The organism is Pseudomonas mandelii, assembly GCF_900106065.1.
Lineage (GTDB): Bacteria > Pseudomonadota > Gammaproteobacteria > Pseudomonadales > Pseudomonadaceae > Aquipseudomonas > Aquipseudomonas mandelii.
Genome location: NZ_LT629796.1, coordinates 57,672 through 519,044, shown reverse-complemented (window position 1 = coordinate 519,044; position 461,373 = coordinate 57,672). Strand labels below are relative to the sequence as shown.

Below are 461,373 nucleotides of genomic sequence, written 5' to 3'. Positions count from 1 at the left end.
TGTTCAAGGGCGAGCCGCAACCGGTCAACGGCTACATCCAGCTCGACGATGACAAGCCCGGCCTGGGCCTGGAAATCTCCGATGAGTACTTGAGCGACTTCAACATCATCGAGTGATCCAAATCCCAATTTTCTGGAGGCCGTCATGCGCCTGATTCAATTTGAAAACACTGCCGGTGAACGCCAGGTGGGTCTCGTCGAGGGCTCGCAGGTAAAGGTGCTGCAAGGCACCCGTAGCACCCATGAACTGGCCCTCGCGGCGATTCGTGCCCAACGCAGCCTGCAAGAAGAAGTCGCACTGCGCGGCACCGAACCGGGACCGGATTACGCCCAGCTGTTGCAGCAGGGCAAAGTCCTGCCGCCGCTGGACCACGAAGACCCGGCCCATTGCCTGATCAGCGGCACCGGCCTGACCCATTTGGGCAGCGCCTCGGCGCGGGACAAAATGCACCAGCAGGAGGGCGCGGTCGAAGCCGGCATGACCGACACCATGCGCATTTTCAAATGGGGCCTGGAGGGTGGTAAACCGGCGGCCGGGCAGGTCGGCGCGCAACCGGAATGGTTCTACAAAGGTGATGGCAGCATCGTCGTGCGCCCCGGCGCGGATTTCCCGGTGCCGCCGTTTGCCGAAGACGCCGGCGAGGAACCCGAGCTGACCGGCCTCTACGTGATCGGCGACGACGGCCAGCCGTACCGCGTCGGTTATGCCTTGGGCAACGAGTTCTCCGACCATGTGATGGAGCGGCGCAATTACCTGTATCTCGCCCATTCGAAACTGCGCTTCTGCGCCTACGGTCCGGAGCTGCGCGTCGGCGAGTTGCCCAAGCACCTTGCAGGCACCAGTCGGATCAAGCGCAACGGCGAAACGATCTGGGAAAAGGAGTTTCTCAGCGGCGAAGACAACATGTGCCACAGCCTCGCCAACCTCGAATTCCACCACTTCAAATACGCGCAGTTTTTGCGTCCCGGCGATGTCCACGTGCATTACTTCGGCACCGCAACGTTGTCGTTTGCCGACGGGATAAAAACCCAGCCGGGCGATCGCTTCCAGATCAGCCTCGATGAGTTCGGCGCGCCCCTGGAAAACGGCATCGGCGAAAGTGCCCAGCCGTTGGCCATCGGCCAGGTGCGCACGCTTTAAGTCTTCAATCACCGGCGTTGTCGGCCGGTCAAGGGATCACTCATGACCACGCTACTCGGACACAACTACATCGGCGGTCGCCGCAGCGCCAACGGTACGCAACAGCTGCAAAGCCTTGATGCGACGACGGGCGAAGCGCTGCCGGGCCGTTTTTTCCAGGCCACTGAAGCGGAAGTGGACGCGGCAGCCAGCGCTGCGGCCGCTGCCTACCCGGTTTACCGCAACCTCAGCGCGGAGAAACGCGCTCAGTTCCTCGACGCTATCGCTGATGAAATCGATGCCCTGGGCGATGACTTCGTCGCCACCGTGTGCCGCGAAACCGCGTTGCCGGCTGGGCGTATCCAGGGTGAGCGCGGGCGCACCAGCGGCCAGATGCGCTTGTTTGCCAAGGTCCTGCGTCGCGGCGATTTCTACGGCGCGCGCATTGATCGGGCACTGCCGGATCGCCAGCCGTTGCCACGTCCGGACCTGCGTCAGTACCGCATCGGCCTGGGGCCTGTCGCCGTGTTCGGTGCCAGCAACTTTCCGTTGGCATTTTCAACCGCCGGTGGCGATACCGCTTCGGCGCTGGCCGCCGGTTGCCCGGTGGTGTTCAAGGCGCACAGCGGGCACATGGCGACGGCCGAGTGGGTCGCGGACGCGATCATCCGCGCCGCCGAGCGCACCGAAATGCCGGCCGGCGTGTTCAACATGATTTATGGCGGGGGTGTCGGTGAATGGCTGGTCAAGCATCCGGCGATTCAAGCGGTGGGCTTCACCGGTTCGCTCAAGGGCGGCAATGCCTTGAGCCACATGGCCGCGACCCGACCACAGCCGATTCCGGTGTTTGCCGAAATGTCGAGCATCAACCCGGTGTTCCTGCTGCCCGAAGCGCTCAAGGTTCGCGGTGAGCTAATCGCTGCGCAACTGGCCGGTTCGGTGACCCTGGGTTGCGGGCAGTTCTGCACCAACCCGGGCCTGGTCATCGGTTTGCGTTCGCCGCAGTTCAGCCAGTTCCTGGAAACGTTTTGCGCCAGCATGAACCAGCAACCGGCCCAGACCATGCTCAATGCCGGCGCGCTGGTCAGTTACAGCCGAGGCCTTGGCGAGTTGCACGAACATCCGGGGCTGACGCACTTGGCGGGCAAGCCGCAACAGGGCAATCAGGCACAACCGCAGGTGTTCAAGGCTGACGTCAGTCTGTTGCTCAAGGGCGATGAGCTGCTTCAGGAGGAGGTGTTCGGACCGACCACCATCGTCATCGAGCTTGAGGACCGGGCGCAGCTGGCGGCAGCGTTGCACGGTCTGCGCGGGCAATTGACGGCGACGCTGATTGGCGAGACGGACGAGTTGCTGGAGTACCGTTGGCTAGCGGAGTTGCTGCAGGAAAAGGTCGGGCGGATTCTGCTCAATGGCTACCCGACCGGGGTCGAGGTATGTGAGGCGATGGTGCATGGCGGGCCGTATCCGGCGACGTCTGATTCGCGCGGCACATCGGTTGGCACCTTGGCGATTGACCGGTTCCTGCGGCCGGTGTGCTTCCAGAATTACCCGGATGCGTTGTTGCCCGAGGCGTTGCAGAACGCCAATCCGCTGGGGATTCGACGGTTGGTGGATGGGGAGGTGAGTCAGGCAGCGTTTTAGTCTCTACCGCCTTCACGAGCAGGCTCGCTCCCACATTGGATTTGCGGTGAACACAAAATCCTGTGGGAGCGAGCCTGCTCGCGAAGGCGTCATCAGCCACACCGCCAAACTACTTGGCAGTCACCTCAGCCACTTTCACCACCGCCGGCTTCAACACCAGCCACAACGCCGCCGCAATCAACACCCCGCCATAGATATGCGCCATCGACAACGGCTCATCCAGCAACAGCGCTCCCCACAACACCCCGAACGGCGGGATCAGGAAGGTCGTGGTCATCGACCTCACCGGCCCGATCGAGCTGAGCAGGCGGAAGTAAATGATGTACGCCAGTGCGGTACACATCAGTCCCAATCCAAGCAACGACAACCAGACGTTCCAGCCGCCCCAGCTTGCCGGTGGCTGGCTGATCACGCTGTAGCCGAACAACGGCAACAGGAACAGCGTCGCCCCGAGCATGCTGCCCAGCGCTGAAAGACGGCTGTCGAGACCGCCGGCGTGGTCAAGCCAGCGGCGGGCCAGGAACCCGGCAAAGCCATAGCAGGTGGTGGCGAGCAGGCAGGCGGCGGCGCCCATCAACAATTCCATGTCGAACGCCACCGGACCGGCACGGGTCAGGACGCCTACGCCAAACAGCCCGAGGAACACCCCGCCAAGCTTGGCCGCGGTGAGTTTTTCATGGAAGAACAGGCCGCCGATCAACACGCCCATCAGCGGCGTGGTGGCGTTGAAGATCGCCGAGTAACCGGCCGGCAGCACTTGCGCGGCCACGGAATAGAGGGTCGCCGGAATCCCGGAGTTGATCACCCCGAGCAGCATCACTGTCTTGAGTTTGCCTTTGAAGTCCCAGCTGATGCGCATCAGGCCGAGAATCACCAGCAAGCCGACGGCGGCAATCGACACGCGGAAAAAGGCCGTGGGGATTGTGCCAATCACCGGGGCGATGATGCGCATGAACAGAAAGCTCGCGCCCCAGATCGCGGCCAGCGACAGCAATCGGAAAATATCGACAGGACTCACGGTGCACTCCTTCCTTGATGGGGACGAGAGTGTTGCCGAGCGCCTTATCCATGGCAACCGAAAAACGAGCATTTAACTCGAGCCGAAAATTACGCTTCTCCTGCACCCGGTTCACTGGCTAAGCTCAGGGCTCATGAATTCCCGCAGAGGTCTCACCCATGCCGCAGCAATGGCCAGCCGCCGACATCGCCCGAATGATCCTCGATGGCTTTGACGATTACCGCGAGCATTTCCGCCAGATCACCGACGGCGCTCGGGCCCGCTTCGAGCAGGCCCAGTGGCAGGAGGCGCAGGTCGCGTCGGCCGCGCGGATCAATCTGTACGAAGAAAAAGTCAGCGAAACCGTGGAACGGCTGCGCGTCGCGTTTGACAGCGACACACTGGACGTCAGTTGCTGGCCTCTGGTCAAAAGCGCTTACATCACGCTGATCGACCTGCGTTTCGATGATGAACTGTCCGAGACTTGGTACAACTCGATTTTTTGCGGGCTGTTCAGCCATGACCTGATCAGCGACGGCTGCATGTTTATCCACACCACCCGGCCCAGCCTGCGCCGGGCCCGCGCCGCGCAAACCCGAACCTATAAGCCCCAGGGCCAGTTGTCCGGCATGCTCGCGAGCATTTTTGCCGATTACAGCTTCAGCGAGGATTACGCCGACCTGGCCGGCGACCTGCACCGCCTCGAAGCCCAACTGCGTGAGAACCTGCCGGATTGGGTGTGCAAGGACCCTGAACTGAGCGTCGAGCTGTTCTCCTCGGTGCTCTACCGCAACAAAGGCGCGTACCTGGTGGGGCGCATCTATACCCGGGACGAACAATGGCCGCTGGTGATTCCGCTGCTGCACCGTGAAGGGCGCGGGATTCAGATCGATGCGCTGATTACCGACGAAGCCGATGTGTCGATCATTTTTTCGTTCACCCGTTCGTATTTCATGGTGGATGTGCCGGTGCCGGCGGAGTTCATCGGCTTCCTCAAGCGCATCCTGCCGGGCAAGCACGTCGCCGAGTTGTACACCTCCATCGGCTTCTACAAACACGGCAAGTCCGAGTTCTACCGGGCGCTGATCAATCACCTGGCCAACACCGACGACCAATTCATCATGGCCCCCGGCGTGCGAGGCATGGTGATGAGCGTGTTTACCCTGCCGGGTTTCAACACCGTGTTCAAAATCATCAAGGACCGTTTCTCGCCGTCGAAAAACGTCGACCGTGCCACGGTGATCGAAAAATACCGTTTGGTGAAAAGCGTCGATCGCGTTGGACGCATGGCCGATACCCAGGAGTTCGCCGATTTTCGCTTCCCGTTGAGCAAGTTCGACCCGGCGTGCCTGGAAGAGCTGCTTGAGGTGGCGGCGTCCACGGTGTCGGTGGAAGGCGACACCGTGCTGATCCGTCACTGCTGGACCGAGCGGCGGATGACGCCGCTGAACCTGTACCTGGAAAACGCCAACGAGGCGCAGGTCCACGAGGCCCTGGAAGATTACGGGCTGGCGATCAAGCAACTGGCGGCGGCGAACATCTTTCCCGGCGACATGCTGTTGAAGAACTTCGGCGTCACCCGGCACGGGCGGGTGGTGTTTTATGACTATGACGAGATTTGCTTCCTGACCGAAGCCAACTTCCGCCACATCCCGGAACCGCGTACGCCGGAAGACGAAATGGCCTCCGAGCCGTGGTATTCGATCGGGCCGCTGGATGTGTTTCCCGAGGAGTTTCCGCCGTTCCTGTTTGCCGATTCCGGGCAAAGGAAGCTGTTTGACCAGTTGCATGGCGAGCTATACAACGCCGATTACTGGAAAAGCCTGCAGGAAGCCATTCGTGCCGGCAAAATCATCGACGTATTCCCGTATCGCCGCAAAGGCCTGGATAACGAATAAACCCCTGAGTGAACCCCCTGTGGCGAGGGATCTTGCTCCCGCTGGGTCGCGAAGCGACCCCAAAACCATCCACCGTCGTGTTTCAGATACACCGCGATGACCGGATTACGACTGCCGCGCAGCCGAGCGGGAGCAAGCTCCCTCACCACAAAGGCAGGTTGAATTCGTCGCCGAGCCCCCAAATCTGCGACAATCCGGCCCCTGCGCCACTAGACGACTTTTGCGTACCTGATGACTGACGAATCGCCTTCCATCGACAAACTGCTGAAAAACCTCGATCACGCCATGCTCGCCGACCGCCACCGGCTGCGGCGGCAGTTGCTTGAGCTGCGCAAGAAACCTGACGAGGCCAAGCTGGCCCAGTGGGTCACGCGCATGCAGGCGTCCTGTGACCAGGTCCTGGCGCGGCGTGCCAGCCTGCCGGTGATTCGTTACGACGACAGTTTGCCGATCGCCGCCAAGCGCGACGAAATCAAGGAAGCGCTGCTCAAGCATCAGGTGCTGATCATCGCCGGCGAAACCGGCTCGGGTAAAACCACCCAGTTGCCGAAGATCTGCCTGGAAATCGGCCGCGGCCAGCATGGCTTGATCGGCCACACTCAACCGCGTCGAATCGCTGCGCGCAGCGTGGCCAGCCGGGTTGCCGAAGAACTGGCGACGCCATTGGGCGCGCTGGTCGGCTATCAGGTGCGGTTCGAGGATCAGAGCGACTCCAACACCCTGATCAAATTGATGACCGATGGCATCCTGCTGGCGGAAACCCAGAACGACCGTTACCTCGAACGCTACGACACGATCATCGTCGACGAAGCCCACGAACGCAGCCTCAACATCGACTTCCTGCTCGGTTACCTGAAAACCCTGCTGCCGCGTCGCCCGGACCTCAAAGTCATCATCACCTCGGCGACCATCGACCTGGAACGCTTCTCCAAGCATTTCGATGACGCACCCATCGTTGAAGTTTCGGGTCGGACTTTCCCGGTTGAAACCTGGTATCGCCCGCTGACGCTTGAGCAGGACGAGGAGGGCAACCGCGTCGAGGACGACTTGACCGTGGATCAGGCGATCCTCGCCACCCTCGACGAAATTGCCGCGTTCGAACGTAGCGAGCGCAAGAGCCCCGGCGACGTGTTGGTGTTCCTGCCCGGCGAGCGCGAGATTCGCGATGCCGCCGACATGCTGCGCAAGGCCCAGCTCAAGCACACCGAGATTCTGCCGCTGTACGCGCGCTTGTCGCCTGCCGAACAGCAGCGGATTTTCCAGTCGCACCCTGGCCGTCGCGTGGTGCTGGCGACCAACGTCGCGGAAACTTCGCTGACGGTGCCGGGCATCCGTTACGTGATCGACAGCGGCACCGCGCGCATCAGCCGTTACAGCTACCGCGCCAAGGTCCAGCGTCTGCCCATCGAAGCCATTTCCCAGGCCAGCGCCAACCAGCGTAAAGGTCGATGCGGTCGGGTCGAGCCGGGTATTTGCATTCGACTCTATGGCGAAGACGACTTCATCGGTCGCCCTGAATTTACCGACCCGGAAATTCTGCGCACCAACCTCGCCGCCGTGATTTTGCAGATGCTGCACTTGCGTCTCGGCGAGATCACCGACTTCCCGTTTATCGAACCGCCGGATGGCAAGGCGATCAGCGACGGTTTCAACCTGCTGCAAGAACTCTCGGCCGTGGACCGCAACAGCCAGCTGACCCCGCTCGGCCGCCAGTTGGCGCGCCTGCCGGTGGACCCGCGCATGGGCCGCATGCTGCTGGAAGCGGCGAAACTCGGCAGCTTGCAGGAAGTGTTGATCGTCGCTAGCGCCATGTCGATTCAAGACCCGCGCGAGCGTCCGCCGGAGCGCCAGCAAGCGGCGGATCAGGCCCACGCACAGTGGAAGGACGTGGACTCGGATTTCGCCGGGCTGGTCAATCTGTGGCGTGGTTTTGAAGAGCAGCGTCAGGCCCTGACCGCCAGCCCGCTGCGCAATTGGTGCCGCAAGAACTTCCTGAATTACCTGCGTCTGCGCGAATGGCGCGACTCGCACCGTCAGTTGAGCCTGATCTGCCGCGACATGCAGTTGAGCCTGAACAAAGAGCCGGCGGACTACCCGAAGCTGCACAAAGCCGTGCTCTCGGGCCTGCTCAGTCAGATCGGCCAGAAAACCGATGAAGGCGATTACCTCGGCGCCCGTCAGCGACGTTTCTGGATTCACCCATCCTCCGGGTTGGGCAAGAAGCGCCCGCAATGGCTGATGACCGCCGAACTGGTGGAAACCACCAAGCTCTATGCGCGGATGGTGGCCAAGATCGACTCGGACTGGATCGAGCCGCTGGCCGGGCACCTGATCAAGAAAAACCACTTCGAACCGCACTGGGAGAAAAAGCGTGGCCAGGTCGTGGCCTTCGAGCAGATCACGCTGTTCGGGCTGATCGTGGTGGGTCGCCGGCCGGTGCATTACGGGCCGATCGATCCCGTGGTTTCTCGTGAGTTCTTCATTCGCGAAGGCCTGGTACGCGGCGAGATTCAATCCAAGGCCAAGTGCCTGACGGCCAATGCGCAACTGCTGGAACAACTCGACGAACTGGAAGCCAAGGCTCGGCGTCGCGACATTCTCGCTGACGAAGAAACCCTGTTCGCTTTCTACGATGCGCGTTTGCCGGCGGAGATCCACCAGACCGCAACGTTCGACAGCTGGTACCGGGTCAACAGCCAGAAAGACCCGCAGCTGCTGATCATGCGCGAAGAAGACGTGCTGGCCCGTGAGGCCAGCGAAGTCACCGCCCTGCATTACCCGGACACCTTGCACATCGGCGATCTGGAACTGGCCCTGAGTTACCACTTCGAACCGAACCACCCGCGCGATGGTGTGACCCTGCGCGTGCCGGCGCCGCTGTTGCCGATGCTGCCGCCGGAACGTCTGGAATGGCTGGTGCCGGGCGTGATCGAGGCCAAGTGCATCGCGCTGGTGCGCAACCTGCCCAAGGCCCTGCGCAAGAATTTCGTGCCGGTGCCGGACTTCGTCAAAGCCGCGTTGCAGCGCATGACCTTCGCCGAGGGCTCGTTGCCGCAGGCGTTGGGCCGCGAGCTGCTGCGCATGACGGGCGCGCGGGTCAGCGATGAGGCGTGGGCGGAAGCTTCACAGCAAGTCGACAGTCATCTGCGGATGAACCTGGAAATCGTCGACGGCCAGGGCAAGTTCCTCGGCGAAGGGCGAGATCTGGCCGAGTTGACCGCACGCTTTGCCGAAGCCAGCCAAGCCGCGTTGGCCGTGCCGCAAACCGCGAAAAACCAACAGCCGGTGGAACCGAAAGTCTTTGCCGCCGTCGCCGAGAAAACCCAGCAGAAGATCGCCGGGTTGTCGATGACGGTGTATCCGGCGCTGGTGGAAGAGAGCGGGACAGTCAAGGAAGGGCGTTTTTCGACCCCCGCCGAGGCCGAGTTCCAGCATCGCCGCGCCTTGCAGCGATTGCTGATGCAGCAGTTGGCCGAGCCGGCGAAGTTCCTGCGCGGCAAGCTGCCGGGGCTGACCGAGCTGGGGCTGATGTACCGTGAACTGGGGCGCATTGATGCGCTGGTGGAAGACATTCTGCTGGCCAGCCTCGACAGTTGCATTCTCGAGGGCGAAGACCCGTTGCCACGGGATGGCGCCGGGCTGGCCTCGTTGGCCGAGCGCAAGCGCGGTGGCTGGACTGAGCACGCCGAGCGCCTAGCCAAGTTGACGCTGGAGATTCTCAAGCACTGGCACGGCCTGCAAAAACGCTTCAAGGGCAAGATTGATCTGGCGCAAGCCGTGGCCCTGAACGACATCAAGCAACAGCTCAGTCATCTGGTGTATCCGGGGTTTGTCCGGGAGACGCCGATGCAGTGGCTCAAGGAATTGCCGCGTTACCTGAAGGCTGTCGAGCAACGCTTCGAGAAGATTGGTGCACAGGTGCAGAGGGATCGGGTCTGGAGTGGCGAACTGTCCGGTCTCTGGACCCAATACCAGACCCGCGCCAACAAACACGCCCAGGAAGGCAAGCGCGATCCGCAACTGGAGCTCTATCGCTGGTGGCTGGAGGAATACCGGGTTTCGCTGTTCGCCCAGCAACTGGGGACCAAAGTGCCAATCTCCGACAAGCGCCTGAACAAGCAATGGACCCAGGTCGAACCCTGACCCCGAGACTTGTGCAATACCTGTGGGAGCGAGCCTGCTCGCGCTGGCGGCATCACAGTCGACATAGATGTTGGAGGTGATGGCCCCATCACGAGCAGGCTCGCTCCCACAGGTTTTTGTATTGCCTGGCAGGTGGGAGTCATCGAGCAAAATGGCGCCAAAACCCAATGTTTATGGCAAACTTCGCGCCTATAAACGCCGGTCCCGCAGTTTTGAGCCTCTCAAGGTTCGGGCGGTACGGAATAAAGCGATGCCAGGTGTGCTTTCCGTGACGGGAACAGACCCTTTGTGTGTTGGTACGTCGGTGCCAACGCTTTCTGCCTGAACAGATTAGAGAAACGACCATGCATAACGTCGTCATCAGCGGCACCGGCCTGTACACCCCGGCCAACAGCATCTCCAATGAAGAGCTGGTGCAGTCTTTCAACGCTTACGTCGCGCAATTCAACGCCGATAACGCCGACGCCATCGCCCGTGGCGAAGTCGAAGCGTTGACCGAATCCAGCGCTGCGTTTATCGAAAAAGCTTCCGGTATCAAAAGCCGCTTTGTGATGGACAAGGATGGCATCCTCGACCCGCAACGCATGGCGCCGCGTCTGCCTGAGCGTTCCAACGACGAATGGTCGGTGCTTTGCCAGATGGCCATCGGCGCGGCCGAACAGGCCTTGCAGCGTGCCGGCAAGACCGCCGCCGACATCGACGGCGTCATTGTGGCGTGCTCCAACCTGCAGCGCGCCTACCCGGCCATCGCCATCGAAGTCCAGGAAGCGCTGGGTATCCAGGGCTTTGGTTTCGACATGAACGTGGCTTGCTCCTCGGCGACCTTCGGTATCCAGGCGGCCGCCAACAGCGTGCAACTGGGCCAGGCCCGGGCAATCCTGATGGTCAACCCGGAAGTTTGCACCGGTCACTTGAACTTCCGCGACCGTGACAGCCACTTCATTTTTGGCGACGCGGCGACGGCGGTGATCATTGAGCGTGCCGACCTGGCGACCTCCCCGTACCAGTTCGACATCGTCAGCACCAAACTGCTGACCAAGTTCTCCAACAATATTCGCAACAACTTCGGCTTCCTCAACCGCGCGGCGGAAGAGGGCATCGGAGCCAAGGACAAACTGTTCGTGCAGGAAGGCCGCAAGGTGTTCCGCGACGTCTGCCCGATGGTGGCCGAGCTGATCGCTACGCACCTGGAAGAGAACAAGCTCAACGTCAGTGACGTGAAACGTTTCTGGTTGCACCAGGCCAACCTCAGCATGAACCACCTGATCGTGAAGAAACTGCTGGGCCGCGAAGCCACCGAAGAAGAAGCCCCGGTGATTCTCGACACCTACGCCAACACCAGCTCCGCCGGGTCGGTGATTTCCTTTCACAAGCATCAGGATGATCTGCCCGCCGGTTCCCTGGCCGTGCTCAGTTCGTTCGGCGCGGGTTACTCGATTGGTAGCGTGCTGTTACGCAAGCGTTGAGGGAAAGGCTGTCGCTATTTCCGTTGATTTGCGCTGGTTTTTCCTACAGCCGAAGCAGTCGGGACGCTGTAGTTTTCGGAAATGACAGCAGGACGTTGCCGACGGCGACGCCCTGCTGATTCATTTTTCGAGGTCAGGACAAGGGGTTTGTGAATGGCGGCTGACGACGCGCAACTGCTGCAAAGATTGCTGGCAGGTGAACAACAAGCCTTCAAAGAGTTGGTCAGCACTTACCAGAGCCCGATGCGTGCAGTCGCTTATGCGATCGTCGGCAACCGGCATGCTGACGAAGTGGTGCAGGATGCGTGGCTGTCGGTCGTGCGTAATCTGAGCAAGTTCGAGGCGCGTTCGAGCCTCAAGACCTGGTTGCTGACCATCACCGCCAATGCGGCGAAGGGCCGTTACAAGCAGAACTGTCGCGAGGTGCTGCTTGATGACCTTCCATCGCCCCATGGCACGATTGATGATGATCGTTTTTCGTCCGCTGATGGCCACTGGCTGGTGGCACCGTTCGCCTGGCACCAGGACACCCCGGAGGCGTTGCTCACCGAACGCGAGTTGCGCGAATGTCTCGAACACACGTTGCTCAGCCTGTCGGAACTGCAACGCAGCGTCTTGCTGTTGCGCGAGCGTCAGGGACTGGAACTGGAAGACATCTGTAATCTTCTGGACATCTCGCTCTCCAATGTTCGCGTGCTGCTGCATCGGGCACGGTTGAAGGTCTTTGCGACCGTGGAGCATTTTGAGGAAACCGGCGAATGCTGACCTGTAAGGAGCAAGTGGCACGTGCCAGTGATTATCTCGATGGCCAGTTGAGCTTTCGGGAGAAGTTGCTGGTGCGGCATCATTTAATGTTCTGCCCCAATTGCCGGCGGTTCATTCGTCAGATGCGTTTGATGCAGCAGACGCTGCGCGTCTTGCCGGAGGAAGCTGTGCCGGAGGTCGATGCACTCGCCGAACGTCTCGCTGCGGAGCGTCGCAAGGACATTCCGTAAAGTCGTGGCGTTATCGCAGGGGACAGAAGCAGGCCGGCGTGGATGCATCGAACGGATGATGGGGATCGATCCATCCACGCCAGACTGTAAAGCGCCTCAAGCGTCCATGACCTGAGGCGTGGAGCGGTACTGCTTAGAACTTGGCTTCGGCGTCCAATTGCAGAGTGTTGATGTCCGAATCCTTGAGGTTGGCGTTGGTGTAGTCAGAGTTAGCCATGAAGTACGTCGCGCCCAGGGCGAAGTTCTTGTCCAGCTCGTAACTCACTTTCAACTTGCTGCCACGCGAACCGGTGAAACCGTTGGCGAAGTCGGAGTCGGTGAAGGCGCCGACCACGGCGTTACGCTGCACGTCGCGGTAGTTGTAGTCCACGGCGAAGCCATAGAACTTGGTCTTTACACCGGCCAGCCAGGCAGAATCCTGATCGTTGCTGGCGTCTTTGTTGTTGACGTACTGACCGTACAGCGAGAGCGGCAGTGGCAGGCCGGTGATGTCGATCTGACCAAAGCCTTCGTACAGTTTGAATTGCTCGTTCGGGGTGTTGCCGTTGGTGGCCAGTACGGACGGGATGCTGGTGCCGCCGGCGGTGATGTCGTCGTCGTTGTCGTAGCCGTAGACGCTGCCACCCAGAGTCAGTTTCAGGTTGTCGGTGAGGGCGAAGCGCGCGCCCAACTGGCCGGCGTACAGACGCAAGTCGTGCTTGAACTGCACGCCGTCGCCGTCGACGTTGTCCTTGAGGGTGTAGTGGCCGGCGCTACCGAACACCTCGGTGCTGGCGCCCAGCGGGTATTTATACGACACGGACAGACCTTCAGGGCTGATGTCGCTATCCCAGATGATGTCGCCCATGCTCACCCATTGCTGTGGCATCTTGCCGCCAACGATGTGCAGGTTCTTGATCGCGTCCGGGTGGTAGTCGACGTAACCCTGGTCCAGCCAGATCGACTTCTTGTCGAAGTAGTTGTCCAGGCTCTGGTTGGTGGAGCGCGCGTCGTCGTTGTTGCCGGTGGCGATACGGATACCGGTGTCGACTTGCGGGTTGATTTCGGTATAGGCACCCAGACGGGCACGAACGCGCTGACGGTCCTGGTCCCGGTTGTTCGAGACACCATCGTTCTTGACCGTTTCCTGACGGAAACGCACGTCGCCCTTGAATTGGGTCTTGGCAGCCCAGGCCAGTTTCTGGTCGAAGGTGCTCAGCTCATTGGTTTTCTTCGCGGTGGCCGCGATCTGCTCGTTGGTCTCTTGCTGAGCCTGACGGGCGATTTGCTGATCTTTTTGATCCCTGGCCAGCTCGGCTTGCAGTTCGCTGTATTGCGCATTGGTAATCGAGCCGTTTGCCTTAAGCATGTCGAGCAGTTTGGCGTCGACTGCGGCACTGGCCGGAACACTCATGGCCAGCAGCAGACCGCCACACAGGGCCGCCGCAGTTTTCGTGGAAGCAAGACGCATATCAATCTCCGAAGATGTAAGGGGATGACTGAGCCATCCGGGACACAACCGACCGTTGAGGGACGGAAACAGTGGCCGGGTAGAACCCGACGCTCTAAAAACTGGCGCCAGTATCGCGATGGTTTATTACAGAGCGGTGGCAAAGTGATGGCGTCTCGATGACGATACAAAGACCGTATGAACTTTTGATCCAGAACCCTGTCAGGCGGTTTTGACGGATGTGTAATGGCGGGCGATAGGCGATACTCGCCGGGCTGTTACGCGAAGAAGTCGAGAGGGTGTCAATGCCGCTGCAACGTCTGGAAAGCCTGTCCGATATTGGTCCGCGCACGTGGGATGCCCTGGTGCCGGAGAATCAGCCGTTTCTACGCCATGCCTTTCTCAGTGCGCTGGAAGACAGCGGCAGCCTCGGCCCCCATTCCGGCTGGCAGCCCGAGCATCTGTTGCACCTCGAAGAAGGGCGTCTGATCGCCGCGTTACCCAGTTACCGCAAGTGGCATTCCTACGGCGAGTACGTGTTCGATCACGCCTGGGCCGATGCCTGCGAGCGTGCCGGCATCGACTATTACCCGAAGCTGTTGACCGCCGTGCCGTTCAGCCCGGTCAGTGGGCCACGGTTGCTGGCGCGTAATGTCGAGGACGGTTTTGAACTACTGAAGAGCCTGCCGGGCTACCTTGAAATCGAAGAACTCTCCAGCGCCCACATCAACTTCACAGACCCTTTCACCGATGCGGCATTGGCCGAACAACCCGGCTGGTTGCAGCGGATCGGCTGTCAGTACCACTGGCAGAATCGCGGATATCGGGACTTTCAAGACTTCCTCGACGTCCTCAGTTCGCGCAAACGCAAACAGATGCGCAAAGAGCGCGAGCAAGTGGCGGGGCAGGGTATTGAGTTCGAATGGCTGGAAGGCAAGCAACTGGATCAGGCGCAGTGGGATTTTGTCTATGCCTGCTACGCCAATACCTACGCAGTGCGTAGGCAACGGCCCTATTTGACGCGGGAATTTTTCAGTCTGTTGGCCGAGCGCATGCCCGAAGCCATTCGCGTGGTGCTGGCCAAGCAAGGTTCACGACCCGTGGCCATGGCCTTCAGTCTGGTGGGCGGCGACAGTTTTTACGGGCGTTACTGGGGCTGCCTGGCGGAGTTCGACCGCCTGCATTTCGAGACCTGCTTCTACCAGGGCATGGACTACGCGATTGCCAATGGCTTCCAGCGTTTTGACGCCGGCGCCCAGGGCGAACACAAGCTGATTCGCGGGTTCGAACCGGTGATCACCCATTCCTGGCACTATCTGCGTCATCCGGGACTGAAAGCCGCGGTCAAAGACTTCCTTCACCAGGAGCGTCTTGGGGTGTTGGCCTATGCCGAGGAAGCGAGGACCGCGTTGCCTTATCGGCAAGCATGATCCTCGCCCGTGGCCTCAAGTGCCTTCCTTGCCTAGCCAGCGATAGGTCACGCCGCCGATCACCGCGCCCAACAGCGGTGCCACCCAGAACATCCACAATTGCGCGATGGCCCAGCCACCGACCATCAGCGCCGGACCGGTGCTGCGGGCCGGATTGACCGAAGTGTTGGTGACGGGAATCGAGATCAAGTGAATCAGCGTCAAGGCCAGGCCGATGGCAATCGGTGCAAGCCCGGCGGGCGCGCGTTTGTCGGTGGCACCGAGGATGATCAGCACGAACATCGCGGTCATCACCAGTTCACAGACAAAGCCCGCGGCCATCGAGTACTTGCCCGGGGAGTGTTCGCCGTAGCCGTTGGACGCCAGGCCGGCGGAGAGGTCGAAGCCTTCCTTGCCGCTGGCGATGTAGTAGATCAGCGCGGCGGCGATAATGGCGCCAATCACCTGGGCGATGATGTACGCGGGCAATTCCCGCGCCGGGAACCGACCGCCGACGCACAGGCCGACGGAGACGGCAGGGTTGAGGTGGCAACCGGAGATATGGCCGATGGCGAAGGCCATGGTCAACACGGTGAGACCAAACGCGATGGCCACACCCAGTACCCCGATTCCGAGGGGCGAAGAAGCAGCGAGCACCGCACTGCCGCAACCCCCCAATACCAGCCAGAACGTACCTAACAACTCAGTGACAGAACGTTTGAACAGCGACATGAGAGCGTCCTTGATAGGCGACCTATCGAGACTGTATCGCGTGATGCATCCTGCAGACTTACGACAGGCTCATCTCCAGAACCTTGGCTGAGTACAGCAGGGTTTCTGCGGATTTCCAGCGGCCACAAAAAACCGCCAGGGCCTGTGGTTAGCAGGCTGTGGCGGTTTTTTGGTGGATTTAGAGGGCGCTTGTGGCGAGGGAGCTTGCTCCCGCTGGACAGCGAAGCTGTCCCCATGGCAAAAACTCCACAGTGTCAGAAAAACCAGGCCGCCTGAAATTACGACTGCTGCGAAGCCGAGCGGGAGCAAGCTCCCTTGCCACAAAAGCTCACTCCCACAGGTTCGGTGGTGATCTCACGATATCAGTCGATACCGACAAACCCACCCGTCTGGTGCTGCCACAGCCGCGCATACAATCCACCATGCGCCAGCAGTTCGGCGTGGGTGCCGGTTTCGGCGATCTTGCCTTTTTCCAGCACCACCAGCCGGTCCATCCGGGCGATGGTCGAGAGTCGGTGGGCGATGGCGATCACGGTTTTGCCCTGCATCAGGGTTTCCAGGCTTTCCTGGATCGCCGCTTCGACTTCCGAGTCCAGCGCCGAGGTCGCCTCGTCCATGATCAGGATGGGTGCGTCCTTGAGCAGCACACGAGCAATCGCAATCCGCTGACGCTGGCCGCCGGAGAGTTTCACCCCGCGCTCACCCACGTGCGCATCGAAACCGGTACGGCCTTCGGCGTCCGACAGCAACGGTATGAATTCATCGGCGCGCGCCTTGTGCACCGCTTCCCACAGCTCGGCGTCGGTGGCATCGGGTCTGCCGTAAAGCAGGTTGTCGCGAATCGAACGGTGCAGCAACGAGGTGTCCTGGGTGATCATGCCGATGCGCTCGCGCAGGCTTTCCTGGCCGACTTCGGCGATGTTCTGCCCATCGATGAGGATTCGCCCGCCCTGCACGTCATAGAGGCGTAGCAGCAGGTTGACCAGGGTCGATTTGCCGGCGCCGGATGGCCCGATCAAGCCGATTTTCTCACCGGGCTTGATCGTCAGGTTGAGGTCGCCAATGATTCCGCTCTTCTTGCCGTAGTGAAAATCCACGTGCTCGAAACGCACTTCGCCTCGGGGCACGGCCAGCGGTTTGGCCTGATCGCGGTCAGTGATGCTGACCGGTTGGGCGATGGTCCGCAAACCGTCCTGGACCATGCCGATGTTTTCGAAGATGCCGGTGACCACCCACATGATCCAGCCGGACATGTTGACGATACGAATCACCAGGCCAGTCGCCAGGGCAATCGCGCCCACCGAGATCAGCGACTGCGTCCACAGCCACAGGGCCAGGCCGGTGGTGGTGACGATCAGCAGGCCGTTCATGCTGGTGATGGCCACGTCCATGCTGGTGACCACGCGCCCGGCCAGTTGGGCTTTTTCGGTTTGCTCCTTGATGGCTTCCTTGGCGTATTGCTGTTCATGGTTGGTATGGGCGAACAACTTCAAGGTGGTGATGTTGGTGTAGCCGTCGACGATCCGTCCCATGAGTTTGGAGCGCGCATCGGAGGATTGCACTGAGCGGTCCTTGACCCGCGGCACGAAGTAATAAAGCGCGCCGATGAACCCGGCGATCCAGGTCGTCAGCGGGATCATCAGGCGCCAGTCGGCTTCGGCAAACAGCACCAGCGCGCTGATGGCGTAGATCAGCACATGCCACAGGGCATCCACCGCTTGCACGGCGGAATCGCGCAGGGCGTTGCCGGTCTGCATGATGCGCTGGGCGATGCGCCCGGCGAAGTCGTTCTGGAAGAAGTTCAGACTCTGTTTGAGGACATAGCGGTGGTTCTGCCAGAGAATCAGGCTGGTCATGCCAGGGTTCAGCGTCTGGTGCACCAGCAGGTCGTGCAGGCCGAAGAAAATCGGTCGCAGAACCAGGGTCACTACCACCATCCAGGTCAGTTCAAGTGCGTGGTCCTGGAAGAAATCGGGGTTCGGCGTGCCTTGGGCCAGGTCGATGATGCGGCTCAGGTAGTTGAACAGCGCGACTTCGATCAAGGAGGCGAACAGGCCGACAATCAGCAGGGCGGCGAAACTCGGCCAGACCTGCTTCAAGTAATAGGTATAGAAGGGGAGAACCCGATCTGGCGGAGCCGCCGTCGGAGCGTCGCGGAATATGTCGATCAGTTTCTCGAAACGGCGATAAAGCATCAGTTCTCCGCCCGCGCGCGGGCTCTCCTTTAAACGATATGAGCGGCGCCGGATGCCGGCAGCCGCTCAAGCACTCCTGTGCAGATTAGTTGATCACTTTGGCCGACTTGATGAAAACAGAGTCGGCCGGCACATCTTTCATGCCGCCTTTGGTGGTGGTCGGGGAATTGACGATGATGTCCACCACATCCATGCCTTTGACGACTTTTCCGAACACGGCATAGCCATCGCCCTGGTCGAGGAAATCGTTGTCCTTGACGTTGATAAAGAACTGGCTGGTGGCCGAATCCGGGTTCGAGGTGCGGGCCATTGACAGCGTGCCACGCACGTTATGCAGGCCGTTCTTGGACTCGTTCTTGATCGGCGCCTTGGTTTCTTTTTGCTGCATCTGTTGAGTGAAACCACCGCCCTGGACCATGAAGCCAGGAATCACGCGGTGGAAAATCGTGTTGTTGTAAAAGCCGCTGTTGACGTAATCAAGGAAGTTTTTGGTACTGATCGGTGCCTTGACCGGGTCCAGTTCGATTTCGATCTGGCCGTTGGTGGTTTCCAGCAATACGTGCGGCGCCTTGGCGGCGGGCGTTGCGGCCATCAGGTTGGCGGCAAACAGAACGGAGCCGGCGACGAGGGCGATTTTTTTCAGCATGGGTCAGTGATCCTGAGTGAGGGGGTGTCGACTGCGGTGAGAAACTCGAGCAGGGTTTGGTTGAAGCGTTCGGGTTGATCCAGCGGGGTGGCGTGGCGGGAATCGGCGATCACCACCAGCCGCGCATCGGGCAGCAGTTTTACGTAGGTTTCCTTCAGCGAGACCGGCGTGTAATCGCGGTCGGCGGTGACGATCAGGGTTGGACAGGCGACTTTGGAAAGTCGTTCCTGAACACCCCAGCCAACAATGGCATCGAAGCTGGCGAGATAAGCATGTTTGTCGTTTTTTGCCCAGCGCTCGGCCATTTTCTGGCGCAAATCAGCTTGTTCGGGTTTGGGGAACAGCTTGGCACCCAAGGCCTTGCCGATGGCGCCCAGACTGAGGGCACGCATCAGGCTCCAGCGTTTGAACCACTGCCAGTAATCGTCGCGGGTGCGCAGCTTGACCTCCGGCGCACTGTTGACGATGCACAGGCTTTTAAGCATGTGCGACTGATCCACGGCCAGTTGAAAACCGATCATGCCGCCCATGGACAAGCCCACGTAATGCGCGGGGCCGAGGTTCAGGTGTTCCATCAGGGCGACCAGGTCGGCGCTGAACCCGGCAATGCTGTAACGCTCCCGGGGTTTGTCGGAGCGACCGTGACCGCGCACATCCGGAACGATTACACGGTAATGGGCTGACAGCGCCGGGATCTGCTTTTCCCAGTCCAGGGTACTGGAACCCAGCCCGTGGACCAGCAGCAACGGCGTGCCGTGACCGTATTCCTCATAGTGCAGGTTGCAACCTTCATGTTCGAAATAGGCCATGCGGATACTCCGTGTCAGGCTTGTTCAGGGGCGGCGAACGGCGCATCCAGCGGCGCGGTGTCGAAGGTGCGCAGCAGTTCGATCAGGATTTGTGTCGCCGGGCCCAAGGGTTTGTCCTTGTTCGAATACAGATAAAAACTCGGGTTGCGGCTGCCGCCCTGGTCCAACGGTAGCAGCTTGAGCGTGCCTTCCTTGAGTTCGCGTTCGATCATGTGCCGGGGCAGCCAGGCGAAACCCAGGCCACTGCTGACAAACGTCGCCGCGGTGGCCAGGCTGCCGACGGTCCAGCGCTGTTCGGCGCCGAGCCAGCCGACGTCTCGTGGCTGCTGGCGACCGGAGTCGCGGATGACCACTTGCAGCTGGCTTTCAAGGTCCTGGAAATTAAGTTCGCGGTTGAGGCGATGCAAGGCGTGTTCGGGGTGGGCGACCGCGACAAACTCGACGTCGCTCAACTCCGCGCCCAGGTAGCCCGGAATGCTGAAACCACTGATGGCCAGGTCGGCCACGCCTTCGAGCAGTACTTCTTCAACGCCCGACAACACTTCTTCGCGTAGACGCACCCGGCAACCACGGCTCTGCGGCATGAACGCGGTCAACGCGCGGACGAGGCGGGCGCTCGGGTAAGCCGCATCGACCACCAGCCGCACTTCCGCTTCCCAGCCTTGCTCCATGTGGTGGGCCAGGTCTTCCAGCTGACTGGCCTGTTTCACCAGTTGCCGCGAGCGGCGCAACAACACGCCGCCGGCTTCGGTCAGCACCGCTTTGCGGCCGTCGATGCGCAGCAGCGGCACGCCGAGCTGGTCCTGCATACGCGCCACGGTGTAGCTCACCGACGATTGCGAGCGGTGCAGCGCTTCGGCGGCCTGGGCGAAACCGCCGTGGTCGACCACGGCTTGCAATGTTCGCCATTGATCAAGGGTCACGCGGGGCGCTTTCATGAATAGCTCCTCTTGTCCTAAGCTGGCAGTCCTTATTGGAGACTGCTGAATGAAAAAATTCTGTTGTTTGGTGCTGGCGCTGCTGCCGCTGACTGCGTTTGCTTACCCGATTGATGTGGAGAAAAACCTCAACGGCATGAAGATCGACTACAACGCCCACGACACGGATAACGACATCGCATCCATTCAGGTCAACAACTACGGCGATACCGATGCGATCTGCAAGGTGGTTTTCAACAATGGCCCGGAAGCGCCGCGCACCCGCTCTATCGAAGTGGCCGCTGGCAAACACAAAAATGCCACCGCCAAGTTCACCCGCACCATCATCAAGATGCGCATCAACCTGAGCTGCACCCCCAAATGACATAAAACCCTGTAGAGGCGAGGCTTGCCCGCAAAGACGGTGTGCCAGTCGACATGGATGTTGAATGACACCGGCCCCTTCACGGGCACGCCTTGCTCCTGCAGGTGCAGGGCATGATCAGCTTATAAACGAATTTATTGATGGGTTATAGCAGTTATTTGCGCTTTTTCATCGATATGACTCTGTTTAACCTTCACTCCATCGCCTTACAGCATTCTCAGATGGAGCCTACATCCCATGTCACGCGTTCTGATCATCGAAAGCAGCGCCCGTCAGCAAGACTCGGTTTCCCGTCAGTTGACCCAGACGTTTATCAGCCAGTGGAAAGCCGCTCACCCGAACGACCAGATCACCGTGCGTGACCTCGCCGTCAACCCGGTGCCGCACCTGGACATCAATCTGCTGGGCGGCTGGATGAAACCCGCCGAACAGCGCAGCGACATTGAACAGGTCTCCCTGGAACGCTCCAACGAGTTGACCGACGAACTGTTGGCCGCTGACGTACTGGTCATGGCCGCGCCGATGTACAACTTCGCGATCCCCAGCACCCTCAAAGCCTGGCTCGACCATGTGCTGCGTGCCGGCGTGACTTTCAAGTACACCGAGACCGGCCCGCAAGGTTTGCTCAGCGGCAAGCGCGCCTACGTGCTGACCGCTCGCGGCGGGATCTACGCCGGTAGCACCGCCGATCACCAGGAACCGTACCTGCGTCAGGTGATGGGTTTCATCGGGATTCACGACGTGACCTTCATTCACGCCGAAGGCATGAACCTGGGCGGTGACTTCCAGGAGAAAGGCTTGAACCAGGCCAACGCCAAGCTTTCCCAGGTGGCCTGAGGCTTTAATCGCCAGATAATCCCTTGATGTTCAAGTGGCCTGGCGCAACCCCTTCAAGGCTTTACGCGCATCGAACCTCCCTTTGCACTTGTTGCTCCTGAGTGCTGTCGCCCGATTGAACGCTTTAGCGAGATCGGGCTTTTTTTTGCCTGGGATTTTTGGGGTTGAACACGAACCTGGAGCGAAGCTTGCTCGCGAAGACGATGTCAGATCCAACATAGATAGCGGCTGACACAGCATCTTCGCGAGCAAGCTTCGCTCCTACAGGGATCAATGTGTTCTCGTGATCGCCTGCAAAACCCGCTATCGTCGCCGCCATTCGAAACGAGGCGAGCATGGGCTATCTACTTTTTGTCACGCTGATCCAGGCGTTTTCCTTCAGTCTGATCGGCGAGTACCTGGCCGGTCATGTCGACAGTTACTTCGCGGTGCTGGTGCGGGTTTTGTTGGCCGGGCTGGTATTTATCCCGTTGACGCGCTGGCGTTCAGTCGAGCCGGCGTTCATGCGCGGCATGCTGTTGATCGGCGCGCTGCAGTTCGGCGTGACCTACGTCTGCCTGTACCTGAGCTTCCGGGTGCTGACCGTGCCGGAAGTGTTGCTGTTCACCATCCTCACACCGCTGCACGTGACCCTGATCGAAGATGCCTTGAATCGGCGCTTCAATCCGTGGGCGCTGGTGGCCGCACTGGTGGCGGTGCTCGGTGCGGCGGTGATTCGTTACGACCGGATCAACCCGGATTTCTTCATGGGCTTCCTGCTGCTGCAACTGGCCAACTTCACCTACGCCGCCGGGCAAGTGCTTTATAAACATCTGGTGGCGCGCCATCCGAGCGATCTGCCGCATTACCGACGCTTCGGCTACTTTTACCGGCTCTTCGCATTTAAGGGTGTAGAAAAAATCTGACCGGCTGGAAAAGGAGTCGAGGATCTTAGAAAATGTAAGCTCTCACACCAACAAAAACTAAGCCCCCGACGTGAACAATCTTACCTTTTCTAGCCCTGATCTTTCCAGCTTTTGCCAACTGAATAACCTCGGCCTGACTGCCACTGGACAACATCTTTGTGCAGAGCGCGCCGTCATCGAATGTCGTTTAACCAAAGCACCCGAGCCATGCCCCAAGTGCGGGGCTGCTGGTGTTTCACGCGGTACTGTCGATAGGCATCTTGCTCACACACCTTACGGACAACGACCAACCAGATTGCTGCTGCGTATCCGTCGCTGGCGTTGTGCTTGCGGCTGTTTCTGGCATGAAGATACAAACAGTGCAGCACCTCCACGTTCAAAGCTTTCATATGGGGCGATACGCTGGGCATTAGCTGCCATCGTGCTGGATCATCTGTCGGTATCTCGTGTTGCGAGCCAGCTTGATGTTGCATGGCACACCGCTAATAATGCCATTATCAACGAAGGACGGCGCCTGCTTTTTAATGACTCGACACGTTTTGACGGTGTGACCGTGCTGGGCGTGGATGAGCATGTTTGGCGACATACACGCTGTGGTGACAAGTACGTCACCATCGTGGTTGACCTTACGCCCGTGCGTAACAAAAACGGGCCGGCCCGCTTGCTCGATGTGCTGGAAGGCCGCTCCAAACAAGCCTTTAAGCAATGGCTACAGAGTCGCCCCAAATCGTGGCGTGACCAGATCGAAAGCATTGCCATGGACGGTTTTACGGGGTTTAAATCTGCAGCGCAAGAAGCCCTGCCTCAAGCCCAAACCGTGCTGGATCCTTTCCATGTCGTGCGCTGGGCAAGCAACATGCTGGATGAATGCCGCCGGCGTGTGCAACACGACATCCTGGGCCGCAGAGGGCGTAAAAATGACCCGCTCTACAAAAGCCGTCGAACGCTACTGACTCGGATCAGCTACCTGTCTGACGCCAACAAAAAGCAACTGTTCCAGCTGTTTGCAGATGAGCACCACCTCGAAGTGGATTGCACCTGGAGCATGTACCAACGGGTGGTCAGCGCCTACAACGAGCCGGATCGAAAACGTGGTAAAAAACTCATGGAAGAGGTCATAAATATCATTACAGCCAGCGACTTGCCCAAAGCGCTCATCGAGGTGAAAGGCTTGGGGGAAACGCTGAAAAAATACGCTGAGAGCATCCTTGCCTACTTCGACCGGCCAGGAACCAGCAACGGTCCAACAGAAGCTATCAACGGGCGACTTGAGCACTTACGAGGTACCGCCTTGGGCTTTAGAAATTTAACCAATTACATAGCCAGGTGCTTGCTGAAGTCAGGAGGGTTTAGAAATCAGCTACACCCTTAAATGCGAAGAGCCCTTTTACCTGGGCGCGCTGGCGGTGGCATTACCGGCATTCCTGATGTTCGGCAAACAGAATTTCCTGCCGGAGGCGCCGCTGCAATGGGGTGTGCTGGTGTTCCTCGGCCTGGTCTCGACCGCGCTGGGGTTGTACTGGTGGAACAAGGGCGCCTGTATGGTGAACGGTGGAACATTGGCGGTGATGAACAACCTGCATGTGCCGGTGGGGTTGCTGATCAATCTGTTGATCTGGAATCAGCATGAAGAGCTGGGGCGGTTGTTCTTTGGCGGATCGGTGATTTTGATGGCGGTGTGGATCAGTCGGTTGGGTGTACGCAGGCCAGCTATCGCATGATCATTCCCACGCGGAGCGTGGGAATGATCAGTTCGGTGGGCTACATGATGTGTTTTTCGGGCTCGGGAATGTGGCTCGCGCCTAACATGGCCGGGAGCAACCCGCTCCGCAAGTCCCCGCCACTCGGCTGCTGATACAGGCTCAATCCGAACTCCGGCAGCACCGCCAGCAGGTAATCGAAAATATCCCCCTGAATCCGCTCGTAATCCGCCCACGCTGTAGTGCGGGTGAAACAGTAGATTTCCAGCGGAATACCCTGCGCGGTGGTTTGCATCTGGCGGACCATGCAGGTCATGCTCGGCTGAACCTCCGGATGACTCTTCAGATAGGCCAGCGCATAGGCGCGGAATGTCCCGATGTTGGTCATCCGCCGACGGTTGGCCGACATTGCCGCGACGTTGCCCTGCGCCTCGTTCCAGGCCTTGAGCTCCGCCTGTTTGCGGCCGATGTAGTCGGTCAGCAGATGCACCTGGCTCAGCTTCAACTCTTCGTCATCACGGATGAATCGCACGCCGCTGGCATCGATGAACAGGCTGCGCTTGATCCGTCGTCCGCCGGACTGCTGCATGCCGCGCCAGTTCTTGAACGACTCGGACATCAGGCGCCAGGTCGGTATCGAAACGATGGTCTTGTCGAAGTTCTGCACTTTCACCGTGTGCAGCGTGATATCCACCACGTCACCGTCGGCACCGACTTGCGGCATCTCGATCCAGTCGCCGACCCGCAGCATGTCGTTGCTGGTCAGTTGCACGCTGGCGACGAACGACAGCAGCGTGTCCTTGTAGACCAACAGAATCACTGCCGACATGGCACCCAGGCCGGACAGCAGCAACAGGGGCGAACGGTCGATCAGCGTGGCGACGATGATGATCGCGCCAAACACGTACAGGACCATTTTCGTCAGTTGCACGTAGCCTTTGATCGACCGGGTACGGGCATGTTCGGTGCGCGCGTAGATGTCCAGCAGGGCACTGAGCAGGGCGCTGACCGACAGCATCAGGAACAGAATGGTGAACGCCAGCGCGACGTTACCGAGGAATATCAGGCTGGTCTTGCTCAGCCCCGGCACCAGGTGCAGGCCGAACTGGATCACCAGCGACGGCGTCATCTGTGCCAGGCGATGAAAGACCTTGTTATGCCGAAAGTCGTTGACCCAGTGCAAGGCCGGTTGCCGGCCGAGCATTTTGGTCGCATGAATAATGAGGTAGCGCGCCACTCGTCCGAGGACCAGCGCCACCACCAGCAGCAGGATCAGTGCCAGGCTGGAATGCAGGAGCGGGTGCTGATCGAGGGCACCCCAGAGGTCTTGGGCGTTGAGCCAGAGCTGTTTGATATCCATGGGTAAAACCGGTTCTTCTGTAGGACGCGACGGGGCGATTAGAGCATCTAAGACGCTTTGCATGACGTTTTGAGACAAATCAGGCAACAAAAAAGCCACTGTTTACCGCCGTTTGCATAAAGAAACTCGGCCTCGGCGCTCGAAACCGTTACCCTATGCAGCTGTTTTTTTGTATTTCTTCGAGGTAGCACCCGTGTTTTCCCAATTCGCCCTGCACGAACGCCTGCTCAAAGCCGTGGCCGAGCTTAAATTTGTCGAGCCAACGCCTGTGCAAGCAGCGGCTATTCCGCTGGCGCTCCAAGGGCGTGACCTGCGGGTGACAGCGCAAACCGGTAGCGGCAAGACCGCTGCATTCGTTTTGCCGATCCTCAACCGTCTGATCGGCCCGGCCAAAGTCCGCGTCAGCATCAAGACCCTGATTCTGTTGCCGACCCGCGAGCTGGCCCAGCAGACCATCAAGGAAGTCGAGCGCTTTGCGCAGTTCACGTTCATCAAGTCCGGTTTGATCACCGGTGGTGAAGACTTCAAGGTCCAGGCCGCGATGCTGCGCAAAGTGCCGGACATCCTGATCGGTACGCCGGGCCGGATGATCGAGCAACTGAACGCCGGCAACCTCGACTTGAAAGAAGTTGAAGTGCTGGTCCTCGACGAAGCCGACCGCATGCTCGACATGGGTTTTGCCGAAGACGTGCAGCGTCTGGTGGAAGAATGCACCAACCGTCAGCAGACCATGCTGTTCTCGGCCACCACCGGTGGTTCGGGCTTGCGCGAGATGGTCGCCAAAGTCCTGAACAACCCGGAACACTTGCAGCTGAACAACGTCAGCGATCTGAACGCGACCACCCGTCAGCAGATCATCACCGCTGACCACAACCAGCACAAAGAACAGATCGTCAACTGGCTGTTGGCCAACGAGACCTATCAGAAGGCTATCGTGTTCACCAACACCCGGGCCATGGCCGACCGTATCTACGGCCGCCTGGTGGCGCAGGAATACAAAGCGTTCGTGCTGCACGGTGACAAAGACCAGAAAGACCGCAAGCTGGCCATCGACCGCCTGAAGCAGGGCGGCGTGAAAATCCTCGTGGCCACCGACGTCGCCGCTCGCGGTCTCGACGTGGAAGGCCTGGACCTGGTGATCAACTTCGACATGCCGCGCAGCGGCGACGAATACGTTCACCGTATCGGTCGTACCGGCCGCGCCGGCAACGATGGCCTGGCCATCTCGCTGATCTGCCACGGCGACTGGAACCTGATGTCGAGCGTCGAGCGCTACCTCAAGCAGAGCTTCGAGCGCCGCACCATCAAGGAAGTCAAAGGCACCTACGGCGGACCGAAAAAGGTCAAGGCCTCGGGCAAAGCCGTTGGCGTGAAGAAGAAAAAGGTCGACGCCAAGGGCGACAAGAAGAAAACCGGCGCCAAGGCCCCGACCAAGCGCAAAATCGCCAACCGTCCGAAGACCGACGCTTTGTCGCTGGTCAGCAAGGACGGCATGGCGCCGCTCAAGCGCCGCAAGCCGGAAGCACCGGCTGCTGAATAAGGCGTTGTCAGGTCAGTTAGGGTAGGTATGGCGAACACAAAACCTTGTGGCGAGGGAGCTTGCTCCCGCTGAGGCGCGAAGCGGCCCTGAAAAGAAGGGACTGCTGCGCAGTCCAGCGGGAGCAAGCTCCCTCGCCACAGGATCCGTGTTGCTTCTGACTGACTGGTTTTAGCCGTAGCGATCCAATAAAAACCCGGACAAGTGTCCGGGTTTTTTTATCTCCAGCGTTTGTCAGCTCCCCAACAGCCCACTGGTGTCCGCATCAAAGCGTTGTTTGGCTTGATCAGCCTTCGGTTTGAGTAGCGTGAGCAGCTCGGCCTCGCCGTACAACCGTGTGACCGCCAGTTCCTTTGGCGTCGGCTCAATCGGGATCAGCACGTCTTCAGTGTCGGCATGCAGCCAGATCGCCACCAAGTGCAGCGCCGAAACAAACAGCACCCGCAGCTCAACGGTTTTACCCTGCAGTTGCGGCGACTGTTCCGCCAGTTTCAACGCCCCGACCGTCGCAGCGGCGATGGCCCCATGGTTCAGCGAGGCGAACTCGACATGGCCGCGGACGTCGGCCAATTGCGCATCGGCAATCGTCACGCCATTGGAAAACACCAGGTAATGCCAATCGCCGACTTTGGCGTCTTTCAGGCCTTTGCCCTGGCTCACGTCCTCCAGGCTGAGCGAGTAACCACGGTAGGCCTCGCTCAGGCTGATGTTGCCGGGCGTGGCGCTGGCAAACTGGCGATTGACGCCGAAGCCTTGGGTTTGCAGGGCGGCTTGAAGCGCCGGACGCAATGTCTGTACGCCGTTGGAAGGCGCCTTTGGATAAGTCAGTTGCATGATGTCGCCCTCCTAGTTTTTAACGGTGAAGTAAGTGTTGGTCCAGTTGCCGCCGCCGTTGTAAGAACCGGGGAAGGAGTTCAACGCTCGGGTCGAGTAGCCGTAGATCGAGTCTGCGACCAGCACGTAGTTGCCGTTGGTGCCATAGATCGTCAGGAAGTGCGCACCGCCACCGAACCAGGCACAGCGCAAACCGATCGGTCGGCCCATGTTGATCTGATTCTGGATGGCCGACATCTGCAGCGAACCCTGATTCATGCCGTTGAAACTGCGGGTGATTCTCAGGGCTGTATCCAGATAGCCATACACGTTACACGGCCCCGGTTGATTACAGCAGTTGCGGTCCAGCGCAGTGGTGGCCACGCCGCATTGGGTCCAGGACCCGGTGCCGTAATAGTTGCCGACCGAGGCGGAAACCGCCGCCCAGCACCAGTTGGTCTGGGTTTGCTTCTGCATTGTGAAGTTGAGGCTGGCAGCAGCCAGTGCGCTGAGGGGGGCAGCCGATTCGACATCGGACAGTTGCGGGTTGAGCAGATGACCGGTCAGGCACCTTGGCAGGGTTTCGCCGGTGAATGACGTGGCTTCAGTGGTTAACATTTTCAATCCTCCATGAGTGAAAACTAGCGTCCAGCTAGTGGGTATGTAGCGGTGTGGCTGAGCGATCGGCGTATGCGGTTTGCCATGTTGGATGGCCGGCTCCGATCCGGGCTCGGGGTAACCTTAGGCAGATATATGCGTCTGTGCAAATAATTAAATGCACTAGTGCAAATTCCGGATCGAAAGGACGGCGCCTTTGGCAGCGCCGGAAGAAGCGTCATTTTTGCGTAGGAGTGACCGAAGGCTGCAATCCCTGGTTTCAGCTCTCGGCCTTTTTGTCCGCCGTCTTCAGCTCTTTCAGCCGCTGATCAATCAGCTGGCATTTGTCGGGAAGATCCGCGCTGGCGGTGCCCAAATCCATCTTCTGCAGCTCGGCGTTAATTTCTTTGGCCTTGGCCGGGTTCTGCTCGGTGAGTTTGGTCACTTCCTTGGCCAGTTGTTCGCGCTTGGCTGTGGCTTCTTCGGGAGTGCAGGCCCAGGCAGGGAAGGCGCAGGCGAGAGTAGTGACGAGGGTGAGTTTCAGCAGGGTTTTCATTGTGAGCCTCAGTCCGGGTTAAGACGGGTTAACCGGTTGAGGGCCGAAGTACGGCAAAAGTTCAGTGGCGCAGTGGTGGATCGACCGGGATTTCGTGGATGCTTAGCCTTTCTCCCCTTTTTCCTGTGCCCAAGGATCGAACATGCTTCCAAAAGTAGTGTTGATGGTACTTTTCCTGTCGCTATCAGCTTGCGGACCTTCTCGTTCAGCATGGATCGACAGCGCCAACAGCCTGGTCGGGCAGCCGATGCCCGATCTCGAAAACAAACCTTGCGATGCTCGCTGTCAGCTCATGCTGTGGTCCCCAAACAATCACGAACACCGCTATGAACGAGTGGTCGAGGGCGATGGCAATCGTTACTACTTCAACTGGCTATTCGATTGCAGTTACTCGGTGTACACCACGGCCGATGGTGTGATCCGGTCGTGGCGGTTCGAGACATCGCGGCCTGAAAGTTGTTATGTGTTCTAACGCGCACTATCCCCCATGGCAGCAGCTTCCTGAAGCCTTGTCGTCATACCGATCGTGGTGCTGCACCCACTCCATGATTTCCTCTTCATTACGGCCCTTCGGCGTCAGGTCGAGGTAGTTATAGGCCCCTACCAACATGTCTAGGCCACGAGCATAAGTGGAGTAGGTATGAAAAATTTCGCCCGCTTCATTGCGATAAAACACGCTGAGGCCGGGGAGTTCTTCCTCGGCACCGTCGGATTTTTCGTAGTTGTAGGTGGCTCTGCCGGCAGCGACATCTTCGGCCCGGGCAGAGACGCCAAAGTCGTAGTTGAAATCGCAGCCTTCTGACGACACCCAATCAAACTTCCAGCCCATGCGCCGTTTGAAAGCCTGGAATTCGGCGAACGGTGCGTGGGAAACGGCCACCACTGCAACGTCGTGATGAGCCAGATGCTGGTTGGCGCCGTCGATGTGGTCGGACAGGAACGAGCAGCCGGGGCAGCCTTCGTCCCATCCTGCCGCGAACATGAAGTGGTAGATGACCAGTTGGCTACGGCCGCCGAACAGGTCCGCGAGTTTCAGTTCGCCGTTAGGGCCCTGGAAGTGGTAGTCCTTGTCGATTTTCACCCAGGGCAGGGCGCGGCGTTCGGCGCTGAGCTTGTCCCGTTCCTTTGTGAAGGCTTTTTCGTGGGCCAAGTGTTGTTTGCGGGCGGCGAGCCATTCTTCGCGGGACACGACGGGATGATTCTGAACGTTCATCAGGTTTTCTCCTTCGCAAGGCTGGGAGGTGACTTACAGAGGCTAGTCGTTTGACTTGCGTCCAATTCGACATGCCGTCGGTCGGCAGCCGCAAAAAACTCGGCTGAACGGCTGCGCAGCGTGTAGGTCACAACTTAAGAAGGCCCTCTCTCACAGGCTTTGGAGGTTGAATCAGGATGACCACTTACAACTGGGATTTGATTGAACGCTTGCTGCACGAAGTGCAACGCGGTGAGGCCAGTTTCACGCCGCGCCCGTATGCCGAGCAGCATGCGGCGGAGAAAGCGTCGGAAGGCGAACAGACTGAAAATCTGGATCACCTGAAAGCGGTGGCCGGCGAGTATGAAAAATTACTGCTGGAGCGCGGCTATATCGAGTCTCGACCCGAAGAACAGGGCGGCACCGGCTCCAATTACATTTTGACGCCGCGTGGCTCGAGTTTGTTGAGCCTGATCGACAGTAGCATTCCGGGTAATGACCATCCGCGGCAGGTATTGGATGAGCAGGAAGATGCTCTGGATGCGCTGACGTTTGATGAGGTGGCGTCGAAGGCGCAGATTGCCTGAAGACCACCTGAAACCCATGTGGGAGTGAGCCTGCTCGCGATTGCGGAGTGTCAGTCGACATCGTCGTTGTCTGATACTCCATCATCGCGAGCAGGCTCACTCCCACATTTTGACCTGTGTTGGGCTTAGCCTTGTTGCGCGGCTTTCAGGCATTTCAAATCGTTGAAGTCCTTGCGCACCCCTCCAATCTTTTTCAACAGCCGCTGACGTTGAGGCGGCGTACTCTCGGCCATCAAATCCACAAACAATCCTCGTGCTTGCGCTTCAGTGTTGGCATAGGCCTGACGGTACGCTGGCGTCCATAAACTCTCACGATTCACCAGAAGCGTCTCGATTCTCTGTGGGAATTCCGGACTCTGACGCTGCGCAACGGCCGCACTGAATTGCTTCTGCCAATGCGCTCGGTTGGCGATCCATTGCGTGTTCTGGTCACCCAAGGCGTTCGACCATGTCACCACCCGTTGTCTCTGAGTCGGGCTGAGCGGGCCCAGCCAGTCATTCAGGCGTTTTTGCATGCGCTCGCTACGTTCCTTGATCTGCTGATCGAGCGTCGGTTTGACGTAATCGTCTTGGCGCTTGCGCTGATCCTTGGCGAAGGCGTCGTTCATTTCAGCGACTTGCTTGTCATCCAGCCCCTGTAACAATTCGATGGCCGAAGGGGTGATTTCCCGGGCGGTCTGTGCGATGGCGTCCTTGGCTTCCTGAGTGCGGGTTTGCAGCGCGTCGTCGGTGACCTGGTTGGTCTCGACCATCGCCTGCAAGCGGTCCAGCCAGTCAAGGTAGCCCGGCAGTTGCGTGGTGCAGTGCCAGCTCAGGTGTTCCTTGAGGCGCTCGTTGAACCAGCCTTTTTGTTCGCCGTTCATGTCCAGGTAATCGCTGAGCGTCCACGGAATGATCACGTCGAGGTTGCGATAGGCCAGGCCCACGCGGCTACACGCGCCAAGGGCCAGGCTGAGCGTGATGATGAGGGCGAGATACTTTAACCAGCGCGACATGGGCGAATCCTTGCGAAGATCTGGCTTCTTTAATGGATTCTTATGTGAACGCAGAATGGGCCCGGCAGTTCAGCCGATCAATAGAAGGGGCGCTCGGCCTTGAGGGTGACCAACCCGTCGCACTGGCTGTTGTGCCCGGAGTAGGCGGAACAGTCGCTGCCGCTGAGGCTTGAATCGCTGTAGATCAGGTTGAGGTCGACACCCATGAACGGCCGGGAAAGTTGCACCGACCAATCGGTGAAACTGCCGATATAGCCGCCGTCGACCGACGCTGGCGTGTTGAGTTGGTGGGTGGTGTATTTCATGCTGATCCCGATGCCGAACGGCTGATTGCCGCCCAGGTCGGCGAAGACGGTGCTGTTCTGTTTGTCCGGGTCGTTGCTGAAGGCTGCGCCGAAACGGCTGCCGAGAAAGGTCAGGCCACCGAAAAACTCCTGGCTGTCGAGGGTGTCCACTTTCGGGTAGCTGTAATGGATCATGCCGACTTCGTACCCGAGGGTATTATCGAAAGGCTGTTTAAAGCCCAGGTAGGAGTCGACTTCAAGGTTGGCCCCAGGGGATAAACCCATGCTCGGCGCCCATTGCCCCGCGTAAAAGCCACTGTCATGGCTCAGGTCGAGACCACCGTGGAACGAACCGGTGCTGGCGGGCTTGACCAGCCCTTGGGCCATGCTGCGGCTGGGGGTGGTGCCGAGTTTGAGATCGAAATCGCCCAATTCACGCTGGAAGATTTGCGCGTTGGCGACCGAACACGACAGCAGGGTGCCGAGCAATAAATGGGAGGGTTTGAGCATGCGTCACTCCATGACCGCGAGGAGCAGGAACAAAAACCTACTGAAACGCTTGATCTAGACGTGTGCAAGCATACCGGCGAATGCTCGGCATTGAAGGCCGTTCGTCGATTTTTGAAATATTGATGTGTTTGGCGGGGTGTTGCGGGGAGGTTCCAGTCCAAGCGCTTCGAAGCTCAAAGCGCTTACGGACCAGGTGACGCGGCGGATCTTTGGGGGAGTTTTACTTCTTGCCCAAAGTGATCTGCTTGGACGGGCCGAACGTCTGGCCGCTCACGCCTTTGGCAATTTGCTGGATCTCGCCGCCGGACTTGAGGAACGCAGCGATCTGGTTGTTGATCGATTCGCTGGTTTCAACGGCTGGAGCTGGCTTTGCTTTGCTGTTGGATGCTTTTACACGCATGGCGGCCATTAACCTGTAGAAAATTAACTTGGCCAGGCATCGTACAGGAAATACTTGACAATTGCTTGGCTAATATCCCCTCAAAATACACATTGCAGGGGCGGCATTAATCACAAGCTATTATTCGAAATACGTTCCTAAGCTGCTGTTTTAAATAAGAACGACGGTAGAAAAACACAGGTTTCAGATCCGCTGGCGAGGGTGACGATCGCCCGTTCGGCCTGACGAGCGGCCAAATACCCAAGGCAAAACCCAGGAAAATTAAGGCCTTCAGAAGAATTTCTGGTGTCACCGGGCTGGCCACGGGAACGCCGCACGGAAAAACGGGTAGAATGCCGCCCACGCAATGAGGGTATTGGAAATGGCTTTAGTCGGGCGCTACAACAGTTTGCAAGTGGTTAAACACACTAACTTCGGTTTATATCTTGACGGTGGCGCGGATGGCGAAATCCTCCTGCCTAATCGTTATATTCCCAAAGATATTCCCAGCGAAGATGAAGATTGGCTCAACGTTTTTGTTTATCTGGACAGCGATGACAAACTCATCGCAACTACCGAAAAGCCGAAAGTTCAGGTCGGTGAATTCGCCAGTTTGAAAGTCGTTGAGGTCAACAGCATCGGTGTTTTCCTGGATTGGGGCCTGCCGAAGGATTTGCTGCTGCCGTACTCCGAAGAAAAGCGCCAGATGACGGCCGGTGAATATGTCGTGGTGCACGTCTACCTCGACAAGCACACCCGCCGCATCACCGCGACGGCGCGCCTGGACCGCTACCTCGACAAGACCCCGGCCAGTTACACCCCAGGCCAGGAAGTTGATCTGCTGGTGGCCGAAGCGACCGACATGGGCTTCAAGGCAATCATCAACAACAAGCACTGGGGCCTGATTCACAAGAACGAAATCTTCAAGTTCATGCGCGCCGGCAAGGAAGAGAAGGGCTTTATCAAAGAAGTCCGTGCCGACGGCAAGATCAGCCTGAGCCTGCAACCGGTGGGCGAAGAAGCCGCCACCAGCCTCAACTCGAAGATCCTCGCCAAGTTACGTGAGAACAACGGCACCCTGCCGGTCAGCGACAAGAGCGACCCGACCGTGATCACCAGCCTGTTTGGTGTCAGTAAAGGCAACTTCAAGAAGGCTATCGGTGCGCTGTACAAGAATGGCCAGATCGTCATTCATGCGGATCGCATTGAACTAAGCTGACCTCGCTCCGGCCCCATATAGAACGATTACAGAGGGGCGGGTTATGAAAAAAGGGCTGTTTGCCTACGCGGGCACCTTGCTCGCGTTTCTTGTGCTCGACGGCCTATGGCTGGGCGTGCTGATGGCGCCGACTTATCGGGCGCTGCTCGGTCCGCTGATGCTCGACCAACCGCTGCTGGCCCCGGCAGCGGTGTTCTATCTTCTTTATGTATTGGGTTGCGTGGTGTTCGTGGTGTTGCCGGCGAAGACCTGGCGACGAGCTTCGGCGCTGGGCGCGCTATTGGGTCTGGTGGCTTACGGCACGTATGACCTGAGTAACTGGGCAACCTTGAACGGATGGTCGGCGCAGTTGGCGTTGATGGACATGGCCTGGGGCACGTTGGCCACCTGCATTGCCTGCACGGTCGGATATTGGGTCGCGCGAAAAGTGCAGTGATCCTCGTTGCCTGCAATGACGCAATCGGGAATTTAAACGTCCCGTCCAGGCGGCATTTTCTGGCCGTTTGGTTAATAATCGACAGCATAACTTTTCGCCCCGACACCGTTTGTTCAGCAAGCAGGCCGGGGCTTTGTTTTTACTGTCGAGTCACTGCCATGTTTGTTGTTGTCGAGGTGTTCCGGTGAGCGCCAGCCGGCGTAGCGCCGATGGGTTTGCCCTGCAAGTGATGGTCGGGTTGTGCCTGATCTGGGGCGTGCAGCAGGTGATGATCAAATGGGCGGCGCCCGACATCGCTCCGGTCATGCAAGCGGCGGGGCGGTCGGGTATTTCCGCGTTGCTTGTAGGACTGTTGATCTGCTGGAAGGGTGGCTGGGACCAGGTCAGCAGCACCTGGCGCGGTGGCTTGTTGGCCGGTGCGTTGTTTGGTCTGGAGTTCTTTTTCATTTCCGAAGGTTTGCAACTGACCACGGCAGCGCATATGTCGGTGTTCCTTTACACCGCGCCGATTTTTACCGCGTTGGGCGTGCACTGGCTGCTGCCGAGCGAACGTCTGAGGCCGGTGCAATGGCTGGGGATTTTCCTCGCCTTCGTCGGGATCGCCATCGCGTTTGCCGGCGGCGTGTCCTGGGACAACCTCGACCACCGCATGTTGATGGGCGATGCGTTGGGCGTACTGGCCGGGGCATCCTGGGGCGCGACCACGGTGGTGGTGCGTGCCTCGCGACTGTCGGAAGCCCCGGTCACGCTGACCCTGTTTTACCAACTGATCGTCGGTTTCGTTGGGCTGCTGCTGATCGCGATCCTCAGCGGTCAGGTGACCCACGTCAGCCTGACCACCGTGGCGGTGGCGAGCGTGCTGTTCCAGGGATTGGTCGTGTCGTTCTTCAGCTACCTGACGTGGTTCTGGCTGTTGCGCCGTTACCTGGCCGCGAACCTGGCGGTGTTTTCGTTCATGACACCGCTGTTCGGTGTCACATTCGGCGTGGTGTTGCTGGGTGAGGAGCTGAGCCTGAACTTCGTCATCGGTGCCGTGCTGGTGTTGTTGGGCATCACGTTTGTCAGCGCTGAGCAGTGGGTGCGCCGTCGTTTGCGCAAAGCCCTGGGGCAGCAGTGACCGGACGCAACAGCAGGCCGCCAGCGACAAGCAAGCCGCTACCGGCGACCACCAGTGCTGGCTGCAGACCGCCGCTGAAATGGCTGCTCAACGCCGCCAGCAACGGCCCGGCGAGTTGACCCACCGCAAAGCACGCCGTCAGCAACCCGGCGTTGCGTTGAGTAGCGTGGGGCGCCAGTTCCCGGGAGCGTTGCATCACCAATTGCATGCAGGCCAGGAACGGCGTGCCGCAAAGAATCACCCCCAGCGCCAGGCCCGGCCCGCTGCCCAACAGGCAGGCAAAGACGCCGGCGGCTTGCAGCCACAACGTCACCATCAGCCAGTGGCGGGTGCCATTCGGGGTTTGTCGACGCAGACTGACCAGCACCACTCCGATGGCCGACGCCAGGCCGAAGCACGGCCAGAACAGGTCGGCCTGCCATTGGCCATGGAACTGTGCGCTGGCCATTTGCGAAAGGAACGTGGCGGGGATGATGTAGCCCAAGCCGTACAACCCGTAGATCACACCTAGGCGGCCAATGCCTTGCTGGTTCGAAGTGGCTGTGCTCGGTGCGGCAACCGCAGTCGCGGTCGATTGCGGCAAAAACGGCAGAATCCCCAGCAGCATTGCCAATGCGACACCGGCATACACCAGCCACAGGGTTGCAGACGTCTGCCCCAGCAGGTGCGAGCCCAACGCCAACATTCCTGTGAGAAAAATCCCCAAACCAGGTCCGGCAAATACCTGGGCGCCCAGTCGTGGGCGGCCGGCTGCCGCTGCCAGTGGCTGGCTCAACGCCGTGATCATCACCAGCACCCAGGCGCTGGCCACCCCGGTTCCGAATCGCAGCACCAGGTGCGACCAGAACCCGTTGGCCCAGAACGACGCCAGCGTCAGCAGCACACACAGCCACAACCCACCGAGCAGTCGCCGACGAACTTGTTCGGGACGGCGAGAGAACATGGCATCCACGGCACCGACGAAGTAGCCGAGGTAGTTGGCGGCGGCAATCAGACCGGCGGCAGTCAGGTCGATCTGACCTTCGCTGAGCAAGTGCGGCATTTGCGGTGTGAGGGCGAAACGCCCGATCCCCATGGCCATCATCAGGGCGATAAAACTGGCGAGTAAGCGAATCAAGGGAGACATGGTCTGAATTCCGGTAAAGGCTCAATGACCGTCAGGCTAGGACTGATTGACTTTCTTTAAAAATGAATAATAGTGAGTAACTTGTTCTGATTTGGAGAATATCGTGGAGTTCAGCCAATTGCGGATTTTCCAGGCCGTGGCGCAGGAGGGGTCGATCACCCGTGCTGCCGAACGGTTGCACCGGGTGCCGTCTAACCTGTCAACGCGACTCAAGCAACTTGAAGAGCAGCTCGGTGTAGAGCTTTTCGTCCGCGAGCGTCAGCGTTTGCAACTGTCACCTGCGGGAAAAGTCCTGCTGGACTACACCGCCAAGCTTTTTAACTTGCGCGACGAAGCCCAGGCGGCGGTGCAGGGCGGGCAACCGGCCGGGGACTTCGTGCTGGGCACCATGTACAGCACGGCGGCGATTCATCTGCCAGGGTTGTTGGCGCGTTATCACCGCACGTATCCGGCGGTGAACCTGCAAGTGCAGTCCGGGCCCAGCGGTGAATTGCTTGAAGGTTTGCTCACCGGTCGTCTCGATGCGGCCTTGGTGGATGGCCCGCTGGAGCTGGCCGGTCTGGACGGTGTGCCGTTATGCGACGAGCGGCTGGTGCTGATCAGCGAGGCCGATCACCCGCCGGTCCGCAGCGCCATGGACGTGGAAGGGCGCTCGGTGTTTACCTTTCGTCAGGGCTGCTCCTACCGCATGCGTCTTGAAGCCTGGTTTGCCCATGACCACGCGGCCATGGGCCGGGCGATGGAGATCGAGTCTTACCCGGGCATGCTGGCGTGTGTGATTGCTGGCTCGGGCGTGGCGCTGATGTCGGAGTCGATGCTGGCAAGCCTGCCGGGCCGTGAAAGCGTGGCGGTGCACCCGCTGGCGGAGCCGTTTGCCCACGCGACGACCTGGTTGATGTGGCGCAAAGGCATGGTCGGGGCCAACCTGAACGCGTGGATTGAACAGCAACAAGCGGTCTATCCATCGGCGTCGATGCAGGCTTCGGCGATTGCTTGAACTATCGGTCAGGTATTTTGATCAATTCAGTAACAGATCATTGCGGATTTGGCCGAGCATTGCGTAGGACTTCAGACTATTATCAGTGCGAAGGGGCTACAGAATTTCAGCCGCTCGGCACTACCCTGAAGGGGGCACCATGAAAGAGAAAATTCAAAACTGGCTGCACGATCTGGGTGTTGCACTCGGTTTGATCGAACCGCCTCTGCAACCTGTTCCTATTCGCACCGACGACGAACAGCGTCGACGCCAGCCGCGCCGTCGGTAAGTCTGACCCGCACTGGCTCAAACCTGGCAAATCCTCTGTGGCGAGGGAGCTTGCTCTCGCTGGGGCGCGTAGCGCCCCTTGGTAGCCTCAGAATTGTCAGGGAATACTCGGACAGGATTGGCGACTGCTGCGCAGCCGAACGGGAGCAAGCTCCCTCGCCACAGTTCACCACGAGCGTGCGTTTGGCATTCGGACTCAATGCCGTCCAATCTCCACCAAAAACCGACTCAAATCATTCGCCGTCCTGGCATCCTTGAGCATACGGTCTTCTTCCGCCGTAAACGCCGTCAACCCCAGCTCATCCTCCAGATGGAAGATCAGCTCTTCGATATCCTGTTTATCCAATCCCAACTGCGCCAGGCTGGCGTTGTCGTCGAAGTCATCCTGACCCTCCAGCAGGCGGCTGATGAAACGATGCACGGCGGCACGAACGGCAGCTCTTTTCATGGCGGTTCTTCGAGGGCGTTATTGTTATTCCTGAGCTTGAGTACAGCAGGCTTCAGGTGTGTGAGCGCTGCCACTCGTCAATCATCGTGCGCAAATGCTCCCCGGAAAAACTCCCGAAATGCCCGCCGTGCACCGTACGGATCGGCAACGCGCGCAAGCGCTGCAGGCTGCGAGCGTAGTCGTCGAGATTGGAGTGGTAGGCGTCTTCGATCAGCGGGCCGTCGTAGATGATGTCGCCGCTGAACAGCGTCTCGGTTGCCGCTTCGTACAGGCTGATGCCGCCCGGTGAATGCCCCGGCGTATGCAGCACCTGCAGTACGCGATTGCCCAGATCCAGCACGTCGCCTTCTTCAATCATCCCCGTGGCCGGCGCGGCTTTGACCCGATATTCGGCATAGCACAACGGGCAGTCCGGGTGCGCCTCGAACATCTCGTCGCCGACAAACGCCCGGCTCAAATCGTTTTCGCCGTCGGGTGCCGCCAGGATGTCGGCCTCGGCCGGATGCACCAGGCGCTCGGGAAATTCGTGATGACCGGCAATGTGGTCGAAATGGCAATGACTGGCCACTGCCACCAGCGGCCGCTCGGTGATCCACGGCAACTGCTCGCGCAGGCTCACCAACCCGGAACCGCTGTCCAGCAGCAAGTCCTTGTCGCGGCCCTGAATGTGCCAGAGGTTGCAGCGATAGAAGGGCCGGATGTAAGGCTCGTGAATCAGCCGAATGCCGTCACTGAGCTGTTTGACCTCGAACCACTGATCGCGCGAAACAATCTTCATCAAAGGTTTTCTCCAGACGAAAAAAAACGGGTGTGGCAACCGACGCCACACCCGTCGAAGAAAGCATCAAGTCGTTAGGTTCAGCTTAGGCGGCGCTGGCCATCGTTGCCGGACGAGGGGACAGCAAGCTGACCACCACGAAGCTCACCAGGCCCACGCCGAGGCTGTAGTAGATCGGAGTGTTGGCGTCCATACCGTCCTTGAACATGAACAGCAGCGCAGTGGCAAAGCCCATGCCCATGCTGGCGATAGCGCCGGCGGTGGTTGCGCGTTTCCAGAAGATCGCGCCCATCAGCGGAATCAGCATGCCGCCCACCAACAGGTTGTAAGCCAGGGTCAAGGCACTGATCACATCGTTTACCACCAGCGCGATACCCAGCACGGCGATACCGGTCAGCAGGGTGAACAGGCGATTGATGCCCAGGCTCGACGGTTTGCCGCCGCGCAGTTTCGGCAGCAGGTCTTCGGTCAGGGTGGTGGATGCGGCGAGCAGGCCGGCGCTGGCGGTGGACATCATTGCTGCCAGGGCAGCCGCGATCACCAAGCCACGGATGCCGTCCGGCAGCGAGACTTTGACGATAGCGGCAAAAGCGTTATTGACGTTGTCCAGATCCGGGATCAGTACGTGAGCGGCCATGCCGATCAATGCACAGACCAGGCCGTAGATGATGCAGTAGATGCCCGCGGTGGTACCGGCATACTTCGCAACTTTCTCGCTTCGTGCGGTGAACACCCGTTGCCAGATATCCTGGCCTATCAGGATGCCGAAGAAGTAAATCATGAAGTAGGTGATGATGGTGTCCCAGCCAATGCTGGTGAAGCTGAAGCTGGCAGCCGGCAATTGTGCAACCAGTTGATCCCAGCCACCCACTCGGTACAAGCAGATTGGCAGCAGCAGGAACATCAGGCCTACGGTCTGGATACCGAACTGGACGATGTCGGTCAGGGTCAGCGACCACATTCCGCCGATGGCCGAGTAGATCACCACCACGCCACCGCCGAGAATTACCGACATCCAGAACGGAAGGCCGAACAGCACTTGCAGCACGGTGCCGATCGCCAGGATCGAGGTCACGCCGATCATCAGCGCATAGGCCAGCATGATGCTCGCGCTTGCGGTACGAGCCATTGGGTTGTAGCGCTTTTCCAGCACTTGAGTAACGGTGAAAACCTTCAGCTTCAACAGCGGTTTGGCGAGGAACAGGTTCAGCGCGACGATCCCGCAACCCAGTGCGGCGCAGAGCCAGAAACCGGAGATGCCATGAACGTAGCCCAGGCGCACGGTGCCCACGGTGGACGCGCCGCCCAGAACGGTGGCGGCCATGGTGCCCATGTACAGGCTCGGGCCGAGGTTGCGACCGGCGACCAAGTAGTCTTCGTTGGTCTTGGCCTTGCGCATGCCGAAGTAGCCGAGTATCAGCATCGCGGCGGCGTAGATGAGTACGACGAATAAATCCAAAGCCATGATGGCGTGTCTCCGATTGTCTTTTTTATGGTGAGGCGAAAATCAATGTGGCAATCAGTCCGCTTTTTGTGGCGAGGGAGCTTGCTCCCGCTGGGCTGCGAAGCAGCCCCAAATCCTGCAACCGCGTTTCTTCAGGGGAAACACCATTCGCCTGTTTTGCGACTGCTGCGCAGTCCAGCGGGAGCAAGCTCCCTCGCCACAGAGGTCCGTTGACCATCGTTTGTGTTGAATCAGGCGGCTTGTCGCATCGCCGGTTTACTGAGCGCATCCGTGCCCTTGCTGCGTGCATCATTCGGCCCGAACACCGCAGCCGGTTCCGGAAACAGGCTCAGCAGCGTCAGGTACACCAGCGAGGCCAGGCCGAGGGTGACCGGCAGGCTGATGTCGATGCCGCCAGCCAGATCGCCCAGCACACCCACAAACTGCCCCGGCAGGTTCACAAAGCACAAACCCACCAGCGCACTCGGGATCCAGGCTCCCAGGCCACGCCAGTTCCAGCCATGGGTGAACCAGTAGCGGCCACCTTTCTCGCCGCGGGTGAACACTTGCAGGTCATCCGGGCAGTAGAAGCCGCGACGCACCACCAGGCCGATGATCATGATCACCATCCACGGGGTGGTGCAGGTGATGATCAGCACGGCGAAGGTCGACACGCTCTGCACCAGGTTCGCGGCGAAGCGCCCGATGAAGATGAAGGCAATCGACATCACACCGATCAGCAACGTCGCCTTGACCCGCGACAGCACCCGAGGGAACACGCTGGACATGTCCAGCCCGGTGCCATACAGCGAAGTAGTGCCGGTGGACATGCCGCCGATCACCGCGATCAGGCACACAGGCAGGAAGAACCAGCTCGGCGAGACCGCCAGCAAACCGCCGACGTAGTTGTTGGCCGCGATGTAGTCCGGTGCCTTGATCGCTACGATGGTGGCGGTGGCCAGGCCGAACAGGAACGGAATGAACGTCGCGATCTGCGAGATCACCACGGCGGCCATGATCCGGCGCTTGGAGGTCTCACGCGGGATGTAGCGCGACCAGTCGCCGAGGAACGCGCCGAAGGAAATCGGGTTGCTCATCGCCACCAGTGCAGCACCGATGAAGGCCGCCCAGAAACCTGGCTGACCCATATTGACGGTGCCGGCGTAATTCACATCGAACGGCCCGGCGAAGGCGAAGATGCCCAGCAGGAACAACAGGCTGGCGCTCCATACCGCGATTTTGTTGACCCACAGCAGGAAGCGAAAGCCATAGATGCAAACCGTCAGCACCAGGATCGCGAACAGCCCGTAGGCCAGGCCCAGGGTCAGGTCGGTTTCCGGCAGACCGATCAGGCGTTTGGCGCCACCGATCAGCGCATCACCCGAACTCCACACCGAGAGCGAGAAGAAGGCGATGGCGGTCAGCAGCGACAGGAACGAACCGACGATCCGCCCGTGCACGCCGAAATGCGCACCGGAAGACACGGCGTTGTTGGTGCCATTGAGTGGCCCGAACAGGCCCATTGGCGCGAGGATCAGCGAGCCCAGCAGCACGCCCAGCACAATCGCCCAGACACCGGACTGAAAAGACAGGCCGAACAGCACCGGGAAACTGCCGAGCACGGCGGTGGCAAAAGTGTTGGAACCGCCGAAGATCATCCGGAACAAGTCCGTCGGGCCTGCGGTGCGTTCGTTGTCCGGGATCTGTTCGACCCCGTGGGTTTCAATCTGCGTAAGGCTTTGGTCGTTGTTGTTGTTATTCATGATCAGCTCCGATCATAAAGGCGCGCTCATCGTGTGTGAGCGTCACCTGTTTGGCTAAGGGGGTGGCAGCCCTTCCGGCATTGCGGACAAATGTTCGTGGCAGGCCAGCCATAGGCCTTGTTGTTGTCGGCGAAACACAATCGTCTCGCGCTCCTGGCTGAAGTGTTGCTCCCCTTGCATGCGCAGCTCGGTGGCCACGTCATGGATGAAAACCGCCACGTCACCCTGCAGGCTGACGAAGGCGTTGCTCGACGTGCACGCAAGCACCTCGAAGCCATCCTCGGCGCGCCAGGTTTCCCACAACGCCTGATAGGCATCGCGCGACAGCAGGGGCTGTTCGAGGGTGTAGAACACGAAGCTGGCGTCGGCGCTGAACGCGCCGAAGTAGGCTTCGCGATCGTTGCGGGCAAAGGCCGTCACCAGATCGGCGGCGGCTTTCAACACCTGATCACGTTCGTTCATGACCGATCCTCAGCGGTGGGCCACGCCCGGCAGTACGCAGAGCATTTCGTACAGCAGGTTGGCGGCCAGCAGCGAGGTGTTGCCGGTGGTGTCATAAGCGGGCGAGACTTCTACCAGATCGCAGCCGATCAGGTCGAGGCCTTGGCAGCCGCGAATGATTTCAATTGCCTGAATGGTCGTCAGACCACCGATTTCCGGGGTGCCGGTGCCTGGCGCCCAAGCCGGGTCGATGCCGTCGATGTCGAAAGTCAGGTACACCGGACCGCCGCCGACTTTCTCGCGCACTTCGGCCATCAGCGGTGCCAGGGATTTGTGCCAGCACTCTTCAGCCTGAACCACACGGAAGCCCTGTTTACGGCTCCAGTTGAAGTCTTCGGAGGTGTAGCCCTGAGCGCGCAAGCCGATTTGCACCACGCGATCGCAGTCGATCAGGCCTTCTTCGGCCGCGCGACGGAAGGTGGTGCCGTGGGCGACTTTCTCGCCAAACATGTGATCGTTCACATCGGCGTGAGCGTCGATGTGCACCAGGCCGACCTTGCCGTGCTTCTTGTGAATGGCACGCAGGATTGGCAGGGTGATGGTGTGGTCGCCGCCCAGGGTCAGCGGGATCACATTGTGTTCGAGGATGGCGTCGTAGGATTCTTCGATGATCCGCACCGCGTCCAGCAGGTTGAACGTATTGATCGCCACATCGCCGATGTCGGCCACCGACAGCGAATCGAACGGTGCAGCGCCGGTCGCCATGTTGTACGGGCGGATCATCACCGATTCAGCGCGGATTTCGCGAGGTCCGAAGCGGGTGCCGGGGCGCAGCGAGGTGCCGATGTCCAGCGGGACGCCAACAAAGGCAGCATCCAGACCGGCAGCGGTAGGCAAATGGGGGAGTCGCATCATGGTGGCGATGCCGCCGAAGCGCGGCATTTCATTGCCGCCCAGTGGTTGGTGAAGAATTTTGTCCACGGGTAAGGCCTCATCGTCGTTGTTTTATTTATGTCGGTTGCGCCGCTCCGGGGAGGTTCGGGCACCGTTAGGGGCCGATTCTGCGAAATGTAGTGGCCGGGAAGAATCGCTACGGGCAAATACTTAGTTCAGATTTTTCTAAACTAATGGTTGGCACGACGATAGACTTGCGGCCATGTGCCGCACTCCTGTGGCGAGGGAGCTTGCTCCCGCTCGGCTGCGCAGCAGTCGTAAAATCGGCTGATGCGGTCCGTCTGACACTACGAGGTGAATGGTTGTAGGGCCGCTTCGCAACCCAGCGGGAGCAAGCTCCCTCGCCACAAAAGCGCAACACGCATGACCTTGCAAACGGAGCCCCCATGGCCAACGCTTTACCCGACCTGAAACTGTTACGCATCTTCGTCAGCGTGGTGCGTCATCAGGGGTTTGCCAACGCGCAGCAAGAGCTCAACCTCTCGACTTCGGCGATCAGCACCTACATGAGCCAGCTCGAAGCCGCCCTCGGCCTGGTGCTCTGCCATCGCGGTCGCGGCGGTTTCAGCCTGACCAGCAAGGGCGAGCTGTTCCATCAGGAAACCCTGCGTCTGTTGGGCGAGCTTGAAGGCTTCGAACAGTACGCGGCGGCGTTGAAGGGCGAACTGCGCGGCACTCTCAACCTCGGCGTCATCGACTCCACCGTCAGCGACAAGGCCTTGCCGTTCGCCGAAGCCATCGGCGCCTACAGCCAGGAACACCCGGCCGTGCATTTGCACCTGTCGGTCATGAGCCCCTACGAATTGCAGCTCGGCGTGCAGGACAACCGTCTCGACCTGGCCATCGGTGCGTTTTCCACGCGCATGAGCGGCCTGGTTTACATGCCGCTGTACCGCGAGCAACACTGGTTGTATTGCAGCAGCCGTCATCCGCTGTTCACCGAGCGGCGCATTCCTGAGCAAGTCATCACTCAGCAACGCATGGTCGGCCGTGGTTACTGGAGCCAGGCCGAACTGGCGCGCCACGGTTTCAAGCACAGCGCCGCCACCGTGGAAAGTATGGAGGCGCAGCTGATTCTGGTGCTGTCGGGCGCCTACATCGGTTACCTGCCGGAGCACTACGCCCAGGCTTGGGCGGACAAGGGCGATTTGCGCGTCCTGCTGCCGGCGACGTTTGGTTATCAGGCGCCGTTTTCGATGATCGTGCGTCGTGGCCGCAGCCGCGAGCCGCTGATCCAGACCTTCCGCGATTTGCTCAAAGCACAACTGAACCAGGCCTGAGAACATGTCCAGAATCCAGTGTCCACGCTGCCTGCGCCCACAAACCCATTGCCTGTGCCCGCTGATCCCGAGCCTCGACAGCCGTACCCGAGTGCTGTTGTTGCAGCATCCCAGCGAAGTGAACCATGCGCTGAACACGGCGCGACTGGCCGCGTTGGGCTTGAAGAATGCCGAGTTGATTGTCGGTGAGGTGTTTGAGGATTTGCCGGTGCTGCTGAATCCTCCGGGGTATCAGGCGCGGTTGTTGTTTCCGGCCGACGATGCGCAGCCATTGCAGGCGTACACCACGAATGAAGAGCCGCTGTTGCTGGTCGTCCCGGACGGCACCTGGCGCAAGGCGCGCAAGATGTTGCACCTCAATCCGTTACTGGCGGCGTTGCCGAGGGTGACGTTGGTGGATGGCGGGGTGTCTCGATATCGACTGCGCAAGGCACCGGGGCCGGGGGCGTTGTCGACGGTGGAAGCGATTGTCCAGGCGTTGCAGACGCTGGAAGCGCCGAGCTCTTTTGAACCCTTGTTGAAACCGTTCGAGGCGTTGATCGAAGGCCAGATTGCCGCGATGGGGGAGGAGACTTACCAGCGTAACCACGGCAGGTGATTACTTGTGGCGAGGGAGCTTGCCCGCTGGAGTGCGAAGCGCTCCCAATTTGTCGACTCAGTACACCTGTTGCGCCTGGTTGAATGATTTTGGATCTGCTGCGCAGCCCAGCGGGAGCAAGCTCCCTCGCCACAGAGAATGAGTCAAACCTATCGCTCCCGCATCGCCTCGGTCCGCGCTTTCAACACCGGTTTCAACAGGTAATCCAGCACGCTTTTCTCGCCCGTGATGATATCCACCGTCGCCACCATCCCCGGAATAATCAGCAGCGGTTTCACATCTCCGCCCAAGTGATTCTTGTCGGTCCTCACCTGAATCAGATAAAAGCTGTTGCCCTTGTCATCGGTAATGGTGTCCGCACCAATCAGTTCCAGCTTGGCAGTCAACCCGCCATAAATCGTGTAGTCGTAAGCACTGAACTTGACCATCGCTTTCTGCCCCGGATGCAGGAACGCCACGTCCTGTGGCCGCACCTTGGCTTCGATCAGCAAGTTGTCTTCAATGGGGACGATCTCCACCATGTCGCTGCCCGGCTGGACCACGCCGCCGATGGTATTGACCTTCAGCACCTTGATGATTCCGTGCACCGGCGACACCACGGTGGTGCGGGTCACGCGGTCATCGATGGCGATGCTCGACGCTGTGATTTTCGACAGGTCGGTGCGTTTTTCATTCAGCTCTTTCGCCGCGTCCGAGCGGAAGGATTGCTCCGATTCATCGATCTTGCTTTTGATCTCGTTGATCGCCGATTCCGCCCGGGGAATTGCCAGCGTCGTCGCATTCAAAGAGCCGCGAATCTCCACGGCGCTGCGTTTGAGCCGCAGGATTTCCACCGGTGAAACCGCCCCGGTGCCCACCAGCGGCGCGGACATGTTCATCTCTTGTTGCAGCAAGGCCAGGCTCGAACTGAACTGCCCCTGCTTGGAGCGAAATTCCGCCAGTTCCTGAGTCTTTTGCCGCAGTTGTTCGGTTAGCGTCCGTTGCTCACTGGCCAGTCGACGCTGGCGTTGTTCGTATAACGAGCGCTCGTCTTCGGCCACTTGCGGAGCCTTGGCGATCACCTCAGGCGACAGCTTGAACGGCCGGCCTTCCGCTTCGGCCGACAGACGTTCGACCTGCGCGGTCAACGCATAACGATCCGCCTCGCTCTCGCCCTTGTTTGACAGAAACCGCGTGTCATCCAGGCGCAGCAAGGTGTCGCCCTTGTTCACCATTTGCCCTTCGCGCACGAAGATCTCGGTGACGATGCCGCCCTCCAGGTTCTGGATCACCTGGACCTTGCTCGACGGGATCGCCTTGCCTTCACCCATGGTGACTTCTTGCAGCACTGCAAACTTGGCCCAGACCAGCGCGGTAATCAGCAGCGCCGCGGCCAGCCACACGGTAATCCGCGACCAGCGCGGCGAATCCTGTAGCGAAGCGCCGGCGGTTTCCGGCATGAATTCGCTCTCGGCGGTTTTGCCGAAGCTGCCGAAGTAGCCTCGGTCTTGTGGCGTGTCGGATGATGAACGGGCCATGGGTAGCTCCTAGACAGCCGCAGAGCCGACACGGCCCTTGCGCAGTGCATCGATGACCGCTTCTTTCGGACCGTCGGCAACGATCCGCCCGTTATCCAGCACCAGCAGCCGATCCACCAGGCTGAGCATCGAGGTGCGGTGGGTCACCAGCAGCAAGGTCTTGCCCTGCACCCAGCCGTGGAGTTTTTGCCGCAAGACATCTTCGCTGCTGTTGTCCATGGCGCTGGTGGGTTCGTCGAGCAGCATGATCGGCGGATCCAGCAACAAGGCCCGGGCCAGCAGCACTGCCTGGCGTTGACCGCCGGACAGCAACTGCCCGCGTTCGCCCACGGGCCGGTCAAAACCTTGCGGATGCTGACGCGCCAGCTCGGTGACACCGGTCAGTTCGGCGACTTCGAGCATCCGTGAATCGCTGATGTAACGCGCGCCCAGGGTCAGGTTGTCGCGCAGGCTGCCGGCCAGCAGCGGCAGGTCATGGGCGACGTAACCGATTTGCTGGCGCAGGTCGGCGACATCGAGTTGCCGCAGGTCCAGGCCATCGAGCAGCAACTGGCCTTCTTCCGGCGCATAGAACCCCATCACCAATCGCGCCAGGGTGCTTTTACCCGAGCCGCTGCGACCGATGATGCCGATCCGTTCGCCGGGTTTGACGCTGAAACTGATGTTGGCCAGGGCAGGGGCGTTCTGGCCGTTGTAGTGGAAGGTCACGCCACTGACATCCATCGCGCCTTGCAACTGAGTGCGCTCCAGCGGCCGCTGGTGGGCGTCGCGCTCTTGCGGCAAGGACATCAGCGCATCGGTGCTTTTCATGGTCAGTTGCGCTTGCTGGTAGCGGGTGATCAAACCGGCGATCTGCCCCAAGGGTGCGAGTACGCGGCTGCCGAGCATGTAGGTCGCCACCAGCGCACCAACGCTGAGGTTGCCGGCGATGATGCTGTAGACGCCGGCGACGATGGTCGCCATGCCGGAGAATTGCTGGATGAACAGCGTGCCGTTGGTGGCCAGCGCCGACAGATTGCGCGCATGGCTGTCGAGGCGGGTGAGGGCGCCGTGGGTGCTTTCCCATTTGTGCTGGCGCTCGCTTTCGGCGCTGCACGCTTTGAGGGTTTCCAGGCCGCCGAGGGTTTCGATCAGCAGGGCCTGGCGCTCGGCGCCGAGGCTCAGGCTTTTCTGCACGGTGTCGCGCAGGCGCACCTGAATGACCATCGCGAAAATGATCGTAATCGGAAACGCCAACAATGGAATCACCACCAGCCAGCCGCCGAGCAGGCCGATCACCACCAGCATCAACACGGCAAAGGGCAGGTCGATCAGGCTGGTCAGCGTGACGGCAGTGAGGAATTCACGCAGGCCCTGGAAGTCGTGGATGCTCTGGGCGAAACCGCCGATGGTCGCCGGCCGCGCTTTCATCGCCATGCCAGTGATGCGTTCGAACAAGGTCGCGGAAAGAATCACGTCGGTTTTCTTCCCGGCGGTGTCCAGCAAGTGCGCGCGCACCACCCGCAGCACCAGTTCGAAACCGGTGCCGATCAGCAAGCCGATCGACAGCACCCACAAGGTCGACGTGGCCTGGTTCGGCACCACGCGGTCGTAGGTTTGCATCACGAACAGCGGCACCATCAGCCCCAGGAGGTTGATCAGGAAACTCGCCAGAATCGCATCGCTGTACAGCCATTTCGACAGCTTCAAGGTGTCGCGAAACCACGCTTCCACACGCGGCACCAGCGGCGAGCGCAGGTCTTCGAGTTCATGGCGGGGCCGGGCGAACAAGGCCTGGCCGCTGTAATTTTCAGCCAGTTCTTCACGGCTGACCCATTGTTCGCCACCGTCCGCTTCGCTGGGCAGGATCAGCAACCGGCCGTCATCGCCATAGCGTCGCAGGATGGCGGTGCGGCCGTTGTTCAGGATCAGCATCACAGGCAGGTTGAGCGCGGAAATGTCCGCCAGTTCACGGCGCAGCACCCGCGCCTGCAAGCTGGCCCGGGCTGCTGCACGGGGCAGCAGGTCCAGGCTCAAGCGTTGTTTGTTCAGTGGCAGCCCGGCACTCAGGCTGGCGCGACTGACCGTCGCGCCGTGGAGTTTGCAGAGGATCAACAGACCGTCCAGTAGCGGGTCATCGAAGCTCAGGCGCGGATCGACACCGATGTTGCCGGGTTCCATGCTGGTCAAATTGATCGCCCCCAGTGAGCTACTTCAGTTCAGGCAAACGCGCTTCGTTTTTCACTTCGGCCTGGGCGATCGCATCGGCGGGTAGCACCACCCGTTGTTTGCTCAGCAATTGGCCCATGTTCGCCAGCACGCGGTACATCGAATACTCCTCGGTGTAGCGCACTTCGGTGTAGCGGCGATTGGCGTTGTAGAGCTCGTTTTCACTGTCGAGCAAGTCGAGCAGGGTGCGTTGGCCGAGGCCGAACTGGTCCTGATACGCCAGGCGCACACGACGGCTGGTGTCCGCGTATTCGCGGGCAGTCGGGGTTTGTTTCTTGGCATTGACCATGGCGTTCCAGGCCAGGTGGATGTTCTCGTTGAGTTGGCGCAAGGCGTTGTTGCGGATGTCCATCGCCTGGTTGATCTGATGCGCATTGGAGGCCAGGCGCGCCTTGTCGCTGCCGCCGCGGAACAGGTTGTAGTTCATCACCACGCCCACGCGCCACTCGTTGTCGTGGCCTTCATCGCCCTGCACGTTGTTGTTTGCGCCCACTGCCGCTTCGGCATCGAAACGCGGGTAGAACGGCGACTTTGAGACTTCGTACTGGCTCTCGGCCGATTGCACGTCAGCCTGGGCCGATTTCAGGTACGGATTGTTTTCCACCATGCTCTGCTGGGCTTCCGGCAGAGAGGCAGGCAGTTCGCCGCGGATAGACGGCGGCGTTTCCAGTTCATCGGGCAGGCGCCCTACAACGGCGGCGAAATTCGACTCGGCATCCGCCAGATCGACCTCGGCGGTGTCGAGGTTGTTTTGCGCCAGTGCCCGGCGAGCGCTGGACTGGTCGGAGTCGGCGTTGCTGCCGACGCCACGCTGGGTGCGCAGGCCGATCTGGTCGTTGACCCGCAAGTGAGCCTGCAGGTTGTTCGTGGCCAGGGTCACCAGTTCACGGCGCTTGAGCACTTCGAGGTAGACCTCGATGGTGCGCAATGCCAGGTCCTGGGCGGTGCCTTGAGCGTAATAGGCCCGGGAGTTGACGACCCCTTTGGTGCGTTCGACTTCGTTCGCGGTGTTGAAACCGTCGAACAGCATCTGCCGCAGGCGCAGCTCCGATTGGGTGTAGGTGAGGATTTCGGTGTTGTGATTGCCGAACGCCCGGGTGTTGGTGTTATCGCTGTACCCGCGCCCGTAGGCGGCGTTCAGATCAACTGATGGATAAAAGCCCCCCTTGGCGACTTTGACTTGCTCATCCGCGGACAGCCGCGAGTCGACGCGCGAGGCCAGTTCCGGGTGGGTTGCAATGGTGCTCTGGATCGCCTCGGTCACTGACATGGCTTGAGCCTGGGATGTGCAGGCCATGGCCAGCAGAATTGCGCTGCAAAGGGGGGTTAAAACGCGCATGGGTACATCTCCCTGATTCCTGATGGTTCTTTATCAGTCGCCAAATATTTGACGACATTTATAGGCAAAACCGTTTCATGCTTGTAACAACGTAGCTAAGAACATTCTAGAGCGTAGCTAAGAAATTTTTTTCATAGGGGTTATTCCAAAAAAAACTTATGCGCTCTGCAAAATCCAGCACATTGTTCACTCTGAAAGCCCTTGTTTTAGAAGCTCTAGGGAGCATTCGAGGGTTTAAGGAAAGTTCCATCCACTTATCGACATAGGGCGGAGAAGTGCTGGAGGGGAGGGAAGCGAAACGGTTTTGAGGCGACAGTTTTTTGTCGCTCTACAGGTTCAAAATCGTTACGCATCGCACAAAAGGCAATGTGGCTGCGATTGGAATCCCAAGGTTGTTGATTGCATTGGGGTTTTGCCAAAAACGGACTCATTGCCCATGAGCGACATGCTTGGCGAGACTATCGCCGGGGCAGCGGTTTACTCGGATAAACGCACCCCGCAGGCGATCCGCCAGGCAACCTGCTTCAACCATGAGCACGTTCTTCGCACAAACAGGGTGCCGACAGCGGTTGGCAGCGGAGGAAATGCACATGGCAACGCTCATCGGTACCGTCAGTAAAATCATTGGTCAGGTGTTCGCGGAAAGCGGTGGTACCCGGCGTGTGCTGGCCGAGGGCGATCGATTGTTCGCCGGCGACCAATTGATCACCGGCGCCGATGGCGCGGTGGCCGTGCATCTGAAAAATGGCCAGGAACTGACCCTCGGGCGTGGCAGCAGCCTGCAAATGAGCTCCCAGTTGCTGGCGAATCAAGCGGCCCATGTGGAAACCGCTGAAGCGGTGACGCCGACTCAAGCGCAACTGACCGATGTCGAGCAACTGCAAAAAGCCATCGCGGCCGGCGATGACCCGACTCAAACCGCTGAAGCCACGGCGGCCGGACCTGCTTCGACCGGCGCACCCGGCGGGGCGGCGGGCGGCGGCCACAGTTTCGTCATGCTCGAAGAAGTGGGCGGGCGGGTCGACCCCACCATTGGCTTCCCCACCGCGGGCTTTAACGGCATTCCCGAATTTCCGCTGGAACGTCTGGCCGGTGATCCGGACAACGGCGACAACGGTGCCGGTTCAGGGGGCACGGGTGTCATTCCCGTTCCTGACGCGCCGAACAACCCGGTCACCCTCGCGGGCCTGTCGGTGGCGGGCGGCGAACTGACCCTCAACGAAGCTAACCTCGCGGATGGTTCTGCCAGCAATCCTGGCGCCTTGATCCAGAACGGCACCTTCACCGTGTCTGCGCCCGACGGGCTGACCAGCCTGAGTATCGGCGGGATCAATGTGATCACGGGTGGGGTGCCTGTCGGCTTCCCGCAGTCGATCACCACACAACTGGGCAACACCCTGACGATCACCGGCTACAACCCGGCCACCGGCGTGGTCAGTTACAGCTACACCCTGGTCGGCAACGACACCCATTCGGCCGGCGAGGGTGCCAACAACCTCAGCGAACAGTTCATCGTCGTCGCTAATGATTCCAACGGCGATACCGCCACCGGCACGCTGGACGTCAACATCACCGACGACGTGCCCAAAGCGGTCGATGACAGCAACGCCAATACCGCCTCGGAATCCCTGCTGACCCTGACCGGCAGCGTGCTGCCCAACGACTCGCAGGGGGCTGACCGCATTCCCACAGGCCCCAACAGCGGGCCGATCATCGGCGGCACCTTCACCGGGACTTACGGCACGCTGGTGCTCAATCCCAATGGCAGTTACACCTACACGCTGAACACCAGCGATGCCGATTTCAAAGCGCTGCACGGCGGCGGCACCGAAACCTTCACCTACACCCTGACGGATGCCGATGGCGACACCAGCACCGCCAACCTGGTGCTGCAAATCCAAAACAACGATGACCCGGTCACGATCGGCGGCCTCAACGTCGAAGGCGGCGAACTCGTCGTCTACGAGAAAAACCTCAGCGACGGCAGCAGCCCCGACGCGCCAGCGCTGACACAGAACGGCACCTTCACCATCACCGCGCTCGACGGTGTGCAAACCCTCAGCGTCGGTGGCATCAACGTGGTGGTCGGCGGCGTGTCCGCAGGCTTCCCGCAATCGATCGTCACACCACTCGGCAGCACGTTGACCATCACCGGGTTCGACAGCGCGACCGGCGTGGTCAGTTACAGCTACACCCTGGCCGATAACGAAGCGCATCCGACGGCCAACGGTGCCAACGGGATCTCCGAGCAATTCGCCGTCACCGTGGTCGATGACAACGGCACCACCGCCAATGGCAATCTCGACGTCAACATCGTCGATGACCTACCTCAGGCCGTAGACGACAGCAACGCCGGCACCGCTTCGGAAACCCTGCTGACCCTCAACGGCAATGTGCTGACCAACGACACCCAAGGCGCCGACCGCGTGACCGTCGGCGAAAACGCCGGCCCGATCACCCCCGGCACTTTCATCGGGACTTACGGCACGTTGGTGCTGAACGCCAACGGCACGTACACCTACACCCTGAACACCAGCGATGCCGACTTCAAAGCGTTGCACGGCAATGGCAGCGGCACGGAAACCTTCACCTACACCCTGACGGATGCCGATGGCGACACCAGCACCGCCAACCTGGTGCTGCAAATCCAAAACAACGATGACCCGGTCACGATCGGCGGCCTCAACGTCGAAGGCGGCGAACTCGTCGTCTACGAGAAAAACCTCAGCGACGGCAGCAGCCCCGACGCGCCCGCGCTGACACAGAGCGGCACCTTCACCATCACCGCGCTCGACGGTGTGCAAACCCTCAGCGTCGGTGGCATCAACGTGGTGGTCGGCGGCGTGTCCGCAGGCTTCCCGCAATCGATCGTCACACCACTCGGCAGCACGTTGACCATCACCGGGTTCGACAGCGCGACCGGCGTAGTCAGTTACAGCTACACCCTGGCCGATAACGAAGCGCATCCGACGGCCGACGGTGCCAACGGGATCTCCGAGCAATTCGCCGTCACCGTGGTCGATGACAACGGCACCACCGCCAATGGCAATCTCGACGTCAACATCGTCGACGACCTGCCCCAAGCCGTGGATGACAGCAACGCCGGCACCGCTTCGGAAACCCTGCTGACCCTCAACGGCAATGTGCTGACCAACGACACCCAAGGCGCCGACCGCGTGACCGTCGGCGAAAACGCCGGCCCGATCACCCCCGGCACTTTCATCGGGACTTACGGCACGTTGGTGCTGAACGCCAACGGCACGTACACCTACACCCTGAACACCAGCGACGCTGACTTCAAAGCGTTGCACGGCAATGGCAGCGGCACGGAAACCTTCACCTACACCCTGACGGATGCCGATGGCGACACCAGCACCGCCAATCTGGTGCTGAACATCCAAAACAACGATGACCCGGTGACCCTCAACGGCCTCGACGTGGCCGGTGGTGAACTGACTGTCTACGAGAAAAACCTCAGCGACGGCACCAGCCCGAACGCGCCCGCGCTGACCCAGAGCGGCACCTTCACCGTGACCGCCCTCGATGGCCTGCAAACCCTGACGGTCGGCGGCATTTCGGTGGTCAGCGGTGGCGTGGCCGCAGGCTTCCCGCAATCGATCGTCACACCGCTCGGCAGCACGCTGACCATCACCGGCTACAACCCGACCACCGGCCTCATCAGCTACAGCTACACCCTGGCGGACAACGAAACTCATCCGAATGCCAACGGTGCCAACAGCCTCACCGAGAACTTCAACGTGGTGGCGACGGACACCGACGGCAGCACAGCGTCGGGCCAGATCAACGTCAACATCGTCGACGACCTGCCCACCGCCAACCCTGATTACGCTTCGGTAGACGAGGGCGTGACCGTCTCGGGCAACGTGCTGGATAACGACATCGGCGGTGCCGATGGCCCGGCGCTCAGCGGCGCCGTGATTGGCGTGCGCGCAGGCTCGGACACCTCGACCTCGGCCATCGGTGGACTGGGCACCAACATCAACGGCACCTACGGTTACCTGACGCTGGATGCCAACGGCAATGCGACCTACCACAGCAATCCCAACGCGGTGAACGGCCCCGGCGCGACCGATGTGTTCACCTATACCGTGCGTGATGCCGATGGTGACGAAAGCACCACCACCATCACCATCGACGTGTCCAACAGCTGCATCGTCGCGTCCACCGATGCCGACGTGACCGTCTACGAAAATGCCCTCGACCTGACCAAGGACGGGCAAGACCTGGCGGCCGGCACGGTCATCGGCAGCGACCCGACCAGCACCGGCGAAACCGCCAAGGGCACGCTGGTCGGCTCGGTCACCGGTGCGATCGGCGCGATCACCTACACGCTGGTGGGCAGCGCCACGGGCAACTATGGCCAGATCCAGCTCAACCCCAACGGCACGTACACCTACACCCTGACCTCGCCTGCGACCACCACGCCGCCTGCCAACGATGGCGCGAATTCGCTGACCGAAAGTTTCACCTACCAGGCCACCGATTCCCTGGGTAACAGCACCACCAGCACCATCGTGGTGAAAATCGTCGATGACGTGCCAAAAGCCTTCAACGACAGCAACACCGGCACAGCGTCGGAGGCCGCGCTGACGCTCAATGGCAATGTCCTGAGCAACGACGTCCAGGGCGCGGACCGTGTCGCCACCGGCCCGAACGCCGGGCCTGTGACCCCAGGCACCTTCACCGGGACTTACGGCACCCTGGTGCTCAACGCCAATGGCACGTACACCTACACACTGAACACCAATGATGCCGACTTCAAAAACCTGCACGGCGGCGGCACGGGCACCGAAACTTTCGCCTACACCATTACCGATGCCGACGGCGATACCAGCACCGCCAACCTGGTGCTGAACATCCAGAACAACAACGACCCGGTCACGCTCAACGGCCTCGACGTGTACGGCGGTGAACTGACCGTCTACGAGAAAAACCTCAGCGACGGCACCACCCCGAACGCGCCCGCCCTGACCCAGAGCGGCACCTTCACCGTGACCGCGCTGGACGGGCTGCAAACCCTTACCGTCGGCGGCATTGCACTGGTCACTGGCGGCGTGGCGGCAGGCTTCCCGCAATCGATCGTCACACCGCTCGGCAGCACGCTGACCATCACCGGCTACAACCCGGCCACCGGCGTGGTCAGTTACAGCTACACCCTGGCGGACAACGAAACTCATCCGAACGCCAACGGCGCCAACAGCATCACCGAGAACTTCAACGTGGTGGCGACGGACACCGACGGCAGCACCGCGACGGGTCAGATCAACGTCAACATCGTCGATGATTTGCCGACGGCCAAAGCGGACACGGCGAGCGTGGTCGAAGGCGGCACGGTCAGCGGCAACGTGCTGGACAACGACATCGGCGGTGCAGATGGCCCGGCACTCAGCGGCGCAGTGATTGGCGTGCGCGCAGGCTCGGACACTTCGTCCTCGGCCATCGGCGGCCTCGGTTCGAACATCACCGGCACTTACGGATACCTGACGCTGGATGCCAACGGCAACGCGGTCTATCACAGCAATCCAAACGCCGTGAGCGGTGCGGGCGCGACGGACACCTTCACCTACACCGTGCGTGATGCCGACGGCGATGAAAGCACCACCACTATCACCATCGATGTGTACAACAGCTGCATCAAAGCGGTCAGCGACACCGATGTCACCGTCTATGAGAAAGCGCTGGACCTGACCAAGGACGGGCTGGACCTGGCGGCCGGTACTGTCACGGGCAGCGAGCCCGGCAACACCGGCGAAACGGCCACCGGCACCCTGGTCGGCTCCGTTACTGGCGCGAGTGGCGCCATCACCTACACCCTGGTCGGCAGCGCCACCGGGGCCTACGGGCAAATGCTGCTCAACCCCAACGGTACCTACACCTACACCCTGACGTCGGCGCCGAAAACCTCGCCGAACACCAACGACGGCCCGAATACCCTGACCGAAAGCTTCACCTACAAAGCCACCGATGCGCTGGGCAACAGCACCACCAGCACCATCGTGGTCAACATCGTCGATGACGTGCCCAAGGTCCTCGGCGCGGAGCGTTCGGTGGCGGCTGTGGAGATCGATTCCAACCTGCTGCTGGTGATCGACGTCTCCGGCAGCATGGTCGACCCCTCCGGTGTACCGGGGCTATCGCGCCTCGAACTGGCCAAGCAGGCGATCAGTGCCTTGCTCGACAAATACGACGACCTGGGCGATGTGAAAGTGCAGATCGTCACCTTCAGCAGCAACGCCACCGACAAGACATCGATCTGGGTGGATGTGGCGACCGCCAAGTCGATCATCTCCGGCCTGACTGCCGGCGGTGGCACCAACTACGACGCCGCTGTCGCGACGATGCAAACGGCGTTCAACACCTCGGGCAAACTGACCGGGGCGCAGAACGTCGGCTACTTCTTCTCCGACGGCAAACCCAACGAAGGCGACATCGGCAGCGCAGATGAGGCCGCGCTCAAAGCCTTCCTCGACGCCAACGGCATCAAGAACTACGCGATCGGCCTGGGCAGCGGCGTGAGCAACGCCTACCTCGATCCGCTGGCTTATGACGGCAGCACCCACACCAACACCAACGCTGTTGTGGTGACCGATCTCAACCAGCTCAACTCGGTGCTTTCGGGCACGGTGGTCGGCGCGCCGGTGACGGGCACCTTGATGGAGGGCGGCACCTTCGGCGCCGATGGCGGCTTCATCAAAACCCTCGTGGTCGACGGCACGACGTACACCTACGACCCTAAAGGCAACAGCAATCAGGGTTCGTTGAACTTCAGTGGCGGCGCCAACCACGGCACCTTCAACACGGTGAACAACAGCATCAGCATCGCCACCAACAATGGCGGCACGTTGGTGGTGAACCTCGACACCGGCGAGTACACCTACACCTCGCAAAAAACCACGGCAGTGGTGATTACCGAAAACATCGGCTTCACCGCCAGCGACAACGACGGCGACCTGGCCAGCTCCACGCTGACGGTCAAAGTCATCCCGAACGCGGCGCCGGTGGCGGTCGATGACCACATCATCACCAACGTGCTCTCGGGCAACATTGTGGTGCCGGGCGAGTTGCTGCTGGCCAACGACACCGATGCCGATGGCGATCCGCTGACGGCTTCACCCACCAACTTCAACACCGGCTGGATTTCCAAAGGCGCCGACTTCACCGGCACCGGGGCGATCAGCTTCTCCTCGACCGGCAACAACAACGCCAACCAGGTCCTGGCGAACGTGCGCAACGCCTTTGCGGCGAACGCGACGACCATGACGGCGGTGCTGGTGGTCAGTGGATATCTGGGCGGGGTAACCGCCGGTAACGCCAATGATGAGGACCGGATCACCGTCAACCTCAAACAGGGAGAAACCCTCAACCTGGACCACAACCTGGCGGGCGGTCACATCGCCATGGAGTATTCGCTCAACGGTGGGGCATGGATCGCCCTCGCGGACGGGCAAACCCTCACTGCGGCGGCGGACGGGACCTATCAGATCCACGTCACCAACATCACCAACACCAGCGGCAGCGGCGTGAACAACGCGGAATACTACAAGCTGACCATGACCCTCGATTACGCCGGGGGCCACGACATCGCCCCGGATGCCCACGGCACCTACACCGCCAACGACAACCACGGCGGCAGCGACAGCGCGGGCGTGACCATCAGCTATCAGGACGGACATACCCTCACCGGCACGGCCGGCGACGATGTGCTGGTGGCGGGCACCGGCAATAACGTCCTCAATGCCGGCGACGGCAACGATGTGCTCACTGCTGGCTCCGGCAACAACGAACTGCATGGCGGCGCCGGCAATGATTTGCTGTTCAGCGGCACCGGCAACGACCTGCTCGACGGCGGCACCGGCACCGACACCGTGAGTTACGCCCACGCCACCGCCGGGGTCACGGTCGACCTGAGCGTGGCCACCGCGCAAAACACCGGCGGCGCCGGCACCGACACGTTGACCGCCATCGAAAACCTCACCGGCTCCAACTTCAACGACTCGCTCACGGGCGACAACCTGAGCAACGTCATCACCGGCGGTTTGGGCGATGACATCCTCAAGGGCGGCGGCGGTGACGACTTCCTGATCGGCGGCTTGGGCAACAACACCCTGACCGGCGGGGCAGGGGCCGACACCTTCCAGTGGCTCAAAGGCAACAGCGGCCACGACCTCGTCACCGACTTCACCCCAGGCACCGACAAACTCGACTTGTCGCAACTGCTGCAAGGCGAAAACGGCACCGCAGCATCGCTGGATGACTATCTGCACTTCAAAGTCATCGGCAGCGGCGCCTCGGTCCTGACCAGCATCGACGTCAGCGCCATGGCCGGCGCGGCACCGAACCAGACCATCGACCTGGCCGGCGTCAACCTGGCCAGCCACTACGGCGTCACGCCGGGAGCGGGCGGGGTGGTGGCGGGCGGGCACGATACCGCGACCATCATCAATGGCATGTTGAATGACCATTCGTTGAAGGTGGACACCGTATGACCTGAAGGCTGACCTCTGAAACGACAAAACCCGCCATTCCTGGGTAAGGAATGGCGGGTTTTTGTTGTCTGTGAGATCGCTTTCGTCGGATCGCCGCCCGGAACAAGCCCGCTCCGACACTTTGATCTTCAGTGAACACAAAACAGGCGAACAACCCGGATCAACTGTAGGAGCGAGGCTGCTCGCGAAGAGGCCCAAAAGACCGCCACAAAACTCACAGCCTGACACGCTGTTGTGGCGAGGGAACTTGCTCCCGCTGGCTTGCGAAGCAGCCCCAAAACCATTCACCGCGATTGTGTCTGATAAACAGCGTTTCGCTGGTTTTACGACTGCTGCGCAGCCGAGCGGGAGCAAGCTCCCTCGCCACAGGAAAGTGTTCGCACCAGGATTTTCGCTAACCCTGCGGAACGAAGTTATCCAGCATCCGATTCACCGCCAATTCCCCCAGCATCACCACCTGCTGAATCCCCAGTACCGTATTGCGATGCGAACCCTCCATCAACCCCGCGAAATTACTCAACATCACACTCGCCGACGCCAGGGTTTCGCAGGCGTTGACCAGCAGCGTTTCGTCATTGGTGTCGGGAGCGATGGAATAGATGGTGCTCGGTTTACGCGGAGTGTCTGCGGGGATGACCGGTTTGAGGTAGTAGTCGAGGGCGCGGTCGGCGGCTTCGTTGAGTTTTTTGGAATCGGTGGATTCGTAGGGGGAAACGTCGTCGGTTTCGGGTGGGTTGGGTGTGATCTTGAACATGGTGAAACTCCTACAAGAAATGGAGCCACCAAGACCTGTCGCTAAACAAGTAAGGGTGGCGGCTGCACGCAGGTTAGCGAACCGGGTGTAGGCGCCCGGCAGACCCGAAAGTCTCCCGCGCACAGCCGCCATTACATCAATCGCAGGCATGAACAATCTGCAAGAGAGTTGGGAGCGCTGTTGCGCCTACATAGGTTCGGGTCGCTAAACCCGATCGCTGATTTGTCAGCGACCGGGAAACGATAGAGCCCCGGCCCAAGGCACACAAGCCGGCGGATTCTGGCGCAGTCGTAGGCAGCTACGCAAGGATGTGTAGGCAGAGTGAGTGTCTTGAAATGTCTTTTAAACACCGCCGTTTATTTCCTCCTCCAAATAAATAGCGGCGCCCCCCCTACGAGGTGTCAATCGCCGACGAACGGTAGCAAAACCTGTTATTTCTGACAGTAGCCAGTCTGTACGCAGTGCCGTTAAATCACTTCAGAGCAACAAATACCTGACACGCTGAATACGTACTGAGCGTGAGAGAACGTCGACAAAGTCTTGAGAGGAAGTCAGCAATGCCGATTTCTCAAAACCGGGCTGATCCAACGGATCCAACCCTGGAACAACCGAGGGTGCCTGCCATCCTCAAGGACGAGAACGGCGAAGAGAGTCCGGAGGGGCTGTTGCCGAGAAGTGCAGTGAGTGATGACCTGGTCGTCATCGTTCCGAACTGGAGAACGGCACTCGTCGATCCGTTTCCCTACATCATCTCTATCAGTTGGGTAAAGGAAGGCAGTTCGTTCACCGAAGTGTACAGGGAGGAGTTCACCGACCCAGGGGAGAAGACCTTGAAAGTCCCTCGGGACAAGCTGGATCACGGTATTTATTCCCTGTCGTACCAACTCAGTTACGGCGGGAACGCAGAACTGTCCTTCTCCAAGCGCGTCACGGTCGATAGAGTGCCGCCGGATGATGGTCAGGAGCCAAAGCCGCTGGTGATGCTGGATGTTCCCGGCGATATCACCGATGACTACCTCACACGATTTGGAGAGGTCAGATTACAAGTCCCGCTCTATGTCGATTTAAAGGCCCGGGATCGCGCAATCTATTATTTGACGGACAACCCCAATCCTCTGGATACCGAACCTGACATTCGTGAGCAGGAGTTCAGTCAACAGGACATTGACCAGCGTCGTCTCATCATTACCGTGTACGCGGCGGATATTCGTGGTCGTGGGCACGGTCAACGCTACTTTTATTACCGGCTACGTGATTGGGCCGGCAACCGTGGGCCACGCTCGACCCTGTTACCGGTTTTTGTCGACTTGACGCCGGCCCCTGGCAATCTCGATCCAGCTCGGGTGCCATTGTCGGTGCGAGGGTTGATCGACCGCGAACACGCTCGCGAAGGGGCGGTCGATCAGAAAGCGGTCACCGTCGAAATCGATGCCTATGACAATCCGGACGCCTCCGACAAGGTTCTGATCCGGTGGAATAGTCATGCTCTCGCCCCCCTGGACGTTGACCCAACCCAATTTCCGCTCAGCCAAACTGTACCGTGGTCGACACTGACGGCTGACGGACTCGGGCCGATGGATGCGCGTGTTGACTACCGCATCAGTCGTGGCGGGACACCGACGCCGCCTGCTCCAGAAACGCAGGTGCCGGTCAATTTGACGGTCGCCGGTCCGGATCACGCTGACGCTCCCGCGATGTTGAACCTCACGCTGGCGAATCTGGAGATCTATGGCGCTGTTTCGAAACAACTGAACACGCTGCAGACGATAGATCATGGTCAGCCCGCCGACGGGTACTTGCGCTTGTACGACAATCCACAGCCTGGAGAAAAGATCTTCCTGTACTGGGGCGCCATCAGCACGCCAGTCGCTGAGTACGAGGTCAAGGATGGCGACAGCGCCGGGCAAAATATTGAGTTCAGTATTCCTTGGACGGCTATCGAGCAAGACATGGAAAATCCGGCGTTACCGGTGTGGTACACCACCGACAACCAGGTAAACGTGCAGTTGGCCCGAGCGACTCCGGTAAACGTGGCAATCATCATCATCAGGAATTTGCCGGAGCCGACGTTCCCTGATGGCGGGCTAAAAGGCCTGCTTGATTGCTGTGCCAGACCTCGATTGTGGGAGCAGGTGCGGGTGCATATCGAGGGTAACGACGCGTTCGACAAAGACGATATTGTCGAGCTTCATTGGCAAGGGTGTTACGGCCCCAATGGCACATCCCCCATCCCGGGGGTCACTGAGTCATTTGAAACAACACTCAGTCTTGAGCAGGCACGCAATGGTTTTGATATATCGGTGACAGACTATGAAAGGTTAGTTGCGCCGATGGTTGATCGCGGATCAGCACTTTGCCGATATTTTTTGAGAAAGAGCAACGGCGGACAAGGTGAGTCGAAGTCTGAGTTTGTGATTATCAATAGAACGATGCCCAGTGGTCAATTGTGCGGGCCGAATAATGATATTTGCGAAGAATCATTCGTGAGTGACGTGCCTAAACATTGATCGATTAAAAGAGCGCAATACTGTCCGCTGTTTAAGTCGGATTATCAGAATTAAAGTCCGCGCGTGGGTGGTCAGTTTCCAAGTGTCCTGACGGGGGCTGGTAGTGTCCTTTGTCAGATAATCAAGCAATTGAAAGGAAGATACAGATGACCAGTTTAAAACCATTGGATCCCGCACAGAATCGCGCGCGTTATCTTGTCGTTCGGCAGAGTATGCCTACAGAGGACGCAGCGCCCCCCTACCTGCACGCTGATAATCCCCTGTTGCCCGATACCGCGGACGATTTGCCAAATCAGTTGCATTCCAGTCTTCAAGGCGCACAGCTAAAAGTGCTGATCCCCCGATTTGCTCAGGCGGGCGATGAAAACGCTATACCAGGGTTTTTGAACTTGACCTGGAATGGCAGTCGTGTTGGTACCCGATATAATTATACGACTCCAATTGATCCCGCCATCACTGAGTTTGAATTGCTGTTGCCAGCAGGTCTCACTAATGCATCGGGATCGCATGAGTTAAGTGGCTCTTCGCATTTAAGGGTGTAGAAAAAATCTGACCGGCTGGAAAAGGAGTCGAGGATCTTAGAAAATGTAAGCTCTCACACCAACAAAAACTAAGCCCCCGACGTGAACAATCTTACCTTTTCTAGCCCTGATCTTTCCAGCTTTTGCCAACTGAATAACCTCGGCCTGACTGCCACTGGACAACATCTTTGTGCAGAGCGCGCCGTCATCGAATGTCGTTTAACCAAAGCACCCGAGCCATGCCCCAAGTGCGGGGCTGCTGGTGTTTCACGCGGTACTGTCGATAGGCATCTTGCTCACACACCTTACGGACAACGACCAACCAGATTGCTGCTGCGTATCCGTCGCTGGCGTTGTGCTTGCGGCTGTTTCTGGCATGAAGATACAAACAGTGCAGCACCTCCACGTTCAAAGCTTTCATATGGGGCGATACGCTGGGCATTAGCTGCCATCGTGCTGGATCATCTGTCGGTATCTCGTGTTGCGAGCCAGCTTGATGTTGCATGGCACACCGCTAATAATGCCATTATCAACGAAGGACGGCGCCTGCTTTTTAATGACTCGACACGTTTTGACGGTGTGACCGTGCTGGGCGTGGATGAGCATGTTTGGCGACATACACGCTGTGGTGACAAGTACGTCACCATCGTGGTTGACCTTACGCCCGTGCGTAACAAAAACGGGCCGGCCCGCTTGCTCGATGTGCTGGAAGGCCGCTCCAAACAAGCCTTTAAGCAATGGCTACAGAGTCGCCCCAAATCGTGGCGTGACCAGATCGAAAGCATTGCCATGGACGGTTTTACGGGGTTTAAATCTGCAGCGCAAGAAGCCCTGCCTCAAGCCCAAACCGTGCTGGATCCTTTCCATGTCGTGCGCTGGGCAAGCAACATGCTGGATGAATGCCGCCGGCGTGTGCAACACGACATCCTGGGCCGCAGAGGGCGTAAAAATGACCCGCTCTACAAAAGCCGTCGAACGCTACTGACTCGGATCAGCTACCTGTCTGACGCCAACAAAAAGCAACTGTTCCAGCTGTTTGCAGATGAGCACCACCTCGAAGTGGATTGCACCTGGAGCATGTACCAACGGGTGGTCAGCGCCTACAACGAGCCGGATCGAAAACGTGGTAAAAAACTCATGGAAGAGGTCATAAATATCATTACAGCCAGCGACTTGCCCAAAGCGCTCATCGAGGTGAAAGGCTTGGGGGAAACGCTGAAAAAATACGCTGAGAGCATCCTTGCCTACTTCGACCGGCCAGGAACCAGCAACGGTCCAACAGAAGCTATCAACGGGCGACTTGAGCACTTACGAGGTACCGCCTTGGGCTTTAGAAATTTAACCAATTACATAGCCAGGTGCTTGCTGAAGTCAGGAGGGTTTAGAAATCAGCTACACCCTTAAATGCGAAGAGCCAGTTAAGTTATATACTGAGTCATGGTGGCAATCCTGATGAAGTTGCGCACGAGGTAATTAATATCGATACGCAGGCTCCCTTGCCGAACGGTGAGGTGACCCTTCCTGCAGAAGTTGAGCGAGACGGCATTACCAAACCTTACCTGGATGCCAACGGTTTTGTTCTTGTTACCGTCCCTCAATACGCCACAAAAAAAATCGGGGATGTAATCGAAGCTTTCTTTGGCATATCTTTGCCAGGAGCTATTTCGATAGGGAATGTGACTGTTACAGATACCGCCGTGCCGGTTACTTTCAACTTGACTGCTGCCCAGGTTGGCACCGAAGAGGGTGAAAAAGAACTCTGGTATACGTTGATGGATCGGAAAGGTAATAAGAGTCTCCCCTCAGCGTACAAGAAAACGAACGTATCACTGACGGATCCGCCAGAGGGATTATTGCCACCCAACATTCCGCTGTTTGATGATGATACGCTACCTAAACTGGTGGATCTGGCCGATGCGCGGATGCCTTTGGGCATCGGGATATTGGCCGAGTACGATAATTACATCGCGGATCGTGATGAGATCGAAGTGACGGTAGATGGCATTCTATTGCCCGCACAGCGGATCAACGGCTTTCCCTTCTACGTGAATGTTCCCTATAGCGCGCTGGCTAAAGATAGCCTTGGCGAAAAAACAATAACAACCAGTTATCAGATAAAGCGCGGCACGGTTCGTCACCCATTAACGCCACTTACAAAAAATATTGTTGTCGACCTCCGCAGACCGGGGCCCGGTGAAGGGGAGGAGAATCCCAATCCGGACCTTGATCTGGTGACTGTTCAAGGACAAGGAGGTAATGGCCCGAATGTACTGACAGAAGACGACAAAGATCAGACGGTTTCAGTCACTGCGCAGGTTTTTGATGGCGTCAAGGACGGAGACGTTGCGACACTGATCTGGAAGGGTGTTGAGGTGACAGCAGCACAGGGGGGCGTCATTGAACTGGATGGAACGGAAACGGATGATTTGGAATGGACTGTTGAGTGGGAAGTTGTGGATGAAGGAGGAAATGGCAATCCGCTTCCGGTAAGTTACAAACTAACCAATCCGGACCTTAACGAAAATGAGGAGTTTTCGTTGCCTCAGGACGTTGATGTTTATATTCGTCCGGGTGTTGCGCCCGAAGTAAGGTTTCAACATATGGATCCAGATTTGACTCTACTCAATTGCCAATCTTTGCGAGCCGATGCAGTGCTTGGCAAATGTGCTGAAGCACTGGTCGCAGGTGGAGAGCCGGAATTGAAGGGGAAAACATTGGCCTGTACTTATCAAGGGTATAGCGATTCTGCGGGGACTACAGTAAAGCCGGGTACCAAGTACGAATTTAACTATTCTCCGAGCGATCAGGAGGTTGACGACGGTTTTATTATAAAAGTCCGCTACCAGGAGCTTCTTGCAACACAGAGCGCATGGGGGGAAATCAGTTACGTCGTCAAGATCGATGGGCGGGACGTAACTTCCAGTCACTTCGTTAGAGTGCATATGGTAGGGGGGACTGGAACGCCTTGTCCGATTTAAGTGAAAAAGCCCGGAAGGTGTAAAAACCTTCCGGTTTTTTTTAGTGAGGGAAGTTATGGAAATATTCGCTATGTGATTTCGGATATTTCCTACATTTTTTTAGGGGGCGTTCCTTTACCTTCCGCGCTCAATTTTTTCACGCAAATGTATTTGCGCACTTTTTATTATGAGTTGGAGGTGGATAAATTATGAAAGTATTTGGCGAGCTCCCCGTCAGGGTTATTCGAAAACGCGCGCTGGGCGTACTGGTGTTCATGCCGGTCTTTTCTTTGTCCGGCACGGGTGCACAGGCGGCAACCATCGTCGACGGAACGACACTGGATATCGACTCATCGACAACGTCGATCGACTATCTGGTGCGTAACAATGGCGTGTTGAACGTCAATGGCGCCAGTACCCGATCGATCACTGTGCAATCTGGCTCAACGTTGAATATCAACGGCGCGAGCATTGTCGGCAGTAGCGGCGCTGAAGGCGTTGTAGTCACCAGCAGTCGAGGCACTATCGATCGGGCCAATGTGACCAGCGAAGACATCGGGCTGGCCGTAAACCGTTCCAGTGTCGCGGCCGGCGGATCGGACGTGACCGTTTCCAATAGCCAGATCGAGGGTGAAGTAGCTGGTGCCCAGGTCACGGGGCTGAGCAAATTGTCGTTGATCAATACGCAAGTCACCGGCGCGGCAGGCGACGGCATTGGTGTGAACATTCTGGGCGGTGAAGTGGATGCCTCTGCCGGGACGCATATCACCGGGCAGGCGACAGGTGTGCGGATGGTCAACGATTCCGCCAATGTAGGTGCTCGTGCCCTTACACTGGATAATGCCATCGTACAGGGTGTCAACGGCTCCGCGGTTCTGGTCGAGAGAGGCACAAATGCCACTATCCGTCTCTCGAACGGTGCCAGTCTGCTTGCCGGCAACAACATCCTGCTTGATGTGCAAGGCGCCTCTACCGCCGCCATGACCGTCGCCAACAGTGCGCTTCAAGGCAACGTGAATATAGATGGCAGCAGCGTAGCGAACCTCACCTTCGATCAGGGCCATTTCACCGGTGATGTCGTGCTCGTCGATGACGCCTCCTCGGCCACGGTCAACCTGCAAAACAATTCACGGTTCACCGGCAGCCTGGATAAGGTCGACGGTGTGACCATCAACAGCGGCTCCAACTGGACCCTGACCCGCAACGACACCGTCGGCGCATTGGCCATGAATGGCGGTACAGTCAGCTTCGGTTCGCCCGATGCCCCGGACACGTTCTACCAGTTGAACGTCGGAACACTTGCGGCCTCAGGCACCGGCGCCAATGTATTTGCGATGAAAGGCAACTTTGCCACCGGCCATCACGATTTCCTGAACGTGACCGGTGTGGCCACTGGGCAGTTCGGTCTGTTGGTTGCGGCCTCTGGGCTGGATGCCGTGTCTCCCGGGCAATTGAACCTCGTGCATACGGCGGCGGGTGATGCGCAATTCTCGCTGATCAGTGGCAGGGCGGACCTGGGAACCTGGTCCTATTCGCTGAAAAGCACGATGGACGAAAGCGGGGCTACCGACTGGTATCTGGACCCTGCTACCGAAACCGTCAGCCCGGGCGCGCGTTCGGTATTGGCCCTGTTCAATACAGCGATCACTGTGGCCACCGGCGAAGACGCATCCCTACGCAGTCGCATGGGTGAGCTTCGATTCAACGGCGGCAAGTCGGGTGCCTGGGTGCGTACTTACGGCAGCCAATACAATGTGGCTGACGGCTCGGGTGTGGCTTATCAGCAAACCCAGCAAGGTTTTTCCCTGGGCGCTGATGCGAGACTGGGTGAGAGCCAATGGTTTATGGGGGTGATGGCGGGGTACAGCAATTCCAGGCTGAATCTTGATTACGGCACTTCCGGCACCGTCGACAGCTACTACGTCGGGCCTTACGCAACTTGGCTCGATGCCGATTCCGGTTACTACTTCGATGCCGCGCTCAAGTTCAACCACTTCCGCAACGAGTCAAAAGTCGGCCTGAGCGACGGTTCCCGTGCCAAAGGCGACTACGACAACTCCGGCCTCGGCGGCTGGGCCGAATTCGGCCGACACATCAAGTTCGGCGATGGCTACTTCATCGAACCGTTTACCCGATTCTCGTCTGTCGTGATCCAGGGCAAGCATTACAACCTGGACAACGGCATGGACGCCAACGGTGATCGGGCCCGCTCGATGCTGGGCAAGGTCGGCAGCACCTTCGGGCGCAATTTCGACTTCGGCAACGGCAAGGTGGTACAGCCTTATATCAGTGCCGCGGCGGGTTACGAGTTCGCCAAAAATAACAAAGTGCAAGTGAACAACAATGTGTTTAACAACGACCTGTCGGGCTACCGTACCGATTTCGGGGCGGGGTTGGCAGTGGCTTTCTCCGAGGGGATGCAGGCGCACGTTGATTTTGATTATGAAAAGGGCGAGCACATTGAGAAACCGTGGGGGGTTAACTTTGGGGTGAGGGTTAACTGGTAAGGGAATAGTAGTCTTGCAAGACTGAAACGCCGCTTCTCCTATTGGGTAAGCGGCGTTTTTTATTGACCCGTCTGACCGGCAATCACCTGTCTCGGCAACCACGAATCTCCATCCTCAATCCGCTTCACCTTCAGCAACAACGGTAGCGCCAGGGTAATCGACTGCCCGCCCCGCACCAGCTTCCATCGTAACTGCGCACCTTGTCATGCCACACCCCGAGAAGCGCCGCCCGATGGTTCGAGTCGAGTGGTGACTCCGGAAACGGCGGTGACCCGACACAGCGTTCATCAGGACCAGTCGCGCCTGATCCTGGTTAAGTTCACATCAGTCATGCAGGTGAAGGCGCGTAAATAGATTCGGCGCTTTAACTAGTCTTTAATCACGATTGTGGAAATAAATATTTCCCCTTCGCTTATCACATTCAAAACCTTATTCGCTCTCCCATGATGGAAGAAGTTAATGAGGTGCGCTTTTGTACTCGTCAGGTTTATAAGACTATAAAGGTTGAATACACCATGCCCCGAATCGCCAGCGTTGGTCGACGTCGGATGCGCAACGTTGATCCATATGATCTATATTGTAGAAAGCGTATGTTTGATAACCCTGAACCGGAAGGCATCCACCCACTTCACAAAGCCAATAATTTCGGGCGGTAGGTAATTTTTGGCCATACACTCGTTGCATGTCATTGAGGGCTTGGCCAGCCGGCAATGCATTGCCGAAGGAGCTCATCCAGGAAACGGCCTGAGCGTGCGTTAAATATGAATCATTAGATCGCAGTTGATATATGTTTCTCACTGATATTGGATAACTTACCAATTGAAGCGATGCGTCTCGAACGAAAATTGTGGCATTGCCGATACTGTTGCCAGTGACTTTGCCCGTTTGTGTCACGGAGGCAACGGCCTCATTACTTGAATAATAATAATAGGGAGTCTTTCCACCTTGAGCCAGGCGAACATCAGTATTGCCAATAGAATCTTGTCCAGTTTTCGGCCAATTTGGGATTTTTACTGAGAGCCCATTTAGGTTCATCTGACTAGTATTAATTGTTAATGGTGTTGCTACTGTGAGGCTACGCGCTGGCGTGGAGGACTGTCCACTGCCATACAACGCTTTAGCGGTGAAGCTGTGAGACGCCACACTCAACCCTGTCACCAGCAAGTACCAGATTCCCGTCGTTGTACTGGCGGTGGGCTCCCCCTTCGATATGGTGCCGTCGAGTACCTGGACCTTCTGACCTTTGCTGGCCGTGCCGGTCAGCGACACACTGGTCTCCAATGTTGTACCGCCATTGGGAATTTCGACCCCGCTTGGCGAGCCTTTGACTGAATCAATGGTCGGTTTGACCTCCACCGCCACGGTAAACGTGAACGGTGGAGCGGACTCTTCGCCTTCGCCATACAGCGCCAGCGCCTTGAGGCTGTAAGCCTTGACGGTCAATGCACTTACCACCTGAGTCCAGATGCCCGAACCATTGGTGGTAGGCTCCCCCAGTGAAGTGGTGCCATCAAGCAAGCGGACTTTCTGATTTGGGCTGGCCTTGCCAGTGACGGTTACTGATCGGTCAAAGGTGATGCCACCCTGGGCGACCGGGCCTTTGGAATCGGTGACCGAGTCAATGGTTGGCTTGACCGCCACCGCCACGGTAAACGTGCGCAACGGGGTGGACTCTTCGCCTTCGCCATACAGCGCCAGCGCCTTGAGGCTGTAAGCCTTGACGGTCAATGCACTTACCACCTGAGTCCAGATGCCCGAACCATTGGCGGTGGGTTCACCCAGCGCGGTGGTGCCATCGAGCAAGCGGACTTTCTGGTTGGGGCTGGCCTTGCCAGTGACGGTCACCGACCGGTCGAAGGTGATGCCACCCTGGGCGACCGGGCCTTTGGAATCGGTGACCGAGTCAATGGCCGGTTTGAGCGCCGCCGCCACGGTAAACGTGAACGGTGGAGCGGACTCTTCGCCTTCGCCATACAGCGCCAAAGCCTTGAGGCTGTAAGCCTTGACGGTCATTGCATTCACGACCTGAGTCCAGATGCCCGAACCATTGGTGGTAGGCTCCCCCAGTGAAGTGGTGCCATCAAGCAAGCGGACTTTCTGATTTGGGCTGGCCTTGCCAGTGACGGTTACTGATCGGTCAAAGGTGATGCCACCCTGGGCGACCGGGCCTTTGGAATCGGTGACCGAGTCAATGGTTGGCTTGACCGCCACCGCCACGGTAAACGTGCGCAACGGGGTGGACTCTTCGCCCTCGCCATACAGCGCCAGCGCCTTGAGGCTGTAAGCCTTGACGGTCAATGCACTTACCACCTGAGTCCAGATGCCCGAACCATTGGCGGTAGGTTCCCCCAGTGAAGTGGTGCCATTGAGCAAGCGGACTTTCTGATTGGGGCTGGCCTTGCCAGTGACGGTTACTGATCGGTCAAAGGTGATGCCACCCTGGGCGACCGGGCCTTTGGAGTCGGTGACCGAGTCAATGGCCGGTGTGACCGCCACCGCCACGGTAAACGTGAATGGTGGAGCGGACTCTTCGCCTTCGCCATACAGCGCCAGCGCCTTGAGGCTGTAAGCCTTGACGGTCAATGCACTTACCACCTGAGTCCAGATGCCGCTGCCATTGGCGGTAGGTTCCCCCAGTGAAGTAGTGCCATCGAGCAAGCGGACTTTCTGGTTGGGACTGGCCTTGCCAGTGACGGTCACCGACCGGTCAAAGGTGATGCCGCCCTGGGCGACCGGACCTTTGGAATCGGTGACCGAGTCAATGGCCGGTTTGAGCGCCGCCGCCACGGTAAACGTGAACGGTGGAGCGGACTCTTCGCCTTCGCCATACAGCGCCAAAGCCTTGAGGCTGTAAGCCTTGACGGTCAATGCACTTACCACCTGAGTCCATATGCCGCTGCCATTGGCGGTAGGTTCCCCCAGTGAAGTAGTGCCATCGAGCAAGCGCACTTTCTGGTTGGGACTGGCCTTGCCAGTGACGGTCACCGACCGGTCGAAGGTGATGCCACCCTGGGCGACCGGGCCTTTGGAATCGGTGACCGAGTCAATGGCCGGTTTGAGCGCCGCCGTCACGGTAAACGTGAACGGTGGAGCGGACTCTTCGCCTTCGCCATACAGCGCCAGCGCCTTGAGGCTGTAAGCCTTGACGGTCAATGCACTTACCACCTGAGTCCAGATGCCGCTGCCATTGGCGGTAGGTTCCCCCAGTGACGTGGTGCCATCAAGCAAGCGGACTTTCTGGTTGGGACTGGCCTTGCCAGTGACGGTCACCGACCGGTCGAAGGTGATGCCACCCTGGGCGACCGGGCCTTTGGAATCGGTGACCGAGTCAATGGCCGGTTTGAGCGCCGCCGTCACGGTAAACGTGAACGGTGGAGCGGACTCTTCGCCTTCGCCATACAGCGCCAGCGCCTTGAGGCTGTAAGCCTTGACGGTCAATGCACTTACCACCTGAGTCCAGATGCCGCTGCCATTGGCGGTAGGTTCCCCCAGTGAAGTGGTGCCATCGAGCAAGCGGACTTTCTGATTGGGACTGGCCTTGCCAGTGACGGTCACCGACCGGTCAAAGGTGATGCCGCCCTGGGGGACCGGGCCTTTGGAATCGGTGACCGAGTCAATGGTTGGCTTGACCGCCACCGCCACGGTAAACGTGCGCAACGGGGTGGATGCTTCGCCCTCGCCATACAGCGCCAGTGCCTTGAGGCTGTAAGCCTTGACGGTCAATGCACTTACCACCTGAGTCCAGGTGCCGCTGCCATTGGCGGTAGGTTCCCCCAGTGAAGTAGTGCCATCGAGCAAGCGGACTTTCTGATTGGGACTGGCCTTGCCAGTGACGGTTACTGATCGGTCAAAGGTGATGCCGCCCTGGGCGACCGGGCCTTTGGAATCGGTGACCGAGTCAATGGTTGGCTTGACCGCCACCGCCACGGTAAACGTGCGCAACGGGGTGGATGCTTCGCCCTCGCCATACAGCGCCAGTGCCTTGAGGCTGTAAGCCTTGACGGTCAATGCACTTACCACCTGAGTCCAGGTTCCCGAACCATTGGCGGTGGGTTCACCCAGCGCGGTGGTGCCATCGAGCAAGCGCACTTTCTGATTGGGGCTGGCCGTGCCAGTGACGGTTACTGATCGGTCAAAGGTGATGCCGCCCTGGGGGACCGGGCCTTTGGAGTCGGTGACTGTGTCCAGTGTCGGTGCAATCCATGCTGCGACCAGCAAATTCAACGTAATCGAATAACTCCACAACCCCGTAGCCGCATGCTTCACCGTGTAACGTACCTTGACGTACTTGCCGATGTTGGCCGCGACGAACTCCTCCGCCACTCTGAACGTCACGGGTTTTCCGGCGGTCACGGTGGTGATCGGCACCCAGTTGGTTGTGCTGCCAAAAGGACCGTTGCCGCTCCAGTGACAGGTCAGAATGTCGCCCGGGAGCGTGCCGAGGTAGTTGACCCTGACATTCACGTTATGGAAAACCTTCGAGGGGTCGAGCACATCCGGTGGGTCGGCTTCCAGCACCACGGGCACCGGCAGTGTGGTGCGCAATTGTTCGACCTTGAGCAGCAAGCGTTCCGACTCACTGATGCCAAACAGCGCTACGGCGTCGTTGGTGATGCGGTAGGACAGGTCCAGCGAACCCTTGTCCAACACGACAATGTGCTGACTGTCGATGTGGAAGGTCACTAGCTTGTCGGCGGCCTCTCCGGCGCTGACAGTGTGTGGCTCTTCGTGCAAATACGACTGACCGTTGGCTTGGGTGCCCAGCCAGATCAGGTTGAGGGAATCGCCGCTGGCCATGCCGGGATAGCTGACACGCACCGTTGCATATTCGTTGTCGGGTTCAAGCGTGCCGCCCACCGCTTGCTCAACGATGGGCGCCGGGATGATTGCCACATCCCCAACGACATCCGCGAAAGCGCGCTTGGACGACAGGGGCGGCGAGTTATCCAGTTTGGTCAACACATACGAGGCGTCGGCCGACCCCATGGCGATTGCGCGGACCTCGGCGTAGGGCACCTTGAATTCGAGGTGGTGCGGGATGTTGTCCACGGTTCGCGATTGCGTATGGATCAACGGTTTGCCGACAGCAGGCGTGCCGATCCAGGTCAGCTTCACCGTATCGCCGATCGCAAAATCGTCGCCAGCAATCTTGACCAGAACGGTGACGTCTTCGTTGTTCAGATCCTTGAGGGTGATGATCCCGTTCACGGCTTCATTGATGATCGGTGATTCCAGGCGCCAGGCACCGGCATCGACCAGAACCGTCGTGCTTATGGAGTGCTTCTCGGCCCAGTTCCACACCGGGTCGTGCGGAAAGTAGCGAACCGGCAACGCCGCGCTGTCACCGCCGGCGAGAATGGCGTCCTGATCCACCGTGATGATGATGGGGGTTTCGCGATTGGCCTGATCGGGGGTGACGGTATGAGGGATTCGAACGCTGCCCCAGTGCAGATTCACCACGTCGTAAGGGAAAATTCCAAGGTAGAAGGGGATCGTGACAGGGACACCGCTGGCGGCCCACTCCGCATCGATACCATTGTCAATGACGTCTTGGGGGAGTTGAGGTTGATGCAGTTCGGAATGGCCTGGCAGATGAGGTTCCTTGTCGCGCCCCCCCGGCCTGTCGAGCTTCACCAGCACCCGCAACCCAGCTGACGGGTCGTCCGGCACTGTTTCGTCCTTGCGCGTGAGCACGTAGTAAACCGTTTCCACCCAACCGGGAACCATGGGGGCGACGGGCAGGAAAAAGAACAGGAAATCACCGTCGACTTCTTCTGGCTGGAGTTCCTTGTGGAAGATCTTGTCACCGTCCCAATACACATCAATCTGATCGCCCGCCAGCACTGGAGGGCTGTATTTATTGATAGCGCACAACACCCCCTCCGGATGGCTCTCCACCACACTGATGTTGATACCCGCGTCACCGTCGACAATCGGCTCGACCGCGCCGGCAATCATCAATGGCCGGTGCTGCAGCGGGGCGACGACCGACCCTGAAGGGCGAAACAGGAATAGACCAGAAGCGGCCATCAAAAACTCCTTGGCGAAGGTACGCCACTGTGGGGGAGGGGACATTGACGGGTAGATTGGGCACGATGAAAGGCGCGCTGACTACTGTCAGAACTAACAGGTGGGCGGGGGTTTTAGACAAACGGTAGGCGAAAAAAAACGGCCTGGGTAGGCCGTTTCTTGTTCCATGCACCTCCGTGATCGACCCAGACCCAATGTGGGAGCGGGCCTGCTCGCGAAGAACGATGACACGGTATGACTGACCAGTGATGACTTCGGATCAAGGTTATCCAGCATCCGATTCACCGACAGCTCGCCCAGCATCACCACTGGCTCAATCCCCAGTTCAGTGTTGCGATGCGTAGTCAATCGATCCGTCCCTTAAACACTCACCCCACGCGAAACTGCACTTACCTGATAGGAAACCTGACCGACCAACTGGTCTTGCACTGCACTGCTGTCGCCTCCTTTTCCCGGGTCACCCCAGGTTACAACGCGACCATCGGAGGTCAGGGCCGTGAACGCCCCGTAGCTGGCGTATAAGGCTTGTACATTGATCAGTTGGTCCTCAACCGCTGACGTATCCCCCCCCATACGCTGGTTACCCCAAGCTACGACGGTACCATTCTTACGCAAGGCTGCGAACGCTTCCCCCGTGCCGGCCACCTGCACAATGTCGTTCAGCAGCGCGATGTCGACAGGCACCACGCCGCCGCTGTACGCTCTTCCCCACGCCACTACATGGCCGTTGGCACGACGAGCTGCGAATGCAAATTCTGTGGAGCACACGTCGACAATATCCTTCAATTCCGCGAACTCTGGGCTGATAGTGCCACCAGCAAATTGTTGGCCCCAAGCCACCCATTGGCCTGTAGCGCGCTTCGCTATAAACGCCAGAGCATTACAACGCAGCTCGATGATGTCGTTCAATGCAGCAATCGGTGCTGGCAGGTCTCCACCAGCCTCGCCCCTGCCCCAAGCGACGAGACGGCCGTTGGCGCGAAGGGCTGCAAAGGCCTGCTGGGCACCGAGGATCATGTTGATATCGGTGAGCAGGGCAATGTCCGTCGGCAGATTTCCCCCTAGACGGGGATCCCCCCAAGCCACCACCTGCCCGGTGGCCCGTTGCGCGGCAAATGCGAAGCCACTGACAACGATCCGCACAATGTCCCTGAGTGCAGCGATTGCAGTAGGCACAGTGCCGCCCGCGTTGTCATGACCCCAGGCAACCACCTGATTCGCATTCTTTAAACCGGCAAACGCCCCAAAGTTACCAACAACCCGAACAAAGTCCGAAGGCACAACACTGCCCATGTCCCCACCACTACTCGCGGGCCCCCACACCACCACCGCTCCATGGGTTCGGCGGGCAGCGTAAGCGGTTTCAGTGCTACTGACTTCAACAATGTCTTTCAGGGGCATAATGGCCGGAGGAATCGTCCCCCCCCAATCAGCGTTGCCCCAAGCGATCACGTCACCCCCGTCACGATGCGCGACGAAGGAGGATGTGTTGCCGATAATATTTGCCGGATTGAGGGTGATCTGTTTGTCGGAGGAACGAACCTGTAAAGGTTCCTGTGGCGTTGTATCAGTCCAGGTGGTGGCAGTTGTCCACTCAGTGTCTGTGGCATATTTCCACTGCGCCTCTATGGGTTGCTCGGTCGTGGCATCGAACGCGCTCAATACACGAGAAGCGCCGAAACTCCCAAACGTATGGCAATTGAAGCGCGCCCCCATGACTTTCAGGTTGCCTGAGCCAATCGCCTGGCCAACCCCAAACTCCAGCACATTCGAATAACTCGTCTCGTTCGTCGCCGCCCGCCAGATCCGGTAACTCACCGTCACCTTCTTGCCGCGATTCGGCTCGATGTGTTCGGCGACAAACGTGGCGTTGAGGGTGAAATTCACATCCTTGTCCTTGGACAGCCCATTGAGGGTGACGGAGTCTTCCGTGGTACCCGTGACTTCACCCGTCCAGGTGTAGGTCACGATGTCACCGGATTGGGTCGGTTTGACGGTCGGCCTTGGCGCGGTCAGTTTGCCGATGCCGCCGGGCAGGTCCCCGGGCTCCAGCGCTCCGTCCTGTTCACCCTGCACGATCGGTTTGACCAACTCGAACTGCGGCTCGCCCACCTGTAGCGGCGCCGCATGCAGCGATTCGCGGCGGATGACTTCACCGTTCGGGCCTTCGCGGAGCAGGTAGTACGACAGCTCCAGCGTGCCGCCTTCCAGGGTTTTCAGGTGCCTGCCGTCCACCGCGATGAAGAAATCTTGCTGGGCTTCGATCTCTTCCCAGGTTGGAAAATACCAATCCAGCTCAGGGGTGTAGCTGCCGGTATCCGGGCGGGTGCCGGCCCAGATGAGGTCGATGGCCATGCCCTGCTGCATGATCGGATCGAACGGAATCCGCACGCGGGGGTGAGGCAGGTCCGGATCAATCGCGCCGTTTTGTTCATCTTCGGCCTTGGGCGCGGCCAGGTGTTTCGGTTCGCCGATGAAGGTGACAAATTGCCCCTTGGACGGCAGGGGGTCGGTCACGCCCGGGCGCTCTACGCGATAGGAAAAAGTCACCTGGGTTTTGGCCAGTTGACGCACGTCGGCGTTGGACAGTTCGAATTCATAGGTATGCGGCAGGTTGTTGACCGTCTGGGCCGGCGCGATGACTTCCACGGCCTCGTTGTCCACGGTGGTGCCGCGCATCTTCAGGATGATGCGGTCGTCCTGCTTGAACGCCGGCCCTTTGGCCCAGACCTGAGCCGTGATGTTTTTGTCCTCCAGCGCATCAAGGTCAAGGATGTTGTTCTTCGCCTCCTTGACGATCGGCGCATCGAGCAGATCGGTGCCGGTCATGACCACCAGCCGCGTGGCCTTGCACCAGTCTTCCGAAAAATTGTGCACCACATCGCGCACGCGGAAGGTGACCGCCAGCCCGGAGATGTCGGTGTCGCCCGCGGCCAGGATGATGGCTTCGTCGACGTGGATCACGATCGGGTGAGTGGCCGGGTCGCTGATCTGCTCGGCAGTCAGCGGCGCGGATTCCACGAGCACACCGCCCCAGCTCAGCACCATGACATCGCCCACCGCCGCATCCGGATAAGGCACGCCGGTCCCGGACTCGGCCCGAATGATGATGTCCACCCCGGCCGCGGCGATCTCCTTGTCGACGATGTTCTCGACGATGGCCGGATCGATGAACAGGTACAGGTTCGAGTGGCTGCCTGGGGTGTCGTCCGTGTCCTGGCCCGCAGGAATCTCCAGCTTGGCGTAGAGCTTGAGTGCCGGCGTAAACGTCTCGGCGCCCTGATTGAAACGCGTCACCCGGTACGCCAGCGTGTGCGTCCCGGTCAGCCAATGCCTGGGCTCGACCCACAAGGTCACTCGCTGACCGACTTCGGCGTCGTCGGTGATGATGTGCTGATTGACCACCTGGTCGTCGAACTGCAGCTCGACCTTGTCGCCTTTGCCCATGCTTGACCAAGCCGGGACGTAGACCTTGAGCCCGTTGATGGGGAAGTTGTCCAGGGCGGCGGCACGGTTGATTGCCCAGACGTCAGTGGAAGAGTCCAGTAAACGGGCACCGGGGATTTCTGGTTCACGCAGCAGCATGGAAACAAGGTGACGGACGGGTTGCACGAGCATGGGGAGACTCCTGTCGAGGGGGGCTGGGCGACGGAGTTATTTAAGGTGTTAGACCGTGCGGTTGGCTACTGTCAGAAATAACAGGTAAGTCCCTGTTTCCGATAAGCGGTAATGCATAGCAGGATTGGCGTTAACCGGCCTACATCGGCTCCGGCGGCCCGATCAACCGTCCCATGACCCCAAACAACCCCAACGCCCGAATCACCTCCAGCTCGCCTTTGGTCTCGACCATCTCCGCAATCAACGGCAAATCAATGCTGTTGGTCGCCCGGTAGATCGCATCAATAAACAGCCGCTTGTCACTCTGCTCATCAATGTGGCGGATGTACGCCCCATCGATTTTCAAGTACGCCAACCCAAGCTGCGTGAGATTGCCGATCTGGCTGAAACTGCCGCCAAAGTGCTGCAAGCCGATGCGATAACCGGTGTCGAGCAGGCTGTGGCTCAGGCGTTGCAGTTCATCGGGGGGCGGCAGTTGGCGTTCGTCGATTTCCAGGGTCAGCAGAGGTGCCAGATCGGGCAGTGACTCGAGCATGTCGATGATTTGTCGCAGTTGCGCCGGGTCGCGCAAGGTGCTGCCGGAGAGGCTCAACGCCAAGGGCCAGCGGTTGACGATGAGGTAGTCGAGGGTGGCTTCGAGCATCGCCAGGTCGAACCGCGCGGTCCAGCCGAGACGCTCGATCCACGGCAGGAAATGCCCGGCGGCGATGGCCTCGCCTTGCGGCTCGAGCAGGCGCGCGAGGACTTTGTGGTGCAGCACCTGGCTGGTGTCGGCGCATTGCACCACGGGTTGGAAATACAGCTGCATTTTGCCCTCGGTGAGGGCGTCGTCGATCCAGGTGCGCCAGTCGTGTTGGGTGTGGTCCGTCGCGGTATCGGAGCGGGCCAGATGCACCCACGGCCGTTCGGGATGTTGCTGGGCCTGGGCCAGTGCTTGATCGAGGCGCAGCAGGACGTCGCTGGCCGGTTCGCCGGGCTGATAAGCGACCACGCCCAAATGCGCCACGGGCATGCAATCGCTGGCACCGGTCAGGCGCAGATTTTCCAGGGTGGCGCTGATTTCCGAGGCGAGTCGGGCGGCTTCGGTACTGTCCAGGCCGGGGGTCAGCAGGCTGAACTCACCACCACGATTGCGCGCCGCCAGCCAGGTACGGCGTTCAGGCAGCTGCGTCAGACGCTTGAGCAATTCGCCGACGGCGCTGATCAGCCCGTCGGTGCGCAGTCCGCCCAGGCGCTGGTTGAGGCCGATCAGGTCGTTGATCCGCAGCATCAGTAAATGGCCGTCACTGCTTTGCTCGGAAACCAATAAATGGTCGGCCAGTTGTTCATCCAGCAAGCGTCGATTGGCCAGGCCGGTGAGGCTGTCCTGATAAGACTCGGCGCGCAGTTTTTCGCTGCGCGTGGCTTCTTCGGAAAACAGCGCCTTGAGCTTTTCGACCATCTGATTCATGGCCAGCACCACACGCCTCAGTTCAGGTGTGCGTGGCAATTTGGGCAGGCTGAGGAACTCGCGTTTGCTGATGGCTTCGGCCTGCCTGACCATTTTGTCGAGCGGGCGCAATTGCCGGCGTAACAACCATCCACCGAATACGGCGCTGAGCAATCCGCAGACCAACAGCCAGATCAGGCTGCCGAGGGTGCTGTCCCAGAGTTTGGCCAGGGCGAACTGCGGATTGCTCAGCACTTCGACCCGCGCCACCTGTTCCCAACCGCGCATGACCAGGGCATCGCCACCTTCCGGGCGCAGGTTGACCAGGCTCACAAACCAGCCGGGCACGCCATCGATCTGTGCCGGCGCGCTGCGCTCCACCAGCACTTGTCCATCGACGATATTGACGACGCGGATGCTGCGGAAATAGCCGCTGTCGAAAATCGAGCTGACCATCAATTCGGTCATCGCCGGGTCGTCGATCTGCGCGGTCAACGATAAACCCAAGGCGGTGGCAGCGTCCTGGGCGTGGGAGCGCAACTGGCCGAGCATCTGTTCACGGGAGCTTTCCAGGCTGACAAAAAAACTGCCGCTGAAGGCCACCAGCAAGAACAGGCAAATGGCGAGAAACAACTGTTTGCGCAGTGACATAAAACGCTCCTTGCGATGGCGGCTAGCCTTCGCCCACGGCGAACCCTTCGGCTTGCATCTTTTTCAACACGTCTTGCCAACGCGACAACTTCTTCGAGTCGCTGCTGCGTTTGCCGCCATTGGCCCCCGGCAAGTACAGGCCTTCGGCATTGAAGGCGTACACCGGCAACAGGTCTTTGCGTTGGGAGGCGGGGCGGATCTCGCCGATCAGGTTGTCGAGCACCAGCGGCTCGGCCGTGGGGCTGCTGTAGAAGGTCAGCACCATGTGCGCCTGGTTTTGGGACAGTGCCTTGACGTAAGTAATGCGCAGTTTCTCGCTGGGAATCCCGAGTTGGCGCAGGCTGAAATATTTCGCCAGGGCGTAGTCTTCGCAGTCGGCGGCGCCCTTGATCAAGGATTCTTCCGGCGTGGCCCAGTAATCGGTCTGGCGCCAGATGCGCGTGTCGTCCTGAAAATTCAGCTGTTGATTGAAGAAGCGATTGACCGCGTCCAGTTGTTCGCGCTCGGGTTGGTTGAGTTCGCTTTTGAGCATTTGACTCCAGGCCTCGATTCTTCCTTGGGCGGGGCCGAGCGGACCGTAGCGCTTTTCGGCGATTTGCAGGATCTGCGTAAAGTTCCAGTTGGCCCACACGCTGCTGAGCCCGGTCAGCAGAAAACTCGCTAGCAGCAGCCATCCGCCGAGCCGAAGTCGGAGCGTTGACCTTCCTGGACTACGCCATCGACGGGACATGTCTGGCTGCTCGGGTGCAGATGACTGAAGTCTAGGCGGTGTTCTTTAAAAGACAGGACTAATCGTCGGGTCGGCAGATGGACCCTGTGGCGAGGGCGCTTGCTCCCGTTCGGCTGCGAAGCAGTCGCCAAACCAATCAATGAGGTCTGTCAGGAGAATTGGGGGGAGGTTCTGGGGATGCTTCGCAACCCAGCGGGAGCAAGCTCCCTTGCCACAGAAGCTCAGGGCTTTTGCAGGGTTTTCTGTTTGAGGATGTAGATCGTCACCAGCACCGCGCTGGTCAGCATGGCCCCTCGCGCCCACAGCAGGGGAACCAGGTAGCAGGAGAACAGGATGCTCACCCACATCAGGCCGATGGCGTAGACCTTGCCCTTGAGCGGGATGCCGTTGCCGTCAAGGTAGTCGCGAATCCACGGGCCAAGCCGTGGATGCCCCACCAGCCATTGATAGAAACGTGGCGAACTGCGGGCGAAACAGGCGGCCGCCAGCAGCAGGAAGGGCGTGGTGGGCAACACCGGCAGGAAAATCCCGATCACCCCCAGCGCTACGCTCAGCCAGCCGATGGCTAGCAGCACGTAACGCAACATCAGGGAGCGGTTGCCTATGGGGTTGTCCATAGGCAAAACCTTAGTGGTGACGTGGCTTGAGGATCGCCGGTTTTTCGTCTGGCGCCTGGCACAGCAGGTACAGCGCGGTCAGGGCTTCCGGGATCTGCACGATCATGTCGTCCATCAGATTGGCGTCTTTGGCGATGTCTTCGAACTCAGGCTGTTCGTCGAACAGACCCGAACCGACCATGATCGGAAGCAGCATTTCGCTGACTTCGTCTTCGGCGGTTTCGAACCAGGCCGCTTCGCGCAGGAACACGCCTTCCATGAAACCGATGCACCAGCCGCGCAGGTCGGAATCGTCCGGCTCTTCGCCCAGGTCCAGGTCGCAAGGCAGCTCGAACTCTTCATCGGAGGCCAGTTGGCGCGCGATGTGAGCCTTGAGGGCCAGCAGGGTGGATTCGATCGCTTCACGCTCGGTGTCGTCAGCGTAATGCGGCTCTTCGGCGAAGAGGGCGTCGATCCATTCACGATCCGGAACCTCTTCGGAACAGATCGACAGCGCAGTGAGGTAGCCGTGGGCGGCCACGTAGTCCAGCGCCTCGTCGTGCAGTTCGTCGGCGTCGAGGAAGACTTGCAAACGGGTTAGTTGCTCAGCGAAGGACATTAAAGGGCTACCTTGGGGAATTAACAGATGCGGGAATTCTAGGCCTTCTTGAGCGCTCAGGCCAGCCGCGCGGGATATTTGCAACGCTGGGACCTCACAAACACCGCAATCCCTGTGGGAGCGAGCCTGCTCGCGATGAGGTCGGTACATCCAATACATTTATCGCCTGACATGCCGCCATCGCGAGCAGGCTCGCTCCCACAGGTTGTGCGGTGTTTGTCCTTATGTGTCTTCTCAGCGGTGCCCTTTGCAAGGGAGGCCTCGGGTATACTCGCGCGTTTTGTGATGCCCTGCTGGCGTCGCGGCTGAAATGTGAAGCGTCATGCAATGCGCACTTACGATTTGTCAGTGCAGCCTGCGTGGTTCTGAACCAGCCTTGCAGGGATGTTTCGGTGATTTTTGGAGTTTTTATGCTCGAACAGGCTCAACGCGTCCTCAAGGACATCTTCGGCTACGACAGTTTCCGTGGCCGCCAGGGTGCAATCATTGAGCGCGTGGCCAGTGGCGGTGACGCCTTGGTGCTGATGCCTACCGGTGGCGGCAAATCCTTGTGCTTCCAGGTGCCGGCGCTGCTGCGCGAAGGCCTGGCCGTGGTGGTATCGCCGTTGATCGCACTGATGGACGATCAGGTCGCGACCCTCGAAGAGCTCGGCGTCGCCGCCGCTGCATTGAACTCCACTCTGAGCGCCGAGCAGCAGCGTGATCTCGCCGCGCGGATCAAGCGCGGCGAAGTGAAGATGCTGTACCTGGCGCCCGAGCGTCTGGTCCAGCCACGCATGCTGGCTTTCCTGCAAAGCCTTGAAATCGCCCTGTTCGCCATCGACGAAGCACACTGCGTGTCCCAATGGGGCCATGACTTCCGTCGCGAATACCTGCAACTGGGCCAGTTGGCGGAGCTGTTCCCCAACGTCCCGCGTATTGCCCTGACGGCCACGGCCGACAAGCGCACCCGCGAAGAAATCGTCGACCGTTTGCATCTGCAGAACGCCGAGCGCTTTCTCTCGAGCTTCGACCGTCCGAACATTTTCTACCGCATCGTACCCAAGGAGCAGCCGCGCAAGCAGTTGCTGGCGTTCCTTGCCGAGCGCCGCAGCGATGCCGGTATCGTCTATTGCCTGTCGCGCAAGAAAGTCGACGAAGTCGCAGTGTTCCTCAGCGAGCAAGGTTTTCCGGCGCTGCCGTACCACGCCGGTTTGCCCAACGACACCCGGGCCCATCACCAGAAGCGTTTCCTCAACGAAGAAGGGCTGATCATGGTCGCCACCGTGGCGTTCGGCATGGGCATCGACAAGCCCAACGTGCGCTTTGTCGCCCACCTCGATTTGCCGAAATCCCTTGAGGCGTACTACCAGGAAACCGGTCGCGGCGGCCGTGATGGTCTGCCGGCGGATGCCTGGATGGCTTACGGCCTGCAAGATGTGGTGATGCTCAAGCAGATGCTGCAAAACTCCGAAGGCGATGAGCGCCACAAGCGTCTGGAGCAACACAAGCTCGACGCCATGCTCTCGCTCTGCGAAGAAACCCGCTGCCGTCGGCAAACCTTGCTGGCCTACTTCGACGAAGACATGCCCGAGCCGTGCGGCCATTGCGACAACTGCGTCGATGGCGTGCAGACTTGGGACGCCACCGAGCCGGCCCGTCAGGCGCTCTCGGCAATCTACCGCACCGGCCAGCGTTATGGCGTCGGGCATCTGGTGGACGTGCTGCTGGGCAAGGACAACGAAAAGATCCGCAGCTTCGGCCATCAACACCTGTCGGTGTATGGCGTTGGCAAGGCCATGGGCGAGAGCGAATGGCGCTCCCTGTTCCGCCAGCTGGTGGCCCGTGGCCTGGCAGACATTGACCTCGAAGGCTACGGCGGCCTGCGCCTGAGCGACACCTGCCGGCCGCTGCTCAAGGGCGAAGTGACCCTGGAACTGCGCCGCGACCTAAAGCCGCAGACCACCGCCAAAAGCAGCAAGAGCCAGGCGAGCCAGCTGGTTCGTGGCGAAGAACGCGAACAGTGGGAAGCCTTGCGTGCCTTGCGTCGCAAGCTCGCCGAGGAACATGGCGTGCCGCCGTATGTCATCTTCCCCGACTCGACACTGTTGGAAATGCTCCGCAGCCAGCCAACCTCGCTGGCGGAAATGGCCACGGTCAGCGGCGTCGGCGCACGCAAGCTCGAACGTTACGGCGAAGCCTTCCTCGAAGTGCTGGGCGGTCAGGTCGAGGCACCGAAAGTCGTTGCCGACGTGCGCCACGAGTTGATCACCCTCGCTCGCGCAGGCATGACGCCGCTGCAGATCGCCGGCCAACTGCAATGCTCGGAAAAGAATGTCTACACCATGCTTGCCGAGGCCATCGGCAAGCAGCAGTTGTCGCTGGAACAAGCGCTGGACCTGCCCGAAGAATTGATGGGCGAAGTTCAGGATGCCTTCCTCGATGGCGAGGGCGAGTTGCCGCCAGTGTCGGAGATTGCCGCGCTGTTCGCCGGGCGAGTGCCGGAAGGTGTCTTGTACTGCGTTCGGGCGGCGCTGCAATCCGAATTCGAGGTTTAAATGACCTGTTACAGTGATGTAACGATTCACTACAGACCAGACCTTGCCTCAAGCCAACGGTCATGCTTAGCTGACTAATAATTAGTTTTTCTCTATTTTCAGTCTAATCATGAGTTTTTTATGCCGTTAACCGATCAACACCGTTTTGGCATGCAACTGGCCCAGATGTCGCGCGGCTGGCGTGCCGAACTGGATCGCCGTCTGGCTGGCCTGGGTCTGTCCCAGGCGCGCTGGCTGGTGCTGCTGCACCTGGCGCGCTTCGAAGAAGCACCGACCCAGCGTGAACTGGCGCAAAGCGTCGGCGTCGAAGGGCCGACCCTGGCCCGGTTGCTCGACAGCCTGGAAACCCAGGGTCTGGTCCAGCGCCAATCCGTGCTGGAAGACCGCCGGGCGAAAAAAATCGTCCTCTGTGCTCCGGCCCGTCCTCTGATCGAACAAATTGAAACCATTGCCACTCAACTGCGCCGCGAACTGTTCGACGGCGTCGATGAGGCGGATTTGAAGGTGTGCATGCGGGTCCACGGGCACATTCTGGCCAACCTGGAAAAATCTTGAGGCATAACCACGCGCCAGCTTTTTGAGATACCCCGTTGGGCAGACTATAAAGAACTACTAGGCAATATCGTGTTCGTACCGGATGTGCGAACGCGTACAGGTTGGTTCTGGTTATCTAAGGGATGCTCATGCTCGAGAGTTGGCACGTTGTATTGAAGTGTTGCGCCAGGCTGCTTCTGGTCGGTGGTGCTGTCACTTACTCGGCATTGGCCCCTGCGCTGGGATTGGGCGACATTACCCTTCATTCCGCGTTGAATCAGCCGTTGCGCGCTGACATTGCCCTGGTCGATGTCGGCGGGCTGGAGGAGGGCGAACTCTCGATCAGCCTGGCGACAGCGGAGGAATTCACCCGCGCCGGCGTCGATCGGGTGTTCTTCCTCAACGACCTGAAGTTCACGCCGGTCCTGCGGGGCAATCGCAGCCTGATCCGGGTGACCTCCAACAAACCGGTCAATGAACCTTTCCTGAATTTCCTGGTGCAGCTCAATCAGCCCAATGGGCGCTTGCTGCGCGAGTACACGGTGCTGATCGATCCGCCGGGTTCACCGGGGATCGTGCCGGCAGAAGACGAACCTGCCGCCAGCCCACAGAGATCTCCATTCCCGAGCGTCAAACCGGCCACTGCGCCGGCACCGGCGGCGAAGAAGTCCGCACCGGCGCCGGCCGTCGTGCAACCTGCCACCGATCCTGCCGCCGAACAACTGGCCGCCAGCGTGTTGCAAAACCAGCAGCTGCAAAAAACCATCGATGAGTTGAATGCAAAGCTTCAGGCTCAGGATGAACAGATCGCCGGCCAGAAGAAACAGGTGAGCGAACTGCAAACCCGGCTGTCGGAGGTCAATCAGGCGCCGCCGGTGACTCCGGTAGCGGTGGCACCTGCCCCCGTCGTTGTTGAAGAGCCCGAGGCCAGCCATTGGCCGCTGATTATCGGCTTGCTGGCGCTGATCGCGCTGGTATTGCTGGGGCTGTTTGTTCGACGTCAACGCCAGCAGGTTCAGGCGTTACCCGAGCCTTCGCCCGTTTTGCCCGTTTCACCCTTGAAACAGGAGCCGGGGCTTGAGCGTGCGGCGCACCCGTCGGTGCAACAGCCCATGCTGAAACCCGCTCCGGATCATCGTGAAGAGGCGCCGACAGGCGATGTGCTCGAAGGGGTCGGCATCTACCTGGCGTATGGCCGTTTTTCCGAAGCCGCAGGGTTGTTGCGAGAAGCATTGGTCAAGGAACCGCAGCGCACGGATCTGGGCGTGCAACTGCTGGAAATCCTCGGCAAACAGGGGGATGTTCCCGCCTATGACGCACAGGAAAAAAACCTGCGTGACGGCGGGCTCGACGAAAAAAAGCTTGAGGACATCCGCGCCCGCCACCCGAAACTGAGCAATGCGGCACCAGCGGCACCAGCGGCACCAGCGGCACCAGCGGCAGCCGTCGCAGTCATCGCTTCCGCGCAAGCGGCACCTGCCGACGAGTTCCAGTTGAATCTGGATGACCTGTCCATGGATTCCAGCTGGGACCTGATCAGCCCTTTCGACAATGCTAAACCTTCAGGCGAATCACCCAAGGCCGTAGAGCCGGCGTTCACCTCGAATCTGCACGTGTTGCCCGAGGTATTCGAGATGCCTGAAGAGCCGACGCTGGATGAGCCAGAGCTTGAGTGGGTCGCCGAACCGGACTCACAGGCGCTGAGCGACGATTTTCTCGACGAGTTCAGCGATCCCGGTCAGTCCTTGGAGCTTGACTCCCTGACCTTGGAGCCTGTCGAGCCGACCAATGCCGGTAAACTGGAACAAGCCCAGACCTGCATCGATGATGGCGACCTGGACAGCGCCATCGAACTGCTCAACGAGCTGCTCAAGGAGGGCGATGAGCCGCTCAAGCAAACCGCCCGGAGCCTGTTGGCCGGGATCCGCTGAGCCACTACTATAGCGGCGCCCTCTGGCTCAGGAGTCTTGTCCGTCATGACCACGCATAAACCGGAAATCATCATCACCTACTGCACGCAATGCCAATGGCTGTTGCGTGCGGCCTGGCTGGCCCAGGAGCTGCTGAGCACCTTCGGCGACGACTTGGGCAAAGTGTCGCTGGTGCCCGGCACTGGTGGGGTTTTCCATATTTTTTGTGACGAGGTGCAGCTCTGGGAGCGCAAGGCCGACGGCGGTTTCCCGGAAGCCAAGGTGCTAAAGCAGCGGGTCCGCGATCAGATCGACCCGGACCGCGACCTCGGCCACAACGACCGCACTCAGTGAGATGCGGCTTCGGCTGCCACGGTCTTTTTGCTTGAACCGGACAGTCTGCTGGAGACCACAATCGCGACGATGATCAAGGCGCCACCAAGCAGCATGCGCAACGTCGGGTTTTCATCGAACAACAACCAGGCCACGGTGATGCCATACACCGGTTCCAGTGCGAACACCACGGCGGCGGTGCGCGCCTTGATCACCGCCAGGCTGGCGACGAACAGACTGTGAGCGACGCCGGTGCAGAACACCCCGAGCAAACCGATCCACAGCCAGTCGATGGCGCGGACGTCGCTCAACTGCGGCGCCGCCACCGGCAGAAGGCACAGCGCGACCACGACGTTCTGACACAGCGCGGCCTGCACCGGCGGGATTCTGCCGGAGCTGGCGCGGTTGGTCAGCGACAGCAGGGCGAACAGCAAGCCTGAACCGATCGCCCAGAGCAGGCCCGTGGTGGCGCCACTTGCCAGATCGAAGTCCGGCGTGACCAGCACCAGCCCGACACTTACCAGCACCACCAACAGAATTTCATTGGCGCGGATCCGCTCCCGGAATATGACCCCTTCGAGGATCACGGTAAACGCCGGGAAGCTGGCGAAACCCAGGGTCGCTATCGCCACTCCGGCGACTTTAACCGCAATGAAAAAACTCACCCAATGCCCGGCCAGCAGCAAGCCACTGAGAAGCAGACGGCGCCAGTCCTGCGCTTCGAGTGTGTACCAGCGCGTCCTGCTGGCAAACCGCGCGAACACCGCCAGGGCGAGTACCGCAAATGCCGCGCGACCAAACACGATGACCGCGGGCGAGGCAGCAGCGAGTTTGCCGAACACACCGGTCAGGCCGAACATCAATGCGCCGATATGCAGGGCGCCAAGGGCGGTACGGGGAGTCATTGCGATCCTTAACAACAAGACAAACAGAGGGGGACATTGAACCGCGCCATACTCGCTGAGTCTGTCGGCAGACTATCGACTTTTGTCGCCAGCCTCGCGCCGCAGTTCGCCCGGAGTCTTACTAAACTCGCGCAACACCGCTGCGGCAAAGGCACTCTGCGAACTGTAACCGACCCGACTGGCAATCTCGCCGATGGGCAATGGCGAATCGCGCAGCAGTCTTACCGCACTATGCAGCCGCCGGCTGCGGATGTAATCCATCGGCGTCTGCCCGCACTCAGCGACAAACCGCGCATGCAATCGGGCACTGGACAGCCCGGCAACGCGCGCCAGGTCGGCGACCTGCAATGGATACGCCGCGTACTGATCGATATGCGCATTCAACGCCGCATATGGCAGACGGCGACCGCCCACGATTTCAGGCTTGGCGTTATTGAGGCTGGCCAATAACAGCACCGCGCCTTGCTGGGCAATCAACGGGTCACTGACCTGGCTGCCCGCCAGCCAACTCACCAATTGGCTTTGCCCGGCATCCAGCGGCAGGCGCCCAGCGTTGTCGAGCAAACGGCGGCTGGCGTCGGCGTGATCGCCAAGGGACTGCGAAACCCATTGGTCACTCGGTATATCCAGCACCAGGCAGCGGCTGCCATTGCTGCTGCCGCAGGCGTGATGAAACCCCGACGGCACCACCACGAAACTCTGCTGAACCACCTGGCTACCATGCCCGTCGACCTCGAAGTCCAGCGCACCCGACAACCCGAACACCAGTTGTGCGTGGTCGTGGCTGTGGACGATCAGGTCCTTGGTGTATTGGCGCAGCGTGAGGATCGGTCTCATCGCAGGTCTCCCGGTCAAGATGCGGCCAGTCTACACCGGCCGGGTGTTGTCACAGGATTGACTCGCAGCTGTCATGGGCCATTAACCCGAACCGCGCAAGCTTGCCAAAACTTGTCCTGAGGGTTGCCAATGACCAGCGCCGAGCTCGCCAAACCCAGCCGTAAGCAACGTGTGCGGACCTTGTGGATTTCCGACGTGCATCTGGGCACCCGGGACTGCCAGGCCGAACACCTGTCGCAGTTTCTCAAGGGCTACCACGCGGACAAGATCTACCTGGTCGGCGACATCATCGATGGCTGGAAACTGCGCGGCGGCATGTACTGGCCGCAGGCGCACACCAACGTGATTCGCCGCCTGCTGACCATGAGTAAGCGCGGCACCGAGGTGATCTATGTCACCGGCAATCACGACGAATTCCTGCGCCGCTATTCGAAGCTGATCCTGGGCAACATCCAACTGGTGGACGAAGCGGTGCATGTGACCGCCGATGGCCGCCATCTGCTGGTGATCCACGGCGACCAGTTTGACGTAATTACCCGGTATCACCGCTGGCTGGCCTTTCTCGGCGACTCGGCCTACGAATTCACCCTGACCCTCAACCGTTGGCTGAATCACTGGCGCGCGCGTTATGGCTACGGCTACTGGTCGCTGTCGGCCTACCTCAAACACAAGGTGAAAACGGCAGTCAGTTTTATCAGCGACTTTGAAGAAGCCATCGCCCACGAGTGCGTCAAACGCGAGTTGCATGGGGTGGTGTGCGGGCACATTCACCATGCCGAGATTCGCAAGGTCGGCGGGGTGGATTACCTCAATTGCGGGGATTGGGTGGAGTCGTGCACGGCGTTGATCGAGCATTGGGACGGGTCGATCGAGTTGTACCGGTTGGCGGATGCCCAGGCGCGGGAGGCCGAATTGAAAGCCTTGAAGATCGCAGAGCCGGCATAAAAGTCAGCGTGCCTGGTCTGGCCCCATCGCGAACAGGCACGCGCCCACAATTTTGACCGTATTGACCTTAACGGACTCTGACACCTGTGGGAGCGAGCCTGCTCGCGACGGACCGTGCAGCGGTCCCCCCGGATCTGTCAGGCTGGCGAATATGCTTCCATCGCCGCCTTGTAGATCGAATGCTTCGGTTGCGCAAACAAGCGCTCCATCATTGGCTCAAAGAAGCTCAGCGGTAACGTCTCGTAAGCCGGATCAAACGCCGCCGCGTCATATTTGGCGCAGAACTCGATGGTCGCCTGATACTGCGGATGCCCGCTGAATTGTTCGCGCAAATGCCGATCCATTCCCAGGTGATGGAAGAAGTAATACCCCTGAAATATCCCGTGCTTTTCCACCATCCACAGGTTTTCGGCACTGACGAACGGCTTGAGGATCGCCGCGGCGATGTCCGGATGGTTGTAGGAACCGAGCGTGTCGCCGATGTCGTGAAGCAGCGCGCAGACCACGTATTCTTCATCCCGGCCATCGCGCCAGGCACGGCTGGCGGTCTGCAGGGAATGGGTCAGCCGATCCACCGGGAAGCCGCCAAAATCACCCTCCAGCAATTTCAGGTGCGCCACAATCCGTGACGGCAACTGCCTGGCGTAGGCACTGAAGTCGGCGGCGATGATCGCCCAGTCTTCCTGCGTGCCATCCTGCATGTGGGTGAATCGTGCATTGGCGTTCATCAGCTATCCTCTTGTTCTAATCGAAAGGGATGTCTTGAGTGTAGGACTTGGATCCAACATCGCACTGGCTGCGCAGGACGCTTTGATGGCCAGTGGAGCCTAGAAGGGCACGCGACCCAGAATCATGTCGCGGTACATGACAAAGTCGCCGAGCAGGCTATAAAGAGGATGCTGAAACGTGGCGGGACGGTTCTTCTCGAAAAAGAAATGCCCGACCCAGGCGAAGCTGTAACCCGCCAGCGGCAAGGCGAGCAACATCAACCAGGCACCTTTGCCGATGGTCAGCGCCAGAATGAAGATGACCAGGCTGGTGCCGATAAAATGCAATCGTCGACAGGTGCTGTTGCTGTGTTCACTGAGGTAGTACGGGTAAAACTCAGCGAAACTGTTGAAACGTTTGACGTTTTCCACGACTGCGATCTCTGTGGTTGTTGTTCTGATTGCAAGTTGTTCTGCGGGTAGCTTATTTGAGTCTAGAGTGATCATTGGCATCAGCCAGTGACAATGGGCGCCACTTTAGTATCCTTCGAAAACTTGCCGCGGTAGACGGCTCACAAAACAGTAAGAAAACGCCATGAGCGAACGAACGACTTCTGCAAGCTGGGCGATGGGGATTGTCAAAGCACTGGAGATGGACGGCCTGGATTGCCGGGTTCTGTTCAAGCAGCTGGGGCTCGACTACGCGTCTCTGGATGATCCGGATGCGCGCTTCCCGCAAGACTCCATGACACGCCTGTGGCAGCGCGCGGTCGAGCTGTCCGGCAACCCGGCGATTGGCCTGAACATGGGCAAGGTGGTGCGACCGGCGTCCTTCCATGTGGCTGGCTACGCACTGATGTCCAGTCAGACCCTGGCCGAAGGCTTTCAGCGGCTGGTGCGTTATCAGCGGATCATCGCCGAAAGTGCCGACCTGAGTTTCCGACTGCTGGATGAAGGTTATGTGCTGATTCTGACGGTGCATGGCGATCACTTGCCGCCGACCCGACAGAGCGCCGAAGCGTCGCTGGCCTGCGCGCTGGCGCTGTGTGGCTGGTTGACCGGGCGCACGTTGCAACCGCGCAAGGTGTTGATCCAGGGCGATCAGCCTGTCGATCTCGAACCCTATAAACAAGCATTCCATGCGCCGTTGGTGTTCAACGCGCCCTATGACGCCTTGATCTTCGAACGCGCCGACATGGAGGCGCCGCTGCCGACGGCCAACGAGGCGATGGCGCTGTTGCACGACCGGTTTGCCGGCGAGTACCTGGCGCGGTTTTCCGAGAGCCGCGTGACCCACAAGGCGCGCCAGGTGCTGTGCCGTTTGCTGCCCCAGGGCGAACCCAAGCGCGATACGGTGGCGCAGACGCTGCACCTGTCGCAACGCACCTTGCAACGCCGTTTGCAGGAAGAAGGCACGAGTTTTCAAACCTTGCTCGACGACACGCGACGTGAACTGGCCGAGCAGTACCTGGCGCAACCCACCATGACCCTGCTGGAAATTGCCTACCTGTTGGGGTTTGCCGATCCGAGCAACTTCTTCCGCGCCTTTCGACGCTGGTTCGACGCCACGCCCGGCGAATACCGGGCGCGGCTGATGGAAACGCCGGCGCTGGTCAGTGCCGCCAGAACGCAGGAATACACAGAACAAACACCGTAATGATCTCCAGTCGGCCCAGCAACATGCCGAACGAGAGAATCCACTTGGCAGCGTCCGGCAAGGTGGCGAAGTTGCCCGCCGGGCCAATGGTCTCGCCCAGGCCAGGACCGACACCGGACACGGTGCTGGCGGCGCCGGTCAGGGCGGTCATCCAGTCGACGCCGAGCAGCGACAGCAGCAAGGCAATCACGCAGATGGTGATGGCGAAGAAGAACGAGAAGGTCAGGATCGAACGCACGATCTCTTCGTCGAGACGATGGCCGTTGTACTTCTGCTTGATCACCGCGCGCGGATGAATCAATTGGTTAAGGTTGGCCTTGAGCAGGATGTAGGCGACCTGGAAACGGAAAATCTTGATCCCGCCAGCCGTCGAGCCTGAGCAACCGCCGACAAACCCCAGATAGAAGAACAGCATCAGCGAGAAGTTGCCCCAGAGGCTGTAGTCCCCCAGTGCAAATCCTGTCGTGGTGACGATCGAAGTCACGTTCAGCGCTACATGTCGCAACGCTTCAAGCCAATGCAGCTGGGTGGTCCACCAGTACCAGGTGCCGAGCACCAGCCAGGTCACCAGCAACATGCCGAGCAAGCCTTGCACCTGCTGATCCTTGATCAACGCTCGACGGTTACCGCGCAAGGTCGCCACGTACAGGGTGAATGGCAGGCTGCCGAGAATCATGATGACAATCGCCACCCAGTGCACCGCCGGTTGTGTCCACTTGGCCAGGGACTGGTCGGACGTTGAGAAACCTCCGGTGGAAATCGCTGACATCGCGTGGTTGATCGCATCGAACGGGCTCATTCCGGCCCACCAGAACGCCAGGCTGCCGAGAATAGTGATGCCCACATAAGCCGCGACGATCAAACGCGCCACCATGTGCGAACGGGGCATGACCTTTTCGGACCGGTCCGACGACTCGGTCTGGAACAGTCGCATGCCACCGATGCGCAGCAGCGGCAGAATGGCCACCGCCATGCCGATAAAGCCGATCCCGCCGATCCAGTGCAACAACGAGCGCCACATCAGGATGCCGGGGGACATGTCGTCGAGGTGGTTGAGTACGGTTGAGCCGGTGGCCGTGATGCCGGACATGCTTTCGAAGAACGAGTCGGTGTAGCTGATGTGCTGGGTCAGCAAGAACGGCAGCGCGGCAAAAACGCAGACCACCAGCCAGCTGCTGACGGTCAGCAAGTACATGTCCCGCGGGCGCAAGTGTATGTGTTCGGGCCGGCCGGGGATGACCAGGGCCAAACCCGCGACGAAGGTAATCATGCTCGCCCAGAGGAACGACGGCAGATCGCTCGTGCGCTCGAAAATCACCAGGGTGGCCATGGGCACGACCATGGCGATGGCCAGCGTGATCAGGAAGATGCCGATGATGAAACCAATAATCCGTAAGGTCGGCAACGCCATGAAGTCCGCTCGGGCTGAAGAAGGGAAGGCCGCTATTCTACCTGCGAGGCAGGGCATGTAAACCGGCATACCCGCGCCAGATACCGCTAGAATAGCCGCACATATTTTTCAGGAGGTGGCCGATGCAGGCTCTCGACGCTTTGCTCAACCGTGTTTCCGTTCCACGACTGCTCGAACCGGCACCCACCGCAGAACAGCGCGAAGTGCTGTTTTCTGCCGCGATGCGTGCGCCGGACCACGGCCACCTGCAGCCTTGGCGCTTCCTGACAGTCGAAGGTGCGGCGCGCGAGCAAATGGGCGAGTTGCTGGCCGAAGCGGCGAAGCTGCAAGACAGCGAAGTGTCCGAGGCGGCGCTGGACAAGGCGCGTAACGGTCCGTTGCGCGCACCGCTGGTGGTTGTGGTGATCGCGCGGTTGCAGGACCACGTCAAATACCCGAAATCCGAGCAATTGCTGGCAGCAGGATGTGCCGCTCACGGGATTCTGCTGGCCGCTTACGCTCAAGGCATTGGCGCGGTGTGGCGCACAGGGGATCTGGCCTATTCGGCGCATGTGGCCAAGGGGCTGGGGTTGGCGGAAGGAGAAGAGGTGATCGCCTTTCTGTACCTGGGCACACCGCAGAAAGAACCGCGCGTGGCCGAGAAGGTTGACCTGGCCGAGTTCGTCAGCGCCTGGCCCGGTCAGTAAGGATCGTTCCCACGCGCGTGGGAACGATCAGTGCCTCGATAGTGTGTTCGGCATAGGACCTGTAGGAGCGAGGCTTGCCCGCGAAGCTTTCAAGGCTGGACGACGGCGCCGGGCACCAACGGTAATTCCAGGCTGGCGATGAACCCGCCTTGCGGGTGATTGGCCAGCACCAGGCTCCCGCCATGCCGTTCTGCCGCGCGTCGCGCAATCGCCAATCCCAAGCCATGTCCGGCCGCCGTCTGCCCCGGAGCCCGATAGAACGGCTCACCCAGCAGGTTCAAATGCTCGGCATCGACACCGGGCCCATGGTCCCTGACGCTGACCACAATCCGCTCGCCTTGGCGCACCGCCTGCATTTCAATCGGCTGCCCTGCGGGATTGAAGCGCTGGGCATTGCGCAGCAGGTTATCGACGGCACGCTCGATCATCGTCGGCCAGCCTTTGAGGTTCAGCTGCGGTTCGGCGTCGAGGTGAACGGTCTGCTCCGGTGAAGCCAGTTGCGCATCTTTTTGCAGCGTATTGAGCAGCGCATTCAGGTCCACTTCTTCAGCGCTGGCGTTGTCGGCATCGACCCGTGCCAGTACCAGGATTTCACTGATCAGGGCTTCTAGTCGATCGCACTCACGGGTCAAGCGTGGCGCGAGCTTCTCCCGTTCTTCGGGGGTGGCCCGTTCGGCCAGTGCCAAGGCAATGCGCAGTCGCGCCAGCGGTGAACGCAGTTCATGGGACACGTCGCGCAGTAACTGTCGCTGGCTGCCGATCAGACTTTGCAGGCGCGCACCCATGCGGTTGAAGTCGTTGGCCAATACACCAAATTCGTCGCGCCGGTTGGCCAGTTTCACCAGGCTGTTCTGCTGATAGGTGGTTTGCCCAAGGTCATGCACCGCGCCGCGCAAGCGGTTCAGCGGGCGAGTGATGGACAAGGTCACGAACAGGCTGAAGAGGGTCAGCACCACCAGCGCAATGCCCAGCGCACTTAGCGGCCAGAGCAGGCTTTCGCGGTGCCAGGCGTCCAGTTCCGGGTGCGGGATGCGGTAGATAAGCAGGTAGGTGTCGCCGGTCTTGGCGCTGGTGTATTCGTCGGTCAGGCGTCGCCACGGCAGGCGGCGATCGTCGTTGTTCTGCCGTGCTTCGAAAGCCGCCGCACGCCGGGGAAAGGTACCGCGCACCACCGGGTCGCCGCTCTCGTTGAGCACCTGAACGTCAATGTGATACTGGCGCTTGCGCTGTTCCAGAATGTCCTGGGCCGCTTCCTCACCTTGGGCTTCGTAGGTTTGCGTCCACTGTTCGGCCAGGGTGTTGAGGCCCGGGTGGCGGCTGAGAATCCACGCGTCCTGGTTGAGCATGTGCCCCAACAGAATGGAAAGCCCTGCAACCAGAGTGATGGCCAGCCAGAAGCTGGCCAGGATACGCCAGAACAATGAGCGCACAGAAAATCCTCAAACGATCACAAATCCCATGTGGGAGCGGGCCGACCTGTAGGAGCGAGCGGTGCGGCGATCCGACTTGCCCGCACCGCCAGGTCCTACAATGGCAAAAGACCCGACGGGGTTAGCCGTCGGGTCCGGGGTCAGTGCATTATTGCGCTTTTTGCGGTTGTTGCGCTTTCCACGCCTTGAATTCGGCCCATTCGGCGCGGCGCTCAGCCTTCTTCTTCTGGATCTCGTCGAATTTCTTCTGTTGATCCGGTTTCAGCAGGCCACGGACATCGGCTTCGGCTTTTTTGTGGTTGGCGGCCATTTCATCTTTCATGGCTTTCTGGTCGGCCGGCGAGAGTTTCTCCAGGTACTTCTCGACCACTTGCTTACGCTCGTGCATCTGCTCGCCCATGATTTTGCGGATCTGCTCACGCTGTTCGCGGCTCAGGTCCAGCTGGCTGTACGGGCCTTTACCGTGCATGCCGTGCATCTGACCGCCGTGGCGCGGGCCGTCCATCGGGCCATCCATCGGGCCGGAACCTTCAGGCATGGCCATGGCAACGGTCGGCAGGGCGGCAGCGAACATCAGAGCGATAAGAGTCTTGCGCATGGTGAATCTCCTTGTCTCGTTCCCGGTACGTTCCGGATGAGTTCAGAATACGCAGATCAAGGTCAGCGGCGGTCAGCGGAGCGTAAAGCTTGGGTAAAGACGATTTCGTGGCGTCCTTACAAACTTTGCTGGCAGTGACCTGTGGCGAGGGCGCTTGCTCCCGTCGGGCTGCGAAGCGGCCCCAAAAGAAGGCCTGCTGCGCAGTCCAGCGGGAGCAAGCTCCCTCGCCACAGGTTTGCTCCCATCCGGTTCTTCCAGGTGCTCACAGGCTGTAGTAGTAACCGCGGCTACGCAGGGCAACGATGCGCGGGCGGCCGTCGGGGTGTGGGCCGATTTTTTTGCGCAGGTTGCTGACGTGCATGTCCAGGCTGCGGTCGTACAGGGTCAGCTTGCGGCCGAGGGCGATTTGCGCCAGGTCCTGTTTGTCCAGCGGCTCGCCGGGTTGCTTGAGCAGGGCTTCGAGCAGACGGCTTTCGGAGACGGTGAGGGTGAATTCCTGTTCGTCGATGCTGACCACGCCACGCACCGGGCTGAAGCACAGGTCGCCCAGTTCGAGCTGGCTGGACACCGCCGTCGGATGACTGCGGCGCAGTACGGCGCGCAGACGGGCTGTCAGTTCCCGCGGGTCGCACGGCTTGGCCAGGTAATCGTCGGCGCCGAGTTCCAGGCCGAGGATGCGATCCAGTGGTTCGCCACGCGCAGACAGCATCAGCACCGGCAGGTCCGGATGGTCGCTGCGCAATTGCTTGAGCAATTCCAGACCGCTGCCGTCCGGCAGCATCACGTCCAGCACCACGGCGGCGGGGGAGGTTTCGGCCAGCGCACGGCGAGCACTCTGGCCGTCGTGGCAGGCACGGACCTGAAAGCCTTCCTGGCTCAGCCAACTGCTCAGGAGCTCGCACAGCTCCTGGTCATCATCAATTAATAACAGCTCGCTCATTACTCACTCAATTTAGCCATTGCCGACGTTTTCTGGTGGCACCACTGGCGAAGATACCGCAGAGCAGGGCCAATAGCGCAACTCCACCACCGATTACGAACCATTGCTGCTGATCAGTCAGCAGACGTGGCAGCGGATTGCTCGCCTGGGCTTCCTTGAGTTGCAGCTTGAGGCGCTGGTTCTCTTGGCGCAACCGGCCCAGCTGAGCGCTTTCGCGTTCACTGTCGGTATTTTGCAGTTGTTTGCTCAGTTCTTCTCGTTGCTGCTCGCTTACCTTCAAGCGCTGCTGCAACTCGGTGATCTGGCTGCCGGCGCTCAGCGACAGCGGCGTCGTACTGCCGCCCTCGGCGCTTTCTTCACCATGGGCCGGCGCTACCATCGACAACGTCACCAACATCAGACACAACGGACCTTTGCGCATCGCCACTCCTGATTCCAATACGAGTATTGGGCAGGTTGTCGGCCGGCGAACGAGAATAATGAGCGTTGAGCGCGCGATGAACCGGCAAGGTTCATCGCGCGGGCGCGATTTACGGCAGGACTTGCTTGAACGGCTTGACCGAAACGTTGGCGTAGACGCCCGCGGCGATGTACGGATCCGCATCTGCCCAGGCCTGGGCTGCGCTCAGGGAATCGAACTCGGCGACGATCAGGCTGCCGGTGAAACCCGCCGCGCCCGGATCATTGCTGTCGACCGCCGGGTGCGGGCCGGCCAATACGATACGACCTTCGCCCTTGAGCACTTGCAGGCGCTCAAGGTGGGCAGGCCGTGCGGCCAGGCGGGCTTCCAGGGAGTTGGCGACGTCTGTGGCAATGATTGCGTAAAGCATGTCAGTCCTCGGTTTTTGGCGTGGTGGTATCGGCGTCGTGCAGGTGGCGGGACAGGTAAATGCCCTGTGCGACCAGGAACAGCAACGTCATGCCCAGGCTGCCGAAGACTTTGAAGTCGACCCAGTAGCTCTGGAACGTGAACGCGACGAACAGGTTGGCAGCACCGCAAAACAGGAAAAAGCCGATCCAGGCGATGTTCAGTCGCGTCCAGACCTGGTCCGGCAGGGTCAGTGCGTGGCCCATGATGCGCTTGATCAGCAGTTGCTCGCCGATGAAGTGGCTGCCAATGAACGCCAGGGCGAACAGCCAGTTGACCACCGGCGCTTTCCACTTCAGGAAGGTTTCGCTGTGGAACGCCAGGGTCAGGCTACCGAAGACCAGGCAGGCGATGAGGGTCAGCCATTGGCTCTTTTCCAGCTTGCGCTGCTTGATGAACAGCGCACCGTAAACCACCAGGGAGCTGATGATCAGCATCGCGGTGGCGCTGTAAATACCGCCTACAGTCAGTTGATGACCGCCGATGTCGACGACCCGTGGATCAATTTTGAAAACGATGAAAAACAGCAGGAGCGGGATGAAATCGATGAATTGTTTCACAGTGGCAGCCAGAAGCAGGATGTGGCGGCATAATAACAAACATATGGGCGCGCGATAGCGCCAGCTGATTTGAGGTAACACATCCCCGTGAATGTTGATTTGCACTGCCATAGCACTGCCTCCGATGGCGCTCTCGCGCCTGCTGTCCTGGTGGCGCGTGCGTTCGAGAAAGGCGTGCGAGTCCTGGCCTTGACCGATCACGACACCCTCGAGGGCCTCGATGAGGCCCGCAGTGCGGCGACCTCGCTGGGGATGCAACTGGTCAACGGCGTCGAATTGTCCTGCACCTGGGGCGGCGCGACCATTCATGTGCTCGGCTACGGATTTGATGTCAATGCCGAACCGTTGGTCGAGGCGATCGCCAAATTGCACGATGGCCGCTGGCTACGGTCCGAAGAAATAAGCCGCAAGCTGGCATTGAAAGGCATGCCCGGCGCGCTGGAAGGTGCCCGGGCGATCCAGCAGGAACTGGGCGACAGCGGCAATGCGCCGGCCCGTCCGCATTTCGCCGACTGGATGGTGCGTGAAGGTTTCGTCAAGGATCGCGCTGAAGCGTTCCGTAAATGGCTGGGCGCCGGCAAGCTGGGCGACGTCAAGCAGCATTGGCCGACCCTGGAAGACACGGTCGAAACGCTGCGAGCCGCGAAAGCCTGGGTCAGCCTGGCGCATCCGTGGCACTACGATTTCACTCGCAGCAAGCGTCGCCGCCTGATTTCTGACTATATTCAAGCCGGGGGCCACGCAATTGAAGTGGTCAATGGCCATCAGCCCGCCGAGCAAGTGGGCAGCCTGGCGATTCTTGCCCGCGAGTTCGGTCTGCTGGTCAGCGCCGGCAGTGATTTTCATGGCCCTGGAGGCTGGTCCGAGATCGGCGAGTACCGCCCGCTCCCGGAGGATCTGCCACCACTGTGGTGTCGATTCAAACATGACCCAATTATTGCCGCCGTCTGAACAGGTAGAGAATGTGAGTCAATTTTTCCAGATTCATCCGGAGAACCCGCAAGCGCGCCTGATCAAACAGGCTGTCGAAATCATCCGCGGCGGCGGGGTGGTGATTTATCCCACAGACTCGTCCTACGCCATTGGTTGCCAGATCGGCGACAAGAATGCCGTGGATCGCGTGCGCCGTTTGCGTGGGCTGGATGAAAAGCACAACTTCGCGCTGATTTGCAGCGACCTGTCGCAACTGGGGGTGTTCGCCAAGATCGACACGGGCACCTTCCGCTTGCTCAAGGCGCACCTGCCGGGGCCTTACACCTTCATTCTCAACGCCACCCGCGAAGTCCCGCGGCTGTTGTTGCACCCGAAAAAACGCACCATCGGCCTGCGGGTGCCGAGTCATCCGATTGCCCTGGCGCTGCTGGAAGAGCTCGGCGAGCCCTTGATGAGCGTGACCCTGATCATGCCCGGCGACACCGATCCGATGAGCGATCCTTACGAAATGCGCCAATTGCTTGAGCATCAGGTCGACCTGATCATCGATGGTGGTTTCGGCGGGATCAAGGCGTCCACCGTGATCAACCTCGCCGACGGCGAGCCGGAAGTGATCCGCGTCGGTTGCGGCGACCCTACGCCGTTCATGGCCGAGGCGTAGATGTCTGCAGTAGAACCCGTTGTCGACAGTCAGCCCGGCGCCCAGCAAGAGCTGCCCTTCGCCATGGTCTATGGCCAGGCGGTCATGGAAATGCCGCTGGACCTGTACATCCCGCCGGATGCGCTCGAAGTGTTTCTCGAAGCCTTCGAGGGGCCCCTCGACCTGCTGCTGTACCTGATCCGCAAGCAGAACATCAACATCCTCGACATTCCCGTGGCGGAAATCACTCGCCAGTACATGGGCTATGTCGAGCTGATGCAGTCGGTGCGCCTGGAACTGGCCGCCGAGTACCTGGTGATGGCCGCGATGCTGGCCGAGATCAAGTCGCGGATGCTGTTGCCGCGGGCCGAAACCATCGAAGACGAAGAAGATGACCCGCGCGCCGAACTGATCCGTCGCTTGCAGGAATACGAACGCTTCAAGGCGGCGGCCGAAGGCATCGATGGCCTGACTCGCGTCGGGCGTGACGTGGTGGTGCCCAAACTGGATGCCCCGGAAGCGCGGGCGCGCAAGCTGTTGCCGGACGTGCGTTTGTCAGAGCTGCTGCTGTCCATGGCCGAAGTCCTGCGCCGTGGCGACATGTTCGAAAGTCACCAGGTCAGTCGCGAGGCATTGTCCACCCGCGAACGCATGAGCGATGTGCTGGACCGGCTCAAGGGCGGCGGTTTCGTGCCCTTTGTCGAGCTGTTCACCGCTGAAGAAGGACGCCTGGGGGTGGTGGTGACCTTTATGGCGATCCTCGAACTGGTCAAGGAATCTTTGGTCGAGCTGGTGCAGAATGAGCCGTTCGCGGCGATCCACGTGCGAGCCCGAGCCGAATAACGAGTTGAATCATGAACCTGACTGAACCCCGCGAGCTGGCGCCATTGCTTGAAGCCTTTCTGTTGGCCTCGGGAAAACCGCAATCGCTTGAACGCCTGTTCGAACTCTTCGAAGAGGGCGAGCGCCCTGAGCCGCCAGTCTTCAAGAAAGCCCTGACGATTCTGGCCAAGTCCTGCGACGGCCGCGCCTTCGAGCTGAAGGAAGTGGCCTCCGGGTATCGCCTGCAGATCCGCGAAAAGTTCTCGCCGTGGGTAGGCCGTTTGTGGGAAGAACGCCCGCAGCGTTATTCCCGCGCCATGCTCGAAACCATCGCCTTGATCGCCTATCGCCAGCCGATCACCCGGGGCGAGATCGAGGACGTGCGGGGCGTGGCGGTCAACAGTCACATCGTCAAGACCCTGCTGGAACGCGAGTGGATTCGTATCGTCGGGTACCGCGACGTGCCTGGCAAACCGGCGATGTTCGCCACCACCAAGGCGTTTCTCGACCACTTCAACCTGAAGAACCTCGACGATTTGCCGCCACTGGCTGAGTTGCGAGAGCTGGAGCCTGATCCGGTGCTCGATTTTGACGACGCACCGGTACCGGCAGGCTTGCAGGAACTGGCGGATGCCAGTGCCGAACCGGAAGAACCCAAGGAGGAGACCAGTTTCCATACGCTGTTGCTGGAACTGGACACCATGGAAGAGGGGCTCAAGACCGACTTCGATGACATCCTGCGTGATAGTGCGGTGACGGATTCCGAAGAGGTGCTGGATCAGCCTGAGCCTGAAATCGAAGTTGAACTTCAAGTCGAGCCTGAAGCCACAGTCGAAGAAGAACCGGAAGAAGAGTTGGAAGATGACGTGCTGGGTGTCGCCGAAGCGCGGGAGAAACTTCTGGCTGCTGTGGCTGCCCTCGAACAGCACAAACCCGAACCCGAATTGAGCGACGAAGAGGCCGAAGCCCGGGCTCTGGCCGAAGCCATCGAAGCCGAACGCCGCGAATTCGACGACTGACCCGGATCATGTGGACGCCGATTCCCCTTTGGGAGTGAGCCTGTTCGCGATAGCGGTGGGTCAGGCAAAACGATGTCGATTGACACTCCCTCATCGCGAGCAGGCTCGCTCCTACAGGGGTTCTGTGTTGCCTGGAGAATTTGATGAGCTCAACCAAAGACCCCTGCATCAGCGTCTGCAAATTCGCCGATGACATCTGCCTCGGCTGCGGCCGCAGCAAGCGCGAGATCAGGGCCTGGAAGAAACTCGACAAGTCCGACAAGCGCACGGTGCTGGCCGAAGCGTCGCTGCGGTTGATCAAACTTGGCGCCGCCGGTCGGCGGAAAGGCAAGTAAGTCTCCATTCATCAGCTAGTCTCTGATGCGCGAACGCTTCCATGAGCGTATGATTCGCGACCCTTTGGCGATCCCTTTGCCAAAGTACCCAGTTTTACATCGCTTCAGGACGCTCAATTCAGGGCCGCCTGAACAGACCACACCGGGAGGTGCCCAGATGAGTATCAACGACCAGAAAGACGACCAGGAAATCGGCCCAGCAGGCGAAAAACTGCAGAAAGTCCTCGCCCGTATCGGCGTCGGCTCGCGCCGTGACGTGGAAGCCTGGATCAGCCACGGCCGCATCAAGGTCAATGGCAAAGACGCCACCCTTGGGCAGCGCGTCGACATGCACGACGCCATCACCATTGATGGCAAGGTGATCAAGCGCGAAGAAGCCGCCGAGTCGGTACGCCGCGTGATCATGTACAACAAGCCCGACGGTGAAATCTGCACTCGCCTTGATCCGGAAGGCCGTCCGACCGTTTTCGACAAGATGCCGCGCCCGAAAGAAGGTCGCTGGATCAACATCGGTCGCCTGGACATCAACACCACCGGCCTGCTGATGTTCACCACCGACGGTGAGCTGGCCAACCGCCTGATGCACCCGTCCTACGAAATGGACCGTGAATACGCGGTACGTGTCCGTGGTGAAGTCGATGACGAAATGATCGAGCGTCTAAAGGCAGGCGTCGTCCTCGAAGACGGCCCGGCCAAGTTCACCGACATCAAGCAAGCACCTGGTGGCGAAGGTTTCAACCATTGGTACCACTGCGTGGTGATGGAAGGTCGCAACCGCGAAGTTCGTCGTCTGTGGGAATCCCAGGGCCTGGTGGTCAGCCGTCTGAAGCGCGTGCGTTTCGGTCCGGTGTTCCTCAACTCCGACCTGCCGATGGGCCGCTGGCGCGAAATGAGCCAGTACGAAGTCGACATTCTGAGTGCTGAAGTCGGCCTGACCCCAGTGGCCATGCCGCAAATGAACGCCAAGAGCAAAGACAAGCTCGACCGCATGCAGCGTAAATCGTCGCGTCCAATGGGCAAGACCGAGCGCGTGCGTTCGTTGCGTCCAGCCATCGGCAACCAGACCGCTGCTACGCCGCGTGACTCCCGTGAACCGCAAATCGAAGGCGAGCGTCCAGCCCGCAAACCAGCAGCGCCACGCGCTGATGGCGAGCGCGGTCCACGCACGCCGCGTCCGGCCAACGGTCGCACTGAACGTGGCGAAGGCCGTGGTGCTCCAAGTGGTGGTCGCAGTGATCGCGGTGCTCCAGCCGGTCGTGGCGAGTCTCGTGGTGAGTCGGGTCGCGGTACGCCAGTGGCAGACCGTCCTTCCGACACCAAGCGCCCGGCCAAGGCACCGGCGAAGAAGCGCCCAGGCATCGTTCTGGTCGACAAGGATGCGCCATCAGGCAAACGCCGTGGTGCGCCAGCCGGTTCGGGCCAGCGTCCGGGCTTTGGTCGTCGCAAGCCTGAGTAATCGGTAAGCACCGAATAAAAAACGCCAACCCTCGGGTTGGCGTTTTTTTTGGTCTGGCAAAAGCCGGTCTTCAGAATGCAGATAAACCTGTGGCGAGGAAGCTTGCTCCCGTTGGGTCGCGAAGCGGCCCCAAACCCTCTACCCCGGTGTGTCAGGCAAATCGTGGCGGCAGGTTTTGCGACTGCTGCGCAGTCGAACGGGAGCAAGCTCCCTCGCCACAGGGTTCATGTTGCTTAGAAAACAAACCGCCCATCAAACACCGGCTCATCATCCAGCGCCAACACGCCGCTGGAGAAGATCAGGTCCAGATGATGGCTGCCCTTGGCCCCACCACCCAACCCCAGATGCAGCCCGCAATGGCGCTCCTCGAACCCGGCATTTCGGGCATACAGCGCCTTCACGCCTTCATTGGTGCCGATTCCCAATTCCTCAATGCGCCGGTTCGACGGATTGGCCTCCAGGTACTTGTTGAAATCATGTTCCAGTCCCGGCACTTCCGTGGCGATCTTGTGGATGGTCGAGTTCTCGATCCACAACTCCAGCGGCGAATCCAGCACCCCGTACTTGCGGGCAAACGGAATGGTGCTGAGGAAGGTCCCCATGAACTTCACCCGGCCGTTGATCGCTTCGCTGTGCGTGGCAATTTCACCGGGGGCCAAATCAAAGTTGCCGATGCCGTTGATGTCGGTCCACTTCTTGATGCTGTTCAGCGGTGTTTCAAACCACGAGCCGTGATCATCTTTGAAACTCAACGTTGTCGCGTGAGACATGCGCTGGATCAAGTGGCTGTTCAAACCCGCTATGCGCTGCGGAGTGACGCTGAAAGTGTCGTAGAAGTAATCGCCGTAATCCTTGAACAGCAGCGACTTCTTCCAGTTCTCGGCCATTACACCTTGCAGCGCACGGACAAACTCCGGGCCGTCGGGGCGAGGATTGGGCAGGGTGGAAGAGTCGTAGAAGAAAATGTACAGATCGCTTTCGGCAATCGCCTGGGCCAGCTTTTCTGTCGGCTCGATGTCCAGGCGCATGGTGCTGAAACGGAAGGGCTGGCTGTCACTGGCCTGTTCGGCGATGGCGCCGGTCAGTGCCTCGTAATCAGCGGTGTGGCCGAGCAAGACCTTTGCCGGGTTGATGCCGGCAACGGCAGGGTGGTGTTCGAGGTAGTAAAGGAAATGCGAAATGGCGCGTTGCTTATCCATGTAGTCCTCCCTGACAAACCGAGAAAAAGTGGCAGGCACAACCGGCCGGATCGTGCCTGCCGGGTGGGCCTTACAGAGGCCACATCGCCGTGCCGAACGGAACAACCGCATCGGCTTGCATCATTTCAACGGCGGCTTCATGGGTCGGTGCTTCAAACCAATCGTCCAGTTGCAGTTCAGTTTCCAAGTCTTTTTCAAGTGCTTGCATTGTGAATCTCCTAGATGACTTTTTCGGTAAGTGCAGCGGCGCGTTTTTCAGTCATTGAATAACGTGCCAACTTGCCGGTCGATGCGTCTCGGCAAGTCGCTGAAAACCTAGTCCAGAGCTTTTTAAATTGCAAAAAAATAATCAAATTAGATTTATTTGAACTTTTTATTCTGTTTTATCAGGGCCTGTTTATCGATTAAAAACAAAAAACTAACTCGACCTTTTCCTTAGGAAGCTTCCTAACGTCAATTTGCAGTCGTCCTACGGATTGATCTGATTTGGAAAGTCTGCGTTACGGCTTGTAAAGAAAAGCTGACGGATTATCGCCTCTGAGCCCTTGGATTGACGTCCACGGAAGGTGTGTAAGGAAATCCTTCCGCAAACACGTCGCTCAACCACCCTGCAAGGCTCTGGCTCGCTTGTTTCAACGGCGCTGGCAGGGTGAGATGCGCTCCATGCCTGTCGTGCAGGTGCATAACAAGAAGGAGGCGCAATGAACGCCGTGACTCATCTCCACTTCTCCCCCGAGGGCGATTTGTTCGTCGTCCCCGTCGAAGACCCGCAAAGGTCTGACCCAGTTTTTGCAGCCGCCCGAGACCCTCGGGGCGGACACAGGCAATCCCGGCAAACGACGCGCTGATCCAGCGGTGTCTGGCAGCAGGGGGTTACAGGTGTACAATGCGCCGCGTTTTAACTGTGACCTCCTGCGCATCTGCGCAAACCTCAAGGCTATCCGCCTTGTTCACTCCGCCGCGCCACAAGCGTGTCGGGTTCGATTTCGTCACAGATAAAAACAAACAGGTGACGCATGACCGTTGTAAAAACGCTGAACTCCTTTTGCCTTCGCTGGGGTTTGATCGGCGCTGCTTGAAATCGCAACCGAGCAGCAACGTCTAACGAACATCATCAAACCTTGCGTGAGACCCTTTTCATGAGTGGACAAAACTCGCATTCAGGCGAGCTGAAACGCGGCCTGAAAAATCGCCATATTCAACTGATCGCCCTCGGTGGCGCGATCGGTACCGGGCTGTTCCTGGGCTCGGCCGGTGTACTGAAATCTGCCGGCCCGTCGATGATCCTCGGCTACGCCATCTGCGGCTTCATTGCCTTCATGATCATGCGCCAGCTCGGCGAAATGATTGTCGAAGAGCCTGTGGCGGGTTCCTTCAGCCACTTCGCCCATAAATACTGGGGCGGGTTCGCCGGCTTCCTGTCGGGCTGGAACTGCTGGATCCTGTACATCCTGGTGGGCATGTCGGAGCTGACTGCGGTCGGCAAATACATCCACTACTGGGCGCCACACATTCCGACCTGGGTCTCGGCCGCCGGCTTCTTCGTCCTGATCAACCTGATCAACCTGGCCAACGTCAAAGTCTTTGGCGAGGCCGAGTTCTGGTTCGCGATCATCAAGGTCGTGGCGATTGTCGGCATGATCGCGCTCGGCAGCTACCTGCTGGTCAGCGGCCACGGCGGCCCGCAAGCCTCGGTGACCAACCTGTGGGCCCACGGCGGTTTCTTCCCGAACGGGGTTAGCGGCCTGGTGATGGCCATGGCGATCATCATGTTCTCCTTCGGCGGCCTGGAAATGCTCGGTTTCACCGCAGCAGAAGCCGACAAGCCGAAAACCGTGATCCCGAAAGCCATCAACCAGGTGATCTACCGGATCCTGATTTTCTACATCGGTGCGCTGGTCATCCTGCTGTCGCTGACGCCATGGGACAGCCTGTTGGCGACCCTGAATGCGTCGGGTGATTCCTACAGCGGCAGCCCGTTCGTGCAAGTGTTCTCGATGCTTGGCAGCGACACCGCCGCACACATCCTCAACTTCGTAGTCCTGACGGCGGCGCTGTCGGTGTACAACAGCGGCACTTACTGCAACAGCCGGATGCTGCTGGGCATGGCCGAGCAGGGCGATGCGCCGAAAGCCTTGGCGAAAATCGACAAGCGCGGCGTGCCGGTGCGTTCGATCCTCGCTTCGGCGGCGGTGACGTTGATTGCGGTGTTGCTGAACTACCTGATCCCGCAAAACGCGCTGGAACTGCTGATGTCGCTGGTGGTTGCCACCCTGGTGATCAACTGGGCGATGATCAGCTTCTCGCATTTCAAGTTCCGCCAGCACATGGACAAGACCAAGCAGACGCCGCTATTCAAAGCCCTGTGGTACCCATACGGGAACTACGTCTGCCTGGCGTTCGTGGTGTTCATTCTCGGCGTAATGCTGTTGATCCCGGGCATCCAGATCTCGGTGTATGCGATTCCGGTTTGGGTCGCGTTCATGTGGGTGTGCTACGGGATCAAGAACAAGCGCAGCGCTCAGCATGCGTTGCAGGCTGCAAACGCGAAGTAAGCGCAGCTCGCAGAAACAACAAACCCGGCCATGTGCCGGGTTTGTCATTTTCAGGCTTCACACAACCCCCGTGTAGGAGTGAGCCTGCTCGCGATGGGGTCGTGTCAGGCAACAAAGATGTCGACTGACAACACTGCTATCGCGGGCAAGCCTCGCTCCTACAGGGACCGCATGCTTTCAGTTCATTCGCGGTATCCTGCGCGTTCTGAATACGGACGCTTTTCCATGCTGGTGATTTCCAACAATGTGCATCTGCCGGATGCCGAGATCGAGTTGACCGCCATCCGCGCGCAAGGCGCCGGTGGGCAGAACGTCAATAAGGTCTCCAGCGCCATGCACCTGCGCTTCGACATTCCGGCCTCGTCCTTGCCCGAGTTCTACAAGGAACGGCTGCTGGCGCTGCGTGACAGTCGCATCACCAGCGATGGCGTGTTGATTATCAAGGCCCAGCAATACCGCACGCAGGAAGCCAATCGCGCCGATGCGCTGGAGCGGCTGGTCGAGTTGATTCTCAGCGCCACCAAAGTCGAGAAGAAACGCCGCCCGACCAAGCCGACCCTCGGTTCGAAGAAGCGTCGGCTGGAATCCAAGACCAAGCGCGGCAGCATCAAGGCCGGGCGCGGCAAGATCGATTTCTAGCGAGCGTCGCGCCCTTCGCGGTACTTTTCACTCAAGTGCTTCGGCGCCTGCCGGTACAAATAAACGCTCAGCGCCAAACCGCTCAATGCAGCAATCGCGGCGAACAGGAAGATCGAGGCAAAGCCAAACCCTGCAGCAATCGCACCGGCCAGCGGCCCGGTAATCCCCAGCGACAAATCGATGAACAGCGAGTAAGCCCCGACCGCAGCACCGCGACTGGAGGCCGGCACCAGGTTGACCGCTTCCACGCCCAGCGCCGGGAACACCAGCGAGAAGCCGAAACCGCTCAATGCCGCACCGGCCAGTGCCCAATGTGCATCCGGCGCCAGCCACAGCAGCAGCAGCCCCAGGGTTTCCACCGACAGGCAGGCAATCGCCACGCGAAAGCCGCCGAGGCGGTTGATCAGGTTGCCGAACAGCAATCGCGCGCCGATGAAACTGGCGCCGAACAGGCTCAGGCACAGCACCGCGTTGTCCCAGTGCTGTGTGGCGTAATACAGCGTGATGAAGGTGGCGATGGTGCCGAATCCGATCGAGCCCAGGGCCAGGCCGCAACCATGGGGCAGCACCCGTCCCAGCACATGCATGAACGGCAGCCGTTCACCGACCACAATCGGCGCGGCGGTTTTTGGCCAGGCCAGTGCCAAGCCAAGGACGGCCAGCAGCACGATGCTCACGCCCATGCTCCACAAGCCCAGTTGACTGACCAGCAACACACCCAACGGCGCGCCGACTGCCAGTGCGCCGTAACTCGCTATGCCGTTCCAGGAGATGACTTTGGCGGTGTTCGCCGCGCCGACCCGGCCGATGCCCCAACCAATCGAGCCGGAGCCCACCAGGCTTTCCGCGCTGCCGAGCACCAGGCGGCCGATCAGCAGGCTGATCAGGCTCAGCATCGGCAGGCTTTGGGTCCAGGCTGAAATCAGCATGAACACGCCGCTCAAACCGCAACCGGCGAGACCGTACATCACCGCGAGTTTGCTGCCCTTATTGTCGATGATTTTCCCGGCATAAGGGCGGCTGAGCAGGGTGGCCAGGTATTGCACGCTGATCACCAGCCCCGCGATTACTGCGCCGAAGCCGAGATCGCTGTGGACGTAGCCGGGCAATACGGCGAGGGGAATGCCGATGTTCAGGTAGCCGATGAAGGTAAAGAGAACGATGGAAACGACTTGCAGCGTGACCGCCAGGGGGCGCTGGTTTTCAGACATGGGTAAAGGTCCACGGGAAAGCAGGATAGATAGGCTGCTTATGATAGCGGCGCGAGCGTCCGTGGGCGTGGAAAAGTAAAACTATTTGCCGTGCGGGGGGTTAATCAGGGTTTTGCGGGGGCGACCAGTTGCGTCGTGACCAGGGCGGCCAGGGCGTTTTCTTCGGTGCCGAAACGGGCGAGCAACGCGGCTTGTTTCTCGGGGGAGAGGCGATTCCAGATCTCGATCATCTTCTCGGCGGTGCCGATCAGGACGCTGGCCTGGGTCTCTGTGAAGTCGTCGGTCATGGTGGGCAGCTCAAGGGTTCAGGCGGTGTGGAAAGCGCATGTTAGCGCTTTCCACACGGTCTGGCATTGCAGGTGTTTCAGTCTTCGCTGTCGGCCTGGCGGCGTTCAGTGGCTTCTTTCGGCTCGGGCTGTTGGGCACCGGCTTGTTGCGTGGTTGTCTGCTCAGTTTCGTGCAGGCTTGGGAAGGGGAGATTAGGGATCTCGTGCATGGTTCGCGCTCCTCGCAAAGTCTGTTGATAGATCTGGTAGATCCGCGCTTTTAAAAAGCTTGGGCAGGATACAGCAGGAGAAATGACAAACAGACTTTTATATCCATTTGTTTCGACGGATGGAGTTGTCTAGACAGGTCAATAGCAGTGACACAAAACAGAGGGGCGAGCCTGTTCGCGAAGGGCCCGGCCAGACATCACAGTATTCGGCAATGCCATAAAAAAGGCCCGCATGAATAACCATGCGGGCCCTTTGCATTCCAGTCGGTGATCAGTGCTTCGGCTCGTCGTTCGACATTGCCAGCAGCTGTTTTTCCTGATTCCAGTCGAAAGGTTCGTCGTTCTGTTCGGCTTCGAAACGACGCTCTTCCAGTGCCTGGTACAAATCGATTTCATCATCGGGCATGTAATGCAGGCAGTCACCGGCGAAATACCACAACAGGTCGCGCGGGACCAGGTGGGCGATTTGCGGGTAACGGGTGATCACCTGGCACAGAATGTCCTGGCCCAGGTATTGGCTTTCGATCGGGTCGACCGGCAGCAACGCACGCAGCTCATCGAAGCGCTCCAGGAACAGGGCATGGCTTTCTTCGGGAACCTGTTCGGCCTCACCTACCGCGACCAGGATGCTGCGCAAGTGGTCGAGCAAGACAAGATGATCGGCAACGACGTTGGACACGAGATAAGTCCTCAAGAGCAAAACGGGCGCAGGAGTATAAAGCTCCTGCGCCCGTTTTTACAGGATCAGCGGACCTTTCCGTCGGCCAGTGCCAGTTCGTCTTTGTCGAAATCATCGACGTCGATGACCTTGCGCCGCGCTACTTCGGCATCACGCAGGGACTGCGCCTCACCCGCTTGCAACACTCCAGCCTCCAGCGCTGCATCGATGACATGTTCCCCAGCCGCCGGTTTGACCTGACCGCTCTTGAGCGCCACGTGCAGTTTTTTCTGTAACGGCTGCGCCGCGTTCAACAGGTTGCAGGCGTGTTGCAGGGCACCGACCGCGTCGTCTGCCGATTGCGGGCGGTAGCAACCGCCGAGCAATTCTTCGAGGGTTGGATCGCCCTTGGCGCGTCCGATCACTGCGGCGACTTCGGCGCCGAGTTTGTCCGATGGACCTTTGTGGCGACGGCCGAACGGGAACACGATCACCCGCAACAGGCAACCCAGCACCTTGTTCGGGAAGTTGCTGAGCAATTCATCCAGCGCACGCTCCGACTGGCCAAGGCTTTCTTCCATGGCCCACTTGAACAGCGGCGCCATGTGCTCCGGCGAATCGAGGTCGTGGTAACGCTTGAGCGCGGCGGAGGCGAGGTACATGTTGCTGAGTACATCCCCAAGACGCGCCGACAGGCGTTCGCGACGTTTCAGTTCACCGCCCAGCAACATCATGCTGAGGTCGGCAAGCATGGCAAACGCAGCCGCCTGTCGATTAAGCGCACGGAAGTAACCCTGACTGAGCTTGTCACCCGGCGAATGTTCCAGGTGCCCGAAGCCGAGGTTCAACACCAGCGTGCTGGCGGCGTTGCTCACGGCGAAACCGATGTGCTTGAGCAGCAGGCCATCGAATTCGGTGAGTGCCTGATCCTTGTCTTCACGGCCGGCGAGAGCCATTTCTTTCAGCACGAACGGATGGCAGCGAATGGCACCCTGACCAAAGATCATCAGGTTGCGCGAGAGGATGTTCGCGCCTTCCACGGTGATGAAAATGGGCGCGCCATTCCAGCTGCGACCGAGGTAGTTGTTCGGCCCCATGATGATCGCCTTGCCGCCGTGAACATCCATGGCGTGGCTGATGCACTCGCGGCCGCGTTCGGTGAGGTGGTACTTGAGAATCGCCGACAGCACCGACGGTTTCTCGCCCAGGTCCACCGCGTTGGCGGTCAGCATTCGGGCGGCGTCCATCATCCAGGCGTTGCCGCCGATGCGTGCCATGGCTTCCTGAATACCTTCGAACGCCGACAGTGGAACGTTGAACTGCTCACGAACCTGTGCGTACTGACCGGTGACCAGGCTGGTGAACTTGGCCGCACCGGTGCCGACCGCCGGCAGGGAAATCGAACGCCCGACTGACAGGCAGTTCATCAGCATCATCCAGCCCTTGCCGAGCATTTCCTGGCCGCCGATGAGAAAGTCCAGCGGCACGAAGACGTCCTTGCCGGAGTTCGGGCCATTCATGAAGGCGGCACCCAGCGGCAGATGGCGGCGGCCGATCTCGACACCGGCGGTGTCGGTCGGGATCAGCGCCAGGCTGATGCCCAGGTCTTCCTTGTCACCCAACAAATGGTCCGGGTCATAGGCCTTGAAGGCCAGGCCGAGGAGGGTGGCGACCGGGCCCAGCGTGATGTAGCGCTTTTCCCAGTTGAGGCGCAGGCCGAGGGTTTCCTTGCCTTCCCATTCACCTTTGCAGATGACCCCGGTGTCGGGCATGGCGCCAGCGTCGGAGCCGGCCAGTGGGCCGGTCAATGCGAAGCACGGGATATCGTCACCCCGTGCCAGCCTTGGCAGGTAATGGTTGCGTTGTTCGTCGGTGCCGTAATGCAGCAGCAGTTCGGCCGGGCCCAGCGAGTTAGGGACCATTACGGTCGACGCGAGGTCGCCACTGCGGGTTGCCAGTTTCATCGCCACCTGGGAGTGGGCATAGGCCGAGAAGCCCTTGCCGCCAAACTCTTTGGGGATGATCAGCGCGAAGAAGCCGTTCTCCTTGATGTGGGTCCAGGCTTCGGGCGGCAGGTCCATGTCTTGCCCGATCTGCCAGTCGGTGACCATGGCGCAGAGCTCTTCGGTCGGGCCGTCGATAAAGGCCTGTTCCTCTTCACTGAGCTGCACTTTTGGATAGGACAGCAACTTGTTCCAGTCCGGGCGACCGCTGAACAGTTCGCCATCCCACCACACGGTCCCGGCGTCGATCGCATCGCGCTCGGTTTGCGACATTGGCGGCAGGGTTTTCTGGAACCAGCTGAACAGCGGCGCGCTGAAGAATTTGCGACGCAGGTCGGGCAGCAACAACGGCGCCGCGACGGCTGCAATCAACACCCAGAAAACCAGCAGCAGCCAGCCTGGCGCGCGACTGAAGGCACCCATCGCGACGATATAGGCAGCGACGATGCACAGGGCGGGCAGGGGGGCGATGCGACGGTGGGCTAAATAAGCTATCCCGACAACCAGAACCAGTATCCACAACAGCAGCATATTTAATCCTCCGTGAACCAGGGCAAAACCAACCTTCAGAGCTTAGACGGCATCCGCAAAACAGGGTGGTCGGAGCGAGGTGATTGAATTCGTGGGAAACCATCGATGAGTTTTGTAGGTTGGGTTGGCAACACGCCCGGGAAATCGTTCGTTTCCTACGCGGCAATACGCCCATGTTTGGCCGAAACGTCGTTATCTCTGTGCTGAAGGTGTCGCTAGACTCGTGGCTTCCCCAGGAGATTGTTCTCATGCACGAGTATCTGAGTCCCGGCCGCTTCATCGATAGTGACCACCCCTCGGTGGTGGAGTTCGCCGAAAAACACCGGGGCGCCAGTCGCGATCCGCTTGAGCAGGCGATCAATCTCTATTACGCGGTGCGCGAGGCCGTGCGCTACAACCCCTACACGTTCAGTCGCGACCCGGATACGTTGCGCGGCAGTTATGCCTTGGCGGCCGGGGAAAGTTATTGCGTGCCCAAGGCCACGCTTCTGGCCGGTGCCGCGCGACATTGCGGGATCCCTGCGCGGATCGGTCTGGCGGACGTGCGCAATCACCTGTCGACGCCGCGGTTGCTCGAATTGCTCAGGAGCGACGTGTTTGCCATGCACGGCTATACGGAGTTGTTTCTGAACGGGCGCTGGGTCAAGGCGACGCCGGCCTTCAACCAGCAACTCTGCGAACTGTTCAATATCGCGCCGCTGGAGTTCGACGGCATCAACGACAGTGTTTTCCATCCCTTCAACCGCGACGGCGAGCAGTTGATGGAGTACCTGGTCGACCACGGCCAGTTCACCGACGTGCCTGAGACGTTCTTTTTCGAGCACCTGGAAAAGTGCTACCCACATTTGTTCAGCGACACATTGCCGGCGTTGCTGGGTGACATGCAGAGTGATTTGAGCCGCGCCTGATCCGGCGTATGCTGCCTGCGCATTCATCCATAAAGAGGCGGTCATGCTGAAGATCTGGGGTCGGAAAAATTCGTCGAATGTCAGAAAGCCATTGTGGGCCGCCGAGGAGTTGGGCCTGGCCTATGAAGCCATCGATGCGGGTGGCGCCTTCGGTGTAGTCGATACGCCGCAGTATCGTGCGATGAATCCCAACGGTCGCGTGCCGGTGATCGAAGATGACGGCTTCGTGCTCTGGGAATCGAACGCCATCGTGCGCTACCTGATGGCTCAGCACGCCAACGGCACGGCCTGGTACCCGACGGATCTGAAGGCTCGCGCCGCTGCCGACAAGTGGATGGACTGGACCACCTCCAGTTTTGCCGGCCCGTTCCGCACGGTGTTCTGGGGCGTGTTACGCACACCTGAAGACAAGCAGGACTGGACCGCCATCAACGCCGCAATCAAGGAGTGCGATGATCTGTTGGCGATGGCGAACCAGGCGTTGGCGGCCGCGCCGTATCTGTCCGGCGACGAAATCGGCATGGGCGACATTCCCCTTGGCAGTTTCATTTATGCCTGGTTCGAGATGCCGATCGAGCGTGCACCGCAGCCGCATCTTGAAGCCTGGTATGCACGACTGAAACAGCGTCCGGCGTATAAAAAAGCCGTTATGACCGCGTTGACTTAATACTCACTATCGACACACTTGACTGTACTTGTTTGGCGGCGACAAGCACCATTGCGCTCGTGCGCCGCGGTTGCATTGCTCGCCGCCCGCCCATAGTTATCCCTTTCTTCCCTTCTTGGTGCGTAAATCCGATATGAGTTCCGCTCTGTCCATCCGGCAGCTAACCAAAACCTACGGCAACGGTTTCCAGGCCCTGAGTGGTATCGATCTGGACGTCGCCGAAGGTGACTTTTTCGCCTTGCTCGGCCCTAACGGTGCCGGCAAATCCACGACCATCGGCATTCTCTCGACCCTGGTGAACAAGACCAGCGGCACGGTGAATATCTTCGGTCACGACCTGGACAAGGAGCCGGCAGCGCTCAAGCGTTGCATCGGCGTGGTGCCCCAGGAATTCAACTTCAACCAGTTCGAAAAAACCTTCGACATCGTCGTGACCCAGGCCGGTTACTACGGCATCCCGCCGAAGATCGCCAAGGAACGCGCCGAGCAGTATCTGACCCAGCTCGGGCTGTGGGACAAACGCGATGTGCCATCGCGTTCGCTGTCCGGTGGCATGAAGCGTCGCCTGATGATCGCCCGCGCACTGGTTCACGAACCGCGCCTGCTGATCCTCGATGAACCGACCGCGGGTGTGGACATCGAACTGCGTCGCTCGATGTGGACCTTTCTCACCGAGCTGAACCAGAAAGGCATCACCATCATCCTCACCACTCATTACCTGGAAGAGGCTGAGCAGTTGTGCCGCAACATCGGCATCATCGACCACGGCACGATTGTCGAGAACACCAGCATGAAACAGCTGCTCGGCCAGCTGCATGTGGAGACCTTTCTGCTTGATCTCAAGAACACGCTGAACGTCGCGCCGCAGTTGCTCGGTTATCCGACCAAGCTGCTCGACAGCCACACACTCGAAGTCCAGGTCGACAAGGCCATGGGCATCACCGCGCTGTTCACCCAGTTGGCGCAGCAGAACATCGAAGTGCTGAGCCTGCGTAACAAAACCAATCGCCTCGAGGAGTTGTTCGTGTCCCTGGTGGAGAAAAATCTGTCGAAGGTGGCGGTATGAGTTCCGAGCTGCAACCCAACCTCGTTGCCCTCAACACCATCGTTTACCGCGAGGTGAAGCGCTTTACCCGGATCTGGCCGCAGACCCTGCTGCCGCCGGCCATCACCATGGTCCTGTACTTCGTGATCTTCGGTAACCTGATCGGTCGACAGATTGGTGATATGGGTGGCTTCACCTATATGGAATACATCGTGCCGGGCCTGATCATGATGTCGGTGATCACCAACTCCTACGGCAACGTGGTGTCGAGTTTCTTCGGCAGCAAGTTCCAGCGCTCCATCGAAGAATTGATGGTGTCGCCGGTATCGCCGCATACGATTCTGATTGGCTACACCCTGGGCGGCGTGCTGCGGGGCTTGATGGTCGGGCTGATCGTGACGCTGTTGTCGCTGTTCTTCACCGAATTGCAGGTGCATCACCTGGGCGTGACCATTCTGGTGGTGGTGCTGACGGCGACGATCTTCTCGCTGCTGGGCTTCATCAACGCCGTATTTGCACGTAACTTCGATGATATTTCGATCATCCCGACCTTCGTGCTGACACCCCTGACATACCTGGGCGGGGTGTTCTACTCGATCAGCTTGCTGCCGCCGTTCTGGCAGACCGTGTCCCTGGCCAACCCGGTGCTGCACATGGTCAACGCCTTCCGTTACGGCATTCTTGGCGTTTCGGACATCAGGATCAGCGTGGCGATTACTTTCATGTTGGTGGCGACCGTCGTTCTATACATCGGTTGTGCGCGGCTGCTGGTCAGTGGGCGCGGGATGCGTACCTGAGAAAGGCCGCGTCGCCTGCTTCGCGGGCAAGCCTCGCTCCTACAGGTCTGATGGTGAACTGTAGGAGCGAGGCTTGCCCGCGAAGGCGTCAGCTCAAACACCATAAAAAAACGGCCTCCAACAATGGAGGCCGTTTTGCATTTACTGCATCCGGTTTCTCTTGCGCCGCTTCCACTGCCGCCCAACCCACCAGCGCCAATACATCATCACCAGGCAATAGGCGAGGGCGCCCAGCACCAGTCCCGTCACCACTGAACCCAGCAAAAACGGCTGCCACAAGGTGGAAAGCTCGCCACTGATCCATTCCCAGGTCAGCTCGTCCGGCAAATGCCTGGCCGGCACGTCCATTAACCACGCTCCCGTCTGATAGGTGCAGAAGAACACCGCTGGCATGGTAATCGGGTTGGTCAGCCAGACCAGGCTGACGGCAATGGGCATGTTGCCCCGCACTACGATCGCCAGAATGGCAGCGACCAGCATCTGCAACGGAATGGGCAGGAAGGCCGCGAACAGGCCCACCGCCATGGCCCGTGCGACGGAATGACGATTGAGGTGCCAGAGGTTCGGGTCATGCAGCAGGGTGCCGAGAAAGCGTAAGGATTTGTGTTCCCTGATGCTGGTCGGGTCTGGCATGTAACGTTTGAATAAGCGCCGGGGCATAAGGCTTCTCGGTCGGTTAAGGCGGCAAGTATGTCTGGATTCTATGAACCGCCCATTCAGACTTTGTGACAATTAATAACCGTGTGCGTGCAGTCGGGCAGCTATGCCTAGGGTGGGACTCTCAAGGACGGGCGTATGCGCACAGGGATGATGGCGCTGGCGTTGGGTTTGCTGGCCCTGCGTTTTTTACCGGTTTTACCGCCGGTCTGGTTATGGATGTTGCTGCCGGTCGTGGGTTTGATGCTGTTGCCGTTTCGGACTCACCCGTTGGCGTTTTTTCTGTTCGGCTTCAGTTGGGCGTGCGCGAGTGCGCAGTGGGCGCTGGATGATCGCCTGTCGCTGAAGCTCGATGGCGAGACTCGTTGGGTCGAAGGTCGGGTGACGGGCCTGCCGCAGAATGCCGAAGGGGTGGTGCGCTTCGAGTTGACCGACAGTCAGTCCCGAAGCACCCGGCTGCCCCGGCATCTGCGCCTCGCCTGGTATGACGGACCGCCCGTCAACAGCGGCGAACGGTGGCGGCTGGCGGTCAAGTTGAAGCGTCCTGCCGGGCTGCTCAATCCGCATGCCTTTGACTACGACGCCTGGTTGCTGGCACAACGCATCGGCGCTACCGGTACGGTCAAGGATGGCCATAGGCTGGCCGCCGCCCAATGGGCCTGGCGTGACAGCATTCGGCAGCAATTGCAGGTCGTCGATGCCCAAGGCCGGACGGGGGCGCTGATCGCATTGGTGTTGGGCGACGGCGGCGGGCTGAGTCGCGAGGACTGGCAAGTGCTGCAAGACACCGGCACCGTGCATCTGCTGGTGATTTCCGGGCAGCACATCGGGTTGCTGGCGGGGCTGGTGTATCTGCTGATCGCCGGGCTGGCGCGCTATGGTCTGTGGCCGAGCCGTTTGCCCTGGCTGCCATGGGCCTGCGGACTGGCGTTTGCCGCTGCGCTGGGTTACGGGTTGCTGGCCGGTTTTGAGGTGCCGGTGCGCCGGGCCTGCGTGATGATCGGTCTGGTGTTGTTGTGGCGGCTAAGGTTTCGGCACCTTGGCGCCTGGTGGCCGCTTTTGCTGGCGCTCAATGGCGTTTTACTGCTCGACCCGCTGGCGAGCCTGCAACCGGGGTTCTGGTTGTCCTTCGCAGCGGTGGCGGTGTTGATCTTCACTTTCGGTGGGCGTCTGGGGCCGTGGCGTTGGTGGCAAACGTGGACCCGTGCGCAATGGCTGATCGCGATCGGACTGTGCCCATTGCTATTGATACTTGGCTTGCCGATCAGCGTCAGCGGACCAGTGGCCAATTTGCTGGCGGTGCCCTGGGTCAGTCTGGTGGTATTGCCGCCAGCCTTGCTCGGGACGTTGTTACTGCCCGTCCCTTATGTGGGCGAGGGGTTGCTGTGGCTGGCGGGCGGTCTGGTCGACCTGTTGTTCAAGGGGCTGGCCTTGATGGCAGGGCGATTCCCCGCCTGGGTGCCGGTCGCGGTGCCGGTGTGGATTTGGGCGCTCGGTACGCTGGGGGCCTTTCTTCTATTACTGCCTAAAGGGGTGCCGTTGCGCCCGTTGGGTTGGCCGCTGCTGCTGTTGCTGGTTTTTCCACCTCGCCCGATGCTTGCCGAAGGCGTCGCCGAAGTCTGGCAACTGGACGTCGGCCAGGGCCTGGCCATCCTGGTGCGCACCCGCCATCACACCTTGTTGTATGACGCCGGGCCGCGTTTTGGCGATTTCGACCTCGGCGAGCGGGTGGTGCTGCCGTCATTGCGCAAACTGGGCGTGTCCGGGATCGACCTGATGCTGCTCAGTCACGCCGACGCCGATCACGCCGGCGGTGCACGTGCGGTTGCCAACGGATTGCCGGTGGCGCGGGTCCTGAGCGGTGATCCCGAGGCGCTGCCAGCCGAATTGCGCGCCGAAGGCTGTGAAAGCGGCCGGCAATGGACCTGGGACGGTGTGGACTTCCGTCTCTGGCAATGGATATCCGCCGCCGACAGCAATCAAAAATCCTGTGTCTTGCAGATCGAAGCCAGTGGCGAGCGATTGCTGCTGACCGGTGATATTGATGCGGCAGCCGAGCGGGCATTGCTCGACAGTCCGCTTGCCGTGCCGACCGATTGGCTGCAATCGCCTCACCACGGCAGTCGCAGTTCCTCTTCGATGGCGCTGCTCGCCGCGTTGCAACCCAGGGCTGTGCTGATTTCCCGGGGCCAGGGCAATTCCTTTGGCCACCCGCATCCCACCGTCATGGCGCTATCAAAAACGAGGCATGGCGATCTACGACAGCGCCACCCACGGCGCCATTCGTCTGCAACTGGGACGGTTCAAGCCGCCATGGACGATGCGTCTGGATCGGCGTTTCTGGCGCGATCCGCCACCGTTGGGCCCATAACCGCCAGTTATGAAAGCCCGACCGGATGCGACATCACGGTCTTCGGTGCATCCGGCCCCTATGTTAGAGTGGCGCACTTTTTCGAGGGGGCTGTCACTGTGTGGGAATTGGTCAAATCCGGCGGCTGGATGATGCTGCCGATCATTCTGAGTTCCATCGCGGCAATGGCGATCGTCGCCGAGCGTCTCTGGACCCTGCGAGCCAGCCGTGTGACCCCTGAGCATTTGCTCGGGCAGGTCTGGGTGTGGATCAAGGACAAACAGCTCAATAAAGAAAAACTCAAGGAACTGCGCGCCAACTCACCGTTGGGCGAGATCCTGGCGGCGGGCCTTGCCAACTCCAAACATGGTCGCGAGATCATGAAAGAGTGCATCGAAGAGGCCGCCGCACGGGTGGTTCATGAACTCGAACGCTATATCAATGCGCTGGGCACCATCGCCGCCATGGCCCCATTGCTGGGCCTGTTGGGTACGGTGCTGGGCATGATCGACATTTTCAGCGCGTTCATGGGCACGGGCATGGGCACCAATGCCGCGGTGCTGGCGGGCGGTATCTCCAAGGCGCTGATCACTACGGCCGCTGGCCTGATGGTCGGTATCCCGGCAGTATTCTTTCACCGATTCCTGCAACGCCGGATCGATGAACTGGTGGTGGGCATGGAGCAGGAAGCGATCAAACTGGTCGAAGTGGTTCAGGGCGACCGTGATGTGGACCTGGCCGAGGGCAAAGCGTGAAATTCCGCCGCAAACCGCGGGAAACGGTCGACATCAACCTCGCGTCGCTGATCGACGTGGTGTTTATCTTGCTGCTGTTTTTCGTGGTCACCACTACGTTTACCCGTGAAACCCAGTTGCGCGTCGATCTGCCGGAAGCGGTCAGCGGTTCGCCTGCCGAAGACCAGCAGGTCAAGCACCTGGACGTTGCCATCAGTGCCGAAGGCGCGTTCTCGGTGAACAATCAGCTATTGCCGAAGAACGACCTCGCGACGCTGATGGAGGCGCTGCAGAAAGAATCCAATGGCGACACCAACCTGCCGCTGTCCATCAGCGCGGATGGCAAGACTCAGCATCAGTCGGTCATCACCGCCATGGACGCCGCCGGCAAGCTGGGTTTCAGCCACTTGCGCATGACCACGGTCGAAGCGGCACCGCCCGCGCCCTGATGGCCATGTCCGATCGCTTGCTCGCCGCGTGGTACCAAGGTCATCCGGCCCTGAAACTGTTGCAGCCACTGGAGTGGCTGTACCGGCGCATCGTCATGAACAAGCGCAAGCGCTTTCTGGCGGGCGAGGGCGAGATCTATCAGCCGCCCGTGCCGCTGATCGTGGTCGGCAATATCACCGTCGGTGGCACTGGCAAGACACCGCTGATTCTGTGGATGATCCAGCATTGCCAGCGCAGTGGTTTGCGGGTCGGCGTGGTCAGCCGGGGTTACGGCGCCAAACCGCCGCAATTGCCGTGGCGCGTCGAGGCCGATCAGAGCGCGGACATCGCCGGCGACGAACCGCTGTTGATCGTCCAGCGCACGGGCGTGCCATTGATGATCGACCCGGATCGCAGCAGCGCCGTCAAAGCGCTGCTGGCGAGTGAGCCGCTGGATCTGATCCTCTCCGATGACGGCATGCAGCATTACCGGCTGGCCCGGGACCTGGAACTGGTGTTGATCGACGCCGCCCGCGGCCTGGGCAACAAACGCTGCCTGCCGGCCGGTCCCTTGCGTGAACCGGTCGAACGCCTTCAGAGCGTCGATGCCGTGCTGTACAACGGCGCCGCCAATGATCGCGAAAACGGTTTTGCCTTCCAGCTGCAACCTACCGAACTGGTTAACCTGCAAAGCGGTGAGCGTCGCCCCCTCGACTACTTCCCCGCAGGTCAGGCACTGCACGCCGTGGCCGGGATCGGCAATCCGCAGCGTTTCTTCACGACCCTCGAAACGCTACACTGGCAGCCAGTGCCGCATGCGTTTGCCGACCACGCCGAATACAGCGTTCAGGCCTTGAATTTCACGCCGTCATTGCCGTTGGTGATGACCGAAAAGGACGCGGTGAAGTGCCGTGCCTTCGCCGCCGCCGATTGGTGGTACCTGGCGGTCGATGCTGCACCATCGCCGGCTTTCGTGGCCTGGTTCGATACGCAGTTGATGCGCCTGTTGCCGGCTCGTCTTTTGCCTTAACTCCGTTTTTATCCAGGGAATGCTCATGGACACCAAATTGCTCGACATCCTCGCTTGCCCGGTCACCAAAGGCCCCCTCAAACTCAGCGCCGACAAGACCGAGCTGATCAGTAAGGGCGCCGGCCTGGCTTACCCGATTCGCGATGGCATCCCGGTGATGCTCGAAACCGAAGCCCGCACCCTGACCACCGACGAGCGCCTGGATAAATGACCACAGCCTTTACCGTTGTCATTCCATCGCGTTATGCCTCCACCCGTCTGCCGGGCAAACCGCTGCTGCTGATCGCCGGCAAGCCGATGATCCAGCACGTCTGGGAGCAGGCGAGCAAAAGCAGTGCCGAGCGTGTCGTGGTCGCCACTGACGACGTGCGCATTGTTGAGGCGTGCAAGGCGTTTGGCGCCGAAGTGGTGCTGACCCGCGAAGATCACAATTCCGGTACCGATCGCCTGGCCGAAGTCGCCGCGAAACTGGGCCTGGCCGCCGACGCCATCGTGGTCAACGTCCAGGGTGACGAACCGTTGATTCCGCCGAGTGTGATCGATCAGGTGGCTGCCAACCTGGCCGCCCACGCCGAAGCGCGCATGGCCACCCTGGCCGAGCCGATCGAAGACGTGGAAACCCTGTTCAATCCCAACGTGGTCAAGGTTGTCAGCGACCTTAATGGCTTGGCGCTGACCTTCAGTCGTGCCACGTTGCCGTGGGCCCGCGACGCGTTCGCCAAAAGCCGCGAGCAATTGCCGGAAGGCGTGCCGTACCGCCGCCACATCGGCATTTATGCCTACCGCGCCGGTTTCCTGCATGACTTCGTCAGCTGGGGCCCGTGCTGGCTGGAAAACACTGAATCCTTGGAACAGCTGCGTGCCCTGTGGCACGGCGTGCGGATTCACGTCGCTGACGCACTGATCGCACCGCCCACTGGCGTCGATACCGTCGAAGACCTCGAGCGCGTCCGTCGCCTGCTGGAGGCCTGATGCGCGTTCTGTTCGTGTGCCTGGGCAACATTTGTCGCTCCCCGACGGCCGAAGGCGTGCTGCGGCATAAATTGCGCGAAGCGGGGCTGGCCGATCACATCGAAGTCGCCTCCGCCGGCACCGGTGACTGGCACGTCGGCAAGGCGCCGGACAAACGCAGCCAGGCCGCCGCCAGGCTGCGCGGTTACGACCTGTCCGCCCAACGCGCCCAGCAAGTGACCCGCGCCGATTTTTCCGCCTACGACCTGATACTGGCGATGGACAACAGCAACCTGCGCCACCTCAAGGCCCTGCAACCGGCCAAGGGCAAAGCCGAGCTGGACCTGTTCCTGCGTCGCTACGAGTCAGAACTCGATGAAGTGCCGGATCCGTACTACGACGGGGACCAAGGCTTCGAGCAGGTGCTGGACCTGATCGAGCGCGCCAGTGATCGACTGGTGATCGAATTGAAGGGACGGTTATGAGTTTGCAGGTTCAACCCCGGGTTTCGCTCAAGCCGTTCAACACGTTTGGTGTCGACGTTCAGGCCCGGTTGTTCGCCGAGGCCCACAGCGACGCCGATGTGCGTGAAGCCCTGGCGTATGCGTCGGCCCATGATGTGCCGTTGCTGGTGATCGGTGGCGGCAGCAACTTGCTGCTGACCGCTAATGTCCAGGCGCTGGTGCTGCGCATGGCTACGCGCGGGATTCGGATCCTGAGCGATAATGGCAGCAAGGTCGTGATCGAAGCCGAGGCGGGCGAGCCTTGGCATCCGTTCGTGCAGCACACCCTGGCGCAGGGGTTGTCGGGGCTGGAGAACCTCAGCCTGATTCCCGGCACCGTGGGTGCGGCGCCGATGCAGAACATCGGTGCCTATGGCGTCGAGATCAAGGACGTCTTCGCCGGCCTGACCGCGCTGGATCGCCAGACCGGCGAGCTGCGGGATTTTTCCCTGAAAGAATGCAACTTCGCCTACCGTGACAGCCTGTTCAAACAGGAACCGGGGCGTTGGTTGATCCTGCGCGTGCGTTTCACCCTAAACCGCGCCGCGCACCTGCACCTGGAATACGGCCCGGTTCGCCAGCGCCTGACCGAGCAAGGCATCGATCAGCCGACTGCCACCGACGTCAGCCAGGCGATCTGCAGTATTCGTAATGAAAAGCTCCCGGACCCGGCAGTACTCGGCAATGCCGGCAGCTTCTTCAAGAACCCTCTGGTGCCGACCGCGCTGGTCGCGCAGCTGAAAAGCCAATACCCGGACCTGGTGGCCTACGCGCAACCCGATGGGCAGATGAAACTGGCGGCGGGCTGGTTGATCGAGCGGGCCGGCTGGAAAGGCTTTCGCGATGGCGATGCCGGCGTGCATAAGTTGCAGGCGTTGGTGCTGGTCAACTATGGCAGCGCCACCGGCCTGCAATTGCTGCACCTGGCGCAGCAGATTCAGAAAGACATTTCCCAGCGTTTCAACGTCGACCTGGAAATGGAGCCGAATCAGTATTGAGGCTACGCTTTAATGGCTGATCTCAAAGCCCTGCACACCTTCAACTGTGCAGGGCTTTTTTGTTAATGCTGGGTTAACTTAGCCACCTAACGATGCAAGCATTTGCTCCACCAAAGGCCCGATGCAGACGTTTCCGTCCGCGTAAGAGAGCCTCTTAGCCTGAGCCGATCTGCATGATGCCAACCGCCAAGTCTCGGCGGCAGATTGCTCGACCCCATAACCTCCAGAAATATGCGGGCGTGCCCATGATTACCCTGAAGCTCAATGGTCAAGACCATCAACTCGACGTCACCGAGGATATGCCGCTGCTCTGGGCAATCCGCGACGTGGCCGGTTACAACGGCACCAAATTTGGCTGCGGCATGGGCCTGTGTGGTGCCTGCACCATTCATATCGAAGGCGCTCCGGCGCGCAGTTGCATCACGCCGATCGGTTCAGTGGTCGGCCAGAACGTCACCACCATCGATAACCTGCACGTCGACCCGGTCGGGCAAGTCGTGCAGCAAGCCTGGCTCGACAGCGCCGTGGCTCAGTGCGGTTTCTGCCAGGGCGGGCAGATCATGTCAGCGACGGCGTTGCTCAAGACCAACCCGAACCCTAGCGACGCACAGATCGAAGAGGCGATGGTCGGCAATATTTGCCGTTGCGGCACCTATAACCGGATCAAGACCGCCATCCGCCAGGCATCCACTCACCTGAAGGAGGCCAAGGCATGAGCCAGTTACCGAATGATTTTGCGCTGAGCAACCTCAGCCGCCGTGGCTTCCTTAAAGGCGTCGGTGCGACCAGTGCGTTAGTTCTGGTAGCAAGCTGGGGCTGGCAAGATGCGTTCGCCGAAGAAAAAGAGAAAAAATTCGGCGCCGACGGCATGCCCAATGGCTGGATCGATGATCCCAAGGTTTACATCAGCATTGCCGCTGACGGCATGGTGACCGTGGTCTGCAACCGTTCGGAAATGGGCCAGGGTGTGCGCACCAGCCTGACCATGGTAGTGGCCGATGAACTGGACGCCGACTGGGCCATGATGAAAGTGCAGCAAGCGCCGGGTGACGAGGTTCGCTTCGGTAACCAGGACACAGACGGTTCGCGCAGCATGCGTCACTGGTACGAGCCGATGCGTCGTTGCGGTGCCGCCGCGCGAACCATGCTGGAACAAGCGGCGGCTGAGCAGTGGAAAGTGCCGGTCAGCGAGTGCCATGCGCAGCTGCATAAAGTGGTGCACCAACCGAGCGGTCGTGAACTGGGCTACGGCGCTCTGGCCGCCGCTGCGGGTGCGCTGGCAGTGCCGGCCCGTGACAGCCTGCGGCTCAAGCAACCGTCGGAGTTTCGCTACATCGGCAAGGAAGGCACCAAGGCGATCGACGGTGCCGACATCGTCAACGGCCGCGCCATTTACGGGGCCGATGTGCATTTCGACGGCATGCTCTACGCCGTGATTGCGCGTCCGGCGGTTTATGGCGGCACGGTCAAATCCGTCGACTCCAGCGCGGCGATGAAAGTCCCGGGCGTGATCAAGGTCATTCAGATCGAAGGCCGTCCGCTGCCATCCGAGTTCCAGCCATTGGGTGGCGTGGCCGTGGTGGCCAGCAACACCTGGGCCGCGATCAAGGGCCGCGAAGCGCTGAAAATCGAGTGGGATGACGGCCCCAATGCCAGTTACGACTCGATCGCCTACCGCAAAGAACTGGAAGCCGCGTCCCTCAAGCCCGGCAAAGTGGTGCGCAATACCGGCAACATCGACGACGCCATGAAAGGCGCCAACAGCACCCTCGAAGCCTCGTATTACCTGCCGCACCTGGCGCAGGCGCCGATGGAACCGATGGTCGCCATCGCCCGCTTCAAAGACGGTGTGTGCGAGGCCTGGGCCCCGAGTCAGGCGCCACAGGTCACCCGGGAACGGATTGGCGAACGCCTTGGTATTCCGTTCGATAAGGTCACGTTCAATGTCACCTTGCTTGGCGGCGGTTTCGGTCGCAAGTCCAAGCCGGACTTCGTCATCGAAGCGGCGATCCTCGCCAAGGAATTCCCCGGTAAAGCGGTGCGGGTGCAATGGACCCGTGAAGACGACATCCACTGCTCCTACTTCCACACCGTGTCCGCCGAGTACCTGAAGGCCAGCCTGGACAAGGATGGGCTGCCCTCTGGCTGGTTGCACCGCACCGTGGCCCCGAGCATTACCGCGCTGTTCGCCCCGGGCATGAACCACGAGGCGGCTTTCGAGCTGGGCATGGGCTTTACCAACATGGCCTACGCCATCCCCAACGTGCGCCTGGAAAACCCCGAAGCAGCGATTCATACCCGGGTCGGCTGGTATCGCTCGGTGTCGAACATTCCCCACGGGTTTGCGATCCAGAGCTTTGTCGATGAGCTGGCGCACAAGGCCAAGCAGGATCCACTCAAGTACCAGATCAAACTGCTGGGCCCGGATCGTCAGATCGATCCGCGCACCTTGAGTGAAGAGTGGAACTACGGCGAATCCCCCGAGCGTTATCCGATCGACACCGGGCGGATGCGCACGGTACTGGAAACAGCCGCCAAGGCCGCCGGTTGGGGGCGCGAGCTGCCCAAGGGCCGAGGCCTGGGCCTGGCGGTGCATTACAGCTTCGTCAGCTATGTGGCGGCGGTGATCGAAGTCGAAGTCAAAGACGACGGCACGTTGATCGTGCACAAGGCCGACATCGCGGTGGATTGTGGTCCGCAGATCAACCCCGAACGGATTCGCGCTCAGTTCGAAGGCGCGTGCGTCATGGGCCTGGGCAATGCCGTGGTCGGGGAAATCAGCTTCAAGGACGGCAAGGTGCAGCAGGACAACTTCCACATGTACGAAGTGGCGCGCATGTCGCTGGCGCCGAAGGAAGTGGCGGTGCATCTGGTGACGCCTCCGGGCAATGTGCCGTTGGGCGGAGTCGGTGAGCCAGGCGTACCGCCGATTGCGCCTGCGCTATGCAACGCGATCTTCGCTGCCACTGGCCAGCGTATCCGCAACTTGCCGGTTCGCTTCCAGCTGCAAGGTTGGCAGAAGGCGCAGGCCTGATGGACAGCGCGGATCTGAACGTCCTGCGCAGCGTGCTGGAATGGCGTCGCGCCGGTCGGCGGGTGGTGTTGTACAGCGTGGTCCAGACCTGGGGCACTGCGCCCCGGGCGCCTGGCGCGATGCTGGCGTTGCGTGAAGATGGCGTGGTGATCGGCTCGGTGTCCGGCGGCTGTGTCGAGGATGATCTGATTGCCCGGCTGCACGATGGGCGGATTCCACCTGACGGGCCGCCGGTGCAATTGATCACCTACGGCGTCACCCGCGAGGAGGCCGCACGGTTTGGTTTGCCCTGCGGTGGCACCTTGCGCCTGACCGAGGAGCGGGTCGGCGATCCAGGTTGGGTCGCCGAGTTGCTGGAACGCTGCGAGGCCCATGAAATAGTGGCTCGTTCGCTGGATATTGCGACCGGTGAAGTGATTTTGCAGGCGGCGAACAAAAGCGATGTGCTGAGCTTTGACGGCCACACCCTGCGCGCCATCTACGGTCCGCGTTGGCGTCTATTGCTGATCGGTGCGGGGCAATTGTCCCGGTATGTCGCCGAAATGGCGCGACTGCTGGATTTCGAAGTGCTGATCTGCGATCCGCGCAGCGAGTTTGTCTACGGTTGGGAAGAGCAGCACGGCCGTTTCGTCTCGGGCATGCCGGATGAAGCGGTGCTGACCATCGAGACCGACGAACGCACGGCCATTGTCGCCCTGACCCATGATCCGCGCCTGGATGATATGGCGTTGCTGACCGCTCTGGATTCCAGGGCTTTTTATGTCGGCGCCCTCGGCTCGCGGGTCAACAGCCTGAAGCGGCGGGAAAACCTGGCTCAGCTAGGCTTGTCATCACAGGCCATCGAGCGGCTGCACGGCCCGATCGGTTTGCATATTGGCAGCCACAGTCCCGCGGAAATCGCCTTGTCGCTGCTGGCCGAGATCGTGGCGATCAAGAACGGCGTCGAACTTAAACAGAAGAAGCCGTTGCAGGAGGTTGTATGAGTGCACCCATCGGCGTCATCGTGCTGGCGGCGGGGCAGGGCAGACGCTTCAGGGAGGTGGCGGGAGCGGACAAGGACAAGCTGCTGGCCGACTGCACGGGGCGAGATGGCGCGGTTCGGTCGGTGATCGAGCACGTGCTGCTGAGTGTGCCAGCCAACCTTGGGAAGCGTGTGCTGGTGACGACCGAAGATCGCCCACAAGTGATGCGCATGGCTCAGGCGTACGGTTTCGAGAGTGTGGAGATCGGGCCTGCCGGGATGGGCGATAGCATTGCCGCCGGGGTGGCGGCGTGTCCAGAGCTCAGTGGCTGGTTGATTGTGCTGGGGGATATGCCGTTTATTTTACCGTCGAGTATCGAGCGGGTGGTGGCCGGGGTTGCGGAAGATTGCGTCAGCGTTCCGGTGCATGCGGGGAAGTACGGACACCCGGTTGGGTTCGGTCGCAGTTTTGGGCCGGGGTTGATGGCATTATCGGGTGATCATGGGGCCAAGCCGTTGTTTGCGCAGGGCAGGGTGGTTGAAGTGGCGGTGGATGATGCCGGGGTGTTGTGGGATGTGGATGTGCCTGCAGCATTAGTATTTTCCTGACATACCGATTTGCCCGCGAAGAACGATAACGCGGTTTACTTGCTTTATCTCAGATGTAAAAAAGCCCCGCCTGGATCACCAGGCGGGGCTTTTTAGTGGCCGATGGAATCAGACGAGGGGTTTAGGCTCGTGTTCTTTTTCCAGGGCTTGTTCGTGTTGCTCGACCGCTTCCTGTACGGAGCGCGGTGCTTCTTCGATGACCGATTCGGCAACAGGTGCCGCTTCGATCACTTCAGCCACAACCGGTGCAGGCTCGTCAGCGACAATCGCTTCAACCGGAGCAGCAGCGGCAGCCAGTTCGGCTTCCTTCTGCAGACGCTCTTCTTCACGCTTGCGACGACGCACTTCACGTGGATCGTTCGGTGCACGGCCGCTTGGCGTCAGGGCGCTGACTGGGGCGGCTTCGACGTGCGGTGCAGCCACTTCGGCAACGACCGGCGCTTCAACCACTGGAGCAGGCTCGGCGGCGACAACTACTGGCTCGGACACCATGGCTTCAGCAACCTGAGCTTCAGCAACCGGAGCAGGCGCTTCAACCGCAGCCGGCTCGGCAACCCAGTTGAACGCGGTTTGTTCTTCACGAACTTCGCGGACAGCTTCGGTTACGGTTTCGCTGGAGGTTTCGGCAGCTGGCTCGGCAGCAAACACTGGCTCGGGGGCCGCTTCAACTTCAGGCTGTGCTTCACGAACCGGCGCCACTTCGATTTCCGGAGCCGCAGTGGCTTCTACCGGAGTCGTTGCTTCCACCACTGGCGCTTCGACCGAAGCCGTTTCCAGGGTGGCGGCCGTTGCGCGTTCGGCTTGCTCGTTGGCTTGGGCTTCAGCAGGCGCGCTGATCACGGTGCTGGCAACGGCTGCGGTAACAGCCAGGCCGGCGGCCAGATCGGAAGTGCTTGGCGCTTCGTTGCTTTCGCCCGCTTCGCTGCCTTCGGCGGATTCGGATTCTTCCGAACCTTCGATCACGTTGCCGTTGGCATCGCGTTGACGCTCGCGACGGTTGCTGCGACGACGCTGGCCACGGGAGCGGCGGCGTGGACGATCGCCTTCGGCGCCTTCCTGACCGTCTTCCTGCAGTTGCTCTTCGTTGGTTACCAGTTCTTCTTCGGCAACCGCGGCAGCGGCTTGCTCGGCACGTGGCTGGCGTTCTTCACGCGGTGGGCGCGGAGCGCGTTCTTCACGTGGCTGGCGAGCTGGACGCTCTTCAGCGGTCGCAGCAGCGGCTGGAGCGGTGGCATCCAGAGGTTCGCGCAGTTCACGCACGCGCTCTTCACGCTCGCCACGTGGCTTGCGGTCTTCGCGAGGTGCGCGCGGTGCACGTTCTTCACGAGGGGCGCGTGGTGCGCGCTCTTCACGTGGAGCACGTTCTTCGCGGGCGACTACCGGGGTTTCTTCCCGGGCTTCGCGTGGTTGACGCTCTTCGCGTGGCTCACGTGGTGCGCGTTCTTCACGCGGTGCACGTTCCTCACGAGGCTTGCGCTCTTCATCGCGGCGACCGTTACGGTTGCGGCTCTGCTGACGACCGTTGCGACGCTCTTCGTTACGGGCCGGGCGCTCGGTGGTCGCTGGTTTTTCAACCACAACCGGAGCAGCAGGCTCTTCCTTGGTAGCAAACAGGCTGACCAGCGACTTCACCAGGCCTTTGAACAGGCTTGGCTCTGGCACGGCGATCGGTGCAGCAACAGGTGCGGCAGCGACGACTTCGGTCGGAACCGGAGCGTTGGCGCGGGCCGGCGCGGTCTTGACTGCGGCTTCCTGACGAACCAGGGTGCGGGTCGCGGCGGCTGGCTGGACTTCTTCGACTTCGGCAGCGGCTGCGGCGATTTCGTAGCTGGACTGGCCGACTGCGGCTTCCGGGCTGTCATCACGCAGACGCTGAACTTCGAAGTGCGGCGTTTCGAGGTGATCGTTCGGCAGAATGACGATGCGGGCACGGGTGCGCAGTTCGATCTTGGTGATCGAGTTGCGTTTTTCGTTGAGCAGGAAGGCTGCGACCGGAATCGGCACTTGGGCGCGAACTTCGGCGGTGCGGTCTTTCAGGGCTTCTTCTTCGATCAGGCGCAGGATCGCCAGGGACAGCGATTCAACGTCACGGATGATGCCGGTGCCGTTGCAACGCGGGCAAACGATGCCGCTGCTTTCGCCCAGGGATGGACGCAGGCGCTGACGGGACATTTCCAGCAGGCCGAAGCGCGAGATGCGACCGACTTGCACGCGAGCGCGGTCGGCTTCCAGGCATTCGCGGACTTTTTCTTCCACGGCGCGCTGGTTCTTGGCAGGGGTCATGTCGATGAAGTCGATGACGATCAGGCCGCCGATGTCGCGCAAGCGCAACTGACGGGCGATTTCTTCGGCGGCTTCAAGGTTGGTCTGCAGGGCGGTTTCTTCGATGTCGCTGCCTTTGGTGGCGCGTGCCGAGTTGATGTCGATGGACACCAGGGCTTCGGTCGGATCGATAACGATGGAGCCGCCGGAAGGCAGTTCAACGACGCGCTGGAAAGCGGTCTCGATCTGGCTTTCGATCTGGAAACGGTTGAACAGCGGAACGCTGTCTTCGTACAGCTTGATCTTGCTGGCGTACTGCGGCATCACCTGGCGAATGAAGGTCAGGGCTTCGTCCTGGGCTTCAACGCTGTCGATCAGCACTTCGCCGATGTCCTGGCGCAGGTAATCGCGGATGGCGCGGATGATCACGTTGCTTTCCTGATAGATCAGGAACGGCGCGGAGCGATCCAGCGAAGCTTCTTTGATGGCGGTCCAGAGTTGCAGCAGGTAGTCGAGGTCCCACTGCATTTCTTCGCTGCTGCGGCCCAGGCCGGCAGTACGAACGATCAGGCCCATGTCGGCTGGTGCAACCAGGCCGTTCAGGGCTTCACGCAGTTCGTTGCGCTCTTCACCTTCGATGCGACGGGAGATACCGCCGGCACGCGGGTTGTTCGGCATCAGCACCAGGTAACGACCGGCCAGGCTGATGAAGGTGGTCAGGGCAGCGCCCTTGTTGCCACGTTCTTCTTTTTCGACCTGAACGATGACTTCCTGGCCTTCGCTCAGGACGTCCTTGATGTTGACGCGGCCTTCAGGGGCTTTCTTGAAGTATTCGCGGGAGATTTCTTTGAGGGGCAGGAAGCCGTGGCGCTCAGAGCCGAAATCGACAAAGGCAGCCTCAAGGCTTGGTTCGATGCGAGTAATCCGGCCTTTATAGATGTTGGCCTTCTTCTGCTCGCGTGCACCGGATTCGATGTCCAGGTCGTAGAGGCGTTGGCCATCTACCAGTGCAACACGCAACTCTTCGGGTTGAGTTGCGTTAATCAGCATTCTTTTCATGTAGTACCGTCGGTTTCCGGGCTGCCGGAAACGGCGTTCGGCACACACGACTTCTCATGGTCGGTGTCAGGTGCGTCGGGAGTGGTTGGCCATTCCCGTGTCCAGCGATGTCTGGCCAATTGGGCCGTTATCGCGACTTACGCGTCCTGCTTGCTGTGGCTACTTAAGCACTCAGTCAGGAGGAGGAATCAACCAGCGGCTGTGGACGAGATGAAGCGTCTTGATAAAGCCTATTGCTACACAGTCCAGCGGTTGTGCATCTCCACCCTACACGTATCCCTGATAATTCGGGTGCTGCCGCGCGCAGAATCCGCAGCGGGTTGGCATTTACCGTGAGCTCCGAAGGGGGAGGTCACGCATCATGGCTAATTTAGGCGTTGTTTCCGAAGCGTTCGCTCGGGGTCGTCCTTAGCTGACTGCACTTTGTGAACTGGCCATGAATATTGGCTCGCAAGGGGAGTGAAAACTCTGCTTTGCGGCTTGATTCAGGCCTCATGTCACCTGCGCTTGTTACAGCTGCAAACTCCACCGTTACGTAGCGAAAGCCCCGTAGGACGGCCTCGCGTCCTGGTGAATTGCGTTGGTCAGGGCCGGTTTTTGACCGTTAGTCCGCTGTCCAGGCCGCTTTTGGCGGCGTTCGCGACTATAGCAGCAATGATTAAGTGCTTCAATTCCATAAAAAATTGTTATCATCCGCGGCATGACGACTACTGCCCCTTCGACCCCAGCCGTACAACTGCTGGAGGTCTCGCCGGAATATGCCGGCCAACGTATTGATAACTTCCTTCTCGCTCGGCTCAAAGGCGTGCCCAAGACCTTGATTTACCGCATTTTGCGCAAGGGCGAAGTGCGAGTGAACAAAGGTCGGATCAAGCCCGAATACAAGCTGCAGGCGGGCGATATCGTGCGCGTGCCGCCGGTTCGCGTGCCTGAGCGCGACGAGCCGGTGCCGCTGGCCCAAGGCCTGCTGCAACGCCTGGAAGCCTCGATTGTGTTCGAGGACAAAGCGCTGATCGTGATCAACAAGCCTTGCGGCATTGCGGTTCATGGCGGCAGCGGCCTGACTTATGGGGTGATCGAAGCCTTTCGTCAGTTGCGTCCCGATTGCAAGGAGCTCGAACTGGTTCACCGTCTCGACCGTGATACCTCCGGCCTGTTGATGATCGCCAAGAAACGCAGCATGTTGCGCCACTTGCACACGGCCTTGCGCGGCGACGGCGTCGACAAGCGCTATATGGCGCTGGTCCGTGGTAACTGGGCGGCTTCGATCAAGCAGGTCCGGGCGTCGCTGGGCAAGAGCAATCTGCGTTCCGGCGAGCGTATGGTCGAGGTCGACGAGGAGGAGGGCAAGGAGTCTGTGACCGTGTTCAAGGTCCTGCGCCGCTTCGGTGACTTTGCCACCCTGATTGAGGCCAGGCCGATTACCGGCCGGACCCACCAGATTCGCGTCCATACCTTGCACGCCGGGCATTGCATCGCTGGCGACACCAAGTATGGCGACGAAGGTTTCAGCAAGGAAATTCGCGATTTGGGCGGCAAACGCCTGTTTCTGCACGCCTACCTGCTGACTGTGCCGCTGCCCGATGGTGGCGAGCTGAAATTGCAGGCGCCGGTGGATGAAATGTGGGCCAAGACCGTGGAGCGCCTGAGTGCACCCCTCTGATTACAAACTGCTGATTTTCGATTGGGACGGCACGCTTGCTGACTCCATTGGTCGGATTGTCGAGGCGATGCATGTCGCGTCCGAACGGTCCGGGTTTCAGCTGCGCGATGATTTTGCCGTCAAAGGCATTATCGGTCTGGGTCTGCCTGAGGCCATTCGCACGTTGTACCCCGAAATTGGCGATGCCGAGCTGGTTGCGTTCCGCCAACACTATGCGGATCACTACATCGCCGCAGAGGCTGTGCCTTCACCGCTGTTCGAGGGTGTGCTCGAGTCGATGGAGGCGTTTCGCGCCGAGGGTTATCATCTGGCTGTGGCCACGGGCAAGGCGCGTCGCGGGCTGGATCGGGTGCTGAAAGCCCATGGCTGGGAAGATTATTTCGATATCACCCGCGCCGCCGACGAAACCGCCAGCAAGCCCCATCCGCTGATGCTTGAGCAGATTCTCGCGCATTGCGAGGTTCGCCCGGAGCAGGCGCTGATGGTGGGCGATTCGTCCTTCGACCTGCAGATGGCGCGTAACGCCGGTATGGATTCGGTGGCAGTCAGTTATGGCGCGCAATCGATCGACGCGCTGAAGCTGTTCGAGCCGCGACTGGCCATTGATCGTTTTTCAGAATTGCATGCCTGGCTGGGTCAGCGGGCTTAACGGGTTTTTGCTGGGGTAGATGTCATGACCGACGAATGGAAAGCGCCCGCCAAGGCGAGCGCAGAGAGCGGTGACGAAAAAAGCTGGAAGCTGCTGGAAACGACCCTGCTGGCCAGTGTCCAGGAGCAGCGCCGGTCTCGTCGCTGGGGTATTTTCTTTAAATTGCTGACCTTTGTGTACCTGTTTGGCGCGTTGATTCTGTTCACGCCGCTCATGGACATGGAAAAAAGCGCGACCCGCGGTTCCCACTACACGGCGTTGATCGATGTAACCGGCGTGATCGCCGACAAGGAGCCGGCCAGCGCCGACAACATCGTTGGCAGTCTGCGTGCTGCCTTCGAGGATGAGAAGGTCAAGGGTGTGGTTCTGCGCATCAACAGCCCGGGCGGCAGTCCGGTGCAGTCGGGTTATGTGTATGACGAGATCGTCCGTCTGCGCGGCTTGCACCCGGATACCAAGGTGTACGCGGTGATCTCTGACCTGGGCGCTTCCGGTGCTTACTACATCGCCAGCGCGGCGGATCAGATTTACGCCGACAAGGCGAGTCTGGTCGGTTCCATTGGTGTGACGGCGGCCGGTTATGGTTTCGTCGGCACCATGGAGAAGCTTGGCGTCGAGCGTCGGACCTACACGTCCGGCGAGCACAAGTCGTTCCTCGACCCGTTCCAACCGCAGAAGCCTGAGGAAACTCAGTTCTGGCAGGGCGTTCTGGATACCACGCACCAGCAGTTCATCAACAGCGTGAAGAAGGGCCGTGGCGACCGTCTCAAGGATAAAGAGCATCCAGAGTTATTCTCCGGGCTGGTCTGGAACGGTGAGCAGGCGTTGCCGCTGGGTCTGATCGATGGCCTGGGGAGTGCCAGTTCGGTGGCGCGCGATGTAATTGGCGAGAAGGAGCTGGTGGATTTCACCGTTCAGGAATCGCCATTTGATCGTTTCTCGAAAAAGCTCGGTGCCAGCGTGGCTGAGCAACTGGCGATGTGGATGGGCTTCCAGGGGCCTTCGTTGCGTTGATTCTTTGGTTGCATCAGAAAACCGGCCGCAGTGGCCGGTTTTTTGTGTTCAGGGAATTTGCACGCCCTCGGCCAGTAGCATGTCGATCAGGCGAATCAGCGGCAGGCCGATCAGGCTGGTGGCGTCAGGGCCTTCGGTGCTTTGAAACAGGCTCACCCCCAAGCCTTCGGCCTTGAAGCTGCCAGCGCAGTCGTAGGGCTGTTCGGCGTGCAGGTAGCGCTCGATGCGTGCCGGGTCGAGGGTGCGCATGTGCACGGTGAAAGGCACGCAGTCGACCTGGCAGTCGCCGGTCTGGCTGTTGAACAGCGCCAGGCCCGTCAGGAAGGTCACGCTGGCACCGCTGGATGCCAGTAGTTGTTCGCGGGCCTTCTCGAAGGTGTGGGGTTTGCCGATGATTCGATTGCCGAGGACGGCAACCTGGTCGGAGCCGATAATCAGATGAGCAGGATGGCTGCCGGCCAGTGCCCGGGCTTTTTCTTCGGCAAGGCGTTTTACCAGTTCGATGGCCGTCTCGCCGGAGCGATGGCTTTCATCGATATCCGGCGAGCTGCAGGTGAATGGCAGCTGCAAGCGGGCCAGCAATTGCCGGCGATAAACCGAGCTTGAAGCGAGTAATAAAGGCAGCATGCGCATCTCCGGAAGACAGGCGCGAATTCTACCGAGGCTTCCAAGTGACGGACAGGGCTGAATTTCCTTTGACATGGCTGGGTGCATCCCTATAATGCTGCGCCTATGTTGAATGACCCGATTCCACCTCACGTTGACCCGCGCAAATTGGCTGACCGTGGCACCACCCTTCAAGGTGAACTGCTGCTGGCCGATTTGGAGAGACTCTGCGACCCGCTTTCCGATACTGTCGGTACGGTGCAGGCTAAATTCGTTTTTGAACGAGATGAACGTAAGTCTGTGGTAATCCACAGTTTTATCGACACCGAAGTCAAAATGGTTTGCCAGCGTTGTCTTGAGCTGGTCACCCTGCCGATCCATAGCGAATGCAGTTATGCTGTGGTGAAGGAGGGTGCGAATACCCAGTCGTTGCCGAAAGGTTATGACGTGCTGGAACTGGGCGAAGATCCATTGGATCTGCAGTCACTGATCGAGGAGGAGCTTCTGCTCGCCTTGCCCATTGTGCCTGCTCATCATCCGGAAGAATGCCAGCAGCCGGCGGGTCTCGATGAGCCCGAACCGAGCGAGGACGAGGTAACGCGGTCCAACCCGTTCAGTGTATTGGCGCAGTTAAAGCGTGACCCAAACGTTTAGGAGTTAATCAATTATGGCTGTTCAGCAGAACAAAAAATCCCGCTCTGCCCGTGACATGCGTCGTTCGCACGACGCCCTGACGGCAAGCACTCTGTCTGTAGAAAAAACCACCGGTGAAATTCACCTGCGTCACCACGTATCGCCAGAAGGCGTATACCGTGGCCGTAAAGTGATCGACAAGGGCGCTGACGAGTAATCACTTGTCTGCTCAAGTCATCGCGATTGACGCAATGGGCGGGGACTTCGGTCCCCGCAGCATTGTTCAGGCCAGCCTTGCTTGTCTGTCTGCTACGCCCTCGCTGCACCTGACCCTCGTCGGTCAACCCTCTCTTCTTGAAGAATTGCTCTCTGGCCAATCGGCTGTGGATCGCTCGCGCCTGTCGATTGCTCCGGCGTCCGAAGTCATCGCCATGGACGAAAAGCCTGCCCAGGCCTTGCGTGGCAAGCCTGACTCGTCGATGCGCGTGGCGCTTGAGTTGTTGCGTGATGGCAAGGTTCAGGCCTGTGTCAGTGCCGGCAATACCGGTGCGCTGATGGCGTTGTCGCGGTTTGTGCTCAAGACGTTGCCCGGCATCGATCGGCCGGCGATGGTGGCGGCGATTCCAACGCAGAAGGGTTATTGCCAGTTGCTCGACCTCGGCGCCAACGTTGATTGCAGTGCCGAGCATTTATTGCAATTTGCGGTGATGGGCTCGGTGGCGGCAGAAACCCTCGGCATTGTTCGCCCACGGGTGGCCTTGCTGAACATCGGCACCGAAGACATCAAGGGTAATCAGCAGGTCAAGCTGGCGGCGACCTTGTTGCAAAGTGCTCGCGGCATCAACTACATCGGCTTTGTCGAAGGTGACGGTTTGTACCGGGGCGAGGCGGACGTGGTGGTGTGTGACGGCTTTGTCGGCAATATCCTGCTCAAGTCCAGCGAAGGCCTGGCGACCATGATTGCCGGGCGCATCGAAGCCTTGTTCAAGAAAAACCTCGCCTCGAAAATGATCGGCGCGCTGGCGCTACCCCTGATGAAGCGTTTGCAGGCCGATCTGGCGCCTGCGCGACATAACGGCGCAAGCTTCCTGGGTTTGCAGGGGATTGTGGTGAAAAGCCACGGTTCGGCCGGGGTTCAGGGTTTTCAGAGTGCCATTTCCCGTGCGCTGATCGAGATCCAGGAAAACCTTCCGGAACGCATTCACGGTCGTCTGGAGGATTTGTTGCTTTAGGCGTTTTCGTCGGACAATGCTTAAATGTGACCGCTCAGTTCAATTGGCCATCCAACTGTCAGTTTCTTGCGTCCCCCAAGCGGGACGTCAAATTCTCCGACGACAAGATCATTAGGGGCTTGTTACATGTCTGCTTCCCTCGCATTCGTCTTTCCAGGACAGGGTTCGCAGTCCCTCGGCATGCTGGCCGAGTTGGGCGCACAACATCCGGTTGTCCTCGAAACATTCAAAGAAGCTTCCGATGCTCTGGGTTACGACCTGTGGGCACTGACCCAGCAAGGGCCGGAAGAGCAACTCAATCAAACCGATAAAACCCAGCCGGCCATTCTGACTGCCTCGATCGCCTTGTGGCGTCTGTGGCTGGCGGAAGGCGGCGCGCGTCCGGCTTACGTTGCCGGTCACAGCCTGGGCGAGTACAGCGCACTGGTCGCGGCGGGCAGCCTGAGCCTGGGCGCCGCCGTCAAACTGGTGGAGCGCCGTGGTCAGTTGATGCAGGAAGCGGTTCCGGCCGGGCAGGGCGGCATGGCCGCAATCCTGGGTCTGGAAGATGCTGACGTGTTGGCCGCCTGTGCCGAAGCGGCGCAAGGCGAAGTGGTCAGCGCGGTCAACTTCAACTCCCCGGGCCAGGTCGTGATCGCCGGTGCCAAAGCTGCGGTCGAACGCGCCATCGAAGGCTGCAAGGCTCGTGGTGCCAAGCGTGCCATGCCGTTGCCGGTCAGCGTGCCGTCCCACTGCGAATTGATGCGTCCGGCAGCCGAGCGTTTCGCTGAGTCGATCGCTGCCATTGACTGGCAGGCTCCGCAGATCCCTGTGGTGCAGAACGTCAGCGCCAATGTGCCGGCCGATCTGGAAGCCCTCAAGCGCGATCTGCTTGAGCAGCTCTACAAGCCTGTACGCTGGGTTGAGTCGGTCCAGGCGCTGGCCGCCAAGGGCGCGAACCAGCTGGTCGAATGCGGCCCTGGCAAAGTACTCGCCGGCCTGAACAAGCGTTGCGCCGAAGGCGTGTCGACATCCAACCTCAATACCCCAGACGCTTTCGCTGCCGCCCGTGCAGCGCTGGCCTGAATCAGGAGAAACTTGCATGAGTCTGCAAGGTAAAGTTGCACTGGTCACCGGTGCGAGCCGCGGTATCGGCCAGGCCATCGCCCTGGAACTGGGTCGTCAGGGCGCTATTGTTGTCGGTACCGCGACGTCCGCTTCCGGCGCCGAGCGTATTGCCGCTACCCTGAAAGAAAATGGTATTCAAGGCACTGGTCTGGAACTCAATGTCACCAGCGACGAATCCGTTGCTGCCGTATTGGCGAGCATCACAGCACAGTTCGGTGCGCCGGCGATCCTGGTCAACAATGCCGGTATCACCCGCGATAATCTGATGATGCGCATGAAAGATGACGAATGGCATGACGTCGTCGATACCAACCTGAACAGTCTGTTCCGCCTGTCCAAGGGCGTTTTGCGCGGTATGACCAAAGCCCGTTGGGGACGAATTATCAGTATTGGCTCGGTTGTGGGTGCCATGGGCAACGCAGGCCAAGTAAACTACGCAGCCGCCAAGGCCGGTCTGGAAGGTTTCAGCCGTGCACTGGCGCGTGAAGTCGGTTCGCGTTCGATTACGGTAAACTCGGTGGCCCCTGGGTTCATCGACACCGATATGACCCGCGAACTGCCTGAGGCACAGCGTGAAGCCTTGCAGACGCAGATTCCGCTGGGCCGTCTGGGGCAAGCTCAAGAGATCGCGTCTGTGGTCGCTTTTCTTGCATCCGACGGTGCGGCTTACGTTACTGGGGCTACAATCCCGGTGAACGGCGGGATGTACATGAGTTAAATGTGACGGATTGCTTCAAAAAAATGTCATACGAGCTGTCTAAAATCCGTTATAAAGCTGCAATCTATTTATAGGCAGAGGGCCGTCGGGTTTGAGGAGTGAAGCTTTCAGTTGAAAAACTGAAAAGTCTTTCTATACACTTACCCACTGGCCAGCTGCCTGAATTTGTCCATTAGGAGTGAAAACAAGGTATGAGCACCATCGAAGAGCGCGTCAAGAAAATCGTTGCTGAGCAACTGGGCGTTAAAGAAGAAGAAGTGGTCAACACTGCTTCCTTCGTTGAAGACCTGGGTGCCGACTCCCTTGACACCGTTGAGCTGGTGATGGCTCTGGAAGAGGAATTCGAGACCGAAATCCCTGACGAAGAAGCTGAGAAGATCACTACTGTACAAGCCGCAATCGATTACGTTACTAACCACCAGGCTTAATAGCTTGTAATCGTTGCTTGCTGTCATGGAAAAACCGCACTGCCATCACGGCGTGCGGTTTTTTCTTTAGGCCTGATGCAAAGTCGTCATTTGAAAAAGGAGAGTGCTGTGTCGCGTAGACGCGTCGTAGTCACCGGTATGGGTATGTTGTCGCCACTGGGCACGGATGTGCCAAGCAGTTGGCAGGGCATTCTGGCTGGCCGCAGTGGCATTGGTCTGATCGAACACACCGACCTTTCTGCCTATTCCACCCGTTTTGGCGGCTCGGTAAAGGGCTTCAATGTCGAGGAATACCTGTCGGTCAAGGAAGCTCGAAAGCTCGACCTGTTCATTCAGTACGGTCTGGCCGCAGGTTTTCAGGCTGTACGTAACGCAGGCCTTGAAGTCACCGACGCCAACCGTGAACGCATCGGCGTGGCCATGGGGTCGGGTATTGGCGGTCTGACCAATATCGAAGAAACCAGCCGCACCCTGCATGATTCCGGGCCACGACGGATTTCTCCGTTTTTCGTGCCTGGCTCGATCATCAATATGATTTCCGGTTTTCTGTCCATCCACTTGGGTGCACAGGGACCTAACTACGCCATCGCCACCGCGTGTACCACCGGTACGCACTGCATTGGCATGGCTGCGCGCAACATCATGTACGACGAAGCCGACGTGATGATTGCCGGCGGCGCCGAGATGGCGGCTTGCGGTCTGGGCATGGGTGGCTTCGGTGCTTCCCGTGCGCTGTCGACCCGCAACGACGAGCCAACCCGTGCCAGCCGTCCATGGGACAAGGGCCGTGATGGCTTCGTTTTGTCCGACGGTGCCGGCGCCCTGGTTCTCGAAGAGCTGGAGCACGCCAAGGCGCGCGGCGCGACCATCTATGCCGAGCTGATCGGTTTCGGCACCAGCGGCGATGCCTACCACATGACTTCGCCTCCCGCCGATGGCGCCGGTGCTGCCCGTTGCATCACTAATGCCTTGCGCGACGCCAGGATCAATGGCGATCAGGTCCAGTACATCAACGCCCACGGCACCTCGACCTCGGCCGGCGACCTCGCCGAAGCCTGTGCGATCAAGTCGGTGTTCGGCGATCACGCCTACAAACTGGCCGTCAGTTCGACCAAGTCCATGACCGGTCACTTGCTGGGTGCAGCAGGCGCAGTCGAGGCGATCTTCAGCGTGCTGGCGATCAACAGCCAGGTAGCGCCACCGACCATTAACCTCGATGAACCGGACGAAGGCTGCGATCTCGATTTCGTGCCGCACACCGCGCGCAATATGGATATTGATGTGGTGCTCTCCAACTCCTTCGGATTTGGCGGTACCAACGGCTCGCTGGTGTTCCGCCGGTTCGCTGACTGATGGACAGCTGGGTCGACGGTCAGCCGGCTGACGCTTTGTCGCTGAAGGATCGCGGCCTGGCTTACGGTGATGGTCTGTTCGAGACCATCGCCGTGCGTGGTGGGCAACCCTTGTTGCTGGACCGACATCTGTCGCGTCTGGCCGATGGCTGTTCACGGCTGGCGATCACTGCCGATCACGAGTTGATCCGCAGTGAGCTGCTGGCCTATGCCGCCGCACTGGGTCAAGGTGTGCTCAAGCTCATCCTCACCCGCGGCGACAGTCTGCGTGGTTACGCTCCCGATCCTTCGGCTCAGGCCCGACGTATTCTGCAAGGAAATCCCCCCGCTGCTTATCCTGCCGTTCATGGCGAGCAGGGCGTTCGCCTATTCCCGTGTGCGACGCGACTGTCCAGGCAACCACTGCTTGCCGGCCTCAAACACCTGAACCGCCTGGAGCAGGTCATCGCCCGTTCCGAATGGCAGGACACCGAGCATGCCGAAGGCTTGATGCTCGACAGGACAGGGCGGGTGATCGAAGGCGTATTCAGTAATCTTTTCCTGGTGCGCGATGGCGTGTTGATCACAGCCGATTTGAAGCGCTGCGGCGTGGCGGGTGTGATGCGTGCCGAATTATTGTTTCAAGCCGAGTCATTGGGGATCCCCACGCAAATCACCGACATCAGCCTCGATCAGCTGCAATGGGCCGATGAAGTCTTTGTCTGCAACAGCGTGTATGGCGTTTGGCCGGTGCGCGCCTATGCTGCGCTGAGCTGGCCGGTTGGGCCGCTCACCCGTAAACTCCAAACCATTGCCCATGCGCTACTGGATGCTTGATACGTGAGACGTAAATTGTTGCTGCTGCTGGAAACCGGATTGGTTCTGGCAGGGCTGTGTCTGGGCGCCTCCGCCTGGAAGATTCATACGGCGCTGAATCAGCCGCTGAACATCACCCAGGAAGAACTGCTGGAAGTGCCTAAAGGCACGACACCCACCCGCACCTTCTATCGACTCGAAGCCGATGGCGTCATCAAGGACGCTTTCTGGTTGCGCGTGTATTGGCGTTTCAATCTGGCCGGACAACCCTTGCACAAGGGCGAATACCGCATGCAGCCCGGCATGACCGTCGAAGGGCTGATCGACCTGTGGAAGCGTGGGGACATCGTTCAGTACAGCCTGACTCTGGTCGAAGGCTGGAATTTTCATCAGGTCCGGGCGGCATTGGCCAAGGATGAAAAACTCGAGCAGACCCTCAACGGCTTGAGCGATAGCGAAGTGATGACCAAGCTGGGCCATACCGGGATCTTTCCCGAGGGCCGGTTCTTCCCCGACACTTACCGCTTCGTGCGGGGCATGACCGACGTCGATCTGCTGAAAAAAGCCTACGATCGCCTCGACGAAGTCCTGGCCAGGGAATGGGAGCAGCGCGCTGCTGATTTGCCGTACACCGAACCCTATCAGGCGCTGATCATGGCCTCGCTGGTTGAAAAGGAAACTGGTGTGCCCCAGGAGCGCGGGCAGATTGCAGGCGTGTTCGTGCGACGCATGGCGATGGGCATGCTGCTGCAGACTGATCCGACGGTGATCTACGGCCTGGGTGATCGCTACAGCGGCAAGTTGACCCGCGCCCACCTCAAGGAGGCCACGCCGTACAACACCTATATGATTTCGGGCCTGCCACCCACCCCGATTGCCATGGTCGGCCGCGAAGCGATCCATGCCGCGTTGAACCCGGTGGCAGGCAACAGCCTCTACTTTGTGGCTCGCGGTGACGGCAGCCACGTGTTCTCCGATGATCTGGACGCCCACAATAATGCGGTGCGCGAGTTCCAGCTCAAGCGTCGTGCCGATTATCGGTCCAGTCCGGCACCGGTCTCCGCACCAGAAACTCCGAGTGCCGACACACCGGGTGCCGAAGCGCCGATTCCGGCCGCTTCGCCCAATCCCGATCCCGAAGCTTTGCCAGAAGTAGCGCCACAAGACGCGCCACAAGACGCGCCGCAAGAACCCGCTCCGGCGCCCGAACCCGTGCCCGAGCCGGACACACCGGCTCCGCAAAGCCCGCAATGACTCTGATTAAGGACTGCCCGTGACTGGCTTGTTTATAACCCTGGAAGGCCCGGAAGGCGCCGGCAAGAGCACCAACCGCGAATACCTGGCCGAGCGCCTGCGCGCCGCCGGTATCGAGGTGGTGTTGACCCGCGAGCCGGGTGGTACGCCCTTGGCCGAGCGGATCCGCGAGGTGCTGTTGGCGCCGGTTGATGAAGTCATGAACCCTGACACCGAGCTGCTGCTGGTGTTCGCCGCGCGCGCCCAGCATCTGGCCGAGGTGATTCGCCCGGCGCTGGCCCGCGGCGCGGTAGTCTTGTGTGATCGCTTTACCGATTCGACCTACGCCTATCAGGGCGGTGGTCGTGGTCTGTCGCTGGAGCGTATCGCGGCCCTCGAAACCTTTGTGCAGGGCGATTTGCGCCCGGATCTGACGCTGATCTTCGATCTGCCGGTGGAAGTGGGCCTGGCTCGCGCCAGCGCTCGCGGTCGCCTGGATCGTTTTGAACTCGAAGGCCGAACCTTTTTTGATGCCGTGCGCAGTGCGTTCCTCAAGCGCGCTGAAGCTGACCCGGCGCGTTATGTGCGGGTCGATGCCGCTCAGCCGCTGGCACAGGTTCAGCAGTCGCTGGACGCCTTGCTGCCACGCCTGCTGGAGTTGGCCCGTGGCTGAAGCGTATCCGTGGCAGGACAGCCTCTGGCAGCAGTTGGCCGGTCGCAAGCAACATGCGCACGCCTATCTGCTGCATGGCCCGGCCGGGATCGGCAAGCGGGCGCTGGCGGAACGGTTGATGGCCAGTTTGCTGTGCCAGCGTCCGACCGCGCAGGATGCCTGCGGTGAATGCAAGTCCTGCCTGCTGCTCAAGGCCGGCAGCCACCCCGACAACTACATCCTGGAACCCGAAGAGGCCGACAAGGCGATCAAGGTCGATCAGGTGCGCAATCTGGTCAGTTTCGTGGTCCAGACCGCCCAAATGGGCGGGCGCAAGGTGGTGTTGATCGAGCCGGTCGAGTCGATGAACATCAACGCCGCGAACGCCTTGCTCAAAAGTCTTGAGGAACCGTCCGGCGACACCGTTTTGCTGTTGGTCAGCCACCAGACCAGTCGTCTGCTGCCGACCATCAAGAGCCGCTGCGTACAGCAGGCTTGTCCGCTGCCGAGCGAAGCGATGAGTCTTGCCTGGCTGGCCAAGGCCCTGCCGGACAGCTCGGAAGAAGAGCGTATCGAACTGCTGACCCTGGCGGCCGGCTCCCCGCTGGCGGCGGTCAAGTTGCAGGCCCAAGGCGTGCGCGAACAGCGAGCTCTGGTGGTCGAAGGCGTGAAGAAGCTGCTCAAGCAGCAGCAATCGCCGACGCAATTGGCCGAAGAATGGAAAACCGTCCCGCAGTTGCTGTTGTTCGACTGGTTCTGCGACTGGTCGAGTCTGATCCTGCGCTATCAATTGACCCAGGATGAGCAGGGGCTGGGGTTGGCGGACATGCGCAAGGTCATTCAATACCTGGCGCAGAAAACCGCTCAGGATAAAGTCTTGAATATCCAGGACTGGATTCTCGCCCAGCGTCAGAAGGTCATGAGCAAAGCTAACCTCAATCCGGCCTTGTTGCTGGAGGCACTGCTGGTGCAATGGGCATCCTTGCCTACCCAGAAGTGATCGTCTGTGCCTAGACTCTGATCATCAGCAATGGAGGTCAGCATGAATGAAGCCGTCAATCCGGGGCCGCGCAACGGCATTTTGTCCCTGACCATCAAGGACAAGTCCGTGCTTTACGCGGCCTACATGCCGTTCATCAAGAACGGTGGCCTGTTTATCCCGACCAACAAGAGCTACAAGTTGGGCGACGAGGTGTTCATGCTGCTGAACCTGATGGATGAGGTCGATAAGATTCCGGTAGCCGGCAAGGTTGCCTGGATTACGCCCAACGGTGCGCAGGGCAATCGGGCTGCCGGGGTCGGCGTACAATTCAACGACGGCGACAACACCGCGCGCAGTCGAATCGAAACCCATCTGGCCGGAGCCCTGAAGTCCGACCGTCCCACTCATACGATGTAAGTTGCAGCCCTTTTATGCTCGTAGATTCCCATTGTCACCTCGATCGTCTTGACCTCGCCGCCCACGACGGCTCACTGGATGCCGCGCTTGATGCGGCCCGGCAGCGCGGGGTAGGGCACTTTTTATGTATCGGCGTCAGCGTTGAAAATGCCGCGGATGTCAAAGCCCTGGCCGAACGTTATGGCGACGTCGACTGTTCAGTGGGCGTGCATCCTCTGGATGTACAGCCGGGTGCCGCTCCGGCGCTGGATTGGTTGTTGCGTGAGCTCAATCACCCCCGTGTCGTGGCCATCGGTGAAACCGGCCTGGATTATCACTACGAGCCGGAAGCGGCAGAGTTGCAGCAGGCATCGTTTCGCTTGCACCTGCAGGCGGCTCAGCAAACAGGCAAACCGGTGATCATCCACACCCGTGGCGCCCGTGCCGATACGTTGAGCTTGCTGCGCGAGGCTGCGTTGCCTCAGGCGGGCGTGTTGCATTGCTTCACGGAAGACTGGGACATGGCCAAGGCTGCGCTGGACATGGGCTATTACATTTCCCTGTCTGGCATTGTCACTTTTCGCAATGCCGATGCGCTGCGTGACGTCGCCAGCAAAGTGCCGGCTGATCGATTGCTGGTAGAAACCGACTCGCCGTACCTGGCGCCGATCCCTTATCGCGGCAAACCCAACCTGCCGCAGTACGTGCGCGAGGTGGCGGAGTTTCTGGCAATGTTGCGGGGTGAGGCTTACGAGCGATTTGCCGAGCAGACCACTGAAAACTTCAAGCGCCTGTTTCCGCTGGCGCATGTGAAGGGCTGAATCGCAGGCAAAAAAAACCCGGGTTCTGGGGGGTGAATCCGGGTTAAGACCATTAGGAGTAAAACAAAGGCACGCGGTCCGTTGGTACCTATATCGACGCGACACTTGGGGGAGATGCCCCGCCGACAGTTCAAGTATTGATCAGTATTGCGCCGAGTCCAGTTTACCGGTCCCGGTTTTTAAACAATTTTGGAATACGGGCGCTTCGGAAGTGTTCTCATCAACAGGCGACCCTGTGTGAAATCATCAAGAAACACAGATATGGTCGGATGATCCGTGCATTTTGGCGCAAGTTAGGCATAATACGCGGCTTCGAATTTTGACCCCTACAGACCTTTTCTTATGCATAAAGAACCTCGTAAGGTCCGTGAGTTTCGTCGCCGCGAGCAAGAAATTCTCGATACCGCGCTCAAGCTGTTCCTCGACCAAGGTGAAGACAGTGTCACCGTCGAGATGATTGCTGATGCCGTCGGTATCGGCAAAGGCACGATCTACAAGCATTTCAAATCCAAGGCGGAGATCTATCTGCGCCTGATGCTCGACTACGAGCGTGATCTGAACGAGCTGTTGCATTCGGCTGATGTCGACAAGGACAAGGAAGCCCTGTCCCGGGCCTACTTCGAATTCCGCATGCGCGATCCGCAACGCTATCGCTTGTTCGATCGCCTGGAAGAGAAGGTGGTCAAGGGCAACCAGGTGCCGGAGATGGTCGAGGAACTGCACAAGATCCGCGCCTCGAACTTCGAACGCCTGACCTTGCTGATCAAGGGCCGGATCAGCGAAGGCAAGCTTGAAGACGTGCCGCCTTACTTCCATTACTGCGCGTCCTGGGCGCTGGTGCACGGTGCCGTGGCGCTGTATCACTCGCCGTTCTGGAGCAATGTGCTGGAAGATCAGGAAGGTTTCTTCCAGTTCCTGATGGATATCGGCGTGCGCATGGGCAACAAGCGCAAGCGCGATACCGACACTCCGAGTAGCTGAACCATTCAGTTGCCTTATTGCGCAATGATTTCTCTATATGGCGCAGTACCTCAGGAATATACTCAGGCATGGGACTTGCTAAAACTTGATTTGTGAGTCAAGTTTTACGCGTTCAAATTCCTTTCGCCGGAGTGCTCCATGATCGTTGACCGTCAAGGCAGGCGTTTCCGCAATCTGCGGATCAGCCTGACCTCAGCCTGCAATTACGCGTGTACCTACTGCGTGCCCAACGGCAAGCGGCTGGTGGCTGCGCAGGACGAATTGTCGGCCGACGCCATGGCGCGCGGCGTGGCGTACCTGATCGAAGCGGCGGGCATCGAGCGCTTGCGCATCACCGGTGGCGAGCCGCTGGTCAGCCCCAAGCTCGAAGCCTTCATGACGGCCGTCGGCAAGATGGGCCTGGAAGACATCAGCCTGACTACCAATGGTCAGCTGCTGGCGAAAAAGCTGCCGTTGCTGGTAGACGCCGGCATCCGTCGCATCAACGTTTCCCTCGATACCCTGGATGCCAGCGCGTTCCGCAGCATTGCCCGTGGCGGCGACCTGGCGACGGTGCTCGACGGGATGGATCAGGCCAAGGCCGCCGGCCTTAAAATCAAGGTCAACATGGTGCCCCTGCGCGGCCAGAACCTTGATCAAGTGATGCCTCTGCTCGATTACTGCCTGGAGCGTGGCTATGAATTGCGCTTCATCGAGCTGATGCGCATGGGTCATCTGGCCAGCGACAACAACGCTTTCCTGCAACAGTTCGTCAGCCTTCAGCAGTTGCTGAGCCTGATTGGCGAGCGTTACGAGTATTTGCAGGCCGATGCACCCGTAGACGCCACTGCCGTGCGTTACCAAATACCGGGGCTGGGGCACTTCGGCGTGATCGCCAATGAAAGCGTTCCCTTCTGCCGGACTTGTTCACGCCTGCGTCTGTCGTCCACCGGCTGGCTGCATGGCTGTTTATCGTCGAGCAATCGCCACTATGTCGGCGATCTGCTCGACAAGCCGCGCCATCAGGCATTGCCAGCGTTGCAGCGACTTCTGGTGAAAGCCTTGGGGGACAAGCAGGAAGTGGCGTTCTCGGGGGGGGCGACCATCATGAAGATTATTGGCGGCTGATCGGGCCTCATTGTCCGAACGCCGCTCCGAGCCTGCTCGCGATTGCTATCTATAAGGCCACAACATCCTTGAGCTGGCGCGGAAGCTGCATCCAATGGCCATTCGCCGGTTTTCCGTCACCGGCCTCTGGAGGGTAGGATGCGTAGCCTGGTTTTGCTGCTGGCCGTTTTGGCGCTTGGTGGCTGCATGAATGTCAGCGATATGGCTGAAGGAACTCGCTACCACATGAGCGATGCAGGGCTGCTGGATCACAGCGACAGTCGTCGGGTGAATAACCTGCGCATTCAGCCGGACTCATTCATCTACATCGCCCAAGGTGCCTTCGCGCCGCCGGGCAGTGCTTATCCGCGACCTAACGTGGTCGCTGAAGAAGCCTTCAACGGCTTTATCGAATATTTCCCGATGGTCCGCCGAGCGCGCGCGCCCGAAGGTCTCGACCAGGCCATGGGTGAAGCCCGCGCCGCCGGTGCCCATTACCTGCTTTACACACGGTTCGCCAAGGCGGATGACCGAATCGGTAACTCGGACGAATGGCTCGATCAGGAATACGTGGATCGCTTGGGCATCGACAGCGGCGTGATTCAGATCATGTTGATCGAGACCAGCACCCAGTATTTGATTGATACTGCACGTATCAAGAGTCGTGGCGGTTTACTGACGTTCCACGATAACAAGCCACAAGACCTGATCGGCCCGCCGCTTGAGCAATACGCGCGCAGCCTGATTGGTCTCAGCGACCAGTAATCCAAGGAGAACGCCATGAGTGGCCCGCAAAAAGCCAACGACTTGTTGGGGCAAATCCCCAAAACCAAAGGCTTGCCGCCGGTCCACCTGTGGAACCCTGATTTCTGTGGCGACATCGACATGCGCATCGCCCGCGACGGCACCTGGTATTACCTGGGGACGCCGATCGGGCGCAAGCCGATGGTCAAATTGTTTTCCACCATCATTCGCCGCGATGGCGATGACTATTTTCTGATCACTCCGGGCGAGAAAGTGGGCATCAAGGTCGATGATGCGCCGTTTGTGGCGATTGCCGTGGACGTGGAAGGCGAGGGCGAAGCCCAGCTTCTGCGCTTCACCACCAACGTCGACGAGACCACGGACGCCGGCACCGAACACCCGATTCGCGTGGTGATCGACCCGGTCACGCAAGAGCCAGCACCCTACGTGCATGTGCGCACCAACCTCGAAGCCCTGATCCATCGTAATGTGTTCTACCAACTGGTGGAGTTGGCCGTGACCCGTGAGATCGACGGGCAACGTTGGCTGGGTGTATGGAGCGGCGGTGAATTCTTCCCCATCGGCCTTGAGCCTTAACGCATAGCACTGTGGGGGCGGGCTTGCTCGCGATGAGGCCATAACATCAACCTAGATGTTACCTGTTACGCCGCCATCGCGAGCAGGCTCGCTCCCACATTGGATGTGTGAGTCATCCAAAAAATCAAATTGACACCCAATCATATGATGATTAGCGTGGACACCCATCGCGAACGGCTTTGTGCCGCTCCTGCATCGAGGTGTCCATGTCCAGCAGTTTTCATGCGTCGACCGTCGATTGGCTGGGTTGCTGGATAGCCGCCGGCCAGGTCAAGCCGGGTGAAACCATCAAGGTCGAAGCCGACCTGGGTGAGCAGTTGGGTGTCAGTCGCACGGTCATCCGCGAAGCCATCAAAACCCTGGTCGCCAAAGGCATGCTCGAAGTCGGGCCAAAGGTCGGTACACGGGTATTGCCGGTGCGACGCTGGAACCTCTTCGACCCACAAGTAGTGGGTTGGCTTTCGCGCAGCGGCTTGCCGGAAAACTTCGTCGACGACTTGCTCGATCTGCGCCGCACCATCGAACCGATGGCCGTGCGCTGGGCCTGCGAGCGCGCAACGGTCGAACAGGTCCAGGCGATCCAGCAGGCCTATAACGCGTTGGAACGGGCGGTGGACAGCGGCGTTGATTACAACCGCGCCGACCAGATCTTCCACGAGTGCATACTCGCCGCCAGCCACAACCAGTTCATCGAACAAATGGTCCCGGCCCTTGGCGCGTTGTTGGCGGTGTCGTTCGAAGTGTCCGCCGCCGACCCGGACGAATTGCGCCGCACGCTGCCGATTCACAAAGACATGGCCGACGCCATCGCCGCACGGGATGCCGCGCGGGGTGTCTGGGCCTGCATGACCCTGATCGATAACGCGGACCTGGCGATCAAACGCTTTTATCCAAAAGTCATGGCCGACAAAAAAGCCGGCTGAGAGGCTTGCGCCACATAAAAAACAACAGGAGGTTTCATGACGTGGAATGCGGTTACCGGACACCGTGCGCAACTCGGTGAAGGTCCGTTCTGGGATGTGCCGACCCAGGCGCTGTATTGGGTGGACATCGCCGGCAAGCAAGCCCTGCGACTGATCGGCGCCAACGTGCAAATCTGGAAAATGCCGGAACACGTGTCCGCGTTTATCCCCTGTGAAAGCGGCGATGCGCTCGTGACGTTGAGCAGCGGCGTCTATCGGCTGGACCTTGATTCGCCGGGGCTTGAGCCGCGCCTGACCTTGCTCTGCGTCGCCGACCCGCAACCCGGCAACCGCGCCAACGAAGCCCGCTGCGATGCACAGGGTCGGCTCTGGCTTGGCACCATGCAGAACAACATCGGTGAAAATGGCGAAGACCTGCCCATTGTGCGTCGCTCCGGCGGCCTGTTTCGCATCGACCGCGACGCCCGGGTCACGCCGCTGCTTCGCGGGCTGGGCATTCCCAACACGTTGCTGTGGAGCGAGGACGAGACCACGCTGTTTTTCGCCGACAGCATGGACAAAACCTTGTACCGCCATTTCGTCCACACCGATGGCAACCTGGACACCGCGTATGTCTGGTTCGGTCCCCACGATCGGGGCGGCCCCGATGGCTCGGCGATGGATGCCGAGGGTTTCATCTGGAACGCCCGCTGGGACGGTAGCTGCCTGATCAGGCTAACTCCGGATGGCTATGTCGACCGCGTGATCGAATTGCCGGTCAGCCGCCCCACCAGTTGCGTGTTCGGCGGCGAAGACTTGAAAACCCTTTACGTCACCAGCGCCGCGAGTCCGCTCAACCACCCGCTGGACGGCGCGCTGCTGTCGATTCGCGTCGATGTACCCGGAAAAACATGCACCCGCTTTGCCGGATAAAATCCCAAAATATGGGATGTAAAATTATATATTGAGATTATTTGGTGGTCGGGTTTATAGTCGGCCATCAGTTACACGCACTCACACTTAAAAAAACAAAACAGGTGAAGTGATGCAGCGATTTTCCAAAAAGACTTTTGACCGGACATCGACAGATGCCCGGCTTTTGTCGTCCCTGAAAAAAGGGGGCTTGATCCATGGCTGAGCCTCTCTCCTTGCCAGCCGTGCCCGAACCAGCCAAAGGCGAGCGCCTGAAAAACAAGGTCGTGCTGCTGACCGGCGCTGCGCAGGGCATCGGCGAGGCCATCGTCGCCACGTTCGCGTCGCAGCAAGCCAAACTGATCATCAGTGATATTCAGGCCGAAAAAGTCGAGAAAGTCGCGGCGCACTGGAGGGACAAAGGCTTCGATGTCCAGGCCATCAAGGCTGACGTCTCCCGGCAGCAAGATCTGCACGCGATGGCCAGGTTGGCCGTCGAGCGTCACGGCCGGATCGACGTATTGGTCAACTGCGCTGGGGTCAACGTATTCCGCGATCCACTGGAAATGACCGAAGAAGACTGGCATCGCTGCTTCGCCATCGACCTCGACGGCGCGTGGTATGGCTGCAAAGCCGTGCTGCCGCAAATGATCGAGCAGGGCATCGGCAGCATCATCAACATCGCTTCGACCCATTCCACCCACATCATCCCGGGCTGCTTTCCGTACCCGGTGGCCAAGCACGGCTTGCTCGGGCTGACCCGCGCGCTGGGCATCGAATACGCGCCAAAGGGCGTTCGCGTGAATGCGATCGCGCCGGGCTACATCGAAACCCAATTGAACGTCGATTACTGGAACGGTTTTGCCGACCCCCAGGCCGAACGTCAGAGGGCATTCGACCTGCATCCGCCGCGTCGTATCGGGCAACCGATGGAAGTGGCCATGACGGCCGTCTTCCTGGCCAGCGATGAAGCACCGTTCATCAATGCTTCATGCATCACCATCGATGGTGGACGCTCGGTCATGTATCACGACTGAGCAAAACGTCTTTCAGACGCGAAGTTCCGTCTGAAATCCAATCATCATACGATATGACTATTTGCAGTACCGGCTTTCAAAATAACGCTCAAAAAAAATAACAAGGAGTCAGCTATGAATCGTCGTCGTGGGATCCGTTCCCTGTGCTGTGCCGCTTTGGCGGTCACTGCGGTCAGCTTGAGCAGCACGCTGCTGGCGGCCGAGGAAGTGAAAATCGGCTTCCTGGTCAAGCAGGCGGAAGAGCCCTGGTTCCAGACCGAATGGGCATTCGCCGAAAAGGCCGGGAAAGACAAGGGCTTCACTGTCATCAAGATCGCCGTGCCTGACGGCGAGAAAACCCTCTCGGCCATCGATAGCCTTGCAGCCAATGGTGCCAAAGGCTTCGTGATCTGCCCGCCGGACGTCTCCCTTGGCCCGGCCATCATGGCCAAGGCCAAGCTCAATGGTATGAAAGTCATCGCTGTCGATGACCGTTTCGTCGATGCCAATGGCAAGTTCATGGAAGACGTTCCTTACCTCGGCATGGCCGCATTCGAAGTCGGCCAGAAGCAGGGCGCGGCAATGGCCACCGAAGCGAAAAAACGCGGCTGGGACTGGAAAGAAACCTATGCGGTGATCAACACCTTCAATGAACTCGACACCGGCAAAAAGCGCACCGACGGTTCGGTCAAAGCCCTGGAAGACGCCGGGATGCCGAAAGACCACATCCTGTTCTCGGCGCTGAAAACCCTCGACGTACCGGGCAGCATGGACGCCACCAACTCGGCCCTGGTGAAACTGCCGGGCGCGGCGAAAAACCTGATCATCGGCGGCATGAACGACAACACCGTATTGGGCGGCGTGCGCGCCACCGAAAGCGCCGGTTTCGCTGCTGCCAACGTGATCGGCATCGGCATCAACGGTACCGACGCCATCGGCGAACTGAAGAAAGCCAACAGCGGTTTCTTCGGCTCGATGCTGCCGAGCCCTCACATCGAAGGCTACAACACCGCGAGCATGATGTTCGAGTGGGTCACCACCGGCAAAGAACCACCGAAGTACACCGCGATGGACGACGTGACGCTGATCACTCGCGAGAACTTCAAGCAGGAACTGGAAAAGATCGGCCTGTGGAACTGAGGGCTGGTTGATTTCATCGGCGGCCCTGGCGACGGGGCCGCCTGATCTGTGTGATGAGGTGGTTTTATGCACGCGCAAGTACAGACACATGAGCACAGCGTCGGCGGCAGCCTGCGCTTCAACGGGATCGGCAAGACGTTTCCTGGGGTGAAGGCGCTGGATGGCATCAGTTTCGTCGCTCATCCGGGGCAGGTTCATGCCTTGATGGGCGAGAACGGTGCCGGCAAATCGACCCTGCTGAAAATCCTCGGCGGTGCTTACACGCCGAGCAGCGGCGACCTGCAGATCGGCGAGCAGACGATGGTCTTCAAGTCCACCGCCGACAGCATCGCCAGTCGGGTGGCGGTGATCCACCAAGAGCTGCATCTGGTCCCGGAAATGACCGTGGCGGAGAACCTGTTCCTCGGTCATCTGCCGGCCAGTTTCGGCCTGATCAATCGAGGCGCGCTGCGCCAGCAAGCGTTGGCCTGCCTCAAAGGCCTGGCCGATGAAATCGACCCGCAAGAGAAAGTCGGGCGCCTGTCCCTCGGTCAGCGACAGCTGGTGGAGATTGCGAAGGCGTTGTCCCGTGGCGCGCATGTGATTGCCTTCGACGAACCCACCAGCAGCCTGTCGGCGCGGGAAATCGATCGCTTGATGGCGATCATCGGGCGTCTGCGTGACGAAGGCAAAGTGGTGCTTTACGTGTCCCATCGCATGGAAGAAGTGTTCCGCATCTGCAACGCGGTGACGGTGTTCAAGGACGGCCGCTACGTGCGCACGTTCGAGGACATGAGCGAACTGACCCACGACCAGTTGGTGACGTGCATGGTCGGGCGCGACATTCAGGATATCTACGATTACCGCAGCCGCCAGCGGGGCGCCGTGGCGCTCAAGGTTGACGGTTTGCTCGGGCCGGGACTGCGTGAACCCGTGAGTTTCGAGGTGCACAAGGGCGAGATTCTCGGGCTGTTCGGCCTGGTGGGCGCGGGGCGTACCGAGCTGTTCCGGATACTCAGCGGGCTGACGCGCAACACCGCCGGACGCCTGGAGCTTCGTGGTCATGAGGTGAAACTGCGTTCCCCCCGTGATGCCATCGCGGCCGGGATTCTGCTGTGTCCCGAAGATCGCAAGAAGGAGGGCATCCTGCCGCTCGCCAGCGTCGCCGAGAACATCAACATCAGTGCGCGAGGCGCCCATTCCACGTTCGGTTGCCTGTTGCGCGGCTTGTGGGAAAAGGGCAACGCCGACAAGCAGATCAAGGCGCTGAAAGTGAAGACGCCGAGCGCCGAGCAGAAAATCATGTACCTGTCCGGCGGCAATCAGCAGAAGGCCATTCTCGGCCGCTGGCTGTCGATGCCGATGAAAGTCCTGTTGCTCGATGAACCGACGCGCGGCATCGATATCGGCGCGAAAGCCGAGATCTACCAGATCATCCATAACCTGGCTGCCAGCGGCATCGCGGTGATCGTGGTGTCCAGCGACCTGATGGAAGTGATGGGTATTTCCGACCGCATCCTGGTGCTCTGCGAAGGCGCGATGCGCGGCGAGTTGTCTCGCGCAGAGGCCAATGAATCCAACCTGCTGCAACTGGCTTTGCCGCGCCAACGTGCTGACGGCGTGGCGAACTGAGAGGTGACTATGACCATCCAAAACAACGCTCTGCCCACTGCACGCAAACCTCTGGACCTGCGGCGCTTTCTCGACGACTGGGTGATGCTGCTGGCGGCGGTCGGGATCTTCGTGCTGTGCACGCTGCTGATCGACAACTTCCTGTCGCCGCTGAACATGCGCGGCCTGGGCCTGGCGATTTCGACAACGGGCATCGCGGCCTGCACCATGCTGTATTGCCTGGCGTCCGGGCATTTCGATTTGTCGGTTGGCTCGGTGATTGCCTGTGCCGGAGTGGTCGCGGCGGTGGTGATGCGCGACACCGATAGCGTGTTTCTCGGCGTGAGTGCGGCGCTGGTGATGGGGCTGATTGTCGGGCTGATCAACGGCATCGTCATCGCCAAGCTGCGTGTCAACGCGTTGATCACCACCCTGGCGACCATGCAGATCGTTCGTGGCCTGGCTTACATTTTTGCCAATGGCAAAGCGGTCGGCGTGTCGCAGGAGTCGTTCTTCGTTTTCGGTAACGGCCAGTTGTTTGGCGTGCCGGTGCCGATCCTGATCACCATCGTGTGCTTCCTGTTTTTTGGCTGGCTGTTGAATTACACCACCTATGGGCGCAACACCATGGCCATCGGCGGCAACCAGGAAGCGGCGTTGCTGGCCGGGGTGAACGTTGACCGGACCAAGATCATCATCTTTGCCGTGCACGGTGTGATTGGTGCGTTGGCCGGGGTGATTCTGGCGTCGCGGATGACCTCCGGGCAGCCGATGATTGGCCAAGGGTTTGAATTGACGGTGATCTCGGCGTGCGTGCTGGGCGGGGTGTCGTTGAGCGGCGGGATCGGCATGATCCGGCATGTGATTGCCGGGGTGTTGATTCTGGCGATCATTGAGAATGCGATGAACCTGAAGAACATCGACACGTTCTATCAGTACGTGATTCGCGGTTCGATCTTGCTGTTGGCCGTCGTGATTGATCGTCTCAAACAACGTTAACTTCGCTTTGTGGCGAGGGAGCTTGCTCCCGCTGGGCTGCGCAGCGGCCCCAAAATCACTGTTTTGATTCAGGATTTTGCGAGTGCTGCGCACTCGAGCGGGAGCAAGCTCCCCGCCACAGTGATTACTCCTTCCGTCACCTCCCTTAAATAGTCCTTGCCCGCACCATCGCGTTTCGGTTATCACTTTGTACATGATTAGACAGGTACGATTTGACAAGAAACAACGGGTGGTCGACGAACTCATCCGGCGGATTGAAAGCGGCCTCATGGAGGACGGCTTTCTGTTGCCGGGCGAGCATCAATTGGCTCAAGAATTCAAAGTCAGCCGCGGCACGCTGCGTGAGGCCCTTGCCGAGTTGAAACGACGCAACTACATCGCGACCCAAAGCGGCGTCGGCTCCATCGTCACCTTCGACGGTGTGGTGCTCGATCAACGCAGCGGCTGGGCGCAAGCGCTCGCCGACAGCGGGGCGCTGATCAATACCGAAGTGCTGCGGCTGGAGGCCGTCACGCGGCCTGATTTGCTGCCGCGCTTCGGCACCGACCAATTCATCACCCTCGACCGGCGCCGTCGCTCCACCGATGGCAAGCTGGTGTCCCTCGAACGCTCATTGATGCCCGCCACGGGAGGCCTGGAAAGCCTGCCGCGGGTCGGCCTCATCGACAATTCCCTGACCATCACCCTGGCCGCCTACGGCTACATCGGTGAACGCGGCGATCAATGGATCGGCGCTGAGCCCTTGAACGCCGAAGACGCCGCGTTGCTCGGTCGTCCGGTCGGCACCGTCTTCCTCAAAGCCTTGCGCACCACCTACGACCGGCAAAACCGGTTCATGGAACAGGTCGAAAGCTTGCTCGACCCGGTGCATTTTCGTCTGCACCTGCAGTTTGGAGAGTCGAAATGACCGCGCTCGACCGTGCGCTCGGCGCGTTCTACGGACTGGCCCTGGGCGATGCGCTGGGCATGCCGACGCAATCCCTGAGCCGCGCCGAGATCTCGGCGCGCTTCGGTGCGATCACTGATCTGCAAGACGCCGGTCCTGATCAGCCGATTGCCGCCAACATGCCCAAGGGCTCGATCACCGACGACACCGAACAGGCGATTCTGGTCGGTCAATTGTTGGTGGCCGGTGAGGGCCGGATCGAACCGGCCGTGCTTGCTCAGCGGCTGATCGAATGGGAGGCTGGAATGCAGGCCAAGGGTTCGCAAGACTTACTCGGCCCTTCGACCAAGCGCGCAATCGAAATGATCCTCGCCGGCCACTCGCCGGAAGAAGCGGGGCGCTACGGCACCACCAACGGCGCGGCGATGCGCATCACGCCGGTCGGTATCGCCACGGATGTCGCCCAGCCTGAACGTTTTATAAGCGCCGTCGTGCAGGCCTGCCAGGTCACCCACAACACCACGCTGGGAATTTCCAGTGCGGCGGCGGTGGCGGCAGTGGTTTCGGCCGGCATCAACGGCATGGACCTGGGCGAGGCGTTGAACCTCGGTCAGCAGATCGCCCAACAAGCCGAAAGTCATGGCCACTGGGTGGCGGGCGGACGGATTGCCTCGCGCATCAGCTGGGCGCGGACCATCAGCGTCGACAGTGACAAAGCGTTGCTGGCGGATTTGCTGTACGACGTGATCGGCACGTCGGTGGCTTCGCAGGAATCGGTCGTGGTCTCGTTTGCCCTGGCGCAACAAGTGGCCGTTGGTGAAATGAACGCCTTCGAAGCGCTGTGCATGGCCGCGAGCCTGGGCGGTGACACCGATACCATCGCGGCGATACTGGGCGCGATGCTCGGGGCCTGCCTGGGGCTTGGGAGTTGGCCGGTGGCGATGATCGAACAGGTCAAAGCCGTTAATGATCTGGAGCTGGAACCTTTGGTAAAAGGGCTTCTGGCCTTGCGCTGACTGACCTGGCCTCTTCGCGAGCAGGCTCGCTCCCACAGGTACCGTGCGGCTTGCATTGTCGCTGTAGGAGCGAGCCTGCTCGCGATGGGCGCACCGCCTATTCGAATTGATAACCCCGCAATGGAAAGCACGAATACGGCCAGGATCGCCGGGATGTAGTTTCGTCTTCCGTCATTGCCCACAACCACAACAAAGGCAACAGGAGCATTTTCATGAGTTCATCGAACGCCGGGCAAAGCGCCGGGCAACTGGAAACCCGCGGCATCGAACCGGTGCCGGAAGCGGAGTGCAACGGTCACCCGCTGCAACTGTTCTGGGTCTGGTTCGCGGCTAACATTTCCATTCTCGGCCTGCCGCTGGGTGCCACGCTTGTTGCGTTTCGCGGGTTGGCGATCTGGCAGGCGATCATCGTTGCGATCCTCGGCGCCGCCGGTTCTTTCGCGGTGGTCGGGATCATCTCCATCGCCGGTCGTCGTGGTCGTGCACCGAGCCTGACGCTGTCGCGCGCCATCTTCGGGGTGCGCGGCAACATCGGCCCGACCCTGGTTTCGCTGATGTCGCGGCTGGGCTGGGAAACCGTCAACACCACCACCGCCGCCTTCGTGCTGCTGTCGCTGTGCTCGATCCTGTTCGGTTCGCCGGTGGAGGCCAAAAGCGCACCGGTGTTGACCCTGGTCTTCATCGCGATTTTCGTGCTGCTGACTTTGTCGGTGTCCGGCCTTGGTCACGCTACTTTGCTGGTGATCCAGAAGTGGGCGACTTATGTGTTCGGTGCGCTGAACATTCTGGTCGGCGGCTTCCTCTGCGCCACCATCGACTGGAGCGCGGTGTTCAACGCTACGCCTGCGCCTTTGAGCGCGATGATCATCGGCATCGGCACCATGGCCGCCGGCACCGGGATCGGCTGGGCCAACGCCGGTGCCGACATGTCGCGCTATCAGCATCGCAGCGTCAAAGCCGTGCGCCTGGTCGCGTCGGCGGCCTTTGGTGCGGGGATTCCGCTGGTGCTGCTGATCACCCTCGGCGGCCTGCTGTCGGTGGGCAACAACGACCTGGCCTCGGCCACCGACCCGATCATCGCGATCCGCGACATGCTGCCGACCTGGATGGCCGTGCCGTACCTGATCACCGCGTTCGGCGGGCTGCTGCTGTCGAACAACCTGTCGGTGTATTCCGCCGGATTGACCACGCTGACCCTCGGCCTCAAGGTCAAGCGCGTCTACGCCGTGGTGGTCGACATCGTCGCGATCTTCGCCGGTTCGATCTACTTCATGCTGATCGCCGACAGTTTCTACGGCCCGTTCATTACCTTCATTTCGCTGCTGGCGGTGCCTATCACGGCGTGGGTCGGGATCTTCGTCGTTGACCTGATACATCGTCATTACTACAGCCCCAAAGACTTGCTGGACGTCAGCCCGAGCAGTGCCTACTGGTACAACGGCGGTATCGAATGGCGCGCGTTTGGCGCGTGGGCGCTGGCGATCGTGCTGGGCTTCAGCTTCACCACCATTGGCACCACCGAACAAAACGTCTGGTTCCGCGGTTTTCTTTCGGATTCGTGGCTGGGCCATAACGGCCTGGGCTGGATCGTGACGTTCCTGGTGGCCGGCGGGATTTATTTTGTACTCGGTGGGGCCAGGGATCGTCGTGCCGCAATGACCGAGAACGCTCATGCCTAGATTGCTGCACACCGGCCAGGTCATCATCGACCTGGTCATGGCCGTGGACAAACTGCCGCAACCGGGCGGCGATGTGCTGGCGCAATCCGCCAGTTTCGAAGCCGGCGGAGGGTTTAACGTGATGGCCGCCGCCGCGCGTAACGGGCTGCCGGTGGTCTACCTCGGTCGTCATGGCACCGGTCGTTTCGGCGACCTGGCCCGTGAGGCGATGAAGGTTGAAGGCATTCGGATCGGCATCGCACACAAGGCCGAACGGGATACGGGGTTGTGCGTTGCGGTGACCGATGCCTCGGCTGAGCGCAGTTTCATTTCCTACATCGGCGCCGAGGGCGAATTGACCACCGAGGACCTGGCGAGCGTGCCGGCCGAGGCGGGTGACTACGTGTATGTCAGTGGCTACAGCCTGTTGCATGTCGGCAAGGCCCAGGCGCTGCTGGATTGGGTGCTGGGTTTGCCGAAAGTGATCAACGTGGTGTTCGATCCCGGCCCGTTGGTGGACTCGCCGGACGCGCCATTGATGCAGGCGTTGTTGCCGCGCATTGATCTGTGGACAAGCAACAGTGTCGAGGCGCTGCGGTTTACCGGGGCGGCGGACATTGCCGAGGCGCTGGACAGGCTCACCGATCACCTGCCGGCCGAGGTGTTGATGGTGGTGCGCGATGGGCCGCAAGGGTGCTGGATCAGTCAGCGCGGCGAGCGAGAGCATCTGCCCGGTTTCAAGGTTGAAGCGGTAGACAGCAATGGTGCTGGCGATGCCCATGCCGGGGTGTTTCTGGCCGGGTTGGCGCGAGGGTTGTCGGCGAGTGAAGCGGCGCGGCGGGCGAATGCGGCAGCGGCGCTGGCAGTCACTCGGTGGGGGCCGGCGACTTCGCCTGGGACTGCTGAGGTGGATGCGTTAATCAGGAAGACTTTCGGCGCCTGACATAACGCTTTCGCGGGCAAGCCTCGCTCCTACAGGGATTTGGTCATACGCGGATTTTCGCTACAACCCTAACCTGTAGAAGCGAGGCTTGCCCGCGAAGGGGCCACTACATTCAATAAAAAAAATCAGGCTTCTACCCAGCCTTGCGCAACGCCTCAATCAACTCTTGTTTACGCATGCTCGAGCGCCCCGGAATCTTCTTCGAAGTCGCTTCCTTCCTCAAACTGTCAACCGTCTGCGTCTCTCGCGAAGCCTTGCTGTCACGCGAATGACCTTCGCGACTGGCCACCGCACGCCGTGACGATTCCTTGCGATCTTCTGATTTGGCACTCGCCGGTTTCTTGCGCCCGGAGCCCCCCTTGCGTTCGCCGCCACCGGACTGCTTGTTCACCGTTGCCCAGGCGCGCGCCTGCGCTTCATCTTTCGAGACACCTTTGTGCTCGTAGCCTTCTTCAATGTGCTCGGCCTTGCGCTTTTGCTCGGCGGTATATTTGTCTTTGCTTCCACGAGGCATGGGATTTCTCCTGCTACTTGTAGAGTCGCTCAAACGGTCGCAGCCGCGCACGACTGCGACCTGATCCATCTTGTTAAACGTCCAGCTTGCGCGCCGCCTCAACCCCAGCCGCGCTGAGTTTGATCGGCAGTTGCAGCGAGTGTTCGCCGGCCTCGTTGCAGGTCACATGCCCGTGCTGAATCAGCCCGCGATCCTGCAGCGTGGCGAGGGTGCTGGCCACGATTTTCTCCCCCCGGTAATTGTCCAGGACCTCCTTGCCCAAGCCATTTGGATGGGCGTGCAGCAGACGGGTCAGGACTTCTTTCTCAAGGTTGTTATCGACGTTCATGGTTACCTCTTCATGGATGTGGATAGGTGAAACTCGCGTGGGCGAACTATTGGCTGGCGCCGCCTTCGGAACCCGAGCCACCGGTGGTGGTTTTCGAGCCCATGCCGGCGCCGGCGTTATCCGGTGTCTGGGTGTCCGGCATGTTCATGCCACCTTGGCGGCCCGTATCGTTGCCCTGAATCCGTGGGTCGGTGCCCGTTGACGGAGGCTGGCTGCTGTCTACGCCCGTGCCGTTGGTGTTCATGCCGGGTGAGCCTTGGGTGGTCGGATTTTTCTGACCTTCAACCGGGTTGGTCGGGCCGGTACCCGTGGCGGTGGTCGCCGCGAAAGCGGCAGAGGACAACAGCGTGGCGAGAGCGAGGGCGGTCAAGCGGGACATGATCATGGTGTCGTCTCCATTTAATTAGAGTCCTTACCTGATGTTGGTCCGCCCCCGATTTGGATTGGTGCCTGATGAACGACGAACGGTTCAGGCCTGTTGCAACGATTTGCTGCTGTCGACCCGACGCCAGATCAAGCGGCCCAAGGTGATCAGCCAGTTCAACAGCCCTATGGCGAGAACTGTGAGTAGAAGTGTCGTCATTCCGTGTTCGACGATGATCTTCCCGGCGAGCAATGGAAAGCCGAATACACCGATGAAGTACGACAGGCTGAACAGCAACAACGATTGCGAAGTGGTGCCGTGGGGCGTTTCGTTCGCCGCCAGGCCATTGATCACCGAGTACGTCAGCCCGTAGCCGACCCCGAGCATCATCGCTGCCAGCACGTAGCTGAGCTCGCTATCGACCACGAAGCTGAACAGCACAATCGAACCCGCCATCACGCCTGACAGCAGGCACGAAGCGCGCAATGCATCGCGCTTGACCACGATCCCGGCGATCAACATCCGGCTGCTGATTGCCGCGCCCATGAAGCCGAAAAAGAACAACGAGTAATCCAGCGAGCGAGACGCTGCGTAACTGGTTTGAAAGCTCGACAGGCCGCCGAATACGCACCCGCCGAGGCCGACCATGATGATCGGAAACACTGCCTTCGACGACAGCACCTGAGTCGTCGCGCGCCAGGAAATGCGGGCGACAGTGGCGGTAGGCGAGGGCGTTTTTTTCAGTTGCGAATGCAGCCGCCAGAACAGCAACACACCCATCAGGCTGGCCAACGCGGCAAGGTAAAAGGCGGCGGTGACGGGATAACCGAACGCACTGGCCGCGCGGCCCAACAGCGGCCCGCTGCCGATCCCGGTCATCATGCTGCCCGACAGCAGCGCAAAATATTTCGCGCGTTGCGCGGGCGTCACCAGGCTCGCCACGATCATCGGCCCCAAGGTGTAAAACACCCCCCAGCCCAGCCCCAGCAGCAGTCCGAAAAACAGCAACAGATTGCCGAACCCCGGCGTCAGCGCGAAGCCCAGGCTGGCCGCCACCAACAACACGCCGAACAGCGCAATCGAACGCGCCGCGCCGAGCAGGTCAGACAGGTGCCCGGAGACAACTACCGCCGCAAATGTGCTGAGCATCGCCGCCGAAATCACACTGCCGGCATCATGTTCGTTGCCGCCCCGTGAACCGATCAACAGTGACAACAGGAAGGTCGAGCCGTAGGACAGCGACAGCAAATAACTGGCGAGGCAAAACAGGCCGAACACTCTGCTTGAGACGTGGGGCGTAGCGGTAGACATGACGCGGTTCCTTGACCCGATAAAAACGCTGACCCTCTATCTACCATGTACCTCGACATTGTTAGGTCTGGGGTTATCGATGCCAGGGTTAGCGCAGGCCGGAGTAATGCGCTCAGGTGATGCCGATTTCTTCCTTGAACAGCACCATAAAACCCTTCAGGCGCTCATGCCTGACGCGCGCCAGCCGCTGGCCGGTGATCGTCTGGAAACCGTCCGCCAGGTGCAGCAACTTGGTCTGAAAGTGATCGAGGCAAAAGCGTTTGTCATCGTAGTCCCGCGCTGTCGCTTCCGGGTCTTGCGGGTCGTAAAGGGCGCTGCCCATGCGTCCGGCGATATAGAACGTGCGCGCTACGCCGAGCATGCCGAGGGAGTCGAGGCGGTCGGCGTCCTGCAGGACTTTGGCTTCGAGCGAGGTCGGGGTGATGTTGGCGGAAAAGCTGTGGGCTTCGATGGCGTGGGCGACTGCGCTGATTTTTGCACTTGGCCAAGCCATGTCGCTTAGCACGGCAGATGCTTTTTCAGCAGCCAGGCGTGAGGCCTGTGAGCGCAACGGCGAATTCTTTTCCACCGCCACGCAATCATGCAAAAGCACCGCCGCCAGCAGCACTCCGAGATCGCCGCCTTCTTCAGCATGAAGCGTTCGCACGTTGTGCCACACCCGTTGCAGATGGGACCCATCGTGGGCGCCATCTTCCGAGGGTTCCAGTGCGTGGGGTAGCAGTTGCGCTGCGAGAAGTTGCAGCGGCGCGAAAGCATCAGTGGCCATGACTTTCCTTTGAAGTGAACGCGCTTTTGTGGCGAGGGCGCTTGCTCCCGCCGGGTTGCGAAGCAACCCCATCCCGGGAGCAAAGGTATTTCAGTTAATACCGAGTTGCCAGCCTTTACGACTGCTTCGCACTCGGACGGGAGCAAGCTCCCTCGCCACAAACCACGCGCCGACTTAGTATGGCGTTTTCAACTTTCGACAAAGGCACGTCCATGACGATCGAGATCCGCCCGGCAACCCCCAGCGATGCACCGCAAATCCTCGGGTTCATCACTGAACTGGCCGACTACGAACGTGCCCGTCACGAAGTCATCGCCAGCGTTGCCGACATCGAACGCAGCCTGTTCAGCGAAGGCGCCACCGCCCACGGCCTGATCTGCCTGCGCGACGGCTTGCCGATCGGCTTCGCGGTGTTCTTCTTCAGCTATTCCACCTGGCTCGGCAGTAATTGCCTGTACCTCGAAGACCTCTACATCACCCCCCAGCAACGCGGTGGCGGCGCCGGTAAAACCTTGCTGCGCCACCTCGCCAAAATCGCCTGCGCCAATGACTGCGGGCGCTTCGAATGGAGCGTCCTGGACTGGAACAAACCGGCGATCGAATTTTATAAGTCGTTGGGCGCGCAGCCGCAGGAAGAGTGGGTCCGGTATCGGATGGATGGGAAGGTATTGCGGGAGTTTGCTGAGGGGAGTTGATCCTACCCGTCTAGTCCGTCATCCTCTGCGCCTTTGCGCGCTCACGGATGACACCTGCAATGTCTATGACGTCTTCATCACTCGACACTCGTCATGTTCGCCATCGACTGTCCGGTTGGTTGAACGATGGTGGTGCATTTCCTTTGCGCCCTGATGGTTGCCACCATCGCTATAAAACTCAAAAGCAAGGAGCTTTAACTTGAGTGGAAAACCTGCTGCGCGCGTTACAGACCCTACTTCGTGCCCGTTACCCGGACATGGCACCAATCCGATTGTTTCTGGATCACCAGATGTTTTCTTCGATGGTCTGGCAGCTGCTCGCATGACGGACAAATCTGCCTGTGGCAGCCCGATTACCGGCGCTGTTTCGGGGACGGTATTCATCAATGGTCTCAACGCCGCAACCCTCGATAGCACGGGCGGGCACGGCAACGTAGTTATCGGCGGTTCCGGGACCGTTATCATCGGGTAAAGCGGAGGCGGAGCAGCTTTTAGTGGGTTGCTTCCGATGCCGGTGCATTTTACCGACAGATTACAAGTGGTGAATGACGCGACCGGTGGGCCGATTCCTTATCACCCCTATACCATTCAACGTGGTGACGGCAGCGAAGAGCATGGCGTGACGGATGCGTCCGGGTTTACTCACACAGTCAGTTCCCATTTGGCCGAGACCATTAAATTGTTTGTGGAGTGATTGGCATGGCGGGTGAAACTGCGGCGGTGAAACAAGCGTTACCTAAAAGAGAAGTAAAAATACATACATTGACCTGTAAGACTGATCAGGCTGTTAAGCAGGTGCTTGTCACCTTGCGAGACTTGGTTATATTTTTTATTGGTGGTGCGGGCGATCAGGAAAGTTACTACGGCACAGGGCCTAATAATAATATTGATTATGTGCGTCGAATTGCTGTTGGCGACGCAAAACAACTAGAGATTTTGAAGCGCTGTCCTTCATGGGTGCTCAGTTATAATGCTTTTATTAGTGATGATGATCTTGAGCGCAATGTGTTGAGTAGAATACCTAATTGCTCCTCCGCGATTTACATCGTTGGTCACAGTCTCGGCGGCTGGAATGGTGCCCACCTTTCCAGTGTACTGACAGACAAAGGCTTCAAAGTAAAAATGCTGATTACACTGGACCCCGTGGGTGAAGGGAAAATTGTTTACGGCATCTCAAGTATCTATAGACGAGAGCCGATCCCCAAGGCTGACTATTGGGTGAATATTCGGGCAGCAGCGGTAGACTGGAATGCGTCGGATCTGGTCGCGGACTTTGGTGAACAGTGGGAAGTAACACAAGGACCCAATGTGATGGGGCGGGTGGATGTTAACCATGCTGATGCAGACAGAATGTTTGTGCAGACATTGCCAGGAGGCAAGTCTGCCCGCCAAATATTCAATGAATCGATTTTGAACTACTTCAGGGAGTGATTCTGGATGCATAAGTTTTTTTTGTTTTTAGCAATCTTGATGAGTGCATCGTGTTCTCTCAATCACGGAAGACCTGTCGCAACACTTGAGTATTCCAGTGTAAACGAACTTCGTAATACTGGAATTTACCAGGTTTTTTTCAATTCCGATGTGGAACTTATTGGGTTGTTTAAGTCGCGAATAGGTGAGGGGTTAGTCTGTTCTTTAGAGGATGATCTTGATTTTAGCGAAGCGCACCATATAAAGCGTTCCGGTTTTGGTTTGGTGGAAAAAGTGAGTGAGTCTGCACCATTGCTCTATCGAGCGAATGTCATTTTTAGTGAGTCGGAAAGCGGAAAAGGAGGAGAGAATTATTTGGAAGGGGAGGCCCTTATTCCGCTATTGAAGAAGCGTGATTTTATTTCGTGTGTTTATCGAGTTCATACTACTACATACAATACGTACTTCTCCCAAGTCATGCACGTGCCGACCGCAGAGCTGTTGAAGGCTATTGCTCACCAGTAAAACGAATCCATGCGATTCGAGGATGTTTTGCCGCGATAAACAGCCTCTCAATAACTCAGTCACTGGCTTCCCAATTACTCTTGATCAATCCGTCGAGGACTTGTCGAACAGTAATCTTGAAAGCCCCGGCCTTCCTCTCATCAAAGGCCGTTCGCCATGCCATATAACCCTGACTGAAATCCGTAATCTCTGCAGTTTCCCCCACCCGGTGGGTGATGCTGCGTTCCAAGGCTTTTGCCTGGAAGGGTAGGTGTGGCATTTCATTGAACTCGCTACCTGTCACCGGATTGATCATCTGAAAGCCATCGACCCTGATGTGAATAACCTTGCCCAATTTTGGATAATTTTCGATTTTCAGGATCGTCAGTGTCGATCCATCCTCGCCCGGCCGGTTTTTGTAGGCCCAGATATCGCCCACCTTCAATTCTTTCGATGCGCTGAATGCTGCGGTGGACCAGAGAGCACTGCAGAACAGCAGCGCCTTTAAAGCAATCTTCATTTTTCTTCCTTGAGGGCTGGGTGCCGTTCCGATGGCCGGGCATTTTAAGGCGTTGGCGAAGAAAATCCTGTCACACTTGTAAATCCCATAATATGGGAGTGATATTTATATATTGAGATTTTTCCGCGTCAGGGTTTATAGTCCAGCTCACTCACTGCCAATAAACAAAACAGGTGAAGCGATGCTGGCGCAATTGATCGCGCTCGATTGGGGGACGACCTCATTACGTGCTTACAAACTCGCCGCGGGTGGCCAGGTGCTGGAACAGCGTTCGCTGTCGTCCGGGATCATGCAGCTGCCCCGGACACCGCGAATCATCAACGGTCAGGAATGCGCCGACGGTTTTGAACTGGCCTTCGACGAGGCGTGCGGTGACTGGCTCGACGCGCAGCCGGATTTGCCGGTGATTGCCTGTGGCATGGTCGGCAGCGCCCAGGGCTGGCGCGAAGCGGCCTACTGCGATACACCGGCGAACGTCGCCAATCTTGGAACTTCCCTACAAACCCTTCGCAGTCTTCGCGGTGTTGATGTGCACATCGTGCCGGGCGTGATTCAGCGTTCGCGCTTGCCGAACGTGATGCGCGGCGAAGAAACCCAAGTGCTGGGTGTCCTGCAGAATCTGCCGCTCGAGCAGGGCGCTGACCTGTTGATCGGCCTGCCAGGCAGTCATTCGAAATGGGTGGAAGTGGCCGACGGCTGCATCGTGCATTTCGACACCTTCATGACCGGCGAGATTTTCGCCGTGCTCAGTGAACACAGCATTCTCGGGCGTACCCAGCAAAAGGGCGCGTCGTTTGATGGCCAGGCGTTTGATCGCGGTGTGCAAGTGGCGCTGTCGGCGGAGGGCGAGATCGGTCCGTTGTCGACGCTGTTCAGCGCCCGCAGCCTCGGGCTGACCGGTGAGCTCTGCGCCACTGCCCAACCGGATTACTTGTCCGGCCTGCTGATCGGCCACGAACTGTCGGCGCTGGCCAACGTTCAGCGACGCCGACGCAACAGCGTTCACCTGCCTTCAATCATCCTCATTGGCAACTCCCAACTGTGTGCCCGCTACAGCCGGGCCCTCGACGCCTGTGGTTTTACCCGCGTGACCCTGGCCGAACAAGCCACCGAACGCGGGTTGTGGCAATTGGCGGTCGCCGCCGGACTGATCGCCGCACACCCATCCCGTTCAACCTGACTGGAGGTCTGACATGCTCAAGCAAGCACTGGCGCAAAACGGTCTGATCGCGATCCTGCGCGGCCTGCGCCCGCAAGAAGCGGCCGCCATTGGCGAAGTCCTTTATGCCGCCGGATTTCGCGTCATCGAAGTGCCGCTCAATTCCCCTGAGCCCTACGACAGTATCCGCATCCTGCGCAGTACTTTGCCCGCCGATTGCCTGATCGGCGCGGGTACGGTGCTGACACCGGAACAGGTCGAGCAAGTGAAAGCGGCGGGCGGTCAGGTGATCGTCATGCCGCACAGTGATGCCAAAGTGTTGCGGGCAGCAAAAGCGGCAGGGTTGTACCTGTCGCCGGGCGTTGCTACGCCGACCGAAGCCTTCGCCGCATTGGCCGAAGGGGCGGACGTGCTGAAGATGTTCCCGGCCGAGCAGATGGGGCCGGCAGTCGTCAAAGCCTGGCTCGCGGTGCTGCCGGCCGGAACCATTCTGGCGCCGGTTGGCGGGATCACGCCGGACAACATGCAGGTGTTTATCGACGCCGGTGTGAAAGGTTTCGGATTGGGTTCCGGGTTGTTCAAACCGGGCATGACGCCTGAGGACGTGGCGGTAAACGCCAAGGCCTATGTCGCTGCATGGAACGCTCTGCGTTAAGACTTTCTGGCGCCGAGCGCGCTACATCTATAAGAGAGACAACAGATGAAAATCACCAAACTCACCACCTTCATCGTTCCGCCGCGCTGGTGCTTCCTCAAGGTCGAAACCGACGAAGGCGTGACCGGCTGGGGCGAGCCCGTGGTCGAAGGCCGCGCACATACCGTCGCCGCTGCCGTTGAAGAATTGTCCGACTACCTGATCGGCAAAGACCCACGCAACATCGAAGACATCTGGACCGTGCTCTACCGCGGCGGCTTCTACCGCGGCGGCGCGATTCACATGAGCGCCCTGGCCGGTATCGATCAGGCGTTGTGGGATATCAAGGGCAAGGCCTTGGGGGTGTCGGTCAGCGATTTGCTGGGCGGTCAGGTGCGGGACAAGATTCGCGTGTATTCGTGGATCGGTGGCGACCGTCCGGCGGACACCGCTCGCGCGGCGAAAGAAGCGGTCGAGCGTGGTTTCACGGCGGTGAAAATGAACGGCACCGAGGAGCTGCAATTCCTCGACTCCTTCGAGAAAGTCGACCTCGCCCTGGCCAACGTTGCCGCCGTGCGTGACGCGGTGGGCCCGAACGTCGGCATCGGTGTGGACTTCCATGGCCGGGTGCACAAGCCCATGGCCAAGGTGCTGATGAAGGAACTCGACCCGTACAAACTGATGTTCATCGAAGAGCCGGTGCTCAGCGAAAACTACGAAGCGCTGAAGGAACTGGCGCCGCTGACCAGCACCCCGATTGCCCTCGGCGAGCGCTTGTTTTCGCGCTGGGATTTCAAGCGTGTGCTCAGCGAAGGTTACGTCGACATCATCCAGCCGGATGCGTCCCACGCCGGTGGCATCACCGAAACCCGCAAGATCGCCAACATGGCCGAGGCCTACGACGTGGCGCTGGCGCTGCATTGCCCGTTGGGTCCGATTGCCCTGGCGGCGTGCCTGCAACTGGATGCGGTTTGCTACAACGCGTTCATCCAGGAGCAGAGCCTGGGCATCCATTACAACGAGAGCAATGACCTGCTCGATTACGTGAAAGATCCGCGAGTGTTCGATTACGACAAAGGCTTCGTGAAGATCCCGAACGGCCCGGGCCTGGGCATTGAGATCAACGAGGAATACGTGATCGAACGCGCCGCTGTCGGCCACCGCTGGCGCAACCCGATCTGGCGCCATGCCGATGGCAGTTTTGCTGAGTGGTGAGTTCCTCCTGACTCCACCATGGTGATCGTTCCCACGCTCTGCGTGGGAATGCCTCACCGGGCGCTCTGCGTCCCTGGCTGTATTCCCACGCGAGCGTGGGAACGATCACGACCTCAATAAACATAAGAAGAGGCATTCCCCATGCAACCGCAAACCCTTACCGGGCAGGCGTCGTTGGTGGCGCCCAGCCGCAAGCGTTTTTTCATCATGGTGCTGCTGTTCATCACCGTGGTCATCAACTACCTCGACCGCAGCAACCTGTCCATCGCCGCCCCCGCGCTGACCAGCGAACTGGGCATCGACCCGATCCACGTCGGGCTGATTTTCTCGGCCTTCGGCTGGACTTACGCCGCTATGCAAATCCCTGGCGGATGGCTGGTGGATCGGGTGCCGCCGCGCATCCTTTACAGCGTTGCGTTGCTGCTATGGTCAATCGCCACCGTCATGCTCGGCTTCGCCGCCAGCTTCATCGCACTGTTCGTGTTGCGCATGGCAGTCGGTGCCCTTGAAGCGCCGGCGTATCCGATCAACAGTCGGGTGGTGACCACCTGGTTCCCCGAACGCGAACGCGCCACGGCCATCGGTTTCTATACCTCCGGACAGTTCGTGGGATTGGCGTTCCTGACGCCGGTACTCGCCTGGCTGCAGCATGAGTTTGGCTGGCACATGGTGTTTGTCAGCACCGGTGCGGTCGGTATTCTCTGGGCGGTGATCTGGTACGCGGTGTATCGCGAGCCACGGGACTTCAAAGGTGCCAACGACGCCGAAATCGAGCTGATCCGCGAAGGTGGCGGGCTGGTGGATATCCAGGCCGAGCAAGCCAAGGTCAAGGCGAAATTCAGCTGGACCGACCTCGGCATCGTTCTGACCAAACGCAAGTTGTGGGGCATCTACCTCGGTCAGTTCTGCCTCAACTCGACGCTGTGGTTTTTTCTGACGTGGTTCCCGACCTACCTGGTGAAATACCGTGGCATGGACTTCATCAAGTCCGGCCTGTTGGCGTCGCTGCCGTTTCTCGCCGCCTTTATCGGCGTGCTGTGTTCCGGGTTCTTCTCCGACTTCCTGATCCGTCGCGGCTACACCGTGGGCTTCGCGCGCAAGTTGCCGATCATTGGCGGCTTGCTGATTTCCACCTCGATCATCGGCGCCAACTTTGTTGAATCGACACCGCTGGTGATTGCCTTCCTCGCGTTAGCGTTCTTCGGTAACGGGCTGGCTTCGATCACCTGGTCGCTGGTATCAACGCTCGCTCCGGCGCGGTTGCTCGGATTGACCGGCGGGGTGTTCAACTTCATCGGCAACCTGTCGGCGATTACCACGCCGATTGTCATCGGTTTCCTGGCAACCGGTGATTCATTCGCCCCGGCGATCACCTACATCTCGGTTCTTGCATTGATTGGCGCGCTTTCCTACATCCTGCTGGTCGGCAAGGTCGAGCGTATCAAGTTGTAGTGGCAGCCATCGGGCGACCATAATGCCGCCCGTTCACTCGCTCAACGGTAAAGGCTGGATATGCAGGAAGACGCCCCAAAAATCGCCAAGGACGCCGCGCCGACCGGCACTCAGACACTGCTTCGTGGCCTGGGTGTGGTTCAGGCCGTGGCCAGCGGCGCCCGCGATCTCAAGGAAATCGCCCGGTTGATCGGTACGACGCGCAGCACCACCCATCGTCTGGCCAGTTGCCTGGTGGACGAGCGTTACCTGCGCGTGGTGCCGCAAGTCGGTTACCTGCTGGGGCCGAAGCTGATCGAGCTGGGTTTCCAGGCGCGTGAAGAGTTGCCGCTGGTGACTCTGGCCGGGCCGTATCTGGACGAGTTGTCGGCGTTGACCGGCGACACCATTCACCTGGCGATTCGTGAAGGCGACGAGGTGCTGTACCTGCACAAGAATCCGGGGCGCAATGGCCCGGAAATGCGCTCGCGGGTCGGCCATCGCATGCCGTTGGCGCGCACCGGGATCGGCAAGGCCTTGATGCTGGATGACTCGCAGGAAGAATGGCAACGGCTGTACGAAGTCAGCCTGCCGGCGGGTGGGAAAAATCTGTTCTGGCCGCTGCACCCGGAGCAGTCCTGGGAGCAGTTTCAGCAGCGCATGGTCGAATACGTGGCCGGCGGTTATGCCTTCGATCTGGAAGATAACGAACCGTCGATTCGCTGTGTGGCGGCGCCGATCCGTGATGCCAGTAAACGAATCGTCGCCGCCATCAGCATCGCCAGCACCGTGCCGTACATGCCGCTGGAAAAAATGGCCGAGCTGATTCCCCTGATCAAAGGGGTCACGGCCCGGCTCTCGGCAGAACTCGGCGCGAAGGTTTAGACCTTCAACGTCGCCATGTCGATGACGAAGCGGTACTTCACGTCACCGGCGATCATGCGGGTGTAAGCCTCGTTGATCTGGCGGATGTCGAGCATTTCGATGTCGCAGGTGATGTTGTGCTCGGCGCAGAAATCCAGCACTTCCTGGGTTTCGGCAATGCCGCCGATCAGCGAGCCGGCCAACACGCGACGGCTCATCACCAGTTTGCCGGCGTGGACCGGTGGATCGACCGGTTCGATCAACCCCACCATAATGTGCACGCCGTCGAAACGAAGCGTATCGAGGTAGGGATTGAGGTCGTGCTGCACCGGAATGGTGTCCAGCAGGAAGTCGAAATGTCCTGCGGCGGCCTTCATCTGTTCGGCATCGGTGGACACGATCACGTGGTCCGCCCCTTGACGACGACCTTCTTCAGCCTTGCTCGCCGAGCGGGTGAACAGCGTGACTTCCGCGCCCATCGCCTTGGCGAACTTGATGCCCATGTGGCCGAGGCCGCCCATGCCGAGAATCCCGACCTTGTCGCCGGCCTTCACGCCGTAGTGCTTTAGCGGCGAGTAAGTGGTGATGCCGGCACAGAGGATCGGCGCGGCACTGGCCAGGTCGAGTTTCTCGGGGATGCGCACAACGAAATGCTCGCTGACCACGATGCTGTCGGAGTAGCCGCCCATGGTGTTGCTGCCATCGACCCGGTCCGGGGTGGCGTAGGTCATGGTCGGACCTTCGAGGCAGTATTGCTCGAGGTTGGACCGGCAGGCTTCGCAGCTGCGGCAAGAATCGACCATGCAACCGACGCCGACCAGATCGCCGACTTTATGTTGGGTGACGTTCGCACCTATCGCTGTCACTTTGCCTACGATCTCGTGGCCGGGCATCAACGGGTAAACGGCAATGCCCCACTCGTTGCGGGCCTGATGGATGTCGGAATGGCAGACGCCGCAGTAGAGAATATCGATTGCCACATCGTCGGCCCTTGGGCTGCGGCGTTCGAATTTCACGGGGGCGAGGGGAGTGGTAGCCGACTGGGCGGCGTATCCGATGGCGGTGTACATGGTGAACCTCGCAAAAGCAATGACAAGTGAGGCGGCGCATTTTGGGCGCCGTGCCTGCCACGGGCCATGGCGATTCCTCCGGGTGTCATGCCTATTCCTCCGGCATCAGCGTTCGTCTGATCAAATGGGCGATCAGACCTGCGATGATGCTTTCATACCTTTTTCCGCGACTTTTTTGTGAAGATTTCTCATGTTGTTAACCCGTCATCTTGATGCGAATGCCACGCTGGTTTCGCTGATCGAGCCCCTGACCACTCGCGATGGTTTCGCTCCTACGGCGTTGCCGGGCGTCCAGGTTTTACGGGCCAGTCGCGATGTGGCCCGTGGTCCGCAGATCTACGAGCCGAGCCTGGTGATCATCGCCCAAGGCAGCAAACTGGCGTATTTGGGGCCGCGCACGCTCGAGTACGGCGCCGGGCACTACCTGATTCAGGCATTGCCGGTGCCGTTTGAGTGCGAAACGTTTTCGGCGCCGGATGGGCCGATGCTCGGGGTGTCCATCGCCATCGACCGAGTGTTGCTCGGTGAGTTGGTGTTGGCCATGGGCCTGGTGCCGGGGCGCACGGTTCCTGCGCAAACACTGGAGTCCATGACGTCGGCGGTGCTCGACGATGCGATGCGTGGTTGCGTGGAGCGGCTGTTGCGTTGCCTGCACGATCCGCTGGAATGCCAGGTCATGGGGCCGGCGCGGTTGCGGGAATTGTTGTTCGTCGCGTTACGCGGTCCGCAAGCCGATGTGTTGCGTGCGCTGGTGGAGCAGCAAGGGCAGTTCGCCCGGATTGCAGCCTCGCTCAACCATCTGCACGGGCATTTCACCGAGCCGTTGAATGTGGAAACCCTGGCCAGTTGCGCGAACATGAGCGCGTCGACCTTCCATGAGCATTTCAAGCGCAGCACGTTGTTGTCGCCGGTGCAGTATTTGAAGCGCTTGCGCTTGCTCAAGGCGCAGCAGTTGTTGCTCGCCGAGGGGTTGGGCGTGGCGCAGGTGGCGCATCGGGTCGGGTATCAAAGCACGTCGCAGTTCAGTCGTGAGTACAAGCGCTACTTTGAGCGTAATCCGGGGGATGAGCGCGCTGCCTGAGTGGGTAATGGTTCCTCCTACAGGGGGATTATGGTGTGGGGTAAATGGCGGGCAACAAAAAGGCCCCCATTCCGGGAGCCTTGATGTTCAGGCGTTCGGCTTACATGTTCGGGTAAGTCGGGCCGCCAGCACCTTCCGGCGCCACCCAGGTGATGTTCTGTGCAGGGTCCTTGATGTCGCAGGTCTTGCAGTGAACGCAGTTCTGGGCGTTGATCTGGAAGCGCTTCTCGCCGTCTTCCTTGGTCACCACTTCGTACACGCCGGCCGGGCAGTAACGCTGGGCAGGCTCATCGTACAGCGGCAGGTTCTTGGCGATCGGAATGCTCGGATCGGTCAGCTTCAGGTGGCACGGCTGCTCTTCTTCGTGGTTGGTACCGGAGATGAACACCGAGCTGAGTTTGTCGAAGCTGATCTTGCCGTCCGGTTTCGGGTAGTCGATCTTCTTGCAGTCGGCCGCCAGCTTCAGGCAAGCGTAATCAGGTTTGGTGTCGTGCAAGGTGAACGGCAGTTTGCCGCCGAAGATGTTCTGGTCGAGCCAGTTGAAACCACCGCCGACGATGGCGCCGAACTTGTGGATTGCCGGGCCGAAGTTGCGGCTGGCGAACAGTTCGTCGTAGAGCCAGCTCTTCTTGAAGGCGTCGACGTAAGTGGTCAACTCTTCGGTGCCGTCTTTTTCAGCGAACAGCGCCTCGGCCACGGACTCAGCGGCGAGCATGCCGGATTTCATGGCGGTGTGGCTGCCTTTGATCTTGGCGAAGTTCAGGGTGCCCAGGTCGCAACCGATCAGTGCGCCGCCCTTGAATACCATCTTCGGCAGCGAGTTCAGGCCACCTTTGCAGATGGCACGAGCGCCGTAGCTGATGCGCTTGCCGCCTTCCAGGTACTGCTTGAGCACCGGGTGATGCTTGAGGCGCTGGAACTCGTCGAACGGCGACAGGTAAGTGTTGCTGTAGGAGAGATCGACGATCAGACCGACGACCACCTGGTTGTTTTCCAGGTGGTAGAGGAACGAGCCACCGGTGTTCTCGGTGCCCATGATGTCCATCGGCCAACCGGCGGTATGGACCACCAGGCCTGGCTGATGCTTGGCCGGATCGACTTCCCAGATTTCTTTCAGGCCGATGCCGTAATGCTGGGCGTCGGCTTCGCTATCGAGGTTGAAGCGCTTGATCAGCTGCTTGCCGATGTGGCCACGGCAACCTTCGGCGAACAGCGTGTACTTGCCACGCAGTTCCATGCCAGGGGTGTACAGGCCTTCTTTCGGTTGGCCTTCACGGTCAACGCCCAGATCACCGGTGATGATCCCGCGAACCACGCCGTTCTCGTCGAACAGCGCTTCCTGAGCGGCGAAGCCTGGGTAGATTTCTACGCCCAGGTTCTCGGCCTGCTGGGCCAGCCAGCGGCACAGGTTGCCCAGGGAGATGATGTAGTTGCCATCGTTGTGCATGGTCTTGGGCACAAAGAAGTCAGGAATTTTTTGCGCGCTGTCGGCGTTTTTCAGAACGAAGATGTCATCGCGGGTCACTGGTGTGTTCAGCGGGGCGCCGAGCTCCTTCCAGTCCGGGAACAATTCGTTCAGGGCGCGGGGTTCGAAGATCGCGCCGGACAGGATGTGTGCGCCGACTTCGGAGCCTTTTTCGACCACGCAGACGCTGATTTCCTTACCGGCTTCAGCAGCCTTCTGCTTCAAGCGGCAGGCGGCGGAAAGACCCGCGGGGCCGGCACCGACGATGACCACGTCGAATTCCATGTATTCGCGTTCCACAGGTTATCTCCTACTCAAGGCTCAACAGTTTTTTTTCTAATTGGAGGTTTGGTGTCGCATCCATGAATTCCTGCGCAATGCGCGGAACAGGACAATCGTATGACCACCTTTCTCTCTGGGTGGCGCATTATATCTACACCACTCCTAGCGTCCAATACAAACGTTTGTTTGAATTGGCTCAAAGCCAGAGAAATCAAAGTCACGCGGCTTATGAACGGCTATTTTGCCGTATTGACCGGAATAGGCGTTCCGGTCAAGATACGGTCGGTTTTGCGCTCGCCGTAGGCTGACTGTTGGGTTCAAGAGCACCTCTAAAGACAGGGCGATGGCAGTACAGGGTGATGCGCAGCGCAGTTTTGGTGCGCAGTTTACACGCCGCGATAATGAATGACTCGTCGGTCACCACTGACGAACGGTCATCACGCCTCGTGAGCAAGGTTCACTCGATACACCTGCCAGCGTTTTTAGAGGTGCCCTTGCGCCGATGAGCATCAAACCGCCAGGTTCGCCTAGGCGACTTTCTTTTCACCGGAGAGTAACGAGGAATCCATGAAGGTTCTTGTAGCTGTCAAACGCGTTGTGGATTACAACGTCAAGGTTCGCGTCAAGGCGGACAATTCCGGCGTCGACCTCGCCAACGTCAAGATGTCGATGAACCCGTTCTGCGAAATCGCAGTGGAAGAAGCCGTGCGCCTGAAAGAGAAAGGCGTTGCGACTGAAATCGTCGTCGTCTCCATCGGCCCGACCACCGCTCAAGAGCAACTGCGCACAGCGCTGGCTCTGGGTGCTGACCGCGCCATCCTCGTCGAATCCGCTGAAGATCTGACTTCCCTGGCCGTTGCCAAGCTGCTCAAGGCTGTTGTCGACAAGGAACAGCCTCAGCTGGTGATCCTTGGCAAACAAGCCATCGACAGCGACAACAACCAGACTGGCCAGATGCTTGCTGCATTGAGCGGCTACGGTCAGGGCACCTTCGCTTCGAAAGTCGAAGTGTCCGGCGACACCGTTGCCGTGACCCGCGAAATCGACGGCGGCGCGCAGACGGTTTCCCTGAAACTGCCGGCCATCGTCACCACCGACCTGCGTTTGAACGAGCCGCGCTACGCGTCCCTGCCAAACATCATGAAAGCCAAGAAGAAGCCTCTCGAAGTGCTGACTCCGGACGCTTTGGGCGTTTCCACCGCCTCCACCAACAAGACCGTGAAAGTCGAAGCGCCAGCTGCACGCAGCGCGGGTATCAAGGTCAAGTCGGTGGCTGAACTGGTCGAGAAACTGAAAAACGAAGCGAAGGTAATCTAAATGACTATCTTGGTTATTGCTGAACACGACAACAAAGTAGTGGCCCCGGCCACGCTGAATACCGTGGCTGCCGCTGCCAAAATCGGCGGTGACATCCACGTTCTGGTTGCCGGCCAGGGCGTTGGCGCCGTGGCTGAGGCCGCTGCGAAAATCGCTGGCGTGGCGAAAGTGCTGGTGGCCGACAACGCCGCCTACGCTCATCAATTGCCGGAAAACGTCGCGCCGCTGGTAGCCGAGCTGGGCGCTGGTTACAGCCATATCCTGGCTGCCGCCACTTCCAACGGCAAAAACATCCTGCCGCGCGTTGCCGCTCAGCTGGACGTTGACCAGATCTCCGAGATCATCTCGGTCGAAAGCGCTGACACGTTCAAGCGCCCGATCTACGCCGGTAACGCCATCGCGACCGTTCAGTCGAACGCTGCAGTGAAAGTGATCACCGTGCGTGCCACCGGTTTCGACCCTGTGGCTGCTGAAGGTGGTTCGGCGTCGGTTGAAGCCGTTGCTGCTGCCCATGATGCTGGCACTTCCAGCTTCGTTGACGAAGAACTGGCCAAGTCCGATCGTCCAGAACTGACCGCTGCCAAGATCGTCGTTTCCGGCGGCCGCGGCATGCAGAATGGCGACAACTTCAAACACCTGTACGCCCTGGCCGACAAGCTGGGCGCTGCCGTGGGTGCTTCCCGCGCCGCGGTCGACGCAGGTTTTGTACCCAACGACATGCAGGTCGGTCAGACCGGCAAGATCGTTGCTCCACAGCTGTACATCGCCGTCGGTATCTCCGGCGCGATCCAGCACCTGGCCGGCATGAAAGACTCCAAAGTGATCGTTGCGATCAACAAGGACGAAGAAGCGCCGATCTTCCAGGTGGCCGATTATGGCCTGGTGGCTGACCTGTTCGAAGCCATCCCCGAGTTCGAGAAGCTGGTCTAATCCAGTCGCTTGACTTATAAAGAGCCCGACCTTTTGGTCGGGCTTTTTTTTGTTCCGGATTTGAGTGGAGAGTGTTGCCATGGATTTGCGTCGCGTGGGTGGCTGGTCATTACTGCTGGGGCTGACGGTGCTGCCGGCGCTAGCCGTGGCGGCAGGCAAGTGCGAACGCCTGGTGGTGACCGGAAGCCCGGACGCGCCGCCGTACTTGTGGCAAGACCCGCAAAACCCCAAGCACCTGATCGGCGCCAGCGCAGACCTGTTGCAACACGTGGCAGGGGAGTTGGGCATCAAAGTCGAACTGCTTTACGCCGGCAAGCGCGCCCAGGCCCTGGACGAAGTGCGCAGCGGACGCATGGACATGCTGGCCGACGCGCCGTTGACCGTCAGCGAGCTGGACACCCTGGATTACATCCATCCGCCGTTGCTGGAAAACGACTATCTGGTCTGGACCCGAAAAAACTCGGCATTGGTCTATAACCAGGCGCAAGACCTTCACGGCCATCCGGGTGCCGTGTCGGAAAAGTCTCGAATGACCCAGGCATTCGGCACTTTCGCCGACCAGCAATTGACCCTCGTGCGTACCCCGAACCTGACCCAGGCCTTTCAGAAACTGCTGCTGGGCGAGGTGGAGTTTGTCCTCGCCGGACGCTACTCGGGCATGGCCGCCGCGCAATCGCTGAGCATGGCCAACGACCTGATCGCTCTTCCCCAACCGGTCGACAAACCTGGCCTGTTCCTCGCGGTTTCCCATAACTCCGCCTGCAACGATCCGTGGTTGCGCGGACAGCTGGCCAAAAAGATGACAGAATTGCCCGCGTCCGGACTGACGGAAAGCGTGCTGCAACGCAATATCGAGCGTTGGACAGCGCAGCAACAGCAACCCGTCAGTACCCCAAAACAGTAGGGATTTTTAGTGAGTATTCGACCTCTTTTCGCTGCCCTGGCCGTTCTGGCTCTGGCGGGTTGTGCAGCCGATCCGGCGCCGAATGAACAAATACGCTTGACCGAACAGGCGCTTGAACAAGCCAAAGCCGTAGGCGCCACCGCCGCCGACGTGCCGGAACTCAAATTGGCCGAAGACAAGTTTTCCCGTGCCCAGGGCGACATGACGGATCAGTCCTACAGGCATGCGCGCATGCGGGCCGAGCAGGCTGAACTGGACGCGCGTCTGGCTGAAGCCAAGGTGCTGACCCTCAAGAGTGAGGAGCAGTTGAATGTGCTCAATACCCGCATCACTCGCCTGCGCAAGCAGCTGGGAGATGCCCAATGAGCCTCAAGTCCAAAGCACTCGGCGGATTGATCCTCGCAGGTTGTGCAAGCCTTTACGGCTGCGCCGGCCAACACAGCGAAACTGCATTGCAGCAGGCCGGGACTGACTTCCAGAAGGTCAAGGAAGACTCCAACGTGCTGCGAATCGCGCCCAAGGACGTGATTCGTGCCGGTGAATCCCTCGCCCGTGCTGATCGTCTTTCCAGTTACTGGGGCAGCGGTTCGGATGTGGTGCATTACGCCTACCTGAGCCAGCGCTACAGCGAAATTGCCCGTGAGCACACCAATCAGGTGCTCAACGAAGAGCGCGCGGCGAAGCTCGAACTGGAACGTCAGCGCCTGCAACTGGCCTTGCGCGAGTCCAAATTGCTCAGCGTGCAGCAGCAAGGCAAGTGGCTCGAAGAACAGATTGTCGCCCTGGCAACCACCCAGACCGACCGTGGCCTGGTGATGACCCTGGGCGACGTGCTGTTCGACACCGGCGAAGCGGAGTTGAAGAATTCGGCGAACCGCGTGGTCCTGAAGATCGTGCAGTTCCTGCAGCTCAACCCCAAGCGCGTGGTCCGTATCGAGGGCTACACCGACAGCACAGGCGGCAAGCAGGACAACCTCAAGTTGTCCCGTGACCGTGCGCAATCGGTGGCGAACGTTCTGATGGACCTGGGTATCGACGACAAACGTATCAAAGTCGAAGGCTACGGCGATGAATACCCGGTGGACGTGAATGCTTCCGAGCGTGGTCGTGCACAGAACCGTCGGGTGGAAATTGTGTTCTCCGACGAAAAAGGCCAGCTCGGCGCCGCCCGCTAAGGGCTGCGTTACTGGAAAACCCGGCCTGCCTGACAGCGCCGGGTTTTTTTGCGCCTGCCAATTGGCTCTCAAAACAGTACAGTTTTTGCTGACACTGCACTGTACGGTCGACTATTGTGGCAACTGTCCCAGTACACTTCTAAACTGTTCCGGTATTGTTTCACACAAGAATAAAATGCCCGTGAAATCGAGTGCTGCGTCATGACCAATCTCTTGCTCTACCAACGTATTGCTCAGCAACTGGCCGAAGATATCCGTCGTGGTGTCTATCAACCGGGGGAACGCGTGCCTTCGGTGCGCAAGATGAGCTCGCAGCTCAACGTCAGCCATGCGACTGTTTTGCAGGCTTACGCCAATCTCGAGGATCAAGGGCTGATCCGCGCCCGGCCGCAGTCGGGTTACTACGTGCACCAGACGCCGGCCCTGACGGCGCCCACGCCGGACATCGCCCGGGTCGAGCGGCCCGGCCTGGTCACCCGTAGCAGCATCATTCAGCAAGTGCTGGTCGAATCTCGCCGCGAGGGTGTTTTTCCCTTGGGCGCAGCGGTGCCGAGCGTCGATTATCTGCCGGTCCGCGCCTTGCACCAGCAATTGGCAAAAGTCACCCGTTTCCATAGCCCGCGTGCCTTCAGCTACATGTTCAGCCCCGGTTTTGAACCGTTGCGCCGGCAGGTGGCGATCCGCATGCGTGATGCCGGCGTGGTGGTCGATCCGTCCGAAGTGGTGATCACCCACGGTTGTGTCGATGCATTGCAGATGTCTCTTCGCGTGCTGACCCGGCCGGGCGACCTGATCGCCGCCGAATCGCCGACTTATTACGGTTTGCTGCAATTGGCCGACTTGCTGGGTCTCAAAGTCATCGAGATCCCCAGCGACCCGGCGACTGGCATGAGCCTCGAAGCCCTGCAATTGGCGGCCAACCAGTGGTCGATCAAGGCGCTGGTACTGACCACGCGTCTGAGTAATCCACTGGGCGGTACCATGCCCGAAGAGCGGCAGAAACAACTGCTGCGCCTGGCCTCGGATTTCGATATCCAGATCGTTGAAGACGACATCTACGGCGAGTTGATGTTCGAACAAGGCCGGACCAAATCGCTCAAGGCCTACGATCGGCTGGATCGGGTGATTTATTGCTCGAGCTTCTCCAAGACCCTGTCACCGGGCGTGCGGATTGGCTGGATGATTGCCGGCAAATACCAGCAAGAGATTCAGCGTTTGCAAACGTTCAGCACGCATTCGGCGTGCAGCGTCACGCAGATGGGCATCGCCGCGTACCTGGAGAATGGCGGTTACGACCGTCACTTGCGCTACATCCGTCAGGAATACCGCAAGAACCTGAGCGCCTTCCAGTTGGCCGTGCAGCAGTATTTCCCGGAAGGCACGCAGATGACCCGGCCCACCGGCGGTTTCATTCTGTGGGTCAGTCTGCCGGGGCGGGTCAACACTCAGGAACTGCATGTGCGTGCGTTGCAGCAGGGCATCAGTATCGCGCCGGGGCTGATTTTCAGTAACACCGAGCAGTTCAATCACTGCATCCGCCTGAACTGTGGAACGCCCTGGAACCGTGAAGCCGAGCGCGCATTGATGACCTTGGGAATGTTGGCGACTCAGCTGTGCCAGGAGACGACCAGCGGTTTCTGACAAGTGCGTCGGTCGTTTCGTACACGTGCTTGTCATGTTGCGTACAACAGGCGAGCATATGGCCCTCTGCCGTTAGCGTCGTTGGTTCCATGAAACCGATTTTTCCTGCCGCCTGCCTATCGATCTGCCTCCTTGTGACCGTTAATGTCCAAGGCGTCATGGCGGCTTCGACTCAGGAAAAGCCGGCAGCCAGCGCAACAACGTCGAAAAAACCGGTTGCCGCGAAGAAAACTACTGCGGTGAAAAAAAACGTCGCGCCAGTCAAAAAGAAACCGGCTGTGCTGAAAAAGCGGCCGCCGATTGCTTCAAAGTCTAAATCGGCCCGAGAAGTGGCGAAGACTCAACTCCCTTCCGCCGACCTGGACCTGAGCCTGCCTAAAGATTTGGTCGAAGAGCTGAAACCGATCGGTACGGTCCCTATGCCACGACGCGACTCCGTGTTGCCGGAGATGTTCGGTGACAAGAACAGTCAATTTCAGCTCAACGGCCGGCTGCTCAGCAACGAAATGCAGTTGCAACTGCGCAATGAAGAGCGCCGGGACGTCGAAGGCGCAGCGCTGGATTTCGAGTTCAAACAGTAAATCTGCACTGATTCGTGACCCGCGACCCAGACGCTTTGTCGGAGACTGGTCAGTCACGTTCGTTTGAGCGTAAAAACCCCGGTCCAGGTAATTTAAAACAGCTGTTTTAGCGGTTACTCTGTGCCCCGTCCATTAACACATCACCCGACGCGAGGAGCTTGTCGTCATGAAATGCCGTGAAGGCTGTGGCGCCTGTTGCATTGCCCCTTCCATCAGTTCACCGATTCCCGGCATGCCCAATGGCAAAGCCGCTGGCGAACGTTGCATCCAACTGTCTATCGATAACCTGTGCAGCATTTTCGGCGATCCACAACGTCCTGCCGTATGTTCGGCGTTTGAAGCCGACGTGGAAGTCTGCGGAAGCAGCAGTGACGAAGCGATCAAGCTGCTGGGATGGTGGGAGCAGATGACGGCTGCATGATGTGTCCTGAGAACGGAACTTCAACAATAAGGAATAAGACTATGGGTTCGCTGCATCGTATGGCTGTGCTGTGTGGTTTGACGGTGGTGCTGGCCACCACGGCTGCACAGGCCGAGGACTGGAAAGTCGCCAAGAATGAAGACGGCATCAAGGTGTCCCTGAGTGAAGTGGCCGGTTCCGATTACAAAGCGTACCAGGGTGTCACCCTGATGAAGACCACCATGGCCAAATTGCGCGCGCTGCAGGAAGACGTGGCAGGCGCCTGCACTTGGATTCACGACTGCAAGACCCAGAAGCTGCTCAAGCAGGAAGGTGATCAGAACTGGACCTACACCCAGTTCAATACCCCGTGGCCGGTGACTCCGCGTGATTCGGTGTTGCATATCACCACCACCGAAGGCGCCGACGGCAGCCTGACCCGCAAGCTTGAAGGCGTGCCGAAGTACGTGGCTGAGGAAAAGGGCTTCGTGCGAGTCACCAAGGTCGATGGTTTCTGGAAGTTCGTCCCCAAGGGTGACCAGATCGAAGTGACCTACCAGGTGCACACCGAGCCAGGCGGCAGCATCCCATCAATGGTCGCCAACAAGTTCGTGGTCGATGCGCCATTCAACACGCTCAAGGCCCTGAAAGAGCGCGCCGAGAAGTAATCGCACGCTGTTTCATGAAGCGCCCCGACCTCTCGGGGCGTTTTTTATTGGGCAATCGTCAGTTATGCGCAATCCATGTGGGAGCGAACCGGCTCGCGATAGCGGTTTCTCATCCGAAAGAGGTGTCGACTGATCCACCGCTATCGCGAACAGGCCGGCTCCCACAGGTATATTTTGTTTCCGGATATACGTTGCACAAAATTTTCACAATGCCTCCAAGACAATTCGCCCGCGTCAGCCTGCCGGGCACTAATCAATGGCAATGCTGCGGGTGATCGTGCAACATTTGCGCACCGCGCAAGCCCCGGGGCCGTGAACTGGCCAACAGAGGGCAGGGCGCCGCTTTATTTTTGAAACTTCAACTTCCAATGGGTCCTAAAACGACATGGCAAACCCGGACGCCCTGAGTCAGCAGCGAGCTTCAAGTCGCCTGCTGCAACCGACCGTCAAATCGCACCTGGCCTACACGCTGCTGTGCGCCATGGTCATGATGGTCATGTTCAGCCTGCTGCGCGTTGCGCTGCTGGTCTACAACCGCGAAATGATCCAGGATTCACCCGCCTCGACCTTCATCGAGGCGTTCGCCAATGGTCTGCGTTTCGACCTGCGCCTGGTGGTCTACCTCTGCATTCCGCTGATTCTGGCACTGTTCAGCGCCCGGGCCATGGCCGCTCGCGGGTTCTTCCGCTTCTGGCTGACCATCGCAGCGAGCACCGCGCTGTTCCTGGGCCTGATGGAGATGGATTTCTACCGCGAGTTCCACCAGCGCCTCAATGGCTTGGTCTTCCAATATGTGAAGGAAGACCCGAAAACCGTGATGAGCATGCTCTGGTACGGTTTTCCTGTGGTTCGCTACCTGCTGGCCTGGGCTTTCGGCACGTTGATCCTGACCCTCGCGTTCAAGGGCGCCGACCGCGCGACCCGTCCTCGCGGCCCGTTCAGTGGCGGCAGCATCGGCGCGCGCCAGATCGCCCCGTGGTATACGCGAGGCGTCGTGTTCGTGGTCTGTCTGCTGGTTTGCGTGGTTGCCGCTCGTGGCACCCTGCGTCAGGGCCCGCCGCTGCGTTGGGGTGACGTCTACACCACCGATTCGAACTTCGCCAACCAGTTGGGCCTCAACGGCACCTTGTCGCTGATCGCGGCGGCCAAGAGCCGGATGTCCGAAGAGCGCGACAACATCTGGAAAGCCACGCTGGACCAACCAGTGGCTCAGCAGACCGTCCGCGATATGTTGCTGACCCCAAGCGACAAACTGGTGGATGGCGAAACCGCTGCCGTGCGTCGTAACTACTCTCCGGCCGCTGACAAGACCCTGCCGATCAAGAACGTCGTTGTGATCCTGATGGAAAGCTTCGCCGGTCACTCGGTGGGCGCGCTGGGTCGTCCGGGTAACGTCACGCCGTACTTCGACAAGCTGTCCAAAGAAGGCCTGTTGTTCGACCGCTTCTTCTCCAACGGCACCCACACCCACCAGGGCATGTTCGCCACCATGGCCTGCTTCCCGAACCTGCCGGGCTTCGAATACCTGATGCAGACCCCGGAAGGCAGCCACAAACTGTCCGGCCTGCCACAGTTGCTCAGCGCCCGTGACTACGACGATGTGTACGTCTACAACGGTGACTTCGCCTGGGACAACCAGTCGGGCTTCTTCAGCAACCAGGGCATGACCAACTTCATCGGGCGTAACGACTTCGTTAACCCGGTGTTCTCCGACCCGACCTGGGGCGTGTCCGACCAGGACATGTTCAACCGGGGTCTGGAAGAGTTGAAGGCCCGCGACGGCAAGGACAAAAAACCGTTCTATGCCTTGCTGCAAACCCTGTCCAACCACACGCCTTACGCCTTGCCGACGCCTTTGCCGGTCGAGCGCGTGACCGACCGTGGCAGCCTCAACGAACATTTGACCGCCATGCGCTACTCCGACTGGGCGCTGGGTCAGTTCTTCGAGCAGGCGCGTAAAGAGCCGTACTTCAAGGAAACCCTGTTCGTGGTGGTCGGCGACCATGGTTTCGGCAACGAGCAGCAGATCACCGAAATGGACCTGGGCCGATTCAACGTACCGATGCTGCTGATCGGGCCGGGCGTGCAGGAAAAATTCGGCCAGGTTGACCATACCGTGGGCACCCAGATCGACATCGTGCCGACCATCATGGGGCGTATCGGTGGCGACGTGATTCACCAGTGCTGGGGGCGTGACTTGCTGAACCTGCCGGAAGGCGACAAGGGCTTCGGCGTAATCAAGCCATCGGGCAGCGATCAAACCGTAGCGTTGCTGACCGCGGATCGCGTGTTGGTGCTGCCTAAGGAAATGCCGCCCAAGTTGTATCAGTACGAACTGGGCGCCAATTCGAAAGGCGAACTGATTCCGGCGTCGGCTGACGAAGCGGCCCTCAAGCAGAAACTCGAGTCGTTCATCCAGACGGCCACCAAGAGCCTGATCGACAACACCGCCGGTGTGGTTGACGGCAAGCCGGACTAAGTTTTCGGCGCAATAAAAAAGAGGCCCTTCGAGGGCCTCTTTTTTTTTGCCTGTTAAATCGTTATATCTTGCCAAGTAACAGCAGAATCAACAGCACCACCAACACCACGCCGATGATACCCGACGGGCCATAACCCCAACTTCTGGAGTGTGGAAAGACCGGCAAACCACCTACCAGCAGGAGAATCAGAATTACGATAAGAATTGTGCCCATGTCTATTTCCTTGTTGGAAGTGTTCTGGAATGACCTAGCTTTTAACTGTCAGTCGGACTGCAATAAACCCGAGCTGCTTACAAAATCCGACTGTCGCGTGCGTCGGAAAATTCCAAGTTTTTTTAATGTTTTTCGAAGAAAGCCTTATTTCGTTTTTGGCGGTGTTAGTTGATTCCGGCGCTCCCTCGGTTTGCTCGGACCATTCAGCAATCTGATGGAGCGTGGGTCGCGCAATGTCCTTCGCTACACTCAGCGCATCTTCCCCAGAACAACAAGGCTGTTTGCTATGCAAAATCGCATGATGATCACTGGCGCGGGCTCAGGCCTGGGTCGCGAAATCGCGCTGCGCTGGGCGCGTGAAGGCTGGCAGCTGGCCTTGTCGGACGTCAGCGAACCCGGTCTGCAGGAAACCCTGAAGCTGGTTCGCGAAGCGGGTGGCGACGGTTTTATCCAGCGTTGCGATGTGCGCGATTACAGTCAACTGACCGCTTTCGCCCAGGCCTGCGAAGAGAAACTTGGCGGCATCGATGTCATCGTCAACAACGCTGGCGTGGCCTCGGGCGGGTTCTTCAGTGAACTGTCCCTGGAAGATTGGGACTGGCAGATCGCGATCAACCTGATGGGCGTGGTCAAGGGCTGCAAGGCCTTCCTGCCGCTGCTGGAAAAAAGCAAAGGCAAAATCATCAACATCGCGTCCATGGCCGCTCTCATGCAAGGCCCGGCCATGAGCAACTACAACGTGGCCAAGGCCGGCGTAGTGGCCCTGTCCGAAAGCCTGCTGGTCGAATTGGCGCAACAGGAAGTGGGCGTGCACGTGGTCTGCCCGTCGTTTTTCCAGACCAACCTGCTGGATTCCTTCCGTGGCCCGACTCCGGCCATGAAAGCCCAGGTCGGCAAACTGCTGGAAAGTTCGCCGATCACCGCGACGGACATTGCCGATTACATCTATGAGCACGTCGCCGCCGGTGAATTCATGATCCTGCCCCACGAGCAGGGCCGCATGGCCTGGGCACTCAAGCAGAAGAACCCGCAACTGCTTTACAACGAAATGACCACCATGGCCGACAAAATGCGCGCCAAGGCCAAACAAAACGCAGGCTGAACTTGCCCGTGCGCAACACCGTCGTTAGGGTGGCCGCAACCGGTCATCCTTACGAGACGTGTGCATGCTCAATTACCTGTGGTTTTTCCTCGCGGCGCTGTTCGAAATCGCCGGCTGCTTCGCCTTCTGGATGTGGCTGCGCCAAGGTAAGAGCATGTGGTGGGTGGTGCCGGCGCTGCTCAGCCTGACGTTGTTCGCGCTGTTGCTGACCCGTGTCGAGGCGACTTACGCCGGTCGCGCCTATGCCGCCTATGGGGGCATTTACATCGTCGCCTCGATCGGTTGGCTGGCGGTGATCGAGCGAGTTCGTCCCCTGGGCTCAGACTGGCTGGGCGTGGCGCTGTGCGTGATCGGGGCCAGTGTGATTCTGTTCGGCCCGCGTTTCTCTGCTTCCTGAAGCGGCATTCAAACGATTTGTCAGACGTTTCCGTAAGGGGCATCTTCCTGCGCTGTAGGGCGGGACTGATTTGCCGCTGTTGCATTGAAGAGCGGCTGCGGGCCGGGCATCTTCGAGGGCCGGTAACCCTGAAGGATGAATGCCATGCTTGTACTCAGTCGCGTTGTGGGCGAGATGATTTCCATCGGTGACAACATTTCAGTGCGCATCATCGCCGTCAACGGAGGCAGCGTGCGCTTCGGTGTCGAAGCGCCACAAAACGTCAATGTGCATCGGGCCGAGGTCTACGATCGCATCCAGGTCAAACTGGCGAAAACCAAAAGACGCTGAGCGCCTCAGTCGAACAGGTGCTTGGGCACATCGTGCTTGAGCATCAACTGGCATTGCTCGCTGTCCGGATCAAAAACGATCAGCGCCTGGCCCTTGGTCAATGCCTGGCGAACACGCAATACGCGGGTTTCCAGCGGCGTGTCGTCACCATTGTCCGTACCGTCGCGGGTCACGAAGTCCTCGATCAGGCGGGTCAGGGTGTCGACTTCAAGTTGGTCGTAGGGAATCAGCATAGGCACCTCGGCTAAACAATGGCGCGATGCTACGGCGAATGATCGGTTGCGGCTAGCCCGGGACCTGATGTGGTACCTGATACACCGCCTTCGCGGGCAAGCCTCGCTCCTACAGGTTTCGTGCATCGACACATAACCAGTAGGAGCGAGGCTTGCCCGCGAAGGCGATCTCTCAGACGATGAAAAAGCCCGGGTCAGCTGTCTGTTCGTTGCCCCACCAGACTATCCACCGACGGCACCCGCGTATCGCTTTCCATCTGCGTGTCGTGCTCGATTTGATGACTGAACCGGTCCAGCGAGCCCTTTGCCGGCTGCGCATCACTGGCAAATACCGGCGGGCTCAGAATGTAGGCGCCGAGTAGACGACTCAGCGCCGCCAGGCTATCGATGTGCGTGCGCTCGTAACCGTGAGTGGCATCGCAGCCGAAGGCGAGCAGGGCGGTGCGGATGTCGTGACCGGCGGTGACCGCCGAATGCGCATCGCTGAAGTAATAGCGAAACAGGTCGCGGCGCACCGGCAACTCGTTTTCACTGGCTAACCTGAGCAAGTGCCGCGACAGGTGATAGTCGTAAGGCCCGCCGGAATCCTGCATCGCCACGCTCACCGCGTGTTCGCTGGAATGCTGGCCGGGCGCAACCGGCGCGATGTCGATGCCGACGAATTCGCTGACGTCCCAAGGCAACGCAGCCGCCGCGCCGCTGCCGGTTTCCTCGGTGATGGTGAATAGCGGATGACAATCGATCATCAACTCCTCACCGCTGTCGATGATCGCTTTCATCGCCGCCAGCAGCGCCGCTACACCCGCCTTGTCGTCGAGGTGACGGGCGCTGATGTGACCGCTTTCGGTGAACTCCGGCAGCGGGTCGAAGGCGACGAAATCGCCCACGCTGATCCCCAGGGAATCGCAGTCGGCGCGGGTGGCGCAGTAAGCGTCCAGACGCAACTCAACGTGATCCCAGCTGATCGGCAATTCATCTACGGCGGTGTTGAATGCGTGCCCGGAAGCCATCAGCGGTAACACGCTGCCGCGAATCACACCGTTGTCGGTGAACAGGCTGACGCGGCTGCCCTCGGCAAAACGACTGGACCAGCAACCGACCGGGGCGAGGGTCAGGCGACCGTTGTCTTTCACCGCGCGGACCGCGGCGCCGATGGTGTCGAGGTGAGCGGAGACCGCACGGTCCGGGCTGTTTTTCTTGCCCTTGAGCGTGGCGCGGATGGTGCCGCGCCGGGTCATCTCAAAGGGAATGCCCAATTCTTCAAGGCGTTCGGCGACGTACCGCACGATGGTGTCGGTAAAGCCGGTCGGGCTGGGAATGGCGAGCATTTCCAGCAGGACTTTTTGCAGGTAATTGAGATCCGGTTCGGGAATTTTGCTGGTCATGGAAACTCCTGATGAGTAAAGAACATCGATGGTTTCGATGAGGGAAAAGTTGGGTGCCTGACCTGGCGCCTTCGCGAGCAAGATTCGCTCCTACAGGTAATACGCGTTCCTTTGTAGGAGCGAGGCTTGCCCGTGAAGGCGTCAGTCCAGCCGACCCGTGACTAGGAAACTGCCGGCTGACTGTGCGGAAACAGCAAATCCACAAACCGCTCGGCCGTCGGCTGCGGTTCATGGTTGGCCAGCCCGGCGCGTTCGTTGGCTTCGATAAACACGTATTCCGGTTGATCGGCGGCAGGCACCATCAGGTCGAGCCCGACCATGGGAATGTCCAGCGCCCGCGCAGCCCGTACGGCGGCATCGATCAGGGTCGGATGCAAGATCGCCGTGACATCCTCCAGAACGCCACCGGTATGCAGATTTGCCGTACGCCTGACGAACAGATGCTCGCCGGCCGGCAGAATACTGTTGTAGTCATAACCCGCCGCCTGCAGCGTGCGCTCGGTCTCATGGTCCAGCGGGATTTTGCTTTCACCGCTGGTGGCCGCCTGCCGACGCCGACTCTGCGCTTCGATCAGCGCGCCGATGGAATGCTGACCATCGCCCACCACCTCGGCAGGCCGGCGAATCGCCGCGGCGACCACCTCGAAACCGATCACCACAATGCGTAAATCGAGACCTTCGTGGAAACTTTCCAGCAGCACGCGGCTGTCGAACTGCCGGGCTGATTCGATGGCTTGCTGAACCTCTTCAATCGTCCGCAAATCCACCGCGACGCCTTGACCTTGCTCACCATCCAAAGGCTTGACCACCACCCGCTCGTGCTCGTCGAGAAACGCCAGGTTGTCGTCGGCGTTGCCGGCCAGCTGCTGCGAGGGCAGGTTCAAACCGGCGGCCTTGAGCACTTTGTGCGTCAGGCTTTTGTCCTGGCACAGGCTCATGCTGATGGCGCTGGTCAGGTCGCTCAGGGATTCGCGGCAACGCACCCGGCGTCCGCCATGGCTGAGGGTGAACATCCCGGCGTCGGCATCATCGACGTGCACATCGATGCCGCGTCGATGGGCTTCCTCGACAATGATCCGCGCATAGGGGTTGAAATCGGCCTCAGGCCCAGGACCCAGAAACAGCGGCTGATTGATGCCGTTCTTGCGCTTGATGGCGAAGGTCGACAGGTTGCGAAAACCAAGCTTGGCGTAGAGACTTTTCGCCTGCCGGTTGTCGTGCAACACCGACAGGTCCAGGTAACTCAGCCCACGGCTCATGAAGTGTTCGATCAAATGCCGCACCAGCACTTCACCGACGCCGGGCCGCGAACAGTGCGGATCGACCGCCAGGCACCACAGGCTGCTGCCGTTCTCCGGGTCGTTGAACGCCTTGTGATGGTTGAGGCCCATGACGCTGCCGATGATCGCGCCGCTGTCTTCATCTTCGGCCAGCCAATACACCGGGCCGCCCTGATGTCGCGGCGTCAGCAAATTCGCATCAATGGGCAACATGCCGCGCGCCTGGTACAGCTGATTGATCGCCTGCCAATCAGTCTCGCTTTGCGCCCGGCGAATGCGAAAACCGCGAAACACCCGGGTTGACTGGCGGTAATCGCTGAACCAAAGACGCAAGGTGTCGGAAGGGTCGAGGAACAGTTGCGCCGGCTCCAGCCCCAACACTTGCTGGGGGGCGGCCACGTACAAGGCGATGTCGCGCTCACCGGGCTGCTCGTTGAGCAACTCTTGCGCCAGGCTCGCCGCGTCCGGGAAGGTATGGCCGATCAGCAACCGGCCCCAGCCGCAATGCACCGCAATCGGCGCCGCGCCCAGTTCACTGCCGTCTTCGGCCAGCCGTGCCTGCAAACGTTCATAGGAGGGGGACTGACCGCGCAACAAGCGTTGGCTGTAAGCCGTGGCGTGGGGTTTCATCGATCAGATTCCTTGTTCACTGAGCCACAGGTTCAGCGCCGCCAATTGCCACAGCTTGGAGCCGCGCAACGGAGTCAACTGGCCTTGCGGATCGGTCAGCAGGCGGTCGAGCATGGCCGGGTTGAACAGGCCGCGATCCTGGCTTGGATCGAGCAGCAGTTCGCGCACCCAGTTCAGCGTATCGCCCTGCAAATGCTTGAGGCCCGGCACCGGAAAGTAACCTTTCTTGCGGTCAATCACTTCGCTTGGAATGACCAGTCGAGCAGCCTCTTTCAAGACTTGCTTGCCACCGTCCGGCAGTTTGAATTTGCCCGGCACCCGGGCCGACAATTCCACCAGGCGATAGTCGAGAAACGGTGTGCGCGCTTCCAGGCCCCAGGCCATGGTCATGTTGTCGACACGCTTGACCGGGTCGTCCACCAACATGATCGTGCTGTCCAGACGCAGGGCTTTATCCACCGCCGCCTCGGCGCCGGGCTGTGCGAAATGTTCCTTCACGAAGTCACCGGCAGCGTCATTGGCCGTCAGCCATTTCGGTTGCACGGTGGCGGCGTAATCCTCGTAGCTGCGATCGAAGAACGCATCGCGATAGGCCGCGTACGGATCGGCGGCGCCATCGACTTGTGGGTACCAGTGATAGCCGGCGAACAACTCGTCCGCGCCCTGGCCGCTCTGCACCACTTTGCAATGCTTGGCCACTTCCCGTGACAGCAGGTAGAAGGCGATGCAGTCATGGCTGACCATCGGCTCGCTCATGGCGCGGAACGCCGCGGGCAGTTGCTCGATGATCTCTTTTTCGTCGATGCGCAGTTGATGGTGCTGCGTGTTGTAGTGTTTGGCGATCAAGTCCGAGTACTGGAACTCATCACCACGTTCGCCGCCGGCATCCTGGAAACCGATGGAAAAGGTCGACAGGTTTTCCACGCCGACCTCACGCAACAGCCCCACCAGCATGCTTGAATCGACACCGCCCGACAGCAGTACGCCGACGTCCACGGCCGCACGTTGACGGATCGCCACCGCGTCGCGGGTGCTGTCGAGTACACGGTCACGCCAGTCTTCGAGCGTCAGGTTCATCTCGTCGGCGCGTGGGCCGTAAGGCAGGGTCCACCAGGTTTTCTGCTCAGTGGTGCCGTCCGCTTCGATGCGCATCCAGGTTGCCGGTGGCAGTTTTTCGATGCCGGCCAGCAAGGTGCGCGGTGCCGGGACCACGGCGTGGAAATTCAGATAGTGATTGAGTGCCACCGGATCGAGGATCGGGTTGATGTCGCCGCCTTTGAGCAACGCCGGCAGCGCCGAGGCAAAGCGCAGGCGCTGGCCGGTGCGCGACAGGTACAGCGGCTTCACGCCGAGACGGTCACGCGCGATAAACAGGCGCTTGGCGTCGCGTTCCCAGATCGCGAAGGCGAACATGCCATTGAGTTTCGGCAGCAGTGCCTCGCCCCAGGCGTGATAACCCTTGAGCAGCACCTCGGTGTCACCACCGGAATAGAAGGCATAACCGAGGCTTTCCAGTTCGGTGCGCAGTTCCGGGAAGTTGTAGATCGCGCCATTGAAGGCCAGGGACAAACCCAATTGGTTGTCGACCATCGGCTGCGCCGAGCCGTCCGACAGGTCCATGATTTTCAGGCGACGGTGGCCCAGGGCAATCGGCCCCTGGCTGTGGAAGCCCCACGCGTCAGGGCCACGAGGGGCCAAGTGATGGGTGATTCGTTCAACGGCTGCAAGGTCCGCAGGTTGATGATCAAAGCGTAACTCGCCAGCTAATCCGCACATAAAGTCCTTACCGGTTTTTCCGTTGGGGAGGGTCAATCGATACCCGCCAAAAACGGCGGGTACTCAGAAACTGACCCGGTGGGATCGTGGGAGTTTTAGATCGATAAGTAATAAGGGGGAATGTGCAGGGAGGCGCCTTCAGCCGAAAACGCCGGTCCGCACGGGATAGATCGATCGATTAAACCGTCAGAATGCGGATTCATTTACCCCGGATCAGGCGACGCAAGGCGAAACGATTCGGATGGCACGCCTCGGCCACGGCTCTGGGTAATGGCAGCGGTTCGTTGTCGAGCCAGGCCGCGAGCAACTCGCCTGACAACGGCGCGGTAATCAGCCCTCGTGAGCCGTGGCCGCTGTTGACGTACAAACCGTCCAGCCATGGACATGGGGTGTCTGGCGTTTGCCGGGCGTCCTTGCTCAGGGCGATGTAGGCGTCGGCGAAGGCCTGGCGATCAGACAAAGGGCCGACAATTGGCAGGTAGTCGGGGCTGGTGCAGCGGAACGCCGCGCGACCTTCAAGTGCCTCGGGTCGCAGGGCCTCTGCGCCGAGTCGGGCGACCAGATCCACCGAGATTTCTTCGAGCATCTGCAGGTTGCCGGCATGCTCGGCCGTGGTGGGCGTCAGGTCGTCGTTGTTGAAATCAAAACTGGCACCCAGGGTGTGTTCACCCAGGCGGGCCGGTGCGACATAACCTTCGGCACATACCACGGTGCTCAGGCTCTGGCTTGCAGGTGTTTGGGGCAGGCGGGTGATCTGTCCACGAATCCGTTTGAGCGGCAAGTCGCTGCTGAAGTCGAAACGCTTGATCTCGGCGGCGCCGGCCAGCACCACCACCGCTGCGTTGGCCAGCAGCTTGTGACCCTCCCACGCTTGCCATTGCCCATCGGCACGACGCAGTTCCAGTACATCGTGATGGGGCAGGAACCGGATACTCGGATGCGCCGCTTGCCATGCGCACAGGGCGGGCGGATGCACCCAACCGCCTTCGGGGTAAAACAGGCCACCCGATTGCAACGCGATACCCGCGCGGATCTGCGCGTGTTGCTGATCGAGTGTGTGCAGCAAATCCTCGGGAAACGCCGCCGCCAGTTGTGCCTGACGTTCGGCTTCCTTGGCGTTGAAGGCCAGTTGCAGCACGCCGCAATCGTCCCAGTCGACGCCTCGGTGCAAGTGCTCAAGCAAACGCCGGGTGTGACCGAAACCACTGACAATCAACTGTGACAAGGCCGTGCCATGGGCCGAGAGCTTGAGGTACAACACGCCCTGTGGATTGCCCGACGCTTCCTGTGCCAGCGCATCGTGGCGCTCCAGCAAACTGACTTGCCAGCCCCGTGCCGCCAGGCTGGCGGCGGTAGCGCAACCGGCCAGTCCTGCGCCAATCACCAAGGCGTGACGTTCGCCGGTCAACGGCGTTGGGCGGGCAAACCAGGGTTTCGCAACGACAGGCGTGGGGGTTTCTGCAGGCCAGCCCAGAAACACACCGCGCAGGATTTCCCATTTGTGACCGATGCCGGGCGTGCGCTTCATCTTGAAGCCCGCCGCGTTCAACAGACGGCGCACCCAACCGGTGCTGGTGAACGTGCTAATGGTCGAGCCGGGCGCTGCCAATCGAGCCAGTTCGGCAAACAACTCGGCGGTCCACATGTCGGGATTTTTCGCCGGGGCAAAACCGTCGAGAAACCACGCATCAACCTGCGCGTCCAGTTGCGGCAATTGCTCCAGCGCATCGCCGATCAGCAACGTCAGGGTCACACGCCCGTTGTCCAAGACCATTCGCTGGAAGCCTTGATGGATCGCCACGTATTGCGCCAGCAATTGATCGGCAAACGGCTTGAGCTCCGGCCACAAAGCCAGCGCACGCTGCAGGTCTGGCTGGCTCAGCGGGTACTTTTCGACACTGATAAAGTGCAGGCGCGCACCGGCCACGGCGTGCTGTTCGAACAACTGCCAGGCGCAGAGGAAGTTAAGCCCGGTACCGAAACCGGTTTCGCCAATGACCAGTCGACCGCCGTCGGCCAGCGCGGCGAAGCGTTCACGCAAACCGTTCTGTTCGAGAAATACGTAGCGGGTTTCTTCAAGGCCTGACTTGTCCGAAAAATAGACATCGTCGAACACCCGCGAATACGGGCGACCCTGGTCGTCCCAGTCGAGTTGGGCGTGAGGCAATACAGGTTTCATGGCAGGCTCGGCAACGGCAAGGCGGCCATTCTAGCTGATCGAGGTGGTGATGCCTGATCCATGGCAGTGTCGGGTAGTGGTGCCACAGGCAATCGCCACAAAAAGCCGACCGCCAAGGAATTTTCTGTGATGACGGACAGCCCAATCCGCTAGTCTTGGCGCAATCAGGAAAGGGAGTCGTCCATGTTCGAATCTGCTGAAATCGGTCACGCCATCGACAAAGAAACCTACGACGCTGAAGAACCGGCACTGCGTGAAGCGTTGCTCGAAGCGCAGTTCGAACTTCAACAGCAAAAGCGCTTTCCGGTGATCGTCCTGATCAACGGCATTGAAGGCGCCGGGAAGGGCGAGACGGTCAAGTTGCTCAACGAGTGGATGGACCCGCGTCTTATCGAAGTCCGCACTTTCGATCAGCAGACCGATGAAGAGCTGGCGCGACCTCCGGCCTGGCGCTACTGGCGGATGCTCCCGGCCAAGGGGCGCATGGGGATTTTCTTCGGCAACTGGTACAGCCAGATGCTCCAGGGCCGGGTCCATGGACTGTTCAAGGACGCGGTGCTGGATCAGGCGATCAACCAGTCGGAGCGCTTTGAAAAGATGCTCTGCGACGAAGGCGCGCTGATTTTCAAGTTCTGGTTTCACCTCTCCAAGAAGCAGATGAAGGCGCGCCTCAAGGCACTCGCCGACGACCCTTTGCACAGCTGGCGCATCAGTCCGCTGGACTGGCAACAATCCCGGACTTACGACAAGTTCGTGAAGTACGGCGAGCGCGTGTTGCGTCGCACCAGCCGCGACTATGCGCCTTGGCACGTGATTGAAGGCGTGGATGTGCATTACCGCAGTCTGGCGGTGGGCAAGATCCTGCTCGAAGGCCTGCAAAGTGCCTTGAAACGATCCAGAATCCATCCCGCCAAAGTCAACGCTGCGCCGCTGCCGATCCATGTCGATCAGCTCAACTTGCTTGACAGCCTCGACTTGAGCCAGCGTCTGGACAAGGAAGATTACGAAGAACAACTGATTACCGAGCAGGCGCGATTCTCGGGCCTGATGCGTGACAAACGCATGCGCCAATTCGCCTTGATCGCAGTGTTCGAAGGCAATGACGCTGCGGGTAAGGGCGGTGCAATCCGGCGCGTGGCCGCGGCGCTCGATCCACGTCAGTACAGCATTGTGCCGATTGCCGCGCCCACCGAGGAAGAACGGGCGCAACCGTATTTGTGGCGCTTTTGGCGGCACATTCCGGCCAAGGGCAAATTCACCGTATTCGATCGCTCGTGGTATGGCCGGGTATTGGTCGAGCGCGTCGAAGAGCTCTGTCCGCCCGCTGACTGGCTGCGGGCCTACAGCGAGATTAACGATTTCGAAGAGCAGATTTCCGAATCGGGCGTCATCGTGGTCAAGTTCTGGCTGGCCATCGACAAGGAAACGCAACTGGAGCGTTTCGAATCCCGTGAAGACATTCCCTTCAAGCGTTTCAAGATCACTGAAGACGACTGGCGCAATCGGGACAAGTGGGACGCTTATCGCGCGGCCGTCGGCGACATGGTTGACCGCACCAGCACGGAAATCTCGCCATGGACGCTGGTGGAGGCCAATGACAAGCGCTGGGCCCGGGTCAAGGTCCTGCGCACGATCAACCTGGCGCTGGAAGCCGCGTTCGAAAAATCAGACAAGCACGACAAGAAGGCCAAAAAACGCAAGTCGTGAGCCGATGGTTACGCATACGCGGGGTGAATGATTGTCGCGGTCGGTTATGGGGTGGACTTATGCTCGGTCCACTCCCAACCGATAACAACAATGAGGTATGCCATGCGTGAAGTGGTGATCGTCGACAGCGTGCGGACCGGCCTGGCCAAATCCTTTCGCGGCAAGTTCAACCAGACCCGTCCGGACGACATGGCGGCGCATTGCGTCGATGCCTTGTTGGCGCGCACCGGCATCGACCCGGCCAGTGTCGAGGATTGCATCGTCGGTGCGGGCTCCAACGAAGGCGCCCAGGGCTACAACATCGGTCGCAACGTCGCGGTGTTGTCACGCCTGGGTATCGGCACCGCAGGCATGACCCTCAACCGTTTCTGCTCGTCGGGCTTGCAGGCCATCGCCATCGCCGCCAACCAGATCGCGTCGGGCTGCAGCGACATCATCGTGGCCGGTGGCGTCGAGTCGATCAGCCTGACCATGAAAAGCGTCAACACCGACCACCTGATCAACCCGCTTCTTAAAGAGCAGGTGCCGGGCCTGTATTTCCCGATGGGCCAGACTGCTGAAATCGTTGCACGTCGTTACGACGTCAGTCGCCAGGAACAGGATCTCTACGCCCTGCAGAGTCAGCTGCGTACGGCCCAGGCTCAGGCCGCTGGTTTGTTCGATGATGAAATCGTGCCGATGGCGGTGAAGTATCGGGTTGAAGACAAGGTCACCGGCCAGGTGCAGATCCTCGACGGGATCGTCGACCGCGACGACTGCAACCGCCCGGACACCACGCTGGAAAGCCTGGCCGGGCTGAAACCGGTATTTGCCGAAGACGGTTCGGTCACGGCGGGTAACTCGTCGCAACTGTCCGATGGCGCTTCGATGACGCTGGTCATGAGCCTGGAAAAAGCCCTGGCGCTGGGTCTCAAGCCCAAGGCGTTCTTCCGTGGTTTCACGGTAGCCGGGTGCGAACCGGACGAGATGGGCATCGGTCCGGTGTTCTCGGTGCCGAAATTGCTCAAGGCCAAGGGTTTGCAGGTGGCGGACATTGATCTGTGGGAGCTCAACGAAGCGTTTGCGTCGCAGTGCCTGTACAGCCGCAATCGCCTGGAAATCGATAACGACAAGTACAACGTCAATGGCGGCTCGATTTCCATCGGCCACCCGTTCGGCATGACCGGCTCGCGTCAGGTCGGGCACATTGTGCGTGAGTTGCAGCGGCGCAACTTGCGATATGGCGTGGTCACCATGTGCGTGGGTGGCGGGATGGGGGCGACGGGGTTGTTCGAAGCGGTGCGCTAAGTCCGCAAGACTTCTGTTGCCTGATTAACCGCTATCGCGAGCAGGCTCGCTCCCACATTGGATCTATGGCGCGCATCAGAACCCTGTGGGAGCGAGCCTGCTCGCGATGGCAGCACCTCGGTCTATCGATCTAGACTCACAAGCTGCATCCGCGCGATGTAAGCCTGAATCTCCCGTGCAGCCGCCTGCGGATTATCAAACGGTCCCTCCAGCGTGTTTTCCCGGGTGCTGAAAAATAGTTCTCCATTCACACGACACACCCGGTCGCAACGAAAGTGCGTGGCGGGGGCGGTGTCCTGGGCGCGCTTGCCGTACATGGCGGTCTCCTGAGGGATGTTCCGGTTAGCGGATCCAATGAGCTTATGCATGAACCACTTGCGGCGCCTGACCAACTGATCGGCGGCACTTCGCCAGATTAATGGTGCGACCTGCACAGTTTCATTCGCGGCCCGTCGCCAACTGTCCCTGTGTCGCGCCGAGGTCTGCGCCTAGAATGGTGTTTCTTGCCATCTGGCTTTGGGGTTCGCATGCACATTTCATCCGGTCGCTGGGTTTACGGTCTGTTCCTGGCCTTGCTGACCGCAGTCCTGTGGGGAATCCTGCCGATCAAACTCAAGCAAGTCCTGCTGGTGATGGACCCGGTGACGGTGACCTGGTTTCGCCTGACGGTGTCCGGTGGTTGTCTGTTCATTTATCTGGCGGCGACCAGGCGCCTGCCCAGTCGCAAAGTCCTCGGCCCGCGCGGTGGCTGGCTGGTGTTGATGGCGGTGCTGGGCCTGGTCGGCAACTACGTGTTGTACCTGATGGGCCTGAACCTGCTCAGCCCCGGCACCGCGCAACTGGTTGTGCAGATGGGCCCGATCATGTTGCTGATCGCCAGCCTGTTTGTGTTCAAGGAACGGTTCAGTGTGGGGCAGGGGATTGGTCTGCTGGTGCTGCTGATCGGTTTCGCGCTGTTCTTTAATCAACGTCTGGCCGAGCTGTTGACCTCGCTGACCGATTACACCGCCGGCGTGTTGCTGGTGCTGCTGGCTTCGACGGTCTGGACGTTTTACGCACTGGGGCAGAAGCAATTGCTGACGGTGTGGAATTCGTTGCAGGTGATGATGGTGATCTACCTGTTCTGCGCGCTGTTGCTGACGCCTTGGGTGCATCCGCTGGAGGCGCTGCAGTTGAACCCGTTGCAAGGCTGGTTATTGCTGGCGTGCTGCATGAACACCTTGATCGCTTATGGCGCCTTTGCCGAAGCGCTGGCCCATTGGGAAGCTTCGCGGGTGAGTGCGACGCTGGCGATAACACCGTTGGTGACGTTTGGCGCAGTGGCCGTGGCCGCGTGGGCATGGCCGGAATATGTGCATGCCGAGACGATCAATGGCCTGGGGTATGGCGGGGCGGTGTTGGTGGTGGTGGGGTCGGCGTTGGTGGCGTTGGGGCCTTCGTTGATTGCCGGGCTCAGGGCTCGGCGAGTACGGATAGCCGCAGGTTGAACCGCGTTATCGTTCTTCGCGAGCAGGCTCGCCCCCACATTTAACCGAGTTCTATCAGAAGAATGCGGCCCCCTGTGGGAGCGAGCCTGCTCGCGATGGCTGATTGTCAGGCGCTACACACTCAGCCCTTGGCGCCCGCTTCCAACATATTCTCCGGCCTTACCCACGCATCAAACTCTTCATCCGTCAGATACCCCAGTTGCAATGCCGCCTCTCGCAAGGTCAGCCCCTCGCTGTAAGCCTTCTTGGCAATCTCCGCCGATTTGTCGTAGCCGATATGCGGGTTCAGCGCGGTCACCAGCATCAGCCCACGCTCCAGGTGCTCGGCCATTTTCGCCGCGTCCGGTTCCAGGCCGGCGATGCAATGCTGCTGGAAGTTACTGCAGCCATCGCCCAGCAGGCGGATCGATTGCAGCAGGTTGTGGATGATCACCGGTTTGAACACGTTCAGTTGCAAGTGCCCCTGACTCGCCGCAAAACCAATGGCGACGTCGTTGCCCAGGACTTGGCACGCCAGCATCGACAGCGCTTCACACTGGGTCGGATTGACCTTGCCCGGCATGATTGAGCTGCCCGGTTCGTTGGCCGGCAGTTTCACTTCGGCAAAACCTGCACGCGGCCCGGAACCTAGCAGACGCAAGTCGTTGGCGATTTTCATCAGGGTCACGGCGAGGGTTTTCAGCGCGCCCGACAGGGTGGTCAGCGGCTCATGGCCGGCCAGCGCGGCGAACTTGTTCGGCGCGGTAACGAACGGCAGGCCGGAAAGGGCCGCCAACTCCGCAGCGATCGCTTCACCAAAACCGTGGGGTGAGTTCAGCCCGGTGCCAACCGCGGTGCCGCCCTGCGCCAGTTCACAGACCGCCGGCAGTGCGCTGCGGATTGCCCGTTCGGCGTAATCCAGTTGCGCGATGAACGCCGAGAGTTCCTGGCCGAAGGTGATCGGCGTGGCGTCCATCATGTGGGTGCGGCCGGTCTTGACCAGTTTCATGTGCCGCGCCGCCAACTCGGCCAGGCCGCCGGAGAGTTCACTGATTGCCGGTAGCAAATGCTGCTGCACTGCCTGGGCGGCGGCAATGTGCATGGCGGTCGGGAAGCAGTCGTTGGAGCTTTGCGAGCGGTTGACGTGATCATTGGGGTGAACCGGGGACTTGCCACCACGCGGGTTGCCGGCCAGTTCGTTGGCGCGGCCGGCGATCACTTCGTTGACGTTCATGTTGCTCTGGGTGCCGCTGCCGGTCTGCCAGACCACCAGCGGGAACTGGTCGTCGTGGCTGCCGTCGAGCACTTCGTCTGCGGCCTGTTCGATCAGGCGGGCGATGTCGGCGGGCAGGTCGCCGTTGCGGTCATTGACCCGCGCCGCGGCTTTCTTGATCAGGGCCAGTGCGTGCAGCACGGCCAGGGGCATGCGTTCGTTGCCAATGGCGAAGTTGATCAGCGAGCGTTGCGTTTGAGCACCCCAGTAGGCCTCATCCGGGACTTCCACCTGGCCAAGGCTGTCGGTTTCGATACGGCTCATCTTGCACACTCCTGTAGGTCGATAGCGCAGTTTAGGCCGTGATCGCCGGCCGTGGTTCCATCAGTCTGTTTTTTGACCGTTCGCCCCCTCTAATTCAGGCCTGACAAGGCTTGGGGTTGAGTGACACACTTTTTTAGGCGCAGAATGGTCGCCCTTGGGGTTTTACCTCGCCTGCTAGAAAAGGAAACTCGATGACTCGTCTTCGTGCCATCTGTACCGCGGTTGCACTGGTTTGCGCCAGCGGCCCTGTTTTTGCCGATACCGCCAGCCACAACGCCAGTGCCGAAGCTTTCCTGACCCTGGCGCACGCTGACAAATTGGGCACTCCGGTGTACATGCAAGTGCAGCAAATGTTCGCTCAGCGCTTTGAACAGACCAAGGCCCCTGAATCGAAAAAAGCCCTGCTGGAAACCTATCAAGCCAAGGCCAACGCCGCTCTGGACGCAGCCATTGGCTGGAACAAGCTGAAGCCAGACATGGTCAAGCTCTACACCACCAACTTCAGCGAATCCGAGCTGAAAGACCTGGTCGCGTTCTACAAGTCGCCACTGGGCAAGAAAGTCCTGGAAAAAATGCCGCAGCTGACTCAGCAGTCGGCCCAGATGACTCAAGCCAAGCTGGAAAGCGCGGTGCCTGTGGTCAACAAGCTGTTGGCTGACATGACTGCCGAGCTGGAGCCTAAAGGCGCCGCCGCTCCAGCCAAGAAAAAGCCTTAAGCGGAGCCCGGTATGACCATGCAACAACGCATCGAATCGACGCTGGGCTTGTTACAGCCCGAGCATCTGCAAGTGCTGGATGAAAGCCACATGCACAGCCGTGGGTTACAGACCCACTTCAAGGCGGTGGTGGTCAGCCAGCAGTTTGAAGGGCTCAACCGCGTCAAGCGTCACCAGAAAGTCTACGGTACGCTCGGCGAGCTGATGGGCGAGTTCCATGCGTTGGCGCTGCATACCTACACGCCTGAAGAATGGGCACAGATCGACGCGGCCCCGGCCTCGCCAACCTGTGCTGGCGGCAGCTAGGAGCGAGGCTTGCCCGCGAAGGCGTCCTCAAGATCGCCTTCGCGGGCAAGCCCCGCTCCTACAGAAGCACTTATTTTTGATAGACTGCCCAACGCGCCGCTCACCCGGCGCGTTTTTTTTATTCCGGTTCACCCTTTGCGAGGGTAGCCACCTGGAGAAACACCCATGACACAACAGACTGTCGTGGCGGCACTGTATAAGTTCGTCACTCTGGAAGATTACGTTGCCCTGCGCGAGCCACTGCTGCAAGCCATGGTCGACAATGGCATCAAGGGCACGCTGCTGATCGCCGAAGAAGGCATCAACGGCACCGTGTCCGGCAGCCGCGAAGGCATAGACGGGCTGATGGCCTGGCTCAAGAACGACCCGCGCATGGACGACATCGACCACAAAGAGTCGTACTGCGACGACCAGCCGTTCTACCGCACCAAGGTCAAGCTCAAGAAAGAAATCGTCACCCTCGGCGTCGAAGGCGTGGACCCGAACAAACAGGTCGGCACCTACGTCGATCCACAGAACTGGAATGCGCTGATCAGCGACCCTGAAGTGCTGTTGATCGACACCCGCAACGACTACGAGGTTTCGATCGGCACCTTCGAAGGCGCCATCGACCCGAAAACCACCAGTTTTCGCGAATTCCCCGACTACATCAAAGCCCACTTCGACCCGGCCGTGCACAAGAAAGTCGCGATGTTCTGCACCGGCGGCATTCGTTGTGAGAAGGCCTCTAGCTACATGCTCAGCCAGGGTTTCGACGAGGTCTATCACCTCAAGGGCGGTATCCTGAAGTACCTTGAAGAGGTGCCGCAGGAAGAAACCAAATGGCAGGGCGACTGCTTCGTGTTCGACAACCGTGTGACCGTGCGCCATGACCTCAGCGAAGGCGACTACGATCAATGTCATGCCTGTCGTACGCCGGTAAGCGTCGAAGACCGCACGTCCGAGCATTACGTGGCCGGCATCAGTTGCCCGCATTGCTGGGATACGCTGAGCGAGAAAACCCGTCGCAGCGCCATTGATCGGCAGAAGCAGATCGAACTGGCCAAGGCGCGCAACCTGCCTCACCCGATCGGCTACAACTACAAGCAAACTCCTTCAGAGGCTTGAACCATGTCTGCCCAACGCCTGCTCTATGTGATGGACCCGATGTGTTCCTGGTGCTGGGGCTTTGCGCCCGTCGCCAACGCGCTGGTCGAGCAGGCGCAGGCCGCAGGGGTGGACGTGCACCTGGTGGTGGGCGGCTTGCGCACCGGCAGCGGCTCCGCATTGGAACCGACTACCCGGCGCTACATCCTTGAGCATTGGCAAGCCGTCACCCAGGCCACCGGCCAGCCGTTCAAGACCGAAGGCGCATTGCCTGACGGTTTTGTCTACGACACCGAGCCTGCCTGCCGGGCGTTGGTGACCGCGCGTAGCCTGGCGCCGGATTGCGCGTGGAAACTGCTCGGCCTCATTCAGCACGCGTTCTATGCCGAAGGCCGAGACGTCACCCACGCCAGTGTCCTGGTCGAGTTGGCCGAGAAAGCCGGCCTGCCGCGCATCGAGTTTGCGGCCGCGTTCGACCGTGCCGATCAGCACGCCGCGACTGCTGCCGATTTCACCTGGGTCCAGGACCTCGGCATCGCCGGATTCCCAACGCTGTTGGCCGAACGTAGCGGGCAACTGGCGCTGCTGACCAATGGCTATCAACCCTTGAGTGAATTGTCGCCATTGCTCGGCCGTTGGCTGGAGCGCGCTGCCTGTGCATGACCTGCCCGATGACACGCCAGCTCCCAAGCGTGTCGATCGGCTGAGTTGGGCTGAAATCCGGCGGCTGGCCCTTCACCATAAAAAATCCCTGTGGATCGCCAATGGCGTGGCGGTGCTTGCCACCCTGTGCAGCGTGCCGATTCCGTTGCTGCTGCCCTTGCTGGTGGACGAAGTGCTGCTGGGGCATGGCGATTCCGCGCTGAAAATCATGAACCACGCGTTGCCGGAAGGCTGGCAGAAAGCGGCGGGCTACATCGGCCTGATGCTGCTGGTGACCTTGTTGCTGCGCTGCGGCGCCTTGCTGTTCAACGTGGTGCAGGCGAAGTTGTTCGCGGCGCTGGCCAAAGACATCGTGTATCGCATCCGCATACGGTTGATCGAACGGCTCAAGCGTATTTCCCTGGGCGAATACGAAAGCCTGGGCAGCGGCACGGTGACCACGCACCTGGTCACGGACCTGGACACGCTGGACAAATTTGTCGGCGAGACACTCAGTCGATTCCTCGTGGCGATGCTGACGCTGGTCGGCACTGCAAGCATTCTGATCTGGATGCACTGGAAGCTGGCGCTTTTGATCATGTTGTTCAATCCGCTGGTGATCTACGCCACGGTGCAACTGGGCAAGCGGGTCAAGCACCTGAAGAAACTCGAGAATGACAGCACCTCGCGTTTTACCCAGGCCCTGACCGAAACCCTCGACTCGATCCAGGAAGTGCGTGCCGGCAACCGTCAGGGGTTTTTCCTCGGGCGTCTGGGGCAGCGGGCCCGGGAAGTGCGCGATTATGCGGTGACCTCACAGTGGAAGACCGATGCGTCGAACCGTGCCAGTGGCTTGCTGTTCCAGTTCGGCATCGATATTTTCCGCGCCGCGGCGATGCTCACCGTGTTGTTCTCCGACTTGTCCATCGGGCAGATGCTGGCGGTGTTCAGCTACCTGTGGTTCATGATCGGTCCGGTCGAGCAACTGCTCAATTTGCAATACGCCTATTACGCCGCCGGCGGTGCGCTGTCGCGGATCAACGAGTTGCTGGCCCGCGCCGATGAGCCGCAATACCCCGGCGGTGTCGATCCGTTTCAGGGGCGGGACACCGTGGGCATCGAAGTCCAGGGCTTGAGTTTCGGATACGGCGACGAGTTGGTGTTAAACCAGATGGACCTGTCCATCGCCCCCGGTGAAAAAGTGGCGATTGTCGGTGCCAGCGGTGGCGGCAAGAGCACCCTGGTGCAGTTGCTGCTGGGGTTGTACACGCCCCTTGCCGGGACCATCCGCTTCGGTGGCTCGACCCAGCAGGAGATCGGCCTGGAGACCGTGCGCGAAAACGTCGCCGTGGTCCTGCAACACCCCGCGCTGTTCAACGATACCGTTCGCGCCAACCTGACGATGGGCCGTATACGCAGCGACGAGGCCTGCTGGCAAGCGCTGGAGATTGCCCAGCTGAACCAAACGGTTCGAGAATTGCCTGATGGTCTGGACAGCATTGTCGGACGCTCTGGCGTGCGCTTGTCCGGTGGTCAGCGGCAACGGCTGGCGATTGCGCGGATGGTGCTGGCGGAACCCAAAGTGGTGATTCTCGACGAGGCCACCTCGGCGCTGGACGCTGCCACCGAATACAACCTGCACCTGGCGCTGGCGCGGTTCTTGAGCAACCGCACCACGCTGATCATTGCGCATCGGTTGTCGGCGGTGAAACAGGCTGATCGGGTGCTGGTGTTCGACGGTGGGCAAATTGCCGAGGATGGTGACCATCAGCAGCTGATTGCCGAAGGTGGGTTGTACGCCAAGCTTTATGGCCATTTACAGCAGCATTAGTGACAGCCCGCGTCAGGTTTGCGGCAAGTGCATGCAAAATACGGGCGCTGGCTTGCCGGGATCGAATACGCACCCTAGTCTAGCTGTAGCGATCACGTTGGATGATGATCTGGCAGTGCTAATACAAGGGACCTCATGAAGCAAAAGCGGACTCTCGGAACCCCTAGGTTATTGGGCATCGTCTGGCCATTTATTGCCGTAGTGCTATTTCAAGCGCTGTTGGGCGGGGTCAGTCTCTATGTACTTTCGGCAGTTCGCGGCTATGTGGCCGGGGAGAGCCTGTGGTCCAAGGGCCAGAAGGACGCCATCTATTACCTCAATCTCTACGCGGACAGTCGCGACGAGGCCATTTTCCTCAAGTACCAGAACGCCATTGCCGTACCCCAGGGTGGTCACGAGTTGCGCGTGGCGCTGGATCACCAGCCACCGAATATCGAAGCCGCACGGGTGGCGATTCTCAAGGGGGGCAATCATCCCGACGACGTCTCCAGCGTGATCTGGCTGTACCTCAATTTCAGGCATTTCAGTTACCTTGAAAAAGCCATCGACCGCTGGACGGTGGGTGACGCGTATCTGGTGCAACTCGATAACGTCGCCCAAGAGATGCACCGGCGCATTACCGAAAATCAGGCGTCGGACGCTGACATCAAACGCTGGAAAGACCAGATTTTTGCAATCAACGATGGTGTGACGCCTGCCGCCACAGCCTTCAGCGATGCCTTGGGCGAGGGCTCGCGCTTGATTCTGCGCCTGCTGCTGGTCACGAACCTGGCCACGGCCCTGGGCTTGATTGCATTAGCGCTGATGCGTACCCACAAACTGCTCAAACAGCGCCATGCCTTTGCCGAGGCCTTGCAGTTGGAGAAAGACCGGGCGCAGATCACCCTGCAATCCATTGGCGACGGGGTGATTACCACGGATGTCGACGGTGCGATCGCCTACATGAACCCGGCGGCCGAGGCGTTGACTCACTGGAAGGGCGAGCAGGCCATCGGCTTGCCGCTGGCGGCCTTGTTCAATCTGCTGGATGACAACGCTCAGGCTGACGGCTTTACCTTGATCGAGCACATATTGAGCGGTCAGCTCAGCGGCGCCAGCGAGCATTCCAAACTGATCCAGCGCCTCGACGGCAGCACCGTCTCGGTCACCCTGGTCGGGGCGCCGATCCGCAACGCCGACAAGGTCAGTGGCGCCGTACTGGTGTTGCATGACATGACTCAGGAGCGCCAGTACATCGCCAATCTGTCCTGGCAGGCGACCCACGACGCCTTGACCGGGCTGGCCAATCGTCGCGAGTTCGAGTATCGCCTGGAGCAGGCGCTGCACAATCTGACCCGATACTCTGGGCGCCACGCCTTGATGTTCCTCGATCTGGACCAGTTCAAACTGGTCAACGATACCTGCGGCCATGCGGCGGGTGACGAACTGCTTCGGCATATCTGCGCGCTGTTGCAATCAGGCTTGCGCGAAGGTGACACGCTGGCCCGGCTGGGTGGCGACGAGTTCGGGATTTTGCTGGAAGACTGTCCGCCGGAAGCGGCCGAGAAAATTGCCGAGAGCCTGCGCCATACCGTGCAGAACCTGCACTTTGTGTGGAAAGGCCGGCCATTCGTCACAACGGTGAGCATCGGGATGGTTCATATCGCGCAAACCCCGACCACCCTCGAAGCTTCACTGCGTGCTGCCGATATGGCCTGTTACATGGCCAAGGAAAAAGGGCGTAACCGTGTTCAGGTGTATAACGCCGATGATTCGGAACTGTCCCTGCGTTTCGGTGAGATGGCGTGGGTACAGCGCCTGCACATGGCCCTGGAAGAGGATCGCTTTTGCCTGTATTCCCAGGAAATCGCACCCCTTGGTCATACCGAACACGGCGGCGGGCATATAGAAATCCTGTTGCGTCTACATGATGAAGCCGGGCGCATGATATTACCGGACAGTTTTATTCCGGCTGCCGAACGTTATGGTCTGATGACCGCACTTGATCGTTGGGTGGTGCAGAACGTCTTTAAGATCATTGCCCAATGTATTGCCGAAGAGCGCAAAGGTCCTTTGGCCATGTGTGCGATTAATCTGTCAGGCACTACTATCGGAGATGACGCGTTTCTGGACTTCCTGAGGGAACAGTTTGTTGCATGGTCCATTCCACCTGAAATGATTTGTTTTGAAATTACAGAGACCAGTGCAATTTCCAATTTGGGAAGTGCAATTAGATTTATCAATGAACTCAAAGGTTTAGGTTGTCACTTTTCGTTGGATGACTTCTGCGCCGGTATGTCCTCATTCGCCTACTTGAAACATTTACCTGTAGACTTCTTGAAGATCGATGGAAGTTTCGTAAAGGATATGCTGGACGACCCGATTAACCGCGCCATGGTAGAAGTGATCAATCACATCGGCCATGTCATGGGTAAGCGCACGATTGCCGAGTTTGTAGAAACACCCCAGATCGAGCAGGCATTGCTGGAGATCGGGGTCGACTTCGCTCAAGGGTATGTCATTGAACGCCCGCATCTGTTTACCTGCGATAGTTTGCAAAGTCGTCCTGCCCGGCCTCAACCTTTGTTATTCAAGGCGCCCGGCACGTTCCGTTGAAATCTCTTGCTGATCCTAACAATCACAATCAAAAGGAGCCCGACAGTGATCGACACATTCAATCGAACCGGACCACTCATGGAAGCTGCAAGTTATCCCGCATGGGCGCAACAGCTCATCAAGGACTGCAGCGAGAGTAAGCGCCGGGTTGTCGAACACGAACTGTATCAGCGCATGCGAGACAATAAGCTCGGCGCAAAAACCATGCGGCAGTACCTTATTGGTGGCTGGCCCGTCGTTGAACAGTTCGCGTTATATATGGCACAAAACCTGACCAAGACTCGTTTTGCCCGCCACCCCGGTGAAGACATGGCGCGTCGTTGGTTGATGCGTAACATTCGTGTCGAACTTAACCATGCCGATTACTGGGTTAACTGGAGTCGGGCCCATGGGGTCAGCCTGGAAGACTTGCAGGCGCAACACGTTGCACCTGAACTTCACGCCTTGAGCCACTGGTGCTGGCACACCAGTTCGGCGGATTCGCTGATTGTCGCCATTGCCGCGACCAACTACGCCATCGAAGGTGCGACTGGAGAGTGGTCGGCATTGGTCTGTTCCAATGGTGTCTATGCGGCCGCGTTCCCGGAGGAAGATCGCAAGCGGGCCATGAAGTGGTTGAAGATGCACGCTCAGTACGATGATGCCCATCCCTGGGAAGCGCTTGAAATCATCTGCACATTGGCGGGCCTGAACCCGAGCAAATCCTTGCAAGTGGAATTGCGCCAGGCGGTCTGCAAGAGTTACGACTACATGCACCTGTTCCTGGAGCGCTGCATGCAGTTGGAACACTCTGAAAAGGCTCCGGTCGCGCGTGAGCGCATGGCATTGGCCGAAAGCTGATCCATAGGTATTACAGGCAAAAAAATGTGGGAGCGGCGTTGCGGCGATCCGAGCAAGTCGGATCGCCTCACCGCCACTCCCACATTAGTTATGTGGCTCAGCTGAAGGATTAACCCGCCATGGCCAACCGGTTACGCCCTTCGCGCTTGGCGACATACAGCGCGCTGTCGGCCCGACGCAACAAACTATCGGCCGATTCGCCGGGCAGCAGGGTCGAGCAACCCAGGCTGACCGTCAGCTCGATCTGATTGCCATCGGCTTTGTAACTCTGCGCCTGTGCCGCAAACCGCAGTCTTTCGCCGACCATGGCGGCGGCTTCCCGACTGGTGTTGGACAGGAGGATCAGGAACTCTTCGCCACCAAAACGGAACACCATGTCCACATTGCGCAGCTGGTTCTTGATCGAGGCTGCGACGCTCTTGAGTACGTCATCGCCCGCACTGTGGCCGAAATTATCGTTAACGTTTTTGAAGTGATCGATGTCCAGCATGAGCAGTGACAACGGCATCAAGTGGCGCCGCGACATCTCGATTTCACGCTCTAAGGTCTGATCCATGGCGATGCGGTTGCCGGTATCGGTCAACGGATCGCGCAGTGCACTTTGCGTCGCCGCGCGGTAGAGCAGGGCGTTACGCATCGGGAACAGGAGCGTGGACAGCAGCGATTCCAGATTGCTTTGTTCGTGGTCGCTGAATCGCTGATTGCGGCGGAACACCAGTTCACCCAGGTTCTCGCCTTCATGGCTGAGGCTGTAAGTGACGGAATGGTGGCCGCGATGCCCGAATTCCAGACGCAAGTCGCTGGCCGAGTGCTGATAAGTCAGCGCATCCAGCGGCACCAGGCGTTGAATCTCGCGGAAGAAAAGTCCGAGAATGCGTTGTGGCTCAAGACTGGTCTGCAGTTGCTGGCCAAGTTGCTGGCGCACTTGTGCAAGGCTGAATGGCCGCTCCAGAATGGGAGGTTGCTGACCAAAGCCCAGGCGTTGCAATTTGGCGCTGTCGAAGTCAATTGCGTTGGTCTGGGATGGTGATTTCATATGGCGTGAGCCCCTAAGCAGTAAGGCTGTCTTACAGGCTGGGTGAGAGCGGCTTTGGGCTGCGCGTCATACTGGTCCATCAGTCCCGTAGGACATTTGGCGCAAGTTTAGTCCGCTTTGCCGAATATAAGTAACCTATCGACTGAGGCGTCCGCCCGATTGCTTTCACACGGCGTGTCTGAGCAAAATTAGAGCGAAAGTCATGCCAATGAGTTCCTTTGAATAAAAATCCTTGAAAATCAACAAGTTGAAGGATTTCTGAAGGGTTTCAGGCAGAAAGAGCGGCGGCGTATTGACTTAAACCACTGCACTTGCGGGGTGCTTTCAGGGCCGCGCCGGGAACCCGGCGCGGTACAAAAAGCGACGTGCGGTTGTTACTGTGCGTTGAAAGCCTGGCCGTTGATGCCAGTGCTGTCCGGACCCATCAAGTAAAGGTAGACCGGCATGATCTCCTCGGGCGTAGGGTTGTTCAGCGGATTTTCACCCGGGTATGCCTGGGCGCGCATGCTGGTACGGGTAGCGCCCGGGTTGATGCTGTTGGAGCGCACCGGCGCCACGGTGTCGACTTCGTCGGCCAGGGTTTGCATCAGGCCTTCGGTGGCAAACTTGGACACGCCATAAGCGCCCCAGTACGCGCGCCCCTTACGACCGACGCTGCTGGAGGTGAACACCACCGAAGCGTCCTGAGACAGCTTGAGCAGCGGCAGCAAGGTGCTGGTGAGCATGAACATGGCATTGACGTTGACGTGCATGACGCGCATGAAGTTCTCGCCGGACAGCTGCTCGATCGGCGTGCGCGGACCAATGATCGACGCGTTATGCAGCAAACCGTCGAGGTGGCCGAACTCTGTTTCGATCATCGCGGCCAGCTCATCGTATTGATGAGGCAACGCGGTTTCCAGGTTGAACGGTATCACCGCAGGCTGTGGATGCCCGGCGGCTTCGATTTCGTCATAGACCTGAGTCAGATTGGCTTCGGTCTTGCCCAGCAGCAGTACGGTTGCACCATGGGCTGCGTAGGTTTTCGCCGCCGCAGCGCCAATGCCGCGACCTGCGCCGGTAACCAGGATGACCCGGTCCTTGAGCAATTCAGGGCGGGCGGAATAATCAAACATAAGAAACCTCACAACAATTCAACACAAAGGCGGCACCGAACCTGTGGCGAGGGAGCTTGCTCGCGTTCGACTGCAAAGCAGTCGTAAATCACCAGATACGGTGTGCCTGACAGAATGCGTTTGTAGATAGAGGAGGCGCTTCGCGCCCCAGCGGGAGCAAGCTCCCGCGCCACAAAATCTGCGGTACTCAGCAGCTGCAAAGAGCGCTATCGAGCACCTTGCGTAACTCAAGCGGATGATCCACCACCACATCCGCCCCCCAATGCCGCGGGTTGTCGTCCGGGTGAATGTAGCCGTAGGTCACGGCAGCCGTTTTGGTGCCGGCATCGCGACCGGACTCGATGTCGCGCAGGTCATCGCCCACAAACAGCACGCTGGCCGGGTCCAGGTCGAGCATCTTGCACGCCAGGATCAACGGCTCAGGGTCCGGCTTGCTGTTCTTGACATGGTCCGGGCAGATCAGCAGTGCCGAGCGCTCGGCCAGGCCAAGCTGCTGCATGATCGGCTCGGCGAAGCGCAGCGGCTTGTTAGTGACCACGCCCCAGATCAGGTTGGCTTTCTCAATGTCGACCAGCAGTTCGCCCATGCCGTCGAAGAGTTTACTGTGAACCGCGCAACCGGCGAGGTAACGCTCCAGAAACTCCAGGCGTAATTCCTCGAAACCCGGTGATTCCGGGTCCATGGAGAAGGTCACGGCGACCATCGCCTTGGCCCCGCCGGAAATCTCGTCGCGGATGTGCTTGTCGTTCACCGGCGGCAAGCCGCGATCGGCGCGCATCGCCTGGCAGATGGCGATGAAGTCCGGCGCGGTGTCGAGCAGCGTGCCGTCCATGTCGAAAAGGACTGCTCTGATACGCATCGGCTTACTCCTCGCGCAGGGTCTGGATCATGTAGTTGACGTCCACATCGGCCGCCAGCTTGTAGTGCTTGGTCAGCGGGTTGTACGTCAGCCCGATGATGTCCTTGACGGTCAGGCCGGCCATGCGGCTCCAGGCACCCAGCTCGGAAGGGCGGATGAATTTCTTGAAGTCGTGAGTGCCTCGTGGCAGCAGCTTCATGATGTATTCGGCACCGATGATGGCGAACAGATACGCCTTCGGATTGCGGTTGATGGTGGAGAAGAACACCTGGCCGCCCGGTTTGACCATTTTGAAGCAGGCGCGGATCACCGAGGACGGATCCGGCACGTGCTCCAGCATTTCCAGGCAGGTGACCACGTCGAACTGCTCAGGCATTTCCTCGGCCAGCGCTTCGGCGGTGATCTGCCGGTACTCGACGCTCACGCCGGATTCCAGCTGATGCAATTGCGCGACCGCCAGCGGCGCTTCGCCCATGTCGATGCCCATGACGGTGGCGCCGCGCTGAGCCATGGCTTCGCTGAGGATGCCGCCACCGCAGCCCACATCGAGGACTTTCTTGCCGGCCAGGTTGACCCGTTCGTCAATCCAGTTGACCCGCAGCGGGTTGATGTCGTGCAGCGGTTTGAACTCGCTTTCGCGGTCCCACCAGCGATGGGCCAGGGCTTCGAATTTGGCGATTTCGGCGTAGTCGACGTTGCTCATGGTTTAAGTCCTCTAAAACTTGAAAAATCCTGTTGCCCCGGAAGTCAGTCCGGGGAGGCTTACTGTTCGGTGTGGCCGCTGATGCGTTGACCCCAGGCCTTGGCGGTGGCGCAGAGCTGCTCCTCGTCCAGGCGAGTCAGGCGACGGTCGTCGAGCAATTGTTTGCCGGCGACCCACAGATGTTTCACGCAGTCGCGGCCGGTGGCGTATATAAGCTGCGAAACCGGATCGTAGATCGGTTGCTGCGCCAGGCCCGAGAGGTCGAACGCGACGATGTCCGCGGCTTTGCCAACTTCCAGCGAACCGGTTTCAGTCTCGATCCCCAGCGCACGGGCGCCATTGAGGGTGGCCATGCGCAGTGCGCGATGGGCGTCCAGCGCAGTGGCCGAGCCAGCGACAGCCTTGGCCAACAGCGCGGCAGTGCGGGTTTCGCCGAGCAAGTCGAGGTCGTTGTTGCTGGCCGCGCCATCGGTACCGATGGCGACATTGACGCCAGCCTGCCAAAGACGCTCGACCGGGCAGAAGCCGCTCGCCAGCTTGAGATTGGACTCCGGGCAATGAATCACATTGGTGTTGCTTTCTACCAGCAGCACCAGGTCTTCATCGCTGATCTGGGTCATGTGCACGGCCTGGAAGCGCGGGCCGAGCAATCCCAGGCGGCCGAGTCGGGCCAGGGGGCGCTCGCCGCGCTGCTCGACCGATTGCTGCACTTCGAACGCGGTTTCATGGACGTGCATGTGAATCGAGGCGTCCAGTTCTTCGGCGATCACCCGGATTTTCTCCAGGTTTTCGTCGCCCACGGTGTAGGGCGCATGGGGGCCGAACGTGACTTTGATCCGCTCGTGGTGCTTGAGATCGCCGAACAATTCGACGCCCTGACGAATGGCCTCGTCCGCCGTGCTGGCCCCTGGAATCGGGAAATCGAGGATCGGAATGGCGATTTGTGCGCGTATGCCACTGTTATGGACACGTTCGCTGGCAACCTTCGGGAAGAAATACATGTCAGAGAAACAGGTGATGCCACCTTTGATCTGCTCGGCGATCGCCAGGTCGGTGCCATCGCGTACAAAATCTTCGTCGACCCACTTGGCTTCGGCGGGCCAGATGTGGTTTTCCAGCCAGGTCATCAGCGGCAGATCGTCCGCCAGGCCCCGGAACAGTGTCATCGCCGCATGCCCGTGGGCATTGATCAGGCCGGGGCTGAGCAACATGTCCGGCAACTCACGAACTTCGGTTGCGTTAAGCTTCAGCGCAGCCGCTCGTGGGCCGATAAACACGATGCGTCCATCGCGAATGCCCAGGCCGTGCTCTTTGAGGACAACACCAGCGGGTTCGACGGGTACCAGCCAGGTCGGCAGCAATAACAGGTCGAGCGCAGCGGCAGTGTTCGGCATCGAGGGTCGGTTCCAGTGCTTTTGTAAAGGATGGCGAAGTATACCCGAGCGTCTTCGCGGGGGGATCGCTATAATCGGCGGCTTTTGTTCATGAGTGCGGGGTGTGGGATGCGCGATCGACTGTTGGCTGCGGAGAAGGTGAAGGCCATCGATTGGCGTGATGGCGCCCTGTACCTGCTGGATCAGCGTATTTTGCCGTTCGAGGAAACGTGGATCGCCTGCACCAGCGCCGCAAGCGTGGCCGAGGCCATTCGCTCGATGGTGGTGCGCGGCGCGCCGGCCATTGGCATCAGTGCGGCCTATGCGATGGTGCTGTCGGCCCGCGCTCGCATAGCTGAGGGTGGTGACTGGCAGGCCGAGTGGGAAGAGGATTACGCATTGCTGGCTGATTCCCGTCCAACGGCGGTGAATCTGTTCTGGGCCTTGGGGCGCATGCGTGACCGCCTGGATCGTCTCAAGGGCGATGCGGATCCTCTCGCGGCGCTGGAGGCGGAAGCCATCGCCATTCATGAAAGCGATCGCGAAGCCAACCTGACCATGGCGCAATTGGGTGTGGACCTGATCCGCAAGCACCAGGGCAACGCGCAGGCGATCCTGACCCACTGCAATACCGGCGCACTGGCCACCGGCGGTTTCGGCACCGCGTTGGGGGTGATTCGCGGGGCCTTTATCGAAGGCATGGTCGAGCGCGTCTACGCCGACGAAACCCGCCCATGGTTGCAAGGTTCGCGATTGACCGCCTGGGAATTGGCCAATGAAGGCATTCCTGTGACCGTCAACGCCGACTCCGCCGCCGCGCACATCATGAAAACCAAGGGTGTGACCTGGGTGATTGTCGGCGCAGACCGGATCACCGCCAATGGCGATGTGGCCAACAAGATCGGCACGTATCAGCTGGCAGTCAACGCCATGCACCACGGCGTGCGCTTCATGGTGGTGGCGCCGAGTTCGACCATCGACATGAACCTGGCCAGCGGCGACGAGATTCCTATCGAAGAACGCGATGGTCGCGAATTGCTGGAAGTCGGCGGAAAGCGGGTCGGGGCGGAGGTTGATGCGTTCAACCCTGTGTTCGACGTGACCCCGGCGGACCTGATCGATGCGATCGTCACCGAGAAAGGCATCGTCGAGCGCCCGGACACGGCGAAAATGGCGCTGTTGATGTGCCGCAAGCGTCTGCATTGAGAGCGTCCGGCGCCTTGTAAATCGACATCGACAGCAGGCTGGCTCCCACAGGTTTTTTGATCGACACCGATCCTGTGGGAGCCAGCCTGCTGGCGATGAGGCCCTAAAAGTCAACAAACATCCGTAAATCAGCTGCCAATTCTGCATTCGGAGCGGCTCTAAGCCTCTCTCGTCCCCTTTCAGCCTGCCACCAGTCAACTAACTACACTCCATGCGCGTCTGGGGGATAGGTGCGTGGCGGCTCTTGTGATAACATCCGGCGTTTTCCGAGGCAGTCCCGCGGGGTTGTCTTTACTGCGCAAATCCATGGTTCAACTTGTTGATTTGTCGTAAGTCGGTGCATGGCACTCAGCCTGCAGCGGCGAGCTTCGTTCGTCCCATATGGATGTGACGAAGTTTCACCAGAAAAAGGAATCGAGCTTCTCATGGGCGAACTGGCCAAAGAAATCCTCCCGGTCAATATCGAAGACGAGCTGAAGCAGTCCTACCTCGACTACGCGATGAGCGTAATCGTCGGGCGGGCCTTGCCGGATGCGCGCGATGGCTTGAAGCCCGTGCACCGGCGTGTGCTGTTCGCGATGAGCGAGCTGGGCAACGACTTCAACAAGCCGTACAAGAAATCTGCCCGTGTTGTCGGTGACGTGATCGGTAAGTATCACCCGCACGGTGATACCGCGGTGTACGACACCATCGTCCGCATGGCGCAGCCATTCTCGCTGCGCTACCTGCTGGTAGACGGGCAGGGCAACTTCGGTTCGGTGGACGGCGACAACGCCGCCGCCATGCGATACACCGAAGTGCGCATGACCAAGCTGGCGCACGAGCTGCTGGCTGACCTGCACAAAGAAACCGTGGACTGGGTGCCGAACTACGACGGCACCGAAATGATTCCGGCGGTCATGCCGACCCGTATTCCCAACCTGTTGGTCAACGGCTCCAGCGGTATCGCCGTGGGCATGGCGACCAACATCCCGCCGCACAACCTCGGTGAAGTCATCGACGGTTGCCTGGCGCTCATCGACAACCCTGAGTTGACCATCGATGAGCTGATGCAATACATCCCCGGTCCGGACTTCCCGACCGCCGCGATCATCAACGGTCGCGCCGGCATCATCGAAGCCTACCGCACCGGTCGTGGCCGCATTTACATGCGCGCCCGCTCGATCATTGAAGACATCGACAAGGTCGGTGGCCGTCAGCAGATCGTCATCACCGAACTCCCATACCAGCTGAACAAGGCCCGTCTGATCGAGAAGATCGCCGAGCTGGTAAAAGAGAAGAAGCTCGAAGGCATCACCGAACTGCGCGACGAGTCCGACAAGGACGGTATGCGCGTCGTGATCGAGCTGCGTCGTGGCGAAGTGCCTGAGGTGATCCTCAACAACCTCTACGCCCAGACCCAGCTGCAAGCCGTTTTCGGTATCAACATCGTCGCGCTGATCGACGGCCGTCCGCGGATCCTGAACCTCAAGGACCTGCTGGAAGCCTTCGTTCGTCACCGCCGCGAAGTCGTTACCCGTCGTACCGTGTTCGAACTGCGTAAAGCGCGCGAACGTGGCCACATCCTGGAAGGTCAAGCGGTTGCCCTGTCGAACATCGACCCGGTCATCGCCCTGATCAAGGCTTCGCCAACGCCGTCGGAAGCCAAGGAAGCGCTGATCAAGACTGCGTGGGAATCTTCCGCCGTGGTCGCGATGGTTGAACGTGCCGGTGCCGATTCGTGCCGTCCAGAGACCCTGGACCCGCAATACGGTCTGCGTGAAGGCAAGTACTTCCTGTCGCCGGAACAGGCGCAAGCCATTCTGGAGCTGCGTCTGCACCGTCTGACCGGCCTGGAACACGAAAAGCTGCTGGCCGAGTATCAAGAGATCCTCAACCAGATCGGCGAGCTGATCCGCATCCTCAGCAGCGCCACGCGCCTGATGGAAGTGATCCGCGAAGAGCTGGAAGTGATTCGCGCCGAATACGGCGACGTGCGCCGCACCGAGATTCTCGATGCCCGTCTCGACCTGACCCTGGGTGACATGATCCCGGAAGAAGAGCGCGTCGTGACCATTTCCCACGGTGGCTATGCCAAGACCCAGCCATTGGCTGCGTACCAGGCTCAGCGTCGTGGCGGTAAAGGCAAATCGGCTACCGGCGTGAAGGATGAGGACTACATCGCTCACCTGCTGGTCGCCAACAGCCACACCACGCTGCTGCTGTTCTCCAGCAAAGGTAAAGTGTACTGGCTGAAAACCTACGAAATCCCTGAAGCGTCCCGTGCGGCCCGTGGTCGTCCGTTGGTCAACCTGCTGCCGCTGGACAGTGATGAATACATCACCACCATGCTGCCGGTCGACGAATACACCGAAGGTCACTTCATCTTCATGGCCACTGCCAAAGGCACCGTGAAGAAGACCCCGCTCGAATCCTTCAGCCGTCAACGCAGCGTCGGTCTGATCGCGCTGGAGCTGGACGAAGGTGACGTACTGATTTCAGCTTCCATTACCGATGGCAGCCGCGAAGTCATGCTGTTCTCCGACGGCGGCAAGGTCACTCGCTTCAAGGAAACCGACGTTCGCGCCATGGGCCGTACCGCTCGCGGTGTCCGCGGCATGCGTCTGCCGGAAGGTCAGAAGCTGATTTCCATGCTGATTCCGGAAGAAGGCAGCCAGATCCTCACCGCTTCGGCCCGTGGTTTCGGCAAGCGCACGGCGATCACCGAGTTCCCTGAGTACAAACGTGGCGGTCAGGGCGTTATCGCCATGGTCAGCAACGACCGTAACGGCCGCTTGGTCGGTGCAGTCCAGGTGCTCGACGGCGAGGAAATCATGCTGATTTCCGACCAGGGCACCCTGGTGCGTACCCGCGTCGACGAAGTGTCCAGTCTGGGGCGTAACACCCAAGGCGTGACCCTGATCAAACTGGCCAGTGATGAAACGCTGGTCGGTCTGGAGCGGGTGCAGGAGCCGTCGGAAGTCGAAGGCGAAGAGCTGGAAGGTGAAGAGGGGGCGGTGTTCGACGGCGAGGTCGTGATCGACGACGTGGTTGAAGATCAGCAACTCGACGCCGCTGCTGACGAAGAGCCACAAGAGTAAGTGGACAAACAGGGGGCGGATGAAAATTCGCCCCCTTGTTGTTTGTCCGAACGGAAAATTTCGATATCAGTGGAGAACCCTTGTGGGAGCGAGCCTGCTCGCGAATGCAGGCGCCGCGGTACCTCTGAAACACCGTGGTGATGCATTCGCGAGCAGGCTCGCTCCCTCAGGTTTCTGCTTCGGCAGGGCCCTGTGTCGATTGATGTTGTGATTTATTGCGTGATTACCACCAAATCAGAGCGAGATTGGATGTGAGCAAGAGAGCCTATAACTTCTGTGCCGGTCCTGCGGCACTTCCCGAAGCTGTCCTGCAGCGCGCCCAGGGTGAACTCCTTGATTGGCACGGCAAGGGCCTGTCGGTCATGGAGATGAGCCATCGCAGTGATGAGTTCGTGTCCATCGCCACCAAGGCCGAGCAGGATCTGCGTGATCTGCTGAATATCCCCTCGAACTATAAAGTGCTGTTTCTGCAAGGTGGCGCCAGCCAGCAATTTGCTCAGATTCCTCTGAACCTGTTGCCGGAAAGCGGCACCGCCGACTATATCGACACCGGTATCTGGTCGCAGAAAGCCATCGAAGAAGCCTCGCGCTACGGTCGCGTCAACGTTGCCGCTACTGCCAAGCCTTATGACTATTTCGCCATTCCCGGTCAGAACGAGTGGAGCCTGTCGAAAGACGCGGCCTACGTTCACTACGCACCGAACGAAACCATTGGCGGCCTGGAATTCAGTTGGGTCCCGGAAACTGGCGACGTTCCGCTGGTGGCCGACATGTCTTCGGACATTCTCTCGCGCCCAATCGATGTTTCGCGCTTCGGCATGATCTACGCCGGCGCGCAGAAAAACATCGGCCCGAGCGGCATTGTCGTGAACATCATTCGCGAAGACCTGTTGGGTCATGCCCGTTCCCTGTGCCCGACCATGCTCAACTACAAGGTCGCGGCCGATAACGGCTCGATGTACAACACCCCGCCTACCCTGGCCTGGTATCTGTCCGGTCTGGTGTTCGAGTGGCTGAAAGAGCAGGGTGGTGTTGAAGCTATCGGCAAGCTCAACGAAGTGAAGCAGCGCACGCTGTACGACTTCATTGACGCCAGCGGCTTGTACAGCAACCCGATCAACAAGTCGGATCGCTCGTGGATGAATGTTCCGTTCCGCCTGGCTGACGACCGTCTCGACAAGCCATTCCTGGCCGGTGCCGACGAACGTGGCCTGTTGAACCTCAAGGGTCACCGTTCCGTGGGCGGCATGCGTGCCTCCATCTATAACGCCGTCGACATCGTTGCGGTCAACGCACTGATTTCGTACATGGCAGAGTTCGAGAAGGAACACGGCTAATGTCTGAGCAAGAACTCAAGGCACTGCGCGTTCGCATTGATGCCCTGGACGCCAAAGTCCTGGAGCTGATCAGTGAGCGTGCACGCTGCGCCCAGGAAGTTGCGCGAGTAAAGATGGCCTCGCTGGCCGAAGGCGAAGTGCCGGTGTTCTATCGTCCTGAGCGTGAAGCTCAGGTGCTCAAGCGCGTAATGGAGCGCAATCAGGGGCCGCTGGGCAACGAAGAGATGGCGCGTTTGTTCCGCGAAATCATGTCGTCGTGCCTGGCCCTCGAACAGCCGCTGAAAGTGGCGTACCTAGGCCCTGAAGGCACCTTCACTCAAGCCGCCGCCATGAAGCATTTCGGCCACGCGGTGATCAGCAAGCCGATGGCGGCGATCGACGAAGTGTTCCGCGAAGTGGCGGCCGGTGCGGTGAATTTTGGCGTGGTCCCGGTGGAAAACTCCACCGAAGGCGCGGTCAACCACACCCTCGACAGCTTCCTCGAACACGACATGGTCATCTGTGGCGAAGTCGAGCTGCGGATTCACCATCACCTGTTGGTGGGTGAAAACACCAAGACCGACAGCATCAGCCGCATCTACTCCCACGCCCAGTCCCTGGCCCAGTGCCGCAAGTGGCTGGACGCGCACTACCCGAATGTCGAGCGCGTGGCTGTGTCGAGTAATGCCGAAGCAGCCAAGCGGGTCAAGGGTGAGTGGAACTCGGCGGCGATTGCCGGCGACATGGCCGCCAGCTTGTACGGGCTGACCCGCCTGGCCGAGAAAATCGAGGATCGCCCGGACAACTCCACGCGCTTCCTGATGATCGGCAGCCAGGAAGTACCGCCGACCGGCGACGACAAGACGTCGATCATCGTCTCCATGAGCAACAAGCCCGGTGCGCTTCATGAGTTGCTGGTGCCGTTCCACGACAACGGTATCGACCTGACGCGAATCGAGACCCGTCCGTCGCGCAGCGGTAAATGGACCTACGTGTTCTTCATCGACTTCGTCGGCCACCACCGTGATCCGTTGATCAAAGGTGTACTGGAAAAGATCAGTCAGGAAGCAGTAGCACTCAAAGTGCTGGGTTCTTACCCGAAAGCAGTTCTCTAAGGGGTAGCAAATGAGTGGCAACTTCCTCGCTCTGGCGCAGCCGGGCGTGCAACAACTTTCGCCTTACGTTCCGGGCAAACCCGTGGACGAACTGGCGCGTGAGCTGAACATCGATCCAGCCAGAATCATCAAGCTGGCCAGCAATGAAAACCCGTTGGGCGCCAGTCCAAAGGCGCTGGCAGCCATTCGCGACGAACTGGCCGAGCTGACCCGCTATCCGGACGGCAACGGTTTTGCGCTCAAGACCCTGCTGGCCGAGCAGTGCCGCGTCGAGCTGAATCAGGTGACGCTGGGCAACGGTTCCAATGACATTCTGGAGCTGGTGGCGCGTGCGTACCTGGCGCCCGGCCTGAACGCGGTGTTCAGTGAGCATGCGTTTGCTGTTTACCCGATCGCCACGCAAGCCGTCGGCGCGACGGCCAAAGTGGTCCCGGCCAAAGACTGGGGGCATGACCTGCCGGCCATGCTGGCTGCGATCGATGCCGATACTCGTGTGGTATTCATCGCCAACCCGAACAACCCGACCGGGACCTGGTTCGGTGCCGAGGCACTGGATGAGTTCCTGCAGGACGTACCGGAGCATGTGCTGGTGGTGCTGGACGAGGCGTACATCGAATACGCCGAGGGCAGCGACTTGCCGGATGGCCTGGACTTCCTGGCGGCGTACCCGAATCTGCTGGTTTCGCGCACGTTCTCCAAGGCTTATGGCCTGGCGGCACTGCGGGTCGGTTATGGCTTGTCCACTGCGGTGGTTGCCGATGTGCTGAATCGCGTGCGTCAGCCGTTCAACGTTAACAGCCTGGCCCTGGCCGCTGCGTGCGCTGCACTGCAAGATGCCGATTACCTGGCTGAAAGCCGTCGCCTGAACGAAGCCGGCATGCAGCAACTGGAAACGGGGTTCCGTGAGCTGGGGCTGAGCTGGATTCCTTCCAAGGGCAACTTCGTCTGCGTCGATATGGGGCAGGTGGCTGCGCCGATCTTCCAGGGGTTGCTGCGCGAAGGCGTGATCGTGCGTCCGGTGGCCAACTACGGCATGCCGAACCACCTGCGCATCACCATCGGTTTGCCCGCGGAAAACAGCCGCTTCCTTGAGGCGCTGACCAAGGTTCTGGCTCGTGGTTGATGTCACTGCACTGCAACCTGCTGCCCCTATGATCGGTCGCCTGGTGGTGGTCGGCCTGGGGTTGATCGGCGGTTCGTTTGCCAAGGGGTTGCGCGAAAGTGGCCTGTGCCGCGAAGTGGTCGGGGTCGATCTCGACCCGCAGTCGCGCAAGCTCGCGGTTGAGTTGGGCGTGGTGGATCGCTGCGAAGAAGACCTGGCGATTGCTTGTCAGGGCGCGGATGTGATCCAGCTCGCCGTGCCGATCCTTGCCATGGAAAAAATGCTTGGCCGCTTGGCCGGCATGGATCTGGGGCAGGCGATTCTGACCGATGTTGGCAGCGCCAAAGGCAATGTGGTGCGTGCCGCGACCGAAGCGTTTGGCGGCATGCCGTCGCGTTTTGTGCCGGGCCATCCGATTGCCGGTTCCGAGCAGAGCGGGGTGGAAGCCTCCAATGCCGAGTTGTTCCGTCGCCATAAAGTGATTTTGACACCGCTGGATCAGACCGATCCGGCCGCGTTGGCAGTGGTCGACCGTTTGTGGCGTGAATTGGGCGCCGATGTCGAGCACATGCAGGTCGAGCGTCACGACGAAGTGTTGGCGGCAACCAGCCATTTGCCACACTTGCTGGCGTTCGGTCTGGTCGATTCACTGGCCAAACGCAATGAAAACCTTGAGATCTTCCGTTACGCTGCGGGCGGTTTTCGCGATTTCACAAGAATCGCGGGAAGCGACCCGGTCATGTGGCACGACATCTTCCTCGCCAACCGCGAAGCTGTCCTGCGCACACTTGATACATTTCGCAGCGACCTCGACGCCTTGCGCGACGCGGTCGATGCAGGGGATGGGCACCAATTGTTGGGCGTATTCACTCGCGCCCGGGTTGCCCGCGAACATTTCAGTAAAATCCTGGCCCGCCGGGCTTATGTGGACGCTATGAACTCCAACGACCTGATTTTCCTGGCTCAACCTGGTGGCCGCCTGACTGGGCGGATTCGTGTACCGGGCGATAAATCGATTTCCCACCGTTCGATCATGCTCGGCTCCCTGGCCGAAGGCGTCACCGAAGTCGAAGGCTTCCTCGAGGGCGAAGACGCCCTGGCGACCTTGCAAGCCTTCCGCGACATGGGCGTCGTGATCGAAGGTCCGCACCACGGTCGCGTGACCATTCACGGCGTCGGCCTGCATGGCTTGAAGCCTGCGCCGGGCCCGATCTATCTGGGCAACTCCGGCACCTCGATGCGTCTGCTGTCGGGCCTGCTGGCTGCGCAGGACTTCGATAGCACCCTGACCGGTGACGCCTCGCTGTCCAAGCGCCCGATGAATCGCGTGGCCAATCCGCTGCGTGAAATGGGTGCCGTGATCGAGACCGCCGCTGAGGGTCGTCCACCGATGACCATTCGTGGCGGCAACAAGCTCAAGGGTCTGACTTACACCATGCCGATGGCCAGCGCCCAGGTTAAATCCTGCCTGCTGCTAGCCGGCCTGTACGCCGAAGGCAAGACCACCGTCACCGAACCGGCTCCGACCCGCGACCACACCGAGCGCATGCTGCGCGGCTTCGGCTATCCGGTCACCGTTAACGGTGCGACCGCTTCGGTTGAGTCCGGCCACAAGCTGACCGCGACCCACATTGAAGTGCCGGGCGACATCTCGTCTTCCGCGTTCTTCCTGGTGGCGGCATCGATCGCCGAAGGTTCGGAGCTGGTGCTCGAGCACGTCGGCATCAACCCGACCCGCACCGGCGTGATCGACATTTTGCGTCTGATGGGCGCTGATATCACTCTGGAAAACCAGCGTGAAGTCGGCGGCGAGCCGGTGGCGGATCTGCGCGTACGGGCAGCTAAACTCAAGGGTATCGAGATTCCCGAAGCGCTGGTTCCACTGGCCATCGACGAATTCCCGGTGTTGTTCGTGGCCGCGGCCTGTGCCGAAGGGCGCACCGTGTTGCGTGGCGCCGAAGAGCTGCGAGTCAAGGAGTCGGACCGTATCCAGGTCATGGCGGATGGCTTGCTGGCGCTGGGCGTCAAATGCGAACCGACCCCGGACGGCATCATCATCGACGGCGGCCTGATCGGCGGCGGCGAAGTGCACGGTCACGGCGATCACCGGATTGCCATGGCGTTCAGCGTTGCTTCGCTGCGTGCCACCGCACCGATTCGCATCCATGACTGTGCCAACGTCGCAACCTCGTTCCCGAACTTCCTCGCGCTTTGTGCGCAGGTCGGCATTCGTGTTGCACAAGAGGCTCAGTCGTGAAAATCATCGCACCGGTCATCACCATCGATGGGCCAAGCGGCTCTGGCAAAGGCACGGTCGCCGGGATACTGGCCAAGCGTCTGGGCTGGAATTTGCTCGATTCCGGTGCGCTCTACCGTCTGTTGGCGTTCGCTGCGCATAACCACGGCGTTGACCTGACGAATGAAGAACTGCTGAAAAAGCTTGCCGCTCATCTGGATGTGCAGTTCATTGCGGCGACCGAAGGTCAACTGCAGCGCATCATTCTGGAGGGTGACGAAGTCAGCGATGTCATCCGTACGGAAAGCGTCGGCTCGGGTGCGTCCCAGGTGGCTGCATTGCCCGCGGTACGCGAGGCGCTGCTTCAGCGTCAGCGGGCGTTTCAGGAATCGCCGGGGTTGGTCGCCGATGGGCGCGACATGGGCACGGTGGTTTTTCCGGACGCGCCGCTGAAGATATTCCTCACTGCCAGTGCCGAGGAGCGTGCGCGCCGTCGATACTTGCAGTTGAAGGGCAAAGTCGATGGTGTTAGTCTGTCGAGTCTGCTAGATGAGATCCGTGCACGCGATGAGCGTGACACCCAGCGAGCGGTAGCCCCGCTCAAGCCGGCGGCTGACGCCATACAGCTGGATTCCACGGAGTTATCCATCGATCAGGTGCTGGAACGCATCATGAGCGAGATCGCCATTCGCGATATCGCCGGGTGACCAAGAAGCTCTGCAGGGGACCAGTCATAGTCTTGCAGTGCTTCTTTAAATGAACATAACCCACGTCGTCTGGGATGTGGAGATGGGCGTATCCTTCGCCCTTATTCAACAGGAATTAAAATGAGCGAAAGCTTTGCGGAACTCTTTGAAGAAAGCCTAAAAACCCTGAACCTTCAGGCAGGCTCCATCATCACCGGTGTTATCGTTGATATCGATTACCAAGCTCGCTGGGTAACCGTTCACGCTGGCCTGAAGTCTGAAGCACTCATCCCGCTTGAGCAGTTCTACAACGATGCTGGCGAACTGACTATCAACGTCGGTGACGAAGTTCACGTTGCTCTGGACTCGGTTGAAGACGGCTTTGGTGAAACCAAGCTGTCCCGTGAAAAAGCCAAGCGCGCTGAATGCTGGATTGTTCTGGAAGCAGCCTTCGCAGCCGAAGAAGTGGTCAAGGGCGTTATCAACGGTAAGGTTAAAGGCGGCTTCACTGTCGACGTTAACGGCATCCGTGCGTTCCTGCCAGGTTCTCTGGTTGACGTCCGTCCTGTGCGCGACACCACGCACCTGGAAGGCAAAGAGCTGGAATTCAAGGTCATCAAGCTTGACCAGAAACGCAACAACGTTGTCGTTTCCCGTCGTAGCGTCCTCGAAGCCGAGAACTCCGCCGAGCGTGAAGCTCTGCTGGAATCCCTGCAGGAAGGTCAACAAGTCAAAGGTATCGTCAAGAACCTCACCGATTACGGCGCATTCGTCGATCTGGGTGGCGTCGATGGCCTGCTGCACATTACCGACATGGCTTGGAAGCGTATCAAGCATCCTTCCGAAATCGTCAACGTTGGCGACGAGATTGATGTCAAGGTTCTGAAGTACGATCGCGAACGCAATCGTGTTTCCCTGGGCCTCAAGCAACTGGGCGAAGATCCATGGGTTGCTATCAAAGCCCGTTACCCAGAAAGCACTCGCGTTACCGCTCGTGTAACCAACCTGACCGACTACGGCTGCTTCGCTGAGCTGGAAGAAGGCGTTGAAGGCCTGGTACACGTTTCCGAAATGGACTGGACCAACAAGAACATCCACCCTTCGAAAGTCGTACAAGTCGGCGACGAAGTGGAAGTTATGGTTCTGGACATAGACGAAGAGCGTCGTCGTATCTCCCTCGGCATCAAGCAGTGCAAATCTAACCCATGGGAAGATTTCTCTGGCCAGTTCAACAAGGGCGATAAAATCTCCGGCACCATCAAGTCGATCACCGATTTCGGTATCTTCATTGGTCTGGACGGCGGCATCGACGGTCTGGTTCACCTGTCCGACATCTCCTGGAACGAAGTGGGCGAAGAAGCCGTTCGCCGCTTCAAGAAGGGCGACGAGCTGGACACCGTTATCCTGTCGGTTGACCCAGAGCGCGAGCGCATCTCCCTGGGTATCAAGCAACTGGAAAGCGATCCGTTCTCCGAGTACGTTCAAGAGAACGACAAAGGCGCCATCGTTAAAGGCATCGTGAAAGAAGTTGACGCTAAAGGCGCCATCATCACTCTGGCCGACGATATCGAAGCGACTCTGAAAGCCTCCGAAATCAGCCGTGACCGCGTTGAAGACGCGCGCAACGTTCTGAAAGAAGGCCAGGAAGTAGAAGCCAAGATCATCAGCGTTGACCGCAAGAGCCGTGTAATCCAGCTCTCCATCAAGTCGAAAGACGATGCTGAAGAGAAAGAAGCCATCCAAAGCTTGAAAGACAAGCCTTCGGATAGCATCGCTGCTGGTCCTACCACTCTGGGCGACCTGTTGCGTGCACAAATGGAAAAACAGAACTGAGTTCTGTCAGACCATAGAAAAAGGGCGACTTCGGTCGCCCTTTTTTGTGTCTGGGATTTGGGTTTGTTGGGTGGTTCGTGCGCGGGGTGGCTGTTCTTGAAACCAATGATCCTTCTGTGTTGTCTCTTTCTTTAATCGGATCAATCGCTTATTTGCAGCTAGTCTTTAGCTAAAGAACGATAGCCGGGCAGGGCGTCTGCCATAAGGAAGTGAATGAACAAGCTCATTGTCGCGATGGCAGTCTTGATGCTGGCGGGTTGCGGTACGAATGCCAAGACTCATGCCGTGCGTGGAGTCAGTGGCGTAGAGATAGATTGTTCGGGATTGGGTTCTGGATGGGAGAAGTGCCGTAAGCGCGCGGACAAAGAGTGTAAGGCGGCGGGCTATAAGGTAGTAGCAAGGTCCGATGATGCCAAGGATGAGGATGAATACCCTTTCGGCTTCAATCCCGCGGGGTATCTGACGCGCACCATGCTGGTTATTTGTCGCTGAGCTAAATCGCGTCGTAGTTCCTCGTAATTGGGCGGTCATTGCTGGTGAAAATATGTGAAAACCCGGGCTGTTCAAATTCCTCCGGGCATGCTAAAACCTTTGAAGCGCTTTTCCTAGCTGCTTGAAAAAGAAGGGAAAAATATGACGAAGTCGGAGTTGATCGAACGAATTGTCACCCATCAAGGGCTGCTCTCATCCAAGGATGTGGAGCTGGCTATCAAGACTATGCTTGAACAAATGTCTCAATGCCTGGCGACTGGGGATCGTATTGAGATCCGTGGTTTTGGTAGTTTTTCATTGCACTATCGTGCGCCGCGGGTGGGGCGCAATCCGAAGACTGGGCAGTCGGTGAGTCTTGACGGAAAGTTTGTTCCGCATTTCAAGCCGGGGAAGGAGCTTAGGGATCGAGTGAATGAAGATGAGGAGGGTGAGATTTGAATGTGTCGTATCGGGAAGTGAGTTATGCGTAATTTCAGGCGCGTCACATTGGTAGTGTTCGTTTTAGTGTTTGTTCTGCTCACGTTGACATTTGTTCTTGAAAATCAACAGAGCATTTCTTTGTTGTTGCTGGGTTGGCCTCTGCCAGAAGTGCCTATATCGATTGCTATAATATTCGCTCTGCTAGTTGGAATGTTGATTGGTCCGCTTTTTACGTTTCTGTTTGGGCGCGCTAGAAGACAGCGGCAGCGCCATTCGATTTGAGGTGGCCGTCGCATCCGGTAGCCATAAGGGATGTGACGAGCCTGTTCAGCCTACCTGGTTCAGTGTCGATTATCCCCGCCAATCTGCTATTTCCGCCCGTCTTAATCTGTTTCGAATGGGGGTAGCGCCTTGCCTGAAAATCGCAAACATGCGATCCTCCATCCATTATTTTTTGCTGAATGTGTATCTACGCCACTTGCACAGCACTGAATTTCGTTGTCTGTTTCAGTTTATTGCGAAGAAAAAAGAGTTTAACGAAAACAAATGAATATGAACGTTTTTCTTCGAAAGCTTCTTCTTTATGTGCCGGTCAAAATGATACCTGCTGTTTCAGGTATTTTTTTAGTTTTCTTTTTATATAAATCGTTTCCTGAGGGGCAGTATGTAAGTTATTCAGTAAGCTTGTTCTGTTCATTGGTGGCTGCGCAATTGTGCGCTGGTTGGGTTGGTAATTCTTTTATTTATTATTACTCAGGTGTTGAAGATAAAAAGTTGTTTGTTTCAAATTGCATATGTGTGATTTTATTAATTGCACCCATGGCCTCGATATTGGCGGGTGTAATTTCTATTTGTTTGATATCTGAGCGCGATTTGTTTCTGTTTGTTTGGATGCTATGTTTTAGCCAGATCCTGTTTTTTTTCCTTTCATCCATGTGTCAGGCTGGCTTCTTGGTGAAGCAGCAACTCATCGCTGTGCTTCTGCAGGCTGTTATGCAGATTGGCTTGGTAATGGTTTTTTTTAGATTTTCAGAAGTCGATTTCAGATATGCGTTAGTTGCGTCAGTAGCAGGTTATGCCATCGCAGCATTTTTTATGCTGTTCTCTGTGTCGCGTATATTTGGTCTTTGTAATCCGTTTTCGAGTATTGAGTTGTTCAAAGTCGATCTGAAGCTTATTTACCAATATGGTGCTGCCCTGTCGCCATGGATTCTAGGTATGTTAGTGATGGCGGGGGCTGATCGACTTGCTATCGGTTATTATGAGATTGAGCATGGTGATTCGTACTTGTCTTTAAAGGATCTATTTGTAGGTGGTGCCGGGCTCTTAAGTATGCCACTGCTGATGATGGTCCATCCATTTGTTATTAAAAAGTTTAGGGAAGGCGTATTTGCTATCAGGATCATAGAAAGCTCCTCCAGTTTTCTAATTGTCGCGTTTTCATTGCTTTGGTGTGCGTTGTATTTTGTCGGGTTTGATTTTTTTGAGAGGATGACGGGAAAGAAAATAGGGGCATCCACTATCGTCATTTTCTATGCTTTCGCGGGTGTTTTTTTAAACAGCGCGGCCGTGTATTTTCAGAAGCGTCTCGAAGTACATAGAAAAATGAAGTTGCTAGCGTATCTTTCACTCATGTCCGCGCTTATGTCCGTCTGTTTTGCTTGGCTCGGCGGTATGTTCTGGGGGCTGTACGGTGTGTCCTTGGGGGTTTTATTGGCCCAATCCATTTATTTCATTTGTGTCGTTGCCAGTATGTATAAACGTCTCAATGTATATAGGGGTTTCCTGCAGCCCTTTATGGTGTCGTCATTAGCTTTCTTAGCGGGTTATGTTTTTTATTTGGGCTTGCAAAGTGAATGGGTCGATTTTTTTTGGTGGGAAAAGTCGCTTTTTTGGTTAGTAGGATTTTCGGTGGTATCGCTTCTATCCCTTTGGAAAGGAGTGAGGTGGATTGAGTTTATGAAGGCTACACTATGACCGAAGTGGCAGGTTTTTATAAAGTCTGAAATACGCATTCAACGGTTGAGATAGGCAGATCTGGGTGGCGTAGTATTACAAAGGTGAAAGACGGTCTTGTGCCTTCTCAGTGCTGGGGAGGGATAGGATGGGTTTCTCTGAGATATGTCATTAGGTTTAATTCGTCGAGCGGATTTTGAGAAGGCGGAAATGGGAAAAAAAATTGTCTTGGTGGGGTTCTACGTAGGTGATGAATACTTCGAACAGTATTCCAAGGGAGACCCATTTCCTCAGGTTGCGGCATATAAACTTGAAGGTAGATTTCTTGAGGCTCTGCGCTTTGATGGGGGGGTTGTTAATAACGTCGCCAGTATTGCAGTATCGACATACCCGCGTAATAGCAAGGTGTATTTTCCAGGGGCGTCGGAACTAGGGGCGGGCGGCAGGTGCAAAGTCATTCCCTTGCTTAATTTGCCATTATTAAAAATTGTTAGTCGACTACTAGGTACGCTTTTTAATTTGCTGCGTCTGCGAAAATCCGGGGTGGATGCGATTTGCGTTTATGCGGCTCATACACCGAACTTGGTGGCTGCTTATGTAGTGCGCAAGCTATATGGTATTCCTTTTTTTGTTTATATTCCCGATCTTCCTGTGTATATGGATATGGGGATGGGTCGGTCCTTTCTTATGAGGGTTTTGAAGAAGTTAGACTCTAAGATTATCGATAATCTCATTTTTCGCTCGTCTGGTGTTTTTGTAGCAAGTAAGTATATGGCTGCGGACAGTGCTAAATGGTCGAAAAAACCGTTTTTGGTTCTTGAGGGGATCGCTAATTCTACGATTACTGCGCCCGAGGAAATATCTGTAGTTGAGCAGAAGAATATCATTTTTTATGCCGGAGGATTGAGCAGGGCATACGGGATCGTCGAATTGGTTGAAGGTTTCATTAAGGCCGGTGTTGACTATGAGCTCTGGTTGTGTGGTCGTGGAGAGTTAGAGTCATATCTTTCGGAGGTGTCAGGTCGCTATCCGTCAGTGAAATATCTGGGTTTTTTGAGTGCTCAAGAAGTTGAAAAAATACAATCCAGCGCTTCCTGTTTGATTCTAAGTCGAAATCCACAGGAGCGATACACGCGCTATTCTTTTCCTTCTAAACTGCTTGAGTACATGGTCAGTGGAATACCTGTTCTTACCACTCGACTAGGCGGAATACCCGACGAGTATTTTGAGTTTTTGAATGTTATCGAAGACTCCTCTGCAGACGGCATTTGCGCCGCTTTGACGGAATTTTGTGCAGCTGATCGACAATTTTTGTTCAGGAAGGCCGCGTGTGGTAAGATTTGGATTTCAAAGAATAAGACTAGCTTTGCCGTCGGACGAAAAATTTTAGATTTTATGGAGATACATAATTGACTATTTTTAGCGGTAAGAAACTATTGATCACTGGCGGCACTGGCTCTTTTGGTAATGCGGTGCTTAAGCGTTTTCTGGATACTGATATCGCTGAAATTCGTATTTTCAGTCGGGATGAGAAAAAACAGGATGACATGCGTAAGCATTACGCAAGCTCAAAGCTTAAATTTTATATTGGCGATGTTCGCGATTACCAAAGCGTTATAAATGCTACTCGTGGCGTGGATTATATCTTTCACGCCGCCGCACTCAAACAAGTACCATCGTGCGAATTTCACCCGATGGAGGCTGTGAAAACCAACGTAATGGGTACTGAGAATGTACTCGAAGCCTCCATCTTGAACGGAGTCAAGCGTGTAGTTTGTCTCAGTACCGACAAAGCAGTGTATCCAATCAATGCCATGGGTATTTCCAAGGCAATGATGGAAAAGGTGATGGTGGCAAAATCTCGCGGTGCCGATGACGATAAAACGGTCATTTGCGGTACCCGCTACGGCAACGTAATGGCGTCTCGTGGTTCGGTCATTCCACTGTTTATCCAGCAGATTCGGGAAGGCAAGGCACTCACCCTCACCGATCCCAATATGACGCGTTTCATGATGACGCTCGCGGATGCTGTAGACCTCGTGTTGTATGCGTTTGAGCATGGCAATAACGGCGATTTGTTTGTGCAGAAAGCACCTGCAGCCACGGTGGAAGTTCTTGCTCAAGCATTGACGCAAATGCTCAACTTGCCTGAGCATCCGATTCAAGTGATAGGTACCCGTCACGGTGAGAAACTATACGAAGCGTTGTTGAGCCGCGAGGAAATGGCTTGTGCAGAAGATCGTGGCGATTACTTCCGAGTGCCACCTGATTTGCGCGACTTGAACTATGCAAAATTTGTAGAGCAGGGCGAAGAGAAAATTTCTCGCACTGAAGATTACAATTCGCATAACACAGTAAGGTTGGATGTCGAAGGTATGAAGCAGCTGTTACTTAAGCTTAATTTCATGCGTGCTATTCAGCGTGGCGAACATGCGACGCCTGAGGAGTGACAGAGTGAAAGTTCTGATCACCGGTTCCAATGGTTTTGTCGGCAAGAATCTTATCGCGCACCTTAGTGAGCGCAGTGACGTTGAAGTCTTGCGCTTTACTCGTGACGATAACGTTGCCCAACTGCCCGCCTTGATGACCGAAGTGGATTTTGTATTTCACTTGGCGGGAGTAAATCGCCCGCAGGATCCCCAGGAGTTCAAGACTGGCAACGCAGATCTGACCCGTGCACTGTGCGATGCCGTAGCAGCATGTGGTCGGTCTGTACCTGTACTGTACACATCTTCCAGTCAAGCGGAGTTAGACAACCTTTACGGCATCAGTAAACGATCTGCCGAAGAAGCGTTGATCGAACTGGCTGATAATCACGGTGCTGCAGTATATATATTCAGACTGCCGAATGTTTTTGGTAAGTGGGCGCGTCCGAACTATAACTCTGCTGTGGCTACGTTTTGCCATAATACGGTCCGCGGTCTTCCCGTTCAGATCAACGACCCTCAGGCGAACATCAATCTCGTCTATATAGATGACGTCGTCAGATGCTTTATTGACGCGATGGATGGAAGGTTGTCGGCTGAGCGTTTCGCCATTGTTGAACCTCAATACACAATTAGTGTTGGAGCGTTGGCGAGTCAGCTAGAGGCATTCCGTGATAGCCGCAATACGTTGATAACCGAGCCGGTCGGTACGGGGCTGGTGCGAGCGCTTTATTCTACGTATGTCAGTTATCTGACGCCGGATCGTTTCACTTACGAGGTTCCCAAGTACGGGGATCCTCGAGGTGTATTCGTTGAAATGTTAAAAACAGCCGACAGCGGTCAGTTTTCTTATTTTACTGCTCATCCTGGAGTCACGCGTGGTGGTCATTACCATCACTCAAAAACTGAAAAGTTTCTAGTGATTAGAGGTAAGGCGTGTTTTCGGTTTCGACATATAGTTTCCGGGGAATTCTACGAGTTGTTTACAACAGGTGAGAAGCCGGAAATTGTAGAAACCGTTCCAGGTTGGACACACGATATCACCAATGCAGGAGATGATGAAATGATCGTCATGCTTTGGGCGAACGAGATTTTCGATCGCGAACTCCCGGACACGTACGCACGTCCAGTGGCAGCGCCTTTATAACAAAATAGGTTCTCTCTGCTCCGTAGGCGGAGCAGAGATCCAATTTTTTGGTAAAACGGAAATGAGCTTGGGTTCAGGCCAGGCTTGCATCGTTCTTTGTTTTAAAGGCCGGCTATTTTGGCGCGATCTTCCCCCCGTAAATCACCCCTTATGGTTAACGCCGCATCCCGCGGTTCATCATCCTGCGCTTATGGCTGTGCGTCCCAGCTGACTCCTTGGCATCTGGCGTTCGTTCAGTCTTCTAGTGTTTTCGATACTGGTCGAAGCTTTGGGCAGCTTCGAGGCTTGTTTTTCGAGCAGCTGCCGATTGGCTTTTTGATTCGAAGTGCTTGCGTCTTCCCAGAACCGGCCCCGTGCCATCGATCCGGAAGCCGGGTGGAGGGTCAGGAGAAGCTTGCAGTAGCTAAACTGAGAGTAAAAAATCGATTCAATGTGTCATTATGTCTCACGAAATTTCTCGCTTGCTTTAGCAGTGATGCGTGGGCATTCCCCACTGCGACACGTCCGACAGCAGCAGGGTAATGATGGAGTTTTCGCTTCGGTTTCATGATCTAGGAGGCGAAAACTACTGATTATTTGTCTATCACTTTTTTGAAATGTGACGCTTAAAAATGAAAAAACTAAAAGTCGTAACTGTAGTGGGAACCCGCCCGGAGATCATTCGCTTGTCGCGCGTAATGGCGGCTCTGGATCAGTACTGTGATCATGTGCTTGTTCATACTGGTCAGAATTACGATTACGAACTTAACGAGATTTTCTTTCAAGACTTGGGCATCCGCAAGCCGGATCACTTCCTGAATGCCGCAGGCGCTACGGGCGCCGAAACTATCGGGAATGTGATTATTAGTGTGGACCGCGTGTTGGCAGAGATCGAGCCAGAGGCTCTGCTGGTCTTGGGTGATACAAACAGTTGCATGGCGGTAATTCCTGCCAAACGTCGAAAAATCCCTACTTTCCATATGGAAGCCGGCAATCGCTGTTTCGATATGCGCGTACCTGAGGAAATTAATCGCCGCATTGTTGATCATACGGCGGATATCAATCTAACTTACAGCACGATCGCACGTGATTATTTGCTGCGTGAAGGGTTGTCACCGGACATGGTCATCAAGACTGGCAGTCCTATGTTTGAAGTGCTCAATTATTACCGAGAAGGTATTGAGGCGTCGGATGTTCTATCTCGTCTGGGTCTCGAGAAAGGTAAGTTCTTCGTGGTCAGCGCGCATCGTGAAGAGAATATCGATTCTGATAAAAACTTCGCAAAATTGGTTGAAGCGCTAAATACCGTTGCTGAGCATTATGGGTACCCGGTTATTGTCTCCACGCATCCCCGCACCCAAAAGCGGGTCGACGCCATGGGTGTGAAGTTTCACGAGAACGTCCGCTTGCTCAAACCCTTGGGCTTCAAAGATTACAACAAGTTGCAACTGGACTCCAAGGCAGTTCTTTCTGATAGCGGCACGATCAACGAAGAGTCTTCCATTCTTAACTTTCCGGCGTTGAATATTCGCGAAGCGCATGAACGTCCAGAGGGTATGGAAGAAGCTGCTGTAATGATGGTCGGGCTGGAAGCCGAGCGCGTAATGCAAGGTTTGCAAGTGCTGGAAGGGCAAAGTCGCGATGATGAGCGTAGCTTGCGTCTTGTCGCGGACTACAGTATGCCTAACGTGGCAGAGAAAGTCGTTCGGATCATCCACAGCTATCGGGATTATGTTATGCGGACCGTCTGGAGAAGGTACTAATACGAATGGCTATTCGTGTTTTACTATTTACTCAATGGTTTGACCCTGAGCCGACGTTCAAAGGATTGGTTTTTGCACGAGAGTTGGTCGCACAAGGCTTTGATGTTGAAGTGGTTACAGGGTTTCCGAATTATCCCGGCGGTAAATTGTATCCCGGATATAAAATGAAGGCCTTGCAACGCGAAGTCATCGACGGCGTCCAGATAACGCGCGTGCCACTCTACCCAAGTCACGGGCAGAGTGGTGTCGGGCGACTGCTTAACTATATAAGCTTCGCGGCCAGTATTTCGTTGTATGGTCTTTTTCGTGCGAAGAAGCCGGATGTTGTATACGCCTACCATCCTCCGTTGACGGTGGGTATCGCAGCTGCACTTGTTCGTTTTTTTCGGCGTGTTCCCGTGGTTTATGATATCCAAGATATGTGGCCTGATACACTCAAGGCCACGGGTATGTTTTCCAACGAAAAACTCCTGAAGATTGTCTCTTGCGTCTGTAATTGGGTATACAGAAACGTAGACCAGATAGTGGTGTTATCTCCAGGTTTCAAGCGTCTCTTGATCGAGCGTGGGGTGCCGTCGCAAAAAATTGACGTGATTTATAACTGGTGTTCGGAGGATATGGTCCGCGCTACGCCAGACAAATTACCGACCAACTTTCCGGTGACCTCGAAGTTTCGAATTCTGTTTGCCGGCAATATGGGTAAAGCACAGTCCCTCGATACAGTGATTGACGCGGCGCAGTTACTGCAGGAGCAAGCAAGTCAAGTAGCGTTTATCTTTCTTGGCGGAGGCGTTGAAACTTCCAGGTTGGAGGCGCTTGCGAAAGGCAGAAATCTAGACAACGTGTTTTTCTTGCCCGCTGTTCCCATGCCGGATGTCGGCGCTTATCTGGCCGCTGCTGATGCACTGCTTGTTCATCTGAAGAAAGACCCTTTGTTTACCATCACTATCCCTTCAAAAACCCAGGCTTATATGGCAGCCGGGAAGCCGATTTTGATGGCTGTGGACGGTGATGCTGCAGATTTGGTACGTGACGCCGGTTGTGGGGTCGTCAGCGAGTCAGACAACCCGCAAGCGCTTGTGGATGCGGTACTGGCGTTGATGGAAGTATCGGCGGAGGGGCGCAGCTGTATGGCTGAAAATGGGGCAGCGTTCTATCAAAAAGAGCTGTCTTTGCGAGTCGGTGTCGAGCGTTTCGGTGAGCACTTCAAGCGCATGTCGAAATGATTTATGACGCTCCTTTTCTCCAACGATAATGTGTTTTTCAAGGACCTCCGATGTCAAAACGCTTCTTCGATATTGTGGCCTCGGTCGCCGGGTTGATTGTCTTGTCTCCCGTGATCGCGATAGTCGCATACTTGATTCGCAAACGATTGGGATCTCCAATCTTGTTTCGACAAGTCAGACCGGGTCTCGGTGGTGAACCCTTTGAAATGGTCAAATTCCGCACGATGCGGGACGCTTTGGACGCTGACGGTGATCCCTTGCCCGATTCTGAGCGAATGACGGATTTTGGCAGATTTCTTCGTTCCAGCAGCCTGGATGAACTTCCTGAGTTGTGGAACGTGATCAAGGGGGATATGAGCTTGGTAGGCCCTCGTCCCCTATTGATGGAGTATCTACCCCTGTACGATGAGGTCCAGGTTCGCCGACATGACGCACGTCCGGGCGTCACCGGGTGGGCCCAGATAAATGGTCGCAATGCACTGTCCTGGGAAGAGAAATTCAAACTTGACGTCTGGTATGTAGACAATCAGTCGTTGTGGCTTGATCTCAAAATCATCTTCCTCACCATCAAAAAAGTACTCGTCAGGGATGGGATTAGTGCTGAAGGTGAAGTCACAATGACCAAGTTCACCGGGTCAAAAAAATGAAGAAACTGGCAATTCTTGGTGCGAGTGGTCATGGCAAGGTTGTCGCTGACACAGCTGAATGTTGTGGGTGGCAGGTCATTGAGTTCTTTGATGATGCGTGGCCTCAAGTTTCATCCATCGGCGTTTGGTCAGTGGTTGGGAATACCAGCGAGTTGCTCAATCGCATAACGGAGTTCGATGGTGTCCTGGTCGCTATCGGCAACAACGGTGTCCGGCGCAGCAAAATTGATGAGTTAAAGGCCTTGGGCGCAAAGCTTCCAGTGCTGGCGCATCCTTCTTCGATCATAAGTCGATACGCTAAGATTGGGCCTGGAACCGTTGTGTTTGCATCTGCAGTAGTCAATGCCTATGCGTCGGTGGGAGAAGGGGCGATTTTGAACACAGGATGTAGCGTTGATCACGATTGTATTCTCGGCGCATGCGTACATATCAGTCCTGGCGCCAGGTTGGCAGGCGCCGTTAGCGTAGGTGACGGGAGCTGGATAGGCATCGGTGCCTGTGTCAGACAGGTGCTCCAAATAGGCTCAAATGTGATGGTCGGTGCCGGTGCGGCTGTGGTCTGCAATATCTCTGATAACATGACAGTAGCCGGGGTTCCCGCTCGAGCGATTGTCAGATCCTGAGTGCTTAACCATCGGATACATGTGACTGATTGGCCGTTTGAATTTTCGACGGTACTTTTTTAATTATGGATGGCAGGTAAAAATCGTGTTGAATACCCCATTTTCTCCTTGGCCTTCGTTCACTGAGGAAGAGGCCAACGCTGTTCGCGATGTAGTGCTTTCCAATAAGGTCAACTATTGGACCGGGCAAGAATGCCGCGAATTTGAGAAGGAGTTTGCCGCTTGGGCCGGCACGGAATATGCCATCGCCTTGGCGAACGGCACCGTTGCCCTTGATCTCGCTTTAAATGCTCTGGGAATCGGACATGGGGATGAAGTCATCGTCACTCCCCGGACCTTCCTCGCCTCAGTTTCCAGTATCGTCAATGCCGGTGCCATACCGGTCTTTGCCGAGGTCGACCGCGATACCCAGAACATTACCGCGCAGACAATCCAGGCTGTACTGACGCCCCGTACCCGGGGCGTAATCTGTGTGCATCTGGCAGGGTGGCCATGTGATATGGATGCCATCATGGAGCTTGCCGCACTTCATGATCTTAAGGTAATTGAAGACTGCGCCCAGGCACATGGTGCGAAGTACAAGGGGCGTCCTGTAGGCTCCATTGGTCATATCGGCGCCTGGTCTTTTTGTCAGGACAAGATCATGACGACCGGAGGCGAGGGCGGAATGGTCACGACGAACGACCGAAGCCTCTGGTTAAAAATGTGGTCGTTCAAGGATCATGGCAAGAGCTGGGAAGCTATCTACGAACGCGAGCATCAGCCGGGCTTCCGTTGGTTGCACGAAAGCTTTGGCACTAACTGGAGGATGCTGGAAGTGCAAGGAGTCATTGGCCGCATTCAGCTTCGTCGAATGGCCGAATGGCATGCCAGCCGTATAAATAATGCCGAACGTATCTGGTCGAATGCTCGTGAGCTTAAAGGTTTGCGCGTGCCAGCGATTCCCGAAACCTACACTCACGCTGCTTATAAATGCTATGTATTCTTAGAGCCACATCAGTTAAAGGCAGACTGGAACCGTGACCGAATTCTGTCAGAGATTTCAGCGCTTGGTGTGCCATGTTTTTCTGGTTCTTGCTCTGAGGTGTACCTTGAGAAAGCGTTTGATGATACTGGCTGGCGCCCAGAAGTCCGGTTACCCGTTGCCAAGGAACTCGGAGAGAACAGCCTGATGTTCCTTGTGCATCCGACATTGACTGAATCTGAAATCAATAAGACCTGTAAAGCCATTTGCAGTGTTATGCAGCAAGCCTGTAAGCCCTAGGCTCGCGTGGGTTTACAACATCTGAGGGGAATCCCGGGTCAGCTTCTTGCGGGCTCGGGCGTCGATGAACCGTTCGATCTACCAGCCCCTGATTCTGATTTCTGCGCGTAATCCATGTCTATCTGGTCAATCACGTCGGATAGCAAGTGCGAGAGGTCTGAAGGAGCAGGCGTTATACTTCGCACTTTTTTGGGTACCTCTTTGATGGCTCTTTGGTTGTCGTTGCCGGTAATAGCTAGCGTTTCTCTGGCGCTAACGGGAGCCTTGCGTCGTTTTGCTCTGGCTCGCAGCCTTATGGATATTCCAAACGGTCGCAGTTCGCATTCCATACCTACGCCAAGGGCTGGTGGTATAGCCATCGCTTTCAGTTTCCTTGCAGCACTACCGGTTCTCGGCCTTGTTGGAGTCATCGACTGGAATTATATTTTTGCCTTGCTGGGGGCTGGGGCTGGCATTGCGCTTCTCGGCTGGTTGGATGACCACAGTCATGTGCCAGTTCGGTGGCGTTTGCTTGGCCATTTTGCTGGAGCCGTCTGGGCCTTGTTCTGGCTCGATGGCCTACCCTCGCTTGATTTCTTTGGCCACTCGTTGGATCTAGGCTGGCTGGGACATGTATTGGCTACGATCTACCTGGTGTGGATGCTGAATTTGTACAACTTCATGGATGGCATTGATGGTATCGCAGGTGTCGAGGCGGTTACCGTCTGCCTTTGCGCCTGCTTGCTTTACTGGTTGAGCGGGTTCCAGAATCAGATGTGGGTCCCGGCAATGCTAGCCATGGCAGTGGCCGGTTTCCTGTTCTGGAATTTCCCTCCAGCACGCATTTTCATGGGGGACTCGGGTAGCGGATTTCTCGGCATGGTGCTGGGTGTGATTTCAATACAGGCGGCGTGGATTTCACCGCAGCTACTTTGGTCATGGTTGATTTTGTTAGGCGTTTTCATCGTGGACGCGACTTTCACGCTGCTACGTCGGCTGATAGGGGGAGAGAAAGTCTACGAAGCTCATCGCAGTCATGCGTATCAATTTGCATCCCGCCGATACCAAAAACATCTACCCGTCACTCTTGCTGTTGGGGCAATTAATATTGCGTGGCTGTTGCCCGTGGCGCTATTTGTTGCTTGTTCAGGGTTGAACGGAGCATTTGGTTTGCTCATCGCATACATCCCTCTTGTAATTCTGGCGGTAAAATTTCATGCGGGCGAAATGGAAGAAAAATAGACAATCAGCAGTTGATTCATGGAATTTTTAAAGTAACGAGTGCGTCAGAGAGACGTACACTCGTCACACACGATCAATGGGGAGCGGTTCGAGGTGTACGACGGAGTTATGGACAAGTTACGCACATTGTTGCTGGGGCTGCCACGTCGCCAGAAGCGACTGATTCAGGTTTCGGCTGACGTCGTTTTAGTATGGGCGGCGTTATGGTTGGCATTTTTGGTACGCCTCGGCATAGATGATATGGTCAATCCACTTATCGTCCATTCGTGGCTGTTTCTGAGTGCTCCAGTCGTCGCTATCCCTTTGTTTATCCGTTTCGGCATGTATCGTGCCGTGATGCGTTACTTCGGGAATGATGCGCTGATCGCAATCATCAAGGCAGTCAGCTTATCTTCTCTGATCCTCGGCGTAATCGTTTACTGGTACAGCAACCATCAGAACATTGTCCCTCGCTCCATCATCTTCAACTACTGGTGGTTGAGCCTGATTATGGTCGGTGGTTTGCGCCTGGCAATGCGTCAATATTTCCTGGGTGATTGGTTTGCTGCGGCGCAGCATGTGCCTTTCACCAATCGGGATGATGGACTGCCCCGGGTTGCTATTTTTGGTGCTGGAGCCGCGGGGAACCAGTTGGTAGCGGCGTTGCGAATGGGGCGAATCATGCGCCCGGTGGCCTTTATTGACGATGACAAAAGTATCGCCGCTCGCGTCATTTCCGGATTGCAAGTTTATAAGCCCAAGCACATCCAGCAAATGATCGATGAAACCGGCGCGCAGGAAATTCTATTAGCCATTCCTTCCGCCTCCCGTGGTCGCCGCCGGGAGATTCTCGGTTTCCTTGAAGGTTTCCCTCTCCACGTTCGAAGCGTTCCCGGTTTCATGGACCTGGCCAGTGGTCGGGTAAAAGTCGACGATATCCAGGAAGTAGACATCGCTGACCTTTTGGGTCGTGATGCTGTTCCGGCCCAGGATGACTTGCTTGAGCATTGCATCAAGGGTCAGTCGGTACTGGTGACGGGGGCTGGAGGATCAATCGGTTCCGAACTATGTCGCCAGATTCTGGCTTTGCGTCCCACCACGCTTTTGCTGTTTGAGCACAGTGAATTCAATCTTTACAGCATCTTGTCCGAGCTTGAGCAGCGGATATCGCGAGAGTCTTTATCTGTTCGTCTTTTGCCGATTTTGGGTTCTGTACGCAATCAGGACAAGTTGCTGGATGTCATGAAAACCTGGCACGTGGACACTGTTTATCACGCCGCCGCTTATAAGCATGTTCCGATGGTTGAGCACAACATCGCAGAAGGTGTTCTCAACAATGTGATCGGTACGCTCAATACCGCTCAGGCAGCGTTGCAGGCAGGCGTAGCAAACTTTGTGTTGATCTCGACAGACAAAGCGGTGCGTCCGACAAATGTTATGGGCAGCACTAAACGCCTTGCCGAACTAACGCTGCAGGCCCTCAGTCGAGAACTTGCGCCGGTGTTGTTTGGCGATACGACCAATGTCTCGCGAGTGAACAAAACCCGCTTCACAATGGTTCGATTCGGCAATGTTCTGGGGTCCTCCGGTTCAGTCATCCCGCTGTTTCACAGCCAGATCAAATCCGGCGGCCCGTTGACGGTCACCCACCCGAAAATCACCCGTTATTTCATGACAATCCCGGAAGCGGCCCAACTGGTGATCCAGGCCGGCTCTATGGGGCAGGGAGGTGATGTTTTCGTTCTGGACATGGGGGAACCGGTAAAAATTGTCGAGCTGGCAGAGAAAATGATTCATTTGTCAGGCCTGAGTGTCCGATCGGACAAGAATATCCACGGTGATATTTCCATCGCATTCACTGGGCTGCGCCCTGGCGAAAAGCTTTATGAGGAGCTGCTGATTGGCGATAACGTAGCGGCGACTCAACACCCGATGATCATGTGTGCCAACGAGGACCATTTGCCTTGGGATGTGCTCAAGGTACGTCTGACGGAATTGCTGAATGCTGTTGATCAGGACGACTACGGACGCGTCCGCCAACTCCTGCGCGAAACTGTCAGCGGCTACACCCCCGACGGCGAAATCGTCGACTGGATCTATCAACAACGCCGCCTCGAACCCTGATTGTTTCACATCCTGCAACAGACACACTTTTGACAGCCCCACCACATCGCCTAAGTTTGGAAGGCAGCTTCGGAAAAGCTGCTTTCTCAATCGATGTCATGGAGCTTCATTTATGCGTACAGGCTATTTCTACTCTCTGGTTTTCGCCCTACTGACCAGCGCCTCTATTGCTGCCATCGCCGCGCCTGCGGCAAAGTCTGAGGCTATTAACGCACCTATTGCGCTGGAAGTCGCGCCTAAGGCGCTGTCTGGCAAAGTCGACCTCAATGGAGCTGATGCACCGACGCTGCAGCGTGAGCTATCCGGTATTGGGGAGGCCAAAGCCAAGGCGATTGTTGCTTATCGTGACAGTAATGGGCCATTTTCGTCCGTGGACGAATTGCTGGAAGTGAAGGGGATAGGCAAGGCGATTCTGGATAAGAACCGCGAGAAGCTGGAAGTGAACTAAGCTTTAGATAAACGCCCAAGAGGCCGGTCATTGACCGGCCTTTTTGCATTTTGGCGTTAAGGACGGCGGCTTGCCTTCTATCGGCATGTAAAAAATTACGACTATCATATTGTCTTTGGATTATGCCTATAATAATTCCTGAGTCTGCCAAAGCTGACGCTCATCTTCCAATCGCATCCTCCCAGGAGCACGCTCATGAATTCTGTCCAGACCCAAGGAACCGCCCTCGTCACCGGAGCCTCCTCCGGAATCGGCGCCATCTACGCTGAGCGGTTGGCGGCGCGTGGTTTTGATCTGTTGCTGGTCGCTCGCGACGAGGAACGCTTGCAGGCAGCGGCGAGCAAGTTGCGCGCCGAGCATGGTGTCCAGGTCGAAGTGCTCAAGGCAGACCTCACACAAAAAGATGACGTTCTGAAGCTCGAACAGCGTCTACGCAGCGATTCGAGTATCAGCCTGCTGCTCAACAATGCCGGTGTCGCAACGGATGGTCTGTTGGCCAATTCCGACATGGACCAGATGGAAAAGCTGATCCAGCTCAACGTCACCACCGTCACGCGCCTGGCATCGGCAGCGGCCGCCGCTTTCGCAAAGGCTGGCCGTGGCACGATCATCAATATCGCCTCGGTAGTGGCGTTGTTTCCTGAGCGATTCAACGCGACTTACAGCGCGAGCAAGGCTTATGTGTTAAGTCTGACGCAGTCGTTGAACGCGGAACTGGACGGTACCGGGGTCAAGGTCCAGGCGGTGTTGCCAGGCGTAACACGCACCGAGATCTGGGAGCGCTCCGGTATCGACGCTACTCAGATTCCCGCAGACATGGTGATGGAAGCCGGGGAGATGGTCGATGCGGCATTGTCCGGTCTGGACCAGGGTGAGTTGATCACCATTCCATCGTTGCCGAACGCCTCCGAGTGGGATGACTTTGTAAAAGCTCGTCTGGTGATGGCCCCGAATCTTTCCAAAAGTACGGCCGCCACGCGTTACAAGTGAGGCGCCTTCAATCGGCTTGAGGTAATTGCAGTATGAGTAATCGTCGAGTGGTTGTAACGGGCATGGGCCTGGTGTCCCCGCTGGGTAGCGATGTCGAGGTGGTCTGGGGGCGCCTGTTGGCTGGACGCTCCGGGTTGCGTCAGTTGCCTGACGAAGTGGTCGCTGATCTGCCGGCCAAGGTCGGCGGCGCGGTGCTCTCCATGACGGAAGATCCCGAGGCGGGTTTCGACCCGGACCGGGCGACGCCGCCCAAAGAGCAGAAAAAAATGGACCGCTTCATTATGTTTGCCATGGAGGCCGCGCGCCAGGCGGTGGAGCAGTCCGGTTGGCAAGCGCAAGACGCTAATGCTCAGGAGCGCACCGCGACGATTATCGGCTCGGGCGTGGGTGGTTTCGGCGCAATTGCCGATGCGGTCCGTACAACCGACAGCCGCGGTCCGCGACGTTTGTCGCCATTTACCATTCCTTCCTTTCTGGTCAACCTCGCGGCCGGTCATGTGTCGATCCAGCATGGTTTCAAAGGCCCGCTGGGTGCTCCGGTGACAGCGTGCGCGGCCGGGGTCCAGGCGATTGGCGATGCGGCGCGGCTGATTCGTTGTGGTGAGGCGGATATCGCCGTGTGCGGGGGCGCGGAAGCCGCGATCGATCGGGTCAGCCTCGCCGGCTTCGCGGCTGCGCGTGCCTTGTCCAGTGGTTATAACGACACCCCGGAGCGTGCCTCTCGGCCATTCGACAGTGGTCGTGATGGTTTCGTGATGGGGGAAGGTGCAGGCCTTCTGGTGATCGAATCGCTTGAACATGCCCTTGCCCGTGGGGCTCAGCCCTTGGCCGAACTGGTCGGATACGGCACCAGTGCCGATGCCTATCACCTGACTGCCGGCCCCGAAGATGGCAGCGGCGCGCGTCGGGCGATGTCGCTGGCCCTGGCCCAGGCGGGCATTTCTGCCGCACAGGTGCAGCATCTCAACGCTCACGCCACCTCGACCCCGGTTGGGGACCTTGGAGAATTGGCGGCCATCAAGTCATTGTTCGGTTCGGACAACAAGATCGCGGTGACATCGACCAAGTCCGCCACCGGGCATTTGCTGGGGGCGGCGGGCGGGATTGAGGCGATCTTCACGCTGTTGGCGATCCGCGATCAAGTCGTGCCGCCCACCCTCAATTTCGAAAACCCGGACCCGGCGGCGCAAGGCGTGGACATCGTCCACGGTCAGGCGCGGCCGATGGCGATCGAGTATGCACTGTCCAATGGCTTCGGGTTTGGCGGGGTCAATGCCAGCGTGCTCTTCAAACGCTGGCAGGATTAATCCCAGGGCTGTTTGAGAAATTCGCGTGTCACGTCGAGAATCCGCTGGGCCATCTCCGGATTCTCGACACTGCGCGACAGCAACAACGCCCCGACCAGGGCCGACATAATGAAGATGCTGCGGTCGGCCGCATCTTCGCCTTCAAGCGTGCCTTGCACTTGTTCCAGCCTCGAATTGAGCACCACGTCAGAGGTCGGACTGGGTTGTCCGCGCAATCCAAGCTCCGAGGACATGGTCGGCAGCGGGCAACCCTGATCGGGTGATGTCTGGTGCCATTCAGACAGATAGGTGTCGATGAATGCTTCCAGCGGGTGCTCCTGCGCGAACAGCTCGGCACAGATGGCGTCGCACTGTTCGCCGGCGGCCTGCAGGGCCTTTTCCACCAGTTCGTCCTTGGACTTGAAATGCGAGTAGAACCCGCCGTGGGTCAGCCCCAGCGCTTTCATCAGGGGTTGCAGGCCGGTCGCGCCAATACCGTCGCGGCGAAATCGCGCCGATGCTTCCTTGATGATGCGTTGATGGGTCTGGGCTTTATGGTCCTGCGAGTAACGCATCTGAAATCTCCGCAACAATGCGCCATCTTAACCAATGAAAATGGGATGGTGACTGTACTTCTACTTCTAAAAAGCATGCAGATGCGACCAACTTCGTCCTGCCGCATCGATTCAGCTGGCACGAATAGTGATTACTTGTCAGCTGACGATTGTTGAACAATCACGAGGCGATGAGCATGAACAGTGGACTGTCCCTGGCCGATCACATCACATTGGAGTTGCGCGCCGACATCATAGGCGGTCGCCTGCTGCCTGGTATGGCGCTGGTGGAAAACGAATTGGTGTTTGCCTACAACGCCTCCCGTAACACCATTCGTGAAGCGTTGCACCGCCTGGGGCAGGATGGACTGACTCGTTACGTGCGCAACAAGGGCGTGATGGTGCGCAAGCTGGGTCAGGATGATGTTCGGGATTTGTTCAAGGTCCGGCGTACCCTGGAACTGCAAGCCATCAGCGTGAGCCCGCCATTGCGCGATGATCAATCGGGCCGGATGCTCGAGGCGCTGGAGGCCACCGAGCTGGCCCGGGAACGCGAGGACTGGCGCGCCGTCGGCACCCACAGCCTGGCGTTTCATCAACACATCGTCGGGTTGCTGCGCAGCCCATTGTTCGATGAGTTTTTCACCAACGTTGTTGCGCAACTGCGCCTGGCGTTCTGCGCCGCGCCCGATGAATCACGTTTTCAGGCGCCCTGGCTGGCTCGCGACCGGCAGATCCATGACTTTCTCGCTGAGGGCGACAAGCGCGCCGCCGCAGACGCGATGAGCGCTTACCTCGATGACTCTGAACACCTTCTGTTGCGAATGCTTGCCCCAACCCCCCATCACTGATCGAGGATGTGTGTCATGTACAAAGACTATCCGGCGGCCTATCAAGTCAGCAAAGGCTCGGCCTTGCAGGTGGACAAAGCCTTCTACGAACGGATTCGCGACACCAGGGAAGGCCGCACGCTGATCGAGCAGTTTGAAGTGCCGATCCGCACCGGTCGCGCCTGGAACGTGCCGGCCGGGCACGTGTTTCGTGTGACCACGCCGGTCGGCCCGCAAGTCGGCGACTTCAATGTCTGGAACGCCAACGACCCGCGCGAGCGTTTGTGGGCGGCGCGGACCCGGCAACTGCAGGGCGCCCATGTCAGCACCCATGACCGGCTCTGGTCGAACCTGCCTTTTTTACGGCCGCTGGTGACCATCACCGACGACAGCCTGGCCGATTACGGCATCGATGAACATGGGGGGCGTTTGCACGATTTGCTGGGTACGCGCTGCGATCCCTATGTGAACAAAATGCTCACCGGCGAGGACTTCCATCATCACTGCCACTCCAACCTGACGCGCGCCGTGTTGCCCCATGGCCTGACCGAGTTCGACGTGCATGACGTGCTGAACATTTTCCAGTGTACGGGCCTGAACCACGACGACATGTACTTCATGAAGGCCTGTCCGGCGCAGAAGGGCGATTACCTGGAGTTCTTTGCCGAGATCGATCTGCTGTGTGCGCTGTCGACCTGTCCGGGAGGGGACCTGTCACTGGCCATGTGGGGGCCGGATGCGCAGGATCCGCTCAGCGTCTGTCGCCCGCTGGGCGTGGAGATTTATCGGTTGGAGGATTCATTGCTCGAGGGCTGGAGCCAGCCTGAACGTGCTGCGTATAAAGGGCTGCATGGCTTGCACATCGCCAAGGCCGACTGGGAAAAATAATCGGACGTAGGAGCGAGGCTTGCCCGCGAAGGCGTCCCTGAGATCGCCTTCGTGGGCAAGCCTCGCTCCTACAGAAGCTGTTCAGCAGTTTTTTAGCGGTCCTGCGCATCCTTGGCGTCCGCTTCCGCGTTGCGTTCCGCGACACGTTTACGTTGCTCTTCGGTCAGTTCGACCTTGTTGGCAGTGTCACGCAGCATCATCAAACCACCAACGATCGAGCCGATTGCAACGACCAGAATCAACCAGGCATACCAGGGCATAGGGCTCTCCTTGAGGGCAGGCCGATTGGCGGGTTTCGCCAATCGATCGTGCATACCACTTTGAGCGATTTCATATCGCGGTGGTTCCATTCTATGCCTGATCTGTCGGTAACACCTGAGACCATTCAGAGTCCGGTCAACATCGCGTCGGCCGGTGCATCCGCGCGCAATTGCGCGGTGAGCATGAAGTACACGAAGCCCACCGCCATGAAGCCGAGGAAGATCAAGCCGATCAACGTGTTGAACCAGGCCATCGCCACCAGGCACACCACCGCCAGGATCAACGCAATCATCGGCACCAGCGGGTAGCACGGCGCGCGGAAGGTGCGCTCCAGGTTCGGTTCGGTTTTACGCAACTTGAACAGGCTGAGCATGCTCATGATGTACATCACGATTGCGCCGAACACCGCCATGGTGATCATCGCTGCGGTCAGCGTCATGCCACCGAGATTGATCAAACCGTCGCTGTAGATCGCCGCGATACCGATTACGCCGCCGGCAATGATCGCCCGATGGGGTGTCTGGAAGCGCGACAGTTTGGCCAGCGACGCCGGCAGGTAACCGGCGCGGGCGAGGGCGAAGAACTGCCGCGAGTAGCCGAGGATGATCCCATGGAAACTCGCCACCAGGCCGAACAGGCCGATCCACACCAGCATGTGCAACCAGCCCGAGCTTTCGCCGACCACGGTTTTCATGGCTTGTGGCAGCGGGTCGTTGATGTTCGACAGGGTGCGCCAGTCGCCGACGCCGCCGGCAAAGAACATCACGCCCATGGCCAGCAATACCAGGGTCAGGATGCCGCTGATGTAGGCCTTGGGAATCGTGCGTTTCGGATCCTTGGCTTCTTCGGCGGCCATTGCTGCGCCTTCAATGGCGAGGAAGAACCAGATGGCGAAAGGAATCGCCGCGAACATCCCGGCAATCGCCGGCACCCCGAACACATCGGAACCGGCCCAGCCATTGAGCGCAAAGTTGCTGAAACTGAACGCCGGAGCGACCACGCCCATGAACACCAGCAGTTCCGCCACGGCCAATACACAGACAATCAACTCGAAGGTGGCGGCCAGTTTCACGCCGAGAATGTTCAGGCCCATGAACACGATGTAGGCGCCGACCGCTGCGTGCTTCGGGTCGAGGGCCGGGAATTGCACATTCAGGTAAGCGCCGATAGCCAAGGCAATCGCCGGCGGGGCGAAGACGAACTCGATCAGCGTCGCCAACCCGGCGATCAATCCGCCTTTCTCGCCAAAGGCGCGGCGGCTGTAGGCAAAGGGGCCGCCAGCATGGGGAATCGCCGTGGTCAGTTCGGTGAAGCTGAAAATGAAGCAGGTGTACATCGTGGCGACCATGAACGAGGTCACCAGGAACCCGAGTGTTCCGGCCACGCCCCAGCCGTAACTCCAGCCGAAATACTCACCGGAAATCACCAGTCCGACTGCAATACCCCACAGGTGCAACGTGCCCAGCGTGGGTTTGAGTTGTGTGTTCATGCGTTTGCTCCCTGAACGGTTTGAAAAGCGTCGGGGGGAGGCGTTTGCAGTGGGCGTGCCAGTGTTGTGATAGCAGTCGTAAAGCGTAAAAAGGTGTCGTATCGGGGATGTTCGCTGCGGTATGGGCGGTTTTTATGCGCCAGTCGGGGGCATTGTTGCCTGTGATGTCGCCTTCGCGGGCAAGCCTCGCTCCTACAGGATTCGCAGCGCTCGTGACCTTGTAGGAGCGAGGCTTGCCCGCGAAGGCGCCGGTCCAGACACCTCTGTAACGCCGGCATAAACCCACTCTTTACGCATTCTTTATGCCCCGCCACACCCCTCGATCTCGCTCCTTTACAGCCTCCCTGCCGACAATGACTCCACACGCGGCAATACGCCGTAACACGGAGAACTTCCATGAGCGTTCTGGACGGGGTGTCACTGCTATTGGCAGTGGGGCTGTTCATTTATCTGTTGGTTGCGCTGTTGCGCGCGGACCGGAACTAGGAGCGGCTATGCACAGTTATGACTATTGGCTGATCCTGGCCTTCTTTGCCGTGGTGCTGATCCCGGCACCGTTCCTTGGGCGGTTCTACTACAAGGTCATGGAAGGCCAGCGCACCTGGCTTTCGCCGATCCTCGGACCGGTCGAACGTGGTTGTTATCGGGTGGCCGGCGTTGATCCGCAGGCCGAACAGAGCTGGCAGAAATACACACTGGCCTTGCTCGCCTTCAACCTCGCGGGCTTTTTGCTGTTGTTCGCGATCCTGTTGTTCCAGGACCACTTGCCGTTGAACCCGCAAAACCTGCCGGGTCAGGAGTGGACGCAAGCGTTCAACACCGCCGTCAGCTTCATGACCAATACCAACTGGCAGTCCTACAGCGGCGAAGCGACCCTGAGCTACCTGAGCCAGATGGTCGGCCTCACCGTGCAGAACTTCGTCAGCGCCGCCACCGGCCTGGCGGTATTAGTTGCGCTGTGCCGCGGTATTGGTCGCAAGTCGAGCAAGACCCTGGGCAACTTCTGGGTCGACATGACCCGCGCCACCCTCTACGGCCTGTTGCCCCTGTGCCTGCTGCTGGCGCTGTACCTGGTCTGGCAGGGCGTGCCGCAAACCTTCGCGCAGTACGTGAATGCCGTGACCATGCAAGGCGTCGATCAGGTGATTCCACTCGGCCCGGCCGCCAGCCAGATTGCGATCAAGCAATTGGGCACCAACGGCGGTGGCTTCTTCGGCGTCAACTCGGCGCACCCGTTCGAGAACCCGACAGCGTGGAGCAATCTGTTCGAAGTTGGCTCGATCATTCTGATCCCGGCCGCGCTGGTGTTCACCTTCGGCCACTACGTCAAAGACCTGCGTCAGAGCCGCGCGATCATCGCCTGCATGCTGGCGCTGTTCCTGATCGGCGGCGCGACCTCGTTGTGGGCTGAATACCAACCCAACCCGACCCTGAACAACGTCGCCGTCGAACAGACCGCGCCGCTGGAAGGCAAGGAAGCGCGCTTCGGCACGACCGCCACGGTGCTGTGGTCGGTGACCACCACCGCAGCGTCCAACGGCTCGGTCAACGGCATGCACGACAGCCTCAACCCGCTGAGCGGCATGGTCGCATTGGTCAACATGATGGTTGGCGAAGTGATCTTCGGCGGCGTCGGCGCGGGGCTCTACGGCATGTTGCTCAACGTGTTGATCGCGGTGTTCCTCGCCGGCCTGATGATCGGTCGTACCCCGGAATACCTGGGCAAGAAACTCCAGGCGAAGGAAGTCCAGTTGCTGGTGGTGACCTTGCTGGTGATGCCGGTCGGCGTGCTGGTGCTCGGTGCGATTGCCGCGAGTCTGCCCGGCCCGGTCGCGGCGGTGAGTAACCCCGGTGCCCACGGTTTCAGCCAGTTGCTGTACGCCTACACCTCGGCCAGTGCCAACAACGGTTCGGCCTTCGGCGGCTTCGGTGCCAACACGGCGTTCCACAACCTGATGCTGGGTCTTGGCATGTTGATCGGTCGCTTCGGTTACATCCTCCCGGTACTGGCGTTGGCCGGCAGCCTGGCAATGAAGAAAACCGCACCGATCGGCCAGAACAGCTTCCCGACCCATGGCCCGCTGTTCGTGACATTGCTGACCGTGACCATTTTGCTGGTGGGTGGTTTGACCTTCCTGCCGACATTGGCGCTGGGTCCTATTGCTGAACATCTGAGTATGGGCTTGTAAGGAATCCATCATGAATATGCCTGTAAGCAAAACCGTCGTCGCCAAGGCGCCGGAACAACCCAAAACTGCGATCTCGGCCCTCTGGCGCCCGGCGCTGGTGCAAGCCTTCGTCAAGCTCGACCCACGGCAATTGCAGCGTGCGCCGGTGATGCTGGTGGTCGAACTGACCGCGATCCTGACCACCGTGCTGTGCTTCATTCCCGACAGTGCCGTGCCGACCTTCGTCGCTGCGCAAATCGCCCTGTGGCTGTGGTTCACCGTGCTCTTCGCCAACTTTGCCGAAGCCTTGGCCGAAGGTCGCGGCAAGGCCCGCGCCGACAGCCTCAAGGCCGGCAGCGAAGGCTTGAGCGCCCGCCGTAAAACCAGTAACGGCACCTTTCAAGTGGTACCGGCCACCAGCCTGCGCAAAGGTGATGTGGTGCGCGTTGAAGCCGGGGAAATGATCCCCGGTGACGGCGAGGTCATCGAAGGTATTGCCGCCGTCAACGAAGCGGCGATCACCGGCGAATCCGCGCCAGTGATTCGTGAGTCCGGGGGCGACCGTTCGGCTGTCACCGGCAACACTCGCCTGGTCTCTGACTGGCTGCTGGTGAAGATTACCGCCAACCCCGGCGAGTCGACACTGGACCGCATGATCGCTCTGGTCGAAGGCGCCAAACGCCAGAAAACCCCGAACGAAGTCGCGCTCGACATCCTGCTGATCGGCCTGACCCTGATCTTCCTGTTGGTAGTCGTCACCCTGCAACCGTTCGCCCACTTCGCCAACGGCAGCCTGCCGCTGGTGTTCCTGGTGGCGTTATTGGTCACGTTGATTCCGACCACCATTGGCGGTTTGTTGTCCGCCATCGGTATTGCCGGGATGGACCGTCTGGTGCGCCTGAATGTGATCGCCAAATCCGGTCGCGCCGTGGAAGCAGCGGGGGACGTTCACGTCCTGATGCTGGACAAGACCGGCACCATCACTTTCGGTAACCGTCGCTGCACCGCAGTGCATCCGGCGCCGGGCGTCACCGCCCGTGAACTGGCGGAGGGCGCATTGTTTGCCTCGCTGGCCGATGACACGGCTGAAGGTAAGTCCATCGTCGAGTACCTGCGCGGCACTCAGCCACAACCTGAACCCGCCGCCGAGTTGCTGACGGCCGTGCCATTCAGCGCGGAAACCCGTCTGTCCGGTGTCGACTATCAGGGGCGTGTGTATCGCAAAGGCGCGGTGGATTCATTGCTGGCCTTCGTCGGTGTGAAACGCGCCGACCTGGCCGCGCCGCTGTCCCGTGAGATCGACAAGATCGCTCAAAGCGGCGGTACCCCGTTACTGGTCTGCGCCGACGGCAAATTGCTTGGTGTGATCCACCTCAAGGACGTGGTCAAGCCCGGCATCCGCGAGCGTTTTGCCGAGCTGCGCAAACTGGGCATCCGCACGGTCATGGTGACCGGCGACAACCCGCTGACCGCCGCTGCCATTGCTGCCGAAGCGGGCGTCGATGACGTGCTGGCCGAGGCTACGCCAGAGAAAAAACTGGCGCGCATTCGCCACGAACAGAACGACGGTCGCCTGGTTGCCATGTGCGGCGACGGCGCCAACGATGCCCCGGCCCTGGCCCAGGCTGACGTCGGCATGGCGATGAACGACGGTACGCAAGCAGCGCGCGAGGCGGCGAACATGGTCGACCTCGACAGCGACCCGACCAAGCTGTTGGACGTGGTGCAGATCGGTAAGGAATTGCTGGTGACCCGCGGTGCGCTGACGACGTTTTCCATCGCCAACGACGTGGCCAAGTACTTCGCGATCCTGCCGGCGCTGTTTGCCTCGATCTACCCGCAATTGGGCGTGCTGAACGTCATGCACCTGGCCAGTCCGCAGAGCGCGATTCTCTCGGCGATCGTGTTCAACGCCTTGATCATTGTGGTGCTGATTCCACTGGCGCTGCGTGGGGTTCGAGTGCAGGCCGCGAGTGCGGCGGCGTTGCTGCGACGCAATTTGCTGGTCTACGGATTGGGCGGGATTGTGGTGCCGTTCGTGGGGATCAAGGCGATCGACATGCTGCTGACGGCGTTGCACCTGGTTTGACGGTCGGGAGCTGTGGTGGGGTTTTTGTGGCGAGGGCGCTTGCTCCCGCTGGGCTGCGAAGCGGCCTCATCCCAGACACCGTGTTTGTTCAGGTACACCGCATTTGCCGGGTTGACGACTGCTTCGCAGTCGAGCGGGAGCAAGCTCCCTCGCCACAAGTGACGTGTGTGCCTGATGAATGTTCTTTGAATTCGAGGATTTTGAAATGTCCACAATGATACGTCCGGCCCTGAGCTTGCTCGTGCTGATGACCCTGATCACCGGCGTCGCTTACCCCTTGGTCGTCACTGGCGTCGCCCAGGTCGCGTTCCCGGATCAAGCCAATGGCAGCCTGGTGCGTGACGCCGGCGGCAAGGTCCGTGGCTCTTCGCTGATTGCCCAGGATTTCGTTGGCGATGCCTGGTTTCATCCACGGCCATCAGCGGGTGCGTTTGCCACCGTGTCGAGCAGCGCCAGCAACCTTTCGCCGAGCAATCCGGCGCTGGCCACTCGGGTGATCGACGATGCCAACAAACAGCTGGTGCCCGGTCAGGGGCCAGTGCCGTTGGCCATGCTCACTACCTCCGGCAGCGGCCTCGATCCCCACTTGCCACCGGCGGCGATTGCCTATCAACTGGCGCGTGTTGCGGCGGCGCGTAATTTGCCGGTGTCTACGCTTCAGCAATTGATGAATGCGCACATTGAGCAGCCATTGGTGGGGCCGCCGGTGGTGAATGTGTTGGCGCTAAACATCGCGCTGGAAAACCTGTAGAAGATGATCGTTCCCACGCTCTGCGTGGGAATGCATCAACGGACGCTCCGCGTTCGGCTCTGAAGGAGACGCGGAGCGTCCCGAGCTGTATTCCCACGCGGAGCGTGGGAACGATCAATCAAGATAAGGCAATGACAAATGAGTGACTCCGGCCGCGCCGACGCGCTGTTAGCAGACCTGCCCCGCGATGGCCGTGGCCGGCTCAAGGTTTTCCTCGGCGCCGCGCCCGGTGTCGGCAAGACCTACGCCATGCTGCAAGCGGCTCACACCCAATTGCGCCAGGGCGTGAAAGTCATCGCCGGCGTGGTTGAAACCCACGGCCGCGCCGAGACCGAAGCGCTGCTCGGCGGCTTGCCGCAGCAGCCCTTGGTGCGCTTGGAATACCGAGGCGTCACGCTCGAAGAAATGGACCTCGACGGTCTGCTCGCGGCCAAGCCGAAATTGGTGCTTGTGGACGAACTGGCCCACACCAACGCCCCTGGCAGCCGTCACGCCAAGCGCTGGCAAGACATCCAGGAATTGCTCGCCGCCGGCATCGACGTGTTCACCACGGTCAACGTTCAGCACCTCGAAAGCCTCAATGATCAAGTGCGCGGGATCACCGGCGTGCAGGTTCGCGAAACCCTGCCGGACTGGGTGCTGCAAGAAGCCTACGAACTGCTGCTGATCGACCTGCCGCCACGCGAACTGCTTGAGCGTCTGCGTGACGGCAAGGTCTACGTGCCGGAGCAGGCGCGGGCGGCCATCGACGCTTTCTTCACCCAGACCAACCTCACCGCCCTGCGCGAACTGGCAATGCAAACCGCCGCTGCGCAGGTGGACGATGACCTGGCCCAGGGATATCGACAACTTGGCCAGGCCGCGCCAGCGGTGCGCGGTCGATTGTTGGTCGGCGTCGATGGCGATGCTCAGGCCGAACGCCTGGTGCGCCACGCCAGCCGCGTCGCCCAGCGTCGGCATCTGCCGTGGAGCCTGGTGCACGTGGACAACGGCAGCGTGCGCGACGAACAATCGCGACTGCGCCTGCAAAGTGCCCAGCAACTGGCCGAGCGACTGGGCGGCGAAGTGGTGTTACTGCGCGCCGGTGAAGTCGCAAAAACATTGATCCAGCACGCTGCCGAACGCCGTGCCAGCCTGGTGCTGGTCGGTCAATCGCGCCAGCGTTTGCGTCGGCGCTTGTTCGGTGGCGGTCTGGCATCACGCTTGCTGCGTGATGCGCGGGGGCTGGAAATCAACGTCCTCGACAGTGATCACGAACAGCATCAGCCGCGTCAGCGTTCGGCGCATTCGCTGGTGTGGTTCGACTACGCGCTGGCGGTCGTGGCGACGGTGCTGGCCACTGCTTTGGCCTGGGCCGTGGCGAGCGTCTTGCCGCTGCCGAATATATCGCTGGTGTTCCTCGCCGCCGTGTTGCTGGTGGCGGTGCGCAGCAGCCTGGGCCCGGCGCTGGCTTGTGCGGCGCTGTCGTTTCTGACCTATGACTTTCTGTTTATCCCGCCGAATTTTTCGTTCGCCATCCAGCGCGAAGAAGACGTGTTGACCTTGCTGTTCTTCCTGCTGATGGCGGCCCTCACCGGCAACCTCGCTGCGCGGCAACGGCGGCAATTGCAAGCATTGCGCGACACTCAGGAAGAGACCACCGAACTGCTCGACCTGTCGCGCAAACTCACCGCCGCCACCGACCGCCAGGCAGTGGTCAGCGCCGCGGCCCAGCACCTCAATGGCTGGAGCGATCTGCAACTGTGCCTGCTCAACCGCGACGGCCAGGGTGGCTGGAAGGTCGAGACCGGCGGCCCGCTGGAGTTTTCCGAAGCCGAGCGCGCTGCCGCCGATTGGGCCTGGCAACACGACCAGCCGGCGGGCGCAGGCACCGGCACGCTGCCGTTCGGGCGTTGGTGGTGGTGGCCGTTGTCGGTGGAAGACGGACCGTTGGCGCTGCTCGGTGTGTGCGCCAAAGAAGGCCAGACCTTGAGCGGTCAGCGTCGGCGTTTGTTGACGGCGTTGAGTCAACCGCTGGCCCAGGCCTTGGCTCGCGCGCAACTGGCCGAAGACCTGGAAGCGGCGCGCCTGCACGGCGAAACCGAGCAGTTGCGCAGCGCCTTGCTGGCGTCGGTGTCCCACGATTTGCGCACGCCGCTGACCTCCATGCGCGGCAGCATCGACAGTCTGCTGGCCCTCGGTGAAGCCATCCCGCTGGAGGATCGCCGCGAACTGCTTGAAGGCACCCGCGATGAAGCCGAGCGCCTCGACCGTTACATTCAAAACCTGCTGGACATGACCCGCCTCGGTCACGGTGCGTTGAAGCTGGCGCGGGACTGGGTGTCGCCGGCCGATATTGTCGGCAGTTCGCTCAATCGTCTGCGCGCGGTACTGGCGCCGTTGCAGGTCAGCACCGAAGTGCCGGCCGAATTGCCGCTGCTGTACGTGCATGCCGCGCTGATCGAGCAGGCGCTGGTCAATGTGCTGGAAAACGCCGCGCGTTTTTCTCCGCCTCACGGCCGTCTGCAATTACGCGCCGGCGCCAATGACAGCGAGCTGTTTTTCTCGGTCAGCGACGAGGGGCCAGGGATTCCGGAGGAAGAGCGGGCGAAGATTTTCGACATGTTCTACACCGCTGCGCGTGGTGATCGGGGCGGGCAGGGCACCGGCCTGGGGTTGGCGATCTGTCAGGGCATGGTCGGCGCGCATGGCGGTCGGATCAGCGTCGCGGACGGCATTGAAGGGCGCGGCACCTGCATCACACTGCACTTGCCATTGCAGGAACAGCCGGGCCTTGAAAGTGAAGCCTGATACCCTTTGGACATCTCCATGCCACGATCAGAAACCATGAGCCAGACCGCGACCATTTTGGTCATCGACGACGAACCGCAAATCCGCAAATTCCTGCGCATCAGCCTCGCTTCTCAGGGTTACAAGGTACTGGAGGCCGGCAACGGCAACGAAGGGCTGGCCCAGGCGGCGTTGAACAAACCCGACTTGCTGGTGCTCGATCTCGGCCTGCCGGACATGGACGGCCAGCAAGTGCTGCGCGAGTTTCGCGAATGGTCGACGGCGCCGGTGCTGGTGCTTTCGGTGCGTGCCAGCGAAGGGCAAAAGGTGGAAGCGCTCGATGGCGGTGCCAACGATTACGTGACCAAGCCGTTCGGTATCCAGGAATTCCTCGCCCGGGTGCGTGCGTTATTGCGTCAGGCCCCCGTTGGCGAGGCTCAGCAAGCGGCGCTGACGTTTGGCCCGCTGACCGTGGACTTGGCCTATCGCCGGGTGCTGCTCGATGGCGCCGAAGTCGCGCTGACCCGCAAAGAGTATGCGGTGCTGGCGCAACTGGCCCGGCATCCCGGGCGGGTGATCACCCAGCAGCAACTGCTGAAAGATATCTGGGGGCCGACCCATACCGAGGACAGTCATTATTTGCGGATTGTGGTGGGGCATCTGCGCCAGAAGCTGGCGGATGATCCGACCCAGCCGCGCTTTATCGTTACCGAAGCGGGGGTTGGTTATCGGTTGTTGAGTGAGGGAAGTCTTTAGCTTTTTGGTGTCCGGCCTATTGTCTTCGCGGGCAAGCCTCGCTCCTACAGAATGTGAATCGTTCACAAAGCTCGCGAACGACTCAAATCCTGCAGGAGCGAGGCTTGCCCGCGAAGAGGCCCGCACCTTCATCCGAAAACTTCAGGCATCCCGCTCATTCTCGTATCTATCCAGCGTATCCCGCGCAATCTCCCGCCCCAGCGCGATCAACTCCGGCGCCTTGTAAAACTCGAAAAACCGGCACACCCGTTTCGGCACGTTGATCAGGATGTCCGGCGGATACCCGGCGATCTTGTACTGCGCCAACGACGTCTGCATCACCTCGAAACTCTGGTTGATCAGGTCCAGCAACGACGCCGGGCCCACGTTGTCGATGATGAACGAACCTGTGGCGGATTTCGGTGCGCCTTCGCGTTCGGGGGCAGCTGCCGGTTGCTGGGCTTCGGGTTCGGCGGATTCGATCCAGGGGTTTATGTCGGCCGCTTCGGCCATCAACGCTTCCTTTTCCAGCAGCAGCAATTGTTCGGCCTGCTTACGGCGGAACGGCATTTTTGAACCCAGGGAATTGATCAGGCTGTCGAACCGCGTCTTGAACGCGGGCGGACGCTCAATCACCGGCAGTTTATAGTGGCGCTGGTTGGTGGAGTTGAGGTTGACCGCAATGATCAGGTCGCAATGGCTCGACACCACGGGCACGATCGGCAAAGGGTTGAGAATGCCGCCGTCCACCAGCATGCGATTGCCCTGCATCACGGGTGTGAACAGGCTCGGAATCGCTGCCGAGGCGCGCATGGCCTGGTGCAGGCAGCCTTCCTGGAACCAGATTTCCTGCTGGTTGGTCAGGTCCGTGGCAACCGCCGTGTAAGGGATGCGCAGGTCTTCGATGTTGATCTCGCCGACGATCTTGCGGATCTGCCCGAACACTTTCTCCCCGCGAATCGCGCCCAGACGAAAACTGACGTCTACCAGACGCAAGACGTCTAGGTAGTCCAGGCTTTCGATCCAGTCGCGATAATCGTCAAGTTTGCCGGCGGCATAGATCCCGCCGACCACGGCGCCCATCGAGCATCCTGCGATGCAGGCGATGTCGTAGCCGCGCCGTTCGATTTCTTCAATGACACCGATATGGGCATAGCCCCGGGCCCCGCCTGAGCCCAGCACCAGTGCGACACGCTTTTTCATGAATCGCCCTCGTCTGACAAGGTTCAACAATGCACCCATCACGGGGGGCGCTTCAATTGCTTAGGTCGCTTGGTGGGCCAAGGGCGTCGTTTTTTCGACACTCCATGGCGGTGCATGGGTATTCTCAAGCACACTTGACGTTTGCGCGGCGGGGCCAAGGCACTTTTCACGTGCCAGACCGTCTTACCAGCACGACTGTTTACCTAATGTTGAGGTGTGAGTGATGAAAGCCTGGATTTGCGTGCCATTGATTGCCCTGGCGCTTGCCGGTTGTGCCGGCAAAACCGCTTATCGTGACAGCTGCGGTAGTGGACTCGACGCGGCGTGGCATGAACTGGATCTGGCCAAGGCCGAGGGTTTTGCCGGCACCGTCAGCTACTCCAAGGCCCTGTCGCTGTTGACGGCGGCCAAGACCCAGCAGCAATTCGAAGGCTTCGAAGGCTGCACCAAGAAAGCCGAGAAGGCGCGCTTCTATATTCGAGAGTCACGTGCCGGCCGTTGAGGCATGATGTAGGGAATAGTGGACATTCGATTCAGGGAGCAAGCGATGTCGGCCTTGGTTGATCGGTTGGTGGCTCAAGTACTGAGTCTGGAAGTTCGTCTGCTGGCTTGCCAGGCGCGCCTGAGTGCGCGCACTGACCCGGAAGCGTTGCACGAGCTGCGCACCACGGTTCGCCGGCTGCGCAGTCTGTTGCGACCGTTGCGCGGGCTGCCAGGCGTCGAGCAACTGGAGGCGGCGTCGTCCCGGGTTGGCGAGTTGACCACGCCGTTGCGTGATCGCGAGGTGCTGGCGGCCTACTTGCTCAAGAACGGTCAACCCGAGGCCGCGCAACGACGTATGGCGCAGATGGCCAAGGCGTATCCGGCGGTGGCGACAAGCCCCGAGGTCACGCAGTTACTGATGATTCTCGACGCGTTTCCGCGTTTCCTCCGTGCTTCCCAGCGTCAGGGCCTGCTCAAGGGCCTGCGCAAACGCATCGAAAAGCGCCTCGCCAAGCAATGGAAGAAACTCGATCAGGCCCTGCACGATCCTGCCCATGATCGCCATCGCTTGCGTCTGTTGATCAAGCGCGTGCGCTACGGCATTGACGCCTACCCCGAACTTGACCGATTGCCCGACGCGGCGATGCCACGTTTGAAGTCGGCACAAGGTGCCCTGGGTGAGTGGCATGACTGTTTTCAATGGCTGGCCAGGGCTGAACAAGAGCCTGATCTGCACCCGTGTGTCGCCGTCTGGAAAACCACCATGGCCAAGGCCGAGGAACGCGCCGACCGCGTTCTCGACAAACTCAGCGACGCCTGCTTCAAATCCTGAAACCACCCCGATCAAATGTGGGAGCGAGCCTGCTCGCGAAAGCGGTGTATCAGTCGGCATCAAGGCTGGCTGACAGACCGCTTTCGCGAGCAGGCTCGCTCCCACAGTGGTTTGGGTGTTGAACCAGGGACAGGCACGGCTCATCTGTCAGTGCTTTTGGCCGGAATAAGCGCTGTGCCGCCTGCGCTGGCTGGTTAAGATCTCTCCATCTTTTTTCCGCACTGAGGTTTCCATGCGCTTTTCCGATCTGCTCGACGCCGTCCGCAGCCAGCCGCTGGCGCTGTCTATTCCGGCCGGATGGGCTCAGGGGCGTGCCAGTTTCGGTGGCCTGGTGGCCGCGTTGCAATACGAAGCCATGCGCGCAAAAGTCCCGGCGGATCGGCCGGTGCGTTCGCTGGCGATCACCTTTGTCGGGCCGGTCGAACCCGAAGTGCCGGTCAGTTTTGAGGTCGATGTGTTGCGCGAAGGCAAAGCCGTCAGCCAGGTGCTGGGCCGGGCGATGCAAAAGGGGCAAGTGGTGACGTTGATCCAGGGCAGCTTCGGTGCCTCGCGACCTTCCGAAGTGGCGGTCGCGGCCGAGCCGGCACCTGAAATGAAGCACTGGGACGATTGCCAGGAACTGCCTTATATCAAAGGCGTACTACCGGAATTCATGCAGCATCTGGCGATGCGCTGGAGTGTCGGCGGTCTGCCGTTCACCGGCAACAAATCCCGCGATATGGGCGGCTGGGTGCGTTTGCGTGGGGACGTGAAGGAAGAGGCGCTCGGCGAGTCGCATATTTTGGCGCTGGTGGACGCCTGGCCACCGGCCCTGTTGCCACACCTGAGCAAACCCGCGATGGGCAGCACGCTGACCTGGACCATAGAATTCGTCCAGCCGTTGCTCGAGTTGAGTACGCTGGACTGGTGCAAATACCTGGTGGAAATCGAGCATGGCGCTGACGGCTACGGTCACGCGGCCGCGAAACTGTGGAGCGCGGATGGTCAGTTGATCGCCATGAGCCGGCAGACGGTGACGATTTTCGCCTGATCAATGACGACGGTGGCGCTCACGCCAGGCGCGCCACCAGCCGCCGCTGAGGAAAAACCGTGGAAAGGTCAGGAACTGCTCGACCAGCAAGCGCGATAGCGCATCCTTACGATCACTGAACGGCTCGGAGGCTTGCGTCTCCAGGCTGTGGCCGTGGCGCTGCAAGCCTAATGCAGCGATCACGCCAATGACACCGATGGCGAAGTTCACGAAGTTCAGGCCGAACACCCCGGAAACAATCAGCAAAAACGCCACGATGAATAGCGGCACGGCAATCAGGTGCAACACCAGATTGGTCGGGTGCTGGTGATTGCCCGGGTAGGCGCGCCATTGCCAGGCGGGTAGGTTGGGGTGACGTTTGCCCATGATGCTAATCCTCGATCCATGTTGAACACATGATTGAAGAATAGGCTTGGCCACTGCGGGCGGCGAATCAAGGTTGGCTATCGAAGTGATAGCGGCCATGGTCGGGATTGATTGTGACCGGTCTGACGCCTTCGCGGGCAAGCCTCGCTCCTGCAACACCAAAAGCATCGCCAACCCTTGTAGGAGCGAGGCTTGCCCGCGAAGAGGCCTTACAGCTTGAGCTGCCCGATCGCCTTGTTCAATTCCCCAGCCAACGCTGCCAAATCATTACTGGTCGTCGCCGAATCCACCGTTTGCTGCACGGTGTTCTCGGTCACATCCCGAATACTCACCACCGCCCGGTTCATTTCTTCCGCGACCTGACTCTGCTGCTCGGCCGCCACCGCAATCTGGGTATTGCTTTCGCGCATCTGTGCCACCGCGCTGGTGATTTGTGCCAGCGCGACACCAGCCTCTTGGGCCTGTTGCACGCAGTCGTCAGCCTTGAATGAGCTTTCCTGCATGAAGTCCACCGCGTCCCGAGTCCCGGCCTGCAGCGCGGAGACCATGATCGTGATCTCGTCGGTCGAAGTTTGCACGCGCTTGGCCAGGTTACGCACTTCATCGGCGACCACCGCAAAGCCACGGCCCATGTCGCCGGCGCGGGCCGCTTCGATCGCCGCATTCAGGGCCAGCAGATTGGTCTGCTCGGCAATGCTGTGGATCACGCCGACCACGCCGTTGATTTTCTGACTGTCCTCGGCCAGGCGCTGGATCATCTCGGCCGTCTGCTGCACGCCGCTGGACAACCCGGCGATGGATTTCTGTACCCGGCTGACCACTTCCTGCCCGCTACCAGCCAAGGTATCGGCGGTTTGCGAGAGGTCGCGGGTCGCGCCGGCATGCTGGGCGATGTGATAGACAGTGGCGGTCATTTCGTTGATCGCCGTGGCGGCCTGATCGGTTTCGCTTTGCTGGCCGAGCATGCCGTGACGCACCTCGTTCATGCTTGAGGCCAGTCGTGCCGCGCCGACATCCAGTTGCCGGGCAGTGCTGGCAACGGTGTTGACTACTCGCTGGTATCCGGCCTGCATCGCGTTGAAGGCATTGGCCATCTGCCCGACCTCGTCCTTGCAGGCGAGTGGCACACGGGCTGACAGGTCGCCGGTTTTCTCGACGTGGAGCATCACATCTTTCAAGGTGTTGAGTTGGCTCAGCAGGAAGCGGATCAATAGCTGTGAAGCGGCCAGCATCGCCAGCATCAGGATGAACACCGCCACCGCGTAATTGGCGAAGCGTTCGCCAAACACCTGGCTCAGGCTCGGGCCATGGGCGATCACCGCGATCTGCTGACCGTCGGGGCGGGAGAACACCTCGGCGCCCATCAACGGGTTGTCGCCGAACAGTGGCATTGAATTGATCTTGACCCAGCCCTTGGCATCGGCCAGTTCCAGCACCGGCTGCTCGTTCAGCAACGGCGCCTGCCCGCGACTGTAGGTCAGCAGGTTATCGGCCTTGGGCAGCGGTTGTCCGGCAGGCCAGGCATTGAGCAAGCGAGCCTGCGCCTGAGCCGACACTTGAGAGGCGTGGCTGCGGGCCTGTTGTTCGAGCTGCACGGCGTACAGCACCAGCAAGAGCGTGGTGAAGAAGGCGACCGCATTGACCGCCCAGAATTTGTACTTCAGTGAGATGTTGCTAAGCCAGGCACCCATGGAGGTCTTCTCTGATAGCGGAAACAGCATTGGCAAGGTGCCAGCATTGTGCCGCTATGCAGAGGTTCCGGACTTGATGTGGATCAACGATCAGCCCCCCCCGTAGGAGCGAGCCTGCTCGCGATAGCGCCCTGTCAGTCACATTAATGTTGGATGTGCCGACGCCATCGCGAGCAGGCTCGCTCCTACAGGGGGATTTGTGGTTACCGGGGGATTGATGGCAGGCCGTAGAACGCGCGAGCGCAGGCGGTGGTGTGGGCGGCCAGATCCTCTTCCGCTTCCCCCCGATGCAACGCCACTTCCCGCAGCACTTCAGTCAAATATGCCGGTTCATTGCGACCGTTCTTCGGCTTGGGTCGCAAGCTGCGTGGCAACAGATACGGCGCATCGCTCTCCAGCATCAAGCGCCCGCGCTTGATCTCTTTCACCAACGGATGCAGATGCGTGCCCCGGCGCTCGTCGCAGATCCAGCCGGTGATGCCGATGTGCAAATCCAGATCGAGGTAGCTGAACAGCGCCTTCTTTTCCCCGGTGAAGCAATGCACCACCGCCGCCGGCAGCTGATCGCGGTAATCACGGAGAATTTCCAGCAGTCGCTGACTGGCATCGCGCTCATGAAGGAACACCGGCAATTGCAGCTCGACCGCCATCGCCAGGTGCTCTTCGAGGACTTTTTCCTGCTGGGGACGCGGCGAGAAATCGCGATTGAAATCCAGCCCGCATTCACCCACGGCTACCACGTTGGGTTCCTTGAGCAAACTGCGCAGGCGCTGGTCGCTGTCGGCGTTCCAGTCGCTGGCCGAATGAGGGTGAATGCCTGCGGTGGCGAACAGTCGCTGGGCCGTTTCGTCCAGTTGCCGGCAGAGCTCCAGCGCCTGCTCGCTGCCTTCGACACTGGTGCCGGTCAGGACCAATTGGCAGACCCCCGCGGCATACGCGCGATCGAGTACGGCCTGGTGCTTATCCGCAAAACTGGGGTTGGTCAGGTTGACGCCGATATCGATGAGTTGCATGGTGCTACCTCGGACCAAAGGCCGGAAAGCATATCAGAGCTGTAGATTTATAAGAAAAGCCAAGAACTACAACGAGTTAAGGCTGTCTCTTGATGCCGCGAGACACGCAGGGGTGGCCAGGGTGCCATCACTGTGCCAGTCTTTTGCACTTTGTCAGCGCTCAAGGCGCTCTGTTTCTGTCGTTCGATTTCATGAAAATTCATGAGGTCGGCCCAGTATTCTTTCCGGAGAGTGGATGACACGTCCCTCGATGTTGCTACTGCTGTGCTGTTCGTTGCTGCTGCCGATGCCGGCGGTTGCGCGTCTGGCCGGCCCGCTGCAAGCCGTGCCGGCGGCCAAGGTCCGTGACCTGGCGGAGATTCGCAGCAGTCGTGTGCTGCGGGTGCTGGTCAACCAGAGCCGAAACAGTTCCGGTGAAGTCCAGGGCCAGGCCATCGGCGTCGAATACCACCGCCTGCGCGCCTTCGAGCAATACCTCAACGGTCACGCCCGTGACGGGCAGGAAATAACCCTCAAGATCATTCCCAAAGGCAAGGACCAACTGCTCGGTGCCTTGCAACGCGGGGAGGGCGACCTGGTGGCGCCGGGGGAACTGCTCGATTTGCAACCGGGCCATGCGGTCAGCAGCAGTGAACCGATTGCCAGCAACATCCCGTTGGTGCTGGTGGGCATCAAGGGTGAGCGCCGTTACACCCGCGTCGAACAACTCTCGGGTAAGACCCTGGCGCTGCCCACCGGCAGCGCGGCCGGGGATGCGGTCAGTCAGATCAATTCAAAGCTGGCGCTGCACAAGCTGGCACCGATGAAAATCGAATGGGTCGACCCCAGTCTGGCGGTCGAAGACGTTCTGGAAATGGTCCAGGGCGGGATCTTTCACCTGACCATCGTCGAGCAGCCGATTGCCGAGCGCTGGGGCAAGATCCTGCCCAAACTACGTCTCGATAAGCAGGTGTCGATCAGCGATCCGGGTGAAGAGTTCTGGTTCGTGCGACGCGACGCTTCGATGCTGCGCGCGAGCATCGATCGCTTCCTGACGACCTACAAGAAGCCGTCGGACCAGGATGCGGCGTTCCTGCGCATCTATCGACGTCTGTATCAAGTGCACTATCCATTGGCCAAGGCTGATCGGCAGCGCCTGGAAAAACTTCGTCCGGTGCTGCAAAAGCACGCGGATGCCCAGGGCATGGACTGGCTGAACCTGGCAGCATTGGCTTTTAAGGAGTCTGCCCTGCAACCCAACGCCCGAAGCGGCAGCGGCCCCACCGGCCTGATGCAGATCACCCCGTCCGCCGCCCAGCGCGTCGGGGTCAACAACATTCAGAACCTCGACGCCAATGTGCAGGCCGGGGCCAAGTACCTGGCGATGATCCGACGCAAGTTCTTCGCAAGCCCCAAACTCAACGAGCGCGAGCGCATGGCGTTTGTGCTGGCGGCTTACAACATGGGGCCGGAACGGGTGCAGGGCATGCGCGCCGAAGCCCGACGCCGAGGCCTGAATCCCAATCAGTGGTTCTTCCAGGTCGAGCGCATTGCAATGGAGCAGGTGGGAATGGGTGCCGTCAGCTATGTTAATAGCGTGAACAAGTATTACCTGGCGTTCGATCGTGAGAGGGAATCGTTGGAGCCCCAGGGGCAGAAAGTTGCCTCACGGAAATGATCGGCTAAACTGATTGTTATGTCGCAAATATTGCGCTTTTAACATTTGTTTTATCGATTAGTATGACGGCCAACCAACACACAATCACTATGGATGACACAGCATGAGCACACTGATCAACAAGGTACTGTTTACCCGCGCTGGCTACGGCTTGACCGTTCTGCGAATCTTCGTCGGCATCATCTTTGCTGCTCACGGTGCGCAGAAACTCTTCGGCATGTTCGGTGGCTACGGCATAGCCGGCACCGCGCAGTACATGGAAAGTCTGGGTCTGGCACCGGGTCACCTGATGGCGATCCTGTCCGGTGGTACCGAGTTCTTCGGCGGTCTGGCCCTGATCATAGGTCTGCTGGTACGTCCGGCAGCACTGGGGCTGACCATCCTTTCGCTGGTCGCCATTTTTACCGTGCACATCAGCCACGGCCTGTTCATGACCAACAACGGTTATGAATTCGCCCTGGCCTTGCTCGGCGGCAGCATCGCGGTACTGATCGAGGGTGCCGGCAAACTGTCGGTAGACCGCGCGATCGCTGACTGACCGCTCTGGCTCAACGAAAAGGCCCGCATTGCGCGGGCCTTTTTGTTGCGCGTCATTCTTGACACTGTCCGGTCAGCTTCTCTAGGATGCTGCTCATGCGCCGATTTAAACAGCTACTTGCGGGGCGCCAGGTAACTCATCCAGTTGCCGATAGAAGCTAGTAACAGGCTTCGAAATACCGCTAAAGCGCTGGTTCGGTGTTGCCTCTCACCTGCCATGCAGACTTTTGAGGCAGAGACACGACCCAATGAATGCACTAAGCCCCGTTGTACGCCCCGCGCCGATCACGGCACACCTCACCCAGCGCAACCCCAAAATCCTGCTTGGCGGAAAACATCAGCCGACGCTCCTGCGTTATCTCGATGGCTGGCCACGTCGTACCGGCGGCCCTGCCGCGTTCCTGATCCAGTTTGTCGAAGACGGTGAATCACTGGCGCGGTTTGCCAGCGACAGTTTTGATCTGGCGGTGATTCAATCGCCCAGCGTCGAAGAGGCACCAGAGGTGATCAGGCAGCTGACCCGGGTTGCCCGGCAAGGTTTGATCACGCGCCGCTGAAGCTTTAGAGATACTCGATCGCCACGATATACACGCACTGTTCACCGGTGGGTGTCTGGACCCGAACCTCGGCGTCCAGCGCCTTGCCGATCAACGCGCGGGCGAGCGGCGAGTCGATGCTGATCAGGCCCAGTTTCAAGTCCAGCTCATCCGGCCCGACAATACGATAGCGTGACTCTTTGCCGTCTTCATCTTCGATGGTGACCCAGGCGCCGAAGTAGACCTTGTTCGGGTCGCTTGGCTTCTCGCTGACAACCTTCAGTGCTTCGAGACGCTTAGTGAGAAAGCGCACGCGACTGTCGATTTCGCGCAGCATCTTTTTGCCGTAGGTGTACTCGGCGTTTTCCGAACGATCGCCCTGTGCCGCTGCCTCGCTGACCGATTGCGTCACCTGAGGCCGACGGACATGCCAGAGCTCATGAAACTCGGCCCGCATTCGCGCTTCACCTTCCGGGGTGATCAGCGCGGTGCCTGCGGGGCGGGGAGGGCGATAACGGCTCATGGCAACTTCTTGTGAGGGGAGAGTCTTGAGTCTATCAACCCTCGCGCAACACTGTCAGGGGGCTGGCGTTCAACGCGCGACGGGTACCGAATACACCGGCGCCGCCGATCAACACTGCGCCAATCAACGGCAACACCAACAGCCACGGATGTGGATGCCACGGCAGGTCGAAGGCGTAGCGATAAAGCACCAGGCTCACCAGTTCTGACCCCAACGCCGCCAACAGGCCACTGACCGCGCCGAGCAAACCGAACTCGATCCGCCGCGCCTTGACCAGCAATTGCCGTTCGGCCCCCAGTGCTCGCAGCAGCGCGCCTTGGCGAATGCGCTCATCGAGGGTCGCCTGCAAGCCCGAGAACAACACCGCCATCCCCGCCGCCAATACAAACAGCAGCACGTATTCCACGGCCAAGGTGACTTGGGCGAGGATGCTGCGCAGCTGCTCCAGCAAGGCTTCGACTTGCAGGATGGTGACCGCCGGGAAGGCCCTGGACAGGTCGACAATCTGCTGGTCGTGACCCGCCGCCAGATAGAAACTGGTCAGGTAGGTCGCCGGCAAATCCTTCAACGTGCCAGGCTGGAAGATCATGAAAAAGTTCGGCTGGAAGTTGTCCCAGTTGATCTCCCGCAGACTGGTGACTTTCGCTTCGCGATTGGCTCCGCCGACGGTAAAAACCATGTGATCGCCAAGCTTGAGCTTCAGGCTTTCGGCGACCTTGCCTTCCACCGACACGCCAGGAACGTCATCGGCTGGCTGTTCGCTCCACCAGTTCCCCGCTGTGAGCTTGTTGCCCGCCGGAAGGTCCGCGGCCCAGGTCAGGCTCAGGTCGCGCTGGATAGCCCGGTCACCCGCCGAATCCTTGCTGACGATTTCCTGTACCGGCTCGCCGTTGATGCTGATCAGTCGTCCCGGCACCACCGGGTACAGCGGCGCCGATTGGGCTGACAGCTCGATCAGTCGATCGGTGAAGGCCTGTTTGTCGGCGGGCAGGATGTTCAGGGCGAAATAGTTCGGTGCGTTTTTCGGTAACTGGTTCTGCCAGGTGTCCAGTAACTCGCCACGCAGCAAAGCGATCAGCGCCATGGACAACAGGATCAAACCGAAGGCCAAGGCTTGTCCCGCAGCCGCCAGCGGATGACGCAGCAGTTGACCTAGCCCGAGGCGCCAGGGCAATGAAGCGCGTGCCAGCATCCGACGCAAGCTTTTGAGTAGCAGCAACAGCAACCCGCCGAGTATGACCGCCGCGATCACGCCGCCGCCGAGCAGGGCGAAGGTCAGCACCAGGTCGAGGCTCAGGCGCCACATGATCAGGCCGAGGGCGCCCAGCGCAGCGCCATAGACCATCCAGGTGCTGGAAGGAATTGGCAGCATGTCTCGACGCAGCACCCGCAGCGGCGGAACTCGACCGAGAGCAGCCAGTGGCGGCAGGGCAAAACCGGCCAAGGCTACCAGCCCGGTGCCGATCCCGGCGATGGCAGGAAACAGACCGCCCGGAGGTACGTCGGTTGGCAACAAATCATGCAGCAACGCGAACAATCCAAGCTGTGCAAGCCAGCCGAGGAGCGCGCCGCCGAGGCTGGCGAGCAGGCCAAGTACCGTCAGCTGCAAACTGAACAACACCATGGTTTCCCGACGCGACAGACCCAGGCAACGCAGCAAGGCACTGGCGTCGAATCGGCGAGTGGCGAAGCGTGTTGCCGACAGCGCCACCGCCACGCCGGACAGCAGAACCGCCACCAGGCTGGCCATGTTCAGGTAACGCTCGGCCTTGCCCAGCGCGCCGCCGATCTGTCGATTGCCGTCGCGAGCATCCTGGATGCGCTGGTTGGCAGCCAGGCCGGGTTTGATCAGTTGACGGTAGGTTTCCAGTGCCTCGGCTTTACCGCGCCAGAGTTCGCGGTAACTGACCCGGCTGCCGGGTTGCACCACGCCGGTTGCGGCGAGGTCGCTGAGGTTGATCAGCACCCGTGGCGTGAGGCTGTAGAAGTTGCCGGCACGGTCCGGTTCGTAAGTCAGGACGCGGGCCAGTTTCAGAGTGCGCAGACCGACATCGATGCTGTCGCCGATCTTCAGGTCGAGCGCGGTCAGCAGTCGCGCTTCGACCCAGGCTTCGCCGGGTTTGGGGCCGCCACCGGCTTCTTCCGGGGCGAAGGGCGCCGGGGCGCTTTTCAGTTCGCCGCGCAGCGGATAAACGTCGTCGGCGGCCTTGATGCTGGACAGCTGGATGCCGTTGTCGGTGGCGATGACACTGGAGAACTCGACTACTTGAGCGTGTTCGAGTCCCAGTTCCGTGCCACTTTTGATCTGTTCCGGACGCGCGGGAGAACTGCCTTCAAGCAACAGGTCGGCGCCGAGAAATTCGGTGGCGCGCAACATCATGGCGCCGTTCAGGCGGGCACCGAAGTAACCGATGGCGGTACTCGCCGCCACGGCAACCACCAGGGCGAAGAACAACACGCGCAACTCACCGGCGCGGGCGTCGCGCAGGAGTTGGCGGATGGCAAGGCTGAACAGGCGCAACAGCGGCAGGCGTGCCATCAAGGCTCCAGAGGGGCGACCAGCAGGCCGGCTTCAAGGCGGATCAGGCGCCGGCAGCGATGTGCCAGGCGTTCGTCGTGGGTCACCAGCACCAGGGTCGTGCCGCGTTCCTGGTTGAGTTCGAACAGCAAGTCGCTGATGCGCTCCCCGGTGTGGCTGTCGAGGTTACCGGTTGGCTCATCGGCGAACAGCACATCGGGTTCTGCGGCAAACGCACGGGCAATCGCAACGCGCTGCTGCTCGCCGCCGGAGAGCTGGCGGGGTGAGTGGGTCAGACGCTGGCCCAGGCCAACGCGCTGGAGCAATTGAGTGGCACGTTCGCGGGCATCTTTGCGTCCGTCGAGCTCCAGCGGCAGCATGACGTTTTCCAGTGCGTTCAGGCTGTCCAGCAGTTGAAATGACTGAAACACAAAACCCACATGCTCGGCCCGAATGCGCGCCCGCTGGTCTTCATCGAGATTACTCAGGCTCTGGCCGGCGAGGGTGACTTCACCGCTGCTCGGCAGATCGAGGCCGGCGAGCAGGCCCAGGAGAGTGGATTTGCCGGAACCGGAGGCGCCAACGATGGCCAGGCTGTCGCCCTTGTTCAGTTCCAGGCTGAGTTCGTGCAGGATAGTCAGTTCACCTTCCGCGCTGGGAACCACTTTGCTGAGGTTCTTCGCGGTGAGAATGCTTGCGCCCATGGAGAATCCGATGCGTGTGTGGTTTTTGAGTGCTGGCCTGGCCTTGATGTGCATGGCCCAGAACGCAGCGGCGGGTACTGTCCTGATCGTTGGCGATAGTATCAGCGCCGGTTTCGGCCTGGATACCCGCTTGGGGTGGGTGTCGCTGCTTGAGCAACGGCTCAAGCGCGAAGGTTTCGACGATAAGGTGGTCAATGCCTCCATCAGCGGCGACACCAGTGCCGGAGGCCAGGCGCGCCTGCCTGCGCTGCTTGCAGAGCATAAGCCTGAGCTGGTGATCCTCGAATTGGGCGGCAACGATGGCCTGCGCGGAATGCCCCCAGCTAATTTGCAACAAAACCTTGCGTCGATGATCGACAGCTCCAGAGACAGTGGCGCCAAGGTGCTTTTGCTCGGCATGCAGTTGCCACCCAACTACGGAGTTCGTTATACCGGGGCTTTTGCGAAGGTCTACAGCGCACTGGCCGAAGAGAAAAACATCCCGCTGGTACCGTTTTTTCTCGACGGCGTGGGCGGTCATCCGGACTTGATGCAGGCCGACGGATTGCACCCGGCTGCGGGCGCTCAGGACAAGTTGCTGGAAAATGTCTGGCCGACACTGAAACCGCTGCTTTGACGCTTTTCTAGCGGCGGTGTTTCGGCTAAGGTGGCGCCCCCGATTTGGAGCCTCCGATGCCGCGTCCTGCCTGGTCCCTTTTTGCCTACCAACTGATCGAGCCTGACGAACAGCTGGATCTGTTCGCCTGCCAGGAAGTGCGGGTGCATCTGGTGACCCGTCAGCTGGAGCTGGGCGGCTCGGCCGATCGAACCTTGTGCGGCAGTCTGCTGCCCGCGCAACCGCGCTGGTCGAGTGTCGACCGCCGGGTGTTCCAGGACCAGCGCCTGTGTTCGCTTTGCCGGGCCATTCTCGAATCGCAGAAGCGCGGCACCTCGCCGATCTGGCCGGAACTGCGTTTCGAACTTTAGAAACCGATAGATTGCTTGCTATCGGTCAACTCCCCGATTTTCCAGATGCCAGTGTACAATCGCGTTTTTATACCCTTGTCGATCATGCGAAGGATTTTCCGGATGTTGCCGCGTTTTCCTGCCGTCACCCGCTGCCTGTCTCTTGCCGCCCTCTGTGTGGCGGGCCCCGTAGCCGCATTGGAGCTGCCCCTGCCACCGCCCGGTGAAGACATCATCGGTCAGGTACAAGTGATCAAGGCCAAGTACGAAGACACCTTCGCCGACCTCGGCACCACTTACGATCTGGGCTATTCGGAAATGGTCGCGGCCAACCCTGGCGTCGATGCATGGTTGCCGGGCGCTGGCACCGAGATCGTCCTGCCGACGCGTTTCATCCTGCCACCGGGTCCGCGCGAAGGCATCGTCATCAACCTGGCCGAGTACCGCCTCTACTACTTCCCGAAAGGCCGGAACGTGGTGTACACCTTCCCGCTGGGTATCGGCCGCGAAGGCTGGGGCTCGCCGATTGCCCATACCAGCATCATCGCCAAGACGCCGAATCCGACCTGGACCCCTCCAGCGTCGATCAAGGCCGAGCACGCCGCTGATGGCGATCCGCTGCCGAACGTCGTGCCGGCAGGCCCGGACAATCCACTGGGGCCGTTCAAATTCACCTTGGGCACGCCGGGCTACCTGATCCACGGGTCTAACAAAAAGTTCGGCATCGGTATGCGCACCAGCCACGGCTGCTTCCGCATGTTCAACAACAACGTGCTCGAAATGGCGGGCATGGTGCCGGTCGGGACATCGGTGCGCATCATCAACGACCCTTACAAGTTTGGCGTCAGTGGGGGCAAGGTGTATCTGGAAGCGCACACCCCGCTGGACGACAACGGCAACCCGTCGGTGGTCGACAAGCACACCGCGGTGATCAACGCGATGCTCAAGCGCGAGGACATCACCAATAACCTGCGCATGAATTGGGATGTGGTGCGTGACGTGGTTGCCGCTGAAGATGGCTTGCCGGTTGAAATCGCAGTGCCGAACGCTTCTACGTCGATGGTGACGAGTGCGCCGATCGATCCGCTGCAGTAAGACTTGAAAAGAACCCGCCGACGCAGGCCGCGTCGGCGGGTTTTTTATGGCCGGCAGGAAACACCGGGCAAAAAAAAGCCGACCCAAAAATGGGTCGGCTTGATAACAACCCCGAAGGATTATTACTTGCGGCTAGCTTTGTCCAGCATGCGCAGAGCACGCTCGTTAGCTTCGTCAGCAGTCTGTTGTGCTTTTTGAGCAGCAGCCAGAGCTTCATCAGCTTTACGGTAAGCTTCGTCTGCACGAGCCTGGGAGCGAGCTGCTGCGTCTTCAGTAGCAGTCAGACGTGCTTCGGTTTCTTTCGATACGCTGCTGCAACCGGTAGCCAGAACTGCGGCCAGAGCCAGAGCAGAGAATTTCAGAACGTTGTTCATCGTGTTCCCCTTCAAGGACTTTCTATTAAGTAGCTGTCTCCTCAGAGTGAGGAAATAGCCGGCGTACATACTACCCATTACTTCTAGTAAGTAAACTGACGTGTAGCAAGAAGCAAAAAAAATTGTAGGCGTTGATTCTTTTTCGAGCAACTTTTAACTGCGTTGTTTAAAAAATATCCAGCCAGGAGGCCCGAGATGAGCGAGCCGCCTAAAAAAGTTCCGTGCACTCACCGCTGTTTTTCTCATTCTTGGCTAAAGTCTGTCTATATGGATTCGTCCATACTTTTGTTCGGATTTTGCGCCGTGGCTCTCATAATCTTTATCCATCTTGATGGTGACTTTAAGAGCGCGCGTTCGTCTTAAGTCTCAACATCCGGCAATGTTCAGGCTATCGACCCGCAGATATCTCCGGTCGAGCCGTCCCTGCGTCACCCGGAGCAGCACCCGCCACTGAGCGCGATGACGAGCGTACCTTGAGCATTTCTGCCAATGGTGCCTACTATTTGATACGTGCTCGGTTGTGCGAGATCGGTGCCGTTCTTCTCGGTGTCCATTCAGGCACGAGGTGGCGTAGATGTTCCTTCGCCGGAAAAACATCGGTAAGGTAGGGGTCAGAATTCAAGACCCGCGAGGAGTAGTGATGAGCGAGGCGTTGTCCATCCACCATGACCAGGCTGGTCATCAGTTCGAGACCAGTGTGGACGGTCATCGTGCCTACCTGACCTATATGGATCTGGGGAAACAGACCCTGGATATCTATCGCACCTTTGTGCCCAACGCGCTGCGTGGTCGCGGCATTGCGGCAGCCTTGACCGAGAAGGCGTTGGAGTACGCTGAGGAAATGGGTTACACCGTCATTCCATCGTGCTCTTACGTCGAGCGCTACATGGAGCGTCACCAGCGGCATGCCGCCAAGCTGAGCCAGTAACCTTAAAATACGAACACAAAAAAACGCCGGGTTTAGCCCGGCGTTTTTGTGTGCGGCGAAACGTGATCAGGTGCGAGCGCGTTTGGGCAGCACATCCTTGAGCTTGGCGTGCATGCTGCGCAAGGTATTTTCGGTAGCGGACCAATCGATGCAGGCATCAGTGATCGACACGCCGTATTGCAGGTCGGCGAGGTCTTTCGGAATAGCCTGGCAGCCCCAGTTCAGATGACTTTCGACCATCAGGCCGATGATCGACTGGTTGCCTTCGAGGATCTGGTTGGCGACGTTCTCCATCACCAGCGGTTGCAGGGCCGGGTCCTTGTTGGAGTTGGCGTGGCTGCAATCGACCATGATGTTCGGCTTGATCTTCGCCTTGTTCAACGCTTGCTCGCAGAGCGCGACGCTGACCGAATCATAGTTCGGCTTGCCGTTGCCACCGCGCAGGACCACGTGGCCGTAGGCGTTGCCCTTGGTGGTGACGATCGACACGCCACCTTCCTGGTTGATACCCAGGAAGCGGTGAGGGCTGGAAACTGATTGCAGGGCGTTGATAGCGACCGTCAGGCCGCCGTCGGTGCCGTTCTTGAAGCCGACTGCCGAGGACAGGCCGGAGGCCATTTCACGGTGAGTCTGGGATTCGGTGGTGCGCGCGCCGATGGCCGACCAGCTGATCAGGTCCTGCAAATATTGCGGGGAGATCGGGTCGAGGGCTTCAGTTGCGGTCGGCAGGCCCATTTCGGCCAGGTCCAGCAACAATTGACGACCGATGTGCAGACCGTCCTGAATCTTGAACGAGTCGTCCAGGTACGGGTCGTTGATCAAGCCTTTCCAGCCGACGGTGGTGCGTGGCTTCTCGAAATACACGCGCATGACCAGATACAGGGTATCGGACACTTCAGCCGCAAGCGCCTTCAGGCGCTCGGCGTATTCGTGGGCAGCCTTGATGTCGTGGATCGAGCAAGGCCCGATGACAACAAACAGGCGGTGGTCGGTACCATCAAGAATATTGCGAATGACTTCACGGCCCTTGGTGACAGTGCGCAGGGCAGCGTCGCTCAGAGGGATGTCACGCTTTAGCTGATCGGGAGTGATCAGGGTCTCGTTGGAAGCGACGTTTAGGTCGTTGATCGGTAAATCAGCCATCGTTTACTCGTCAGGTCACGGGTGCCGGCCGCCAGCGAACCCGCGCGGCGGAGCACAGCAAATTAAGCGCGTCGGGGAGCCGAACCTTAGCGCGTTACGCGCCTGCTCGACAATGGGCAGACGCTGGTTTTAGGGGCATTCTCACTAATTGAGAGCGTTGCCTAACCCAGCGCAGGCTGTGCAAATGCCTTGCGAACCGTGTCGTGAGAGAACTCGTCGGCATGCTGCTGGACCCAGTCGAGGGCCAGGGCCTGAATATCCTGCAGGTCATCGTGTGCGTCACGCAGGCGGCAATAACGTTCGATCTGGCAAACCTGCTCGCCCATTCGCGCACTGAACAGCATCTGTTCGTCGACGAAGGCAATGCCCACCAGGTAACCGCGTTTGCGTCGCAGGCACCAGGCCACATAACCCAGATAGCGCAAATCGGGATTCAACGTAGGCATGCGCACTTCCAGCGCCGTACCGTGGCGCCAGGCGCGGTGGTAATTGCAAGCCATGCCGCCGAGGCTGATAGTGTGCAGCCGTTGCCGCGAAATGCACTCATGCTTGAGCAACGTTAACTCGACGGGCACATCGTCAGGGTGAGGTAAAAAACGTCCCATGAACACAAACTCCCTGTGTCGGCCATTTGACATTGTTTCCCCCAGTATAGTGGTCGAATTGCAACTGACCGATTTCGACGCCGACCAACGGCTGCTGGCGATGAGCGGTGTGTCGCTGGTGATTTTCACCAGTGTCGGCTGCGCCAGTTGCCGTTTTGCCCGCGAGCAATTGCCAGGACTCGATCTGGCGATCGACCGGCTGTGCTGGATCGATGCCGGAGACAATGGCGGGCTGGTCGAGCGTTATCAGGTTTTTCATTTGCCGGCGCTGTTTGTAGTGCGCGACGGCGAGTTTTTCGGGGCAGTACAGTCGCGCCTGACCAGCACCGGGCTCAATGAAGCCGTGCGCCAGGCGTTCAGTCGACATGCAGAGGAGTTGCCATGATGGGGGCAGTTGCCAAACCGACAATCGGGATTATCGGAACCGGCGCGATCGGCGGGTTCTACGGGGTGATGCTGGCGCGTGCCGGGTTCGATGTGCACTTCTTGTTGCGCAGTGAGTTTGCAGCGGTCGCCGAACGCGGGCTGCACGTTGACAGTGCGGTGCATGGCGCATTGACGCTGAACCCGGTCCAGGCCTATTCGTCTGCTGAGGACATGCCCGCTTGTGACTGGTTGCTGGTCGGCGCAAAAACCACCAGCAACGCGGACCTCGCGCCCGCCATCATCCAGGCCGCCGCGCCGAATGCCAACGTCCTGCTGTTGCAAAATGGCCTGGACGTCGAAGACAGCTTGCGTGAGTTACTTCCCGATTCCCTGCACCTGCTCGGCGGGCTGTGTTTTATCTGCGTCCATCGCGAAGGGCCTGGCGTCGTAACCCATCAAGCGCTCGGCGCGGTGAACGTTGGCTACCACAGCGGTCCCGCAGCCGATGAGCAGGCGCGAATGACGATTGTCGAGGAGGGCGCCGGACTGTTCCGCGCGGCCGGCATCGACTCTCAGGCCATGCCGAATCTGCACCAGGCACGCTGGCAAAAGCTGGTCTGGAATATCCCTTACAACGGCCTGTCGGTTCTGCTTGGGGCCAGCACCACGTCGTTGATGGCCGATGCCGACAGCCGGGAACTGATCCAGGCGCTGATGGCCGAAGTGGTTCAGGGGGCAATCGCTTGTGGTCACGACATACCGGCCGGGTATGCCGAGCATTTGTTCAAGGTGACCGAGAAAATGCCCGACTATTGGCCAAGCATGTACCACGATTTTCTGCACAAACGACCGCTGGAACTGCAGGCAATTTACGCGCGACCTCTGGCGGCGGCCAAGGCGGCGGGTTGCGAATTGCCGCGAATCGAGGCCTTGTATCGCGGCTTGAGTTTTATCGATCGACGCAACACGTAAGTCGATCAACCTGAGGGGGAAGGGCATGGCAAAGACTATCGACGACAAACTGGTGCTGGCGATCTCGTCGCGAGCGCTATTCGACCTGGACGAAAGCCACAAGGTTTATGAGTCGAGCGGCGTCGAAGCCTACCGGCAATATCAGATCGAGCACGAAGACGAAATCCTCGCGCCCGGGGATGCGTTTCCGTTGGTGGAGAAACTGCTCAATCTGAACGCCAGCCTCGGTCGGGCCCGGGTCGAGGTGATCCTGGTATCGCGCAACAGCGCCGACACCGGCCTGCGCGTATTCAACTCGATTAATCATTATGGCCTGGCGATTTCCCGCGCGGCGTTCGTTGGCGGACGCAGTCCTTATCCGTACCTCAAGGCCTTTGGCTGCGACCTGTTTCTCTCCACCCACGCCGAAGACGTGCGCAGCGCGCTGGATGCCGGATTCGCTGCAGCAACCATTCTGTCGGGCGGTGCCAGCCGTGCAGCCAGCGATGAGTTGCGCATCGCCTTCGACGGTGATGCCGTGCTGTTTTCCGACGAGTCCGAGCGGATCTATCAGTCTGGCGGCCTGGAAGCGTTCCAGGCCAGCGAACGCGAATCGGCCCGCGAGCCTTTGCGCGGAGGTCCGTTCAAAGGCTTCCTCGCCGCCCTCAATCTGTTGCAACGCGAGTTTCCCGATGACGCCTGTCCGATCCGCACCGCCCTGGTGACGGCGCGGTCGGCGCCAGCCCATGAGCGGGTGATTCGTACCTTGCGCGAGTGGGACATTCGTCTGGACGAGTCGCTGTTTCTTGGTGGGCTGACCAAGTCGGCGTTTCTCGAAGCGTTCGCCGCCGATGTGTTTTTCGACGACCAGGCCGGACATTGTGAACTGGCCCGCGAAGTGGTCGCCACCGGCCACGTGCCCCACGGCATCAGCAACGAGCAAAAAGTTTAAGCCCGCCGTTCAACACGTTACGCCGCACGTCGCACTCGCCAAGGCACTGCTAAGCTGAATCAAATCTCCGCCATGTTGGCACGCGAGGAGGTCATATGATTCATTCGATGCTGTATGCCACGGACCTCGGGCTGTACGCACCGTTGGTGATGCAGCATGCCTTGGCGCTGGCGCGGACATTCAATGCTGATTTGTATGTGGTGCACGCCGTTGAACCCATGGGGTTGTTTGCCGAATCGGTGCTGCAGAGTTACCTCGATGAGCAGGCCTTGAACGAGTTTCACAGTCAGGGCTTGAATACGGTGATCGCCAATATCGAGCAGCGGGTGCTCGACAGCTTTCGAGAGGAGTTGGGGGATGAAGGGGAGCAGGATCTGGAGCGGATCAAAGCGGTGCGGGTGCTGCAGGGTGACCCGTCACAGGTGATTCTCGACCAGGCGCAGAAACTCTCCGTGGATTTGTTGATCGTAGGTAGTCATAGCCATGGTGCAGGTGCGGAAACACCTCTGGGCCGGACCGCTGCGCGGGTATTGCAACTGTCTCGGGTGCCGGTTTACCTGGTGCCGCTGGTTGAACGTCGCCGCCAAGGGGATCGCTAGAACAACAGATAGTGGCAATTTGACAAAAAAGTTCTAGATTTATTCTTCGAACCATTAATATAGTTATATATCGTCGCTGATGCCCGTGGCGTCTACCTTGCTTTGAGGGATTCATATGAAGCTTCAACAACTGCGCTACATCTGGGAAGTGGCGCACCACGACCTCAACGTTTCCGCTACGGCCCAAAGCCTTTACACCTCGCAACCGGGCATCAGCAAGCAGATCCGTCTGCTGGAAGACGAACTGGGCGTCGAGGTTTTTGCCCGCAGCGGCAAGCACCTGACCCGCGTCACCCCAGCCGGCGAGCGCATCATCACCACCGCCGGCGAGATCCTGCGCAAGGTTGAAAGCATCAAGCAGATCGCCCAGGAATTCTCCAACGAGAAGAAAGGCACCCTGTCGATCGCCACTACGCACACTCAGGCACGTTATGCCTTGCCGCCGGTGATCAGCAATTTCATCAAGCAGTACCCGGACGTTGCCCTGCACATGCACCAGGGTTCGCCGATGCAAATCGCTGAAATGGCCGCTGACGGCACCGTGGATTTCGCCATTGCCACCGAAGCCCTGGAGCTGTTCGGCGACCTGGTGATGATGCCGTGCTACCGCTGGAACCGCTGCGTGGTCGTGCCTCAGGGCCACCCGCTGACCAAGGTGTCCAAGCTGACTCTCGAAGCCTTGGCCGAATACCCGATCGTGACTTACGTGTTCGGTTTTACCGGCCGTTCGAAACTCGATGAAGCCTTCAGCCATCGCGGCCTGACGCCGAAAGTGGTGTTCACCGCGGCCGACGCCGACGTGATCAAGACTTATGTTCGTCTGGGCCTGGGCGTGGGCATCGTGGCAAAAATGGCAGTCGATGCCAAACTCGACAGCGATCTGGTCATGCTCGATGCCAGCGACCTGTTCGAATCCAGCATCACTAAAATCGGTTTCCGCCGTGGCACCTTCCTGCGTGGTTTCATGTGCGACTTCATCGAGAAGTTCGCGCCGCACCTGACCCGCGAAGTCATGGCCAAGGCCATTCAGTGCCACAACAAGCAGGAGTTGGAAGAGCTGTTCGACGGCGTCGAACTGCCGGTCCACTGATCCCTTTTAAATCACCTCGGTAACAGCAAACTGTTGCCGAGCGCCCGCCACCAGAATCTCTACCTCGTCCCCTTCGAACTTGCCCAGCAGGCTTTTACCCAGCGGTGAGCGAGGGGTGATGACGGTGATCATCTGTCCGACCATATCGACCTTCAGACCCGCCGCGTCAGGCGCCAGAAACAGCCACTGCTCACGACCCTTTTCGTCTTCCAGGCCGAGCAGGGCGCCCACTTCGATCCCGCGTTGTGGGTCATACGGGCGCAAGGTCACGTTTTGGCAAAGCACGAGTGACTGCCTGATTTCTTCGACACGCCTGGCTTGTCCGGCCGCCAGATAAGACGCTTCCAACCCCAACGTGTCGTACTTGTTTTCAGCGATGTTTTCTTCGTGGGTCGCGGTTTCGTAAGCGGTTTGCGCGGCACGTTCGGCGATGTCGAGATCAATCCGCAGCTTGCCGAGAATCAGTTGGTGGACGGTTTGCTTATTCATGATCAGTCGCAGAATTGCAGGACATTGGCGCGGCTTTTTTCGCTCGGCGCGGTCTGGTCCTGTTGCAGCCAGAACTGGCATTTCGGATTGGACAGGTTGCGACCGCTGCTGCGGGCCTGATCCATGCGTTGCTGCTGCTCGTTCTTGCGCAGGTTCTCTTCGTACTGTTCGAACAGCGGGCTTTGCGCCGGGATGTCCGGCACCGGCTGCACTACCACTGGCGGCTTGGCCAGTTGCTCTACAGCGGCTGCGACCGGCGCGAGTTGCTCGCTGAACAGCAGGCGCGAGGCGAGCCAGCAGGTCAGCGCAATTGCGAGGAATCCAAGCCATAGACCGAGGGCAATACTGCCGGTCAATTGCAGCGCATTGAGCTGAATCGGCAACGGGCGGCGCGGGGCGGGACGGTAGGGCATGGCTGCCTCCTGGCGGGTGGTCGCGGGCAAATGGCGATTGTCGCACGAAGATTAATCGCCGTCGGCTCTTCTGCGTGAGGTAATTTATGCGGACAATCGGCGCCTTTGCCAACGGGAGCCTGGAATGCCTGAAATGCCTCAAGTGAAAAACCGCTGGCGCTGGGATATTTTTTGCACCGTGGTCGACAACTTTGGCGACATCGGCGTGACCTGGCGCCTGGCCCGACAGTTGGTGGCCGAGCATGCCGTGGCGGTGCGGTTGTGGGTCGATGACCTGCGGGCCTTTGAACGTATCTGTCCTGAAATCGACATCAGCGCCACGCAGCAATGGCAGCAGGGTGTGGAGGTGCGTCAGTGGCCCACCGAATGGCAACCCGCTGAAGCCGCTGATGTGGTGATCGCCGCGTTCGCCTGCCAGTTGCCGGGCCCTTACATGGACGCCATGGCTTCGCGGGAAAAGCCGCCGCTGTGGATGAACCTCGACTACCTGAGCGCCGAAGACTGGGTGATCGGTTGTCACGGTTTGCCGTCGGTGAAGTACAAGAATGTGCAGAAGTACTTCTTCTTTCCGGGGTTTCAGAAAGGCACGGGCGGGTTGCTGCGTGAAAGCGGTTTGCTTGAACGTCGCAGGCAGTTTCAGCAAGACCCCGAGGCGCAGCGAGCATTCCTGCAAGGCCTTGGGATTGATCGCGCGCCCAATGCCCAACTGATCTCGCTATTTGCCTACGAAAATAGCGGCTTGGCCAGTTGGCTGGACGTGATGGCCGTCGATTCGACACCCACGCATCTGTTGGTGCCCGAAGGCCGGATTCTCGGGGATGTCGAACGTTGGCTGGGCGTCGACGGATTGGCCGCCGGTGCGCTGCATGTGCGAGATCAATTGACCGTACAAATCCTGCCGTTCGTCCGACAGGATCAATACGATCACGTGCTTTGGTGTTGCGATTTCAACGCCGTGCGCGGTGAAGATTCCTTTGTCCGCGCGCAATGGGCAGGGCGGCCGCTGCTCTGGCACATCTATCAGCAGGACGAAGACATCCACCTGGACAAGCTCGACGCCTTCCTGACGCTGTACACGAAAGGCCTGTCCGAGCCTGCCGGCGAGGCGATCAGCGGTCTTTGGCGTGCGTGGAATGCGGGTCATGATATGTCCGACCACTGGCTTGCGACCCGTAAACACTGGCCGGAGCTGCAAAAACACGCCGAGACGTGGTGTCTGGAACAGGCCTTGCAGGCCGATCTTGCCGCGGCGCTGGTACAGTTTTATGTAAATTGGATATGATACGCGGCCTAGATTTTTGTAAATCCCATCCAAATTCGGATATTCGCAATGAAAACTGGTAAAGAACTGAAACCCGGTACCGTGATCCGTCTCGAAAACGATCCTTGGCTGGTTCAGAAAGCTGAATTCACCAAATCCGGTCGTAACAGCGCGATCATGAAGACCAAGCTGAAAAACCTGCTGACCGGTTACAAGACCGAGATCGTTTACAGCGCTGACGACAAACTGGACGACGTAATCCTCGACCGCAAAGAAGCGACCCTGTCCTTCATCAGCGGCGACACCTACACGTTCATGGACACCACTGACTACACCATGTACGAGCTGAACGCTGAAGACATCGAAGCCGTTCTGCCTTTCGTTGAAGAAGGCATGACCGATGTTTGCGAAGCGATCTTCTTCGAAGAGCGTCTGGTTTCCGTAGAACTGCCAACCACTATCGTGCGTCAGGTTGACTACACCGAAGGTTCCGCTCGCGGTGACACTTCCGGCAAGGTAATGAAGCCTGCCAAACTGAAGAACGGTACCGAGCTGTCGGTTGCTGACTTCATCGAAATCGGCGACATGATCGAGATCGATACCCGCGAAGGCGGTTCCTACAAAGGCCGTGCTAAATAAGCACAGCTTCAGGAATGAAAAAGCCCGACCATTGAGTCGGGCTTTTTTGTGCTTGTCTGAAACACCCGCCCCTGTAGGAGCGAGGCTTGCCCGCGAAAGCGTCGTGTCATTCAACATCGATGTCGACTGACACGACGCTTTCGCGGGCAAGCCTCGCTCCTACAGGGGGCGGTGTTATTTCAGGTGTTGCTTGAGTTCTTCGGACGCTTGCAGCATCGCCGAACGTACCGCCGGCACCTGGCTCACTACGTTAAGCAAGCCGTAGTCGTGAATCATCCCGTTGTAACGAACCGATGTGACCGGCACACCCGCCTCGTCGAGTTTGCGGGCATAGGCTTCACCTTCATCGCGCAACACGTCGGCACCGGCTGTCTGCACCAGCGCAGGCGGTAAGCCCTTCAGTTGCGCGGTGGTGGCCCGCAGCGGCGAGGCGTAGATCTCGTTACGTTGTTTGGCGTCGGTGGTGTAGTTGTCCCAGAACCACTTCATCATGTTTTTGGTGAGGAAGTGACCCTCGGCAAACTGGTTGTAGGACGCGGTTTCGAAGCTGGCATCGGTCACCGGCCACAGCAGCACCTGGAACTTGATCGCTGGCGTGCCCTTGTCTTTGGCCATCAGTGCAACCACGGCCGCCATGTTGCCACCGACGCTGTTGCCGGCCACGGCTAGGCGTTTGCCGTCGACGTTGATCTCTTTACCGTGCTCGGCCACCCATTTGGTCGCGGCGTAGGCCTGGTTGATCGCCACCGGATAATGCGCTTCCGGGGACGGGGTGTAATTGACGAACACCGCTGCTGCACCCGACCCTGTCACCAGGTCGCGAACCAGACGTTCGTGGGTCGGGAAATCTCCCAGCACCCATCCGCCGCCGTGAAAGAACATGAACACTGGCAGCTCGCCCTTGACACCGGCCGGCCGGACGATGGTCAGGCTGAGCGGTTGGCCGTCGACCTGGATGGTCTTCTCGCTGACATCGGCTTTTGGCAGTGTCGGTTTCACCGAGGCTTGCGCACCCACCAGCACCGCACGGGCTTCTTTGGGGGTGAGTTGTTCCATCGGTTTGCCGGTGCCGGCATTCAGAACGTCGAGGAACGCCTGGGTGTTGTGTTCAACCCCATCGCCCGCAAAGGCGTTGCTGATGGACATAGCGAGAAGGGTGCCGGTCAAGACTTTGCTGAAAGTGTTCATGTTCATTTCCTGTTCGGGCCTGGTAGTCGGCGGTTAGACGGTGACGTGCAGGCGCACATCGACGTTGCCACGGGTCGCGTTCGAGTACGGGCAGACTTGGTGAGCCGCCTCGACCAGGCTTTGCGCGTCGGCTTGTTCAAGACCTGGCAGGCTGATGTGCAGGTCGATGTCCAGGCCGAAACCACCAGGGATCTGGCCGATGCCGACATGGGCGGTGATCGACGCGTCGTTCGGGATGCTGCGTTTGGTCTGGCTGGCGACGAATTTCAGCGCGCCGATGAAGCAGGCGGAGTAGCCGGCGGCGAACAATTGCTCAGGGTTGGTCGCTGCGCCGCCGGCACCACCGAGCTCTTTCGGGGTGGCGAGTTTGACGTCGAGGATGTTGTCACTGGAAACCGCACGACCGTCACGGCCGCCAGTGGAGGTTGCGATTGCGGTGTAGAGAGTTTGCATGGTGTGAGCCTCGTTCAGATTTGATTTATTTGCGCTAAATGTTTGCGCGCTAAGTAAGTGCGAGATGAATGTATCGCGCTAATAGTTAGCGCGCAAGATAATTTTTTGAAAAAGTTTTGGCTTGAAGGGGGGCGCGGATTGGATGTGCTGAGTTAGAGCGGTCGCGGCAGGATTTTTTAGCGGAAGATTTTTTCGAAGGAAGCAACCCGATCAACTGGGACACCACAAAAACAAATGTGGGAGTGAGCCTGCTCGCGATGACGGAGTGTCAGTCAGTATCAATGCTCAATGACACACTGCAATCGCGAGCAGGCTCGCTCCCACAGGGATTTGGGGGGATTGAGGGATTAAAGGCTGTCTTGCAGATTGCTACGCAGCTCTTGCAGCTCCGCTTGCAGTTTTTGCAATCTCTCAAGCGTCATTCCGCTTGCACCGAGGATGCACTGGGGAATGCTGCGCGCCTTGTCGCGTAACGCACGGCCCTGTTCGGTCAGCTCGACGATCACCACCCGTTCATCCTCTCGGCTGCGGGTGCGACTGAGCAATCCTTCGACCTCCAGGCGTTTGAGCAAGGGGGTCAGTGAGCCGGGGTCTGTCAGCAGTCGCGTGCTGATTTCGCCTACGGTCAGCCCGTCCCGCTCCCACAACACCATCATCGCCAGATACTGCGGATAGGTCAGCCCCAGCGCTTGCAACAGCGGCTTGTAGACCTTGGTCATCAGCAGCGAGGTGGAATGCAGGGCGAAACAAGCCTGATTATCCAGCAGCAGCGGGTCGCAGTTATCCGGGGTGGTGCGTTCGGTGGTCATTTCAAAGCCTTGATCAGTGATCGTCATGAATCTAGCGGGCGAATCTTTAATGCACCAGACAATTCTAGACTAATGCCGGTCCAGGGTGTTTTGCAGTGCCAGGTCCCACGGCGGAATCGGGCTGAAGCGGGTTTTCAGATACTCCAGCAATAAGCGGCTTCGGGAGTTGGGTTGTTGCTCAAGACGTAATGCATAGATGCCGGTGGTCTCCGGTGGAGGCAAGCCGTTTTCACAAAACAGCGGCAGCAACTCGCCACGCAAAAGGTACTCGCTGGCCAGCCAGGTCGGCAAATGCGCGATGCCCAGCCCCGCCAACGCCCCACAGACCAGTGCTTCGGCATTGTTGGCACTCATGCGGATGCGCGCCGGGCGATGCAGGTGCAGGTGCCCGTCGCGCTCAAAGCGCCAGGCAAAGGGTGGGGCCAGGCCGTCCCAGTCAAGGCCGTCATGTTCGATCAACTGCGCCGGTTCGGTCGGGACGCCGCGGCGTTTCAGGTATTGCGGGCTGGCACAGGCAATGCGCACCATACTTGCCAGCGGCGTGGCCACCAGACGGGTGTCGGCCATTTGACCTGCGCGCAGCACCAGATCCACCTTCCCCAGGTTCAGCCCCTGCATGTCGACAAAACTGTCGATCAAATGCAATTGCACGTCGAGGCCCGGATAGAGCATCAGGAAGTCGGCAATCACCGGCGCCAAGTGCCGTCGGCCGAACGCCGCTGGCGCATCGATGCGGATCAAGCCCTCCGGCGCACTGCTCAGGGATACGGCTTCGGCGCGGGCCAGGCGCAGTTCCGCCACAATCCGTCGCGCCCGCTCGGCGAACGCCAGGCCAGCAGGAGTAGCACGCACCGCGTGGGTGCTGCGAATGAACAACTGGCTGCCGACTGCGTTTTCCAGGCTGTCGATACGTCGCGCCACCGCCGAAGGCGTCAGCGGATGTCGCCGGGAGGCCGCGGAAAAGCTCCCGGTTTCCAGCACATCAAGGAACAGGCCGAGTTGATCGGTCAATTGATTCGGGTTCATGGTGTGTCAGCGCTTGTGCGAAGTTGGCACAGCCATTGTGCGTTGCTGTGCGTTTCCCCGCCAGCGCCGACTGCGTAGGATGAATGGCCTGATAAAAGGAAAATCGCCTGTGATTGAGTTTGTGATGTATCTGGTCTTCGGCGCCGCCCTGGGAACTCTCGGTGGGCTATTCGGCATTGGCGGTGGTTTGATCGCGATTCCGCTACTAGGCGTGCTGTTCGGTCTCGATCAGCAAATTGCCCAGGGCACGGCGTTGGTCATGGTGGTGCCCAACGTGATGCTGGCGTTGTGGCGCTATCACCAGCGCAACCGCATCGAAATGCGCCATGCACTGCCATTGGCCGCAATGGGCTTCTGCTTCGCCTGGATCGGGTCGATCTGGGCGGTAGGCATTGACGCGCAAACCATGCGCGTGGGGTTTGTTGCGTTTCTGATTGCCCTGTCGACCTACAACCTGGTACGCATGTTCACCGCCAACGCACCGGCCTCTGCACAAATGCGTTATTCCTGGCCATGGTTGGGCGTGCTGGGCGCGGCATCCGGCACCATGGGCGGGTTGTTCGGGGTTGGCGGTGCGGTGGTGGCGACGCCGGTGCTGACCAGCCTGTTCGGCACCTCTCAGGTGGTGGCCCAAGGCTTGTCGCTGGCCCTGGCTCTGCCCAGCACCGGCGTCACACTGGTGACTTACGCCGTGCATCACCAGGTGGACTGGATGATCGGGTTGCCGTTGGCTGTCGGCGGGTTGATGAGCATCAGCTGGGGCGTGAAGATCGCCCACGCCATGCCGGAGCGGCTATTGCGCGGGTTGTTCTGCGGGTTCCTGGTGCTGTGCGCGGTGATGCTCGCGTTTAAAGTTTGAAGCCTTCGACGATGTGCTCGGCCAGGCACTCGGTGATCGGGGACGGGTTGTGCAGATTGCGCACCAGCATGATGCAGGCTTCCGGCAACAGCGGCAGGTCTTCGGCTTCTCCCAGGATGCGCATGTCCGGCGTGATCAGGCTTTCCAGTTGCGCAGTTACCGCGAGGCCCGCACTGACCACGGCCATTAACGCCGACAGGCTCGAACTGTTGTAGGCGATGCGGTAATCGCGCCCCATGGCGTCCAGCGCATTACACGCCCACAGCCTGCAGAAACAATCACTGTTGAACATCGCCAGGGGCAATGGCGTCTGCTCGTGGGCGTTGAAGCATTGAGCTTCGGCCCAGACGAAACGCTCCTTGCGCAGCAACTGGCCGATTTCAGTACCGGGCTCGCGGGTGACGATGGACAAGTCCAGGTCCTGGCGTTGCAACAGTTGTTTGGTTGATTCGCAGTGAACCTCGATCTGGATCAACGGGTAAAACTTGGCGAAACGCGACAGGATCCCCGGCAGGAAACGCATGACGTAATCGTCGGGCGTGCCGATGCGCACGGTGCCGACCATGTGCGGCTCGCGCAGGGTGTTGAAAACTTCGCTGTGGAGTTTGAGGATGCGCCGCGCGTAACCCAGCAATACCTGGCCCTCGGCAGTCAACTTGACCTGGCGTCCATCACGTTCGAACAGCTGGCGCTGCAACACGTCTTCTTCCAGACGCTTCATCTGCATGCTCACCGCTGACTGCGTGCGGTTGACCATTTCTCCGGCACGGGTAAAACCACCCTGGTCGGCAATGGCGACAAAGGTGCGTAGCACGTCAGTATCGATACTTGGGTACGCCGACATCCATCAATCTCCGAGATGGTTACCATCAGAAACATTCGTTGGATTGATCTTAGCGCTGAGGCGAGACTTGAGCCATCCCTAAAGGAGGGCAACAAGATGAAAGGTCATAACGAGCATGTAACGGAAGAAAAATTCTCAATCCACGCGGTATCCGATCTGCTGCACAAGTTTAGTCGCTGGTACGAACTTCACCGTGAACGTGAGCTGCTGGCAAGTTTGAGCGACGAAGCACTGAAGGACATTGGCGTGAGTCGTGCCGATGTCGAACATGAATCGGTCAGGCCGTTCTGGGATGATCCGATGCATAAATGATGAGGCCATCGCTACACAAACCCCTCTCTGGTGAGGTAGGTTGCGAGCAGACACGGAGGTATTCATGCCCGCAACGCTGTCCTTTTCCAACAAACAGGCTCGACGTCTGGCGCTGGCCGCCCAAGGGTTCAACGGGCGGCAACCGCCAGCGGCGATCAAACCGGTTCAGCTCAACCGGCTGATCGAACGGCTGGGCATTCTGCAGATCGATTCGGTCAATGCGTTGGTGCGTTCGCACTACCTTCCCTTGTTTTCCCGCCTCGGAAATTACTCCCCCGATTTGCTCGATCAGGCTGCCTGGAGTCAGGGCCGACGTCGCACGTTATTCGAGTATTGGGGCCATGAAGCTTCGTTGCTGCCTATGTCGATGTACCCCTTGATGCGCTGGCGCATGCAGCGTGCAACGCGTGGCGAAGACATCTACCAGCAACTGGCGCGTTTCGGTCGCGAGCAGCAGGACACGATTCGCCGAGTGCTGGCCTCGGTGCAGGCACTTGGCGCTCTGGGGGCTGGAAGTCTGTCGACCCGTCAGGAGCGGGCCGGGCCATGGTGGGACTGGAGCGCAGAAAAACATGCGCTGGAATGGCTGTTCGCCGCCGGTGAAGTCACGGTCGCCGGTCGCCGCGGATTCGAGCGGTTGTATGATTTGCCGGAGCGGGTGATTCCTTCAGCGGTTCTGCAACAGCCTTTGCTCAGTGAGGCCGAGGCCCAGCGCGGGCTGTTGCTGCATGCGGCGACGGCATTAGGTGTTGGCACGGAAAAGGACCTGCGCGATTATTTTCGCCTGAACCCGGCAGACAGCCGGCCGCGTCTGGCTGAACTGATAGAGACGGGTGAATTACTGGCCTGCGAGGTTCAGGGCTGGCGTCAACCGGCCTACTGCTTGCCCGAGCCGAAAGTGCCGCGCAAGGTCGAGTCCAGTGCCTTGCTATCACCTTTTGACTCGTTGATCTGGGAGCGCAGCCGCACCGAGCGGTTGTTCGATTTCCGTTATCGACTGGAGATTTACACGCCCCAGGACAAACGGGTCTACGGCTATTACGTACTGCCGTTTTTACACAATGAACGGATTGCCGCGCGGGTTGATCTGCGTGCCGAACGAGCGTTGGGCCGGCTGGCGGTGCATGCCGTGCATGAAGAGGAGCCAGGGCTGGACGAGGTGGGGATGCTGGCGTTGGCGGGCAATCTGCGGCAAATGGCGGATTGGCTGGGGCTTGAGCAGGTTCAGCTCAATTGCCCGCGGGCGAGTGGCGCGCGCTTGCGGGTGGCGTTGGCACAGATTCAGGGTGTCTGAGCGGGCGCCTCCGCGGGCAAGCCTCGCTCCTACTGATTCAACGCAATCCTGTAGGCGCGAGGCCGTTGCCCGCGAATGGCGCGACGCGATTCAGCGCCGAACTTGCTTCAGCGTCTCGGCAATCAGGAACGCCAATTCCAGCGACTGATCGGCATTCATCCGCGGATCGCAATGGGTGTGGTAACGGTCCGACAACCCGTCTTCAGTGATTGGTCGGGCACCACCAATGCACTCGGTCACGTTCTGCCCGGTCATCTCGATATGGATACCGCCGGCGTAACTGCCTTCCGCTTCGTGAACCTGGAAGAACTGCTTCACCTCACCGAGGATCTGCGCAAAGTCGCGGGTCTTGTAACCGCTGCTGGCCTTGATGGTGTTGCCGTGCATCGGGTCCGAGCTCCAGAGCACCTGCTTGCCTTCACGCTGCACCGCGCGGATCAACGCCGGCAAGTGATCGCCAACCTTGTTCGCGCCCATGCGTGCGATCAAATTCAAGCGGCCTGGGTCGTTGTCCGGGTTCAGCACGTCGATCAGGCGAATCAGGTCTTCGGGGTTCATGCTCGGGCCGACCTTTACCCCGATCGGATTATTCACGCCACGCAGGAATTCGACGTGGGCGCCGTCGAGTTGACGGGTGCGGTCACCGATCCACAGCATGTGCGCTGAGCAATCGTAGTAATCGTTGGTCAGGCTGTCGCGGCGCACGAAGGCTTCTTCGTAATTCAGCAGCAGCGCTTCGTGGGCCGTGAAGAAACTGGTTTCGCGCAGTTGTGGCGAACTGTCCATGCCGCAAGCGCGCATGAAGGCCAGGGTTTCATCGATGCGATCGGCCAAGTGGCTGTATTTTTCAGCCAGCGCCGAGTTGGCGATGAAGTCCAAGTTCCATTTGTGCACCTGATGCAGGTCGGCAAAACCGCCTTGGGCGAAAGCGCGCAGCAGGTTCAGGGTTGCGGTGGACTGGTGGTAGGACTGGAGCAAGCGCTCCGGGTCCGGCACGCGGCTTTTTTCATCGAAACCGATGCCGTTGACGATGTCGCCACGGTAGGCGGGGAGGGTTACACCGTCGATGGTTTCATCGTTGGCCGAGCGAGGCTTGGCGAACTGGCCGGCCATGCGCCCGACCTTGACCACCGGGCAACCCGCGGCGAAGGTCATGACAATCGCCATCTGCAGCAGGACTTTAAAGGTGTCGCGAATTTTTGCGGCCGAGAACTCGGCGAAGCTTTCGGCGCAATCGCCACCCTGCAACAGAAACGCGCGGCCCTGGGTGACTTCAGCGAACTGACGGCGCAACTCCCGGGCTTCACCGGCAAACACCAGCGGCGGGTAGCTGGCCAGGGTCTGCTCGACATGACGCAAATGCGCGGCGTCGGGGTAAAGGGGTTGTTGCTGGATCGGCAGGGCGCGCCAGCTGTCAGGGCTCCAGGGTTGGCTCATCACGGTCTCGGTTGTTTTACGCTCGGACGTTCATGTTATCAGCAAATTAGTGCGTGACCTGTTCCGGTTGCTTCGCGGACAATCGCGCCTTTGCCGCTTCATGTTGCGGATTATCGCGTTGCCGGGCCAGGCGACGATCAGGAGACGAAATGACTGAGGAGCGCGTCGAGCATTTGCTCGCCGAGGTACAGGATGAGTTCGGCGTGATTCGCGTGCTGGAGGTGGCCGATTACCGATTTCTCGAGTTCGGTGATGCCATCGAGCAGAGCTGCGTGTTCACGGCTGACCCGAGCTGGCTCGAGTACGATTACACCCGGGCGATGCTGATTGGCGCGCTGTGCCACGAACAGCCGGAAAGCGCACTGTTTCTTGGCCTCGGCGCCGGCACGCTGACCCAGGCGTGCCTCAAGTTTCTGCCCCTTGAAGATGTAGAAGCCATCGAATTGCGCCCCGACGTACCGCGTCTGGCCATCGAATACCTGGGGCTCGATGATGATCCGCGTTTGTACATCCGCGTCGGCGATGCGCTGGAGTTGCTCGATACCGCTGAACCGGCGGACTTGATCTTCGTCGACCTTTATACCGATGTCGGTCCCGGTGTCGGGCATCTGGCCTGGAGCTTCCTGGAAAACTGTCAGAAACGCTTGAATCCGGGCGGCTGGCTGGTGATCAATCAATGGGCCACCGACGACGGCAAGCCCTTGGGTGCTGCATTGTTGCGCGGGCTCTATCACCGGCATTACTGGGAGCTGCCGGTGAAGGAGGGCAATGTGATTCTGATCGTGCCTTCGGAGCTGGATCAGGAACTGGACATGAATGGACTGCTTGCCCGGGCCGAAGGGCTGGCGCCGCGGTTGGGGTATTCGTTGCAGTCGTTGATCAAGGCGATTCGCCCGGCGACTTGATGCAATGAGGCCTTGTGGCGAGGGAGCTTGCTCCCGCTTGAGTGCGCAGCACTCACAAGATTTGCATTGATTGCGAAGATTTTGTGGCCGCTTCGCAGCCCAGCGGGAGCAAGCTCCCTCGCCACAAAAGCAAATCTGTCAGCAGCCCTTGAAGACCCCCGGCCGCTTTTCGATCATCGACCGCACACCTTCCCGGGCATCCTCACTCGCCAGCAACTTCTTCACCAGCGGCGGCAATGCCTGCGCCGCCGCAGTTTCCCCTTCGTATCGTGCCTGCCGGGCAGACATCAACGTCGCCTGAACCCCCAACGGCGCCTGCCGGGCGATCCGTTCAGCCAATTCAATGGCCCGTGGCAGCAGATCCTCGCTGGCCATGACTTCCTGCACCAACCCCAGGTGCAACGCTTCATGCGCATCAAATTCATCGCCAGTCAGCAGCCAGCGCATGGCATTGCCCCAGCCGGCGACTTGATGCAGGCGCAACGTGGCACCGCCGAAGGGGAAGATCCCGCGCTGCACTTCCTTCTGCGCAAATCGGGTGTTGCTGGCGCAGAGGTTGATGTCGGCGGCCAGCATCAACTCGATGCCAATGGTCAGGCAGTAGCCTTGCGCGGCGACAATCACCGGTTTGCTCACCCGGGGCCCGGCAAACACGCCCCACGGATCGCAACCGCCGAGCGGTGCCTGCCAGCCTTCGGCCAGGGCCGCACTGGCATTGATCAGGTCGAGCCCGGCGGTGAAGTGCTCGCCATGAGCGAACACCACCGCCACCCGCGCTTCGCTGTCGGCCTCGAACTCGCCGTAAGCCAGGCTCAGTGCGTTGAGCAGATCGAGGTCGAAGGCATTGCGCTTGGCCACCCGATCCAGGCCGATCATCAGGACATGGCCGTGTTTTTCACGGGTGACACGACTGGAGTCGGGCTGATTCATGGAGCATTTCCTCGGGCGGGAAGGGTGTGCCAGGCCGCGGGTCAAAACCGCTGGTCTGCGTCACAAGGATGAACCGTTTTAGCGCCATCGCCAGCAGGGCCGGGCCTTTGAAAAATAGACCGTTGCACGATTATCTGCAAAGCGTGTGACATAACGGTGTATACGTCAGTTTTCCGACAAATAATGCTCCCTTTTTGGGCGATTTCCGGTATAGTGCGCGCCGGCCTTTAACCGGGCCGCGTTTAGGTAGCGCAATTTCCCGAAGTCAGCTTCGGCTGCACGTCCGCACAGCGGACTCTCCCTTGACGAATCTTTTTCATTCATTCGTTTTCGCAAATCCCCGCCGACAAAGCAGCCAGGGCGACTCTTGAGTCTTACACGGCATGCGCAGCTTTGGAGCATGGGTCTTTGCGGATGCACTTAGAGGCAGACCCATGACCCAGGAAACCGGCGGCTTCGCCGCTTTTAATCTTAATCCGAACATTCTTGCAGCCGTCATCGCGACTGGCTACGAAGAGCCTTCGGCTATTCAGCAGCAATCGATCCCGATCATCATGGCCGGTCACGACATGATTGGTCAGGCGCAAACCGGTACGGGTAAAACCGCCGCGTTCGCCCTGCCGATCCTGCACCGCATCGATCCTGCTAAGCGCGAGCCGCAAGCCCTGATCCTGGCGCCAACCCGTGAGTTGGCGCTGCAAGTAGCAACCGCTTTCGAAACCTACGCCAAGCAAATGCCGGGCGTTACCGTTGTGGCCGTTTACGGCGGCGCCCCGATGGGCCCACAACTGAAAGCAATCCGTAATGGCGCACAGATCGTTGTCGCCACACCGGGCCGTCTGTGCGACCACCTGCGTCGTGACGAAAAAGTCCTGTCGACCGTGAACCACCTGGTTCTGGACGAAGCGGACGAAATGCTCAAACTGGGTTTCATGGACGACCTCGAAGTTATCTTCAAGGCTCTGCCGCCAACCCGTCAGACCGTGTTGTTCTCGGCCACCCTGCCGCAGTCGATCCGTGCCATTGCCGAACGCCATCTGCGCGATCCGCAACACGTGAAGATCCAGACCAAGACTCAGACCGTTACCGCGATCGAACAGGCTCACCTGTTGGTTCACGCTGACCAGAAGACCTCGGCTGTATTGAGCCTGCTGGAAGTGGAAGACTTCGACGCCCTGATCATGTTCGTGCGCACCAAGCAAGCGACCCTGGACCTGGCCAGTGCCCTGGAAGCCAAAGGCTACAAAGCCGCTGCGCTGAACGGTGACATTGCTCAGAACCAACGTGAGCGCGTGATCGAATCCCTCAAGGATGGCCGTCTGGACATCGTTGTGGCGACCGACGTTGCTGCTCGTGGCCTGGACGTTCCGCGCATCACTCACGTATTCAACGTTGACATGCCGTACGATCCAGAATCCTACGTTCACCGTATCGGCCGTACTGGCCGTGCCGGTCGCGAAGGTCGTGCACTGTTGCTGGTGACTCCGCGCGAGCGCCGCATGCTGCAAGTGATCGAGCGTGTAACCGGTCAGAAAGTTGCTGAAGTCCGCCTGCCGGATGCTCAGGCCGTTCTCGATGCCCGCATCAAGAAACTGACCAACAGCCTGTCGCCACTGGTAGCTGATGCTGAATCGACCCACGGTGATCTGCTGGATCGCCTGACTGCCGACATCGGTTGCACCCCGCGTGCACTGGCCGCTGCTCTGCTGCGCAAGGCAACCAACGCTCAGGCGCTGACCCTGGCCGCGATCGAGAAAGAACGTCCACTGGTGCCGAACAACGCACCGCGTGGCGATCGTCCAGAGCGCACCGGTGATCGTCCGGACCGTGGTGATCGTGAGCGTCGTGCTCCGGTTCCATTGGCCGAAGGTCGTGCTCGTTGCCGTACCGCGCTGGGTGCGCGCGATGGCATCGCTGCCAAGAACCTGCTGGGCGCTATCCTCAACGAGGGTGGCCTGGCTCGCGAAGCAATCGGTCGCATCCAGGTGCGTGACAGCTTCAGCCTCGTCGAGCTGCCGGAAGATGGTCTGGAGCGTCTGCTGACCAAGCTGAAGGACACTCGCGTTGCCGGTAAGCAGTTGAAGCTGCGTCGCTATCGCGAAGATTGATCCGCTCTCGAGCTGATTGATCGAACATAAAAAATCCCCGACTGGTTCGGGGATTTTTTTTGGCCTGCTGTTTGTGCCTGGACTGGGCATCGAGTTGCCCCAATCGCGAGCAGGCTCGCTCCCACATTGGATTGTGAGCCCCTTAGGAGCGAGCCCGCTCGCGAAGGGGACGCCTCGGTCTACCTGTCAGTCAAAACGGTAGATGTCCATCCCCAGCGCACCCATGGTGAACCCTTGATGGGCAACGCTGAACTCACCCCCAGCCCCGCGAGCAAAGTACAACGGCAGCAAATGCTCATCGCTGGGATGATTGCGCACTGCGTTTGGCGCCTGCTGACGATAATCGTGCAGTGCGGCTTCATCGTTGGCGGCGAGTTTTTCAATCATCCAGTCACGGAACGTCCGGGCCCACGGTTCGACACTTTCCGGGCCGGCGTGCCAGTCCAGTTCACGCAGGTTATGGGTGATGCTGCCGGAGCCGATCAACAACACGCCGTGTTCGCGCAGGCTGGCCAAGGCATGGCCGACCCGGGTTTGCAGGGCAGGGCCGCCACGGGTGGGCAGCGAGACTTGCACCACCGGGATGTCGGCCTGCGGATACATCAACGACAAAGGCACCCAGACGCCGTGGTCGAAGGGGCGTTTGGTATCGATCCGTGCCGGCAGGTTGTCGGCCTGCAGTAACTCGACCACCTCGCCAGCCAGTTGAGGATTGCCGGGTGCCGGGTATTGCACTTCGAACAGTGCTTTCGGGAAGCCGCCGAAATCGTGCCAGGTTTCAGGCCGAGGATTGCCACTGACCAGCAAGTCGTTACTTTCCCAGTGTGCAGAGACGATCACGATGGCTTCCGGTTTCGGCATTTCGGCGGCCAGGCGAGCGAGGGCGGGCCCGCTGGCACCCGGTTCCAGTGCCAACATGGGCGAGCCATGGGATATGTACAGGCTGGGGAACATGAAAGAGCTCCTGAGGGGTAAGATGGCAGCATCTTCAGTCAGATCATTGATCTAAATCTAATATAAGTTTTAGGGTCTTTTGATCGAATTTTCGGGATTAATTATGCAGCCGGAGTTTTGGCACAAGCGGTGGACGTCGAATCAGATCGGCTTTCACCTGCCGGAAGTGAATCCATATCTGCAACGTTACTGGCCGCAGCTGGGCCTGGAGGAGGGCGCGCGCGTCCTGGTGCCGCTATGTGGGAAAAGCCTGGATCTGCTCTGGCTGGCGAAATGCGGTCACGAGGTGTTGGGCATCGAATTGTCGGAAAAGGCGGTGGAAGACTTCTTCCACGAGCATCAATTTGATCCGGACGTCAGCGACCAGGGGCCTTTCACGGTCTATCGGGCGGGTTCGATCGAGGTCTGGTGCGGCGACTTCTTCGCGTTGACGGCCGGCGATGTCGCCGATTGCAGCGCGCTGTACGACCGCGCGGCATTGATCGCGTTGCCGCCGCCGATGCGTGAGCAATACGCCGAGCATTTGAAGCGGATTCTGCCGAAGGATTCGCTCGGGCTTTTGATTACTCTGGATTACGACCAGGCACAGAAGGAAGGCCCACCGTTTGCCGTGCCCGATGACGAAGTGCAACGGTTGTTCGGGGCAACCTGGGAGCTGAAGATTCTGGAAGACCAGGACGTATTGGGCGAGAGCTGGAAGTTTATCGAAAGTGGCGTTACTCGGCTTGAAGAGCGGGTTTATCGGGTTTCCAGCCGATAGATTTGTAGTGGCTTCACTGGACCATCGCGAGCTTGCTCGCGATGGGGCCCGAATGAACAGCGCAAAAATCAGCAGACAAAAAAAGGCCCGCATTCACTGCGGGCCTTTTCTTTTAACGCGTAGTGCGAGAGCTATCAGCCCCGACGACGCAACGCGTCAATACGCTCTTCCAGTGGCGGGTGGCTCATGAACATGCGAGCGAACCCTTGTTTGATGCCGCCGTTGATGCCAAAGGCATTCAGCGTATCCGGCATGTGCACCGGCAGGCCCTGTTCGGCACGAAGGCGTTGCAAGGCACCAATCATTGCGCTGGTACCGGCTAGGCGTGCACCGGCTTCGTCGGCACGGAACTCACGTTTGCGCGAGAACCACATGACGATGGAGCTGGCCAGAATGCCCAGGACCAGTTCGGCGAAGATCGTCGCTATGTAGTAGGCGATGCCCTGGCCTTCTTCGTTCTTGAAGATCACCTTGTCGACAAAGTTGCCGATGATCCGGGCGAAGAACATCACAAAGGTGTTCACCACGCCCTGGATCAACGCCAGGGTGACCATGTCGCCATTGGCTACGTGGCCGATCTCGTGGGCCAGGACCGCTTTCACTTCATCCGGCGAGAAACGCTCGAGCAGACCCTGGCTGACCGCGACCAGTGCGTCGTTCTTGTTCCAGCCCGTGGCGAACGCGTTGGCCTCGTAGGCGGGGAAAATCCCGACTTCGGGCATCTTGATCCCGGCTTCGCGGGACAGTTGCTCGACGGTTTGCAGCAGCCATTGCTCGTGACGTGTGCGCGGCTGGCTGATGATTTGGGTGCTGGTGCTCATCTTCGCCATCCACTTGGAGATGAACAGCGAGAACAGGGAACCGGCGAAACCAAAGACCGCACAGAAAATCAGCAGCTGATTGAGGTTGAGATCAACCCCGTTGGCCGCCATGAACCCGTTGAAGCCGAAAAGGCTCAGGGTGATGCTGGCAATCAGCACGACCGCCAGGTTAGTGGCCAAAAACAGCAGGATGCGCATCATGGTTGTAGAAATCTCCTCATGCTAAAGATGTAGCGTACTGCGGGGTATATAAGGTGCTGCACCGGGCTATTCAACCGAGTGACTATTTCAAACTGTGTCCTACAGCAACAGTCTAGCTGCTTGCAGGGCAATTCCGACGGCGATGCGGGAGGTGTTTGACAGCCAATTCGCCTCTCAGGCCCCGTCGTTGTTAGACGCGGCCCCAAAACGTGGCTTCAGTAAGCGACAGGAGCAGTGATGGCTGACAGGGGGCAAAGATATGTTGCTGAATTAATCACCGTGCGACCGATGCACGTGTCGCACGGTGAAGTTCAGTTTACTGGCGGTAGGATTTGAGGAAGTTACCGATCCGGCCAATGGCCATGTCCAGTTCGTCCACCCGTGGCAAGGTCACGACACGGAAGTGATCCGGCCAAGGCCAGTTGAAGGCCGTGCCTTGCACCACCAGCAGTTTTTCGGAGAGCAGCAGGTCGAGCACGAACTTCTCGTCATTGTGGATCGGGCAGACTTTCGGATCGATCCGCGGGAACGCATACAACGCCCCCATTGGCTTCACGCAACTCACGCCCGGAATATCGTTAAGCAGTTCCCAAGTGCGATTGCGCTGTTCCAGCAAGCGACCGTGCGGCAACACCAGGTCATTGATGCTCTGGTAACCGCCGAGAGCGGTCTGGATTGCATGCTGACTCGGCACGTTGGCACACAGGCGCATGTTGGCCAGCATGTCGATGCCTTCGATGTAGCTCTGGGCGTGGTGCTTCGGACCGGAAATGGCGATCCAGCCGGAACGGAAACCGGCCACACGATAAGACTTGGACAGACCGTTGAAGGTCAGGCACAGCAGGTCCGGCGCCAGGGAGGCGGTGCAGATGTGCACGGCATCGTCGTACAGGATCTTGTCGTAGATCTCGTCGGAGAACACCACCAGATTGTGCTGGCGTGCCAGTTCCAGCATGCCCAGCAGCACTTCTTTCGAATACACGGCACCGGTCGGGTTGTTCGGGTTGATGATCACCAGGGCCTTGGTGTTCGGGGTGATCTTGGCCTTGATGTCGGCCAGGTCCGGCCACCAGTTGGCCTGCTCGTCGCACAGGTAATGCACCGGGTTGCCACCGGACAGGCTCACGGCAGCCGTCCACAGCGGATAGTCAGGCGCTGGCACCAGCACTTCGTCGCCATTGTTCAGCAATGCCTGCAACGACATCACGATCAGCTCGGAAACGCCGTTGCCCAGGTAGATGTCTTCAATGCCGACACCTTCCACCTGCTTTTGCTGGTAGTACTGCATGACAGCCTTGCGCGCGCTGAACAGGCCTTTGGAGTCGCTGTAACCCTGAGCGGTCGGCAGGTTGCGGATCACGTCCTGGAGGATTTCGTCCGGCGCTTCGAAACCAAAGGGCGCCGGGTTGCCGATGTTCAGCTTGAGGATGCGATGACCTTCCTCTTCCAGGCGTTTGGCGTGCTTGAGCACTGGGCCGCGAATGTCGTAGCAGACGTTGGCGAGCTTGTTCGATTTGCTGACCTGCATGGCGATGTGTTCCCGAAAATGAACGATCCAGGCGGCGTATGAACTACCGTACTGGGAATCCTGCGTATTCACACAGGCCTGACGCCTTGAGATGCAGCACCCATAAATCCGTTTGAATGCGCGTGGCCTGGCTGCCAGACTGGCGTTTGACGAGGCGCAATCATACGTGCCGCCCGATCCGTGGAAAAGGTACAGATCGGGCTTTTTCAGCTGCTGAGGTGTGACGATGGAAAAGTTGGATAAAACCCTGGAAGAATGGAAGGCAATGCTCGATCCAGAGCAGTACAACGTTTGCCGTCTCAAGGGCACCGAACGGCCGTTCTCCGGCAAATACAACGACACCAAAACTGACGGTGTCTATCACTGCATCTGCTGCAACGAGCCGCTGTTCGACTCCAAAACCAAATTCGACTCCGGCTGCGGCTGGCCGAGCTTCTACGCGCCGATCGGCGACAGCGCCATGGTCGAGATCCGTGATGTCAGCCACGGCATGATCCGCACTGAAGTGGTTTGCGCCAAATGCGACGCGCACCTGGGGCACGTGTTCCCGGATGGCCCGCCGCCGACCGGTCTGCGTTATTGCATCAATTCGGTGTGCCTGGACCTGATATCGCGCGAGTAATGCGAGCCATGTAGGAGCGAAGCTTGCTCGCGAAGGCGTCTCAACATTCAGCACAGATGGTGACTGACCCGACGCCTTCGCGAGCAGGCTTAGCCCCTACAGATATCCGAAGATATCCGGCGCCCCCACACATTTAAATTGCACACAATTCAATTGCTCGCTATGTTCATGGCTTGTTCCGTCAATTCGAGCCAAACCCATGAGCGACAACCTGCTGACCATCCCGGTGACCACCATCAAAGGTGATCAGAAAACCCTGGCCGATTTCGCCGGCAAAGCCGTCCTGGTGGTCAACACCGCCAGCAAGTGCGGTTTTACCCCGCAATACAAAGGCCTGGAAGAATTGTGGCAGACCTACAAGGATCAAGGCCTGGTGGTGCTCGGCTTTCCCTGCAATCAGTTCGGCAAGCAGGAACCGGGTAACGAAGGGGCGATTTCCGAGTTCTGCGAGTTGAACTTCGGTGTCACCTTCCCGCTGTTCAAGAAGATTGACGTCAATGGTGCCGGTGCTCATCCGCTGTTTGTGCAATTGAAGAAACGTGCACCGGGCGTGCTCGGCTCCCAGGGCATCAAATGGAACTTCACCAAGTTCCTGATCGGCAAGGACGGCCAGTTGGTCAAGCGCTTCGCTCCGGCAACCAAGCCGCAGGACCTGAGCCGCGAGATCGAAGCCCTGCTCAAATGAACACCCTGTCCGTCGATTCGCTGAAGCTCGACAGCCAGCTCTGCTTCAAGCTGTATGCGGCTTCTCGGGCGGTGATCCGCGCCTACAAGCCGATGCTCGATCAACTGGGCCTGACCTATCCGCAATACCTGGCGATGCTGGTGTTGTGGGAATGGCAGGAAACGGCGCCGGAGCAGCCGACGGTCAAGGCGCTGGGCGAACGCCTGGCGCTGGATTCCGGCACCCTGACGCCGTTGCTCAAGCGCCTTGAGCAGCTGCAACTGGTGCAGCGCCAGCGTTCGGCGCGCGATGAGCGAGAAGTGCACCTGAGTCTTTCGCCGACCGGCAAGGCTTTGCGTGATCAGGTCGGGCCGCTCAAGGCCCGGTTGCTGTGCGACAGCGGCGTCGATCTGGATCGCCTGCATGATCTGCGCGACGGTCTCGATCACCTGCTGGGGCAAATCAAAGCGCTGTCGTAGTCGGTATCCACAGGTCGAGCAACGCGGCCAGTTCTTCTCGGCGAAAGGGCTTGGCCAGGTAATCGCTCATGCCCGCCACACGGCAGCGTTCGCGTTCCTCGGACATGGCGTTGGCAGTCAAGGCCACGATGGGCAGTTGTGGCCAGCGCCCGCTGCGACGGATTTGTCGGCTGGCTTCATAGCCATCCATCACCGGCATGTTGCAGTCCATCAGCACCAGGTCGAATTCGCTGTGCTCAAGCTGATCCAGGGCTTCGGCACCGTGAGCGGCGACGATCACCTCGCAACCGAGTTTGCCGAGCATGCCCTTGGCCACCAATTGATTGACCGGGTTGTCCTCGACCAGCAGGACACGTCCGCGTCGTTGGGGGGTAAGGTTTTCGACCCGGGCACCGTTGATCAGGTTGCTTTCGGGCAGCAGCACCCGGCGCAATGTCTGGTAAAGCGCATTGCGCGCCAAAGGACGAGCCTGCTGTTGCAGGGGCGCCAGGGCGTTGGCTTCTTCACTGGGCATGAAGCTGCCATAGGCGGTCACCAGCAAGATAGGCGCGTCGAGGGTCGGGCGCAGGCCAAACAGGCATTCGGGACAGTCGGTGATCAGCACGTCCGGGTCGAGGCCGATGAACGAGTCATCGATGGACCGTTGCTGATAGTCGAGCCCCCAGCCGGGCAACAGGTTTTTCAGCAGTTCCGCCAGGCCGCTGTTGGCCGCGGTGACGGCAATGACCTTGCCCGGTAACGGCTGTGGGGCGATGGCCCGGGTATGGCAGGGCAACGGCAGGTCGGCGCAGAACTGGCTGCCGAAACCCGCTTCCGAGCTGATGGTCAGCCGCCCCTGCATCGCTTCGCAGAGGTTATAGGTCAGCGCCAGGCCCAGCCCGGTGCCGCCAAATTGGCGGGTTATGCCGGCGCCGGCCTGCGTGAAAGGCTGGAAGATTTTGACCTGAGCATCCTGGGCAATCCCGATACCGGTGTCGCAGACTTCGATTCTGACGCCATCTTCAAAGGTTGAAAGGCGCACATCCACCCGACCGAAACGGGTGAACTTGAGGGCGTTGGACAACAGGTTGCTGACGATCTGCCGGACGCGGGTCGGATCCCCCAGCACCAACGCCGGAAAGTGCGGATCGATCAGGCAGGTCAACTCGACGCTGGGCGCGGCGTTCTGCGACAGCAGATTGGCGGTGTCTTCGATCAGCGACCCGAGGTCGAACGGAATGTGTTCGAGTTCGAGCTGGCCGGCATCGAATTTCGACAGGTCGAGAATATCGTTGAGCAGTTCCACCAGCACTTTGCCCGAGTCATGGGCAATGGACAGCTGTTGCTGTTGTTCGGCATTGAGCGGGCCGTCCAGCGAGAGCGCGATCATGCCCAGCAGGCCGTTGAGCGGTGTGCGGATTTCATGGCTCATATTGGCGAGAAACACCGAACGTGCTTCGGCCATATCGAGGGCGGTGCTTCGTGCGACTTCCAGCTCCTGGTTCGATTGACTGAGCCGGGCATTGATCGCCTTGAGCTCCGCGGTGCGGGCCGAGACGATGTTTTCCAGTTGCCCGAGGTAGTCGGTCAGGCGGTTTTCGGCGTTGCGCCGCTGCTGGATTTCGGTGGCGATGTTTTCGAACTGCTGGTTGGCCACTTTGACCAGCACACCGATTTCATCGTTTTTATGTCCGCTCGGGTATTCCAGCCAGGTCGGTTCCGCGCTACGCGGATCGCGCCCGCTGAGTTCGCGGATGACCCGCACCAGCGGCTTCGTCAGCATCACGTAGAACAGCGCCAACAGGATGCCGGTCAGGATCAGGCTGCGAGCGAAGCCGTTGAGCAGCGTCACCTCGGCCCGGCGCAGGAAACGGCTGCCGAAGGCGTAGGTATCGACTTCCAGTCGCAAGGTGCCGAGTGATTCGTTCGGCAAGTGATCGAGGTAGAGGCGGTCTTCAAACTGGCGGTTGGCGCCGAACAGGAAGTCGCTGATCATCCGATAATTGCTTTGCAGGGTCGGGCGTTTGACGCTGGCCAGGACGGTGCCGTTGTTGTCAGTCAATTGCGCACCGATGATCGCCGGCGAGCGCAACAGGCCCATGGTCAGTTCCTGGGAGAGTTCGGCGTCGATGTTGTAGGCGATGCGGGACGCGGGGTTATGGCTGATTTCCGGTAAAGACAGTATTTCACGGTTGATGGAGGCGTCTTCGCTGGCATAATCGATGCCTATTTGCAGCAGACTGAGCAGCGTGCCCAGAATGAAACCGACAAGCACGGTCAGCCTGGCTTGCTTGTATGACAGCCGGTGGGTGAATTTGATATCCATGGGGTGTTGAACCACTTCCGTTTCCCTTCGCTGCTCAAGCATAGTCGATCATGCATGGATACCGATGTTCTCGCGAGCCCTTGTGCAACAAGGGATGAACCGGGTGCCGAATGCTTCGTTGCGTCGCTGCAATGCCATCATCACTGTGAACGTGCCCGAGGAGAAGACGTGGATTCCCGATTGAATGCTTTTCTTGAACGCGCCGATGCTGTCCTGGCCCGTATCGAACCGCTCTTGCCTGCTCCTCGGCAAGCCATCGACTGGACGCAATGCCTGGCCGCGCGCTGGCAACGCGAGGGCCGCAGCGGGTTTCTGCTGCCGTTGCATGTCAGCCTCGACACGCGGTTGTCCGACTTGATCGGTGTCGACCGCCAAGTGGAGCAACTGGGGCGAAATACCCAGCAGTTCCTCGACGGCATGCCCGCCAACCACGCACTGCTCTGGGGTTCGCGCGGCACCGGCAAATCGTCGCTGGTACGCGCATTGCTGGCCGAGCACGCCAAGGCCGGCCTGCGGTTGATCGAGATCGAGCGCGATCACCTGGCGGACCTGCCGCGCGTGGTCGAGCAGATCGCCAGGCTGCCTCAGCGTTTCGTGCTGTTCTGCGATGACCTGTCGTTTGAGTCGGGTGAAGGCGACTATCGCGTGCTCAAGAGCGTGCTCGACGGCTCGCTCGAACAGGCGCCGGATAACGTCTTGCTGTACGCCACCTCTAACCGTCGCCACCTGGTGCCGGAGAAGGAAAGCGATAACGAAAACTGGAAACGGGTCGATGGCGAACTGCATCCCAGCGAGGCGGTGGAAGACAAGATCGCGCTGTCGGACCGTTTTGGATTGTGGCTGTCGTTCTATCCGTTTACTCAAGAGCACTTCCTTGACGTCGTCGAGCACTGGATCGGGCAATTGGCCGGAAAATCCGGCCTTGAGTGGCAGCGTAACGAAGAGCTGGACATCCTCGCCGTGCGCTGGGCTACGGGCCGGGGCAACCGCAATGGACGCTGCGCGTATCAATTTGCCCGCTATTGGGTGGGGCTGAAGCTGTTGGAGCACAAAGCATGATCGATTTACAGAAGAGCGGCCAAGGCCTGGACGGTTACGGCATGTTATGGGCGCAGCTGGAGTCGCTACTGGCGGACGAGCGTGACTTTATCGCCAACGCCGCGCAGTTTTCGGCGTTCCTGTACAGCCAGCTCGACGACTTGAACTGGGCCGGTTTCTACCTCAATCGTAACGAGGAGCTAGTGCTTGGCCCGTTTCAGGGGCAGATCGCCTGTGTGCGGATTCCGTTCGGTCGCGGCGTGTGTGGGACGGCGGCGGCGACCTTGAAGACCCAGTTGGTCGAAGACGTTCACGCGTTCCCCGGGCACATCGCCTGCGACAGCGCCTCGAACAGCGAGCTGGTCGTGCCGCTGGTCAAGGACGGTCGCCTGATTGGCGTGCTGGACCTCGACAGCCCGAGTCTGGCGCGGTTTACAGCTGACGATCAGGCCGGTATCGAGCAACTGGCGGCGATTTTCCTGCGTCTGACCGATTGCTGATCACACCCTCAAGCCGGCCTTGAGCAACAGGCTTGACGGGTCGACCGCATCGATCTGCCTTGGATCGAGGAATCGGTCGGCGTATTGCAGATAGATGCCGGCGTTGATGAACAAGCCGAACAACTCCGGATCGATATGGGCGTCACGGCACATGGTGGCCATGATGCCCAGCGCTTCGCTCAAGGTCTTGGCCTTCTTGTAAGGGCGATCGGCGGCGGTCAGTGCCTCGAAAATATCGGCAATCGCCATCATCCGTGCCGGCAGACTCATTTCTTCGCGCTTCAACTGTTTGGGGTAACCGGTGCCGTCCATTTTCTCGTGGTGGCCGCCAGCGATTTCCGCGACGTTGTTGAGGTGGCCGGGGAAGGGCAAGTGGCTGAGCATCAGGATCGTCTGCACCATGTGATGATTGATGATGTAACGCTCCTCGCGGGTCAGCGTGCCTCGGGTGATGCTCAGGTTGTAGAGCTCGCCTCGGTTGTATTTGTAGCGCGGCACATCGAGCTTGAAACCCCAGGGATTGTCTTCCGGAATCAGTTCGCTTTCGGCGCGTTCGAACAGGTGCTCGGGCTTGTCCGCCAACAGCGGCTCGCTGACCGGCAAGGTCGGTGCCGGGGTTCGTGCCTGGCGGCGGTTTTCTTCCCAGGACACACCGATTCGATCGTCCAGGGTTCGGGTCCAGTTGCGCTGGGCAATGCTGCGCAGCCGTTGCAGATCGGCTTCGGCCATGGCCTCTGCGCCCAGATTGCAGCGGGCGACGAAGGCGAAATCATCATCCAGCCCGGCCAGGTTGGCATTACGCAATTCGGCCAGGTGCTGCTCGTCACCGCCCAGGGCGACGGCTTGCCAATAATTGATCCAGGCATCGCGCTTGAGGACCTCGAAACGGGTGCGGATTTCATGGATGCGGTCGTTCAGGGTCTCAAGCTTGGTGGCTTTGTCGACCACGTATTCTGGCGTCGTGACCTTTCCGCAGTCGTGTAGCCAGGCCGCAATGTGCAAGGCTTCCCACTCATCTTCGGTGGGTTGGTAGTCGCTGAAGGCCGGGGCCTGACTGGCCGCCGCCGCCTGGGCGAGCATCAGGGTCAGCTCCGGCACTCGCTGGCAGTGGCCTCCGGTATAAGGGCTCTTGGCATCGATCGCGCCGGCCAGCAGTTGAATGAAGGCGTCCAGCAGTTGTTTCTGTTTGGCTTGCAGGCGCTGGCTCTCAATGCTCACGGCCGCGGCGCCGGACACCGCCTGGAGAAACGCGATGCGGTCCGGGCGCAGTTTTTCCAGGTCGCTTTGTGTGCCGCTGTCGGTCAAAAGCAGGATCAGCAGGCCCACGGTTTCGTTGTGCCGATTGTGCAAGCGGATGCCGATCAGGTGCACCCGGGGGTATTCCAGCGCGAGCATCACCTTCTGCAAATCCCCCGCCTGTTCGAAACCCAGATTGGTCACGATATTGTCGGCGTTCGACAACTGCTGCAGCCACTGAGGACTCTGCGGATCCTGGAGTTCGTGTCCCTGAACTCCGAATGAGGGCAATGCTTGTGACGTGCCATTGATGACCAGGCCCTGGGGCTCCATGCGATCGCTGTCACGTTCGCGCAGGTAAATAAGACCGGCCTGGGCTTGCCCGATCTTCACGGTTTCAAACAGCACCCGCTGCAGCAACGGCGCAAAGCGGGTCTCCGCGCTCAAGCTATCGGTGATCTGGAAAAAACTGCCCAGAGTGTCCTTCATCCGCGCCATCGACACGCTCAGTTGGTCAATTTCAAGCACCGGCGAACTGTGGCCGATCGGAAAGTCGAAATTGAAACTGCGCACCGCATCGGCTTCCTGCACCAGCGTGCGCAGGGGCTTGACCAGGACTCTGGAGGTCAACCATCCCACGGGCAGGCACAGCAGCAATGTCGCCAGAGTAATCAGCGCGCCTTGCCAGCGCATGCGGTAGGCATCGGCGAGCAATTCGTCCTCCGGCACCAGCAACGCCAGTTGCAGTCCCTGGGGGCCGCCCTCCGTCATGCTGCTGCGCGCCACGATCCATTGACGACCGGCGGCGTCCAGCCGATTGCTGGCAGGAGGATTGGAGAGCAGGGCGCCGAGGCCGGGGCTGAGGTCGGCAGCCTTGTTCAGGCGAGCGGTCTGGCCGTCGATGATCAGCTTGTCGCTGTCGGGGTAGGCGATGGCATTGCCCTGGGCATCGAACAGCACGATTTCGGTATGGGGCGTCACCACGTGTTTGGTCAGGGTGGCCGACAATTCGGCCAGGGTCAGGTCGGCCCCCATCACCGCGTTTTCACCACTGCGCCGGGCCAAGGTAGTGCCGACGTTGCGGGTGGAGAAAAAAACGTAGGGGTCAGTGGTGATCTGGTTCACGTCGCCGCGTGCGCTGGAGAACCAGGCACGAGTGCGGGGATCGAAGGTTTCGTCGGGGTTGTCCAGGCGGTTGATGAGCGTCAGGGATTGATCAAAAAACAGGGATTGGGAGCGGATCTGACCACTGCTGCTGTGCTCGATGCTCCAGACTTGAAACGCTGCTGAATCGGGGGCTTTCAGTTCAGTTCTCAGGGATGCCGTCCGCAAGGGGCGGACCATGAAAAAATCACCGTTGCCATAACCCAGGTACAACGATGCCAGGTTAGGGTTGTCGTTGAGCGACTGGCTAAAGGGCTGGAGCAACGCCAGGCGTTGCTCCAGATCCGGAGCGCGGGTCGCCGGGTAGTCCGCTAGCAGGCTCAGCAGATGGCGAATCGGTTCGTAGGTGCCTTGCAGGTCCAGGCGGACATCCTGCTCGATGCGGTTGAAGAGCTTTTCACTGCTGGAAAGAATGATCTGCGTGGTTTGCCCGTAGTTGAAAATGCCCAGCACCGCACCGGTCAGCAATAACAGAAAGGTGAACATCACACTGATATGGATGTGCAGCGGAAACCGGCGTTGATCCGGGCGCAGTGGGCTGGGCATTGCGGGTCTCTCCATGATGTTTAACACACTGCTCAGCGTCCAAGCATAGTTAAGGCTCCATCATTCTGCTTTTCTCGTTGTGGCCTATCTGTTGCTGCAGCGCCTGCTCCAATGCCAGCTCCAGTTCGACCATCGCCCGGTCCATGGCCTTGGTGCAATTGACGACTGCTTCAGGGGGGAGCACGTCATGACAGGCGTTTTCCAGCGCCTCGCAGCTGTCGATCAATCGGCAAGCCTGGACGATTCGCGCAGCACCCTTGATTTTGTGGGCCACCTCGATGAAAGCCTGCCGATCTTCCGTGGGGGACAACGCCAGCAACTCTTGCCGATCCAGACGATTGCTGTTCAGCAGTTCGGACAACAGGCGCCGGTCCAGTGTCGGGCTGCCACCCGTCAGCAGATGCAGCCCTTCAAGACTGAAGGCCGGGGTGCGGACCGTTGGCGCAACGCCTTCAACCCATTGACTCAAGGCTGTCAGGCTCAGGGGTTTGAACAGGCAGTCGTCCATTCCGGCTTGTCTGCAGCGTTGTATTTCTTCCGGTTGTGCGTTGGCGGTGAAGCCCAACACGGTACAAGGCCGGCTCTGCGTTTGCTGTTCATGTTGGCGAATGGAGCGAGCCAGTTCGTATCCGTCCATGATCGGCATGTTGCAATCGACGATCACCAGATCGAACACGTTGTCCTTCCAGGCCTTCAACCCCGCTTCGCCATCCGGTGCGGCGCTGTAGCGATGCCCCAGGAACTCCAGTTGCTGACACATGAGCAAGCGATTGGCGGGATGGTCGTCGACCACCAGGACGTTCAGCACAGCCGAGGTCGGGTGGAGGGACGGTTCAGCGGTTTTCGACACCCGCTCCGCTGGCAGTGTTGCAAGGTTCAGCGAGATCCTGACCTGAGTGCCGATACCAGCCTGGCTGCTCAACTGCAGGTTGCCGCCCATCATCTCGCACAGATTGCGGCTGATCACCAGACCAAGCCCCGCGCCGCCTCTGGCTGCCTGCGCGGAATGATCGGCCTGGGCGAAAGGCTCGAACAAACGCCGTTGGTCCTGTTCGCTGATCCCGACCCCGCTGTCCTGAACCTGTAAGTGCAACAGCACCCGGCCGGTTTCGTCGGTCGGATGCAGTTCGACCACAATCCGGACCTGACCCTGTTCGGTAAATTTGATGGCGTTGCTGACGAGGTTGGACAGCACCTGCTTGAAGCGCATTGGGTCCAGCAGGACATCGGAGGGTGGTTCTGCCGGGTTGAAGTCCAGCCGCAGGCGCAGATTTTTCTGGCGGGCCAGTCCGTCGAAAATCCGCACCACCGACGCCACGGTTTCTCTCAGGTTGACGCGTTCCGGGCTCAGGCTCAGGCGACCGGATTCAATTCGCGCAATATCAAGAATGTCCCCGATCAGGTTCAGCAGGTCTTTCGCCGAGTGGTAGGCCACGTCAATGGCCGGGCGATCCGGGTGGCTGTGATCGATACGCTTGAGGGTCAGTTCGAGCATGCCGATGATGGCATTCATCGGCGTGCGGATTTCATGGCTCATGGTCGCCAGAAAGGTGCTTTTGGCACGGTTGGCTTCATCCGCACGCTCTTTCGCGGCACGCAGGTCGTCGAACAGTTGTCGGCGCTCGCTGATGTCGATCCAGCCGCCAATGATGCCTTGTACTTCACCGCTGGAGTCCCGGTAGGGAAGTATCCAGTGATAAATCGTCAGTGTGCGGCCACCGATATGCAATGGCCGATCGAGAATCAGCGGAGTTCCTTCGGCCACGACGCGTTGGTAATCCGCCTGGTATTCCTGGGCTTCAAATGAGTTGCTTAAGCTGCCCTGCATGACGTTTTTACCAATCACGTCTTCGCGTTTGGCGCAGAAGACCTCCAGGTAACTGTCGTTACAGCTTTGCAGCAAGCCCTGGCGATCGCGCACGTAGATGGGATGAGGCGTGCCGTTGACCAGCGATCCCATGAACTCGAGTTGGTCGTTCAGGGCGAGCTCGGCGGCCAGGCGCTGATTGATCTGGCGACGCATGTAAGCGTTCCAGGTCATGGACATCAGCAGCAGCACGCCGACACCCAGAACGATCTGATAGAACACTCGGTGATAGTTGCGCCACGTACTTTGCGAAGCAGACGAGTAGCCTCGCCAGCGGCTGTTGATAATGCCCAGCTCTTCCGGCGCGATGCTCAGCAGGGCCTTGTCGAGGATCGAACCCAGCTCTTTGGCGTCACGCCCGGTCGCCAGGGAGAACGCGGCTTGCCGGGTACCGATGGTGGTGCTGATTTGAAGTGCGTGCTCAAAGATTCGCGATGAGATGAAATAGTTGGCAATCACCAAAGAGCTCACCGTCCCTTGCGCCTGACCCTCGGCGAGCAATTCCACGGCGCTGAAGGTGTCCGGCGTTTCGATCAGATGGATTCGCGGGAACTCGCGGCGCAGGTAGTCCGCCATAGGATTGCCTTGGGCGATGGCCAGGCGTTTGTCCGTGAGTTGCGTCAGATTTGACGGGCTGTCGGCAGCTTTGCGAGTGAGCAGTACAACGGAGTTTTCCAGATAAGGACGGCTGAAGTTCAGCATCGCTTCACGTTGGGTGCTGGGGAGCAGGGCGGCAATCAGGTCGGCCTGATGGCTGTTGACCTGCTCGATCATCTCGTCATCGTTACGGCTGCGATGGATCTCGAAGCGCAAACCGGTGCGCAATCTGATCAGTTCGAGCAAGTCGGCGGATACGCCCCGGAAGTTACCGTCGCTGTCGAAAAAGGTCAGCGGGGCCAACGCTTCGTTGACCACGACCCGCACGACGGGATGTTGCGCCAGCCAGCGTTGTTCACGGTCGCTGAGTTGCAGTTTCTGATCGGTGAGAAGAATGTCACTGCCCGCACTCCAGCGTTTGGCGATGTTTTCTCGCTCGCTGCCAGGTGTCGCTTTGAGGATGGCGTTGATGATCCCGAGCAGAGCCGGGTTGCCCTTGTGTACGGCGAAGCTGAAACCGTGGGCCTCGTGTTTACCGAAGTTGGCCATGCGGATGTTGTTTAGATACCCCTTGTTGATGATGTAATGGGTTGAAATGGTGTCGCCCAGAAAAACATCGGCCTGGTCGAAAGCCACCGCATTGATTGCATTCTGGTAGGAGGGGTAGGAAGTGATGATGGCTTTCGGGTACAGGGCTTTGACTTCGTCCAGCGGCAAGTAGTGATAAACCATGCTCAGGCGCAGTCCGGCGAGCCCGTCGCTCAGGGATCTGGTTTCGCCTTCCCGTGTCACCAGAACCGGTTGATCCACGGCATAGGGCAAGGACAGCACGATGTCCGCATTGCGGGCTTCAAAACCATTGGCGCTGCCGAGCATGTCGACCTCGCCTTTTTCCAGGGCTTTGATCGCGTCTCCCCGGGAAACGTAGCGCTGGACCTTGACTGGCAGGCCGGTGGCCTTGCCCAGGATGCCCGCGTAATCAGCAGTGAAACCTTCGTAGTCGCGGCCGCTGATGGTCAGGTCGAAAGGAGGGTAGTCGGGGGCAGAGGTGCCCAGAATCAGTTCACGCTTATTGTTAAGCCATTGTTGTTGCGATTTATCCAGTTGGACTTCCATGTGTCCGGTCATTGAGCGACTGAGCAGAGTGTACTGCTCGCTCGCCGTCGGTGCCGCGTGCGCTGAGGTGCTCAGACATAAACCCGCGACCAGCGGTATCAGATAATCCATTAAACGACTGGGCATCCTGTTTCTCACACTAACGCGTTGCGTTTTGCCATATCAATGAGTTCAACGAGTGATTTGGCCTTGAGTTTTTGCATGAGACGTTTTTTGTAAGTGCTGACAGTCTTGTTGCTCAGGAACATGCCCTTGGCAATTTCCTTGTTAGTGCGGCCTTGGGCAAAAAGTTGCAATACCATCAGCTCTCGGTCATTGACTGACTTGAACAGTTCAAGGTCGGAATATCGTTCATCGTCAGCACGGACAGGATTCAAGGCCTGGCTGGGGAAATAGTTGTAACCTGATAGTACCGCTTTAATTGCGCTCACCAGTTCACTAAGGTCTTCCTGTTTGCATACATACCCGGACGCGCCGGATTGCATGCAGCGAATACCGAAAAGTGTCGGGCACTGGGCTGTTAAAACCAGCGTTTTGAGGGGGGTACTCATTGCGTTGAAGCGGGAGAGAACTTCCAGCCCATCCAGTTTGGGGATGCTGATGTCAAGAATGACCAGGTCTGGCATGCATTCACGAACCATCTGCATGGCATCGACCCCATTATCAGTTTCGCCGACGACTTTGTAACCCTCATGTTCGAGCAACATTCGGACGGCAAGACGGATGACAGGGTGATCGTCGACAATAAAAACGGAGTTCATAATCAAATCCCATACGCGCTCAAATAAAGCGCGCACCTTAGCTCAGATAGTTGAGGGGGGGATCAACTGACAGGCCTGTAGTGGCAATATAAGATAATTCCTACATTCGAAGAAGAATCGGACTACGGATCAACTAGGTTTTGCATGAGGATCAGTCAAGGTGTTGTTTGTGCGTTTGGTGGGTCGGACAGATTGATTTGAAATGGATTAGATTGTTGTTTAAATGTTTTTTAGTGTGTCTTTGTTTGGGGGCTTTTTTACAGTGAAATCAAGGTCAATAAGTTTCTAAGGTCTGATTGTTTCAGGGGTTTTATCAAATAGCCCAACAAGGGCAGCCCGTGTTCGACGGCTATTCTTTCAAGAGCGTCCAGTTCAATGGATGTCAGACTACTCAGCAAAATGGCCTGTCTGATCATTCCCATTTGGCTGGTTGGCCCTGAGCTGGAAGGGGCGGCTTCCACCAGCAAGATGCGCCAATCGTGTTCAGACATGGGTTTTTTCATGCTTCATCTGTCGAGCAGAGGGCGCGTGATTATTTCGCGATCGGACCGTTCATTCGATCAGTCGGCTCTGCACGATTCTGCTGACGCGCGGATTGAAACGAGAAATGCACGGAACGTCGATCAGCCGGTCAGGAGGCCCTGGCGCGGCTGAACGATGCACGGTTATCCGTGGCTTGAGCGACCGGTCATTTCCAGTGCCATTTGACTGGCATAGCTGTCGGTCATGCCGGCGATGAAGTCGATCATTCTCAGGAACGAGGTGTGTAAAGGACCATGAGGATCGGGCGCATTGTTGCCTAGCAGGTCGAGGATGCGCCGGCTCTTGAAGGACGGTGTTCGACCGTTGTGTTGTTCCAGTGCCGCGCCACAGAATGCGTTGAGGAGGATTTCGAGGGTGGTATAAGCGCCGATTTCGTGCAGCGTCTTGCGCTTGTCCTGGAAGATCTTTTTGCGCGCCATGTCTTTGGCATTCAAGACGCAGCGCTTGGCCGGACCATGCATGTGCTCCACCAGATCGCCGGGCAGCGTGCCGGCCAGCAGCGAGTCCTGTTGCTCGACGAAGGCCCGGGCGGCGGCATTGGTCAGGTGCTCGATGGCCTTGCCCCGCAGGATCGCCAGTTTACGCCGACGCGAATCCAGCGGGCCCAGTTGGCGATAGGTTTCCGGGAGATCATCACCCACCAGGTCGAGCAGCAAAGACTCGACTTCGGCGTACTCCAGCAAGTCCATTTCCAGGCCATCTTCCAGATCGATCAGCGCGTAACAGATATCGTCCGCAGCCTCCATCAGGTACACCAGTGGATGGCGTGCCCAGCGCTGTTCCTCCAATTGCGGCAAGCCGAGCTTAAGGGCGATCTGCTCCAGCAACGGCAGTTCGCTCTGATAGCAGCCGAACTTGTGCTTTTTGTAGCCCAATGAATCGGCGTGCTTTGCCGTCCACGGGTATTTCAGATAAGTGCCCAGCGTGGCGTAGGTCAGCCGGGTGCCGCCGTCGAATTGATGGTATTCGAGCTGGGTGAGCACCCGGAAGCCTTGGGCGTTGCCTTCGAAGTTCAGGAAGTCATTGCGTTCGACGTCGCTCATGGCGTCCAGCCAGCCACGGCCGGCGGCCTGCTGGAACCAGTGACGGATCGCGTCCTCGCCGGAATGCCCGAAGGGTGGGTTGCCGATGTCATGGGCCAGGCAAGCCGATTGCACCACCATCCCCAGGTCGCTCGGTTCGCACCAGTCGGGCAAGGCGCTGCGAATGGTCTCACCGACGCGCATGCCCAGCGATCGACCCACACAGCTGACTTCCAGCGAGTGGGTCAGGCGTGTGTGGATGTGATCGTTGCTGGTGACCGGGTGGACCTGAGTCTTGCGCCCGAGGCGGCGAAAGGCACCCGAGAAGATGATGCGATCGTGGTCTTTGTGAAAAGGGCTGCGGCCGAGTTCTTCCGGGCTGTGCAGAGGCTTTCCGAGGCGTTCGCGGGTAAGCAGGGTTTGCCAATCCAAGGCTGGACTCTCCGTCAGGTGACTGAGCCTCTAGCTTCCGGGTTCGTGCCTGCGCCTGCAAGCAGTACTAGAGCCCGGCGGCGTCGATGTCGATGAGCAGCAGTCGCTCGCCGTTGTCGAAAAATTGCCCGGCGGTGAGGCAATACTGATTGCTGGTGGCATCGCGGTAGGTCGTGGACAGTGTCAGGCGCCGCTCTTCCCAGCCCTCGGCCAGCAACTGATAGAAATAGGGTCGCCACGACCAGTTATGACCCAGGTAGCGGTTATCGGCCTCCCAGCCGTTGTTGCGCCATTCCAGATTGGGCGTCAACTGGGTGCCGTGACGGTCGCATTGATAGAAGCGCAATAGCCATGGAAACGCCTGCAGCTGTGGCAAGGCGCTCAGCGGCGCACGGGCCAGGGCCCAGGCTTGCAGGATCGCCATCAATTCGCAGAGTTGCTGGCGCATGATCATCAGTCGACCGCGTTCGCCCAGTTTCTGCTGAACATAACGCTGGCGCAGTTGCGCGAAACGTTCGACAAAGGCGTCGGTGGCGAAGAAGTCCTCCTGCGCCCGGGCAAAGAGAAATCCTTGTACGTAACGCGAGCCGCACTCCAGGGCGAAATTGAGCTGATCTTCGGTTTCCACTCCTTCGGCAATGATCCAGCACCCGGTTTTCTCGGCCATTTGCGCCAGGGCTTTCACCACGTCGCTACTAGGGCCGCCCAATGCCGCGGCCTGGAACAGTCGCATATCGAGCTTGAGAATGTCCGGTTGCAGGGCCAGCACGCGATCAAGTTGCGAGTAACCGGCACCAAAATCATCGATGGCAATCCGTGCCCCGGCGTGTCGATAGCGTGCCACGACATCGGCCAGGCGCTGGATGTCGCCCCCCAGTTCGGTGATCTCGAAGACGATGCGTTGCGGATCGACGTTGTGTCGGCTCAATTGCTTGAGGCTCGGTAGAGCCTGGTCCGGCCGTAAGCGGTTGATCCAGCGCGGTGATATGTTCAGGCTCAGAAACCAGTCCGATGGCGCTTCATGCAAACGGCTCAGCGCGTTATCGCGGATCTGCCGGTCAAGGCGGCGAAGGGCGATGGCGGGTGTTCGCGGGTCGGCGAACAACGGCCCCACCGAAGCCAGTTGACCGTCGGCCTGTCGCAGTCGACCCAGCGCTTCCACACCCGCGATACGGCCCGTGGCGGTATCGATAAATGGCTGAAAGCAGGCGAGCGGTTGCCCGTCGATCACGAGGCCTCCTTAGTAAGGTCTTGTTTTTGGATTGAGCTGTTCGCCGGGTAGGCACACAGGATTGAACCTCTCGATAAAGAGGTTAATCCCGGTGGTGTTGCAAGAATGCAGCCAGATAGTGGCTATTCAGTCTTTGCGCGAAGAACCCTGCATGACCAATTTGATCAGGGGGCCCAGCGTTGTGCCCAGGCGAACCAGCCGGGTCAGGCTGCCGGTACCGCCGTTCTTGGCACCTTTACCGGTCAGAAAACCGAGCAGCGTCACGGCGGCCATGCCCCAGAGCGGGGCGTGCTTGATGCCGAAGCCATCGTGCAGGTTTTTCGTCATCCCGCGTACCCGCTGCAGGGGTTGCAGCAATTGCGCGGATTCGTGACGGATTTCCTGGCGATGCATTTCCATGCGCAGGCGTATCAGCGCCTTGCGCATTTCGGTGCGAGAGCTGTTATGGGGCAATTCAGGCAGGCTCATGGCAGCAGGCGCTCCCTATCGTTGGCCAATTCTTCCAGGGTGCCGTGGAAGGGTGAGGACTCATCGAAAATCGCTGCTTTCAGGCGCATGGCGCAGAAAACTGCAGCCAGGGTGTAGAACACACAGAGTCCGATGATCGCTGGCAGACGGTAGGTGTCCCAGAACAGAATCAGCACCAGCGTCGACAAGCCCACCAGCAACAGCAACGCAAAGACCAGCGCCAGGCCTGCAAACAGCAACAGGCTTACGGTGCGCGCTTTCTGTTCCTGCAACTCGATGCCGAACAGTTCGACATGGCTGTGCAACAGTCCAAGAAAAGCGGCACCCAGGCGCCGCGATGAAGAGCTTGTGCCCGTCGCGGACGAGCTGGATTCACCGATAGACATATCAGCGCCGAGTGGCCAGCAGGCCAATCAGAAAACCGACACCCGCCGCAATCCCGACCGATTGCCATGGATTGGTCTGTACGTAATCTTCGGCAGCGGTAACGGCAGCCTGGCCACGTTCGCGCAGGGAGTCTTCGGTCAGCTTCAACGTTTCGCGGGCACGCAGCAGGCTGTCGTGGATCTGGGCGCGCAGCTCATCGGCCTGATCGCCAGCCAGGGTTGCGGTGTGTTCCAGCAACCGCTCGGTGTCGTTGACCAGAGTCTGAAAGTCGTTCATCAGGATATCTTGAGCAGTCTTTGCTTTGATGCGGGCCATTGGTGATCTCCGTAATTGGCTTCTGAAGCGTTCGAGTATGAGCGTTATGTGAAGGTTCAGTACAAATGACTGGTACAACTTTTGCTATGTCATGGTGCATCAGCCCGCGCCGTTGCGCTGTTGCCGGGCATGATTTCAGGAAAACCCTGATTCAAACAATTAAAACTCGCGTCTAGGTTTCAGCCTTGTGCGCCAAAGCGGTTCATGGGGATCAATGCCTTGATCCTGCGAGCCGCAACTTGGTGCACAAATTCTCTGCGCGAACCGCTTTGGTGCCTTTTAGCCTTCAGGTCTGCCAACCCATGGAAAATCTGCAAAGCGCTGTGGACAGTCTGGTCCATAGCTCCAATACGTTGTTCATTCTTATCGGTGCGGTGATGGTTCTGGCCATGCACGCCGGTTTTGCCTTTCTTGAAGTCGGCACGGTTCGACAAAAGAATCAGGTCAACGCCTTGTCGAAGATTCTCAGCGACTTCGCCATTTCGACCCTGGCCTACTTCTTTATAGGCTATTGGATTTCCTACGGGGTCACCTTCATGCAACCAGCGGCGGTGATCAACGCGGATCATGGCTACGGGCTGGTTAAGTTTTTCTTTCTGTTGACCTTCGCGGCGGCGATTCCGGCGATCATTTCCGGAGGCATTGCCGAGCGCGCCAGATTCGTTCCGCAGTTGTGTGCGACGGCGCTGATCGTGGCGTTCATCTACCCGTTCTTTGAAGGCATGATCTGGAACGGCAACTTCGGGCTGCAAGCCTGGTTGCTGGAACAATTTGGCGCCAGCTTCCATGACTTCGCGGGCTCGGTCGTGGTCCACGCCATGGGCGGATGGCTGGCCCTCGCGGCGGTGTTGTTGCTCGGCCCCAGGCAAGGGCGTTATCGCGAAGGGCGGCTGGTGGCGTTCGCACCGTCGAGCATTCCCTTCCTGGCATTGGGTTCGTGGATCCTGATCGTCGGTTGGTTTGGCTTCAACGTCATGAGCGCCCAGACGCTGCAAGGCGTCAGCGGATTGGTCGCGGTGAACTCGCTGATGGCCATGGTCGGCGGCACCGTGGCGGCACTGATCGTCGGACGCAACGACCCGGGGTTTCTGCATAACGGTCCACTGGCCGGGTTGGTGGCGATCTGCGCAGGTTCCGACCTGATGCACCCGGTGGGCGCGCTGGTCACCGGTGTGATCGCCGGGACCCTGTTCGTCTGGTGCTTCACCGCGGCTCAAGTCAAATGGCGCATCGACGATGTGCTGGGTGTCTGGCCGTTGCATGGTTTGTGTGGTGTCTGGGGAGGACTCGCCTGCGGCATCTTCGGTCAGAGTGCATTGGGTGGTCTGGGTGGGGTGAGCCTGATCAGCCAGTTGATCGGCACCTCGTTGGGTGTGATCGTCGCGTTGCTCGGTGGTTTTGTGGTGTACGGCGGGATCAAGGCGTTGCATGGTCTGCGCCTGAGCCAGGAAGAGGAGTATTACGGTGCGGACTTGTCGGTGCACAAGATCGGCGCCGTGAGCCAGGACTGATTCACTTTTCTTCATCGTCGCTCCCGGGATAAAAACCGTGTAGCAGACGATAACGGTCATGCCGTATCTGGTCGGCCCGCTCCTGTACCTGATGCGCGGGTAAACCCAGCATGATCAGGGCGTGGGAGGCGAGCATCAGGCTCGATTCCAACAGCTCGGGCACGACTTCGCTGGCGCCGGCCGCTTTCAACTCGGTCAGTTGGCTGTCGTCTCGAGTGCGCACCAGGATCGGAATCTTCGAGTTCAATCGGCGCGCTTCCTGGAGAATCAAGAGCGCGATGTCGGTCTGGTCCACGGCAATCACCAGCAGCCTGGCCCGCGCCAGCCCTACCGCGAGCAGCAATTCACCGCGCCGCGAGTCGCCGTAATGCACACAGGTTTCATCCACGGCAGCTTCCTGGACACGCACCGGATCGGTGTCCAGCGCAAGGTAAGGTTGGCGCGCGTTGCGCAATGCGCGGCCGATCGACTGACCCACGCGACCGTAACCACAGATCACAACGTGGTTGTGCAAGTCGGCGTTAAGCGCGCTGATTTCTGCCAGTTTTGCTTCTTCGTTGGGCTTGCGATGCAGGCGTGTCGCAATGTGGGGGGCGGCGCGTAGCAACAACGGTGTCACCAGCATCGAGCAGAATGTCGCGGCCAGCAGAAGACCTCCGAAGTCGGCGGGCATCAGTTTGTTTTGCTGCATCTGCGCCATCAAGGCAAAGCAGAACTCGCCACCCTGAGCCAATGCAAGGCCGCTGCGCCAGGCGGTTTCGCCGTCGCTGCCGCGCCATTTGACCAGCAGCGCGACCACTGTGCCCTTGATGAGCAGTAACCCAAGCGTCAGGCCGAGAACCATAAGGCCGTGGCTGACAAACAGCTGCAAGTCGATCAGCATGCCGATGCTGACGAAAAACAACCCGAGCAAGATGTCGCGGAACGGCCGGATGTCCGCCTCGATCTGGTGCCGATAGTGGCTTTCCCCCAGCAGCATGCCGGCGAGAAATGCACCCAGGGCAGGGGAGAGACCGAGCAGGTGAGTCAGCCACGCGGTCAGCAAAACGATGACCAGCGCCAGCAGCACGAACAGCTCCGGGGAGCGGGCGGCGGCAACTTCATGGAACAGGCGGGGCAACAACCATCGACTGGCCAGCAACAAACCACCGAACAGCACCAGAGTCTTGCCCAGCGTCAACGGCAATGCCCAATACCAGGCTTGATCGCTGTTGCCGGCGAACACCGGCACCAGGGTCAGCAACAGCACCGCCACCACATCCTGGAACAGCAACACGGCGATGGCATTCTGGCCGTGACTGCTGAATATCTCGCCGAGGCTGCTCAGCTCCTTGCTGACTATTGCCGTAGAAGACAGCGACAGACCGGCACCGAGTAACAACGCGGGCGTCGTCGGCATGCCGAACAGCATCAGCAATGCCCCCATCAAAATCCCGGACACCAACACTTGCAGGCTACCAAGGCCGAACACCACCCGACGCAGCTCGATCATCTTCGACAGGGAAAACTCCAGCCCAAGGGAGAACAGCAGAAACACCACGCCCAACTCGGCCAGGTCTGGCAACTCTTCGCTTTCATTCACCCAGTTGAACGCCGTCGGCCCGATCATCAGCCCTACGCACAGGTAGCCCAGCACCGGAGGCAAACGCAGGCGCTGGAACAATGCAATCACCACCAGGGAGGAGGCGAGAATGATCAAGAGGTTGGCGAACACGAAAAACTCCGGTGAGGGGCTGGCTACTCAAGCGTAGAAGTAAAAAAAACCTGAGCATCACGTAATTGGCCGCTGGAGCGACTGATATGCGTCAGGGTTTTACCGCCGCCCATTGCGATTTGTGCTCAAGGGCAGAAAATTCACTGGCTCGACGGCTTTTCGGAGCAAGCCTAGAATAGGTTCTTAATTTTTTAGGTTGAGCGCTCATGCTTCCTGAATGTCAGTTGTTCGGCACCCTTGGGTGCCACCTCTGTGAAGTGGCCGAAGCCATGCTGATGGAGTTTGTCGAACGTGGTCTGCTGGTGGAGCTGGTAGATATCGCTGAAGATGAAACATGGTTCGAAGCTTACAGCCTGCGTATCCCGGTGCTACGGCGGGTCGATACCGGCGCTGAACTGGGCTGGCCATTCAATGCCGACGAGGTGGTGGCGTTCCTGCGTTAAGCGGTTTTGTGGTTGGCGATGTCCCGTTTGTCGAACTTTGCGAATGATCCCCTTGGCTTAACCGATGCTCTTCGGATACTGTATGCGCATACAGTTATTCGTAATATTGCCGTTCGCCCCTGGTTTTCAGGTTCGAGCAGGCAGTATCGGGCGTGAGAGGGGAAGATCGTGGTCAATGTCGAACAATTGAAAAACAGCGTGAACCGGATGTCGGTTGATGTTGTGCGCGAGGCGGTCCTCGAATTGCGTCTGGATGGTCTGGTCACGGAAGGAAAAACACCCTTCAACAAACTGCACTTCAACACCTGCTTTGCCGAAATCGAAGCGTTGTTCCAGCGCGCGGGTTATCACCGCCAGCTCGATGTCGTGGGTTATCAGGGCTTGTTGTACGCGCTTTATGATCCAGGCCGCTGGGAAGCGGTCGATGTGCTGCGCTGGCTCAAGGAGTTCACCGAAGCGGCGGCGCGCAAGCAGATGCCGGCGTGAGGATTCTCTTCTAGGTTCGTTCCGGCCACTGTTGGATAATGCTGGCCTGTATTGAGGGTCAGAGCGTTTGTATGTCCACTTCATCTTTTTCTGCTTCGCACAACCAGGCCAGCACGCTCTATTTGCCGCCGGGTCCGTGGCAGACCGTGCTCGATTGCCTGTGCGACCACTTCAGCGCTATTGGTCGTGAACAATGGCTGGACAGGATTGCTCGTGGTCGCGTGCTTGACGGGCACGGTCAACCGATCGCTCTGGATCTGCGTTACAAGGAAGGCCTGCGGATTCATTACTTTCGTGAGGTGCCGGACGAAAAACCGATCCCGGTGGTCGAGTCGATCCTGTATGCCGACGAGCATCTGGTGGTGGCGGACAAGCCGCATTTTCTGCCAGTGACGCCTGCCGGGGAATACGTGGAGCAGACGTTGTTGCGGCGGCTGATCCGTCGCCTGGATAACCCGAATCTTGTGCCTTTGCATCGCATTGACCGGCACACGGCGGGACTGGTGTTGTTCTCAGCGAATCCTGAGAGTCGCTCGGCTTACCAGTCATTGTTTCCTACACGGAATATCGAAAAACGCTACGAAGCAATCGCCCGCGCATTGCCTGAACTCACCTTTCCACTGGTTCATAAAAGTCGGCTGGTCGATGGCGAGCCATTCTTTCGCATGCAGGAAGGTCCGGGTACCAGCAACACCGAGACGGCAGTTGAGGTTCGTGAGAAAAACGGCGATCTCTGGCGTTATGGACTTTATCCAGTGACCGGCAAGAAACATCAGTTGCGGGTGCACATGACTGCTTTGGGCGCCAGTATCTGCAACGACCCGTTCTACCCGCAGGTGCTCAAGGATGTCGAGGACGACTATGCCAATCCCTTGAAGCTGCTGGCTCAGGGTTTGCGGTTTGTCGACCCGATCACAGGTCAACCACGTGAATTCGAGAGCACCATCACCCTGCAATGGTGATCACAGTGCATCAGGCACGAAAAAGCCCGCATCAAGCGGGCTTTTCTGTATCCGGTGGTGCCGTAACCATTACAACTCTTTAACGGTACGAACCTGATCCTTGTTGATACGGGTGTGTTTGCCATCAAGCTGTTCGAACTCGTAGAAACCCGATTCGTCATCGTATTTTGGCGCGTCGACGGCCTGGATTTCGCGACCGTCATTCAAGGTGATCACTGTAGGCGATGCGCAACCGGCGAGGGTTGCAAGGCCCAGTGCGAGCATGAGAGTGGCGAGGGTCCGTTGAGTCATGAGTGTGTCTCCGAATATGAATTCTTTTGGTTACTGAGCTTGAGACGTATGCAACGCGCGCAAGTTCCTTCTCGTGTCAGTCTGACACAGTGTTGTGTGCACTTAACAGCTCCGGCGTGTTGAGGTTGGCCAGGCGAGGATCGTTATCGGGACATTGCAGGGCGGTAGCGCCCAATTTGCGCATGAGGCGTCCCGGACTGCGTTCGCCCTCATTCCAGGCTCTTTCAAACGCTGCCGAAAGCGCCACCGGGATGATGCACAGCAACGGCTCCCAGTGTTCGTTATGGCGCAGCATCAGCGGTTTGTCCGGATGCTGGCGGGCGGTTTCGCGCATGCTCTGGAGCAGGGCCGCATCGATGCGCGGCACATCGCACGGCAACACCAGCAGACAGGCGTGGCGGGCGGCCCTGAGGCCGGCGCGAATACCGGCCAAGGGTCCCGGGAAGTCGCCTTCATCGTCATGGACCAACTGGTCGGCAAAAGGCGCATATTTTTCCAGGTTCCTGTTGCAGGAGATGATCAGATCATCACTCAGCGCGCGGGTCTTGCGATGCAGGTGCGCGATCAGTGGCTCGCCATGCCATTCCAGCAAACCCTTGTCCTGGCCGCCCATGCGTTGGCCTCGACCACCGGCCAGGAGCAGAATGGAGCAGGGCGGCAAATGTGTACTCAAGGTCATGGCACGTCTCCATGGGGGCGGCGAAAAAACGGGGCGCTGTGATATAACACCGGGCTGTTTATCCTACAACTGGACGAGCCTATGAAAGCCAAGGCTGAAGTACCTTTCGCGCCGCTCAACATCGCGGTGTTGACGGTCAGCGATACCCGCACCCTGGAAACCGATACGTCAGGGCAGCTTTTCGTCGACCGCTTGAGCGCTGCCGGCCATAACCTGGCTGCTCGGGTTTTGCTTAAAGATGATCTCTACAAAATTCGCGCGCAAGTCGCCAACTGGATTGCCGAGGATGTCGTGCAGGTGGTGTTGATCACCGGCGGTACCGGGTTCACGGGGCGCGACAGCACACCGGAAGCGGTGAGCTGTCTGCTTGACAAGCAAGTCGACGGTTTCGGCGAGTTGTTCCGGCAGATTTCGGTCGCGGACATCGGCACTTCGACTGTTCAGTCCCGGGCCCTGGCGGGTTTGGCCAATGGCACGCTGGTCTGCTGTTTGCCGGGTTCGACCAATGCTGTGCGCACTGGCTGGGATGGCATTCTCGCCGAACAGCTGGATTCGCGGCACCGTCCCTGCAATTTCGTCGCTCACCTTAAACAGGCGGCACCCTGTGAATCCCGTGGGTAAGCCCGGCAAAGCCGGTAGCTTGATGGCGGTCGAAGTCGCGCTCGCGCGTTTGCTGGAAATGGCTGAGGCATCAACGATAGGTGAGCGTGAGCGCTTGCCGTTGGCACAGGTTGAAGGTCGCATACTGGCCGACGACCTGGTCTCGACGCTTGATCTGCCGCCCTGGCCGAACAGTGCCATGGACGGCTATGCCTTGCGCGTCGCTGACTGGACGGGCGAACCCTTAATGGTCAGTCAGAAGATTTTCGCCGGCCAGGCACCCGAACCATTGAAGCCAGGTACCTGCGCCCGAATCTTTACCGGTGCGCCTGTACCGGCAGGTGCCGATTGCGTCGAGATGCAGGAGAACGCCGAGGTTCAGGCGGACGAGCGCGTTCGTTTTATCGAGGCAATGACCCCGGGTCAAAATATTCGCCCGCAAGGCCAGGAAACTACCGTTGGCGAACTTGTTTTGCCGGCGGGCACCCGTCTGGGACCTATCGAGCAGGGCCTGGCGGCGTCGCTGGGATGTGCTGAGCTCAACGTGGTTCGCAAAGTTCGTGTCGCAGTCCTGTCAACCGGAGATGAATTGATAGAGCCGGGCCAGCGCCTCGGGCCGGGACAGATTTACAACAGTAATCGCGTGTTGCTGTGCAGTTGGTTGCAGCGCTTGGGCTGTGAAGTGATCGATGCCGGAATTCTTCCCGATGATTTAGCGGCCACCCGCGCCCGCCTTGGGGAGTTGAAGGATGTCGATTTGATCCTTTCTACCGGCGGCGTGTCGGTGGGAGAAGCCGATTTTCTGGGCATTGCCTTGCGCGAAGAGGGCGAGTTGACCCTGTGGAAACTCGCCATCAAACCAGGCAAGCCGCTGACGTTCGGTCATTTTCGCGGCGTCCCCGTGATTGGTTTGCCCGGCAACCCTGCGTCGACGCTGGTTACATTTGCCTTGTTGGCCAGGCCCTATCTTTTGCGCCGCCAGGGTGTGAAAGAGGTCGAGCCATTAAAGTTTCAGGTGCCTGCAGGATTCGACTGGCCAAAGGCTGGTAATCGCCGAGAGTATTTGCGTGGACGCCTGGAGAATGGTCGGGCAATCATCTACAAGAATCAGAGCTCCGGGGTGCTCCGCAGTGCCGCTTGGGCTGATGGTCTGGTTGAAGTACTGGAAGACCGCACGTTGATCGAAGGCGATGACGTGAACTTCATTCCGCTGAGCGAAGTCCTGAGCTGATTCTGGCGAAAGTCTTGCCACGCAAGCCCGGTAGATCGTGCCGGAGCTTGCGTGTATGGCTAGCGTTTAACGAACCAGAAGTGACACGACCTGATCAAAGCGGCTGTTGGCGACCCAGCCCAGCAGCCCCAGGACCACGGCTGTTCCACCCGCAGAATAGGCCAGCCTGTGTTTGATGGATTTAACATCGCCACGGACCTCTTCCATGTCTCTTCGGATGTATTTGAGGTGTGTCTCGAGTTCAATGACGCGAGGTTCCATATCAACTCCTCCGGCGGTTTTTGCGCTGTTATTGAATTCAGCCTGATGATTGGCGCGATTGCCTGCCGATGGCGCGACCTGACTGATCGGCAACCTGATGTCATGGCTTTGCATGGGCTGAAACGCTCCTTGCCTTCAAGCCCTTTGGATGGCCGACACTGGTGTTGATTGCGCTTTGTGTGGCCCTTGAAGAAGGTCTACTCATGGTTTTCACATCCCTGTGTATTGAATGTTGATGACTGATGCCGCGGACCTCAAGGTGTACCAATCGCCAAGGTTGGTCAATTGAGCCGATTCCGTACATGTTGTAAGAAAATTTCCCGCGCTGTAGGACCACAAGGCTGTACGGCTCAAAAAAATTCAAATCCCTGCGACTTTTATAGGCGGTGGTGAGGTCAACATCTCTCATACGGAGTCCAAACATGGGAGCGGCAATAATGAGTGAGCGCAAAGCGCTGTTGATTCTGCATGGCAAGCAGGCGCTCAACGAGGAGGTCCGTGCGGCCGTCGACGTTAAACGCCAGCAGGGCTGGGAGTTGGCCGTCCGACTGACCTGGGAGGCGGGTGACGCGCAGCGGCTGGTGGAAGAAGCCTTGAGCGCGGGCTATACGCAACTGATTGCCGGCGGCGGTGATGGCACCTTGCGTGATATCGCTGAGGCCATGGCAGCGCATTCGACGCAGGCCAGTCTGGTGCTGATGCCGCTGGGCACCGCGAACGATTTTGCGCGTGCCGCCGGTGTGCCGCTCGAACCCGCTCTGGCGCTGGACCTTCTGGAGGTTGCACCGCAAGCGATCGATCTGGGCGAGGTGGGCGGTCAAGTCTTTCTGAACATGGCCACCGGCGGCTTTGGCAGTCAGGTCACGGCGAATACCTCGGAAGACTTGAAGAAAGTCCTCGGGGGCGCGGCGTATCTGTTCACCGGGTTGTCGCGCTTCAGCGAACTGCATGCTGCCTACGGCGAGTTGCAGGGGCCGGACTTTCATTGGAGTGGTGAGCTTTTGGCGTTGGGTATCGGCAATGGCCGGCAGGCTGGCGGTGGTCATGTACTGTGCCCGGAGGCACTGGCTGACGATGGGCTGCTGGATATCAGCATTTTGCCGGCGCCGCAGGAAGTGGTCGGTACGTTGAAAACGTTGCTGGCCGATGGCTTCGGCATCGACAACATGTTTGTGCGAGCTCGCCTGCCATGGGTCGAGATCAAAGTTGCGGAAGGCCTCTACATCAATCTGGATGGCGAACCTATCGAGGGCGAGAGCCTGCGATTCTCGGCGCGTCCAGCGGCATTGCGCGTGCATTTGCCGCAGAATTCGCCTCTGCTGAGCGCTTCGAAAACGGTCAGTCGTCCAGGCTGATGATTTGCTCGCGCACGGCAAACAGCACCAGGCCGGCCACGTCGTAGATCTGCAGGCGCTTCATGATCTGCGAGCGGTGGGTTTCAACGGTTTTGATGCTGAGGCCCAGGCCATTGGCGATTTCCCGCGTGGATTTGCCCCGAACAATCAGTCGCAGGATTTCCAGCTGGCGGGCCGTCAGGTTGTGTGAGTCCGCAGCCTCGGGTTGATGCTTCTGGTTACGGATCAGTGCCTGGTTGATAACTGTGTGGGCAATGGCCGGGCTCAGGTAACGCTCGTTGTTGCGCAAGGCATCCAGGGCATGTTCCAGCTCGGTGGCCGTGGTGTCTTTGAGCAAATAGCCATGGGCACCGGACTCAAGCGCCTGCATGATCAGGGCCGGGTCGGTGTGCATCGACAGGATCAACACCTTGCTTTGCGGGCGGACCTGCTTGAGTCGCTGCAAGGCTTCAAGGCCGCCGGTCTGCTTCATGGAGATATCCAGCAGAACGATGTCAGGGGACAGCTTCTCGACCATCTCGAGTAGCTGCGAGCCGTCATTGGCCTCACCAATGACCGCGTAGCCGGGAATATCCAGCACCAGAGCGCGCACGCCTGCCCTGATAAGCGAGTGGTCATCCACCAGAAGTAAGTTACAAGTCAATGCATAACCTTATTCGTACTGGCCCGTTCGAGCGCACGGGGCGCCCAGGGAAAGAGTGCTTCGATTTGAGTGCCTTTGCCCGGCTCGCTGGTCACGACCAGGGTACCGCCCAGTTGATCGATCCGTTCCACCATCCCGGCCATCCCGCGTTGCCCCTCGCGACCGGGGTCCGCGGCAGGTGCGAACCCCAGGCCGTCGTCGCTGATCAGCAGCGCCAAACCCTGGGGCATGCGTTGCAGGCGGATCAGCAGGTTATTCGCTTTGGCATGGCGAAGAATATTGGTCACCGCTTCCTGGGTGATTCGAAAGGCGGCCACCGCCATTTCTTCCGGTATGCCGGTCAGGCGTTGATGGCATTCCAGGCTCCAGTGAATTGAAGTATTGGCCAGGGTCTTGAGCAAATGCGCACGCAGGCTGGCTTCAAGTCCGAGGCTGGCCAACTGCCTGGGATTGAGAATGGCCGAGACATCGCGAACCTTGGCAAGGGTTTCGTCCAGTGTGTCGCAGAGCACCGTGCACTGGCCTTGCATGTCTTCAGGCATCCGGCGTTTGAGCCATTCACTTTGAAGTTTTGCCGCGGTCAGCAACTGGCCGATGTCGTCATGTAGTTCCCTGCTGAGACGATGACGTTCATTTTCCTGGACCTCAAGTAGACGATCGGCTAGTTCTTGTGGCTGAAATTTTATTGATTTGCTCGACAGGAAATGTTGTACCCAGACGCAGCCAAGTGCCGCCATGTTCAGTACCAGCAGACTCATCGGCACTGAAGCAGACAAGCTGAAAACCAGCAGGCTGCCGAGTGCCGAGGCGGTGCACAGCAAAAGCGTTAACCGCCGCGCATTTTTTTGGGAGGGGAGCCGTGGGGTGAATGACTTGAGGCTGGCGTACATAGCGGATGGAGCCAATGGATGTTCGCTGCGGGCAGACCGGCCATCGTGGATGACGGGTCTCTGTCTGAAATCTGTAGTGACTCGTCTCTAGCCGTGCAATCCAGGGCGGGGGCTGACAGCACCTTCAAATTCGGCCTGCACTCGTCTGGAGTCACTTTGACATTAGAATGGCGTCAACTAATGGTCGGCATAATACCATTTAAGCTACCGTTGGTCGCGTTCGGTATATATGTCTATTCAGTCAGGAATTAGGGGTTTAGGACGATAGTTCCATAATGGAAAAAGTTTAACGGAGGGAATAGTTATTTGCATCGAGCTGTCGTTGACATGAGCACACTCCAATTAATGAGCGGCATCATGACAATGATAATACGCAATAAGGCTTGGTTATCTGGCGGATTAAGCCTGCCGCTCCGAATAGGAAACAAGCGTGAAGGGTTTGGAATTAACCGGAGGCTGGAAATGACTTTGTCCGACCTGAAACGCAAAGGCTTCAATCAGGGAAGTCTGTTCACTTTCATCCAGGCTGAGTTGGCCGGTGGTCTGATCGATGAGTTCGAGTTGCCAGGCCATCAACGTAAAGCAGTCCTTCAACGCACACAGGGCCTGGTCGTGCAGTTGCATGTGGCCTTGGGCGTGGTTCAACAAGCCATGGATGTGCAGCGAAAATTCAGAAACCGCCTCCAGGGCCAGGGCATCCGCCTTACTCGCTAATTTGAGCAGGCTGCTGAGCATGCAATCGATTGCGTCTTTGTCATTGCTGATCAACTGCAGATGGCTAAGGCACTCTTCCGATTTGGCCAGGAGTGTTTCAGCCTCGACGAGGAACTCCGGAAAGCGCTGAGCCCACTGTTTAGTGTCGTTCGGCATGGTTATCTCCACAACGTCATGTCAAATGAGGGGATGTCGTGTGTGTCGACGAAGACGTCCAGCGTCCCGACGCTGCCGTGCCGGCATGAGATCGCGCTCCGGCTGGCCTGGGCGCAGGCTGGGGAACTCGAGAGGGTGGATGGCCACTTACCTGCGATCGCACACAAAAGCCTGACTCCGTTCATGCAATGAGAATGGCGTCACATTAATGGCTATTGGATATTGCGAATATCAGGTTGGGCCTGATTGTTACTAGGGGAATCCCTTACACAGGGGAACCTAACGTGCAAACCGAGGTCGCGCCGCAGGAGATGAAGCAGATGAAATCGCTGCGCCAGTAAAGCATGATGTTAATGTGACATCAATGCCCGATCATGGCATTTTGTCTCAGGGTCAAGGTCTGGCCAAAACTGCCGATAACCCTCTTTAGTGAATTCATCAGAACAAGCCCAGGAGTCATTAATGGCCGGCATTCTCGACACGGTAGACCAACGCACACAACTGGTGGGTGAGAATCGCCTGGAAATTCTCATGTTCCGGCTGGCCGGTCGGCAATTGTTCGCGATCAACGTTTTTAAAGTGCAGGAAGTGTTGCAACTGCCGAAGCTGACCCTAATGCCCCAGCGCCATCCGTTTGTCTGCGGCGTGGTCAACTTGCGTGGGCAGACGTTGCCGGTGATTGACCTGTCCCAGGCCATCGGCATGCGTCCGCTGGTGCCTGGCCCTACCAGTACGATCATCGTCACCGAGTACAACCGTTCAGTGCAGGCGTTCCTGGTTGGCGGCGTAGACCGCATCGTCAACATGAACTGGGAAGCCATTCTGCCGCCGCCGGCCAGCGCCGGCCGCCAGCATTACCTGACCGCCATCAGCAAGGTCGACGATCAGTTGGTGGAAATCATCGACGTCGAAAAAGTTCTGGCCGAAATCGTGCCGTACAACGCCAAGGTCTCGCGCGAGAAACTCGACGACCCGGTGCTGGAGCGCGCCCGTGGTCGTGAAGTGTTGTTGGTGGATGACTCCAACGTTGCCCTGTCGCAACTGCGCGACACCCTGGGCCAGTTGGGCGTGAAGATGCACATCGCCAGCGACGGCTTGAAGGCGCTGAACATGCTCAAGGCCTGGGCCGATACGGGTGTGTCGATGACCGACAAACTGCTGATGGTCTTTACCGACGCGGAAATGCCGGAAATGGACGGCTATCGCCTGACCACCGAAATCCGCAACGACCCGCGCTTGCGTGGCCTGTACGTGGTGCTGCATACGTCGCTGTCAGGCAGTTTCAACGACTCTATGGTCAAGAAGGTCGGCTGCGACAATTTCCTCTCCAAGTTCCAGCCGGACAAACTCGTCGACGTGGTGCGCCAGCGCCTGATGCTCGACGAAGTGCCGGCCTGACACGATTTAGGCTGCACACGATCTACCTGTAGCGAGCCTGCTCGCGAAGAGGCCATCACTGTCAACATTGATATTGGCTGATACATCGCCTTCGCGAACAGGCCCGACCCAAAAGGTAAACAGAGATCGGTTTTCTGCCTTTGATTCGGCGACCAAGCTCGTATAGGGTGGCATTTTTTGCCCACCAGGGAGCTGGCCATGTTGCGTCTGAGCGCGCTTTACCGTTATCCGTTGAAATCCGGCAAGGCCGAGGCCCTGCAGCAGATTTGTCTCGACAAACTGGGGCTGGACGGTGACCGCCGCTGGATGCTCGTGGACGAGGCCAATGGGCGCTTCCTGACCCAGCGCACGGTGGGGAAGATGAGCCAGCTGTCGGCGTTATGGAATGCTGACGGTGGTTTGACCCTCAGTGCGCCCGGACGCCCGGCAATCGATATTGCCTTGCCGGGTAGCGGCGCTGAACTACGGGGCGTAACGATCTTCAAAGACAGCCTGCGCGTGCCCGATGCCGGCGATGAAGCCGGCGCCTGGGTCAGTGAGTTCATTGGAAAGCCGACGCGCCTGGTGCAAATTCCTCTGGATCGCGCGCGCACCACACAAGCGGGCTATGGCCGGAATGACGATCAAGTGGCGTTCGCCGATGGCTTCCCGCTGTTGCTGATCGGGCAGGCGTCCCTGGAAGACCTCTCGAAAAATGTCGGGCGCCCGCTGGAAATGCTGCGCTTTCGACCAAACCTGGTGATCGAGGGCAGCGAGGCGTTTGCCGAGGACAACTGGAAGCGTATTCGCATCGGGGATGTTGAGTTCCGCGTGGTCAAGCCCTGTTCGCGCTGCATCCTGACCACCATCGACCCGCAAACCGGTGAGCGCAGCAGTGATCGCGAGCCTCTGGCCACGTTGCAGAAATACCGTTCCCAGGCGGACGGTGCAATGTTCGGGCAGAACCTGGTCAACGACAGCAATGGCCAACTTGAAGTCGGCATGCCAGTGACGATCCTGGAATAAACACACGAAATAAAAAATGCCCGGGTCCCAAGGTCCCCGGGCATTTTTTTGTCGCTGTGAAAACCCGGGGGTTTAGCCGCGGTATTCGCACAGGTAAGCGGTGTCGACGGCCACTTTGAGCTGGAATTTGCTGTTGGCAGGCACGTTGAACTGGCTGCCGGCGGCGAAGGTTTCCCAATCGGTGCTGTCAGGCAGTTTGACGGTGAGGGCACCGGTCACCACGTGCATGATTTCACGCTGGCTGGTGCCGAATTCGTATTCGCCCGGAGCCATGACGCCGATGGTCGCAGGACCTTCAGCGGTGCCAAAGGCGATCGACTTGACGGTGCCGTCGAAGTACTCGTTGACTTTAAACATGGGCGATTCCTCGAAAAGGGCTAAAAAGGGCCGGCCAGTATGCACAAGGCCATGAACGCCGTCACCTCTCTGGCGGGAGAACCTGTGGCAACAGGCGCGCCGTATTGCGCGCATCTTCCAGCGCCCGATGCTGTTGGCCATTGAACTGCATGCCCGCCAGTTGCAGCGCGCCGTTGAGCCCCAGCGGGCGTTCCAGGCGCCGGGCCTTGGCAAAGCGCTGTTTGAGATTCATGTGCGGCACTTTCTCAAGCACGCTGCACAAATGCAGTCGCTGCCATTCCTGAAGCAGTTGCTTGCGGTCGTAATCGCCCCAACTGGCCCAGCCCTCCAGCTCCGATTGATGGCGCACGAGCCATTGCTCGAATGACGGCCAGACCTCACTCAGCGTCTGCGCTGCGTCGACGTTGGCCTGAGTGATGTGCGTCAGCTCCCGGCAAAACGGCGTCAGCAAAGGCCGACGCAGTGGCCGAACGAAGCACTGGAAACAATCCACCTCGCGCCCTTTTCGGTCCACCAGGGTGGCTCCGATTTCGATGATTTCCATTTCCGTAACTGGCCAGCCACCGTCATCGGTGGTGGCTTCCAGATCGATCACCAGCCAGTGAGGCATCGCAGGGTTCCTGGTATCCGCGTCCTGATAGGGCTTGAGCGTAGCCAAAGCCGGCGGATCCGCCTAGCGGCTTATTCGACCTCCAACAAAATTTGACGATTCTTGACCTGATCGCCGACTCGCACCTTCAAGCGTTTAAGCACGCCGTCGATCCCTGATTTGAGCGGGTGCTCCATTTTCATCGCTTCGAGCACCACCAGCAGTTGACCTTTGCTGACCGGGCTGCCCTCGCTGACCAGTACGTCGACGATCGCCCCGTCCATGGGTGCCTTGAGGGTGCCGGAGCTGACACTGGCCTGGCTGCTGACCAAGGCTTGGGTCCGATCGACCAGACGCAGGCTGCCGGGGCGGGTGAACAGCCAGAGTTGACCGCCCGCGAGGCGGTAGGCATGGCGTTGGCGGATGCCGTCGATCATCAGGGTTGCCCAGTGCCCGTCGCACTGAATGACCTTCAATTCGAGGGTTCGGCTGCCGACTTGCAAGCGGTACGGTGAGTCAGGCGCTGCGTTCAGTTCCACTGGCCAGTCCTGATCCTCCAGGCCGATTCGAAGATGCAGGGGCACGCTGGCGTTGTTTCGCCAACCGGCCAGCGGGGCACGGTGAGCCTGCGCCGAGGCGTGATAGAACAACGCCGCCGCAATGACCAGTTCTTCGGCGCTCGGCACCTTCGGATGCAGACAAGGATGGTCGGCGAAACAGCTCGGGATAAACCCGGTGCTGAACTCGCCGCTGATGAACTGCGGGTGTTGCAGCAGGCTGGCGAGCAAGCGCTGATTGCTTTGCACGCCCAGCAACACGCTGTCCTGCACCGCCCGCAGCAGTTTGCGCCGCGCTTCTTCACGGGTGGCTCCGTGCGCAATGATCTTGCCCAGCAGCGGATCGTAGAACGGGCTGATGTTCTGGCCTTCGATCAAACCGTGATCGATCCGCACACCGTCTTGCAACGCCAGCTCCCACGCCTCGACTCGCCCGGTTTGTGGCAAAAAGCCCTGGGCCGGATCTTCGGCGTACAAACGCACTTCCATGGCATGCCCGTTGAGCTGCACTTCTTCCTGGCTCAACGGCAGCGGCAGGCCCTCGGCGACGTGCAGCTGCCAGGCCACCAGATCAAGGCCGGTGATCAATTCGGTCACCGGGTGTTCCACTTGCAGCCGGGTGTTCATCTCCAGAAAGTAGAACTGCCCGCGCGCGTCCAGCAAAAACTCAACGGTGCCGGCGCCCACGTAATTCACCGCTCGCCCAGCCTTCAACGCCGCTTCGCCCATGGCCTGGCGCAACTCGGTGGTCATCACCGGGCAGGGTGCTTCTTCGATGACTTTCTGGTGGCGACGCTGGATCGAACAGTCGCGTTCGCCGAGGTAGATCAGGTTGCCGTGCTGGTCGCCGAACACCTGGATTTCTACATGGCGCGGATCGATCAGCGCTTGTTCGAGAATCAGTTCGTCGCTGCCGAACCCGTGCAGGGCTTCGGAGCGCGCGGTTCGCAGCTGTTCCAGCAAATCGTCGGCGCTGTGCACCAGGCGCATGCCGCGTCCGCCGCCGCCGGCGCTGGCCTTGATCATCAGCGGATAGCCGATGCGTGCGGCTTCGCGGCTCAGGGTCGCATCGTCCTGTTCGGCGCTCTGATAGCCTTTGATGCAGGGCACGCCGGCCGCGAGCATGGCGAGTTTCGACAGGCGCTTGCTGCCCATCAATTCGATTGCTTCGGGGCTCGGGCCAATGAAGGTGATACCGGCGTTTTGGCAGGCGAAGGCGAATTCGGCATTTTCCGAGAGGAAGCCGTAGCCGGGGTGTATCGCGTCGGCACCGCTGCGCCGGGCGGCGTCGATGATCGCCGGGATGTTCAGGTAGGACTGCTGCACCGGGGCCGGGCCGATGTTGACCGCTTCGTCGGCCATTTGGACGTGCAGGGCGTCGGCGTCGGCATCGCTGAATACGGCGACGGTGCGGTAGCCCAGGGCGTGGGCGGTGCGCTGGATGCGGCAGGCGATTTCACCGCGGTTGGCGATGAGGATTTTGCTGAGTCCGGGCATGGGTTGTTCCCTTGTTATTGCGGTGAATGTGATGGCCTCTTCGCAGGCAAGCCTCGCTCCTACAGGTACCGCGATTGCCGCGGGATTGGGCTCGGCACAAAACCTGTAGGCGCGAGGCTTGCCCGCGAAGCTTTTAGAGGGCCCACCCCGGTTTACGTTTTTGCACGAAGGCCATCGTCCCCTCGACCCCTTCAGCCCCGGTCACCGCTTCGCTGAACCACCCGGCGGCTTCATCCAGCAACGCGTCCGAAGGCTGCCCCGCACTCGCCAACAACAGTTTTTTGGTCGTGGCATTCGCCCCCGGCGCGCAGCACAACACATGGGCCAGAATTTCATCGAGGCGTTCGGCCAAGGCTTGCGCGTCATGCTCGACGAAATGTACCAAGCCCATGCGCCGTGCCTGGGTGCCATCGAAGCGTGCGGCCGTCAGTGCCAGTCGACGCGCCTGGGTCAAACCGATGCGCTGCACCACAAACGGCGCGATCTGCGCGGGCAACAGACCGAGACTGGTTTCCGGCAGACCGAACTGCGCCAGGTGATCGGCCAGCGCGACATCGCTGACGCAGGCCAGTCCCAATCCGCCGCCGAGCACCGCGCCTTGCAGCACCGTGATGACCACTTGCGGCGCGTGTTGCACCTCTTGCAGCAGCGCGCCGAACGCTCGGTTCAAATCGCGATAGGCGTCCGGGCCTTGAGCCCGGGCATTGGCCATGTCCTTGATGTCGCCGCCAGCACAAAAATGCCCGCCGGCACCGCCGATCACCAGCGCACGAACGGATTGATCGTCACGCACCGCGGCGAGCACCGCACGCAGTTCGGCAACCATCTGCAAGCTCATGGCGTTGCGGCTTTCCGGGCGGTTGAGGGTGATGTGCAGCACGCCGTTATGGGATTCGAGCAGCAAGGTCTGGCAAACCGGCAGGGCGCTCATTTCTTTTTCCCCGGCAGGATGCCCATCAGTTTGCAGATGATGCCCAGCATGATTTCGTCGGCCCCACCGCCGATCGACACCAGCCGCACGTCACGGTAAGCGCGGGCCACCGGGTTGTCCCACATGAAGCCCATGCCCCCCCAATATTGCAGGCAGCTGTCGCTGACTTCGCGACCCAGGCGACCGGCCTTGAGTTTGGCCATCGACGCCAGGCGCGTGACGTCCTGGCCTTTGATGTACTGCTCGGTGGCCTGATAGACCAGCGCTCGCAAGCATTCGATTTCGGTTTGCAGTTCGGCCAGGCGAAAGTGAATGACCTGATTGTCGATCAGCGCGCTGCCGAAGGTCTTGCGCTCCTTGCAGTACTCGATGGTGCTGTCGACGCAGTATTCCAGGCCCTTGATCATGTTCGCCGCGCCGAACAGGCGTTCTTCCTGGAATTGCAGCATCTGCATCATGAAGCCCGCGCCTTCATGGCCGATGCGGTTGCGTTGCGGCACGCGCACGTTGTCGAAAAACACCTGAGCGGTTTCCGAACTGCGCATGCCGAGCTTGTCCAAGTGCGAACTGAGGCTGATGCCCGGGGTGTTCATCGGCACCATGATCAGCGATTTGTTGACGTGCGGTTTGTCGTCGGAGGTGTTGGCGAGCAGGCAGATGAAGTCGGCGCTCGGCGAGTTGGTGATCCACATTTTGCTGCCGTTGATCACGTAGTCGTCGCCGTCCTTGCGGGCGCTGGTTTTCAATCCGGCGACGTCGGAACCGGCACCGACTTCGGAGACGCCAATGCAACCGACCTGTTCACCGGTAATCGCGGGACGGAGGAATTCTTCGCGCAATTCATCGGAGCCGAAGCGGGCGAGGGCGGGCGTGCACATGTCGGTCTGCACGCCAATGGACATCGGAATCCCGCCACAATGAATCGTGCCGAACTCTTCGGCCGCCACGATCGAATAGCTGTAGTCGAGTCCCATCCCACCGAATTTTTCCGGTTTGGAAATCCCCAGCAAGCCGAGGTCGCCGGCCTTGCGGAAAATCTCGTGGATGGGAAAGCGCCCGGCCTTTTCCCATTCTTCGACGTGGGGATTGATCTCGTGATCGACGAATTGGCGGACCGTGCGACGCAGTGCTTCGTGTTCCTGGGTGAAGATCATTTTTATTGTTCTCCTGTGATCCGCGATCAGAATCTCGCGACGCCAAAACTGTTGGTTTGCAGTGGCCGCACTTCGGCCTCATGACAGATGTCCAGCAAGTAACCGAGCAAGGTCCGGGTATCCCGCGGGTCGATCAGCCCGTCGTCCCACAGGTTGGCGCTGCCATACAGCGCGGTGGACTGGCTGTCGAGTTTCTGCGCGGTCACCTGTTCCAGCATGTCGAGCATTTTGGGGTCCGGCACCAGGCCGTCCTTGAGTTGTTTGGCCTCGGTGACGATGCGCAGCACCTTGCCGGCCTGGGCACCACCCATGACGGCGGTGCGGCTGTTGGGCCAGGCGAAGATGAAACGCGGGTCGAGGCCGCGGCCGCACATCGCGTAGTTGCCGGCGCCGTAGGAGCCGCCGACGACGATGGTCAGTTTAGGCACCCGGGCGTTGGCCACCGCTTGAATCATCTTCGCGCCGTGCTTGATCACGCCTTGCTGTTCCGACTCGGTGCCGACCATGAACCCGGTGGTGTTGTGGAAAAACAGCAGCGGCGTCCGGCTCTGGTCACACAGCTGAATGAATTGCGCCGCCTTGCTCGCCCCCTTGGGCGTGATCGGGCCGTTGTTGCCGATGAATCCGCAGGCGCGGCCCTGAATGTGCAAATGGCCGCAGAGGGTCTGCTGATCGAACTCACCCTTGAACTCGAGGAAGCTCGAACCGTCGGCAATCCGCGCGATGATTTCGCGCACGTCATAGGGCTTTTTCGGATCGTCGGGAATCAGCCCGAGCAACTCGTCGATCGGGTAGAGCGGGTTTTCCCAGTACCGGGCGGGCGCCACCGGCAGCCGTGAATTCCACGACAGCAGACTGACAATCTCGCGCACCTGGCGCACGCCATCGGCATCGTTCTCGGCCAGGTATTCGGCGGTGCCGGCGGTTTGTGCGTGCATCTCGGCGCCGCCCAGTTCTTCATCGGTGGCGACTTCTCCGGTGGCGGCCTTGAGCAGCGGCGGGCCGGCCAGAAACAGCTTCGCCTTGCCGCGCACCACCACCACATAATCTGAGAGCCCCGGCTGATAAGCTCCGCCCGCTGTGGCCGAGCCGTGGACCACGGTAATCTGCGGCAGCCCCATGGCCGACATCCGCGCCTGATTGGCAAAGCTGCGCGCGCCTTCGACGAAAATCTCCGCCGCGTAATTGAGATTGGCGCCGCCGCTCTCGGCGAGGGTGATCACCGGCAGTTTGTTTTCCATGGCGATCTGTTGCAGGCGCAGGGACTTTTTCAGACCGCTGGGGGAAATGGTCCCGCCCTTGATCGCACTGTTATTCGCCACCACCAGCACCCGCACGCCGGACACGTAGCCGATCCCGGCGATCAAGCCGCCGCCGGCCGAGCTGCCGTCCTTGTCGTCGTGCAGTTTGTAGCCGGCCAGGCTCGCCAGTTCGAGGAACGGCGCGCCGGGGTCGAGCAGCAGATTGAGGCGTTCACGGGGCAGCAACTGGCCGCGTTTGTCGAATTTTGGCTTGGCTTCGGCCGCCTTGTTCAGCAGGTTTTGTTCGAGCTGGCGGACCTGCTCGATGCCGACCAGCATGGCCGTGCGGTTCTGGGCGAACTGTTCGCTGAACGGGTCTACCTGGGACTGGATCACCGGCATGGTTTATTCCTTGTCCTTGAGCACATCAGGAAGGTAGGCGCGGTGAAAACCGTTGTACGACTCACTGTTCGTCGCCTTGTGAATCGGCCACGCCCGACCGCCGAGACTCGCGGCGCCGTCGATGCGCAACGTGCTGCCGCTGATGAACGTGGCGGCCGGGCTGAGCAGGAACACGATTGCCGCGCTGACTTCGGATTCCGTGCCGATGCGCTTGAGCGGCACGTGCTCGCGCAAGGTTGGAATCACCGCTTTGAACGCACCTTCGTAGGTGTCCATACCGCTCGATGCCACCCAACCCGGCGCCACCGCGTTGACCCGCACCCCGGCATAACCCCATTCGAAGGCGGCAGTCTTGGTGAGGTTGTCCATGCCCGAGCGCGCCGCGCCCGAGTGGCCCATGCCGGGCATGCCGCCCCACATGTCGGCGAGCATGTTGACGATGGCGCCGCCGTGTTTGCTCATGGATTGGTTGAACACTTCCCGGGCCATCAGGAAACCGCCCACCAGGTTGGTGCGCATCACGGTTTCGAAACCCTTCTGATTGATCGAGGCCAGGGGCGACGGGTATTGGCCTCCGGCATTGTTGACCAATCCGTGGATCGGGCCGTGCTGGCGGATCAACTCGCTGACCAGATGCCTGACCGCTTCTTCTTCACGAATGTCGCAGGTGGCCCAGTCCGCCTTGCCGCCGTCTTCGGCAATCTCGGCGGCAACGTTTTTCAACTTGTCGGCCTTGCGCCCGACCAGCAGCACACGGGCGCCAAGTGCCGCCAGCTCATGGGCGGTGCACCGGCCGATGCCGCTGCCGCCACCGGTGACGATGATGGTTTGGCCTGCAAACAAACCGGCTTTGAAAATCGAATCGTAGGCCATGGCGACCGTCCTCTAGTTGACCTGGTCGGCGATGCCCTGGGGCACCGGAATCTGGATGTCCAGCAACTGCTGGGCGAAGGCTTTGCCTTGCGGATCGATTCGCAGGCTGGCCACGCCACCGCCGCCGAGGGCGTTCTCCAGGAGAAAATTGAAACTGTGGGTGCCGGGCAAATACCAACGCTCGACACGTCCGTGGATCGGGTCAAGGACATGGCTCATCCAGTCGACCATCACCTCAGGCGTCAGGGCTTCGGCGATCCATGGCAGATACTCGGCTTCCCGGGCCATGACGCCGATGTTGCTGTGATTACCCTTGTCGCCGGAGCGCGCGACGGCGAGTTTGACCAGGGCCACGCTGGCATCGGCGCGGCCTGTGGGTTGCGGCGGGTCGAACGGAACGGGCAAGTCATCCGGGTCGAGCACATCGACGGCGGGCAGGGCGCACGGGTGGCGTTGGCCCTGCAGATCAATTTCCAGCGTGCAGGCGGTTTTGTCGATGAGGAACGAGAACAGCCGGATCAGCGGATACACCGTCGGCCGTCCACCGACAATCCCGGTCAGTCCCGGCGCCATGCCGGTGGCAGCCTGGGCGATTTCCCGGGAGAACACGATCAATGCCTGTTTGTTCGGATGGCGCACCGCGAGTTTGATCACCACTTCGCGGCTGTCCTGGCGTTGGCCGTGGGCACCGTAAGTGGCCTCGCTGCCCAGGAGTTCGATGTTCACTTCGCTGTAGGGCGCCCAGCCGCGCTGGCTGAAGATCTCCGAGGTCTTGTTGATGATCGCCTGGCCGACCCGTTCGGCCTTGGCCACGGCATCGATCCCGGCGATCAGGCAACTGGCGGTGCAGCGGAAACCGTCCGGGTAGGTCGCGCTGACCTTGTATTGATCGGTAGGCGGCAAGCCTTTGGCGCCATGCACCTGAACTGCGTTTTTACCTTGTTGCACGAGTTTGACCTGGGTGAAATCGCAGACCACGTCAGGCAGCAGGTAGGCTTGGGGGTTGCCGATTTCATAGAGCATTTGTTCGCCGACGGTCAGCGGCGTGACCAGGCCGCCTGAGCCCTCGGGTTTGCTGACGATGAACTGGCTGTCGGCGCTGACTTCGACGATGGGGAAGCCAATGTGTTCGTAATCGGGCACATCGCGCCAATCGGTGAAATTGCCGCCGGTGCACTGGGCGCCACATTCGATGATGTGCCCGGCCAATGCGGCCTGGGCCAGTTTGTCGTAGTCATGCCAGGACCAGCCGAATTCATGGACCAGCGCGGCACTGACGACCGCGCTGTCGACGACGCGTCCGGTAATGACGATGTCGGCACCCAATCGAAGGGCTTCGACAATGCCCGGTGCGCCGAGGTAGGCGTTGGTCGAGACGCACATCGGCGGCAAGGGCGCGCCGCTGAACATTTCATGCAGGCCACGGCTGCTCAGCTGTTTGAACTGCGGTTGCAGGTCGTCGCCCAGCAACACGGCGATTTTCAGTGCCACCCCGGCCTTGTCACATGCCGCTTGCAAGGCAGCGGCGCAGGCCTGTGGATTGACCCCGCCGGCATTGCTGATGACGCGGATGTGTTGTTCGGCGAGTTGCCCAAGCAGTGGGCTGAGGACTTCGATGAAGTCGCCCGCATAGCCCGCCTGCGGATCTTTCATCCGTGCGCCGGCCATGATCGACATCGTGATTTCTGCCAAATAGTCGAAGACCAGATAGTCCAGACGCCCACCGTGCACCAGTTGCGCAGCAGCGGTTGAGGTATCGCCCCAGAACGCGCTGGCGCATCCGATGCGAATCGTTTCTGGCGCAGTCCTTTCCATAACCACCTCCGATAGAAGTGCATCGAGACTACCAAGCAAGCGCTTGGTTTGTAAACGACTGAAATATCTTCTGCCCGAGCGCTTGCTTGGTTGTCGTCGCCAGCTTAAATTGCCCGCGCAACCCCGCTGTTTTAGCGGCGGGCGGCGCATTTGATTGATCGACTGTAGGAGAGAATGGGTGGACGAGCAAAAAGCCCTGGGGGTCATGCGCGAATTGGTCGACAGCGGCCAATTGACCGACCCCGACAGCGCCCGCGGCAAACTGCTGCAAGTGGCGGCTCACCTGTTCCGTAACAAAGGTTATGAACGCACCACGGTGCGCGATCTGGCTGGCGCCGTGGGCATTCAGTCGGGCAGCATTTTTCATCACTTCAAAAGCAAGGACGAGATCCTGCGCGCGGTGATGGAAGAGACCATCCGCTACAACACGGCGTTGATGCACGCCGCCCTGGCCGAGGCCGGCAATGTACGCGAGCGGGTGCTGGCGCTGATTCGCTGCGAATTGCAGTCGATCATGGGCGGCAGCGGCGAGGCCATGGCGGTGTTGGTGTACGAATGGCGTTCGCTGTCCGAAGACGGTCAGGCGCAGGTGCTGGCGCTGCGCGATATTTACGAAGCGCTTTGGCTGCAGGTGTTGGGTGAAGCCAAGGACGCCGGTTTTATCCGCGGCGATGTGTTCATCACGCGTCGTTTTCTGACGGGGGCGTTGTCCTGGACCACCACCTGGTTTCGTGCCGGCGGCAGCATGAGCCTCGATCAATTGGCCGATGAAGCATTGATTCTTGTGCTCGAAGAGAAGTAATAAGGTGTCATGAGCCAGCAGGAAACTGGCTAAGTGGCCGAAACCGCCTAGCTTGAATGCATTGATGGGTATTTTTTGGGGAGTGGGTTGTTTTGATGTCTTCGCCAATTAGGACGGCCACGCGGCTTTTGCTGGCGTCGCTCGCGGCGGTTTGGGTATTGCCGTCCCAGGCTGCACAACTGGTGCGTGTCGGTGCCGCACATTTCCCGCCTTATACCGTGCGCCCGGAATCCGGTGCCGACACTGGCCTGCTGCCGCAATTGGTAGAAGCCTTGAATCAATCGCAGAGCGACTATCAGTTCGTCCTGGTGCCGACTTCGATTCCTCGGCGATTCGGAGATTTCAAGCAAGGTCGGGTCGACATGGCCATTTTCGAGAACCCGGACTGGGGCTGGAAGGACATTCCCCACACCAGCGTCGACATGGGGCTTGAAGACGCCGAGATTTTCGTCGCGCAACGTGAGCCCGAGCGCCAGCAAAGTTATTTTGCCGACCTCACCGGCAAGCGTCTGGCGCTGTTCAGCGGCTATCACTACGAGTTCGCCAACTTCAATGCCGACCCGAAATTCCTCGCGCAGAACTACGACGCCACGCTGACCTATTCCCATGACAGCAACCTGCTGATGGTGCTGCGCGGGAGGGCAGACATTGCCTTGGTGACGCGTTCCTACCTGAGCGATTACCTGCTACGCAACGAGCTCGTGGCCGATCAGCTGCTGGTGTCGCAGCGCGTCGATCAGGTGTATCACCACTACGCGATCCTGCGTCCGTCCGCGCCCATCAGCGGCGAGGCGTTCGGCAAGTTGCTGCAAGGGTTGCGGGACAATGGGCAGATGCTGAAGATTTTCGATCCATACAAGATTGCGGTGGTGGCGGTGCCCAAGCCCTGAATGACACCGCAGGTCGCGCCAATTCGCGACTTCACTTAAATTTCCTGCCCCGGCTCACGTCACAGGGTTGAACTGTCGACGATTATCGTGAGCCCGCCCCATGCCCAATCTGAATGACCTGACTGCCCTGGCCTTGCCCAACGGAAGCCGTCTTGTAGCTGATGAAACCCAGAGTCGCCTGCACCTCAGCCTGGAAGGGCAGTCGCTGATCGAGCTGCGCCTGACCCGCGAGCCCGATGTGCAGGTGCAGGTCGAAAAGCGTTTCGACACGCCTGAAAGTCAGGCGCTCTGGGCCACCTGCTATTGGCTGTTTGCCCGTGATCCGGCGTGCCAGCACCTGACGTTTCAACTGCAGCAATCGCCTGCCGACGCCTTGGCGAGCGGTTTGCTGATTCCCACCGACACCGCCGGCCAATACCGTTGCGAACGCACGCTGTTCTGGCAGTTGCCCCAGCCGTGGCTCAGCCAGGCGCAGGCCGACACTTTTCCGCAGCAAATGGTCATCAGTGGCGGCAAGCGTCATCCGCTGCGCCCGCTAAAACCACGCGGTGAAGTCTATCGGCGCTTCGATGCGCGGCTCGGTGGCTGGATTTCCCTGCGCACGCTGGATATCGATCTGGACCTGGGGCGTTTCAATCGCTGGCAGAACAGCCCGCGGGTCGCGAGTTTCTGGCAGGAGGAGGGCAGCCTTGAGCAGCACCGCGAGTACCTGAGCAAACTCGAAGCCGATCCTCACACCCTGACCCTGATCGGTTGTTTCGATGATCAGCCGTTTGCCTATTTCGAAGCCTACTGGGCCAAGGAAGATCGCATCGCGCCGTTCTATGACACCGGCGATTACGACCGTGGTATCCACATGCTGGTGGGTGAAGAAAATCACCGTGGCCCGCACAAGGTGGCGAGCTGGTTATCGGCGTTGACGCACTACCTGTTTCTCGACGATCCGCGAACCCAGCGAGTCGTCGCCGAGCCTCGCGCCGACAACGGGAAGATGATCAAGTACATGCAGGACCAGGGTTACCACTGTGAGAAGGAGTTCGACTTTCCGCACAAGCGCGCGGCGTTGATGATGCTGGGGCGGGAGCGGTTTTTTGATCGGTGCAAGTTGGCGTGATGCTTATGGCTCAAGGTCTGCACTGACCTTGAGTGCCCCATCGCGAGCAGGCTCGCTCCCACATTGAATCTCCAGTGAACACACAATCGGTGAACACCAAAGATCCAATGTAGGAGTGAGCCTGCTCGCGATCGGGGTCACCGCAAATTTGAGCTTTTAACGACGGGCAAAGGTATCCACACGATTGCCCGACACCTTGCGGCAGTGCACCAGCGCATCGCGAATCATGAAGTTCACCAGTGTCGGCGAGACGCCGAGTTCCTTGGCGATGTCCTTTTGCGGCACGCCGTGCAGGCGGTACATCTCGAAGGCGTAACGGGTACGGCTGGGCAGCTCCGTCAGCGCATCGGCGATGTTTTCCAGGGTCGAGAAATTGATGTGCGAGGTTTCCGGCGAAGCGCCCTGAATCACCACGTTCAGACCTTCCTCTTCCGGCCCGGAGTATTTCTGCTCCAGCGCCTGCTTGCGATAGTGGTCGATCGCCAGGTTGCGCACGATCTGGAACAGATAACTGAGCTGAGCCTTGAAGGATGACGTGATTTGCGGCGCCGATTGCAGCCGGAAAAACGCATCCTGGACCACGTCTTCAGCACGCGACCGGCAACCGGTAATCCGCGCTGCAATCTTGACCAGAATCAGTCGGTTGTCGACAAAGGCCTGAAGTAGCGGTGAATCGCACCTGCTTGTGGATACTTGTTCCGTCATGGAAATCACCTTGCTGCCAATAGGTTGGTGGGACGGCGGGGGGGGCCGTCCTACACATCGAGCGACAAATTATGCTGAATGATAATGATTGTCAATTGAGAAAGAGAACTAATGCTCCTCAGTGGTGCAGAGTGAGAACTGCGACACGCTGTCGCACTCGCGTGCAGCAGTTGGTTCCGTTGACGATCGACCCTGCCGACTAATTATTTCAAGACGTCATCCGTTCTCATTGGTGAAAGGTGCCGGGTAAATCCCGGCCAAAACCGCACTCCCAATGCCTTGCGCAGTCGGCGAAGACCGCGTCCTGCATGCCCTTTAGTGGGCGTGACGTAAGAAAACCGATTCCATTTGCAAGCCGAATTCAGGCAGGAAACCTCATGACCGACGCGTTCGAACTCCCAAGCAATCTGGTCCAAGCTCTCCAGCGCCGAGCGGCCCTGACGCCGGATCGGGTGGCCTTGCGTTTTCTCGCCGAAACCCCGGAGCAGGCCGTGGTCCTCAGTTATCGCGAGCTGGATCAGCGGGCGCGGACCATTGCCGGTGCGTTGCAGGCCGAGGCTGAATTCGGCGATCGCGCCGTGCTGCTGTTTCCGAGCGGCCCGGATTACGTCGCGGCGTTTTTTGGTTGCCTGTACGCCGGGGTGATCGCGGTGCCGGCTTATCCGCCGGAGTCGGCTAAACGTCATCACCAGGAACGTTTGCTGTCGATCATCAACGATGCCGAGCCGCGCCTGCTGCTGACCAGCGCCGACCTGAGCGACGCCTTGCTGCAGATTGAAGGTGCGCCGCCGCTGCTGTGCGTCGACACCCTCGACGGTGCCTTGGCCGCCAGCTGGGTCGCGCCGAACCTGGCCGGTGACCACATCGCCTTTCTGCAATACACCTCCGGTTCCACTGCGTTGCCCAAAGGCGTGCAAGTCAGCCACGGCAACCTGGTGGCCAATGAACTGCTGATCCGTCATGGCTTCGGTATCGATCTGAACCCGGATGACGTGATCGTCAGCTGGCTGCCGCTGTACCACGACATGGGCCTGATCGGCGGTCTGTTGCAGCCGGTTTTCAGCGGTGTGCCGTGTGTGTTGATGTCGCCGGCGTACTTCCTCGGCCGGCCGTTGCGCTGGCTGGAAGCGATCAGCGAATACGGCGGCACCATCAGCGGCGGCCCGGATTTCGCCTATCGCCTGTGCAGCGAGCGCGTCAGTGAGTCGGCGCTGGAACGCCTCGACCTGAGCGGCTGGCGCGTGGCGTATTCCGGCTCCGAACCGATTCGTCTCGACACCCTCGATCGTTTCGGCGAAAAGTTCGCGGTGTGCGGTTTCACCACTGACAGTTTCATGGCGTCCTACGGGTTGGCCGAAGCCACCTTGTTTGTCGCCGGAACCCCGCGCGGTCAGGGCATCGGCAACCTGCGCGTGGACGATCAAGCCCTGGCCCAAAACCGCGCAGAGCCTGGCGAGGGCAGCGCGATCATGAGTTGCGGCATCAGCCAGCCGGATCACGCGGTGTTGATTGTCGACCCGGTCGCGCTCAACGAACTCGCCGACAACGCCATCGGCGAAGTGTGGGCTGCCGGGCCCAGCATCGCCCATGGCTACTGGCGCAACCCCGAAGCCAGCGCCAATACCTTCGTCCAGCACAACGACCGGACCTGGCTGCGCACCGGCGACCTGGGTTTCATGCGTGACGGTGAACTGTTCATCACCGGGCGCCTGAAAGACATGCTGATCGTTCGCGGTCACAACCTGTACCCGCAAGACATCGAACAGACCGTCGAACGCGAAGTGGAAGTGGTGCGCAAAGGTCGTGTCGCGGCCTTCGCGGTCACTGTCGATGGCCAGGAAGGCATCGGCATCGCCGCGGAAATCAGCCGCAGCGTGCAGAAAATCCTCCCGCCCGACGCGTTGATCAAAGCGATCCGCCAAGCGGTGGCCGAGGCGTATCAGGAAGCGCCGAGCGTGGTGGTGCTGCTCAATCCGGGCGCATTGCCCAAAACCTCCAGCGGCAAACTGCAACGTTCGGCCTGCCGCAATCGTCTGAAGGACGGCAGTCTCGACAGCTATGCGCTGTTCCCTTCAGCGGACGTTCAGGGCGAATCCGGCACAGCGTCGGGTTCCGAACTGCAAGCCTTGATCGGCCAGATCTGGAGTGAGCAACTGCAGGTCAAACAGGTTAACGCCGACGATCACTTCTTCCTGCTCGGCGGCAATTCCATCGCCGCCACTCAAGTGGTTGCTCGACTGCGTGAAACACTCGGACTGGAGCTGAACCTGCGCCTGCTGTTCGAAGCGCCAACCCTCGGCGCCTTCACTGCCGATGTCGCTCAGCTGCAACAGGACGGCGGCCTGGCCCAAGGCGTGATTACTCCGCTGTCGCGTCACGAACCGATGCCACAGTCTCTGGCGCAAAACCGCCTCTGGATTACCTGGCAACTCGATCCGCACAGCAGCGCCTACAACATTCCCGGAGCCTTGCGCCTGCGTGGCGAGCTGGACGAAAACGCCTTGCGCGCCAGTTTCCAGCAACTGATCGAACGTCATGAATCCTTGCGCACACGCTTCTTCGAACGGGACGGCGTGGCGCTCCAGCAGGTCGATGCGGCGGGCGAATTCAACCTGCAATTGATCGACATCAGCGAACTGCCCGCCGAGGAGCGCGAAGCCCGCGCGCTGCACATCAGTGAGGACGAAGCCCGCACCCAGTTCGATCTGGAGAAAGGCCCGCTGCTGTGGGTGACGCTGGTGCGCCTCGACGACGATGACCATCAACTGCTGGTGACGATGCATCACATCATTGCCGATGGCTGGTCGCTGAACGTGCTGATCGACGAGTTCTCGCGCCTGTACGCCGCGGCTTCCCAGGGACAAAAGGCCACGCTTCCCGCATTGCCAACCCAATACGCCGATTACGGCAGCTGGCAGCGTCAATGGCTGGCGCAAGGGGAGGGCGAGCGTCAACTCGCCTACTGGAAAACGCAGTTGGGCGAAGAGCATCCAACGCTGAACCTGGCCACCGATCATCCGCGCTCGGCGCAGCACGTTCACAGTGCTGCCCGCCACTCGATAAAGCTCGCCGCGACCCTGAGCGATGCCATTCGCCAGACCGCCCAGGCGCATGAGTCGACACCGTTCATGCTGTTGCTCGCCGCCTTCCAGAGCCTGTTGCACCGCTACAGCGGTCAGCGCGACATCCGCATCGGCGTGCCGAATGCCAACCGCCCGCGCCTGGAAACCCAAGGGCTGATCGGCTTCTTCATCAACACCCAGGTGCTGCGTGCCGACGTGGATTCGCGCCTGCCATTCGTTGAGCTGCTGGCGCAAACCCGCCAGGCCGCGCTGGGGGCGCAAGCGCATCAGGATCTGCCGTTCGAACAACTGCTCGAAGCGTTCCCGCAAGCGCGCGAACAAGGCTTGTTCCAGGTGATGTTCAACCACCAGCAACGGGACTTGAGCGCGCTGCGCCGCCTGCCGGGATTGCTCGCCGAAGAACTTCCGTGGCACAGCCGCGAAGCCAAGTTCGACCTGCAACTGCACAGCGAAGAAGACCAGAAGGGTCGCTTGAGCCTGTCCTTCGACTACGCCAGCGAGCTGTTCGACGCGACGACCATCGAGCGCCTGGCCGAGCATTTCAGCCACCTGCTGCGAGCCATTTGCGAGCTACCGTCCACCGCCATCGGCGACCTGCCACTGCTGAGCGCAAACGAACACGACCAACAATCGTCCTGGAGCGCCGCGCCGTGCACACCGGCCAGCCAATGGTTGCCGGAACGGCTCAACGAGCAAGCGCGCCAGACCCCGGAACGCACCGCGCTGATCTGGGACGGCGGCAGCCTCGATTTCGCCGAACTGCACACCCAGGCCAACCGCCTGGCCCATTACCTGCGCGACAAAGGCGTCGGCCCGGACGTCTGCGTGGCCATCGCCGCCGAGCGTTCGCCGCAGTTGCTGATCGGCCTGCTGGCGATCATCAAGGCTGGTGGTGCCTATGTGCCGCTGGACCCGGATTACCCGGCCGAGCGCCTGGCCTACATGCTCAGCGACAGCGGCGTGGAGTTGCTGCTGACCCAGACCCAATTGCTCGAACGCCTGCCGGCCACCGATGGCGTCAGCTTCATCGCCATGGATGCGCTGCACCTGGAGAACTGGCCAAGCCAGGCGCCGGGCCTGCACCTTCACGGCGACAACCTCGCCTACGTGATTTACACCTCCGGTTCCACCGGTCAACCCAAGGGCGTCGGCAACACCCACGCGGCGCTCGCCGAGCGCCTGCAATGGATGCAGAACACCTACGGGTTGAACGACACCGACGTGCTGATGCAGAAAGCCCCGATCAGTTTCGACGTGTCGGTGTGGGAGTGCTTCTGGCCGCTGATCACCGGCGCCCGCTTGCTGATTGCCGGTCCCGGCGAGCACCGCGATCCGCATCGCATCGCGCAGCTGGTTCAGCAATACGGCGTGACCACGCTGCACTTCGTGCCGCCACTGCTTTCGTTGTTCATCGACGAGCCGCTGACCGCCGAATGCAACAGCCTGCGCCGGGTCTTCTCCGGTGGCGAAGCCTTACCCGCCGAGCTGCGCAACCGCGTGCTGGAACAGCTGCCGGCCGTGCAATTGCACAACCGCTACGGCCCGACCGAAACCGCAATCAACGTCACCCATTGGCACTGCGTCCGCGCCGATGGCGAGCGCTCGCCGATTGGCCGCCCGTTGGGCAACGTGGTGTGCCGCGTGCTCGACAGCGACCTCAACCCGGTGCCGGCCGGGGTGCCGGGTGAGCTGTGCATCAGCGGCATCGGCCTTGCTCGTGGTTATCTGGGCCGTCCGGGACTGACCGCTGAACGTTTTGTCGTCGATCCACTGGGCGAGCAGGGCGCGCGTCTGTACCGCACCGGCGACCGTGCGCGCTGGACGGCGGATGGGGTGATCGAATACCTCGGTCGCCTCGATCAGCAGGTCAAACTGCGCGGCTTCCGTGTCGAGCCCGAAGAAATCGAAGCGCGCTTGCTGGCCCAGGAAGGCGTTGCCCAAGCCGTGGTGCTGGTGCGCGAAACCGCCGCCGGTGGCCAATTGATCGGTTACTACACCGCCACCGATTCCATTGAACAGGTTGATGTTCAAATCGCACGCCTGAAAGCCGCACTGGCGGCTGAGCTGCCGGAATACATGGTCCCGGCGCAGCTGATGCGCCTGGACGAAATGCCCCTGAGCCCGAGTGGCAAACTCGACCGTTGTGCCTTGCCCGAACCTCAATGGCAAGTGCGCGAACACGTCGAGCCGGTCACAGCGCTTGAGCAGCAAATCGCCGGCATCTGGCGCGAAGTCCTCGGCCTTGGGCAGATTGGGCTGCGTGACGATTTCTTCGCTCTCGGCGGTCATTCGTTGCTGGCCACGCAAATCATTTCCCGCACCCGTCAGGCCTGCGACGTTGAGTTGCCGCTGCGGGCACTGTTCGAAAACAGTGAGCTGGGCGCGTTTGCCGAACAGGTGCAACTGATCCAGGCTAGCGGCAAGACCAACCAGCAACCGCCCATCGAGAACGTCGACCGCCGCCAACCGGTGCCGCTCTCTTATTCCCAGCAACGCATGTGGTTTCTCTGGCAAATGGAGCCGGACAGCCCGGCCTATAACGTCGGCGGCATGGCACGGTTGCGCGGTGTACTCGATGTCGGGCGTTTCGAAGCGGCGTTGCAAGCGCTGATCATGCGCCACGAAACCCTGCGCACCACGTTCCCGAGCATCGACGGCGTGGCCCGCCAACAGGTCCATGCGCAAACCGGCATGCGCATGGACTGGAAGGACTTCTCGGCGCTGGAGGCCGACAGCCGTGAGCAACGGGTGCAGCAACTGGCTGACGACGAGGCACATAAACCGTTCGATCTGGAAACCGGTCCGCTGCTGCGCGCCTGTCTGGTCAAGACCGCCGAGCACGAACACTATCTGGTGCTGACTTTGCACCACATCGTCACCGAAGGCTGGGCGATGGACATCTTTGCCCGTGAACTGAGCGCGCTGTACGAAGCGTTCGTCGATGACCGCGAATCGCCGTTGGCACCGCTGCCAGTGCAGTACCTGGATTACAGCGTCTGGCAGCGCCAGTGGCTGGAATCCGGCGAGCGCCAGCGCCAGCTCGACTACTGGACCGCGCAACTGGGCCGCGAACATCCGCTGCTGGAATTGCCCGCCGACCGTCCACGTCCGCCGGTGCAAAGCCATCAGGGCGAACTGTTCCGTTTCGACCTGAGCGATGACCTCGCCGCACGGGTGCGCGCCTTCAACGCGCAAAACGGCCTGACCCTGTTCATGACCATGACAGCCGCACTGGCCGTGCTGCTTTATCGCTACAGCGGCCAAAACGACCTGCGCATCGGCGCGCCGGTGGCCAACCGGATTCGCCCGGAAAGCGAAGGACTGATCGGGGCGTTCCTCAACACCCAAGTGCTGCGTTGCCAGCTCGACGGGCAGATGTCCGTCGGTGAATTGTTCGAGCAGGTGCGCCACACGGTGATCGAAGGCCAGTCCCATCAGGACTTGCCATTCGATCACTTGGTTGAGGCCTTGCAGCCACCGCGCAGTGCCGCGTACAACCCGCTGTTCCAGGTGATGTGCAACGTGCAACGCTGGGAATTCCAGCAAAGCCGCACCCTGGCCGGCATGACCGTCGAGTACCTGGCCAACGATGCCCGGGCGACCAAGTTCGACCTCAATCTGGAAGTCACCGACCTCGATCATCGACTGGGTTGCTGCCTGACTTACAGCACTGATTTGTTCGATGAACCGCGCATTGCACGCATGGCCGGGCACTGGCGCAATCTGCTGGAAGCGCTGCTGTGCGATCCGCAACAGCGACTCTGCGAGTTGCCGTTGCTCGAAGCCACGGAACAGCAAAAGCTGTTGGACAGCCTTGGCGTCGAACGGGGCGAGCATCGCCTCGATCAATGCATCCATCACCTGTTCAGCGAGCAAGCCCTCGCCCGCAAAGACGCACCGGCGTTGACGTTTGCAGGTGAAACCCTGAGCTACGCCGAACTCGACAGCCGCGCCAATCGCCTGGCCTGGATGCTTCGCGAACGCGGTGTCGGCCCGCAGGTTCGCGTCGGACTGGCGCTTGAGCGTTCGCTGGAAATGGTCATCGGCCTGCTGGCGATCCTCAAGGCCGGCGGCGCTTATGTGCCGCTGGACCCGGAATACCCGCTCGATCGCCTGCATTACATGATCGAGGACAGCGGCATCGGTTTGCTGCTCAGCGATGCGGCGATGTTCGACGCGCTCGGCGAATTGCCGGCCAGCGTCGGCCGTTGGTGCCTCGAAGAGGACGCCGCCGCGTTGGCCCATTACCCGGCCACCGAACTGCCCTTTATCAGCCTGCCGCAACATCAGGCGTACCTGATTTACACCTCGGGTTCGACCGGCAAACCGAAAGGTGTGGTGGTGTCCCACGGTGAAATCGCCATGCATTGCCAAGCGGTCATTGAGCGCTTCGGCATGCGCCCGGACGATTGCGAACTGCATTTCTATTCGATCAACTTCGACGCTGCGACCGAGCGTTTGCTGGTGCCGTTGTTGAGTGGTGCGCACGTTGTCCTGCGCGCCCAAGGCCAATGGGACGCGGAAGACATCTGCGGGCTCATTCGTCGCCACCACATCAACATCCTCGGCTTCACCCCAAGCTACGGCAGCCAATTGGCGCAGTGGCTGGCGACCCAGGGCGAAATCCTCCCGGTGCGCATGTGCATCACCGGCGGCGAAGCCCTGACCGGTGAACACCTGACGCGAATCCGTGCGGCGTTCAAACCAAGCCTGTTTTTCAACGCCTACGGCCCGACCGAAACCGTGGTCATGCCATTGGCCAGTCTCGCACCCGAACAGCTGGAAGAAGGCTTGAGCGTGCCGATCGGCAGCGTGATCGGCGCGCGGGTCGCCTACATCCTCGATGCCGACCTGGCCTTGGTACCGCAAGGCGCGACCGGTGAGTTGTTCGTCGGTGGCGCCGGTCTGGCGCAGGGTTATCACCAGCGACCGGGCATGACCGCCGAACGGTTTGTGGCGGATCCATTCGCCGCCGATGGCGGACGTCTGTACCGCACCGGCGACCTGGTGCGCCAGCGTGCCGATGGCCTGGTGGAGTATCTGGGGCGCATCGACCATCAAGTGAAGATTCGCGGTTTTCGCATCGAGTTGGGCGAGATCGAAACCCGTCTGCTGGAGCATGAGTCGATCCGCGAAGCCGTGGTCCTGGCCCTCGACGCGCCGAGCGGCAAACAGCTGGTCGGCTATCTGGTGACCGAGGTCACCGAGCAGGACGAAACGCAACAAGCGGCATTGCGTGAAGCGCTGAAGCATCACCTCAAATCGCAACTGCCGGATTACATGGTGCCGACGCACCTGATCCTGCTGGCCAGCATGCCGCTGACCACCAATGGCAAACTCGACCGCCGCGCCTTGCCAGCGCCGGACCCGGAACTCAACCGTCAACACTACGTGGCGCCAAGCAACGAGCTAGAGCTGACCTTGACCGGCATCTGGTGCGAGGTGCTGAACATCGAGCAAGTGGGCCTTAACGACAACTTCTTCGAACTGGGCGGCGATTCGATTCTGTCAATCCAGGTGGTCAGTCGTGCGCGGCAGCAGGGCATTCATTTCAGTCCGCGTGACCTGTTCCAGCACCAGACCGTGCAAACCCTGGCCGCCGTGGCCACCCGCACCGAGCAGGTCACCGCCGAGCAAGGCCTGCTCAGCGGTGAGTCGCGTCTGACGCCGATTCAGCACTGGTTCTTCGACACGGACATTCCCGAGCGTCAGCACTGGAACCAGGCATTGCTGCTGGAGCCGACTGACGCGCTGGAACCCCATCGCCTGGAGCAAGCGCTGCTGGCGGTAATCGAACAGCACGATGCCTTGCGGTTGCGTTTCAGCCAGACCGACACGCAATGGCGCGCCGAGCATCAGGTGATTTCCAACGTGCCGGTGCTGTGGCAAGTGCGAGTTTCGTCCATGGACAAATGCGCCGCGCTGTTCGCCGATGCCCAGCGCAGCCTCGACCTCGAACAGGGGCCGCTGATGCGCGTGTTGCTGGTCGATGGTCCCGAGGGCGTACAACGGCTGTTCATCGCCATTCACCACTTGGTGGTGGACGGCGTTTCGTGGCGGGTGCTGCTCGACGATCTGCAAACCGTTTACCGTCAACTGGACGCCGGGCAGTCGGTCAAACTGTCGGCGAAAACCAGCGCTTTCAAGGATTGGTCCACCCGTTTGCAGGCCTATGCCGGCAGCGAATCCCTGCGTGAAGAACTGAGCTGGTGGCAGTCGCAACTGACCGGGCCGAATGCCGAATTGCCCTGTAATCGTCCTGAGGGCGGGCGGCAGAACCGGCATGCGCAAACCGTCAGCGTGCGCCTCGATGCCGAGCGTACTCTCCAGTTGCTGCAACAGGCGCCGAGTGCCTATCGCACGCAGGTCAACGACCTGCTGCTGACCGCGTTGGCTCGGGTGCTGTGCAATTGGAGCGGAGAGGAGTCGGCGCTGATTCAGCTTGAAGGCCACGGCCGCGAAACCCTGTTCGACGAGATCGACCTGACCCGCACCGTCGGCTGGTTCACCAGCGCTTATCCGTTACGCCTTATGCCGGCGAATGGGCAGGGTGCCTCGATCAAGGCGATCAAGGAACAACTGCGTGCCGTGCCGCACAAAGGCCTGGGTTATGGCGTGCTGCGTTATCTGGCCGATGATCTGAGTCGTCAGACCCTGGCCGCGTTGCCGGTGGCGCCGATCACCTTCAACTACCTCGGTCAGTTCGACCAGAGCTTCGGCGCGGACGCCTTGTTCCGTCCTCTCGATGAAGCGGTCGGTGCGGCCCATGATCCTCGCGCGCCGTTGCCCAATGAGCTGAGCGTCGACAGTCAGGTGTATGGCGGTGAACTGGTGCTGCGCTGGACTTTCAGCGCCGAACGCCACGATCCGCAAGCCATCACCGACCTGGCCAACGCTTATCTTGGCGAACTGCAAAGCCTGATCGAACATTGCCTGCGCGACGATGCGGGAGGCCTGACGCCGTCGGACTTCCCGTTGGCGAAACTGACCCAGCCGCAAATCGACGCGTTGCCAATCCCGGCCGCCGTCATCGAAGACGTCTACCCGCTGACCCCGATGCAGGAAGGCATGCTGCTGCACACCTTGCTGGAACCGGGCACCGGCCTCTACTACATGCAGGATCGCTACCGCATCAACAGCGAACTCGACCCGCAACGTTTCGCCCAGGCCTGGCAAGCGGTGATTGCCCGCCACGAAGCACTGCGCGCATCGTTCTGCTGGAACGTTGGCGAAGACATGCTGCAAGTGATCCACAAACCCGGCAGCACGCCGATCGAGATCCTCGACTGGACGCAAATTGCCGAAGCCGAGCAAGAGCCGAAACTGCAAGCGCTGCTCAAAAGCGAGCGTGAAGCCGGGTTCGATCTGCTCAATCAGGCACCTTTCCACCTGCGCTTGATCAAGGTCGGCGCGGCGCGTTACTGGTTCATTATGAGCAACCACCACATCCTGATTGATGCCTGGTGCCGCTCGCTGCTGATGAACGATTTCTTCGAAATCTACACCGCCCTCGGCGAAGGCCGGGACGCGCAACTGACCGTGCCCCCGCGTTATCGCGACTACATTGGCTGGCTGCAACGCCAGAGCCTGGCCGAGGCGCGGCAGTGGTGGAAAACCAATCTGCAAGGTTTCGAACGGACCACGCCGATCCCGAGCGACCGGCCGTTCCTGCGTGAGCATGCCGGTGAAAGCGGCGGCATGATCGTCGGTGACCGCTACACAAGGCTTGATGCTCGTGACGGTGCGCAACTGCGCGAATTGGCGCAGGCGCATCAACTGACCATCAACACCTTTGCGCAAGCGGCGTGGGCCTTGGTGCTACGGCGTTTGAGCGGTGATCGTGACGTGCTGTTCGGCGTCACGGTGGCCGGACGTCCGGTGGACATGCCGCAGATGCAGCGCACCGTCGGGCTGTTCATCAACAGCATTGCGCTGCGGGTGAAAATGCCCGAGGACGATCAGCGTTGCAGTGTGCGCCAGTGGTTGAGTGGTTTGCTCGACAGCAACATGCAACTGCGTGAGTACGAATACCTGCCGCTGGTGAGCATTCAGGAAAACAGCGAACTGCCCAAGGGCCAACCGCTGTTCGACAGCCTGTTCGTGTTCGAAAACGCCCCGGTGGAAGTCTCGGTGCTGGACCGCGCACAGAGCCTCAATGCCACGTCGGACTCGGGCCGTACCCACACCAACTTCCCGCTAACGGCGGTCTGCTATCCGGGGGATGACCTGGGGCTGCACCTGTCTTACGACCAGCGTTATTTCGACGAATCGACCGTCGAGCGCATGCTCGGCGAGTTCAAGCGATTGTTGCTGGCGCTGGTCGAAGGCTTCCATGGCGACATGGCCGATCTGCCGTTGCTGGGCGACGAGGAACAGGATTTCCTGATCCACGGCTGCAACCAGAGCGAGCACGATTACCCGCTGGAACAAAGCTATGTCGCGTTGTTCGAAGCGCAGGTCGCTCGGCATCCGCAGCGGATTGCCGCCAGTTGCCTGGATCAGCAACACAGTTATGTCGAACTGAACCGACGCAGCAACCGCCTCGGTCATGCTTTGATCGCGGCCGGGGTCGGGCTGGATCAACCGGTGGCATTGCTGGCCGAACGTAACCTCGATCTGCTCGGCATGATCATCGGCAGCTTCAAGGCGGGCGCGGGTTATCTGCCGCTGGACCCGGGGCTGCCGAGTCAGCGTCTGAGCCGGATCATCGACCTGAGCCGCACGCGATTGCTGGTCTGCACGCAAACCTGTCGTGAACAGGCGGTCGCGCTGCTGGAGGCGTTCAGTTGCGCCAACCGGCCGAAATTACTGGTCTGGGAAGAGGTGCAGGCGAGCGATGTATCGGTGGCGAATCCGGGTGTTTACAGCGGCCCGGACAACCTCGCCTATGTGATCTACACCTCCGGCTCCACCGGTTTGCCCAAAGGCGTGATGGTCGAACAGCGCGGCATGCTCAACAACCAGTTGAGCAAGGTGCCGTACCTGAATCTCAGCGAGGTTGATGTGATCGCCCAGACCGCTTCGCAAAGCTTCGACATTTCGGTCTGGCAGTTCCTCGCCGCACCGCTGTTCGGGGCGCGGGTGGACATTGTGCCGAACACCATCGCCCATGACCCGCAAGGGTTGCTGGCGCACGTATCGGCCCAGGGCATTACGGTACTGGAAAGCGTACCGTCGCTGATTCAGGGCATGCTCGCCCAGGAACGCATGAGCCTCGACGGCCTGCGCTGGATGCTGCCGACCGGTGAAGCGATGCCGCCGGAACTGGCGCATCAATGGCTGCTGCGCTACCCGGAGATCGGGCTAGTGAATGCCTATGGCCCGGCGGAATGCTCGGACGACGTGGCGTTCTTCCGCGTTGACATGGCCTCGACCCGTGGCAGTTACCTGCCCATCGGTACGCCGACCGACAACAACCGTTTGTACCTGCTCGATGGTGCGCTGGACCTGGTGCCGTTGGGGGCGGTGGGCGAGTTGTGCGTCGCCGGCACGGGGGTCGGGCGTGGTTACGTCAGCGACCCGTTGCGCACCGCCCTGGTATTTGTACCGAACCTGTTTGGCGCGCCGGGGGATCGTCTGTATCGCACCGGCGACTTGGCCCGACGTCGCAGTGACGGCGTGCTGGAATACGTTGGGCGTATCGACCATCAAGTGAAGATTCGCGGTTACCGCATCGAACTGGGTGAAATCGAAGCACGTTTGCATGAGCAACCGGAAGTACGCGAAGCGGCGGTCGGTGTGCAGGAAGGCGTGAACGGCAAGCATCTGGTCGGCTATTTGGTCGCGGCGGATGCTTTGATCAAGCCAACGGAGCGACTCGAACGCATCAAGCAACGCCTGCGTACCGAACTCCCGGAATACATGGTGCCGCTGCACTGGTTGTGGCTGGAGCGGATGCCGCTCAATGCCAACGGCAAACTCGACCGCAAGGCGCTGCCGGCGCTGGAGATCGGCCAGTTGCAGAGCCAGGATTACCAGGCGCCGCGCACCGAGCTGGAGCAGACACTGGCGAATATCTGGGCCGAGGTGCTGAAGGTCGAGAAGGTCGGCGCGCAGGACAACTTCTTCGAACTGGGCGGGCATTCGTTGCTGGCGACGCAGATTGCTTCGCGGGTGCAGAAAGCCTTGCAACGGGATGTGCCGTTGCGGGCGATGTTCGAGTGCAGCACGGTGGCGGAGTTGGCCGAGTACATCAACGGGTTGGCGGCGAGTGACATCACCGAGGAGAAGGTGGATCGCCTCAATGACTTGATGGCGGAGTTGGAGGGGTTTTGATTCTTTAGCGTCTGTGCGGGGCCTTTCGCGGGCAAGCCTCGCTCCTACAGGATTTGTGTCGTTCGCAATTTTTATGATCGACACCAGACCTGTGGGAGCGAGCCTGCTCGCGAAGGCGTCATCGAAATTTGCGCGAATTTGCGCGTTGACTGCCGCTTCGGACCGGCTCAGGCTGCCTCTGCTTTTTTTGTTGAATTCCCTTCAAAAAGGAGACAGTTAATGCCCTTTGTAACGATTGACGGACAGCCCCTTCACTACATCGATCAAGGCACCGGCCCGGCCGTATTGCTGGCCGGCAGCTACCTGTGGGACCAGGCCATGTGGGCACCGCAGATTGCTGCGTTGTCGCAACACTATCGGGTCATTGCCCTGGACCTGTGGGGCCACGGTGAATCCGGGCCACTTCCCGAAGGCACGAAGTCGCTGGATGACATCGCCCGCCAGGCCTTGGCGCTGCTCGATCATCTGGACGTTGATCGTGTCACGCTGGTCGGTCTGTCGGTCGGTGGCATGTGGGGCGTGCGACTGGCGCTGTCAGCGCCACAGCGGATCAATGGCCTGGTGCTGATGGACACTTACGTCGGCGTCGAGCCGGAACCGACTCGCCAATACTATTTCTCGCTGTTCAAACAGATCGAAGACACCGGCGTGATCGCGCCGCAGTTGCTCGACATCGTGGTGCCGATTTTCTTCCGTCCGGGCATCGATCCACAGTCGGCCCTGTATCAGGATTTTCGCGCGAAACTGGCGGCGTTGCCGTCCGAACGTCTGCGTGAAAGCATTGTGCCGATGGGGCGGATTACGTTTGGGCGGGATGATCTGTTGCCGCGTCTGGGCGAGCTGAACCCTGCCACCACGCTGGTGATGTGTGGCGATCAGGACAAACCGCGGCCGCCGTCGGAAACGAAGGAAATGGCCGGGTTGATTGGCTGCCCGTATGTGCTGGTGCCGGAGGCGGGGCATATCTCCAATCTGGAGAATCCGCCGTTTGTGACGGAGGCGTTGTTGAAGTTTTTAGCCGAGAGAAATTAGTCGATCTTGCTGGCCCCATCGCGAGCAGGCTCGCTCCCACAGGGGAATGCATTCAAATGTGGGAGCGAGCCTGCTCGCGATGGGGCCGGTGTGGTCACCAAGTCTCTGCAGCAAACTACTTGGGCCCGAGAATCTTCATCAACTTGTCCGGCGAAGGCGCGCCTTGCTGCTGTTGCAGCTCGCCCTTGTCGTCCATGTAGAAAATCGCCGGGGTGGCCTGCAATTCCAGGTCTTCCATCAACTGCATGTTCGCCGCCAATTTCGCCTGAATCGCCGGCGGCACGTCCTTCAGGGCTTTCAGCGAACTGCCCTTGCCGGATTTTTCGTGATCTTCCAGCGCCTTGCTCGGGTCCTTGGCGGCTAGCAGCGCGGCGGATTTGCCCGGGCTGTCTTCGCGAATGATCCCGACCATGATGTGCCGCAGCTGCACTTTGCCGGCATTGACCCACGGCCGAGCCTGTTCCCAGAACATGTTGCAGTAGGGGCAGTTCGGGTCGCTGAACAAGTACACGATGCGTGGCGCATCTTTTTTGCCGTCGGCGATCCAGTTGCTGGCTTCCATCTTGGCCCAGACTTCCTTGGACATCGGCGCGTAGACCAGTTTCTGCAACGGTGCACTGCTCAGGTCGTTGCCCTCGGCGTCGTACAGATTGCCCAGCAGTACATGCTTGCCGTCCGGGGTCAGGTACAGCGCGATACCGCGGTTCTGGTACTGGGCGGCGTAACCGCGCAGCCCATCGGGTGCGTCGAACTGACCGACGATTTTCGCGCCCTTGGCTTCGATCTTCTTGATCGCTTCAGGCAATTCTTCGGCGGCCTGCACCGACGGCAGGTGCAGCAGCGCTGCGCCCAGAGTCAGCGTCAGCAGGTGGCGGAGGCGGGGCATGGCAGTTTCCTTGAAGAGGTGGCCGGTACGGCAGGAGAAGGGGTGTCGAAGTTTTCCAGGGCGCGGGCCAGGCTGGCATCCGAGAGTTCACCCAAATGGCTGCCCAGCAATCGACCGTCGGGGCTATAGAACAGCGTAGTCGGCAATGCCATGGAACCCACGGCCTGACCCAGTCGACCGCTGCCGTCGAACAGCACATTGGTCAGGCTCAGGCCTTGGGTTTCGAGGAAGGTGCTGACGCTTTGCATGCTTTCGGCCTGATTGACGAACAGGAAGGTCAGGTCCGGGCGCTGTTGCTGGGCGTTTTCCAGCACCGGCATTTCCCGGCGGCACGGCGGGCACCAGGTGGCCCAGAGATTGATGACCAGCGGCCCACCCTTGTAGTCCGCCAGTTGCACGGTTTCGCCGGCGGCGTTGCGCAGGGCGATTTCCGGCAGGCGCGTGCCTTGTTCGTAAATACTCAGAGAGAAAGTCGCCAGCAGCCAGAATGCCAACCCGCTGGCCACGCCAAACCCCAGCGGGCGGCGCAGACCCGGTCGGCGCCAACCGCGATACAGCGCGGTGAGCAGCAGCACAATCACCCCGGGCCAGGCGAGGAAACCGCCATCGCGCAGGTCGATGATCTGCCACGGATCGTTGCGATAGTGGGCCCAGTAGGCGCCGACGAACCCGACCCGTGCCGCCAGCATGCCCAGCAAAAAAAGGCTGAACAGCGCCGACTCAGGGTTCTCGCCACCGCGCTTGGCCACCCGCCAGCCGACAAACGTCGCCAGCGCCAGGGCACTGATCAGCAGCAGATGGTTAAGCGCGATGGCAAAAGTGCCGAGGGTAAAGGTCAGCATTAACGGGCGTCTCGGGTGGTGGTCCAGCGTTGCAGGAAAGTGTCGGCATCGACCTCGCCGGTGATGCGCTGACTGCGGCGCTCCTGGCCGTCTGTGCCGATCCACAGAAAACTCGGTGGCCCCGGCACTTTATAACGGCCGAGCAGTTCGCGGCTGTCGGCATTGTCGGCGGTGACGTCCAGCCGTAGCAAGCGCACATCGCTCAGCGCTGCCATTACATGGGCTTTGCCGAAGACCTGTTTTTCCATGACTTTGCACGACACACACCAGTCGGCGTAGTAGTCCAGCAGCACCCATTGGCCCTGGGCCTGGGCGGCGTCCAGTTCCTGTTGCAGCGCTTGCGGATTGTTGATCGTGGTGAAGGCCTCATGGCCGGTCGGGCGAGCGGCATTGCCGGAAGAGGCGGAAGCGCTGTAGACCTGCAACGGTTTGAGCAAGTCATCACTGCCCCCGGCGGCCCCGATCATCAGCAGACCGCCCCACATCCCGAGCAACAGCGCACTGGCGCCGAACAGATGGGCGACGCGGCCAAAACCTTCCGACTGTTTCCAGGCGCTATAGGCGGCAATCAGCAGCAAGGCGCCACACAAACCGATCCACAGCGATTGATCCAGCACCGGGCGCAGCATCAGCAGGGCGGTGGCGAGGAACAGGAAACCGAACACGCCTTTGAGCAGGTTCATCCAGGCGCCGGGTTTGGGCAGGAAGCGATTGCCCACGGTCACCAGCAACAACAGCGGCACACCGATGCCGATGCCCATTGCGAACAGAATCAGCCCGCCATGCAGCGCATTACCGCTTTGTGCGATGTAGAGCAGGGCGCCGGCCAACGGCGCGGTCATGCACGGGCCGACCAGCAGCCCCGACAAGGCCCCGAGCACACCGGCACCGATCAGACTGCCGCCACGCTGATTGCGCGACACATTTTCCAGCCGGTCACGCACCGCCACCGGCAGTTGCAGCTCGAAGAAACCGAACATCGGCAACGCCAGCAGGACAAATATCGCCGCGAAGCTGCCCAGCAGCCAGGGGTTCTGCAACAGCGCCTGAAGGTTCGCACCAAGCAGCGCGGCCAGCACACCCATCGCCGCATACACCAGCGCCATGCTCACCACGTAGCTGGTCGCCAGGGCGAAACCGCGTTTGGGCGTGGCGCCGCTGCCGACGATCAACCCGGCCAGTATCGGCAGCATCGGCAACGAGCAAGGGGTGAAGGCCAGCAGCAGGCCCAGACCGAAGAACACCAGCAAGCTCCAGCCCAGCGCCCGTTGTTGCAGGCCGCTGGCCAGGGCCTGATCCGGTGCTTCGTTGGTTGCGCCCGCAACGTTGCCACCCAGGTCCACGACCTGGGTTTGCGGCGGATAGCACAATCCGGCATCGGCACACCCTTGGAAGCCCACCTTGATCTGACCGGTGGCGCCCGCCGGAATCTTCAGCTCCAGGCCTTGGCGATACACCGGTTGTTCGCCGAAGAATTCATCACTGTGCGCTTCACCTTCGGGTAATGGCGGCTGTTGCTCCGAGGGCAGCCCCTCGAATTTCAGGCGTTTCTGGTAAAGGTAATAGCCGTCGGTAATTTGCCAAAAGAGCTGTGTTTCACCCGATTCAAGGCGCTCGGAAGTAAAGACAAAGGCCTTTTCCACCGGTAAAAATTCAGGTTTGGTATCGAACGGATTGGTCCCTGCCTGGGCCACACCCGAGATCAAGAGAACAAAAAGAAGAAACAGTCGACGCATGGGTAAGCCTTATCCCTGTGCAAGTGAGGTGCACAATGGGAGGCGGCGATTAACCGATGATTAACCGCGAGTCGACAGATTCTCAGTCTCGTAGCAATCCGGGCCAATTCACCTCATTCACCGGGTGCGGGCCAGAATGCATACGATTCATTTGCAGGTTGTAGATGATGTATTCGTTGCCAGTCAGGAAGATGTAGAAATAATTGTCGTCACTATTACTGTCTTTTTGCACGCCGGTAATAATTCGGTCGAGGTAGGGGGACAGTCCGCTCCAGACGGTCGGGGAGATGGAGGGTTGATTGTAATAGTTGCTTTTGTAGTTGAATTGGAAGTGCTTTCCGTCGCTCATGATGAACTTAAATATGTGGCCCGTTTCGTTTAGAGTCCACCACGTCACTGCGATGATACGATCGAAATAAGGAAGAATGGGAGCCCATCCAGTATTTTCCACAGGCTTTATATAACTGACTCTATCGGTGTCTTGATTATACTTACAGACGGTCGGTGTAGTGCCTTCGTAAAAAAACAACCATGTTGCGTCAGAGTCATAACCTTCAGACTCATTGATCAGATCAGTGGTGGTTAAGCCAAAGCGTAGGTTTTTGGCATGGGCGTGGAAGTCATTCCAGTTGCCGTATGAAATATCGCTCGGGTATCCCTTTGGAACTTGCCTGTCGCCAAGGCTGTATCGAGAGTATTTATTTATGTCTTTGAAGAAGAAATGAATTCCATCTTTGCCAGAGCGCCAGTCGACGGTGACAAAGTTTTTCAAGATTGGCATGTTGTTGTTCCTTTCAATAGTTAAACGTTTGTTGGTTGTTCAAGAGCAGGTTTGTGGTCAGGTTGTCATGTTTTGGTGTTGTGAATTAGTTGCGGAATGAGCTTATCGCTTTACGAAAATCAATAAGAGTTTTTTTTGAGGTTGTTTGTGTCGCTTTGCAACTAAGGTGAATGAATAAGTTTGATTTGGTTGGGTGACAGAAAGCCGGGCTATTCGTCATCCCTCGCAATTGACATAATTGCGCCTTAATCCACATCTGCTTGACTCGCGTTTTTACTCATGGAGCGCCCATGCACGTACTGGTTTGTGAAGATGATGAGCTGATCGCCAGCGGCATTGTCGCCGGCCTCACGGCCCAGGGCCTGACGGTGGAGCACGTCGCCACGGCATCGGCTGCCCGGGCGATGCTCAAGGTGGCTGAGTTCGACGTCATGGTGCTCGACCTTGGTCTTCCCGATGAGGACGGCCTGAAGTTGTTGCAGCAGTTGCGCCACAGTGGCCTGGAGATTCCGGTGCTGATCCTGACGGCGCGGGACTCGGTCACTGACCGCGTCGATGGCTTGCAGGCCGGCGCCGACGATTACCTGCTCAAACCGTTCGACCTGCGTGAACTCGCCGCCCGTCTGCACACCTTGTTGCGACGCGTGGCGGGGCGCAGCGTCAACCTGATCGAACACGGCCGTCTGACCTACGACCCGAGCAGCCGGGAAACCATGCTCGGCGGCCAGTCCGTCGACCTTTCGCGGCGTGAACAGTCGCTGTTGCAAGCCTTGCTGCATAACCGTGGCCGAGTGCTGTCCACCGAACAATTGAAGGACAGCGTCTACGGTTTCAATGACGAACTGGAAAGCAACGCCCTCAACGTGCATATCCATCACCTGCGGCGCAAACTCGGCAATGGCATTGTCGAGACGGTGCGCGGCCTGGGTTATCGCCTGGGGCCCGCCGATGGTGGAGAGGAAATGAAAAAGTGATGAGCCTGCGTTTGCGCCTGAGCCTGACACTCGGCGCCGCTTTTGCGCTGATCTGGGCCCTGGCGGCGGCCTGGATGCTCAGCGACCTGCGCAACCAAATGATGTTTTCCCTCGACCAGCGGCTGGTGGCATCGGCGCGCATGGTCGCCGGCCTGATGGAACAATTGCCCGCGTTGCCGAGCAAGGGCGAGGGCACCCATTTCAGCGCGGAACAACTGAATATTCCGGGTGGCATGGCCTGCCAGGTCAGCTCGTTGCGCGGCGAAATCCTCGCCCGCAGTCACACCGATCCGCAACAAACCCTGGAAGCCGAGAAAATGGGCTTCCACGATCAGATGATCGACGGCGCGCCGTGGCGCAGCTTCACCCTGGCTCGCGGTGATCTGCGCATTACCACGGCGGATCGGCAGATCGAGCGTGAGGCACTGAACATGTCGATCCTGCTGGCCGCTTCGGTGCCGGTGGGCGTGGCGTTGCTCGGCTGCCTGTGCCTGTTGTGGCTGGGGATTGGCCAAGGGCTGGCGCCGCTCAACCGGATGCGCGATGCCTTGATGCGCCGCAGCGCCGATTCGCTCGAACCTTTGCAGATCCAGCCGCTCCCCAGCGAGCTTCAACCGTTGCTGGACACCCAGAATCAGCTGTTCCAGCGCATCGGCAAGACCATCGAGCGCGAACGCCGCCTGACCGGCGACGCGGCCCACGAATTACGCAGCCCCCTGACCGCAATCAAAACCCATCTGCAAGTGGCGCGCATGACTGATGGCGCGGCCCGGGATCAGTCCCTGGCACGGGCAGAAGAGGGCGCCGACCGCATGCACCGCACGCTGGAGCAATTGCTGCTGCTGGCGCGGGTCGAGGGCAGTCTGTCGTTCGACGACGGGGTGCAATGCAGCGCCGAACAGGTGGCGAAACTGGCGATTCAGGATGCGGCCAGCGGTGATCGTCGGCGGATCAAGTTGCACATGCCAGCGAAGTTCTCCGATGCCCCGGTGCAGATGCCCGCCGTGCTGTCGATCGCCGCATTGCGCAATTTGCTGGACAACGCACTGCGCCATACCCCGGGCGACGGATCGGTGGAACTGAGCCTGGAAACCACTGGCAGTCGCGCACGCTTTCTGGTCCGCGACCACGGCCCGGGCATTGCCGATGACGACCTGCAACACCTGACCCAACGTTTCTGGCGCAACGGCCAGAGCACCGGCTGCGGATTGGGCCTGGCGATTGTCCAGGCGATTGTTCAGCGGTGCGGTTGCACCCTGCATTTCGACAGCCGGCCGGATGGGTTGCGGGTTGAATTGACCATGCCGCTACAACCCCTCTAACCAACACCGCAACTTCCCCTGTGGGCGTGAGCCTGCTCGCGATGAGGCCATAACATCCTGACTGTTACACCGCCATCGCGAGCAGGCTCACTCCCACAAGGGAGGCTGTGTTGCACATCAAATGTAACTTCTCTCCATTAGTCAGCGACTCGCCACAGCGCTATCGTCCCCGGCAGCTTTTTCTCAATGGATTGAGGTAACAGCGCCATGGATGCATCGATTCACATCTGCAAGGCAACCCCCGCCGATGCCGGCATCATCAGTCGGATCGTCGAGCGCTCCATTCGTGTCGGCTGCGCGCTCGACCATCGCAACGACCCGAGAACCGTCGCCACCTGGACCTACAACAAAACCATCGAGCACGTGCAACCGTGGCTGACCGACCAACGGTTGTACCTGAACATCGCCCTGTTGCAGGACAAACCGGTCGGTGTCGCCATGGCGGCGATCAGTGGCAAGGTCGCGTTCTGCTATGTGCAGCCGGAATGGTTTCGTCGCGGTGCCGGAGAGGCGCTGGTTCACGACCTCGAAGGCTGGTTGATCAATCAGGGACTGGGCCAGGCTCGCCTCAACAGCACCCGCACCAGCGAGGCTTTTTATCGCCATTTGGGGTACCGGCCCTGCGCTGAAATCTTCATCGTGGCCGGGCTCCATGCCATTCCCATGCATAAGGCACTGACACCGCCTTCATAGAAAGCTGATCGAGGGTCTAAATCCTCGGCGCCCTGATGCGTTTCCAGAACAGGAAAACCTTATTGAGGGGTCGAGAGATGTCAGTCGCTACCAGCCTTATGGAAGATCAGTCGGCCCGGATCGCTCCGGCGCCGGTCGAGACGCTGTATCAGTTCAATGAATCGCCGTTGCTGGCCCGTCAAAACCAGCAGGAATCGAATGCCCGCAGTTACCCGCGACGCATTCCCCTGGCGCTCAAGCGCGCCAAGGGCATTTATGTCGAAGACGTCGAAGGCCGCCGTTTCATCGACTGCCTGGCGGGTGCCGGGACATTGGCCCTGGGGCATAACCATGCGGTGGTGATCGAAGCGATCCAGCAAGTGCTGAGCGATGAGTTGCCGCTGCACACCCTCGACCTGACCACGCCGGTCAAGGATCAATTCGTCCAGGACCTGTTCGGTTTGCTGCCGGCGGCGTTGGCTGCTGAAGCCAAGATCCAGTTCTGCGGCCCCACCGGCACCGACGCGGTGGAAGCCGCGCTGAAACTGGTGCGCACCGCCACCGGACGCAGCACCGTGTTGTCATTCCAGGGCGGTTATCACGGCATGAGCCAGGGCGCGCTGAGCCTGATGGGCAGCCTGGGGCCGAAAAAGCCGTTGGGCGCCTTGCTCAGCAACGGCGTGCAGTTCATGCCGTATCCCTACGATTACCGCTGCCCGTTCGGCCTCGGCGGTGCGCAAGGGGTGAAGGTCAACCTGAGCTACCTGGAAAACCTGCTCAATGATCCAGAGGCCGGCGTGCAATTGCCGGCGGCGGTGATCGTCGAAGCGGTGCAGGGCGAGGGCGGAGTGATCCCGGCCGATCTCGATTGGCTGCGCGGCCTGCGGCGCATCACCGAACAGGCCGGCGTGGCGCTGATCGTCGATGAAATCCAGAGCGGTTTCGCTCGCACCGGCAAGATGTTCGCCTTCGAGCACGCGGGGATCATTCCGGACGTGGTGGTCATGTCCAAAGCCATCGGCGGCAGTCTGCCGCTCGCCGTCGTGGTTTACCGCGACTGGCTCGACACCTGGCTGCCGGGCGCTCATGCCGGGACTTTCCGCGGTAATCAGATGGCCATGGCGGCGGGTTCTGCGGTGATGCGTTACCTGACCGAACACAAGGTCTGCGAGCACGCTGCCGCCATGGGCGAGCGCCTGAGCGAGCACCTGCGCATTCTGCAGCGGGACTTCCCGCAATTGGGCGACATTCGCGGGCGTGGCTTGATGCTCGGCGTCGAGCTGGTCGATCCGACGGGTGCGCCCGATGCATTGGGGCATCCGCCGATCTTCGGTCGCCTGGCGCCGCTGGTGCAGCGTGAATGCCTCAAGCGCGGGCTGATTCTTGAGCTGGGTGGGCGTCACGGCGGCGTGGTGCGTTTCCTGCCGCCGCTGGTGATTACCTCCGCGGAAATCGATCGGGTGGCCGAGATTTTCGGCCGGGCCATGGCCTCGGCCACCGCCAGCCTCTAAATTTTTCGCGCCGCGCAACGTTCCTTCTACATACCGGCTGCGCACGCCGCGCAGCCCACCCTACAGCGATGGAGACACAGCATGACGTCAGTATTCGACCGCGAGGACATCCTCTTTCAGGTCGTGGTCAACCACGAAGAGCAATACTCGATCTGGCCCGACTACAAAGCGGTGCCTGCCGGCTGGCGCACCGTGGGCAAGAGCGGCCTCAAAAAGGAATGCCTGGCCTACATCGAAGAAACCTGGACCGACATGCGCCCGTTGAGCTTGCGTCAGAAGATGGACGAGCAGGCGGCAGTGGCTAACTAAGGCACGACGCAAAAGGAAGCCCGCTGGACTGGTGACAGTCAGCGGGCTTTTTCATGTCTGGAATGTGTCTCGCCTGTCAGGCCGCCTTCGCGAGCAGGCTCCCTCCTGCATTGGATCTATGGCGTGACACAAATCCCCTGTGGGCGCGAGCCTGCTCGCGATGAACGATAACGCGGACTCACTGACGTTAAACCCCGCTCAACCCCTTGATCACCCGATCCACATTCCCTTCCAGCTCAGCCACCGGTTCCGCCGCGTCGACACTCAACACCACCAGCCGACTGCCTGCCTCTGCGATCACCGCTTTCACCGCCTCAGACGGCTGGCGATGATGCAACACCACCGCCACATCATTGTCCTTCAGCGTCGCGCCCAATTGCTTGAGTGCTTCAGGTGTCCACTCGGCGTCCGGCCGTGCATCGAGGCCGATCAGCTCCAGGTTCAACCCGCCGATCAAGTAGCCGAAGTGATCGCTCAGGCTCATTACAGTGAGGTTATCGGCACTGGCCAATTGCGCTTCGCTGTCCGCGCTGAGCTTGAGCAAGCGCTGTTTCAGTGCCGCCAGGTTAGCCTCGATCGCAGGCTTGGCCTCGGGCGCCAGGCGCACCAGGTCCGCCGCCATCACATCCGCCATCCGCCCCATGTTGTTGCTGGAAAGCCACGGCTGGCTGTTCAAGCCGTCGACCTTATTGCCCGGCTGCACGGCGATGCCGGGCAGGGCGCCGTCCACCGGGCGGGCGGCGTCGACTTCAACGATACGAATGTTGCTGCGCCGGGCAATCGGGTACAGCGGATCGTCTGCCCACAGTGAGCGCAGACCGATCACCGCATCGGCGTCGGTCGCCAGTCTGGCCAGCGCCGGAGCGCCACGACCGGTGAAGTACGCGGTCTGACGGCTGCCCGGCAGGTTCGCCGGCGCAGCACGTTCAAGGGTGACGTCGGTGCCCTTGAGCAAGACCTCACCCAGCCCGTAAGTGATCGGCAAGGAGGCCAGCACGCGCAGGGGTTTTGTGTCCGCTGCAAAGGGGGTAGTGACCAGCCCGCACAGGGCGACGGCCAGGGTCAGTTGACGCAGAGAAAAAGACATTTATCCGATATTCCCTTTCAGGCTTGGGACAACACCACGGGCGATGGCGGCGAGGGCGAAGGCGATACCGGCGACCAGAATGATCGCGGCACCGGACGGAATGGGCAGGTCAAAGACGATCGGCGCGAGGATCCCGCACAGCGTGCTGACCGTGGCGATCAGCACCGAGCACCAGAAGAAACCCTTCAGCGACTGGCTGAGCAAGCGTGCCGCTGCGGCGGGAATCACCAGCAGCGCACCGACCAGAATCGCGCCGATGACTTTCACTGCGGCCACGGTGATCAGGGTCACCAGAATCACAAACAGATAATCCAGGGTCTTCACCGCCACACCACGAACCGCCGCCAGCTGCGGGTTGAAACTGGCCAGCATGATGCGGTTGTACAGCGGCAAGGCCAGCGCCATGACCAGCGAACCGACGATGGCCAGCACCAGCAGATCGTTACCGTTGACCGTCAGCACCGAACCGAACAGCACGTTTTCGAGGATGTGCACGTTGATCTTGCCCGCCAGGATCAGCAGCAGGCTCGCGCCCAGGGCCAACGACACCGAGAGGAACACACCGATCAACGTATCCGGCGCCAGCCCGGTGCGGTTGCGCAGGTAGTTGAGCAGGATGCCGAACAGCAGGCAGTAACCGAACAGGCTGCCGTAAGGCCCGGTGTAAGGTTCGCCGAGCAGGATGCCGACGGCCACGCCGGTCAATGCCGCGTGACCCACCGCTTCGGAGAAAAACGCGAAGCGCTTGACCACCACCAGCGTGCCCAGGCCGCCCAGCACCGGGCCGATCAGCAAACCGGCGAGCAGGGCGTTGACCACAAAACCATAGGCCAGCGCTTCAGGCAGATAACCCGAAGACGCCCAACCCTGCACCATCAAGCGAAAGGCTTCATAACTCATCAGGCAGCGCTCCGTGGATGGGTCGAGAACAGGGTCAGCAGGCGTTCCGGGGTCAGCGCCTGTTTCGGCGTGGCATCGAACAGCACCCGGCGATTGAGTCCGGTCACCCGGTCGGCCAGACGCCCGACGGCTTCCAGATCATGCTCGATCCATAACACGGTGATGCCGCTCTGGCGCCAGTCGCCGAGCAATCGCTCGAACACCTGGATACCGGCCTCGTCGAGGGCCGACATCGGCTCGTCGAGCACCAGCAACTGCGGCGCCGGGATCAAGCCTTGAGCGAGCAACACGCGTTGACGCTCCCCACCGGACAACGCGCCCATGCGCCGCTTGCGCTTGTCCTGCAGGCCGACCCGTTCCAGCGCTTCACCAATCGCGGCTGCGTAATGCTTGCTCAAACCGAGGAACGCCGGACGACGCTGACACATCGCGGCCATGAAATCGTCGACGGTCATGGGCAGGCCGCGGTCGAATTCCAGCGCCTGAGGCACATAACCGATGGTCCCCGGTGTGCCCGGCCATTGCAGGCTCAAGCGACCTTGATGTGGCATCTGTCCGAGCAGAGTCTTGATCAGCGAGCTCTTGCCGCCACCGTTCGGGCCGACCAGCGCATGCACGCTGCCGGGCTGGACCTGGAAGGTCACGTTGTCGAGGATCGTCGTGCGCCCCAGCGTCAAACTGACCTGCGCAAAATCCAGCGTCGGCCCCGAAACCTGTGGGAGTGACGGCGCGACGATTCGACCTGCTCGCGATTGCGGTGGGTCATTTAGCGATGATGTCGAATGACTGGACACCTTCGCGGGCGTGGTCGCTCCCACAGCCACAGGCGACTCGCTGATGGTTTCTTTCGCCGTCATTTCCCCGACTCCTGAATCGCCCGAACCACGGTGTCGAGGTTGCCGGTCATTTCCTTTTCGTACTTGTCGGCGGTGTATTCGCCATAGGAAATGTGCGACAGCGGGTACAGCTTCACCCCGGACTCACGCTGGATGGTGTCGACGTAGCTGGACGGGAAATCCATCTCGGAGAAGATCACCTTCACGTCCAGGTCCCGCAGTTGATCGATGGTCTTTTTCAGCTGGCTTGGGCTCGGCTCGATGCCGTGGGCCGGCTCGACCACGGCGGTCACTTCGAGGCCGAATTCGCGCAGCAGGTAGTCATAAGCCGCGTGCACCGTGGCCACTCGCAGTTCGGCGTTCGGTGCCTGGGTCAGTTTCGCCAGGGCGTCGGCGCGCATTTGCCGCAGGCGCTTGCCGTAGGCGCGGGCGTTCTGGGTGTAGGTCTTGGCATTAGCCGGGTCGAGCTTGCCCAGTTCCCGGGCAATGTTGTTGACCTGGGCAATGGAGGCGCTGATCGACAGGAAGGTGTGCGGGTTCACCACCTTGCCGGCCCCGCGTGCGGCGGTGCCGGTGGCCGCCAGCAGCGGCACGTTTTCGTTGGCTTCGATCACCGGGACGTTCGGCGTTTCGCTGGCGGCGATCATGCGGTCGGCGAAGTCGTCATGACCGACGCCATTGAGTACGACCACATCGAGTCCGCTGATGCGCTTGATGTCTTCGGCGCGGGGCTCATAGGCGTGCGGGTTGAAACCGGCCGGAATCAGCGGCACCACTTCGGCCTTGTCACCGACAATGTTGGCCACGTAGCTGTAATAAGGGTGCAGGGTAATGCCGATGCGCAGGCGCTTGGCATCCTCGGCGCTGGCCAGTGGCGTCAGCAATAAGGCAAGCAGGCCGACCAGCAGCGGGCGCAGGAATGAGCGTTGAGATGAAATAGGCATGGGAAAGCGGTCTTCTCTCGGGTGAAGGCGAGGGTTCAGTGCCGGTGCTGGCGGGTCACGCCGGCATCGAATTGCGCGACGATCTGCTGCCAGCCGGCGCTTTCCAGCGCGGTGTCAGTGAGATCGGTCGGGGCCGCGAGGGCTTTGTCGCGATTGAGCCAGACGTCAGGGGCATCGTCGCCAGCAGTCAGGCGCATCAGAAACGAACCGGCCACGGCGGGCGTCTGGCTTTGACCGAAATAGGCCTTGGCGTCGAGCAGCTGCCAGGCATGGCCGCCACGGCTGACGGAACTGGCGTCCTGGGCAAATGGTGCAAAGCCTTCATCGGCAAGCGTTGCGGGCGTCGGCAGCGCTTGCTGTTCCTGACGCAGCAGATGAATCTCGTCCAGCGTCACCCGCAGGTCGGCATAGATGCCTTGCTCGGATGCGCTCAGATCGCGACGGGCATCCAGCTGATGGCTGTCTACGCTGCTGACTTCCTGAGGCTCATGGCGCCAGGCGACCACCGAACCGGCTACCGCCAGGATCATCAGGCACAACAGCAACACATACAGGGTTTCATGGCCGGCACCGGCCGGGCGGACGACGTGCGTGGTAGGCGTACTCATGGGGCTTCGATGTCCGCTTGGTCGATCTCGACGACGTGGCCGGGGCCTGCGTCGAACAGCACGTAGAATTCGGCACCGGGCTTCTTGAAAGTCAGGGTCGAATCGGCGCCGAGCTTGCCCGGTACCAGGATGGTTTCGTCGTAGCCGATCACATCCAGCGTCACCCCCGGTGCGCCGCTGCCGTCGGAGAAACCGCCCGTGCATTTGATTTGTTCGGCGTCGATGGCTTTGCATTCGCACATCGGGTTGTGGGCCAGGGCGCTGGCGCTGAACCCGGCGCAGAGCACCAGTAAAACCGCGTTTAGAGAACGTAGCATCATGGTTTGCCTCCTTGTTTGTTCAGCCACGCGAGGGTGGCGGGGGATGCCTGGCTCAGGGGGATCGACGCTTGATGCATCGCGCCGTCCCAGCCTTCCATGGTGATCCACAGTTCGGCGTCGGCTTTGGTCTTTTCGGGGATCGGCAGCATCGCGCCCATGCGGTACGGCGTGCCGAAGAAAATCACCCCGGCGGCGCGCAGGCTGCGGGGTTTGCCGATGCGCAGATACGTCGCCTTGACCTGGTCGCGGCAGCTGTCGCACAGCGCCGCGTTGAAGCTCTTCATGTGGCCGGCCGGGCCATCGAGGGTCGGGGCTTCGTTGCGCAACTCGGCGAGGCGCAGGCTCCAGGGCCCGACCTGTACTTCACCGATTTCCCGCTCACCCAGGCCGGTGTCGCCGCGAAACAGCGCCGCGTCGGCAAAGTATTTGGGCATGAACCCCAGCGGCACCAGCAGCAGCAGAACGTTGATGTGGAAGCGCCATTTGTGCCAGAAGCGGCTCAGTTTCGAGGCTGGTTTTTCAGCGGTGAACAGGCTCATTGGCTGACCTCCGTGGTTTCGCGGCGATCGACAGCGGCGGTGCGAGGACGTTTGTCTTTGCGCTTGAGGGCATTGGCCGTGGCCAGGGCGGTGCGCTTGGTCCAGATCAGCAGGCCGCTAAGGACCATCATGCTCAGGATCAAACCGAAGAAGAACCAGATCAGCTTGATCCAGAGGCCGCCGAAATCACCGGTGTGCAGCGGCCGCATGGATTCGGTCACCAACTCCAGGCCGGAACGGTCAGACAGCAGGCGGGTGGCGGCGATATCGCCGGTGTACGGGTTGATCTCGGCAGTCTGGAACATCAACGGATACCAACTGCGACCGCCCACCGTGAGGTAGCTATAGGCGTTGGCGGGCAGGCTGACGAAGCTGTCTTCCAGACCCGGGATGCGTTCCTTGGCCTGGGCAATCGCGGCTTCCAGGCTGATCATCGGCGCTGGCGAGCCATCGGTGCTCACCGGCACGCTCTCACGCGGAACCACCAAGGCCACCGGCGCGGTGGAGATCGACACCTGGTTATCGAACATGAACGCCTGGATGAGGAACCAGGTGCTGGTGATGGAAATCACCGCGATGAACCAGATCGACCAGATGCCGCTCAGGCGGTGAAAGTCGCCCCAGAAAATCCGCGCGCCATGACGGATGCGTAACGTCGGTCTAAAGAAACCTTTCCAGAAGCGCTTGTAGACCACCAGCCCGGTCACCAAAGACGCCAGCAAAGGCAGGCTCAGGAACGACACCAGGTACCAGCCCCAGCTGTAACCGTTGGTGAACGGCACCAGCCACCAGCCATGCAATGCACGGGTGAAGGCCTGGAAATTGAATGGCGGGGCGGCGCCCTGAATCACGCCGCTGTACGGGTTGACGTAAACCTTCACCGAGCGCCCGTCGGGGTAGCTGACATCGACATCGAGCGCGAAGTGCGACTCGTCGGGCCGGCTGATGGCCTCGACCAGGGTGTTCGGTTCCGCCTTCTTGATGGCGGCGACGATCTGGTCATAACTGAGCAGCGGTGCGTCGTCGGTGGGTTGGCTGGCGCGCATCTGCGGGTTGGCCAGCCAGACAATTTCCTGACTGACCACCGCCAGTGTGCCGGTGACACAGACGATCAGTACGAAAAACCAGATCGGCAGGGCCAGCCAGCTATGGACCAGAAACCAGAGTTTGGAGCGGGATTTCTTCGACATGATTAAAGGTCTTGTATCGATGGGAAGGCCTCTGCTGCGGGCTTCCCAGCGATGAGGTCCATGAAAAGTCGTCCGTGGCTTTTGCCTACGCGGACTGACTGCATCTATATAGGACGGATGAGGAACGGAAATCCCGAACGACAATGTGAAAGAAAATGTTTCGCGTTCCGGTCGGCGCGCAGACAACCCCTGTAGGAGCGAGCCTGCTCGCGATAGCGGTCGTTCAGCCCGCTTCAACGTGACTGGCACACCGCTATCGCGAGCAGGCTCACTCCTACAGGGGGGGGACCGATCCAACACGAACCATGGTTCACGGGATCACTGTCCGGCCATTGATGGCGATGTCCTACTCCCTAAGATGGAGCTCAGACGCCTTTCACCCGCGAGCCTGAGCGAGCCTTTCCATGCCTCCAGCAAGAACTCTCTACGACAAACACATCGATTCCCACACGGTGTGTCGCCTCGATGACCAGGGTCACGTCCTGTTGTACATCGATCGCCAGGTCATCAACGAATACACCAGCCCCCAAGCGTTCAGCGGGTTGCGCGAGGCCGGACGCGGGGTCTGGCGGGCCGGCACCGCGCTGGCGGTGGTCGATCACGTCAACCCCACCGCCCCGGTGCGCATCGCCGCGATGCCGGACCCCGGCGGCGCGCGACAGGTGTCGTACCTGGCGGAAAACTGCCGTGATTTCGGCATCGAACTGCTCGACATCCTCAACAAACGCCAAGGCATCGAACACGTCATTGCGCCGGAGCAGGGTTTCATTCTGCCGGGCATGGTCATCGCGGCGGGCGACAGCCACACCACAACCTATGGCGCCCTCGGTGCGTTTGGTTTCGGCATCGGCACCTCGGAAATCGAGCACCTGCTGGCGTCTCAGACGCTGGTCTACAAACGCCTGAAAAGCATGCGCGTGACGGTGGAGGGGGCGCTGGCGCCGGGGCTGACGTCCAAGGATGTAATCATGGCGCTGATCGGCCAGATCGGCGCCTCGGGTGCCACCGGCTACGCCATCGAGTTTCGCGGTTCGACCATCGATGCCTTGAGCGTCGAAGCACGCATGACCATCTGCAACATGGCCGTCGAGGCCGGGGCGCGGGGGGCGTTCATGGCCCCGGACGAGAAAGTCTTCGCCTACCTCAAGGGCAAACCCCGCGCACCCAAAGGCGTGTTGTGGGAGCAAGCGGTGGAGAAGTGGCGCGCCTTGCACAGCGATGCGGGCGCGCACTTCGACCGTGAAGTCCAGGTGGACGCCAGCGCTCTGGAACCGATGGTGACGTGGGGCACCAGTCCGGACCAGGCTTCCCCGATCGGCGCGTGCGTGCCAGACCCGCAAGACATCAGTGACCTGATCCTGCGTCAGGACATGCGCCGCGCCCTGAATTACATGGGCCTCGAAGCCGGGATGCCGCTGAGCGACATCGTCATCAGCCACGCCTTTATCGGCTCCTGCACCAACGCGCGCATCGAAGACCTGCGCGACGCCGCCAGCGTGGTGCGTGGCAAACATGTCGCCGGGCACGTGCGAGCGATGATCGTGCCGGGGTCCACCGAAGTGCGCAATCAGGCGGAGGCCGAAGGCCTGGCGGCGATCTTTATCGAGGCCGGGTTCGAGTGGCGCCAGTCCGGGTGCTCGATGTGCCTGGCGATGAACGACGACGTGCTGGCGCCGGGCGACCGCTGCGCCTCCAGCACCAACCGCAATTTCGAAGGCCGTCAGGGCGCGGGCGCGCGCACGCACCTGATGAGCCCGGCCATGGTCGCCGCCGCGGCGATCACCGGCCGCCTCACCGACATCCGTCACTTTGGAGACCGCGCATGAGCCTGCAACCCTTCACCCAGGTCACCGGCCAGGCGGCGCCGATGCTCGCCGCCAATATCGACACCGACGTGATCATGCCCAAGCAGTTTCTCAAGGGCATCGACCGCGCCGGGCTGGATCGCGGTTTGTTTTTTGACCTGCGATTTCTGCCCGACGGTTCACCAAACCCTGAGTTCGTGCTGAACCAACCGGCGTGGCAAGGCGCACGTTTCATGGTGGTCGGGCCGAACTTTGGCTGTGGGTCGAGCCGCGAACACGCGGTCTGGGGCTTGCGGCAGATGGGGATTCGGGCGTTGATCGGCAGTAGCTTTGCCGGGATTTTCTATGATAACTGCCAGCGAAATGGAGTGTTGCTGATCACCCTTGATGAGGCCGTATCGCAGCGGCTTGGGCACGTGGTCAGTCAGCCGGATAGCGCGCTCATCAACGTTGATCTCGAGGCACAGGAAATTCGCCTCCACGACGGTAAAGTCATCTCGTTCGAGATCGACACCCTGCGCAAAACCGCACTGCTGCTGGGCCTCGACGCCATCGGCAGCACCCTGCAGCGCAGCGAGCAAATCAAAGCCTTCGAACGTAATCACCTGGCTGCCAACCCCTGGCTGAGCTGAAACCGCCTTCGTGGGCAAGCCTCTCTTCTTTAGGTTCTGCGCAATCCTTGTAGGAGCGAGGCTTGCCCGCGAAAGGGCCCGCCCTGACACAACCAATCAAACCGACAACCCCTTGAAATGCTCCTGCAAAAACTCCACACACGCCCGCAGCTTCCCCGAGTACGCCAGCCGCGTCGGGTACACCGCCCAGACGTTGGCGCTCTGACTGTATTCGGGCAGCAACTGCACCAGCCGCCCCTGATCCAGCAGCGGTTTCACGTCCCACAATGACCGCAGCACCACACCGCGCCCGTCCAGTGCCCACTGCAAGACAATCTCGCCGTTGTTGGATGACAGCGGGCCGCTGACCCGCACGCTTTCTTGAACCCCGTTGCGTTCCAGGTTCCAGATGCCGAACGCGTTGTCGCGCTCCTTGATCACCAGGCAATGATGCTGCTCCAGTTCATTTAAGGTCTGCGGCATGCCCTGCCGTTGCAGGTAACCGGGCGCTGCGCAGACAACCCGTCGATTGCTCACCAACTGCCGACCGATGTGCTGGCCGGGAATGTCGTCACCGACACGGATCTCAAGATCGAAGCCTTCATTGACGATGTCCACCACCCGGTCGAACAGGTCGAGGCGAATCTCCAGCTCCGGATAACGCTCGGCCAGCAACGAAACGGCTGGCGCCACGTGATGACGGCCGAAACCGAAACTGCTGCACAGATGCAGGCGCCCGCGAGGGCTGTCGTGGGCGTCGGAGAGTTCGTCGTGCAGTTGCTGGAAGTCATCGAGAATGCGCAACGCCCAGCGCTGGACCCGTTCACCGTCCTCGGTCAGGGCGATGCGGCGACTGGTGCGATGGAGCAGGCGGGTGCCGAGGGTGGTTTCGAGAATCTGGATGCGCTTGCTGACATAGGCGGGCGACAGGCCCAGCTCATCGGCCGCGGCGGCGAAACCGCTCTTGCGGATCACGGTGAGGAGTACACGCAGGTCTTCGGGTAGGGGCACGTTGTCTTTCTTGGTGGTCATGGCAGAACGAACACTGGCGGCATGAGCCGCCAGCATAGCAGCGGGACTCAGCGATCAGCGCAGGAAACCCAGCACTTCGGCGAGCAGCAGTTCGGGGATTTCTTCAGCGATGTAATGGCCGGCGGGCAAGGCTTTGCCACGCACGTCGGTCGCCACGTGTTGCCATTCCTTGAGTGGCTCGAAACAGCGCCCGACCGTGCCTTCTGCACCCCATAGCACCAGTAACGGCAGGTGCAGATATTTACCTGCCTGGATATCGGCGCGGTCATGTTCCAGATCGATGCTGGCGCTGGCGCGGTAGTCCTCGCAGATGCCGCGCGCGGTGCCCTGCAGTTGCAGGCAGCGCAGGTATTCGCCGAAGGCATCGGCGGTGAACGGCTTGAGCCCGGCGCTGCGACTGCCCATCACGCTGCGCAGATAGGCGTCGGGGTCGGCTTCGATCAGGGTTTCCGGCAGCGGGGCCGGACGGATCAGAAAGAACCAGTGCCAGTAGGCGCGGGCAAAGGCTTCGTTGGTTTGCGCGTACATCGACAGGGTGGGAGCGATGTCCAGCAGCACCATGCGTTGCACGGCAGCGGGATGATCCAGCGCCAGGCGATGGGCTACGCGAGCGCCACGGTCATGGGCCAGCACCGAGAACTGCTCGAAGCCCAGGGCCTTCATCAGCTCGACGCTGTCCTTGGCCATTTCTCGTTTGGAGTAGTGGGTGTGGTGGTCGCTGGCCGGTGGTTTGCTGCTGTCACCGTAACCGCGCAAGTCGGCGGCGATCACGGTGAAGTGCTCGGCCAGTTGCTCGGCAACCTTGTGCCAGATGACGTGGGTCTGCGGGTGACCGTGCAGCAACAGCAGGCCAGGTCCGCTGCCGCCGATGCGGTAGGCAATGTCCACACCGTTGACGTGGCGCTGGTCTTTCAGGAATCCGGCGAACATGAGGCGAGTCCTTGTTGTAGTGGTCTGCATCCTGAAAGTGTTGCGCCGTGAGGGCAAGGCGTGAAACGTGGTGCGCTTGTTCATGAAGTGTGTTCGAGGGATCTGTGGTGTCAGGGATGCCGCCTCCGCGGGCAAGCCTCGCTCCTAAGGGGGATTGTTTCGTTCGCAAATATCCGGAACCACACCCCCCCTGTAGGAGCGAGGCTTGCCCGCGAAGAGGCACGCTCAGACATTGAATGATTCAACCCTGCTGAAACATCTCCTTGGCCCGCTGCTCGATCTGCTCCTGAGTCAAATCCTCCTTGCGCGTGGCCAGGAACCACAAATGCCCATAGGGATCTTTCAACGTCCCTGAACGGTCGCCATAAAACTGATCCTTGACCTCGGACACCACCGTTCCACCCGCCGCGATTGCCTGTTTATAGGACTTGTCCACATCGGTCACATACAAATGCAGCCCCACGGACGGCGATGTGTCGGGATTGCTTAACGGCCCTTGATCGCACGGCGTACCGAGCATGATCGGGCAATCGCCAATCCTCAGCTCGGCGTGGCCAATCCCGCCATCAGGCATGGACAGACGCATGACTTCCGTGGCGCCAAAAGCCTTCTTGTAGAACTCGATGGCTTCGGCCGCTTTTTGAATGCCCAGATAAGGCGTGATGCTGTGATAACCCTCTGGAATGGGTTTGACGCTCATGACGGTTCTCCCTTGTTGTTGTGAATTGAAGGTGTTCCTTCGCCGATTTCCGGTCGGATAACTATAGGTCAGCGCTTTTTGCGCCACTGAGTGCCCGACGAGCAGCAGCGCCACTGTTTGCAGAAACGGGACAAGGCGTTGAGCTCCGATGAGTTTCGGCAGTTCATCCTGACCCGCTGCAAAGGACAGATTGCGCCGGGTTTCTAAGCTTTCGGTCTGCCTTGAGGACGTCTTCGCGGGCAAGCCTCGCTCCTACAGGTTTTGTGTCGTTCGCCAGTAACACGCAATCCTGTAGGCGCGAGGCTTGCGCGCGAAGGCCACGCCGCTATTTCGGATCTGCCCCAGATTCCAACAGCTGCGCCCCCGGCCCCTGTTCCCCCAGCACATCGCCAAAGTTACGCAACGGACACGCCTCCATCGACAGACACCCGCAGCCGATACAGCCATTGAGCTTGTCCCGCAGCAAGGTCAATTGACTGATCCGCTCATCCAGATCCCGACTCCACTGCGCCGACATCACCTTCCAGTCCGCCGCCGTCGGCGCTCGGTTATCCGGCAAGGCTTTCAGTGCCTCGCCAATCTCCGCCAACGGAATTCCCAGCCGCTGCGCGACTTTGATCAACGCCACCCGCCGCAGCACTTCCCGCGGATAACGCCGCTGGTTGCCCTGATTGCGATTGCTTTTGATCAACCCCTTGGACTCGTAAAAGTGCAGGGCCGTGACCGCCACGCCGCTGCGCGCGGCCAATTGGCCGACAGTGAGTTCCTTGTGCAGATGTTCCGGGGTGATCATTTGAAAAATGCCTCTTGACCTCTAGTTAAGTCGAGGTTTTACCCTGCACGCCTTCGGATCGCAAGGTCCGGCTTACACGCCAGTGGGGACTCTTCATGCAAGCGCCAGAGAAAAATCGCAGCTTCACCCAGTTGATCGAATTCGAGATCGAACCCCATCAGCAACCCGCGTTGGTGTCGGCCTTGTCAAAGCAGACCGAGCGCCTGGCCCAAGGCTACAGCGGGTTTTTGAGTGCGAGCATCCAGGCCAGCGACGACGGTCGGCGGGTGCTCAACTACCTGCAATGGCAAACTCGCGAGGCGGGGGAAGCCGCGTTTCAGAGCTTTGAAAGCGGCGAGCAGGATTTCTGGCAGCTGATTCGCGCGCATCAGGCGAAAACCGTGACGTTCGGCTCGTTCCAGGTGTTGCACAGTCTGGAACGTAGCCATGACAACGCGCTGCACTGCAATCTGGTGAGTTAAATCGACAATTGCATCAGGCGCTCGCCTTGCACGTTTTCCGTGGGCCGGCGCTTGTTCACCGCCCGTTCGCCGATCTTGATCAGTCGTGTGCGCGTGACGTTGTGGCTCAAGCCCAGCAGGGCAGCGGTGTGCACCTGGTTGTAATGGCTGAGGCGATACGCTGCGCGCAACAACGTGTGTTCAATGGTTAAACGGTATTAGCCAAATTCGATAGCCACTATCGAGAGCGTTGATTTCTGCCCTTCGAAGGGGGCGGGTAGCCTGTGTTCATTGCCCCGAACCCAGATGCCAGGACGCCACCCATGAAACCTCTAATCGCCACTTTCCTGCTGCTCGCGGTCTCCGCTCTTGCCGGATGTGCCAGCCATGTTTCGCCCGAATTGCGACCCTATACCGCTGAAGAAACTCGGGAACTGGCGCTGGAGGACTTGAATCGTCGCGGTTTGTCCTTCGACGAGTACCATGCGAAAAAAGCCGAATTGCTCGGCCTGCCGCAAAAACCGGTCGGTTTCGACAAACATGGCGAGATGAACGCTGAACGTGCTGTACAGCTTCACGGTCGTCCAAGCTGATCTCAAACTGTACCGTTCGAAGTTTCACGTAACTGTCCATGGGTTTCCCCGGAGGCGTGCGATAGGGTCAACACCTGACTGACCCTGATTGGACTGCCGCTCATGACGCTCTCGCTCGATCTGCTGCTGGGCTTCGCCCTGTTTGCCCTCGTCACCTCGATTACCCCTGGCCCGAACAACACCATGTTGCTGGCATCGGGCGTGAATTTCGGCTTTCACCGCACCATTCCGCACATGCTGGGCATCACTTGCGGCTTCTTTGTCCTCGTCCTCGCGGTCGGTTTCGGGCTGGGTGCCGTGTTTCAAACCTACCCGTTGCTCTATACGGTTCTGCGTTATGTGGGCGCGGCGTACTTGCTGTACCTGGCGTGGAAAATCGCCCATTCCGGTCCGGTCTCCGAGAATGAAAAGGGCGACAGCAAACCCATCAGCTATCTCGGAGCGGCGGCGTTTCAGTGGGTCAATCCCAAGGCGTGGATCATGGCCATCGGTGCCATCAGCACCTACACGCCGATGCAGGGCTACTTCACCAATGTGATCGTGATTGCTGCGGTCTTTGCCTTGATCAATCTGCCGAGCGTCGGCGTCTGGGCCGGATGCGGCACGTTGTTGCGCAATGTGTTGAAGGATCGTCGCTGGTTGCGCCTGTTCAACTGGGGCATGGCCCTGCTGTTGGTGGCTTCGCTGTATCCGTTGTTGCTCGAGAGCTTTAGCTGACACATCGCTTCAACCGGTTGGCCGATGCCTGTTAAGCTCGACTTCAGGAGCGTTCCTACGCACTTTTAAATGAAGTTGTCCTTCTTTAACGGCCTCCGATCAGGTATTTCTAACGCACTGAACGGTCAGCGCAGCTCACGAGGCTGCGCTTTGATGTTTCAGTGACGAGCCTCCTGATCCCGGAACATGCTCTGCGAGTCTTCTATGAATAAACGTCCTCTGTATTTTGACTACGCCGCCACCACGCCGGTGGATGAGCGGGTCATCAAGGTCATGGTCGAGTGTCTGGGTTTCAACGGAAACTTTGGCAACCCGGCGTCCAGCTCCCATGCCTTCGGCCAGCAGGCCCGGCAAACGGTCGAGCAGGCGCGGCGTCAGGTCGCCGAACTGGTCGGCGCTCAGGCGGACCAGATCGTCTGGACCTCCGGCGCCACCGAATCGAACAACCTTGCCCTCAAGGGCGTGGCCCAGGCCCGCGGGGTGTCCGGCGGACACATCATTACCAGCCAGATCGAACACAAGGCAATCCTCGATACGGCGAAACAGTTGCAGGACACAGGCGTTGCCGTGACGTATCTGGTGCCTGACGCCGAGGGCCTGATTACCCCGCAAGCGGTCAGCGAGGCGATGCGCGAAGACACCTTTCTGGTGTCGCTGATGCTGGTCAACAATGAACTGGGCACCGTCAATGACATTGCAGCCATCGGCCAGGTGGTGCGTGATCGTGATGCGCTGTTCCATGTCGACGCCGCCCAGGGCGCGGGCAAAGTGGCAATCGATCTTGCCCGCTTGCCGGTGGACCTGATGTCGTTTTCGGCGCACAAGATCTACGGCCCTAAAGGCATCGGCGCCCTGTACGTCGGCCCGCGCGCGCACCAGCGTTTGCTGGCGCAGATTCACGGTGGCGGTCACGAGGGCGGTTTGCGTTCCGGCACCTTGGCGACTCATCAGATTGCTGCGATGGGTGTGGCCTTCGCCTTGGCGGCGGCCGCATTCGACGAGGAAAAAGCCACGATCGTGCGGCTCCGCGAACGCTTGCTCGAGCAACTGCTGAGCATCCCCGGCGTGCGGCTCAATGGCAGCCCGACCCAACGCATTCCTCATACCCTGAGCCTGACCTTCAACGAAGGCGAGTTCAATTCTGCGGCGCTGAGCAGCTCGATCGCGTTTTCTGCGACCTCGGCCTGTAACTCCGCCAGCAATGCCCCGTCCCATGTGCTGCTGGCCCTGGGGCATGACGCCCGCTCGGCGGGTCGCACGATTCGCTTGAGCCTCGGCCGGTTCACCACCGAACAGGATGTCGACCAAGCGGCACAACTGATTAAAGCGGCCTGCGCCAGTGCTCCGGCATTCTGGCAATAAGGCCTGAAAGTGTCGGCACTGATCGGCACTCAACAATAATGATGAAGTGATTAGCAGGAGACATGATGAGTACGCAGCCTTCGATCAATGGATCGGTGCCCCAACGTTTGGCGCAAACCCGCGAGCTGATGAGCCGGGAGGGCATTCATGCCCTGCTGGTGCCGTCGGCCGATCCGCACTTGTCGGAATACCTGCCGGGCTATTGGCAAGGGCGGCAGTGGTTGTCGGGCTTTCATGGCTCGGTCGGCACACTGATCGTGACCCCGGACTTTGCCGGCGTCTGGGCCGACAGCCGTTACTGGGAACAAGCGAGCAAGGAACTCAAGGGCAGCGGCATTGAACTGGTCAAGCTGCAGCCGGGCCAGCCTGGCCCGCTGGACTGGTTGGCCGAGCAAACCCCTGAAGGCGGTGTCGTCGCGGTAGATGGCGCGGTGATGGCCGTGGCGTCGGCGCGGACGCTGGGCGGCAAACTTGAAGAACGTGGCGCACGTCTGCGCACTGACATCGACCTGTTGAGCGAAGTCTGGAGCGACCGCCCGACGCTGCCGAATGAGCCGATCTACCAGCACTTGCCACCGCAGGCGACGGTCAGTCGGGGTGAAAAGCTCGCGAAATTGCGTGAGGTGTTGAAAGATCGTGGTGCTGACTGGCACTTCATTGCCACCCTGGATGACATCGCCTGGCTGTTCAACCTGCGTGGCGGCGACGTGTCGTTCAACCCGGTATTCGTGTCCTTCGCGCTGATCAGTCAAGAGCAGGCCACTCTGTTCGTGGCCCTGAGCAAGGTCAATGCCGAGCTGCGTGCGGTCCTCGAACAAGACGGCGTGACCCTGCGCGATTACAGCGAAGTGGCCGACGCCTTGCGCGCCGTGCCGAGCGGCGCGAGCTTGCAAGTCGATCCGGCGCGCGTGACGGCCGGTTTGCTGGATAACCTGAACAGCGGCGTGAAACTGGTCGAAGGTCTGAACCCGACCACGTTGGCCAAATCACAGAAAAGCCTGGCCGATGCCGGGCACATTCGTCAGGCCATGGAGCAGGACGGCGCGGCGCTGTGCGAGTTCTTCACCTGGCTGGACTCGGCGTTGGGTCGTGAGCGCATCACCGAACTGACCATCGACGAACACCTGACGGCCGCGCGTACCCGACGTCCGGGTTATGTGTCGCTGAGTTTCAACACCATTGCCGCGTTCAACGCCAATGGCGCGATGCCGCACTACCACGCAACCGAAGAAGAGCACGCGGTGATCGAAGGCGACGGTCTGTTGCTGATCGACTCCGGCGGCCAATACCTGGGCGGTACCACCGACATCACGCGGATGGTGCCGGTCGGTACGCCGACGGATGAGCAGAAACGCGATTGCACGCGGGTGCTCAAGGGCGTCATCGCGCTGTCCCGTGCGCAATTCCCTCGTGGCATTCTCTCGCCTTTGCTCGACTCGATTGCCCGCGCGCCGATCTGGGCTGAAAGTGTTGATTACGGACACGGCACCGGTCACGGCGTCGGCTACTTCCTCAATGTGCACGAAGGCCCGCAGGTCATTGCCTATCAGGCCGCCGCAGCACCGCAAACCGCGATGCAGCCGGGCATGATTACCTCCATCGAACCGGGCACCTACCGACCGGGCCGTTGGGGTGTACGGATCGAAAACCTGGTGTTGAACACCGAAGCGGGCAAGAGCGAATTCGGTGAGTTCCTGAAATTCGAAACCCTGACCCTGTGCCCGATTGACACTCGCTGTCTGGAACCGTCGCTGCTGACTGACGACGAAAAGCAGTGGTTCAACGCCTACCACGCCGAGGTGCGCCAGCGCTTGAGCCCGTTGCTCGAAGGCGCAGCCCTTGAGTGGTTGAACACCCGGACTGCAGCTATTTGACCGGTTGGAGTTCAGGCGCTGTTTCGAGCGCCTGACTCATGTAGTCGACAAAGGCTTTGACCCTGGCGGATTGGCGACGATTCGCTGGGGACATGGCATGAATCGGCAGCGACTGCGCGGTGTAGTCCTGCAAAATCGCAGTCACTCGCCCGGCGTTCAGATCCTCACTGAACAACCATACCGGCGACAAAGCAATTCCCAATCCTCCCAGCACCATCTCGCGGATCGCCTCTGAGTTGTTGCTTTTTGCATTGCCCTTGATCCGCACCTCATGATGCTGGGCTCCGCTTTCGTAAACCCATAGGTTCTGACTGTTCAGCAGGTTGAATTGCAGGCAATTGTGTCCGCGCAGTTCCTCTGGTGTTTGCGGCTGGCCGTGTTGCTTGAGGTAGCCTGGCGCAGCAACGGTCACTCGGTGGGTGGTGCCTATGCGGCGGGCGATGAGACCGCTGTCGGTCAATTCGCCGATTCTGAACGTGACGTCGAGGCCTTCGCTGACCAGGTCCTGATTCTGGTCACTGAGTTGCAGGTCTATCTGCACCTGGGGGTGTTGTTTCAGAAACTCAGGAAGCCGCGGTGCAATCTGCAATCGCCCGAAACTGACCGAGGAACCGATCTTCAGGTTCCCGGCAACGGTTTCGCGTCCTGAATGAAAACTGTGTTCCGCCGCGTCCACGGCCGCGAGGATTTGTCGGCACTCGCTGTAGTACCGCTGACCTTCGTCAGTCAGCGAGAGTTGACGCGTGCTGCGGGATATCAGCTTCCCGCCCAGTTCAGTTTCCAGCGCCCTTAGCACTTTGCTGATGGTTGGCTGGCTGGTCTGCATCTCCCTGGCAACGGCAGAAAAGCTGCCGCGCTCGACGACCCGGACGAAGATGGCCATTGCATTGAGTTTGTCCATGGGGTTTCTCATTGATGCCAAATGGGCATGGTCACTATAGCGATACAGCGTCTTATCGGCATGAGTGAGTGGGAGGAAGATCGTCCTACCGCCACCTCTGACAGGAATTTGCGAAATGACTGACTCACTTCAAATGCGTGCTCTGATTGTTGATGTGGCCAACGGGCCGTTACGCTTGGTTTCCATCCCGCGACCTGTGCCAGGGCCGGGTCAGGTGTTGGTCAGGATCAAAGCCAGTGGAGTGAATCCGCTGGATGGAAAAATTCGTTCGGGTCAGGCGGCTCATGCGCGTCAGCCCTTGCCAGCGGTGCTGGGCATGGATCTGGCCGGGACGATCGATACATTAGGGGAGGGCGTAAGTGGATGGCTGCCGGGTGATGAGGTCTACGCGATGGCGACCGGAATCGGCGGTGCGCAAGGTTCGCTTGCGCAGTTCGCGGTGGTTGATGCGCGTCTGCTGGCGCACAAACCGGGCAATCTGAGTATGCGTGAGACCGCCGGGTTACCCCTGGTGTTGATAACCGCATGGGAAGGATTGGTAGATCGGGCTCGAGTGCGTGCCGGTCAGAAGGTGCTGATCCATGGCGGTGCCGGGGGTGTCGGGCACGTGGCGGTGCAAATAGCCCGGGCTTTCGGTGCTGAAGTATTCGCCACGGGCTCTGCGGGTCAGCAGGCAATCATCGAAAGCTTCGGTGCGACGTTTATCGACTACCGCAAGTCTTCGGTTGAGGACTATGTGGCGGAGCACACGGGGGGAGAGGGGTTCGATATAGTCTATGACACGGTGGGCGGTGAAACGCTGGATGCTTCCTTCAAGGCTGCTCGGGTCTACGAGGGGCATGTGGTGAGCTGTCTTGGATGGGGGCAGCACAGTCTGGCACCGTTGTCGTTTCGGGCCGCGACTTACTCCGGAGTGTTTACCTTGTTGCCTTTATTGACTGGCAAGGGCGGCGAGCACCACGGACAGATCCTTCGGGACGCCGCGAAGTTGATTGAGGCCGGTAAGCTGAAGCCGTTGCTTGACCCGCGGCAGTTCACATTGCAAACCGCCGAGGCCGCCCATGAACTGCTCGCTGGTGGAGCGGCTCAAGGTCGTTTGGTCATCGAGATTTAACGCAGGGCCTCAAGGACGAAGTCCAGTCGATCCTGACCGAAGAACATCTGATCGCCGATAAACATGCACGGTGCGCCGAATACACCGCGCTGGACCGCTTGCTCGGTGTTGTCCTTGAGAGCGGCTTTGACGTCCTCATCGGCGGTAAGGGCCAGTACTTCTTTTGGATCGAAACCATTTCGCGTCAGCACGGCTGCAACAGTCGCCGGATCATCGAGGCTGCGTCCCTCGACCCAGAGTGCGTGGAACAGACAATCGATAAACGCGTGGAAGCGTTCGGGATGACGTAATTGCATACCGGTGACGGCGCGCATCAGCATCAGGGTATTGATAGGGAAGTGCGGGTTGAACTTCAGTGGCACGCCGTATCGTTTGGCGTAGCGGTCGAGGTCCTGAAACATGTAGCGACCTTTGGCCGGGATGGTTGCCGGTGAAGCGTTGCCCGTGGCTTTGAAGACCCCGCCCAGCAGCATGGGTTTGTAGACCAGCTGGCTGTCGGTCTGCTCGCAGATCTTCGGTAATTGGGTATACGCCAGGTAGGTGGCGGGGCTGCCTAAATCGAAAAAAAACTCCACGGTTTTGCTCATGGTCGGTGCGCTCTGCTTATTGTTGTAGGGGAGGAGGGCTTACCAGCGTTCGTTCCAGGGGCGCAGATCCAGCTCGAAAGTCCACGCGTCCCGGGGCTGGCAGTGCAAGTACCAATAGTTCTCGGCGATGTGCTCGGGATTGAGGATGCCGTCCTCGTCCTTGGTCGCGTACTTTTCCGGAAAACTGTTGCGGATGAAATCAGTATCGATGGCGCCGTCGACGACGACATGGGCAACGTGAATATTCATCGGCCCCAGCTCGCGGGCCATGCTTTGAGCCAGTGCGCGAATCCCGTGCTTGGCGCCGGCGAAGGCTGCAAATCCTGCCGCTCCGCGCAAGCCAGCGGTGGCGCCGGTGAACAGAATCGTGCCGCGTTGGCGCCTGGCCATCCGCTTGGCCACTTCACGGGCATTGAGAAAACCTGAGAAACAGGCCATTTCCCAGATCTTGAAATACTTGCGGGCAGTTTCTTCGAGAATGCTGCACGGCACATTGGCGCCGATGTTGAAAACAAACGCTTCGATGGGGCCGATCTCGGTCTCAATCTGCTCGACCAGCGCAATCACATCCTCTTCCTTACGTGCATCACAGGCAAATCCGTGGGCGTCACCGCCATTGGCCTTGATTGCATCGACCAATGGCTGGAGTTTGTCCGCGCTACGACGAGTGACGCAGGCAATGAAACCTTCCTGTGCAAAACGTTTGGCAATCGCGCCGCCGGTGGCATCACCGGCGCCGACAACCAGTACGACCTTCTTATTATTCATGGGTAGATCCCTTTGATGAACGATCGTTAACTGAACGAACGTTATGCTAGGATTTGGCATGCGTCAAGACAGTCAATCCTGAGGGCAAGGCAATGCGTTACTCGGCCAATCACAAGCTGGAAACAAGAGAGAAACTGCTGACAAGCAGCGCGGTGTCGGCCAAAAAATCCGGTTTTTCCACGGTAGGCGTCGACGGGCTGATGAAGGCGATCGGCTTGAGTGGTGCTGCTTTCTACAGTCACTTTTCGTCGAAGGACGAACTGTTCGCTTCGATCGTCGAACGCGAGTTGTGCCAAAGCCTGGAGCGTTTGGGTGCTGATCAGGATTGCGACAGGCTCGAACGTTGCCTGAAGCATTATCTGAGCATGGCCCATGTCGAGCACCCGGAGTCCGGTTGTGCATTACCGGTATTGGGAGCCGAAATTGCTCGTTCAGATATCGCTGTTCGCCAGGAGGCGGAGGTCTGGATTTGTCGGCTGCAGGAGCGTTGGGCAAGTATTCTGGAAAGCGACAGTCTGGCGTGGGCGATTCTGTCGCAATGCATCGGTGCCTTGGTCGTGGCGCGAATGCTGGCCACTCCCGACATCCAGCGCACCGTGCTGAAGTCCAGTTACGATGAGATTGGCCGCCAGATTGCCGGGCGGCATCAACCTATTTGCAAATGACGATCATGCTTCGGCTGGTATAGCCGGCAGGGTTGAGACCAAATGGATAATCACCTGGTTCTTCCACGGCATCTCCCGACTTGGCGATGACCTTGTAACCCTTGGGCGCGCACGAGTTGGCGGCGCTGGTGTAGCACTTGTCCCAGGATGACGAAAGCCCTGAACAATTGATATGCAGCCCTTTCTTGCCATGTTTGACTTGTGTTTTCGATGTCGCCGCGCAACCCGCAATTGCGAGTACGGCAATCAATAGCAAAATTCGTTTCATTACTGTCCTTATAGCGCTCCCGGATCTCGCGCCCGGGTGTGGCTGCATTCGCTTTCGATTGAAGCGTTCTGATATCCCTATCCTGAAAAATCCTTGGATGACATTCGGTTGCGGGCCTAAACATGGCCTAATTGAGCGGCAAATACCAGACCTGCGTCAAATCCTGTATCAATCCGCCGCGACCGCGGGCTTGGCAGCACTTCCCATGGTCATGGTCGCCCCCACGGAAGCCAGAATGATGCACATGATCGCCATCCACTGTGACAGTGTGAGGTACTCGTGGAGAAACAGCAGGCCAGACAGCGCGCCAATAGCCGGTTCAATGCTCATCAATGTGCCGAAAGTCCGGGTTGGCATTCGGGTGAGCGCGACCATCTCCAGCGTATAGGGCAGGGCGGTGGACAGAAGGGCGACAGCGATGGCCACGGGGATCAATGACGGAGTCAGCAGGGCGGCACCGGCATGGACGATGCCGATAGGCGCGACGAACAGTGCGGCAATCATCACTCCCAGCGCTGCGGTCTGTACGCCATTGTCGGCGCCGGCCTTCTGGCCGAACAGGATGTACAGCGCCCAGCACACGCCTGCACCCAAGGCATAACTGGCGCCTGCCAGGTCGATTCCCGCACTTGTCGCTCCTGTCGGTATCAATAGCAGCAAGCCGATAGCCGCCAGGGCAATCCACAAAAAGTCGATTGCGCGGCGTGAGGCATAGATAGCCACCGCCAGTGGCCCGGTGAACTCCAGGGCGACGGCAATACCCAGGGGGACGGTGCGCAAAGACATATAGAAGAGGAAGTTCATGCCGCCCAGTGCCATCCCGTAGACGATAACGGTACGCAAGGACTTTGCGGTGAGCTTCGCCCGCCATGGGCGCAACAGGATCAGCATGATCACGCTGGCGAAGAGCAGCCGCAGGGTGGTGGTCCCCTGAGCGCCGATAATCGGGAACATGCTTTTGGCCAATGAGGCGCCGGACTGGATCGACGCCATGGCTATTAAAAGGAGGCCCACCGAGAACAGGGTCGAGACGAGGCTGCGGGGATGGTCATTCATAGCGTGGCATCGTCCGAAGTGGGAAGCGAAAGTGTTGTTCTATGGTTTGGGCAATATATTGCGCATTCGCGACGGTCGCGTCTATATATAAGCAGCGATTTTGGGCAACCTGATAGAAAAGCCAAATCAGGGGTTGACGGCAGATTCTGGAAGTCTATAATTCGCCCCACTTCCGGCGCAGTCGAAACGGAAAACTCCTTGGTAAACAAAGAGTTACGCAGTTTTCGACAGCGAGTTGCTTCAGGTCATCGAAGCCCAGAAGGAGTTGATCAAGCGGGGTTGTTTGGCTTGATTGACGGTTCGATCTTCTCGGTCGAAAGCGGAGAAAAAGAGGTGTTGACAGCAGCGAGTAACGCTGTAGAATTCGCCTCCCGCTAACGAGAGATCGGAAGCGCAAGTGGTTGAAGTTGCAAAGGAAACTTTGAAAACTTCTGAAAATAACCGCTTGACAGCAACAGAGGCTGCTGTAGAATGCGCGCCTCGGTTGAGACGAAAGATCTTAACCAACCGCTCTTTAACAACTGAATCAAGCAATTCGTGTGGGTGCTTGTGGAGTCAGACTGATAGTCAACAAGATTATCAGCATCACAAGTTACTCCGCGAGAAATCAAAGATGTAACCAACGATTGCTGAGCCAAGTTTAGGGTTTCTTAAAAACCCAAAGATGTTTGAACTGAAGAGTTTGATCATGGCTCAGATTGAACGCTGGCGGCAGGCCTAACACATGCAAGTCGAGCGGCAGCACGGGTACTTGTACCTGGTGGCGAGCGGCGGACGGGTGAGTAATGCCTAGGAATCTGCCTGGTAGTGGGGGATAACGCTCGGAAACGGACGCTAATACCGCATACGTCCTACGGGAGAAAGCAGGGGACCTTCGGGCCTTGCGCTATCAGATGAGCCTAGGTCGGATTAGCTAGTTGGTGAGGTAATGGCTCACCAAGGCGACGATCCGTAACTGGTCTGAGAGGATGATCAGTCACACTGGAACTGAGACACGGTCCAGACTCCTACGGGAGGCAGCAGTGGGGAATATTGGACAATGGGCGAAAGCCTGATCCAGCCATGCCGCGTGTGTGAAGAAGGTCTTCGGATTGTAAAGCACTTTAAGTTGGGAGGAAGGGCAGTTACCTAATACGTATCTGTTTTGACGTTACCGACAGAATAAGCACCGGCTAACTCTGTGCCAGCAGCCGCGGTAATACAGAGGGTGCAAGCGTTAATCGGAATTACTGGGCGTAAAGCGCGCGTAGGTGGTTTGTTAAGTTGGATGTGAAATCCCCGGGCTCAACCTGGGAACTGCATTCAAAACTGACAAGCTAGAGTATGGTAGAGGGTGGTGGAATTTCCTGTGTAGCGGTGAAATGCGTAGATATAGGAAGGAACACCAGTGGCGAAGGCGACCACCTGGACTGATACTGACACTGAGGTGCGAAAGCGTGGGGAGCAAACAGGATTAGATACCCTGGTAGTCCACGCCGTAAACGATGTCAACTAGCCGTTGGGAGCCTTGAGCTCTTAGTGGCGCAGCTAACGCATTAAGTTGACCGCCTGGGGAGTACGGCCGCAAGGTTAAAACTCAAATGAATTGACGGGGGCCCGCACAAGCGGTGGAGCATGTGGTTTAATTCGAAGCAACGCGAAGAACCTTACCAGGCCTTGACATCCAATGAACTTTCCAGAGATGGATTGGTGCCTTCGGGAACATTGAGACAGGTGCTGCATGGCTGTCGTCAGCTCGTGTCGTGAGATGTTGGGTTAAGTCCCGTAACGAGCGCAACCCTTGTCCTTAGTTACCAGCACGTAATGGTGGGCACTCTAAGGAGACTGCCGGTGACAAACCGGAGGAAGGTGGGGATGACGTCAAGTCATCATGGCCCTTACGGCCTGGGCTACACACGTGCTACAATGGTCGGTACAGAGGGTTGCCAAGCCGCGAGGTGGAGCTAATCCCAGAAAACCGATCGTAGTCCGGATCGCAGTCTGCAACTCGACTGCGTGAAGTCGGAATCGCTAGTAATCGCGAATCAGAATGTCGCGGTGAATACGTTCCCGGGCCTTGTACACACCGCCCGTCACACCATGGGAGTGGGTTGCACCAGAAGTAGCTAGTCTAACCTTCGGGGGGACGGTTACCACGGTGTGATTCATGACTGGGGTGAAGTCGTAACAAGGTAGCCGTAGGGGAACCTGCGGCTGGATCACCTCCTTAATCGACGACATCAGCTGCTCCATAAGTTCCCACACGAATTGCTTGATTCATTGAAGAAGACGATAGAAGCAGCTTTAAGCTCCAAGCTGATAGCTCCAAGCTAACAGTTGCGCGCTCGAAATTGGGTCTGTAGCTCAGTTGGTTAGAGCGCACCCCTGATAAGGGTGAGGTCGGCAGTTCGAATCTGCCCAGACCCACCAATTTTGTTATGGGGCCATAGCTCAGCTGGGAGAGCGCCTGCCTTGCACGCAGGAGGTCAACGGTTCGATCCCGTTTGGCTCCACCATATAACTGCTTCTGCTGTTAGAGTTTAGAAATGAATATTCCGGTGTGAATATTGATTTCTAGTCTTTGATTAGATCGTTCTTTAAAAATTTGGGTATGTGATAGAAAGATAGACTGAACGTTACTTTCACTGGTAACGGATCAGGCTAAGGTAAAATTTGTGAGTTGCTCTTAATTGAGTATTATCGAATTTTCGGCGAATGTCGTCTTCACAGTATAACCAGATTGCTTGGGGTTATATGGTCAAGTGAAGAAGCGCATACGGTGGATGCCTTGGCAGTCAGAGGCGATGAAAGACGTGGTAGCCTGCGAAAAGCTTCGGGGAGTCGGCAAACAGACTTTGATCCGGAGATGTCTGAATGGGGGAACCCAGCCATCATAAGATGGTTATCTTAAGCTGAATACATAGGCTTAAGAGGCGAACCAGGGGAACTGAAACATCTAAGTACCCTGAGGAAAAGAAATCAACCGAGATTCCCTTAGTAGTGGCGAGCGAACGGGGACTAGCCCTTAAGTGGCTTTGAGATTAGCGGAACGCTCTGGAAAGTGCGGCCATAGTGGGTGATAGCCCTGTACGCGAAAATCTCTTAGTCATGAAATCGAGTAGGACGGAGCACGAGAAACTTTGTCTGAATATGGGGGGACCATCCTCCAAGGCTAAATACTACTGACTGACCGATAGTGAACTAGTACCGTGAGGGAAAGGCGAAAAGAACCCCGGAGAGGGGAGTGAAATAGATCCTGAAACCGTATGCGTACAAGCAGTGGGAGCCCACTTTGTTGGGTGACTGCGTACCTTTTGTATAATGGGTCAGCGACTTATTTTCAGTGGCGAGCTTAACCGAATAGGGGAGGCGTAGCGAAAGCGAGTCTTAATAGGGCGTCTAGTCGCTGGGAATAGACCCGAAACCGGGCGATCTATCCATGGGCAGGTTGAAGGTTGGGTAACACTAACTGGAGGACCGAACCGACTACCGTTGAAAAGTTAGCGGATGACCTGTGGATCGGAGTGAAAGGCTAATCAAGCTCGGAGATAGCTGGTTCTCCTCGAAAGCTATTTAGGTAGCGCCTCATGTATCACTGTAGGGGGTAGAGCACTGTTTCGGCTAGGGGGTCATCCCGACTTACCAAACCGATGCAAACTCCGAATACCTACAAGTGCCGAGCATGGGAGACACACGGCGGGTGCTAACGTCCGTCGTGAAAAGGGAAACAACCCAGACCGTCAGCTAAGGTCCCAAAGTTATGGTTAAGTGGGAAACGATGTGGGAAGGCTTAGACAGCTAGGAGGTTGGCTTAGAAGCAGCCACCCTTTAAAGAAAGCGTAATAGCTCACTAGTCGAGTCGGCCTGCGCGGAAGATGTAACGGGGCTCAAACCATACACCGAAGCTACGGGTATCACTTAGGTGATGCGGTAGAGGAGCGTTCTGTAAGCCTGTGAAGGTGAGTTGAGAAGCTTGCTGGAGGTATCAGAAGTGCGAATGCTGACATGAGTAACGACAATGGGTGTGAAAAACACCCACGCCGAAAGACCAAGGTTTCCTGCGCAACGTTAATCGACGCAGGGTTAGTCGGTCCCTAAGGCGAGGCTGAAAAGCGTAGTCGATGGAAAACAGGTTAATATTCCTGTACTTCTGGTTATTGCGATGGAGGGACGGAGAAGGCTAGGCCAGCTTGGCGTTGGTTGTCCAAGTTTAAGGTGGTAGGCTGGAATCTTAGGTAAATCCGGGATTCTAAGGCCGAGAGCTGATGACGAGTGTTCTTTTAGAACACGAAGTGGTTGATGCCATGCTTCCAAGAAAAGCTTCTAAGCTTCAGGTAACCAGGAACCGTACCCCAAACCGACACAGGTGGTTGGGTAGAGAATACCAAGGCGCTTGAGAGAACTCGGGTGAAGGAACTAGGCAAAATGGCACCGTAACTTCGGGAGAAGGTGCGCCGGTGAGGGTGAAGCATTTACTGCGTAAGCCCATGCCGGTCGAAGATACCAGGCCGCTGCGACTGTTTATTAAAAACACAGCACTCTGCAAACACGAAAGTGGACGTATAGGGTGTGACGCCTGCCCGGTGCCGGAAGGTTAATTGATGGGGTTAGCTAACGCGAAGCTCTTGATCGAAGCCCCGGTAAACGGCGGCCGTAACTATAACGGTCCTAAGGTAGCGAAATTCCTTGTCGGGTAAGTTCCGACCTGCACGAATGGCGTAACGATGGCGGCGCTGTCTCCACCCGAGACTCAGTGAAATTGAAATCGCTGTGAAGATGCAGTGTATCCGCGGCTAGACGGAAAGACCCCGTGAACCTTTACTATAGCTTTGCACTGGACTTTGAATTTGCTTGTGTAGGATAGGTGGGAGGCTTTGAAGCGTGGACGCCAGTTCGCGTGGAGCCAACCTTGAAATACCACCCTGGCAACTTTGAGGTTCTAACTCAGGTCCGTTATCCGGATCGAGGACAGTGTATGGTGGGTAGTTTGACTGGGGCGGTCTCCTCCTAAAGAGTAACGGAGGAGTACGAAGGTGCGCTCAGACCGGTCGGAAATCGGTCGTAGAGTATAAAGGCAAAAGCGCGCTTGACTGCGAGACAGACACGTCGAGCAGGTACGAAAGTAGGTCTTAGTGATCCGGTGGTTCTGTATGGAAGGGCCATCGCTCAACGGATAAAAGGTACTCCGGGGATAACAGGCTGATACCGCCCAAGAGTTCATATCGACGGCGGTGTTTGGCACCTCGATGTCGGCTCATCACATCCTGGGGCTGAAGCCGGTCCCAAGGGTATGGCTGTTCGCCATTTAAAGTGGTACGCGAGCTGGGTTTAGAACGTCGTGAGACAGTTCGGTCCCTATCTGCCGTGGACGTTTGAGATTTGAGAGGGGCTGCTCCTAGTACGAGAGGACCGGAGTGGACGAACCTCTGGTGTTCCGGTTGTCACGCCAGTGGCATTGCCGGGTAGCTATGTTCGGAATAGATAACCGCTGAAAGCATCTAAGCGGGAAACTAGCCTCAAGATGAGATCTCACTGGGACCTTGAGTCCCCTGAAGGGCCGTCGAAGACTACGACGTTGATAGGTTGGGTGTGTAAGCGCTGTGAGGCGTTGAGCTAACCAATACTAATTGCCCGTGAGGCTTGACCATATAACACCCAAGCAATTTGCTGACCTGAAAGGGCACCAGATTGCGGTGTGTGAAGACGAAATGAACCGAAAGTTCGATTGTTCACAAACACCGAGATCTATCACATACCCATTCGCTGGAGCGTGCGCCGTAAGGCAAACGACCTGGCTACCGAATTTCTTGACGACCATAGAGCATTGGAACCACCTGATCCCATCCCGAACTCAGCAGTGAAACGATGCATCGCCGATGGTAGTGTGGGGTTTCCCCATGTGAGAGTAGGTCATCGTCAAGATTAAATTCCGAAACCCCTATCTGCGTATGCAGGTAGGGGTTTTGTTTTGTCCGCAGGAAAGTGGCGTGACAAAAAAGGATAGCCGACGGGCTATCCCAGCTTTCAGCATCGTTAGTGAAACTTCGGCAGAACGTATTCAGCTATCTCTTCAATAACCTCTGCCACAGGGCGTTCGCTACGACGCATGTGCAAGCCGACATGCTGCACACCAGCCTCACGTAACGCCTGAAGCTCATCAATCAAGGCCAGCCGTCCACAACTGCCACCGAAGCGCACACGTCGCATGGGGGTATGAGGATTAGCAGTCAGGTCCAAGTGTACGAAGCTGATATAAGGCTTATCGCCTCCAACTTCCCGCCACAGCCCCACTCGACGTCGGTGCTCATCCGGCGTACCAGGGTAGGCGAGCCAACCATCCATGTGCTCACCAATCCAGGCCGGTGATTGTTGACCAAGACCTGCAACCAGCAGTGGCATAGGCTGATCTCGCTCCGGCAACAGGCGAGCGCCCTCAGGTAAACGACCTTCTCCCTGGCTGCGGATCAATTCAACCGTATCGCGAAAGATCTCCCCGCGCTGATCGTAATCCACCCCAAACAACGGATACTCCATCGGCCGGTCACCACTGGCCACCCCAAGGAGCAGACGCCCGTCACTCAGTTCATCAACACTGTTGGCGGCCTTGAGCGTTAGCCAAGGCTGACGCAATGGCAGCACAACCGCTGCTGTACCGAGCATGATGTTCTCCGTAATCCCGGCCAAATACCCAAGGTAAGAAAAGGTCTCAAAGACCTGTGCAGCGTCGCCAAAGTTGGGGTCGTAAACCGGCACATCACGTACCCAAAGTGCGCGAAAACCGGCGTTGTCAGCCAAACGTGCCATCGCCGCGTGCTGCTTCAAGTCGGGGACACCAAAAGGCCGATCCTGAGCGATCCGCAGCCGCTGTCCATCATTGGACCAATCGTTATCCAGCGGCAGTTCCAGTCCGATGGAAAATCCATTCGAGCCGAGTAATCGTTGAAATCGTGGATGCATGAAAAGACTCCAAAACAACAAAATGGAATGACATGCACCCAGTATCTACAGGCTCATCTACAAGAAAAATGCATGAATCGGAATATCAATCTTGAGCAAAACGCACGAGTCAAAGAAAAAGCCGACCGTCGTTTTGACCCTCAAGGACAACCATTCGAGAAAATCCCACTAAAGTGACTGCACAGTTTTTGGTATGGTGCAGCTCGTTTTTTAACGGATTGATTTGCAGGCCTAAGGATCGCCCTCTTTTTTAGTCATAGAGCCGCTACAGAAATGCCCGAACCGATACCCATCAAGGACCACGAAAAAGAGACGCGTCTGGTCAACAAGCGGCTGATCGCCTGCGCCTTGTTCGTCGCCGCCATTTCCTGCGCGCTTGTGGTGCGCATGTATGTCCTGCAAGTGGTCGAATACGACTATCACTCGACCATCTCCGAAAACAACCGCGTCCATGTCCTGCCGATCACCCCGACCCGCGGGCTGATCTACGACCGCAACGGCGTAGTCCTCGCGGATAACCGTCCCAGTTTCAACCTCACCATCACCCGCGAACGCGCCTCCGATGTCAAAGAGGAGCTCGATGAGGTGGTCAACCTCCTGCACTTGCCAGCCGAAGACCGGACACTGTTCGACAAGGCCATGAAACAGGCGCGCCACCCGTTCGTGCCGGTCACTCTGTTCTACGAGCTCAGTGAACAGCAAATCGCGGTTCTCGCGGTCAATGAGTTCCGTCTGCCGGGGATCGATGTCGAGCCCCAGTTCGTGCGCCATTACCCGTTTGGCGCACACTTTGCGCACTCGATCGGTTACGTTGGTCGTATCAACGAAAAAGAATCCAAAGCCCTCGACACGGTGGAGTATCGCGGCACCCAATCCATCGGCAAGACCGGCATTGAAAAATTCTACGAGTCGCAATTGCACGGCCAGGTGGGTTACGAAGAAGTCGAAACCAATGCCCAGGGCCGCGTACTGCGAGTGCTCAAGCACACCGATCCGATCCCCGGCAAAAACATTGTCCTGAGCCTGGACGTCAAACTTCAGGAAGCGGCCGAGGAAGCCTTGGGTGATCGTCGTGGTTCGGTGGTGGCGCTCGATCCGTCGACCGGTGAAGTACTGGCCATGGTCAGCAAGCCCAGTTTCGACCCGAACCTGTTCGTCACCGGCATCAGCTTCAAGGAATACGCGGCGCTGCACGACTCCATCGATCGGCCGCTCTTCAACCGCGTTCTGCGCGGCCTCTACGCGCCGGGTTCGACCATCAAGCCCGAAGTAGCCATTGCCGGCCTCGACGCTGGCGTCGTCACCCCTCAGACCCGCGTCTTTGACCCCGGTTATTACCAGCTCCCGGACTTTGATCACAAATACCGTAACTGGAACCACAGCGGCGACGGCTGGGTCGACATGGACGCGGCGATCATGCGCTCCAACGACACCTACTTCTATGACCTGGCCCACAAGCTGGGCATCGATCGCCTGCACGACTACATGGCCATGTTCGGCCTCGGCGAAAAAGTCTCGCTGGACATGTTCGAAGAGTCTGCCGGCTTGATGCCATCGCAAGCGTGGAAGCGCGCCACGCGCCGTCAGGCCTGGTTCCCGGGCGAAACCGTGATCCTTGGCATCGGCCAGGGTTATATGCAGGTCACGCCGCTGCAGCTGGCCCAGGCCACCGCGCTGATTGCCAACAAAGGTGTGTGGAACCGACCGCACCTGGCAAAGACCGTGGATGGCGTAGCGCCGGTGGACGAGCACCCTATGCCGAACATCCTGCTCAAGGATCCGCGTGACTGGGAGCAGGTCAACCATGGCATGCAGATGGTGATGCACGACGCCCGCGGGATTGCCAGAGCCGCCGCGCAAGGCGCTCAGTACCGCATTGCCGGCAAGAGTGGTACCGCGCAAGTCGTCGCGATCAAGCAAGGCGAGCGCTACAACCGGGCGAAAACCCTGGAGCGCAACCGCGACAATGCCTTGTTCGTCGGCTTCGCCCCGGCCGAGCACCCGAAGATCGTCATCTCGGTGATGATTGAAAACGGTGAGGCCGGTGGTCGCGTCGCCGGCCCTGTGGTGCGGCAGATCATGGACGCCTGGTTACTCGATCAGGACGGCCATCTCAAGCCGCAATACGCCACGCCGAGCAAAGCTCCGGGCGACCCTCACGTCTAAGCGCTCAAAGTTTCACAGCACAGTCTCGCGAATACTGAGCATGTGCTGTGAAGCTCGAGGAAGACCGTTTCGGCTTGACTCATCTTCTGCTCGCGGGTCCACAACAGCTGAATATCGAAACCCACCACCCCATCCTCCGGCGGCCATCTGGTGCTGTCCCTGGGGTTCGATATTTTCGAACTGGACCCGCAGAGCAAAGTGGCAGTGACCCGTGAAGGGTTCGCGGTGTTGGGCGAACGGATTCGTAGCCTTGGGTTGCCGTGTCTGATTGTGCAGGAGGGCGGGTATCACCTGGAGAGTCTTGAGGACAATGCCCGGGCGTTTTTTGTGAATGCCGAGGTGTGGCAGCTCTGAGATCATTGGGGCCAGGTACGTCGCCTTCGCGGGCAAGCCTCGCTCCTACAGGTTATTTGCCTGGGGGGGAATTTTGGTTCGCCTCAACCCTGTAGGAGCGAGGCTTGCCCGCGAAGAACGATGACTCGGTCCACCTGACAGAACGCAAGTGCTGTAAGGCACTTGCCATCGCCCTGACGTTAACGTAAAGATTGCGGCAGGGCGCTGAACTTGAAAGGCGCAAAGCGGACCGATCCGGAGCGCTTGATGACGCTAATAAAAACACCTTCTCCCAAGCTGCACCGCGAAGCCCGGCTGGCCCGGGAAAAACTCCATCTGGAGGGCGAAGTCCCCGATGGTGTTCTGCGGGCAGAAATCGATGCGTCGTGGCGGCGAAGCCTCAGCCATGGCGTGCATTTCAACGCCAAGCACGAACTGGCGCTGGAATCCAGCGCCAGCCTCGACGTGCTGTTGGCAAGCAATCGCCTGCTGATCGACGCCGCATTACCGGCCATCGACTACCTGGCTGAACGCCAAGGCAAGGAAGGCCTGATCATCCTCGCCAACTCCGACGCCACCATCCTCGCCGTCGAAGGACGCGCCGACCGCCTCAAGGGCAGCGGCCTGCAAGACATCACCCTGGGCGCCTGCTGGAGCGAAGCCGCTCGTGGTACCAACGCACTGGGCACCGCACTGGTGGAAGCCCGGCCGACGATGATCGATTGCGGCGAGCATTACCTCGATCGTCTCAGCGATTTCTCCTGCACATCGGTGCCGATCCATTGCCCCCAAGGCGACATCCTCGGCGTCCTTGATCTGACCCGCGAAGGCCCCCTCGGCCGCGTTCATGACAGCACCGCGTTGCTGGCCATGGCCGTCAGCCAGATCGAAAGCCGCGTGTTCAACGCCAGTTACCCGGACGAAATCGTCCTCGCGTTCCACAGCCGTCGGCAATACCTTGAATCCCCTTGGCAGGGCCTGCTGGCGGTGAGTCTCGGCGGACAGATCCTGGCGGTCAGCGCGCAAGCCTGTCAGTTGCTGCGTGCCGAGCGTTCGGCCCTGGTCGGTCGGCGTTGCGAGGAATTTCTCGGTGTCGATGGCCTGCAATTGCTGTCCCGTCTGCATCAAGGTGGCGTCGGCAGTTTGCAGACCGCCAAAGGCGAATTCTTCTACAAAACCCTGCGGGCGCCGCAACGTTCCATCAACGTCAGCACACCGCCGCGCAGCCCCGCGAAAACCGCCAAGCCACAACCGGATCTCGAATCCCTGGCCGGCAGTAACGTGCGTTATGCCCGGGCCTTGCGCATGGCCCGCCAAGGGCTGGCCAATGAATTGCCGGTATTGCTGCTCGGTGAAACCGGCACCGGTAAAGAAGTCATCGCCCGTGCGCTGCACATGGCCGGAACCCGATGTGACAAACCTTTCGTTGCGGTGAACTGCGCGGCAATCCCTGAAGGCCTGATCGAGTCGGAACTGTTCGGCTACCGCGAAGGCGCCTTCACCGGCTCCCGTCGTGGCGGCATGATCGGACGACTGCAACAGGCCCATGGCGGCACCTTGTTCCTCGACGAAATCGGTGACATGCCGCTGGCCTTGCAGGCCCGTCTGCTGCGGGTGTTGCAGGACCGTAAAGTGGCGCCGCTGGGCGCGGGCGAAGAACAAGACATCGATGTCGCGCTGATCTGCGCCACCCACCGAGACCTCAAGCGCCTGGTCGAAGAAAAGCACTTCCGTGAAGATCTGTTCTACCGGGTCAACGGCATCAGCGTGATGCTCCCGGCCCTGCGCGAGCGCGAGGATTTCAGCAGTTTGGTTGCTCGTCTGCTGGCCAAACTTGATGCCCCGACGATGGTCCTGCATGACGATCTGAGCCGCTTGCTCGACGGCTACCATTGGCCGGGCAACATTCGCCAACTGGAAATGGTCCTGCGCACCGCGCTGGCCATGCGCGAACCCGGGGACACGGTGCTCACCCTCGACCACCTGCCCGACAGCATGCTCGACGAACTGACCGCGACTGAACGCCCGGCATCGGGCAGCATTCGCGAAAACGAACTGGAGCTGATCCGCCAGGCCTTGGACAGCCATCAGGGCAACGTCTCGGCCGCCGCCGACGCCTTGGGCATCAGCCGCGCGACCCTGTATCGCAAGCTCAAACAGTTGCGTTCGTGATGCAGCGCTTGATCGTTCGGCTGATCGACAGCCAGAACCCCGAAGCCCTGCAAGCGGCGTTGCGTTGGCTCTACAGTTTTGTGCGCCCGCATCGATTGGCGATTGCCGGGCTGCTCGGCTTGTCGGTCTGCGCTTCTTCGCTGGTGCTGGTGCAGCCGTGGCTGACCAAACTATTGATCGACGATGGCTTGCTGGCGAAAAACTTCCCGATGCTGGTGCTGATTGCCGGATTGATGATTCTCGCCGGGCTGCTTGGCACAGCGCTGTCGGGGATCAATCGCTACCTGCACACGCGCCTGTCCGGGCGGATTCTGTTCTCCCTGCGCGATGACCTTTATCGACATCTGCAAACCCTGTCACCGAGCTTCTATGGACAGCGGCGCATCGGTGATCTGATGTCGCGCCTCGATGGCGACGTTGCGGAGATCCAGCGCTTCGCTGTGGATTCGCTGTTCTCGGCGGTATCGAGCGTGGTTGGCCTGGTGGTGGCGGTGGCGATGCTGCTGACCCTGTCGTGGAAACTTTCACTGCTGGCATTGGTGCTGATTCCCCTCGACATCCTCTGGCTGCGCTGGATGCGGCGCAAAGTCGAGCGCGATGTACGGCAGTTGCGCGAGCGCTCGGCGGACATGTCCTCGTTCATGGTCGAGACCTTGCCGGTAATGAAATTCATCCAGTCTGCCGGCCAGCAACAACGTGAATCGCGCCGTCTGGAGTCGCTTGGTCAAGGCTATATGAGCCAGCTGCTGCGCCTGCAAGTCACCGAGTTTTTTACCCAGGCGGTGCCCGGCACGCTGACGTCATTGTCCCGGGCCTGTGCGTTTTTGATTGGCGGTTATTGGGTGGTGCAGGGGACCTGGCAACTGGGCGCGCTGATCGCGTTTTCCACGTACCTGGGGATGGCGGTCGGACCGGTTCAGAGCCTGCTCGGGCTCTATGTCGCGATTCAGCGGATGACCGTCAGCCTCGGCCGGGTCATGGAACTGCGCGGTGAAGAACCGACCGTGCTAACACCGGTTGAACCCAAGCCGATGCCGACCTCTGGCGAGTTGCGTTTCGACGACGTGCACTTCAGCCATCCCGGTCGTCCGACGACCTTGCGCGGCATCGAAGCGCGAATTCCCTATGGCTTGAAAGTCGCCCTGAGCGGCGGCTCCGGCGTCGGTAAATCAACGCTGATCGATCTGCTGCAACGCCATCACGATCCGCAAGCTGGCCGGGTGCTGCTGGGCGAGGTCGATCTGCGTGAACTGGACCTGTTCCAGCTGCGTCGGCGGATAGCCGTGGTCAGTCAGGACATCGTACTGTTTCGCGGCAGCCTGGCCGACAACCTCGCTTACGCGGTGCCGGACGCCAGCCGTGAAGCGATTGCCGAAGTCGCAAGGCTGGCGCAACTCGACAGCCTGATCGAATCGTTGCCCGAAGGTCTCGACAGTCCGTTGGGCGAACGCGGCCAGCAGTTGTCCGGTGGGCAGAAACAGCGGATCGCCATCGCCCGGGCGTTGTTGCAGGATCCGCTGATTCTGGTGTTGGATGAAGCGACCTCGGCGGTGGATGAAGCCACCGAGCGCGAAGTCATCGAGGCCATCGACCGACTGTTTGCCGGGCGCACGCGGATCCTGATCAGCCATCGTCCTTCCACGCTGGCTGATGCTGATGTGCGTTTTGAATTGCTCGACGGCGTACTCATTTCAAAAGCGGTGCTGCATGAAGCCTGAGCTAAGGATTGGCGTGGTCGACAGCGGACATTCGGCGGCGCAGCGGGTGCAGGTGATCGCCGGACGGCGTTTTTCGCTGCTGGAGGATGGCCTGGCCGAAAGCGACTTGCGTGACGACCCGCTGGGCCACGGCAGCGCGGTGATCGAAGCCATCGGGCGGCGAGCCCCTGCGGCGGTGTTTTGCGTGGGGCAGGTGTTTGACCAGCGCGGCGTCACCAGCGCCTTGCAAATTGCCAGCGCTATCGACTGGCTGGTGGCGCAGGATGTTCGCTTGATTAATTTGAGCCTTGGATTACGCCAGGATCGCAGCCTGTTGCGCGAAGCCTGCGCAGCGGCGGTGGCGCGGGGCATTTTGTTGTGTGCCTCCAGCCCGGCCCAGGGCGAGGGTGTGTATCCGGCGAATTATCCACAGGTGCTGCGCGTCACCGGCGATGCGCGTTGCACCGAGCATGAATGGTCGTGGCTCAACAGTGCCCAGGCCGATTTCGCGGCGTGCGTGCATGGGACCTATCCGGGACAGTCCGGTGCGAGCCTTGGGTGTGCGGCGTTGAGCGGACATATTGCGAGTTTCCTGGTTGCCCATCCCGACGCGAGTAACGAGCACGTCATCGAGTGGCTGCGCGAGAACGCCCGCTATCGTGGCCCTGAACGGCGCTTCGGCGCATGATTGTGATTCTTGGCGCTGGACCTGCCGGGGCGGCAGTCGCCCTGGGTTTGCGGCGACTCGGTTATGCGGTGACCCTGGTCAGCGAGTGGCGCCGGTTTGCGGCACTGGAAGGCGTTTCGCTTCGGGTACTGGAGGCCTTGCGCGGCGCGGGCCTGCAGCAGGCGTTGGCGGATGCGGCGTTGCCCTCCCAGCGGCAGGTGTCGTGGAACGGTCAGCAACATGCGCAGAACATCGAATTTCTGTTGGATCGCCCGAGTTTCGACCGAGGTTTGCGCGAAGACCTGCGTCTGGCTGGTGTTGAGCTGATCGAAGGGCGGGTGCTGAGCGTTCAGGCCTCGGGGGTGGGGCATCGGGTCGAGATTGAAGGGCGCGAGGCGCTGCTTGCGGATTTTCTGGTAGAGGCCCGCGGACGCCAGGCGCCCGCACTGGGCAAAGGCCTGCGCGGGCCGGAGACGGTCAGCCTGCTCAATCGTTGGCAAGGCACGCCGGGCAGCACCGCCAGCGCGGTGGAAAGCCTTGAGGACGGCTGGGCGTGGATGGCGCGGCGGGCCGACGGTCAGTGTTATTGGCAATGGACGGTGGACGTGGCCAGCGCGGAATTGCCGGGCAAGGCGACGTTGCTGGATTACTGCCGCGCACGGCGTCAGGGTTCGGCATGGGCGCGTGAGTTTTTCGGTGTCGGGCCTGAGACCGATCTCCAACTGCATGCGCGCAGCAGCACGGCGATTTTGAGTCCGCAGGTCTGTGGTGATCACTGGATCCGGGTCGGCGATGCCGCGATGGCGGTGGATCCGCTGTCGGGCAATGGTATTTTCCAGTCCTTGTCTTCAGCGTTACAGGCGCCCACGGTGATCAACACGTTATTGCGTAAACCGGAACGGGCGGCGCTGGCCCAACGGTTTCATCAGCAGCGGGTGGAGCAGCTGTTTTTGCGCTTTGCGCGGATCGGTCGCGACTTTTACGCCGATGAGCAGAGGTGGCTGGAGCAGCCGTTCTGGCAGGCACGGCGGCAGTGGCCGGATGCTGAAGTGGCCCATGCCGAGGCGGATTTTGCGGCGTTGAGGATTGAGCGGGCGCCGGTGTTGAAAGATGGGTTTGTCGATGACGCCGAGGTGGTGATCACGGCGGATCAGCCGCTGGGGATCTGGCATGTGCAGGGGGTTGAACTGGCGCCGTTGGTGCGGCGGTTGCAGACCGAACCGGCCGAGCAGGTGCTGGCGGGGTTGACGGTGGAGCAGGGGCGGATGGTTCGGAGTTGGTTACTGTCGCAAGGCTTCAAACCCTAACCGATCGTTCCCGCGCAGAGCGTGGGAACGATCAGCGAAGAACGGCGCTATTACAACTTGATCAACACCGACTTCAACTCGGTGTAATGCTCAATCGCCGCATACCCCATCTCCCGCCCGACCCCGGACATTTTGTACCCGCCAAACGGCAGCGCTGGATCGAGCGCGCTGTGGCAGTTGACCCACACCGACCCCGATTTGATTCGCGGAATCATCCGGTGTACCGCCGCCAGGTCGTTCGACCAGATACTCGCGCCCAGCCCATAAGGACTGTCATTGGCCATGCGCAACGCATCGGCTTCATCATCGAACGGAATCGCCACCAGCACCGGGCCGAAGATCTCCTCCTGCACCAGCGAGTGCTTCTGATCGACATCGACAATCACCGTCGGCTTGACGAAAAAACCTGGCCCGAACTGCTCGCCGCCGCAGGCGATGGTCGCGCCACTTTCCCGGCCTTTTTCGATGTACCCGTACACCCGTTCCTGCTGGCGAGCGGAAATCAGCGGCCCCATCTCGACGCTTGGGTCCAGACCGTTGCCGAGTTTCATGGCGTTGGCGATGTCGGCGATGTCCGCCACCACATTGTCGAAATGCTTGCGCTGCACATACAGCCTGGAACCGGCGCAGCACACCTGGCCCTGATTGAAGAAAATTGCGCTGGCGGCCCCGGCTGCGGCGGTTTTCAGGTCGGCATCGGCCATGACGATGGTTGGTGATTTGCCGCCCAGTTCAAGCGTGACACGGGTCATGGACTCCATGGCGATCTTGCCGATCTGCTTGCCCACGGCGGTGGAGCCGGTGAAGGTCAGCTTGTCCACCAGAGGGTTGTGGGTCAGCGCCGAGCCAGCGGTGATGCCGGTGCCGGTGACCACGTTGAACACGCCCTCGGGGTACCCGGCTTCCAGCACCAGTTCGGCCAGTTTCAGCGCGGTCAGCGGGGTTTCGTCGGCGGGTTTGAGCACCACGGTGCAGCCGGTGGCCAGGGCCGGGCCGAGTTTCCAGCAGGCCAGCAGCAGCGGGAAGTTCCAGGCAACGATGGCGCCCACTACACCTACCGCTTCGCGGCGGATGAAACTGTGGAACTGATCGTTGGGCATCAGCGGCAACGACACTTCAACGCTCGAGCCTTCGATCTTGGTCGCCCAGCCCGCCATGTAGCGCAGGAAGTCGATGGATAACTGCACGTCCATCACCTGGGCCACCGCTGCGCTTTTGCCGTTGTTCAGGCATTCCAGTTGCGCCAGCAGTTCGGCGTCGCGTTCCATCAGGTCGGCGAGTTTCCACAACAGGTTCTGCCGCTCCCGTGGGCGGGTGCGGGTCCAGGGCGAATCATCGAAGGCCTGACGAGCGGCCAGCACGGCGCGGTCGACGTCCTCGGGCGTTGCCCTTGGCACGACGCACAGCACTTCACCGGTGGCCGGGTTGTGCAGGGGCATGGTCTGGCCGTCGGCGGCCTCGACCCAGTCACCGCCGATAAGCATGCGCGGGGCGCGCTGGATGAACGCCGAGGTGGCGGGAAGCAAATAAGGGAGGGGCATGGCGAGACCTCTTGTTGTTCGTGAGAACGGAGGCTTTCGCAATGGCTGTGCCAAGTGCCAAGAAAGGCAGGGACGCCCTTGGTCGGCGGGGTTTTGGCGGCTCATGGGAACAGCGGACACAGAGGGGGTTGTTGCAAATTGCGACAACTATGAGACGACGAGCGACCTGCTGCGACCTTGAGACACCCACTTCAGGAGACTAGAATTTTCTGGCTCGGTGGATGAAGCGATGGTCCGTTCATCCGGCCAACCATCTGGCGTGAGGGAGGTAACGATGTTCCTTTCAACCCTGGAAATTCAAAACATCATTGAACACAGTATGTTGCCCGCTGTGTGCACATGCGTCATGGAGGCAGACCAGTCCCTGACGATCCGGGTCTGTGACTGCATGACAGGAAAAGTGGAACTGATCGCCACTAACGTCCCCATATGGAACTTGAACAGTCCCCATGACATTGCTGTACTTGTGGCGGATATTCAGCAAAAAATCGAGGCTCACAAAAACATTTCCTCGACATTGGCCAGTTGAGCCGGCGTCCCCCCGCAACACGCAAGTGCTGCGGGGAAATGGGAGATCAGGAATGGATCTTCCGAGAAATCTCTTCAAACGTGGCGCCATCTACGGCAGCCAACAGCTTTTTGTCATCATTGAGCGTCGCCAGAAAGGTCACTTCGGTCTCCTTGCCGGCCAACATGAACCCGGCGAGGGCGCCGATAGGGCCCAGCAACATCGCGCCCGCCACGCCGAAGCCGATGGCGTCCTTGATGTTGTTGATCGATTCCTGGTTAGCGACTTCCACACGCTTGAACGCTGAGAGCGGGAGGGTGATGCCGGGCCACGGGTGAAGCGACGTTCTAAGGGTAAAAACGCCGTCTCTGTACTCTCCATCACCCTGCAGAAAGTCCCCCGCCAGGACAGTGATGCTTGCCATTTTGTTTTCCCCTGACTGGCAATCGGTGAATCACCATTTCGCACCCGCCTGCAATGGCCGTCAATCGTCGGGCGATGAACTGTTCCGGCCGGGGCATCTATGCTTGTCTCAGGTTGCAACACCTGTCGCGATATTAGACGCAGGCGAACCCGCCCAGCCTCGATTCGCGGGCCTTGTCTTCGTGTAAGTGCTTGATAAGAAAGGCTGTCGTCAAGCTGGCACGCTCCGTGTATTGCTCATTGCAGACGTTTCTCTTGCCTCCGTCAGCGGTGCGCCGCCGGCGGCAGAAACCATAAAAACGATAAGCCACAAAAATAAGAAAGCACTGTGCGAGGTTCGACGTTGATGAAGAGAAGACTCCGATCAGGCCTGAGCGCCAGTCTGCTGGCCGTGGCCGCGTGTGTGGCGCTGCATTCGCCATACAGCCTGGCAGCCCGCGACGCCCAGACCATCCTCAAGGAAACCTGTCAGGGCTGTCACACCCCCGAAGCTGACAATGCCCTGAGCCGCATCAGCCACCAGCGAAAAACCCCGGAAGGCTGGCTGATGAGCATCGCCCGGATGCAGACCATGCACGGTTTGCAGATCAGCGATGACGACCGCCGCACTCTGGTCAAATACCTGGCCGACACCCAAGGCCTGGCGCCGAGTGAAACCGATGGCGTGCGCTATGCGCTGGAGCGCCGACTCAATACCGTCGAGAAGTTCGACGACCAGACCAGCCAGATGTGCGGCCGCTGCCACTCCGGTGCGCGGGTTGCCCTGCAACGGCGTCCGGCCCAGGAATGGGAGCGCCTGGTGAACTTCCACCTCGGCCAATGGCCGTCACTGGAATACCAGGCGCTGTCTCGTGACCGCGACTGGTTCGACCTGGCTCGAAAAGACATGGTGCCGCTGTTGGCCAAGCGCTACCCGCTGGACAACCCGGCCTGGAAAAAATGGCTGGGCAGCGCACCGAAAGCCGAGTCGCTGGTCGGCGACTGGAGCTTCAGCGGCCACTTGCCGGGTAAAGGCGAACTGGCCGGCATGATGAGCGTCACCGCCGATGGCAGCGACACCTTCAAGGTCGGCGTCAAAGGCCAATACGCCGACGGCAGCCCGTTCAATGGCGAGGGCAGCGCGATTCTCTACACCGGTTACGAATGGCGCGGCAACGTGACCATCGACGGCGTGACCATGCGCCAGGTGTTCGCGGCCCAGGGCAATGCCATGCAGGGGCGGATGTTCGAGGCCGAGCACGATGAGCGCGGCCTGGACTTCGTCGCCACCAAACACGGCAGCAGTCGTTTGCTGGCGGTGCAGCCTGGTTATTTGAAGGCAGGTACCGAAACTGAAGTGACCCTGATCGGCAGCGGTCTCACCGGTAAACCGAACTTCGGCAAAGGCGTGGACGTGGTGGAAGTCGTCGAGCAAAGCCCTGATCGCATCAAGGTCAAACTCAAGGCGGCCGCCAACGCCCAGCCGGGGCTGCGCAACGTCACCGTTGGCACGCTGAAAGGCCCGACCCTGTCGGTCTACAGCAAGATCAACCAAGTCAAAGTCGTGCCCGAGTTCTCGGTGGCACGGATCGGCGAGGGCGGTGGTTCGACGCCGAAAGTCCAGGGCCGTTTCGATGCCGAAGCCTGGGGCAAGGGCGCAGATGGCAAGCCGTATCGCATCGGCGTGTTCCCGGCGCAGTGGTCGGTCGAAGCCTTCGACGATCGCGCCAAGGAAGACGAAGACGTCAAGTTCGCCGGCACCATGCAGGCCGACAGCGGCGTGTTCACACCGGGCGATGCCGGGCCGAACCCGCAACGCAAGATGTCCACCAACAATGCCGGCAACCTCAAGGTGATCGCCGCCGTCGACGACGCAGGGAAATCCCTGACCGGCGAAGGCCACATGATCGTCACCGTGCAACGCTGGAACAATCCACCCATTCCATGAGTTCGCTGATCCCTAAGGCTTCAGACACTTTTTCGGAATGACCGCAGGCCCCGTCAACCGGGGTTTGCACAGGAGGTTGCAATGGGCGCTATTTTGAATCTGGTCGAACGGAACCTGCACGAAGTGCACGTCGATGCCGACCGCATGCTGTTCCACATCCCCAGCAGTTCGCTGTTCGCCAGCGATGAGCTGACGGGCACCATCATCGATACCTTGCGCGGTCCCGGCTGTTCGTCGGAGGACCTGATCCAGCGCCTGGCATCGCGTTTCAACGGCGAGGAAATCACTGAGACCCTGCGCGAGCTGATGTCCCTGGAACTGGTCAGCGACGGCTCGCCGCTGACCCCGGACATCGGCACCAAACGGGTCGAGCGCACGGCGATCAATACCGTGGTGCTCAACGTCAACACCGGCTGCAATCTGAGCTGCACCTACTGCTACAAGGAAGACCTCGACAAGCCCTCGGCCGGCAAGAAAATGGACGTCGAAACAGCCGTCGCGTCGGTGGAAATGCTGCTGCGCGAATCGCCGGATGAAGAGCGCTTCACTGTGGTGTTTTTCGGTGGCGAGCCGCTGAGTAATCGCAAGCTGATCGAGTACATGGTCGACTATTGCGAGAAGCGCTTCCGCGAGGCGGGCAAGTTCGTCGAGTTCGTCATGACCACCAACGCGACGCTGCTCACTGAAGAGACCGTGGACTACCTGAATGCCCACCGTTTTGGCCTGTCAGTCAGTATCGACGGACCGAAAACCGTGCACGACCGCAACCGAATCACCGTGGGCGGGCAGGGCACTTACGACGTGGTACGGCGCAAGGCCGAGATGCTGCTGTCGCGCTACAACAGTCGTCCGGTGGGTGCCCGGGTCACGTTGACCACCGGCGTCACCGATGTCGAAACCATCTGGGACCACCTGTTCAACGAACTGGGTTTTGCCGAGGTCGGCTTCGCCCCGGTGACCTCCGGCGACATCAGCACCTTCAACCTGTCCAGCGACGAGCTGATCGAAGTCTTCGCCAGCATGAAGAGACTTGGTCGGCGTTACCTGGAAGCGGCTCTGGAACACCGCAACATCGGTTTCTCCAATCTGCACCAGCTGATCACCGACATCCACGAAGGTCACAAAAAAGCCCTGCCTTGCGGCGCGGGCCTGAAGATGCTGGCAGTGGATCACAAGGGCGAACTGAACCTGTGTCATCGCTTTACCGGGTCGAGCCTGCCGACCTTCGGCAACGTCCACAGCGGTGTGAAACAGGTGGAGTTGAATGACTTCCTGTCCCAGCGCCTGGACCGTACCAACACCGGCTGCGAAGACTGCCAGATCCGCAACCTGTGCTCCGGCGGCTGCTACCACGAGAGTTACGCCCGGTACGGCGACCCGACCCACCCGACCTATCACTACTGCGAACTGATGCGTGACTGGGTCGACTTCGGCATCGAGGTCTACACCCGGATCATGGCCCACAACCCTGCGTTTATCAGCAGCTACATCACTCCGCGCAAGGCTCACTGATATGAAACATCTCAAGGCAATCAATAACAAAGCGTTGAAACTGGATGAGGCCGCGGCCGAAAACCGTATCGAAGAAGTGGTGGCGATGAGCTCTGTCGCGGGCTGTGCCTCGACCACTGACCCGGGTTGGGAAATCGATGCGTTTGGCGGGGTGTCGTCGCTGTGCCAGCCGATGGAAGCCGACCTGTATGGCTGCTCCGACCCTTGCTGGTGGCCGGCCCAGGTGCCCGACATGATGAGCACCTACCCGGACTGGAACAAGGATGCCCAGGCGTCCAACGACAACTGGCGCAACCTCGGCACTGTCTTCCCGAAAGACAAGTGATCGGACATGAAGAAGGATTCCAGCATGCATCGCATTAAAGCCTGCGGCTTGGCCGCGTTCGCCGTCCTGAGCGTATGTTCAATCAACGTTCTGGCCGATGAAAACACTGCATTACAAGCGGGTCACGAGTACATGGTGACCACCAATTACCCGAACAATCTGCACGTGCTCGACCTGGCGACGGACACCTTGTTCAAGACCTGCAAGATGCCGGACGCCTTCGGTCCGGGCACTGTGCAGTTATCGCCGGATCGCAAGACCGCTTACGTGCTGAACAATCACTACGCGGATGTCTATGGCATCGAGCTGGACAGCTGCAAGCAAGTGTTCCACGCCAGCATCACCCAGAAACCTGGGGAGAAAGCGAAGTCGATGTTCGCCTTTACCCTCAGCCACGACGGCAAGGAACTGTTTGCCATCGCCAACCCGACGTTGATGCTCAACGACCGCTACGAAGTGCAGCAACCGCGGCTCGATGTCTATGCCACCGACGCCGGTCTGGACGCCAAGCCCGTGCGCAGTTTCCCGGCGCCACGGCAGCTGACCATCATGCAGAGCGGTGACGACGGCACGCTGTACGTGGCGGGGGCGGATGTCTATAAGGTCGACGTGAAGACCGGCAAGTTCGACGTGCTGATCCCCAGTCGTCACTGGAAACGGGCGAACTACAGCGCGCCGGACGTGCTTTACGTGTGGAACCAGCAGACCTATCGCCATGATTTCTCGCTGCTCTACACCGCCGCGAAATTCAAGGACAAGAAACAGGATCCGGCCACCGCTGAATACCTCTACGGGCTGTTCAGCATCGACCTGAAAACCGGCAAGACCGAAACCACCGACTTCGGCCCTCTGACGGAAATCTACTTCAGCGGCATGCGCTCGCCCAAGGATCCGAACCTGATGTTCGGCGTGCTCAACCGCCTGGCCAAGTACGACATCAAGGAGAAGAAAATGCTCCAGGCGGCAACGCTGGATCATTCCTACTACTGCATTTCCTTCAACAAGGACGGCAGCAAGATCTATCTGGCGGGGACGTTTAATGATGTGGCGATCTTTGATCCGGAGAGCATGAAACAGATCGGCAACATCAAGTTGCCGGGGGGGGATATGGCGATCACGACGGCGCAGATATTTGTCCGGTAACGTGTGGCGTCTGAACTGACACCTTCGCGGGCAAGCCTCGCTCCTACACGGTCGCCTCGCACCCAATAGTGCGATCACTGCGAACCTGTAGGCGCGAGGCTTGCCCGCGAAGAGGCCCTCAGCGTCACCGAAGTGTTACACCCCAGGTACCGGGCAACCCATATCGCCTTCCTGACACTTCAGATAATTCTTGAAAGTCTCCACCCGCGCCTTGGTCAATTCAGTCACGCAGTTGCTGTAGATCAGCGGATACACACTCCCGCCTTCCACCCCGGCACTCGCGAACTTGCACTCGGCATCCCGAAACGCAATCCACGAACGCTGTGCCCCGAGCAGCAGCTTTTTGCTGTCCGGCTTGCTCTTCAAGCGCTGGGTGATCTGCTGGTAAAGCGCATTCAACTCTTTGTCCGCCGCCTTGTGCTGCTGCGCCGCGCATTGATTCATCGTGGCCTGGTCGGTGGCGTTGTCACAGTCCGCCGCGTGGGCGACGGTGGTGAACAGCAAAGGGGTCAGGGCCAGGAGGAAGCGTGGGTGCATAGTGATTCTCGCTGTGATGGGTAAACGTTGAGATGCAGTGTAGCGAAGAGGGTGGTCAACCAATAACGAAGTCAGGTGTAACCTCTTTAGGCAAGGGGCTTGCCTGCGTCAACGGTCCGCGTACTGTGCCTGGCATTCGTCTGCGAGCCAGAACTTCCCACTGGAAATGCAGCCGAATATTTCAGACGTGCTTGATAACAACGCCCCCTTGATACAACTTTAAGGTTGGTCTTGTGGTCTTACAGGCCTACTGTTCAGTACAGGAGGTGACTTATGAACCCAGCATCAGATCGCATCGAAAGGAAAATCCTGCTCAAAGTACCGCGCTCGCAGGTGTGGCGCGTGCTGGCCAATGCCGAGGCCTTCGGGCAGTGGTTTGGCGTGGCGCTGGAGGGCAAGCGCTTTGTCGCCGGTGAATGGACGCAGGGGCAGATTACTTACCCGGGTTATGAGTACCTGCTGTGGAATGTGCTGGTGGAGCGGGTCGAGCCGGAGCGGGTGTTTTCGTTTCGCTGGCATCCCTATGCGGTGGAGCCGGACACCGATTATTCCCAGGAACCCACCACGCTGGTGAAGTTCGAGCTCGAAGACATGGATGAGGGCACGTTGCTGAAGGTCACCGAGTCCGGTTTTGATCACATCCCGCAGACGCGCAGGCTCAAGGCGTTCCGTATGGACAGCCGTGGCTGGGATGAGCAGATGAGCAATATCGAAGAATTTCTGAAAACCGGCGCCAAGGCTCGCGAGCGTCAGGAAGAGTAAAGGCTGCATGTTTGAAACCTGGTTGAAACGCTGGGCCCTGGTGCCGGACGGCGAACCGATCATCACGCCCGGCAGTCGTTTGCTGCCGGTACGGATGGGTGATTTGCCGGCCATGTTGAAGGTCGCCGTCGATGCCGAGGAAAAGTTCGGCAATCTGCTGATTACCTGGTGGGACGGCGAGGGCGCCGCGCGGGTTTACGCTCATCATGGCGATGCGTTGGTGCTGGAACGTGCCGAGGGCGATCGATCGCTGATGCACATGGCGCTCAACGGCCAGGATGACGAGGCCAGCCGGATACTGTGCACAGCGCTGGCTCGTTTACACGCCCCGCGTTCATCATCGCCGCCGCCCCTGATTCCCTTATGGTCATGGTTCGCTTCCTTGCGCATGGCCGCCGAACAGCAGGGCGGCACTTACTTGCTCAGTCTGAAAGCCGCCGAAGCGTTGCTCGCCGAGCCGCAGGATGTGGTGGTTTTGCACGGCGATATGCATCACGACAATGTTCTGGATTTCGGCCCGCGAGGCTGGCTCGCTATCGATCCGAAGCGGGTGATCGGCGAGCGCGGGTTCGACTACGCCAACTTGATCTGCAATCCCGATTTGCCGACGGCTAATGATCCGCAGCGCTTCAAAAAACAAATCGAGGTCGTGGCCCAGGCCGCAGGGCTGGAGCATCAACGGCTGCTGCAATGGGTGTTGGCGTTTGCCGGGTTGTCGGCGGCCTGGTTTCTCGAGGATAAGGATGAGCTTGCGGCGCAAGGACAGCTGCAGGCCGCTGAACTCGCGGCTTTCATGCTGGTTGGCTGACGCGTCTAAGGGTTTTCGGAAGGGCGGGTATAGCGAATGTCTTACACGCGATGGTAGCTATGTCGTCTATTGCACATTGGATCCGAAGCGTAATCTAGCCTCATCAACTGAAGCACAGGAAGTGCTCCAGGATCACGGATGATCGACCATTAGCAAGGATTCGCTGCCGACAGGGAGTCGATATGGTCTTGGGAAAACCCGCTTCGGCGGGTTTTTTTTCGCCTTTTGAAAACTGTAGTGTTCGTGTGGATTTTTGATCTTATGGTCAAAGGCTTACACCGGCTAACGGGTATGTCGTCTTTTGGTGCTTCACCATTGCGCTTATTCTGGATCCATCAACTGAAGCACAGGGAGTGCTCAGGATCAGGGATGATCGACCATTGGCCAGGATGGCTGCCGACAGGATGTCGAAAATGGTCTTGAGAAACCCGCCGAAGCGGGTTTTTTTTCGCCTGTCGAAAAGTACTGCTACAGCCTGGCCGCCGCCCGTCCAGTGATCTGCGCCCTTTGCTGCAGGGATGGCGCCGCCCGCCGATGCGCTTCTGCCAATACGCTCGGCGGCGCTGTTTCAGGGCTGCCGGACTGGAACGGCGGTGCCGGCGCGTATTCCAGCTGCAACTGCACCAGCTCGGCCGTGTCCTTATCGAACAACTCGGCCGCCAGGGTCAGGGCAAAATCGATCCCTGCGGTAATCCCGCCACCGGTCAGCAGATTGCCGTCGCGCACGACGCGATCCTTCACCGGTATTGCCCCCAAAGGCCCCAGCAATTCGTGATAAGCCCAGTGCGTGGTCGCGCGTTTGCCTTTCAGCAGACCGGCCGCGCCGAGCACCAGCGCGCCGGTGCACACCGACGTGACATAACGCGCGTTAGCCGCTTGGGCCTTGATAAACGCCAATGTCTGCTCATCTTCCATCAACGGCCCGACGCCGCTGCCCCCGGGAATGCAGATCACATCGAGTGGCGGGCAATCATCGAAGGTCGTGGTCGGCTTCAGCACCAGCCCGGTGCTCGAAGTAACCGGCACCAGGTCCTTCCAGATCAGATGCACCTTCACGTCCGGCAGCGATGCCAGCACGTCGTAAGGGCCGGTGAGGTCCAGTTGTTGAACCTGTGGAAACAACAGAAAACCGATCTGCAACGTCATGGTGTTTTCTCATGAAGTGGGTGGACGGCTTCACTTTAGGCTCGTAGGATCTGGCGTATACGCCAATAACCCCACGAATTACGCCAATATGCCAAAAACCATTCATGTGCTCGCGTTCGCCAATGTGCAATTGCTCGACGTCACCGGGCCGTTGCAGGTGTTTGCGTCGGCCAACGACATCGCCCGTCAACAAGGCTTGCCGGCGCCCTACGCGCCGACGGTAATTGCCAACGGTGGCGGGGTGGTGATGTCGTCGGCGGGGCTGGCGCTGTTAGCCGAGCCGTTGCCCGAGCAAGGCAGCGACACCTTGATCATCGCCGGTGGTTGGGGTGTCTACGCGGCGGCGGAGGATGAGTCGCTGGTGGCCTGGGTGCGTGAACATGCGACGGCATGTCGGCGGGTTTCATCGGTGTGCACCGGGGCGTTCTTGCTGGCGGCCAGTGGTTGGCTTGACGGGCGGCGTGTGGTGACGCACTGGACCCGTTGCGAGCAATTGGCGCAGAAACATCCCCGGTTACGGGTCGAGCCCAACCCGATCTTTATCAATGACGGCCCGGTCTGGACCTCGGCCGGCGTTACGGCCGGCATCGATCTATCATTGGCGATGGTCGAAGAGGATCTCGGTCGCACCATGGCCTTGGACGTCGCTCGGCAACTGGTGGTGTTCCTCAAGCGCCCGGGCGGTCAGTCGCAGTTCAGCGTGACCTTGTCTCTGCAAAAGGAAGGCAGCCGGTTCGACGAACTTCATGCCTGGATCAGCGAAAATCTCACCGTGGACCTGGGCATTCCGACACTCGCCTTGCAGGCCGGCATGAGCGAACGCAGCTTCGTTCGCCATTACCGCGCCGACACCGGCCAGACGCCGGCGCGGGCCATCGAGCTGATCCGGGTCGAGACCGCGCGACGCTTGCTCAGTGATACCGGTCTGCCGATCAAACGGGTGGCGGTGCAGTGCGGGTTCGGCAGTGAAGAAACGCTTCGCCGCAGTTTTCTGCGGGCCATGGGCGTAACGCCGCAAGCCTATCGCGAGCGGTTTTCTGTCAGCGCTGAAGCAGATCCAGTAATGCCTTGAGCGTCGCTTCGGGTGCTTCTTCGGGAATGTTGTGGCCGACGCCCGCCAGCACTCGCCGCTCATAAAACCCGGTGAAATGTTCGATGTCCTCATCAATCTCCTCGGCCGGTCCGACGCCATCGTCGGCACCACACAGGGAAATCGTCGGGACGCTGATCGACGGTTGCCGGGTCAGCGCTTCTTCCATCCACGCCAGTGCCGGGTCCCCTGGCGCGTACATGAAGCGGTGACGGTACGAGTGAATCACCACCTCGACGAAATCCGGGTTGTCGAAGGCCGGCGCGCTCAGTGGGTAGCGCTCAGGGCCTTTGGCCCAGGTCGGTGACCATAATTTCCAGAGCAATTCGCACAAGTCCCGGCGATTTTTCGTCAGGCCCTCGACACCGCGCGGGGTGTGAAAGTAATACTGATACCAGAGGCGATGCTCGGTTTCCGGGGCCTGTGGCTGGGTGGAGCCGGGAATATTCTGCAGGTTGTAGCCATCGCCCGTCACCAGACAGCGAACCCGCTCCGGCCAAAGCGCCGCGACGATGCACGCCGCCCGACCGCCCCAGTCGTAGCCGCAAAGGGCGGCCTTCGGGAGGGCCAGCGCGTCCATCAAGTCCAGCAGATCCTGGGCGAGGGCGGCTTGCTGGCCGGAGCGCAGGGTGTCGGGGCTGTTGAAGCGGGTCGGACCGTAGCCGCGCAGGTACGGAACGATAACGCGGTAGCCCCGAGCGGCTAGGGCCGGGGCGATATCGTCGTAGCCGCGTGGGGAATAAGGGAAGCCGTGAAGGAGGAGGATCGGGTCGCCGGTGGCAGGGCCATGTTCTTCGTAGGCGACCGTCAACGTCGGGGTCTTGATGTTCTGGATCAACGCTTCAGTGTTCATCGGACACTCCAGAGGTGTTTGTCAGACGGATGATGCAAAGAGACCAGGTTCCGCCAACTCAGACTTCGACTTCGGCCACCTGATTGAAGTACTTCGACCGGTCCGGCGTAAACGTCACCACCATCCTCGTCCGCGAACACGTCAGAGGCCGCTCTTCACCCAGATCAACATCCAGATCCTCCCCACGCAAACCCTGCCACTGGGCCAGGTATTTGAGGGATCCGTACTTTTCGAGTTTCTTCAGGCTGCGACTCACGCCACCTTTCCAGCCCAGCACCGGCAACTCACCGACGAGGCAGCGTTGGGCGAGTTCGGGGAAACGGGCGGCGCGTTGGCGGCCGATTTCCCAGCATTTGATGAGGCCTTTGTCGTGGGCCTCCCACAGTTCATCGCGGTTCAGGCCTGAACGCAGAGGGGTGTCGATGGGGCGGTGGATACGCTGGCTCATTCTGTTTCCTTGAATTCGGGTTTTATCGGGCAGCTCCGCTGCACCCGTTGACGGTCGATGGTAGGGGGGGATGTAACGGCTGGCAACAAACGTTTTCGGGCTGGCGGAATGAGCGGTTTCGAGTGATTGGGCAGGTTCGTTTAATGGTTGTAGGAGTCTGGACCCTACCGCTCACTTTTTTCGCCGGTATTCAGCCAGTCCTGTGCGATGGCTGATGACGTCTTCGCGAGCAGGTTTGGTGTCGTTCACAAATAGCGTGTTTGACACAAATTCTGTGGGAGCGAGGCTGCTCGCGATAGGGACAACGCGAACTCAAGGCTGCCAGTAATTTTTCTCCCCACTCAATTTCCGATCCAGAAAGCTCGCCGCGCTGATCAGCGCCAGGTGCGTCAACGCTTGCGGCGTATTGCCCAGGTGTCGCCCATGGCTGTCGAACTCTTCGGCGTATAAGCCCAGCGGGTTGGCGTACCTGAGCAATTGTTCAAACTCCAGGTGCGCCTTTTCCACCTGGCCTGCCCGGGCCAGGCATTCGACGTACCAGAACGAACACGCAGCAAAGGCGCCTTCGGTGCCGTTGAGGCCGTCGATCTGGCTGTCTTCGTTGCGATAGCGGTAGACCATGCCGTCGCGCACCAGGGTTTTCTGAATGGCTTCGAGGGTCGACAACCAGCGTGGGTCCTTGGCGCTGACGAAGCGCACCAGCGGCATCAGCAACATCGAACCATCCAGCGTGGTGCCGCCGATGTACTGCACGAAATGCCCGAGTTCTTCGTTCCAGAAGTTGTCCCAGATGTCGGCGTAGATCGCTTGACGGGTCTGGTCCCAACGGGAAAAAGGCGCGGGCAGGGAGCGTTTGGAGGCGAGTCGAATGGCCCGGTCCAGGGCCACCCAGCACATCAGTCGCGAGTGCAGAAAGTGATGCTGTTCGCCGCGCATTTCCCAGATGCCCACATCCTCTTGCTGCCAGGTTTCACAGACTTGATCCACGACGCCCACGGCGTGTTTCCAGCCTTCATGGGAGATCGCGTCGCCGTATTTGTTGACCAGGTACACCGCGTCCATCAGCTCGCCGAAGATGTCGAGCTGGACCTGGTCATAAGCCTGATTGCCGATGCGCACCGGCGTCGCGCCGCCATGGCCGGACAGGTGCGAGAGCTCGGTTTCCGGCAGTTCCTGGCGCCCGTCGATGGCGTAGAGGATGTTGAGTTTCATCGGTTTGCCGTGGCAATCGCTGACCCGCCCGCGCAGCCAGCGCATGTAATCGTTGGCTTCCTGAACGAAGCCCAGGCGCATGAACGCATAGACGGTGAACGAGGCGTCGCGGATCCAGGTGTAGCGGTAGTCCCAGTTGCGTTCGCCGCCGGGTGTTTCCGGCAGGCCGAACGTGGCGGCAGCGAGGATCGCGCCGTGTTTGCGCGAGGTCAGCAGCTTCAGGGCCAGGGCTGAGCGGTTGACCATTTCCCGCCAGCGACCACGGTAGTTGGACTGACCGCTCCAGTCGCGCCAGAACTTCAGCGTGCGTTCCAGGCACAACCCGGCCGCGCCTTCGTTGAAACGTGGGTCGTCGATGCCGCCGAGCAGGAATTCCGCGCTCTGATCCTGTTTGAGGGTGAATTCAGCGACGGCCGCGTTGCCGTCGATACGCAAGGTCTGATCCGATGCCAGGCGCAGAGAGGGCTGATCATCGGCCTCGAATGCCACGTCTTTGGCATCCATGCGTGCGTGGGTCCTGGCGCGAGCGTAGTCATGCCGCACGGCGCAGCGCATGTGAAACGTTGCCTGGCCGCTGACCACCCGGACCCGGCGCATCAGCACCGGCAGATCATCTTCGCTGTCGCCGATGGGCAGCAGGTCGGTGACCTCGACCACGGCGCGCTCGCTCAGCCAGCGGGTTTGCAGCACGTTGGTGTCGGGCAGGTAAATCTGTTCGCGGCGCGCATCAGGCAAGTCCGGCGATAGCTGGAAAATGCCTGCCTCGGGCGTGTCCAGCAGCGAGCAGAAGATCGACGGGCTGTCGAATTCCGGCCAGCAGAAAAAGTCGACGCTGCCCTTGTCATTGACCAGCGCCGCGCTGCGCATGTCGCCGATGATGCCGTGAGCGTCGATGTTGCTTTGTCGCTCGGGATGATGATCAGCCATTGCCGCGAAACTCCGGATAGAGGCTCATGCCGCCGTCGATGAACAGGGTGGTGCCGACGATGTAATCCGACGCATCGGAGGCGAGGAAGACCACCGCGTTGGCGATGTCCTCGACTTCACCGACCCGGCCGTAAGGGATGAGTTTGAGCAGTTGCTCCTCGTTGGCATCGCGATTGATGTCTGTACGAATCGCCCCCGGTGCGATGCCATTGATGCGGATGCGCTGGTGGCTGACTTCCTGGGCGAGGGTTTGCATCAGCATGTCGACGCCGCCCTTGGACGCGGCGTAATTGACGTGGCCGGCCCAGGGAATGCGCTGGTGCACCGAACTCATATGAATAATCTTGCCGGCGGCCCGGGACACGCCTTCGCGAATACCCTGACGGTTGAAAATACGCAGGGCGGCGCGGGCGCAGAGGAACTGTCCGGTGAGGTTGACGCCGATCACCTGGTTCCAGTCGGCGAGGGTCATGTCCACCGCCTTGGCGTCTTTTTGCATACCCGAATTGGCCACCAGAATGTCCAGCGAACCGAACGCCTCGAGGGTTAGCGCGAACAGCCGTTCGACGTCTTCTTCTTTGGAAACGTCGGCACCGATGGCGATAGCCCGACCGCCTTCAGCGTTGATCTGCCGGGCCAGTTCTTCGGCGGGTTCAGCCTGGGAATGGTAGTTGATCACCACCGCGGCCCCGGCGGCGGCCAATGCCTTGGCGGCGCCTGCGCCGATGCCTGAGCTGGCACCGGTGATGAGGGCGACTTGTTGGTCGAGGGAAATCTGCATCAGTGTGAGCGCCTTGAGTGTGAGGGCTTAATTAGCTGACTGACGGGGGCTGGCGAGAGTTCACGTCGAACCATGAAAGTTTCGTCACCTGACCGCATGACACCTGATCGTTCCCACGCCGAGCGGCGGGAACGATCAACGTGTGAGGCCTTCACATTCAACCAACAATTGCCTGCTTTCCCCTCGGTTCGCCTTATGGCAACTTGCTCGCCCTGACTGAGACTCGCACCCCATGACCAACCCCTACCGCGACCTGTTCAAAGCCCCTGGCAGCCGAGCGTTCGTGCTGGCCGGGATGATCGCGCGCATGCCCATTTCCATGACCGGCATCGGCCTGATCACCATGCTCTCGCAACTGCAAGGCGGCTACGGTCTGGCCGGTGCGGTGGCGGCGACGTTTGCTCTGGCCACGGCGTTTTGTGCGCCGCAAGTCTCGCGGCTGGTGGATCGCTTTGGTCAAGGCCGGGTTCTGCCGGTTTCGGCGTTGATCGGTGGTGGGGCGTTGTTGCTGGTGTTGCTTTGCACCCGCTTGCAGGCGCCGATCTGGACGTTGTTTGTGTTCGCCGCGCTGGCCGGTTGCATGCCGAGCATGTCGGCGATGGTCCGTGCGCGCTGGACCGAGGTGTATCGCGGCCAGCCGGAGCTGCAAACCGCTTATGCGCTGGAATCAGTGCTGGACGAAGTCTGCTTCATTGTCGGGCCGCCGCTGTCGGTGGGGTTGTGCGTGGTGGCGTTTCCCGAGGCCGGTCCGTTGGCGGCGTTGCTGATGCTGGCGATCGGGGTGACGGCGTTTGTCCTGCAACGGGACACCGAGCCGGCGGTGCATCCCCATGAAGAACACCATCAGGGCTCGATTATCCGTTCGCTCGACATTCAATTGCTGATGCTGTTGATGGTCGCCATGGGCACCATCGTTGGCGTGGTGGATGTGGTCAGCGTGGCCTTCGCCCAGCAGCAGGGCCAGCCGGCAGCAGCGAGCATTGTGTTGTCGGTGTATGCCATTGGTTCCTGCCTGGCGGGATTGGCGTTCGGGGTGTTGCGCTCGAAAGTGCCGCTGCCGCGATTGTTCTTGTATGGCGGGGTGGCGACGGCGGTTACCACGCTGCCGTTGCTGCTGGCGACGAACATTCTCGGGCTGTCGCTGGCGGTGTTTGTCGCCGGTCTGTTCTTTGCGCCGACGCTGATTGTGGCAATGGCGTTGGTGGAGCGCATCGTGCCGCCAGCCAAACTGACTGAAGGCCTGACCTGGCTGGTCACCGGGTTGAGTATTGGCGTGGCAATCGGTGCGGCCGGTTCGGGTTGGCTGATCGATGCATTTGGGGCCCGTAGTGGATTCTGGCTGGCGATTGCTGCCGGTGCGGTGATCCTCGGTTCCGCAGTCCAAAGCTATCGCCACCTGAGATAAGCGAAACACAGAACCTGTGGCGAGGGAGCTCGCTCCCGCTGGGTCGCGAAGCGGCCCCAAAACCATTCACTGAGATTTTTCAGTTACACCGCATCCACCCGTTTTACGACTGCTGCGCAGCCGAGCGGGAGTAAGCTCTCTCGCCACGATGTCAGTGTTCGGCACTTCTACAACCTTGGGACTAATTCAAGGCCGGCCTCATCCGTTCCCTTGATAGACAACTTTTCGAGGTAAGCCCGGTGACCCAGCTGACATTGCTGTGCCTGCCCTATTCAGGCGCGAGCGCCATGGTCTACAGCCGCTGGCGGCGCAAGCTGCCGGAATGGCTCACGCTGCAGCCGGTGGAACTGCCGGGGCGTGGCGCACGGTATGGCGAGCCGTTGCACACCGACATGCGACGCCTGGCGCTGCAACTGGCCCAGGAACAAAAAGCCACGCTCAAGGCGCCATACGCATTGTTCGGTCATAGCCTGGGCGCGTTGCTGGCCTGTGAAATGGCCCATGCGTTTCGCTCGCTGGGGTGCCCGGAGCCGGTGGCCCTGTTCGCCTCGGGCACGGCTGCACCCACCATGCGGGCCGACTACGATCGCGGCTTCGCCCAGCCCAGGACCGATGCCGAATTGATCGATCAACTGCGCACCCTCAATGGCACCAGCGAAGAAGTGCTGGCCAATAAAGAGCTGATGAGCCTGACACTGCCGGTCCTGCGCGCGGACTTCCTGCTGTGCGGGCGCTTCGAACCGCAGCAGCGTCCCTTGCTCAAGTGCCCGGTGCATGTGCTCGGTGGCAAGGATGATCGGGCCACCACCGAGCAGTTGATCGGCTGGAGCAAGGAAACCCACGGTAGTTTTTCGGTGGACATGCTCGCGGGCGGGCACTTCTTTATCCATGAGCACGAAGCCAAGGTGTTGCGGGTGATCAAGGATCAGCTTGAGGTTCACCATCGGCGGCACGCCATGGCTGCCAGCGCCTGACGCAATCCCGGGCGTCACTCAATCCCTGTGGGAGCAAGCTCGCTCCCACAATGATTCTTATCCCTCTGACACCCCGCGTTTTACCTCCTGCCTGATACTTGTTCTCATTCGCTAATTTTTCCGGTCTGCATTCGTTTTATAGGGACGACGTGCCTTTGTGCTTCCCGCCACTGATCCGGATGCTTAGAAATGAATGCTGAAGACTCCTTGAAACTTGCTCGCCGGTTTATCGGGTTGCCCCTGGAAAAGCGCCAGATGTTCCTTGCGGCCTTGCAAAAGGAAGGCGTTGATTTCGCCCGGTTCCCCATTCCAGCCGGCGTCGACGCCGAAGATCGCCAGGCGCTGTCGTATGCCCAGCAACGCATGTGGTTTCTCTGGCAGCTGGACCCACAAAGCGGTGCCTACAACCTGCCCGGTGCGGTGCGCCTGACCGGGCGTTTGAGCCTGCCGGCGCTGGAGCAAGCCTTCGCCAGCCTGGTGGCGCGTCACGAAACCCTGCGTACGGTGTTCCAGCGCCACGCCGACGACACGTTGCTGCAAGTGCCGGCCAGCGCGCCGCTGGTCATCGATCATGTGGATTTCAGCGCCTTGCCAGCCACGGAGCGCGAAGTGGCAGTTGCCAAGGCAGCCGAGCAGCAATCGGTGTTGCCGTTTGATCTGTCAGTCGGCCCGCTGCTGCGCGTCACTTTGCTCAAGCTCGCCGAGCAGGAACACGTCCTGCTGCTGACCCTGCACCACATCGTTTCCGATGGCTGGTCGATGAACGTGCTGATCGACGAATTCATCCGCTGCTACGACGCCTTTGAGGCGGGCGCGCAACCGCAAGTCGCGCCATTGCCGATCCAGTACAGCGACTACGCGTTGTGGCAACGCCGCTGGCTCGAGGCGGGCGAACAGGCGCGTCAACTCGACTACTGGCAAGCGCAACTGGGTGATGAGCACCCGGTGCTGGAACTGCCCACCGATCACCCGCGCCCGGCGATGCCGAGCTATCGCGGCACCCGTTACGAGTTTGCGGTCGACCCGCAACTGGCCGAGCAACTGCGGGCCACGGCGCAGAAACACAGCGTCACCCTGTTCATGCTGTTGCTCGGCGCCTTCAACGCGCTGCTGCATCGCTATACCGGGCAGACCGACATCCGCGTCGGCGTGCCGATTGCCAACCGTAACCGCGCCGAGATCGAAGGCCTGATCGGCTTCTTCATCAACACCCAGGTGTTGCGCACGAAGCTCGATGGTCAGACCCGCGTCGACGAGTTGCTGCGCGCCATCAAGGAAACCGCCCTTGGCGCCCAGGCCCATCAGGACCTGCCATTCGAGCGCCTGGTCGAGGCGCTGAAACTGGAACGCAGCCTCAGCCACACGCCGCTGTTCCAGGTGATGTACAACCACCAGCCGCAGGTCGCGGACATTTCCACGGTCAGCACCGCCTCCGGCCTGGCGCTGGGCGTAATCGAGTGGGAAGGGCGCACCACGCAGTTCGACCTGACCCTCGATACGTATGAAAAGGGCGGCAAACTGCACGCGGCGCTGACCTACGCCAACGACCTGTTCGACGCCGTGACCATCGCGCGCATGGCGCAGCACTGGACGCACCTGCTGCAGGGCATCGTCAGCGATTCACAGCAGCGCATCAGCGATTTGCCGCTGCTTGAAACAGCCGAATATCAGCGCATCGTGCATGACTGGAATCGCGCTGACGAAAGCTTCGCGCAGGATTTGTGCATTCATGAACTGATCAGCCAGCAAGTCGCGGCCAGCCCGGACGCGTTGGCGGTGACCTTCGCCACCCAGCATCTGACCTACGCCGAACTCGACGCTCAGGCCAATCGCCTGGCCCACCGGCTGATCGAACTGGGTGTCGGCCCGGAAGTCCGGGTCGGCGTGGCGATGCAGCGTTCCGACAGCTTGCTGGTCGCGCTGCTTGCCGTCCTCAAGGCCGGTGGCGCCTACGTGCCACTGGACCCGGATTACCCGGCCGAACGCGTCGCCTACATGCTCGAAGACAGTCGCGCCCTGGTGTTGCTGACCGAGCATTCGGTCGCCGCGACATTGGCCGTGGCAGCCGATACCCCGGTGTTGCTGATGGACGATATGACCTGGGCCGCTTACCCGAGCAGCGCGCCGGTCACCCGCGTCACGCCGGACAACCTGGCCTACGTGATCTACACCTCCGGCTCCACCGGAAAACCCAAGGGCGTGGCCATCGCCCATCGCAACGTGCTGGCGCTGATCGACTGGTCTAAATCGGTGTACAGCCGCGAAGACATCCAGGGCGTGCTGGCCTCGACCTCGGTGTGCTTCGACCTGTCGGTATGGGAGCTGTTTGTGACCCTGGCCAACGGCGGCTCGGTGATCATCGCCCGCAACGCCCTGGAGTTGCCGCAACTGCCGGCCCGGGATCAGGTGCGCCTGATCAACACCGTGCCGTCGGCAATCAATGCCTTGCAGCGCGACGGACAGATCCCGCCGAGCGTGCGCATCATCAACCTCGCCGGCGAGCCGCTGAAGCAGAGCCTGGTGGATGCGTTGTATGAGCAGTCGACCGTCGCACACGTCTACGATCTGTACGGGCCGTCGGAGGACACCACCTATTCGACCTGGACCCGCCGTGCAGCGGGCGGTCGCGCGAACATCGGCCGTCCCCTCAAGCACACCGCCAGCTATTTGCTGGACGCCGACCTGCAACCGGTGCCCCAAGGCGTGTCCGCCGAGCTGTACCTGGCGGGCGCCGGCATCACCCGCGGTTACCTCGCACGCCCAGGCATGACTGCCGAAAAATACGTGCCGAACCCGTTCGCCAGCAACGGCGAGCGCTTGTACCGCACCGGCGACTTGACCCGTTATCAGGTCGACGGTTCGCTGCAATACGTCGGGCGCATCGACCATCAGGTCAAGGTCCGTGGTTTCCGTATCGAGCTGGGCGAAATCGAAGCACGGCTGTTGCAGCAAGCGGACGTGCGCGAACTGGCTGTGTTGGCGCAGGACGGCGTCAACGGGCAGCAACTGGTGGCCTACATCGTGCCGACCGATCCGGCGTTGGTCGATGACGCCGATGCGCAAGCCACCCTGCGTGAAACCCTGAAAGCGGCATTGCGCCAACACCTGCCGGACTACATGGTCCCGGTGTTCCTGCTGTTCCTCGCGCAGCTGCCGCTGACCCCCAACGGCAAACTCGACCGCAAGGCCCTGCCGGCGATTGATGGCGCGCAGCAACAGCGCGAGCACGTCGCTCCGCGCACAACGATGGAAAAAGCCCTCGCCGCGATCTGGCAAGACGTGCTGGCCATCGACAACGTCGGCCTTGAAGACAACTTCTTTGAACTGGGCGGCGACTCCATCGTCTCGATGCAAGTGGTCAGCCGTGCGCGCCAGGCCGGGATCGTGTTGAGCCCCAAGGACCTGTTCCAGCACCAGACCGTTCGCAGCCTGGCCCAGGCTGCCCGCAGCGGCGAGCAAACGCTGATTGACCAAGGTCCGGCAAGTGGCGTGGTGGCGTTGGCGCCGGTGCAAAAGGGGTTCTTCGAGCAAGCAATTCCCGAGCGTCAGCACTGGAACCAGTCGCTGTTGCTGGTGCCGCGCGAGGCGTTGAACGTCGAGGCGCTGGACCGCGCGCTTGAGCAGTTGCTGACCCATCACGACAGCTTGCGCCTGCGTTACGAGCAGACCGCTGAAGGCTGGCAGCAGGTCTATGCGGCGCCGACCACCGAGTCAGTGTTGTGGCAGCGTCAGGCGCAATCGGTCGAAGCACTCAATGCGCTGTGCGACGAAGCCCAGCGCAGCCTCGATCTGCAAAATGGCCCGTTGATCCGGGCGCTGCTGGTGGCGATGGCGGACGGTTCTCAGCGTTTACTGCTGGTCATCCATCACCTGGCGGTGGACGGTGTTTCCTGGCGCGTGCTGTTGGACGATCTGCAACAGTTCTACAGCGGCAGCGCCGTGAAGAGGGCGAAAACCAGCACGTATCAACGCTGGGTCGCCCGTCTGCAAGATCATTTGCCAGCGTTTGAAAACAGCCTCGGTCACTGGCAGGCCCAGCTGCGCGACGCACCGACCGATTTGCCGTGTGACCGTCCGAACGGCGCGCTGCAAAACCGCTTCGAGCACAAACTCGAAATCAAACTCGACGCCGAGCAAACCCGCAAACTGCTGCAACACGCCCCGGCGGCGTATCGCACCCAGGTCAACGACCTGCTGCTGACCGCACTGGCGCGGGTGGTGTGCCGCTGGAGCGGGCAGGGCAGCACGCTGATTCAGCTCGAAGGCCATGGTCGTGAAGACCTGTTTGACGACATCGACCTGACCCGCACCGTCGGCTGGTTCACCAGCCTGTTCCCGGTCAACCTGATGCCGTCGAGTGACCTCGGTGCGTCGATCAAGACCATCAAGGAGCAACTGCGTGCCGTGCCGGACAAAGGCCTCGGCTACGGCGCGCTGCGTTACCTCGGCGACCCGGCGATGCGCGCCGAACTGGCCGCGTTGCCGCAACCGCGCATCACCTTTAACTACCTCGGGCAGTTCGACCGCCAGTTCGACGACGCCGCGCTGTTCGTGCCGTCCACCGAAGGCAACGGCGTGGCCCAGGATCCGTCGGCGCCGCTGGGCAACTGGCTGACGGTCGAAGGCCAGGTCTACGGTGGCGAGTTGGCGCTGAGCTGGGGTTTCAGTCGCGAGATGTTCAACACCGCGACCATCCAGCGTCTGGCGGACGATTACGCCCAAGAACTCAACGCGCTGATCGAACACTGCTGCGGCGTTGAAGTGCCTCAGGTCACGCCGTCGGATTTCCCGTTGGCGCGCATCAGTCAGGTGCAACTCGACGAATTGTCGGTCGCGACCCTTAAAGACCTGTATCCCCTGTCGCCAATGCAGCAGGGCATGCTGTTCCACACGCTGTACGAACCGCAAGTCGGCGCCTACATCAGTCAGTTACGTCTGGACATCCAGGGCCTCGATCCGCAGCGATTCGCTCAGGCCTGGCAAACCGCGCTGGAGCGTCACGACATCCTGCGCAGCCGCTTCCACTGGCAAGGCCTCGACACCGCGCATCAGGCGATTGTCCGCCACGTCGCGTTGCCGCTTGAAGTGCTGGACGCCACCGACACCGATGCGCTGGCCGACGCCGAACGTGCCCAAGGTTTTGAATTGGGCAGTGCGCCGCTGTTTCGCTTGAAGCTGGTGCGCATGGGCGCCAATGACTGGCACCTGATCTACACCAGCCACCATATTTTGATGGACGGCTGGAGCAACGCGCAGTTGCTCGCCGAAGTGATCCAGCATTACGCCGCTGGCCAGGCGCTGCCGGCACCGACCGGGCAATACCGTGATTATATGGGCTGGTTGCAGCAGCAATCGGCTGCCGAAGGCGAGCAGTTCTGGAAAGCCGTTTTGGCACCGCTGGAAGCGCCGACCTTGCTGGCCGAAGCCTTGCGCCCGCCAGTGGGCGCCGAGGGCAGCGAGGAATACCGCGTCGCCCTTGATAGCCGCGCCACCCAGCGTCTGATCGAGTTTGCCCGCCAGCAGAAAGTCACTCTCAACACCGTGCTGCAAGGGGCGTGGAGTCTGTTGCTGCATCGTTGCACCGGCCAGGATTGCGTGGTGTTTGGGGCCACGGTTGCCGGGCGTTCGGCGCCGTTGCCGGGGATCGAAGCGCAACTCGGCTTATTCATCAACACGCTGCCGCTGGTCTGTGCGATGAAGCCGGATTGCACCGTCAGCCAATGGCTGGGCGAGCTGCAAGGGCTGAACCTGGCCATGCGCGAGTTCGAGCACGTGCCGCTTTACGACATTCAGGGCTGGGCGGGACAACAGGGTTCGGCGCTGTTCGACAGCCTGCTGGTGTTCGAAAACTTCCCGGTGGCCGAAGCGTTGAAACAGGGCGCACCGGCCGGGTTGTCGTTCGGCAATTTGCACAATCACGAGCGCACCCACTATCCGCTGACGTTGGGCATCGAGCTGGGCGAAGGCCTGAGCCTGGACTTCAGCTACGACGCCGCGCGTTTCAGCGCGGCGCAAGTTGCCGGGTTGTCGGCCAATTTGCAGCACCTGCTGATGCAGCTTGTCACCCAGCCGGACGCCGCACTTGGCGCGCTGGAACTGCTCGACGTCGACGGCAACAACGCGCTGCTCGCGATCAGCCAACCGCCGACAATCGAGTTGTCCACAACACTTCTGGCCCACGAGCAGATCGCCGCGCAGGCCGCCGCGACCCCGGACGCGCTGGCGTTGCAGGTTGACGGCCAGTCCCTGAGCTACGCGCAATTGAACACCCAGGCCAACCGTCTGGCCCATCGTCTGATGGCCAACGGTGCCGGTCCGGGCAAGCGTGTCGGCCTGGCGCTGCACCGTGGTCCGCAGCTGATCGTCAGCCTGCTGGCGGTGCTCAAAAGTGGCGCCGCCTACGTGCCGCTCGATCCGAAATACCCGAACGAACGTCTGGCCTACATGATCGATGACAGCCGTCTCGACGTGCTGCTGTGCGAATCCGGTCTGCTGGAGGAGGTGCCGGGCGTGCGCCGTCTCAGCCTTGAGGACGGCACCGACTACCCCGGCAGCAATCCGCACCACCACGCGGTCGCCGGCGATCTGGCCTACATCATCTATACCTCCGGCTCCACCGGCCAACCCAAAGGCGTGGCCATCGCCCATGCCGCGTTGCGCGAGTTCTGCCAGAGCGCCGCCGACTATTCGGTGCTGTCGGCGTCGGACCGGGTGTTGCAATTCGCGACCTTCAGCTTCGACGGTTTCGTCGAGCAATGTTTCCCGGCGTTGTGCGTCGGCGCGGCGTTGATCATGCGCGGCGATGACGTGTGGGACGCCGGTCGCCTCGCCGCCGAAATCGTCCAGCACGGCGTGACCGTGGCGGACTTGCCGGCCGCTTACTGGTACTTGCTCGCTCGCGAATGCGCGAGCGGCGTGGTCAGCGGTCTCGGTGCTTTGCGCCAGGTCCACGTCGGTGGCGAAGCGATGTCGGTCGAAGGTTTGCGCCTGTGGCATCAGGCCGGATTGAGCCACATGCGACTGCTCAACACCTACGGCCCGACCGAAGCGACCGTGGTGTCCAGCGTGCATGAGTGCCGTCTCGACGATGCCAGCGATGCGTTTGGCATTCCGATTGGTCGTGCCATCGCCGGTCGTGCGCTGTATGTGCTGGATGCGGCGGGTCAGTTGCTGCCGTCCGGCGGTGTCGGCGAACTGTGCATCGGCGCTCCGGCCTGCCTCGCGCAAAGCTACTTCAATCGTCCGGCGCTGACCGCTGAACGTTTCCTGCCGGACCCGTTTGCCCGTGAACCGGGCGCGCGTCTGTACCGCAGCGGCGATCTGGCGCGCTACAACGCTCAAGGGCAGCTGGAATACGTCGGCCGCATCGACCATCAAGTGAAGATCCGCGGTTTCCGCATCGAAATGGGCGAGATCGAAGCCTGCCTGCAAGCCCGTGAAGACGTGCGTGAAGCGGCGGTCATCGCCCAGGACGGCACGCAACTGGTGGCGTACATCGTGGCCGGCGATTCGCTGTCGTCCGAAGTTGATTATCTGGAACGCCTGAAAGCCGCTCTGCATCAGTCGCTACCGGAATACATGGTGCCGAATCACTTGGTCCTGCTGCCGAAGCTGCCGCTCAACAACAACGGCAAACTGGATCGCAAAGCCTTGCCACGCGCCGAGGCCAGCGATGCACAGCGTGACTTCGTGGCCCCGGTCGAAGGGCTGGAAACGGAACTCTCGCTGATCTGGCAGGACGTGTTGCAGGTCGGGCAAGTTGGCCGCAACGACAACTTCTTCGCGCTCGGCGGGCACTCGTTGCTGGTGCTTCAGGTGATCTCGCGGGTGCGGCAGCAGTTGCAGCTCGAACTGTCGGTGAGCAGCTTGTTCTCCGCTGCGAACCTGGCGGAATTTGCCGGGCGTGCCGCGCTGGCAAATATCAGCGGTCAACCTTTGCTACAACGTGCCGTGATCGATCAGCCGCAGGTTTTGTCTTTTGCCCAACAGCGCCAATGGATTCTCTGGCAACTGGACCCGCAAAGCCCGGCCTACAACATTCCTGCCGCACTGTGCCTCATAGGCCCGCTGAACCGCGAAGCCCTGCGCGAAGCCTTCGCCCGGTTGCAGGACCGTCACCAGACCCTGCGCACGACCTTCGAACAAGATGGTCTGCAGGCACGTCCGGTGCTGCACGACAATCTGGCGTTGCAACTGGAGGAACGCACACTCGATCAGGTGTCGGTCGACACGGCCGTGGCCGAAGAAATCGCCCGTCCGTTCGACCTGCGCAACGGTCCGCTATGGCGCATGTTGCTGCTGCAAGTGAACACCGACGAACACGTGCTGGTCCTCACCGTCCATCACATCGCTGCCGACGGCTGGTCGATGCAGGTCATGGTCGATGAGTTCAGCTCCTTGTATCAGGCGGCCGCCAGCGGTCGCGCCGCCGGTTTGGCTGACCTGCCGGTGAACTACAGCGACTACGCCCGCTGGCAGCGCGACTGGCTGGAAGCGGGCGAGGGTGCACGTCAACTGACGTGGTGGCGTGAGCAACTGGCCGGCAGCCAGGCGCCGCTGGAATTGCCCAGCGAACTGACCCGTCCTGCCCGCCGCAGCGAGCGCGGTGCCAGCCTGGTGCTCAACGTGGATCGCGAGTTGCTCGCCGGTTTACGTCAACGTGCCCAGGAACAGCAAGTGACGTTGTTCATGCTGTTGCTGGCGAGTTTCCAGACCTTGCTGCATCGCCAGAGCGGGCAGTCGCGCATCAACGTTGGCGTGCCGAGCGCCGGTCGTTCGCGTCTCGAAACCGAAGGCCTGATCGGCTTCTTCATCAACACCCAGGTGCTGCGTGCCGAGATCGATGGGCAGCAGCCGTTCAGCACCTTGTTGCAACAGGTCAAACAGGTTGCATTGGGCGCGCAAGCGAATCAGGACTTGCCGTTCGAGCAGCTGGTCGACGCCTTGCAACCGGACCGCAGCCTCAATCACAGCCCGTTGTTCCAGGTGCTCTACAACCATCAGCAGCCGTTGGGCGCGAGTGTCGAACGCACGGTTGCCGACCTGAACGTCGAGCGTCTGCACTGGCAGCAACACACCACGCAATTCGATCTGGTCCTCGATACTCAGGAGCAGGGCGAAGCACTGGATGCCAGCCTGACTTACGCCACGGATGTGTATGACGAAGCGTCGATGCAGCGCCTTGGCGAGCAGTGGCTGAACCTGCTGCGCGCGGTGGTCAGCGATCCGCAGCAACGCGTCGCCGAACTGCCCCTGATTGACGGGTCGCAGCAAGAGGCTTTGGTGCAGCACTGGAACCCCGCATTCCAGGCGCAACCGACGTCGCCGACCTTGCATCAGTTGTTCGAAGCGCAAGCCACACAACGGCCGAATGCCGTCGCCCTGGTCTACGAAGGCGAGCAATTGACCTACGCCGCACTCAACGCCCAGGCCAACCGCTTGGCGCGCACACTGCGCGAACAAGGCATAGGGCCAGAAGTGCGCGTGGGCATCGCCACCGAGCGGGCGATGCCATTGGTGATCGGCTTGCTGGCGATTCTCAAGGCCGGCGGCACCTACGTGCCCCTCGACCCGCATTACCCGGCCGAACGCCTGAGCTACATGATCGAAGACAGCGGCGTCACGCTGCTACTGACCCAGCAACACTTGATCGACAGTCTGCCGGCCCGAGACGGCGTGCAGGTGCTGAGCCTGGAATCGTTGCAGCTGGATGGGGTCAGTGACGCCAACCTGCCAGCGCTGGCGACCCCGGACAACCTCGCCTACGTGATCTACACCTCCGGTTCCACCGGTCGTCCTAAAGGCGCATTGCTCAGCCATGGCAACGTCGGGCGTCTGCTCACGGCCACGGCTGGCGAGTTTGGCTTCGGTCCGGACGATGTCTGGACGCTGTTCCATTCCTACGCCTTCGACTTCTCGGTGTGGGAGCTGTTTGGTTCGCTGTGCACCGGCGGGCGTCTGGTGATCGTGCCGTATGACATCAGCCGCGAGCCGCAGCAATTCCATCGCTTGCTCTGTGATGAGGGCGTGACGGTGTTGAACCAGACGCCGAGCGCGTTCCGCCAGTTGTTGCCGATTGCCTGTGCCAGCCCACGAAGCATGGCGTTGCGTCAGGTGATTTTCGGTGGCGAAGCCCTCGAAGTCGCGAGCCTGCGTCCGTGGTTCGAACGCTTCGGCGACCAACAGCCAACCCTGGTCAACATGTACGGCATCACCGAAACCACGGTGCACGTGACCTACCGTGCGATCCGCCTGGCCGACCTCGACGGCAAGGCCCAAAGCCCGATTGGCTTGCCGATCCGCGACCTGCGCTGGTACTTGCTCGACAGTCAGCTGCATCCGGTGCCGGTGGGTGTGGCGGGCGAGTTGTACATCGCCGGCGCCGGTCTGGCGCGGGGTTATCACGGCCGTTTCGGCCTGACCGCCGAGCGTTTTGTGCCGAGCCCGTTCGAGACTTCGCAGCGTCTTTATCGCAGCGGCGACCTGGCGCGTCAGCGTGCCGATGGCAGCATCGACTACCTCGGCCGGATCGACCAGCAAGTAAAAATCCGCGGTTTCCGCATCGAATTGGGTGAAATCGAAGCCGCGCTGCTGGCCCAACCGGGCGTGCGCCAAGCGGTGTTGAGCGTGCATGCCGGCGACGGCGGGCCGCAGCTGTGCGCCTACGTCGTGGCCGAGCAAACCCCGCATGACCCGATCGCCTGGCGCGACAACCTGCGCACCGCGCTCAAGGTGGAACTGCCGGACTACATGGTGCCGAGCCACTGGTTGCTGCTGGATGCCTTGCCATTGACCGGCAACGGCAAGCTCGACCGCAAGGCGCTGCCGGTGCCCGATGCCCAGGAATGGCAACGGCCGTTCGAAGCCCCCGAGGGCGACCTCGAACAGCAACTGGCCGCGATCTGGGCCGACGTGCTGGGCGTGGTGCAGATAGGCCGACGCGACAACTTCTTTGAATTGGGCGGGCATTCATTGCTCGCGGCCCAGGCCAGTGCCCGCGTGGAACTGGAACTGGGCATCGAGCTGCCGCTGCGCGCGCTGTTCGAATCCACCGACCTTCAGGCTTATGCCGCCATGGCCGGGCAACACGCCCCGGCTGACAACGATGCACGTCTTGATGCGCTTGAGTCGCTTCTCGACGAGATGGAGATCAACTGATGGAACACACCACTGCCCAGCGTATCGCCAGCCGCTTCGCCGGCCTGCCGGCTGATAAGCGCCGCGAGTTTCTGCAACGCATGCAAGAGCAGGGCGTGAGCTTCGGCCAGTTGCCGATTCCGCCGGCTGCCGAGCCGCAAGCAACGTTCGAATTGTCATACGCGCAGCAGCGCCAATGGTTCCTCTGGCAACTTGATCCACACAGTTCGGCGTACAACATTCCGGCCGCGCTGCGTTTGCACGGGCCGCTGAACGTTGCTGCGTTGCAGCAGAGTTTCGATGGGCTGCTGCAGCGGCATCAGAGTTTGCGCAGCCGGTTCGTCGAGGACGACGGGCAAGTGGTGCAGACGCTGGCCGAGTTCACCTCGCTGCCCATCGAGCAGATCGACCTGTGCGGCGAACCTCAGGATCAGCGCTTCGATCAGGCGATGAACAGCGTCGAACAGGACATCGCCCGGCCTTTCGATCTGCAACACGGCCCGCTGTTGCGGGTCAGCCTGTTGCAACTCGATGCCGAAGACCACGTGCTGTTGCTGACCCTGCACCACATCGTCACCGATGGCTGGTCGATGGGCGTGCTGGTGGAAGAGTTTTCCCGGCTCTACGCCGCGCATTGCCAAGGTCAGAACACGGTGCTGGAGGCACTGCCGATCCAGTATTCAGACTATGCGATGTGGCAACGCCGCTGGATGGAGGCGGGCGAGCTGGAACGTCAACTCAACTGGTGGCGCGACCGCCTGGGCAGCGAACAACCGCTGCTCGAATTACCGACCGACCGTCCGCGCCCGGCGCAACCGAGCCAGCGCGGTGCGCGTCTGGATTTCGCCCTCGATACCACGTTGGCCAGCGGTCTGATGAGCCTGGCCAAACAGCGCGGTGTCACGCCGTTCATGCTGTTACTGGCGAGCTTCCAGGCCTTGCTCTATCGCTACAGCGGCCAGGCCGACGTGCGTGTCGGTGTGCCGATTGCCAACCGTAATCGCGCGGAAACCCGTGGCTTGATCGGGTTCTTCGTCAACACCCAGGTGATGCGCGCGGAACTGGACGGACGTCTGCCGTTCAGCCAATTGCTCGACCAGACCCGCGCCGCCTCGCTGGACGCCCAGGATTATCAGGACTTGCCGTTCGAGCGTCTGGTGCAGGCGCTGCAAGGTGAACGCAGCCTCAGTCACAGCCCGCTGTTCCAGGTGATGTTCAACCACCAGCAAGCCAAACCGGCGGCGGTCAGCGGCTTGCTCGCCGGCCTGCGCGTCGAGGCATTGAACGCCACGGCGCACACCACCCAGTTCGACCTGCAACTGGACACCCAGGAGGAGGGCGACAAACTGTTCGCCAGCCTGACTTACGCCACCGATCTGTTCGACGCTGAACGTATCGAGCACCTCGCGCGGCACTGGCGCAATTTGTTGGCCGGTGTTCTGGCTAACCCGCAATGCCCGCTCGCCGAGTTGCCGTTGCTGGACGCCGATGAGCGTCTGCGCATCCTCGACGAGCTCAACGACACCGCTCAGGCCTATCCGGGCGAAGTCTGCGTGCAGCGCCATTTCGAAAAACGCGTAGTTGAACACCCAGAGGCGACGGCGCTGGTGTTCCAGGACCAGTCCCTGAGTTACGCCGAGCTGAACCGGCGCGCCAACCGTTTGGCCCACCACTTGCGTGCCCAGGGTGTCGGCCCGGACGTGCTGGTGGGGATTGCCTGCGACCGTTCGTTTGAAATGGTTGTCGGCCTGCTGGCGATTCTCAAGGCGGGCGGTGCGTACGTGCCGCTGGACCCGGAATACCCGGTTGATCGCCTGAGCTACATGATCGAAGACAGCGGCATTACGTTGTTGCTGACCCAGGAATATCTGCTGGCGCAACTGCCGACCCCGGACAACGTGCGCACCTTGTGCCTGCACGCCGACACCGATTGGCTGAACGACTTGCCGGGCACTGACCTGGCCAACCTTGCGGTCGCGGAAAACCTCGCTTATGTGATTTACACCTCCGGCTCCACCGGCAAACCCAAGGGGGCCGGTAACCGCCATGTGGCGCTGCATAACCGTCTGGCGTGGATGCAGCAAGCCTACAACTTGCAGCCGAGCGACCGCGTGCTGCAAAAGACGCCGTTCAGTTTCGACGTGTCGGTGTGGGAGTTTTTCTGGCCGCTGATGAAGGGCGCCACCCTGGTGATCGCCGCGCCGGGCGAGCACCGTGATCCGCAACGCCTGGCCGCGTTGATCGTCGAGCAGGCGATCACCACGCTGCACTTCGTGCCGTCGATGCTCTCGGCGTTCATCGTTGCCGACGAAGCGCTGGCCTGCACTTCGTTGCAGCGGATCATTTGCAGCGGTGAAGCGCTGCCGATGGAACTGCAACGCCAGACCTTGCGCAGCCTGCCGCAAGCCAATCTCTACAACCTCTATGGTCCGACCGAAGCGGCCATCGACGTGACCCACTGGACCTGCGTGGAAGAAGGGCGTGACAGCGTGCCGATTGGCCGGCCGATTGCCAACTTGCGCACCTGCATCCTCGACAGCGAACTGCAACCGTTGCCACTGGGCGCGGTGGGCGAGTTGTACCTGGGTGGCGTCGGCCTGGCGCGCGGTTACCACCGTCGTGGCGCGCTGACCGCCGAGCGTTTCGTGGTCGATCCGTTTGGCAGCGGCGAGCGTCTGTACCGCACCGGTGACCTGGCGCGCTATCGCGCTGATGGTGCCATCGACTACTGCGGGCGCATCGACCACCAAGTGAAGATTCGCGGTTTGCGCATCGAGCTCGGCGAAATCGAGGCGCGCCTGCAAGAACATGCGGACGTGCAGGAAGCCGTAGTGTTGGCCCTCGATGGCCCGGGCGGCAAGCAGTTGGTCGCGTACATCGTGCCGCAGGATCGAGCCTTGGTCAGCGCCGATGCCGAGCAACAAGGCGCCTGGCGTGAAACCCTGAAAAGCTATTTGCTGGCGAGCCTGCCGGATTACATGGTGCCGGCGCAAACCGTGCTGATCGAGCAAATGCCCCTGAGCCCCAACGGCAAACTCGAGCGCAAACGCCTGCCCGCGCCGACCGCACAGGTCAGCCAACGTGCCTTCGAAGCGCCACGCAGCGAACATGAACAGGTGCTGGCGCAGATCTGGCAGGACGTGCTGGGCGTGGAGCAGGTCGGGCGTCAGGACAATTTCTTTGAGCTGGGCGGCGACTCGATCATTTCGATCCAGGTGGTCAGCCGTGCGCGCCGCGCCGGCCTGAGCCTGCAACCCCGCGACCTGTTCCAGCAGCAAACCTTGCAAGCCCTGGCCGCCGTGGTCAAGGAACAGGCCGCCCCGCTGGCGCAGCAAGGGCCGGTGGAAGGTGTGCAAACACTCACGCCGATCCAGCGCTGGTTCTTCGACGAGCCGATCCCGCAACGCGCGCACTGGAACCAGGCGGTGCTGCTGACACCACGCGAAACCCTTGAATTGCCACGCCTGCAAGCCGCGCTGCAACGTTTGCTCAAGCAGCATGATGCCCTGCGTCTGCGCTTCAGTCAGGTCGATGGCCAATGGTCGGCGCGTTATGTCGGGGCCGACAGCTGCGATGTGATCGACATGCTCTGGACCGCCCGCGTGGCCAACGATGCTTCGCTGGAATCGGTGTGCGACGAGGCGCAGCGCAGCCTCAGTCTGCAAGACGGTCCGCTGCTGCGCATCGCGTTGATCGCTCAGGCGGATGGTTCGCAGCGGTTGCTGTTGGTGATCCATCACCTGGCGGTGGACGGGGTGTCGTGGCGGGTGTTGCTGGAAGATTTGCAAGCGGCTTATCAAGGGCAAGACCTGCCACCGAAGACCAGCGCTTTCCAGGCCTGGGCCGACAAACTTGACGCCTACGCCCGCTCCGAAGCCGCTGCCAGCGAACTGGACTGGTGGCAAGCGCAGCTGAGCGTCGCCAATGATTCGCTGCCCGCCGCCAATGCCCAAGCCAGTCAGGCCGGGCATCTGCGCCAAGGCGTGAGCATCGGCCTGGACCGCGATCAAACCACCAGGCTGCTGCAACAGGCGCCAGCCATTTACCGCACACAGGTCAACGACCTGCTGCTGACCGCGCTGGCCCGAACCCTCAGCCGCTGGACCGGTGACGCTTCGGCGCTGATTCAACTCGAAGGCCATGGTCGCGAAGAGCTGTTCGACGACATCGACCTGACCCGCACCGTTGGCTGGTTCTCCAGTCTGTTTCCGGTGCGCCTGACGCCAACCGCCGACCTGGCGGGCTCGATCAAGGCCATCAAGCAGCAACTGCGCGAAATCCCCGGAAAAGGCCTGGGCTACGGCCTGCTGCACTACCTGGGCGATGCCTCGACCCAAGCGGCGTTGGCCGGATTGCCGCAAGCACGCGTGACGTTCAACTACCTCGGGCAGTTCGACCAGAGCTTCGCCGAAGACGCCCTGTTCACCCCGGCCAAGGAATCCAGCGGCGCCGCGCAATCGGCGGACGCACCGTTGCCGAACTGGCTGTCGGTGGACGGCCAGGTGTATGGCGGCGAACTGAAACTCGACTGGACCTTCAGCCGCGAATGCTTCGACAAACGTGAAATCGAAGCGCTGGCCGCCGATTACCAACGTGAATTGCTGGCGCTGATCGACCATTGCCTGAGCGACGGTGCGGGTGGCGTGACCCCGGCGGACTTCCCGCTGGCGCGCCTGACCCAGGCGCAACTCGATGGCTTGCCGGTGCCGCCGGCGCAGATTGAAGACCTGTATCCGCTGTCGCCGATGCAGGCCGGTCTGTTGTTCCACAGCCTCTATGAATCGGCGTCTGGCGCCTACGTCAATCAGCTCAGCGTCCAAGCCCGTGGCCTCGACGCCGAGCGTCTTGGCCGCGCCTGGCAAGCGGTGCTCGACACCCATCCGATCCTGCGCAGCAGCTTCCACTTCCCCGACGGTTTCGAAGCGCCGGTGCAAGTGGTCCATCGTCATTTGCAACTGCCGATGACGTGTCTGGACTGGCGTGGCCGCAGCGATCAGGCCGACGCATTGATTGAACTGATCGACAACGAGCGCCTGCAACTCGATTCGACCCGGGCGCCATTGATGCGCCTGACCCTGGTGCGGCTGGACGATGAGCGTCAGCAATTGATCTACACCCACCATCACCTGTTGCTGGATGGCTGGAGTAATTCGCTGCTGCTGAGCGAAGTCTTGCAGCGTTATGCCGGGCAGGATGTGCAGGCGCCGACCGGGCGTTTCGCCGATTACATCGGCTGGCTGCAACGTCAGGATGCCCACGCCGACGAGGTCTTCTGGCGCGAGCAGCTGGCGACCCTCGACAACCCGACGTTACTGGCGCAGAGCCTGGCCCATGGCGACGGTAAAAATCAGTTGGCCGTAGAGTTTGCCGACCATCGCCAGACCTTCGATGTCGCCACCAGCCAGCGTTTCAGCGAGTTTGCCCGTCAGCAAAAAGTCACCCTCAACACCTTGGTGCAAGGCGCCTGGGCACTGTTGCTGCAACGCTACAGCGGCCAGCGCAGTGTTGCGTTCGGCGCGACTGTGGCGGGGCGGCCGGTGGATTTGCCGGGTGCCGAAAGCCAGCTCGGCCTGTTCATTAACACCTTGCCGGTGATCAGCAGCCCGGACGCGGTGGAAAGCGTCGGCCAGTGGCTGACCCGTTTGCAGGCACAAAACCTCGAACTGCGTGAGCATGAATTCACCGCATTGGGGGACATTCAGCGCTGGGCCGGGCGTGCCGGTGAGCCGCTGTTCGACAGCCTGCTGGTGTTCGAAAACTTCCCGGTGGCCGAAGCGCTGCAACAAGGCGCGCCGGCCGGTTTGAGCTTCTCGGTTCCGCAGAACCATGAACGCACTAACTTCCCGCTGACCCTGGCGGCCACCGCCGAAAGCCAGTTGAGCCTGAACTGGAGTTACCAGTGCGCCCATTTCAGCGGCGAAGCGATTGTTCGGATGAGCGAGCATCTGGCCGCGCTGCTGGCGGCGATGGTCGCCGCGCCAAACGCGGCATTGAGTGAACTGGACCTGCTGACCGCGCCGGAACGCGCGCAACAGTTGGTCGAATGGAACCCGGCATTCACGGCCGCGCAAAACCCGCTCTGTGTGCATCAGTTGATCGAGGCCCAAGCGGTCATTCGCCCGGACGCCACCGCGCTGATCTTCAACGATCTGCAATTGAGCTTCGATCAGCTCAACCGTCGCGCCAACCAATTGGCCCATCGCCTGCGCGCACTGGGCATTGGTCCGGAAGTGCGGGTTGGCCTGGCGATGCAGCGCTCACCGGAAATGATCGTCGGCCTGCTGGCGATCCTCAAGGCCGGCGGCGCCTACGTGCCGCTGGACCCGGCTTACCCGACGGAACGCCTGCGTTACCTGATGGAAGACAGCGGCATTTCGCTGATGATCAGCCAGTCGTGGCTGCGGGAAAAACTGCCGTTGCCCGAAGGCCTGCCGGTGCTGGAAATCGACCGCGAGCCGCTGGCGTCCATGGCGGACACCAACCCGGTCAACCTGACCTGCGGCGAAAACCTCGCGTACCTGATTTACACCTCAGGCTCCACCGGGCGGCCCAAAGGCGTCAGTGTGGCCCACGGTCCGCTGGCCATGCATTGCCTGTCGATCGGCGAGTTGTACGGCATGACCCCGGACGACCGCGAGTTGCAATTCGCCTCGATCAGTTTCGACGGCGCCCACGAACGCTGGCTGACGCCGCTGGTGTTCGGTTCGGCAGTCATGCCCCGCGATGACGAGTTGTGGAGCGTGGAGCGCACCTGCGCCGAGATCGAAAAACACGGCATCACCATTGCCTGTTTTACCCCGACTTATCTGTCGCAGATCGCCGACTTCATGGGCGAAGCGGGGCGTGATTTGCCGATCCGTTCGTACACCCCGTGCGGCGAGGGCATGGCCAAGCACGCGTTCGATGAAGTCCAGCAAGTGCTGCAACCCAAGCGCTTGATCAACGGCTACGGCCCGACCGAGACGGTGATCACGCCACTGATCTGGCTGGCGTACCCGGATACCGAGTTCGACTCGGCGTTCATGCCGATTGGCCGGCCGGTGGGCAACCGCAGCGCCTACATTCTGGACGGCGGCTTGCAGCCGTTGCCGGTTGGCGTCGCGGGCGAGTTGTACCTGGGCGGCGAGGGTGTCGCCCGGGGTTACCATCAACGTCCGGACCTGACCGCTGAACGCTTCGTGCCGGATCCATTCGTGCCGGGTGCGCGTTTGTACCGCAGCGGCGACCTCGCACGGTTCCGCGCCGATGGCGTCGTTGAATACCTCGGCCGTATCGACCAGCAAGTGAAGATTCGCGGGTTCCGTATCGAACTCGGCGAAATCGAAGCCTGCCTGCTGGAACACGAAGGCGTGCGTGAATCGTTCGTGATCGACCGTGAAGGTCCGGTGAGCCGCCAACTGGTCGGTTACGTGGTGCCCCGCGATCCGCTTGCCGATGAGCAGGCTCTGCGTGAAGCGCTGACGGCTCATCTGCGCAGCCGATTGCCGGCGCACATGTTGCCGGCGCACTTGATGTGCCTGGCCGCGTTGCCGCTGACGCCGAACGGTAAGCTTGATCGCCAAGGCCTGCCGGCGCCGGAAGCCACTCGGCAGAACCACGATCACGTGGCCGCCGCAACACCGGCCGAAGTGTTGCTGGTTGAGATCTGGCAGGAACTGCTGGGGCTGGAGTCGGTGGGTGTCACCGAGAACTTCTTTGAGCTGGGCGGTGATTCGATCATTTCGCTGCAAGCGGTGAGCCGTGCCGGGCAGCGTGGGCTGGTGTTCAGTCCGAAGCAGCTGTTCGAGCAGCAGACCATTCGTGCTTTGGCCTCCGTGGCCAGCAGCCGTGAAGCAAGATTGATCGAAGCGCCAAACGTCGAAGCTTTCTCACTGGTGCCGCACATCGACATCGCTGCCCGTGAAGGTCTGCAAGACTTGTATCCGCTGTCGCCGATGCAGCAAGGCATGCTGTTCCATTGCCTGGATTCACCGGAGCTCAACCCCTACGTCAACCAGTTGAGCGTGGCAGTCGACGGCTTGCAGGTGCCGCGTTTCCGCGCGGCCTGGCAGACGCTGGTCGAGCGACATGAAGTGCTGCGCGCCGCGTTCCGCTGGCGCGATGGCTTGGCCGATCCGCTGCAAGCGGTGTTCGCCGACGTCGAGTTGCCGATCGAAGAACTCGACTGGCGCGACCGCTCCGACACCGAGCAGGCGCTGGGCGAACTGGCCGCAGCGGAACAGGCCAAGGGCTTCGACCTGAGCTTCCCGCCGTTGATGCGTTTCATCCTGGTGCGCCTGGGTGATGACCGTTACCAGATGATCTGGATCTACCATCACCTCTTGCTCGACGGCTGGAGCGCTTCGCGTCTGTTGGGCGACATGCTGCGCCTGTACCACAACGACAGCCTGCCGACCCTGACCGGGCGCTACGCCGACTACATCGCCTGGCTGCAACGCCAGGACGGCGCGCAAGCCGAAGGCTTCTGGCGTGAGCGCCTGGCGCTGCTCGAAGAACCGACCATTCTGGCCAAAGCTTCCGGTGCCGCTGGTTCCGGCCACGGCGTGATGTACAGCCACCTCGACGCCGAGGCGACGCGCAAACTGCACAGCTTCGCCAAGCGTCAACGCGTGACACTGAACACGCTGGTGCAAGGCGCGTGGCTGTTGCTGCTGCAACGCCACAGCGGCCAGCGCAGTGTCGCGTTCGGCGCCACGGTGGCGGGGCGCCCGACCGGGTTGGCCGGTGCGCAGGACATGCTCGGTCTGTTCATCAACACCTTGCCGGTGATTCAGACCCTTGATCCGCAACAGCCGGTGGGCGAGTGGCTGCGCGACTTGCAGGATTACAACCTGATGGTGCGTGACTACGAACACACGCCGTTGTCGGACATTCAGCGCTGGGCCGGGCAGGGTGGCCAGGGTTTGTTCGACAGCATCATCGTGTTCGAAAACCATCCGGTGGACCGCGCCTTGAAAGGCGGCGAGGAAGGCGAGCTGCGCTTTGCCGAAGTCGGCAGCGGCGGGGTGACCAACTTCCCGATGGACTTGATGGTCAGCGCCAACGAAGAAGGCCTGGAAGTTGAGTACCTGTTCCTGCGTGATCGCTTCAGTGACGTGGAAGTCGAGCGGATTCGTGCGCAGTTGGAAGGATTGCTGCGTGCGTTGCCGGAGGATGCTACGCGTCTGCTTGGCAATATTGGCTTGCCTGAGGCGCGTTTGAGTCTGCCGCAGGTGTCAGATGACAGCGCTGATTTGCTTCACGCGTTTAATCAACACGTCAAAGCGCAGCCGCAGAAAATCGCCTTGATCTGCGAAGGTCGGCACGTCAGTTATGCACAGCTTGAGGCGCAGGCCAATGGGTTGGCGCAGCAACTGATCGGTCGCGGCATCGGCCCGGAAAGTCTGGTGGCGGTGGCGTTGCCGCGTTCCGAGCGCACCATCGTTGCGTTCCTCGCGGTGCTTAAAGCAGGGGCGGCGTATCTGCCTTTGGACCTCGCGTACCCGGCCGAGCGGCTGGCATATATGTTGAGCGATTCGGCGGCCAGCCTGTTGCTCTGTGACAGCAATCTGGGGGATCGACTGACCCTGGCCGACAGCCCGCCGCGTCTGCTGCTCGACCAGTTGAGCGTTACCGACCACGCTGAATGCCCGGTTTCCCAGCCGTTGCCTGGGCACTTGGCGTATTTGATTTACACCTCCGGTTCCACGGGCCAGCCCAAAGGCGTGGCGGTGGCACGTGGGCCGATTGCCCGGCATTGCCGCGGCATCATCGAGCTCTACGAACTGGCACCGCGCAGCCGTGAGCTGCACTTCATGTCGTTCGCCTTCGACGGTGCGCAGGAGCGTTGGCTGAGTGTGATGTTGGCCGGTGGCAGCCTGGTGATCCGCGAGGACAGTTTATGGACCCCGGAGCAAACCCTCGAAGTGATGCAGCGCCATGGCGTCACCGTCGCCTGCTTCCCGCCGGCCTACTTGCAACAGATGGCCGAAGTGGCCGAACGCCTTGGCAATCCACCGGCGGTCGAGGTGTATTGCTTTGGCGGTGATGCGGTGCCGGAGGCGAGCTTCGAGCAGGTCAAGCGCGCCTTGCGTCCGCAGCGTCTGGTCAACGGTTATGGTCCGACCGAAACCGTGGTCACGCCGCTGCTGTGGCGTGCCGAGGCCAGCGAAACCTGCGACGCGGCGTATGCGCCGATTGGGCGTGGCGTGGCCGGGCGGGGTTTGTATGTGCTGGACGCCGACCTCAATCCGTTGCCGGCCGGTGTCAGCGGCGAGTTGTACCTGGGCGGCGAATGCCTGGCGCGCGGTTACCACCAGCATCCCGGCATGAGCGCCGAGCGTTTCATCCCCGATCCGTTCGAGGCCGGTGGCCGCATGTACCGCACCGGCGACCTGGTGCGCCAGCGCGAATGCGGGTTGATCGACTATCTGGGGCGTCTTGACCAGCAAGTGAAGATCCGTGGTTTCCGCATCGAGCCGGGCGAGATCGAAGCGCGTCTGCGCGAATGCGTTGGGGTGCAGGATGCCGCCGTGGTGGTACACGACACGCCGACTGGCAAGCAATTGGTCGGTTATGTGGTGGCGGCCGGTGCTGTCGGGCTGGATCGTCGCTTGAAATCTGAGCTGCAAGCGCAACTGCCGGACTACATGGTGCCGCCACGGATCCTGGTGCTGGAACGTTTTCCGCTGTCGGCCAACGGCAAGCTCGACCGTCGCGCACTGCCGGAGCCTGAATGGGCGCTGGGCGGTTATCGCGCGCCGCGCAACGATCTGGAAAAGGCGCTGACCGCGATCTGGCAAGAGGTGCTTGGCGTGCCGCAAGTGGGCATCGACGACAACTTCTTCGAACTGGGCGGCGACTCATTGCAGGTGCTCAAAGTCATCTCACGGGTGCGCAGTCAGCCGCAACTGGGCTTCGAGTTGAAGCTGCGGGATCTGATGCAGAAACCGTGCATTGCCGAACTCAGTGGTTATCAGGTGACCGAACCCACGTCTGCGCCGGACCCTTTGCTGGCGCTGAATGCGCGGATCCCGAATGTGCCGGCGCTGTTTTGCCTGCACGCCGGTTTCGGCACGGTGTTCGACTACGAACCGTTGGCCCGGCGTCTGGAAGGACGGCGCACGGTGTACGGCGTGCAATGCCGCATGCTGCTTGACCCGCACTGGCAGGACGAATCGCTGCTCGCCATGGCGCAAGCCTATGCGCAGCGGATTCGCAGTCAACAGGCCGAAGGACCGTATTACTTGCTGGGCTGGTCGTTGGGCGGCGCGTTGACGCAGTTGGTTGCCCACGAATTGGAAGGCCAAGGTGAAACCGTGGCGTTTGCCGGGTTGGTCGACAGCTACGTGGCCGGCACCGCAGAGGCGGGGGACTGGCGCGAGGACCTCGGTGATTTCCTGAAGTTTGTGCTCGGTTTGCCCGCCGATGAGGCTCAGGCGTTGATTGCGCGCAAAGCCGCTGGCTTGAGTGAACGCGAGGGCTCCACCGCCGTGATTGAAGCCGCCTTGCACGGTTCCAATGAACAAGCCGCATTGGGCGCGGGGGAGCTCACGCAGATCTTCGCCACCGGCTCACGCCTCAAGCAACTGGCGCTGGCGCATCGGCAACTGCCGACGATCAAGGCCTCGGCCCATCGTTGGTGGGTGGCCGGGCGCGACGACGAACGTCGGGTGTTCGAGGGCCAGGTCGGCAGTCATGGCGTTGATCGCCTGTTGGCCGGCGGGCACTACGAGCTGTTGCGTGGTGATGAGTTGCTTGATGAGCTTGAGGACTTACTGGAACGCCGTTTGGCCATTGCGTAACTCATTTTCGTAGGAGCGAGGCTTGCCCGCGAACGCGATCTCAAGGACGCCTTCGCGGGCAAGCCTCGCTCCTACAGATCACGGTTTTTCTCGCATTTTTGTACTTGTTTATTTAAAGGATTCGTCCCATGGCCGTATTGCCAGAACTTGAAGCATTTCTCGAACTCGCCGAGTTGGGCCGGATGACCGGTAAAAGTCGCGCGATGCATGAACAGGCTCCGCAACAGGCACGGATTGATTTTGAAGCCTCCTCGGGGTTTCTCGATGTGCCGCTGGACAGCGTTGCCTGCGAGGACTTCACCATTGACGCGCGGGATGGCCACAGTCTGTCGGCAAGGGTGTATCGCGATGGGCAAGCGGTCGACGGCTTGCAGCCGGTGTTGCTGTATTTTCATGGTGGCGGCTATGTGGTCGGCAGCCTCGATTCCCATGATGCGCTGTGCCGGCGACTGGCCTCGCAAGGCGGGTTTGCGTTGTTGACCGTGGATTACCGACTGGCGCCGCAATGGCGTTTCCCGACGCCGGTGCAGGACGCTTGCGATGCGGGCAACTGGCTGGTGCGCGAGGGCGCTGCGCGTGGGCTGGATGCGAACCGGGTGGCGCTGGTCGGTGACAGCGTGGGTGCAACATTGGCCACGGTGTTGTCGATCATGGCAGTGCGTGAACCTGAGGAACTGGCGTTGAAACCCAAGGCCCAGGTGTTGCTGTATCCGGTGACGGATGCGACGACGAAACGCGCCTCGCACCGGGATTTTGCCGAGGGCTATTTGCTGGAGACGCCGACGCTGGACTGGTTCTACGCGCATTACGGGCGCACGCCGGACGACCTGGCGGATTGGCGTTGCTCGCCGTTGCTGGCGGCGGATTTATCAGGCTTGGCACCGGCGCTGGTGTACTTGGCCGGGCACGATCCGCTGCATGATGAAGGGCTGGCGTATGCCGAGCGGTTGCGTGCGGCGGGGAATGAAGCGACGTTGCTGGAACAGCCGGGGATGACCCATGACTTCATGCGCATGGCGGGGTTGCTGGGGGAAGTGGAAGGGATTCACTCGGAAGTGGCGGGGTGGGTGCGTTCGCGGATCTGAATTGCCATGAAAAAAACCGCCATGCCTGGATCAGGGGTGGCGGTTTTTTTGTGTCCGGTCCAGGGGATTTCTGGTGGGCGACAATTGCCTTCGCGGGCAAGCCTCGCTCCTACAGGTTGGCACCATGCCACAACTCGACGCCAACCTGTAGGAGCGAGGCTTGCCCGCGAAGGCGGACTCCCATTCACCACAAAATCCCTGGCCAAAAAAAATGCCCGCATCTGACGACACGGGCATTTTTCATTTCAGCTCACGACTCAGAAATCATACTTCGCGGTGACCTGCACGTTACGCGGCTCGCCGTAGAACGTGGTGTCGAAGTTGCCCAGGCCCGTCAGGTAGTTCTTGTCGAAGACGTTGTTGGCATTGACGGTGAAGCTCAGATGGTCGTCGTACTGGTAACGGGTCATCAGGTCCACGAGGGTGTAGCCACCTTGCTTGATCTGGGTGTAGTCGCCCGCGCTGGCGCTGTAGATCTTGCCGTAGAACGCGCTCTGCCAGCTCACGCCGCCACCGACGGTGAACTGGTTCATCACGCCCGGCAGACGGTAGGTGGTGAAGGTACGAACGACGTGTTCAGGGCGCGTGGTGGACAGCGGGTAGCCGAAGATCCGTTGCTCGTCCTGGTCACGGGTCCGGGCGTAGGTGTAGCCCGCGGACAGGTTCCAGCCCTCGGCCAGTTCACCGGCCAGTTCCAGTTCCACACCTTTGGTGGTCGCGCCGTCGATGGCTTTGTAGATACCTTCGTTGGTGACCGGGTTGGTGCCGATCGATTCAGCGACGTTGTCCTGTTCGATGCGGAAGAAGGCCAGGCTGGCGTTCAGCTTGCCTTCGAAGTAGGCCGCTTTCAGACCGGTCTCGTAGGCGTTGCCTTCAACCGGCTGCAGGGTCGAGCCGTTGGCGTCCTTGTAGATTTGCGGCTGGTAGATATTGGTGTAGCTGGCGTACGCGGAGTACGTGTCGTTGAGGTCGTAAACCACACCGGCATACGGGGTGACGACGCCGTGTTCCTTGTAGCTGGCGTGGGTGTCGGTCTGGTTGGCGCCCGGGTTGTAGTTGTAGTCTTCGTTGTACTTGAAGGTGCTCAGGCGGGTGCCGAGGATGAACGACAGGTCATCGGTCGGGCGCAGGCGCGTGGCCAGGTAAACGCCGTTCTGGCTCTGGGTACGTTCGTATTTGCCGTTCTTCGGGAATTCCTGTTTCGGCAGTTCGCCGTTCCAGTCATAGATGCTGCCGGGCACTTGGGAGAACGCACTGGTGTCGTAAGTCGAACCGGTCTGGCGCGAGTGGGACGCCATGACACCGGCGACCAGTTCGTGCTCGCGACCGCCCAGGCTGAAGGGGCCGGAGACGTTCACGTCAGCGGTGTTCTGCACGCGATGACCTTCCCAGCGACCCCAGTAAAGGAACATGCCTTCACCGGTGGCGCGGTCCGGGTTGCCGCCGCTGGCCGAGGCCAGTTGGGTGTCATGGTCGGTGGTTTTCTGGTCCAGGCTGACTTTGAGTTTCCAGTCATTGGCCAGCGCTTGCTCCAGCGATGCAAAGTAGGTGGTGCTGTCGAAATCACGACGGCTCCAGTCGGCCGCCGGGTTGAAGTGACGCGGGAACTCAGTACGCCCGCCATCGGCGAAATATGTCGGGTTACCGGTCCACGACGAACCGCGCGGGGTGGCGCTGGATTTGTCGATGCCGAAGGTCAGCAGGGTGTCGTCGGTCAGGTCGGCTTCGAGTACGCCGTAAAACAGGTCTTTCTTCTGGCTGTAGTGATCCAGGTACGAGTTGGCGTCCTGGTACGTGGTCACGAAGCGACCGCGGACGTTGCCGGAATCGGTCAGCGAACCGGAAATATCACCTTCAGCACGGTACTTGTCCCAGCGGCCGGCGGTGGCGCTGACCGAGGCCTTGAATTCCTTGGTCGGCTTCTTGCGGATCAGGTTGACCGTGGCGGACGGATCGCCGGTGCCGGTCATCAGGCCGGTAGCGCCTTTGATGACTTCGATGTGGTCGAGGCTGGCCGAGTCGTCGCTGTTGTTCGGGTTTTCACCGTACACACCGTCGTAGATAGTGTTGACGCCATCGTACTGGAAGTTGGTGATGGCCTGGCCACGGGCGGAAAATTCGGTACGGTCACTGTCGTACTTCTGCGACGTGATGCCGGGGGTGTTGCGCAGTGCGTCGGCAACGCTGGTGACGCCGCGATCGTCCATCTGCTGGCGGGTGACCACGGTTACCGATTGCGGTGTTTCGCGAAGGGTCAGCGGCAGCTTGGTCGCGGTGGTGGTGGCGCCGGTGGTGTAGGAGCCGGTGTCTTCAGTGGTCAGGCCCAGGGCCTGGCCGGAAATCGTGGTCGCGCCCAGTTGCAAGCCCGAACCGCCGCCGGAGACCAGCGTGACGCTGTTGCCGTTGATCTGGAACGAAATGCCGGTGCCTTTGAGCAGGGCACTCAGGGCTTCGGACGGCTCCAGCGAACCTGACACTGCACGGGACTTGATACCCGCCACCTGATCCGGGCTGTAGAGGATCTGCAGGTTGGTCTGCATGCCCAGCTCGGTCAGCGCGTTGGAAAGCGGCTGGACGGCAATGTTCACTTTTACAGGTGCAGCATTGGCCATCGAGCTCCCCAGCAAGGTGGCGGTCAGCAGCACGCTGGTAAACAGGGTGCGATGCAATGTCGGGCGCTGTACGGCCAGCGCGAGAGGTGTGCGGCGTGGTAGAGGTCGCATTACTTACCTGAGCTCCTGAAAAGTGGGGTGCAGAGTTTTTGTTAATAAGAATGATTATTAGACGCGGCGCGAAGCAAAAACCGGAAAGAAAGACGCCAATTAATTTTCAGAAAGAAGAAACCGTGGCGAGGGGGTCGCCCAAATGTCGGCCAGTTAAGAGAAACAACGGTGGGAGCGAGCCTGCTCGCGATGGGGGTATTTCATTCACCATTGAAGGTGACTGATCCACCGCTATCGCGAGCAGGCTCGCTCCCGCAGGGTCAGGCCGGTGCCAGCTCGGTGACGACCCGGCCGCTCTCCATGCGCACCAACTGGTCGGCCACGTCGAAGTAACGGTCATCGTGGGAGATCACGATGATGGTTTTGCCCAGGCGCTTGAGGTCCGGCAGCAGCTCGGTGTAGAAAATCCGGCGGAAGGTCGGGTCCTGGTCGGCCGCCCATTCATCGAACACCAGCACCGGGCGTTCTTCGAGCCAGGCATTGACCAGCGCCAGGCGCTTGCGCTGGCCGGTGGAAAGGTCGGTGGTGGTGAAATTGCCGTCCTTGACGCTGACCTTGTGCGCGATTTCCAGGCGTTGCAGGTATTTGTTGGCGTCTTCGGGGATGTGCGTGTCGCCCTGGACCACGTCATCGAACAGGTAATAATCAGCGAAGATCGTGGTGAACAACTGGCGATAGTCATCACGATTTTGCGCATCAATCGCCTCGCCGTTGACCCGGATCTCGCCCTGTTGCGGCGTGTACAAACCCAGCAGTAACTTGATCAGCGTGGTCTTGCCGCAACCGTTCTCACCGACAATAAACGTGATGTCGCCTTGCTTGATCGTCAGGTTGACCGGGCCCAACTGGAAGGGTGCAGCGCCTTCGACAGCCGGGAAGGCGAAACGCACATCGGCCAGTTTCAGTTCGTGCACGGCTTGCTTGACGTTGCCCTGATCGCTGAGTAGCAAGTGCGGCTCAGGGGTGGAAAACTGCTCGGACAACTCGGCGATCCGGCGGAAGGCGATCTGCGCACGGCTGACAATCGGTAACGTGCTGATCAAATGCTCCAGCGGGCCTTTCATATACAACAGCACCAGCACGAAGCCGCTCATCACGGTCTTGTCGGCGCTTGGCCAGAAGGATTGCAGCGCCAGCACCAGGCCGATGACCACGAAGAACAGCATCGAGCCGAAGGTCTTGGCGATCACGAAGGTGTTGACCGAGCGCACCTGGGTCTTGCAGATGAAATCGGCTGTCGCCTTGATCCCCGACACGAACATGCGTTGGCGACGCGGGCGGTGGATTCGCAGTTCCTTGGCGCCATCTGCAATCGCGTTGTAGTGCTTTTGCAGCTCGTCTTCAGCGTCACGGGCGGCCATGAAACCCTGCACACCCTTGCTCTGGGCGTAAGCCTGGATCGCGGTGCCGATCAGGATCGCGGCGACCATGATCAGGAACATCGGCCACGACAGGATGGCCAGGTAACCCATGCAACCGAGGGTCACGGTGAGGGAAATCGCCAGGGGGGCGAAGGCGAAGGCGAAGTCGCTGATGGTATCGACGTCGTGGGTCAGGACCGGAATCAAGCGGTGGCTGCGATAGCGTTCGATCTGCTCGATGGGTGCCGACAGGACTTTTTCACCGAGCTGTTTGCGCAGCCTGGCAATGATGTGCTGGCCGACGTAGTTGGTGCCGATGTCCGAGCAGATCGAGCTCAGCAGCGCCAGCAGGCACAGGCCGGCAAACAAGGCGACTACGCCTTGGGTCAGGCCGGTGTCCGAATGCAGGGCGTTGTTGATGGTCGCCAGCAGTACCGTGACACTCAAGCCGCCGACCATGCCCAGGAAAATGGACGCGGCGACGATGAGTCGAAACGGTTTCAACAGGGCGAACAACTCGCCGATGGCGCCACGGGGAGGCTGGGTCATGGAAGACAGTTCCTTGGGTATAAAGGCAGATACCCAGTAGAACGTCTGATCGAGGGGTTAATTTACAGGGTCGCCGACTGGCGGCGTTCGCCGGGCATAGCGAAAATACCTGACACCACACTAAACCTTGTGGGAGCGAGCCTGCTCGCGAAAGCGGTGAGTCAGCCGACATCCATGTCGACTGTTAAACAGCCTTCGCGAGCAGGCTCGCTCCCACAGGATCGGGATTATGGTTTAGAGATCACGCACGATACGGAAACCTATCCAGTCGCCACGCTCTTGCGGGTACTGGCTGTTGCGGTTGCCGGAGCGGGAGAACACTGGCGCTTCACCCCAGTCGTTGCCGCGAATGCGCACCGCTTCGCAGTTGGGTTCTACCCACGCACTGCCATCAGTGGGCGCGCCGACGTAGTTGGGGTGTTCGCAGTCTTCGACCCATTCGTAGACATTGCCGTGCATGTCGTACAGGCCGAACGCATTCGGTGCATAGCTGCCGACCGGCGAGCTGTAGCTGTAACCGTCCGCCGGGCCGTAGGTGTTGGCGTGTTGGCTGATGCTGTATTCCTTGCCTTCATCGAACGGGAAGGGGAACGGACCCTTGGTGCCGCCGCGCGCGGCGTATTCGCGTTGAGCTTCGCTGACCATGTGGTACTTCTGCCCGGTCTTCTTCGAGAGCCAGGCGACGTAGTTCTTCACGTCATCGAAATTCATGCACACCGCCGGCTGACGCGGGCCTTGCGGGTAACGCGGTTTGCTGGCGACGCACTCGCGACCCGGTCGGGTATCCCCATTGGCGATGGTCACGCCACTCTCGCGCACGTAGCTGTCCCATTCACCGGCGGTGACCTGGAAGCGGCTCATGGCGAAGGGTTTGACGAAGGTCACCTCGTGCATCGGGCTTTCGTCGGGCTCGCGACCGACTTCATCGTCCGGCGTACCCATGGTGAACGTACCGGCGGGCAGCACGACCATTTCCGGGCAATCGCGGCAGTCCTTGAATACTTTGCCGGGTTGCGGGGTGGTGGCCGCCTGGGCGGTGGTTGGCAGCAGACCGGCGAGGAGGGCGGACAAGGCGAGGGCCTTGAGAGGCACGGTTAATAGATCTCGGTTCATTTGTCGTCTCGATTTAAAGAAAACTGGCGTCTCTGTGGCGAGGGAGCTTGCTCCCGCTGGGCAGCGAAGCGGCCCCAAAGAAAGGGACTGCTGCGCAGTCCAGCGGGAGCAAGCTCCCTCGCCACAAGGGGCCGCATCAGACGGTTTTGCTCAGCAAGGCCATGACGCGGTCGATATGGTTTTCGGTGTTGAGCAGGCCGGGCGCGATTCGGATCACCGGGCCGACGTCGCGGTCCACCGAGTCGCAAACCACGCGGTTTTTCATCAACTGGACGGCGATTTTTTCGCAGTCGCGGTCCTTGACCCGGAAGAAGGTGAACCCGGCCGACAGGTCCGGGCTCCTGGGCGTGACCAATTCAATCTGCGGGTGTTCCAACAGCCGGTTTTTCGCATAGGTATTGAGGGCGTGAATGCGCGCCTGGACCTCGGCCTTGCCCAGTTCCAGGTGCAGCTTGAACGCCTCGTCCAGGGCCCAGCGATGTTCGAAGCTGTGATAACCGCCGGGGGTCATGATGGTCGAGAACGTGGTCGCTTCGGAGAAGGTCGGAATCGTCGGCGTCACATCCTTGAGCTCGGCTGAACGGGCGCAGATGATCCCGGTGCCGCGCGGGCCGAACATCCATTTGTGGGTGCCGGCGATGAAAAAGTCGCAGTGCATGTCTGGGAAGTCGAGCTCTTCGACGCCGAAACCGTGCACGCCATCGACCACATACAGGATGCGGTCCTTTTCCTCACGATTGCGATTGCGTTCCGCCACCAGCTTGCCGATCTCACCAATCGGCAGCTTCACGCCGCTGCCGGACTGCACCCAGGTCATGCCCAGCACGCGGGTTTCGGGGCGAATGCCTTTGGCGATCGAATCCAGCACCTCATCCGCCGACACGGTTTGGCTGTTCTCGAACAGCTTGAGCTTGCGCACCTTGACCCCGTCCTTTTGCTGGCGATAGCCCAGAGCGTAATTGGTGGCGTAGTGTTCGTGCTCGCTGGTGAGGATTTCCTGATCCGGGCGAACATGGACGCCGCCGTAGATCAGCGACAGACCTTCTGTGGTGCTGCCGGTCAGTGCGATTTGCTCAGGCTTGGCCTTGAGGTAATGACCGGCCCAGACGCGCACCGCGTGCTCGCGTTTTTCGGTTTCGCCCAGGTCCCAATCCATTGCCAGCCCCGGGTTGCGGTCGAGGTTGGCGCGGTGGCGTTCAATCGCCTCACGCACCGGACGTGGGTGGGACGTGACCAGGAAATTGGCGAAGTGCAGGTAGTCCGGATCCTGGTCGAACAACGAACGCAATTGCGCCCATTTGTCCTTGGACAGCGGCGGTGGATTGGCAGCCAGTGCCGGCAGATTCACGGCAGCACTCAGGGGCAGGCCAGCCGCGAGAATACCGGCCTGCTTGAGGAATGAACGGCGGTTAGTCATGAGCTCGGTTCGCTTTTGCAAAAGAGGACATCAGTTTTTTGCCACCGGTCTGGACGACTTCTGCACCTGGTCCCAGACCCGCAGGAAATTCCCGCCCCAAAGCTTGGCGATATCGGCCTCGCTGTAGCCGCGACTGATCAGCTCGGCCGTCACGTTGCGAGCTTCGCTGACATCCTTCCAGCCCTCCAGACCGCCGCCGTCGTTGAAATCGGAACTGATGCCGACATGGTCGATACCGATTTTTTTCACCGCGTAATCAATCGCGTCGCCGTAGTCCTTGAGGGTGGCTTTCGGTTCTTCGTCGACGATGGCGTAGAGCTGGCTGGCGTACTCGCCGAAACGTTGTTCGGACCAGACGGTGATCACCGGGTCGCCCGGCATCAGCGCCATCTCCAGGCCTTGCAGCGGTTGCAGGTCGAAGCGTGCGCGCAGGGCGTTGAGTTTGTCTTGGGTGGCCTGGCTCAGCGGACGGATGTAGGTCGGGAAGCCGACAATCTGCACCACGCCGCCGCTTTTCTTGATCAGCTGCATTTCCTGGTCGCTGAGGTTGCGCGGGATGTCCACCAGGGCACGCGGTGCCGAGTGCGAGGCGACCATCGGCGTGCGGCTCAACTGGGCGACTTGCTCCAGGGCTTTGGTCGACATCTGCGACACGTCGATGATCACGCCCAGATCGTTGAGACGATGCACCGCTTGTTTGCCGATCTCCGACAGGCCCCCAAGGGCGTCGCGCGAATCATTGAAGAACGGCAGCGGTCGGGACGAATCCGCCCAGGCGTTGTTGCCCACGTAACTGAAACCGAACATGCGCATGCCACGAGCGGCCCACGTGTCCAGCGCGGTCAGGTCGTTGCCCAGCGGGTAGGCGTTGAGCATGCTCATGAAGATCGCGAACTTGCCTTCGCCGTGCAGGCGACGGAAATCGTCCGGGGTGTAGGCAATGGCAACCTGGTTGGGGAAGTCGCGAACCATCGTGCTGATGATTTTGTAGCGGGTTTCCTGCTCGAACCGGGCTTCGTCGACGAAGCCGGCGGTGGGGCGATGCGGGGCGTTGGCGCCGTTCCAGATTTCCGGCCAGCCGAAAATCGTCAGGGCCGCGCCGGACAAGCGACCGCGGCCGGTCTTGACCAGGTCGAATTGCCCGGTGCCGTCCTTGTCCGCTTCATTGCCGGCGGTGCCGAAGTCCAGCGGTACGGTGACGTGGCTGTCGAACGAGAGGATGCGCTCTTGCAACTCATCGGCTTGTTTCATCACCTTGGCTGGGTAGCCTGGATTGTCCTTGAACCAGTAATCCCAGGCCGCATAGCCTGCCCCGGCACTGATCGCCAGGGCCAGCGGCAGGCCGATGTAGAGAGCCTTTTTCGAACGTGGTTTTGTCATTGCCATCTCAGTCAGGTTCGTCGCCCCGGTGCGGGCGCAGGGGCCTTTGCTATCTGGGAAGAACGAGTGGTCCGGTTGGAAATTTAGTGGGACTGATGGCCTCTTCGCGGGCAAGCCTCGCTCCTACGGGTTAATGCAGGACCTGTAGGAGCGAGGCTCGCCCGCGAAGCTTTTAAATTTTTGCAGGCAACAAACGTTCTAGCTTGGATAAAGCCTGCTTCATGGCTGACACAGGTAGGGCAATGACGATTTCTCGACGATGGTTCATGGCAGGCCTGGCGCTCACCGGCGCCGCCGTGCCTGCGGCTTTTTATGGGCATCGCGAATGGACGAAACCGGATCCGACGATCACCCCCGGCGAAGCTTCATTCGATGTGGCGGATGTCGCCGGCCAGCAGTTGGCGAACACCTTGCGTGGCGTCTGGCAGATTCGTTTCGAAGGGCGTGACGCCGGTATCGAAGGCTTGCCACGGGACGGGCTGGAAGTGTTTCTCGACGTCGGCCACAAAGGTCGCGGCCTGATCGGATTCCTCGACACCGCCCAGCGTTTACGCTCCAGCGATGAGCCGCGCTACCGGGTGCTGGGCGATCTGGCAGACGCCAAACCGGCCGAGCTGAGCTGGCGGCTGGTCAGTGCCACCGCCGCCAGTGGCACGCCAGATTACGAATTCAGCATGTCGCTGGACGAAGTCTGGGCCGGTTTCGGCAACGCCGGCAGCGGCACCCTCAGTGGCCGGGTGTTGAACCTCGATCGCCCGTTGATGATGACCGCGCAAGACAATCGCTTCATCGCGGTCAAGCGGGTGTTTCCCGAAGCTCGCGAGCGAACCGGTCTCAACGCGCCACTGCTGGCGTGGCTGGTGTCCGCCGAACATCGGCTGTTTCACCAGCTCTGGCATGCCTCCCGGGACAAGTGGCACACCCTCTCCGAAGACAAGCGCAACGCCCTGCGCGGTATCGGCTGGCAGCCCGGCCCGCGGGACAAGGAGCGTGATGCCCGTGGCGCGCGAAAGGATCGCAACGGTTCAGGCGTGGACTTTTTCTTCATGCACCGGCACATGCTGGGCACGGCGCGTTCGATGCAGGATTTGCCGTCTTGGCAGCATTTTCCACTGCCGCAGCCGGAACTGGCCCGGGATCGCATCGGTTTCGCCAATTACTGCGACAACCATGACGGCACCGCGTTGCCACCGACCTGGCAGGCCGACGACGATGCCGAATATTCGCAATGGGTCAGCGACATCAAGACCGCTGAGACGTATCACAGCAACTTCCAGGTCTGGGAGTCGCGCTATCGGGATCCGCGTTATCTGTCGAAACTCACCCTTGGGCAGTTCGGTTCAGAGGTCGAGCTGGGGCTGCACGACTGGCTGCATATGCGCTGGGCGTCGGTGCCGCGTGATCCGTCCAATGGCCAGCCGGTGCCGTTCGCGAGGGATCCGGCGGACTTTTCCGCGCGCTGGTATGCGCCGGAAAACGACTTCCTCGGCGACCCGTTTTCATCCCACGTGAACCCGGTGTTCTGGCATTTTCACGGCTGGATCGACGATCGCCTGGAAGACTGGTTTCGCGCCCACGAGCGTTTTCATCCGGGGGAGGTGAGTCGGCTGGAGGTCAACGGTGTGGCGTGGTTTGCGCCGGGGCGCTGGGTCGAGGTGGCTGATCCGTGGCTGGGGCCGAGCACCCATGGTTGCAGCACGACGCCGGGGTTGCAGATGGGCAAGTCGGTCGAGATGGACCCGGAAACCATGAAACTGGCGTTGCGCATCACCTTTGGTGAAGACGATAAAAAGCTGGCGGACCTGTTCCGCAAAGTGCCGCAGCGGCCTTGGTATGCGCGGCATTTGAAGGCCAGGCCGATTACCAGCTAAACCGATAGACCGGGTTATCGTTCTTCGCGGGCAAGCCTCGCTCCTACAAGGGCATCATATGTACCTGTAGGAGCGAGGCTTGCCCGCGAAGCGGCCCTCACTGGCATCTCAAATCACAGAACCTGCCACCCGCCACCCAACGCCTTGTACAGCGCAATACTCGCCTGCAACCGCGACAACCGCAGCTGCACATTCAGATCCTGCGCCGCATACAGCGTGCGCTGGGTCTCCAGCACGGTCAGCAAATCCTCGGCTCCGGCCTGATAACGGCTTTGCGCGATATTGAAGGCGGTCTGCGCCTGGCTCAGTTCCTCGCTTTGCCACTGTCGCTGTGCATCCAGCCCGCGAATGCTGTTGAGGGCTTTTTCCACGTCGGCGAAGCCGTTGATGATCGCCCCGCGATAGGTTTCCAGCAGTTCTTCCTGGCGGGCCGTGGCCTTGTCGCGCTCGGCGCCCAAGCGACCGTTGTTGAAGATCGGCGCAAGCAATCCGGCGGTGAGGTTGTAGAAAGGACTGCGCAGAATATCTGCCGCCCGGTTCGCCCCCGACCCCAGTTCGGCACTCAACGTCACCTTCGGCAGCATCGCCGCGCGGGCGACGGTGACGTCGGCTTGTGCGGCGGCCAGTTGCGCTTCGGCGCGGGCGATGTCCGGGCGGCGGGTGAGCAATTCGCTGGGGGCGCCGGCCGCGATGGTCGGCCATGACAGCTGATCAAAGCGCTCCTGCCCCAGCGCCAGTTGCTGAACCGGCCGGCCGAGCAGGGCGGCCAGACCGATCAGCGCATCTTGAGCCTGTTGCTGCACCAGCGGCAACTGCCGTTGTTGCGCGGCCACCAGGCTCTTCTGCTGCGCCAGCTCAAGTGCCGTTGCGGACCCTGAATCGAATCGCGTCTGCACCAGTTTCAATACGTTCTGCGCGTTGGCCAGGTTCAGCTCGGCGATGCGGCTTTGCTCGCGCAGCGACAAGGCCTGCGCGTAGGTGTTGGCGACGCCGCTGAGCAGCGTCAATTCCACGGTGGCCTGATCAAACTCGCTGGCCTGCAAAGCGAATTGCGCGCTGTCACGGGAGGCCCGTTGACCGCCCCAGAAATCGATTTCGTAAGTGGCGCTGAGGCTCGCGTTGAAGTAATCGACGGCCTTGTTGTCGCTGTCGGCGTCGAGCTGGCTGTAACCGTTGCCGCGCAGCAGTTTTTGCCGATTGGCGTTGAGGCCAGCCTTGACCTCCGGCAGCAGCGAGCCACCGGCAACCACCGTCTCGGCCTGCGCCTGGCGCACCCGCGCGATGGCCGCGGCCAGGTCGTAACTGCCGACCCGCGCCTGTTCGATCAGTTGATCCAGCTGTGGGCTGCCAAACCGCGTCCACCATTGCAGGTTGTTGCGGGTGGCGTCTTGCGTGTGCGGCGATTGCCAGGCGTCGGGCGGCTGGAGGCCGCTGTCCGGGCGCTGGGCGGGCGTGCCGCAGGCGCCGAGCAACAGGCAGAGGGTCAGTAAACTCAGTTGCGGCTTCATGGAGAGATCATTCACTGGTAAGGGCCGTGACCGGATCGAGTCGGGCAGCTTTGCGGGCCGGCATGAAGCCGAAGACAACACCGGTGACCAGGGCGCAGGCGAAGGCGCCGAGCACCGCTATCAAAGAGAACGCGACCGCGACTTCGCTGAGGATCAGCACGCCGCCGACGATCAGCGCCAGGGCAATCCCGGCGAGACCGCCGACCACCGAAAGCATCACCGCTTCCGTCAGGAACTGGCGCAGGATGTCGCGCTGGCGGGCGCCGGTGGCCATGCGGATACCGATCTCCCGCGTGCGCTCGCGCACGGTCATCAGCATGATGTTCATCACCCCGATGCCGCCGACCAGCAGCGAGATGGCGGCAATCGAGCCCAGCATCAATGACAAGGTGTTTTGCGTGCGCGCTTCGGCCTGGATCATCGCGGCGTTGTTGGTCAGTTCGAAATCCTTCTTGCCGTTGTGCAGGCGCAGCATCAATTGCTCGATGGCGATTTCGGTCTCCTTGACCTTGCGTGCGTCGGCAGCGGCGATAGCCACGTATTCGGGATTATGTGTGCCGAACAGCCGCACACTGGCGGCGGAGTAGGGGATGGCGATGCGGTCGTCGCTGTCGGAGTCGCCGGAGCTGGCGCCTTTTTCGGCGAGCACGCCGACCACCTGGAACGGCACGTTTTCGATCAGGATGTACTGGCCGATCGGGTTGGCCACGTCCTTGAGCAACTTGGTCCGCACCTTGTGGCCAATCACTGCCACCGCGGCGGCGTTACGTTCATCGTCCTGGGTGAAATAGCTGCCTTGCACCACCGGCCAGTTGAAGATGGCCGGGAAATTGGTGTCGTTGCCGCCGACGTAGCTCAAGTGGTCGAGGTTGCCGAAACGCACCCCGGCCTCCTGCCCGTTGACCGGCATGATCCGCGTCACCTGCG

388 protein-coding genes, 2 tRNA genes, 3 rRNA genes and 11 pseudogenes (2 of these 404 running past the window's edge) are annotated in these 461,373 nt (G+C 59.7%); 239 read left to right on the top strand and 165 right to left on the bottom strand.

The genetic code is table 11. The features are described from left to right. The 3 genes in view from BLU63_RS02255 to BLU63_RS02245 are tightly spaced (at most 42 nt apart) and all read left to right on the top strand, a layout consistent with a single transcriptional unit that may run on beyond the window. Positions 1-116, top strand: partial view of an L-rhamnonate dehydratase gene (locus BLU63_RS02255; protein WP_010462080.1) — the 3' portion only. It extends 1,060 nt beyond the left edge of the window; 116 of the gene's 1,176 nt are visible here — the last part of the coding sequence; its start codon lies beyond the left edge, outside the window; its stop codon occupies positions 114-116. Positions 117-144: 28 nt separating this feature from the next. Further along, positions 145-1,140, top strand: a complete 996-nt coding sequence (gene araD1, locus BLU63_RS02250; protein ID WP_083374786.1) for an AraD1 family protein — start codon at positions 145-147, stop codon at positions 1,138-1,140. 42 nt (positions 1,141-1,182) lie between these two features. After that, complete coding sequence (locus BLU63_RS02245) at positions 1,183-2,763, top strand: aldehyde dehydrogenase (NADP(+)) (RefSeq protein WP_083374785.1); 1,581 nt, start codon at positions 1,183-1,185, stop codon at positions 2,761-2,763. A gap of 109 nt (positions 2,764-2,872) precedes the next feature. Here BLU63_RS02245 and BLU63_RS02240 read toward each other — a convergent pair whose 3' ends face one another. Continuing rightward, a complete protein-coding gene (locus tag BLU63_RS02240; RefSeq protein WP_010462074.1) occupies positions 2,873-3,781 on the bottom strand; it encodes a DMT family transporter in 909 nt (302 codons plus the stop codon). 158 nt (positions 3,782-3,939) lie between these two features. Between BLU63_RS02240 and aceK the strand changes: the two genes are divergently transcribed. The 5 genes from aceK (at position 3,940) to BLU63_RS02215 (ending at position 12,262) form a co-directional block, all read left to right on the top strand. Continuing rightward, entirely contained in the window at positions 3,940-5,658 is a 1,719-nt protein-coding gene (aceK, locus tag BLU63_RS02235; RefSeq protein WP_083374784.1) for a bifunctional isocitrate dehydrogenase kinase/phosphatase, read from the top strand. Between the two features lie 231 nt (positions 5,659-5,889). Next, entirely contained in the window at positions 5,890-9,801 is a 3,912-nt protein-coding gene (hrpA, locus tag BLU63_RS02230; RefSeq protein WP_083374783.1) for an ATP-dependent RNA helicase HrpA, read from the top strand. 344 nt (positions 9,802-10,145) lie between these two features. Further along, positions 10,146-11,267: a beta-ketoacyl-ACP synthase III gene (locus tag BLU63_RS02225; RefSeq protein WP_077749153.1), complete on the top strand. Its 1,122-nt coding sequence runs from the start codon at positions 10,146-10,148 to the stop codon at positions 11,265-11,267. A 153-nt stretch (positions 11,268-11,420) separates the two neighbouring features. Then, positions 11,421-12,032: an RNA polymerase sigma factor gene (locus BLU63_RS02220; protein WP_083374782.1), complete on the top strand. Its 612-nt coding sequence runs from the start codon at positions 11,421-11,423 to the stop codon at positions 12,030-12,032. Beyond that, positions 12,026-12,262, top strand: coding sequence for an anti-sigma factor family protein (locus BLU63_RS02215; RefSeq protein ID WP_010462064.1), 237 nt, complete (start codon positions 12,026-12,028; stop codon positions 12,260-12,262). Before BLU63_RS02220 ends, BLU63_RS02215 begins: the two co-directional genes overlap by 7 nt. Before the next feature lie 133 nt (positions 12,263-12,395). Here the strand turns inward: BLU63_RS02215 and BLU63_RS02210 are convergent, their stop codons facing one another. Beyond that, positions 12,396-13,712 carry a putative porin gene (locus tag BLU63_RS02210; protein ID WP_010462062.1) on the bottom strand — a complete coding sequence of 439 codons (1,317 nt, stop codon included), beginning with the start codon at positions 13,710-13,712 and terminating at the stop codon, positions 12,396-12,398. Positions 13,713-13,996: 284 nt separating this feature from the next. Here BLU63_RS02210 and BLU63_RS02205 point away from each other — a divergent pair, with 284 nt between their 5' ends. After that, a complete protein-coding gene (locus BLU63_RS02205) occupies positions 13,997-15,121 on the top strand; it encodes a GNAT family N-acetyltransferase (protein ID WP_010462060.1) in 1,125 nt (374 codons plus the stop codon). Between the two features lie 15 nt (positions 15,122-15,136). Here BLU63_RS02205 and aqpZ read toward each other — a convergent pair whose 3' ends face one another. The 5 genes and pseudogenes from aqpZ to BLU63_RS02180 all read right to left on the bottom strand — a co-directional run bounded on the left by aqpZ (position 15,137) and on the right by BLU63_RS02180 (position 20,420). Beyond that, on the bottom strand, positions 15,137-15,832 hold the full coding sequence (gene aqpZ, locus BLU63_RS02200; RefSeq protein WP_010462058.1) for an aquaporin Z: 696 nt from the start codon (positions 15,830-15,832) through the stop codon (positions 15,137-15,139). A 362-nt stretch (positions 15,833-16,194) separates the two neighbouring features. After that, positions 16,195-18,027: an ABC transporter ATP-binding protein gene (locus tag BLU63_RS02195; RefSeq protein WP_010462056.1), complete on the bottom strand. Its 1,833-nt coding sequence runs from the start codon at positions 18,025-18,027 to the stop codon at positions 16,195-16,197. Between the two features lie 85 nt (positions 18,028-18,112). Next, complete coding sequence (locus BLU63_RS02190) at positions 18,113-18,673, bottom strand: peptidylprolyl isomerase A (RefSeq protein WP_010462054.1); 561 nt, start codon at positions 18,671-18,673, stop codon at positions 18,113-18,115. 3 nt (positions 18,674-18,676) lie between these two features. Beyond that, positions 18,677-19,482, bottom strand: a pseudogene (locus tag BLU63_RS02185) (alpha/beta fold hydrolase). A gap of 14 nt (positions 19,483-19,496) precedes the next feature. Next, positions 19,497-20,420 carry a LysR family transcriptional regulator gene (locus BLU63_RS02180; protein ID WP_010462050.1) on the bottom strand — a complete coding sequence of 308 codons (924 nt, stop codon included), beginning with the start codon at positions 20,418-20,420 and terminating at the stop codon, positions 19,497-19,499. A 49-nt stretch (positions 20,421-20,469) separates the two neighbouring features. Between BLU63_RS02180 and BLU63_RS02175 the strand changes: the two genes are divergently transcribed. The 5 genes and pseudogenes from BLU63_RS02175 to BLU63_RS02150 form a co-directional block, all read left to right on the top strand. Further along, a complete protein-coding gene (locus BLU63_RS02175; RefSeq protein WP_010462048.1) occupies positions 20,470-20,784 on the top strand; it encodes a hypothetical protein in 315 nt (104 codons plus the stop codon). A 237-nt stretch (positions 20,785-21,021) separates the two neighbouring features. After that, entirely contained in the window at positions 21,022-21,621 is a 600-nt protein-coding gene (locus BLU63_RS02170) for an FMN-dependent NADH-azoreductase (RefSeq protein WP_010462046.1), read from the top strand. A gap of 335 nt (positions 21,622-21,956) precedes the next feature. Then, positions 21,957-22,490 (top strand): annotated as a pseudogene (locus tag BLU63_RS02160) (EamA family transporter); the annotation flags it as partial. 106 nt (positions 22,491-22,596) lie between these two features. Next, on the top strand, positions 22,597-23,898 hold the full coding sequence (locus BLU63_RS02155; protein ID WP_011920678.1) for an ISL3-like element IS1411 family transposase: 1,302 nt from the start codon (positions 22,597-22,599) through the stop codon (positions 23,896-23,898). Positions 23,899-23,911: 13 nt separating this feature from the next. Then, positions 23,912-24,247, top strand: a pseudogene (locus tag BLU63_RS02150) (hypothetical protein); the annotation flags it as partial. 40 nt (positions 24,248-24,287) lie between these two features. Here BLU63_RS02150 and BLU63_RS02145 read toward each other — a convergent pair. Beyond that, positions 24,288-25,586 (bottom strand): mechanosensitive ion channel family protein, encoded by a 1,299-nt coding sequence (locus BLU63_RS02145; RefSeq protein ID WP_010462041.1) that lies wholly within the window; start codon positions 25,584-25,586, stop codon positions 24,288-24,290. 193 nt (positions 25,587-25,779) lie between these two features. On the opposite strand from BLU63_RS02145, the gene BLU63_RS02140 reads away from it, so the two are divergent. Continuing rightward, positions 25,780-27,126 (top strand): DEAD/DEAH box helicase, encoded by a 1,347-nt coding sequence (locus BLU63_RS02140; RefSeq protein ID WP_008153197.1) that lies wholly within the window; start codon positions 25,780-25,782, stop codon positions 27,124-27,126. 231 nt (positions 27,127-27,357) lie between these two features. Here BLU63_RS02140 and BLU63_RS02135 read toward each other — a convergent pair whose 3' ends face one another. From BLU63_RS02135 to BLU63_RS02125, 3 genes are all read right to left on the bottom strand, one after another. Then, the gene (locus BLU63_RS02135; RefSeq protein WP_010462039.1) at positions 27,358-27,957 is read right to left on the bottom strand and encodes a hypothetical protein; all 600 of its coding nucleotides are present in this window, start codon (positions 27,955-27,957) and stop codon (positions 27,358-27,360) included. Positions 27,958-27,969: 12 nt separating this feature from the next. Further along, positions 27,970-28,554 carry a papain-like cysteine protease family protein gene (locus BLU63_RS02130; protein ID WP_010462038.1) on the bottom strand — a complete coding sequence of 195 codons (585 nt, stop codon included), beginning with the start codon at positions 28,552-28,554 and terminating at the stop codon, positions 27,970-27,972. A gap of 259 nt (positions 28,555-28,813) precedes the next feature. Continuing rightward, positions 28,814-29,089, bottom strand: a complete 276-nt coding sequence (locus BLU63_RS02125) for a hypothetical protein (protein WP_083374779.1) — start codon at positions 29,087-29,089, stop codon at positions 28,814-28,816. A gap of 142 nt (positions 29,090-29,231) precedes the next feature. Here BLU63_RS02125 and BLU63_RS02120 point away from each other — a divergent pair, with 142 nt between their 5' ends. Then, the gene (locus tag BLU63_RS02120) at positions 29,232-29,561 is read left to right on the top strand and encodes a hypothetical protein (protein ID WP_077749142.1); all 330 of its coding nucleotides are present in this window, start codon (positions 29,232-29,234) and stop codon (positions 29,559-29,561) included. A gap of 6 nt (positions 29,562-29,567) precedes the next feature. Here the strand turns inward: BLU63_RS02120 and BLU63_RS02115 are convergent, their stop codons facing one another. Next, positions 29,568-30,302, bottom strand: coding sequence for a DUF899 domain-containing protein (locus BLU63_RS02115; RefSeq protein ID WP_083374778.1), 735 nt, complete (start codon positions 30,300-30,302; stop codon positions 29,568-29,570). A gap of 176 nt (positions 30,303-30,478) precedes the next feature. Here BLU63_RS02115 and BLU63_RS02110 point away from each other — a divergent pair, with 176 nt between their 5' ends. Beyond that, on the top strand, positions 30,479-30,868 hold the full coding sequence (locus BLU63_RS02110; RefSeq protein WP_077749140.1) for a transcriptional regulator: 390 nt from the start codon (positions 30,479-30,481) through the stop codon (positions 30,866-30,868). A 125-nt stretch (positions 30,869-30,993) separates the two neighbouring features. Here BLU63_RS02110 and BLU63_RS02105 read toward each other — a convergent pair whose 3' ends face one another. From BLU63_RS02105 to BLU63_RS02095, 3 genes are all read right to left on the bottom strand, one after another. Further along, the gene (locus tag BLU63_RS02105) at positions 30,994-31,863 is read right to left on the bottom strand and encodes a DUF6279 family lipoprotein (protein WP_010462030.1); all 870 of its coding nucleotides are present in this window, start codon (positions 31,861-31,863) and stop codon (positions 30,994-30,996) included. A gap of 77 nt (positions 31,864-31,940) precedes the next feature. Continuing rightward, the gene (locus tag BLU63_RS02100; protein ID WP_010462029.1) at positions 31,941-32,657 is read right to left on the bottom strand and encodes a TorF family putative porin; all 717 of its coding nucleotides are present in this window, start codon (positions 32,655-32,657) and stop codon (positions 31,941-31,943) included. Positions 32,658-32,877: 220 nt separating this feature from the next. Then, positions 32,878-33,066 carry a hypothetical protein gene (locus tag BLU63_RS02095; RefSeq protein ID WP_017337097.1) on the bottom strand — a complete coding sequence of 63 codons (189 nt, stop codon included), beginning with the start codon at positions 33,064-33,066 and terminating at the stop codon, positions 32,878-32,880. 352 nt (positions 33,067-33,418) lie between these two features. Here BLU63_RS02095 and BLU63_RS02090 point away from each other — a divergent pair, with 352 nt between their 5' ends. From BLU63_RS02090 to BLU63_RS02080, 3 genes are all read left to right on the top strand, one after another. After that, positions 33,419-34,255, top strand: coding sequence for a CvfB family protein (locus BLU63_RS02090; RefSeq protein WP_010462025.1), 837 nt, complete (start codon positions 33,419-33,421; stop codon positions 34,253-34,255). Positions 34,256-34,298: 43 nt separating this feature from the next. After that, a complete protein-coding gene (locus BLU63_RS02085) occupies positions 34,299-34,691 on the top strand; it encodes a DUF2177 family protein (protein ID WP_010462023.1) in 393 nt (130 codons plus the stop codon). Between the two features lie 184 nt (positions 34,692-34,875). Beyond that, a complete protein-coding gene (locus BLU63_RS02080; RefSeq protein ID WP_010462021.1) occupies positions 34,876-35,808 on the top strand; it encodes a DMT family transporter in 933 nt (310 codons plus the stop codon). Here the strand turns inward: BLU63_RS02080 and BLU63_RS02075 are convergent. Next, the gene (locus BLU63_RS02075) at positions 35,753-36,934 is read right to left on the bottom strand and encodes an MFS transporter (RefSeq protein WP_083374777.1); all 1,182 of its coding nucleotides are present in this window, start codon (positions 36,932-36,934) and stop codon (positions 35,753-35,755) included. The two genes, BLU63_RS02080 and BLU63_RS02075, sit on opposite strands and share 56 nt — an antisense overlap. A 103-nt stretch (positions 36,935-37,037) precedes the next feature. Between BLU63_RS02075 and ptrR the strand changes: the two genes are divergently transcribed. After that, on the top strand, positions 37,038-37,931 hold the full coding sequence (ptrR, locus tag BLU63_RS02070; protein WP_083374776.1) for a putrescine utilization regulator PtrR: 894 nt from the start codon (positions 37,038-37,040) through the stop codon (positions 37,929-37,931). A 139-nt stretch (positions 37,932-38,070) separates the two neighbouring features. Then, positions 38,071-38,199, top strand: a complete 129-nt coding sequence (locus BLU63_RS33525) for a PA1414 family protein (protein ID WP_003184145.1) — start codon at positions 38,071-38,073, stop codon at positions 38,197-38,199. A 195-nt stretch (positions 38,200-38,394) separates the two neighbouring features. Here the strand turns inward: BLU63_RS33525 and BLU63_RS02065 are convergent, their stop codons facing one another. The 6 genes from BLU63_RS02065 to speB all read right to left on the bottom strand — a co-directional run bounded on the left by BLU63_RS02065 (position 38,395) and on the right by speB (position 44,053). Further along, positions 38,395-38,646 (bottom strand): HAD family hydrolase, encoded by a 252-nt coding sequence (locus BLU63_RS02065; protein ID WP_010462011.1) that lies wholly within the window; start codon positions 38,644-38,646, stop codon positions 38,395-38,397. A 52-nt stretch (positions 38,647-38,698) separates the two neighbouring features. Continuing rightward, positions 38,699-39,424 (bottom strand): MBL fold metallo-hydrolase, encoded by a 726-nt coding sequence (locus tag BLU63_RS02060; RefSeq protein WP_083374775.1) that lies wholly within the window; start codon positions 39,422-39,424, stop codon positions 38,699-38,701. Positions 39,425-39,509: 85 nt separating this feature from the next. Further along, positions 39,510-40,889 carry a sodium:solute symporter gene (locus BLU63_RS02055; protein WP_010462009.1) on the bottom strand — a complete coding sequence of 460 codons (1,380 nt, stop codon included), beginning with the start codon at positions 40,887-40,889 and terminating at the stop codon, positions 39,510-39,512. A gap of 230 nt (positions 40,890-41,119) precedes the next feature. Next, a complete protein-coding gene (locus tag BLU63_RS02050) occupies positions 41,120-42,631 on the bottom strand; it encodes a purine-cytosine permease family protein (protein ID WP_083374774.1) in 1,512 nt (503 codons plus the stop codon). A gap of 54 nt (positions 42,632-42,685) precedes the next feature. Further along, entirely contained in the window at positions 42,686-43,093 is a 408-nt protein-coding gene (locus BLU63_RS02045) for a YybH family protein (RefSeq protein WP_083374773.1), read from the bottom strand. 9 nt (positions 43,094-43,102) lie between these two features. Next, positions 43,103-44,053 carry an agmatinase gene (gene speB / locus BLU63_RS02040; RefSeq protein WP_010462004.1) on the bottom strand — a complete coding sequence of 317 codons (951 nt, stop codon included), beginning with the start codon at positions 44,051-44,053 and terminating at the stop codon, positions 43,103-43,105. Positions 44,054-44,412: 359 nt separating this feature from the next. Between speB and BLU63_RS02035 the strand changes: the two genes are divergently transcribed. After that, positions 44,413-45,306, top strand: coding sequence for a LysR family transcriptional regulator (locus tag BLU63_RS02035; protein ID WP_007945995.1), 894 nt, complete (start codon positions 44,413-44,415; stop codon positions 45,304-45,306). A 4-nt stretch (positions 45,307-45,310) separates the two neighbouring features. Further along, positions 45,311-45,904 carry a tRNA-uridine aminocarboxypropyltransferase gene (locus tag BLU63_RS02030; RefSeq protein WP_010462002.1) on the top strand — a complete coding sequence of 198 codons (594 nt, stop codon included), beginning with the start codon at positions 45,311-45,313 and terminating at the stop codon, positions 45,902-45,904. A gap of 149 nt (positions 45,905-46,053) precedes the next feature. On the opposite strand, the gene BLU63_RS02025 is transcribed toward BLU63_RS02030, so the two are convergent. From BLU63_RS02025 to BLU63_RS02015, 3 genes are read right to left on the bottom strand one after another with little or no spacing between them, the layout of a single operon-like run. Then, the gene (locus tag BLU63_RS02025) at positions 46,054-47,421 is read right to left on the bottom strand and encodes an HlyD family type I secretion periplasmic adaptor subunit (RefSeq protein ID WP_010462001.1); all 1,368 of its coding nucleotides are present in this window, start codon (positions 47,419-47,421) and stop codon (positions 46,054-46,056) included. Between the two features lie 9 nt (positions 47,422-47,430). After that, positions 47,431-49,590 (bottom strand): type I secretion system permease/ATPase, encoded by a 2,160-nt coding sequence (locus BLU63_RS02020; RefSeq protein WP_083374772.1) that lies wholly within the window; start codon positions 49,588-49,590, stop codon positions 47,431-47,433. Between the two features lie 19 nt (positions 49,591-49,609). Further along, positions 49,610-50,968 carry a TolC family outer membrane protein gene (locus BLU63_RS02015; RefSeq protein WP_010461997.1) on the bottom strand — a complete coding sequence of 453 codons (1,359 nt, stop codon included), beginning with the start codon at positions 50,966-50,968 and terminating at the stop codon, positions 49,610-49,612. A 590-nt stretch (positions 50,969-51,558) separates the two neighbouring features. On the opposite strand from BLU63_RS02015, the gene BLU63_RS02010 reads away from it, so the two are divergent. Further along, complete coding sequence (locus BLU63_RS02010) at positions 51,559-59,475, top strand: retention module-containing protein (RefSeq protein ID WP_083374771.1); 7,917 nt, start codon at positions 51,559-51,561, stop codon at positions 59,473-59,475. A 394-nt stretch (positions 59,476-59,869) separates the two neighbouring features. On the opposite strand, the gene BLU63_RS02005 is transcribed toward BLU63_RS02010, so the two are convergent. After that, a complete protein-coding gene (locus BLU63_RS02005) occupies positions 59,870-60,229 on the bottom strand; it encodes a DUF6124 family protein (protein WP_010461993.1) in 360 nt (119 codons plus the stop codon). Between the two features lie 557 nt (positions 60,230-60,786). Between BLU63_RS02005 and BLU63_RS02000 the strand changes: the two genes are divergently transcribed. The 5 genes from BLU63_RS02000 (at position 60,787) to BLU63_RS01985 (ending at position 68,721) form a co-directional block, all read left to right on the top strand. Further along, positions 60,787-62,736 (top strand): hypothetical protein, encoded by a 1,950-nt coding sequence (locus tag BLU63_RS02000; protein ID WP_083374770.1) that lies wholly within the window; start codon positions 60,787-60,789, stop codon positions 62,734-62,736. 146 nt (positions 62,737-62,882) lie between these two features. After that, positions 62,883-63,278 carry a hypothetical protein gene (locus tag BLU63_RS32655; RefSeq protein WP_186543571.1) on the top strand — a complete coding sequence of 132 codons (396 nt, stop codon included), beginning with the start codon at positions 62,883-62,885 and terminating at the stop codon, positions 63,276-63,278. Positions 63,279-63,359: 81 nt separating this feature from the next. Further along, on the top strand, positions 63,360-64,661 hold the full coding sequence (locus BLU63_RS01995; RefSeq protein ID WP_011920678.1) for an ISL3-like element IS1411 family transposase: 1,302 nt from the start codon (positions 63,360-63,362) through the stop codon (positions 64,659-64,661). A 107-nt stretch (positions 64,662-64,768) separates the two neighbouring features. Then, positions 64,769-66,235, top strand: coding sequence for a hypothetical protein (locus BLU63_RS01990; RefSeq protein ID WP_186543577.1), 1,467 nt, complete (start codon positions 64,769-64,771; stop codon positions 66,233-66,235). A 188-nt stretch (positions 66,236-66,423) separates the two neighbouring features. Beyond that, positions 66,424-68,721 (top strand): autotransporter outer membrane beta-barrel domain-containing protein, encoded by a 2,298-nt coding sequence (locus BLU63_RS01985; protein WP_083374769.1) that lies wholly within the window; start codon positions 66,424-66,426, stop codon positions 68,719-68,721. A gap of 495 nt (positions 68,722-69,216) precedes the next feature. Here BLU63_RS01985 and BLU63_RS01980 read toward each other — a convergent pair whose 3' ends face one another. The 7 genes and pseudogenes from BLU63_RS01980 to BLU63_RS01955 form a co-directional block, all read right to left on the bottom strand. After that, positions 69,217-74,751, bottom strand: coding sequence for an Ig-like domain-containing protein (locus tag BLU63_RS01980; RefSeq protein WP_167362267.1), 5,535 nt, complete (start codon positions 74,749-74,751; stop codon positions 69,217-69,219). Between the two features lie 252 nt (positions 74,752-75,003). After that, positions 75,004-75,090 (bottom strand): annotated as a pseudogene (locus BLU63_RS33960) (DUF6124 family protein); the annotation flags it as partial. A 21-nt stretch (positions 75,091-75,111) separates the two neighbouring features. Continuing rightward, on the bottom strand, positions 75,112-78,369 hold the full coding sequence (locus BLU63_RS01975) for an RCC1 domain-containing protein (RefSeq protein ID WP_083374767.1): 3,258 nt from the start codon (positions 78,367-78,369) through the stop codon (positions 75,112-75,114). A gap of 139 nt (positions 78,370-78,508) precedes the next feature. Then, positions 78,509-80,449 (bottom strand): cyclic di-GMP receptor LapD, encoded by a 1,941-nt coding sequence (gene lapD / locus BLU63_RS01970; protein WP_083374766.1) that lies wholly within the window; start codon positions 80,447-80,449, stop codon positions 78,509-78,511. Positions 80,450-80,471: 22 nt separating this feature from the next. Continuing rightward, complete coding sequence (lapG, locus tag BLU63_RS01965) at positions 80,472-81,179, bottom strand: cysteine protease LapG (protein WP_083374765.1); 708 nt, start codon at positions 81,177-81,179, stop codon at positions 80,472-80,474. Positions 81,180-81,400: 221 nt separating this feature from the next. Then, on the bottom strand, positions 81,401-81,796 hold the full coding sequence (locus tag BLU63_RS01960; protein WP_083374764.1) for a YbaN family protein: 396 nt from the start codon (positions 81,794-81,796) through the stop codon (positions 81,401-81,403). Positions 81,797-81,806: 10 nt separating this feature from the next. Then, positions 81,807-82,394 (bottom strand): UPF0149 family protein, encoded by a 588-nt coding sequence (locus BLU63_RS01955; protein ID WP_010461974.1) that lies wholly within the window; start codon positions 82,392-82,394, stop codon positions 81,807-81,809. Positions 82,395-82,804: 410 nt separating this feature from the next. Here BLU63_RS01955 and recQ point away from each other — a divergent pair, with 410 nt between their 5' ends. From recQ to BLU63_RS01935, 4 genes are all read left to right on the top strand, one after another. After that, a complete protein-coding gene (gene recQ, locus BLU63_RS01950; protein WP_010461973.1) occupies positions 82,805-84,931 on the top strand; it encodes a DNA helicase RecQ in 2,127 nt (708 codons plus the stop codon). Between the two features lie 120 nt (positions 84,932-85,051). Continuing rightward, positions 85,052-85,486, top strand: a complete 435-nt coding sequence (locus tag BLU63_RS01945; RefSeq protein WP_010461972.1) for a MarR family transcriptional regulator — start codon at positions 85,052-85,054, stop codon at positions 85,484-85,486. A gap of 128 nt (positions 85,487-85,614) precedes the next feature. Then, positions 85,615-87,396, top strand: a complete 1,782-nt coding sequence (locus BLU63_RS01940) for a FimV/HubP family polar landmark protein (RefSeq protein WP_083377236.1) — start codon at positions 85,615-85,617, stop codon at positions 87,394-87,396. Between the two features lie 45 nt (positions 87,397-87,441). Continuing rightward, entirely contained in the window at positions 87,442-87,729 is a 288-nt protein-coding gene (locus tag BLU63_RS01935; RefSeq protein WP_010461968.1) for a SelT/SelW/SelH family protein, read from the top strand. On the opposite strand, the gene BLU63_RS01930 is transcribed toward BLU63_RS01935, so the two are convergent. After that, positions 87,723-88,613, bottom strand: coding sequence for a DMT family transporter (locus tag BLU63_RS01930; protein WP_077748024.1), 891 nt, complete (start codon positions 88,611-88,613; stop codon positions 87,723-87,725). The genes BLU63_RS01935 and BLU63_RS01930 overlap by 7 nt on opposite strands. A 72-nt stretch (positions 88,614-88,685) precedes the next feature. Beyond that, positions 88,686-89,450, bottom strand: coding sequence for a helix-turn-helix transcriptional regulator (locus tag BLU63_RS01925; RefSeq protein ID WP_077748023.1), 765 nt, complete (start codon positions 89,448-89,450; stop codon positions 88,686-88,688). Between the two features lie 129 nt (positions 89,451-89,579). Here BLU63_RS01925 and BLU63_RS01920 point away from each other — a divergent pair, with 129 nt between their 5' ends. Further along, positions 89,580-90,395 (top strand): UDP-2,3-diacylglucosamine diphosphatase, encoded by an 816-nt coding sequence (locus BLU63_RS01920; protein WP_010461962.1) that lies wholly within the window; start codon positions 89,580-89,582, stop codon positions 90,393-90,395. Between the two features lie 137 nt (positions 90,396-90,532). Here the strand turns inward: BLU63_RS01920 and BLU63_RS01915 are convergent, their stop codons facing one another. Next, entirely contained in the window at positions 90,533-91,123 is a 591-nt protein-coding gene (locus BLU63_RS01915) for an HD domain-containing protein (RefSeq protein ID WP_077748022.1), read from the bottom strand. 99 nt (positions 91,124-91,222) lie between these two features. Then, positions 91,223-91,534 carry a DUF962 domain-containing protein gene (locus tag BLU63_RS01910; RefSeq protein WP_010461958.1) on the bottom strand — a complete coding sequence of 104 codons (312 nt, stop codon included), beginning with the start codon at positions 91,532-91,534 and terminating at the stop codon, positions 91,223-91,225. Positions 91,535-91,697: 163 nt separating this feature from the next. On the opposite strand from BLU63_RS01910, the gene BLU63_RS01905 reads away from it, so the two are divergent. Beyond that, a complete protein-coding gene (locus BLU63_RS01905) occupies positions 91,698-92,759 on the top strand; it encodes an AraC family transcriptional regulator (protein WP_218028599.1) in 1,062 nt (353 codons plus the stop codon). On the opposite strand, the gene BLU63_RS01900 is transcribed toward BLU63_RS01905, so the two are convergent. Continuing rightward, positions 92,716-94,170, bottom strand: a complete 1,455-nt coding sequence (locus BLU63_RS01900; protein WP_010461954.1) for a TrkH family potassium uptake protein — start codon at positions 94,168-94,170, stop codon at positions 92,716-92,718. The two genes, BLU63_RS01905 and BLU63_RS01900, sit on opposite strands and share 44 nt — an antisense overlap. A 122-nt stretch (positions 94,171-94,292) precedes the next feature. On the opposite strand from BLU63_RS01900, the gene BLU63_RS01895 reads away from it, so the two are divergent. Next, on the top strand, positions 94,293-94,856 hold the full coding sequence (locus tag BLU63_RS01895; protein WP_083374762.1) for an NAD(P)H nitroreductase: 564 nt from the start codon (positions 94,293-94,295) through the stop codon (positions 94,854-94,856). Between the two features lie 89 nt (positions 94,857-94,945). Here BLU63_RS01895 and BLU63_RS01890 read toward each other — a convergent pair whose 3' ends face one another. From BLU63_RS01890 to BLU63_RS01865, 6 genes are all read right to left on the bottom strand, one after another. After that, positions 94,946-96,286 carry a sensor histidine kinase gene (locus tag BLU63_RS01890; protein ID WP_010461950.1) on the bottom strand — a complete coding sequence of 447 codons (1,341 nt, stop codon included), beginning with the start codon at positions 96,284-96,286 and terminating at the stop codon, positions 94,946-94,948. 148 nt (positions 96,287-96,434) lie between these two features. Next, entirely contained in the window at positions 96,435-96,884 is a 450-nt protein-coding gene (locus BLU63_RS01885) for a Spy/CpxP family protein refolding chaperone (RefSeq protein WP_077748019.1), read from the bottom strand. A gap of 262 nt (positions 96,885-97,146) precedes the next feature. Beyond that, complete coding sequence (locus BLU63_RS01880; protein ID WP_010461945.1) at positions 97,147-97,824, bottom strand: response regulator transcription factor; 678 nt, start codon at positions 97,822-97,824, stop codon at positions 97,147-97,149. A 7-nt stretch (positions 97,825-97,831) separates the two neighbouring features. Beyond that, complete coding sequence (locus BLU63_RS01875) at positions 97,832-98,245, bottom strand: translation initiation factor 2 (RefSeq protein WP_010461943.1); 414 nt, start codon at positions 98,243-98,245, stop codon at positions 97,832-97,834. A gap of 109 nt (positions 98,246-98,354) precedes the next feature. Next, the gene (locus BLU63_RS01870; RefSeq protein ID WP_008156126.1) at positions 98,355-98,654 is read right to left on the bottom strand and encodes a YciI family protein; all 300 of its coding nucleotides are present in this window, start codon (positions 98,652-98,654) and stop codon (positions 98,355-98,357) included. Position 98,655: 1 nt separating this feature from the next. Then, entirely contained in the window at positions 98,656-99,252 is a 597-nt protein-coding gene (locus BLU63_RS01865) for a septation protein A (RefSeq protein WP_077748018.1), read from the bottom strand. A gap of 87 nt (positions 99,253-99,339) precedes the next feature. On the opposite strand from BLU63_RS01865, the gene BLU63_RS01860 reads away from it, so the two are divergent. The 6 genes from BLU63_RS01860 to rluB all read left to right on the top strand — a co-directional run bounded on the left by BLU63_RS01860 (position 99,340) and on the right by rluB (position 104,457). After that, on the top strand, positions 99,340-100,203 hold the full coding sequence (locus BLU63_RS01860) for a PHP domain-containing protein (RefSeq protein ID WP_010461935.1): 864 nt from the start codon (positions 99,340-99,342) through the stop codon (positions 100,201-100,203). Positions 100,204-100,216: 13 nt separating this feature from the next. Next, positions 100,217-100,846 (top strand): L-threonylcarbamoyladenylate synthase, encoded by a 630-nt coding sequence (locus tag BLU63_RS01855; RefSeq protein WP_010461933.1) that lies wholly within the window; start codon positions 100,217-100,219, stop codon positions 100,844-100,846. Continuing rightward, positions 100,847-101,668 (top strand): segregation and condensation protein A, encoded by an 822-nt coding sequence (locus BLU63_RS01850; protein WP_083374761.1) that lies wholly within the window; start codon positions 100,847-100,849, stop codon positions 101,666-101,668. 11 nt (positions 101,669-101,679) lie between these two features. Next, the gene (gene scpB, locus BLU63_RS01845) at positions 101,680-102,666 is read left to right on the top strand and encodes an SMC-Scp complex subunit ScpB (protein WP_077748017.1); all 987 of its coding nucleotides are present in this window, start codon (positions 101,680-101,682) and stop codon (positions 102,664-102,666) included. Between the two features lie 143 nt (positions 102,667-102,809). After that, positions 102,810-103,001, top strand: a complete 192-nt coding sequence (locus tag BLU63_RS01840) for a DUF1289 domain-containing protein (RefSeq protein WP_077748016.1) — start codon at positions 102,810-102,812, stop codon at positions 102,999-103,001. A gap of 157 nt (positions 103,002-103,158) precedes the next feature. Further along, positions 103,159-104,457, top strand: coding sequence for a 23S rRNA pseudouridine(2605) synthase RluB (rluB, locus tag BLU63_RS01835; protein ID WP_010461925.1), 1,299 nt, complete (start codon positions 103,159-103,161; stop codon positions 104,455-104,457). 233 nt (positions 104,458-104,690) lie between these two features. Here the strand turns inward: rluB and BLU63_RS01825 are convergent, their stop codons facing one another. Together BLU63_RS01825 and BLU63_RS32970 are read right to left on the bottom strand one after the other, a co-directional pair. Next, the gene (locus tag BLU63_RS01825; RefSeq protein ID WP_077748013.1) at positions 104,691-105,656 is read right to left on the bottom strand and encodes a M29 family metallopeptidase; all 966 of its coding nucleotides are present in this window, start codon (positions 105,654-105,656) and stop codon (positions 104,691-104,693) included. 70 nt (positions 105,657-105,726) lie between these two features. Beyond that, positions 105,727-105,864 (bottom strand): hypothetical protein, encoded by a 138-nt coding sequence (locus tag BLU63_RS32970; RefSeq protein ID WP_010461921.1) that lies wholly within the window; start codon positions 105,862-105,864, stop codon positions 105,727-105,729. 931 nt (positions 105,865-106,795) lie between these two features. Between BLU63_RS32970 and BLU63_RS01820 the strand changes: the two genes are divergently transcribed. Further along, positions 106,796-108,211 carry an amino acid permease gene (locus BLU63_RS01820; RefSeq protein ID WP_083374760.1) on the top strand — a complete coding sequence of 472 codons (1,416 nt, stop codon included), beginning with the start codon at positions 106,796-106,798 and terminating at the stop codon, positions 108,209-108,211. A gap of 225 nt (positions 108,212-108,436) precedes the next feature. Continuing rightward, positions 108,437-108,850, top strand: a complete 414-nt coding sequence (arfB, locus tag BLU63_RS01815; RefSeq protein ID WP_010461917.1) for an alternative ribosome rescue aminoacyl-tRNA hydrolase ArfB — start codon at positions 108,437-108,439, stop codon at positions 108,848-108,850. On the opposite strand, the gene BLU63_RS01810 is transcribed toward arfB, so the two are convergent. The 5 genes from BLU63_RS01810 to BLU63_RS01795 all read right to left on the bottom strand — a co-directional run bounded on the left by BLU63_RS01810 (position 108,847) and on the right by BLU63_RS01795 (position 113,749). Continuing rightward, on the bottom strand, positions 108,847-110,061 hold the full coding sequence (locus BLU63_RS01810; RefSeq protein ID WP_010461916.1) for an MFS transporter: 1,215 nt from the start codon (positions 110,059-110,061) through the stop codon (positions 108,847-108,849). The two genes, arfB and BLU63_RS01810, sit on opposite strands and share 4 nt — an antisense overlap. Positions 110,062-110,165: 104 nt before the next feature. Beyond that, complete coding sequence (locus tag BLU63_RS01805; protein WP_010461914.1) at positions 110,166-110,348, bottom strand: hypothetical protein; 183 nt, start codon at positions 110,346-110,348, stop codon at positions 110,166-110,168. Between the two features lie 77 nt (positions 110,349-110,425). Then, the gene (locus BLU63_RS33520) at positions 110,426-110,557 is read right to left on the bottom strand and encodes a hypothetical protein (RefSeq protein ID WP_010461912.1); all 132 of its coding nucleotides are present in this window, start codon (positions 110,555-110,557) and stop codon (positions 110,426-110,428) included. A 271-nt stretch (positions 110,558-110,828) separates the two neighbouring features. Beyond that, complete coding sequence (locus tag BLU63_RS01800) at positions 110,829-111,236, bottom strand: PA2817 family protein (RefSeq protein WP_010461909.1); 408 nt, start codon at positions 111,234-111,236, stop codon at positions 110,829-110,831. 65 nt (positions 111,237-111,301) lie between these two features. Beyond that, positions 111,302-113,749 carry an acyl-CoA dehydrogenase gene (locus tag BLU63_RS01795; protein ID WP_010461907.1) on the bottom strand — a complete coding sequence of 816 codons (2,448 nt, stop codon included), beginning with the start codon at positions 113,747-113,749 and terminating at the stop codon, positions 111,302-111,304. A gap of 248 nt (positions 113,750-113,997) precedes the next feature. Between BLU63_RS01795 and BLU63_RS01790 the strand changes: the two genes are divergently transcribed. The 4 genes from BLU63_RS01790 (at position 113,998) to BLU63_RS01775 (ending at position 117,166) form a co-directional block, all read left to right on the top strand. Next, positions 113,998-114,657, top strand: coding sequence for a transglutaminase-like domain-containing protein (locus tag BLU63_RS01790; RefSeq protein ID WP_083374759.1), 660 nt, complete (start codon positions 113,998-114,000; stop codon positions 114,655-114,657). A gap of 43 nt (positions 114,658-114,700) precedes the next feature. Beyond that, positions 114,701-115,324: a glutathione S-transferase family protein gene (locus BLU63_RS01785; protein ID WP_083374758.1), complete on the top strand. Its 624-nt coding sequence runs from the start codon at positions 114,701-114,703 to the stop codon at positions 115,322-115,324. A gap of 133 nt (positions 115,325-115,457) precedes the next feature. Then, positions 115,458-116,390, top strand: a complete 933-nt coding sequence (locus BLU63_RS01780; RefSeq protein WP_010461902.1) for an ABC transporter ATP-binding protein — start codon at positions 115,458-115,460, stop codon at positions 116,388-116,390. Further along, positions 116,387-117,166, top strand: coding sequence for an ABC transporter permease (locus BLU63_RS01775; protein WP_010461900.1), 780 nt, complete (start codon positions 116,387-116,389; stop codon positions 117,164-117,166). The genes BLU63_RS01780 and BLU63_RS01775 overlap by 4 nt, the downstream gene beginning before the upstream one ends. Positions 117,167-117,307: 141 nt before the next feature. On the opposite strand, the gene BLU63_RS01770 is transcribed toward BLU63_RS01775, so the two are convergent. After that, positions 117,308-117,826, bottom strand: a complete 519-nt coding sequence (locus BLU63_RS01770) for a DUF2062 domain-containing protein (protein WP_010461897.1) — start codon at positions 117,824-117,826, stop codon at positions 117,308-117,310. Positions 117,827-117,961: 135 nt separating this feature from the next. Here BLU63_RS01770 and BLU63_RS01765 point away from each other — a divergent pair. From BLU63_RS01765 to BLU63_RS01710, 12 genes and pseudogenes are all read left to right on the top strand, one after another. Then, positions 117,962-120,194, top strand: a pseudogene (locus tag BLU63_RS01765) (DNA internalization-related competence protein ComEC/Rec2). A gap of 98 nt (positions 120,195-120,292) precedes the next feature. Further along, positions 120,293-120,928 carry a MotA/TolQ/ExbB proton channel family protein gene (locus BLU63_RS01760; protein ID WP_010461893.1) on the top strand — a complete coding sequence of 212 codons (636 nt, stop codon included), beginning with the start codon at positions 120,293-120,295 and terminating at the stop codon, positions 120,926-120,928. Then, positions 120,925-121,356 (top strand): ExbD/TolR family protein, encoded by a 432-nt coding sequence (locus BLU63_RS01755; protein ID WP_010461891.1) that lies wholly within the window; start codon positions 120,925-120,927, stop codon positions 121,354-121,356. Before BLU63_RS01760 ends, BLU63_RS01755 begins: the two co-directional genes overlap by 4 nt. After that, entirely contained in the window at positions 121,356-122,366 is a 1,011-nt protein-coding gene (lpxK, locus tag BLU63_RS01750; RefSeq protein WP_010461890.1) for a tetraacyldisaccharide 4'-kinase, read from the top strand. Before BLU63_RS01755 ends, lpxK begins: the two co-directional genes overlap by 1 nt. 25 nt (positions 122,367-122,391) lie before the next feature. Next, complete coding sequence (locus BLU63_RS01745) at positions 122,392-122,577, top strand: Trm112 family protein (RefSeq protein ID WP_010461887.1); 186 nt, start codon at positions 122,392-122,394, stop codon at positions 122,575-122,577. Next, a complete protein-coding gene (kdsB, locus tag BLU63_RS01740) occupies positions 122,574-123,338 on the top strand; it encodes a 3-deoxy-manno-octulosonate cytidylyltransferase (protein ID WP_077748004.1) in 765 nt (254 codons plus the stop codon). Before BLU63_RS01745 ends, kdsB begins: the two co-directional genes overlap by 4 nt. Further along, positions 123,338-123,802, top strand: coding sequence for a low molecular weight protein-tyrosine-phosphatase (locus tag BLU63_RS01735; protein ID WP_010461884.1), 465 nt, complete (start codon positions 123,338-123,340; stop codon positions 123,800-123,802). The genes kdsB and BLU63_RS01735 overlap by 1 nt, the downstream gene beginning before the upstream one ends. Then, complete coding sequence (murB, locus tag BLU63_RS01730) at positions 123,799-124,818, top strand: UDP-N-acetylmuramate dehydrogenase (protein ID WP_083374756.1); 1,020 nt, start codon at positions 123,799-123,801, stop codon at positions 124,816-124,818. The genes BLU63_RS01735 and murB overlap by 4 nt, the downstream gene beginning before the upstream one ends. Positions 124,819-125,063: 245 nt before the next feature. Next, positions 125,064-125,534, top strand: a complete 471-nt coding sequence (locus BLU63_RS01725; RefSeq protein WP_010461879.1) for a (2Fe-2S)-binding protein — start codon at positions 125,064-125,066, stop codon at positions 125,532-125,534. Further along, positions 125,531-127,852: a xanthine dehydrogenase family protein molybdopterin-binding subunit gene (locus tag BLU63_RS01720; RefSeq protein WP_077748001.1), complete on the top strand. Its 2,322-nt coding sequence runs from the start codon at positions 125,531-125,533 to the stop codon at positions 127,850-127,852. Before BLU63_RS01725 ends, BLU63_RS01720 begins: the two co-directional genes overlap by 4 nt. Continuing rightward, entirely contained in the window at positions 127,852-128,835 is a 984-nt protein-coding gene (locus tag BLU63_RS01715) for an XdhC family protein (protein WP_010461876.1), read from the top strand. The genes BLU63_RS01720 and BLU63_RS01715 overlap by 1 nt, the downstream gene beginning before the upstream one ends. After that, positions 128,832-129,422: a nucleotidyltransferase family protein gene (locus tag BLU63_RS01710; protein WP_083374755.1), complete on the top strand. Its 591-nt coding sequence runs from the start codon at positions 128,832-128,834 to the stop codon at positions 129,420-129,422. Before BLU63_RS01715 ends, BLU63_RS01710 begins: the two co-directional genes overlap by 4 nt. Before the next feature lie 108 nt (positions 129,423-129,530). Here the strand turns inward: BLU63_RS01710 and rne are convergent, their stop codons facing one another. Continuing rightward, positions 129,531-132,743, bottom strand: a complete 3,213-nt coding sequence (rne, locus tag BLU63_RS01705) for a ribonuclease E (protein WP_083374754.1) — start codon at positions 132,741-132,743, stop codon at positions 129,531-129,533. A gap of 700 nt (positions 132,744-133,443) precedes the next feature. Between rne and rluC the strand changes: the two genes are divergently transcribed. Genes rluC through sppA form a run of 3 tightly spaced genes read left to right on the top strand, consistent with a single transcriptional unit; the run spans position 133,444 to position 136,069 of the window. Then, the gene (rluC, locus tag BLU63_RS01700) at positions 133,444-134,406 is read left to right on the top strand and encodes a 23S rRNA pseudouridine(955/2504/2580) synthase RluC (protein WP_010461871.1); all 963 of its coding nucleotides are present in this window, start codon (positions 133,444-133,446) and stop codon (positions 134,404-134,406) included. Continuing rightward, positions 134,393-135,055: an HAD-IA family hydrolase gene (locus BLU63_RS01695; protein ID WP_083374753.1), complete on the top strand. Its 663-nt coding sequence runs from the start codon at positions 134,393-134,395 to the stop codon at positions 135,053-135,055. The genes rluC and BLU63_RS01695 overlap by 14 nt, the downstream gene beginning before the upstream one ends. A gap of 24 nt (positions 135,056-135,079) precedes the next feature. Further along, entirely contained in the window at positions 135,080-136,069 is a 990-nt protein-coding gene (gene sppA, locus BLU63_RS01690; protein WP_010461867.1) for a signal peptide peptidase SppA, read from the top strand. A gap of 48 nt (positions 136,070-136,117) precedes the next feature. On the opposite strand, the gene BLU63_RS01685 is transcribed toward sppA, so the two are convergent. After that, the gene (locus BLU63_RS01685; RefSeq protein ID WP_083374752.1) at positions 136,118-136,696 is read right to left on the bottom strand and encodes a Maf family protein; all 579 of its coding nucleotides are present in this window, start codon (positions 136,694-136,696) and stop codon (positions 136,118-136,120) included. Positions 136,697-136,801: 105 nt separating this feature from the next. On the opposite strand from BLU63_RS01685, the gene BLU63_RS01680 reads away from it, so the two are divergent. The 27 genes from BLU63_RS01680 to BLU63_RS01550 all read left to right on the top strand — a co-directional run bounded on the left by BLU63_RS01680 (position 136,802) and on the right by BLU63_RS01550 (position 161,494). Next, entirely contained in the window at positions 136,802-137,329 is a 528-nt protein-coding gene (locus BLU63_RS01680) for a YceD family protein (protein ID WP_004371317.1), read from the top strand. Positions 137,330-137,342: 13 nt separating this feature from the next. Beyond that, positions 137,343-137,525 (top strand): 50S ribosomal protein L32, encoded by a 183-nt coding sequence (gene rpmF / locus BLU63_RS01675; protein WP_008152339.1) that lies wholly within the window; start codon positions 137,343-137,345, stop codon positions 137,523-137,525. A gap of 4 nt (positions 137,526-137,529) precedes the next feature. Beyond that, positions 137,530-138,540 carry a phosphate acyltransferase PlsX gene (gene plsX, locus BLU63_RS01670; protein WP_077747995.1) on the top strand — a complete coding sequence of 337 codons (1,011 nt, stop codon included), beginning with the start codon at positions 137,530-137,532 and terminating at the stop codon, positions 138,538-138,540. A 126-nt stretch (positions 138,541-138,666) separates the two neighbouring features. Continuing rightward, complete coding sequence (fabD, locus tag BLU63_RS01665; RefSeq protein WP_083374751.1) at positions 138,667-139,605, top strand: ACP S-malonyltransferase; 939 nt, start codon at positions 138,667-138,669, stop codon at positions 139,603-139,605. Positions 139,606-139,621: 16 nt separating this feature from the next. Beyond that, positions 139,622-140,365 (top strand): 3-oxoacyl-ACP reductase FabG, encoded by a 744-nt coding sequence (gene fabG / locus BLU63_RS01660; protein ID WP_010461854.1) that lies wholly within the window; start codon positions 139,622-139,624, stop codon positions 140,363-140,365. A gap of 191 nt (positions 140,366-140,556) precedes the next feature. After that, on the top strand, positions 140,557-140,793 hold the full coding sequence (gene acpP, locus BLU63_RS01655) for an acyl carrier protein (protein WP_003442511.1): 237 nt from the start codon (positions 140,557-140,559) through the stop codon (positions 140,791-140,793). 108 nt (positions 140,794-140,901) lie between these two features. Then, positions 140,902-142,146, top strand: coding sequence for a beta-ketoacyl-ACP synthase II (fabF, locus tag BLU63_RS01650; protein ID WP_008152330.1), 1,245 nt, complete (start codon positions 140,902-140,904; stop codon positions 142,144-142,146). Then, the gene (gene pabC, locus BLU63_RS01645; RefSeq protein WP_010461852.1) at positions 142,146-142,961 is read left to right on the top strand and encodes an aminodeoxychorismate lyase; all 816 of its coding nucleotides are present in this window, start codon (positions 142,146-142,148) and stop codon (positions 142,959-142,961) included. The genes fabF (BLU63_RS01650) and pabC overlap by 1 nt, the downstream gene beginning before the upstream one ends. Before the next feature lie 3 nt (positions 142,962-142,964). After that, a complete protein-coding gene (gene mltG / locus BLU63_RS01640) occupies positions 142,965-144,194 on the top strand; it encodes an endolytic transglycosylase MltG (RefSeq protein WP_083374750.1) in 1,230 nt (409 codons plus the stop codon). A 19-nt stretch (positions 144,195-144,213) separates the two neighbouring features. Further along, positions 144,214-144,846 carry a dTMP kinase gene (gene tmk, locus BLU63_RS01635; protein ID WP_010461848.1) on the top strand — a complete coding sequence of 211 codons (633 nt, stop codon included), beginning with the start codon at positions 144,214-144,216 and terminating at the stop codon, positions 144,844-144,846. Further along, positions 144,839-145,825, top strand: a complete 987-nt coding sequence (locus BLU63_RS01630; RefSeq protein ID WP_010461847.1) for a DNA polymerase III subunit delta' — start codon at positions 144,839-144,841, stop codon at positions 145,823-145,825. Before tmk ends, BLU63_RS01630 begins: the two co-directional genes overlap by 8 nt. Positions 145,826-145,867: 42 nt before the next feature. After that, positions 145,868-146,224 carry a PilZ domain-containing protein gene (locus BLU63_RS01625; protein ID WP_077747994.1) on the top strand — a complete coding sequence of 119 codons (357 nt, stop codon included), beginning with the start codon at positions 145,868-145,870 and terminating at the stop codon, positions 146,222-146,224. Between the two features lie 14 nt (positions 146,225-146,238). Then, positions 146,239-147,024: a TatD family hydrolase gene (locus BLU63_RS01620; protein WP_077747993.1), complete on the top strand. Its 786-nt coding sequence runs from the start codon at positions 146,239-146,241 to the stop codon at positions 147,022-147,024. 342 nt (positions 147,025-147,366) lie between these two features. Then, positions 147,367-148,005, top strand: a complete 639-nt coding sequence (locus BLU63_RS01615; RefSeq protein ID WP_008152317.1) for a TetR/AcrR family transcriptional regulator — start codon at positions 147,367-147,369, stop codon at positions 148,003-148,005. 138 nt (positions 148,006-148,143) lie between these two features. Continuing rightward, positions 148,144-149,112, top strand: a complete 969-nt coding sequence (locus BLU63_RS01610; RefSeq protein ID WP_010461842.1) for a GTP 3',8-cyclase MoaA — start codon at positions 148,144-148,146, stop codon at positions 149,110-149,112. A 138-nt stretch (positions 149,113-149,250) separates the two neighbouring features. Further along, positions 149,251-149,856, top strand: coding sequence for a DUF4823 domain-containing protein (locus BLU63_RS01605; RefSeq protein ID WP_010461840.1), 606 nt, complete (start codon positions 149,251-149,253; stop codon positions 149,854-149,856). 15 nt (positions 149,857-149,871) lie between these two features. Continuing rightward, positions 149,872-150,432 (top strand): DUF1285 domain-containing protein, encoded by a 561-nt coding sequence (locus BLU63_RS01600; RefSeq protein WP_083374749.1) that lies wholly within the window; start codon positions 149,872-149,874, stop codon positions 150,430-150,432. A gap of 206 nt (positions 150,433-150,638) precedes the next feature. Continuing rightward, positions 150,639-151,355: a FadR/GntR family transcriptional regulator gene (locus BLU63_RS01595; protein ID WP_083374748.1), complete on the top strand. Its 717-nt coding sequence runs from the start codon at positions 150,639-150,641 to the stop codon at positions 151,353-151,355. Between the two features lie 36 nt (positions 151,356-151,391). Beyond that, complete coding sequence (locus tag BLU63_RS01590; RefSeq protein ID WP_077747992.1) at positions 151,392-152,267, top strand: SMP-30/gluconolactonase/LRE family protein; 876 nt, start codon at positions 151,392-151,394, stop codon at positions 152,265-152,267. Positions 152,268-152,464: 197 nt separating this feature from the next. Continuing rightward, complete coding sequence (locus tag BLU63_RS01585; protein WP_083374747.1) at positions 152,465-153,283, top strand: SDR family oxidoreductase; 819 nt, start codon at positions 152,465-152,467, stop codon at positions 153,281-153,283. Between the two features lie 114 nt (positions 153,284-153,397). Further along, entirely contained in the window at positions 153,398-154,402 is a 1,005-nt protein-coding gene (locus BLU63_RS01580; protein WP_010461828.1) for a substrate-binding domain-containing protein, read from the top strand. Between the two features lie 66 nt (positions 154,403-154,468). After that, positions 154,469-156,013, top strand: a complete 1,545-nt coding sequence (gene araG, locus BLU63_RS01575; protein WP_077747990.1) for an L-arabinose ABC transporter ATP-binding protein AraG — start codon at positions 154,469-154,471, stop codon at positions 156,011-156,013. A 9-nt stretch (positions 156,014-156,022) separates the two neighbouring features. Further along, positions 156,023-156,991, top strand: a complete 969-nt coding sequence (gene araH, locus BLU63_RS01570; protein WP_010461824.1) for an L-arabinose ABC transporter permease AraH — start codon at positions 156,023-156,025, stop codon at positions 156,989-156,991. Positions 156,992-157,184: 193 nt separating this feature from the next. Further along, the gene (locus BLU63_RS01565; RefSeq protein ID WP_042932288.1) at positions 157,185-157,898 is read left to right on the top strand and encodes a GntR family transcriptional regulator; all 714 of its coding nucleotides are present in this window, start codon (positions 157,185-157,187) and stop codon (positions 157,896-157,898) included. Beyond that, a complete protein-coding gene (locus BLU63_RS01560) occupies positions 157,895-158,893 on the top strand; it encodes an ADP-ribosylglycohydrolase family protein (protein WP_077747989.1) in 999 nt (332 codons plus the stop codon). Before BLU63_RS01565 ends, BLU63_RS01560 begins: the two co-directional genes overlap by 4 nt. A gap of 212 nt (positions 158,894-159,105) precedes the next feature. After that, positions 159,106-160,572 (top strand): purine-cytosine permease family protein, encoded by a 1,467-nt coding sequence (locus BLU63_RS01555; RefSeq protein ID WP_077747988.1) that lies wholly within the window; start codon positions 159,106-159,108, stop codon positions 160,570-160,572. Then, positions 160,565-161,494 (top strand): PfkB family carbohydrate kinase, encoded by a 930-nt coding sequence (locus tag BLU63_RS01550; RefSeq protein ID WP_083374746.1) that lies wholly within the window; start codon positions 160,565-160,567, stop codon positions 161,492-161,494. The genes BLU63_RS01555 and BLU63_RS01550 overlap by 8 nt, the downstream gene beginning before the upstream one ends. A gap of 133 nt (positions 161,495-161,627) precedes the next feature. Here BLU63_RS01550 and BLU63_RS01545 read toward each other — a convergent pair whose 3' ends face one another. The 5 genes from BLU63_RS01545 to BLU63_RS01525 all read right to left on the bottom strand — a co-directional run bounded on the left by BLU63_RS01545 (position 161,628) and on the right by BLU63_RS01525 (position 164,777). After that, positions 161,628-162,008 (bottom strand): Rho termination factor N-terminal domain-containing protein, encoded by a 381-nt coding sequence (locus BLU63_RS01545; RefSeq protein ID WP_010461813.1) that lies wholly within the window; start codon positions 162,006-162,008, stop codon positions 161,628-161,630. Positions 162,009-162,081: 73 nt separating this feature from the next. Next, positions 162,082-162,336 carry a hypothetical protein gene (locus BLU63_RS01540; RefSeq protein WP_010461811.1) on the bottom strand — a complete coding sequence of 85 codons (255 nt, stop codon included), beginning with the start codon at positions 162,334-162,336 and terminating at the stop codon, positions 162,082-162,084. Positions 162,337-162,382: 46 nt separating this feature from the next. After that, a complete protein-coding gene (locus tag BLU63_RS01535) occupies positions 162,383-162,721 on the bottom strand; it encodes a hypothetical protein (protein ID WP_010461809.1) in 339 nt (112 codons plus the stop codon). An 84-nt stretch (positions 162,722-162,805) separates the two neighbouring features. Beyond that, on the bottom strand, positions 162,806-164,011 hold the full coding sequence (locus BLU63_RS01530) for an MFS transporter (protein ID WP_083374745.1): 1,206 nt from the start codon (positions 164,009-164,011) through the stop codon (positions 162,806-162,808). A 112-nt stretch (positions 164,012-164,123) separates the two neighbouring features. Further along, positions 164,124-164,777: an HD domain-containing protein gene (locus BLU63_RS01525; RefSeq protein WP_083374744.1), complete on the bottom strand. Its 654-nt coding sequence runs from the start codon at positions 164,775-164,777 to the stop codon at positions 164,124-164,126. A 212-nt stretch (positions 164,778-164,989) separates the two neighbouring features. Between BLU63_RS01525 and BLU63_RS01520 the strand changes: the two genes are divergently transcribed. The 4 genes and pseudogenes from BLU63_RS01520 (at position 164,990) to BLU63_RS01505 (ending at position 167,407) form a co-directional block, all read left to right on the top strand. Next, on the top strand, positions 164,990-165,472 hold the full coding sequence (locus tag BLU63_RS01520) for a GNAT family N-acetyltransferase (protein ID WP_010461803.1): 483 nt from the start codon (positions 164,990-164,992) through the stop codon (positions 165,470-165,472). Positions 165,473-165,671: 199 nt separating this feature from the next. Next, a pseudogene (locus BLU63_RS01515) lies at positions 165,672-166,166 on the top strand (PAAR domain-containing protein). Positions 166,167-166,171: 5 nt separating this feature from the next. Further along, entirely contained in the window at positions 166,172-166,903 is a 732-nt protein-coding gene (locus tag BLU63_RS01510; RefSeq protein WP_083374743.1) for an alpha/beta hydrolase, read from the top strand. A gap of 6 nt (positions 166,904-166,909) precedes the next feature. Beyond that, positions 166,910-167,407 (top strand): hypothetical protein, encoded by a 498-nt coding sequence (locus BLU63_RS01505; protein WP_083374742.1) that lies wholly within the window; start codon positions 166,910-166,912, stop codon positions 167,405-167,407. A 55-nt stretch (positions 167,408-167,462) separates the two neighbouring features. On the opposite strand, the gene BLU63_RS01500 is transcribed toward BLU63_RS01505, so the two are convergent. Further along, positions 167,463-167,906, bottom strand: a complete 444-nt coding sequence (locus BLU63_RS01500) for a hypothetical protein (protein ID WP_077747981.1) — start codon at positions 167,904-167,906, stop codon at positions 167,463-167,465. A gap of 181 nt (positions 167,907-168,087) precedes the next feature. On the opposite strand from BLU63_RS01500, the gene BLU63_RS01495 reads away from it, so the two are divergent. The 5 genes from BLU63_RS01495 (at position 168,088) to BLU63_RS01475 (ending at position 173,230) form a co-directional block, all read left to right on the top strand. Beyond that, complete coding sequence (locus BLU63_RS01495) at positions 168,088-169,086, top strand: 2-dehydro-3-deoxygalactonokinase (RefSeq protein ID WP_083374741.1); 999 nt, start codon at positions 168,088-168,090, stop codon at positions 169,084-169,086. Positions 169,087-169,099: 13 nt separating this feature from the next. After that, positions 169,100-169,720 carry a 2-dehydro-3-deoxy-6-phosphogalactonate aldolase gene (locus BLU63_RS01490; RefSeq protein ID WP_077747979.1) on the top strand — a complete coding sequence of 207 codons (621 nt, stop codon included), beginning with the start codon at positions 169,100-169,102 and terminating at the stop codon, positions 169,718-169,720. Positions 169,721-169,765: 45 nt separating this feature from the next. Next, positions 169,766-170,914, top strand: coding sequence for a galactonate dehydratase (gene dgoD, locus BLU63_RS01485; RefSeq protein WP_008152275.1), 1,149 nt, complete (start codon positions 169,766-169,768; stop codon positions 170,912-170,914). 141 nt (positions 170,915-171,055) lie between these two features. Then, complete coding sequence (locus tag BLU63_RS01480; protein ID WP_010461785.1) at positions 171,056-172,366, top strand: MFS transporter; 1,311 nt, start codon at positions 171,056-171,058, stop codon at positions 172,364-172,366. Positions 172,367-172,426: 60 nt separating this feature from the next. After that, positions 172,427-173,230: an IclR family transcriptional regulator gene (locus BLU63_RS01475; protein ID WP_010461783.1), complete on the top strand. Its 804-nt coding sequence runs from the start codon at positions 172,427-172,429 to the stop codon at positions 173,228-173,230. Here the strand turns inward: BLU63_RS01475 and BLU63_RS01470 are convergent. Next, entirely contained in the window at positions 173,227-174,279 is a 1,053-nt protein-coding gene (locus BLU63_RS01470) for an NAD(P)-dependent alcohol dehydrogenase (RefSeq protein ID WP_010461781.1), read from the bottom strand. The two genes, BLU63_RS01475 and BLU63_RS01470, sit on opposite strands and share 4 nt — an antisense overlap. A 190-nt stretch (positions 174,280-174,469) precedes the next feature. On the opposite strand from BLU63_RS01470, the gene BLU63_RS01465 reads away from it, so the two are divergent. Next, positions 174,470-175,360, top strand: coding sequence for an AraC family transcriptional regulator (locus tag BLU63_RS01465; protein WP_010461779.1), 891 nt, complete (start codon positions 174,470-174,472; stop codon positions 175,358-175,360). A 100-nt stretch (positions 175,361-175,460) separates the two neighbouring features. On the opposite strand, the gene BLU63_RS01460 is transcribed toward BLU63_RS01465, so the two are convergent. Beyond that, positions 175,461-177,125, bottom strand: coding sequence for an electron transfer flavoprotein-ubiquinone oxidoreductase (locus tag BLU63_RS01460; RefSeq protein WP_010461777.1), 1,665 nt, complete (start codon positions 177,123-177,125; stop codon positions 175,461-175,463). A gap of 549 nt (positions 177,126-177,674) precedes the next feature. On the opposite strand from BLU63_RS01460, the gene BLU63_RS01455 reads away from it, so the two are divergent. The 10 genes from BLU63_RS01455 to BLU63_RS01410 all read left to right on the top strand — a co-directional run bounded on the left by BLU63_RS01455 (position 177,675) and on the right by BLU63_RS01410 (position 187,202). Then, positions 177,675-178,424 (top strand): electron transfer flavoprotein subunit beta/FixA family protein, encoded by a 750-nt coding sequence (locus tag BLU63_RS01455; protein ID WP_010461775.1) that lies wholly within the window; start codon positions 177,675-177,677, stop codon positions 178,422-178,424. Then, positions 178,425-179,354, top strand: a complete 930-nt coding sequence (locus BLU63_RS01450) for an electron transfer flavoprotein subunit alpha/FixB family protein (RefSeq protein WP_083374740.1) — start codon at positions 178,425-178,427, stop codon at positions 179,352-179,354. 79 nt (positions 179,355-179,433) lie between these two features. Beyond that, positions 179,434-180,258 (top strand): substrate-binding periplasmic protein, encoded by an 825-nt coding sequence (locus BLU63_RS01445; RefSeq protein WP_010461772.1) that lies wholly within the window; start codon positions 179,434-179,436, stop codon positions 180,256-180,258. 9 nt (positions 180,259-180,267) lie between these two features. After that, on the top strand, positions 180,268-180,624 hold the full coding sequence (locus tag BLU63_RS01440) for a DUF4398 domain-containing protein (protein WP_010461770.1): 357 nt from the start codon (positions 180,268-180,270) through the stop codon (positions 180,622-180,624). Next, positions 180,621-181,433 (top strand): OmpA family protein, encoded by an 813-nt coding sequence (locus tag BLU63_RS01435; RefSeq protein WP_077747974.1) that lies wholly within the window; start codon positions 180,621-180,623, stop codon positions 181,431-181,433. The genes BLU63_RS01440 and BLU63_RS01435 overlap by 4 nt, the downstream gene beginning before the upstream one ends. A gap of 201 nt (positions 181,434-181,634) precedes the next feature. After that, entirely contained in the window at positions 181,635-183,074 is a 1,440-nt protein-coding gene (locus tag BLU63_RS01430; protein WP_010461766.1) for an aminotransferase-like domain-containing protein, read from the top strand. 89 nt (positions 183,075-183,163) lie between these two features. After that, on the top strand, positions 183,164-183,655 hold the full coding sequence (locus BLU63_RS01425) for a translation initiation factor 2 (RefSeq protein WP_083374739.1): 492 nt from the start codon (positions 183,164-183,166) through the stop codon (positions 183,653-183,655). 166 nt (positions 183,656-183,821) lie between these two features. After that, complete coding sequence (locus BLU63_RS01420; RefSeq protein WP_083374738.1) at positions 183,822-184,076, top strand: YkgJ family cysteine cluster protein; 255 nt, start codon at positions 183,822-183,824, stop codon at positions 184,074-184,076. A gap of 41 nt (positions 184,077-184,117) precedes the next feature. Then, a complete protein-coding gene (locus BLU63_RS01415) occupies positions 184,118-184,723 on the top strand; it encodes an START domain-containing protein (RefSeq protein WP_083374737.1) in 606 nt (201 codons plus the stop codon). Between the two features lie 385 nt (positions 184,724-185,108). After that, positions 185,109-187,202, top strand: a complete 2,094-nt coding sequence (locus BLU63_RS01410; protein WP_010461762.1) for an LTA synthase family protein — start codon at positions 185,109-185,111, stop codon at positions 187,200-187,202. Positions 187,203-187,263: 61 nt separating this feature from the next. Here the strand turns inward: BLU63_RS01410 and BLU63_RS01405 are convergent, their stop codons facing one another. Then, positions 187,264-187,422: a DUF3309 family protein gene (locus BLU63_RS01405; RefSeq protein WP_169858239.1), complete on the bottom strand. Its 159-nt coding sequence runs from the start codon at positions 187,420-187,422 to the stop codon at positions 187,264-187,266. A 280-nt stretch (positions 187,423-187,702) separates the two neighbouring features. Here BLU63_RS01405 and BLU63_RS01400 point away from each other — a divergent pair, with 280 nt between their 5' ends. The 3 genes from BLU63_RS01400 to csrA all read left to right on the top strand — a co-directional run bounded on the left by BLU63_RS01400 (position 187,703) and on the right by csrA (position 189,245). Beyond that, a complete protein-coding gene (locus BLU63_RS01400; protein WP_010461756.1) occupies positions 187,703-188,518 on the top strand; it encodes an SDR family oxidoreductase in 816 nt (271 codons plus the stop codon). Positions 188,519-188,582: 64 nt separating this feature from the next. After that, entirely contained in the window at positions 188,583-188,915 is a 333-nt protein-coding gene (locus tag BLU63_RS01395) for a YnfA family protein (protein ID WP_077747972.1), read from the top strand. A 144-nt stretch (positions 188,916-189,059) separates the two neighbouring features. Then, positions 189,060-189,245: a carbon storage regulator CsrA gene (gene csrA, locus BLU63_RS01390; RefSeq protein ID WP_010461752.1), complete on the top strand. Its 186-nt coding sequence runs from the start codon at positions 189,060-189,062 to the stop codon at positions 189,243-189,245. A 5-nt stretch (positions 189,246-189,250) separates the two neighbouring features. Here the strand turns inward: csrA and BLU63_RS01385 are convergent, their stop codons facing one another. From BLU63_RS01385 to mnmC, 5 genes are all read right to left on the bottom strand, one after another. Then, positions 189,251-189,478 (bottom strand): YheU family protein, encoded by a 228-nt coding sequence (locus BLU63_RS01385; RefSeq protein WP_010461751.1) that lies wholly within the window; start codon positions 189,476-189,478, stop codon positions 189,251-189,253. Positions 189,479-189,672: 194 nt separating this feature from the next. Beyond that, on the bottom strand, positions 189,673-190,863 hold the full coding sequence (locus BLU63_RS01380) for an osmoprotectant NAGGN system M42 family peptidase (protein ID WP_010461749.1): 1,191 nt from the start codon (positions 190,861-190,863) through the stop codon (positions 189,673-189,675). A 161-nt stretch (positions 190,864-191,024) separates the two neighbouring features. After that, positions 191,025-192,773, bottom strand: a complete 1,749-nt coding sequence (ngg, locus tag BLU63_RS01375; RefSeq protein WP_083374736.1) for an N-acetylglutaminylglutamine synthetase — start codon at positions 192,771-192,773, stop codon at positions 191,025-191,027. 3 nt (positions 192,774-192,776) lie between these two features. Continuing rightward, positions 192,777-194,549 (bottom strand): N-acetylglutaminylglutamine amidotransferase, encoded by a 1,773-nt coding sequence (locus BLU63_RS01370; protein WP_083374735.1) that lies wholly within the window; start codon positions 194,547-194,549, stop codon positions 192,777-192,779. 199 nt (positions 194,550-194,748) lie between these two features. Beyond that, positions 194,749-196,728, bottom strand: coding sequence for a bifunctional tRNA (5-methylaminomethyl-2-thiouridine)(34)-methyltransferase MnmD/FAD-dependent 5-carboxymethylaminomethyl-2-thiouridine(34) oxidoreductase MnmC (gene mnmC / locus BLU63_RS01365; protein ID WP_083374734.1), 1,980 nt, complete (start codon positions 196,726-196,728; stop codon positions 194,749-194,751). A 183-nt stretch (positions 196,729-196,911) separates the two neighbouring features. Here mnmC and pap point away from each other — a divergent pair, with 183 nt between their 5' ends. Beyond that, complete coding sequence (gene pap / locus BLU63_RS01360) at positions 196,912-198,435, top strand: polyphosphate:AMP phosphotransferase (protein ID WP_077747970.1); 1,524 nt, start codon at positions 196,912-196,914, stop codon at positions 198,433-198,435. A gap of 102 nt (positions 198,436-198,537) precedes the next feature. Then, entirely contained in the window at positions 198,538-199,722 is a 1,185-nt protein-coding gene (locus BLU63_RS01355) for a thiolase family protein (RefSeq protein WP_083374733.1), read from the top strand. Positions 199,723-199,844: 122 nt separating this feature from the next. Here the strand turns inward: BLU63_RS01355 and BLU63_RS01350 are convergent, their stop codons facing one another. After that, positions 199,845-200,039: a DUF6316 family protein gene (locus tag BLU63_RS01350; RefSeq protein ID WP_042932915.1), complete on the bottom strand. Its 195-nt coding sequence runs from the start codon at positions 200,037-200,039 to the stop codon at positions 199,845-199,847. A 210-nt stretch (positions 200,040-200,249) separates the two neighbouring features. Between BLU63_RS01350 and BLU63_RS01345 the strand changes: the two genes are divergently transcribed. Continuing rightward, entirely contained in the window at positions 200,250-201,209 is a 960-nt protein-coding gene (locus BLU63_RS01345; RefSeq protein WP_010461711.1) for a DMT family transporter, read from the top strand. Positions 201,210-201,330: 121 nt separating this feature from the next. Here BLU63_RS01345 and BLU63_RS01340 read toward each other — a convergent pair whose 3' ends face one another. Continuing rightward, positions 201,331-202,725, bottom strand: coding sequence for a class II fumarate hydratase (locus tag BLU63_RS01340; protein WP_010461710.1), 1,395 nt, complete (start codon positions 202,723-202,725; stop codon positions 201,331-201,333). A 191-nt stretch (positions 202,726-202,916) separates the two neighbouring features. On the opposite strand from BLU63_RS01340, the gene BLU63_RS01335 reads away from it, so the two are divergent. From BLU63_RS01335 to BLU63_RS01305, 7 genes are all read left to right on the top strand, one after another. After that, a complete protein-coding gene (locus BLU63_RS01335) occupies positions 202,917-203,441 on the top strand; it encodes a DUF2059 domain-containing protein (RefSeq protein WP_010461709.1) in 525 nt (174 codons plus the stop codon). Between the two features lie 12 nt (positions 203,442-203,453). Beyond that, complete coding sequence (locus BLU63_RS01330) at positions 203,454-203,747, top strand: BolA family protein (protein ID WP_010461708.1); 294 nt, start codon at positions 203,454-203,456, stop codon at positions 203,745-203,747. Positions 203,748-203,912: 165 nt separating this feature from the next. Then, a complete protein-coding gene (trhO, locus tag BLU63_RS01325; protein ID WP_083374732.1) occupies positions 203,913-204,854 on the top strand; it encodes an oxygen-dependent tRNA uridine(34) hydroxylase TrhO in 942 nt (313 codons plus the stop codon). A gap of 39 nt (positions 204,855-204,893) precedes the next feature. Then, positions 204,894-205,496, top strand: a complete 603-nt coding sequence (locus BLU63_RS01320) for a DsbA family protein (protein ID WP_169858238.1) — start codon at positions 204,894-204,896, stop codon at positions 205,494-205,496. Then, positions 205,489-207,306, top strand: coding sequence for an ABC transporter ATP-binding protein (locus BLU63_RS01315; RefSeq protein ID WP_083374731.1), 1,818 nt, complete (start codon positions 205,489-205,491; stop codon positions 207,304-207,306). The genes BLU63_RS01320 and BLU63_RS01315 overlap by 8 nt, the downstream gene beginning before the upstream one ends. Before the next feature lie 135 nt (positions 207,307-207,441). Beyond that, entirely contained in the window at positions 207,442-209,901 is a 2,460-nt protein-coding gene (locus BLU63_RS01310) for an EAL domain-containing protein (RefSeq protein ID WP_077747964.1), read from the top strand. 78 nt (positions 209,902-209,979) lie between these two features. Beyond that, complete coding sequence (locus tag BLU63_RS01305; protein ID WP_370654439.1) at positions 209,980-210,741, top strand: TenA family transcriptional regulator; 762 nt, start codon at positions 209,980-209,982, stop codon at positions 210,739-210,741. Positions 210,742-210,850: 109 nt separating this feature from the next. Here the strand turns inward: BLU63_RS01305 and BLU63_RS01300 are convergent, their stop codons facing one another. The 5 genes from BLU63_RS01300 to BLU63_RS01280 all read right to left on the bottom strand — a co-directional run bounded on the left by BLU63_RS01300 (position 210,851) and on the right by BLU63_RS01280 (position 215,848). Further along, positions 210,851-211,777 (bottom strand): GGDEF domain-containing protein, encoded by a 927-nt coding sequence (locus tag BLU63_RS01300; RefSeq protein ID WP_010461702.1) that lies wholly within the window; start codon positions 211,775-211,777, stop codon positions 210,851-210,853. Between the two features lie 374 nt (positions 211,778-212,151). After that, complete coding sequence (locus tag BLU63_RS01295) at positions 212,152-212,892, bottom strand: YciK family oxidoreductase (protein WP_007899713.1); 741 nt, start codon at positions 212,890-212,892, stop codon at positions 212,152-212,154. 187 nt (positions 212,893-213,079) lie between these two features. Beyond that, on the bottom strand, positions 213,080-213,751 hold the full coding sequence (gene mupP, locus BLU63_RS01290) for an N-acetylmuramic acid 6-phosphate phosphatase MupP (RefSeq protein ID WP_077747960.1): 672 nt from the start codon (positions 213,749-213,751) through the stop codon (positions 213,080-213,082). A gap of 4 nt (positions 213,752-213,755) precedes the next feature. Next, a complete protein-coding gene (gene ubiG / locus BLU63_RS01285; protein ID WP_010461694.1) occupies positions 213,756-214,454 on the bottom strand; it encodes a bifunctional 2-polyprenyl-6-hydroxyphenol methylase/3-demethylubiquinol 3-O-methyltransferase UbiG in 699 nt (232 codons plus the stop codon). Positions 214,455-214,513: 59 nt separating this feature from the next. After that, a complete protein-coding gene (locus BLU63_RS01280; RefSeq protein ID WP_077747958.1) occupies positions 214,514-215,848 on the bottom strand; it encodes a TRZ/ATZ family hydrolase in 1,335 nt (444 codons plus the stop codon). 108 nt (positions 215,849-215,956) lie between these two features. Between BLU63_RS01280 and mtnA the strand changes: the two genes are divergently transcribed. The 25 genes from mtnA to fabF (BLU63_RS01155) all read left to right on the top strand — a co-directional run bounded on the left by mtnA (position 215,957) and on the right by fabF (BLU63_RS01155) (position 246,413). Continuing rightward, positions 215,957-217,033 carry an S-methyl-5-thioribose-1-phosphate isomerase gene (mtnA, locus tag BLU63_RS01275; protein ID WP_010461692.1) on the top strand — a complete coding sequence of 359 codons (1,077 nt, stop codon included), beginning with the start codon at positions 215,957-215,959 and terminating at the stop codon, positions 217,031-217,033. A gap of 425 nt (positions 217,034-217,458) precedes the next feature. After that, positions 217,459-220,113, top strand: a complete 2,655-nt coding sequence (gyrA, locus tag BLU63_RS01270) for a DNA gyrase subunit A (protein WP_077747957.1) — start codon at positions 217,459-217,461, stop codon at positions 220,111-220,113. A gap of 251 nt (positions 220,114-220,364) precedes the next feature. Further along, complete coding sequence (gene serC / locus BLU63_RS01265; protein WP_010461687.1) at positions 220,365-221,450, top strand: 3-phosphoserine/phosphohydroxythreonine transaminase; 1,086 nt, start codon at positions 220,365-220,367, stop codon at positions 221,448-221,450. Next, positions 221,450-222,544, top strand: a complete 1,095-nt coding sequence (gene pheA / locus BLU63_RS01260) for a prephenate dehydratase (protein WP_010461684.1) — start codon at positions 221,450-221,452, stop codon at positions 222,542-222,544. Before serC ends, pheA begins: the two co-directional genes overlap by 1 nt. A 10-nt stretch (positions 222,545-222,554) precedes the next feature. Then, on the top strand, positions 222,555-223,667 hold the full coding sequence (hisC, locus tag BLU63_RS01255) for a histidinol-phosphate transaminase (RefSeq protein ID WP_083374730.1): 1,113 nt from the start codon (positions 222,555-222,557) through the stop codon (positions 223,665-223,667). Between the two features lie 28 nt (positions 223,668-223,695). Beyond that, positions 223,696-225,903 carry a bifunctional prephenate dehydrogenase/3-phosphoshikimate 1-carboxyvinyltransferase gene (locus BLU63_RS01250; RefSeq protein WP_231990963.1) on the top strand — a complete coding sequence of 736 codons (2,208 nt, stop codon included), beginning with the start codon at positions 223,696-223,698 and terminating at the stop codon, positions 225,901-225,903. Next, complete coding sequence (gene cmk, locus BLU63_RS01245) at positions 225,900-226,589, top strand: (d)CMP kinase (RefSeq protein WP_010461679.1); 690 nt, start codon at positions 225,900-225,902, stop codon at positions 226,587-226,589. Before BLU63_RS01250 ends, cmk begins: the two co-directional genes overlap by 4 nt. A 120-nt stretch (positions 226,590-226,709) precedes the next feature. Continuing rightward, positions 226,710-228,401 (top strand): 30S ribosomal protein S1, encoded by a 1,692-nt coding sequence (gene rpsA / locus BLU63_RS01240; protein ID WP_008148721.1) that lies wholly within the window; start codon positions 226,710-226,712, stop codon positions 228,399-228,401. 213 nt (positions 228,402-228,614) lie between these two features. Then, complete coding sequence (locus BLU63_RS01235) at positions 228,615-228,893, top strand: hypothetical protein (RefSeq protein WP_077747954.1); 279 nt, start codon at positions 228,615-228,617, stop codon at positions 228,891-228,893. A gap of 141 nt (positions 228,894-229,034) precedes the next feature. Then, positions 229,035-229,331, top strand: coding sequence for an integration host factor subunit beta (gene ihfB / locus BLU63_RS01230; protein ID WP_083374729.1), 297 nt, complete (start codon positions 229,035-229,037; stop codon positions 229,329-229,331). Positions 229,332-229,355: 24 nt separating this feature from the next. After that, on the top strand, positions 229,356-229,595 hold the full coding sequence (locus BLU63_RS01225; RefSeq protein WP_083374728.1) for a lipopolysaccharide assembly protein LapA domain-containing protein: 240 nt from the start codon (positions 229,356-229,358) through the stop codon (positions 229,593-229,595). Between the two features lie 264 nt (positions 229,596-229,859). Further along, a complete protein-coding gene (locus BLU63_RS01220) occupies positions 229,860-231,290 on the top strand; it encodes a polysaccharide biosynthesis protein (RefSeq protein ID WP_084315790.1) in 1,431 nt (476 codons plus the stop codon). 144 nt (positions 231,291-231,434) lie between these two features. Beyond that, positions 231,435-232,682: a glycosyltransferase gene (locus BLU63_RS01215; RefSeq protein WP_083374726.1), complete on the top strand. Its 1,248-nt coding sequence runs from the start codon at positions 231,435-231,437 to the stop codon at positions 232,680-232,682. Positions 232,683-232,684: 2 nt separating this feature from the next. Next, positions 232,685-233,719 carry a polysaccharide biosynthesis protein gene (locus BLU63_RS01210; protein ID WP_083377235.1) on the top strand — a complete coding sequence of 345 codons (1,035 nt, stop codon included), beginning with the start codon at positions 232,685-232,687 and terminating at the stop codon, positions 233,717-233,719. Positions 233,720-233,723: 4 nt separating this feature from the next. Beyond that, complete coding sequence (gene wbjC, locus BLU63_RS01205) at positions 233,724-234,842, top strand: UDP-2-acetamido-2,6-beta-L-arabino-hexul-4-ose reductase (RefSeq protein ID WP_083374725.1); 1,119 nt, start codon at positions 233,724-233,726, stop codon at positions 234,840-234,842. Positions 234,843-235,453: 611 nt separating this feature from the next. Further along, positions 235,454-236,584: a non-hydrolyzing UDP-N-acetylglucosamine 2-epimerase gene (gene wecB, locus BLU63_RS01200; protein ID WP_083374724.1), complete on the top strand. Its 1,131-nt coding sequence runs from the start codon at positions 235,454-235,456 to the stop codon at positions 236,582-236,584. Positions 236,585-236,589: 5 nt separating this feature from the next. Continuing rightward, positions 236,590-237,810 (top strand): glycosyltransferase family 4 protein, encoded by a 1,221-nt coding sequence (locus BLU63_RS01195; protein WP_083374723.1) that lies wholly within the window; start codon positions 236,590-236,592, stop codon positions 237,808-237,810. Positions 237,811-237,860: 50 nt separating this feature from the next. Continuing rightward, positions 237,861-238,457, top strand: coding sequence for a sugar transferase (locus tag BLU63_RS01190; protein WP_083374722.1), 597 nt, complete (start codon positions 237,861-237,863; stop codon positions 238,455-238,457). Further along, the gene (locus tag BLU63_RS01185; protein ID WP_083374721.1) at positions 238,454-239,080 is read left to right on the top strand and encodes an acetyltransferase; all 627 of its coding nucleotides are present in this window, start codon (positions 238,454-238,456) and stop codon (positions 239,078-239,080) included. Before BLU63_RS01190 ends, BLU63_RS01185 begins: the two co-directional genes overlap by 4 nt. Before the next feature lie 85 nt (positions 239,081-239,165). Continuing rightward, a complete protein-coding gene (locus BLU63_RS01180) occupies positions 239,166-240,344 on the top strand; it encodes a DegT/DnrJ/EryC1/StrS family aminotransferase (RefSeq protein ID WP_083374720.1) in 1,179 nt (392 codons plus the stop codon). Between the two features lie 204 nt (positions 240,345-240,548). Beyond that, entirely contained in the window at positions 240,549-241,565 is a 1,017-nt protein-coding gene (locus BLU63_RS01175; RefSeq protein ID WP_083374719.1) for an MraY family glycosyltransferase, read from the top strand. 108 nt (positions 241,566-241,673) lie between these two features. Then, on the top strand, positions 241,674-243,668 hold the full coding sequence (locus BLU63_RS01170) for a polysaccharide biosynthesis protein (protein ID WP_083377234.1): 1,995 nt from the start codon (positions 241,674-241,676) through the stop codon (positions 243,666-243,668). Positions 243,669-243,780: 112 nt separating this feature from the next. After that, on the top strand, positions 243,781-244,116 hold the full coding sequence (locus BLU63_RS01165) for a ComEA family DNA-binding protein (RefSeq protein WP_083374718.1): 336 nt from the start codon (positions 243,781-243,783) through the stop codon (positions 244,114-244,116). Between the two features lie 195 nt (positions 244,117-244,311). Then, positions 244,312-245,106: an SDR family NAD(P)-dependent oxidoreductase gene (locus BLU63_RS01160; protein ID WP_083374717.1), complete on the top strand. Its 795-nt coding sequence runs from the start codon at positions 244,312-244,314 to the stop codon at positions 245,104-245,106. Between the two features lie 32 nt (positions 245,107-245,138). Then, the gene (gene fabF / locus BLU63_RS01155; protein WP_010461652.1) at positions 245,139-246,413 is read left to right on the top strand and encodes a beta-ketoacyl-ACP synthase II; all 1,275 of its coding nucleotides are present in this window, start codon (positions 245,139-245,141) and stop codon (positions 246,411-246,413) included. Here the strand turns inward: fabF (BLU63_RS01155) and BLU63_RS01150 are convergent. Continuing rightward, positions 246,410-246,967, bottom strand: coding sequence for a TetR/AcrR family transcriptional regulator (locus BLU63_RS01150; protein ID WP_010461651.1), 558 nt, complete (start codon positions 246,965-246,967; stop codon positions 246,410-246,412). The two genes, fabF (BLU63_RS01155) and BLU63_RS01150, sit on opposite strands and share 4 nt — an antisense overlap. Before the next feature lie 176 nt (positions 246,968-247,143). Here BLU63_RS01150 and BLU63_RS01145 point away from each other — a divergent pair, with 176 nt between their 5' ends. Then, positions 247,144-247,797, top strand: a complete 654-nt coding sequence (locus BLU63_RS01145) for a GntR family transcriptional regulator (protein ID WP_083374716.1) — start codon at positions 247,144-247,146, stop codon at positions 247,795-247,797. Positions 247,798-247,812: 15 nt separating this feature from the next. Beyond that, positions 247,813-248,664, top strand: coding sequence for an urea carboxylase-associated family protein (locus BLU63_RS01140; RefSeq protein ID WP_077747932.1), 852 nt, complete (start codon positions 247,813-247,815; stop codon positions 248,662-248,664). Between the two features lie 92 nt (positions 248,665-248,756). Here BLU63_RS01140 and BLU63_RS01135 read toward each other — a convergent pair whose 3' ends face one another. Together BLU63_RS01135 and eat are read right to left on the bottom strand one after the other, a co-directional pair. After that, a complete protein-coding gene (locus tag BLU63_RS01135; RefSeq protein WP_010461642.1) occupies positions 248,757-248,924 on the bottom strand; it encodes a DUF2897 family protein in 168 nt (55 codons plus the stop codon). 125 nt (positions 248,925-249,049) lie between these two features. Further along, positions 249,050-250,414 (bottom strand): ethanolamine permease, encoded by a 1,365-nt coding sequence (gene eat, locus BLU63_RS01130; protein WP_083374715.1) that lies wholly within the window; start codon positions 250,412-250,414, stop codon positions 249,050-249,052. Between the two features lie 396 nt (positions 250,415-250,810). On the opposite strand from eat, the gene kdpF reads away from it, so the two are divergent. The 6 genes from kdpF to BLU63_RS01100 all read left to right on the top strand — a co-directional run bounded on the left by kdpF (position 250,811) and on the right by BLU63_RS01100 (position 258,947). Next, complete coding sequence (kdpF, locus tag BLU63_RS01125; protein ID WP_007899818.1) at positions 250,811-250,900, top strand: K(+)-transporting ATPase subunit F; 90 nt, start codon at positions 250,811-250,813, stop codon at positions 250,898-250,900. A gap of 8 nt (positions 250,901-250,908) precedes the next feature. Next, entirely contained in the window at positions 250,909-252,603 is a 1,695-nt protein-coding gene (gene kdpA, locus BLU63_RS01120) for a potassium-transporting ATPase subunit KdpA (RefSeq protein ID WP_083374714.1), read from the top strand. 10 nt (positions 252,604-252,613) lie between these two features. Continuing rightward, on the top strand, positions 252,614-254,671 hold the full coding sequence (kdpB, locus tag BLU63_RS01115) for a potassium-transporting ATPase subunit KdpB (protein ID WP_083374713.1): 2,058 nt from the start codon (positions 252,614-252,616) through the stop codon (positions 254,669-254,671). 205 nt (positions 254,672-254,876) lie between these two features. Continuing rightward, the gene (kdpC, locus tag BLU63_RS01110; protein ID WP_077748028.1) at positions 254,877-255,422 is read left to right on the top strand and encodes a potassium-transporting ATPase subunit KdpC; all 546 of its coding nucleotides are present in this window, start codon (positions 254,877-254,879) and stop codon (positions 255,420-255,422) included. 138 nt (positions 255,423-255,560) lie between these two features. Next, positions 255,561-258,212, top strand: a complete 2,652-nt coding sequence (locus tag BLU63_RS01105) for a sensor histidine kinase (protein WP_083374712.1) — start codon at positions 255,561-255,563, stop codon at positions 258,210-258,212. 36 nt (positions 258,213-258,248) lie between these two features. Beyond that, positions 258,249-258,947, top strand: coding sequence for a response regulator (locus BLU63_RS01100; protein ID WP_010461630.1), 699 nt, complete (start codon positions 258,249-258,251; stop codon positions 258,945-258,947). A gap of 141 nt (positions 258,948-259,088) precedes the next feature. On the opposite strand, the gene BLU63_RS01095 is transcribed toward BLU63_RS01100, so the two are convergent. After that, positions 259,089-260,129, bottom strand: coding sequence for a patatin-like phospholipase family protein (locus BLU63_RS01095; protein ID WP_083374711.1), 1,041 nt, complete (start codon positions 260,127-260,129; stop codon positions 259,089-259,091). Positions 260,130-260,352: 223 nt separating this feature from the next. On the opposite strand from BLU63_RS01095, the gene BLU63_RS01090 reads away from it, so the two are divergent. From BLU63_RS01090 to BLU63_RS01080, 3 genes are all read left to right on the top strand, one after another. Further along, complete coding sequence (locus BLU63_RS01090) at positions 260,353-260,631, top strand: hypothetical protein (RefSeq protein ID WP_010461623.1); 279 nt, start codon at positions 260,353-260,355, stop codon at positions 260,629-260,631. Positions 260,632-260,676: 45 nt separating this feature from the next. Next, the gene (locus BLU63_RS01085) at positions 260,677-261,444 is read left to right on the top strand and encodes a CHAD domain-containing protein (protein ID WP_010461622.1); all 768 of its coding nucleotides are present in this window, start codon (positions 260,677-260,679) and stop codon (positions 261,442-261,444) included. Positions 261,445-261,676: 232 nt separating this feature from the next. Then, positions 261,677-262,474, top strand: a complete 798-nt coding sequence (locus BLU63_RS01080; protein WP_010461621.1) for an acyl-CoA thioesterase — start codon at positions 261,677-261,679, stop codon at positions 262,472-262,474. Here the strand turns inward: BLU63_RS01080 and BLU63_RS01075 are convergent, their stop codons facing one another. From BLU63_RS01075 to BLU63_RS01065, 3 genes are all read right to left on the bottom strand, one after another. Continuing rightward, positions 262,475-262,840, bottom strand: coding sequence for a terminase (locus tag BLU63_RS01075; RefSeq protein ID WP_010461619.1), 366 nt, complete (start codon positions 262,838-262,840; stop codon positions 262,475-262,477). Between the two features lie 209 nt (positions 262,841-263,049). Next, positions 263,050-264,531 (bottom strand): methyl-accepting chemotaxis protein, encoded by a 1,482-nt coding sequence (locus BLU63_RS01070; protein ID WP_077747924.1) that lies wholly within the window; start codon positions 264,529-264,531, stop codon positions 263,050-263,052. A 203-nt stretch (positions 264,532-264,734) separates the two neighbouring features. Beyond that, the gene (locus BLU63_RS01065) at positions 264,735-265,544 is read right to left on the bottom strand and encodes a TatD family hydrolase (RefSeq protein WP_083374710.1); all 810 of its coding nucleotides are present in this window, start codon (positions 265,542-265,544) and stop codon (positions 264,735-264,737) included. 235 nt (positions 265,545-265,779) lie between these two features. On the opposite strand from BLU63_RS01065, the gene BLU63_RS01060 reads away from it, so the two are divergent. The 3 genes from BLU63_RS01060 to BLU63_RS01050 all read left to right on the top strand — a co-directional run bounded on the left by BLU63_RS01060 (position 265,780) and on the right by BLU63_RS01050 (position 268,295). Beyond that, on the top strand, positions 265,780-267,201 hold the full coding sequence (locus BLU63_RS01060) for an MltF family protein (RefSeq protein WP_077747922.1): 1,422 nt from the start codon (positions 265,780-265,782) through the stop codon (positions 267,199-267,201). A 103-nt stretch (positions 267,202-267,304) separates the two neighbouring features. After that, entirely contained in the window at positions 267,305-267,739 is a 435-nt protein-coding gene (locus tag BLU63_RS01055) for a DoxX family protein (protein WP_077747921.1), read from the top strand. 247 nt (positions 267,740-267,986) lie between these two features. Beyond that, on the top strand, positions 267,987-268,295 hold the full coding sequence (locus BLU63_RS01050; RefSeq protein WP_010461613.1) for a hypothetical protein: 309 nt from the start codon (positions 267,987-267,989) through the stop codon (positions 268,293-268,295). 4 nt (positions 268,296-268,299) lie between these two features. Here BLU63_RS01050 and greB read toward each other — a convergent pair whose 3' ends face one another. The 3 genes from greB to BLU63_RS01035 are packed head-to-tail and all read right to left on the bottom strand — an operon-like array spanning position 268,300 to position 272,019. Then, positions 268,300-268,797, bottom strand: coding sequence for a transcription elongation factor GreB (greB, locus tag BLU63_RS01045; RefSeq protein ID WP_007943614.1), 498 nt, complete (start codon positions 268,795-268,797; stop codon positions 268,300-268,302). Between the two features lie 34 nt (positions 268,798-268,831). Further along, positions 268,832-271,336 (bottom strand): ABC transporter permease, encoded by a 2,505-nt coding sequence (locus BLU63_RS01040; RefSeq protein ID WP_077747920.1) that lies wholly within the window; start codon positions 271,334-271,336, stop codon positions 268,832-268,834. Beyond that, positions 271,336-272,019, bottom strand: a complete 684-nt coding sequence (locus BLU63_RS01035) for an ABC transporter ATP-binding protein (protein ID WP_010461353.1) — start codon at positions 272,017-272,019, stop codon at positions 271,336-271,338. Before BLU63_RS01035 ends, BLU63_RS01040 begins: the two co-directional genes overlap by 1 nt. Before the next feature lie 10 nt (positions 272,020-272,029). On the opposite strand from BLU63_RS01035, the gene BLU63_RS01030 reads away from it, so the two are divergent. The 3 genes from BLU63_RS01030 to BLU63_RS01020 all read left to right on the top strand — a co-directional run bounded on the left by BLU63_RS01030 (position 272,030) and on the right by BLU63_RS01020 (position 274,059). Then, on the top strand, positions 272,030-272,635 hold the full coding sequence (locus BLU63_RS01030; RefSeq protein ID WP_083374709.1) for an arylesterase: 606 nt from the start codon (positions 272,030-272,032) through the stop codon (positions 272,633-272,635). A 56-nt stretch (positions 272,636-272,691) separates the two neighbouring features. After that, positions 272,692-272,985, top strand: a complete 294-nt coding sequence (locus BLU63_RS01025; protein WP_003226812.1) for a hypothetical protein — start codon at positions 272,692-272,694, stop codon at positions 272,983-272,985. 102 nt (positions 272,986-273,087) lie between these two features. Then, entirely contained in the window at positions 273,088-274,059 is a 972-nt protein-coding gene (locus BLU63_RS01020) for a L,D-transpeptidase family protein (RefSeq protein WP_010461344.1), read from the top strand. A 122-nt stretch (positions 274,060-274,181) separates the two neighbouring features. Here the strand turns inward: BLU63_RS01020 and oprI are convergent, their stop codons facing one another. Then, entirely contained in the window at positions 274,182-274,433 is a 252-nt protein-coding gene (gene oprI / locus BLU63_RS01015; RefSeq protein ID WP_002553018.1) for an outer membrane lipoprotei OprI, read from the bottom strand. A gap of 640 nt (positions 274,434-275,073) precedes the next feature. Between oprI and BLU63_RS01010 the strand changes: the two genes are divergently transcribed. After that, entirely contained in the window at positions 275,074-275,361 is a 288-nt protein-coding gene (locus BLU63_RS01010; RefSeq protein ID WP_010461341.1) for a GNAT family N-acetyltransferase, read from the top strand. Between the two features lie 66 nt (positions 275,362-275,427). Here the strand turns inward: BLU63_RS01010 and BLU63_RS01005 are convergent, their stop codons facing one another. After that, complete coding sequence (locus BLU63_RS01005; RefSeq protein ID WP_010461339.1) at positions 275,428-276,504, bottom strand: 3-deoxy-7-phosphoheptulonate synthase; 1,077 nt, start codon at positions 276,502-276,504, stop codon at positions 275,428-275,430. A gap of 161 nt (positions 276,505-276,665) precedes the next feature. Beyond that, positions 276,666-277,109 carry a PilZ domain-containing protein gene (locus BLU63_RS01000; RefSeq protein WP_010461337.1) on the bottom strand — a complete coding sequence of 148 codons (444 nt, stop codon included), beginning with the start codon at positions 277,107-277,109 and terminating at the stop codon, positions 276,666-276,668. Here BLU63_RS01000 and BLU63_RS00995 point away from each other — a divergent pair. The 5 genes from BLU63_RS00995 to cysB all read left to right on the top strand — a co-directional run bounded on the left by BLU63_RS00995 (position 277,108) and on the right by cysB (position 281,067). Next, complete coding sequence (locus BLU63_RS00995) at positions 277,108-277,494, top strand: YbbN family protein (protein ID WP_083374708.1); 387 nt, start codon at positions 277,108-277,110, stop codon at positions 277,492-277,494. The genes BLU63_RS01000 and BLU63_RS00995 overlap by 2 nt on opposite strands. Further along, on the top strand, positions 277,491-278,447 hold the full coding sequence (locus tag BLU63_RS00990) for a putative 2-dehydropantoate 2-reductase (RefSeq protein WP_083374707.1): 957 nt from the start codon (positions 277,491-277,493) through the stop codon (positions 278,445-278,447). Before BLU63_RS00995 ends, BLU63_RS00990 begins: the two co-directional genes overlap by 4 nt. Before the next feature lie 25 nt (positions 278,448-278,472). Then, positions 278,473-279,378: a 5'-nucleotidase gene (locus BLU63_RS00985; RefSeq protein ID WP_010461331.1), complete on the top strand. Its 906-nt coding sequence runs from the start codon at positions 278,473-278,475 to the stop codon at positions 279,376-279,378. A 95-nt stretch (positions 279,379-279,473) separates the two neighbouring features. Beyond that, the gene (locus BLU63_RS00980) at positions 279,474-279,977 is read left to right on the top strand and encodes a universal stress protein (protein ID WP_010461329.1); all 504 of its coding nucleotides are present in this window, start codon (positions 279,474-279,476) and stop codon (positions 279,975-279,977) included. Positions 279,978-280,092: 115 nt separating this feature from the next. Continuing rightward, positions 280,093-281,067 carry an HTH-type transcriptional regulator CysB gene (cysB, locus tag BLU63_RS00975; RefSeq protein ID WP_010461327.1) on the top strand — a complete coding sequence of 325 codons (975 nt, stop codon included), beginning with the start codon at positions 280,093-280,095 and terminating at the stop codon, positions 281,065-281,067. A gap of 6 nt (positions 281,068-281,073) precedes the next feature. On the opposite strand, the gene BLU63_RS00970 is transcribed toward cysB, so the two are convergent. Then, positions 281,074-281,556 carry a GreA/GreB family elongation factor gene (locus BLU63_RS00970; RefSeq protein ID WP_083374706.1) on the bottom strand — a complete coding sequence of 161 codons (483 nt, stop codon included), beginning with the start codon at positions 281,554-281,556 and terminating at the stop codon, positions 281,074-281,076. A 2-nt stretch (positions 281,557-281,558) separates the two neighbouring features. Beyond that, entirely contained in the window at positions 281,559-281,969 is a 411-nt protein-coding gene (locus tag BLU63_RS00965; RefSeq protein WP_010461324.1) for a hypothetical protein, read from the bottom strand. 124 nt (positions 281,970-282,093) lie between these two features. On the opposite strand from BLU63_RS00965, the gene earP reads away from it, so the two are divergent. Both earP and BLU63_RS00955 read left to right on the top strand, forming a co-directional pair. Continuing rightward, the gene (earP, locus tag BLU63_RS00960) at positions 282,094-283,251 is read left to right on the top strand and encodes an elongation factor P maturation arginine rhamnosyltransferase EarP (protein WP_083374705.1); all 1,158 of its coding nucleotides are present in this window, start codon (positions 282,094-282,096) and stop codon (positions 283,249-283,251) included. Positions 283,252-283,299: 48 nt separating this feature from the next. Beyond that, positions 283,300-283,869, top strand: a complete 570-nt coding sequence (locus BLU63_RS00955; protein WP_007943632.1) for an elongation factor P — start codon at positions 283,300-283,302, stop codon at positions 283,867-283,869. Between the two features lie 174 nt (positions 283,870-284,043). Here the strand turns inward: BLU63_RS00955 and BLU63_RS00950 are convergent, their stop codons facing one another. The 4 genes from BLU63_RS00950 to BLU63_RS00935 all read right to left on the bottom strand — a co-directional run bounded on the left by BLU63_RS00950 (position 284,044) and on the right by BLU63_RS00935 (position 287,345). After that, entirely contained in the window at positions 284,044-285,057 is a 1,014-nt protein-coding gene (locus tag BLU63_RS00950) for an alpha/beta hydrolase (RefSeq protein ID WP_083374704.1), read from the bottom strand. 33 nt (positions 285,058-285,090) lie between these two features. Then, the gene (locus BLU63_RS00945) at positions 285,091-285,510 is read right to left on the bottom strand and encodes an organic hydroperoxide resistance protein (RefSeq protein WP_010461312.1); all 420 of its coding nucleotides are present in this window, start codon (positions 285,508-285,510) and stop codon (positions 285,091-285,093) included. A 347-nt stretch (positions 285,511-285,857) separates the two neighbouring features. Beyond that, positions 285,858-286,319, bottom strand: a complete 462-nt coding sequence (locus BLU63_RS00940; RefSeq protein ID WP_042932887.1) for a MarR family winged helix-turn-helix transcriptional regulator — start codon at positions 286,317-286,319, stop codon at positions 285,858-285,860. 69 nt (positions 286,320-286,388) lie between these two features. After that, the gene (locus BLU63_RS00935; protein WP_083374703.1) at positions 286,389-287,345 is read right to left on the bottom strand and encodes a LysR family transcriptional regulator; all 957 of its coding nucleotides are present in this window, start codon (positions 287,343-287,345) and stop codon (positions 286,389-286,391) included. Positions 287,346-287,469: 124 nt separating this feature from the next. Between BLU63_RS00935 and BLU63_RS00930 the strand changes: the two genes are divergently transcribed. Next, positions 287,470-288,204: a sulfite exporter TauE/SafE family protein gene (locus BLU63_RS00930; RefSeq protein ID WP_042932884.1), complete on the top strand. Its 735-nt coding sequence runs from the start codon at positions 287,470-287,472 to the stop codon at positions 288,202-288,204. Here BLU63_RS00930 and BLU63_RS00925 read toward each other — a convergent pair. Next, on the bottom strand, positions 288,194-289,048 hold the full coding sequence (locus BLU63_RS00925) for a LysR substrate-binding domain-containing protein (RefSeq protein ID WP_010461304.1): 855 nt from the start codon (positions 289,046-289,048) through the stop codon (positions 288,194-288,196). The genes BLU63_RS00930 and BLU63_RS00925 overlap by 11 nt on opposite strands. A 96-nt stretch (positions 289,049-289,144) precedes the next feature. Between BLU63_RS00925 and BLU63_RS00920 the strand changes: the two genes are divergently transcribed. Then, the gene (locus BLU63_RS00920; protein WP_010461302.1) at positions 289,145-289,360 is read left to right on the top strand and encodes a DUF1127 domain-containing protein; all 216 of its coding nucleotides are present in this window, start codon (positions 289,145-289,147) and stop codon (positions 289,358-289,360) included. Positions 289,361-289,424: 64 nt separating this feature from the next. Further along, positions 289,425-290,654, top strand: a complete 1,230-nt coding sequence (locus BLU63_RS00915; RefSeq protein WP_083374702.1) for a winged helix-turn-helix domain-containing protein — start codon at positions 289,425-289,427, stop codon at positions 290,652-290,654. A 90-nt stretch (positions 290,655-290,744) separates the two neighbouring features. Here the strand turns inward: BLU63_RS00915 and BLU63_RS00910 are convergent, their stop codons facing one another. Continuing rightward, entirely contained in the window at positions 290,745-292,091 is a 1,347-nt protein-coding gene (locus BLU63_RS00910) for a class II 3-deoxy-7-phosphoheptulonate synthase (protein ID WP_083374701.1), read from the bottom strand. A 149-nt stretch (positions 292,092-292,240) separates the two neighbouring features. On the opposite strand from BLU63_RS00910, the gene BLU63_RS00905 reads away from it, so the two are divergent. Then, positions 292,241-292,996 (top strand): spermidine synthase, encoded by a 756-nt coding sequence (locus BLU63_RS00905; protein ID WP_010461296.1) that lies wholly within the window; start codon positions 292,241-292,243, stop codon positions 292,994-292,996. A gap of 138 nt (positions 292,997-293,134) precedes the next feature. Here the strand turns inward: BLU63_RS00905 and BLU63_RS00900 are convergent, their stop codons facing one another. Continuing rightward, positions 293,135-293,926 (bottom strand): crotonase/enoyl-CoA hydratase family protein, encoded by a 792-nt coding sequence (locus tag BLU63_RS00900; RefSeq protein WP_083374700.1) that lies wholly within the window; start codon positions 293,924-293,926, stop codon positions 293,135-293,137. A 434-nt stretch (positions 293,927-294,360) separates the two neighbouring features. Here BLU63_RS00900 and BLU63_RS00890 point away from each other — a divergent pair, with 434 nt between their 5' ends. Further along, the gene (locus tag BLU63_RS00890) at positions 294,361-296,034 is read left to right on the top strand and encodes a DEAD/DEAH box helicase (RefSeq protein WP_008146183.1); all 1,674 of its coding nucleotides are present in this window, start codon (positions 294,361-294,363) and stop codon (positions 296,032-296,034) included. Between the two features lie 186 nt (positions 296,035-296,220). Here BLU63_RS00890 and BLU63_RS00885 read toward each other — a convergent pair whose 3' ends face one another. After that, entirely contained in the window at positions 296,221-296,988 is a 768-nt protein-coding gene (locus BLU63_RS00885; protein WP_077747916.1) for a DODA-type extradiol aromatic ring-opening family dioxygenase, read from the bottom strand. 103 nt (positions 296,989-297,091) lie between these two features. Here BLU63_RS00885 and BLU63_RS00880 point away from each other — a divergent pair, with 103 nt between their 5' ends. Then, positions 297,092-297,748 carry a thiopurine S-methyltransferase gene (locus BLU63_RS00880; RefSeq protein ID WP_083374699.1) on the top strand — a complete coding sequence of 219 codons (657 nt, stop codon included), beginning with the start codon at positions 297,092-297,094 and terminating at the stop codon, positions 297,746-297,748. 134 nt (positions 297,749-297,882) lie between these two features. On the opposite strand, the gene htpX is transcribed toward BLU63_RS00880, so the two are convergent. Then, complete coding sequence (gene htpX, locus BLU63_RS00875; protein WP_010461286.1) at positions 297,883-298,770, bottom strand: protease HtpX; 888 nt, start codon at positions 298,768-298,770, stop codon at positions 297,883-297,885. 316 nt (positions 298,771-299,086) lie between these two features. Then, entirely contained in the window at positions 299,087-300,298 is a 1,212-nt protein-coding gene (locus tag BLU63_RS00870; protein ID WP_010461284.1) for a pyridoxal phosphate-dependent aminotransferase, read from the bottom strand. A 226-nt stretch (positions 300,299-300,524) separates the two neighbouring features. Between BLU63_RS00870 and msrB the strand changes: the two genes are divergently transcribed. From msrB to BLU63_RS00855, 3 genes are all read left to right on the top strand, one after another. Beyond that, the gene (gene msrB, locus BLU63_RS00865) at positions 300,525-300,920 is read left to right on the top strand and encodes a peptide-methionine (R)-S-oxide reductase MsrB (RefSeq protein ID WP_083374698.1); all 396 of its coding nucleotides are present in this window, start codon (positions 300,525-300,527) and stop codon (positions 300,918-300,920) included. A gap of 199 nt (positions 300,921-301,119) precedes the next feature. After that, positions 301,120-301,605, top strand: a complete 486-nt coding sequence (locus BLU63_RS00860) for a glutathione peroxidase (RefSeq protein WP_010461280.1) — start codon at positions 301,120-301,122, stop codon at positions 301,603-301,605. Further along, positions 301,602-302,063: a MarR family winged helix-turn-helix transcriptional regulator gene (locus BLU63_RS00855; RefSeq protein WP_010461278.1), complete on the top strand. Its 462-nt coding sequence runs from the start codon at positions 301,602-301,604 to the stop codon at positions 302,061-302,063. Before BLU63_RS00860 ends, BLU63_RS00855 begins: the two co-directional genes overlap by 4 nt. Here the strand turns inward: BLU63_RS00855 and BLU63_RS00850 are convergent. Next, entirely contained in the window at positions 302,047-304,368 is a 2,322-nt protein-coding gene (locus BLU63_RS00850; protein WP_083374697.1) for a hybrid sensor histidine kinase/response regulator, read from the bottom strand. The genes BLU63_RS00855 and BLU63_RS00850 overlap by 17 nt on opposite strands. A gap of 168 nt (positions 304,369-304,536) precedes the next feature. On the opposite strand from BLU63_RS00850, the gene BLU63_RS00845 reads away from it, so the two are divergent. Beyond that, positions 304,537-305,427 carry an ATP-binding protein gene (locus tag BLU63_RS00845; RefSeq protein WP_010461274.1) on the top strand — a complete coding sequence of 297 codons (891 nt, stop codon included), beginning with the start codon at positions 304,537-304,539 and terminating at the stop codon, positions 305,425-305,427. Beyond that, positions 305,424-305,906, top strand: coding sequence for a GAF domain-containing protein (locus BLU63_RS00840; protein ID WP_077747912.1), 483 nt, complete (start codon positions 305,424-305,426; stop codon positions 305,904-305,906). Before BLU63_RS00845 ends, BLU63_RS00840 begins: the two co-directional genes overlap by 4 nt. Here the strand turns inward: BLU63_RS00840 and BLU63_RS00835 are convergent, their stop codons facing one another. The 9 genes and pseudogenes from BLU63_RS00835 to BLU63_RS00795 form a co-directional block, all read right to left on the bottom strand. Next, on the bottom strand, positions 305,907-308,852 hold the full coding sequence (locus tag BLU63_RS00835; RefSeq protein ID WP_083374696.1) for an HD domain-containing phosphohydrolase: 2,946 nt from the start codon (positions 308,850-308,852) through the stop codon (positions 305,907-305,909). A gap of 49 nt (positions 308,853-308,901) precedes the next feature. Next, positions 308,902-312,558 (bottom strand): transporter substrate-binding domain-containing protein, encoded by a 3,657-nt coding sequence (locus BLU63_RS00830; protein WP_083374695.1) that lies wholly within the window; start codon positions 312,556-312,558, stop codon positions 308,902-308,904. An 8-nt stretch (positions 312,559-312,566) separates the two neighbouring features. Further along, positions 312,567-313,193 (bottom strand): response regulator transcription factor, encoded by a 627-nt coding sequence (locus BLU63_RS00825; RefSeq protein WP_010461270.1) that lies wholly within the window; start codon positions 313,191-313,193, stop codon positions 312,567-312,569. Between the two features lie 257 nt (positions 313,194-313,450). Further along, positions 313,451-313,621, bottom strand: a pseudogene (locus BLU63_RS00820) (response regulator); the annotation flags it as partial. Between the two features lie 237 nt (positions 313,622-313,858). Then, a complete protein-coding gene (locus tag BLU63_RS00815; protein WP_010461269.1) occupies positions 313,859-315,190 on the bottom strand; it encodes a deoxyguanosinetriphosphate triphosphohydrolase in 1,332 nt (443 codons plus the stop codon). Between the two features lie 67 nt (positions 315,191-315,257). Further along, positions 315,258-316,421: an EAL domain-containing protein gene (locus tag BLU63_RS00810; RefSeq protein ID WP_077747909.1), complete on the bottom strand. Its 1,164-nt coding sequence runs from the start codon at positions 316,419-316,421 to the stop codon at positions 315,258-315,260. A gap of 126 nt (positions 316,422-316,547) precedes the next feature. Beyond that, complete coding sequence (locus BLU63_RS00805) at positions 316,548-316,889, bottom strand: hypothetical protein (RefSeq protein ID WP_010461265.1); 342 nt, start codon at positions 316,887-316,889, stop codon at positions 316,548-316,550. Continuing rightward, positions 316,886-317,275, bottom strand: a complete 390-nt coding sequence (locus BLU63_RS00800; RefSeq protein WP_042932237.1) for a phage holin family protein — start codon at positions 317,273-317,275, stop codon at positions 316,886-316,888. Before BLU63_RS00800 ends, BLU63_RS00805 begins: the two co-directional genes overlap by 4 nt. A gap of 1 nt (position 317,276) precedes the next feature. After that, positions 317,277-317,591: a DUF883 family protein gene (locus tag BLU63_RS00795; protein ID WP_010461262.1), complete on the bottom strand. Its 315-nt coding sequence runs from the start codon at positions 317,589-317,591 to the stop codon at positions 317,277-317,279. Between the two features lie 302 nt (positions 317,592-317,893). On the opposite strand from BLU63_RS00795, the gene BLU63_RS00790 reads away from it, so the two are divergent. Then, positions 317,894-319,102: an ammonium transporter gene (locus BLU63_RS00790; RefSeq protein WP_010461260.1), complete on the top strand. Its 1,209-nt coding sequence runs from the start codon at positions 317,894-317,896 to the stop codon at positions 319,100-319,102. Between the two features lies 1 nt (position 319,103). On the opposite strand, the gene BLU63_RS00785 is transcribed toward BLU63_RS00790, so the two are convergent. Then, the gene (locus BLU63_RS00785; protein ID WP_010461257.1) at positions 319,104-320,816 is read right to left on the bottom strand and encodes a cation:proton antiporter; all 1,713 of its coding nucleotides are present in this window, start codon (positions 320,814-320,816) and stop codon (positions 319,104-319,106) included. Between the two features lie 206 nt (positions 320,817-321,022). Here BLU63_RS00785 and BLU63_RS00780 point away from each other — a divergent pair, with 206 nt between their 5' ends. From BLU63_RS00780 to BLU63_RS00770, 3 genes are all read left to right on the top strand, one after another. Next, the gene (locus BLU63_RS00780) at positions 321,023-321,259 is read left to right on the top strand and encodes a glutaredoxin family protein (protein WP_010461255.1); all 237 of its coding nucleotides are present in this window, start codon (positions 321,023-321,025) and stop codon (positions 321,257-321,259) included. 168 nt (positions 321,260-321,427) lie between these two features. Continuing rightward, positions 321,428-321,745 carry a transcriptional regulator gene (locus tag BLU63_RS00775; RefSeq protein WP_010461253.1) on the top strand — a complete coding sequence of 106 codons (318 nt, stop codon included), beginning with the start codon at positions 321,428-321,430 and terminating at the stop codon, positions 321,743-321,745. 71 nt (positions 321,746-321,816) lie between these two features. Next, positions 321,817-322,707 (top strand): pseudouridine synthase, encoded by an 891-nt coding sequence (locus BLU63_RS00770; RefSeq protein WP_077747908.1) that lies wholly within the window; start codon positions 321,817-321,819, stop codon positions 322,705-322,707. 69 nt (positions 322,708-322,776) lie between these two features. On the opposite strand, the gene BLU63_RS00765 is transcribed toward BLU63_RS00770, so the two are convergent. Together BLU63_RS00765 and mobA are read right to left on the bottom strand one after the other, a co-directional pair. Beyond that, positions 322,777-322,998 (bottom strand): YgdI/YgdR family lipoprotein, encoded by a 222-nt coding sequence (locus BLU63_RS00765; RefSeq protein WP_010461249.1) that lies wholly within the window; start codon positions 322,996-322,998, stop codon positions 322,777-322,779. Between the two features lie 76 nt (positions 322,999-323,074). Continuing rightward, positions 323,075-323,677, bottom strand: coding sequence for a molybdenum cofactor guanylyltransferase MobA (gene mobA / locus BLU63_RS00760; RefSeq protein WP_010461248.1), 603 nt, complete (start codon positions 323,675-323,677; stop codon positions 323,075-323,077). 81 nt (positions 323,678-323,758) lie between these two features. On the opposite strand from mobA, the gene moaB reads away from it, so the two are divergent. Both moaB and BLU63_RS00750 read left to right on the top strand, forming a co-directional pair. Then, positions 323,759-324,298: a molybdenum cofactor biosynthesis protein B gene (gene moaB, locus BLU63_RS00755; protein ID WP_083374693.1), complete on the top strand. Its 540-nt coding sequence runs from the start codon at positions 323,759-323,761 to the stop codon at positions 324,296-324,298. Then, positions 324,282-325,508, top strand: a complete 1,227-nt coding sequence (locus BLU63_RS00750) for a molybdopterin molybdotransferase MoeA (RefSeq protein ID WP_083374692.1) — start codon at positions 324,282-324,284, stop codon at positions 325,506-325,508. Before moaB ends, BLU63_RS00750 begins: the two co-directional genes overlap by 17 nt. 66 nt (positions 325,509-325,574) lie before the next feature. Here the strand turns inward: BLU63_RS00750 and BLU63_RS00745 are convergent, their stop codons facing one another. Next, positions 325,575-325,883 carry a hypothetical protein gene (locus tag BLU63_RS00745; RefSeq protein ID WP_077747906.1) on the bottom strand — a complete coding sequence of 103 codons (309 nt, stop codon included), beginning with the start codon at positions 325,881-325,883 and terminating at the stop codon, positions 325,575-325,577. Positions 325,884-326,206: 323 nt separating this feature from the next. On the opposite strand from BLU63_RS00745, the gene yegS reads away from it, so the two are divergent. Beyond that, positions 326,207-327,124, top strand: coding sequence for a lipid kinase YegS (gene yegS / locus BLU63_RS00740; protein ID WP_010461241.1), 918 nt, complete (start codon positions 326,207-326,209; stop codon positions 327,122-327,124). On the opposite strand, the gene BLU63_RS00735 is transcribed toward yegS, so the two are convergent. The 3 genes from BLU63_RS00735 to BLU63_RS00720 form a co-directional block, all read right to left on the bottom strand. Then, on the bottom strand, positions 327,108-327,767 hold the full coding sequence (locus BLU63_RS00735) for a response regulator (protein WP_010461240.1): 660 nt from the start codon (positions 327,765-327,767) through the stop codon (positions 327,108-327,110). The two genes, yegS and BLU63_RS00735, sit on opposite strands and share 17 nt — an antisense overlap. Next, a complete protein-coding gene (locus BLU63_RS00730; protein WP_077747904.1) occupies positions 327,764-328,657 on the bottom strand; it encodes a sensor histidine kinase in 894 nt (297 codons plus the stop codon). The genes BLU63_RS00735 and BLU63_RS00730 overlap by 4 nt, the downstream gene beginning before the upstream one ends. Before the next feature lie 399 nt (positions 328,658-329,056). Then, the gene (locus BLU63_RS00720) at positions 329,057-329,527 is read right to left on the bottom strand and encodes a hypothetical protein (RefSeq protein WP_010461234.1); all 471 of its coding nucleotides are present in this window, start codon (positions 329,525-329,527) and stop codon (positions 329,057-329,059) included. 462 nt (positions 329,528-329,989) lie between these two features. Between BLU63_RS00720 and BLU63_RS00715 the strand changes: the two genes are divergently transcribed. Both BLU63_RS00715 and BLU63_RS00710 read left to right on the top strand, forming a co-directional pair. Continuing rightward, a complete protein-coding gene (locus BLU63_RS00715) occupies positions 329,990-330,925 on the top strand; it encodes a chemotaxis protein CheV (RefSeq protein WP_010461233.1) in 936 nt (311 codons plus the stop codon). A gap of 198 nt (positions 330,926-331,123) precedes the next feature. Beyond that, complete coding sequence (locus BLU63_RS00710) at positions 331,124-331,930, top strand: MOSC domain-containing protein (RefSeq protein ID WP_077747902.1); 807 nt, start codon at positions 331,124-331,126, stop codon at positions 331,928-331,930. A gap of 72 nt (positions 331,931-332,002) precedes the next feature. Here the strand turns inward: BLU63_RS00710 and ppnP are convergent, their stop codons facing one another. The 8 genes from ppnP to BLU63_RS00670 all read right to left on the bottom strand — a co-directional run bounded on the left by ppnP (position 332,003) and on the right by BLU63_RS00670 (position 341,346). Then, positions 332,003-332,287, bottom strand: coding sequence for a pyrimidine/purine nucleoside phosphorylase (ppnP, locus tag BLU63_RS00705; RefSeq protein WP_010461229.1), 285 nt, complete (start codon positions 332,285-332,287; stop codon positions 332,003-332,005). Between the two features lie 61 nt (positions 332,288-332,348). Continuing rightward, positions 332,349-332,897: an exonuclease domain-containing protein gene (locus BLU63_RS00700; protein WP_010461227.1), complete on the bottom strand. Its 549-nt coding sequence runs from the start codon at positions 332,895-332,897 to the stop codon at positions 332,349-332,351. Between the two features lie 71 nt (positions 332,898-332,968). Then, positions 332,969-334,930: an acetyl/propionyl/methylcrotonyl-CoA carboxylase subunit alpha gene (locus BLU63_RS00695; RefSeq protein ID WP_083374691.1), complete on the bottom strand. Its 1,962-nt coding sequence runs from the start codon at positions 334,928-334,930 to the stop codon at positions 332,969-332,971. Positions 334,931-335,063: 133 nt separating this feature from the next. Further along, a complete protein-coding gene (locus BLU63_RS00690) occupies positions 335,064-335,861 on the bottom strand; it encodes an enoyl-CoA hydratase/isomerase family protein (RefSeq protein WP_083374690.1) in 798 nt (265 codons plus the stop codon). After that, positions 335,858-337,015: a citronellyl-CoA dehydrogenase gene (gene atuD / locus BLU63_RS00685; RefSeq protein ID WP_083374689.1), complete on the bottom strand. Its 1,158-nt coding sequence runs from the start codon at positions 337,013-337,015 to the stop codon at positions 335,858-335,860. The genes BLU63_RS00690 and atuD overlap by 4 nt, the downstream gene beginning before the upstream one ends. A gap of 26 nt (positions 337,016-337,041) precedes the next feature. Next, the gene (atuC, locus tag BLU63_RS00680; RefSeq protein WP_077747898.1) at positions 337,042-338,658 is read right to left on the bottom strand and encodes a geranyl-CoA carboxylase subunit beta; all 1,617 of its coding nucleotides are present in this window, start codon (positions 338,656-338,658) and stop codon (positions 337,042-337,044) included. 3 nt (positions 338,659-338,661) lie between these two features. Beyond that, on the bottom strand, positions 338,662-339,531 hold the full coding sequence (locus BLU63_RS00675; RefSeq protein ID WP_083374688.1) for an SDR family oxidoreductase: 870 nt from the start codon (positions 339,529-339,531) through the stop codon (positions 338,662-338,664). 12 nt (positions 339,532-339,543) lie between these two features. Next, positions 339,544-341,346, bottom strand: a complete 1,803-nt coding sequence (locus tag BLU63_RS00670; RefSeq protein WP_083374687.1) for an acyclic terpene utilization AtuA family protein — start codon at positions 341,344-341,346, stop codon at positions 339,544-339,546. A gap of 178 nt (positions 341,347-341,524) precedes the next feature. Here BLU63_RS00670 and BLU63_RS00665 point away from each other — a divergent pair, with 178 nt between their 5' ends. The 3 genes from BLU63_RS00665 to BLU63_RS00655 all read left to right on the top strand — a co-directional run bounded on the left by BLU63_RS00665 (position 341,525) and on the right by BLU63_RS00655 (position 344,152). Next, a complete protein-coding gene (locus tag BLU63_RS00665; protein ID WP_010461210.1) occupies positions 341,525-342,148 on the top strand; it encodes a TetR/AcrR family transcriptional regulator in 624 nt (207 codons plus the stop codon). Between the two features lie 95 nt (positions 342,149-342,243). After that, positions 342,244-343,038: a substrate-binding periplasmic protein gene (locus BLU63_RS00660; RefSeq protein WP_174604246.1), complete on the top strand. Its 795-nt coding sequence runs from the start codon at positions 342,244-342,246 to the stop codon at positions 343,036-343,038. A gap of 100 nt (positions 343,039-343,138) precedes the next feature. Further along, positions 343,139-344,152 carry a GNAT family N-acetyltransferase gene (locus tag BLU63_RS00655; protein ID WP_083374685.1) on the top strand — a complete coding sequence of 338 codons (1,014 nt, stop codon included), beginning with the start codon at positions 343,139-343,141 and terminating at the stop codon, positions 344,150-344,152. A 156-nt stretch (positions 344,153-344,308) separates the two neighbouring features. Here BLU63_RS00655 and BLU63_RS00650 read toward each other — a convergent pair whose 3' ends face one another. Further along, positions 344,309-344,857 (bottom strand): RNA polymerase factor sigma-70, encoded by a 549-nt coding sequence (locus BLU63_RS00650; RefSeq protein ID WP_010461205.1) that lies wholly within the window; start codon positions 344,855-344,857, stop codon positions 344,309-344,311. Between the two features lie 377 nt (positions 344,858-345,234). On the opposite strand from BLU63_RS00650, the gene BLU63_RS00645 reads away from it, so the two are divergent. Together BLU63_RS00645 and BLU63_RS00640 are read left to right on the top strand one after the other, a co-directional pair. After that, entirely contained in the window at positions 345,235-358,215 is a 12,981-nt protein-coding gene (locus tag BLU63_RS00645) for a non-ribosomal peptide synthetase (RefSeq protein ID WP_083374684.1), read from the top strand. Positions 358,216-358,434: 219 nt separating this feature from the next. Further along, complete coding sequence (locus tag BLU63_RS00640) at positions 358,435-359,247, top strand: alpha/beta fold hydrolase (RefSeq protein ID WP_077747891.1); 813 nt, start codon at positions 358,435-358,437, stop codon at positions 359,245-359,247. Between the two features lie 115 nt (positions 359,248-359,362). Here BLU63_RS00640 and dsbG read toward each other — a convergent pair whose 3' ends face one another. The 4 genes from dsbG to BLU63_RS00620 all read right to left on the bottom strand — a co-directional run bounded on the left by dsbG (position 359,363) and on the right by BLU63_RS00620 (position 363,492). Beyond that, positions 359,363-360,133, bottom strand: coding sequence for a thiol:disulfide interchange protein DsbG (gene dsbG / locus BLU63_RS00635; protein ID WP_010461199.1), 771 nt, complete (start codon positions 360,131-360,133; stop codon positions 359,363-359,365). Then, complete coding sequence (locus BLU63_RS00630; protein ID WP_077747889.1) at positions 360,109-360,975, bottom strand: TlpA disulfide reductase family protein; 867 nt, start codon at positions 360,973-360,975, stop codon at positions 360,109-360,111. The genes dsbG and BLU63_RS00630 overlap by 25 nt, the downstream gene beginning before the upstream one ends. Continuing rightward, positions 360,975-362,711 carry a protein-disulfide reductase DsbD gene (gene dsbD, locus BLU63_RS00625; RefSeq protein ID WP_083374683.1) on the bottom strand — a complete coding sequence of 579 codons (1,737 nt, stop codon included), beginning with the start codon at positions 362,709-362,711 and terminating at the stop codon, positions 360,975-360,977. Before dsbD ends, BLU63_RS00630 begins: the two co-directional genes overlap by 1 nt. Before the next feature lie 82 nt (positions 362,712-362,793). Further along, on the bottom strand, positions 362,794-363,492 hold the full coding sequence (locus tag BLU63_RS00620) for a hypothetical protein (protein WP_010461192.1): 699 nt from the start codon (positions 363,490-363,492) through the stop codon (positions 362,794-362,796). A 290-nt stretch (positions 363,493-363,782) separates the two neighbouring features. Here BLU63_RS00620 and BLU63_RS00615 point away from each other — a divergent pair, with 290 nt between their 5' ends. The 5 genes from BLU63_RS00615 to BLU63_RS00595 all read left to right on the top strand — a co-directional run bounded on the left by BLU63_RS00615 (position 363,783) and on the right by BLU63_RS00595 (position 368,280). Then, the gene (locus tag BLU63_RS00615) at positions 363,783-364,466 is read left to right on the top strand and encodes a response regulator (RefSeq protein ID WP_010461191.1); all 684 of its coding nucleotides are present in this window, start codon (positions 363,783-363,785) and stop codon (positions 364,464-364,466) included. After that, the gene (locus BLU63_RS00610; RefSeq protein ID WP_077747886.1) at positions 364,463-365,788 is read left to right on the top strand and encodes an ATP-binding protein; all 1,326 of its coding nucleotides are present in this window, start codon (positions 364,463-364,465) and stop codon (positions 365,786-365,788) included. The genes BLU63_RS00615 and BLU63_RS00610 overlap by 4 nt, the downstream gene beginning before the upstream one ends. Before the next feature lie 207 nt (positions 365,789-365,995). Then, entirely contained in the window at positions 365,996-366,481 is a 486-nt protein-coding gene (locus tag BLU63_RS00605; protein ID WP_083374682.1) for a GNAT family N-acetyltransferase, read from the top strand. A 77-nt stretch (positions 366,482-366,558) separates the two neighbouring features. Further along, positions 366,559-367,971 carry an aspartate aminotransferase family protein gene (locus BLU63_RS00600; RefSeq protein WP_083374681.1) on the top strand — a complete coding sequence of 471 codons (1,413 nt, stop codon included), beginning with the start codon at positions 366,559-366,561 and terminating at the stop codon, positions 367,969-367,971. Positions 367,972-368,052: 81 nt separating this feature from the next. Continuing rightward, complete coding sequence (locus tag BLU63_RS00595; protein ID WP_010461182.1) at positions 368,053-368,280, top strand: MbtH family protein; 228 nt, start codon at positions 368,053-368,055, stop codon at positions 368,278-368,280. Positions 368,281-368,467: 187 nt separating this feature from the next. Here BLU63_RS00595 and BLU63_RS00590 read toward each other — a convergent pair whose 3' ends face one another. The 8 genes from BLU63_RS00590 to BLU63_RS00555 are packed head-to-tail and all read right to left on the bottom strand — an operon-like array spanning position 368,468 to position 374,704. Then, positions 368,468-369,367, bottom strand: a complete 900-nt coding sequence (locus BLU63_RS00590; protein WP_077747884.1) for a metal ABC transporter substrate-binding protein — start codon at positions 369,365-369,367, stop codon at positions 368,468-368,470. Continuing rightward, complete coding sequence (locus tag BLU63_RS00585) at positions 369,368-370,267, bottom strand: metal ABC transporter permease (protein ID WP_010461179.1); 900 nt, start codon at positions 370,265-370,267, stop codon at positions 369,368-369,370. Beyond that, positions 370,267-371,124 (bottom strand): metal ABC transporter ATP-binding protein, encoded by an 858-nt coding sequence (locus BLU63_RS00580; protein WP_083374680.1) that lies wholly within the window; start codon positions 371,122-371,124, stop codon positions 370,267-370,269. Before BLU63_RS00580 ends, BLU63_RS00585 begins: the two co-directional genes overlap by 1 nt. Then, positions 371,121-372,047, bottom strand: a complete 927-nt coding sequence (locus BLU63_RS00575) for a metal ABC transporter substrate-binding protein (protein ID WP_083374679.1) — start codon at positions 372,045-372,047, stop codon at positions 371,121-371,123. The genes BLU63_RS00580 and BLU63_RS00575 overlap by 4 nt, the downstream gene beginning before the upstream one ends. 35 nt (positions 372,048-372,082) lie before the next feature. Further along, complete coding sequence (locus BLU63_RS00570) at positions 372,083-372,655, bottom strand: DUF6162 family protein (RefSeq protein ID WP_083374678.1); 573 nt, start codon at positions 372,653-372,655, stop codon at positions 372,083-372,085. Continuing rightward, complete coding sequence (locus BLU63_RS00565; RefSeq protein WP_010461170.1) at positions 372,652-372,975, bottom strand: hypothetical protein; 324 nt, start codon at positions 372,973-372,975, stop codon at positions 372,652-372,654. The genes BLU63_RS00570 and BLU63_RS00565 overlap by 4 nt, the downstream gene beginning before the upstream one ends. Further along, positions 372,972-373,514 (bottom strand): hypothetical protein, encoded by a 543-nt coding sequence (locus tag BLU63_RS00560; protein WP_010461169.1) that lies wholly within the window; start codon positions 373,512-373,514, stop codon positions 372,972-372,974. The genes BLU63_RS00565 and BLU63_RS00560 overlap by 4 nt, the downstream gene beginning before the upstream one ends. After that, positions 373,511-374,704 carry a PepSY-associated TM helix domain-containing protein gene (locus BLU63_RS00555; protein WP_010461167.1) on the bottom strand — a complete coding sequence of 398 codons (1,194 nt, stop codon included), beginning with the start codon at positions 374,702-374,704 and terminating at the stop codon, positions 373,511-373,513. Before BLU63_RS00555 ends, BLU63_RS00560 begins: the two co-directional genes overlap by 4 nt. Positions 374,705-375,108: 404 nt before the next feature. Between BLU63_RS00555 and leuC the strand changes: the two genes are divergently transcribed. Both leuC and leuD read left to right on the top strand, forming a co-directional pair. After that, positions 375,109-376,530, top strand: a complete 1,422-nt coding sequence (gene leuC, locus BLU63_RS00550) for a 3-isopropylmalate dehydratase large subunit (RefSeq protein ID WP_083374677.1) — start codon at positions 375,109-375,111, stop codon at positions 376,528-376,530. Further along, positions 376,527-377,141, top strand: coding sequence for a 3-isopropylmalate dehydratase small subunit (gene leuD / locus BLU63_RS00545; RefSeq protein ID WP_083374676.1), 615 nt, complete (start codon positions 376,527-376,529; stop codon positions 377,139-377,141). Before leuC ends, leuD begins: the two co-directional genes overlap by 4 nt. Positions 377,142-377,237: 96 nt before the next feature. Here leuD and BLU63_RS00540 read toward each other — a convergent pair whose 3' ends face one another. The 3 genes from BLU63_RS00540 to BLU63_RS00530 all read right to left on the bottom strand — a co-directional run bounded on the left by BLU63_RS00540 (position 377,238) and on the right by BLU63_RS00530 (position 379,782). Further along, complete coding sequence (locus BLU63_RS00540) at positions 377,238-378,188, bottom strand: LysR substrate-binding domain-containing protein (RefSeq protein ID WP_077747879.1); 951 nt, start codon at positions 378,186-378,188, stop codon at positions 377,238-377,240. An 18-nt stretch (positions 378,189-378,206) separates the two neighbouring features. After that, on the bottom strand, positions 378,207-379,082 hold the full coding sequence (locus BLU63_RS00535) for an alpha/beta fold hydrolase (RefSeq protein ID WP_083374675.1): 876 nt from the start codon (positions 379,080-379,082) through the stop codon (positions 378,207-378,209). A 241-nt stretch (positions 379,083-379,323) separates the two neighbouring features. Next, entirely contained in the window at positions 379,324-379,782 is a 459-nt protein-coding gene (locus tag BLU63_RS00530; protein WP_010461157.1) for a VOC family protein, read from the bottom strand. A gap of 120 nt (positions 379,783-379,902) precedes the next feature. On the opposite strand from BLU63_RS00530, the pseudogene BLU63_RS33595 reads away from it, so the two are divergent. Beyond that, positions 379,903-379,989 (top strand): annotated as a pseudogene (locus BLU63_RS33595) (MetQ/NlpA family ABC transporter substrate-binding protein); the annotation flags it as partial. A gap of 118 nt (positions 379,990-380,107) precedes the next feature. On the opposite strand, the gene soxR reads toward BLU63_RS33595, so the two are convergent. Beyond that, the gene (soxR, locus tag BLU63_RS00525; protein ID WP_010461153.1) at positions 380,108-380,575 is read right to left on the bottom strand and encodes a redox-sensitive transcriptional activator SoxR; all 468 of its coding nucleotides are present in this window, start codon (positions 380,573-380,575) and stop codon (positions 380,108-380,110) included. Positions 380,576-380,670: 95 nt separating this feature from the next. On the opposite strand from soxR, the gene BLU63_RS00520 reads away from it, so the two are divergent. Further along, positions 380,671-381,036: an antibiotic biosynthesis monooxygenase gene (locus tag BLU63_RS00520; RefSeq protein ID WP_077747876.1), complete on the top strand. Its 366-nt coding sequence runs from the start codon at positions 380,671-380,673 to the stop codon at positions 381,034-381,036. Here BLU63_RS00520 and BLU63_RS00515 read toward each other — a convergent pair. Continuing rightward, positions 381,033-381,221: pseudogene (locus BLU63_RS00515) on the bottom strand (sigma-54-dependent Fis family transcriptional regulator); the annotation flags it as partial. The gene BLU63_RS00520 and the pseudogene BLU63_RS00515 sit on opposite strands and share 4 nt — an antisense overlap. 117 nt (positions 381,222-381,338) lie before the next feature. Here BLU63_RS00515 and BLU63_RS00510 point away from each other — a divergent pair. The 4 genes from BLU63_RS00510 to BLU63_RS00495 all read left to right on the top strand — a co-directional run bounded on the left by BLU63_RS00510 (position 381,339) and on the right by BLU63_RS00495 (position 385,561). Beyond that, entirely contained in the window at positions 381,339-381,608 is a 270-nt protein-coding gene (locus BLU63_RS00510) for a hypothetical protein (RefSeq protein WP_083374674.1), read from the top strand. A 102-nt stretch (positions 381,609-381,710) separates the two neighbouring features. Then, entirely contained in the window at positions 381,711-382,325 is a 615-nt protein-coding gene (locus tag BLU63_RS00505) for a LysE family translocator (protein WP_083374673.1), read from the top strand. A gap of 204 nt (positions 382,326-382,529) precedes the next feature. Beyond that, on the top strand, positions 382,530-383,687 hold the full coding sequence (locus tag BLU63_RS00500) for a cysteine desulfurase family protein (RefSeq protein WP_010461142.1): 1,158 nt from the start codon (positions 382,530-382,532) through the stop codon (positions 383,685-383,687). Positions 383,688-383,752: 65 nt separating this feature from the next. Continuing rightward, the gene (locus tag BLU63_RS00495; protein ID WP_083374672.1) at positions 383,753-385,561 is read left to right on the top strand and encodes an aminopeptidase P family protein; all 1,809 of its coding nucleotides are present in this window, start codon (positions 383,753-383,755) and stop codon (positions 385,559-385,561) included. Here BLU63_RS00495 and BLU63_RS00490 read toward each other — a convergent pair. Continuing rightward, on the bottom strand, positions 385,554-386,462 hold the full coding sequence (locus tag BLU63_RS00490) for a LysR family transcriptional regulator (protein WP_083374671.1): 909 nt from the start codon (positions 386,460-386,462) through the stop codon (positions 385,554-385,556). The two genes, BLU63_RS00495 and BLU63_RS00490, sit on opposite strands and share 8 nt — an antisense overlap. Positions 386,463-386,577: 115 nt before the next feature. Between BLU63_RS00490 and BLU63_RS00485 the strand changes: the two genes are divergently transcribed. Next, positions 386,578-387,576, top strand: coding sequence for a zinc-dependent alcohol dehydrogenase family protein (locus BLU63_RS00485; protein ID WP_083374670.1), 999 nt, complete (start codon positions 386,578-386,580; stop codon positions 387,574-387,576). On the opposite strand, the gene BLU63_RS00480 is transcribed toward BLU63_RS00485, so the two are convergent. Together BLU63_RS00480 and BLU63_RS00475 are read right to left on the bottom strand one after the other, a co-directional pair. Beyond that, entirely contained in the window at positions 387,573-388,163 is a 591-nt protein-coding gene (locus BLU63_RS00480) for a 2-hydroxychromene-2-carboxylate isomerase (RefSeq protein WP_083374669.1), read from the bottom strand. The genes BLU63_RS00485 and BLU63_RS00480 overlap by 4 nt on opposite strands. 39 nt (positions 388,164-388,202) lie before the next feature. Beyond that, the gene (locus BLU63_RS00475) at positions 388,203-388,931 is read right to left on the bottom strand and encodes an SDR family oxidoreductase (RefSeq protein ID WP_083374668.1); all 729 of its coding nucleotides are present in this window, start codon (positions 388,929-388,931) and stop codon (positions 388,203-388,205) included. A gap of 92 nt (positions 388,932-389,023) precedes the next feature. Here BLU63_RS00475 and BLU63_RS00470 point away from each other — a divergent pair, with 92 nt between their 5' ends. Then, on the top strand, positions 389,024-389,596 hold the full coding sequence (locus BLU63_RS00470) for a TetR/AcrR family transcriptional regulator (protein ID WP_077747872.1): 573 nt from the start codon (positions 389,024-389,026) through the stop codon (positions 389,594-389,596). On the opposite strand, the gene BLU63_RS00465 is transcribed toward BLU63_RS00470, so the two are convergent. Both BLU63_RS00465 and rhtA read right to left on the bottom strand, forming a co-directional pair. Beyond that, positions 389,583-389,864, bottom strand: a complete 282-nt coding sequence (locus tag BLU63_RS00465) for a hypothetical protein (protein ID WP_010461128.1) — start codon at positions 389,862-389,864, stop codon at positions 389,583-389,585. The genes BLU63_RS00470 and BLU63_RS00465 overlap by 14 nt on opposite strands. A 168-nt stretch (positions 389,865-390,032) precedes the next feature. After that, on the bottom strand, positions 390,033-390,920 hold the full coding sequence (gene rhtA / locus BLU63_RS00460) for a threonine/homoserine exporter RhtA (RefSeq protein ID WP_010461127.1): 888 nt from the start codon (positions 390,918-390,920) through the stop codon (positions 390,033-390,035). A gap of 670 nt (positions 390,921-391,590) precedes the next feature. Here rhtA and BLU63_RS00450 point away from each other — a divergent pair. The 5 genes from BLU63_RS00450 to rrf all read left to right on the top strand — a co-directional run bounded on the left by BLU63_RS00450 (position 391,591) and on the right by rrf (position 396,821). After that, positions 391,591-393,129 (top strand): 16S ribosomal RNA (locus BLU63_RS00450). 123 nt (positions 393,130-393,252) lie between these two features. Then, positions 393,253-393,329, top strand: a tRNA-Ile gene (locus BLU63_RS00445). A gap of 10 nt (positions 393,330-393,339) precedes the next feature. Beyond that, a tRNA-Ala gene (locus BLU63_RS00440) sits at positions 393,340-393,415 on the top strand. Between the two features lie 240 nt (positions 393,416-393,655). After that, positions 393,656-396,547 (top strand): 23S ribosomal RNA (locus tag BLU63_RS00435). Between the two features lie 158 nt (positions 396,548-396,705). Continuing rightward, positions 396,706-396,821, top strand: a 5S ribosomal RNA gene (gene rrf / locus BLU63_RS00430). Together the 16S, 23S and 5S rRNA genes with 2 tRNA genes alongside form the textbook arrangement of a ribosomal RNA operon. Positions 396,822-396,932: 111 nt before the next feature. On the opposite strand, the gene BLU63_RS00425 is transcribed toward rrf, so the two are convergent. Then, positions 396,933-397,856 carry a TIGR03571 family LLM class oxidoreductase gene (locus tag BLU63_RS00425; protein WP_077748924.1) on the bottom strand — a complete coding sequence of 308 codons (924 nt, stop codon included), beginning with the start codon at positions 397,854-397,856 and terminating at the stop codon, positions 396,933-396,935. 273 nt (positions 397,857-398,129) lie between these two features. Between BLU63_RS00425 and mrdA the strand changes: the two genes are divergently transcribed. Next, positions 398,130-400,022: a penicillin-binding protein 2 gene (gene mrdA, locus BLU63_RS00420; protein WP_010458391.1), complete on the top strand. Its 1,893-nt coding sequence runs from the start codon at positions 398,130-398,132 to the stop codon at positions 400,020-400,022. 12 nt (positions 400,023-400,034) lie between these two features. Here mrdA and BLU63_RS32645 read toward each other — a convergent pair. Then, positions 400,035-400,171 (bottom strand): annotated as a pseudogene (locus tag BLU63_RS32645) (LysR family transcriptional regulator); the annotation flags it as partial. On the opposite strand from BLU63_RS32645, the pseudogene BLU63_RS00415 reads away from it, so the two are divergent. The 5 genes and pseudogenes from BLU63_RS00415 to qhpG all read left to right on the top strand — a co-directional run. Further along, a pseudogene (locus BLU63_RS00415) lies at positions 400,170-400,376 on the top strand (histone deacetylase family protein); the annotation flags it as partial. The pseudogenes BLU63_RS32645 and BLU63_RS00415 overlap by 2 nt on opposite strands. Positions 400,377-400,622: 246 nt before the next feature. Further along, positions 400,623-402,527: a sigma-54-dependent Fis family transcriptional regulator gene (locus BLU63_RS00410; protein WP_077748922.1), complete on the top strand. Its 1,905-nt coding sequence runs from the start codon at positions 400,623-400,625 to the stop codon at positions 402,525-402,527. Beyond that, entirely contained in the window at positions 402,527-404,245 is a 1,719-nt protein-coding gene (locus BLU63_RS00405; protein ID WP_010458394.1) for an ABC transporter ATP-binding protein, read from the top strand. Before BLU63_RS00410 ends, BLU63_RS00405 begins: the two co-directional genes overlap by 1 nt. After that, entirely contained in the window at positions 404,235-404,912 is a 678-nt protein-coding gene (gene qhpE / locus BLU63_RS00400) for a subtilisin-like serine protease QhpE (RefSeq protein WP_077748921.1), read from the top strand. The genes BLU63_RS00405 and qhpE overlap by 11 nt, the downstream gene beginning before the upstream one ends. Continuing rightward, positions 404,909-406,198, top strand: coding sequence for a flavin-dependent monooxygenase QhpG (qhpG, locus tag BLU63_RS00395; protein WP_083374667.1), 1,290 nt, complete (start codon positions 404,909-404,911; stop codon positions 406,196-406,198). The genes qhpE and qhpG overlap by 4 nt, the downstream gene beginning before the upstream one ends. Before the next feature lie 50 nt (positions 406,199-406,248). Here qhpG and BLU63_RS00390 read toward each other — a convergent pair whose 3' ends face one another. Next, positions 406,249-407,739 (bottom strand): aldehyde dehydrogenase family protein, encoded by a 1,491-nt coding sequence (locus BLU63_RS00390; protein WP_083374666.1) that lies wholly within the window; start codon positions 407,737-407,739, stop codon positions 406,249-406,251. A 274-nt stretch (positions 407,740-408,013) separates the two neighbouring features. Between BLU63_RS00390 and BLU63_RS00385 the strand changes: the two genes are divergently transcribed. Beyond that, a complete protein-coding gene (locus BLU63_RS00385; protein ID WP_010458398.1) occupies positions 408,014-408,268 on the top strand; it encodes a DUF1652 domain-containing protein in 255 nt (84 codons plus the stop codon). A gap of 46 nt (positions 408,269-408,314) precedes the next feature. Here the strand turns inward: BLU63_RS00385 and BLU63_RS00380 are convergent, their stop codons facing one another. Further along, positions 408,315-408,671, bottom strand: coding sequence for a hypothetical protein (locus tag BLU63_RS00380; protein ID WP_083374665.1), 357 nt, complete (start codon positions 408,669-408,671; stop codon positions 408,315-408,317). 345 nt (positions 408,672-409,016) lie between these two features. Between BLU63_RS00380 and peaA the strand changes: the two genes are divergently transcribed. From peaA to peaD, 4 genes are all read left to right on the top strand, one after another. Next, positions 409,017-410,597, top strand: a complete 1,581-nt coding sequence (gene peaA, locus BLU63_RS00375; protein ID WP_077748916.1) for a quinohemoprotein amine dehydrogenase subunit alpha — start codon at positions 409,017-409,019, stop codon at positions 410,595-410,597. Between the two features lie 81 nt (positions 410,598-410,678). Continuing rightward, the gene (gene peaB / locus BLU63_RS00370; protein ID WP_010458403.1) at positions 410,679-412,109 is read left to right on the top strand and encodes a quinohemoprotein amine dehydrogenase maturation protein; all 1,431 of its coding nucleotides are present in this window, start codon (positions 410,679-410,681) and stop codon (positions 412,107-412,109) included. A gap of 1 nt (position 412,110) precedes the next feature. Further along, on the top strand, positions 412,111-412,434 hold the full coding sequence (gene qhpC, locus BLU63_RS00365) for a quinohemoprotein amine dehydrogenase subunit gamma (protein WP_008027961.1): 324 nt from the start codon (positions 412,111-412,113) through the stop codon (positions 412,432-412,434). Positions 412,435-412,458: 24 nt separating this feature from the next. After that, the gene (gene peaD, locus BLU63_RS00360) at positions 412,459-413,577 is read left to right on the top strand and encodes a quinohemoprotein amine dehydrogenase subunit beta (RefSeq protein WP_083374664.1); all 1,119 of its coding nucleotides are present in this window, start codon (positions 412,459-412,461) and stop codon (positions 413,575-413,577) included. Positions 413,578-413,712: 135 nt separating this feature from the next. Here the strand turns inward: peaD and BLU63_RS00355 are convergent, their stop codons facing one another. After that, complete coding sequence (locus BLU63_RS00355; protein ID WP_083374663.1) at positions 413,713-414,114, bottom strand: lysozyme inhibitor LprI family protein; 402 nt, start codon at positions 414,112-414,114, stop codon at positions 413,713-413,715. Positions 414,115-414,387: 273 nt separating this feature from the next. Here BLU63_RS00355 and BLU63_RS00350 point away from each other — a divergent pair, with 273 nt between their 5' ends. Continuing rightward, positions 414,388-414,876, top strand: a complete 489-nt coding sequence (locus tag BLU63_RS00350) for an SRPBCC family protein (RefSeq protein ID WP_077748914.1) — start codon at positions 414,388-414,390, stop codon at positions 414,874-414,876. Between the two features lie 7 nt (positions 414,877-414,883). Continuing rightward, positions 414,884-415,684, top strand: coding sequence for an aminoglycoside phosphotransferase family protein (locus tag BLU63_RS00345; RefSeq protein WP_083374662.1), 801 nt, complete (start codon positions 414,884-414,886; stop codon positions 415,682-415,684). 468 nt (positions 415,685-416,152) lie between these two features. Here the strand turns inward: BLU63_RS00345 and inhA are convergent, their stop codons facing one another. After that, the gene (inhA, locus tag BLU63_RS00340) at positions 416,153-416,830 is read right to left on the bottom strand and encodes an isonitrile hydratase (protein ID WP_077748912.1); all 678 of its coding nucleotides are present in this window, start codon (positions 416,828-416,830) and stop codon (positions 416,153-416,155) included. 88 nt (positions 416,831-416,918) lie between these two features. On the opposite strand from inhA, the gene BLU63_RS00335 reads away from it, so the two are divergent. After that, on the top strand, positions 416,919-417,902 hold the full coding sequence (locus tag BLU63_RS00335) for a GlxA family transcriptional regulator (RefSeq protein ID WP_083374661.1): 984 nt from the start codon (positions 416,919-416,921) through the stop codon (positions 417,900-417,902). Here BLU63_RS00335 and BLU63_RS00330 read toward each other — a convergent pair. The 4 genes from BLU63_RS00330 to BLU63_RS00315 form a co-directional block, all read right to left on the bottom strand. After that, positions 417,871-418,773 carry an alpha/beta fold hydrolase gene (locus BLU63_RS00330; protein ID WP_083374660.1) on the bottom strand — a complete coding sequence of 301 codons (903 nt, stop codon included), beginning with the start codon at positions 418,771-418,773 and terminating at the stop codon, positions 417,871-417,873. The genes BLU63_RS00335 and BLU63_RS00330 overlap by 32 nt on opposite strands. Positions 418,774-418,831: 58 nt before the next feature. Continuing rightward, the gene (locus BLU63_RS00325) at positions 418,832-419,221 is read right to left on the bottom strand and encodes a hypothetical protein (protein WP_083374659.1); all 390 of its coding nucleotides are present in this window, start codon (positions 419,219-419,221) and stop codon (positions 418,832-418,834) included. A 312-nt stretch (positions 419,222-419,533) separates the two neighbouring features. Then, the gene (locus BLU63_RS00320; protein WP_083374658.1) at positions 419,534-421,360 is read right to left on the bottom strand and encodes a glycoside hydrolase family 15 protein; all 1,827 of its coding nucleotides are present in this window, start codon (positions 421,358-421,360) and stop codon (positions 419,534-419,536) included. Next, positions 421,353-422,141, bottom strand: a complete 789-nt coding sequence (locus BLU63_RS00315) for a glucose 1-dehydrogenase (RefSeq protein WP_083374657.1) — start codon at positions 422,139-422,141, stop codon at positions 421,353-421,355. The genes BLU63_RS00320 and BLU63_RS00315 overlap by 8 nt, the downstream gene beginning before the upstream one ends. Positions 422,142-422,373: 232 nt before the next feature. On the opposite strand from BLU63_RS00315, the gene BLU63_RS00310 reads away from it, so the two are divergent. The 5 genes from BLU63_RS00310 to BLU63_RS00290 all read left to right on the top strand — a co-directional run bounded on the left by BLU63_RS00310 (position 422,374) and on the right by BLU63_RS00290 (position 448,524). Beyond that, entirely contained in the window at positions 422,374-423,546 is a 1,173-nt protein-coding gene (locus BLU63_RS00310; RefSeq protein WP_083374656.1) for an MFS transporter, read from the top strand. A 239-nt stretch (positions 423,547-423,785) separates the two neighbouring features. Next, complete coding sequence (locus BLU63_RS00305) at positions 423,786-424,520, top strand: thioesterase II family protein (protein WP_083374655.1); 735 nt, start codon at positions 423,786-423,788, stop codon at positions 424,518-424,520. A gap of 189 nt (positions 424,521-424,709) precedes the next feature. After that, a complete protein-coding gene (locus tag BLU63_RS00300) occupies positions 424,710-435,677 on the top strand; it encodes a non-ribosomal peptide synthetase (protein WP_083374654.1) in 10,968 nt (3,655 codons plus the stop codon). Further along, positions 435,677-447,439 (top strand): non-ribosomal peptide synthetase, encoded by an 11,763-nt coding sequence (locus tag BLU63_RS00295; protein ID WP_083374653.1) that lies wholly within the window; start codon positions 435,677-435,679, stop codon positions 447,437-447,439. Before BLU63_RS00300 ends, BLU63_RS00295 begins: the two co-directional genes overlap by 1 nt. A gap of 128 nt (positions 447,440-447,567) precedes the next feature. Continuing rightward, positions 447,568-448,524 (top strand): alpha/beta hydrolase, encoded by a 957-nt coding sequence (locus BLU63_RS00290; protein ID WP_083374652.1) that lies wholly within the window; start codon positions 447,568-447,570, stop codon positions 448,522-448,524. A gap of 257 nt (positions 448,525-448,781) precedes the next feature. On the opposite strand, the gene BLU63_RS00285 is transcribed toward BLU63_RS00290, so the two are convergent. The 5 genes from BLU63_RS00285 to pvdM all read right to left on the bottom strand — a co-directional run bounded on the left by BLU63_RS00285 (position 448,782) and on the right by pvdM (position 457,067). After that, positions 448,782-451,247 carry a TonB-dependent siderophore receptor gene (locus BLU63_RS00285; protein ID WP_010458435.1) on the bottom strand — a complete coding sequence of 822 codons (2,466 nt, stop codon included), beginning with the start codon at positions 451,245-451,247 and terminating at the stop codon, positions 448,782-448,784. Positions 451,248-451,507: 260 nt separating this feature from the next. Further along, entirely contained in the window at positions 451,508-453,157 is a 1,650-nt protein-coding gene (locus tag BLU63_RS00280; protein WP_083374651.1) for a cyclic peptide export ABC transporter, read from the bottom strand. Positions 453,158-453,391: 234 nt separating this feature from the next. Next, on the bottom strand, positions 453,392-454,270 hold the full coding sequence (pvdO, locus tag BLU63_RS00275; protein WP_083374650.1) for a dihydropyoverdine dehydrogenase: 879 nt from the start codon (positions 454,268-454,270) through the stop codon (positions 453,392-453,394). A gap of 136 nt (positions 454,271-454,406) precedes the next feature. Beyond that, entirely contained in the window at positions 454,407-455,687 is a 1,281-nt protein-coding gene (gene pvdN, locus BLU63_RS00270) for a pyoverdine-tailoring periplasmic protein PvdN (RefSeq protein ID WP_083374649.1), read from the bottom strand. 30 nt (positions 455,688-455,717) lie between these two features. Further along, entirely contained in the window at positions 455,718-457,067 is a 1,350-nt protein-coding gene (gene pvdM, locus BLU63_RS00265; protein WP_083374648.1) for a pyoverdine-tailoring dipeptidase-like protein PvdM, read from the bottom strand. A gap of 242 nt (positions 457,068-457,309) precedes the next feature. Here pvdM and pvdP point away from each other — a divergent pair, with 242 nt between their 5' ends. Further along, positions 457,310-458,938 (top strand): pyoverdine maturation tyrosinase PvdP, encoded by a 1,629-nt coding sequence (gene pvdP / locus BLU63_RS00260; protein WP_083374647.1) that lies wholly within the window; start codon positions 457,310-457,312, stop codon positions 458,936-458,938. Positions 458,939-459,051: 113 nt separating this feature from the next. On the opposite strand, the gene BLU63_RS00255 is transcribed toward pvdP, so the two are convergent. Further along, complete coding sequence (locus BLU63_RS00255; protein WP_083374646.1) at positions 459,052-460,446, bottom strand: efflux transporter outer membrane subunit; 1,395 nt, start codon at positions 460,444-460,446, stop codon at positions 459,052-459,054. Between the two features lie 7 nt (positions 460,447-460,453). Beyond that, positions 460,454-461,373 carry the end of a MacB family efflux pump subunit gene (locus BLU63_RS00250; protein WP_083374645.1) on the bottom strand. 1,054 nt of this gene lie beyond the right edge of the window, so only the last 920 of its 1,974 coding nucleotides appear in the window; its start codon lies off the right edge, out of view; it ends in the stop codon at positions 460,454-460,456.

Bases quoted from the DNA above. Each gene is read 5' to 3' on its own strand.
- araD1 (WP_083374786.1), top strand. From the start codon at position 145: ATGCGCCTGATTCAATTTGAAAACACTGCCGGTGAACGCCAGGTGGGT.
- BLU63_RS02245 (WP_083374785.1), top strand. From the start codon at position 1,183: ATGACCACGCTACTCGGACACAACTACATCGGCGGTCGCCGCAGCGCC.
- aceK (WP_083374784.1), top strand. From the start codon at position 3,940: ATGCCGCAGCAATGGCCAGCCGCCGACATCGCCCGAATGATCCTCGAT.
- hrpA (WP_083374783.1), top strand. From the start codon at position 5,890: ATGACTGACGAATCGCCTTCCATCGACAAACTGCTGAAAAACCTCGAT.
- BLU63_RS02225 (WP_077749153.1), top strand. From the start codon at position 10,146: ATGCATAACGTCGTCATCAGCGGCACCGGCCTGTACACCCCGGCCAAC.
- BLU63_RS02220 (WP_083374782.1), top strand. From the start codon at position 11,421: ATGGCGGCTGACGACGCGCAACTGCTGCAAAGATTGCTGGCAGGTGAA.
- BLU63_RS02215 (WP_010462064.1), top strand. From the start codon at position 12,026: ATGCTGACCTGTAAGGAGCAAGTGGCACGTGCCAGTGATTATCTCGAT.
- BLU63_RS02210 (WP_010462062.1), bottom strand. From the start codon at position 13,712: ATGCGTCTTGCTTCCACGAAAACTGCGGCGGCCCTGTGTGGCGGTCTG.
- BLU63_RS02205 (WP_010462060.1), top strand. From the start codon at position 13,997: ATGCCGCTGCAACGTCTGGAAAGCCTGTCCGATATTGGTCCGCGCACG.
- aqpZ (WP_010462058.1), bottom strand. From the start codon at position 15,832: ATGTCGCTGTTCAAACGTTCTGTCACTGAGTTGTTAGGTACGTTCTGG.
- BLU63_RS02195 (WP_010462056.1), bottom strand. From the start codon at position 18,027: ATGCTTTATCGCCGTTTCGAGAAACTGATCGACATATTCCGCGACGCT.
- BLU63_RS02190 (WP_010462054.1), bottom strand. From the start codon at position 18,673: ATGCTGAAAAAAATCGCCCTCGTCGCCGGCTCCGTTCTGTTTGCCGCC.
- BLU63_RS02180 (WP_010462050.1), bottom strand. From the start codon at position 20,420: ATGAAAGCGCCCCGCGTGACCCTTGATCAATGGCGAACATTGCAAGCC.
- BLU63_RS02175 (WP_010462048.1), top strand. From the start codon at position 20,470: ATGAAAAAATTCTGTTGTTTGGTGCTGGCGCTGCTGCCGCTGACTGCG.
- BLU63_RS02170 (WP_010462046.1), top strand. From the start codon at position 21,022: ATGTCACGCGTTCTGATCATCGAAAGCAGCGCCCGTCAGCAAGACTCG.
- BLU63_RS02145 (WP_010462041.1), bottom strand. From the start codon at position 25,586: ATGGATATCAAACAGCTCTGGCTCAACGCCCAAGACCTCTGGGGTGCC.
- BLU63_RS02135 (WP_010462039.1), bottom strand. From the start codon at position 27,957: ATGCAACTGACTTATCCAAAGGCGCCTTCCAACGGCGTACAGACATTG.
- BLU63_RS02130 (WP_010462038.1), bottom strand. From the start codon at position 28,554: ATGTTAACCACTGAAGCCACGTCATTCACCGGCGAAACCCTGCCAAGG.
- BLU63_RS02125 (WP_083374779.1), bottom strand. From the start codon at position 29,089: ATGAAAACCCTGCTGAAACTCACCCTCGTCACTACTCTCGCCTGCGCC.
- BLU63_RS02120 (WP_077749142.1), top strand. From the start codon at position 29,232: ATGCTTCCAAAAGTAGTGTTGATGGTACTTTTCCTGTCGCTATCAGCT.
- BLU63_RS02115 (WP_083374778.1), bottom strand. From the start codon at position 30,302: ATGAACGTTCAGAATCATCCCGTCGTGTCCCGCGAAGAATGGCTCGCC.
- BLU63_RS02110 (WP_077749140.1), top strand. From the start codon at position 30,479: ATGACCACTTACAACTGGGATTTGATTGAACGCTTGCTGCACGAAGTG.
- BLU63_RS02105 (WP_010462030.1), bottom strand. From the start codon at position 31,863: ATGTCGCGCTGGTTAAAGTATCTCGCCCTCATCATCACGCTCAGCCTG.
- BLU63_RS02100 (WP_010462029.1), bottom strand. From the start codon at position 32,657: ATGCTCAAACCCTCCCATTTATTGCTCGGCACCCTGCTGTCGTGTTCG.
- BLU63_RS02095 (WP_017337097.1), bottom strand. From the start codon at position 33,066: ATGGCCGCCATGCGTGTAAAAGCATCCAACAGCAAAGCAAAGCCAGCT.
- BLU63_RS02090 (WP_010462025.1), top strand. From the start codon at position 33,419: ATGGCTTTAGTCGGGCGCTACAACAGTTTGCAAGTGGTTAAACACACT.
- BLU63_RS02085 (WP_010462023.1), top strand. From the start codon at position 34,299: ATGAAAAAAGGGCTGTTTGCCTACGCGGGCACCTTGCTCGCGTTTCTT.
- BLU63_RS02075 (WP_083374777.1), bottom strand. From the start codon at position 36,934: ATGTCTCCCTTGATTCGCTTACTCGCCAGTTTTATCGCCCTGATGATG.
- BLU63_RS33525 (WP_003184145.1), top strand. From the start codon at position 38,071: ATGAAAGAGAAAATTCAAAACTGGCTGCACGATCTGGGTGTTGCACTC.
- BLU63_RS02065 (WP_010462011.1), bottom strand. From the start codon at position 38,646: ATGAAAAGAGCTGCCGTTCGTGCCGCCGTGCATCGTTTCATCAGCCGC.
- BLU63_RS02060 (WP_083374775.1), bottom strand. From the start codon at position 39,424: ATGAAGATTGTTTCGCGCGATCAGTGGTTCGAGGTCAAACAGCTCAGT.
- BLU63_RS02055 (WP_010462009.1), bottom strand. From the start codon at position 40,889: ATGGCTTTGGATTTATTCGTCGTACTCATCTACGCCGCCGCGATGCTG.
- BLU63_RS02050 (WP_083374774.1), bottom strand. From the start codon at position 42,631: ATGAATAACAACAACAACGACCAAAGCCTTACGCAGATTGAAACCCAC.
- BLU63_RS02045 (WP_083374773.1), bottom strand. From the start codon at position 43,093: ATGAACGAACGTGATCAGGTGTTGAAAGCCGCCGCCGATCTGGTGACG.
- BLU63_RS02035 (WP_007945995.1), top strand. From the start codon at position 44,413: ATGGCCAACGCTTTACCCGACCTGAAACTGTTACGCATCTTCGTCAGC.
- BLU63_RS02030 (WP_010462002.1), top strand. From the start codon at position 45,311: ATGTCCAGAATCCAGTGTCCACGCTGCCTGCGCCCACAAACCCATTGC.
- BLU63_RS02025 (WP_010462001.1), bottom strand. From the start codon at position 47,421: ATGGCCCGTTCATCATCCGACACGCCACAAGACCGAGGCTACTTCGGC.
- BLU63_RS02015 (WP_010461997.1), bottom strand. From the start codon at position 50,968: ATGCGCGTTTTAACCCCCCTTTGCAGCGCAATTCTGCTGGCCATGGCC.
- BLU63_RS02010 (WP_083374771.1), top strand. From the start codon at position 51,559: ATGGCAACGCTCATCGGTACCGTCAGTAAAATCATTGGTCAGGTGTTC.
- BLU63_RS02005 (WP_010461993.1), bottom strand. From the start codon at position 60,229: ATGTTCAAGATCACACCCAACCCACCCGAAACCGACGACGTTTCCCCC.
- BLU63_RS02000 (WP_083374770.1), top strand. From the start codon at position 60,787: ATGCCGATTTCTCAAAACCGGGCTGATCCAACGGATCCAACCCTGGAA.
- BLU63_RS32655 (WP_186543571.1), top strand. From the start codon at position 62,883: ATGACCAGTTTAAAACCATTGGATCCCGCACAGAATCGCGCGCGTTAT.
- BLU63_RS01985 (WP_083374769.1), top strand. From the start codon at position 66,424: ATGAAAGTATTTGGCGAGCTCCCCGTCAGGGTTATTCGAAAACGCGCG.
- BLU63_RS01980 (WP_167362267.1), bottom strand. From the start codon at position 74,751: ATGGCCGCTTCTGGTCTATTCCTGTTTCGCCCTTCAGGGTCGGTCGTC.
- BLU63_RS01975 (WP_083374767.1), bottom strand. From the start codon at position 78,369: ATGCTCGTGCAACCCGTCCGTCACCTTGTTTCCATGCTGCTGCGTGAA.
- lapD (WP_083374766.1), bottom strand. From the start codon at position 80,449: ATGTCACTGCGCAAACAGTTGTTTCTCGCCATTTGCCTGTTCTTGCTG.
- lapG (WP_083374765.1), bottom strand. From the start codon at position 81,179: ATGTCCCGTCGATGGCGTAGTCCAGGAAGGTCAACGCTCCGACTTCGG.
- BLU63_RS01960 (WP_083374764.1), bottom strand. From the start codon at position 81,796: ATGGACAACCCCATAGGCAACCGCTCCCTGATGTTGCGTTACGTGCTG.
- BLU63_RS01955 (WP_010461974.1), bottom strand. From the start codon at position 82,394: ATGTCCTTCGCTGAGCAACTAACCCGTTTGCAAGTCTTCCTCGACGCC.
- recQ (WP_010461973.1), top strand. From the start codon at position 82,805: ATGCTCGAACAGGCTCAACGCGTCCTCAAGGACATCTTCGGCTACGAC.
- BLU63_RS01945 (WP_010461972.1), top strand. From the start codon at position 85,052: ATGCCGTTAACCGATCAACACCGTTTTGGCATGCAACTGGCCCAGATG.
- BLU63_RS01940 (WP_083377236.1), top strand. From the start codon at position 85,615: ATGCTCGAGAGTTGGCACGTTGTATTGAAGTGTTGCGCCAGGCTGCTT.
- BLU63_RS01935 (WP_010461968.1), top strand. From the start codon at position 87,442: ATGACCACGCATAAACCGGAAATCATCATCACCTACTGCACGCAATGC.
- BLU63_RS01930 (WP_077748024.1), bottom strand. From the start codon at position 88,613: ATGACTCCCCGTACCGCCCTTGGCGCCCTGCATATCGGCGCATTGATG.
- BLU63_RS01925 (WP_077748023.1), bottom strand. From the start codon at position 89,450: ATGAGACCGATCCTCACGCTGCGCCAATACACCAAGGACCTGATCGTC.
- BLU63_RS01920 (WP_010461962.1), top strand. From the start codon at position 89,580: ATGACCAGCGCCGAGCTCGCCAAACCCAGCCGTAAGCAACGTGTGCGG.
- BLU63_RS01915 (WP_077748022.1), bottom strand. From the start codon at position 91,123: ATGAACGCCAATGCACGATTCACCCACATGCAGGATGGCACGCAGGAA.
- BLU63_RS01905 (WP_218028599.1), top strand. From the start codon at position 91,698: ATGAGCGAACGAACGACTTCTGCAAGCTGGGCGATGGGGATTGTCAAA.
- BLU63_RS01900 (WP_010461954.1), bottom strand. From the start codon at position 94,170: ATGGCGTTGCCGACCTTACGGATTATTGGTTTCATCATCGGCATCTTC.
- BLU63_RS01895 (WP_083374762.1), top strand. From the start codon at position 94,293: ATGCAGGCTCTCGACGCTTTGCTCAACCGTGTTTCCGTTCCACGACTG.
- BLU63_RS01885 (WP_077748019.1), bottom strand. From the start codon at position 96,884: ATGCGCAAGACTCTTATCGCTCTGATGTTCGCTGCCGCCCTGCCGACC.
- BLU63_RS01880 (WP_010461945.1), bottom strand. From the start codon at position 97,824: ATGAGCGAGCTGTTATTAATTGATGATGACCAGGAGCTGTGCGAGCTC.
- BLU63_RS01875 (WP_010461943.1), bottom strand. From the start codon at position 98,245: ATGCGCAAAGGTCCGTTGTGTCTGATGTTGGTGACGTTGTCGATGGTA.
- BLU63_RS01870 (WP_008156126.1), bottom strand. From the start codon at position 98,654: ATGCTTTACGCAATCATTGCCACAGACGTCGCCAACTCCCTGGAAGCC.
- BLU63_RS01850 (WP_083374761.1), top strand. From the start codon at position 100,847: ATGTCTGCAGTAGAACCCGTTGTCGACAGTCAGCCCGGCGCCCAGCAA.
- scpB (WP_077748017.1), top strand. From the start codon at position 101,680: ATGAACCTGACTGAACCCCGCGAGCTGGCGCCATTGCTTGAAGCCTTT.
- BLU63_RS01840 (WP_077748016.1), top strand. From the start codon at position 102,810: ATGAGCTCAACCAAAGACCCCTGCATCAGCGTCTGCAAATTCGCCGAT.
- rluB (WP_010461925.1), top strand. From the start codon at position 103,159: ATGAGTATCAACGACCAGAAAGACGACCAGGAAATCGGCCCAGCAGGC.
- BLU63_RS01825 (WP_077748013.1), bottom strand. From the start codon at position 105,656: ATGGATAAGCAACGCGCCATTTCGCATTTCCTTTACTACCTCGAACAC.
- BLU63_RS32970 (WP_010461921.1), bottom strand. From the start codon at position 105,864: ATGCAAGCACTTGAAAAAGACTTGGAAACTGAACTGCAACTGGACGAT.
- BLU63_RS01820 (WP_083374760.1), top strand. From the start codon at position 106,796: ATGAGTGGACAAAACTCGCATTCAGGCGAGCTGAAACGCGGCCTGAAA.
- arfB (WP_010461917.1), top strand. From the start codon at position 108,437: ATGCTGGTGATTTCCAACAATGTGCATCTGCCGGATGCCGAGATCGAG.
- BLU63_RS01810 (WP_010461916.1), bottom strand. From the start codon at position 110,061: ATGTCTGAAAACCAGCGCCCCCTGGCGGTCACGCTGCAAGTCGTTTCC.
- BLU63_RS01805 (WP_010461914.1), bottom strand. From the start codon at position 110,348: ATGACCGACGACTTCACAGAGACCCAGGCCAGCGTCCTGATCGGCACC.
- BLU63_RS33520 (WP_010461912.1), bottom strand. From the start codon at position 110,557: ATGCACGAGATCCCTAATCTCCCCTTCCCAAGCCTGCACGAAACTGAG.
- BLU63_RS01795 (WP_010461907.1), bottom strand. From the start codon at position 113,749: ATGCTGCTGTTGTGGATACTGGTTCTGGTTGTCGGGATAGCTTATTTA.
- BLU63_RS01790 (WP_083374759.1), top strand. From the start codon at position 113,998: ATGCACGAGTATCTGAGTCCCGGCCGCTTCATCGATAGTGACCACCCC.
- BLU63_RS01785 (WP_083374758.1), top strand. From the start codon at position 114,701: ATGCTGAAGATCTGGGGTCGGAAAAATTCGTCGAATGTCAGAAAGCCA.
- BLU63_RS01780 (WP_010461902.1), top strand. From the start codon at position 115,458: ATGAGTTCCGCTCTGTCCATCCGGCAGCTAACCAAAACCTACGGCAAC.
- BLU63_RS01775 (WP_010461900.1), top strand. From the start codon at position 116,387: ATGAGTTCCGAGCTGCAACCCAACCTCGTTGCCCTCAACACCATCGTT.
- BLU63_RS01770 (WP_010461897.1), bottom strand. From the start codon at position 117,826: ATGCCCCGGCGCTTATTCAAACGTTACATGCCAGACCCGACCAGCATC.
- lpxK (WP_010461890.1), top strand. From the start codon at position 121,356: ATGGCCATGTCCGATCGCTTGCTCGCCGCGTGGTACCAAGGTCATCCG.
- BLU63_RS01745 (WP_010461887.1), top strand. From the start codon at position 122,392: ATGGACACCAAATTGCTCGACATCCTCGCTTGCCCGGTCACCAAAGGC.
- kdsB (WP_077748004.1), top strand. From the start codon at position 122,574: ATGACCACAGCCTTTACCGTTGTCATTCCATCGCGTTATGCCTCCACC.
- BLU63_RS01735 (WP_010461884.1), top strand. From the start codon at position 123,338: ATGCGCGTTCTGTTCGTGTGCCTGGGCAACATTTGTCGCTCCCCGACG.
- murB (WP_083374756.1), top strand. From the start codon at position 123,799: ATGAGTTTGCAGGTTCAACCCCGGGTTTCGCTCAAGCCGTTCAACACG.
- BLU63_RS01725 (WP_010461879.1), top strand. From the start codon at position 125,064: ATGATTACCCTGAAGCTCAATGGTCAAGACCATCAACTCGACGTCACC.
- BLU63_RS01720 (WP_077748001.1), top strand. From the start codon at position 125,531: ATGAGCCAGTTACCGAATGATTTTGCGCTGAGCAACCTCAGCCGCCGT.
- BLU63_RS01715 (WP_010461876.1), top strand. From the start codon at position 127,852: ATGGACAGCGCGGATCTGAACGTCCTGCGCAGCGTGCTGGAATGGCGT.
- BLU63_RS01710 (WP_083374755.1), top strand. From the start codon at position 128,832: ATGAGTGCACCCATCGGCGTCATCGTGCTGGCGGCGGGGCAGGGCAGA.
- rne (WP_083374754.1), bottom strand. From the start codon at position 132,743: ATGAAAAGAATGCTGATTAACGCAACTCAACCCGAAGAGTTGCGTGTT.
- rluC (WP_010461871.1), top strand. From the start codon at position 133,444: ATGACGACTACTGCCCCTTCGACCCCAGCCGTACAACTGCTGGAGGTC.
- sppA (WP_010461867.1), top strand. From the start codon at position 135,080: ATGACCGACGAATGGAAAGCGCCCGCCAAGGCGAGCGCAGAGAGCGGT.
- BLU63_RS01685 (WP_083374752.1), bottom strand. From the start codon at position 136,696: ATGCTGCCTTTATTACTCGCTTCAAGCTCGGTTTATCGCCGGCAATTG.
- BLU63_RS01680 (WP_004371317.1), top strand. From the start codon at position 136,802: ATGTTGAATGACCCGATTCCACCTCACGTTGACCCGCGCAAATTGGCT.
- rpmF (WP_008152339.1), top strand. From the start codon at position 137,343: ATGGCTGTTCAGCAGAACAAAAAATCCCGCTCTGCCCGTGACATGCGT.
- fabD (WP_083374751.1), top strand. From the start codon at position 138,667: ATGTCTGCTTCCCTCGCATTCGTCTTTCCAGGACAGGGTTCGCAGTCC.
- fabG (WP_010461854.1), top strand. From the start codon at position 139,622: ATGAGTCTGCAAGGTAAAGTTGCACTGGTCACCGGTGCGAGCCGCGGT.
- acpP (WP_003442511.1), top strand. From the start codon at position 140,557: ATGAGCACCATCGAAGAGCGCGTCAAGAAAATCGTTGCTGAGCAACTG.
- pabC (WP_010461852.1), top strand. From the start codon at position 142,146: ATGGACAGCTGGGTCGACGGTCAGCCGGCTGACGCTTTGTCGCTGAAG.
- BLU63_RS01625 (WP_077747994.1), top strand. From the start codon at position 145,868: ATGAATGAAGCCGTCAATCCGGGGCCGCGCAACGGCATTTTGTCCCTG.
- BLU63_RS01620 (WP_077747993.1), top strand. From the start codon at position 146,239: ATGCTCGTAGATTCCCATTGTCACCTCGATCGTCTTGACCTCGCCGCC.
- BLU63_RS01615 (WP_008152317.1), top strand. From the start codon at position 147,367: ATGCATAAAGAACCTCGTAAGGTCCGTGAGTTTCGTCGCCGCGAGCAA.
- BLU63_RS01610 (WP_010461842.1), top strand. From the start codon at position 148,144: ATGATCGTTGACCGTCAAGGCAGGCGTTTCCGCAATCTGCGGATCAGC.
- BLU63_RS01605 (WP_010461840.1), top strand. From the start codon at position 149,251: ATGCGTAGCCTGGTTTTGCTGCTGGCCGTTTTGGCGCTTGGTGGCTGC.
- BLU63_RS01600 (WP_083374749.1), top strand. From the start codon at position 149,872: ATGAGTGGCCCGCAAAAAGCCAACGACTTGTTGGGGCAAATCCCCAAA.
- BLU63_RS01595 (WP_083374748.1), top strand. From the start codon at position 150,639: ATGTCCAGCAGTTTTCATGCGTCGACCGTCGATTGGCTGGGTTGCTGG.
- BLU63_RS01590 (WP_077747992.1), top strand. From the start codon at position 151,392: ATGACGTGGAATGCGGTTACCGGACACCGTGCGCAACTCGGTGAAGGT.
- BLU63_RS01585 (WP_083374747.1), top strand. From the start codon at position 152,465: ATGGCTGAGCCTCTCTCCTTGCCAGCCGTGCCCGAACCAGCCAAAGGC.
- BLU63_RS01580 (WP_010461828.1), top strand. From the start codon at position 153,398: ATGAATCGTCGTCGTGGGATCCGTTCCCTGTGCTGTGCCGCTTTGGCG.
- araG (WP_077747990.1), top strand. From the start codon at position 154,469: ATGCACGCGCAAGTACAGACACATGAGCACAGCGTCGGCGGCAGCCTG.
- araH (WP_010461824.1), top strand. From the start codon at position 156,023: ATGACCATCCAAAACAACGCTCTGCCCACTGCACGCAAACCTCTGGAC.
- BLU63_RS01565 (WP_042932288.1), top strand. From the start codon at position 157,185: ATGATTAGACAGGTACGATTTGACAAGAAACAACGGGTGGTCGACGAA.
- BLU63_RS01560 (WP_077747989.1), top strand. From the start codon at position 157,895: ATGACCGCGCTCGACCGTGCGCTCGGCGCGTTCTACGGACTGGCCCTG.
- BLU63_RS01555 (WP_077747988.1), top strand. From the start codon at position 159,106: ATGAGTTCATCGAACGCCGGGCAAAGCGCCGGGCAACTGGAAACCCGC.
- BLU63_RS01550 (WP_083374746.1), top strand. From the start codon at position 160,565: ATGCCTAGATTGCTGCACACCGGCCAGGTCATCATCGACCTGGTCATG.
- BLU63_RS01545 (WP_010461813.1), bottom strand. From the start codon at position 162,008: ATGCCTCGTGGAAGCAAAGACAAATATACCGCCGAGCAAAAGCGCAAG.
- BLU63_RS01540 (WP_010461811.1), bottom strand. From the start codon at position 162,336: ATGAACGTCGATAACAACCTTGAGAAAGAAGTCCTGACCCGTCTGCTG.
- BLU63_RS01535 (WP_010461809.1), bottom strand. From the start codon at position 162,721: ATGATCATGTCCCGCTTGACCGCCCTCGCTCTCGCCACGCTGTTGTCC.
- BLU63_RS01530 (WP_083374745.1), bottom strand. From the start codon at position 164,011: ATGTCTACCGCTACGCCCCACGTCTCAAGCAGAGTGTTCGGCCTGTTT.
- BLU63_RS01525 (WP_083374744.1), bottom strand. From the start codon at position 164,777: ATGGCCACTGATGCTTTCGCGCCGCTGCAACTTCTCGCAGCGCAACTG.
- BLU63_RS01520 (WP_010461803.1), top strand. From the start codon at position 164,990: ATGACGATCGAGATCCGCCCGGCAACCCCCAGCGATGCACCGCAAATC.
- BLU63_RS01510 (WP_083374743.1), top strand. From the start codon at position 166,172: ATGGCGGGTGAAACTGCGGCGGTGAAACAAGCGTTACCTAAAAGAGAA.
- BLU63_RS01505 (WP_083374742.1), top strand. From the start codon at position 166,910: ATGCATAAGTTTTTTTTGTTTTTAGCAATCTTGATGAGTGCATCGTGT.
- BLU63_RS01500 (WP_077747981.1), bottom strand. From the start codon at position 167,906: ATGAAGATTGCTTTAAAGGCGCTGCTGTTCTGCAGTGCTCTCTGGTCC.
- BLU63_RS01495 (WP_083374741.1), top strand. From the start codon at position 168,088: ATGCTGGCGCAATTGATCGCGCTCGATTGGGGGACGACCTCATTACGT.
- BLU63_RS01490 (WP_077747979.1), top strand. From the start codon at position 169,100: ATGCTCAAGCAAGCACTGGCGCAAAACGGTCTGATCGCGATCCTGCGC.
- dgoD (WP_008152275.1), top strand. From the start codon at position 169,766: ATGAAAATCACCAAACTCACCACCTTCATCGTTCCGCCGCGCTGGTGC.
- BLU63_RS01480 (WP_010461785.1), top strand. From the start codon at position 171,056: ATGCAACCGCAAACCCTTACCGGGCAGGCGTCGTTGGTGGCGCCCAGC.
- BLU63_RS01475 (WP_010461783.1), top strand. From the start codon at position 172,427: ATGCAGGAAGACGCCCCAAAAATCGCCAAGGACGCCGCGCCGACCGGC.
- BLU63_RS01470 (WP_010461781.1), bottom strand. From the start codon at position 174,279: ATGTACACCGCCATCGGATACGCCGCCCAGTCGGCTACCACTCCCCTC.
- BLU63_RS01465 (WP_010461779.1), top strand. From the start codon at position 174,470: ATGTTGTTAACCCGTCATCTTGATGCGAATGCCACGCTGGTTTCGCTG.
- BLU63_RS01455 (WP_010461775.1), top strand. From the start codon at position 177,675: ATGAAGGTTCTTGTAGCTGTCAAACGCGTTGTGGATTACAACGTCAAG.
- BLU63_RS01450 (WP_083374740.1), top strand. From the start codon at position 178,425: ATGACTATCTTGGTTATTGCTGAACACGACAACAAAGTAGTGGCCCCG.
- BLU63_RS01445 (WP_010461772.1), top strand. From the start codon at position 179,434: ATGGATTTGCGTCGCGTGGGTGGCTGGTCATTACTGCTGGGGCTGACG.
- BLU63_RS01435 (WP_077747974.1), top strand. From the start codon at position 180,621: ATGAGCCTCAAGTCCAAAGCACTCGGCGGATTGATCCTCGCAGGTTGT.
- BLU63_RS01430 (WP_010461766.1), top strand. From the start codon at position 181,635: ATGACCAATCTCTTGCTCTACCAACGTATTGCTCAGCAACTGGCCGAA.
- BLU63_RS01425 (WP_083374739.1), top strand. From the start codon at position 183,164: ATGAAACCGATTTTTCCTGCCGCCTGCCTATCGATCTGCCTCCTTGTG.
- BLU63_RS01420 (WP_083374738.1), top strand. From the start codon at position 183,822: ATGAAATGCCGTGAAGGCTGTGGCGCCTGTTGCATTGCCCCTTCCATC.
- BLU63_RS01415 (WP_083374737.1), top strand. From the start codon at position 184,118: ATGGGTTCGCTGCATCGTATGGCTGTGCTGTGTGGTTTGACGGTGGTG.
- BLU63_RS01410 (WP_010461762.1), top strand. From the start codon at position 185,109: ATGGCAAACCCGGACGCCCTGAGTCAGCAGCGAGCTTCAAGTCGCCTG.
- BLU63_RS01400 (WP_010461756.1), top strand. From the start codon at position 187,703: ATGCAAAATCGCATGATGATCACTGGCGCGGGCTCAGGCCTGGGTCGC.
- BLU63_RS01395 (WP_077747972.1), top strand. From the start codon at position 188,583: ATGCTCAATTACCTGTGGTTTTTCCTCGCGGCGCTGTTCGAAATCGCC.
- csrA (WP_010461752.1), top strand. From the start codon at position 189,060: ATGCTTGTACTCAGTCGCGTTGTGGGCGAGATGATTTCCATCGGTGAC.
- BLU63_RS01385 (WP_010461751.1), bottom strand. From the start codon at position 189,478: ATGCTGATTCCCTACGACCAACTTGAAGTCGACACCCTGACCCGCCTG.
- BLU63_RS01380 (WP_010461749.1), bottom strand. From the start codon at position 190,863: ATGACCAGCAAAATTCCCGAACCGGATCTCAATTACCTGCAAAAAGTC.
- ngg (WP_083374736.1), bottom strand. From the start codon at position 192,773: ATGAAACCCCACGCCACGGCTTACAGCCAACGCTTGTTGCGCGGTCAG.
- BLU63_RS01370 (WP_083374735.1), bottom strand. From the start codon at position 194,549: ATGTGCGGATTAGCTGGCGAGTTACGCTTTGATCATCAACCTGCGGAC.
- mnmC (WP_083374734.1), bottom strand. From the start codon at position 196,728: ATGAAACCTGTATTGCCTCACGCCCAACTCGACTGGGACGACCAGGGT.
- pap (WP_077747970.1), top strand. From the start codon at position 196,912: ATGTTCGAATCTGCTGAAATCGGTCACGCCATCGACAAAGAAACCTAC.
- BLU63_RS01355 (WP_083374733.1), top strand. From the start codon at position 198,538: ATGCGTGAAGTGGTGATCGTCGACAGCGTGCGGACCGGCCTGGCCAAA.
- BLU63_RS01350 (WP_042932915.1), bottom strand. From the start codon at position 200,039: ATGTACGGCAAGCGCGCCCAGGACACCGCCCCCGCCACGCACTTTCGT.
- BLU63_RS01345 (WP_010461711.1), top strand. From the start codon at position 200,250: ATGCACATTTCATCCGGTCGCTGGGTTTACGGTCTGTTCCTGGCCTTG.
- BLU63_RS01340 (WP_010461710.1), bottom strand. From the start codon at position 202,725: ATGAGCCGTATCGAAACCGACAGCCTTGGCCAGGTGGAAGTCCCGGAT.
- BLU63_RS01335 (WP_010461709.1), top strand. From the start codon at position 202,917: ATGACTCGTCTTCGTGCCATCTGTACCGCGGTTGCACTGGTTTGCGCC.
- BLU63_RS01330 (WP_010461708.1), top strand. From the start codon at position 203,454: ATGACCATGCAACAACGCATCGAATCGACGCTGGGCTTGTTACAGCCC.
- trhO (WP_083374732.1), top strand. From the start codon at position 203,913: ATGACACAACAGACTGTCGTGGCGGCACTGTATAAGTTCGTCACTCTG.
- BLU63_RS01320 (WP_169858238.1), top strand. From the start codon at position 204,894: ATGTGTTCCTGGTGCTGGGGCTTTGCGCCCGTCGCCAACGCGCTGGTC.
- BLU63_RS01310 (WP_077747964.1), top strand. From the start codon at position 207,442: ATGAAGCAAAAGCGGACTCTCGGAACCCCTAGGTTATTGGGCATCGTC.
- BLU63_RS01305 (WP_370654439.1), top strand. From the start codon at position 209,980: ATGGAAGCTGCAAGTTATCCCGCATGGGCGCAACAGCTCATCAAGGAC.
- BLU63_RS01300 (WP_010461702.1), bottom strand. From the start codon at position 211,777: ATGAAATCACCATCCCAGACCAACGCAATTGACTTCGACAGCGCCAAA.
- BLU63_RS01295 (WP_007899713.1), bottom strand. From the start codon at position 212,892: ATGTTTGATTATTCCGCCCGCCCTGAATTGCTCAAGGACCGGGTCATC.
- mupP (WP_077747960.1), bottom strand. From the start codon at position 213,751: ATGCGTATCAGAGCAGTCCTTTTCGACATGGACGGCACGCTGCTCGAC.
- ubiG (WP_010461694.1), bottom strand. From the start codon at position 214,454: ATGAGCAACGTCGACTACGCCGAAATCGCCAAATTCGAAGCCCTGGCC.
- BLU63_RS01280 (WP_077747958.1), bottom strand. From the start codon at position 215,848: ATGCCGAACACTGCCGCTGCGCTCGACCTGTTATTGCTGCCGACCTGG.
- mtnA (WP_010461692.1), top strand. From the start codon at position 215,957: ATGCGCGATCGACTGTTGGCTGCGGAGAAGGTGAAGGCCATCGATTGG.
- gyrA (WP_077747957.1), top strand. From the start codon at position 217,459: ATGGGCGAACTGGCCAAAGAAATCCTCCCGGTCAATATCGAAGACGAG.
- pheA (WP_010461684.1), top strand. From the start codon at position 221,450: ATGTCTGAGCAAGAACTCAAGGCACTGCGCGTTCGCATTGATGCCCTG.
- hisC (WP_083374730.1), top strand. From the start codon at position 222,555: ATGAGTGGCAACTTCCTCGCTCTGGCGCAGCCGGGCGTGCAACAACTT.
- BLU63_RS01250 (WP_231990963.1), top strand. From the start codon at position 223,696: ATGATCGGTCGCCTGGTGGTGGTCGGCCTGGGGTTGATCGGCGGTTCG.
- rpsA (WP_008148721.1), top strand. From the start codon at position 226,710: ATGAGCGAAAGCTTTGCGGAACTCTTTGAAGAAAGCCTAAAAACCCTG.
- BLU63_RS01235 (WP_077747954.1), top strand. From the start codon at position 228,615: ATGAACAAGCTCATTGTCGCGATGGCAGTCTTGATGCTGGCGGGTTGC.
- ihfB (WP_083374729.1), top strand. From the start codon at position 229,035: ATGACGAAGTCGGAGTTGATCGAACGAATTGTCACCCATCAAGGGCTG.
- BLU63_RS01225 (WP_083374728.1), top strand. From the start codon at position 229,356: ATGCGTAATTTCAGGCGCGTCACATTGGTAGTGTTCGTTTTAGTGTTT.
- BLU63_RS01220 (WP_084315790.1), top strand. From the start codon at position 229,860: ATGAATATGAACGTTTTTCTTCGAAAGCTTCTTCTTTATGTGCCGGTC.
- BLU63_RS01215 (WP_083374726.1), top strand. From the start codon at position 231,435: ATGTCATTAGGTTTAATTCGTCGAGCGGATTTTGAGAAGGCGGAAATG.
- wecB (WP_083374724.1), top strand. From the start codon at position 235,454: ATGAAAAAACTAAAAGTCGTAACTGTAGTGGGAACCCGCCCGGAGATC.
- BLU63_RS01195 (WP_083374723.1), top strand. From the start codon at position 236,590: ATGGCTATTCGTGTTTTACTATTTACTCAATGGTTTGACCCTGAGCCG.
- BLU63_RS01190 (WP_083374722.1), top strand. From the start codon at position 237,861: ATGTCAAAACGCTTCTTCGATATTGTGGCCTCGGTCGCCGGGTTGATT.
- BLU63_RS01185 (WP_083374721.1), top strand. From the start codon at position 238,454: ATGAAGAAACTGGCAATTCTTGGTGCGAGTGGTCATGGCAAGGTTGTC.
- BLU63_RS01175 (WP_083374719.1), top strand. From the start codon at position 240,549: ATGGCTCTTTGGTTGTCGTTGCCGGTAATAGCTAGCGTTTCTCTGGCG.
- BLU63_RS01170 (WP_083377234.1), top strand. From the start codon at position 241,674: ATGGACAAGTTACGCACATTGTTGCTGGGGCTGCCACGTCGCCAGAAG.
- BLU63_RS01165 (WP_083374718.1), top strand. From the start codon at position 243,781: ATGCGTACAGGCTATTTCTACTCTCTGGTTTTCGCCCTACTGACCAGC.
- BLU63_RS01160 (WP_083374717.1), top strand. From the start codon at position 244,312: ATGAATTCTGTCCAGACCCAAGGAACCGCCCTCGTCACCGGAGCCTCC.
- fabF (WP_010461652.1), top strand. From the start codon at position 245,139: ATGAGTAATCGTCGAGTGGTTGTAACGGGCATGGGCCTGGTGTCCCCG.
- BLU63_RS01150 (WP_010461651.1), bottom strand. From the start codon at position 246,967: ATGCGTTACTCGCAGGACCATAAAGCCCAGACCCATCAACGCATCATC.
- BLU63_RS01145 (WP_083374716.1), top strand. From the start codon at position 247,144: ATGAACAGTGGACTGTCCCTGGCCGATCACATCACATTGGAGTTGCGC.
- BLU63_RS01140 (WP_077747932.1), top strand. From the start codon at position 247,813: ATGTACAAAGACTATCCGGCGGCCTATCAAGTCAGCAAAGGCTCGGCC.
- BLU63_RS01135 (WP_010461642.1), bottom strand. From the start codon at position 248,924: ATGCCCTGGTATGCCTGGTTGATTCTGGTCGTTGCAATCGGCTCGATC.
- eat (WP_083374715.1), bottom strand. From the start codon at position 250,414: ATGAACACACAACTCAAACCCACGCTGGGCACGTTGCACCTGTGGGGT.
- kdpF (WP_007899818.1), top strand. From the start codon at position 250,811: ATGAGCGTTCTGGACGGGGTGTCACTGCTATTGGCAGTGGGGCTGTTC.
- kdpA (WP_083374714.1), top strand. From the start codon at position 250,909: ATGCACAGTTATGACTATTGGCTGATCCTGGCCTTCTTTGCCGTGGTG.
- kdpB (WP_083374713.1), top strand. From the start codon at position 252,614: ATGAATATGCCTGTAAGCAAAACCGTCGTCGCCAAGGCGCCGGAACAA.
- kdpC (WP_077748028.1), top strand. From the start codon at position 254,877: ATGTCCACAATGATACGTCCGGCCCTGAGCTTGCTCGTGCTGATGACC.
- BLU63_RS01105 (WP_083374712.1), top strand. From the start codon at position 255,561: ATGAGTGACTCCGGCCGCGCCGACGCGCTGTTAGCAGACCTGCCCCGC.
- BLU63_RS01100 (WP_010461630.1), top strand. From the start codon at position 258,249: ATGAGCCAGACCGCGACCATTTTGGTCATCGACGACGAACCGCAAATC.
- BLU63_RS01095 (WP_083374711.1), bottom strand. From the start codon at position 260,129: ATGAAAAAGCGTGTCGCACTGGTGCTGGGCTCAGGCGGGGCCCGGGGC.
- BLU63_RS01090 (WP_010461623.1), top strand. From the start codon at position 260,353: ATGAAAGCCTGGATTTGCGTGCCATTGATTGCCCTGGCGCTTGCCGGT.
- BLU63_RS01085 (WP_010461622.1), top strand. From the start codon at position 260,677: ATGTCGGCCTTGGTTGATCGGTTGGTGGCTCAAGTACTGAGTCTGGAA.
- BLU63_RS01080 (WP_010461621.1), top strand. From the start codon at position 261,677: ATGCGCTTTTCCGATCTGCTCGACGCCGTCCGCAGCCAGCCGCTGGCG.
- BLU63_RS01075 (WP_010461619.1), bottom strand. From the start codon at position 262,840: ATGGGCAAACGTCACCCCAACCTACCCGCCTGGCAATGGCGCGCCTAC.
- BLU63_RS01070 (WP_077747924.1), bottom strand. From the start codon at position 264,531: ATGGGTGCCTGGCTTAGCAACATCTCACTGAAGTACAAATTCTGGGCG.
- BLU63_RS01065 (WP_083374710.1), bottom strand. From the start codon at position 265,544: ATGCAACTCATCGATATCGGCGTCAACCTGACCAACCCCAGTTTTGCG.
- BLU63_RS01060 (WP_077747922.1), top strand. From the start codon at position 265,780: ATGACACGTCCCTCGATGTTGCTACTGCTGTGCTGTTCGTTGCTGCTG.
- BLU63_RS01055 (WP_077747921.1), top strand. From the start codon at position 267,305: ATGAGCACACTGATCAACAAGGTACTGTTTACCCGCGCTGGCTACGGC.
- BLU63_RS01050 (WP_010461613.1), top strand. From the start codon at position 267,987: ATGAATGCACTAAGCCCCGTTGTACGCCCCGCGCCGATCACGGCACAC.
- greB (WP_007943614.1), bottom strand. From the start codon at position 268,797: ATGAGCCGTTATCGCCCTCCCCGCCCCGCAGGCACCGCGCTGATCACC.
- BLU63_RS01040 (WP_077747920.1), bottom strand. From the start codon at position 271,336: ATGGCACGCCTGCCGCTGTTGCGCCTGTTCAGCCTTGCCATCCGCCAA.
- BLU63_RS01035 (WP_010461353.1), bottom strand. From the start codon at position 272,019: ATGGGCGCAAGCATTCTCACCGCGAAGAACCTCAGCAAAGTGGTTCCC.
- BLU63_RS01030 (WP_083374709.1), top strand. From the start codon at position 272,030: ATGCGTGTGTGGTTTTTGAGTGCTGGCCTGGCCTTGATGTGCATGGCC.
- BLU63_RS01025 (WP_003226812.1), top strand. From the start codon at position 272,692: ATGCCGCGTCCTGCCTGGTCCCTTTTTGCCTACCAACTGATCGAGCCT.
- BLU63_RS01020 (WP_010461344.1), top strand. From the start codon at position 273,088: ATGTTGCCGCGTTTTCCTGCCGTCACCCGCTGCCTGTCTCTTGCCGCC.
- oprI (WP_002553018.1), bottom strand. From the start codon at position 274,433: ATGAACAACGTTCTGAAATTCTCTGCTCTGGCTCTGGCCGCAGTTCTG.
- BLU63_RS01010 (WP_010461341.1), top strand. From the start codon at position 275,074: ATGAGCGAGGCGTTGTCCATCCACCATGACCAGGCTGGTCATCAGTTC.
- BLU63_RS01005 (WP_010461339.1), bottom strand. From the start codon at position 276,504: ATGGCTGATTTACCGATCAACGACCTAAACGTCGCTTCCAACGAGACC.
- BLU63_RS00995 (WP_083374708.1), top strand. From the start codon at position 277,108: ATGAACACAAACTCCCTGTGTCGGCCATTTGACATTGTTTCCCCCAGT.
- BLU63_RS01000 (WP_010461337.1), bottom strand. From the start codon at position 277,109: ATGGGACGTTTTTTACCTCACCCTGACGATGTGCCCGTCGAGTTAACG.
- BLU63_RS00990 (WP_083374707.1), top strand. From the start codon at position 277,491: ATGATGGGGGCAGTTGCCAAACCGACAATCGGGATTATCGGAACCGGC.
- BLU63_RS00985 (WP_010461331.1), top strand. From the start codon at position 278,473: ATGGCAAAGACTATCGACGACAAACTGGTGCTGGCGATCTCGTCGCGA.
- BLU63_RS00980 (WP_010461329.1), top strand. From the start codon at position 279,474: ATGATTCATTCGATGCTGTATGCCACGGACCTCGGGCTGTACGCACCG.
- cysB (WP_010461327.1), top strand. From the start codon at position 280,093: ATGAAGCTTCAACAACTGCGCTACATCTGGGAAGTGGCGCACCACGAC.
- BLU63_RS00970 (WP_083374706.1), bottom strand. From the start codon at position 281,556: ATGAATAAGCAAACCGTCCACCAACTGATTCTCGGCAAGCTGCGGATT.
- BLU63_RS00965 (WP_010461324.1), bottom strand. From the start codon at position 281,969: ATGCCCTACCGTCCCGCCCCGCGCCGCCCGTTGCCGATTCAGCTCAAT.
- earP (WP_083374705.1), top strand. From the start codon at position 282,094: ATGCCTGAAATGCCTCAAGTGAAAAACCGCTGGCGCTGGGATATTTTT.
- BLU63_RS00955 (WP_007943632.1), top strand. From the start codon at position 283,300: ATGAAAACTGGTAAAGAACTGAAACCCGGTACCGTGATCCGTCTCGAA.
- BLU63_RS00950 (WP_083374704.1), bottom strand. From the start codon at position 285,057: ATGAACACTTTCAGCAAAGTCTTGACCGGCACCCTTCTCGCTATGTCC.
- BLU63_RS00945 (WP_010461312.1), bottom strand. From the start codon at position 285,510: ATGCAAACTCTCTACACCGCAATCGCAACCTCCACTGGCGGCCGTGAC.
- BLU63_RS00940 (WP_042932887.1), bottom strand. From the start codon at position 286,319: ATGACCACCGAACGCACCACCCCGGATAACTGCGACCCGCTGCTGCTG.
- BLU63_RS00935 (WP_083374703.1), bottom strand. From the start codon at position 287,345: ATGAACCCGAATCAATTGACCGATCAACTCGGCCTGTTCCTTGATGTG.
- BLU63_RS00930 (WP_042932884.1), top strand. From the start codon at position 287,470: ATGTATCTGGTCTTCGGCGCCGCCCTGGGAACTCTCGGTGGGCTATTC.
- BLU63_RS00925 (WP_010461304.1), bottom strand. From the start codon at position 289,048: ATGTCGGCGTACCCAAGTATCGATACTGACGTGCTACGCACCTTTGTC.
- BLU63_RS00920 (WP_010461302.1), top strand. From the start codon at position 289,145: ATGAAAGGTCATAACGAGCATGTAACGGAAGAAAAATTCTCAATCCAC.
- BLU63_RS00915 (WP_083374702.1), top strand. From the start codon at position 289,425: ATGCCCGCAACGCTGTCCTTTTCCAACAAACAGGCTCGACGTCTGGCG.
- BLU63_RS00910 (WP_083374701.1), bottom strand. From the start codon at position 292,091: ATGAGCCAACCCTGGAGCCCTGACAGCTGGCGCGCCCTGCCGATCCAG.
- BLU63_RS00905 (WP_010461296.1), top strand. From the start codon at position 292,241: ATGACTGAGGAGCGCGTCGAGCATTTGCTCGCCGAGGTACAGGATGAG.
- BLU63_RS00900 (WP_083374700.1), bottom strand. From the start codon at position 293,926: ATGAATCAGCCCGACTCCAGTCGTGTCACCCGTGAAAAACACGGCCAT.
- BLU63_RS00890 (WP_008146183.1), top strand. From the start codon at position 294,361: ATGACCCAGGAAACCGGCGGCTTCGCCGCTTTTAATCTTAATCCGAAC.
- BLU63_RS00885 (WP_077747916.1), bottom strand. From the start codon at position 296,988: ATGTTCCCCAGCCTGTACATATCCCATGGCTCGCCCATGTTGGCACTG.
- BLU63_RS00880 (WP_083374699.1), top strand. From the start codon at position 297,092: ATGCAGCCGGAGTTTTGGCACAAGCGGTGGACGTCGAATCAGATCGGC.
- htpX (WP_010461286.1), bottom strand. From the start codon at position 298,770: ATGATGCGCATCCTGCTGTTTTTGGCCACTAACCTGGCGGTCGTGCTG.
- BLU63_RS00870 (WP_010461284.1), bottom strand. From the start codon at position 300,298: ATGCAGGTCAGCAAATCGAACAAGCTCGCCAACGTCTGCTACGACATT.
- msrB (WP_083374698.1), top strand. From the start codon at position 300,525: ATGGAAAAGTTGGATAAAACCCTGGAAGAATGGAAGGCAATGCTCGAT.
- BLU63_RS00860 (WP_010461280.1), top strand. From the start codon at position 301,120: ATGAGCGACAACCTGCTGACCATCCCGGTGACCACCATCAAAGGTGAT.
- BLU63_RS00855 (WP_010461278.1), top strand. From the start codon at position 301,602: ATGAACACCCTGTCCGTCGATTCGCTGAAGCTCGACAGCCAGCTCTGC.
- BLU63_RS00850 (WP_083374697.1), bottom strand. From the start codon at position 304,368: ATGGATATCAAATTCACCCACCGGCTGTCATACAAGCAAGCCAGGCTG.
- BLU63_RS00840 (WP_077747912.1), top strand. From the start codon at position 305,424: ATGATCGATTTACAGAAGAGCGGCCAAGGCCTGGACGGTTACGGCATG.
- BLU63_RS00835 (WP_083374696.1), bottom strand. From the start codon at position 308,852: ATGCCCAGCCCACTGCGCCCGGATCAACGCCGGTTTCCGCTGCACATC.
- BLU63_RS00830 (WP_083374695.1), bottom strand. From the start codon at position 312,558: ATGCCCAGTCGTTTAATGGATTATCTGATACCGCTGGTCGCGGGTTTA.
- BLU63_RS00825 (WP_010461270.1), bottom strand. From the start codon at position 313,193: ATGAACTCCGTTTTTATTGTCGACGATCACCCTGTCATCCGTCTTGCC.
- BLU63_RS00805 (WP_010461265.1), bottom strand. From the start codon at position 316,889: ATGAGCCTGCCTGAATTGCCCCATAACAGCTCTCGCACCGAAATGCGC.
- BLU63_RS00800 (WP_042932237.1), bottom strand. From the start codon at position 317,275: ATGTCTATCGGTGAATCCAGCTCGTCCGCGACGGGCACAAGCTCTTCA.
- BLU63_RS00795 (WP_010461262.1), bottom strand. From the start codon at position 317,591: ATGGCCCGCATCAAAGCAAAGACTGCTCAAGATATCCTGATGAACGAC.
- BLU63_RS00790 (WP_010461260.1), top strand. From the start codon at position 317,894: ATGGAAAATCTGCAAAGCGCTGTGGACAGTCTGGTCCATAGCTCCAAT.
- BLU63_RS00780 (WP_010461255.1), top strand. From the start codon at position 321,023: ATGCTTCCTGAATGTCAGTTGTTCGGCACCCTTGGGTGCCACCTCTGT.
- BLU63_RS00770 (WP_077747908.1), top strand. From the start codon at position 321,817: ATGTCCACTTCATCTTTTTCTGCTTCGCACAACCAGGCCAGCACGCTC.
- BLU63_RS00765 (WP_010461249.1), bottom strand. From the start codon at position 322,998: ATGACTCAACGGACCCTCGCCACTCTCATGCTCGCACTGGGCCTTGCA.
- mobA (WP_010461248.1), bottom strand. From the start codon at position 323,677: ATGACCTTGAGTACACATTTGCCGCCCTGCTCCATTCTGCTCCTGGCC.
- moaB (WP_083374693.1), top strand. From the start codon at position 323,759: ATGAAAGCCAAGGCTGAAGTACCTTTCGCGCCGCTCAACATCGCGGTG.
- BLU63_RS00745 (WP_077747906.1), bottom strand. From the start codon at position 325,883: ATGCAAAGCCATGACATCAGGTTGCCGATCAGTCAGGTCGCGCCATCG.
- yegS (WP_010461241.1), top strand. From the start codon at position 326,207: ATGAGTGAGCGCAAAGCGCTGTTGATTCTGCATGGCAAGCAGGCGCTC.
- BLU63_RS00730 (WP_077747904.1), bottom strand. From the start codon at position 328,657: ATGTACGCCAGCCTCAAGTCATTCACCCCACGGCTCCCCTCCCAAAAA.
- BLU63_RS00720 (WP_010461234.1), bottom strand. From the start codon at position 329,527: ATGCCGAACGACACTAAACAGTGGGCTCAGCGCTTTCCGGAGTTCCTC.
- BLU63_RS00715 (WP_010461233.1), top strand. From the start codon at position 329,990: ATGGCCGGCATTCTCGACACGGTAGACCAACGCACACAACTGGTGGGT.
- BLU63_RS00710 (WP_077747902.1), top strand. From the start codon at position 331,124: ATGTTGCGTCTGAGCGCGCTTTACCGTTATCCGTTGAAATCCGGCAAG.
- ppnP (WP_010461229.1), bottom strand. From the start codon at position 332,287: ATGTTTAAAGTCAACGAGTACTTCGACGGCACCGTCAAGTCGATCGCC.
- BLU63_RS00700 (WP_010461227.1), bottom strand. From the start codon at position 332,897: ATGCCTCACTGGCTGGTGATCGATCTGGAAGCCACCACCGATGACGGT.
- BLU63_RS00695 (WP_083374691.1), bottom strand. From the start codon at position 334,930: ATGCCCGGACTCAGCAAAATCCTCATCGCCAACCGCGGTGAAATCGCC.
- BLU63_RS00690 (WP_083374690.1), bottom strand. From the start codon at position 335,861: ATGAGCGCCCTGCCGGTTTGCCAGACCTTGCTGCTCGAATCCCATAAC.
- atuD (WP_083374689.1), bottom strand. From the start codon at position 337,015: ATGATCTTCACCCAGGAACACGAAGCACTGCGTCGCACGGTCCGCCAA.
- atuC (WP_077747898.1), bottom strand. From the start codon at position 338,658: ATGCCGGTGATCCAGTCCCAGGTAGACCCGTTCAGCGAACAGTTCGCC.
- BLU63_RS00675 (WP_083374688.1), bottom strand. From the start codon at position 339,531: ATGGCCTACGATTCGATTTTCAAAGCCGGTTTGTTTGCAGGCCAAACC.
- BLU63_RS00670 (WP_083374687.1), bottom strand. From the start codon at position 341,346: ATGGAAAGGACTGCGCCAGAAACGATTCGCATCGGATGCGCCAGCGCG.
- BLU63_RS00660 (WP_174604246.1), top strand. From the start codon at position 342,244: ATGTCTTCGCCAATTAGGACGGCCACGCGGCTTTTGCTGGCGTCGCTC.
- BLU63_RS00655 (WP_083374685.1), top strand. From the start codon at position 343,139: ATGCCCAATCTGAATGACCTGACTGCCCTGGCCTTGCCCAACGGAAGC.
- BLU63_RS00650 (WP_010461205.1), bottom strand. From the start codon at position 344,857: ATGACGGAACAAGTATCCACAAGCAGGTGCGATTCACCGCTACTTCAG.
- BLU63_RS00645 (WP_083374684.1), top strand. From the start codon at position 345,235: ATGACCGACGCGTTCGAACTCCCAAGCAATCTGGTCCAAGCTCTCCAG.
- BLU63_RS00640 (WP_077747891.1), top strand. From the start codon at position 358,435: ATGCCCTTTGTAACGATTGACGGACAGCCCCTTCACTACATCGATCAA.
- dsbG (WP_010461199.1), bottom strand. From the start codon at position 360,133: ATGCCCCGCCTCCGCCACCTGCTGACGCTGACTCTGGGCGCAGCGCTG.
- BLU63_RS00630 (WP_077747889.1), bottom strand. From the start codon at position 360,975: ATGCTGACCTTTACCCTCGGCACTTTTGCCATCGCGCTTAACCATCTG.
- dsbD (WP_083374683.1), bottom strand. From the start codon at position 362,711: ATGCGTCGACTGTTTCTTCTTTTTGTTCTCTTGATCTCGGGTGTGGCC.
- BLU63_RS00620 (WP_010461192.1), bottom strand. From the start codon at position 363,492: ATGCCAATCTTGAAAAACTTTGTCACCGTCGACTGGCGCTCTGGCAAA.
- BLU63_RS00615 (WP_010461191.1), top strand. From the start codon at position 363,783: ATGCACGTACTGGTTTGTGAAGATGATGAGCTGATCGCCAGCGGCATT.
- BLU63_RS00605 (WP_083374682.1), top strand. From the start codon at position 365,996: ATGGATGCATCGATTCACATCTGCAAGGCAACCCCCGCCGATGCCGGC.
- BLU63_RS00600 (WP_083374681.1), top strand. From the start codon at position 366,559: ATGTCAGTCGCTACCAGCCTTATGGAAGATCAGTCGGCCCGGATCGCT.
- BLU63_RS00595 (WP_010461182.1), top strand. From the start codon at position 368,053: ATGACGTCAGTATTCGACCGCGAGGACATCCTCTTTCAGGTCGTGGTC.
- BLU63_RS00590 (WP_077747884.1), bottom strand. From the start codon at position 369,367: ATGTCTTTTTCTCTGCGTCAACTGACCCTGGCCGTCGCCCTGTGCGGG.
- BLU63_RS00585 (WP_010461179.1), bottom strand. From the start codon at position 370,267: ATGAGTTATGAAGCCTTTCGCTTGATGGTGCAGGGTTGGGCGTCTTCG.
- BLU63_RS00580 (WP_083374680.1), bottom strand. From the start codon at position 371,124: ATGACGGCGAAAGAAACCATCAGCGAGTCGCCTGTGGCTGTGGGAGCG.
- BLU63_RS00575 (WP_083374679.1), bottom strand. From the start codon at position 372,047: ATGCCTATTTCATCTCAACGCTCATTCCTGCGCCCGCTGCTGGTCGGC.
- BLU63_RS00570 (WP_083374678.1), bottom strand. From the start codon at position 372,655: ATGAGTACGCCTACCACGCACGTCGTCCGCCCGGCCGGTGCCGGCCAT.
- BLU63_RS00565 (WP_010461170.1), bottom strand. From the start codon at position 372,975: ATGATGCTACGTTCTCTAAACGCGGTTTTACTGGTGCTCTGCGCCGGG.
- BLU63_RS00560 (WP_010461169.1), bottom strand. From the start codon at position 373,514: ATGAGCCTGTTCACCGCTGAAAAACCAGCCTCGAAACTGAGCCGCTTC.
- BLU63_RS00555 (WP_010461167.1), bottom strand. From the start codon at position 374,704: ATGTCGAAGAAATCCCGCTCCAAACTCTGGTTTCTGGTCCATAGCTGG.
- leuC (WP_083374677.1), top strand. From the start codon at position 375,109: ATGCCTCCAGCAAGAACTCTCTACGACAAACACATCGATTCCCACACG.
- leuD (WP_083374676.1), top strand. From the start codon at position 376,527: ATGAGCCTGCAACCCTTCACCCAGGTCACCGGCCAGGCGGCGCCGATG.
- BLU63_RS00540 (WP_077747879.1), bottom strand. From the start codon at position 378,188: ATGCTGGCGGCTCATGCCGCCAGTGTTCGTTCTGCCATGACCACCAAG.
- BLU63_RS00535 (WP_083374675.1), bottom strand. From the start codon at position 379,082: ATGTTCGCCGGATTCCTGAAAGACCAGCGCCACGTCAACGGTGTGGAC.
- BLU63_RS00530 (WP_010461157.1), bottom strand. From the start codon at position 379,782: ATGAGCGTCAAACCCATTCCAGAGGGTTATCACAGCATCACGCCTTAT.
- soxR (WP_010461153.1), bottom strand. From the start codon at position 380,575: ATGATCACCCCGGAACATCTGCACAAGGAACTCACTGTCGGCCAATTG.
- BLU63_RS00520 (WP_077747876.1), top strand. From the start codon at position 380,671: ATGCAAGCGCCAGAGAAAAATCGCAGCTTCACCCAGTTGATCGAATTC.
- BLU63_RS00510 (WP_083374674.1), top strand. From the start codon at position 381,339: ATGAAACCTCTAATCGCCACTTTCCTGCTGCTCGCGGTCTCCGCTCTT.
- BLU63_RS00505 (WP_083374673.1), top strand. From the start codon at position 381,711: ATGACGCTCTCGCTCGATCTGCTGCTGGGCTTCGCCCTGTTTGCCCTC.
- BLU63_RS00500 (WP_010461142.1), top strand. From the start codon at position 382,530: ATGAATAAACGTCCTCTGTATTTTGACTACGCCGCCACCACGCCGGTG.
- BLU63_RS00495 (WP_083374672.1), top strand. From the start codon at position 383,753: ATGAGTACGCAGCCTTCGATCAATGGATCGGTGCCCCAACGTTTGGCG.
- BLU63_RS00490 (WP_083374671.1), bottom strand. From the start codon at position 386,462: ATGGACAAACTCAATGCAATGGCCATCTTCGTCCGGGTCGTCGAGCGC.
- BLU63_RS00485 (WP_083374670.1), top strand. From the start codon at position 386,578: ATGACTGACTCACTTCAAATGCGTGCTCTGATTGTTGATGTGGCCAAC.
- BLU63_RS00480 (WP_083374669.1), bottom strand. From the start codon at position 388,163: ATGAGCAAAACCGTGGAGTTTTTTTTCGATTTAGGCAGCCCCGCCACC.
- BLU63_RS00475 (WP_083374668.1), bottom strand. From the start codon at position 388,931: ATGAATAATAAGAAGGTCGTACTGGTTGTCGGCGCCGGTGATGCCACC.
- BLU63_RS00470 (WP_077747872.1), top strand. From the start codon at position 389,024: ATGCGTTACTCGGCCAATCACAAGCTGGAAACAAGAGAGAAACTGCTG.
- BLU63_RS00465 (WP_010461128.1), bottom strand. From the start codon at position 389,864: ATGAAACGAATTTTGCTATTGATTGCCGTACTCGCAATTGCGGGTTGC.
- rhtA (WP_010461127.1), bottom strand. From the start codon at position 390,920: ATGAATGACCATCCCCGCAGCCTCGTCTCGACCCTGTTCTCGGTGGGC.
- BLU63_RS00425 (WP_077748924.1), bottom strand. From the start codon at position 397,856: ATGCATCCACGATTTCAACGATTACTCGGCTCGAATGGATTTTCCATC.
- mrdA (WP_010458391.1), top strand. From the start codon at position 398,130: ATGCCCGAACCGATACCCATCAAGGACCACGAAAAAGAGACGCGTCTG.
- BLU63_RS00410 (WP_077748922.1), top strand. From the start codon at position 400,623: ATGACGCTAATAAAAACACCTTCTCCCAAGCTGCACCGCGAAGCCCGG.
- BLU63_RS00405 (WP_010458394.1), top strand. From the start codon at position 402,527: ATGCAGCGCTTGATCGTTCGGCTGATCGACAGCCAGAACCCCGAAGCC.
- qhpE (WP_077748921.1), top strand. From the start codon at position 404,235: ATGAAGCCTGAGCTAAGGATTGGCGTGGTCGACAGCGGACATTCGGCG.
- qhpG (WP_083374667.1), top strand. From the start codon at position 404,909: ATGATTGTGATTCTTGGCGCTGGACCTGCCGGGGCGGCAGTCGCCCTG.
- BLU63_RS00390 (WP_083374666.1), bottom strand. From the start codon at position 407,739: ATGCCCCTCCCTTATTTGCTTCCCGCCACCTCGGCGTTCATCCAGCGC.
- BLU63_RS00385 (WP_010458398.1), top strand. From the start codon at position 408,014: ATGTTCCTTTCAACCCTGGAAATTCAAAACATCATTGAACACAGTATG.
- BLU63_RS00380 (WP_083374665.1), bottom strand. From the start codon at position 408,671: ATGGCAAGCATCACTGTCCTGGCGGGGGACTTTCTGCAGGGTGATGGA.
- peaA (WP_077748916.1), top strand. From the start codon at position 409,017: ATGAAGAGAAGACTCCGATCAGGCCTGAGCGCCAGTCTGCTGGCCGTG.
- peaB (WP_010458403.1), top strand. From the start codon at position 410,679: ATGGGCGCTATTTTGAATCTGGTCGAACGGAACCTGCACGAAGTGCAC.
- qhpC (WP_008027961.1), top strand. From the start codon at position 412,111: ATGAAACATCTCAAGGCAATCAATAACAAAGCGTTGAAACTGGATGAG.
- peaD (WP_083374664.1), top strand. From the start codon at position 412,459: ATGCATCGCATTAAAGCCTGCGGCTTGGCCGCGTTCGCCGTCCTGAGC.
- BLU63_RS00355 (WP_083374663.1), bottom strand. From the start codon at position 414,114: ATGCACCCACGCTTCCTCCTGGCCCTGACCCCTTTGCTGTTCACCACC.
- BLU63_RS00350 (WP_077748914.1), top strand. From the start codon at position 414,388: ATGAACCCAGCATCAGATCGCATCGAAAGGAAAATCCTGCTCAAAGTA.
- BLU63_RS00345 (WP_083374662.1), top strand. From the start codon at position 414,884: ATGTTTGAAACCTGGTTGAAACGCTGGGCCCTGGTGCCGGACGGCGAA.
- inhA (WP_077748912.1), bottom strand. From the start codon at position 416,830: ATGACGTTGCAGATCGGTTTTCTGTTGTTTCCACAGGTTCAACAACTG.
- BLU63_RS00335 (WP_083374661.1), top strand. From the start codon at position 416,919: ATGCCAAAAACCATTCATGTGCTCGCGTTCGCCAATGTGCAATTGCTC.
- BLU63_RS00330 (WP_083374660.1), bottom strand. From the start codon at position 418,773: ATGAACACTGAAGCGTTGATCCAGAACATCAAGACCCCGACGTTGACG.
- BLU63_RS00325 (WP_083374659.1), bottom strand. From the start codon at position 419,221: ATGAGCCAGCGTATCCACCGCCCCATCGACACCCCTCTGCGTTCAGGC.
- BLU63_RS00320 (WP_083374658.1), bottom strand. From the start codon at position 421,360: ATGGCTGATCATCATCCCGAGCGACAAAGCAACATCGACGCTCACGGC.
- BLU63_RS00315 (WP_083374657.1), bottom strand. From the start codon at position 422,141: ATGCAGATTTCCCTCGACCAACAAGTCGCCCTCATCACCGGTGCCAGC.
- BLU63_RS00310 (WP_083374656.1), top strand. From the start codon at position 422,374: ATGACCAACCCCTACCGCGACCTGTTCAAAGCCCCTGGCAGCCGAGCG.
- BLU63_RS00300 (WP_083374654.1), top strand. From the start codon at position 424,710: ATGAATGCTGAAGACTCCTTGAAACTTGCTCGCCGGTTTATCGGGTTG.
- BLU63_RS00295 (WP_083374653.1), top strand. From the start codon at position 435,677: ATGGAACACACCACTGCCCAGCGTATCGCCAGCCGCTTCGCCGGCCTG.
- BLU63_RS00290 (WP_083374652.1), top strand. From the start codon at position 447,568: ATGGCCGTATTGCCAGAACTTGAAGCATTTCTCGAACTCGCCGAGTTG.
- BLU63_RS00285 (WP_010458435.1), bottom strand. From the start codon at position 451,247: ATGCGACCTCTACCACGCCGCACACCTCTCGCGCTGGCCGTACAGCGC.
- BLU63_RS00280 (WP_083374651.1), bottom strand. From the start codon at position 453,157: ATGACCCAGCCTCCCCGTGGCGCCATCGGCGAGTTGTTCGCCCTGTTG.
- pvdO (WP_083374650.1), bottom strand. From the start codon at position 454,270: ATGAACCGAGATCTATTAACCGTGCCTCTCAAGGCCCTCGCCTTGTCC.
- pvdN (WP_083374649.1), bottom strand. From the start codon at position 455,687: ATGACTAACCGCCGTTCATTCCTCAAGCAGGCCGGTATTCTCGCGGCT.
- pvdM (WP_083374648.1), bottom strand. From the start codon at position 457,067: ATGACAAAACCACGTTCGAAAAAGGCTCTCTACATCGGCCTGCCGCTG.
- pvdP (WP_083374647.1), top strand. From the start codon at position 457,310: ATGACGATTTCTCGACGATGGTTCATGGCAGGCCTGGCGCTCACCGGC.
- BLU63_RS00255 (WP_083374646.1), bottom strand. From the start codon at position 460,446: ATGAAGCCGCAACTGAGTTTACTGACCCTCTGCCTGTTGCTCGGCGCC.